This window comes from Streptomyces sp. Xyl84 (assembly GCF_059731885.1).
In genome coordinates this window covers 792,799-1,254,171 of the sequence record NZ_AP029183.1, presented here as the reverse complement: position 1 = coordinate 1,254,171, position 461,373 = coordinate 792,799, and the positions used below count along the sequence as shown (strand labels likewise).

The following is a 461,373-nucleotide window of genomic DNA, read 5'->3' as shown; positions in this document are numbered from 1 at the left end:
GATGTCGGGCAGCTGGTCACCGGCGACCATCGTGGAGAACTTCGCGGGGTAGTCGTCCGCGGGCACGGCGGTGAAGTCGACCTGGGTGCCGAGCAGCTTCTCGATCTCCCGCCAGGCCGCGTTCTTGCCGCGCTCGGGCGGCAGCGGCGCGAACGTCTCGGTGACGGCGGTGATCTTCTCGGCGCCCTCGAGCGGGGTTCCCGAGGTCGCGCGGACCAGCCGGGCGGGGTACGTGAGGAAGGCGTTGGGCACGCCCGCCGCGGTGCCGGGCAGGTCGGCCCTGATGCCGATGTTGCGCACGGTGGTGGCCGGCAGCAGCTTGGTGCTCTTGGCCTCGGCCTTGGCGGCGCTGCCGCCGTCGCCGCACGCGGCGAGCAGCGGCGCCGCGGCGACGGCGAGACCGGCGCCCGCACCCCAGCGGAACAGGGTGCGGCGGTCGACGGATGTGGTGCCGGACATGGCGGGACTCCTCAGCACGAGGGGGCACGGGGGGATTCGGATTCGGAGGGACGTCCGCGGGGAGACGCGGGCCGGGGCCCGGTGATGCGGGGTGCGGCGGTACCGGCGCGGCGGGTCGCGGTGACGCGGGGCGCGGGGGGTTGGGGGCGCGGGGGTCCGGGGAGGCGGTTCGGGCGCGGGGGTCCGGGAAGCGCGGTCAGCCCTTGACGGCGCCGGTGAGGACGCCCTTGGTGAAGAACCGCTGGAGGAAGGGGTAGACGAGCAGGATCGGCACGACGGCGATGACCAGCACGGCCATCTGGACGGCCTGCTGCGGGGCGACCACCTCGCCGGCCGCCGCGGTGTCGAGGCTCTGGCCCTGGAGGATGAAGGTGCGCAGCACCATGGGCAGCGGCCACTTGTCGTTGTCACCGAGGTAGAGCAGGGCGTTGAAGTACGCGTTCCAGTACGCGACGGCGTAGAACAGTCCGACGACGGCGATGACCGCCTTGGACAGCGGCAGGACGACCCGGATCAGGGTCCGGAAGTCGCCCGCGCCGTCCACCTTCGCCGCGTCGTACAGTTCCTTGGGCAGGTTCATGAAGAAGGCCCGCATCACGACGAGGTTGAAGGCGCTGACCATGGTGGGCAGGACCAGCGCGGCGAAGGTGTTGTAGAGGCCCAGCTCCTTCACCAGCAGGAAGTTGGGGATGACGCCCGCGTTGAAGAGCATCGTGAACAGGGCGGTCATGAGGATGAACCGGCCGCCGACGATGCCGCGCCGCGACAGCCCGTAGGCCATGCCGATGGTGGCGAGCAGGCTGCACGCGGTGCCGGTCACGGTGACGCCGGTGCTCACGAGCAGGGCGCGGGTCACGCGCCCGCCGGTGAACGCGGTGCGGTAGGCGTCGAGGCTGGGGTGGCCGGGCCACAGGACGAGCCCGTCGGACTTGATGATGTCGCTCTGCGAGGCGAAACTCGTGCCGACCACACCGAGCAGCGGGTAGGCCACCAGGCCCACGACGATCACCAGCGCGAGGCCCTTGAGGACGAGACCGAGCCTGGTGGGTTTCTCCATCCACGGGGGCCGGGCGCCGGAGGGGCGCGGTTCTCCCGCCGCGGGTGCGGGCCGGCCGGCGCGCACGCGGCGCGTCCTCACCGTGGTCGTCTCAACGGTCAGCACCGCGGTACACCCCTTCATGACCGAGCCGGTGGGCGAACTTGTTGGCGCCGATGACGAGCATCGTGCCGATCACGGCCTTCACCAGACCGACGGCGGCGGCCGTGCCCCACTGGTTGTCCCGGATGCCGTGGAAGTAGACGTAGGTGTCGAGGACCTCACCGGCGTCGGGGCCGACGGCGTCGCGCTGGAGCAGGATCTGCTCGAAGCCGACGGTGAGGATGTTGCCGAGGTTCAGGATGAGCAGCAGCACCAGCACCGGGGACAGGCCGGGCAGGGTGACGTGCCAGAAACGGCGCCACCGGGCCGCGCCGTCCATGGCCGCCGCCTCGTACAGGCCGCGGTCGATGGAGAGCAGCGCGGCGAGGATGATGATGGTGCCCCAGCCCGCGTCCTTCCACATGACCTGGAGCGCGAGCAGCCAGGGGAAGGCGTGCGGGTCGGTCGTCATGTCGTAGCGCGGCAGTCCGAGGGAGCCGAGCAGGTCGGGCACGACGCCCGCGCCGCCCAGGATCTGCTGGAAGATCGAGACGATGATGACCCAGCCGATGAAGTGCGGCAGGTAGACGACGCTCTGCACGAAGCGGCGCAGTCCGTCGGCGGCGATGCTGTTGAGCAGGAGGGCGAGCGCGATCGGCACGGGGAAGAACAGGACGAGCTGGACGAGCGCGATCTCCAGCGTGTTGCCGGTCGCCGACCAGAAGTCGGGGTCGGCGAAGGCCGTCGTGAAGTTGGTGAAGCCGTTCCAGGCGCTGTGCAGGTAGCCCAGGTAGGGCTGGTAGTCCTGGAAGGCCACCAGGTAGCCGAGCAGCGGTACGTAGTGGAAGACCACGAAGTACAGGAAGCCGGGCAGGCACAGCAGCAGCATCACCTTGTCACGCTTGAGGCGCTGCCAGAGGGTCTTGCGGGGAACGCGGTCGACGGCGGTCGGTGGGACGGAGACAGTCATGGCGCGGTCCTGTTCGGCCGGTTGGCGCAGGAACTGGTTTCTGCGGCGGCAAGTTAGTAAGCGGTTAACCCCATCGTCAATAGGTCCGCCGACCTGACGGCCCGTGAAACAGCGCCGAACGCGACGGCACCGCCACTGCGAACAGGCCATTTCTGTACGGCATTTCAGACTGAACCAGGTCAACTCATCGGCCGCATCCGTTCCCCGACCTTGACGGTCGAGCGACGGGCTCCCTAGCGTGCGGTACCGCCATAGAACACGTTTACTGTCCGGAGGCAGGGTGCGTACCACTGACGAGGCGCCGGTCGAGGCCGCGGCCGCCGACGCCACACCGCCCCCGCGGCGGCCCCGCACGGTTCTCGCGATGGACTCCGCGGTCGTGGACGACGTCTTCCCGCCCGCCGTACGGGCGCGGCTGGAGGAGACCGCGGACATCCGGCCCCCGCGTGCCGTCGGGGAGTTCACCAGCCCGGAGGCGCGGGCGGCCCTCGCCGAGTGCGAGGTGCTGCTCACCGGCTGGGGCTGCCCGCCGGTCGACCGGGCCGCGCTCGACCGGGCGCCCCGGCTGCGCGCGGTGATCCACGCGGCCGGCACCGTGAAGACGTTCCTGAGCCGGGAGACCTACGAGCGCGGGATCGTGGTCTCCTCGGCGGCGGCGGCCAACGCCGTGCCGGTCGCCGAGTTCACGCTCGCCGCGATCATCCTGGGGGCCAAGCGGGCCTTCCCGCTCGCCCATCTCTTCCGCGGCCGGCGCACCCACCGCACCGACGCCGACCTGGACCGCCAGCACTGGCTCGGCACCCGTGGCATCACCGTCGGCGTGGTCGGCGCCTCGCGCATCGGCCGTCGTGTCGCGCAACTGCTGCGCACCCTGGACGCCGAGGTCCTTCTCTACGACCCCTACGTCGGCGACACCGAGGCCCGGTCGCTCGGTGCCACCCGCACCGACCTGGACACCCTGGTGGCGACCAGCGACGTGGTGACCCTGCACGCGCCGGACACCGCGCGGACCCGGCATCTGCTCGACGCCCGCCGGCTCGGTCTGATGCGTCCGGGCACACTCCTCGTGAACACCGCGCGCGGCCCGCTCGTGGACACGCAGGCCCTGACGGAACACCTGGTCAGCGGCCGGATCGACGCCGTGCTCGATGTCACCGACCCCGAACCGCTGCCCGCCGGGCACCCGCTGTGGGACCTGCCCAACGTCTTCATCACCCCGCACCTGGCGGGCGCCCAGGGAAACGAGGTGGGCCGGCTCGGGGCGCTCGCCGTCGACGAACTGTCCCGGTACGCGCGCGGGCTGCCGCTGGCCCACGCGGTGCTCCTGGCGGACCTGGAACGGATCGCGTGAGCGGGCCCGCACCGCACGTCCCGGGGCCCTCCGTCCGGAACCGGCCGGATCAGGGAGCGGGGGCCGGTGACGAGAGCGCCTCCCACGCCGTCCGGGCGGTGGGGGAACGCCGCAGAGCGGAGGAGGGCGGCACGGCGGAACCATGGCGGCCGGCGGCAGCGCCGCCGCGAGGTGCGCCGCCGGGCCCCGCGAGACACACACGAGAGGCCCTGGGCCCTGGCGTCGCATTCCCGCCCGCCCTCCGGGCGACGACGGGAATGCGACGCCAGGGCCTAGTCTCTGGGGCGGGCGGACCACAGACAGACCAGCACGACCATCAGGGGGTGGGCCGGATGTCCCGGCAGAGTTCCACGGCACCCGGACCGGACGGCGCGCAGCCGGGCGAAGGACAGGGCGAGCGCGGCGGGCAGCGCCGGGCGACGGTCGTCGACGTCGCGCGGCGCGCCGGGGTGTCCACGGCGACCGTCTCCCGCGTGATGAACCGCAACTATCCGGTGGCCGCCGCCACGCGCGAGCGCGTCGAGGCGGCCATGCGGGAGCTGGGGTACGTGGTCAACGCCCATGCCCGGGCGCTGGCCGGCGCCTCCGCCCGCACCGTCGGCATCATCGTCGGCGAGCTGATCGACCCGTTCTACGCGTACATCGCGCGCGGTGTGGAACGCGAGGCCACCGACGGCGACCGGCTCTGCCTGGTGTGCTGCACCCAGGGCGACCCGCAGCGCGAACTCGCCTTCATCGAGCTGATGCACGAGCGGCGCGCGGACGCCGTGGTGCTGGTCGGCGGCAGCGTCGAGGACCGCGCCTACAAGGCGGAGCTGGCGCGCCGGGCCCGGGAGCTGGACGCGGGCGGTGCGAAACTGGTGCTGTGCGGACGGCCCTCGCTCGGCGAGGGCGTGCCGACGGTCGGCGTCGAGTACGACAACGAGGGCGGTGCCTTCGCGATCACCGACCACCTGATCACCCAGGGCCACGAGCGGATCCTCTACCTGGGCGGGCCGCCCGGCCTCTCCACGGCGCGGGACCGGCTCGCCGGACACCGGCGCGCGCTCGAACTGCGCGGCATCGCGCGGGACCCGGAGCTGGAGCAGCCCGGCGCCTTCAGCCGGGCGTTCGGGTACCGGCGCATGTCCGAACTGCTGCGCGGCGGTCCGGATTTCACCGCCGTGTTCGCCGCGAACGACATCGTGGCGGCCGGTGCGGCGCAGGCCCTGGAGGAGGCCGGCGTACGCATCCCGCAGGACATGTCGCTGGTCGGCTACGACGACATCCCGGTGGCCCAGGAGCTGCGGCCCCGGCTGACGACCGTCCGGATCCCGCTGGAGGAGATGGGCCGGCAGGCGGTGCGCGTCGCGCTCTACGGCGGGGACGAGGACGACTGGCGCGCCCCGACGACCGGCACGCTGCGCCTGGGCACGCACATCGTCGTCCGGGAGTCGGTGGCGCCGCCGCGGAGTGCGGCGCCGGGCGGCGGAGCCTCGGGGAGCGTGGCCTCGGCAAGCAGCACCTCGGGGAACGGAACCTCCGGGCACGGGACATCGGGGAACGGAACGTCGGGGAACGGAACGTCCGGGAACGGAGCCTCGGGGAGCGGCGGACGGCGCAGGAACTGAGACCGGAACCGGGGCCCGAGCCGGCACCGGAGCTGACGACGGAGCCCTGGCGTGCTCGATTCTGCTCGCGGGGGCGCCGGTTCGGATAGTAACGAACAGAAACTCGGCCCACCCCCTTGCGGGTGGATAGCAACCGCTTACATGCTGGCGCGCAGTCCCACCCGCTCGTCCCGCCCATCGCCCTGACGTCGTCCGTCCCGGGAGTCTCTGGATGCGCCCTGCCCACACGCCGCTCCCCGCCCCTCTCCCCGGACCGGACTCCGATCCGGCCGCGCCCACCGGCCCTGCCACGCTCACCCGCCCTGGTCCGCTCACCGACTGACAGCGCGACCTCCACGCCGCATCGGCCGGCCGGAGCGCACGGACCGGCCGGACCCCACGAGCCGGCCGGGACACGCGGGGCCGCCGGGCCCCACGAGCCGGCCGGCACGCACAGACCGGCCGGCGCGCCCAGGACGCCCTGACACCCCTCCCCGCACCGTACGGACCGCCCCAAGGAGACGACGCCTCATGCGCACCCCCGCATCCCCGTCCCGCCGTTCCGTCCTCGCCGCGGCCACGGGCGCCGCGCTCACCGTCGGCGGCCTCGGCTCCGGCACCGCCCGGGCCGCCGGGACCGCTCCCGCGCCCGGCACCGCTCGCTCGGCCGCCGACGACCTCACGGTGCCGCTCGTCGCCCGGCCCTCCGCGGAGGCGGAGCGGCTGCGCCTCGGACAGGCCCTGCGCGCCTCCGAGTTCCAGGCGACCGGCCGCTACGTCCCGCCGGGCACCCCCCTCCGCCTCACCGTGCTGCCCTACGACGGCCTGGTGCCGACCCTGTGGATCGGGCAGTGGGACTACTACGGCACCGTCACCGAACCGCGTCCCTATCCGCTGAAGCCCGGCGCCAACACCGTGACCGACCCGCACGGCGGACCCGTCTACCTCACCCTGGAGGGCAGCGGCCAGCGCGCCGCCGTCCGGTTCGGGAGCGGTTCCGTGCCCATGCCGGTCTTCACGCTCGGACGCACCACCGAGGCCGTCTACCAGAGCCGGCTGGACACGTACACCGGTGTCCCGGTCGTCGAACTGCACGGGCCGCGTTCCATCGTGACGCTCACCCGGGACGGCGCGCTGCTGTACCGGGACGAGGACCACGCGGCGCTGCTGCGCCTGCTGGAGCAGATCATCGACGCCGAGTCCGCCGTCAGCGGCCTGGACGGCTCCGCGCCGGTGCACCGGCCCAAGGCCGGCGGGTACCACTTCACCGAGGTGTCGGTGGTGCCGTCCGGCGTCGGGGCGTACGCGACCCACGGCTACAACGGCTTCCCGCGCGCCTACCTCGACCGGGCCACCACGGTGACGGGACTGCGCACCCGCGGCTGGGGCCTGTACCACGAACTCGGGCACCTGCACCAGCAGTTCGCGTACAAGCCGTCGGGGCTGACCGAGGTGACGGTGAACATCTACTCGCTGGCCGTGCAGCGCGCCCTCGGCCAGACGTCCAATCTGCTCACCGTCGACCCGAAGACGGGCCTGAACCACTTCCAGTCCGCCCGGGCCAAGTTCGGCACGCCGGGGCTGACGTACGAGAAGTCCTTCGGCGCGTACGAGAAGCTGGTGCCGCTGCGGCAACTGGAACTCGCCTTCGGGGACGACTTCTGGCCCCGGCTGCACAAGCTGGTGCGGGAGGAGAACCCGCAGTCGGAATCCAGCGAGACGGCCGAGCGCTACCGGGCGCTCGCCACGTACGCCAGTCGCGTCGCGGGGCGTGACCTCACCGATTTCTTCGTCACCACCTGGGCGTTCCCCGTCGACGCCGAGGGGCGGGCCGAACTGGCCGCACTGCACCTGCCGAAGCCGTCGACCGACCCGGCCACGCTGACCGACTGATCCCGAAGGACGGACCCCGCCATGGACCTGAGCAGACGCCACACCCTCGCGCTCGCCGGAGCGGGCGCGGTCACCTCCCTCGTCGCCCGCGCGGGCGGTGCGAGCGCCGCCGGCGGCGGTGCCGGGCAGGAGGGCGGCGATCCGTACGAGCCGCTGCTGGCCCGCGCCGCGCAGCAGTTGACCGGCGGTGCCTTCGACCCGCGGGACCCTGACTTCGCCGCCGCGCTCGCCGCCCTGGACGCCGAGGCCTCGGCATGGTGGCAGCGGATCGACACCTCCGCGGGCCGGCAGGCGCTGTGGGCCGACCTGTCCCCGGCCGCCGACCCCGGCATGTTCGGCCAGAGCTACCCGCGGCTGCGCACGCTCGCCATCGCCTGGGCCACCCCCGGCACCTCGCTCACCGGACGGCCGGCCGTGCGCGACGGGATCCTCGACTCGCTCCGCTTCCTGCACACCGCCGGTTACAACGCCTCCCGCCGCGAGACCGGCAACTGGTGGTTCTGGGAGATCGGCGCGCCGCGCGCCCTGATGGACGTGTGCGTGCTGCTGCGCGCGGACCTCCCCCGGGAGGACCTCGACGCCTACGTGCGGACGGTGGCCGCGTTCGTCCCCGACCCGGACCACCGCACCAACTCCCCCGCTCTCGCCGAGACGGGCGCCAACCGCGCCGACAAGGCCGTCATCGTCGCGCTGCGCGGGCTGCTCGCGGGCGATCCCGCGGCGCTGGTGCTGGCCCGGGACGGCCTGTCCGACGTCCGCGGCGGCGGACGCAACAGCCTGTTCCAGTACGTCACCTCGGGCGACGGCTTCTACCGGGACGGCTCGTTCGTGCAGCACTCGAACGTCGCGTACACGGGCACGTACGGCAGTGTCCTGCTGGGCGGCGCCGGGCAGCTGATGGCGCTGCTCGCCGGTTCCGGCTGGGCGGTCACCGACCCCTCGGTCGAAGTGCTGTACGAGGCGGTCGAGCGGAGCTTCGCCCCCTTCCTCTTCGACGGGCTGATCATGGACGCGGTGCGCGGCCGCGCCGTCTCGCGGGAGGCCGCCCGCGACCACGACGACGGGGCGAGTGCGGTCGCGCACATCCTGCAACTCGCCGAGGCCGCACCGCGGGCGTACGCGGACCGCTGGCGCTCGGCGGCCAAGGGCTGGATCCTGCGCAACACGAGCACGCCGTACAAGGATCTCGTCCGGATCCCCGACCTGGCCCGCGCGAAGGCCCTCCTCGCCGATGCCTCCGTGCGTCCCGCGGACCGCCTCACCGGGCACTTCGTCCTCGCCGACATGGACCGCGTGGTGCACCGGCGCCCGTCGTGGGCGTGCGCGCTGTCCCTGTCGTCGAAGCGCATCGCCGCCTACGAGGCGGGCAACGGCGAGAACCTGCACGGCTGGTACACCGGCGACGGCATGACCTACCTGTACGACGGCGACGACACCGATGTTTTCGGTGACGCCTTCTGGCCGACCGTCGACCCGTACCGGCTGCCGGGCACGACGGTGGACACCCGCCGCCGGGCCGATCTCGCCACCGGCTCCGGCACCGGCACGTTCCGCCCGAAGAACGCGGTGGCGGGCGGGGCGGTGCTCGACGCCCGGCACGGCGCCGCCGCGATGGAGCTGATCGCGGACGGGTCGACGCTGCGGGCCAAGAAGGCCTGGTTCTTCCTGGACAACGCGGTCGTCGCGCTCGGTGCCGGGATCACGGCGGGCGACGGCAGGACGATCGAGACGGTCGTGGAGAACCGGAACCTGCACACCGGCGGGGCGCCCCGGCTGGTCGTCGACGGGCACCGGCAGCCCGCCGAGCAGGGGTGGTCGGCCTCGCTCGAGGACGCGCGCTGGGCCCACCTGGAGGGCACCGGCGGGTACGTCTTCCCCTCCGGCGGTCCGCTGCGCGCGCTGCGCGAGGAGCGCACCGGCACGTGGCGCGCCCTCAACACCGGTGCGGACACCGGCGGCAGCACCACCCCGGTCACCCGCCGTTACGCCACTCTCTGGTTCGACCACGGCCCCTCCCCCACGTCCGCGTCCTACTCCTACGTCCTGCTGCCGGGCGCGACCGCCGCCGCGACCCTGGCCTGGTCGCGTTCCCGCCCGGCGCGCATCCTGGCCAACGACGCCACCGTGCAGGCCGTCGCCGCACCCCGTCACGGCCTGCTCGCGGCGCACTTCTGGGCGGCGGGTTCGGTGGACGGACTCGCATCGGACGGCCCCGGCACCGTCCTGGTGTGCCACCGCGACCAGGGCGTGTCGGTGGCGGTGGCGGATCCGGGCCGTACGGCGACGACCCTGACCGTCCGGCTGCCCTTCCCCGTGCGCCAGGTCGTCGGCGCCGACGACACCGTGTCCGTCACACCGGGCCGCCGCCCGGTGCTCACCGTCCGCGTGGGCGGTTCACGGGGCCATACGCACACGGCCCTGCTGCGTTAGGGCGTGTTTCGCCGGACCTGCCGCGCCCGTGCGGCCCGCGCTCACCACGTGCGCCGCGCCCGCACCGTCCCTATCGTCCGTACCGTCCGCCGTCCGACGAAGGAGCCAGCGAACCGCCATGGCCGCCCCGTACTTCCCCCTGCCGCCCACCGACCGCGTCCGCTCCCCCCTGACCGGCTGGACCCGGGCGCACTGGGAGGCCCTGGCCGACCAGCAGCTGGCGGCCCTGCTGCCCTACGCCACCCCGGGCCTGGCGCAATACCGGCTGCCGGGGCGGGCCAGCTGGTCGGGGGTCGTCTCGGACGGCCTCGAAGGGTTCGCTCGGTCATTTCTGCTGGCCTCCTTCCGGATCGCGGGCGCGGGCGGCGGCGGGACGGACCCCGCGGCGCCCACGGGTTCCAAGGACTCCGCGGATTCCACGGAGTTCAAGGACCCCACCGGGTCCAGGGCCGTCTCCCACCTCATCGAAAGGTACACGCAGGGTCTGACAGCGGGCACGGACCGTGACAGCGGTGAGGCCTGGCCCGCGCTCACCGACTGCTCCCAGCAGATGGTGGAGGCCGCCTCGATCGCCCTCGGCCTGCACGAGACCCGCCCGTGGATCTGGGACCGGCTCGACACCCGGGTCCAGGAACGGGTCGTCGACTGGTTCTCCGGGTTCGTCGGCGCGAAGACCTGGGACAACAACTGGCGTCTGTTCCAGGTGGTGGCGGAGCAGTTCCTCGCCTCGGTGGGCGCACCGTTCAGCCAGGGCGACATCGACGCCGGCCTCGACCGGATCGAGGACTGGTACGTCGGCGACGGCTGGTACACGGACGGGGACGGCCGCAACTTCGACTACTACATCGGCTGGGCCATGCACCTGTACCCGCTGCTGTGGACGCGCATGGCGGGGCCGGACGGGGACGGCGGGCGGGGCGCCGTCTACCGGGAGCGGCTGGCCCGGTTCCTCACCACGTACCCGCAGTTCTTCGGCGCGGACGGCGCGCCGGTCCACCAGGGCCGGTCGCTGACGTACCGCATCGCGGCGACGGCGCCGGTGTGGCTGGGCGCGCTCACCGACTGCACCCCGCTCGCCCCGGGCCTGACCCGGCGCCTCGCCTCCGGCGCCGCCCGGCACTTCGCCGAGCGGGGGGTGCCGGACGAGCGGGGGCTGCTGCCGCTGGGCTGGTACGGCACGTTCCTGCCCGCGACCCAGCCGTACTCGGGGCCGGCGTCGCCGTACTGGGCGAGCAAGGGGTTCCTCGGGCTGCTGCTGCCCGCCGACCACCCGGTGTGGACGGACCGCGAACTCCCGCTGCCCGTCGAGCAGTCCACGCAGTACACGGCGCTGCCCGCGCCCGGCTGGCTGCTGCACGGCACCCCGCACGACGGTGTCGTGCGCCTGGTCAACCACGGCAGCGACCACAATCCGCCGGACGGCCCGGGCAGCGACGACCCGCACTACGCCAAGTTCGCCTACTCCACGGCCACCGCCCCGGAGTCCGCGCCGCACGCCTGGCAGCGCGCCGTCGACAACCACATCGCCCTGCTCACCGCCGACGGCACCCCGTCGCGGCGCCGCCGCATCCACCCCCTCACCTGCGAAGGACGCCGCGCGTCGTCCCGTCACGAGGTACGGCTCGCGGGGATGGAGGAGGAGTTCCCCATCGAGTCGACGAGCGTGCTGCACGGGCCGTGGGAACTGCGCGTGCACCGGGTGCGGGCCCCCGAGGGCGTGACGGTGCGCGAGGGCGGCTACGCCGTCGCCGACGCGTCGCGCCCGCGGGCGGAGCGGGGACCCGGCTGGGCGCTGACCCGCACGGAGTCGGGGCTGACCAGCGCCGTGGTCGCGCTGTACGGGTGGGACGAGGAGACGGGCGTCGCGCGGGAGGTCGAGGCGAACGCGTACGGTCCGCACTCGGCGACGCCGTACCTGAACGCCGTACGCCATCCCGGCGGGGAGAGCGTGCACGTCGGCCTGGTGGTGCTCACCCGGGACCTCGTCCACCCGTGGGCCCTGCGGGAGTCGGTCACGTGCGCGCGCGAGGACGACGGGCGGGTGCGGGTCACGTTCCCGGACGGGGAGAGCGTGACCGTCTGACTCACACGTCGGCGGCGGGAGCCTCGCCGGGGGCCGGAACCTGGTCCGGGGCCGCGGCCTCGCCGGTGCCCGGGCCCCTGCCGGTCTCCGCGCTCGCCTCCCCGCCTCCGTCCGCGCCTGCCCGCGCCTTTCCGCCTCCGTCCGCACGCGCCTCCCCGTCCGCACCCGCGCCCGCCGACGTGCCGGGCAGGTAGCTCGCCAGGCCGCGCAGGATGATCTCCAGGCCGATGTCGAACCTCTCGTCGGAGGAGCCCGTCACCATCAGAGCGGCCAGGGCGCGCAGGTGGGGGAAGTCGCCCTCGGGCAGGGACGCGAAGTAGGTCCGCATCTCCTCGGCCAGCTCGCTCAGGTCGGGGCCGGCCGGGTCCGGACCGCCGTCCCCGGGACGGGCGGTCCGCACCCGCCACAGGTCCTCGCCCAGGACGAACCCGTCGATGTAGGTGGAGATGAGGTCACCGGCCTCCGCCGCGATGCGGTCGGGCAGCCCGGCCGTGCGCAGCAGGCCGAGGAACGCCTCCACGTACGGCAGCAGTTCGGCGGTGAAGGGGACGTGGGCCATGGAGATCCTGGCCATGTCCCGGTGGGCCAGCAGCCGCCGCCGTCCGGCGTGAGCGTAGTCCCGCAGTTGCTCCTGCCACCGCTCGGGGTCGGGCTCGGGCATCTCGGCGCCCTGGAAGACCCGGTTGTACATCAGCTGCAGCAGGTCGTCCTTGTTGCTGACGTGGGCGTACAGGGCGGAGACCGTGACCCCCAGCTGGGCCGCGACCTGGCGCATCGACAGTCCGTCGAGCCCCTGGCGGTCCAGCACGGTGAAGGCGGCGTCCACGATGCGTTCCCGTGACAGGGGGGTGCGCGCGGGCGTTACACGGGCGCGCGCCGGGCGCCCGCGCTCCCACGGGGGCGGCGGAGGGAGTGCGGGGGTACCGGCGGCCTCGTCGTTCATGAGGCCAGTCTAGGCGCCTGGAGAACAGTGTTCTCCCCGGATGAGCGGCGTTCTCGCTCCGCCGGTCCGAGGATCCGCGGGCACCCCGACACGATGGACGCGATATATCTTGACCACGAGTCGCGGCTTGCGCTATATCTTAATGAACGTTGTTCTCTCAGAGAGCAGTGTTCTGTTACGGTGAACACTGTTCTCCACGGGCACCGGCTGTTCTCTGCCGGTCACCTCACCCGCATCCGCCCTCTCGCGCCCGCCGGTCTCGGCGGCGCGACCCGTCCGCGAGGAGTACTACCGATGTCCACCACGGGCGTGGCGTCCCCCGAGACGCACACCGAGTCACCGGCGCCGCCCTACCGCTGGCGCTGGGCCGCGCTCTTCGTGATCCTCGCGGCCGAGGTGATGGATCTCCTCGACGCCGTCGTCACGAACATCGCCGGCCCCTCCATCCGGGCCGACGTCGGCGGCGGCGCCTCCACCCTGCAGTGGCTCGCCGCCGCGTACACCCTGGCGATGGCCGTCGGACTCGTCACCGGGGGACGGCTCGGAGACATCCACGGGCGCCGCCGGATGTTCCTGGTGGGCGCCGCCGGCTTCACCGCGGGATCGCTGCTGTGCGCCGTCTCCATGTCGCCGCAGATGCTGATCGCCGCACGTGTCGTGCAGGGAGTGTTCGGCGCGGTGATGCTGCCGCAGGGCCTCGGCATGATCAAGGAGATGTTCCCGCCGAAGGAGTCCCAGAAGGCCTTCGGCATGTTCGGCCCGGTCATGGGGCTGTCGGCGGTCTGCGGGCCGGTGCTGGCGGGCTGGCTCGTGGACGCCGACTACTTCGGCACCGGCTGGCGGATGATCTTCCTGATCAACCTGCCGCTGGGCGCCGCCGCCCTCCTCGGCGCCCTGCGCTACCTGCCGAGGACCACCTCGGACGACAAACCGCGCCTGGACATCCCCGGCATGGTGCTGGTCTCCCTGGCGGCGCTGCTCGTCATCTTCCCGCTGGTCCAGGGCCGTGAGTACGACTGGCCCGTGTGGACGTTCCTGATGATGGGCGCCTCGGTGGTCGTCTTCGTCGTCTTCGGGGTGTACGAGTCCCGGCGCAGCAGGGCCGGACGGGACCCGCTGGTCATCCCCAGCCTCTTCCGCAAGCGCGGGTTCAGCGGCGGCATGGCCCTCGGACTGGTCTTCTTCTCGACCATGCAGGGCTTCATGCTGGTCTTCAACCTCTACACCCAGATCGGACTCGGCTACTCGCCCCTCAAGGCGGGGCTCGTGATGGTGCCCTGGTCGGGCGGCATGATCGTCGGCTTCGGCATCGCCCAGGGCGTGGCCCGGTTCGGACGGGCCGTGCTCCAGGCGGGCACGCTGGTCATGGCGGCCGGTGTGTTCGGCGTGTGGCTGACCCTCGACCTGGCGGGCAGCGGCGTCGGCCCGTGGCAGCTCCTGCCCGCCCTGCTCGTCACCGGCATCGGGATGGGCCTGCTGATGGCGCCCTTCTTCGACATCGTGCTCGCCGGCGTCGACCAGCACGAGACGGGCTCGGCGTCCGGCACGATGACCGCGGTCCAGCAGCTCGGCGGCGCCTTCGGCGTGGCGCTGCTCGGCACCGTCTTCTTCGGCCTGCTGGGCGGCGGGATGGCCACCGCCGTCGACCACCGTTCCGACGGCCTGCGCGGGCAGTTGACCGCCGCGCACGTCGCGCCCGCAGCCCGGGAGCGGATCGTGGCGGACCTGCGCACCTGCTCCTCGGACCGGGCCGTGGCCAAGGACCCGGAGGCGACCCCCGCCTCCTGCGCCCGCCTGGAGAAGGACACCCGGTCGGCCGTGACGTCGCCCCAGGACGCCGCCCGGATACCGGCGGCGCTCCAGGACACGGCGTCGTCGGCCTTCCGCAGCGGTTTCGGCGCCGTCATGCAGACGGTGCTGTGGATCGTCGACGGCATGCTCGTCCTGACCTTCCTGCTCGCGTTCCTGCTGCCGCGTCACGCCCGTCCCGAGGGGGCGGGCGGCCACTGAGCCCGGGCCCGGCCGGGTCCGCGCGGCGGCTGCCCGCCGGGTGGACCCGGGTGGGCGAGGGCCGGTCCCCGGTGCCGGGTGGGCGAGGGCCGGTCCGCGGCCCCGTCGGTGCCGTGCGCGCCTGGCCTGCCCGGCCCGCGCGGTGGCCGCTCTCCCAGGACGGCCGCCGCGCTCCCACCCCCGGCCCCGGCTTGACCTTGACACGGTGCCAAGGTCTTGACTGCGGCCCAGGAGGTGGTCGCGATGACCGGAACGGAAGAGGACACGATCGTGGCGCGGGTGCTGCGGGGGCTGGAGCACGAGGCCGCGTCGGTACGGCTGCGGGCGGCGCTGGCGGCCGGCACGGCCCCGGATCCGGGTTACGTCGACGGACTCGTCGAGCGCTGCGCGGCCGAGCCCGAACCGTACGTACGGGAAACGCTGACGTGGGCGCTGACCCGCCACGCGCCCTCCATGACGCTCCCCCGGCTCATCGGTGAACTCCGCTCGGAACGGCCGCGGGCGCGCAGCCAGGCGCTGCACACCCTGTCCAAGATCGGGGACCGGCGGGCGTGGCCGGCGATCACGCGGACGCTGCTGACCGACGGCGACGACGAGGTGGCGCGGTGCGCCTGGCGGGCGGCGGTCGTCCTCGTGCCCGGCGACGAGGCGCCCGGGCTGGCGGACGTCCTGGCGACCCAGCTGGGGCGCGGCGGACGGGAGATGTGGCTGAGCCTCAGCCGGGCGCTGATCGCACTCGGTGAGGAGGTCGTCGTGCCGGTCCTGCGCACGGCGGCGCGGGACGCCGACCCTCGCGTGCGAGAGCATGCGGGGGGTACGGAACGGCTGTTGCGCGACCCGGAGGCCGCACACGAGTTCGTGATCGGGGAGGCGAGGCGCGTCGTCGCCCTCGGTGCGGCCGGCCAGGAGGACCGACCTGCGTGACCGGCCCCGCAGGAGTGACGTACGTGACCGTCCAGGAGGAGTGACACACGTGTTGATCGGTGAGGTGGCGCGGCGCTCCGGGGTCAGCGCCCGCATGCTGCGGCATTACGACTCGCTCGGCCTGGTACGGCCCTCGGTGCGCACCGAGGGCGGCTACCGGGAGTACTCCGGGGAGGACATCGAGCGGATCTTCCACATCGAGAGCCTGCGCTCGCTGGGGCTGTCGCTGCGCGACGTCGGGCGGGCCCTGGACGATCCCGGTTTCCAGCCGTCGGCGCTCGTGGACGACCTCATCCGCCAGAGCCGGCAGCGCCTGACGGAGGAGACGGAACTGCTCACGCGGCTGAGCCGGATCGGTGCCGCCGAGCCCGCCGACTGGGAGGACGTGCTCCGGACCGTCGCCCTCCTGCGCGCCCTCGGGTCGCGGGACGCCGCACAGCGCCAGCGCGCCGCCCTGTCCTCCGTGGAGCGGGGTCCGGTGCCGGTGGAAGCCCTGGTCGAAGCGGCGCTGAGCGAGACGGACCCGAGCGTCGCCGGAGCCCTGCGGTGGGCGCTGGCGCACGAGGGCGAGGGCGGGAGCGGGGAGGCGCTGGCACTGCTCGCGCGAGGCCTCGCCTCGCCCGCGGCCGAGGTGCGCGAACGTGCCGTCCGGGCCGTCGCCGAGATGGAGGGCGGCGAGGCGACCGCTCTGCTGCGGACCGCCCTCACCGACCCCGGTGGCGCGGTCCGCCGGTGTGCGGCCCTGTCGCTCGGGGCACGCGGGGTGGCCGACGCGGTCCCGGCGCTCATCGACATGGTCGTCCGGGGGACGAACGGCGCCGACGCGGCCGACGTGCTGAGCGCGCTGGCGGCGTCCGGTCCGGGGCCGGCGGAACGGATCGCCGCGGACCTCGCCGACCGCCTCGCCCGGGGCACGCTCGCACCGTCCGCGCGGCTGAGCCTGGCCCATGCCCTCGCGGAGGTCCCGGGGCCCACGTCCTGCCGTGCCCTGGCAGAGCTGTCGCGCGACGAGGACCGCGCCGTCGCCCTCACCGCGGCCCACGTCCTCACGCTGCGCCGGGCCGCGCGGGACTCCTGAAGGAAGCCGCCCGGAGCAAACACCCGAACAGGCACCCTCACCAGGTGAGGGGCACCCGCCGCACGATCCCGCCGCCGGGCCGGCACACCGCCACCACGTCGGACCATCCGGCCACGCCCCGCCCCGGCCCGCCACCACCCCGGACCACTCGGCCACGCCACCGTCCCGGCCCACCGCCACCGTCCCCGCCCACCGCCACGGGCCCGGCGCACCGTGCGCGGGGCCCGCCACCGTCCCGGCGTACCGACCGCAGGGTCCGCCGCCGTCCGCGCGGGGCGGCCGGGTCCGTCCCCGACGTCAGGACCGCTCTTCCCGGCCCCCGGCGCGCCCCGGCGGACACCGACGCCGCTCGGCCCGGCGCCGCCGGGAACCCCTGACGTGCCAGGTCAGGCGTGCTGCGCCGAGCGGGGGCCCGCGGCGCGGCGGAGCCGGTTCGCGATGGCGAGCCCCAGCCCCTCCTCCGCCGGCAGGGACGCGACGATGAGGTCGCACCCCCGCTGGTCGAGGTCGCGCAGGAAACCGTAGAGCCCGCGGGCGTAGGCGGCCGGCGAGGCGGGCACCGCCACCGTGGCGTGCGCCTTCACCGGGGTGCCGGCGAGGGAGGGCGGCAGGAAGACGCCCACCTGGTGGCCCAGCTCGCGCGCCGACTCCACCTCGTCGAGCACCTTCGCGGGCTCGACGAGCACGACCCGGGCGCGCGGCGCGTAGTGGGAGGGGTGCTGGCCGGGGACCCGGACGCGGCTCGTCGAGGGGACCGCGACAGGCCCTCCCAGCACCGCTTCGAGGTCCTCGCGCGTCACCCCGCCGGGCCTGAGAACGCTCGGGGTGTCACCCGTGACGTCCACGATGGTCGACTCGACGCCGACCTCGCAGGGGCCGCCGTCCAGGACGAAGTCGACGGCGTCGCCGAGTTCGGTGCGGACGTCGTCCGCCGTCGTGGGACTGACGGAACCGAAACGGTTGGCGGAAGGGGCCGTGATGCCGCCGCCGAAGGCCGCCAGCAGCGCGCCCGCGACCGGGTGGTCGGGGACACGCACGGCCACCGTCTCCAGGCCGCCGGTCGCCTCCAGGGGCACCCGGCGACCGCGTCGCAGGACCAGGGTGAGCGGTCCGGGCCAGAAGTGCGCGGCCAGCAGACGGGCCGTCGCGGGGACGTCCTCGACCCAGTCGTCCAGCTGCTCCGCGGCGCCGATGTGGACGATCAGCGGGTGGGAGGGCGGACGTCCTTTCGCCTGGAAGATGCGTGCGACGGCGACGGGTTCCTCGGCGTTGGCGCCCAGACCGTAGACGGTCTCGGTCGGGAGGGCCACCAGGCCTCCGGCGCGCAGCACCTCGGCCGCCTTCTCGATGTCACTGCTGCTTGCCGTCACCCTCGCGATCCTCTCACTGATCCCCGTTCCGTACCGTGGTCCCGGGGACACGCAGGACGACTGACGCGAACCGGGACCGACGGCACCGTACTCCAGTCACCCCGCAGGGCTTCAAACCCGGCCCTTCGCACCTTGACGGGTGATCTCCCTCAGACGGCACCGCCCGGACCGCCGGCGAAGGCTCCGCCGGCGCCGAACACGTGCCGCGCGAAGTTCTCGCCGATGCGGCGGTGCCCCGCGGGGTCGGGGTGGACCCCGTCGGGCAGGGGGAACTCGGCGTGGTCCTCCTCACCGTAGAGGTCGCGGCCGTCGAGGTAGTGCAGGTGCGGGTCGTCGGCCGCCCGGGCTTCCACGATCCGGGCGAGTTCGTCGCGGATGACGTTGAGCGTCAGGCGTCCGGCGGCGCGCTCGGCGGGGTCGCCCGTGGCCTTGAACCGCAGGGTGCCCGCGGCGAAGTCGGGTGCGAGGGGGCCGGGGGTGTCCTCCTGCACCGGGCACAGCAGGGGCGAGACGACCAGCAGCGGCGTGGCGGGGTGACCCTCGCGGACGGTGTCGAGGAAGCCGTGGACCGCGGGGCCGAAGGCGCGCAGGCGCATCACGTCGGCGTTGACGACGTTGATGCCGATCTTGAGGCTGATCAGGTCGGCGGGCGTGTCCCGCATCGCCCGCGCGGTGAACGGGTCGAGCAGCGCGCTGCCGCTGAAGCCCAGGTTGACCAGTTCCACTCCGCCGCGGGCCGCGGCCAGGGCGGGCCAGATCGCCGTCGGGTGGGCTGCGTTCGAGCCGTGGCTGATGGAACTGCCGTGGTGCAGCCACACCCTGCGCCCGCCGGCCGGCACGGGCTCGACGGGGGCGTCGGTGCGCAGGGCGATCAGCTCGGTGATCTCCGCGTGCGGGAGCCAGATCTCGACCTCCTTGTCACGCGCGGGCAGGCCGGTGAAGCGGGCGGTTCCGGCCGGTCCCTCGGTCACTTCGGCGGCCTGGGTGAACATGTCGGTGATCGTGCGGACGTTGCCGCCGGCCACCGTGGCCTGGGCGGCGAGGGTGCCGTCGACCAGCAGGTCGTACACGCCGTCCGGCGGGGCGGGGAAGCCCCGGTAGACCCGCTTGGTGGGCAGGGTGTCGAGTTCGACGACGGTGGCCCGGGTACGGAAGACCAGGCGTACTCCGGAGGGCTGGGCCTCGGCGACGGCGAGCTGGTCGTCCGGGATCTGCCGGCGCGCGCGGGCGGGCAGGCGGTGCGGCAGCAGGCCGTGCGCGGTCCGTTCCAGGTCGAGGTGGCCGCGCAGCAGGTCCGCGGTGACCGGGGTGGTGATCGGGTCGGGTCCGGTGGTGGTCATGGTTCCAGCCTCTTGATCGGGAAGCATCAGCCATTAAGCGTTTGCCTAATACTTTTAGGATACTAGCTTGAGTGCGCCGTTGGAGCGACGGCAGCCGTGCCCTCCGCGGGCGGTTGGCCGGGCCTCCGCAGCGAGGGTGGCCGGGCCTCCGGAGATCACCCCCGCACACGGGTCCGCGCACGCGTCCGGTCTCTGAGTACGCCTGCTCATGACCGGCCCGCCGCGCCGCGGACGACGGCTGGTGTCGGCGTACGGACGGCGGACGGGGCAGGTGCAGGCGCAGGGGAAGATTTCTCGGAGCCGCCGTGGCCGTCGTCGCGGCGCCGGTCCTCGCCCTTGTGGCGGGGGTGCCGCTCGCGGCGGTACTGACCGTCGGCGCGGGCCTGCTGAGCCTGCTGTGGCTGCTGCTCCTGCTCACACTTCCCTGGAACCTGTACTTCCGCGCGCAGACGGTGCTCGCCGAGATCGCGGTCAGCAGGGAGAAGGGCATCGGCGTCTCCCCGGCCCGGGACTGGGCAGGGAGTTCGAGTCCACGGTGAACCGCCTCACCGGCAACCAGGAGATCATCGCGGGTGTGAAGGCGTTCCTGCGCCTGCTGCGCTCCGCCGACGCGGCCGACGGCGCCGTCGCCCCCTGACCCGGGCCGGGTGCGTCTGACCCGGGCCGTGTGCGCCTGCCTCCGACGTGGACCCGAGGGCGCCGGGCCGTATCAGGGCGCCGGTGGCCTCGGTGGGGAAGCGGCCGAGCGGCGTCCGGCTCGGTGAGGGTGACCACGGCCAGGAGGCCGCCGGCCCGGCCCGTCGAGGTCCTGGTGCTCCTACGTCACTTCCGTGCCGGCCGCCGCACGACGGCCGGCGTCTGCGGCGGCCGGCGGTCCGGGCGGGCGTCCCGCCGGCGCGCGCACGGGCCGTCAGTAGTAGATGGCGCCCTTGAGGCCACCGCTCGTGATGACGGGATCGCCGTTGAGGGAGACGCTGAGCGGACTCGCCAGGAAGGCCACGACGGCCGCCACCTCCTCCGGCTCCACGATCCGCTCGATGGAGACGGACTGGGCGTACTGCCGCTCCAGTTCCTCCGCACTGCACCCCAGGGCGGCGGCCCGGCGCTCCAGGTTGTCCAGGAAAGTGCGGGTCCGGGTGGCGGCGGGGTGCACGGAGACGACGTTGACACCCGACGGCCCGAGTTCGTCCGCCAGGTTCTTCGTCAGGGCGACCACAGCGGCGTTGCGGACCGACCCGGTCACCGACCCGCTCTGCCGGGACGCCAGTCCGCCGATGTTGACGACCCTGCCCCACCCGCGTTCCGTCATCCCCGGCGCGAAGGCGCGGACGCATCGCAGGTATCCGCGGACCTTGACGTTGATCTCCGCCTCCAGGGCGTCGTCGGGGAAGGCTCCGGGGTTGGTCGTGGCGGCATTGTTGACCAGGATGTCCACGCCACCGAGCCGGTCCAGCACCCTCCTCGCCATGTCCGCCACCGACGCGTCCTCCCCGGTGTCGGCCGCGACCCCGATGACCTCGGCGCCGGTCTCCGCCCGAAGGGCTCGCGCCCGCTCCTCGACGTCACCGGCGGTTCTGGAGACGAGGGCGACGGACGCGCCTTCGGCCGCGAGAGCCCGTCCGACGGCGAACCCGATACCCCGGCTTCCGCCGGTGACGACGGCCCGCCTGCCCGCGAGTTGGAGATCCATGGCCTTGTGCCCTTCTTTCGTTCGTGGGGCGTGCACCTGCTGCGAGACGCACCGCATCCTGCGCCTCGCACACGCACACGGACACGAACACGGACACGGACGCGCCGTCATCGTGCTCACGAGGCACGCCACCCGAACAGTTCAGACCACTGGTGGGAAGTGACCCACCTCATGGCCGGGCCGGACGCGCGCGGCCGGGCCTTCCCACGTCCTGACGGCGCCCCACCCCGTGGCCCGGCACACCGGCGGCGACGCGCCAGTGCCGGGATCAGCCGGTGAGCAGGTGGGTGCGGCCGAACATCGCGGCGGCGGTCCGGGCTGTCGGGGTGCCGCGGTCCAGGTCCGCACCGGCCCGGGTGAGGACCGCCACCACGTCGTCGGCGCCTTTGAACAGGGCACCGGCGAGGGGCGTCTGGTCGCGGGCGTTGCGCAGGTCGGGGTCGGCGCCGAGCCCGATGAGGGTGCGTACCGTCTCGGCGTGACCGTGGTAGGCGGCGAGCATCAGGAGGGTGTTGCCGGCGGGGTCGGCGACGTCGACCGGCAGGCCGTGCTCCACGAACTCGGCCAGTGGTGCGGTGCGGCCCTCCCGGGCCAGGTCCATGGCGAGCGCCACGACGCGCCGCGTCTGCTCGGGTGTCACGGTCCGCCTCCGGTCATGGACGGCTCCTTCTGCTCGTACGGGGACGGGGTACGGGGCCGGTCCGGCGTGGGCGGGCGGTGCCCACGCCGGACCCGGGCGGGGGTCAGAGGTCGCCGGCGGCCAGGGCCTCGATCGCCTTGCGGACGCCTTCGCCGTAGGCGGGGTCGGCCCGGGTGCAGTGGGCGATGTGACGCTCGACGGTCCGCTGCGAGGCGCCGTCGATCGCGCGGGCGGTGTTCTCGAAGAGCCTGCGCTGCTCCTCGGGGCTCATCAGGCGGAACAGGTCGCCGGGCTGCTCGAAGTAGTTGTCGTCGTCCTCACGGAAGTCGAACCGGTCGGCGACGGCACCCACCCGCCCGCTCGGCTCGCGGTAGGCGGGCTGTTCCTGCCAGCGGCCGTAGGAGTTGGGCTCGATGCCGGGGGTGGCGCCCTGGTTGCCGTCCACGCGCATGCCGCCGTCGCGGTGGTAGGAGTTGACGGGGTTCCTCGGGGTGTTCACGGGGATCTGGTGGTGGTTCACGCCGAGGCGGTAGCGCTGGGCGTCGCCGTAGGAGAAGAGGCGGCCCTGGAGCATCCGGTCCGGGGAGAAGCCGATGCCCGGGACGACGTTGGCCGGGGTGAAGGCGGCCTGTTCGACGTCCGCGAAGTAGTTGGCGGGGTTGCGGTTCAGCTCCCATTCACCGACCTCGATGAGCGGGTAGTCCTTCTTCGACCAGACCTTGGTGAGGTCGAAGGGGTGGAAGCGGTAGTGCTCGGCGTCGGCTTCCGGCATGACCTGGACGAAGAGCTTCCACTTGGGGAAGTCGCCCCGGTCGATCGCGTCGAAGAGGTCGCGCTGGTGGGACTCGCGGTCCTTGCCGATCAGGGTCTCGGCCTCGGCGTCCGTGAGGTTCCTGATCCCCTGCCGGGTACGGTGGTGGAACTTCACCCAGAACCGCTCGCCCTCGGCGTTGACCAGGCTGTAGGTGTGCGAGCCGAAGCCGTGCATGTGCCGGTACGACGCCGGGATGCCGCGGTCGGACATCACGATCGTGACCTGGTGCAGGGCCTCGGGGAGGCTGGTCCAGAAGTCCCAGTTGTTCTCGGGGTCGCGGAGGTTGGTGCGCGGGTCGCGCTTGACCGCGTGGTTGAGGTCCGGGAACTTCAGCGGGTCGCGGAAGAAGAACACCGGGGTGTTGTTGCCCACCAGGTCCCAGTTGCCCTCCTCCGTGTAGAACTTCAGGGCGAAGCCGCGGATGTCGCGCTCGGCGTCGGCCGCGCCGCGCTCCCCCGCCACGGTGGAGAACCGGGCGAACAGCTCGGTCTTCTTGCCGACTTCGGAGAAGATCTTCGCGCTGGTGTACCGCGTGATGTCATGGGTCACCGTGAAGGTGCCGAACGCACCGGATCCCTTGGCGTGCATCCTGCGCTCGGGGATGACCTCGCGGTCGAAGTGGGCGAGCTTCTCCAGGAACCACACGTCCTGGAGGAGCATCGGGCCGCGCGGGCCGGCCGTCAGGGAGTTCTGGTTGTCGGGAACCGGCGCACCGGCGACCGTGGTGAGCGGCCTCTGGTTGTTCTCGGGCACAGTTCGCTCCTCGGTAGAAGTGGTCCTCGGCATGTCTCGAAGCCCCGGCGGTGCCGGCCTGCCGGGTGTGCGCGCGCTCCGGCCCGCGCACACCCGGCACACACCTTGTATGCGGACATCATGCCCGACGAGCCGAGGACCTGGAACACACATGTGTGTTCCAGGTCCTTACGGACATGTGCGGTCGTGGGTGACCGGGGGCCGCGCGGCGGCGTGAACGGTCGGGGGCGGGCAGGCGTGACCGCCCCTCGACCGGGTGCGGTGACGCTGCCGGCTGCCTCGGCCCCGGTCAGCGGGCGGCCGGAGCCCGCCGGGGATCGGGGCGCGGCAGGAGGCACCCGGCGCGGTCCAGGTCCAGCTGGTTCCCCGGGACCGTGCACGCGGTCAGCCAGTAGGTCGCCGTGGCGTACCCGGTTCCCCGGTGGACGGAGATCGCGCCGTCCCGGGCCATCTCGCAGGGGTTGTCCAGGGTGCACCGCCCACCGTCGTGATTGCTGGTGTTGTTGACGGCGACGATCTTCCCGTCGGCCAGCACGGGGGATCCGGAGGTGCCGTGCCCGGTGTCGCACTCCGGTGTGTACCGCACGACGTCCTCGGTGACGTTGGCGGTCTCCAGGACGCGGTAGGCGAACCCGTCGATCCGGCAGGAGAACTCCTGCTTCAGGCTCCCGGACACGACGCGGACCGCGGTACCCCGGGCGGGACGCCGGCCGTCCACCGTCAGGGCGGTGACCCCGTGGTCCCTCGCCAGCTCGCGATACGTGTCGTCGATCTGGTAGAGGGCGATGTCCGTGCCGGTCAGGGTGACGTAGAGGGCTCTGGTCGCGTGCACCTGCGCGGCGGTGCCCCCGGCGCGGTCGCGCAGCCTGAACAGACGGTGGGACGGCCGGTTCACCAGGACCTCGCCGGGGACGGGCCGGGCTCCTTCGTAGCAGTGCCCGTTGGTCAGTACCAGCGCCCGGTCGTCGTCCCTGGAGACCGGCGTCCGGACGACGGAACCGGAACAGCCGTCGACGTCGACCGTGCCGGTGAAGTCGGCCGGCGCCGAAGCCGTCCCGGCCGGGGCGGACTTCGGGGCGGCCGTGGACGCCACGGCCGCCGGGGCGGCCGACGCGGCGGGCGTCAGCAGTGCCAGGCCGAGGAGGGCCACGCCACCGAAGAGGGCCCTGGCCGTGGGGAAGCGCGTCACTTGGTTCGTTCCTTCGTGAGCGTGAGCGGGAGCGGGACGGGGAGGGACAGGGGCAGCGGGGAAGGAGGGGCGCGGGGTCACTTGAGCCCCGGGCAGGTTCCGCCGGTGGTCTTCCCGGTGCGGAAGAAGTCGACCACGTGGGCGCCGCACGGCAGGTTCTTCAGGGAGGCGTGGACCCCGTCGAGGACGGTCAGCAGGGTGCCGCCGGCCGCCTTGTGCGCCGCCTGCGCCCATGCGTAGGGGGTGTCGCCCTCGCTGAGGTGCCCGGAGATCTGGAGCGGGCTGCTGCCGCGGACCACGGCCGTGGGCGGGGTGTGCGTCGGCCAGCCGGCGCACCACGGGGAGATGTACGTGCCGCCGACGGCCGGGAGAGCGGCGCGGCGGGCCTGCGCGGCGGACCACAGGTGGGGGAAGTCCGTGGGGGTGGAGTCGGTGTTGCAGAGCATGGCGTTGTACTGCAGGGCGTTCAGTCCGTCGAGCGGATCGCCGAGACCGTACCGGCGCCGGACGTTCTTCGCGGCACTGCGGGCGGCGCCGGGGGTGCCGCCGTCGATCGCGGTGACCAGGTCGTTCGCCGCCGTCACCCACGCGTCGGGGGTGCTGCCGAGGAGCCCGGCCGCCCACTCGCCGTCCAGGCGCAGATCGCCGGCGATACGGGGTTCGCGGTCCAGTTCCGCACGCAGGGCGATGAGTCTGGCCGCGACGGCGGCCTTGTCCGTGCCCAGGTGGTAGTCGTAGTCGTGCTCCGCCAGCCACCGGGTGAAGTCCGCGAAGTTGCGCTCGCCGAGTGCTTCGATCGTGCCGTCCATGGCGGAGTGGTCGAAAACCGGCGGCATCGAGGAGTCCAGCCACATGCGCCTGACCCGGTCGTCGAAGAGGGACCGGTAGGCCAGGCCGGTCGCCGTGTCGAAGGACTCTCCGAAGAAGTCGATCTTCTCGGCACCGAGCGCGTCCCGCAGGGAGTCGATGTCCCGGGCGATGTTCTCCGGGGTGAGTCCGCGCACGAATTCCGGATCGGTCGCCGTGCACCTCCGGTTGAACTCGGCCTGGTCGTCGAAGGCGGCCTCGGCCCGTTCCTTCTGGCTCGCGGTCACCGGCGGCTCCGCTCCTCCGCGGAATGCGCACGAGATCTTCTGGCTGTAGCCGGTGCCGCGCTCGTCCATGCCGATGAGGTCGTGCTCGGTGTTGAGCGTCCCCAGCCCGGAGCCGAGGAGGCCCGGCAGCGTCGCCGCGTTCGCCGTCCCGGGGCCGCCCGCCCCGAACACCAGCGGTTCCTCCGGACGCGGTCCGGTGGCCCTGATCCGGCTCACGGCGACGGTGATGGTGCGGCCCAGCGGTTTCGCGTAGTCCAACGGGACGGTCAGCTCCGCGCACTCGGTCCGTCTGTCACCCGGTACGGGCCAGTCCTCGGCGACCGACGAGCACAGGTGCCAGTCCAAACGTTCCCCGGCCCTCGGCGCGGCGGACGCCGTGGGCAGCAGTAATCCGGTCAGGGCGAGGGCCGAGGCGGCCAGGGCGCCGCCGCGCAGGGCGCGTCTTTGGCGCGCCCGGGAAACAGTGGCGAATGGCATGGCGGGCAGACCTCCGGGATCCGGGTACGCCGTACGGGCACGTACGGCGGCCACCACTCTCGGGAGCCCGGGCCGCGACCGCTGCGCGAGCCGGCATCGGCCGGCGCTCGGTCAGGTATCCGTCTCGTATCAGGCGCGCGCTCGGGCACCGCTCAGCGGGCGGCCAGCACCAGCACCAGACCGGTCAGAGCCGGAACGGTCTGCACGAAGAGGATCTTCCGGGCGGCCGTGGCGGCGCCGTACACACCGGCCACGGCCACACACGTCAGGAAGAACACCTTCGCCTGGAACCCCACCGGGCCGGACTCCACCGCGCCCCACACCAGCCCTGCGGCGAGGAACCCGTTGTACAGCCCCTGGTTGGCCGCGAGCGCCTTCGTCTCCGAGGCGAAAGCGGCGGTGGTCCCGAAGACGGCACGGGCCCTGGGCCCGGTCCACAGGAACATCTCCAGGACCAGGATGCAGCAGTGGAGCGCGGCGATGAGCAGGACCACGACGGTCGCGATGATCGACATGGGCGACAGCGTCACACATGACACACGTGTCCGGAACACACGGGTGCCCGCCTGGAACACACGGGTGCCGGAGAACACGACCGCCTCCGCGCGGTCGCCCCTGCGGCTGCCGCGCACGGCAGCCGCAGGGGCCGGGGCCGGAGACCTGCCGGGGCCGGTCAGCCGCCGATGCCGACGAGTGTGCCGGTGCCGTCCGGGTACTCCACGTACGCGGTGGCCGGGGTCCTCGTCACGCCGCTCCAGTGGCCGGTGACCGAGACCGGCCGCAGCGGTGTCGTGGCGGGCCTCTCCGGCGACACGGTGAACGTGCCGGTCGTGGGCGAGTCGGCTCCCACCAGGTTGGTCTGGAGCGTGAACGGTGTGGCCGTCGTACCCGCGTGGTAGTCCCCGGCCAGGACGAAGACGGTGTACCGGCCCGGTTCCAGTCCCTTCAGGGTGACGTGCTGCCGGTGCTGCGATCCCGCGCTTTCGGCCACGATCGTCCAGGGCCGCCCGTCGGCCGGGGTGTTCAGGACGTACAGGGCGACGCCCGAGTCCGGGGTGTCCGTGGTGGCGAGGACCTCACCCGCCCTGGTCCCCTCGGGGACGGTGATGGCGTACTCCTGCGCGCCGCCCGTCGCCATGTCGACCTCGCCCCGCACGGCGGGGCCCACGACCGGAGCGTGGGCGGTGAGCGTCAGCTTCTCGGTGCCGGGGGTCAGGGAGTAGGAGACGCTTCCCTCGCTCCCGGGGCCCGCCTCGACCCGGTCGGGCGCCTCCAGCATCTGCGGGGTGACGGCGATCGGGCTGCGCACGGAGACGTGGCCGCTTCCCCTCCAGGTCAGGTGCCCGGTCACGGGAGTGCCGGAGGGCGCGGTGGTCCGGGTCAGCCTGATGGCGACCCGGGCGGTCTGTCCCGCGCGGGTGAAGCGCAGCGTGGAGGGCTTCACCTCGGCGCGGAAGCCGGGCAGGTCCACCTCGGCCCGGTACACACCCGGACGGGTCGCGGTCAGGGTGCGGGTGAGGGTGCGCGATCCCAGCAGCCGGTCCACGGAGAGGGACGGGTAGTTCAGGTCGCTGGGCGCGACGGGGGCCGTGCCGGTCCCGGTGTCGATGCCGAGGCCCTCCTCGTACGCGAGCCAGTCACGGTTGGACGAGTCGTACACCAGGCCCGGGTCGAACATCGCGGCGGGATCGACCTCGCCCGAACCCTGCGCGTACACGTCCGTGCTGGTGCCGCCCGAGGCGGTCCTGGTGTCGACGGCGGTCGTCATCATGGCGGACTTCACCGCCATCGGGGACCACTTGGGGTGCACACCGAAGTAGAGGGCGGCGAGGCCGGAGATCTGGGGCGCCGCCATCGACGTACCGGTCATGAAGTCGAAGTCGTGGCCGAAGTTGCTGGGCGGCGCGACGGCGGCGAGGACGCCGACGCCCGGCGCGGCGATGTCCGGCTTGATCAGCGCGCCCTTGTTGACGGCCGACGGGCCCCGGGAGGAGAACGGGGCGATCTGCGGGTACGGCGTCCCGGTCGAACCGCCCGGCTGCAGCGTCACCGTGGCGCCCGGCGTGGCCGCGTAGGCGCGGACGTCGGCGGCTCCCGGGCCGTTCAGGTGCACGGTCGGCACGACGTGGATGTCGCTGTCCGTCTCCTGGTCGGTGGTGTTCACCAGCACCATGGCGACGCCGCCGGCGCGCGCCACCTCGGCCGACTTGCTCACCCGGGTGGTGGTCCCGCGGTCGCACACCACCGCCTTGCCGGCCGTCTTCGCCGGGTCGAGGGAACCCTCCCGGCACAGCCGCGCGTCCTCGTCCGCCGTCCCGGCCGACCTGACGTCACCGGCGAGGACCAGGGGCTCGGGGCCGACGGCCGCCTGCACGGTGAGGCTGCCGCCGACGAAGGTCCGGCCGTCGCCCAGCCTCACCGTGGCCTCCGCGGGGCGCAGCGTGCTCGCGGCGACCGTCGTCATCCAGGGCGCGGTGTTGTCGATGACGCCCCGGGAGGGCCCTTCGTTGCCCGCGGCGGCCGACACGAAGACACCTGCCTGCGCCGCGGCCCGGAACGCCTGCACGATGGGCTCGTCGAGCCAGGACTCCACCACCCGGCCCGCCGAGTAGTTGATGACGTCGACGCCGTCGGCCACCGCCTGGTCGATCGCGGCGACGATGTCGGAGGCGTCACCGCCGGCGTCCGTCGTGCCCTTCTCCGTCCACAGCGCCTTGTACACGGCGACCGCCGCGCCCGGCGCCACCCCGGAGATCTTTCCGAAGTCGTGCCCCTGAACGGTCACCGCGACGTCCGCGTCACCCGCGGCGGTGGACGCGGTGTGGGTGCCGTGGCCGCTGTTGTCACGCGCCGAGAGGTAGTCGCCCCGCTCCTCGGGCGGTGTCGTGGCCAGCCAGCCGTCGTTGAAGTACCGGGCGCCGACGAGCTTGGTGTTGCAGGCGCTCGCGGTGAACTTCTCACCGCTCTGGCAGACGCCGGTGAACGTGCCGCCGTCGGCCTTCTTCATCTTGATCACGCCGCCCTCACGGTAGGGGCGGTAGGGGTCCTTGGCGGTGGGCGGAGCGGACCCGAGGGCCGGGGCGGCGAACGACGCGCTCTCCGGCCAGACGCCGCTGTCGATGACCCCGACCACCACACCCTTGCCGGACTCGGCGGTGCCCCCGAGCTTCGACCACACCCCCTGCCGCCCGGACAGGCCCATGAAGTCGGTCGACCGGGAGTCGTCCGTCGCCTCGACCCGGGCGTCCGGGCTGACGGCGAGGACCCCCGGCCGGCTGCTGAGGCGGACGGCCTGAAGAGGGGTCAGGTCCGCGACGAAGCCGTTGACCGCGACCGTGTAACGGCCGCGGACCGTGGCGCCGACCGACGCGGCCGCCTCGCTCTGCCGCCCCCGCAGGTAGTCCCGGTAGCGGTGCGCGGCGGTACTGGAGGCGTCGACCTTGGCGCCCGCCGGGGGAGCGGTGGCGGCCAGGCCGTCCACGCCGCCCTTGTAGAGGGCGACCGGTGCGTCCTCGAGGGTCACGATGTAACGGCCGGAGGGGGAACGCCCGGTGACGGGGACGGGGGCCTGCGGGTCACCGGCCGGCCGGGCCCGCACGTCACCGGCCGCGCGGGCCTGCGGGTCACCGGCCGCCTGGGCCGGCGTGCCGGTGCAGACGGCCGCCAGCGAGACGGCCAGAGCTGCCGCACCGCAGGCGAGTGTCTTTCTTCGGAACACGGAACTCACACGTTCCTCCATGAGGAGTGGGCCCGGCCGGAGGATGCCGCGCGCCTTCGGGTGTCGCTGCGCGTGCTGGTGGCAAGGGGGCCGGACCGGGCGGACGAGTGTCGCGGCGAGGAAAGTGAACGCTGTACCTCGGACAGGTGTCCAGATACTCTGATGGCCGGTTTGGACGGTTGACCAATCACGACACGGATGTCACACACCGACCGACGGAGGTATGCATACGTGCTCACGGTCCTGGGCATAGCCGAGTCCGACGAACCGGTGTACCGGTGTTTCCTGGACCACGGCCGGGTGACCGTCGCGGACGTCGCCGCGGTCCTGGGGGCACCGGAGGACGAGGTGCGCGCGTCCGCCGCCCGGCTGCGGGAACTCGGGCTCCTCCACGACGCCGGTCACGGCCGCTTCCAGGCGACGAACCCCCAGGCCGCGCTGCTGCCCCTGCTGGCCAGGTGGCGGTTCGAGACGGAGACCACGCTGGCCTCGGCCCGGACGGAGATCGACCGGATCGCCGAGCGCTACCGGGAGGGGCGGCTGCGCTCGGACCCGCGGAACCTGGTGGAGGTCCTCTCGGACCGTGAGCTGATCCTGGAACGGGTCGGGCAGCTGAGCAACTCCGCGACCAGCCACATGTGGGCCCTTGACCGGCCGCCCTACGTGGGCCGCCCGGACGGCGGACTCCACAGCAACGAGGAGGAGTTCGACATCACGGCGGCCTGGCTGCGCCAGGGCATCGACGTGCGCTCGATCTACTGCCCGCAGTCCATGGAGCGCCCCGGACGGTTCGCCACGCTGCTCAGACTCGCCGAGCTGGGCGAGCGGTCCCGGATGCTGCCGGACCTGCCGTTCAAGCTGCACATCATCGACAAGCGGGTCGCCCTGGTCCCGCTGTCCGGCCCGGTCTACGACGACCTCGTCGTCATCCATCCGTCGGGCATGCTCGACGCCCTGATGGAGCTGTACGAGGCCTACTGGGCCCGTGCCGAGCCGATCGCGGCGACGGCTCCGGCCCCGGACGACACCTTCGGCCCGGACGACCTCCTCCTTCTCGAGATGCTCAAGGCCGGGCTCAAGGACCAGGCCATCGCCCGCCAGTTGGGGTGCAGCACCCGGACCGCCACCCGGCGCGTCGCCGCCGTCCTGACCAAGCTGGGGGCCGACACCCGGTTCCAGGCGGGGATCAGGGCCTCGGCCCGCGGGCTGGTGTGAGCCCGCGGAAGGCCGCCCGGCCCGAGCCCCCGGGGGCGGCCCGTTCTCGGCCCGCCCAGAGGGCCCGGCCCGCACCCACGGGGGAAACCCGTTCGGAACCCGCGCGGAGGGCCCGCTCCGTGCCCACGGGGGAGGACCGATCCGTACCCATGAGGGAAGTCCGATCCGTGCCCACCCGGAGGGCCCGGGGCGGCACTCCCCGGCGGGTCCGGTCACCGGCCGCACCGGGGATCCGGCATGTGCGCGGACGGAGCGGCATCATGAACGTATGAACGACCGAGCGCACACCCGGTGGACCAGCACCGACGTCGAGGAAGCCGACGCGTTCGCCTACTGGGCCGACGTGGTCTGCGACACGTTCGTCGGGGTGGCGGTGCGCCCCGGGGCGGAGGGTGTCTTCGAGGGCCGGATCGAGACGTCCGTCCTGGACGGGATCGGGTTCGCCGAGCTGGCCGCCGGCGGCCAGCGGGTGGCGCGGACGCGGCGGCTGATCGCCCGGGACGACGAGGACGTCCTGCTCGCCAACATCCAGTTGCGCGGCCGGGCCGGGCTGGAGCAGGACGGGCAGGCGGTCGAACTCTCCCCCGGTGCGATGGCCTTCGTCGACAGCTCCCGCCCCTACACGCTGGACTTCGCGGACGACTTCTCCCAACTGGTGGTCAAGGTGCCCAGGGCACGGCTGCCGCGCCGCTCCCTGAACGGGGTGACCGCCGTGGAACTGGGCGCGTGCGGCCCCGGCCGGGTGGTCGCCGACTTCCTGGTCGGGCTCAACCGCCTGCAGGGCACGGACCCGGCGGCGGCCCGCGCGCTGGTGCCGCACGCCGTCGACCTGCTGGGCACGGCCGCTTCCTGGGCCGCCGGCACCGCACCGCCGCGGGCGTCGGCGGCGGCGCTGACACGGGAACGTGTCCACCGCTTCGTCCGCTGGAACCTCACCGACCCCGCTCTGGACGCCGCCGGGGTGGCCGCGGGCTGCGGTGTCTCGCGGCGCACGATGTACCGCGCCCTGGCCGAGGACGGCGAACCGCTCACGGAGCTGATCCGCGGGCTGCGGGTGTCGCTCGCCCAGCGGCTGGTGTCGGCACACCCCGACCGCACGCTGGCCGCCGTGGCCCACGAGTGCGGGTTCGGGAGCGAGGCACAGCTCTACCGGGCGTTCAAGCACGTCACGGGCATGACACCGGGCGCCTACCGCTCCGGGCGACGGTGACGGCCGCGGCCGGGCCGTCCCGGCGCGGCTCCCGCGCCGGCGGCCGGCGGATCACCGGCACCAGCGCCCGCACCCGGCGTGGCCGGCGAACGCGGGGTGCTGCCGGCCGGGACCCGAAGGCCGCCCCGCGGGCGAGCGCCGGCCCCGGGCCGCGCCTGCCGCACGGGGGCGGCGGAAGGGCGCCGTACGCCTCTCGGGCGCCGCACCGGGTCCGCTGAAGGACGCCGTACGCCTCTCAGGCCGAAGCGCGCAGCGGCGGTACCGCCGGGACCTCCGAGGCGGCCTCGATGTCCTCCGGAGTCAGCCGGAACTGCTCCGGATAGGCCTCGCGCCGGGTGCGGCGGGCGGGTTCGGTGGTGCGCCAGGTGTACAGGCAGCGCCGGCACTGCAGGACGTCCCACACGCCGGGGACGGGCGAGGTGTGCAGCGTCTCGATGGTCCCGAAGGCGCAGCGGGGGCACTCGGTCATGCGGTCTCTCCTTCTCGGGGGCGACAGGTGTCGGGATGTCGGGGTGGTCGGCGGGGCAGGCGCCGGGACGGCGGGGGAAGCGCCGGGGCGGCCAGGGGGGAAGTGGCGGGGTGGCGGGGGCAGGTGCCGGGTGGCGGGGGGGGCGGCCGGCGGTTCAGCCGCGCGCGGCCATGAGGTCCTGGATCCTGGCCACCCAGTCGCGCGTCTCGGGCAGGTCCTTCGCGGGCGTCGAGAAGTTGCCGCGCACGTCGGGAGCGACGGGGGTGGTCGCGTCGATGATCATCTTGCTGGTGATGCCGGCGGGCTGCGCGGCGGGCGCCAGTTCGACGACCGGCAGGTTCGGCATGATCAGCACGTCGCCGGAGGGGTTGACCTTCGCGGACACCGCCCACATGACCTGGGGGAGGTTGAAGGGGTCGACGTCCTCGTCGACCACGATGACCGTGGTGATGTACCCCAGCCCGTGCGGGGTGGTCATGGCGCGCATCGCGACCGCCTTGGCGAAACCTCCGTACCGCTTCCGCGTGGAGATGATCGCCAGCAGGCCGTGCGTGTACATGGCGTTGACGGCCTGCACCTCGGGGAACTCGGCGCGCAGCTGCTTCAGCAGCGGGACACACGTGTTGGGTCCGACCAGGTAGTCGCACTCGGTCCACGGCATGCCCAGGTACAGCGACTCGAAGACCGGGCGGGTGCGGTACGAGACCCGGTCGACGCGGATCACGGGCATCCGGCGGCCACCGGAGTAGTGCCCGGTGAACTCGCCGAAGGGTCCCTCGATCTGGCGCTTGCGGCTCTCCACGACACCCTCGATCACGACCTCCGACCCCCAGGGCACGTCGAAGCCGGTGAGCGGGGCGGTGGCGATCGGCGCGGGCGCGCCGCGCAGGGCACCCGCCATCTCGTACTCGCTCTGGTCGTAGCGCATCGGCATGCCGGCCACGATCGCCATCACCGGGTCGTTGCCGAGGGTGATGGCGATGGGCAGGTCCTCGCCCCGCTCCTCGGCCTTGCGCAGGTGCAGGGCGACGTCGTGGACGGGGACGGGCTGGATGGCCAGCCGGTCACGGCCGATGACCTCGAGGCGGTACGTGCCGACGTTCTGCTTGTCGAAGCTGCCCGGGTCGTCGGGGTCGCGGGAGACCACGGCGGCCTTGTCGAGGTAGAAGCCTCCGTCGCCGTCGTTGAGACGGAACAGGGGCAGCACGGAGAAGAGGTCGACGTCGGCGCCCTCCTGCGTGTTGGCGCGCCAGGGGGCGTCCTCACGCCGTTCGGGCGGGACGGGGAAGGCGTCCCAGCGCCGGGCGAACTCGGCCACCTGCTCCTTGACCGGGGTGTGCTTGGGCAGGCCGAGGGCGAGCGCGTGGTTGGCCCAGGAACCGTGCACGTTGAGGGCGATGCGGGCGTCGGTGAAGCCCTTGACGTTGTCGAACCAGAGGGCGGGGGGGCCTTCTCCTATCCGGCCGGTGGCATTGGCGGCGGCGGCCAGGTCGGGCTCGGGGAGGACTTCCTCCGTGACCCGCAGCAGTTGCCCCTCCTGGTCGAGGGTGTCGAGGAAGGAGCGCAGATCGTCGTAGGGCATGGGTACTCCGTGGGGGTCCGTGGGGGGCGTCGAGGGATTCCGTCGGGGGGTGCGTGGGCGGGGTTGCGCGGGGGTGCTGCTGAAGGGGGGCTGCGGACGGCAGGGGCGTCGTCAGGACGCCGGCCGCAGGGAACGGGCGGCCCGCATGCCCTCCCACCGCTTGGCGGCCGCGGCGGGCAGGTCGAACTGGTCGAGCAGGCGCGCGACGACGTGGTCGACGATGTCGTCCACGGTCTGCGGATGGTTGTAGAAGGCGGGCATCGGGGGGACCATGCGGACGCCCATCCGGGACAGCGCGAGCATGTTCTCCAGGTGGATCTCGCTCAGCGGTGTCTCCCGGGGCACCAGCACGAGCCGGCGGCGCTCCTTGAGGACGACGTCCGCGGCGCGGCCCACCAGCCCGTCGGCGTAGCCGGCGCGGATGCCGGCCAGGGTCTTCATCGAGCACGGTACGACCACCATGCCGTCGGTGCGGAAGGAGCCGGAGGAGATGACGGCTCCCTGGTCCTCCGGGCGGTGCACGACGTCGGCCAGGTCACCGACCTCGTCCGCGGACAGGCCGGTCTCCAGTTCGATCGTGGTGCGCGCCCACCGGCTGAGGACCAGATGCGTCTCCACCTCCGGCAGCTCGGCCAGTGTCCGAAGGAAACGGACACCGAGGACGGCGCCCGTGGCTCCCGTCATTCCCACGATCAGTCTCATACCGCGGCACCTTTCGCCCCTGCGGCGCTGACCTGCGCCGGCACGTTCAGCCTAGGAGCGCGGCCGGGGCACACGGCGGTAAGCTCGGGACTCACGATGGGCAAAAACGGACAGCCTTCGACACCCCGGCCGGCGCCGACGCCGACACCTCCGATCCGGGAGCTGGTCTTCCGGCACACGGCCGGGTCGCCGCCCGGTCTGGAACTGGTGGAGCTGGCGGGGCTGGCCGAGCGCGCGCTGCGGCACGGCAACGATCCGTACGCGCCGCTGCGGCCGGCCTTCCACCAGATCGTCGCGGTGCGCTCCGGCCGCGTCACCGTCTCCGTGGACTTCACCACGTACGAGCCGGCGGCCGGCCAATGGCTGTGGATCCGGCCGGGACAGGTGCAGCGCTGGAGTCCGGACCTGCCGGAGGCGGACGGTGTGGTGGTCGCCTTCCCGCCGGGCTTCCCGGACGCGGCGACCACCGCGGCCACCGTCGCCGATCCGCCCTTCGCGCGGGGCCCGCTCGCCCCGGCCGGTCCGGTGGCCGAGGGACTGCACAAGGCCCTGGACCATCTGCGCCACGAGTACGACGCCGCGGCACAACTGCCGCTGGAGGCCCATCTGAGGGTGCTGCGGCACCTGCTGGCGGTGCTCGTGGAACGGCTGACGGCGGCCTACGGGGCCGAACCCGGCAGGCCGGTGCCGAGCGAGACGTTCCGCCGTTTCCACGCGGCCGTGGAGCGGGACTTCGCCGTCACCCGGCGGGTGGAGGACTACGCCGCCGCCCTCGGCTACAGCCGGCGCACGCTCACCCGGGCCGCGGAGGCGGCCACCGGAATGTCGGCCAAGCGCTACGTCGACGAGCGGGTGGTCCTGGAGGCCAAGCGGGAGCTGGCCCACGGCGGGCTGACCGTCGGCGCGGTGGCCGAGCGGCTCGGGTTCGCCGGGGCCGGCGACTTCACCAAGTTCTTCCGGCAGCGCACCGGCACCACACCGACGGCCTTCCGCCGGACGGCACGGGGCGCGTAGCGACCCGGGAGGGCGGGCGGTGCCGGGACCGGGTGGTGCGGAGTGCCGGTGTGCCGAGACCCCGCGCCGCCAGGGGACGCCGGCGTCATACGGGTGGTACCGAGTCGCCGCGCAGGCCGGGGAGGCCGGGGAGGCCGGGGTCATCCGGGTGGTGCCGAGTCACCGCGTCGGCCGGGGAAGGCCGGGGTCACCTCGGCGACCGGCACGTTCCACGAGAAGGGACGGGCAGCGGCCTTCGCTCGCCCGCGGGGAGGGGGTCAGCTCAGTTGTGCCTTGAGGGTGAGGAGATGGGCGCGGCTGGACTCCGCCGCCTCCTGGGGGTCTCCGTGGGCGACGGCCTCCAGCAGGCGGGCGTGGGCGTCGTGGTCGGGGTCGGCGTCGTCGCCGAGACCTCCGCGGATGCGCAGCATCTCGACCATCGCCTGCCGGCTGCGCGGGGTGAACCCGTCGAACAGTTCGGTCAGGATCGGGTTGTGCGCCGCCACGACGATGCTGCGGTGGAAGGCCGTGTCCGCGTCCACGTGCTCCTCGATGCCGGCACGCCGTGCGCGGCGCTCCGCCAGCGCGCGGCGCATCGCACGCAGTTCCGCCGGGGTCCGGCGTCCGGCCGCGAGGGCGGCGGCCTCGGTCTCGATGGCGACGCGCGCCTCGATCACGGAGACGATGTCGGCACGGCGTACCACGTGGTCCCAGTCCTCGGGGGCGTCGAGGGCGGTGACGAAGACACCGGCTCCCTGCCGGGAGGCGAGCACGCCGCGGCCGGCGAGCTGCCGGATCGCCTCGCGGACCGTCGAGCGGCCCACGCCGAGCTGGGGGGCGAGGGTGGTCTCACCGGGCAGTTTCCCGCCCAGCCGCCACTCCCCGGCCCGGATGCGCTCCATCAGCGCCTGCGCCGCCTGATCAGCCAGGGGCGCACGCCGGACCTGAGCCATCTCGGCCCTCCCGTCTCCGTAACTTCTCTACTTGTCTGAGGAGTTGTGCTACGGTGCACCCGTGCTGAACTCCGGAATCCTCCTCCTTCTCCGCCACGTCGGGGCCTAGCCAGACCGGCGCCCCGACGTGGGGCGCTCGTCCGCGCCGGTCTCCCCCACGCGACAGCGAAGCAGGATTCCACCCTATGACTCACGCACCGACCCCCCGAACCTCCGCCCCGGCGGGCCCCGTCCCCGCGGACGCACCGGCCTGGAACCGGCAGCGGCACTCACCGATGCCGTCCCACCGCTACCGCGACGTCCGCTCCCGCGTCGAGGTCCCGCTCACCGAACGCGACTGGCCGACGCGGCAGTTGACGACGGCGCCGCTGTGGGTGCCCGTCGACCTGCGCGACGGCAACCAGGCGCTGGCCGAGCCGATGGACCCGGCGCGCAAACGGCGCTTCTTCGAGCTGATGGTCGCCATGGGCTACAAGGAGATCGAGGTCGGCTACCCGTCCGCCTCGCAGACCGACTACGACTTCGTCCGGCTCATCGCCGAGTCGGACCTCGCGCCCGAGGACGTGACGATCGTCGTCTTCACCCCGGCGCGCCGCGAGTTGATCGAGCGCACGGTCGACTCGATCCGGGGCATCACCAACCCCGTCGTGATCCACATGTACACCGCCACCGCGCCCGTCTGGCGAGATGTCGTCCTCGGCCACGACCGCCGCACGCTGAAGGAGCTGATCCTCGCCGGCGGCCGCGACGTCCTCGCGCTCGCCGGGCACCTGCCCCACGTGCGGTTCGAGTTCTCCCCCGAGGTGTTCAACCTCACCGAACCCGACTACGCGCTGGAGATCTGCGACGCCATGACCGGGCTGTGGGACGCCGGTCCCGACCGCCCCGTCGTCCTGAACCTGCCCGCCACCGTCGAGATCGCCACCCCGAACGTGTACGCGGACCAGATCGAGTACATGCACAAGAACCTCGCCCGCCGCTCCTCGGTGATCCTCTCCGTGCACCCGCACAACGACCGGGGAACCGGCATCGCCTGCGCCGAACTGGCCGTCCTCGCCGGGGCGCAGCGCGTCGAGGGATGCATCTTCGGCAACGGCGAGCGCACCGGCAACGTCGACATCGCCACCCTCGCCCTGAACCTGCACGCCCAGGGCGTCGACCCGATGATCGACTTCTCCGACATCGACGAGGTCCGGCGCACCGTCGAGTACTGCAACCGCATCGAGGTCCATCCCCGCCACCCCTACGTGGGCGACCTGGTACACACCGCTTTCAGCGGCACCCATCAGGACGCGATCAGGAAGGGTTTCGCCGAGCACCGCGCCCGCGCCGCGGCCCGGGGCGTCGCGGAGCACGAGCTGGAGTGGTCGGTCCCGTACCTGCCGGTCGACCCGGCCGATCTCGGGCGCAGCTACGAGGCGGTCATCCGGGTCAACTCCCAGTCCGGCAAGGGCGGCATCGCCTACCTGCTGGAGACGGAGTACGGCATCGAACTGCCGCGCCGGCTCCAGATCGACTTCGCCCGCCATGTCCAGCGGCGCACGGAGGCCACCGGCCACGAGGTCACCGCGGCCGGCCTGTGGGGCGTCTTCGAGGACGCCTACCTCACGCCCTCACCGCGGGCGGCGGCGAGCGCCGGCCCGGCCGTCGAACTGGCCGGGTACGAGACGAGCGACACCGGCGGAAGAAACCACACCACGGTCACGCTCCGGATCGACGGGACCGCTCACACCACTACGCACGCGGACGTCGGCCCGGTCGAAGCACTCACCGAGGCCCTGTCCGCGCGGGGCATCCGCATCGACGTGGTGAGCCTGCACCAGACCAGCATCGACGCAGGGAACGACGGCGAGGCCCTGACCCTGCTGGAGTTCCGGGACGGGGAGGGCGTCCGGTGGGCGGCGGGCCGGGACCGTTCCGTCCTCGCCGCCAGCCTGGCCGCGGTGACGCGTGCCGCGAACACGGTGCCCGTCGCCACCGCCGTCCGGTAGGCGGCAAGGCCCCACAGGGGGGCGCGCCCCTTCGCGCCCCCCCTCGTCCGCGCCCCGCGCCTACCGGATCCGCCGCTCCGCTGCCGTACTCCCCCAGCCCGTTCCACGGCACCCGCGCAGGCAAGGTCAACTCCTGCCCGGCTCGCCCCACTTGAGGCGTGCGCCAGGAGAGGACGGGTAACCGGGAGGATCCGTACACCTGAAGGGAGTGACGGCTGTGGAGCCGCGGCGAAGGATCGAGGAACCACTGTCCGGAGCGTTACAGCTCGGTGCCCCGCAGCGTACGCAGTTGCGCGCACGGATCTCCGACATCGCGTGGACCGCGCTGTGCGTCGTCCTCACCCTGTGGGCGCTCGCGAGTTCGGTCGGCGCCGTCCGTGGGGTGACGGCCTGGGCCTACTGCGCGGTGGCCTGGGTCCTCCTGGCGGTCGCGTACGCCGTGCGGCGCAGGAACCGGAGCTGAGAGGGGGCGGCCATGGAACGCGTCAACGTCTTTCTCGCCAGGCACCTGTGGGTGCAGATCGTCCTGTCGGTGCTCGTCGCCGCCGTGGTGATCACCCTTCTGTATCCGGGGCGTTCGTTCCTGTCCGTGGTGGTGCGCACGGCGGTGATCTCCCTCGGCGGTATCGGCGTGGCGCTGAGCGCGCGCCGCAGGGAGAAGCGGGCCGCGGGCGGTACGACGGACGACCTCGTGTCGCTGGACCGCAGACTCCGCACCGGCGAGGTGCCCTCGGACCCGCGGGAACGCCGGGCGATGCGCGAACTGGTCGGGCAGCGGCTGCACCGCAGCAGGCACCGGGTGGCCGCGCTCGTCCTCCTCGGCGTCCTGTTCGGCTCGATCACCGTACTGACGGCCTTCACCGCGGGGCCGCGGCAGACCGTCGGAATGGCCGTGATCACCGTCGTCTTCCTCGGCGCGATGCTCCGCAACAGCAGGGTGCAGACGCGTCGCCTGCGCACCATGAGTGCCGCTCTCGGGAGCGGATCACACTGAGGTGGAACAGTCCGGTGCCCGGCGGCAGCACCGCCGGACCCGGCCGCTGTCCGATCGACCGGCGGCGACTCGCCTCACCCGGTCAGCCGTTGCCGGGCATGAACTCCCGGACCACCTCGATGAACCGGGGCGGGGCGGGCGGCATGGGCGCCTTGACGAACTCGCCGAGGCCGACGTCGTAACGCTCTCCCTGCTGCGGGTCGACGACGTGGTAGCCGTCGAGGCGGAGTTGCTCCACGTTGCGCCGGACCGCGGGCTTGCCCCACATGCCGTCGGTCATCACCGGGAAGAACACCACGGGGAAGTCGGCGGCGGCGATCGTCGCGGTCAGCAGGTTCGGGACGGCGCCCGTGGCGACGGCGGAGAGCATGTTGGCGGTGGCCGGCAGGACGGTCATCATGTCGTGCTCGGCCGCCAGGGTCGCCTGGTTCTCCCGGCCCCAGTCGTCCGGCCTCGTGCCGGTGACCACACGGTCGGCGAACAGACCGACGGTGTGCGGCGGGAGGAACGTGGCGGCGGTGTGCGTCATCAGGACGGTGATCGTCCCGGTGAATCCGGCGCGCAGCGCGTTGATGTACATGGGAAGTGTGGCGACGGCGGCGGAGCCGGTGGCGCCGATGAGCAGGCGTCCGCCGAAGACGCCCGGGTTGTTGCTGGTCATGTCTCCATGGTGTTCCCGGTGGCGCCCCGGGTGTGACGGGATGTGCCACGGAGTCTGACCGTCCGTGCCATCGGCCTGGCCGGAGCCGGACCGCGGGGCCGCCGGTCGCGGGCGCGCCTTCGCAACGCCGGCGGTGACCGGGCCCGCCGTGCCGGCCCGGCACTCGCCTGACGAACCGGCGTCTTCGACGACTTGGCCGCCCCGCCTGCCGCGCGCGGCCATCTCCGTGGCCGGTGCCGGACGACGCGGTGACGCCGGCCGGTGGTTCCTCGCGGTCCGTTCGCCACCGGGGGCCTGGTTCAGGTGCCGTCCGCGGCCCTCCGGGTGGCACGCCAGGCCAGGAGCCCGCCCACGGCACCGTACGCGATGAGGAGGCCTCCGTTCCTGGCGTCCCGCCGCCGCTGCAGGGACTGGTGGTTGCGCTGTTCCTCGTACGTCCGGCTCGCCACCGCGAGGGAACCCTCCAGCACCGAGCACTCACTGTCCCCGGGCCGCATCGGGCCGGGCCGCTCCTCCCCGTCGCGCACGTTCTCCCCCGGGCACACCACCTCGGTCGAGGCCGTGAGACCACCCACGAGATCCACGACCCCCCACAGCGCAGGCAGGAGGAAGAACGCGAGGAGAACGGCTCTGTACTTCACTGGACCCCCAGGGGACGAGACGGCGGAACCCGGGCGCGGCGCACGGCCCGCGCCCCGGTCGGCGGAACACCACCGCAGTGTGGACCATGCCCGGAGCCCGGCCTCGCCGCGGCCCCCTCACCGCGGTGACGACGGACGCCGAGGCCCCGGCCGCCGCGCACCGGTTCCGCGGCGGCCACGGCCCCGTGAACGTCAGTTGGTCCGATCACTCCACAACTGCTACGTTCCCCGGGAACCTGAAGCAGTGGTACCGGCCCCTCGGCGGCGGTCGGGGGTGCGGCCCGGAGGCTGGCGTGGGCGAAGAGACCTTCGGAGCGCTGCTGCGCGAGGCACGGCAGCACGCGCTGCTCACTCTGGAGGGCCTCGCCGAGGCCTCGGGCGTGAGTGTCCGCGCCATCAGCGACATGGAACGGGGCAGGAGCCTCCCGCGGCAGGCCACGCTGGCCGAGCTGATGGACGCGCTGGAGCTGGACGGGACACGGCGCCGGCGCCTGGTGCAGGCGGCCACCCGGCGCGCGGACCGGACTCCGCGGCAGCTGCCGCCCGACCTCGTCTCCTTCCGCGGGCGCGAGGAGGCGCTGCGGTCCGCCCTGCGGGTCACGGACCAGGTGGCGGGGCGAGGCGGGCACGTGGTCGTCTCCGCGATCGGGGGGATGGCCGGGGTGGGCAAGACCGCGCTGGCCGTGCACTGGGCGCACCAGGTGGCGGAACGTTTCCCCGACGGTCAGCTCTACGTCGACCTGCGCGGCTTCGAGGACTCCGGAGCACCGCTCGACCCCGGGGAGGCGCTGGGCGGCTTCCTGCGGGCGCTCGGCGTGCCCAGCAGCGACATACCGCCCGGCACGGAGCAGCGTACGGCGCTGTTCCGGGAGCGGACCGCCTCCCGGCGGCTGATCGTCGTCCTGGACAACGCGCGCGACGCGGAGCAGGTCAGGCCGCTGCTGCCCGCCTCCACCGGGAGCCTGACCATCGTCACCTCACGCAACCGCCTCGCCGGTCTGGCCGCCACCGAGGGCGCCGCCCTCATCAGCGTGGACGTGTGGAGCCGGGAGGAGGCCGTCACGGCACTGGCCGCCCGGATCGGCGAGGAGCGGTGCCGGGCCGAACCGGAGGCCGCCGCCGAACTGGCCGCCCTGTGCGGGCACCTGCCCCTCGCCGTCGCCGTCGTCGGCGCGCAGCTGGGCGAGGCCCCCGGCATGCCGCTCGCACTCGCCGTCCGGGAACTGCGGGCGGCGAGCCCGCGGCTGGACGCGCTGTCGGCCGACGACCGCAGCGAGGGCGTACGCGCCGTGTTCTCCTGGTCCTACCGGGCGCTCACCGAGGAAACGGCACGCTTCTTCCGCCACCTCGCGCTGCACCCGGGACCGGCCGTCTCCGCCGAGGCCGCCGCCTCCCTCGCCGGGACGGAACCGGTGCGGGCCCGTCGGCACCTGCGCGAACTCACCGCCGCCAGCCTCCTGTCCCGGGACTCCGAAGGCCGTTACGTCCTGCACGACCTCGTCCGCGCCTACGGCTGCGAACTCGCCGCCCGGGAGCAGGACGACCGCCTCGCCGCCGAGACCCGCCTGCTCGACTACCTGTGCCACAACGCGCACACCGCCAACCGGTTCGTCTCGCGGTTCCCGCCGGGGCCGGCCGGGTCGCCGGCGCCCGGGACGGTGCGCGTCGCGGTCGACGACCGCGAGGAGGGCCTGGCCTGGTTCCGGCAGGAGGAGTCGACCGCCGCCGCGGCCCTGCGGAGCCTGGAGGATCCGCGGCTGCTGCGCCGCCGGGTCGACCTCACGCTGGAATGGGTGGGCTACAACGCGGTGTCGGGCCGCTGGGCGGAGGAGGTGTCGGCCGCGCGCACCGGGCTGGAAGCGGCGCTCCAGCTGGACGAGCCCGTCACCGTCGCGCGCAGCAGCGCGCACCTGGTGCGGGCACTGGTCGAGACCGGGCGCCTGGAGGAGGCCGACGAGCCCGTCGCCCTGATGCTCGGCCAACTGGACCGGCTCCCCGTGGAGCACCAGGTACGTGTCCAGCGCAACGTCAGCTTCATCCGCACTCGCCAGAAGCGCTACGCCGAGGCTCTCGGGCACGCCCGCGCGGCCCTGGCCGTGGCCCGGGCGCTCCCCCGGCCCGACGAGGTCGCCCGCACCCTCATCGGCGTGGGCTGGTGTCTCGCCCTGAACGGTGAGTACGAGGAGGCCATCAGCACGTGTGAGGAGGCGCTGCCCCTGCTGCGCGAGAGCGACGACCGCGGCAGCGAGGCGGCGGTCTGGGACTCCATCGGCTACGCCCGGCAGCGCCTGGGCGACCCGGCCGCCGCCGTCACCAGCTTCGAGAAGGCGCTCGCGCTCCTCGACGAGGTGCACGACGAGTATCTGCGGGCCGAGACCCTGGACCACCTCGCCTCCGCGCAGCTCGACCTCGGGGACACCGGCCGGGCCCGGGCCAACTGGCTGCGCGCCGCCGACCTGCTCACCGCCCTGCGGGTCCCGCGCGCCGCGGAACTCAGGGCCAGGGCCGAGGAACTCTGACCGCACCCCGGGCGGGGCCGCGTGGAGCGCGAGCGGTGCCCCGCCCGGGGGTACGGGGACGGCCCCGGCAGCGCGACAGGCCCGACTTGCGGAACACGCCGTAGAGTGGACCGATGCCTCTCGTGGAAGTCACCTGCGCACCGGACGTCGCCGAATCGAAGCTCCGCGAACTGGGTGCGATGCTGCCGCACCTGGTGTCGAAGGCTGTGGAGTGTCCCGAGGAACCGTACGACGGGGACCTGGGACCGGGCGACGTCGAGATCCGCTTCCGGAGACTGGGCCCGCTCGACCGCAGCGGTCTTGCCGTGGTGATCGAGGTGAAGTCCAAGTGGTTCGCGAGCAGGGCCGCCGACCGCCAGGAACGCGTGGACGCACTCCACCGGGACATCAGCGAGGCGACCGGACTCCATGATCTCGGCGTCTACCTGTCCCTGCCCACGGCGGCGTGGTCGCAGGGCGATTAGGGACTTCCCTCACGTTCTCCCGCCCGCCTCACCCCGCCCTGCGGGCGGGCGGGGGAACGTGACCACCGGGCGTCGTGCCGCGGCGCGGAAGTGCCGCCGATGAGTTTCCGGCGGTGGTGCGGTCCACCCCTCGTGGAAGGGAGCGCACCATGCGCGAGATCATCGTTTGCACGTTCCTGACGCTGGACGGCGTCATGCAGGCCCCGGGCGGCCCGGACGAGGACGCTCGAAGCGGTTTCGAGCACGGCGGCTGGCAGAAACCGGTGGACGACGAGGAGGTCGGCGCGGCCGTCTCCGGCTGGTACGAGAACTCCGACGCGATGCTGCTCGGCCGCAGGACGTACGAGATCTTCGCGTCGTACTGGCCGAGCGCCGACCCCGGCAACCCGTTCACGCACCGGATGAACGGCATGCGCAAGTACGTGGCATCCCGGAGTCTGACATCGGTCGAGTGGCAGAACTCCACGCTGCTGGAGGGCGACACCGTCGATGCCGTGCGTGAGCTGAAAGCGTCCGACGGCGGTGACATCAAGGTCGTCGGCAGCGGCGGCCTCGCCCAGACCCTCATGCGGCACGGTCTCGTCGACGAGTACCGGCTGACCATCCATCCGGTGATCATCGGCACCGGCAGGCGGCTGTTCGCCGACGGGGCGGTCCCCACCGCCCTGGAGCCGGTCAGCGTCTCGACGACGAAGGGCGGCACCGTCGTCGGCGTCTACCGGCCCAGCGGAAAGCCCCGTTACGACAGTTACTAGGCCCTGTCGTCACATTCCCGCCTGCCTCGCGACGCCATGCACGCACTCTCGCCGCACCGGGCCCAGACCCGAGTACGTCCAGTACGAGGGTCAGGGCCCGGCACGCCGAGAGCACGCACCTGACGCCGCGAGGCCCGCCCTCCGGGCGGACGACGGGAATGTGACGACAGGACCTAGGCACCCCCTCGTTCAGTAGAGCGAGGAGGCCTTGTCATTGATCCAGGAGGGGAGGTTCGGCCACGACTCACCGGAGTGGAAGGTGAACGCGAGGCCCCTGCCGTACTGGTCCGTCCACAGGGACGCGTCCGAGAAGCCCCCGTCCCCGAAGGATCCTCCGGACCAGCTCCGCACGGAGGAGATGCTGTCGTTCATGCCGTTGGGGACGTTCCTGAAGTCGGGGACCGTGTTCCAGTAGTACGTCTCGTAGCAGTTCCCGGTGAAGTTCCCGCCGGTGAACATCTGGATGTACCCGGGCTGCCCGTAGTGGTCGCAGTTCCCGGCGGCGCTGGCGCTCGGGGTGAAGCCGAGGAGGCTGCCGGCCGCCGCCGCGGCGACCAGTACGGCCTTGAATCGCACGTTCTTGATCATTTCCTGCCTGTCTTCCCGGAACGGCAGCGCGCGTCCGCGCGCTGCCCCTGATCGTGTCGGTCGGGACGCTGGGCGGGCGCGGTGCACGCCCCGGCCGTCAGGACGGCCTCCACCAGCCGCCCACCGGCTGACGGATCCACAGCTCCGTGTGGTTGCTGCCCCCGCAGTAGAACCAGTAGGCGTCGCTGCCGTTGCGGGAGAAGTGCCACCAGTCGTTGTTGGTGTTCGCCTGGCTCTGGCACGACTTGCCCGCGTTCTTGTCCAGCAGGACGTTCTCGTAGGACGTCGCGGACGCCGAAGCCGTGCCCAGGGCGATCGCCGCCCCGACCGTGGCGGTCAGGACGGCGGCCGACACCACCCGGTGCCTCATGCTCATGTGTTCCACCCACTCTCTCCGCGGCCACACACGTGTGCCACTGCCCGATACACGGTGCCACCAGGCCGGATGGTTCATTCCCAGACGTCATCTGTGTGAGCCGGACGGAGCTGCGTCGCTCACACGTGTCTTTGCGGCGGGCGGTACTCTCCATGACATGTTTGAAGCTTTCCGGAAATCATTCGAAGTCCGCTGGGACGATGTCGACTTCAACGGCCATCTGCGCAGCACCAGGTACCTGGAGTACGCGAGCACAGCCAGGCTCGGCTTCCTCGTGGCGTCGGGATGGGACGTCCGCGCGTTGCAGAAGGAGGGGTTCGCCGCCGTTCTGCTGGGTGAGGAGGTCCGCTACCGCCGCGAGGTCTTCCTCGCCGAACAGGTCGAGGTGTCCTGCGAGGTGGTGGGGCTGACCGAGGACAGCGCGCGGTGGCGGGTGCGCCAGACCGTGTTCCGGGAGGACGGGGAGGAGGCCGCCGTCGTGCACTCGCTCGGCGCGTGGATCGACGTCCGGGCGCGGAGGATCACGGCGCCGCCCGCCGGTCTGCGGGCCGTCTTCGAGGCCGCCCGCTCCGAGGAGTGTGAGGTCCTGTAGGGGAGGCACCGGACGGTGGAACCCCGGGCGAGGTACCGGGCCGTGAAACCGGGGCGCGAGACACCGGACGGCGGAACCCGGCGGGCGGGGATCCCGGGCGGCCCCCCGTTCGGGCGCCCGGTCTCCCGCCCGGCACGGGCAGGAGACCGGTGGCACCCGCACCCGGCGTTCCGCGGGGCCGCCCCTTGCTTTAGTGTTCATTCCACAACCGGTCGTGCGGGCCGTGCCGTGCCCCGGCCCGGCGCGCCGGCCTTCGCTGCACAGGCCAGTGCGTACCCGGCGGGGTGGGATGGACGAGAACACGTTCGGTGGGCTGCTGCGCACGGCGCGGCAGCGGGCGCTGCTGACGCTGGAGGGGCTGGCCGCGGCCTCGGGTGTGAGCGTGCGGGCCATCAGTGACATGGAGCGGGGCAGGAGCCTTCCGCGGCAGGGCACCCTCAGCGAGCTGATGGACGCCCTGGAACCGGACGAGGAGACACGGCGGCGCCTGGTCCGGGCCTCCGCCCGGCACACCCCGGACGTGCCCCGGCAACTGCCGCCGGACCTCGCCGCCTTCCGGGGCCGCGACGAGGCGCTGACGACCGCCCGCGCCCTCACGGCGCAGGTCGCCGAGCGCGGAGGGTGCGTCGTCATCGCCGCGGTGGGCGGCCTGGCCGGCGTGGGCAAGACCACGCTGGCCGTGCACTGGGCGCACCAGGTGGCGGACCGCTTCCCGGACGGCCAGCTGTATGTGAACCTGCGCGGCTTCGAGGACGCGGGGGCCCCGCTGGACCCCGGCGAGGCCCTCGGCGGGTTCCTGGGCGCGCTCGGCGTGGCCAGCGACGAGATACCGACGGGGACCGAGCAGCGGTCCCTGCTGTTCCGGGAGCGGGTCGCCGCCCTGCGGCTGATCGTGCTGCTGGACAACGCGCGCGACGCCGAGCAGGTACGGCCGCTGCTGCCCGCCTCGGCGGGATGCCTGACCATCGTCACCTCACGCAACCGGCTCGCCGGTCTCGCCGCGACCGACGCGGCCTCCCTCATCGGCCTCGACGTGTGGACCGAGGCGGAGGCCGTCACGGCGCTGGCCGCCAGGATCGGCGAGGAGCGGTGCCGGGCGGAGCCGGAGGCCGCCGCCGAGCTGGCCCGGCTGTGCGGGTGCCTGCCGCTGGCGGTCGCCGTGGTCGGCGCGCAGCTGAGCGCGGTTCCCCGGATGAGTCTGGGCCGGGCCGCCGGTGAACTGCGTCAGGCCCGGCTGGACGCCCTGGAGGCCGACGAACGGCGGACGGACGTGCGGGCCGTCTTCTCCTGGTCGTACCGGGCGCTCGACGCGCCGACCGCGCGGTTCTTCCGGCACCTGGCGCTCCATCCGGGACCGGTCGTGTCGGCCGAGGCCGCGGCCTCCCTGGCGGGCGTGGAGATGCTCCGGGCCCGCCGCCATCTCAGGGAACTGACCACGGCCAGTCTGCTCTCGCGGGACGCGGCGGGCCGCTACGTCCTGCACGACCTGGTCCGTGCCTACGGCGCCGAACTGGTCGACCAGGAGCGGGACGACGCTCTCGCCGCGCAGACGCGGCTGCTGGACTACCTGCGTCACAACGCCCACGCGGCCAGCGGCGCCCTCTCCACGCGGCTGGGCACCGTGCTCGGGGAGGAGGCGGCCGAGGGAGTGGTCCGGGCCGCGATCGACACGCACGCGGACGCGCTGGACTGGTTCCGCCAGGAGGAGTCGGCCCTCATGGCCGCCGTGGCCGCCCTGGACGACCCGAGGCTGCTGGCCTCCCGCACTCGCCTGACCGCGGACTGGGAGGGCTATTTCGCGACCATGGGACGGTGGGACGAGGAGATCTCGGTCCAGCGCATCTGTCTCGACGCGGCCCAGGTGCTGCGGGACCCGGTCGCCATCGCGCGCAACGGGGGGATGCTGGCGCGTGCGCTGACCGAGACGGGCCAGGTCCGGGCGGCCGACGAGACGGTCGGTCTGATGCTCGCGCAGCTGCCCCGGCTCGCCCCGGCCGAGCGGGCCAGCACCGAGCGGTGCGTCGCCTGGGTGCGCGGGAGCCAGGACCGCCTGCCCGAGGCCGTGCACCACGCGCGCCGCGCGCTGGACCTGTACCGCACGCTCGACCAGCCCAGCCATGTGGCGCGCGAGCTGAACGCCGTCGGCTGGTACCTCGCCCTGCTCGGCGAGTACCGGGAGGCCATCGCCATGTGCGAGGAGGCGCTGCCCATCCTCCGGCGCAACGGGAACCGCCGCAACGAGGCGGCGACCTGGGACAGCATCGCCTACGCCCGCCAGCACCTCGGCGACCTGGACGGCGCCGTCGCCGACTACGGCAGGGCCCTGGCACTCTACGAGGAGGTGCTGGACACCTACGGTCAGGTGGAGGTGCTGGACCGGCTCGCCTCCGCCCACCTGGAGCGGGGCGACACCGGCCGGGCCCGCGCGCACTGGAACCGGGCCGCCGACCTGCTGAGCGCGACCGGCAGCCCGCGGGCCGAGGAGATGCGCGCCAAGGCCGGGACCCCGGAGGAACATCGCGGGGACGCGCCGGTGCGGTGAGCCGCGGGCGAGGGGACGCGGCGGTGCCCGTGACGCGTCGGTGCGGCGGGGGCCCGCACACGGGGTGAGGTTGCTGGAACGTCCGGCGGGACCGTCCGGCACGGCCGGAGAGCCGCCTGCGTGCGCGGGGCGCGGCCGGAGAGCCGCCGGCGTGCGGGGCGCGGCCGGCGGACGGACAATGCTGCTGGCGGGGTGGTGCCCGCACTCCGCCGACGTCATCGTCACCGGCGCGTACGGATCCGCGTCCCACGCCCCCGCCGCCCGCCCGGACGTCGCGCCCCCGTCCGTCCGCGCACGACACGCGCAGGCAGGAGTGACGGCCATGGACGGGATCGACGGGCAGGCTCTGGAGAGTCTGCGTACGGCACTGCGAGGAACCGTCCTCGCTCCGGGTGACCCGGGCTACGACCAGGCCCGGGGCGTCTACAACGCCATGATCGACCGGCGGCCGGCCGCGATCGCCGGGTGCGTCGACGTGGCGGACGTGCGGACCGTCCTGTCCTTCGCCCGGGACGAGGGGGTGGAACTGGCGGTGCGCGGCGGCGGACACAGCGGACCGGGGCTGTGCCTGGCCGACGGCGCGCTGACGCTCGACCTGACGCCGATGCGCTGGGTGCACGTCGACCCGCGGGCCGGGACGGCGCGGGTGGGCGGTGGAAGCCTGCTGGGGGATCTCGACCACGCGGCGCACACCTTCGGACTGGCCACACCGACCGGGATCATGTCGACGACCGGGGTGGGCGGTCTCACGCTGGGCGGCGGCCACGGGCACCTGACCCGCAGGTACGGTCTGACGATCGACAACCTGCTGTCCGCCGACGTCGTCCGCGCGGACGGCACGGTCCTCACCGCCTCCGCGGAGGAGCACCCGGACCTGTTCTGGGCCCTGCGGGGCGGCGGCGGGAACTTCGGCGTGGTCACCTCGTTCACCTTCCGGCTGCACCCCGTGGACACCGTCGGCGTCGGGCTGACCGTCTGGCCCGTCGACCGCGTCGGGGAAGTGCTGCGCTGGTACCGGGAGTTCCTGCCCGCCGCGCCCGAGGACCTCAACGGCTTCTTCCTCCTGCTGGCCGTGCCGCCCGCCCCGCCCTTCCCCGAGCCCCTGCACGGCCGGAAGATGTGCGGCGTGGTGTGGTGCCACACCGGTGATCCGGGACAGGACCGGCTGGAGGAGGCGCTCAGGGAAGTGAACGCACCCGGGCCGCCCGCCTTCCACTTCGCCACCCCGATGCCCTACCCCGCCCTGCAGTCCATGTTCGACGGGCTGCTCCCCAGGGGATTGCAGTGGTACTGGCGCGGTGACTTCTTCGACGCCCTCAGCGACGACGCCGTCGCCGTCCACGAGAAGTACGGCCAGGACCTGCCCACCGGACTGTCCACGATGCACCTGTACCCGGTCGACGGCGCGGCCCGCCGCACCGGTGCCGACGACACCGCCTGGGCCTACCGGGACGCGACGTGGTCGGGTGTGATCGCCGGCATCGACCCCGAGCCCGCCAACGCCGGGCTGATCCGCCGGTGGTGCGTGGACTACTGGACCGCGCTGCACCCCCACTCCATGGGCGGCGCCTACATCAACTTCCTGGGGCAGGAGGAGAGCGGCGACCGGGTCCGGGGGACGTACCGCGGCCACTACGACCGGCTGGCCGAGGTCAAACGCACCTACGATCCGGGCAACTTCTTCCACGCCAACCAGAACATCCCGCCCGCCGCCGCGTGAGGCCGTACACCTGACGCGCGATCAGACGCCCCGGCTCCGGGACGCACTCCCGCCCGGGCGGCGGGCGCCCGCCGGGCGGCGGGCGCTCCCGTACGGCCCCCGCCCCGGCCCGGACGGCGCGTTCCTCAGCCGGTGACGACGAGGTGGTCGGTGAAGAAGGCGGCCAGCTTGTCGACGGCGGGGTCGATGTACTCCTTCTTGTCGTAGAGGTCGACGTGGCTGGCGCCCTCGATGCGGTGGAGTTCGGCGGGGCCGGTGGCGCGGCGGTGGGCCTCCACGGCCATCCAGGCGGTGACGGCGCGCTCGCCGATGATCTGGAGGATGGGGCGGGGGCCGATCAGGGGGACGGCGTGGAAGGCGTCGCTGGAGGCCATCTTGTCGATGCTCTCCCAGGCGAGGACCTTCGCGGACCGCTCGTGCTCGCCGCGGGAGGTGCAGTAGTACTCGAAGCCCTCCACGCCGTGCTCGCCACCGAGCGCGGCGGCCTGTTCGGCGGTCTCGGGGAACATGGTCATCGCGCCGGGGTCCTCGCCGCGGGCGGCCCGGGTGCGGGCCTGGGCGGCGGCGTCCAGGAGGGTCTGGAAGACGGCCGGGTCCTGGGCGCCGTCCGCGCCGTAGCGGAACTGGCGGGCGGGCTCGGCGGTGGAGACGGTGGCGACCGCCCTCACCCGGTGGTCACCGCCGGTGGCGGCCAGCGAGTAGCCGCCGGAGGCGCAGATGCCGAGCAGGCCGATCCGGTCGGCGTCGACCTCCTCGCGGGCGGTGAGGAAGGAGACGGCGGCCTTGAAGTCCTCCACCCGCTGGGCGGGGTCCTCGAGACCGCGCGGCAGGCCGCCGGACTCACCCTGGTAGGCGGCGTCGAAGGCGAGGGTGACGAACCCGCGCTCGGCCATCAGCTGCGCGTAGGTGCCGGAGGTCTGCTCCTTCACACCGGTGCCGGGGTGGCCGACCACCAGGGCGGGGCGCGGACCGGGGACGGTGGTGTCGGGGGTGTAGAGGTGGGCGGCGATCGTGATGCCGGCGCTGTCGAAGGTGACGCTGGTCCTGGCCATGGAAATCTCCTTGTCAACTGATTGTGGCGTGCTTGCCGGAACGATCCCGGAAGGACGGGTTCGTGCCTTCCCCCACTGTTCACGACGGACGCGGACCGCACATCAGTCACATGACGGTACGGTCACCGGGCGCCCCGTCAGGAGCCCGGTCCCCGCCGTGCCGGGGAGGGACGTTTCCACGATCGCCCCTCGTCCACGGGGGGAAAAGAGACAGGTTCCTGCCCGGGAAGAAACCTTCCCCCCCACACGTGTGCCGCAGCGCCGCCGGCGGCGTGACACTGGGAGACATGCATACGACACCCGGCCCCGCTCTCGGGGCCTTCCTCAGAGCACGCCGGGCACAGCTCGCCCCGCAGGAGTGCGGCCTGCCCGCGACGGGCGCCTTCCGGAAGGTCGCGGGGCTGCGCCGCGAAGAGGTCGCCCAGCTCGCCGCCATCAGCGTCGGCTACTACACCCGGCTGGAACAGGGCCGGGTACGGGCGTCCGCCGCCGTGCTCGCCACCCTGGTCCGCGCCCTGCGCCTCGACGAGGCCGAGACGAGATACCTGTACGAACTCGCCGGCCGGGGCGACGCACGGCCCCGCCGCCGGCCCGTGCAGCACGTGCGTCCCGCCCCCGGCCGCCTGCTGGCCCAGCTCACACACGTCCCGGCGATGGTCCTCGGCAGGCGCCTGGACGTGCTCGCCTGGAACGCCGCCGCCGCGGCCCTCTACACCGACTTCGCGTCGGTGCCGTCCGGCCGGCGCAACTACGTACGGCTGCTGTTCACCGACCCGGCCGTCCGCGACCTGCACCGGCGGTGGAGCCACGACGCCCGCGACGCCGTCGCCGCCCTGCGCGCCCAGGCCGCGGACGACCCCGACGACCCCGGCCTGGCCCGCCTCGTGGGCGAACTGTCCGTACGGGACCGCGACTTCCGCACCTGGTGGGCCGAGCACCAGGTCAGCGGCGCCGGGCACGGCACCAAGCACTACCGCCACCCCCTGGTGGGCGACCTCACCCTCGACTGCGACACCTGGGCCGCGCCCGACGGCTCCGGACAGCGCCTCATGGTCCTGACCGCCGAACCCGGCACCCCCTCGCACGACGCCCTGCGGATCCTCACCTCCTGGCACGCCCCGCAGCCGGCCATCCACGAAACGGAGCACCCGACCCGATGAACACCTTCGGTCCCGAGGACCTCGCCCTGCTCGCCGCGCACGACTCCCTCGTCCTCACCGCGGGGGACGAGGACCGGGAGGGGGTCGAGATCGGCATGGTGCTGGTCCGCGGCGCCCTGTACGTCCGCGCCTACCGGGGGGTCCGCTCCCGCTGGTACCAGGCGGCGCGGGAGCACGGCCGCGGACGGATCCGGGTGGGAGGGGTCACCCGCGAGGTGCTGCTGGAGACCGGCGACGCCGGGTGCGCCCCGGAGATCGACGCCGCCTACCGGGCGGCGTACGGAGCCGCAGCCGCCTCCCTGGTCGCCTCCGCCGCGGCCCGCGCCGCGACGATCCGTATCGCTCCGGCCCCCACCCGCCCCAGCTGACGTCCTCGCGTCCCCCGCCCCGACCGCAGCGGGCAGCGGAGCCCTCGCCCGGCGTCGGCACGGGGTTGACGACGACGGAGTACGGCGGCGTCGGGCAGCGGAAACACGCTGTGCCGACGATTGCCGGCAGGTCTCTAAAGGGTGTCGTGCATCACGCAACACTCAGCCTGAACCGAACGATATTGAAAGTACGTGTGCATTCAGGGGCAAACAGCGTGAGCCTCTGAACGCCGAGGACGTGATGGGAAGATGAAGGTGGATTTCCCGGAAGCGCCGGCGCGCACGTCGGTCGCGGTCGTCGGGGCCGGCGCCGTGGGCGGAGTCGTGGCCTGGGCTCTCCGGCGGGCGGGGCACGAAGTGTGCCTCTGTGTCAGGGTCGCCGTGACGCTCGTCCCCGCCCGGGGCGGCCGGATCAGGCTCCGCAGACGGACATCCGGAGAAACATATTCAGCCAAAAACAGTTGAACTGTCGACAGTTGTGAGGTGTGTGGGCAGGCTACGCGTGCAGTGCACGTGTCCCCGTTCCCATGAGGAGTCGATCATGCGCAGGTCCCCTCGCAGACATGTCACCCTAGCCCTCGCCTCCGCGGCCGCCGCCGCACTGCTGGGGCTGGCCCCCGGCACGGCCTCGGCGACCTCCGGGCCCATCTTCCTGGACAAGCCCGATGACCGGTGCGCCACCGTGGGCAGCGGAAACGTGTGCGTCTTCGAGACGCAGTGGTTCGCCGGCCAGATGGCCCTGTACCAGGACGTCGACAGCGAGTGTGTCACCACGCCGTTCGGTGTCCTGGCCGACTTCAACATGACGAACAGGCCGGTGACCTTCTACAAGAACGCGGACTGCACCGGCGCCTCGATCACCGAGTCCGCCGGCGACTTCCACTCGTGGCTGACGTTCGGCCCGACCCACAGCTTCCGCGCGCAGTGACCGGGCGCGCGGCCGGCCCGCCCCCGTGACAGGGACGGGCCGGCCGCGCGCAGGGCTCCTACGGGGCTAACGCAGGATCCGCCGGGCCACGTTGGTGGAGACCAGGTCCAGCAGTTCCTCGCCGCGGCCGGACAGGATCGTACGGATGGCGTAGAGGGTGAAGCCCTTGGCCTGCTCCATGGTGATCGCGGGCGGCACCGACAGCTCCTGCCGGGCCGTCATCACCTCGACGACGGCCGGGCCGTCGTGCGCGAACGCGTCCTTCAGGGCGCCCTCCAGGTCGCTGGGGCGTTCGACCCGCCGGGCCCACAGCCCGATCGCGGAGGCGACCGCGGCGAGGTCGGGGTTGTCCAGCTCCGTACCGAAGTTGACGACACCCGCCGCCTTCATCTCCAGCTCGACGAAGTTGAGCGAGCCGTTGTTGAAGACGACGATCTTGGCGGGCAGCCCGTTCTGTCGCAGCGTGAACAGTTCGCCGAGCAGCATGGTGAGCCCGCCGTCACCGGCGAGGGCCACGACCTGCCGCCCGGGGTACGCCGCCTGGGCGCCGACCGCGTGCGGCAGCGCGCAGGCCATCGAACCGTGGTTGAAGGAACCGAGCAGGCGCCGCCGCCCGTTGAACGTCAGGTAGCGGGCCGCCCAGACCACGGGCGAGCCGACGTCGGTGGTGAAGACGGCGTCGTCGTCGGCGAGGCGGTCGAGGGTGCTCGCCACGAACTGCGGGTGGATGGGCGTGCGGTCGTGGTCGTTGACCGCGAGCGCGTCCAGTGAGCGGCGGGTGCGGGTGTAGTGGGCCAGGGCACGGTCCAGGTGGTCCCGGTCGGACTTGGCGGTCAGCAGCGGCAGCAGCGCGGGCAGGGTGTCGCGCACACTGCCCACCAGGGGCAGGTCGACGTGGGTGCGGCGGCCGATCTGCTCGCCGCGTATGTCGAGCTGCACGACCTTCGCGTGCTTCGGGTAGAACTGCCGGTAGGGGAAGTCCGTGCCGAGCATGAGCAGGGTGTCTGCCTCCTCGATCGCCTTGTAGCCGGAGGCGAAGCCGAGCAGACCGGTGAGTCCGACGTCGTAGGGGTTGTCGTACTCGACGTGCTCCTTGCCGCGCAGGGTGTGCACCACCGGCGCCTTGAGGACCTCGGCCAGCCGGACCAGGTCGTCGTGGGCGCCGGCCGCGCCCGCGCCCGCCAGGACGGTCACCCGCCGTCCGGCGTTCAGCAGCGCGGCGGCCTCCCGCAGGTCCGCCTCCTGCGGGAGGGCGACCGTACCGGCCGCGCGGACCACGGTGGGCGGCGTGTCCTGGGGGGCCTTGGCGAGGAAGATCTCGCCGGGCACCACCACCACGGCCACTCCGTTGCGTTCGACGGCGGCCCGCATCGCCATCGCCAGGATCCGGGGCGCGGACTCGGCGCTGTTGACCACCTCCGCGTAGACGCTGCACTCGCGGAACAGCTCCTGCGGGCGGGTCTCCTGGAAGTAGCCGGAGCCGACCTCGGGGCCCGGGATCTGGGCCGCGATGGCGAGCACCGGCACCCGGCTGCGCTGCGCGTCGAAGAGCCCGTTGACCAGGTGCAGGTTGCCCGGTCCGCAACTGCCGACGCAGACGGCGAGTTCGCCGGTGAGCGCGGCCTCGGCCGCCGCCGCGAAGGCGGCGCTCTCCTCGTGCCGTACGTGGACCCAGTCGACGTCGCCGTCGCGGCGCAGGGCGTCGGTGAGGCCGTTGAGGGAGTCGCCGGGCAGCCCGTGGAGGCGGCGTACGCCACTGGCCTTCAGCGAGGCGATGAGGTGGTCGGCGATCGTGTGCATGCGGGGTACTGCCTTCCGTCCGTCGTGTGCTGGTCCGACGTGCTGCCTGTGTGTCCGGCGTGCCTGTGTGTCCGGCGTGTGCCTGTACGTTCCCGTACGTTCCTCAGCCGCGGTTCTCCGCCTGGAACATCCAGCTCTGCTTCTCCAGGTCGGCGGTCAGGCCGATCAGCAGGTCCTGGGTGACGGCGTCGGCGGGCCCGGTCTCCTCGATCCGCTGCCGCACCCGCTCGATGACGGTGGAGAAGGTGCGCACCAGGATCTCCACGACCGCGGTGTCCTTCGTCCAGCCCTGCGGGAAGGCGGGTACGCCGCTGGTGGCCGCGATGGTCGCGGCCCGGCCGTCCGGGGCGACGCCGAGGGCGGCGGCGCGTTCGGCGACCGTGTCGGCGTACTCGCGCGCGGTGGTGACCACCTCGTCGAGCTGCTCGTGGATGGAGCGGAAGCGCGGGCCGAACAGGTTCCAGTGCGCCTGTTTGGCCACCAGGGACAGGTCGAGCAGGTCGACCAGGGTGGCCTGGAGGGCGTCACCGGCGATCTCGCGTTCCTTCTCCGGCAGCGGGCTGGTGATGACAGACATGTGTGCGGTCCTCTCGGTTCCTTGCCTGGAGCCCCATTCTGCGAGCCGCCCGCCCGGTGCGGATCAGTCGTTTGACTGCCGATCCCGGGCCGGCCCCCGGTCATTCGGCCTGCCGTCGGCCGGGTTTGCTTTAATGGTCAATCCACAACGGCTGGTTCCGCGGCGTCGCGGGGCGGGGCCGGCGGGCACGGCAGGCACGTCGGGGGCGGCCCCGCGGGGGTGGGATGGACAAGGGTGTGTTCGGTCGGTTGCTGCGGGAGGCGCGGCAGCGTTCGCTGCTGACGCTGGAGAGTCTGGCGGACGCGTCGGGGGTGAGTGTCCGGGCCATCAGCGACATGGAGCGGGGGAAGAGTCTTCCGCGGCAGGCGACGCTGGCCGAGCTGATGGACGCGCTGGAGCTGGGGGAGGAGGAGCGGCGGCGGCTGGTGCAGGCGGCCGCTCCGGGCCGTCGCACGGCGCAGGTCCCGCAGCAACTGCCGCCCGACCTCGCGGTGTTCCGCGGCCGCCAGGACACCTTGTCGGCCGTCCAGGGCCTCGGCGCACGGATCACGGCGGGCGCGGGGCACGTCGTCATCTCGGCGATCGGCGGCATGGCCGGGGTGGGCAAGACCACGCTGGCCGTGCACTGGGCGCACCGGGTGGCGGACCGTTTCCCCGACGGTCAGCTCTACGTGAACCTGCGCGGCTTCGAGGACTCCGGATCCCCGCTGGACCCGGGCGAGGTGCTCGGCCGGTTCCTGAGCGCGCTCGGCGTGCCCAGCAGTGACATCCCGCCCGGCACGCGCGAGCGCGGCACCGTCTTCCGGGAGCGGACCGCCGCCCTGCGGCTGATCGTCCTGCTGGACAACGCGCGCGACGCGGAACAGGTACGGCCGCTGCTGCCCGCCTCCGCGGGATGCCTGACACTCATCACCTCGCGCAACCAGCTGTCCGGACTGGCCGCCACGGACGGCGCCACACTGGTCGGTCTGGACGTGTGGAGCGAGGAGGAGGCCGTCGCCGGACTGGCCGCCCGGATCGGTGAGGAGCGGTGCGCGGCGGAGCCCGGGGCCGCCGCGCGTCTGGTCGGACTGTGCGGGTACCTGCCGCTGGCGGTGGCCGTCATGGGCGCCCAGCTCAGTGCCGCTCCGCGGATGCCGCTCCAGGTCGCCGTGCGCGAACTGAAGGCCTCCCGGCTCGACGCGCTGTCGGCCGACGACCGGCGGGGCGACGTCCGCGCCGTCTTCTCCTGGTCCTACCGGGCGCTCACCCCCGGCACGGCGCGCTTCTTCCGCCTGCTGTCCCTGCACCCCGGTCCGGCCGCGTCCGCGGAGGCCGCCGCCTCCCTCGCGGCCGTCGGGATGGCCGAGGCCCGCCGCCACCTGCGCGAACTGACCGCGGCCAGCCTCCTCTCCCGCGACGCCGACGGCCGCTACATCCTGCACGACCTGGTACGGGCCTACGGCGGCGAACTGCGCGCGCAGGAGGAGGACGACCGCCACGGCGCCGAGGCACGCCTGCTGGACTACCTGTGCCACAACGCCCGCACGGCTGCCCGGGTGCTGGACACCCGGCCCGGGCGGGAGGCCGCCCGCCCGCCGCTGCCCGGGGTGGCGCGGGTCGCGATCGACGACCGTACCGAGGCCCTGGACTGGTTCCGCCAGGAGGAGGCGACGGTCATGGCCGCGCTGACCGGCCTGGACGATCACCGGCTGCTGCGGCAGCGTACGCACCTGACGGCCGACTGGGTGGGCTACTTCTCGTTCACGGGCCGGTGGGCCGAGGAGGTCTCCACCAAGCGCGTCGCGCTTCAGGCCGCGCTCGTGCTGGACGATCCGGCGGCCATCACCGTGAACTGCGCGAGCCTGGCGCGTGCGCTGGCGGAGACGGGTCAGGCGGGTGAGGCCGACGAACAGGTCGACCTGATGCTCGGGCAGCTGCACCGGCTGGGGCCGGCCGAGCGCGCGGCCACCGAGCGGAGCATCGGCTGGGTGCGCGGCCGGCAGGGGCGCCACGAGGAAGCCCTCCACCACGCCCGGCGCGCGCTGGCGCTCTACCGTACGCTCCCGGAACGCAACGAGGTGGCGCGCGAACTCAACGCGGTCGGCTGGTACCTGGCCCTGCTCGGCCGGTACGAGGAGGCCATCGTGATGTGCGAGGAGGCGCTGCCCATCCTCCAGGGCAACGGCAACCTCCGCAACGAGGCCGCGACCTGGGACAGCATCGGCTACGCGCAGCACCGCCTGGGCGATCTCGACGCGGCGGTCGAGAACTACCGCAAGTCGCTGAAGCTCTACGGAGAGGTACTGGACGGTTACAACCAGGCCGAGGTCCTGGACCACCTCGCGTCGGCCCAGCTGGAGCTGGGGGACGCGGAAGCGGCACGGGCGAGCTGGACGCGGGCGGGCGAGCTGTTCCAGGAGACCGGCAGTCCGCGCGCCGCCCAGATGCGCGACCGGGCCCGGTCCGCGGCCCGCCGGCCGGGCGGGGCCGCCGCCGGGTAGCCTCGGCGAGGAGGCCCGGGCCGGCGGCCGACGTGCCCCGGCCGGCATCGAGGGGTCACCCGCGGGCGCCGAGCGGCCCCGCAGGCGGCGACCGCCCCTGCGGCGGCCGGCCGGCGGGACCGCAGCGCGTCGAGCGACACCCGGCAGGCCGCGCCGGTTCGGCAGCACGCGGCGAGCATCCCCCCGGCGAGCATGCCCGCCCCAGGCGCGGAGGGTACCTTCGAGGCACCGAGCGGCCCCCTCCACACCGCGCCGGCTTCTCAGCAGGCGGCGAGCATCCCCCCGGCGAGCATGCCCGTCCCAGGCGCGGAGGGTACCTTCGAGGCACCGAGCGGCCCCCTCCACACCGCGCCGGCTTCTCAGCAGGCGGCGAGCGTTCCCCCGGCAGGCCGCGAGCATGCCCGCCCCGGGGCGCGGGGGCCCCAGCGGGCGCGGTGCGTCCCGCCGGCAGGCGCCGAGGGCCCCCGGCAGCCGGCCCGACGCAGCTCAGCAGGCGCACCGAGCGGGCCCCGGCAGGCGTCCGGCGGCTCCTGGCAGTCGGCCCGACGTACCTCCGCAGGCGCGCCGAGCGGACCCCCGCAGGCGGTCGGCAGGCCCCGGCAGGCAGCAAGCTGCATGCGAACTGCCTGGTTCCGCAGGTGGCCCTTCCGATGGGATGGGACCAGGCAAGGCAGCGCTCCCGTGAATCCGGTGGGACCGTTCGCCGCAGATCGGGGGTCATCCATGAACGCGCAGGTCGAGATCTCCCCTCGCACGGCCGGGACGGAGGGCCGTCGGGTACCGCTGCCCGTCCCGGCCCCGCCCGGCACGCTGCCCGGGGAGGCGGGGCTCGTCGGCCGGGACCGCGAACTGCGGGCCCTCGGCGGCTTCCTGCGCCAGGCCCTGGAGAACGGCGCGGCCCGGGTCCTGCGCGGGCACGCCGGTTCGGGGAAGTCCGCGCTGCTCGACGCCTGTGTCGAACGGGCGGCGGCCACCGGGATGCGCGTCCTGCGCTGCACCGGCATCCGCGGGGGCAACCCGTCCGACCTGTCCGGACTGCTCCAGATCGTCTGGCCGGTCCTGGCGAGCCCGGGCTGGTCGTCGGCGGCGGGACGGCTCCGCGCCCTGGAGATGCTGCTGCTCGACGGTGCCGCCTCGCACCAGGGCAATCGGTCGCAACTGCCGTTCGCCGTACTGCGGGTCCTGGAATCGGTCAGCGCCGACCAGCCGCTCCTGATAGCCGTCGACGACTGGGACGCACTGGACCGTCCCAGCCGTGAAGTGCTGTCCTTCGTGGCCCGCAGGACCGAGGGCCACGCGATGGGCTTCCTGCTGACCGCCCGTCCGCACCGCACGCGTCTGACCGCCCTCGCCGGTCTTCCCGAACTGCCGCTCGGCCCGCTGACACCGGCGCAGTCCGCCGCGCTGCTGGTCTCGCGCAGGCCGGGCAACGACGCGCACGCCGTGCGCGAACTGCTGGCCACCGCGGCCGGCAACCCGCTGGCACTCCTCGAACTGCCCACCCGCTCCGAGGACGACTTCCCCTACGTGCCCGCCTCCTCCGACCGGCTGGCCTCCGCCATGGCGCCCGGCGTCTCGCGGCTGCCCTCCGGCACCCGGGACCTGCTGCTCGTGGCGGCGCTCCACCCGGCGGGCGAACTCCCGCTGCTGCTGTCGGCCGCGTCGCGGATCGCGGGCACCGAGCTGGACTTCGCCACGGCGGAACCCGCCGAACGCGACGGCCTCGTGGTGTTCGACGGCATGCGTCTGCGGTTCAGCCACCCCGCCACGGCCGGAGCCGTCGTCCACGACGTCGCGCCGTCGCGCTGCCGTGCCGCGCACGCGGCCCTCGCCGCCGTGCTGACCCCGGACTCGGTGGGCATGCTGTGGCACCTCTCGCAGGCGGCGGAGGGTCCCGACCCGGAGCTGGCCCGCCGCCTGGAGGCCGCGCACCGGCACGCGCTGGAGCAGTGCGAGCCGCCGATGGCCGTACGTCTGCTGCGGCGGGCCGCCGACCTGCACCGCACGCCCGAGGAGCGCGGCCGGTGCACCCTGCGGGCCGCGCAGCTCGCCCACGACCTCGGTCTCCACCGGGCGGCGCGGACGCTGGCGCACCGTGCGCTGCGCCACCCGCTGGGCCCCCTGGGCACGCTCTGCGCGCAGGCCCTGACGTGGCCGGGCGGCGGCACCGTACGGCTGCCGGCCGGTCCCGGTGCCTGGCCCGCGCCGGCCGCCGCCGCCGAGCTGGAGAGCGCGCTGGAGCTGATCCGGCTCACGGCGCCCGCCGTCGCGGGCGACCCCGAACGCGCCGAGGAGCTGCTCGCCTTCATGGACACCCTGCCGGAACGGGCGGACGATCCGCGTCTGCTGCACGCCCTGGCCACGGTGGCCCCGGTGGGCCGGGCCGCGACCGTCGTCTCCCGGCTGGCCGCCTTCCAGGGGCTGACGGACACCTCCGTACGGGATCTGGAGCGGCTGGGCGAGGCGGCCCTGCTCGCCGGTGATCCGCTGCGCGCGCTGGAGCTGCACCGGCGGGCCGAGCGCCGCTACCGCTTCCACGAGCTGCCCGAACCGCCGGCCCGTGTCCTGCTGCGGCAGGGCCTGGCGCACCTGGCCGTGGGCGACTGGGGTCAGGGCGGGCAGGCCTTCGAGCAGTCCGAGCGGCTCGCCGAGGAGTACGGCCTGCGTCACCACCGGGCGGCGGCCCGCCTGCTGGGCGAACTCACCCGGGGCCTGCGGACCGGAACGGTGCCCCGCGCCGATTCCCGGGGGCTGGAGGAGGCCCGGCGCTCGGTGCCCAGGATCGACGAGGTGCTGGCCGTCGGCAGCGGATGGGCCCAGGTCGAGGGCGGCGACTTCGGCGCCGGGTTGGCGGCCCTCGCGTCTCTCGTCGCCGCCCCCGGCCGGCGTGCGGCGGCCCTGTCCGCGCTGGTGCCCTTCGCGGAGGCGGCCGTCGCCGCGAACGCGGCCGGGGAGGCGCTGGCGGCGCTGGACAGGCTCGCCCGTGACCTGGGCGCGCAGTGCGCCCCGCTCGTCACCGCGCGGCTCGCGGTGGCACGGGCCGTCCTGGCCGACGACCGGGACGCGGAGCGGCTGTACGCGCAGGCGTTCGCCATGGATGCGGCCCGGCTGCCGTTCCTGGAGGCGCCGCTGCGCCTGGCGCACGGGCGCCGGCTGCGCCTGCGGCGCCAGTTCGCCGAGTCCCGGGTCGCTCTGCGGCAGGCGGCGGCCCTCTACACCATGATGGGCGCCGACGCACGGGCCGCGCGGATCGCCGCCGAGCTGCGGGCCTCCGGGGAGCGGCAGGAGGGCTCCGCGCCCGGCGCGCGGCGGCGGACCCCGGTCCGTGAACTGCTCAACGCCCAGGAGCTGCGGATCGCCGAACTGGCGGCCCGCGGGCTGTCCAACCGGCAGATCGGTGAACTCCTCCACCTCTCGCCCCGCACCATCGGCGCCTACCTGTACCGCATCTTCCCGAAGCTGGGTGTGACGGCACGGGCGCAGCTCGCCGAGGTGCTCAGGGACGGCCTGGCCGGCTGAGCGGGCGGCCCGGCCCGTTCACCGGATGCGGGCGCGACGGGCGGGCCGCACCATCGGCTGAGGTGCGGCACACGTGCTCCACCCCTGCCGGGCGACACACGTACTCCGCCCTCGCCGGGCGCCGTACGTTTCAGTACGCGCGGGACGTGTCTGATCCGCGCCGGGGCCGCAGGCGTTCCAGTCCCTGCCGAGCGTCGTAGGTGTCCAGTACACGCGGGACATGTCCGGGCCGTGCCGAGCGCCGCACGCGTCCAGTCCGCGCCGGGCACGCCACACGCGTCCAGTCCGCGCCGGGCACGCCACACGCGTCCTGTCCGTACCGGCGCGCCGCACATGCTCAGTCCGTGCCAGGGGCGCCGCAGTGTTCAGTCCGTGCCGATCCGTTCGGCGAGCTGGGCGCGTGAGGTGACTCCCAGCTTCGGGAAGATCTGGTACAGGTGCGAGGCGACCGTGCGGGGGGAGAGCCGCAGTTGTTCCCCGATGGCCCGGTTGGACAGGCCGCGGGCGGCGAGCCGGGCGATGGTGAGCTGCTGCGGCGACAGCAGCCGGGAGACGTCGCTCCCGCCGGGCTCGGCCGTCGTCCGGCCTGCGGCCCGCAGCTCCGTCTCCGCCAGGTCCGCACGCGGCCCGGCGCCGAGTGCGCGGAAGAGGGATTCGGCCGCGGCGAGGGGTTCGCGTGATTCGGTGACGCGCCGCCTGCGCCTGAGCCAGGCCCCGTGTCCGAAGAGGGTCATGCCGTGCAGCAGCGGCCAGGTCTCGACACCGGGCCCGAGCGCCGCGCGGTAGCGGCTCTCCGCCTCCTCGTCGGGGGCGAGCACCGCGTCCGCGTACGCCAGGATCCGCCGGAGCAGAGGCGTGCGGCCGGTCCGGGTCTGGGACTCGACCTGCGCGACGACGGCCCTGGCGTCGTCCGGTTCACCGGCCGGCGGCGCCGCCTCCGCGAGGAAGGCCAGGCCCCAGAACTGCTCGTAGGAGTAGGGCGCCGAGGGTTCGGTGACCATGGAACGCAGCTGGGCGTAGGCCTCGGCGTACCGGCCGGTGCCCGAGGCCGTCAGCGCGCGGGCGAGCGAGGCGAGGCTCAGCTGCCGGCTCTGGCCGAGGCGCAAGGAGGCCTCCTCGACCTCCGCGGCGAACTCCAGCGCCCGCTCGTGGCGGCCGCGCAGGGCCTCGACGACGCCGAGCGCCCCGGTGGCCCGCGCCACCCAGTCGGTCTGGCCGGTCCTGGTGGCGATCCTGCGGCCCTCGTCGGCCAGTTCCTCGGCGGTGCGCCACTGGGTGCCCAGCCAGATCTCCTCCAGCGCCCTGGGCACGAGGATCTGCGGCAGCCGCCCGTACCGCCCGTCGGCGCGGGCCGCCCGCTCCGCCTCCCGGAACAGCAGCGTGGCGCGGCCGAGGTCGCCGACGAGGTGGGCGAGCTGACCGAGCAGGCCGAGGTCTTCGCCGCCGGCCTGCCGCAGCACCCGGTGCGTGTCCTCGTCGGGCACCGACTGCGGTTCCGCCAGCGCCATGACGGCGATGTCGCGGGCGTCCCACGGCCGCGGTCTGAGGTCCTGGACGGTGCGGACCAGCAGGCGCCGGTCGTCGGGTCCGGCCTGGTGCCACCAGCACCTGCGGGCCGCCGCGTGCAGCAGTTTCCGGCTGAGCGCGGGGTCCTGCCCGGCGACCGCGCGGGCCGCCTCGCACAGTCCCGCGATGCCCTCCCGGCCGACCACGAAGTTGCCCGGCAAAAGTTCGTGCACCCACAGCAGCAGGGCGCGGCCGTAGGCGCCCAGTCCGGCCGGGTCGATCGCGCGGGCCAGCCGCAGGGCCTGTTCGCGCAGGCCGTGGTCGCAGGCCAGCTCGGTGGCGCGCAGCAGGCGGGCCGCCCGCCGGGCCGGGTCCGGGGAGAGGCGGGCCGCGCATTCGAGAGCGGCCAGGGCGGTCAGGACGGCGGTGCCCGGACGGCTCTGCCCGGCCAGGTCCTCCAGCAGTACGGCGAGGTCCTCGTCGGTGCCCACCGCACACTGGGCCGCGTGCCAGGCCGCGTGGGGCGGGCTGGTGACGCTGCGGCCGAGAGCCGCGTGGGCGGCCAGGCGCCGTGCCGCCGACTCCAGGTGCAGCACGGCCGTGCGCACGAGCGGCCGGGGAAACCGCAGATGGCGGCCGTCCTCGACGAGCAGTCCCCGCCGGACGGCCTCGGTCAGCCCCTCGCGTGCCGCGTCGCCGCTGCCCAGGACGTACCGGGTGGCGCCCAGCACGTCCCAGGTGAGGGACGAGGTGCTGAGCGCGGCGGTGAGCAGCGCGCGGCGCGCGGCCTCCGGCAGTTCCGCCAGCTCCTGCGCGTACGCCTCGGCCATGCGCGGGGTCGCGGGGAGCGTGCCGAGCACGGCGGCGTCGCCGGGGGCACCGTCGCTCAGGGACAGTTCGGTCAGGGCGAGGGGGTTGCCCTCGGCGGCGGCGAGGACGAGTTCCGTCTCGGCGTATCCGGTGGCCCGTCCGGCGTGTTCGACGAGGGCGCGGGCCTCGGGCTCGGACAGCGGTCCCAGGGTGGCGGCGAGCGCGTCGGGGGTGAGCGGGGTGGCGGCGGGGGCGGCGGGCACGGTCCGTTCGGTGACGACCATGGCCACCCGGGTTCCGGCGCACAGGCGGGCCATCTCCCGTACGGTGTCCCGGCTCGCGGCGTCGATGCGGTCGAGGTCGTCCACGCAGACCAGGACGGGTTCCGGGATCCGGGCGAGCAGGTCGAGCACGACCGCCGCCAGCCGGTCGGGGGCCGGGGCGCCGTCGCCGCCGAACGCCGCGTCGAGCGTCTCGTGGCCGGCGGCGGGCAGGTCGTCGAGCGGGGCCGGGCGGGGGCGCAGGAGGCTGTGCAGTGCGGCGTGCGGGACGTCGCGCTCGGCCGGTGCCGAGGACGTCGTGAGCACGCGTACTCCCTGGCGTGCCGCGGTGCGGGCGGCGAACCGCAGGAGGGCGGACTTGCCCGTCCCGGGGGCTCCGCTCAGGTGCAGTACACGCCCGCCGCCGCCGGGCAGGCCGGCCAGCAGCGTGGCCACCAGGTCCTGTTCGTGGGCGCGGCCGAGGAGGCGGGGGTCGTCAGAACCGGGCCGCGTGCTCATCCGGTTTCCTTCTCCGTCGTCCGTCCAGCAGGCCGCTGTGCGTTCCCGTCCGACGCGACACGCGTCCCGGGGGCCGGCGGTGTGCTCGGTCCGGTGGCCGGGCAGGCCGCCGCGCGGCAGCGCTCACGTTCCCGTCCGACGCCGAAAGGGCAGGCCAGATGCTAACACCCGGTCGGCGCACCGACCGGTCCGGCTCCGGGGTCGGCGGCGGCGTAGAGGCCGCGGATGCTGACGTCGTCCCCGCATTCGAGGCGGTGGAAGACCCAGTCGATGGGACAGCACCGGCGGGCGCCGGGCAGTTCCACGACGAGGGGGGCGGCGGTCGGGGTGGGCCTGGGTACGTGACGCCATACTCCCCCGGCCCGGCGGGTCAGTATCTCGCCGATGTAGCAGCCGAAGGCGACGAGCGACTCGGCCATCTCCTCGCCCGTGGCGCCTTCGGCGCGGAAGCCGTCGACGATGCCCTCCACCAGATCGAGGCTCTCGGGGGTGTAGTCGAGTTCCGCGCCGCTGATGTCGGCTGCGGTCGCGACGATGGCAGCTGCGTGCCGGGGCGCGCTGTCGGGCTCCAGTGGGTGTCTCAGGTGCAGCTGCATGTTCGTCCTCGGGCTGATGCCGTCACTGTCGTCGAGGCTAGCTTGATAACACCCGCGCAGCATGCCCCTGTGTCTGCCGGTCCGAAACTCAGCCGGGTTCCGTTCGACGGGTCCCGGCGGCACATGGTGCACCGTGGCGCCGGGCGCGTCGAGTGCGGCCGGCTCCGGCCGGGCGGACACACCGGCACATATGCGGTGCAGAGGTGTCGTGGACGCCGTGCTCACCTCCAGGAGGACAGTCGATCGACTCATGCCTGCGGGTGGTCCGTCTGCCAGAGTCGGACCGTGTTCCGTCGCCGGCTCCGAGGGTTTTCCCTGTGTGCCGTCAGGGCCCGGGGGTCCTCCGCGCTCGTCCGGATCCGGCCGGACACCACCGGATCCCCTCCGTATGCGCATCCCCGGCGAAGGAAGGACTCAGCCATGGCACGCCCCCGCGCGTTCGACACCGACCTGGCAGTGGAAAGGGCCATGGGCCTCTTCCGGGCGAAGGGTTACCACGGCACACCGCTGCCCCTGCTCACAGACCGGCTCGGCATCGGCAGCGGCAGTCTGTACGCGGCCTTCGGTTCCAAGGACGGCCTGTACGCGCGGGCCCTGGAGCACTACTGCGCCCGCCTGGTCGCCGATCTCGCCCAACGGATGGGGAGCGGCACCGACATCCGTACGGCACTGCGCACGTTACTTCTCGCCCTGGTCACCGACGACCTGGCGGAGCCCGAGCGCGGCTGCCTGCTGGTCGGCGCCGCGACGGAGCGCGCGGCGCACGAGGGGACGGTGGTCCAGGTGAGGGCTGCCATGGCCGCAGCCGAGGCCGTGCTGACGGGTGCCCTCGAGCACGCCCGGGAACGCGGTGAGCTGGCCATCGGCCGGAGCCCGGTCGAACTCGCCCGGTTCCTCCTGACGTTCATCCAGGGCCTGCACGTGATGGGGAACGCGCGTGCCGACCGGGGTTTCCTGGAGAACGCGGTGTCGGGAGCGCTGAGGGCGCTGGACTGAGACACCCCGCGCCCGGCTTCCACACCTCCGTGACCCCGGTCCGCGCGCCGTGGCCCGTTTCCGCGCCGCACGTCACCGCTTCACAGCGCGGCGAACGCGGCGTCGACCGCCTCGCACGTCGCGTCCAGTTCCGCTTCGGTGACGCAGGCCGGGACGAACCAGCAGGCCATGCCGAAGGCGTTGGTGTGGATGCCGCGTTCCAGGAGTGCGTGGCGGAAGGCGTCGTGCCGGGCCCGGTCGGCGGTGAGGAGGTCGCGGTACCCGCGGGTGGGTGTGCCGTCGGGGGTGAAGACGGCCTGGAACATGGCGCCCACGCCCTGGACCGCGCACGGGACGCGCCGGTCGTGCGCGGCGCGGCGGATCGCCTCCATGACACGTGTGCCGCTCTCCTCGATGTGTGCGACGGTCTCCGGCTGGTCCAGCCGGCGCAGGGTGTGCAGTGCGGAGGCCGCGCACAGGGGCGAGGCGTTGTAGGTGCCGCCGTGCTTGACCCGGCCCTCGGCGAGGGCTTCCAGTACGTCCCCCCGTCCGGCGAACGCGGCGATGGGCAGCCCGCCTTGGAGAAGACGGCGAGGTCCGGGACGACCCCGAACATGGCCTGGGCGCCGCCGGGTCCGGTACGGAAACCGGTGCACACCTCGTCGAAGACGAGCACGATCCCGCGTGCCGTGCATTCGTCCCTGAGCAGATCCAGGTAGCCGGGTGCGGGCATGGTGCAGGCGTTGTTGGCGACGATCGGCTCGCAGATGACGGCGGCCAGCTCGCCGCGGTGGGCGTCGAGCGCGGCGCGCAGGGCCGCCGGGTCGTTCCACGGGCAGACGACGACGTCGTCCAGCACCCCTTGGGGGATCCCCGGGGAATGGGGTACCGGGAACGGAGCGGAGCCGGGGCCGGCTTCGGCGGCCGTCGGGCGGTTGGAGACGGCCAGGGTGTCGGTCCAGCCGTGGTAGTGCCCCTCGAACTTGAGGATCTTCGAGCGTCCCGTGTGCGCGCGGGCCGCGCGGACGGCGCCCTGCACCGCCTCGCTCCCCGAGTTGGCGAACCGGACGAGTTCCGCGCAGGGCACCATGTCGCGGATCAGTTCGGCCAGCTCCACCTCGACGGTGTTGCAGGTGCCGAACATGGTGCCGGTCCGCAGGACGCCGGTCAGCGTCTCGGTGAGGTGCTCGGGGGCGTGGCCGAGGACCGCGCTGCCGTAGGAGATCAGGTAGTCGATGTACTCGTTGCCGTCGACGTCCCATATACGGCTGCCGGATCCGCGGGCCATGTACAGCGGGTAGGGGTGCGGCCCGGTCGACGTCGCCCGGGAGGAGGAACTGACACCGCCGGCCAGCGAGGCCCGGGCGCGCTCGAACCAGGCGCGGCTGCCTTCGGTTCCGGGCAGCGCCGGTACACGGGTGTTCATGGGGACTCCGCTCTGGAGGGGGACGGTCCGCCGGTGCGTGGGCCGTCGCCGTGCCGCGCGCCGTGCGGCGGCGGTCCGGCCACGTACGCCTCGAACCACCGGCCGCGGGTCAGCCGGCCGGTCGTGGCCCAGGCGAGCATGCGGTGCAGGCCGTCCAGGTGGATCAGTCCCTGACGGGTCGTCAGGTGTTCGTGGTCGGGGCCGCTCACCGGGCGGGTGCTGAGGAACAGCGGCAGGTGGGCCGCCCGGCGCTGCCGGGCGAGTTTCAGGGCGCACAGGGGGTTGGTCCGCTCGTAGGAGGCGCCCAGGGCGGTGAGCCGGCCCGCCGCCTCGGCCACGGTCAGTCCGGTGGCGGGGACGAGTTCCCTCTCGCCGTCCTCGCCCAGGTGCCAGGGCAGCACCACCTCCCGTACTTCCGGCCCCTCCAGCAGGAGCCGCCGCCAAGGGCCGGGGAACTCCTGCCGGGCGGTACGGATGTGCCGTTCGGCCCGGTCGTCGAAGTCGGTGGGGTCGGCGGGATCGTGGGTGTGGTGCCGCAGGAAGCGGCGCAGTACGGCCTCGAACGGCAGGCTCTGCAGAACCCTCACCGCCCGCGGCCCTCGGCTCGCCGGTACTCGCCGAAGTGCCGTTCGGCGAACAGTTCGGGCCGTCCGGCGTCCAGTCCGCGCGAGCGCGCCACGGCCAGCACCTGCCTCCAGTACGGTTTGACCGGCGGCCACAGGGTGCCCGTGCGGCAGTAGGAGCCGTCGATCATGTAGCGCGGTTCCGCGCCGGAGTGCGGGGTGCGGGCGGGCCGGCGCGTGTGGAAGAGCGCCGAGTGGAGGATCACCGTGGAGCCCGGTGGCAGGTTGTCGATGACCGTCTCACCCGGAAGGACATCCGTGCCCCGGTGACCGAGGGCGCCCTTCTCCGCGACCTGCCGGTGCGACCCGGGCAGGACCGCGAGCGGTCCCTGTTCCGGCTGGAGGCCGCGGATGTAGTGCAGGGCGTGGACCATCGGGAGGCGCCGGTCCCGCTGCGGGCGCTGCTCGTAGTCGTGGTGCCAGTCCTTGCCGGCGGCTCCGGCGGGCCGCCTGTCGCTGTGCAGGTGGTGGAAGACGAAGGACTCGCCCAGCAGGGCGGGGCGGCCGAGCAGGTCCATGAGCGGCGGGTACACCGCCAGCTCCCCGTGTGCCTCCAGGTTCAGTTCCACGGTCAGCGGAGGCCGTGCGCCGGGCCGGCACGCGTCGATGGAGTCCTGCCGCCGGCCCGAGTCCACCCACTGGTCGACCTCGGGCACCAGGCGGTCGACGAGGTCGGACGGCAGGAAGCCGGGGAGGACGAGGAACCCGTCCTCGGTGAACTTGTCCACCGGGGCATCGATGGCACGAACGTCTGTCATGGGTGGGACCCCCTGGTTCAGTCGGCTGTCCTCGCGCCGCCGGCATCCGTCCGCGCCGCCGCCCTCCAGGGCGCGGTACGGCGGTCCGGGCGCTGGACACATGTGTTTCACCGTCGCCGGGGTGCGCGGCCTGACCGCTCGCCGCGCACCCCGCCCTCACACGCCCAGCAGGACCTGGATCTCCTTCATCAGGTTCTCCTCCAGCGGACCGTGCTCCAGCGCCCCGGCGTTCTCCTCGACCTGCGCGACGGAACGGAACCCGGGGATCGGCAGCGTCCGCGGACTGCGCGCCCACAGCCAGGCGAGGGCCCCCTGGGCCAGGGTCCGTCCCCCGCTCGTCAGCACCTCCCGTACGGCCGCCACGCGCCGGGCCCAGTCGGGTGCGGGTACGCCGCCGGGGCCGTACCACGTCAGCCAGGCGGGCGGCACCGCGCGGATGTCACCGGCGCCGGCCCTGCTCCCGGCTCCCGCCGCCTTCGCCAGCAGTCCCATCGCCAGGGGGCTGCGGTTGACGCTGGTCAGTCCGCGGGCCGCGCAGAGGGCGAACAGCTCGGGGGCGTCCTGGAGGACGTTGGCCGCGTGCTGGACGGCGAGGCAGTTCGCCCCGTCGGCGAAGAGCGCCGCGCGCCGCGGGTCGTCGGTGCTCCAGGCGTAGCCCCGTACCAGGCCCTCCTGGACCAGGTCCTCGCAGGTCTCCCGCAGCACGAGGGCCCGGTCGGGCGGTGTGTCGGACAGATGGAGCTGGTACAGGTCGACGTAGTCGGTGCCCAGGCGCTCCAGGGAGGCGAGGAGCGCACGGCGCACGTGTCCGGGTGAGTCGTCGGTGCCGGTCAGGGTCTTCGTCCGTTCGTCGAAGACGTTCCCCCACTTGGTGGCGATGACGGCCTCGCTCCTGCGTCCCCGCAGCGCCCGGCCGAGGACGCGCTCGCTGTGGCCGGCGCCGTAGGTGTCGGCGGTGTCGAAGAAGGTGATGCCGAGGTCCAGGGCCCGGCGGACGGCGGCCACGGACTCGTCGTCGTCGACGGCTCCCCAGCCCAGCGGGTTGCCGTCCCGGTCCTGCCACCGGCCGCCGATGGCCCAGCACCCCAGGCCGAGCGCCCCGGTGCTGATGTCGCTGCCGCCCAGCCGTCTGTCTCTCCAGGTGTCCATGGCTCGGCACATTACGTCGGGAGACACACACATATGCAAGTGGCAGGTGACCTTCCGTGATCACGCGGTTCCGATCCGGCCACTCTTCGGATGACTTCCGCACGGCATCGGCGGAGCGTCTTTCGGACACCGCACCGCATCACCTGCACGGTGCACCCGCTCCTTTGAGTGCGAGCGGCAGCCGAGGCCAGAACATTCTTCGCACTTGTTCCCCCGCACGACGGCGCGGGGGAACAGGACTCCGGAGACCGGATCGGCGAATTCCGGCTCGCCAGACTGACCGGAAGATTTTTCTGACGCCTCATCAGATCATGACGTGTCTTCACTGGGCACTGAGTGCCATGCCATCGTTCCGACACGTGTCTGACCGACTCCGGCACGGCTCACACCCGGTGTTGAGCTGGCTTTTCCGTCCGATTCACTGAACGGAAACATCGATGAAACAGTCCGCGTTCACACGTATTCCCATGCCCTCTGCTGAGCGGGAGGTGACCCTGTGCTCCGTCGTGTGGTGATCACCGGCAGCAGCGGCATGCTCGGCACCGCGCTGGCCCGGCGGCTGGCCGAGAACGACTGCGAGGTCGTGGGCCTCGACCTCACCCACCGCGCCGACGCCACGGCCGGCCGGCTGGTGACGTGCGACATACGCGACGGTGCCGCGGTACGGCGTGCCGTACGCGGCGCCGACCTGCTGGTGCACAGCGCCTCGGCCCTGCCCAGCTACGCCACCGCGCAGATCGACTCGATCGTCGTGGAGGGAACCCGTACGGTCCTGGCCGCCGCCGCGAGCCAGGACGTCCCCCGCGTCGTCCACCTCTCCACCGGCTCCGTCTACGGGCTGCCCTCGCAGGTCCCGACGCCGGAGACCTATCCCCGCAGCCCGATCGACCCCTACGGCAGGGCCAAGGCCCGGGCCGAGGAACTCGTGGAGAAGGCCCGGGCCGACGGCCTGGTGGTGCCCGTGCTCCGTCCCAAGACCTTCCTGGGCCCCGGCCGGCTGGGCATCTTCGCCATGCTCTTCGAATGGGCCGCCGAGGGCCATCACTTCCCCGTGCTCGGCTCCGGCCGGGTACGCAGCCAGATGCTGGACGTCGAGGACCTCGTCGACGCCATCCTGCTGGCCGCCGAGGCCCCGGCCGACGTGGTCAACACGGAGTTCAACGTCGGCGCGGCCCGGTACGGCACCCTGCGCGAGGACTTCCAGACCGTCCTGGACGCCGCCGGACACGGCAAGCGGGTCATCGGACTGCCCATGCGGCCCGCCGTCGCGGTGCTGGAACTGCTGGCGCGCGCCCGTCTGTCGCCGGTCTACATGCGGCTCATCCACAAACTCCGCGCCGACAGTTGCATGGACATCTCCCGCATCCGCGAGCGGCTCGGTTTCGAGCCCCGCTACTCCAACCGCGAGGCGATCTCCCGCAGCTTCGAGTGGTGGCGGTCCGAGCGTCTGGGCACCAGCGGCCCCGCCGGCGGCCGGACCAGCCGCGACCCCTGGCAGCAGGGCGCCCTCCGGCTCGCCAAGGCGGTCTTCTGAACCGTCGCGAGAACGGGTCAGCAACGCACTCCCCCCTCCCGCCGGTTCGAGGAGAGCCATGCACGGTGTCAACCCGGTGGCCCCCGCCGCCCGTCCGTCGTCCCCCACCGTCCCCCCGGCTTCACCCCCCAGCGCTTCACCTCCCATCGCTTCACCCCCCAGCGCTTCATCCCCCATCGCTTCACCCGCCAGCGCCGGCCCGCCGGCCGCTCCGGCCACCGCCTCCCCCGTCCCGGGGCGGGCACCCGCCGGCGAGAAACACGCGCTGGGCACAGCCCGTGCCCTGCTGCGCCTGTCCCGCCCCTACCAGTGGGCCAAGAACCCCCTGGTCATCGTCGTACCCGCGGTGCTCGTCCACCGGAGCGCGGTGCACGCGGCGCCCGCGGTCCTGTGGGCCACCGCCCTGTTCACCCTCGCCTCGGTCGCGGTCTACGTGCTCAACGACCTCACCGACCGCGAGCGTGACCGGCTCAACCCCGCCAAGAGCCACCGACCGCTCGCCTCGGGCGCCCTGTCACCCCGTGCCGCCTGGACGTATCTCGCCGGGATCGTCGCCGCACTGGCCGCCGGTGTCGCCCTCGCCTCACCGGCCAGAGCGTGGCCGGTCCTGGCGTACCTCGCACTCAACCTCGCCTACAGCTACCACCTCAAACACGTGGCGCTCGTCGACTCGTTCGTGGTCGCACTCGGCTTCGTCCTGCGCGCCGTGCAGGGCTACCTGGCCATCGGCGCCCGGCCCTCCTCCTGGCTGCTGCTGACGGTGCTGAGCAGCTGCATGCTGCTCGTCCTCGGCAAGCGGCGCAGGGAACTGCTGGACGTGGCAGGTGAGCACCGGCCGGCCCTCGCCGGGTACTCCGTCCAGTTCATCGACTGCCTGACCATGATCAGCGCCACGCTGACCGCGGTCGCCGTGGGCATCTACCTGACGGCCGCCCCCGAACCGAGCGGCACCGCCACCGCGTTCGCCTTCCTCACCCTGACCGTGTCGGTCTTCGCCGTCTTCCGGTACCTCCAGGTGCTGCTTGTCGGCGGCGGCGGCGCGGACCCCGTGCGGACCCTGTTCAGGGACCGCCTGCTGATCGGCTGCGGCGTGGCATGGGCGGGCCTGTTCGCCTTCCTGTCCTGACGGACCCGAGCCTTCCGGCGCCCGCCCCGGGGCGCCCGCTCCCGGCCACCGGCCCGAGAGCCCGTGAACGCGATCCGAGAACCCGTCGACACGACCCGAGAACCCGGAAAGGACCACCGTGGAAGAACCACTGGTGTCACTGATCATCCCCAACTACAACTACGCGCGGTCCCTGGGCCTGTCCATCCAGTCCGCCAAGGACCAGGACTACCCGAACCTCGAGATCATCGTCGTGGACGACTGCAGCACCGACGGCTCCTACGAGATCGCCCGGTCGCACGGCGTGCGGGTGGTGAGCACCGGCACCAACAGCGGCGTGGCCACCGCCAGGAACACCGGGGCGGCGCACGCCCGCGGCAGCATCCTCTTCTTCCTGGACTCCGACGTCGCGCTGCGGCCCGGTGCCGTCCGGGCCGCGGTCGAACTGCTCGCCGCCCACCCGGAGGCGGGCGCGGTCTGCGGCATGTACGAGCCGGAGCCGCTGATCCGGGACAGCCTCGTCGAGGAGTGCCGGTGCCTGCAGGCCTACTACTGGCGGACCAGCTCCGAGGGCACGGTCAGCTTTCTCATCTCCGCGATGTGCGCCCTGCGGGTCGAGGTCTTCGAGGAGATCGGCCCGTTCAACCCGAACCTGCGGCAGACCGAGGAGGTCGACTACGGGCAGCGGCTGAGCCAGCGCTACGACCTGCTCCTGACCCCCGTCATCCGGGGTTTCCACGACGACGACCACGAGATGTGGCCGCTGATACGCAAGATCTTCACCCGGGCCCGGCTCCGCATCCCCCTCTATGCCCGGCGCAGGAGGTTCGCCAAGGGCTTCGAGACGGCCTCCCGTTCCTGGGCCAGCCTGGTCTCGCTGCTGGCGGCGGTCTCCCTCGCGGCCCCCGCCCTGCTGGGACCTGCCGCCTGGGCGCTGCCGGTACTGCTGCTGTGCACCGTGATCGGCCTGGACTTCGGCATGTACCGGTTCGTCGCCGCCCGGCGCGGCCTCGCCTTCATGCCCAGCTTCATCGGCGTCCAGCTGGCCTTCAACCTCACCGTGGCGGTGGGCGTGGTCTTCGGGGTGGTGCACTGGCTCTGCTCGCCCTCGTTCCGCAGGCTGTACGACCGCGACCGGACGGTCCCGTCCGTCGCCCCGGCGCTGTGACGCCCGCCGAGGGGGCGGCGGTGCGGGCCACCGCCGCCGCGCCGACCGGTACGGTGGCCGGCCAGGCAGGCGGCGGCCGGAAGCGGAAGGCGCGCACCGTCCGGGTCCGCCGGCACCGCCACCCCCGGCTGCTGACCGCCCTGGCCGTGCTCTGGACCTGTTTCGCGCTCGTGCAGCGGCTGCTCAGCGGCCGGTGGTGGGTCATGCTGGTCCCCGACCTCGTGCCGCCCCTCGCCTTCCTGCTCGTCCCGGTGCTCCTGATGGTGTGGGCCGGTGTCAGCGGGCTGCGGCACAAGGGACGGGACGCACGGAGCGCCCCCGCCGGTGCAGAGGGGGCCGGTGCGCAAGCCACCGCCGATGCCCAGGGGGCCGGTGCGAACGCCACCGCCGGTGCCGAGAGGCACGGTGCGCAAGCCACCGCCGGTGCCGAGGGGCAAGGTGCGCAGGCCACCGCCGGCTCCGGTGACCCGGCCGCCGGCCCCGGTCCGCGGGCGGGCGCGAGCGCCGACGGGTCCGGTGGCTCCCGGGTGGCCGGGCGCCGGGTGCCGTGGTTCGCCTCCCGCCGTGCCGCGCTGCTCCTGGTGTGCGCTCTGGCGCTGGTCTCCGCCTCCGTCAGCTGGTCGCGCAACGGGGTCCGGCTCGCCGCGCTGACCCACCACGTGTCCTCCACCGCCGGGGACCTGCGCATCGTCTCCTGGAACACCACCTGGTGGGGACAGGACGTCGACAAGGACAGCTTCTGGCGGACCCTGCGGGCCCAGCGGGCCGACGTCTACCTGCTCCAGGAGTACCTCCACGGCATCGACTACCGGCAGGAGAACCTCCGGCCGGTCGACGACCTGGCCCGTATCCACCGCGAGTTCCCCGGGTACCACGTCGTGACCCGCGGGGAACTCATCACCCTCTCGCGGTATCCGGTCATCGGCTCGAAGCTGGTCGGCACGGGCCAGTCGGTCGCCGGCCGGCCCGACGCGCCCTGGCTGGAGGTGTACCGGGCGGTCAAGACGCTGCGCGTCGACATCCGGGTGCACGGCCGGCCCCTGTCCCTCTACAACGTCCACATCCCCGTGCAGATCGACCCCGGCCCCCAGCTCGTCTCCCCCAGTGTCTTCGGCATGCTGCGTGACCGTCAGCGCACCAGGACGGCACAGTTCCAGGGGCTGAACGCGGAGCTGCGCGAGCAGCGCGCGAAGGGCGCGGCCGCCCTCGTGGCGGGGGACTTCAACAGCAGTCCCGCCATGGGTGAGATGCAGGAGCTGCGCAGCACCATGCGGGACGCCGCGGACAGCGGCACCGACCTGTACCCCCATTCCTGGAACGAGCTGGTCCCCGTGCTCGGGCTGTGGCGGCTGGACTGGGCGTTCTCCACCGGCCCGGTCACCGTCGACCGCTACCGCTTCGACGACATGCACCACCTGTCCGATCACCGAGCCCAGGTCCTGGAGGTGTCCCTGTGACCGGATCCGGCCCGCACCCGGCCCCACCGGAACGCGACGACGGCGCCGGCGGCGCCCCGCCGCCGCGCGTCTCGGTGGTCATCCCGAACTACAACTACGCCAAGACGCTGCCGCTGTGCCTGGAATCGCTGCGCCGGCAGACCCTCCCGCCCTTCGAGATCATCGTGTCGGACGACGCCAGCACCGACGGGTCCGCCGACATCGCCGAACGCTTCGGCTGCCGGGTGCTGCGCGCGACCACCAACCAGGGGGTCTCCGCCGCACGGAACGCGGGGGCCGCCGCGGCACGCGGCGACATCCTCTTCTTCCTCGACTCCGACGAGGCCCTCTCGCCACGTTCGCTGGAGAACGCCGTACGGCTCCTGGCCGAGGACCCGGGACTCGGGTGCGTGCACGGTGTCATCGCCCCCGAACCCCTCGTGGACGACGGCCCGGTGGAGTGGTACCGCACCCTGCACGCCCACCACTGGCGGCTCAAGGGCGTGGGCCCCACCCCCACCGCGTTCTTCGCGGCGGCGGCGGTGCCCCGACGGGTCTTCGAGGAGGTCGGCCCCTTCCACCCCGCGCTGCGCGACAGCGAGGACGTGGAGTACAGCGAGCGGCTGTCCGCCCGTTACCGCATCCTGCTCACCGCGCAGGTGGAGGCCGCCCACGACGAGGAGTACCGGCTCGGCCCGATGCTGCGCGAGCAGTTCCGCCGGGCCCAGTACCTGCTCCCGTTCGCCGCCGCCCACCGGCGCCGGCCGGGCGCGCTGCGGGCCAACAGCATGGCCGGGGTCGTCGCGGCACTGTTCACCGTGGCGACGCTGCCCGCTCTCGCGGTCCCCCCGCTCGCGGTGCTTCCCCTCCTGGGGCTGCTGGCCTTCGCCTGCGCCGATCTGCCGCTGCTGCGGTTCGTCCGGCGACGGCGCGGGACCGGTTTCGTGCCCCTGTTCGTCGCCCTGCACCTGCTGGTCAACCTCCAGATCGCGCTGGGGGCCGGTACCGGGTGGCTGCGCAGCAGGTTCGACCGCGACTTCGGCGTTCCGGCCGGCCACCGTCCCGCGGCGGCCGGCCCGCCCCGCGAGCCGCGTGACGCGGTGCCCGTCCCGGCCTCCGAGCACGCGGAAGGGGGCACCGGATGACCGCGGTCCGCCGTGACGAGAGCGCGGCCGGGGCCGAGCGCTCCGAGCAGTCGGTGACCACCGTCCTGGGCCGCACCGGGGAAGGCGGTGGCGCCGGCCGGAAGCCGGCGGGGCCACGCGCGGCGTCGCCCGGCCCAGGCTCGGGTTCTGACGCCGGCTCCGCGCCCGGCTCCGAATCCGGCCTCGGGCCGGACACCGACTCCACGCCGGGGTCCGGGACCGGGACCGGGAGACGGAAGTGGTCCCGGCCCGTGCGGCGGTCGCTGGCCGCGGTGCTGGTCGGCGGTGCCGCGTACGGCATGTGGCGGGCCCTGGACGGCAGCGGACCGGTCATCGCAGATCTGCTGACCCGCGAGGGCGCGGTCCCCTGGCTCGCCGGCTCGGCCGTGGTCAACCTCGCCGGACTGGCGCTGAGCATGGCGTCCTGGCGCAGCACACTGGCCGGCGTGGGAACCACCCTGCGCTGGGGGCCCACCGCCGAGATCTTCGGAGCGACCGTTCTCGGCAAATACTTGCCCGGCCCCTTCTGGAGCGCCCTGGCCGGGGTGCACCTGGGACGGCGCAACGGCGTCCCCGCGCAGCGCATGGTCACCGCGTACGTCCTCAACTCGGTGGTGGTGCTGCTCACGGCCGCCGTGGTGGGAGTCCTCGCCGCCCCCCGGGTGATGGGCGACGGCGCGTGGTGGCTGCTGCCGGTGGCCCTCGCCCTCGCGGCCCTGCTCTGGAGGCCGGGTGCCGTCCTGCGGGCGGCGCGTGGCGCGGCGAAGCTCCTGCGCAGGCCCGCGCCCGACCTGCGGGTGGCGGACGGCGACCTGCGCCGGGCCGTCGTCTGGGAGGTACTGTCCTGGGCCGTCGGCGGCGCGCACCTGTGGATGATCTCGGTGGTGCTCGGAGCCTCCGGCGCCGCCTCGCTCGGTCTGTGCGTGGGCGGATTCGCCCTGGCCGCCGCGGCGGGCGCCGCCGCTCTGGTCGTCCCCGGCGGAGCGGGCGTCCGTGAGGTCGTCCTGATGGTCGTCCTGACGGCGGACCTGCCCTGGGCGCAGGCGGGGGCCGCCGCCCTGGCCAGTCGCCTGTGCTGCACCGTCACCGAGGTCCTGGGCGCCGGCACGGCCGTCCTGGTGGGCCGCCTGGCGACCGGACGCCGTGGCGGGCGCCCGCTCGCCCTCGCCGGGGAGGCGTCCCATGGCACCTGAGACGTCGGCTCGGGCGGTACGGGCCCTGGGGGCGCAGGCGGCGTGGAGCCTGGTGCGCCGGGGCGAGGCGCTGCGCGCCCGGTTCACCGGCGGCGCGGGGACCGGTCCCGTCCTCGGGCAGGGCCCCGTCTTCCGCGTCCCGGCCGGCCATGCCCGTGGCCGGGACCCGGAACCCCCGCTGGCTCTCACCGTCGACGACGGCCCCGACCCCCGCTGGACGCCGGCCCTGCTCGACGTCCTCGACTCCCACGGGGTGCGGGCCACCTTCTTCGTGGTCGGCACCCGGGCGAGAGCGCACCCCGCGCTCCTGCGCCGGGTCCTGGCCGCCGGACACCGTCTCGGCAACCACTCCCTGACCCACCGCCAGCCGTTCGCCGCGCTGTCCGCCGGCGCGCTCGACCACGAGATCGCGGAGACCCAGCGCGTGGTGGCGGACGAGACCGGCGTCACCCCGGTCCTCTTCCGGGCCCCGGCCGGCGGCTGGTCACGGTCGGTCCTCGCCGCCGTACGCCACCACGGCCTGACCCCGGTGGACTGGACGGTGGACCCGAAGGACTGGCGCCGGCCTCCCGCCGAACGCATCGCGGAGCGGGTGGCCCGCGCACGGGCGGGCGACATCGTCCTCTGCCACGACGGCGGCGGTGACCGCTCGCACACCGTCACGGCGCTGGACACGGCGCTGGCGTCGCTGCGCGCCCGCGGGACGCGATTCGCCCCCCTGTAGGACCCGGTCCCGGACGCGCCGGCCGCGTCACGCGCACACCCGCCGGCGCGGCCGGGGAAACCCAACGGACGTGTCCACCCGCCACGGCACAGGGCCCTGGCGGCGACGGACAGCACAAGGAGGAAAGCCATGCGAAGAATCCGGAGAATCCGGAACATGTTTCTCGTCCTCGGGGCCATGGCCGGCCTCTTCGGCGCCACCGCCTGGCCGGCCCAGGCCGCGCCCGCCGCATACCAGTGCGATGCCGCGCACGACCACGACGGCGTCCTCGTCACGTTCGCCGACCGCGACTACGGAGGGGAGTGCCGGGCCGCCTCCTACCCCCAGGTCGGTGATCTGCGGAACGGGGGCTTCAACGACACGATCTCCTCGCTGAAGAACCGCACGCCCTACACGCTCTGTTTCTACAGCGACGCGCAGGACAAGGGGAAGGTGTTCCAGATCCACGCCTACGAGTGGTGGTGGACCCTCCCGGACTGGATCGACGACCAGATCTCGTCCTACGACTTCTGCTGAGAGCCCGCGGGCCCGGAGGGTCCTTCCCGACCCCTCCGGGCTCCTGCGTACCTGAGCGGGTCCGCGACGTGGTCGCCGGCCGGGCCGCCTCCTGGGGCTTCCAGGAGGCGGCCCGGCCGCACGTGCGGGTGCGGCCGGGCGGCCGGCGGGTCAGTCCTGGGCCGGAGCGGGGTTCAGCTCGCTGTACACCGGGTGGCCGAAGACACCGTTCTTCACGGCGTCCTTGGTCGTCAGGTACATGGCGTAGTAGGCCCAGGAGATGGGTGTCTCCGACAGCCAGCGGTTCACGACCAGACCGCCCGGCGGCTGGTTGCGGTACGCCCATTTCTCGCCGACGGCACTCCACTTGTACAGGCCGTGCCGCAGCGTGGCGAGGCCCCCGCCGAGGAACTCGAAGACCCACTCGCCGGCGGTGAGGCGCACGCCCGTGAGGTGCTGGACGACACCGTTGGTCATGAGGTTGCCCACGGTGACGTTGAAGCCCTCCTTGAGTCCCGAGTACAGGGCCTCGCGGAACTTCTGTCCCTTGAACGTGCTCCACGTGGACCAGGGCTCCGGTGCGGAGGAGGCCGAGGACGCGGACTCCCCGGCCGAGCGCACGCTCCCCGCCGACGGGGCGGGGGACGGCTCGGGGCTCCGCCCGGCCATCTCGGGTCCGCCCGTCTCCGCCCTCGACGGGCCGCCCGACGGCGGTTCCCCGGCAGGGCCCGGTTCCTCCCCCGGCGGCCGCGGGGTGTCCGGCCGCGGTTCCGGTGCCGCCTCCCGGGCTCCCGTGCCGCCGGCCCCGGGGGTCCCGGCGGGCTCGGGGGCCCCGGCAGGCTCGGTCGGGGTCCCGGCGGGTTCCGGGCGGGCGGCCGGCACTTCGCCCGGCTCCGGGGGCTTCCCGCCGCCCGGGCTGCCGGTCCGTGCGGGTCCGGCGGACGGGACGCTCCCGGCGTCCGGCCCCGGTTCCACGGGCCTTGTCCCGGCCGGCGGGTGCGCGGAGGCGGCCGGGCTCGCCGCGTCGGAAGGAGCGCCGTTCTTCGCGGGCGTGCCGGCCGCGCGGGGGCTGAGGATCGCCTCCACCTCGTCGGCCCTGGTCATCGAGGTCGCGGCGGAGCCGTCCGCCGCGGTGGTCGCGGACGCGGGGCCCTCCGCGGGCCGCGCGGCGGCCCCGTCGCCCGAGGCACGGACCGACGCCTCGCCCGCGGTGCCGGCTTCCTCCGAGGACGCCCGCTCAGGACGGGTGCGTGTCTCCCCGGTACGTGCCGGGGAATCCGCGCGCGCGGTACCGGCCGGCGCCTCCCGCACCGTACCGGCCTCCTCCGACGACGCCCGCTGCGCGGTGGGCCGGGATGCTTCCGCCGTACGCGCGGGGGCGGCCGCGTTCGCCGTCCCGGCCGGCGCCTCCCTCCCGTTCTCCGCGGACGTCCCGGGGCGCTGTTCGCGCACGGGAGAGGGCGACTCGGCACGGATTTCCCGTGCCGCCACGGCCCCCTCACCGCTCTTGGGCACGGGGGCGCCCTTGGCAGTGGCGGAAGCATCGGACGCGGTCGGCAGGGACGACCGAGGGGCCCCGGTCCCGGGCGCGGTCTCGGCCGCACCCGGGGGCCGCCCCTCCGCCGCCGAAGCCTGCGGCTCGGCGGGGCGGGGCGCGGGGTCGGCGGGACGCGGCGACGGTTCGGCGGGACGCGGCGCGGATTCGGCGGGACGCGGCGCGGATTCGGCGGGACGCGGCGCCGGGTCCCCAGCGTGCGGCGACGTTTCACCGGGGCGCGGAGCCTGGTCTCCGACCCGCGGCGCAGTCTCGCCAGGACGCGACGCCGTCTCGGCAGGACGCGGTGACGGTTCGGCAGGACGCGGTGACGGTTCGGCAGGACGCTGCACAGGCTCCGCAGGACGCGGCGCGGCCTCGCTGCGCGTGGCCTCCGGGTGGGGGCGTGGCACGTCGGTGGTCCCGGCTCTGGACTCGGTCGTCAGGCGGGTGCCGGCTGGTGCCACGGATTCGCCCTGGGCCCCGGACGGGGGCGGCGCGCTCTCCTGGCGCGGTGTGCCCGCCCGCGCCGGTTCGGCCGGGGCGGCCCTGCCGGACTCCGTGACGGTGCGCTCCGCGCCGGGCGCGGGACCGCCGGCGTCGGTCCTGCCCGTCTCCGGCCGCGTGCCCCGCGCGGACGCCTGTGCGCCGGTCGTACCGCTCGGCTGGACGGTGCTCTGCGCCGTACGCCCGGACTGCTCCGTGCCCGCCGTTCCCTCCGTCTGGCGGACGGGCGGTGGCGCCGGCGCCTCACCCGCCGGACGCGCTGGCACAGCAGCCGGACGCGCGGGCGGTGCCGGCGCCATGGCCGCACCGGAAGCCTCCTCCGCCGGGGCGGGCGTGCCCGGGTTCTCGCGCGGCGGGCCGGCCGGTTCCTGGGCCGGTCTCCCGCTGTCCTTCAGGGCGTTGGCGTCCGCGGGGCGCGGGCTCGGCGGTGGGGTGGGACCGGCCGCGGCTTCCCCGGACGAGCGCGCGGGTGTGGCCTCCGGGGCCGGGGCCGCCTCCGGACGCGGAGCCGGCGCCGGACCCGCCTCGGTGGCCCGTACGGGCTCGGGGGGCCGGACGGCCTCGGTGGGCCGGACAGGCTCCGGGGCCCGGACGGCCTCGGTGGGTCCGACGGACTCGGTGGGCCGGACGGGCCCGGGGGCCGGAGGCGTCAGGCCCTGCGGCTCGGGCGCCCCGCCGGGATCCGGCCGCCCCTGCGGACGAGGCTGCGGCGACCCGGGCGCCTGCTCCCGCAGGGCCATGCCGGTCTCCGGGGCCGGCGCGGTCTCCGGGGGCTGGGAGGGCCGGGCCGGGCCGGTCGTCACCTGGGGGCCGGGTTCCTCCGTCAGGGCTCTGGTGGATCCCGCGGCCTCCTTCTCGGACGCCGCCGCGGCGTCGTCGACGGCCTTCTCCCCGGTGATGAGGCGCTTCAGCCCCGCACCGAGCGCCGTCTGTTCCAGGACGCCCTCGGCCAGCCCGAGACCTGTGTCGAAACCGAGGAACACGGCGAGCTGCCAGGCGTTGCCCTTCCAGTCCACCGGCCGCCCGCTCAGCAGCTTGGGCACGGCCAGCGACACGTAGAAGCCCGGGTAGGCCCGCGCCTGAGCCGGCAGGACGTCGATCACGAGGCTCTCGGTGAGCTTGCCCAGGCCCTCGCCGAGTCGCTCACCCGTCCGGCCCACGGCACTCCCCGCGGCGCGCAGGAACTGGGTGAACTCGGCGAGGGCGGCGCGGAACCTGGCGAGTACGGTCAGGACGCGTTCCATGAGCGGCAGCACACGTGCCCACACCCAGTCCAGCGCCAGCCCGCCCAGCCAGCTCAGTGCCATGCCGACGGCCAGGATCTCCAGGATCTCCAGGATGATGCCGATGACCTGTTTGACGATGAGCCAGGTCTTGTCCGCGTGGTCCTGGGCCTGTTGCCCCGTGGTCTCCAGCACCTCGGCCGTGTGGGCCATCAGTTCGAGGTGACCGTCGAGTGCCTTGGTGTAGGCGGGCGCGTCCGGGCCCTCCCAGGCCGCGCTCCCCGCGGTCTCCTCCAGGGTGTCGCGCAGGACACGCAGCCTCTGTCCGTGGGCGGCCAGCTCCTGGCCGTGCTCGTGCAGGGAGGACGGATCACCGAGTTCCCGTATGACCTGGGTGATCCAGCCGGCGATGGCGTCGTTGATGTCCATGGCTCAGCTCAGCCGGCGAATGGCTTCCATCGCGTGTGCCTGCGCCGCGCTGTAGGTGTGCGCCGCACGGCTCATGGCTTCGCTGAGAGCGGTCAGGTGCCTGCTGATGCCGTTCGTCAGCAGGGTCAGGTCCTCGTGCACCCGCTGGTATTCGGTGTGCGCCGCCGCGCCGCCCGATCCGTTGCCGAAGGCGCGGCCGTCCGGGGCCGTGAGCTGCCGCAGCGCCTCCGCGACACGGGAGGTGGAGCCGGCACTGGACGCGATGTCGTCCGCCACGGCCACGAGATCCGCGGGGCGGACATGAATGCTTTCCGACATGCTGCACAGCCTCCTGGTTCAGGTGCCGCTGGTGTCCGGTGGACGCGGCACATGTGTGCCGTTCCGGTGGAACTGATCGCAGGTCCCAGAAAACTAACAGGGCGTCAGTGACGCGACAACCACCCTGTGTGACCGACATGTTGCTTTCATGTGTCGCCCGGCCTCCCGCGCGGCCGCGAGGTGCGCGGGCAGGCGAGGCACGAGGCACCGCACGGGCCACCCGGCGCCGGAAGGAGTGAGGGAACGGCCCGTGCGATGCGTGGAGGTCAGCCGGTGCGCTCCCACTGCGGCTCGCGGCGCTCGGTGACCTGCGCGTTGCGGGACTTCAGGACCGTCCAGCCGATGCCCAGGGCGACGGCCCAGCCCGCCATCACGTACAGACACACCCGGGAGTCGGCGTCGTAGGCGATCAGACCGGTGACGAAGAGCAGGAAGACGATGGCGACCCAGGAGCACACCGCGCCGCCCGGCGCGGGGAAGGAGGAGGCGGGCAGCCGGCCCGCGTCGACCGCCTTGCGGTAGCGCACGTGGCTGACCAGGATCATCAGCCAGGTCCAGATGCCCGCCGCGGTCGCCACGGAGGTGACGTAGCCGAAGGCCTTCTCCGGAACGATGTAGTTGAGCACCACGCCGATGGCCATGAAGGCGACGGAGACGGTGATCCCGAGCGCCGGGGTCTTGGTGGCGGACAGACGGCTGAAAGCCTGTGGCGCCTCGCCGCTGTCGGCCAGGGTGCGCAGCATGCGGCCGGTGGAGTACATGCCCGAGTTGCAGGAGGACAGGGCCGCGGTGAGGACGACGAAGTTGACGATGCCCGCGCCGGCCGGGATGCCGATGACAGCGAACGCCTTCACGAAGGGGCTGACCCCGGCCGCGAACTCGGTCCACTTCACCACGCACAGGATCACGGTGAGGGCACCGACGTAGAACAGGGCGATGCGCCAGGGCAGCGTGTTGATGGCCTTGGGGAGGGTCTTCTCCGGGTCCTCCGACTCACCGGCGGTGACCCCGACCAGCTCGACGGCGAGATAGGCGAACATCACGCCCTGCAGCGTCATCAGGGAGGAGCCGACGCCCTTGGGGAAGAAGCCGTCGAACTGCCACAGGTTGGAGACCGAAGCGGTGTCACCGGCCTGGCTGAATCCGAAGGTCAGCACACCCAGACCGATGACGATCATGCCGATCAGCGCGGTCACCTTGACCATCGAGAACCAGAACTCGATCTCGCCGAACAGTTTCACGGAGATCAGGTTGGCCACGAACAGCACGACCAGGAACACCAGCGCGGTCACCCACTGCGGGACGGAGGGGAACCAGTAGTGGACGTAGATCGCGGCGGCCGTCAGCTCGGCCATGCCGGTCACCACCCACATCAGCCAGTACGTCCAGCCGGTGAAGTAGCCGAAGAACGGGCCGAGGAACTCCCGGGAGTACTCCGCGAAGGAGCCCGATACGGGGCGGTACATGAGCAGTTCGCCCAGGGCCCGCATGATGAAGAAGATGATCAGGCCGGCGAGGGCGTACATGAGGATGAGGCTGGGCCCGGCCTTGGCGATGTTCGCCCCCGCGCCCAGGAAGAGGCCGACGCCGATCGCGCCGCCGATCGCGATCATCTGGACCTGGCGGCTGCCGAGTCCCCGTTCGTAGCCCTCTTCAGCGGTTTCGGTGCTCCGCGAGGAGGACGCGGCGACCTTCGGTGAGGTCATGGTCGTGTGCCTTTCTCCATGCCGGTCCGGGGCCGTGGACGGGCCGCGGACCAGGTCTCGATCTGCCGGAAACGCAGTGGAGTACTGCCGGGCCGACCCTCGGTCGTCCCGGCGGCGCACCCGGTACGGAGTACGTGTGGCGTTCGCCGGGCGGTCGTGCAGATGTATCACGCCGGCCACCCCGACCACACCCACCGTCACCCACCCGGTTACTCATTCGTTATGTATGTTGATCGATCCAGGAAGCGATAAATGCTGGCAGACCTTCATTGCAACCTCGCTTTCCAAGGCAGAAAATGAAACACCCCTTGACATTCTTTCAACATGGCTACCTAACATGTATGTATGCGTAGCCCACTCCGGCGGTACGGCGCCCAGCAGCACCCGAAGCCGGCCCGGCTCGTTCTCCGCGGACGGCAGGGGCGCCCCGCCGCCCTGCCGGCCGTGGCGGCGCTGGTCGCGGTCACGGCCGTGTGGGGTTCCACGTTCCTCGTCGTGCAGGACGCCACCCGCCGTGTGCCGGTCCTCGACTTCCTGGCCGCGCGGTTCGCGGCCGGGGCGCTGGTCCTGGCGGTGCTGCGTCCGCGGGCCGCGGTCCGTCTGGACGCGGCCGGCTGGCTCCGGGGGGCGGTTCTGGGGCTCACGCTCGGCCTCGGCTACGGCCTCCAGACGCTCGGACTGCGTCACACGTCGGCCACCGTCTCCGCCTTCGTCACCGGACTCTTCGTCGTGCTGACCCCGCTGCTCGCGGCCGTCGTGCTGCGCCGGCGCGTCACCCGCGCCGGCTGGACGGGAACGGTCCTGGCGGCGGGCGGGCTGGGTCTGCTGACGCTGCGCGGTCTCGGCATGGGCCCGGGTGAGCTGCTGACCCTCGGGTGCGCGGTGTGCGTCGCGCTCCAGATCGTGGGCACCAGCGCGTGGGGAGCCGATCAGGACCCCTACGCACTGGCGTTCGCGCAGACCCTGGCCGTGGCCGTGGTCGCCTGCGCGGCAACACTCCCGGGAGGGCTGCGCATCGTCCCGCCCGACGCGGCGGCCTGGTTCGCGGTCCTGTGGACGGGTGGCCTGGCCACAGCCGCGGCTCTCGTCGTCCAGACCTGGGCACAGACCAGACTCGGTGCCACGCGGACGGCCGTGATCATGACCCTGGAGCCGGTCTTCGCCGCTGCCCTGGGCGCACTGGCCGGACAACACCTGACGACCCGTCAGCTCCTCGGAGCCGGTCTGGTGCTGCTGGCCATGATCGTCGTGGAACTCGGTTCCCTGCCACGTCCTGTGGCGGCGGCTCCGGCACCGGTGCCGTGACCAGGGAACCCGCCGCGGCCGCCCTTCCACGAGTCCGGAACCACCCTCAACTCAGCGTCCACAAACCACCGTTCACTGCTCGCCATTCGCCACTCGCCACTCATCACTCGCCACTCATCACTCGCCGCTCGCCGCTCGCCGCTCGCCGCTTCGGACGGGCATCGAGAAAGGACCCGTATGCCTGCAGCGCCCCCTCCCTCCCCCCAGGTGGCGGACAGCACCAGAAGGCTGCTGGAGGACGCCGTGCGCCGTCGCGTGGCGGACGGAGCCCTGGGTGACACCGTGCTGGACCACCCGGAGTGGTCCCTTCCCGACGACGTCCTCGGGGCCCTCGCCGAGGCGGTCGGCCCGCCGGACCCGGCGCGCGGTCACCGCGTGGCCGGCGGACTCCTCGCGGGCCTCACCGGCATCGGCCCGACTCCCGCCCACTGGGCCGAGAACGATCCGCACCGCACCGCCCCCTTCGACGTGGCGCTCGCCCTGGTCGCGGCGTCCCTGGGGTCCGTCTTCGGCTGGGCCGGGCAGCAGGACGGGCGCCTGGTGCACGACATCCTGCCGAGCAGGGGGTATGAACACCTCCAGGTCGGCGCGAGCAGCACGGTGCCGCTCTCGTGGCACACCGAGGACGGTTTCCATCCCGAGCGCGCCGACTTCCTGCTGCTCGCCTGCGTACGCAATCCCGGCGACGTGGGCAGCAGACTCGCGTGTGTGCGTGACCTCACCCTCGCCGAAACGGACCTGGCCGAGCTGCGCAGACCGCTGGCGGCCATCGAACCGGACGCCAGCTACGGGGCGCCGGACGCCGCCGGGCCGGCCCCCGTGGGCATGGCGACCGTCTGGGACGGCGCGCAGGGCCGCTGTGTGCGCTACGACCCCGCCTACACGCGGTTCCTGACCGATGACCAGGCGTTCGCGGCGGCGTACGAACGCCTCGGGGCCGGGTTCGAGGCCGAGGGCTTCACGGTCCCGCTGGCACCCGGTGACGTCCTGGTCGTCGACAACGACGCCGTGGTGCACGGCCGGGTCGCCTTCCGTCCCCGTTACGACGGCACCGACCGGTGGCTCAAGCGCGTCCTCGTCCGGTCGTCACGGGGCCGGCCCGCGCGCGAGGCGCACGAGCACGGCTACCACCAGGCGCTGGTACGGCCGGCGCCGGTGTCCGCGCACGGCACGCGCGCGGACGGCCGGGGCGGGCCGGCGGTCCCCGTCACCGGGGACGGTGACCGGGGGTACCGCGGCCGTCGGCCCTCGGCCGGGTTCACTGGCGGCGACGTGCCCGCAGGGCGGCGGACTTGACCCGGTTCCCGCAGGTTCTCATCGCGCACCATTCCCGCCGGTGGCCCCGGGAACGGTCGAGGTAGACCTGGGTGCACCCGGGGCGCGCGCACTCACGCAGCAGTACCGCCTCCGCGCTCGCGAGCAGGCCGACGGTCTCGCGGGCCAGGTCCGTCAGCGCCTGCGCGGCCGAGCCGGTGCGGCTCCTCCCGTGGGTCGCGAGCCGCACGGACACGGGGGTCTTCGCGGCCTGGCGGTTCAGCGCGGTCATCGCGGCGGGCGGAAACGGTTCACCGGTGCGGCGCGCGGTGACCAGCTCGTACATCGACTCGCGCAGGTCCACGGCGGCCCGCAGGTCCGCGTCCTCGGCCCGGGGTGCCTCGTCGAGCAGCCCGGACTCCACGAGCCAGGAGTCGAGGAGCCGCGGTGTGCCGATCCTCTCCACCGGAACCGGTGCGTGTCGCGCCTGAAGGGTGCCCAGGAAGTCGAGGGCGGGCGCCCCGCACAGAAATACATGTTCCACATCACTCTCCTCACAGGTGACTGATTTCCATCCTCCAAAGTAACCGGCTGAACCGGTGACGTCGAGCGAGTGTGATGTGTCGTGCGTCAAACCGGGAAACAGACACACCTCTTGATGGCGTGATCCGCTCTCCCGCACATATGCTTGAAGGTGCAAGCATCTTGCGAGCGGCGCCGTCCGGGCCGCACGCGAACGTTCCTCACTCGTTCGTCACCACATCCAGGACAAGGTGGGTACATGCTCATGTCGAAGAAGAAGATCGCCGGTGCTGCCGCCGCGCTGACCGCCGCCGCCGCGCTGCTGGGCCTCGGAGCCGGGACCGCGGGCGCCGCCGGCTGGCCGCCCCTCCAGGAAGGCGCGTACCTCTACTCGGGCCCCACGGGAACCGGCACCGTGACCAAGGCCGACCTCACCGATCCCGGCACGTGCCACACACTGTCCAAGGCCGCCGTGTCGGTCCAGGTGGCTTCCGGCTCCTGGGCTCTCGAGCTCTTCTCCGGGGCGGGATGCACCGGCTCCACCCCCTGGCGCACCGGTTCCCTGGCCCAGCAGAACCTTCCCTGGAACATGCTGAGCTACCGGGTGGTCCCGGCGGCGTGACACACCTGCGCGCCCGTGCCGCCGCCGCGCGGCGGCGGCACGGGCACCGTGAGGGAAACGGCCAGGAAATGTGAACTCGGCGGGTCACAGCCTCCGTTGACTACATGACAGACCCATTCCCGGCCTTCACCCACGGAGTTCCCATGCGTATCAAGCCGAGACTGAGCCGCCGTTCCGCGGCGGCGGTGGGCGCCGCCCTCGCGGCCGGCGCCGCCGTCGTCGCCGTCGGCACACCCGCCTCCGCTGCCATCAGCAACCACCGGGTCCAGCTGTGTGCCCAGGGCAACTACGTAGCCGACATCACCTGGTCGACCGGTTCCAGCACGCGGGTCGTCTTCCCCGGGCAGTGCCAGACCTTCGACATCGTCGGTACCGGCCCCTACACCATCGGCGGCTTCTACAACGTCAGCAAGGCCCACTTCAAGCTGGTCACCGTCCTGCCCCTGCCGGGCGGGTTCAACTCCAGCACGCCCGGCAGCAAGTGGGGGGCCGAGGGCGACACGGGCGACCCGAACAACCCTCCGTACGTGGTGCGCTGGCAGTAGCACGCACACCGCCCCGGTGAGGGACCCGCTCGCGCGGCGCCGCACCGCCCCGGCCGCCGCGCCCGCGCGCGGCGGCCGGGCGCGCCGGGGAGAAGGGCCCTCGCGGGCCTCGTGGACTCCCGCTGCCTGACGGTGGCGCAGCGGGGAGACGGCGGCCGCCCCGGCTCGTCCCACTACTCCGGGCGGCCGCCGTGCGGACCCGGGGCCCCGCGCCTGCCGTACCGGCGGGCGCGGGGCCCCGCCGTCATCCGGGCGCCACCCGCACCCCGTCCGGTCACAGGGCCGCGTCCGCCGTGATCAGCCGGGCCAGTTCGGCGGGCATGGACAGGAACGGGGAATGGCTCGCCGGGATGCGGTACGACCGCTCGGCGCGGGACGCCATGACCTCCTGGAAGCCGGGGTCTATCGCCCGGTCCCGTTCGCACACGATGTAGGTGGAGGGCACGGTCTTCCAGGTCGCCGTGGTGAGGGGCTCGCTGAAGGATTTCACGCTCTGGAGCACCAGTCGCTCCACCGCCCGCCGGGCGACGTCGTCGGCAGCGTCCGCGTACAGATGGTTGCGGGCGTCCTCGTGGGGCTCGAGGGTGCCCGTCTCGCCGTGCGGCAGCGCGCCACCGCTCAGGCCCGACAGGGACTCGCACTCCTCCAGCTGGAAGGCGGCGAGGTAGACCAGGCGTGACACCCCGGGCACCGTGGCGGCCTCGGTCGCGGGCAGGCCCCCGTAGGAGTGCGCGAGGACCGTCACCTCGCCGCCGAGGCCGCTCAGCCTCTTGCGGACGGCGCAGGCGTCGTCGTACATGCCCGCGGTGTTGTCCGGGTCGGCGGACGCGCTCGGCAGTTCGACGGTCTCCACCCTCCATCCGCGGTCCCTGAGTTCGGGTGCGAGCAGTTCCCAGCACCACGCTCCGTGCCAGGCTCCGTGGACGAGCAGGATCGTGGGGCTGCCGGCGGGCGCAGTGAGGGTCATGGACGTGCCTTCGGGGAGAGCCGGCGCGGCGTGCGGCGCGGCCGGGCGGAGCGGACGCCCCGGCGGGTGCGTCCGGGGCACGGAGCATGTGTGCACATGCTTGCACGACACATGTCTCGTTTGCCAGCCCAGGAGACCGGACCGGCCAGGTGCCATGTCCGGAACTTCCAGCGGACTTGCCCGGGCGTCCGGCCGCCGGCTGGACGCAGCGTCAGGGACGCAGTGCCTGGAGGGTCAGTTCCCCGTACCGCCGCCACAGGGCCGGGTCGCGCTCGGCTGTCCGCATCAGTTGCAGGATCATCCCGCAGAGCACCACGCGCAGGTCGAAGACGGTGGCGTCGTGGCGCACCAGTCCGGTGGCCTTGGCCGCCTGCATGAGGTCGCACAGCCGGGTCAGCAGGTTCGATGCGTCCTGGAACTCCGCGGTGGCGAGCGCCTCCGACAGCAGCCGGTCACCGGCGAGGCTCTCGAAGAGGCGGACCACGAAGGCACGGAACCGGGCATCGGCATCCGGCAGTTCGAGCGCAGGGGCGGTGGCCCGGTCCAGCTCGGCCAGCCGGTGCCCCACGACGGCGGCCAGGAGGTCTTCCTTGGTGGGGTAGCTGCGGTAGACGGTGGCCTTGCCCACCGCGGCCCGCGCGGCGACCTGCGGCACCGTGCCCTGGAGGCCGGCCTCGCCGAAGACCTCGAGCGCCGCGGCGAAGACGCGCTCGTGGTTGCGCCGGGCGTCCGCCCTGCGCGGGGGCGCTTCCTGCCCGTCGGTCTCCAGCCTCGTCTCCCCTGCCTTCACCGTCCCATTGTGCCTGCTGGACGGCGTGCCGGATCCCCGCCCCGGTGCGCCCCTGGCACGGAGAGGCTTCTCGGCACGGCGACCGGCATCCCGGCAGGCAACCGGACTCGCGGGTCCGGTTATAGTGGAGGAACACAACCGGACCCAAAGGTCCGGTTAGTGGGGATGCCCTCCCAGGTCCCTCGTTCCCTGGTCTCTTTTCCCAGGTCTCCCACTCCTTCCCGTCTCTCGTTTCCCGGATCCACCGATCCGTCGATCCTCTGGAGCGCAGCCATGCACGCATCGAACCATCCCGAACTCCCCGGCGACGCCGCCTCCCTCCCGGATCTGCTCCGGGCCGTCCACGCGCTCTCCCCCGTGCTGCGTGCCGAGGCGGACGCCGCCGAACGTGACAGCCGGCTGACGCCCCGGGCCGCGCAGGCCCTGCGGGACGCGGGGCTGTTCCGGCTCGGTGTGCCCCGGAGCCTCGGCGGGCTCGAACTGCCCCTGGCCGCGGCGCTGGAGGTCACCGCCGAGGTCGCCCTGGCCTGTCCGTCGAGCGCCTGGGTGACGATGGTCACCTACGTGGCACAGCAGATAGCGGTCTCCTTCGGGGACAGGGCACGTGCCGACTTGTGGGGCACCGGACCCGATGTCGCGATGTGCGGTGTGTTCGGCGGCGCGGACACCTCCGCGGAGCCGGTCGAGGGCGGGCTTCTCGTCTCCGGCCGCTGGGGGTGGGCGTCCGGTTGCCACCACGCGGACTGGGCCCTCCTCGGGGTGCCCCTGCCCCGTCCCGGCGCGGAACCCGAGCGCGGGCTGGCGCTGGTCCGGATCGCTGACCTGGCCGTCGAGAGGACCTGGGACATGGCGGGGATGCGCGGCACCGGCAGCGACACCCTGGTCGCCGACTCGGTGTTCGTGCCGCGGCACAGGCTACGTCCCTTCGCCGCCGTGATCACGGGCCCGGGGAACGCGGCGGCTCCGCTGTACCGGATCCCTCCGGGCTCGATGACCGTGGCGTCCATGGGCCCGCTGCTGGGCGCCGCGCGCGCGGTCTTCCGTATGACCATGGAAGCCGTCGACGGCGGCAAGCCGATGGCCATGTCGCTCCACCCCCGGCTGGCCGACTCCCCCAGCGTCCAGGCCGCGCTCGCCGACGCCGCCACCCTGATCGACTCCGCCGCCCTCCACCTCACGCGCGCCGCCGAGGCCGTCGACGCCGCCGCGGTGGCGGGCACCTCTGTTCTCCTCGACCGGGCCCGGGTGCGCATGGACGCGGGACACGCCTCCCGGTGTCTGCGCGAGGCGGTGCAGTCACTGCTCACGGTGAACGGCGCGGGCAGCTTCGCCCGGGGAAGGCTCATCCAGCGCTACTGGCACGACCTGGAGACCGCGGCCCGCCACCCCACGTTGAATCCCGGGCTCGCCCGGGAGATGTACGGGCGGGCGCTGGTGGGCGACACCCGGCCGGTGAGCCCCATGGTCTGAGCCCCGCGCCGACTCCGGCGGTGCCCCGCGGCACGTCCGGCCGCCTGCCCCTGCCCCCGCCCCGAACGAACTGAGGAGAGACGTACCACATGGCCAGCCCCACCCCAGCTCGGCGCACCGCCCGCGGTGACCGTGCCGCACCCTCCGCCGACGCCGGGACCCACCGGGAGACACTCGGGCACTTCGCCACGGGCGTGGTGGTGGTCACTGCCCGGACACCCTCCGGGCCGGTGGGCTTCACCTGCCAGTCCTTCACCTCCCTCTCTCTGGAGCCGCCGCTGGTCTCCCTCGCCGTGGCACGGTCCTCCCGCACCTGGCCGCTCATCCGGGACACGGGCGCCTTCTGCGTCAACGTGCTGGCCGAGGAACAGGAAGGGCTGAGCGCCGCCTTCGCCCGGCCCGGCATCGACAGGTTCCGGCAGGCCTCCTGGACGCCCGGACACCGGGGCGCACCGTCGCTGCACGGCGCCTGTGCCTGGATCGGCTGCGACCTGCTGGAAGAGCACGAGGGCGGCGACCACACCATCGTCGTCGCCCGGATCGCCTCGCTCCGCGCGGACCCCGTGCGCGAACCGCTCGTCTTCCACCGCGGCCGCTACCGTGCGCTCGCACGATCGGAGGCAGGGGAGGACACAGGACCGGCTCCGGGGCGCTCCGTGACCCCCCGCCTCCGGTCCGTTCCGCGGCTCTCCGGCTGACGGCCCTCCGTCCGGCGGCACTGCGTCCGGAGCGCCGCCGGAGGACGTGGCGGCACTCCTCGACACCCGCGGCCGGCTCTTCGTCAGCCTCGTCGCGGACGGGGACTGGGCCGTGCGGTTCGACGCTCGCCGAGCGGTTCAGGAAGGCCGTCGGCCGGGCGCCCCAGGAGTATCTGACCGAGTGGCGGATCGAGCTGGCCGCCAAGCGGTTGCTCCAGGGCGACGAGACCGTCTCGGCCATCGCCCGCGCCGTGGGCTACGGCTCCGAGAGCGCGCTGAGCACGGCGTTCAAACGTGTCACTGGCATGTCTCCGCGTGACTACCGCGGACAGGCGGGACGCCGGTGCGGCACGAGGGCTCCCGCCGGCGGGACGACGGCGACGGCCGCCGGCTCCGCCGCGATCGACCGCCAGGGCTGAGCGAGGGACCCGGACCGGCCGTGCCGGGTCCGGCACGGCCGGGGCCTTCGGCATGCCCGCCCCCGCCCCCGAGGTGTACGGCAGGTCGGAGCCCGCTGTGCCGGAAACCGGCGCGGCGGGCCCGCCTGCCCCGGTCAGCGCAGCCTGCGGAAGGTCTCCCGCAGGTCGGCGGTGAACGCCTCGGGGTTCTCGTAGTGGACGAAGTGGCCGCCCTTCATGTGGGCGTTGACGTTGACCACGTTGAACACGTCACGCGTGGGGCCGTTCTCGAAGGCGGCGATGCGCCCCTCGACGGTGTCGACCCCGGGCGGATAGGCGTCGCCGAGGAGGAAGGTGAACCCGGCCGGCGGTTCGACGACGGGCCGGCGGTCGTGGGAGGGCACCCACGGGTGGCGCACCGCGTTGCGGTACATGCGGATGGAGGTGCCGATGGACTGGGTCGCCCAGAAGACGGTGGCCTGGGTGAGGATGAAGTCGCGGGAGAAGTCCGCTTCGAAGTCGCCCCGCTTGTCGCTCCACTTCTTCCAGCGCCGCAGCAGCCAGGCGAGCATGCCGATCGGGGAGTCGTTGAGGCCGTGCGTGAGGGTGGACGCGTCCAGCATGTGGGCGGCGACGTGCGACACGTAGGTGGTGACCATGGACTCCATGCCCGCCCGCAGTTTTGGCGAGGCGTCCTCGGGGATCTTCGCCCCGTCGGTCAGGTCCCAGAAACGCTCGTTGGAGAACATGCCCGGAGGCAGGTCGTGGCCGTAGTGCAGGCCGATGACGCTGTCGGCGTACTTGTGCCCCAACTGGCTGATGACCAGGGCGCCGTAGTCGGAGCCGGCCGCACCGTACTTCTCGTGGCCGAGTTCCTCGGTCATGAGTTTGTGCAGGATGTCGGCGATCTTCCAGTAGTTCAGGTCGCCGCGGGTGAGCGGGGTGGAGAACCCGAAACCGGGCAGGTCGGGGATGATGACGTCGAACGAGAGGGCCGGGTCGCCGCCGTACGCGGCGGGGTCGGTGAGCGGGCCGATGAGGCCGTAGCTGAACTCACCGGGCCACGGCCAGCCGTGATTGACGAGAAGGGGGATCGGGTTCGGGCCCTTGCCGCGCTCGTACACGAAGTGCACGGGCGTGCCGTCGATCTCGGCCCTGTGGTGGTGGAAGGCGTTCAGCCGCTTCTCCTGCGCCCGCCAGTCGAACCCGTCCGCCCAGTACTCGACGAGGGGCTTGAGGTAGGCGGTGCTGATGCCGTAGTACTCGTCCTCGTTGTCGAGGTCGTCGAAGAAACGTGTCCTTCTCAGGCGGTCCTTGAGGTCGTCCAGGACGTCCTGGGAGATGTCGATGCTGTACGGCTCGGGGGTGCGGGCCTTGGTGTCGTCGCTCACGGCGCTGCTGCTTTCTCGGGGCGTGGAAGGGGTGGACCGGTCAGTCGGTGAAGTCGAGGCGGAGCCGGGTCTGTTCGAGTCCGGCGATGTGCCACGAGCCGTCCGTCCTGACGAAACGCGCGTGGTAGTGGCCGAAGCCGTGCATGACCCTGTGGGGGATGACCTCGGACACCTCGGCGTCCTCGGGCCGGGTGACGATGTCCTCCATCGCCCACACGCCGTGGGCCGCGGTCGGCGAGTCCACGTCGATCTCGTCGGAGAACAGGTGGTGGACGAGGGTGACTCCCGGGCCGCCGCCGGCACCGACCGTCGCCGCGATCTCCTCGCGGCCCTTCATGGCCAGCCACACCGAGCCGTCGGGCCGGTGCGGGGTGAAGGTGCCGTCCGGGGTGAACAGGTCCGCCAGGTCCTGCCAGCGCTGGTGGTCCGCGTAGCGGACGTAGCGGGCCATCAGACGGCGTAGTTCCTCGATGATGCTCAGACGCTCGGTGACATCCATGACGGGTCATCCCTGTTCCGGAGACGGGTGGGTGTGCGGCCCCGAACGGCGAACGGCCCGCCCGGTGACGAGAAACGCCACCGGACGGGCCCACTGCCTCCATGGACCACTTGGTCCAATCATGCGCCGCGAAAAATGGACCCACAAGTCCAAAAGCGGGGGATGCCGATTACCGTCCGGACCGTACGGTCCATCCGCTGTGCCGCCCGGCTGTCACCGGTCCCGCGTCTTGGCCCACGGGTCGCTCGCGATGACGTCGGCGAGCGCCGCGGCACAGCCGGCGAGCATGCGCTCGCCCTTGTCCGCCGTCGCCACCCGGGCGTTGCCCGCCACCCCGGACTCGGTGATGCGGTCGAAGGGGACGAACAGGTATACCGGGTCGCTGGACTCCGCCGGCAGCGTGATCTCCGGTCCCCAGGCCGCGTCCAGGTGCTCCTCCTGGACCAGCTGGGGGAACGCGGCCATCATCATGGACGTCTCTCCCTCGCAGGCGTGCATGAGACCGTTCTGCGTCTCCAGGGTGTCGCGCACCACGTCCCGCCCGGCGCTGAAGTAACTGGCGAAGGCGATCGGCGTGGCCAGTTCCGCGGTCAGTTCGTTGGTGAGGGCGTTGAGGGCGGTCATGTTGCCGCCGTGGCCGTTGACGATCATGATCCGGGAGAAACCCGCCCGGAGCACGGAGCGGCAGATGTCCCGCAGCAGCGCGTGGTAGGTGGACAGGCTGAGCGAGAAGGTGCCGCCGAACGCGATGTGGTGCTCGGCCAGGCCCGCCCACACGGACGGCGTCACCACGACACGTGTGTGCTCGGAGGCCAGATGGGCCGCCCGGCGGGACACCTCGGCCGCCAGCAGGTCGTCCACCCCGGTGGGCAGGTGGGGTCCGTGCTGTTCGGTGGACCCCACGGGCAGCAGCACCACCGCGTCCTGGGCCGCGAGGTCACGCAGCTGGGCGGCGGTCATGCGGTTCCACTGGACTTCGCTCATGGTCGAGAGGGCTCCTTCGGAGGGGGACGGCGGGTGGACCGGGACCGGACGGGGGTGCGTCCGGCCGGCCAGGGGCCGGCCGGCGGACACGTGTCGGAGGCGGCCCGGCTCAGAGGTGATCCCTCACAGGCGATTACCCGGAGGGGGTCGGCTCGAAGGTGGTGGCTCAGAGGTGGTCGGCCTCGACGACGGCCTGGGCGAAGGCGGTCGGGGCCTCCTGGGGCAGGTCGTGGCCGATGCCCTCGAGCGTGTGGTGCTGGTACTTGCCGGTGAAGAACTTCCGGTACATCGACCCGTCGCCCGGAGCCGCGGTGAACGGATCGCGTTCGGCGTCGAGAGTGACGGTGGGCACCGAGATGTACGGCTGCGCGGCGAGCTGCTTCTCCAGCCGGTCGTAGCGGCGTTCACCGTCGGCGAGACCGAGCCGCCAGCGGTAGTTGTGGATCACGATCGCGGCGTAGTCGGGGTTCTCGAAGGCCTGGGCCGTACGCTCGAAGGTGGCGTCGTCGAAGCCCCAGGTCGGGGAGACGGTGTCCCAGACCAGCCGGCACAGGTCGTGCCGGTCGTCCTTGTTCTCCATGGCGAGGCGGCCCCGCTCGGTGGCGAAGTAGTACTGGTACCACCAGGCGTACTCGGCCTTGGGCGGCAGCGGCGTCTTCTGCGCCTCGACATTGGTGATCAGGTACCCGCTCACCGACACCAGCGCCTTCACGCGGTGCGGCCACAGCGCCGCGATGATGTCGGCGGTGCGCGAACCCCAGTCGAAGCCGGCGAGCACCGCCTTCTCGATCTTCAGGGCGTCCATCAGGGCGATGATGTCGAGCGCGATCGCCGACTGCTGGGCGTTGCGGAACGTACGCGAGGACAGGAAGCTCGTGGTGCCGTGCCCGCGCAGGTAGGGGACGATCACGCGGTAGCCCTGCGCCGCGAGCAGCGGGGCGACGTCGACGTAGCTGTGGATGTCGTAGGGCCAGCCGTGCAGGCAGATGACGACGGGTCCGTGGTGGGGTCCCGCCTCGGCGTAGCCGACGTCCAGCAGACCGGCCTTGACGTGCTTCAGCCGCTCGAAGGAGGTGTGGGTACCGGGCGCGATCGTGGGGATGGTCGGCACCGGCGCGCCGCCGCCCCGCTGCGAGGCGGCAGAGGCGGCCTGGACGCCCTGGAGTCCGACCAGCGAGGCCGCGGCCGTGCCCAGGCCCACGGCCTTGCTGAAGTTCCGCCTGTTGATCATGTGAATCCTCCGTCGTGCGTTCGTCGTACACCCTCGCCGCCCGCCGCGCCGGCAGGCGCGGGAACCGGCGGCCGAGGCTTGTTCGTGGGATCACCGCGGGATCTGCGCGATGACTGTCACACAAGCTTCGTCACCTGTCAAACAGGTGACTCATTATCTCCCGGAGTCAGTCGGACGGCACTTCGGGGCCGTCGAGCAGATCCGCGAGAAAGGTGTCCAGATCCAGCCGGCTCGTCTCCGTACCGGCCGGGACGAGCCGGTAGGTGTCGTCGAGCCACTCCGCCAGCGGCGGGACGGGAAGCTCGAAGAGGGCTCCCACGTCCTTCGACATGAGCTGCAGCCAGGCCGTCGCCCGCTCCTCCAGGTGTGAGGGCCACACCTGGATGTCACCGACACCGCTCATCGAGTGGAGGCCCTGGTAGAGCAGGTCGCGGCCGATGCGCCAGGTGGCACGGGGTCCGCCCTCGATGAGGAAGGTGACGGTGACGACCAGCGGCGAGAGAGGGTCGTACCGGAACTCGGCCCGGGTCTCCTGCCACTCCATCGCGTCCAGCATCCGGTGGATGTCCAGGCGGAGCAGGGGCAGGCTCTGGGGGGCGGATCCGGACGGGGTCGCGGATGCGGTGTGCTGGGTCCGCACGTCGTGGTGATCGCCGCTCATGACGAAATGTCCTTCCGTGAAGCGGGGGCTGGCGGTCTTCACTCTCGCCCCGGCCACCGCTCGGGCACATCAGTCACTTGACGGTGAGAGACGGCGGGGTGTCCGCGGCGGGGTGCGCCGGGCGCTCGCGGGACCGGGGCCGCGCCGGTGCCGCCGCAGGCGGAGGAGTGCGGGACTTCGGTGCCCGCGCGGCGGCCGGGGCCCGGCCCCGGGCCGGGCGGCGGGGAACATTAAGTCATTCGACTGTTCCGGCCGTCCGGCGGCCTGAACGATGCTTGGACGGTCGCCCGCATGCCGGTGCCGGATGTCCGCTCCCCGTTCGGAGGACCCAGCTGTGAACAGTACCCCCGTCGTCTTCGTCCACGGAGCGTGGTTCCACGCGCTGTCCTGGGAGGCGTGGGCCGAGCGTTTCACCAGCAGGGGCTTCACGGTGTGGGCGCCCGGCTGGCCGGGCGAACCCGACTCGGTGCGCGAGGCGCGCCGCCGTCCCGACGTGCTGCGCGGTCTCGGCCTCGACGCCCTCACGGACCACTTCGGACGTCTCGCGGCGTCCTTCGACGAACCGCCCGTGCTCATCGGGCACTCGGTGGGCGGCCTCGTCGTCCAGCACCTCCTGGGCCGCGGCCTGGGCCGGGCGGCGGTGGCCGTCGCGCCGGCCCCGATCGCGAACGTGGCACCGCAGGTCGGCCGGGACCGGCCGGGGCCGGCGGGCGCGACCGGTGCGGAGGATGCGGCGGGTGCCGTGAGTGCCGCGGGCGCGGCCGACGGCGGTACGGCGTCGGCCGCCGGCACGACGATGTACGGCGGCACAGCGGCGTACGGCGACACGACGGCCTCCGGCGGCCCGGCGCCGTACGACGACACGACGGCCTCCGGCGGCCCGGCGCCGTACGACGACACGGCGGTGCCCCTGTCGCGCGAGGAGTTCCGGCGCGTCTTCGCCAACACCGTCGGCGCGGAGGAGTCCGCCCGGCTCTACGACCGGTACGTCGTCCCGGCGCCCCGCCGCCTGCTCACCGATCTCGGCCAAGGCGGTCCGGCCCCGCACCCGCGCACCGTCGCCGACGTCGGCAACACCGTCCGCGGGCCGCTGCTGCTGATCTCGGGGCAGGAGGACCGCGTGGTGCCCGACTCCCTGACCCGGGCCGTCTACAAGCTGTACGGCGACTCGGTGGCGGTGAGCGACCTGAAGCAGTTCGCCGACCGCGGCCACACCCTGACCGTGGACAGCGGCTGGCGGGCGGTCGCCGACCACGTCCTCGACTGGCTCGCCGAGCAGGGGATCCACGCGGGCGGCCCTGACCGGTGACCGGCCGGCCCCCGTGCCCCGCCCGCCCCGGCCCGCCCGGAACGGAGCGGGCGCGGTGCGGCGCGGTGCGCGACTCAGTCCTGCGCGGTCTCCTGGGCCTTGCCGAGCGCGTCCCGCAGCGCGGCGCGCGAGGTGATGCCGAGCTTGGGGAACACCCGGTACAGATGGGAGCTGACGGTGCGCGGCGACAGGTGCATCCGCTCGCCGATCTCCTTGTTGGTCAGCCCGCTCGCGGCGAGGTCGGCGATCCGGCGCTCCTGCCAGGTGAGCGTGGACAGGTGCGCGGACGCGGCGCGCGCCGAGACACCCGACGCGCGCAGCTCTGTGCGGGCCCGTTCCGTCCAGGTCGCCGCACCGAGCCGTTCGAACGTCTCGGCCGCCATGGTCAGGAGCCGGCGCGCGGCCTTGGGACCCTGGGTGTGCCGCAGCCGGATGCCGTGGGCGAGCCGGATCCGGGCCGCCTCGAACGGGAAGTGGGCGGTGGCCGGATGGGTCTCGGCCCGCTCGTACATCTCGGCGACCTCCGTCTCGTCCGTGGCCGTCATCGCGAGTGCCCCGTAGGTGATCATGGCCAGGCGGGGCGAGACGGCGGGCAGTCCCGCCTCCCGCGCGGCGACCGCGTGCCGCCTGGCCTGCTCGGAGCGGCCGGTGTGCACCGCGGCCTCGACCAGGTCGAGCAGGGTGCGCGCGGCCTGGTGCCCGTACGGCGTGAACGTGCCAGGCGAGGTGATGCCGATGGCGTGCAGGTAGGCGGCCTCGTAGTCGCCTTCGCTCAGGGCCGCGGCGGTACCGGCGGCGTCGGCGAGCTGGGTCAGGAAGCCGACACCGCGCGGGCGGGCCCAGGAGTCGACCATGGCCTGGAGTTCCCGGGCACGCTCGGCCTGCCCCCGCTGCGCGGCGACCAGCGCCAGATAGGCCCGGGTCTGCTGGGCCAGCAGCGTGTACCCGTGGGACCCCATCAGGTCCAGGCCGCGCTGACCGGTGCGTTCCGCCTCGTCCCACTCGCCGACCGCCATCTGGTCGAGCATGATCAGGTGCAGCATGGTCATCCCGACCCCCATGGCGCCCGTCTCCAGCTCGCGCTCGACGATGCGCTGCAGGTGCGGGCGGTACTGGCTGAGGATGTCCACGTGGTAGGCGCAGACGGCCAGGCGCATCACGTCCCAGGGCTCCAGCTCGGAGAGGTCGGCGAAGGCCCGCTCCACGCGGTCGGCCAGGCCCGCGCCGTGCAGGACGACGTCGCCCCAGGCGTCGCGGTAGATCAGCGAGCGCTCCGTCACCAGGTCGCCCAGGGAGTCGAGCAGTTCGCGCGTCTGCCGCCACGACTCCGGCTCGCCGGCGTACTGCTCGATCCCGAGCAGCAGGTTCACCAGCCGCAGCAGGACTTCGGGGGCCTCGCGCCCCCCGTTCGCGCGCAGCTTCTCGATGGCGGCGGCGACCTGGCGCCGGGAGGACCGCACGTCCCCGTCCTCGTACCACGACATGTAGGCGACGGTGGCCACCGACGAGGGGCTCTCGTTGCGGCCGGTGGGCAGTTCGGCGTGCAGGAGCTGCTGCGCCTGGTCCAGCAGCCCCGCGTACCCGGCCGTGAACGCCGCGTTGCTGAGTCTGCGGGAGCGGCCTTCGTGGCTCTCGCTCAGCTCCGCGGCACGGGTCAGCCAGGTCACCGCCGTCACCGCCGCGCCGCGCCTGGTCGCCGAGTCCGCCGCGGCCTCCAGGGCGGCTGCGACCTCCTCGTCGGGGTCGATCGCCGCGGCCGCGAGGTGGGTGGCCCGGCGCTCGACGTCGTCGTGGTGGATGCGGGCGAGGTCGGCGTGGGCGGCCCGCCGCTGGTTGGGGGTGGCCAGCTGGACCACGGTGGAGCGCACGAGCGGATGGCGGAAGACGAAGTCGCCGCCGGCCGGGTCCGTCTGCAGGAGTCCGGCCGCCACCGCCTCGTCGGCGTCGCGCATGCGGTAGCGCCGCGCGGGGGTGTGCGTGGCCGCCGCCGAGGTGCCGACTCCGTCGAGGGCGCCGCGCAGCAGTTCCTGGCGCACGGCGTCGCCGAGGGCTTCGACACGTGTGCCGTACACGTGCTGGAGGCGCCGGGGCAGCGGGACGCTCTGGAAGGCGAAGGCGCCCAGCGGCCCTCGGCCGGACCGGTCGCCGTCGAGGAAGGGGGGCAGTTCGAGCAGGGCCAGCGGATTGCCCCGGGCCTGGTCCAGGACGAGCCGGCGGACATGGGGGTCCAGGCCGGGGTGGCAGGCGTCCAGGAGTTCTCCGGAGGCCGCCTCCGTGAGCGCCGGGACCGGTTCCTCGGGCAGCGCGGCCGTGTCGAAGCGCGACGGGACGTCGGAGCGCAGGGCGATCAGCAGCTTCACCGAACTGCCGGTGAGCCGGCGTCCCGCGAATCCGCACACCTCGGCGCTGGACGCGTCGAGCCACTGGCCGTCGTCCAGGATCACCAGCAGCGGCTTCTGCGAGGCGGCGAGGGAGAGCAGGTCGAGCACGGCGATGCCGAGGGTCATGACCGACGGCGGCCTGCCCTCGGTCTGTCCGAACACGGCGTCGAAGACGGCCCGGTGGCCCTCGTCCAGGGCCTCGATGTGGGGCAGCAGGGGATAGAGGATCTGGTGCAGCCCGGCGAACGGCAGATCCGACTCCGCCTCGACCCCGGCGGCCCGGATCACCTCGTGCCCCTCGTCCGCCGCCAGTGCGGCGACATCGTCGAGCAGGGCGCTCTTGCCGACCCCGGACTCCCCCCGCAGGACGAGTGCCTGTCCTGCGGCGGCGGTGACGAGACCGGACAGCCGGGCCCGCTCGTCGTCCCGCCCGATCATGGTGACGAGCGACTTCACGGCGCCCCACTCCCTTCACCGCCGGACCGGGCCCGCGGCCCCGCGTCCGCATCACCTCGCGCGGCGCGGACCCGGGCGGAGAACCGGTCTCTTCGCTGGCCCCCCGGGCGGCGGCTGTGTCGCATGCCCGCTCCTCCCCCTCGAACCCGCACACGTCGAGCAGCGTAAGCACACCAAAGGGTGCACGTCGTCCAGAGTGGCCGGAAAGTCACCCTTGCCGGTCAGACTAAACAGACCGCAAAGTCCGGTCAATCGAGTGGCAGGAGCGGTCGTCCGGGACGGAACACCCTCGCCGGGGCTCCGAAACCCTGAACGACCAGCGACATCCGGTCAGATGCTCCGGTGTCCGGTCCCACCATATCTGGGTTAGGGTCACACATATCTGCACCGTCGAGACATGTGCGCAGTGCGCGCATGGACGAGCCATGAGGTGAGGCCGCAATGGAGTGGGCTGTCAGGGGAGCGTGCCGCGGGAGCGCCGAGCAGATGTTCGCCGAGGGCGCCGCGCAGAACGGGGCGAAGAGCGTGTGCTACCGCTGTCCCGTGCGCATCGAGTGCCTGTCCTACGCACTGGACCGGCGGATGGAGCACGGCGTGTGGGGCGGCATGACGGAACGCGAACGCAGGGCGCTGCTGCGCCGCAACCCGGCCGTGGTCTCCTGGCGGCAGGCCCTGGAGAAGGCGTACGCGGGACATCAGGCCGCGGCACCGGAGGCCACCGTACGGGAGGCCGCCGTGCGCGAGGCCGCGGCACGGGAGGCCGCCGTGCGCGAGGCCGCGGCACGGGAGGCCGCCGTGCGCGACGCCACTGTGCGGGAGGCCACCGTGCGCGACATCGCGTCCCGGCTGGACCGCCCCGGCCCCGGGGCAGCCGCCTGATCCGGTCCGGACACCGGCGTGGCCGGATCCCGCTCTTGCAGCACGGGGAGGGAGAACACGTATTCTCCCTCATGACAGAACGACCGTTCTTTCCGTCTCTCCTTGCAGGTCGTTCTTCCTTCTGTCCCCGCCTTCCGTGCCCGTCCTTTCTCCGCCGACCCGAGGGAATGAACATGTTCGACCGTCGCGCTCTCATCCGTACCGGTGGGGCGGCCGCCGCCGGTGCCTTCGGCATCGCCGCGCTCACCTCCGCCCAGCAGGCCGCCGCCGCCCCGCCGCTCCCCCACGACCACCCGGTCGGCCCGGTCGACCCCGCCGACCCGACCGCGGGTGTCACCCGCACCCTCCTCCAGCAGCACCCCTCGCCCGCCCCGGGCTGGGCGGCGGTGCAGACCCTCGTGCAGATCCCCCGGCACAAGCAGTCGGGCCGGCACAGCCACCCGGGGGTGGAGGTCGGCTACATCGTCCGCGGCGACGTACTGATGGAGTTCGACGACGCGCCCGCCCTGCGACTGCGCACCGGAGACCCCTTCTTCATCCCCTCGGGCGCCATCCACAACGCCCTCAACGTGGGAACCGTGACGACGATGATGCTCTCGACCTACGTCGTCGACGAGACGAAGCCGCTCGTGACCACCTACTGATCCGGCGGCCCCGCCGACCGGGCACCGTCCCCGCGCCCGGCGCTCTGTACTCTGTGGCCATGACATCGGGCGCCACCGAGAAGCCCCATCCCCGGGAGCGGTTGCTGGCCACCGCGGGCCACCTGTTCTACACGCGCGGCATCCACACCGTGGGCGTCGAGCAACTGGTCGCGGAGGCCCAGGTCACCAGGGCGACCTTCTACCGCCACTTCGCGGGCAAGGAAGGGCTGGTCCTCGCCTGTCTCCAGGAGCGGGACGCGCGGGTCAGGCGGGCGGTGGCGGCCGTCCTGGCCGCGCACCGGGGCCGCGACGCCCTGCTGGGCATCATGGCCATGGTCGGCGAGAGTGTCGACCGGCCGGGATTCCGCGGCTGCGGCTTCCTCAACGCCGCGGCGGAGTACCCGGATCCGGAGCACCCTGTACGCAGGTGTGTGGCCGAGCACAGGGAGTGGTTCCGGGGCGTCCTGCGCGATGTGGTCAGCGACGCCGGACACCCCGAGCCCGACCGGCTGGCACGGAACCTGGTCCTGCTGAGGGACGGCGCCATGGTGGGCGGACACCTGGACCGAGGGCAGGACGCGGCGGCGACACTGCGGCGGGCGGCACAGGAGCTGCTGGACGCCGGCTGACGCGCCGCGTCCCCGCCACCCGCCCGCGGCACGCGACCGGCGCCCCGCAGCCGACGCCGCCCGACCCGTGCCGCTCAGCGACGCCGCCCCACCCGTGCCGTCAACCCGTGCCGCTCAGCCGCGGTCCCCCGCCGGGGCCCGGAGCGGCTCGATCGCGGCGGCGAGGGCCGCTTCGAGGTGGTCGGTACGGCCGGTGGTCTGGAGCATCAGGGCCCCGCCCTGAACGGCGGTGAGGACGACGCGGGCCCGGTCGGCCGCCGAGCCGTCCCCGGGGAGCATCGCCTCGACGCCGCGCGACAGAGCCGCCTCCCAGGTCTCGAATAGCTCCGTGACCACCGCGCCGGCCTCGGCCGAGGTCTTCCCCAGCTCGGTCGTGAGGCTGCCCAGCGGGCAGCGCCGGCCCAGCTCCGTGTAGTGCCCGAGCACGGCCCGGCTCCACTTCTGCCAGGCCTCCCAGCTCGACAGGTCGTCCAGGTAGGGCTGCTGCGCCTGGAGCACCTGGTCCGCCTCGTGCCGCGCCACGGCCACGAGCATGTCGGTCCGGCCGTTCGGGAAGTAGTGGAACAGCTGGCTCTTGCTCGTGGACGTCGCCGCGCGCACGTCGTCGAGGGTCGTCTCCGCGGCGCCCTTCTCCCTGATCAGCAGCGCGGCGGCGACCACGATGCGCATCCGCGTCGCCGCGCCCTTGGCTGTCATCCCCTTGCTCATGCGGTCCATCATCACACACGAGTGGACCCGAGGGTCCATTCAGTGTGGACGGCGGCGGCCACGCTCACACCGGCGGCCGCCTGGCCGCGACCAGCACCGGGCCACCGGGAACGGTGGGGAAGGTCCGTGCCTCCCCCAGCCCGGCGGACTCGACGGCCGCCGTCATCGCCGCGGTGTCGTAGGAGTTGCCGCCGTTGCGCACCGCGGCCCACCGGCCCACGGACCGCAGCAGCGGTTCCCCGGAGGCCGGGTTGGTGCCCGCCACCAGCCAGCCGCCCGGCACCAGGGCCCCGGCCAGGCGGGGCAGCGCGGACGCGAGGGCCTGCTCGGACACGAACGGCGCGGGCAGCCAGACCAGTTCGTAGGCGTCCCGCTCCGCCAGCTCCGCGACGTCCTCCTGGCGCAGGGTGATCCGGTCCGCCACCACCGCGGGCACCGCGGCCAGTTCCGCGCGCGCCAGCCGCAGCACCCGGTCCAGTACGTCGATGCCGGCCACCCGGGCCTGCGGGAAGCGTTCCGCGAGGACGGTGGCGAGCGCGGCCACGCCGGTGCCGACGTCGAGGATCCGTGCGTCCGGCGCGGCCAGCCGCTCCGCCAGCCCGGTGAGCCGCGGCACCACCTTGTCGGCCAGTGCCCGGCCGGTGGCGGCCGAGGCACGGCCCTGGTTCAGCAGCACCTCGTCGCTCTGCGCGGCCCAGCCGCCGTACGCCGAACCGTCCGGGCCGCTCGGGCCGTCCGGGCCGGCCGCGGCGGACACCGCCTGGCGCAGCGCGCTCAGCCGCGCCTGGACCGCGCTGCGCGCCGTGGGCCCGTCGGCCGGCACCAGCGACGGGTGCACGGTGAACCCGGTGCCGTCCGGGCGCACCAGGCCCGCGCTCTCCAGGACGGCGGTGCGCTGCGGGTCGGCGGCGAGCACCTCCGTGAGCGGGGTGTCCAGTGCGTCCCGCAGGGTGCCGACGAAGGCGGCCAGGGCCCAGGCGGCGGCCTCCAGGGCGGCGGCCGGACTGGGGCCGAGGCGCAGTACCGGCTCCGGCACCGGATCGGGGAAGACGGACACCTGCTCGGGAACTCGGGACACGGGAAACCTCCGTACGGCATGGCGACACGTGGATGCGGGGACACGTGTTTCCTCACCACAGTACGGTGCCGCCGCACGGAAACCTCCCGCACACACCGAGACATGCGTCACCGGCTTGACAGGTGACGCGCAGGGGTGTCAGACTTCCGGCATCCGGACACGACGGAACCATCCGCCGCGGAACCCAGCGGAGGTCGAGGATGAACATCAAGATCACGGTGGACAGCGCGGCCGCGGCCCGTCAGGCGCGGTTCGGCAGGCTGCCCGAGCGCATCTCCTACGCCGACATGGTCGAGGAGAAGCAGGCGAGCCCGCGGAACACGGCGGACGGCGCCTACGACCCGGAGGTGCGGTTCAACTGCCTGGCCGCCGATCTGGGCCTTTAGAGCTGCGAACAAAAGTGGGCCCCGGCGGTCGGTGTCCGGCACGCGCCCTCGCCGCGTTGCCGGAAGGCCCTGACAGCTCCGCTACAAGGACCTTCCGGCGCCTTGCGATCGCACGCACCGGACACCGCCCGCTGATCGGAACCCACTTTTGTTCGCAGCTCTTAGGCCCGGCCGGACGGACGGCCGACGGCACCCCGGCCGGGAGCCGGATTCACCGTCACCGGGTTTTTCTCACCCCTGACGTGAACCCCGCCCGGTACCGGGCCCGTTGAGCCATATAGAGACCCCCCGCCGCCATGGTGATCAATTGGCTGGCCTGGCGGCGGGGTCACGGGATGGCCGCCTTCGCTCACTTCCCCCGAAGCGATGGCGGCCATCTCCAGGATCCTGCGCGCTCCGCCGTACACCCCTGTGTCGGAGCGCGACAGGTGCGGCCGGTGCCTGGGACTCCACACCGAGCCGCAGCGGTCGGCGGCCAACTGCCGGGCACGCCGACCGCACCCGGGCGCGGCACACGGCTCTGCGCGCGCCCGGACCGCGATGCCCCGCTCCCTGCTTGCCATGCCTTCGGAGCGGGGCATCTCTCTGTTCCCAGGAGGACACATGTCAGGAGGGCGCACAATGATCAGCAGACGCGGACTCACCCGGATTCTGGCCGCGGCGGCGTCCGGGGCGGGGATCGTACCGGCGGCCGGCCGCGCCGCCGCGGCGCAGACCGCCCCCGCCGCGCAGACCGCCCCCGCCGCGCAGACCGCCGCCGGCAAGGAGGCCGGGCCCGGCGCACACACCTCGTCGGCGCTCGGCCCGGTGCGGCATGTGCGTACGGACGTGCTGGACGTCGCGTACCACGTCGCGGGACCGGCCGACGGTGCCCCGGTGATCCTGCTGCACGGCTGGCCGTTCAGCCCCGTCGGCTCCTACGCCGAGGTCGTCCCCGCGCTGGTCCGCCAGGGCCACCGCTGCTACGTGCCCTATCTGCGCGGTCACGGCGGAACCCGCTTCCTGCGCCCGGACACGTTCCGCTCCGGGCAGCAGGGCGCGCTCGGCGCGGACCAAGTGGCCTTCATGGACGCGCTGGGGATCCGGCGGGCCGTCCTCGCCGGTTACGACTGGGGCGGGCGGGCCGCCGACGTCGCCGCGGCGCTGTGGCCGCAGCGCTGCGCCGGGCTGGTCTCCGTGAACAACTACCTCATCCAGGACATCGCCGCCGCCCAGACGCCGCTGGCCCCCTCCGTGGAGTCGGGGTACTGGTACTTCTTCTACTTCCTCACCGAGCGCGGACGGGCGGGGCTGGAGCAGAACCGCAAGGAACTCGCCCGCGTCGTCTGGCACCGCAACTCTCCCGAGTGGCAGTTCACCGAGGCCGAACTCGACGAGGCCGCCGCCCTGTGGACCAATCCCGACTACGTCGACATCGTGATCCACAGCTACCGCCACCGGCTCGGCGCAGCTCCCGGCGACCCCCGGTACGCGGAGATCGAACGCAGGCTGGCCGGCCGGCCGCCGATCACGGTGCCCACCGTCACCCTCGACGGCGCGGCGGACGGCGTCATCCCGTGGACCGACGGCACATCGTCCGCCGCCCACTTCACCGGGCCCCGGGTGCACCACGTGATCCAGGGCGCCGGGCACAACCTGCCCCAGGAGCGGCCCGACGCGTTCGCCTCCGCCGTCCTCGAAGTCTCCGCCCTCTCATGAGCACCCCGGCACCGGACGAGAAGAACACACCACCGGGCCGCAGCCTCCTCGACCAGGCACGCGTCTCGTACGAGACACACATGCGCACCTGTGCGCGGTGCGCGCGGGACGACCAGGTGTGCCGGGCAGCGGAACTGCTCAAGCGGACCTATGACAACTTCCGGCGGACGGCGCGGCGTTCCCGGGGCGCCGCGTTCCGCGACTCACCGGAAAATCACCAGTCAGACAGGTGACATCCCTTGCCTTTCCTTGCGTCACCTGTCAGAGTGGTGACGCAAGGAAAGGCCGCCGTACCCGGCACACCTGCCACCCGTACGGCACACGAGGAGGACACCGACATGAGGACCAGCAACCCGATCTTCTCCCGCAGGGGTTTCCGCCGCGAGGGCACCCAGGACCCGGCCGCGCGGCAAGCGCGACCGCAGCCGGTCGCCGCCGCGGTCACCACCGCGGCCGGCACACCCCGTGCCGACGAGTGGACGGGCAACCCGTACGCCGCCGGCGGTGACTTCTCCCCCGCCAAGGACACGTCCGCCGCGCGCACCTCGATGACATTGGACGACGTCGTGGTCCGCACGGCCGGAACGCTCGGCACCGTCGCCCTGACGGCCGTGCTCTCCTGGATCCTGCTCCCCGTGGACGAGGCCGGCATCGGCCGCTCCTACGGCATCGCCGTCGGCGCCGCGCTCGTCGCCTTCGTCCTGTCGCTCGTGCAGACCTTCAAGAGCAGGCCCACCCCCGCGCTGATCCTCGGCTACGCGGCCTTCGAGGGTGTCTTCCTCGGCGTCATCTCCAGTGCCACCTCGACGTACATCTCCCCGGGCGTCGTCGTCCAGGCGGTGCTGGGCACCTTCGCGGTCTCGGCCGGTGTGCTGATCGCCTACCGGATGCGCTGGATCCGCGTCACCCGCCGCTTCTACGGCTTCGTCCTGGCGGCGGCCACCGGCTTCCTCCTGCTGATGGCGGCCGACCTGCTCTTCTCCGCCTTCGGGGCCGGGCACGGCCTCGGGTTCGACAGCGGCGCGCTCGGCGTGGTCTTCGGCATCGCCGGCATCCTCCTGGGCGCCGCCTTCCTCGCCCTGGACTTCAAGCAGATCGAGGACGCGGTCGCCTACGGTGCCCCGCGCGAGGAGTCGTGGCTGGCGGCCTTCGGGCTCACGCTGACCCTGGTGTGGATCTACCTGGAGGCGCTGCGTGTCCTGTCCCTGCTCCAGGGCGACGACTGACCGCCCACGGCGGGCCCGCACCGGCCCGCCCGCGGTGAACCTTCCCGCCGCGCCCTCCGTGTTGCCGATGAACCCACAGGAGTCCGGCACGAGGAGAGACGTATGACGACGCAGGCCCGGGGAGTCCCCGAAGCCGACGGCCGGGTGGTGCTCAGCCCCGAGTTCAAGGCGGACGCACCACGGCACTACGCACGACTGCGGGCCCTGGGCCCCATCCACCCCGTGCGGTTCGCCCCGGGACTGGACGGCTGGCTGGTCGTCGGACACGACCTGGCCCGCACGGCCCTGACCCACCCGGCACTGCGCAAGGACGCCACACCGGCCGCCCCGACCCTGGAGGCGGCCGGTTTCGTCTTCCACCGGCCCCAGGTCGGCCTCGGCGCACAGATGCTGGAGTCCGACCCGCCCCAGCACACCCGGCTGCGCCGCCTCGTCTCCAGCGCTTTCACCCCGCGCCGCACCGCCGAACTCGCCCCGCGCGTCGAGCAGATCGCGAACGATCTGCTCGACGCGCTCGCGTCGTCCGGCGAGACGGACCTCGTGGAGGCGTTCACCGCTCCCCTGCCGGTCACGGTGATCGCCGAACTGCTCGGCGTACCGCCGGAACACCGCGAGGACTTCCGCCGCTGGTCCTCCCTCGCGCTCCAGGTGACCGACCCTGGGCACCGTGCCGCCCTGACGGGACTGCACACGCTGCTGCGCGGCCTCATCGAGGACAAGCGCGACGCTCCCGGGGACGACCTGCTCTCGGCCCTCGTCGCCGTCCGCGACGAGGACGACGGCAGGCTCACCGAGGACGAACTCGTCGGCACCGCGATCCTGCTGGTCGTCGCCGGCCACGAGACCACCGTCAACCTCCTGGGCAACGCCCTGCTCTCCCTGCTGCGCCGGCCCGACCAGCTCGCGACGCTGCGCGTACGCCCCGACCTCGTGCCGGGCGCGGTGGAGGAGTTCCTGCGCCACGACACCTCCGTGGAGCGCTCCTCGAACCGGTACGCGGCCGAGGACCTCGAACTCGGCGGTGTGCACATCCCCCGCGGCAGCATCGTCGCGGTGGCCCTCGGCTCCGCCGGGCACGACATCCCCCTGCCCGACGGCGGCGATCCCGCGGTCCTCGACGTGACCCGGCCCGCCGCACGGCACCTGTCGTTCGGCCACGGCATCCACCACTGCCTGGGCGCCCCGCTGGCGCGCCTGGAGGCGGCCATCGCCCTGCGCACGCTGCTGACCCGCCTGCCCCGCCTGGAACTCGCGGTGCCCGCCGAGTCACTGGCCTGGATCCCGTCCGGGATGATGCGCGGCGTGCTGTCCCTGCCGGTGCGCTACCGCAAGGTCTGACCCGGGGGCCGGACGACCGGGTCCTACCGCCGGGAGGACGACCGGGAGGACGAGCGCAGGACGGCCGGCAGGGAACGTGGAGGGGAACGCCGGACGCCGGAGGGAACACGGAAGAGAAGTCCAAAGGGAACGACGGAACGCCTCGGCCCGCACCGTGTGCACGGTGCGGGCCGAGGCGTGTGAGGCGGGTGACGCCCTGTCAGGAAGTTGTCGCCCCGTCAGCTCAGGCCGTCCGGGTCCGCAGCTGGCGGGCCTTCCAGGCCAGCAACCCGGCCTGGGCGATGAAGAACACGCCGCCGCCCGTGGCGTAGACGGACAGCACGTCGAGCGAGGGGTTCTCGCCCGCGGCCTGGATGACGTAGAAGGCGCCGACCAGGACCGACAGGCCGCCAGCGATCAGCATCGGCCACTGCTTGCCCAGCTCGGGGCCGCGCCGCCGCAGGCCGACGATGACCTGGGCGACTCCGGATATGACCGCCCAGGCGCCGAACGTGGCGAGCACCGCCGCCACCCCGCCGGCTCCCGCCACGCCCACCGCGACGGCGGCGAGGGTGCTGAGCACTCCGTTGAACGCCGTGACGTTGCGTTCCGATCCCTCCGGGAGGGCGCGGTGGTCGATCAGCGAGGACACCGCGTCGATCAGCGGGTAGACGACCAGCAGGCTGATCGCCGCCGCGCCGAGGGTGTCGTGGGCCCCGGCGAAGGCCACGGCCCAGGCCACGGCCAGGACGCCACGGCCGAGGTACAGCTTCAGCAGGGAGGAGCGTTCGCCGTCGGTGGCGGTCGCCGGGGTGTTCGCGGTCATGGGGAGCCGGCCTTTCTTGGTGGCTTGTCGGGGAGGGTCAGGTCAGTGCCGGCCGGCGGGGACGCAGCGGAAGTTGCGGGCGTCCGCCGGGTCGCCGTGGCCCTTGTAGTGGGACACGAGGGGGTAGCGGCACAGGTCGCGGGTGAGCGTGACGCCGTCGGCGTTGGTGAGGGAGGCGGTGAGGGTCTTGGGCGCCTTGCCGTGCTCGACCCACTTGGTCAGGGCCGCCAGGTCGTCGACCTTGCCGTCCATGAGGCCGCAGTGGGCCGTGCCCGGGGCGAGGAAGAGACGGTAGAAGTCGTCGACGCGGTGCGTGCCGCCGAGCTCGCGCTCGACGCGCTCGCGGTAGTCCACGGTGCCCTGGGTCGGGATGAAGGGGTCGGCCTGGCCGTGGTAGGTGAGGAGCTTGCCGCCGGACTTGCGGAAGGCCGACAGGTCCGGGTCGTCCGTGCCGATGATCTGGTCGTACTCGGCCTGGGACTGCTTGAACAGCTGGGTGAACTCGCTGTACGTCAGCTTGGTGACGTCGAGGCCGGGCTGCTTGGCCACCCAGGAGGCGGTCCAGGCGGCCGGGACCGGGAACGGGCCGGCGCCGGCGAGGCCCGAGAAGTCGGCGCCGACCGGCAGGCCGTACCAGAGCTTCTTGCCCGAGGCGGTCCGCGGACCGTCCCAGATCTTGCGGACCACGGCCGCGTCCGCCGCCGTGATCGTCTCCTCCTTGCCCTCGCAGACGACCTTGGTGCCGATCAGACGGCGCGGGTCGAAGTTGCAGTGCGCCGCGTCGGAGATCAGGCCGTCCTTGACGCCGTCGAGCTTGTCACAGGCCTTGAGGGCGGCCTGGTTGAAGGCCTTGAACTCGCAGTCGCTGGGGCGGTTCTTCTCCTGGTTGATCACCACCTGCGGCCACAGGGTGGCGACCTCGAACTCGTCCCAGTTGACGGCGGGCGCGTTGGCGAGGATGCCGTCGTAGTCACCGGGGTGGCGCTGGGCCTCCATGTAGCCCTGGCGTCCGCCGGTGGAGCAGCCGTTGAAGTACGAGTAGGCGGGGGACGTGCCGTAGAACCCGTCGATGACCTGCTTGGCGACGAGGGCGGCCTCGTGCTGCGAGCGCTCGGCGAAGTTCTTCAGCAGGCCGGTGTTCACCTGGCCCTTGCCGTCCAGCGCCCACCCGAAGTCGAGGACGTCACCGACACCCGCGTCGGTGGTGGCGGCGGCGTAGCCGTTCTTGACGGCGGTGGCGAGACCGACACCGTTGTCACCGGCGGCGTAGGCGCTGCCGCCGAACGCCTGGAGGCGGCCGTTCCAGCCTTTGAGGGGCAGCCACGTCTGGACCTTGGCGTGGTCGTCGTCGCCCGGGTGGGTGAGGGTGACCGTCACCTCGCAGAAGGCGGGGACGTCCGTGACCGTGCCCTGCAGGAGCCCGGTGCCGGTGATGGTGCCGCCCGGCCGGCTGACCGCGGTCGCCGCCTCCACCTTGGTTCCGGCCGGGGCCTTCACGGAGACGGTCGAGCAGGTGGGCGAGGTGGAGGCGGGGCTCCCGGTGGCCGCCGAGGCGCCGGCCGGCAGGTACACCGCCGCCGCCAGCGGCACGCCGGCCGCGAGGACGGTCAGAAGTCGTCTCATGACGTTCCTATCGTGAAGTGTGTGGTGCCTGGCTGTGGCACACATGTGCGGTCACAGCGGCAGGGCGCGAGGCGGTCCGTGTCCGTCCGCCGCCTGGGACCCCCGCCCGTTCGGCTGGGAAGAGACTGACACGGAATTCGTCACCGGTCAAGCTGGTGACGACTCGTCCCGGGGGGCGACACGACCACTGTGCCCCCGCAGCCGCGGGGGCACATCAGTCACATGACGGTCAGTCGCCCGGATACCTCGGCCCGCACACAGGTGTGTCATCGGGGTGTACGGGAGTCAGGTGTTGAGTCATCCGACCGGCCGGCCGGGTCCCTCCGGGCCGGTGGCGCGGCGCTCCTGCGCCTGCGGGATGTCCATCTCCAGCCACACGGTCTTGCCGCGCCCGTTCGGCGAGGTGTTCCAGGTGTCGGCCAGGGCGTCGACGAGGAACAGCCCGCGCCCGTGTTCCGCCCGCGCGCAGCCCTCCTCCGAGAGGGAGTAGAGGGCCGGGACGGGCGGATCGCTGGCGGAGTCGCGTACCTCCAGGCGGATCCGGTCCTCGTAGACCCGCAGCCGCACGTCGACGTCGCTGCCGGCGTGGACGAGCGCGTTGGTGACGATCTCGGAGGTGACGAGTTCGACGTCGTCCGACAGGTCCGCCAGGCCCCAGCCGCACAGCCGCTCGTGCACGAACGCCCGCGCCTGGCCGACACCGCGCAGGTCACGGCGCTGGATGGAGAGGTGTCCGGTCCGGGGCACCTGCCGGGTGTCCAGGCCTTCGTAGCGGGCCAGGAGCAGTGCCGCGTCGTCGCGCCGGCCGCTCGGTCCCGCGGCCCGGCCGAGCAGGCGGTCGGCCAGGCCCTCCAGATCGGTGCCGGACGCGTCCCCGGCGGCGCCGAGCAGGGCTGCTGCCTCGTCCTGGCGGGGGTCGAACAGACCGTCGGAGTAGAGCACCAGCACCGACCGGTGCGGGATCGTGTGTTCCCGCGCCCCGTAGGCACCCGCACCGGGGCCGGGCACCCCGAGCGGTACGTTCGCCGGGGCGTCCAGCGTCCGCACCGTGCCGTCGGGCAGCCGCAGCAGCGGTGCGGGGTGGCCCGCCAGAGCCACCTCGGCCGTCCCGTCCTCCGGATCCAGGGCGACGACGCAGCAGGTGGCGAGGGTGTCGGTGCCGAGCCGGGCCAGCAGTTGCGAGGTCCGTTGCAGCAGCGCCGCGGGCCCGTGGCCCTCGGTGGCGTAGGCGGCCACGGCGCTGCGCAGCTGGCCCATCGCGGCGGCGCTCTCCATGGTGTGGCCCTCGACGTCGCCGATGACGAGCGCGACCCGGTCGTCGGGCATCCGGATCACGTCGTACCAGTCGCCGCCGACCTCGGCGGTGGCCGTGGCGGGCTGGTAGCGGGCCGTCGTGGTGAGGCCGGGGACCTCGGCGAGGGTAGGCGGCAGCAGCCTCTTCTGGATGCCCTCGGCGAGCGCGTGGCGCCGGGCGTTCAGTTCCACGCGCTCCACCGCGGAGCCGAGCAGTCCGGCCATCATGGTCAGCACGGCCCGCTCGGCGGGCGAGAAGACCCGGGGCCCGGAGTAGGACAGGCAGCACAGGCCGACGACGTGCCGGCCGCCGGTGATCGGGACGTCCACGACGTGCCTGCTGCCGACGAGCGGGAGGTGCGCGGTGACGGGACCGGCGCCGGCCCGCGCCGGGCGGGGCGCCGCGGGGCCCGGGCCGTCGGCGAGCAGCAGCGCGTTGCCGCGCGCCGCGCGCGCGGCGGGGGTGCGGGTGTGCAGGCCGCAGCCGTGCAGTTCGCGCACGAGGCCGGCGGAGTCGCCGCTGTGCCCGATGACCCACAGGCGGCCCTCGGTCACGCAGGACAGCACCATGGCGCGGGCCTGGAACGGCGACATGACGCAGAACCGCGCGGCGGCGGTGACGTGCTCCCTCGTCGTCGCCCGGTTGAGCAGGTCGGCCAGGCGCTGCAACGGGTACATCAGGCTGCGGCCCGCCGATCCGGGGACGCCCGGCGTGCCCCAGGGGCCGTCGGGGTCGGCGTCGGCGGAGGACTCGGCGCCCAGTACGGGGACGAGGACGGGCAGGCTGGCGGCCGTCACGGCGGCGCCCCGCCGGCGCAGTGCGGCCAGGGCGGTGGCGAGCCGGCCGGCGATCCGTGCCAGTTCCGCGCGCCGCCCGGGTCCGTAGCCGTCGGTGCCCTCGGGGCGGAGCACGGTCAGGCTGCCGAACCGCTGCCCGGCGGCGGTCAGCGGGGCCGCGGCGGCGAGGTAGGGGTAGGGGCAGACGGTCGTGCCGGGCCCGTGCTCGTGCGGTCCGTCCGGATCGGCCAGGACCGCGACCTCGCCGCCGGCCAGGGCGCGGGCGGAGGCGTAGGGGGCGTCCAGCGTCATGCGTCCGGGCAGGGTGAACACGGAGGGCGGGCCGCCGCCGATCATGGCGATCCACAGTTCGGTGCGGTCGGGGCTGAGCAGGTAGACGGCGGCGGCGACCGCGTCCAGGCGCTGCGCGGCCTCCCGGACGGCGTGGTGCAGTGCCGCCGCCAGGTCGTCGCCCAGAGTCCCTGCGGCGCCGCCCTCGTGGTCGTCCTCGACTGCTCCGCTGCCGCTCACAGAGGTGTTTCCTGCTCCAGGGGAGGGGGACCGGGATCCCGTGTCAGCCGTCGTACGCGTCGGTCGCGGCGCTCGGCCGGGCGTCACGTCCTCGCACGTCTGCGCCGTCGTGCGTGTGCTCACGTGTCTTTCCGGACACGGTACCCACGGGCTCCTCCTCCAGCCACTTGGCGTGGTGGCGTGTCGCCCAGGCGCGGTCCACGTAGCCGGTCCGCAGGCCCAGCCTGGCCTCCGGGTCCTCGTAGGCCTTGCGCAGGTGTCCGATGAGGACGAGAGCGACCGCCCAGGCCAGGACGTCGTGCACGAAGATCGCGCTGGTGCGGGAGATGAAGGGCAGCAGGCCCATGAACCACATGAGCAGGCCGGTGAACATCATGACCAGCACCGCGCCGGCGATCCAGCCCGCGTAGAGCTTCTGGCCCGCGTTGAACTTGCCGGCGGGCCGTGCTTCGGGCGCGCGCACCCGGCGGCGGGCCGCGCGCAGCCACCGCCTGTCGTAGACCGCGAAGCGGTTCAGCCGGCGCAGGTCGGCGCGGAAGGCGGGCGAGAACAGGCCGAGCAGGACGGGGGCGGGCAGCAGGATGCCCGACCACTCGTGGACGGTGACCATCAGGTGCCGCCGTCCGACGAGCTGGGCGAGCGGTCCGAAGTACAGGCAGGCCGCGGTGACCAGGCACAGCAGCATCAGGTACCCGGTGGCCCGGTGGACCCACCGTTCGGCCGGCGTGAACCGCCTGATCCGCCCCGGCTGTTCAGGCCGCGTGCCGGTCGGCGCCGTCGAGCCATCCGTCGACCGCATAGCCACGCTCCTCCCAGAAGCCGGGGACGACCTTGTCGGTCACCGAGATGCCGGACAGCCACTTGGCCGACTTGTAGAAGTACATGGGGGCCACGTAGAGCCGGACCGGGCCGCCGTGTTCGTGGGTGATCGGCTTGTCCTGCATGGTGAGGGCGATCAGCACGTCGGAGCGGCGGGCCTGCTCCAGGGTGAGGCTCTCGGTGTAGGCGCCGTCGAAGCAGGTGAAGCGGATGGCCTGGCCGCTGTCGCGCACTCCGGCGTCGTCGAGGAGGTGGGAGAGCTTCACGCCCCCGAAGGGTGTGTCGTCCACCCGCCAGCCGTCGGTGCACAGCACGTCGCGCACGACCCGGGTCTGGGGCATCGCGCGCAGGTCGGCCAGCGTGTACGTCTTCGGCCGGTCGACCAGGCCGCCGATGGTCAGCTGGTAGTTCGTCTCGTCCTTGTGCGGGACCGAGCCGACGATGCTGTAGTAACGGAAGCCGCCCGGGTTGGGCAGCAGCCCGGTCAGGCCGGTGGCGTCGACCTGGGAGGCCTTGGCGAGGAACCCCTCCCAGCCGCTCTGGAGGTAGGGCGCGGCGGCGAGTCCGGCGGCTCCCGCGCCGAGCATGCCGAGCAGCGCCCGGCGTCCCACCGGGGCCCCTTCGGCCGCTCTTTTCCCGGGCTGTTCCACTGCCATGGTCAGTGCTCCTTCGCAGTCACGGTGGGTGCCGCGCCGTCGCGGGTCGGCGCCGGCGGGCACGGCGGCACACCGGTGTGTGCACACGTCCCGAACGGTTGAGAAACATGTTTCGTGCCCGGTCCAGGGCCGGTACGACAGCACTGTACCACCATCGTCACCGATCAGACCGGTGACGTTGACGCCGCAGTCGGCCTGCTTTTTGGACTTGCAGGTCCAATTCTGCGCTCCTACGGTGCGTAGCACTACCGCTTCACCACACGTTTCTCTCCACCGAGAGGTGTCATCCCATGCACGCGATCCTCATCAAGGAACACGGCGGCCCCGAGGTCATGGAATGGACCGAGCTGCCCGACCCGGTCCCCGGCCCCGGTGAGGTGCTGGTCCGGCTGGGTGTCGCCGGAGTCAACTTCATGGACACGGGCGCCCGCGGACAGGGCGCGCCCGGCTGGGCCGCGCCGCTCGTCCTCGGCGCCGAGGGCATGGGATACGTCACCGCGCTGGGCGAGGGTGTCGAGGACCTGGCCGCCGGCGACCGCGTGGCCTGGTTCTACCACCGGGGCAGTTACGCCGAACTGCTCGCCGTCCCGGCGGCGTCGCTGGTCAAGGTGCCCGACGGCATTCCGGACGAGACGGCCGCCGCCGTCATGATGCAGGGGCTCACCGCCAACCACTTCAGCACCGAGACCTACGCCGTCGGGCCGGGTGACGTCGCCGTGGTGCACGCGGCGGCGGGCGGCGTGGGCCTGCTCCTGACCCAGTTGATCAAGGCCCGGGGCGGCACCGTCATCGGCCTGGTCTCCCGCGAGGAGAAGGCCGCCGTCGCCAGGGAGGCGGGCGCCGATCACGTCCTGGTCTCCTCCGGCGGCGGCTTCGAGGACCGGATCATGGAGCTGACCGGCGGTGAGGGCGCCCATGTCGTCTACGACGGCGGCGGCACCGAGACGTTCCGCTCCTCCCAGCACTCCCTGCGCCGGCACGGCGTGCACGCCTACTACGGCCCCGTCATGGGCGTTCCCACGCTCCGGCCGACCGACATGCCGCGCAGCATCCTGCTGTCGTACCCGACGATGTTCGACCACGTGCCCACCCGGGAGGCGCTGGTCCGCCGTACCGGCGAGCTGTTCGACCTGATCCTGGCCGGGAAACTCACCGTCCGCATCGGGGGCCGCTACGCCCTGGCGGACGCGGCGCAGGCGCACCGGGACATCGAGTCGCGCCGGACCACGGGCAAGCTGGTGCTCCTGCCCTGACCTGCCGTGACACCGGACGGCACACGTGTGCGGGCCGCGGGCGCACGGGCGAGGGGAGCGGGAGACCTGCTCCCCTCGCCCGGCCTGCTAGACTGGAGAGGACCTTGATCCTTTCTCGAGGAGACCAGACATGGTGGTGGACGACGACATCTCCGGGTGATCACCCGGCCCCGACAGGCCACCGGCCGGTGCGTTCGAAGCGCCGCCGAAGTGGTCTCTCTGTCGTCCCCTCATGCCACCAGTCCTCCGCCGGGGCACACCTGTCTCGCGTGCGCCCCGTCCTCTCCTCACGAGGTCACCTCCATGTCCGACGCCTCCGTCGTCTGCTCGAACCTGTCCTTCGCCTGGCCCGACGACACCCCCGTCTTCCAGGACCTGTCCTTCACCGTCACCCCCGGCCGCACCGGCCTCGTCGCGCCCAACGGCACCGGCAAGTCCACCCTGCTCAAGCTGATCGCCGGTGAACTGCGGCCCGGCAGCGGGTCGGTGTCCGTCTCCGGCACCCTCGGCTACCTCCCGCAGTCCCTGCCGCTGACCGGTGATCTCACGGTCGCCGAGGTGCTGGACGTCGCCGAGGTCATCCGGGCCATCGACGCCGTCGAGTCCGGCGACGTCGACGAGAAGCACTTCACCACCATCGGCGACGACTGGGACATCGAGGAGCGCACCCGGGCCCAGCTCGACCGCCTCGGCCTGGGCGCCCTCACCCTGGACCGTGCTCTGAGCACGCTCAGCGGCGGCCAGGTCATCTCCCTCGGTCTCGCCGCGCAACTGCTCAAGCGGCCCGACGTGCTGCTGCTCGACGAGCCCACCAACAACCTCGACGCCGACGCCCGGCACAAGCTCTACGACGTGCTCGGCGACTTCACCGGCTGCCTCCTCCTGGTCAGCCACGACCGCGCTCTGCTCGACCGCATGGAGCGCATCGCCGAACTCGACCGCGGCGAACTGCGGTTGTACGGAGGCAACTTCACCGAGTACGAGGAGGCCGTCCGGGCCGAGCAGGAGGTCGCCGAGAAGAACGTCCGCAACGCCGAGCAGGAGCTGAAGCGGGAGAAGCGGGAGATGCAGCAGGCCCGCGAGCGCGCCGAACGCCGGCAGAGCAACGCCGCCCGCAACCTGAAGAACGCGGGCCTGCCCCGCATCTTCGCCGGCAACATGAAGCGCGGCGCGCAGGAGTCCGCGGGCCGGTCCGGGCAGGTGCACGCGGGACGCGTCAGCGAGGCCAAGGCCAGGCTGGACGAGGCCGGGCGCGCGCTGCGCGAGGAGCAGCGCATCACGCTGGAGCTGCCCGACACCAACGTGCCCGCGGGACGCAACCTGTTCCTCGGTGAGGGGCTGCGCGTCCGGCTCGGTGACAAGGACGTGTTCGCCGGGCAGGGTGTCGACCTGACCGTCCGGGGCCCCGAGCGCATCGCGCTGACCGGTCCCAACGGCGCCGGGAAGAGTACGCTGCTGCGGCTGCTGAACGGCGACCTGACGCCGGACGGCGGCGAGATCAGGCGGGCCGACGGACGTATCGCCTACCTCTCGCAGCGCCTCGACCTGCTGGATCTGGACCGTACGGTCGCCGAGAACTTCGCCGACTACGCGCCGCAGCGCCCCGAGGCCGAGCGGATGAACCTGCTCGCCCGCTTCCTCTTCCGCGGCGCCCGCGCCCACCTGCCCGTCGGGGTGCTCTCCGGCGGCGAGCGGCTGCGCGCCACCCTGGCATGTGTGCTGTGTGCGGAGCCGGCCCCGCACCTGCTCCTCCTGGACGAGCCGACGAACAACCTCGACCTGGTCAGCGCGGGCCAGCTGGAGAGCGCCCTCAACTCCTACCAGGGCGCCTTCGTGGTGGTCAGCCACGACGAGCGGTTCCTGCGGGAGATCGGTGTGAACCGCTGGCTGCGGCTGGCCGGCGGCGAGCTGAAGGAGACGGGGGCGCCCGAGGTGTGAGCCGCCGGTGTGCCGACCTGGCCCGCGTGAGGCGTACGCCGCCCCGCGGGCCGCGCACCGACCGCACCGGAGGGTGCCCCCATGCCTCAGCCTGCCCTGCTCGCCCATGACCTCGTCCGCACCCTCGGCGACCGCCGGGTGCTCGACGGTGTCTCCCTGACCGCCTCCCCCGGCCACCGCATCGGTCTGATCGGGGAGAACGGCGTCGGCAAGTCCACCCTGCTCCGTCTGCTGGCCGGGACGGACGAGCCCGACGCCGGCAGCGTCACCCGCCCGCCCGACCTGGGCTTCCTCCAGCAGGAGATGCCCTACGACCCCGGCACGACGATCGCCGGCGTCCTCGACGACGCCCTGCGCGAGGCCCGGGACGACCTCGCCGAGCTGGAACGGCTCACCGAACAGCTCGCGCACACCGCGCAGGACGCGCCGGAGTACGCCGTACTGCTCGACGCGTACGGCGCCCGGCTCGAACAGGCCCAGGAGCGGGAGGCTTGGGACGCCGACCGGCGGGCCGCGCTCGTCCTGGACGGCCTCGGGCTCGGCGGCTTCCCACACGACCGGACCCTCGGGTCGCTGTCGGGCGGGCAGCGCGGACGGCTCGCGCTGGCCGCGCTGCTGATCCGGCGGCCCGCCGCGCTGCTGCTGGACGAGCCGACCAACCACCTCGACGACGAGGCCGCCGCCTTCGTCGAGGAACAGGTGCGCGGCCTGCCCGGCGTCGTCGTGCTGGCCAGCCACGACCGGGCCTTCCTGGACGCCGTGTGCACGGACCTGGTCGACCTCGACCCGGCCGTCGACGGCCCGGTCCGCTACGGCGGCAACTACAGCGCCTACCTGGCGGAGAAGCGCGCCGAGCGGGAGCGCTGGGAGCGGCGCTGGACGCAGGAACAGGAGGAACTGGCGGCGCTCAGGGTCGCGGCCCAGGTGACCGCACGCCGGGTGGCGCCGGACCGGGGGCCGCGCGACAACGAGAAGATGGGCTACGGCCACCGGGCCGGCCGGGTGCAGAGCCAGGTCTCCCGGCGGGTGCGCAACGCCGCCCGGCGGCTGGAGGAGCTGGAGCGTTCCCAGGTCGGTGAGCCGCCCAGGCCGCTGCGGTTCGCCGGCACGGCGCTGGCGGCAGCGGCGGCGGAGGACGACGACGGGCCGCTGGTGTCGCTGGACGGAGCAGAGGTGCCGGGGCGGCTCGCGCCGGTGTGCGCTCAGGTGTCGGCGACCGACCGGCTGCTGGTCACCGGCGGCAACGGCGCGGGGAAGTCCACGCTGCTGGCCGTGCTCGCCGGGCACCTGGTGCCCGAGGGCGAGGTGCGGCGGCGCGCCGGGCTGACGGTGGGGCTGCTCGCCCAGGACACCGTCTTCGACCGGCCGGAGCGCACCGTCCGGGACACGTACGAGCAGACGCTGGGCGCCGAGCGGGCCGACGCGGTGCCGCTGTCCTCACTGGGGCTGCTGCACGAGGCGGACCTGGACAAGCCGGTCGGCCGGCTCTCGGTGGGACAGCGGCGGCGGCTCGCGCTGGCGCTGCTGGTGGCCCGGCCGCCGCGGTTGCTGCTGCTGGACGAGCCCACCAACCACCTCTCGCCGCGCCTGTGCGACGAACTGGAGGCGGCGCTCGGCACGGGGCCGGGCGCGATCGTGCTGGCCAGCCATGACCGCTGGCTGCGCGAACGCTGGCAGGGCCGGGAGATCCGGCTGGGCTCCGCACGGGAAGGGCGGGTCGGCGCGGTACGGTGAACCCCGCACACAACTGAATACCGGCTGAACAGGTGACGACTCTTGCAGAGGCAGCGGTCACCTGTCAAAATGGTGACATGAATCTCGACCATGTCTTCGTGTGCGGCAATCCGGTCCTGGATTTCGCCGCTACACTGCGTGCCCGCCGTACGCTGCAGTTTGAAATGTTCGTGACACCCGATCGCCTGGACGCCTGGTTCCTGGAGTCGGGCGTCGTGGACGCCGTCACGCCCAGCGAGCAGGCCGACGTGGACCAGGCGACGGCCCTGCGGGAGGCCATCTACCACCTGGTCACCGCGCGCCGTCTCGGTGAGGGGTACGACGCCGACGCGCTGGAGCTGGTGAACAGCACGGCGCGCACGCCGTCCGCGGTGCCGCAGCTCACCCCGGAGGGCCGGCGGACCGAGGCGACGCCGCAGGAGGTGCTGTCCACCCTCGCCCGCACGGCCGTCGAGCTGCTGAGCGGCCCGGACGTGCCGCTGCTGAAGGAGTGCGGCAACCCCGAGTGCACCCGCGTCTACATCGACCGCTCGCGGGGCATGCGGCGCCAGTGGTGCGGCATGGAGTCCTGCGGCAACAAGATCAAGGCGGCCGCGTACCGCGCCCGCAAGAAGAGCACGCCCGCGGCGGCCTGAAGGCCGCACGGCGGCGTGGCGAGCGGACGGGACCGGCGCTCCCGGGTGGACGCCGGTCCCGTCCGCGTCCCCGTCCGCCCGCGACGGCCGCGGCCCGGTCCCGCCCGGCCGGGCGCGTCCTGGGGCGGGGAAAGGCGGTCGTCGCCGGTCTCTTGACCGGGGCCGCCGCGGGCGAGGCTCTTTTCCGTATGTGCCGACGCCGCCTGCCCCGCGGCAGGCTCGCTCACGCCCCGGCGTCCGCTCCCCCTATGGCGTGTTTCGAAAGTCCCGCCTGCCCCGCGACGGCTGGCACGCGCACTCGCCGCGTTGCCGGGATCATCCACGTACGCCCAGGGCGGCCCTCCGCCTTGCGATCACACGCACCGGACGCCGTGGGGCCCGCCCTTCGGGCGGACAGTGCCACTTTCGAAACACGCCCTGGTGCGGCGCCACGTGTGAGGTGAGGCGGTGCGCCGGAACACTTCCGGACCGGGCCTGGAGGCTACCACGACAGCATGTGCCGACGGGCCGGGGCCGAGCCGGGCAGACGGCGTCAACGAGTCAGGTAGGCAAGGAAGTTGGCGGGGTACGGGGCCGGCCGCGGGAGCGCGGCCGGCCCCTGCCGCATCAGGAGACGCGGACGTCAGGAGGCGGGGGGAAGCACCTGACGGCCTCGGTATGTTCCGCAGTGCGGGCAGGCGATGTGCCCGGGGGTGGGCCGGCCGCACGCGGGGTTCGCGCAGGCCACCAGGGCGGGCCTGGCGGCCTTCCAGTGGGCCCGCCGGTGGCGGGTGCGGGCGCGGGACTTCTTGTGCATCATGAGCGGTGTTCCGGTTCTGTGTGTGCTCTCCCGGGGCACGTCCGGGCGTACCGGTGCCTGCCGGGGCCTGCGAGGCCGACGGGGAACCGGACGGACGGAGTGCGGGGAGGCGGGATTCGTCCAGGGTGGCTGCGGAACGGCGAACGCCTCGGTGCACTGCGACGGAACCCCAGGCCCTGCCGTCAGATCCTGGCCTGCCCCCTGACGCGGGGCGGACGACGGAGAGGTGACGACGCGACCTGGCGGCGGGTCCACGGCGGCTCGGCACATGTGCCGGGCCTGCTCCACGTGCGAGGGCACGCCGAGCAGGTGAGAGGAGCCGACCTGCGCTCAACGGTCATCTGCGAGGGAGACCCGGAGCAGTACGGTCGGCGATTCGCCGTGACTAGGCTCTGTCGACTTCGGTAAACACATCGGGGACATTAGCAAGCCGCACACTTCGCGGCAACCTGCGCGGCCGGGCACGGAACACGTCACTCGGAGGCGGCCGGATGACGTAGAGTCCGCGCCGCACACCGGCCCCGTCTTCACAGGTGACGAACGAGTGCTCTACGACTGATGGTCAGGTGACTGATGCGTCAGCCGGCCGGCCGGGCGAAAGTGAAACGGCAGTCACCCGTGCACACATCCGTCACACTCCAGCCGCTTGACAGCCGGAGTCCGCGGATGGGACGGTTTCGTCACCGGCTAGACTGGTGACGACAGTGAGCGGCCGGCACGGCCGGACGGACGAGGAAGGGCGAGGACGGGGACGGGATGGACGCGGCGGTGCGTTACTCGATTCTCGGGACGGTCCGCGCGGTGCGCGGGGAGGCGGAGCTGATGGTGGGCCCGCCCAAGCGGCTGGCGCTGCTGTCCCTGCTGCTGCTGCGCGCACCGGGTCCGCTCACGCTGAGCGAGGCGGTCGACGTCCTGTGGGAGGAGGACCCGCCGGCCAGCGCGGTCAATGTGGTGCACCGGCACATCGGTGCGCTGCGGCGGGTCCTGGAACCGGGACTGTCCAGCCGGGCCGAGGCGGCACACCTGGTGCGCGCGGCGGACGGATACCGGCTGCTGGTGGACGCCTCGACGTCGGATCTGCTGTGTTTCCGGGACCTGCGCGCCCAGGCACGCCGGGCGCTGCGCGAGGGGGATCCGGCAGGGGCGGCGCGGTGCCTGGTGGAGGCGCTGCGGCTGTGGCGGGGTCCGGTGGTGGCCGCCGGGACACCGGTGGCGGCGCACCCGGCGTTCGTGGCGGTGGGGCACGAGTTCGTGGCGGCGGTGAAGGAGGCCACGGACGTGGTGCTGGCCTCGGCACCGGAGTGGGCGGAGGAGGTGCTGACCGTGCTGCGGGTGGCGGTGGACTGCCACCCCTTCGACGAGGCACTGCACTCACGGATCATCGGGGCGCTGGCGGCCACCGGCAGGCAGGCCGAGGCACTGCGCCACTTCGAGGCGGTCCGCGCGGTGCTGGCCGAGGAGCTCGGTGTGGAACCGGGGCCCGTCCTGCGCGGCGCCCAGCAGCAGCTGCTGCGACGCGCAGGCGGTGCGGACACGCCCGCCGCGGACACCCGCGGGGACGACACCCCCGGTGGCCACGTCCGCGGGGTCGGCCTGCACGGCCGGCCCCTGGCCGCACCGGGCGAAGAAGCCGTGCGTTTCGCTCAACTCCCGGCAGACAGTGCGGTGTTCACCGGCCGGGAAACGGAACTGGCACAACTGGAAGAACTGCTCGGACCGGCCGGCGGGAACTGCCCGCCGGGCACCGCGGCGGTCGTGTGCGGCATGGCCGGCATCGGCAAGACAACGTTGGCACTCCACTTCGCCCACCGGCAGGCCGACCGTTTCCCCGACGGCCGGATCCACCTCGACCTCCAGGGTCACCACCCCGCCCGCGACCCCCTGGACACCGCGCAGGCCATGCGCGCCGTCCTCGACGCCCTCGGCGCCCCGCACGACCACCACACCAGCAGCAGCGCACTGACCGCCCTCTACCGCGCCACCCTGGCCGGACGCAGGCTCCTGCTCGTCCTGGACGACGCCCGCGACTGCGCACACATACGACCGCTGCTCCCCACCACCCCCGGCAGCCTGACGATCATCACCAGCCGACGCCGTCTCGAAGGTCTCGCGGTCACCCACAACGCCCGCATCATCCCCGTGCACCCCATGAGCCGGGCCGAGAGCCTGCGCCTCCTGGACCGGCGACTGGGCACCCACCGGACCCGCAGCGAACCCGACGCCGCCCACCGGATCGCCGGCCTGTGCGCCGGCCACCCCCTCGCGCTCACCCTCGCCGCCACCCGCGCGCAGACCAACCCGCACTTCCCGCTGACCGCTCTGGCCGCCCACCTGGAAGCCCACGCCGGCACCCTCGCCGCCTACACGGGGCCGGACCCGCACACCGACCTGCGTCAGGCCCTCGACCGCACCCACCAGCGGCTCAGCGCGGGTGCCGCCGCCCTCTTCCGCCTCCTGAGCCTGCACCCGGCGCCCGTCATCACCGTCGCCACGGCCGCCAGCCTGGCCGCGACCGACCCCGGCACCACCCACCAGCACCTGACGGAGCTGGCCGATCACCACCTCCTCGCGGAGACCGCCCTCGGGCACTACACCCTGTATCCCCTGCTGCGCGCCCACGCCACCGAGCTGGCCCACACCCACGACACACCCGCGGAACGCTGTGCGGCGCACACCCGGATCTGGCAGCACTACCTGCACACGGTGGAGGCGGCCGTGGCGCTGCTCGCCCCCGGGCACGGCCTCGCGGGCCTGCCGCCGCCGCTTCCCGGGGTGTGCCCGCAGCGGTTCTCCGGGCGCGCCGAGGCGGCGGCCTGGACGGCCGCCGAACGCCCGGCGCTGCTCGCGCTCGTACGGGACGCCGGCCGAGGTCCCCGGGACGAGTCGCTGCGCAAGCAGCTCACCGACGCCCTCGGAGTCTCCTTACCCCCCGGCGACCGCTGAGCCCCGTCCGCGGCGGCTCCCTCTCAGGCGGCCTCGGCCCGGGCCACGCTGCGCAGCTTGCGCAAGGCGTTGTGCTGGCGGGACTTGACCGTTCCGGCCGGTACGCCGAGGAGGCCCGCTGTCTCCTGGATGGTCCGGTCACACAGGTATATGTGCACCAGGACGGCGCGGTGCTCGGGCGAGAGCCTGCGCAGCAGCGGTTTGGCGACCAGTGTGTCGTGCACCGAGTCCGTGCCGTCGGCGCCGGTGGTCGGGTCGTTGTACGTTGCTCCGACCACTTCCCTGCGGGCGTGCGGCTTGCGCACCCAGTCGATGACCAGGTGCCGGGTCACGGTGAAGAGCCACCCCCGGATCGAGCCCTCCATCCCCAGCAGTCGGTCGATGTTCCGCCAGGCGCGGATGACGGCCTCCTGGACGACGTCCTCGGCGAGCCCGTGATCACCCAGCATCTTCTCCGCGTAGGAGACGAGTCCGTCGCGGTGTTCCGTCATAATGGCCCGGAGCAGGTCTGCTCGGTTTACAGCCGTGGGGGGCGTAGCCATAATTTTCTGAACCATCCTGGCTCTGTGTCATGCAGCGACCGGGGACCGGATCTGGTCCCCGCATACGCATATAAACAAGCCAAGGTGCCAGAAGACTGTCGCTTTTGTGACGCCTTCATGCCGTGCCATACGTATGACCACGGCGTCCGGGTCGGGGAGCGGAGCGCGCAGGGGAACGGCGCCGCCACACATGGCGTCCACGCCCACGCGGCGCCTCGCCTCCCTTACCCGCGGTCGAAACACATCACACGGAATGAGTCGTATGTCACATGACTCGGAACGACCACCCGGAAACACCTCCTACATGTGTGCAGCCCCGCTCCCGGGCTGCCGGGCGACCCCGTACGCCGCACGGGTTCTGTGCTCCCCGGAAGGAAGCTCATGACAGCTAGCGAACCGACCCGGCCGGTTCGGGCGGTGCCCGCGAGCGTGCCGGTCGCCGCCGCCCCGGACGGCGGCGCCGCTCCGGCAGCCAAGAAGCGCGGCTCCGCCAGACGCACCGGGGCGAAACGCGCCGAGGCGAACCCCGCCGTGACCGGCGGCGCCACCGGCCCGGACGCCGGGGAGGCCGCACCGGCCACCCCGGCGGCGGGCGAGGGGGCTGCTGCTCCCACGCCCGGTTCCGCCTCCTCGTCCGCTCCCGGGACGAGTCCCGGCACGAAGTCGTCGGCCTCCGGCCCGGCTGCTGACCAGGCCGGTACCGGCGAAGGAGACGACACGAAGGGCGGCGGCGGGGCGGACACCGGCCGTCCAGGACCCGAGGCCGGGGCGTCGGCGGCCGCGGGCGGCACGTCCGCCGGCTCCGCCTCGCGGACCGGCGCACGCGCGCGGCGCACACCCCGCGCCGTCCTGCGCGGCACGCACCGCGGTGTCCTCACGGCAGCGGCGGTCGCGGGCGTGGTCCTGGTGGCCGGTGTGGTGGTGAGCCTCCGCGGCGGAGGCTCGGCCGGCACCACGGCCGCACGGGACTCCGCCGCCTCGGTCTTCGCCCCCGACGCCGGGGACGGGCCGCGTGCGGACGTCCCCGGCGTCCTGCCGGTACCCGACCCGAGTCAGTCCGCCCACGCGTCCGGCGCCCCCGGCAGCTCGCGGCCGGGACAGGCGCGTCCGCAGTCCGTCAAGGGTCCCGCCGGTTCGGGGAAGGATTCCGGGCACGGCGGTGGAGCCGCCGACTCCGGTGGCGGTACGGCCGGGAAGGGCGGAGGTTCCGGGCCCGCCGCGGGCGCGCCGGCCAAGGGCGGCGGGACCAAGTCCTCCACGGCGACCCACTCGGCCCAGCACACCTCGGGCTCCTCCGGGAGCGGGACCTCGGCGGGCACGAAGCCGGGGACCTCGTCGGGGACTTCGTCCTCGTCGGGGTCGTCGTCCGGGTCCGGGTCCTCGTCCGCGTCCGTGTCCGGGGTCGGGATCTTCGGCCACGCGTCGGGCCGTTGCATCCATGTCGTGGGAGGCAAGGGCAAGGACGGTTCCCCGCTGGACATCCAGGACTGCTCGGGCGCGGCCTCGCAGAAGTGGACGTTCGCCGCCGACGGAACGGTACGGGCCTTCGGCCTGTGCATGGACGCGGCGGGAGCCTCGACCTCCGACGGCACGACCGTCCAGCTGGCCTGGTGCAACGGCGGCCCCGCACAGCAGTTCCGCCTCAACGTGCGGCACGACCTGGTGAGCGTACTCGCGGACAAGTGCGTGGACGTGCGGGACAAGCAGACGGCGAACGGTGCACGCCTGCAACTGTGGACCTGCGCCGGAACCTCCAACCAGAAGTGGTCCAAGAGGTGAGGGACCGGGCGTCCTGAACGACGCCGGGTCCGTGCGCCGTTCGGCGGCGCACGGACCCGGTGGACGAGGCGGGGGGAGGAATCAGTCCCGGCCGCCGTGGTGCGGGCCGGAGTACGGCGGGGGCACGTCGCCGTAGCCGGGAAGCCCGTCCCCGTAGGTGGGCAGCGGCTCGTTCAACGCGTCCTGGATGCGCCGCAACGCGTCGTCCTGGGCCTTCTTGAAGTCCTCGCCGGCGCCCCGGGTGAGAGCGGCGGCGGCGTGGATGGCGTTCGCCAGCGCGATGACGGCATCGCGGAGCTGGGTGTGCACCGGGATGTAGTTCACGGCGAACTCACGGCCGTAGTGGTCGTTGCCTTCGGGAGGGTCCTGTGGATCGTAGGCCGTCTCCGTGGCGAAGGTGTCGGCCGCCTTCAGGGCGGCGCCTCCGATCTCGTCGGTGGCATCGCCGCCGGCCAGCAGCCGGTTGGGTTCGACCTTCAGTTCGCTGTCAGCCACGGCTCTTGCCCTCGTCCCGGCGCGGCGAGAGCGCGTCCGCGAACGACTTCGGGTCCAGGAGCCGGTCCAGGTCGAGCCGGTCCAGGAAGCTGCCTCCCTGTTCGCCCGGTGCGGAGCCGCCCGCGGCGTGGAGGATGGCGGTGGCGCGGGCCGTCGCCTCGGACCGGGCCCTCGTCAGGGCCTCCAGCACGCTGGTGGCCAGGGCCTTGCCGGTCATCTCCTTGAACTTGTTGTTCGGGAACCGCAGCGCCGACGCCTCTCCGCCGATCCCGACCGTCGCCTCCACCGAGCCGTCCTTGGAACGGGCCGTCACGGAGATCGTCTTCATCTCCTCCCTGGCCTTGAGCAGGGACTCGTGCTTCTTGGTGAACGCGGAGAGCGCGTCCTGCAGCTCGCTCCCCATGGGCCTGTCCATGATCGCTCCTGTGTGTCTGTGCCGGCCGGTGCCCTCGGCAGGCGGCCGGCGGCGGGACCTCACGTGTTCCCGACGTGTGTCCCGGTCTGCGGTCAGTGTCCGATGGAGGCGGGCAGCCCGCCGCCCTCGGTTCCCCACACGTCCTTGCCGTCCGAGGACCAGGACGTACCGCTCTGCGTGGACATCCGGGAGGCGCTCGGCATGCCGTACGGGGATTCCGTGGCCGTCCGCCGCGGGGCGAGCAGTTCCTCGGAGTCGCTCTCCTCGTCCTCCCAGTCCTCGGCCTCGTCCTGGGCTCCGGTCGAGTGGGGACCGGGCATCCCGTGCTGGAAGACGGCGCCGTCCATGCTCTGGTCGTCGTACGTCTCCCGGTTGCGCTCGCCGCCGGAGCCACCGCCGCCCTGCTGCTGGCCGCCCATGCGGTTCATGCCGGCCATCATCATCATCGGCGAGAGGAGGCCGAGCGCGTTCTGGCTGTCCGAGACCCCGGCACCGGCCGGGCCCCCCGCCGCGGACCCGGCTCCCGCGGCGGCAGCGGCGCCGAGGCCCTCGCCCGCACCGGCGCCGGCGCCGAGTCCCGCCGCGGCCGCCGCGCCGGCCGGACTGGGCAGCGCCTGGAACTGTCCGTCGGAACTCGTGATCATGGCGCTGCCGTCGGTGAAGCGGGTGTGCGAGGTGCCGTCGGGCCGGTCGGTCACGACCGTGCCGTTGGGCAGGTGGGTCACCCGGTCCGCGTTCCCGATCGTGGGGAACTTGTAGGGATCGGGCACCTTGATGTCCGAGTGGCCCGTCAGCGTGTTGCCGCCCTTGCCGGGGCCGGTGGGGTTCGTGGTGGTGACGGTGCCGTCCCGGTGCACCGTGGTGGTGCTGCCGTCCGGGTGACGGGTGATGATGTCGCCCTTGTCGTCGACGGTGGTGGTGCTGCCGTCGGCGTTGGTGATGCTCTGGCCCGGCTTGATGTGACTCGTGGTGGTGTGCCCCTGGGCGTCGGTCGTCGTCACGTCGCCGTTGGGGTGCACCGTCACGTGGGAGCCGTTGGCGCCGTTCGTGGTCAGACTGCCGTCGGGATTGAGATGGGAGACCGTGCCGTCCGGGGACGTGAGCTGGATCTGCCCGTCGGGCTTGACGATCTCCGAGGCACCGTTGGTGAAGGTGGTGGTCTTGGTGCCGTCCCCCGCCGTCTGCGTCAGGCTTCCGTCCGCGTTGCGGGTGACGCTGGTGCCGTCGGGGTTCTTGACCGACTCCCCGACACCGAGGTGGCTGGTGACGGTGTGCCCGTTCGGGTCCACGGTTTTCACCTCGCCGTCGGGTGTGACCGTGCGGACGGTGCCGTCCGGGAACTTCGTGGTCAGGCTGCCGTCGGAGTTGCGTGTCGTGGAAGTGCCGCCGGGAAAGGTCGTCGTCACACCTGTGCCGGTACGCGTGGTCGTGCTGCCGTCGATGTTGCTGATCGGCAGGCCGGTACCGAGGCCGAGACCGTTCGGGAAGGGGTTTCCCGTGGGTGAGTTCCCGCCGAGGAGGTCGGAGGCGCCGTTGGTGAACGCACCGCCTCCGCCGGGCCCGGTCAGTCCGTTGAACAGGTCACCGCCGCCGGTCAGGTTACTGCCGCCACCCGTCAGGTCACCGCCGCCACCGGTCAGGCCACTGTTGAAGTCACTCAGGCCGGAGTTGAAGTTGTTGAACCCGTCGTTGATGCCCCCGCCGAGATCACTCAACCCGGAGTTGAAGTTGTTGAACCCGTCGTTGATGCCGCCACCGAGGTCACTCAGGCCCGTGTTGAAGTTGTCGAACCCGTCCTTGATACCGCCACCGAGATCGCTCAGGCCGGAGTTGAAGTTGTCGAACCCGTCCTTGATACCGCCACCGAGATCACTCAGGCCCGTGTTGAAGTTGTCGTTGAGCTTCTTGAAGCTCTCGTTGAGGTCGTTTCCGCTCTTCTCCTGGATCTCCTGGTTCACGTCGTTGGTCAGCGAGGTGTTGGACGTGTCCTCGAAGGCGAACGCCGTGTTCCAGTTGGGGTCCAGCTCGTGGTTGAGCATGTGCTGGAGAGAGGTGACGACCCGCTGCGCCGGCTCGTCCAGATTCATCTCGAGGTTCTTGGTCCACGCGTCCCGGGCCGAGGCCGCGACATTGGCCCACGTACTCGTGTCCATGAAAGCCCCGAAATACGAGCTCTCCGAGTAGTTGGCGGTGTCCACCGCGAACTTCTTGCCGTTCGTGGCCACGGTGTGCGCGTTCACCGTGTTGATCCACTGGGCCATGGCCCGGTAGTGGATCTTGAGGACGTCTTTGGGATCGGCCGGCAGGCGGTATCCGATGATGCTGTTGTCCGGCCAGACCACGGGTACCTCACCGGCCTGCCCCCAGAGGAACTTGTAGTAGGCCTGGTAGAGCTCCCAGAACGCCTCGTAGACCGCGCGCTCGGCCGCGATCAGCGAATTCGCCTGGATCGTCGCCGGTTCGAAGTTCGGGTCCGACGCCGCCTTGTACCTGTGTGCCCCCTCGGGGAGCATGAGCTGCCGGGTGTAGTTCTCGTACTTCGCGTGCAGGCCGTCCAGCAGATGGTAGAAGGCCCCGGCGGCAGTCCCCTTCCACGCGGCCTGCTCGTCGCCGAGGTCCTTCTTCCACCCGTCCAGCACATCGGTGTGCTCCTTGAAGAACCGCCCCGTCTTGTCGAACGATTCCGCGAGCCGCACGAAGTTCAGCAGATCGACGCCCTCGTCCGCGGTCGGAGCACCGGAGACGGACGGGTTGTCCTCAATGGAGGTGTGCCGGGACACCAGGTTCGTCAGGGCGCGCAGCGGGTTCGTCAAGTAGTCATGGACCGCGTCGTTGGCGACGTACTGGATATCCACCTGCCACTTGGAGATCGCTGCGCCGTGGACGAGCTTGCTGAACATGAAGTTCTCGAGGTGGAAGAACTCCAGGTGGTATCCGTCCTCCCTCTCCTCCTGATGCAGGAGGAGAGGGTCCGACGGTTTGAGATCGGCCACCTTTTTGACATTGATGTTCACCCAGACGGCATTGCTGTCACCGTTGCGTTGCTGGATGTCCTTGCGTTCGGGCATCCGCCAGCCGGTCATCTGGGTGATGGTGTGTTCCCAATTGTCCGTCGGCATGGTGTCCCTGCTCCGTCCAGGCGGTCACGTACTCAGTTCTTGGAAGTCGGCGGCGTCTGACTCGCGTTGCTGTTGCCGCCGCCCAGCGCCGCCTCGTAGCCACCGAGTGCGGACAGGAATTTCTGCGCGTCGACGTCGGTGAGGTTCTGCTGTTGCGCCTTCCTCATGGTGGTGATGACGTCGTCCAGCTTGAGATGGAGTTCACCGAAGGCCGTGACGTGCTTGTTGAGGACCTTGTCGACGGCGCCGGCGGCGTTCTTCATGCGCCCGGACAGCCCCTGCATGCCGGTGCTCTCGTCCTGCTCCAGGAAACCGAGGTGCATGACGGGTGTCCTGGTCGAGAGCTCGAAGAGACTGGGCGACTTGGCGTCCGAGGTCCGTATGTTCTTCAGATTGTCCTCGAACTTCGCGACGCCGTTGTCGATGAACGACTGAAGGGCGGGGAAGTCCAGCCGCTCCAGATGGAAGTCGTCGGCTGCCACTCATACCTCCCGGTACCGATCGCACACTGCCGTCTGGTCAGATCGTGATGCTCTGGAACCCGTCCCGGTTCGACGCCGAAGCACGGGCGAGCGTCACCATGTTGTTGTGCAGCGTGCTGGTGTGGCGGTCCAGAAGCGCCCTGGCATTCCTCTGGCAGCGTTCCCACGTCGCGTTGACCTGGTCGTACGCGGCCTTGTCCTCACCGATCCAGTTCCGGGTGTACCCGGCCAGGTGTTCCTGAAGACTGTCGATGGTCCTGTTCATGATCGCCGCCTGTTCCTCCATCTGCTGCACGACGGACTGAACGGCAGGAAAATTCGCGTCGATTGCCATGAGTCGCCTTCTTCTCCCAGTGTGTCGTCACTCTTGTTCTTGGACCCACGCGGCTGCGGCACGCGCGGGCAACGGTCAAGCGTGTTCCGGCGCCAGTGTGTGGAACGAGTGCGTCGAGTAGTCGGAACCGTCGATCGCGGACGTCCGCCCGGCGATGTTGGTCTCGTCGATGTTGCTCTCCAGGGCCCTGCGGTCCGTCGCACTGCTGTGCTCGACCACGGTGATGATCTTCTGGGTGGCGGCGTTGATCTGCTCGAACTCGCCGAGCCAGCGGTTGATGACCTGGAGGTAGGCCTGGCCGTCCTCGCCGCCGTAGCCGCTCGAGAGCTGCGCACGGAGCCCGTCCACGGCCTGGTGCACGCCGTCGAGCGTGCTCTTCGCCGTGGTCAGCTCCGAGTGGATACTGCTGTACGTCTCGTCCGACGACTTCTTTCCTGCGTCCATCGGGACCGGGCTCATACCGTCTCCTCACATCGAACGTACGGCTCGCCGGTCCGGTCCCCTCGGCAGTGAGACCGGACCACGAGCAGGGATGCGTGCGGGAGACGTCGTGGCGCCGACAGACCTCCCACCACATATTGAACACGAGATACATGCTCCGGGGGTTCACATCAACCAAGAAGTTCTCAGCCCGAGTTGCCGCCGGCCCGGCCGCCCTGCCCGCACGTAGGTGTGCCGGTGACCGAAACATGGCCGGTGGCGGCGCTCGCGGGGGAGAGATCGGGGCCGGTCGGCAGCATGTTCAGCAGCGCGGCGGGCAGGCCCTCGGCCGCTGCGAGGTCGTAACCGAGGTCCTTGGCGGCGTCCGCGCTCGGCAGGCGGTACTTCACCCCGCTGTCGGTGACGAGGTAGGTCGCCGTGCCCGTGCCGCCGCCCGAGCTGGTCAGGGCACGCACCAGACCGCCCCCGCCAGGGGCCACGGCGATGCCGTCGACGGCGAGGCAGGCGGGCGCGGACGCCTTGAGCGGGGGCAGGGCCTGGTCGGTGAGCGAACGCACCGGCACCAGGGCGAGCGTCACCTGGAGTGCCTGGGTGCCCTGTGCGTCGAGGCCGACGCAGACGCCGGCGGAGTCGGGCACCGTCAGCAGGGCAGGGGGTTGTTGCGGCAGCCGGGCTCCGGACTGCCGTACGGCCTCGGCGGAGGCCGAGCCCGTGGCGGCGAGGGTGCCGCCCAGCGCCTGCGCGGAGAGCGTCACGGCCGCGGGCGCGCTCGCCGGGTAGGCCTTCTCCTTGGTGCGGTGGTCGCCGAGCACCAGGGCCGCCTGCGTGGCGGTGAGGGGGACCAGGCCGTCGCGGCCGAGCACGTAGTACCGCTGCGCGGAACCGGGTGTCTGGACGGTGAACACCTGGCCCACCCGGGTCGCGTGTCCGTCCAGACGGGGGCCGGCCGAGCCGAGGCCGGGCAGCGCGGGCGCCGTGAGGTCGGCTCCGGCCGGGACACCGTCCAGGAAGGCCGCCGAGACGGGGAGCGGGTCCGTGCCGCCGTAACCGAGCGCGGCCAGCGCGGACCTGCCCCCCGGGATCCGGAACCTGTTGTCCTGCCACAGCAGGTAGGGGTCCCCGTCCGGCCCCTTCACCAGCACACCCTGATCGGACCCCACCCCGATGCCGTCGTGCTCCGCGTCGACCGCGAGCACGGTCAGCGGCTTGTGCGCCCCGGACGCGGTGACCTCGGTCGCGGCACACACCTGCCAGGGATGCGCGTTGAGGGAGGCGGCGGGAGGCAGCGAGTCGGGGGCTCCGGGAATGCCGACCGGGTTGCCGTGGCGGGCCTCGGCCAGCGACTGCGCGGCCACCGAGACGGTCGACATGTCCGGGCCGAGCAGCAGGCGGGCGGAGGGGTAGTTGAGCACCGTGTGGAGCCGGCCGTCGTAGACGTAACGGGTGCCCGTCCCCTTCTCGACGATCAGCGACTTGCCGCTGCGCCAGGAGGTGTTGCCGCCCGGCTTGATGAAGCCGAACAGGAGGAAACCGGCCGCGAGGACGACGGCCACGACCATTCCGTAGGTCATGCCGCGGTTGGTCCGCCGGGCGGGCGGCTCGGCCAGGTCGGGGTCGGCGCGCAGCAAGCCGGAGGTCAGCCGGGACACCAGGAACTGGTGCGCCATGACCTGATCGCGTCGGGACTGCATGGTGACACTCCTCGGAAGTTCAGCCGTTCAGGCCGCGCAGGCTTCGGTAGACGTCCAGGACCCACAGCGTCATCGGGAGCAGCGCGAGGGCCGCGGCGGAGTGGAGCAGGTCGCCCGCGCGGCCCCAGTAGGGCAGCAGCCGGCGCCCGGGAACCGTCCAGCACACGACTCCGGCGAGCGCGGCGGCGGCGAGCAGGACGGCGGTGCCCAGGAGTTCACCGCGGGTGCCGTGGGCGCGGGCGAGTTCGACGGCGAGGAACACGCTCCCCAGGCCGGCCGGCAGGACGAGGGCGATCCGCTGCCAGGAGGTTCCCAGGGTGCGCGCGTGCAGGGCGAGCAGGACCGCCAGCAGCAGGGACGTGATCGTCTCAGGAAGGCCCGGCCGGGTCGCCATGGCCGCCATGCAGACCGCGCAGACCAGGCCGACGGCGCCGTACAGGCCGGTCATCCACTGGTCGACCGCACCTGCTCCGGCCGCCACGTCCTCCTCCGTGCGCGGTTCGATGCCCTCCTGGAGCTGGTCGGGGTTGGTCGGCAGCGGGGGCAGGCGCAGCCCGGACAGGGAGAAGGACATCATGGGGATGAAGGCTCCGAAGAGCACGACGCCGACCGCGACGGCCGAGGCGGCCTGCGGGAACGGCACGTCCAGTCCCAGCATGACGCCGCCGCCGAGGACCCCCGCCACGCACACGACCCCGGCGGCGGCGAACACCACGGGGTACCCGGCCACCATCGCGGTGGCGAGCACCAGCCCGACCGCCCCGGCGGCGCCCGCCGCGACCAGGTGCGCGCCGACGGTGCGCGCCGCCCCGTCCCCGGGCCGTCCGGCGCCGGTGAGCAGCGCTCCGGCCACGGCGAGGAAGGCGGCGCCGGACAGGCCGAGCAGCACCCCGCCCGGCCGGTCCTCCAGGACGCGCGCCGCCGAACCGGCGCCGGACAGGGCCAGCAGGGCGGCGCCCGCGGCGAGCACGGCCCGGTCGCCCGCCGCCCCGCCGGAGGTGGCCAGCAGGACCAGGCAGCCGAGCAGCGCGCCGCCCATCAGGGTCCGCAGCACCCAGCGGCTGACGTCGGGTGTCCAGGCGTGCGGGAGGCCCCGCACGGCGGCGGAGACGGCTTCGAGCAGGCTGTCGTAGCGGACCGGCGGAAGCTCCTGGCGCCGGGGGCGCAGCAACAGCGTCTCGCCCTCGCGCAGTTCGAGCGAGGCGGGCGTGCCTTCCAGGTCCAGGGGGCTGCCGCCGATGCGCTGGAGGGCCCAGCCGCCGTTCTCCAGGCCCTGTTCGGCCAGGTCCTCACCGGCGTGCGTGGCGATCACGGGCAGCAGGTCCGCGATGGGGACGTCGGCCGGTACGGCGAGGTCCAGGGTCTTCTCAGGGGCGCGCACCGTGAGACGGCACAACCCGTTCATCGAGCCTTCGCTCATGAGGGCAACAGCCTTCCGGGGGACATGCACGGCCATGACCGGACGGCGGTCCTGCCGCCGGGCATGGCGAGGTGGTCTGGGAAGCCGCTTCGTCCCGGCCGGGCGCCAGCGGGCCGGGGCGGAGCGTGAGGCGGTCGAGGGCATGCCGGGTGCCTTCGCCAACAGTGCCTGACAGCAGATACTCTCATGGCCGCAAACGTGTTTTCACCGTGAGTCTCCGGGACCGTACCCGGCACCGGCGCGTGTCGCCGCGGCGACACGTGGCGCACACGCCGTTCCCAGCCGGGGCGGGCCGGGTGCGGCGCTCTCGCGGTGAGCCCGCCCAGGCCCCTCCCTCTCAGCACCGGGGCCCCGGTTCTTCCGCCCCGTGCACACGTGAAGGAGAGACCCAGTTGAGCGTGGTTTTCTTCCGCAGGCCGGTCCGTCGGCGCGGCCCGGACCTGCCCGACGGCGAACTGGCTCTCCAGGAGCCACCGACCCTGTCGGAGGCCACACCTTCCTCGTCGGCCGGTCTGCTGACGTATCTGCCGATGGCGGGCATGTCCGTCGGCATGGTGCTGCTGTACACACGTATCGGCAGCGGCACCGGGCCGGTCATCTATCTCGTGGTCGGGCTGATGCTGCTGTCCATGATCACGATGCTGGTCGGGCAGCTGGTGAAGTCCGGCTCCGAACGCAAGCAGAAGATGCAGGGGGTGCGCCGCGACTACCTGCGCTACCTCGGCGGGATGCGGCGCAAGGCACGGGCGGCCGTGGCCGAGCAGCAGCGGGCCCTGGCCTGGAGGCACCCGGAGCCGGAGGAACTGTGGTCGTTCGCCGCGACCACCCGGCTGTGGGAGCGCCGCGCCTCCGACGCCGACTTCGCGGAGGTGCGGCTGGCCGTCGGTGACCAGCGCCTGTCCCTCCAGCTGGTGAACAAGGCGAGCAAGCCCGTGGAGGACCTGGACCCGCTGACCGCGCACGCGCTGCGGGCCTTCATCAACGCCTACTCGACGGTCCCCGAGCAGCCGATCGCGCTGTTCCTGCGCGCCTGGGCCCGCGTGCTCTTCCAGGGCGAGCGGGCGAAGGTGCTGGCCGCCGCGCGCGCCCTGGTGGGCCAGCTGGCGGTGGCCCACACCCCGCAGAACCTGATGATCGCCTTCTGCGTGGCCCCCGAGCACCGCCCGGACTGGGAGTGGGCCAAGTGGCTGCCGCACACGCTGCACCCGAACGAGACGGACGGCGCGGGCCCGGCCCGGCTCATCACCTCGGCCTTCACCGAACTGGAGGACCTGCTCGGTGAGGAGTTCACCGAGCGCGCCGGTTTCGAGGCGGGTGCCTCGCCGACCGCCGACGAGCCCTACGTGGTCGTGGTGCTGGACGGCGGTCAGGTGCCCGAGGGGCACCGCGCGGCCCGGGCCGGTTTCCGCAACGCCGTCGTCGTGGACCTGGCCGGGGGACTGCCCTGGCGGCCCGGTCGTACGGTGCTGCGGCTGCGCGTGGAGGAGGGCGCGCCGGCGGAGCCGGGACAGCCGGCGTACGACGAGCTGAAGATCGTACGCACCGACCGGGACCGGAAGGAGACGACGATCCCGCTGGGCCGTGCGGACCGGCTCGGTCCGGCCGCGGCGCGGGCGCTGGCCGCCCAGCTCGCCCCGATGCGGACCGGGGCGACCGCCGAGGCCGCGCAGCCGCTGTCCACCGACATCCAGCTGACCGCCCTCCTGGGCATCCCGGACCTGCACCGGTTCTCCCCGGCCGAGTACTGGGAGCGGCGCGGCGGCCAGCGGCAGCGCCTGCGGGTGCCGATCGCGGTGGGCGCGGACGGGCGGCCGGTCGAGCTGGACCTCAAGGAGTCCGCGCAGGACGGCATGGGACCGCACGGCATGCTGATCGGCGCCACGGGTTCCGGCAAGAGCGAGCTGCTGCGCACGCTGGTGCTGGGGCTGGCCCTGGCCCATTCGTCGGAGACGCTCAACTTCGTGCTCGTGGACTTCAAGGGCGGTGCGACCTTCCTCGGCTTCGACGAGCTGCCGCACACCTCGGCGGTGATCACCAACCTGGCGGACGAGGTGTCGCTGGTGGACCGCATGCAGGACGCCCTGCGCGGGGAGATCCAGCGGCGGCAGGAACTGCTGCGCAGCGCGGGCAACTTCACCTCGGTCCTCGAGTACGAGAAGGCGCGCGCGGCCGGCACCCCGCTGGAGCCGCTGCCCAGTCTCCTGGTGGTCGTGGACGAGTTCAGCGAACTGCTCGCCGCGCACCGGGAGTTCATGGACCTGTTCGTGGCGATCGGCCGGCTGGGCCGCTCGCTGGGTGTGCACATGCTGCTGGCCTCGCAGCGGCTGGACGAGGGCCGGATGCACCAGCTGGAGGGCCACCTCTCCTACCGCATCGGGCTGCGTACGTTCTCGGCGATGGAGAGCCGGGGCGTGCTCGGTGTGCCCGACGCCTACGAGCTGCCGTCGCAGCCGGGCGCCGGTTTCCTCAAGAGCGGTGTGGAGCCGCTGACCCGGTTCCGGGCCGCGTACGTCTCCGGGCCCTACCGGCAGAAGGTGGGCGCGCTGGCCCAGGAGAAGATCGCCGGCCAGGTGGTGCCGTGGACCGGGGACTGGGTGGGCGGACGCGACGACACCGCCGCCGAGGAGCCCGCGGCCGCGACGACGGCCGGGGCGGACGAGGAGGACGCGGACAGCCTGATGGCGGTGGCCCTCGACAAGCTCCGCGACTCCGGGCCGCCCGCGTACGAGGTGTGGCTGCCTCCGCTGGGCGCCCCGCCGACCCTGGACGCGCTGCTGCCGCCGCTCGTCCCCGACCCGGAACTGGGTCTGACCACGGCCGACTGGGAGGGCCGCGGCAAGCTGCGGGTCCCCCTCGGCATCGTCGACAAGCCCTTCGAGCAGGTACGCGACCTGCTGACGGTGGACCTCGCGGGCGCCGGCGGCCACGTGGCCATCGCGGGCGGCCCGCAGAGCGGCAAGTCCACCCTCGTGCGCAGCCTGATCACCGCCCTGGCCCTGACCCACACCCCGGGTGAAGTCCAGTTCTACTGCCTGGACTTCGGTGGCGGCACCCTCTCCTCGCTGGCCGGCCTGCCGCACGTGGGCGGGGTCGTGGGCCGGCTGGAGACCGAACGGGTGGGCCGGACCCTGGCCGAGATGACCACGCTCCTCGCCCACCGGGAGCGGTTGTTCCTGGAGCACTCGATCGACTCCATGGCGACGCTGCGGCGCCGCCGCGCGGCCGGTGAGTTCCCCGAGGAACGGCACGGGGACGTGTTCCTGGTGATCGACGGCTGGCAGACGATGCGGCAGGAGTTCCAGGACCACACGCAGACGGTCGCCCAGCTCACCACCAGCGGTCTGAACTACGGCATCCACGTGGTGACCGCCACCACCCGCTGGGCCGAACTGGCCACGGCGGTCCGCGACCAGTCGGGGACCAAGCTGGAACTGCGCATGGGCGACCCGCTGGACTCCACGATCGACATGCGGCGGGCCAGGACCGTGCCGACCGTGCCCGGCCGCGGTCTGACGGTCGACTCCAAGCTGCACTTCCTGACCACCCTGCCGCGCATCGACGGCGTCGACGACGCGGCCAGCCTCAGCGACGGCGTGGCCGACCTGGTGTCGGCCGTGACGGAGAGCTGGCAGGGCCCGTCCGCACCGCCGGTGCGCATGCTGCCCACCGAACTGGACGCCGCCCAGCTGCCGTCCGCACCCGAGGGACGCCGCTTCCACATCGCGCTCGGTGTGGAGGAGACGCAGCTGGAGCCGGCCTGGCACAACTTCGCCGAGACCCCGCACCTGGTGGCCTTCGGCGACAGCGAGTCGGGCAAGACCAACCTGCTGCGCCTGGTGGCGAAGGGGGTCGTCGAGCGGTTCACCCCGGCCGAGGCCCGGATCCTGGTGGTCGACTTCCGCCGCGAACTCGTCGAGGCGGTGCCCAAGGAGTACCAGCTGGGCCACGCGGTGTCGGTCGACCAGCTGGCGGAGTACGTCGACGGGGTCGGCCGGGCCCTGAAGACCCGTACTCCCGGACAGGACATCTCACCGGCCCAGATGCGGCAGGCCGACTGGTGGGCGGGGCCCCGTCTGTTCGTCCTCGTCGACGACTACGACCTCGTCGCCAACCCGATGCGGCCGGTCTTCGAACCCCTGCTGGAACACCTGCCGCTGGGCTACGAGGTGGGTCTGCACATGGTCGTCACCCGGGCCGCCGCGGGCGCGATGCGCGGCCTCAACGACCCGCTGGTGCGGCGCATGCTGGAGGTCAACACGCCCGGCCTGCTGATGTCCTGCCCGCCGAGCGAGGGATACCTCTTCAACAACATCAGGCCGAGGATCCTGCCGCCCGGCCGCGGCAGCTACGTCACGCGCCGCAGCGCGACGCAGATCCAGCTGGGGCTGCTGCCCGGGACGGAGGACGACAGCACGGGGTGACGTCGCGGGGCCGGGAGGGCGGACGGACGTCCGAGAAGGAGTGCGGCCCCGGCTCCCGGCGCCGGGGCCGGCGTCCTCTCACGACGGTGCGCCCGCGTCGGCACGCCGGCTCCTGCGGATCCGGGCCACGGCCATCGCGGCCCCTGCCGCCGCCGTCACCAGCAGACACCCCGCCGCCAGCGCTCCCGCCCGCCGTACGACACCGCTGCGGGGGGCGCGGTCCGGGAGCCGGACGGCCGTCTCGTCCGGTGCGGCGGCCGGTCCCGCCGGGGGCAGCACCATGCTGAGCGCCGCCGCGGGATCGAGGAGCGGCACCTGCGCGTGCGCGGCGGTGGCCGTCAGCCGCGCCGCCGTCTCCGCGGCGCTCAGGCCGGGCCGCTGGGCGCGGACCAGGGCGGCGGCGCCCGCCACGAAGGCGGCGGCCACCGACGGCCCGTTGGCGACGTAGGAGCCCGGGCCGGACGGTCCGATGCCGGTGATGCCGTTGCCGGGTGCCGCGAGATCGGCGTGCCCGGGGACGGCAACGGCGTCGCGGGGCCGGCCGCCGTCGATGTCGGTGTCCACCACGGAGAGCACCCCGTCCGCGGCGGCCGGCCAGTAGGCGGTGGGGGGAGGGGTCGCGCCCTGCCCTGAGCCGGGGGGCGCGGTGTCGGGTGCGGCGGGGGCGATGACGAGCACGTCGTGGGCCCTGGCCGCCGCGAGGGCCGGCTTCAGCGCGGCACCGGACCCGGGCAGCGCGGCCGAGACCACGACGACCTTCGCCCCCGCCGCCACCACCGCCTCGATGCCCTCGGCGACCCGCGCCGCGCTCGGCGTGCCCTTCTGGTCGGTTCCGCGCGCGCCGATGATCCGGGCCCGGGGCGCCACACCGCTGAAACCACCCCCGGGAGCGGGCGCCGCCGCGACGATCCCGGCGAGGAAGGTGCCGTGCCCCACGCAGTCCTGGGCGGCGTCCCCGGTGACCTGCACGCGTCCGGCGAGCAGCGGTGCGTGGTCCGACACACCGGTGTCCACCACGCCCACCGCCACACCGGCGCCCTGGCTGTAGCGCGCGGCCCGTGCCAGGCTCAGGTTCTGCTGCGCCCAGGGCACCGCGTTCACCTGGACCTTGGAGGGTCTGGTGCACGCGGTCGCTCCGGAGGCGAGCGCCGGCGGCATCAGGGGCAGCTTCGGCGGACCGGCCGACGCATCCGCGACGGCCGTACCGGTGTCAGGTGCCGCGGCCGCCGCCGGTACGGGCGCGGTCAGGGCCATCAGCCCGCCGAGGAGCGGCAGCACGGCGGCGGACCGCAGGGTGTGCCGGCGGACACGTCCGGGGGCGAGGTGGGATGAGGTGCTCTCGTCGTTCATAGGCTGAAACCCCTGAGCGTGGTGGACCGTTGGTTCCGGGTAGTGGGACATCCGTCGCCGGTCTCGGTGGCGACGGGTAAACTCTTGTCCAGCAAGCACATGTGGCGACGGGTCGGCTCCGGACACCACATGCGACACCGGAGCGGACGGAACACCTCCGTGTTTCCCGCTCCGCCCCTCCGGCCTGGCGCGGCCGGTCAGCACCGTACCGGACTCACCCATGTGTCAAGAACACATGGGTTCCGGTGCGGCAGTGATCCCACCGACGCGACCAAGAGCTGCGAGGACCGCATGACCGTCAGCCGTGCAGGGAGCAGGCGATGATCCGGCGCGGTGCCGGAAGGCGTGCCGGGCGCACCGGTCCCCGCGCCGCCGGGCCGCTGACGGTGACGACCGGCGGCGAACGGGTCCATCTCGTGCACCTGGGCGACCGCCCGCCCGCGCCGCTCAAGGACGTCGCCGACTGTCTGGGGCCCGCCGGAGAGGGCGAGGTCGCCGTCGTGGTCGGCTCGTCCCTGGGCGACGGCGGCGCGGACGCGCTGTGCGAACAGCTGGCACCGGCGCTGGACAAGAGCCGGAAGGCCGACATACGTGTGCTGCGCCTGGTGATGTCCGCGGGTGCGGACGAGGCCGGCGGCCGGCCCTCGGTGGCCCGGCTCCTGTGCGAACGCTGGGGGTTCGACGTACTGGCCACGGCCGGGGCGGCCGTCGTCGTGCCCGACGGGTCCCTGTTCTCGCCCGACCTGCCCGGCGCTCCCGGGGGCTGGTGGCACTTCTCCACCGGTGAGGTGCCCCGCCGGGTCGGCAGCCGGCTGCCGGTCCCCGACTGGGAGTCCGCCCTGGAACGGGTCGGGAGGGAAGCGGCCGACGGGCACGTCGTCGAAGCGGTCCCGGCGGGCCTGCTGGTCCGCCCGGCCCAGGCCTCCGCTCCCGTCGTGCACGCCCTGCCCTACGCCGTACCGCCCGACCCGGACCGGCCGCAGGTGCTGCTCGGCGCACCGAGCGTGCCCGCGGAGGCGCTGGCGGACGTGCTGGCCGCGCTGCCGGGGCGGCTGCGCCGGTCGGTGCGGCTGCTGTCCCTCGACGGCCGGGACCTGATCGGCACCGGGCAGGCGGTGGCCGATCTGATCGGCGCCGACACGCAGGTGGCCCATGGTGTGCCCGTGATCACCGAGCGCGCCGCGCCCGGTGAGGCGTCCGTCTCCCTCCGTATGGTCGGCGCCGACGGAACACCCTCCTGGCGTCCGTACGTGGAGTCCGTGGTCTGCCCGCCCATGGTGAACGGGGTCCGGCCGCCGGTCCGGGTGGCCGCCTGGCGCGCTCCGGCCGGGCTGCGCCGCGAGGGGGCGGAGCCGGACGCGCTGGTGCTCGACGGCCGCTGGAAGGCGGCGGTGACCCCGGCGGGTCTGTGGATCGGCCCGCGCAGCACCCGTCCGCCACACGCCGCCGCGCACCGGCCGGTCGCGCCCGACGTCGTGGCCGTCGACCTCGGCGCGCCCCGGCGCGCGCTGGACGACTCCCTCTGGCCGCACCTCGACGCGATCCTGCGGGACATGGAACCGGAGGAACGGGAGCGGGCGGTGGTGCGTGTCCACGGTGTCCTCGGCGCCAACGGCATGGACCAGTTGCGCAGGCTGGCCGTGCGGCACGGTTTCTCGCTGCTGGCCCAGGAACCGGCCGCGGGGACGGCGGAGGAGGCCGGTGCCGTGGCAGAAGCGGGCCCGGATACGGTGCCGGAGACGGAACCGGAGGGTGGGTCCGCGCCGAGCGGCACTCCGGGGGCCGGGGGCCGCCCCGTCCTCTCGCCGGAGCAGGAGCCGGAGCCGGAGTCGGAGCAGGAGCCGGTGCCTGAGCCGGAGTTCGGGTCGGTGCCTGAGCCGGAGTCCATGCCGGGGGTTCCGCTTGCGACCACCTCCGCTCACACACCGGGCGCGGCGGCCTCACCGGACGCGCCGGACCTGCCCGGCGCACCGGGCGCTCCGCACCGCCCGGCCGCAGCGGCCCCGTCTCCGGGGCGACCCGCGTACGCCACGGCGGGCACCGGCGCCACGCAGACCTCGGGCCAGGCGGCCCCGCCGCGCGCCACACCGGCGGCCGGGCCCGCGGCGCCCCCGTCCGTGCCGCGCGAGACGCCCTCCCCCGCTTCGACGGAGGAGACCTGGCTCCGGTCGCCGGCTCGGCAGGCGTCCTCGCCGCAGCACGGCCCCGTCCCCCAGCGGGCCGTGCCGCCGTCCCGCCCGCAGGCGCCGCCACCGGACGCGCAGAGCGACCACGACACGCTCCGCGCCTCCCTGGGTCCGTTCTGGGAGCGCCACACCAGGGCCGCCCTGCAGGCGATGACGCGGATGCCCGGCATGCGCGCGCAGGACTCCGGTGACGTCTCGCTCACCCACCTGGCGGCCGTGCACGTGTACTTGACCGCCGTGGACGAGTCGGAACTGGGCGCGTCCGTGACGGACGGGGACGAGTCGACGCTGGCGTTGCTGCGCTGTCTGGAGTGGGGGTTGCGCAGGCTCCCCTCCTACCGTGGTGCCGTGGTCAGCGTCAGCCCGCAGCTCACGGCCCGCCTGACGCCCGACCTGGTGGGGGCCCGTCTGGACGGCGAGTTCCCGGTCCGCGGTACGGCGGCCGGGGCCGGGGGCCCGGCGCCGGCGACCGATCACGTGCTCATCTGGTCGGTGACGGGCCGCCGCGCCAGTGCCCTCCTGAACGAGGAGAGCAGGGAGATCGTGTTCTCCCGCCACTCCGGCTTCCGGTTCCTGGGTGTCGCGCGGCGTGGTCCGGCCACCGTCGGCCTGCTGCGTGAACTGCCCCCGCACGACCGCTCGTCCGGCACGACGGAGCTGACCGCGTCCGACGTCGCCCTCCTCGAACGGCTGCGCGCCGCCGTGGACCTGTCCGCCGGCCCGGCCGCGCACACACCGACGACCCGACCCGCGGCGGCGGGCGCGGCGGTGCCGCCGCACACCGGCACCGCCTGAACCCGCTCCCCCGCCCTGCCCTCCCGGCCACCACGCCGGTGCTCCGGCACCGGCCCGCCCCGTACAAGGAGTCCCATGTCTCCCAGAACCCCGAGGACCGCGGCCACGCCGGCCGCCCCGGCCGACGCGGCCTTCGCCAACGCGCCGCGGATCCGGCGGGCCGCCGCTCTGCCGATGCCCGACGGAGCGAGCATGAGCCCGTTCGCCCCGGCCGACCCACTGGGCACCGGCCAGGACGAGAAGACCGCGCGGGCGCTGGCCACGGCGCTGTCCGCACCCCGGAGCCCGGAGCCGGCGCCGGAGGCGGACCCGGAGGCCTGGCGGCCGGGCGGCACGGGCGAGGACGCCCGGCAGGCCGGCGCCGAGGCGGCCGGCGAGGCCGCGGCAGCCGCCCCGCCGTCGGGGCCCCGCCGGACACCGGGCACGGGTTTCGCCGCCCGGGTCACCGAACGGCCTTTCCTGGTGGCCGCCGCCGTCGCGGGCGCCGTCATCGCCGCCACGCCGTTCGTCGCCTCCCACGGCAAGGACCACATGCGCAACTACGAGGGCATGGGCGCCGGGGATCCGGTCGCCAAGCTCCCGGGCGGCACCCCGGACCGGCACCCCGACGCCTACGCCGGCCAGATGCCGATCGCGCAGTCCGACGGCAACGGTTCCGCCGGCGGTCTGCTGGACCCGGGGGCGGGCTCGTGGCACGCCCCGGCCGCCGCGTCGGGCGGGCAGACGGCGGCGAACTCCCCAGCGGTGCCCCAGGTGCTCGCCGCGGACCCCGCCGACCGGACCGCGAACGTCCCGGCGGGAACGGGGACGGCCTCCTCGAACACCCCGTCCGGCGTGGCGGCGGACGTCTCCTCCCCGGTCCGTTCCGCCGTACCGCGGCACACCGCGACGGCCGCCGACGCTCACGCGAAGGGAGCGGCGCGGCAGACCGCACCGGCCGCGGCCCACCCGGGCATGCCGGACGGCACGACCGCCAAGGCCGTGGTCACCGGTGCCGGCGCGGGCGCGGGCACCACCGCCGCGAAGAAGCCGGCCGGCACGACCACCGCCGCCGTGAAGACCGCGGCGGCCAAGACCGCGGCCGTGAAGAACGCCACCGCCAAGCCCGCGACCGACACACCGGTGAAGGCCGCGGCCGGCACGCCGGCGAAGGCCGGCTCCGAACCGGCGACGGCCGCCGCCCGCGCGCGCGTGGCCGCGACCGGGACCGCGGCCGGTGCCACGGCCGCGTCCGCGGCCGAGCCCGCCGCGCCCCAGGCACGCGCCGCCGCCTCCGCCTCCACGCCCGACGCGGAGACTCCCCTCACCCCGCTCGAACCCACCACGACCGGCCCCGACGCCCCCCGCGGCCAGGCCACCGGCTCCAGCCCGGCCGCCACCACCCCCGACCACACCACCACCCCCGACACCGGCACCGACTCCGGCACCGCGGCGCAGGGCGACGGCGCCGCCGCCGACCCGAAGCCGGCCGCGCACCCCGATCCCGAGCCCGCCCCCCGGTGGGGCACCGAGGTCTTCAGCGGCACCCACGTCCTGCGCCCCGGGCAGAGCCTCGCCTCCGACCGGACGCACCTGACGATGCGTACGGACGGGAACCTCGTCATCACGGACGAGAACGGCACGGTCCGCTGGTCCTCGCACACCTCGGGCCAGGGCGACTACGCCGTCCTCCAGTCGGACGGCGACCTCGTGGTCCGTACGGCGGCGCAGCAGACCCGCTGGTCGTCCGGCTCGGGCGGCCACGACGGGGCCCGGCTCGTCCTCCAGAACGACGGCAACGTCACGATCCTCGCCCCCGACGGCCGCGTTCTGTGGGCCGCCGGGACGCAGCACTGAGTACGGCCCGGCCGACCAGCCCGGCCGGGTACCCCACCCCGAAGAGGTAATCACCATGCAGAGCGCGCACCGCCGTGCCTGCGGCGCGGGTCCCGCCGCGCCGCCCGCCGGCGCCCCGGACCGGGCGTCCCGGCCGTCCGCACCCGACGGGAAGGAGCAGTCGTGGCCCGCCATCTGATCACCGTCGGCCGGGAGGGCGGCTGCGATCACACGACGATCGGCGCGGCTCTGCTCAACGCCCGTCCGGGAGCGATCATCAGTGTCCGTCCGGGCAGTTACCAGGAGACCCTGGTCGTGCAGAACCGGGTGACGATCGTCGCCGACGGCCCGCGCGGCAGCGTCGAGATCGCCCCCGCCAAGGGGGCGGCGGTGACCCTCGCGGCGGACGCCGTGATGCTCACCGACCTGCTGCTGCGGGCCGGCGAGGGCGAACTGCCGGTGATCGACGCGGTCCGCGGGCAGGTCGCCCTGGACGGCTGCGAAGTCCTGGGCGCGGGCTGGACGGCGCTGCTCAGCCGGGGCAGCGGCTCCCTCGCGATGCGGTCGTGCCGGGTCACCAACCCGGCCGGCGCGGGTGTCGTCGAGGCCGGTTCGACCGGCAGTGTCATCGAGGACTGCCTCATCGAGAACCTGGGCACGTCGGCGGTCGTGGTCAGCGAGGAGGGCCGGGTGACCGTGCGCAACTGCCGTCTGCGCGACGCCCGGGGCAACGGCGTGCTGGCCAACGGCCAGTCGCGCGGGGTCGTGGAGGACTGCGAGATCACCTCCACCGAGAAGCCTGGTGTCGCGCTGGAGGGCGGCACGTCGCTGAGGATCGTGCGGACCACGCTGCGGGACTGCACGCTCGGTGTCCACGTGTCGAGTTCGGTGCGCACCGAGCTGTCCCACGTGGCGGTGCACCGTTCGGCCGGCCACGGTTTCGTCGTCGCCGACCGCTCCGATCCGCAGCTGTCGTACTGCGAGACCTCCGCGACGCAGGGCAGCGGCGTGTACGTCACCGGACGTTCCCGCGGCTACTTCGTGAACTGCGCCTTCGACGGCGCCGAAGCGGCGGCCGTGCACGTCGAGGACTCCAGCACCCCGTCCTTCACCGGCGCCCGGGTCACCGGCAGCAAGGGCACCGGCCTGCTCCTCGAGGGGGAGTCCGCCGCCGAGTTCGACCAGCTGGACGTGGTGCGGGCGGGCGGCACCGGGGTGTCGGTGACCTCGGGGGCGAACCCGCTGCTGCGCCGCGCGCGCGTCACCGAGGCGCGCGGTGCTGGCATCCAGGTCTCCGGGCAGGCCCGGGGCCGGTTCGAGGACTGCGAGGTCGGTGACTGCGCCGGGCACGCGCTGCGGATCGAGGGGGGCGGCAACCCGCACATGGGCAGTTCGGCGCTGCGCGGCGCGGGCGGCTCGGGTGTCTCGGTGGGCGCGGAGGGGCAGGGCACCCTGCGCGACTGCGAGATCTCCGGTTCCTCCGCGTCGGGCGCCGCGGTCGAGGGCAAGGGTGAGCTGACCCTGGTCAGGACCCGGGTCCTGGGGTCCGGCGGGCACGGTGCGCTGGTCGCGGCGGACGGCCGGGCGGTGCTCAAGGCGTGCGAGTTCAGCGGGAACACCGGCGACGGAGTCCGGATCGAGTCGGACGGTCCGGTGGAGGTGACCGACTGCACCGTGCGGTCCAACAGGGGGGCCGGCCTGAAGCACGCCCGCCCGGGTGCTCACTTCACCCTCTCCGGTCTGACCAGCCTCGACAACAAGACGCCCGACGTGGGCACGGAACCGCCCGCCGAGGACGCCCCGCCCACCGCCGGCGAGCCGGCCACCAGCAGCGGGCAGGAGAACCGGGAGCCGGAGAACGCGCTGGTCGCGGAGCTGAACGCGCTCATCGGCCTGGACAACGTCAAGGAACAGGTCAACATGCTCGTCAGCCTGGGCAAGCTCGCCCAGCGGCGGGCCCGGCTCGGCATCCCGGCCCCGCCCATGAGCCGCCACCTGGTCTTCGCCGGTCCGCCCGGCACGGGCAAGACGACGGTGGCCCGGCTGTACGGCGGGATCCTGGCGAGCCTCGGGATGCTGTCCTCGGGCCACATCGTCGAGGTGTCCCGCGCCGACCTGGTCGCCCAGGTGATCGGCGGTACGGCGATCAAGACGACGGAGGTGTTCGAACGCGCCCAGGGCGGCGTGCTCTTCATCGACGAGGCGTACACGCTGCTGTCCGACAGCAAGGGTTCCTCCGTCGACTTCGGGCAGGAGGCCATCGACACCCTCGTCAAACTGATCGAGGACCACCGGGACGACACCGTGGTCATCGTCGCGGGCTACCCCAAGGAGATGACGGACTTCCTGGCCGCCAACCCGGGCATGGCCTCACGGTTCACCCGCACCATCGAGTTCGAGAACTACTCGGTGGACGAACTGGTCACCATCACCGAGAACATGTGCGCCACCCACCGCTACGTCCTCGACCCGCTGACCCGGGAGGCACTCGGCATCCGCTTCTCCCGGATGCGGCGGGACGCGACGTTCGGCAACGGCCGGGCCGCCCGCCAGGTGTTCGAGGAGATGATCGACCGGCAGTCGCTGCGGCTGGCGACCCAGCAGGAGGCGAGCGAGGCCGACCTGATGCTCATGGTCCCCGAGGACGTGGGCGCCGACGAGGCCGAGGAGGTGCGCGCGGAGGTCAGGAAGGAACCCGGCGAGTCGGACGCGCTGGCCCGGCTGCGCGCCATGACCGGTCTGGCGGCGGTCAAGCGGGAGGTCGGCGGCATCGTCGACCTGCTCACCGCCTACCGGCAGCGCGCGGCGGTGGGTCTGCCCACGCCCTCGATCAGCCACCACCTGGTGTTCTCCGGTCCGCCCGGCACGGGCAAGACCACGGTGGCCCGCCTGTACGCCGAGCTGCTGCGCTCCTTCGGCGTGCTCTCCAGCGGCCGGCTCGTCGAGGTGAGCCGCGCCGACCTGGTGGGGCGCTACATCGGACACACCGCGCAGCTCACCACGGAGAAGTTCGAGGAGGCCGTCGGGGGTGTGCTGTTCATCGACGAGGCGTACACGCTGACCCCCGCCAACTCCCCGCAGGACTTCGGCCGGGAGGCCGTCGACACCCTGCTGAAGCTGATGGAGGACCGCCGGGACGAGGTCGTGGTGATCGTCGCGGGCTACCCGGCGGAGATGGAGGGCTTCCTTGCCTCCAACCCCGGTCTGGCCTCGCGCTTCTCCCGGCACGTCTCCTTCGAGGACTACTCCACCGACGAACTGCTGTCCATCATCGACGAGCAGGCCGCCACGGCGGGGTACGTCTGCGCGCCCGCGACCCGCGAGGCGCTGCGCGCCCACCTGGACGCCCTGCCGCGCACCCGGTCCTTCGGCAACGCCCGCCTGGCCCGGCAGCTGATGGAGACGATGATGACCCGGCAGGCGGGCCGTCTCGCCTCCCTGTCCGCGCCGGACCTGGAAGCACTGACCACGCTGCTGCCCGAGGACCTGCCCGCGGGCACACCCGGCACGGCGGACCGGACGCCTGCCGAACACGCCCGCTGACGGGGGAGAAAACAGAGATCCCGCTCGCCCCTCGGGCCGAGCGGGATCTCTGCTTCCGGCTCAGCTGCGTGGCTGGGCTTCGATCACCAGGTAGGCGGCGGCACCGCCATCCGCCGTCGTCCCCCTGGCGAAGAGCTTCCAGCCGCTGCCCGTGGGATCGACGTTGAACCCGTCGACGTAGAAGGAGCTGTTGCTGGTGTTGAACTTCCCGAACACGCTGATGCCGGTCTGCCTTCCGCCACCGTAGTTCGCGATGTCGAAGGTCTGGCAGGTCCCCTGGGCGACCGTGGCGGTGGCCGTCGCCGACTGGTCCTGCGCAGCGGTGTTGAACACCAGGTAGGCCGCGTAGTTCCCCTGGGCGCACAGCTGCACACGCCCCGCGCCGATGGAGGCGGTCGCCGCCTGCGCCGGACCGCTCGACAGCAGGGCACCGGAGGCCAGGGCCGCCGCTCCGACGAAGGTGGCGGCGGCGCGCAGGGAAACAGATCTGACAGACAAGGAAATACACCTCTTGGGGTGAAGGAAGCTGCCGGGCAGACACATGCTAGGGAACACATGACCGACGAACAAGGAGTCCGGCTCCTGACATGTGTCTTCCCGGCGGGCAGGACGGGGCGGCCGGTCAGACGCGGACGCCGACCGGCTGTGTGTTGTACCCCTCCGCGTGCAGCGTCCCGCGGCCCGACGGCAGTGCCCCCGCGGCCCAGGACAGGGTGACCGTCCGCGCCTCCCCGGGCAGCAGCCACAGGTAGTTGTCGCCGTAGAGCGTGGGCAGCACCCGGTCGCCGCCGTGGGCGTCCAGCAGGGACAGCCGGACCATCGCGGCGACGGCGGACCCCTGGTTGCGGACGGTGGCCGTCGCCTCGCGGCGGTCGCCGTCGCGGACGACGTGGGTGGCGGACACCGCCAGCCTGACCTGCTTGAGCCGGTTGAGCGCGCGCATCGCCTCCGGTGTGCGGTAGCGCCAGTAGGTGTTGCGCGACAGCGTCTCTCCCCCGGCGCTCCTCAGTGTGAGGCGCAGCAGGTGCAGGTCGGGCAGGTCGTCGGTGAAGACGGCGGTGAACGCCCGCGTGGTGGCGGCGGCCCGGACGTCGACACGTGTGCTGCGGGCCGGTCCGGTCCGGCGGCCGTCGAGGCCGTACGTCTCGGCCGTCACCGTGGCCCCGCGCAGCGCCGCCCGGGTGTGGTTGACCGCGATGACCTCGCCCTCGACCGGGTCCGCCTGGACGTGCAGCGGCTCGCAGGCGGTGCGGGCCCCGTAGTAGGCGCCGTTGACGTCGAAGTCGTAGTCGTAGGTCTGCCAGACGGTGCTGTGCCAGGCCGGGTGGGACATCCAGAGCATCAGGCCGCTGGCGTCGTCCCACAGGTGGGCGTTCCACGCCTCGAACATGGCGCGGAAGTTCTCGTAGTTGACGAACTGCGCCTTGGCCGTGAAGTCGTCCAGGTCGCGGGCGGTGCCCAGGCGGGCCTCGATGGCCGCCTTGTAGTTCTGCGGTGCCTGGTTCCCGTGCTCGCTCCAGTCGTGGTAGTACCAGGCGCCGCCGATGGGCCACTCGGGTTCGCCGCCGGTCATGCGGCGGGTGCTGGCGGCGGTGGAGACGACGGGCATGCCGATCTCGGTGTGGAAGCCGAAGTTCTTGCTGCCGTAGGTGGCGGGGTCGAAGTAGCGGGCGGGCTCGACCCAGCCGTAGGGGCCGCCGCCCGTGGCGATGCCGCCGGCGGAGTTGTTCTGGTAGAGGATGCCGGGCGCCCCCTGCTCGACGGCCTCGCGCATGCCCTGGTCGATCGCGGCGGGCGGGTTGCCCTCGTTGGCGCCGCACCACACGGCGACGCTCGGGTGGATGCGGTGGCGCAGGACGGTGTCGCGGGCGATGGCGTTGTAGGCGTCGTGGTCCGGCGGGTCCATGCCCCAGGCGTTGGGGAAGTCGTTCCACACCAGGATGCCGTGCGCGTCGCAGGCGGCGTAGAACTCCTCGCGGTTGCTGCTGCCGACCCAGTTGCGGATCATCGTGAAGTTCATGTCGCGGTGCATGCGCACCGCCGTGTCCATCCGGTCGGCGGGCATGCGGCGCAGCAGTTCGTCCCAGCCCCAGTTGCCGCCGCGCACCAGCACCCGCACGCCGTTGACGCTGATCTTCAGCGGTTCGGGTGTGTTGGAGACGGTGGTGACCTCGCTCCAGGTGTTCCCGTCGTCGGACACCTTGACGGTGTACGTCTTCGGGTACGCCTGCTCCCACAGGACCGCGACCCGGTCGAAGCGGCGGGCCGAGCCGAGGTCGACCTGGATCCACTGGTGGTCCTCGTAGGCGGAGGACCAGCGGGTGCCGGGGTTGCCGTCGGTGGCGTGCGCGGCCGGGTGGCCGTCCTCCTCGCTGGAGGCACTCGCCGTGCGGTGCAGGGCGAGGTCGGTGCCGGGCGCGGCGCTGTCGACGACGGCGAGCGACCACAGGGAGTTGCCCCAGCTGGTGTTGCGCAGCCCGCACTCCAGACGCAGGTAGCGGGCGGTGCGCGGGGCGAAGTCGGTGACCCGCAGGCTGGCGTCGCCGCTGTTGAAGGGGAGCGGCACCGCCGTGTTGTCCACGGACTCGGCGTCCGTCCAGTCGGTCCCGTCGTCGGAGACCTGCACGACGAACGTCCGCGCGTACGCCTGCTCCCACACCAGGCCGAGGCGGTCGAAGTCCTGGGACGAGCCGAGGTCGACGCGGATCCACTGGTCGTTCTGCCAGGCGGAGGCCCAGCGGGTGCCCGCGTCGCCGTCGGTGGCGTTGCCCGGGCCGTGGTCGTCCTGGTCCTGGCTGGAGGCGTCCGCGGGCGCGTGCAGGGCGAGGTCGGTGCCCGGCCGGGCGCTGTCGTACACCGACAGCGCCCACAGCGAGCTGCCCCAGTCGGTCGCCCGGGTCAGACAGCGGATCCGTACGTACCGGGCGTGCTGTGCGCCGAGGTCGACGGACTGCGTGCAGGCGTCGGCGGAGGGGGTGAAGGGCAGCGGGGTGTGGTGCTCGTAGCCGAACTGGCGGATGCCGAAGCGGGTGGTGCGCCGGTCGCTGAGGGTCCCGCCGGCCTCGGCGGTGAGGGTGAGGTCGTGCAGGACGGGTTCGCCCAGGCCGTTGGGCCACCACAGGCGGGGGTTCTTGATCCGCAGGCGGGAGTAGGCGTCCGGCGCGAAGGTGACGTCGACGCTCCTGCCCGCGGGGACGGTGACCGTACGCGAGACACGTATGCCGTCGAAGGCGGCGGTGACGGTGGTGCTGTGGTCGGCGGTGTCGGCGTTGCGGACCGGGACGGTGACGGTCACTTCGGCGGCCGACAGGTCGGGCAGGTCCGGCAGCACGGTGTCCACGCGGGGGTCGCCGATGACGAGGTGCCCGGTGGATCTGAGCCGCACGTGGTTCCAGATGCCCGCGCCGCGGTCCCGGACGGCGGGCATCCAGTCCCAGCCCGAGGAGGCCAGGTACGTCGGCGAGTTGCGGTTCATCTGGTCGGCGCCGGCGTCCACCCAGGCCGAGCCGTCGGGGCCCTTGTCACCGGGGCTGCCGGGGACCGGCATGGGGGTGATCTTCACCGCGAGCGCGTTGCGGCCGTCGGAGGAGAGGAGCCCGGTGACGTCGTGGGCACAGCGGGCGAAGGGGAAGGTGAGGGTGCCGGCCTGCCGGCCGTTGAGCCACATCTCCGCCTGGTGGTTGACGCCGTCGAACTCCAGCCAGACGTGCCGTCCGGCGCCGGTGCGCAGGCCTGCGGGCAGGTCGAAGTCGCGCCGGTACCACCAGGAGTGGCGGGACAGTGCCTCGGGGACGTGCAGGTTGTTCAGTCCGGCGACCGGGTCGGGCAGCTTGCCCTGGTCGACGAGGGAGCCCAGGACGGTGCCGGGCACGGTGGCGGGCAGCCAAGTGCTGGTGTCCACGCCGGACGTGGACAGGTGGGCGCCGTCGCCGCCGGCCCGGTCGTCCAGGGTGAGGGTCCAGCCGGATTCCAGGGGCACGGTGCCGTCGGCGGCGACGGCGAGCGGCGGGGCGGGGGTGTGGTGGGTGCCCCAGTCGGTCCAGCCGGTGACGGCGGGGCGCCTGCCGTGGACGGCGCCGTACACCTCGAAGCCGTTGACGCCCAGCGGGTTGGGGCTGGAGCGCCTGCGGGCCGTCATGCGCACCCAGCGGGCGGTGACGGGCCTCGGCAACTGGATGTCGACCCGGCCGCCGGTGCCCGCGGTGGTCCGGTACACGCTCGTCCAGGACGCACGGTCCCGGGAGGTCTCGACGACGAACTCCGTCGCGTAGCTCGACTGGATCTCCTTGCCGGTGGTGCCCTGGTGCGGGTTGCCGTCGCTCGGCGGGGTGAACACCGGGTCGCTCGCGTCGGCCTCGAAGGTCAGCCGGATCCAGTCGACCCGGCACTCCGCCTGGAGGTCGACCGAGATCCACTGCGGGTCGCCCGCCTCCGCGCGCCAGCCGGTGCCGCGCACCCCCTGTGCGCCGATGCCGTCCACCGCGAACTCGGCCGGGGTGGGCGCGTACGCCTGTGAGGAGACCTCGACCGGGCGGTACGCGGCGAGTTCACCGGAGGCGGGGGCGGAGGAGGCGGAGGCGGCCGGCTGCCCGGCGCGCTCGGCTCCGGCCGCGGCCGCCGGGAACACCGTGCCGAGGCTGAACCCGGCCAGCAGTGTCGAGCCGGTGGCCACGACGGTGCGCCGGGAGGGGCGGTGCGATGGACTCGCCTGGTCGGCCATGTGAGTCGTCCAATCACAGGGTGGGCGGGTGGCACGAGCGGCCTGGCGCGGGGCTGCCCCGCCCGGGTCTGACAACGTTGCCATAGGTGTGGCCATAGGCTGTGTCGAGGAGGTGCATCTGTCAAGAGCTGGGACGGCGCGGCCGGTTCACCGACGCTCGGGGCCTGGCGCGCTCGTTGCCGGAGCGTACGGGTGCGGGCGAGCCGTGCGGCGGTTCCGGAGCTGGCGGAACCGTGGGCGCCGCCGGCCGCGGTGCGCCGGCTTCACGACCGCGACGGCCGGTGCCGGACGAGGCCCGCCACCGGCCGCACCACAACCCGGGCAGCGGCGCCGGCCCCACCCGGGGCCAGATCCCCCCGGCCGATGGCGACCGGACCGCCGGGCGGGCCGGGGACCGCAAGGCTCCCGGACGCGGGGGCCGAGGGACCGCCGGGCGGGCCGGAGCCCGGGACCCCGGGAACTCAGGGACCCGCTGCCCGAGGGACCGCAGGGACCCGAGGCCCGGGAGAACTCAGGGACCCGCTGACCCGGGAAACGAGGGATCCCGCTAGGAGCGCTGCGGGCGCGCACCGCGTCCAGTGGAGGCGTGTGGCCGCCGCCAGGACCACGGATACGGCCGGGCACCCTCCGCCCTGTCCAGGAGGCACCCTGCCAGGTTTCTCCCGTGCCGAAAATATGTGTCGCCACGGCCGATCGGTCCCTGGGAAGTGTGCCCGGGGTATAGGGTCCCTGTGTCAACAGCGACTCGGTCCGGGCGCTCGCCCGCGCACACACCCTGCGCGCCGTCCGGACCTGGAGTCATCCTCACACCCAGTCAGGATCCCGTCCTCGTGAGCAACTTTCCCTCGCCGCCGCCGGTACCGCAGGACCGCCAGTTCGTCCTCGGGCAGCACCTGCGCATGTCCATCCTCACGTCCGCGGAGGAGACGGACGGCAGGCACGACCTCTCGGACATCGTCCTGCCCGCCGACGCGGGCACGCCGCTGCACCTGCACACGGGTTACGAGGAGCGGATCTGGGTCGTCGAGGGCAGTCTGACGGTGTGGGCCGGCCCCGACACGTTCACGCTGCGGTCCGGCGACTTCTACGCCATCCCGATGAACACCCCGCACACGATCAAGGCGGGCCCGGAGGGCGCACGGTCCCTCAACATCACCTCCCCGGCCGCGTTCGCGGAACTCATCCGCCGCAGCGGGACCCCGGCGCACCTGGCGACCTCCGAGACCGAATGGGACATGGGCCTGTTCCAGGCGGTCACCGAGGAACTCGGCGACATCATCCTCGGCCCGCCCGGGGCCGTCCCCGCGGACCTGGAGAAGAACCCGGCCGGACACGCCGGCCCCGACCGCGCATGACACACTCCGCATGCGGTGCTCGCGCTCGCTGAGCACCCGTGCGGCACGATCCGTGCCCGCCGCGAGGACCGCGGCGGGCACACGTCTCGGCCGCCGGGCTGCACGACGGGCCCTGTCCACCTGCCGGTTTCTCGCGGGGAGGGCCGAAGGACCGCATGCGGATCCGCCGGCCCCACCGAGGGAGGGAAGACATGCCGAAGGATCTGCGCGACGAGGACGTCGTGCACGTCGGTGACGAGGTGTACGCGGTCACCGGGAGCAACACCAACTGGGTGATCGTCAAGGAGGGGGACAGCTGCGTCCTGGTCGACTCCGGTTATCCCGGCGACCACGACGCCGTGCTGGCGTCGCTGGACAGGGTCGGACTGCGTCCGGAGTCGGTGGCCGCCGTCCTGGTGACGCACGCGCACAACGACCACATCGGAGCGGCCGAACGGCTCCGGGCAGCTCATGGCGTGCCCGTCCTGATGCACGAGGACGAGGTGCCGCACGCCCGCCGCGACTTCCTGGACCAGGTGTCCATCGGCCAGGTGCTCGCCCAGGCGTGGCGCCCGGGTGTGCTTCCGTGGGCCCTGCACGCGCTGCGGGCCGGCGGAACGGAGCACGTCCCGGTGGCCGGGCCCCTGGCGTTTCCCGCGCCGGGGCCGCTGGACCTGCCCGGCTCCCCGGTTCCCGTGCACACTCCGGGGCACACCAAGGGTCACTGCGCCTACCACCTGCCCCGCAGCGGCATCCTGATCAGCGGCGACGCACTGGTCACCGCGCACCCGACGTCGAGGACCTCCGGCCCCCAGCTGCTGCCCGACATGTTCCACACCGACCGTGCCTCCGCCGTGGGTGCCCTGACCACACTCGAAGGGGTGGAGGCGGATGTCGTCGTGCCGGGTCACGGCCCGGTGCACCGCGGATCCGTCAAGGAAGCCGCAGGTCAAGCGTACGAGCGCGCGCAGCGCTGAACGGTCGTGCCCCGCGCGGGGCACCGAGCGGCGCGATGCGGAGCCGACCGGGTTCCGGGACATCGTTCGGGGGAAAGTTTCTCCTGGAGGAGGTTTTCCGAATCGCAGGCGAGTACACCGGAGCGGCAACGGAACAGGGGCCGTTGTGCGGGACGGCACACCGGTTCACACAGTCGACACGTCGTCCGCCCGGTTTCCGTGGAGCGCACTCCTGAGCACAGGTCCCCCGGCGTGGGTACCATGCGCAACGTCATCCAAATACAAAGGAGTGAACGGTTGTGACCAGCCAATCAGCCGCCACCCTCCGATCGCGGTATGTCGAACAGGCCGCGTCGGACCTTGAGGAGAATCGCCGTCGGCAGCAGGAACTGGCCGAGAAGATCAAGATGTTGAAGCAGGAGGAAGGTCTCCTGGTCGACATCCTGACCCTCGCGGAGCGGTATGAGGCGTCGTCGGACCCGTCTCGCCTGCCCGAGCAGGCCCAGGGGGAGCCTGCTCTCACACCCGAGGAGTCCGGCAGCGGAGCCGTTCCTGGGACGGGCGCGCCGGCTCGCCGTACGGCGGCGACCCGCGGCACCCCCGCCGCACGCACCGGCCGCACCGCCCCGAGGACTGCCGCGAAGGGGAAGTCGCGTCAGCCTCTGCTCGGGGACCTCCTGCGGGAGCTGCTCGGCCAGTACGAGGAGCCGCGCCTGGCCAAGGAACTGCGCGACGAACTCCTGGAGAAGCACCCGGACCGCAACCCGACGCCGCAGGTGGTGCGCAACACCCTGGAAGCCCTGGTCGCCAAGGGCCGCATCCGGCGGCACAAGCAGCAGCGGTCGGTGATGTACTCCCTGGTCGAACCGGTGGAGGGGCAGGACGCGGCCGCGGACGGCGCCGGCGCCTCCCGCGGCTGACCCCCTGCCCGCGCTCGTCAGGGCGTGTCCCGGCGCCCGGTCCTCCCGCGCCAGGACACGCCCTTTGTCGTTCCTCCGGACACATGTCCGCCGCCCGTGGACACCGCGGCTCCCGGTGTGGCTCGATCCATGCGCCTGCCCGCCGTGAACTTTTCCGCCGCGAGAATCGTGTGAGGTGAAGAGGGTGCTTACCCTCCACGGCACAGGCGCTGTGGACGCGATCACGCGACGGCCTGTTCCGTCGGCTGATGTGTGCTTGCGGGTGGTTTTCGGTGGCTGTGGACCCGGTGGTCAATGGTCTGGTGATCGCGCTGTCGGGGATGTCGATCCCCGAGGGCTCCGCCGAGCGGGTGCGGGCGGAGATCGTGGTCCCGCACCTGGAGCTCGCACGCTTCCTGACCGGTCTGGAGGGCGCGCTGGGGGACATCACCGGTGCCACGGTCAAGGGGGCGCAGGGTGAGGCGATGCAGGCGTACGCGCAGGCGGTCTCGCAGCTCACCTCGGGGGACGGCTCCGACTATGTGAAGGGGTTGAAGGACACCGCGCTGCAGCTGGCGGACGCCGGCAACGAGTTCGCCTACCAGCTCGACTACACGAACATGATGATCGTGGAGCAGGTGGTCCTGTTCTTCGCGGAGCTGGCTCTCATCGCCGTCCTGGAGGTCTTCAACCCGATCCAGGCGGCGTTCGAGAAACTGGCTCTGGACACGTTCTTCAGAGAGCTGTTCACGACGGAGCTGACGCAGTTCCTGGCCCGCACCGCGGCGCAGACCGCGTCCATCATGACGATGAACGTCGTGCTCGCCGCGGCCCTGGACGGTCTGACCCGGTGGGTTTTGGCGGCGCAGGGCAAGCACACCGCCCACGGGGACGAGTACCGTGACCAGTCGCTGAAGTTCGGCGCCATCCAGGGCGCGGTGTCCTCGCTGGTGCCGTTCGTGATGGGACCGATCGGCAAGGGCATCGGGAAGCTGCCCTTCTTCGGGCCGAAGGCGGTCAAGAACATCCAGCAGATCATCGGGGAGAGCCTGCACGGTCCCACCGCGACCCCGGCACGCAGTGGCGGCAAGACGGCCGCCGCGGGCGGCGACAGCGCCCTTGTGGGCGGGGGAAAGGCGGCCCTGGGCGGACAGAAGGCGGCCGTCGGCGGGGGGAAGGCGGCCCTGGGCGGGAAGCAGGCCCTCCTCGGTCCTGCGAAGTCCTTCGACGAGAAGGCGCTGCGCGAGTTGTGGAACGATCCGCTCAACCGCGAGCTGGTGAGCGGCAACTGGTTCGGGCGCGAGATCGGGCGTCTGACGGTCCCGATGGCCGTGCGCCTGCAGAACGAGGTGGTGGGGCGCGCGGGGCGGCAGACGTTCCGCAACGCGGTGGGGGACCAGTTCGCGCGGGCCTTCGGCGAGCGGCTGGGCTGGCGCCAGGCGCGGGAGGCGGGCCGGCTGTGGGCGGACACCTTCATGGCGCACGCGGGCCGCGGTCCCAAGGCGCTGGGCCGGGAGCTGGAGGGCACGCTGCACTGGATGCCGTCCGGCATGGGCGGCGTGCGCAACGCGCTCTCGCACGAACTGGCCGGGGCGCTGCCGTCGTCGTCGTGGATGAAGTTCGTACGGGCCTTCCCGGAGGCCGGGCTCCAGGCCGGTGCGATGAACCTGTCGGAGGGCTTCTTCAACCTGAACGAGCAGGGCAAGTTCACCACCTCCTGGATGACCACCGCCGGCGGTGCGGGCGCCGCGTTCGGCAGCGCGGTCGGCCACATCGGCGCGGCCAAGCTCGGCCACTGGATCAAGGGCCGCCTCGGCTTCGACCTCCCCCAGCACAAACCCTCCCTCACCGGCCTCGACCTCACGCAGATCAACACCACACCCAGCGGGGACGGGCCCGCCGGGGGCGGCGGCGCTCTGCCCGGTGACGGCGGCTCCCCGCAGGGCGGCTCCACCCCGGCCCCGTCCTACCGGAGCACCCCCCGCCCCGGCGAAACCACCCTGCCGCCGGGAAACATGCTGCCCACCACCGGCCAGAACACCACCACGCCCCTGTCCCCGGCCCCCCAGTTCCCCCGGTCGGGTCAGGTCCGCCTGGACATCCCCGAGCGGCTCACCGTCGGCCACACCACGCCCGACCCGGCACGGACGAGCGGCGACCGGCCGTCGTCCTTCTCCCCCGCCCCGCGCCTGGCCACCGAGTCCGGCGCCGGCCGCCCTCCGCTCGGGACCGGTCAGCGGGCCCGGCTGGAAGAGTCGCTGCACCGCTGGCAGGCGCCCGAGGAACTGACCCGCCACGACACCGACGACGCCGACCGGGCACGCCTGATCCTGGAGCGCCCCGCGGCCGCCTTCCAGGCGATGCAGCACCTGCGGCAGCTCGCCGGCGAAGCGGGCATCACACCGGCTGAACAGCGCCGGCTGCTGGCCGGCGCCGACCGAGCGGTGGCCCGCCGCGACTGGCCGCAGGCAGCCGCCGGTCTCACCGCCTTCCGCGACCACATACGAACCACCCTCGACACCGGCCCCGCCGCCCCCCACACACCCGCATCCGGCACACCCACCCCGGAGCCCGCCGCCGGCACACACACCACGGCGGCACCCGACCACCCCATCCGCACCCACAGCCAGGACAGCCAGGCACACGTGCCGTCCGCCCCCGGCGCTCCCTCCGGGGCCGAGCACGGCACCGCGCCGGGCACGACGTCCTCCGGCACGACGTCCTCCGTCACGGACACGACGGCCACCGTCCTCACCGGTGGCACCGTCCGTCCGGCGGAGACGGGGACCGTGGCGCCGGAACCGGGGACCGCGGCAGGTACCGGCGGGGGAACCGATCCCGCGGGGGGCGAGACCGGCTCCGTCCGCACGGACGACACGTCCACCGGCCCGTCCGACGACGTCCGGCACCAGCCGGCCGGCAGCGCGTCCGGCCCCGCCCTGTTCCCGACCGCCTCCGAGGACCCCACGACCGGACCGCTCCCCGGCGCTGCCCAGTCCCAGGAGACGCTGGTGGACGGGGATGCGCCGGCTCCCCCCGCGCCGGCGGCCCTGACCTCCCAGGAGACCCTGGTGGACCCGGCGGCGGAGAGCGGGCTGCCTCGCGGCCTCGAGTGGGCCGCAGGCGACTCGGCCGCCTCCGGTGCGAAGGTGTTCGATTCCCAGGCCGCCGTCGGCGGCGACGAGGTGGCGGCCCGGCAGGCGGACGTACGGGCGGGCACGATCGCCGACCGGGCCGGGGGCGAGGCCGACGGCGTGCGCCGGCAGGTGACGGCGGGCCTGGCGGAACTGGCCCGGCGCGCCGCTCCCGGCGGAGACCTGCACGAGCGCCCCGCGGACGTGGTGGACGCGGGCGGCGAGCTGCTGCGCGGTGCCCGCCGGGCGGAGCGGGAACGGCTCGACGGGCTGTGGCAGGAGTTCCGTACGGCGCGGGACGCCGATCTGCACGAGCAGCTGGCCAGGAACGACCTGTTCGACGAGGCGGAGATCTTCGACGGGGACGCGCTGCGGGAGCAGACCCGCGGGGCGGTGGACTCCCTGCGCGGGACCCGGTTCGAGGAGTTCCTCGGCGCCCGGACGCTGCTGGGCGAGCAGCGCGAGGACAGCGGTGCGCAGGAGACCGCGCACGAGGTGGCGGCCGTGCGGGTGGAGGAGTCGTTCCGCCGGCAGCTGGCCGACGCCCACACCCGGCTGCGGGTCCGGCTGGCCCAGCGGCTGGGCACCGACCCGCGCGAGGTGGTGGTGACGGAGACGGAGTGGCGGGCGGTCACCGAGGAGCTGCGCACGCACCTGGGCTGGCACGCGGTCCAGCTCGCCGAGACCGTGCGGTGGGCCGACGCCTTCCACGCGGACTTCCGCCAGGCCGTGGCCGACGCCGGCACCCAGGCGGGCCGGGAGGGGGCGGGCGCCCCGCACGACGGGGCCGACCCGGACGAGGGCCGCCTGTTCGTGGGCTCCCACCGGTTCTGGGAGGCACTCGGCGAAGGGGAACCGCACACGGTCCCCCGGACGATGACCGAGCTGCGCGACCGCATGATGCTGCGCCACGTGCGCGCCCTCCAGGACCACTTCGCCAGGGAACTGGACGCGATCACCGACCGCGCGGTGGACAAGGCCGCCGGCTGGGACCCGGACGCGACGGACGGTCTGCACGTCAACGACACCGGCCGCGGCGGCGAACGCGCCGAGCCGGACTGGCACGTCCTGGAGAACACCTACCACCGGCTGCTCGCCGACGTCCGGCCCGCCGTCTCCCGGCTGAACGTACGTACCCGGTGGGCGCGCCAGGGCCTGGAGGCCTTCGAACGCGCCCTGGACGGCCCCGCCCTGTCCGGCGCGCAGGACCTTCCGGAGCACACACGGCGCCTGCTGCGCGACGAACTCGACCGGGACCTGCACACCGCCTTCGAACGGGACGGCGAGGGACCTTCGGCGTCCCCGGCCGGTACGAACGACCGGTTCGCCCGGCTCACGACGTCCTACACCAGCCCCGAGGAGCTGCGCGCGCGCCTGGACTACACCGCCTACCGCCAGGCCCGCCTGGACGAGCAGAACGCCGTCCTGACCGAAGCGCTCGCCGAGCACTTCGACGGTCTGCGCAGCGGCCTGGCCCTGAGCGACGAGATGGAGCGGCGGCTGCGTTCCCAGTGGGAGCGAGCGGTGGACCAGGCCGTCGCCGACCACTGGTTCGGACACCTGGGCCACCGTGACTTCCGCGCCGCCGCCCTGCACCTGGCCGACGCCCCGGCGTCCGGGGGCGCCCGCCCCCAGCGCGCCCCCGAGAACCGTCCCTGGCACGAGTCGGCCGCCTATCTCAACGCCACGCTGGTCTCCCGGATCCAGCACGAGCACGAGCTGACGGAGGCCGCCGCCGGCGCCGCCCGCGACTTCCACGCCCTCCTGTCCGGCCACCACCGTGACCACCCCGGTCACACCCTCGACGACGCCACCCGGGAACGGCTCGCCGACGACTTCCGCGAGAAGACCCTCACCGCCTACGACACCATCTGGGCCCAGGTCGACCACGACATCACCGCCTGGCTCGCCCACGACAAGGACAACGAAGACACCTTCACCACCACCGTCACCGCCCTGGAGGCCGCAGGCACCGCCGCGGAGGCCGCCACTCCGTCCCCCTCGCCCCGCCCCGCTCCCGGCGACGGGACCCCGGCCTCCCAGCCGGCCGGACAGCCCGGCCCCCGGCCTGTCGACGGCCTCGTCACCGAATCGCCGGGACACGTGGGTCCGGGCACCACGTCGGACGCGGGCACCGCCGAGGACCAGGTCACCGCCCCGACGACGGCCACCGCCCCCTCGCCCTCCCCGGCACCCGAGCCCGCTCCCGCGCCCGAGCCCGCGCCGGAACGGGACACCGCCGGCGCGGTGCCGGCCGACGGCAGCACCGTTCGCGGACCGGAAGACGAACAGGAAGGCGTCCAGCTCCAGGAGCAGCTGCCGCGCCCCGCCGGCACCCAGGACACGGAGCACCGGACGGCTCCGCCGACTCCCGTACCCTCCCGTCCCGCCCGGTCCTACGCGCCGCCGCCGGTGCGTCGCGGACCGCTCACCCCCGGCCCCCTCTTCGACGCGCGCCGCGTCCACACCGAGACCGGGCACGAACGCACCGAACTGGAGATCCGCGTCGCGTTCACCGGCGACGCGGCCGGGACCCACGCCGCCACCGTGCTGGACCAGGCCCGCGCGGGCATCGCGCGGCGCTTCAACCACCACCCGGACCAGCGCTATGTCGCGCTGCGCCAGGTCACCCCGGACGAGCGCCCACACCTCACGCTCGACCTCACCGACACGAGCCACCCGCAGGACGGCGCGGGCATGCGCCTCCTCCAGGCCCCCCAGCCCTCCGCCTGGCCGGTGGACGCCACCCCCGCCGACTACGCCGACCTCATCGGCCGGCACACCCACCTGCACACGTCCGGCTTCGACCGGGACGTGCTCGCCCCCCTCCTCAGCCGGCCCTACACGATCCACACACATGTCAGCGAGGGCGCCCTATCCCACGCGCACGTCCATGTCAAGGTCGCGCGTCCCCGGTACGACGCGCGCCTGGGCGACTGGGCCGCCGAACGCTGGGCAGCCCCCAACTGGTCCCGCCTCGACGACATCGAGACGGACATCAGCCGCGCCTTCTCCGCCTACCTCAACGGCGCCGGTGCGATCGCGGGCCGGGTGCCCGTCGTCGTCACCGCGGAACTCATCGACGCGGAACACGTGCTCCCGGGCGAGCCCGCCTTCCACCTCACGGACCTCGTACGGGGCGCGCTCACCCCGGACCACGGCCCCCTCCGGGATCTGCTGACGACACTGGCCGGGATCGACGCGGCGCACGACGTCGGCGACTCCCACACGATCGCCGAGACCGCCTCTTGGAGCGACAGCTCAACGTTGGCCGCAACGCAGAGCGAGGAGAATTTCTCCGGAAAGAGCTCTGAAAATCCTGTCACGGATATTCACGCCTGGCTCAGGAGTCTTTCCGAACAACAAGGGGAGCCACCTGTTCCGACAGAGGTGGCAGGCGCCCAGGATGTCGTCGTCAACATGTTCCATGGGGCATCGCAGCCCGGCGCCGGCACGCCGCAGCAATCGACGTATCTGCCGCCTGGTTACGCGGCTCTCTCGCCCCGCCTGAGCGGTCACATCCGACGGGAGCCGCTCCCGATCCAGGTCCCCTACGACCAGAATCACCCTTTCTACTTCTTGGCGGCTCACCCCAGGACTCAAGACGGCTCGCTCTCCCGTCAGGCGGTGCAGTTCCACCAGGAGAACAGCAGGCAGGCGTTTCAGTACTTCATCGGCGCAGCCATGCAGAATGCCGGCGTATTTGTGCACGACCACATCCGGGACGCAGAACTCGAACCTCACGTCATCCAGTACCCTGAGATCAGTCACTATCTGAATCGCAGCGACAAGCGTGTCCCGCAGCATGGAAACGGAAACAGCACCGAGCAGCTCCGGGCGTGGAAGCTGACACATGAGGGTGTGAGGATGCATCTCCACCTTCCTCGCGACTCCCGGTCCCGCACGGGGGACGTCATGGTCGACCACCCCGAGTTCGCCGGTCGCATCGAAAAGATGCTGACAGCTGCGACCATCCTCCGGAGAAGCGGATTCCAGCTTCCCTCCCGGGTCAACATCTACATGCCCAGATATCATCGCATTCTCGATATCAGGCGGGTTCACCACGGCGGAAGGCCCTCGCTCAGCATCGTCCCACGTGACGCGGCACCGGTACTTTCGGGCAGTCTCGCCAGTTTCTTCGCACCCGACGTGATCTTCGTCAGTGCGATGGCTGCCGCTCAATATGTCCCGAACCAGGTGAATCCCTCCGGGACAGGGGTGAGCGGCGTCAACGATCTCATGGAGGATCACGCACTCGGCACCGCACTCCATGAGTGGATGCACTTCTTGTCGTTCAAGTCCGACCAGACGACTTATGCGGACATCACCAACACGGTCTTCACCCATCCGGCAGTTGTCCAGGCAGCGGCCCAAGTGAGCGAGTACGCGGCGAACAACCCCTTTGAGTTCGTCGCGGAGTACGGGCTGGCCAAGATCCTGGGCCGAGGTTTCGATGCGGAGACCACCAGGGTCCTCGACGACCTCTACCGGACGCTCGGTGGCGCGGTGCCCGTCGGAGGTTTCCGGCCTCTCGACGGGCCGACCCTGACACAGGGACAGGTGAATTATCTCTACCCGCTCGTGCGGGATCACCTCTCCCTTCTGGGCATACGCCGAGACCCGAAAGCCCTCACGCTGGACATCATGCGTGCGCAGTCCGCCCTGTCGCATTTCGACCAGTGGCGGCTCCTGGGAGAGCGGGCTCCACGAATCGCTTCCCTGCTGGCACAGTCACCATGGCGTCATCAGCCGAATGTGCAGATCCGTATGGCACACGCGGAAAGTGCCATGGAAACGGGCCTCACCAACACGCTCAACAACACCGACCTCGTCGGAAATCTCAGCCCCGAACACGTCGAGTCCCTGCGCACGGCTCTCGCGTCGCGAAGCCGTGGCGGCGTCGGAACGCCCTCGGCCGACGAGCCCGACTCCGTGCAGTTCGGCTCCGTGTTCGGCGCCGACTCCCAGGACGCTCCCACGGCGACCACTCCGGGGCCGGTCCGCCGGACCCCCGCGCCGTTCAACTGGGAAGCCGTCTCCCCCTTGGAGACGGAGCCGCGGCCCGCTGCTCCCGACTCGGCTCTGACGCCCCGGCCCGTACATGACACACCCCGGCGGAACACCGGTGGCCTCACCGTGGACACCGGCAGCGGATTCGGCACCGACTGGGGCGGATGGAAACCGCCGTCGGACGACTACTCCGAGGGCATGGGCGGCATCACCGCGGAGAACATGGCCCGGTTCCGCCGGCTGAGCAGCGATCTGCACATCGCCTACGCCATCCGGGAGGTCAACGAGTTCGCCGCCCTCCGCCTCGAGGAAGGCGCACTGCCCAAACCGCTCCAGATCAAGTCGAAGTCGATCTCTGCCTATGACCTCTTCCTGGAGCACGAGGAAGTCGATGCAGCCACCGGTGAAATCGTACGGTCGCGTTTCAAGAAGAAACACCTCGGCCTGACCGGCTTCTACTACTCGATGCTCCCCGACATTTCGCATCACTCGCCCGAACTCCAGGACGCGATCAGAAAGCATCACGACAAGCGCAACGAGGAGTTCGCGCAGTTCCGCGAGCACATGGAGGAGATCGCCGAGGATTTCCCCGTCATCAACGGCATCGTCCACGGGTACGACAAGGAGCGGGCTCTCCGCCCCATCGCGAGCGACATCGATCTGCTCGACATCTACAAACCGACCGGCTCACCGCTCACACCCAGAACATACGAACATGTTCTGAGCGAGACGATGAACACAGTTCCCGAGGTCCAGCACGGGGCGCACCGTCAGTGGGAGACAAATGATCCCAAGGAAGTAGCGATCCGCGACAAGATCGACGGTCCGATCAACGAGGGGAGAGAGAAAGTCATCGTCGTCTTTCCCCATCAGAAACCCGTCTACAAGAACCACTACACCCGCAAGAACTCCGTGCAGTGGTTCTCCTCGGACGGCTCCGCCTCCCCGACGGAACATGCTCCTCTCGTAGAGGAACCCCTGGCACAGGGGCCGGGACGCGACGCCGTCGCCCCCGTCCGCCACCGGGTGCTGGACGCCGACGGCCTGGAGAGGGCGGCGCGCGCCGCGATCCGGACCGCGTACGAGCAGCGGACGTCGCCTGCCCGGGAGGATGTCCTCGAACCGGAGCGGTCGACCCAGTCCCCCTACGACATGTCGGTGCAGGAATGCCTGACGCTGCTGCACGAGCTGAGGGCCGGCCTCTTCCCGCGCGGTATCAGGCCGTCGGGCACCGTCGACGACTCCGTGCTCGGCGTCCGGCCGCAGGAGAGCCCCCTGGCCCTCGGGCCGGGGTGGCAGGCGGTCGACTCCTGGGAGTCGGTGGCGGCCAGGGTCGGCCGCGCACCGGGCACCACCGCGTTCGTCCTGAACCGGCACCTGGCCGGCGCCGGGCACGCCTGGGCCGCCTACGCCCTGGCGCCCGAGCACCCGGAGAGCGCCCCTCGGGTCGTCTGGGTCGACCTGACGACTCCTCAGCGGCTCGTCTCGGAGGACCTGCCGCGGTGGATCCCCGTGGAGGCGCGCGCGCTCTTCGTCGACCCGTCGGGTCAGGTGCTGCCACCCCACCGGGAGCCCGGCTCAGCCTCCCTCGCGGAGGCCCTGACCGACCCCGCGTCCAACCATCAGTACGGGGCTGTCGGGCCGGAGGTCGAGGACCAGCACCCCCTCCAGATCGCCCCCGGGGTCCATCTTCCGGGCGACACCAAACTGGCGGAGTACGTCGGTCCCCCGACGTCCCACGCGGGACCCGGTGTGATCATCGCGGCGGACTACGGCTACTTCTTCAGGGCCGGCGACGGCCGACTCTACAGTTCTGAAGAGAAGGCCCTGCGCGCCACTCCTGGCGTCCGGCCTGAACCGGCGACGCTCCCCATTCTCGAGATCGTACTGCCGCCGTTGGCCGCGCTTCCCGGTGATCACGGGCGGATGAGCATCGATGACGGCTTGAGGATGAACAGCTGGATCCGCTCACTGCTCGGACGCGCCGACGCGGAGAACAGGCCGATATCCCTGCGGGAGCTGTTGAACCACCCGGACTGGCGTCTCCACCCGGATGCCGCTTCCGTCTTCGTACTCCCGTCGACCGAAGGGGCCCATCACCCCGCATACACCCAGCTCACCGTCGGTCTTCCCGCAGAAGGCATGATCTCGACGCTGGAGTTGGCCGCGGAAGAATACAACCTCCTTTCCCAGAACGCTTACGCCTTCCGCTCCGCCAAGGACTTCGCCGATGAGGTCGCCGGGCACTATGCGCAACATCTCGGGCTGAGCCGCCGCGCAGCGAGCGAGGAACTTCCTTTCCTTTCCGGGCTGCCTGGAATGGACGGTCTGCGTGGTCACCTGTGGCTCCTCTCCAGTCACGTCGCCGCTGGTCCGCTGCAGTCGCGATTCTTCAAGAATGACCTGGTCAAGAACCTTCTCCCCGCAGCACTGCGCACACCGGTGAACGAAGTTCTCAACTCCCTAGACCTGACCGCCCAGGTCTTCCTGTGGCAGAACTTCGACCTCCTGCGCAACGGATTCGAGCAGCACCTCCAGGCCACGGTAGCCGAGTATCGGCGCGTTTATTCGGGCAATTCACAGGACGACGCGCAGGACATCCTCAGCCAGTACCTGGACTGGGGATCGACGCATGAGGACTACTTCCGAACCGGAATACTGGGAGCACCCTCCCGCGGAGGTCCGGTCTCCCAGTTCGGCTCCGTGGGCATGCACGACCAAGCCCTGGACAGCAACAACGGAAATATTCGCTTCCCCCTGGTCCTCCTGGAACTCCGGCACCTGAAGCACCCGGACCATCTCCTCGACAACGACCAGATGGCCCATGTCGTCCACCGGATGGCAGACATATCCCGTCAGTCGTACAGGCAAGTCGAACAGAACCAGTACGCCCCGCTCACGCCGCAACAGGCCGAGCACGTCCTCCGCCATCCCCTCGTGACATCCCTGGTCACCGTCGCCAGGGCGATCAACAAACTCCACCCGTATCCGGACCGCCCGCTCCAGCCGTTGATCTCGAACGTCGAGTGGAACGAACTCGCGGGGCTCACCGCCCGGTATGTCGCCCAGGGCGGAGGACTGCCCTCCTCGGTGCCGCGCCGGCTGCAGCAGCTGCACGAACGCGTCCGTTCCCTCCTCGACCGGCCCCAGCCGTCCGCCACCCCCGTTCCGCCCGAGGTGCGAGCGCGTCTTCAGCAGGCGCTCCCCCTGATCGCTGCGGCATGGACCGCCGCGCATCATCACTCCCGCACGAGGCAGAGCCCCGTCACCGTCATGGCCTCGCGCATCGACCAGGGCCCGCAGAGGGAGGTACTCGAACGGGAACTGAGGCGAGAGGACATCTCCCCCGGGGAACGGGACCGGATCCAACAGGTTCTCGACACTCATGGACGGCCGTCGGGAGATTCCGACCAGAAGGCACCTGACCAGCCCGAGAAGCAGGAGCACCAGAGCGGAACCAAGAAAAAGAAGAAGGGCAAGGCCAAGAACGCGAACTCATCGGCCCCGGCTGCCGCGACCCAGTCCGCCGCCGCACCGGCCCAGCCCGCACGGCCGGCCGAGAACGAGATCCCCAGCACCACTCTGGCCGAGATCCAGGAGGCGTTCAGGGTATTCACGAACGTTCCGGTCCCTTTCCGGAACGAGATGGAGAGAGCGGCTCTCGGCATCATCCGGAAGCAAGCAAAGCCCGACAGCGTCGAATTCACCCACCTATTGTCGACGATCGCCCATATCATCAATCACGCGAGCAGGAACCAAGGTACCGGATTCCGGCCCGAGGTTTTTCTCGAATCACCTCCCATCATGTACTCGCTCGCTCGCCGCGGGCGGTTCCTGTGGCCGATCGTGGGCAGCGAGCCCGCCCTCGTACGCGTACTCGAGAACGCTCCCAACGTGCTGCATTCCCTGGAGCAGGTGCCAGAAGGATGGCACACCGCCCAGGAGAACGGCTATCGCGACCTCGTACGCGTCCTCCTGCGCGATGACGTGACATCAAGGCTCGAGTCCGACCCCACGATCCGCGAGTTCGCTTTCCCCACCATCACTCACCCTCCTCGGCTGCTGGCACGTACGGGCGGAAATATCGACGTCCTTTCCGCTCTCGTTCAGGTCGCCGACCACATCAGCGTGATGGCTCATCTGGTCAACGACTCCAGGGAATTCACCGATGTGCTGATGAGCCTGGACGACCCCGTCGAACGCATCTGGCAGCTGCACCAGGTGACGGCTGTTCCGGCAGCACTGCACTCGGTGATGGCACGCTTCCCCGAGAGGGCGACCCCCGAACTCTTCCGCGCGGTCCTCGCCGGAATCGACGGCCAGTACGTCGACGAGAAACTCGCGCACCACCCGCGTCAACTCGTTCTGGCGCTGTCGGACATCAGAATTCTCAGGACCGTCATGACGGACCCTTCAGCTCTCACCCAGCTGAAGAACCTCGACCCTGACTCGCGTCTGACAGACGTGCTCGAAGATCTCCCGGACCTCGCACTGCGGCTGCTTTCCGACCCCAGCCGTATCACGGTGGCGGCGCGCAACCCGCAGGTGGCCGTCGCGCTGTCCCACGATCCGCACCGCTACGACGACGTCGCCGACGAAGACCTGCCGGCCCGGCTCGCCGCCACCGTCGCCCCTGCTCTGGAACCGGCGAAGACCGCACTGACGAAGGTGCTCAGGGAGAACGCCGGACAGTTGCGCTCCACCGCTCTGCGCCCGCTGATGACAGCGGTGCAGCAGCTCCAGCCCGACCCGACCGATCCCACACCCCTGTGGCCTCACCATCTGCGCCGCATCCTCAACCGCCCGCTGGGCGACCTCAGGCTGCCCGCGGACGGCTTCCAGGCCGCGTTCGCCCTCAAGAACGCCGCCCGCAACGAAATGGCGGCCTACGCGTATCGCGGCACCCATCTGTACGCGTTCCAACACCATATGATCGCCCTGGAGACGAACAGAACGCGCGCGGCCGCCTACAACAGCCCCGCCGTCAACTACTGGATCTCCATCAGTTCGAACTTCCTCGACCGCGTGGAGCTGATCGACGCGAAACCCTGGTGGGCCGCGGCCGCCCGCTTCACCCCCACCATCGCCATCCCCATGCCTGCCGACTTCTTCAGACTCCTGACCGCCGGGGAATCAGGACTGATCAAGCTGCTGTACCGCCACCCGAACATCTGGTCCAGCATTGTGGACAGATTCGCCGATTACGTGAGAAACATAGCTTCAGCACCCGACATGCTGAAACAGCTGGCGCCTTCCTTCGGCAAGCTCCCGGCGGAGCACTGGAACAGACTCCTGACCAGCGGGCGAATGTACGTCCTGATGGCGGAGCGGCAGGACAGCGCGCTGACCGAAGCCCTCCTGACCTTCCCCGAGGCGCTGCGCGAGGCCATCGCCCGCCCCGGGTTCACCACGGCATGGGATCATGGCACCACCGACGCGGAGTCACTCGCGCAGGCCGCTCTCGCAGACCCTTCACGACGCGGCGACCTGCTGTCCGCGATAGAGGCGAGCGGTCCCGCGCACCTGACGGCCGAGGGGTTCCCGCTCACCCTGGAACGCAGCGAACATGTCCGGCTTCTCACGGCCGGACTGTCCGCGCGAACGCCCGCAGAAGAACTCGTACCCCAGCTTTCACCAGACAGCGCCACCGATACCACAGAGGTACGGAACAACTATTCCGCTGTGCTGGCGGACGAGAACATGCGAGACGCGGCCATCGCCAACCCCGGCGTGGCCGAAGCCCTGCTTTTCAACTCGGAAATGCGGGAACTCATCTCCGTCCGCCCGTCGCTCCTGAGCCGGATCCAGGGGACCCCGGCCCTTCTGCCGCACCTGCTGAAGTTCTCCGGTCTCCCTCACCTCCTGGCTCAGCAGGACGTCGTCTTCGCTGAATTCACAGCAGATTCGTCCGTATGGTCCACCTTCCAGCGGAGCCGGATCGACTTCCTCGCCAAGAACCCGGACTACGCCTCGGTGGAAAGGGGGGAACTGAGCCGGAACGAGAACGGCCTCCTGCGTGAATTCGTCAAGCACAGCCCCGCCGCGACGAAGGCCATGATCAAGTGGCCCGGTGAGATCCTGGCGCTCATCGAGGCCCCGGAGACCATCGCGGCACTGCAGGAGGCCGGCGAGCCGGTCGTCCAGGCCATCATGGCCACGCCGGGACGCCTGGCGGCCGTGACCGAGATGAGCTACCTGGTGGGCTCCCTGAGCGACCTGCCGGAACTCGTCACGGCCCTCGCGACGCGTGTGGACGTGGCGGCCGACGAGACGGGCTTCACCCACCTGGTCGGAAACCGGGCCCTGACGAGCCGGCTGACGTCACACCCCGAACTCATCGGCCGCGTCCTGGACCCGGACGTGCTGCCGACGGCCCAGGCCGCCCCCGCCCTGGTGGACGTGCTCGCCCGCACCCCCGAAGAGTCGCGGGAGGCGCTGCTCGCCTCCCGGGTACTCCCCCTCATCAGCCGGTACCCCGCCCTGGCCGAGGAACTGGCCCGCGGGGACGACCTGCGCGGCGCGCTGATCGACCAGCCGCGCCTGGTGCGGCTGCTGGAGCGGGACGGGGGCGTGCTGAACGCCGTCCGCACCACGCCGGAGCTGGCCCGGGCGTTCCGCGCCAACCGCGCCCTGGTCGAGGTCGCACAGGAGGAACCCGCCCTCTGGGCGCTGGTGCAGCGGCACCCCGCCCTGGGCGGACTGCTGACCCGGCAGATCCGCCGCGAACTGCTGCGCCGGCCGGTGCTCACGGAGCGTGTCTCCGGCCTGGAACCGGTGGGCGAGGAGGAGGCCCGCTCCCTCGCGCCGCTGCTGCGGCGGTCGGCCCTGGCGCACCTGCTGGCGGAGCAGGACGAGCGCGCCGGCCTGTTCGCCGGCCGCTTCCTGCGGGAGCCCGCCTGGCAGGCGCGCGCCCACACCGACCCGGGCTTCGCCTCCGAGGTGCGGAACCTGATGCGCTCCGGCGCCGAGTTCGACGAGATACTGGCCGACGCCGATCCCGGTCGGCTGATCACCGCGCTGGACCGGCCCACGAGCGGTCTGCCGGCCCCGGCCGCAGCCGAACCGGTCACCGCCGGCCCTACGCCCTCGCAGGCCCAGGAGTCCCAGCCCGTCCCGGCGGAGCGGAACACCGCCGGCGACGCCCCCCGGCCCGCGCGTCCGCAGGCCCTGCCCGACCGGTTCGAGCACTCCGAAGAACTCACCGAGGCCCTGTCGGGACCCCAGGGCAAGGCCGTCGCCGAACGCCTGGCGCACGATCCCTCACTGCTTCCGCTGCTGCGCTCCGGCGCGCTGGACTGGCGGACGGTCGCGGAAGGCGGTTCCACCGCGCACAGCGCACGCGCCTACTTCGAACGCCACCTTCCCGCGGCCGACGAACACCTGCTCGACCACGAGATCCCGGCACTCCAGCGGATGCTGGGACCGTCCGGCTTCCAGCAGCACTTCCGCAGCTTCGTCTCGCAGCTCGACATGGTCCTCGACCCCGGGGTCTACGACCAGGTGATCAGGGAGGTCGAGGGCGCGGCCAAGCACACCTGGCGCGAGGTGGTCCGCGACCGGCTGGCGGCATGGGACGCGGCACGCGGCGAACGGGCACGGCGCTTCGCCTCGTTCCGCCCGCACCTGCCCACCACCTGGAGCATGAGCGACCGGGTGCACCTGACGGACACGGTACAGAAGATCGGCTTCACCGAACTCGAACTCGGTGTGGTCAGGAGGCTGGCCGACCTCACCGGCATCCGGGAGCGCGGAGCCCCGACGGTCAACAGGCCCCTGCACGCGCACCTGAACGGCGGCAGCGGCGGCGTCGCGTTCTTCTACGCGCTGGCCCCCGACGGGCTGGTGGACACCGTCGTGTACGCGAAGAGCACGGACCGGGGCGGAGCGAGCGGCAACGACTACCGGTGGAACGGCGCGGGCGACCTGATCGCCGGTCCGCCCAGGCTGGAGCACATCGCCAACAACCCCCACCTGCTGCGCTCGGAACACCTCGTGCGCCAGGTCCGGCAGAACACCCTGGAGCAGCCGGGGCCGTCCCCGTCGTGGGCGCCCGCTCTCGGCTCCCCCATGACCGTCGAGACGGCCGTCGTGGACCGGGCGCACCGGCTCGCCTCCGCCACCGCCGAGTACCTCACGGCGTTCGATGCCCTGGCCGCCTCGGGCTCCTCGGCCCGGTCCCCCGAGTCCCTGCGCCAACCGGCGGCCGCGCTCGTGTCCGCCGCCCGGACGCTGCGTGATCTCGGCGCCGACGTCACCGCGGGCCGCGGCGCGGGCGCGGCCACCGTCCCCGCTCCGGTGCGGTCCCTGCACGAGGAACTGCACCCGGCGCAAACGGCGACCGACGAAGACCCGGCACGGCCGGGATCCGAAGCGGAATGGCACCTGAGCACCTTGGTCACGGCCTGGGAGGCGGGCCGCGAACCCGCCGCCAGGGCAGTGGCCACGGCTCTGCGGGAACCCGCGCGGACGGACGTCCGCGCCTCGGACCGTGGGCCGGTGACCACCGGCCTGCCCGGCGCGGGCCGCGAGACGCCCGGCGCCGACGACCGGATCGGCGCGGCGGTCAGGACGTACGGGCTCGAGGACCTGCCGCGGGACCTGGTGGGTGCGGCCTACCGGGCGTACACCGGGCTGCGTCCCCAGCCCCTGCGCCTGGACCCGGTCGCGGCGCGGCAGGACCGCGCCGAGTGGGGAGCGGACGTGCGCTCCCTGGTGGAAGTAGTGCTGGCGGAGCGGCCCGAGGACGCGGGTACGGCGGGCCGGGACGGCGGCGTCCCACGCTCCGTGGAGGAGATCCTCGAAACCGAAGCGGGACGCCTCGTGGCCGCGCGGGAGGGTTACCGGGACTCGGTCTCGGCCTCCGACGTGCGCCTCGTGGCCGCGCTGCGCGGCGACTCCGCGTTCCGTACGACGCTGTCCTCGCTGGTCACCCGGCAGCTTCGGCGTGACGGGGACGGGACGCGCGAGCCGGACCTCGACACGCTCGTCGGCGTCTTCAAGGACCTGCCCCCCGGCGAACGCCGGGTGCGGGACATCGAGGCCCTGGCGTCGTCGATCGCCGGCGCCTACCGCGCAGGACACCGCCCCGCACCCGACGGCGAGACGGAACGGGCCGCCCTCTACGAAGAGTTCGGTCCGGCCGTCCTGCCCAGGAAGGTGAAGGAGCACGAGTACGACCCGGCCGCCGCCGCGGACGACGGGGCCGAGGCGCGCCCCGTCCGGCTGAATCCTCTCTGGTACCGGCTGGAGGACTTCCCGCCGTCCCTGCTGGAACGTACCGAGGGACGGTGGCTCTACACGGTGGACGCCGAGGGCGAGGTGTTCATCGGGTCCGAGGACCTGGAGTCGGTCCTCGGCGAGGCCGGGCTGCACAGGCTCTGGGAGGGCATGCGCGAGAAGGATCCCGGGCTCACCCTGAGCCGGTTCAAGAACTCCCTCGGGGACCTCGGCGTCCCCACCCTCGCGGCCGGCTTCGATCCCGGCACCGGTGTGACGCGGGTCGGTCGCGGCCGGGTGAGCGGTGAGCTGCTGCACAACCCGCTGACCGGACTCTGGGAGATCGACGCCTCGAGCCGCTACATGGGGCGTGAGGTACGCCCGGGGTACGGCTCGGACGAGATCGCGGGGTGGGTGCGCAACGCCGCCGACAAGATGAGCGAGGCCCTGGGCATCCCGCTCGTCGCCGTCGGCCCCGACGAGCCCCGTCTCGGCAAGCACGTACGCGTGTCGGGCACCGGCACCCCCGAACTGGACCAGCGGTTCGGGCCGCTGGCCGGCCCGAAGAAGGTGAAGGGCCACGAGAGGGACCTCCACGACGAGGACCAGGGGGCCGTACGGCTGAATCCGCTGTGGTACCCGCTGGACGACTTCGACCCGGCCTTCCTCACGCGCAAGGGCGCTGTCTGGCACTTCGCCGTCGACGAGGAGGGCGAGATCCGCATCGGCAGCGAGAAGCCGCTGAGCATCCTCTCCGACGAGGAGTGGCGGCAGCTCGCCGACGGTATGACGGCGAAGGACTCGACCCTGACCGAGGACCTGCTCAAGGAAGCACTGACCCTCCAGGGCCACCCCACGGTCGCGGCGGGCTTCACCGAGGAGGGCCGTGCCGTGCTCCGCCCGGCCCGCGTCGCCGGGGAGCTGTCGTTCAACACGGAGACCGACCGGTGGGAGGTGACCGACAAGTCGGGCCGCCACATGAGCGAGAAGGTACGGCCCGGTCTGCGTCCGGAGCAGGCCCGCGACTGGCTCGACTCCGTCGCCGGCGTCATGACGGAGCGTTTCGGCGTACCCGTCTCGCCGGTCCTCTTCAAGACCAGCCGGCCCGCCCCTCCCGTCACCCGCCTGGCTCCCATCGACGAGGTCGCGGAGCCCGCCGGGGAGACGTCCGGCCGGCCCGGACTGGACGGCGCCCCCCGCGCGGACCTCGCCGACCTCCTCGTCGACGTCGCGGACCGCCCCAACGCCGCCACCGCGCCGCCCCACCGTCTCCTGGCCCAGGCGCTGCGCGAGCGGACGGACGGGCTGCCGGCCCGGGAGGGCACGCACGGCACCGTGCTGAGCCTCGACACCCGGCGGCTGGAGCAGAACGCCCTGCGGCACATCGCGGGCTGGGCGGAGCGCACCCTGCGCTCGGACCTGGAGCACACCGGCGCCGAACCCGACGCCGCGATCCGCGAACAGCTCGCCGCCTACGAGGACCTGCGGACCGCGCGCGGCCCGCTCGCCGGTGACCCGGAGGACCTGCTCGCCACGGTCGTCGGCGACCTCGGGGCGGTCCGCTCGCGGATCGACGCCGACGGCAGCCTGCCGCCGCTGCAGCCGCCGGTCCTCCGCGTCCCGCACGACCTGGCCGCGGTCGAACACCTCCTGCACCGGCTCTCCGGTGACCTGGGCACCCACCTGCGCCTGGATGTCCGCTTCTCCGACGGCGCGTGGCACACCCGCTGGGCCGACCCCGACGGGCGCGTCCACGCCTTCGACCCGCTCGACGAGCGGGCGCCCGGCACGGCGGGTCTCTCCGCCCGGCAGGCGCAGGACGCGGGCCTGCTCTCCCCCGCCCGGCGGGCCCTGGTGGACGAACTGGGCCTCGACGAGCGGGAACTGGCCACGGTCTACCGGACCTCCTGGCAGACGGGCCGCACCTTCGACGAGGCGGTCCGGCTGGAGACCGCGAGCCGTCACGAGCGGCTGGCGGTCCTCGACCGACGCCTGCCCGGCCTGCTGCCCCGGGTGCGGGAGGCCCTGGCGGCCGGCCCCGCCGGGGAGGCGCCGCACGAGCCCGGCGGCACGGCCGGGGAGGGCACCCCCACGCCGGACACCATGCCGCGCCATCCGCTGGCGGAACTGCTCACCGTGGTGCGTACGCAGGCATTTTTGGAGCGCGAGGCGCTCGTCTCCCTCGTGGACACCGCGACGGCCCTCCTGCCGCCGTCCCCCGCACGGCCGGAGACCGCCGCGGCCGCGCCGGGGAACTGGCCGGCGATCAAGCGGCTGATGGACGAGTCGTCCTTCGTCCGCACCGAGTTCGACCCACGGGCCGAGGCCGTCTGGCTGCCCGGCGCCGACCGCGCCGCGGCGCAGGAGGTGGCCGGGTTCTCCGACCCGGACCACGTCCTCGTGTTCACACCCGCCGCGCGTCCGGGCACCGCCGACGGTTCCGGCGTGCCCGTCGACCGGCTGGCGACGTTCCTCGCCGTCGAGGCCCCGGGCAAGACGCCGGTGCTGATGGGTCCGGACGGCGACGTCCTGGCCGCCCGCCTGACCCACCACCTGGGACGGCCGGTGATCGGCAGCCGGTTCGGCGTGACGGCGGACCCGGCCCGGGGCACCCTGTCGGAGCGTCCCGACCCGCACGGCATCCGCGAGGGCTCCGGCCTGCGCGTGTACACCCCGCAGGAGACGCGGGGCGACCAGCTTCCCTTCGACCTCGGTGTCGACCACGAGATACGGATCGCGCCGTGGCAGTCCGAGGACGGCTCCGCGCTGCGCGGCAGCGGCCCCGCGCCGCACAACCCGGTGCTCGGTGACGCGGTCGACGCGCCGCCCGCCGTGCGTTCCACCGGCGTTCCCCGGTCGCAGCTGCCGCATGTGGCGCAGGTCGTGCGGCAGTTGCGCGACCTCGTGGAGGGGCAGGGGCTCACGGTCGAGGAGTCGGTGTGGACGCTCCTGCCGCACCGGCTGCTGAGCAACTACCGCTACCTGCTGCCCGCCCCGGACGAGACACCGGCCCCGGGCGCCGGCTGGCGCAGCGGTCTCGTGGTCCCGCTCGGCCCGGCCGAGGCGCTGGTCACCCTCGACCCGACCGCCCCGCGCGCGGTCCTCGACCCCGCGGGGTCCTACGACCGCCCGCTGACGCAGAGCACCGGCACCGACGCACCCGGCGAGGCACGGCCGGAACCGCTGGGCCGCCCGCAACGGCCGGCCCGACTGGCGCGCCCGCCGCGGCTGGAGACCATCCCGGAGGAGGGCGGCGAGGGCACCGCCGAAGCGGCGGACGGCACAGCGGCTCAGGGCGGTACGGAACGGAGGCTCCAGGAGCGCCTGTTCGGTCCCCGGACGGACTCCTCCAGCCGCTTCCGCGCCAACCAGAGCATCAAGGGCACGTACTTCACCGGCGCGCACGCGCAGACCCACTCGGGCAACACCAGCGCCACCCGCCTCGGCGCGTCGGTGACGTACAACCTCGGTCTCCTCCCGATGGGACCGAACGGCCTCTACGGCGGTCTGCGGCTGACCGGCACCGCCAACGCGTCGTCGCGTTCCACCACGCACATCGCGGACGCCGAGGGCGGCCACGTCGAGGTGAGCGACGCCGAGTCCCAGCTGCTCGCCTACGAGGCCGAGTGGTCGGTGAAGCTCCGTACCGACCCGGCGCAGCAGTGGGCCGACACGCCGCCCGCCGAGATCCGGACCACCGGTGACGAACGCCTGATGCTGTACGTGCCCGAGCACTACCTCCAGGATGCCGGCTCCCATGTCACCGCCACGGGCGAGAACGTCCTGCCGGAGCGGCTGCCCCAGTTCCACTACGCCTCGGGCCTGACCGGGCTGCCCACACTGCTGGACACCGTCGCCGGCGAACTGGACCGGCAGGGCATCGGCCTGCCGCTGGGCTCGACGGCGCGCAACGAGCTGATCCAGAAGCTGTGGAACCTCGACGCCCACCTGGACGAGGCCGTCAACAAGTCCAACGGCTACAGCTTCGAGATCAAGGCGGACGGCCGTACCGTGCTCATCGAGCTGCGCTCCCGGCGCCTGCCCGGTGCCGTGCCGGTGGGCGCGACGACGGACAGGGCCCCCGTGGAGAACGTCCGCACCGCCATCGACGGCGGGGGCGGCAGCCACACCCTGTCGCAGACCTCGGGTGTGACCCCGCTGGTCGCCGGGGCCAACGTCGGTGTCACGGACGACGTGACGGCGCTCAGCATCAGCGCCGAGGTCGGCTTCAGCGGGTCGACCTCCGACACCCTCAGCTCCGGCCGCAACGGCCTGTGGGTGCTCGTCCCCCGCTTCATCGGCTACACGGCGGCGTACGAGGTGGGGTTCCAGCACACCGTACGGGTGACCCCCCGGGGCATGGACTCGGTGGAGTCCGGTCCCGTGAGCGGCCGGGGCCTGGTGCGCATGCCGGAGCACGAGGCGTTCCGGCACGGGTTCCCGGTGGTGGCCGAGGCCCTCAAGCCCGAGCACGCCGCCAGGGTCGAGGAACCGCCGGAAACGGACGGCCAACCGCTCGTGCGCACCGTCCCCTACGCCGACGAGGCCCTGCGCCGCACCGGCCGCCGCGACGGCGACCCGCTCGAACGCCCGCTGCCCTCCTACATCGAGCAGGGCAAGGGCATCGGCATGGGGCTGGTCTCCGTCGACACCGGCACCGTCGAGTCGATCCGCAGCCAGCTGCGCGAGGAACTCGTGCAGCACGGGTTCCTGCCGGCCGATCCGGCCGCCGCGCTCTCCCAGTCCCACTGGTACTCGGACCACACCGAGCTGGAGAGCCTGCTGGACAACGTCAAGCTGTTCGACAAGCTGGTCTCCGACCGCGGTCTGGACTCGCACTACGACCAGATCCACCAGAGCGGCCTCAGCTTCACGCTGTTCAGGAAGACCCGCCACTTCACCTCGGACGCGGCGCGGGTCACCATCAAGGCCACCCGGTCCCCCGGCGACGCCGACGCGTACAAGGGGTCGACGGACAACTACGCCGCCGTCAACCTCGGCATGGGCATGGGCACCGCCGGGCAGGGCGCCGGCGGCAGCAGGCGGGTCTCCCTGTCCTTCCGGGTCAGGACCGCGCACGACCAGCTCAAGGGGGGTGCCCTCGGCATCGACCTGTTCCGCCAGGTCGGCGCCTCGCAGGAGGTCAGCTACCTGCACAACCGGCCCGAACTGCTGGAGTACCGGGGGCTCCTGCACGAGCACGAGTTGTACAGCGACTACACGGTGACCGTGGAGTACGAGCACAGCGGTGTGCGGGGCATGGTGCGCCCGGGTGCCCGCGACCCCGAGCCGATCACCCTGCCCCGTCAACGCGCGCTCACCCAGCTGCTGCCGCTCGGCGACGACAGCGACCCCGGCCTGCACCGCTCGGACCACACCTCGCCGGACGTGCTCAAGCACGGTGTCGTCTTCTTCCTGGACGCCAGCGGCCTGCACGAGGCGGCCACCGGCATCCTCGGCGACCTGACGGGACCGCACGGCAACGCCGACCAGGAGCTGAGGTCGTTCACCAGCACCATCCTGGTGCGCGCCTTCGCCAAGGAGATCCTCAACGGCCAGTACAGCAGCGACCAGTTCTTCGACAGCGGCCTGCTGCGGGACACCTTCGCCGGGGTGGACATCTCCGGCAAGATGGGCGCCTCGCGGTTCGCGGGGGCCACGGACCACCCGTTCGTACTGGGCATCATCCAGCTGGCGATGGGCCAGGTCCGGTCGGCCGACACCGCGTCCCGCGGGCTGGCCGTACCGGCGGTCTCCGTCACCGCCGGCGGCCCGCTCGACCCGGCCGCCCACGACCCCGGATCGCTCCAGGGCGGCATCGACATCAGTCACTCGCGGCAGCACAACGTACGCGAGCAGGGCGGACGGACCGGCGCGAAGGAATTCATCCAGCTCGACTTCAACCACGCCTACGCCTTCCTCACGACCACGGACTTCACCGTGCGCACCCGCTGGGAGGAGCACGGCAAGCTGCTTCCGTCCGCCCACACGTCGGCGCAGGAGTCGGTCGACGGCAGGACGATGCTCTTCCTGCTGTCCGAGCCGGAGGCGCTCGACCTGTACGGCCAGGGCGAACTGCCCCTGCCCGACCGACAGCTCGCCGACGCGCTCGACCGCTGGGAGCGGGAGGAGCTGCGACTGCGCGGCGACACCCTGGCGGCGGTGCTCACCCGCTGGGCGGATGACACCCCGGAACTCCCGGCCGAGCTGTCGGACCGCATGGGAGCGTCCAGGGAGGAACTGGCCGCGGTCCTCGCGGGCCTGCACCGCGACGGGGCGCTCATCATCCGCGACGACGCCGTCCGGGAGGCGTTCGGCCGACGGTTCGGCATCGACCTGGCCGAAGGCCGCGACCCGTACGCGGACCTCGTCTTCCCCGAGTACCTGACCCGCGAGGACCCCAGCGGCCGCGCGCTCGGGCACAGCGGGGTGCGCGACCTGGTCCACGACGACGGCCGGACCACGTACGACATCGTGCGGGCACACGTGGAGCAGGTCGCCCCGGGCCTCTTCTCCGACGCGGAGGTGTGGGTCGGGGACGGCCGGCGGATCGGCCGGATGCAGGGCGGTGTCAACACCTTGCAGGCCCTCCTCGCCAAGGGCCGCGACCTGTCGTTCATGGACGACCTGCTGCACCGCGAGGGCTGGAAGCTCTACTTCGTCAACCCCGAGAGGGGGAGGTGGGGCTGGCTCCTCGCCGACGTCGTCGAGGTGAATGTGAAGTCCCTCCTCACGTCGGCGCCCCGCGTGGTCGACTTCATCCCCGGCACCGGTCTGGAGAACTACAGCCACAACTACGTCGAGACCTGGCGCGGTGTCTCGCACGACCGCGGGATGTCGGCCAACCTGGCGCGGCTGGGCGGCGGCGAGAGCCACAGCTCCCACGGCGCCCGGCTGGGCGTCGGGGCGGGACTGCACCGCGGCGTCACCCGCGCCGAGTCGGCGGTCGCCGAACAGACCGTGTACGACTGGACCGGTCACTACCGGGTGCAGGTCGACGAGTCGATGACCGTGGGGGCGCGGCGCCTGACCATGGCCCGCCGACCGCTGAACAACTTCGTCCAAGCGGTGCTCCACCGCGACGACGCCATGGGTGCCGAGGGCACCAGCGAGACCGTCCCGGGCGTCCTGGAGCTCCAGATCCCCCGCGGACTGGCGGAGCACAAGCCCCTCGCCGGCCCGCGGCCTCGGCCGGACCTGCGCCCCCTGCCCGAACTGCCCAACGACGCGTACATCAGCAGCGCCATGGTGGACGACGCGCTGCCCGCGATGCGCGAGCTGCTCGTACGGATGTTCGGCAAGAACGCCGACGGCCTGACCACCCGGAGCGCGCTGCCCGTCAGCCAGCTCTTCAGCCGCACCCAGATGGGCAACCACCTGCGGGACGCGGTGGCGGGCAAGCGGGACCTGCTCGACGAGAACCTGTTCGTGCCGGGCGACTCCCGCAGGCGGGCCCGCGTCTGGCTCACCGGTGACCTCTTCGACCTCCAGGTGCTCGGTCCCGTCCAGAACACGGGTACCGGCCGTTACAGCAAGCACCAGAGCGGAACCTCCCACAGCGCCTCCCAGGACCACCCCCGGTTCACGGAGGCACTGAGCGACTCGGGTTCCGACACCCTGCACGTGGGCGAGAACCACGTGAACACCGTGTCCCCCGGAACGGACACCGAGCAGTCCCGGACCACCAGTGCCTCCGAGTCCGCGACGGGCACCGAGAACTACCGCCGCGAGGAGCACATCAAGCAGCAGGGCCCCGTCCAGCTCGTCCGGCTCCGCTTCCGCGGACAGCTGCAGGCCGAGCGCTTCAACCGCCACCTGTTCCGCGCGGACACGGCGAAGGGCGAGTACCGCAGCCGGACCTTCACCGGGGACGTGTACGCCGAGGTGTTCGAGAACGAAGTGGCCGAGCTGCAGAGCCGGTTCGCCGCCTCCGAGCACCTCGCCGACTCGGCGCTCACCCCGTGGCGGGAGCTGCGGGCCGCCGAGACCTTCGCACCGGAGGACGTCAGCCCGCACGACCTCACCGAGCTGATCATGGAGGCGGCCAGGCTGCCGTACGCCACCCCCGGCCGCCTGCACGAGCTGATCGCGGCCTCCGTACGGCAGACCGAAGACGGGACGCCGCGGCACCTGGTCCTCACCCTCGACGAGGACACGCTGCACCGGCGCGCGCTGGCCGAGACCTACCGCTGGGCCGTGCGGACCCTCACCCCGCTGGTCAGGGAGGCCCGGACCACCGACCCGACGTTCGAGGAACCGCGGTTCCTCCGCCGCTACCGGAACTACCTGGCCGCGAATCCCTCCGAGCTGTCGCCGCCGGCGGACCTGTCCTTCGACCAGGCCGTCACCGACGTCATCCAGCGGGTCAACGAGACGCGTGACCGGATCAGCGACGGCGCGGCCCTCGGGCCGGTGGAACTGCCGGCCCTCATGGGCGCGGTGGCCCTGGACCACCACCAGCTGCTCCGGGGCGTCGCCCAGGAACTGGGCACGCACCTCCGGGCCGACCTCACGCTCCCGGACCACGAGGGCGGAACCCGCCGGGTGACCCGCTGGGTGGAACCCTCCGGCCGGATCCACGCCTTCGACCCGCTCACCTTCGCCGGACTGAACTCCGGGCGGGCCGAGGACGCGGGCCTGGTGACACCGCAGGAGCGCGCGGCGGCGGACCTCCTGGGCCTGGACGACCAGGAGTGGGGCGCGCTCTACGAGACCTCGACGAGAACCGGCACGGACTTCGCCGGCCTCCTGCGCGAGGAGATCGACAGCCGTCGCTCCACGCTCGCCTCCGTCGACCCGAGGCTCCTGGACGCACTGGACACCCTTGACCGCACACCGGACGAAGAGCGCTCCGAGGACAGCGCAGAGGCCCTGGACACTCTCCGGGACCTGGCCCGCGGCCTGCCCTTCTCCCGGCCGGGACGGGACGAGGCGGCCCAGTTCGTACTGGACCGGCTGCCGGGAGCACGGACCGTGGCCGGTGACGACTCACAGACGCACGACGTCGTACCGGCCCTGGTCGCCGACACGCCGCCTCCGGTCGAGGAGACCCTCAGTCTCGCGGACCGCACGGCAATGGCGTTGCTGGCCGAGCCACCGCAGGCGCACGGTCCGTCCACCGCGGACGAGGGTGAGGCCGCCCTGTCCCTGCCCGGCGCCCCGGCCATGCCGCACCCGACCGAGCCCGCTCTCCAGGTCACTGCACCGCCGGAAGCCGCCGGCCTGCCCGTCGACAGTGCGGAAGCAGCCCCCGTGGTGACCGTGGCACCCGGTACGCAACCGCTCGCCCCCGAGAGCACCTCCGGCAGTTCCCCGACCCACCGGCCTGACGGCCAGACCCCCATGAGGACGGAGCTTCCGCACGAGGAGATCCCGACGGCCGTGTCCACCTCGAAGGCCGAGAGCGTCTTCGCCGCCCTCACGGGGACGACAGCTCAGGAGCCGGCGGGCGAGCACACCAGTATCCACAGGGAACCCGACAGGCTGGCGAACTCGGCGCCCGGCCGGGCCGGGCACATGCGCGGAACCGACGTCGACGGTCTCGGCGTTTCTATCGAACAGCTCCATGTTGCCGACGACCAGGAACCAGCAGCACCACCCCGCACCCAACCGATCGGCGATCTCGAAGGAAACGACGTCGGCCTCGACTACCGCACAGACCGGAACGGCGAGACGGGGGCAGCAGTCACCCGGCTGATCACCGCCGAATACACCACACTCCGCGGAGCCGTCCCATCCGAGGCGCCTCCCGAGGTGCCCAGCTTCGACGCACCCTGGCACCACCCTGACCAGACCCCGTTCTTCGTCGCCGCCAGACTCAGCCCCGACGGAGGCGTCCGGTTCGCCACCGCCAACGGCCGGTACGCCTTCACCCCCGAAGGATTCGCCGACCATCTCGCCGCGAACCCGCTCCTCGCCGCGCATCCCGCCGGGCCGATCGTCCTGCTCATCCCACAGGCCGCCGCCAACGGCATGTACCTGCCCCGCATCGTCGCCGCCCGCACCGGACGCGCCGTCTGGGCACCCGACGGCGGACTCACACTCGTCCCCAAGGCCACTCAAGGAACGCGCCCCGACGGCCAGGGCCAGGACACCCTGATCGTTCTCCGCTGGCCCAACGCCAACACACCGCCCAGCCGCTGGCTCGAAAGCACTCCCGACATCCTCGCCGACAACCCCCACGGCGAGCCCCACCACCGGATCCGCACATTCGGCGGACGCTTGGAAGCCTCCGAACTGGCCAGCTACACCATCGTCGACGGGAACGGAATCCACCTAGGCCGAGCCCTCTTCTCACCCTCCGAATTGATCCTACGAACATCCGATTTTCCCGATCTGGACAAGCAAACGGGATACTTCACCGCGGAAAAGTTCAAGCGAAGCGACGGAAGAAACGAGTTGGTGCAGAGAGGCGACGTGAAGCATCCCCTCCCCTGGAAGACAGATGGGAACGGGTCCCGCCCTTACTACGTCAATGCGCACGGGGTCGCTGGAGAGGTCAGCTTGCCCGACCGCCACGGCACCACCCACTCTGCAACGAGTGACGGATTCGGCCGTATGCTGAAACGACGGCCCAGCCTGCAGTTCGACCGCAACCGGGAAATAGTTCTTGTCATCTGCGAATCCGGATCACCCGACCGCGACGGCCTGATCGTCGGCCAACAGGTCGCCGACATCACCGGGCGCACCGTCCACGCCCCCATAGGGTCGGTCAGTGCCGATCTGTTCCTGACAGAAGCCGGCGGCTGGCGCACCTTCCGCCCCGGGCTCACACCCGAGCCCCAGCAGCAGTCGCGAGTACCTCGTCCCCTCCTTCGGCCATCCACTTCCGCCCTCACACGCGGCACCGACCGGCCCGCGAATTCAGCGCCACACCGGGACTGGCGCATGCCTGCCACCGGCAGTGGCGGCCCGGGTGCTGCAAGGGTTCTGCCTGCTGTTCCTGGTGGTCACCAGACCACCATGCAGCCCTACGCCCAATCCATCAGAGGCCACGGCGGCACCCGCACCGGCATGGACTACCGCACGGACCACCGCGGACACATGCAAGCCCCCCTGCCCGGACTGATCACCGCAGGATTCACCACCCTCACCGGCCCGATCCCCTACGAAGCACCCCCCACCACCCGAGGCACCGACGCACCCTGGAACGACCCGGCCCACAACCCGTTCTTCATCGCCGCCGACCTCGGCCCCCACGGCATCACCCTGAGCACCCCCCAGGGCCTGCGCACCTACACCGCCGAACAGTTCGCCGACCACCTCGCGGCCACCCCCGCCCTCCAGCAGCACCCCGCCGGACCGATCGTCCTGCTCATCCCCCACGCCGCCGCCGGCGGCATGCACCTGCCCCGCACCATCGCCGCCCGCACCGGACGCACCGTCTGGGCACCCGACGGCGGACTCGCCCTCCTCCCCCAAACCACCCAAGGACTCCACCCCGACGCACGCGGCCTGACCACCTGGATCACCCTCCACCAGCCCGACACCAGCACACCCCCCAGCCGCTGGATCGGCAGCACCCCCAACATCCTCGCCAACAACCCCCACGGCGCCGAGAGCCTCCACCAGCAAGTGGCCACCCACACGGGAACGGTCGCGGCCGCCGGGCTGAACAACTACACCATGGTCGACGAGAACGGCCGCCACCTCGGACGCGCTTACTTCAGGCCTGCCGATTGGGTGGTCCGGGAGCCTCTCACCGAAGAGATGGCCAGGCAGACACACTTCACCCCCAGCCAGCTCACCGCAGGACCCGACGGAAGAATGGGCCTGGAATTCCTCAACACCCGACCGGTCCCTCTCCCCTGGAAGACCCGGGACCAGAACGGCCGGATCAGGTATCCCTACTTCCTCATGAGTCACGGAAACCCCCGCAGTGTTCCGATGTACGACGCGGACGGAAACCGGCACCTGCTGACCGGTACAGGAATCGGCAACCTCCTGAAAAGGAGGCCGAGCCTCGAGTTCGATCGAGGACGGGAAATCGTGCTCAACGTGTGCAACACCGCGTCCGCTGCCCCGGACGGGACGATCATCGCCCAGCAGGTGGCCGACATCACCGGGCGCACCGTCCACGCACCTCTGGGCGAAACCACCCCGCACTTCAGAGCAACAGAAGCCATCGGTCCCGCCTGGCGCACCTTCCGGCCCCAGCACCAGCCCCAGCACCAGCCGTCCAACCCGCCCCGGCCTCCGCGCAGCGGCAACCCACCACGACCGCTGCCCCAGCCTGTACGCCGACTGCCCCAGACACCGGGAAGCACGACATCAAGCCGCTACCCCGTCACGAACTCCGAACGCCACCAAGGCAACCTCCGCATACCCGGCGGCAGTGGCGCCCACGGCTTCAGCGTCCAGTCCGCTGATTCCGGCGGTCACCACACCGCAACGCAGCCCTACACCCAGCCGATCACCGGACACGGCGGCACCCGGTTCGGTCTTGACTACCGCACCAGCCAGTACGGCAACACGCAGCTGCCCATCAGCGGGCTCATCACCGAAGGAGTCGTCTCCTTCACCGGTCCCGTCCCGGCCGAGGCGCCGCCTGCCCTCCGCGGAGTCCACGCACCCTGGGCCCGCCCGGGCAGCACCCCGTTCTTCATCGCGGCCGACCTCGGCCCCCACGGCGGCGTCCAGGTCACCGCGGCCCACGGCCTCCAGACCTTCACCGCCGAACAGTTCGCCGACCACCTCGCGGTCACCCCTGCCCTCCAGCAGCATCCCGCCGGACCGATCGTCCTCCTCGTCCCCTACTCCGCCGCCGGCGGAATGCACCTGCCCCGTGTCATCTCGGCCCGCACCGGACGCACCGTCTGGGCGCCGGACGGCGGACTCGCCCTCGTCCCTCAGGCCGTACACGGACCCCACCACGACGGGCGGGGCCGGAACACCTGGATCGTCCTCCACCGCGCCGACCCCGAAACCCCCGTGAGCCGCTGGCTCGGCAGCACCCCCAACATCCTCGGCAACAGCCCCGACGGCGAACCCAGCCACCCGATCGCCGCCCTGGACGGTCCGGTAAGGGCCTCCGACCTCGTCAGTTACACCATGGTCGACAGAAACGGCTACCACCTCGGGCGAGCCCTGTTCACACCGGTCGAATGGGTCTGGCGGGAACCGGATTCCGACGCCATGTCCCAGCAGCTGACGTACGGCGTCGCCGAGCAACGATGGGAGAACGGCGCTGTATCGATGCATCCGGTAGACGGCCTCGAATACCACCTCCCCTGGAGGGTCAGAAAGCAGCAGGCACCTCCCTACTTCTACGCCAGCCACGGGGAGAGGGAATACGCCAAGGTCCTGGACCGGCACGGCCGCCTCCACCGGCTGACCGGCCAAGGACTCGGCAACCTGCTGAGAAGGCGCCCCAGTCTCGAAATGGACCGCCACCGGGAGATCGTCCTCGCCAGTTGCAACCTCGGCTCCCCCGCTCCCGACGGAACGGTCATCGCGCAAGAGGTCGCCGACGTCACCGGGCGCGTCGTCCATGCGCCCGCGGGCATGACCCGCAATGACCTGAGCGAGGCAGAGGTCGGTGGTTGGCGCACCTTCCTCCCCCGGACGACATCTCAGCTCCAGCAGCAGTCAGGAGTCCCCCATAGTCTTCTCCCACCGCCCGCCTTCGCACCCGGATCCGGCCGCCCCGCGAGTTCGGCACCGGCCCGCAACTGGGGCATGCCCCGTACCGGCAACAACGGCACCGACAGCTTCCCGGGGCAGGCCGACGGCTTCAGCGGCTACCTGACCGCGGCACAGCCCTACACACAAGCCATCGGCAGTCACGTCGGAACTCGGCCCGGGCTCGACTACCGCGCGGACGGGCGCGGCCGTATGCCGGCACCCGTGACCCGTCTCATCACCGACGGATTCACCACGTTCACCGGTCCCGTTCCCTTCGAAGTACCTCCCGCCGTCCGCAACAGCGACGCGCCCTGGAACCGCCCGTCCGAGACGCCCTTCTTCATCGCGGCCGAGCTCAGCCCCCACGGCGGCGTCGAGACCGTCACTCCTCACGGCTCGTACACGTACAGCGTCGAAGAGTTCGCCGACCACCTCGCCGGGAACATGCTCCTCGCCATGCACCCAGCCGGACCGATCGTCCTGCTCATCCCCCACGCCGCCGCCGGCGGCATGCACCTGCCCCGCACCATCGCCGCCCGCACCGGACGCACCGTCTGGGCGCCGGACGGCGGACTCGCCCTCGTCCCCCAGGCCACCCAAGGGCTCCGCCCCGACGGACGCGGCCTCATGACCCGGATCGTCCTGCACCAGCCCGACACCAGCACACCGCCCAGCCGCTGGCTCGGCAGCACCCCCGACATCCTCGCCGGCAACCCCGACGGCGAACCCCGCCATCAACTCCGCACACTCGACGGACACGTACCGGCTTCCGACCTGACCACCTACACCATCGTGGACCACAGCGGCCGTCACCTCGGACGAGCCGTCTACACGCCTTCCGACCTGATCACCCGGCTGCCGGGCTTGCCCACTCTGGCCGAAAGAACGACCTACAGCACCGGCGAGGCGCGCCGGGAAGAGGGCGGATCGTGGCTGTACCCGACGGACAACGTGGCGTTCCGCCTCCCCTGGAAGAACGGCAGCGAGAGAACTGTCCCCTACTTCTTCTCGAACCACGGGCACAGGCAGTTCACCGAGGTCCATGACCTTCGCGGCCGCACACATCGTCTGACCGGTCAGGGACTCGGCCAGCTACTGAAACGACGGCCCAGCCTGCAATTCGACCGCGACCGGGAAATCGTCCTCGTCTCCTGCAACGTCGCGGCCCCGGGGCCTGACGGCGTGGTCATCGCCCAGCAGGTCGCCGACATCACCGGACGCACCGTCCATGCCCCCGCCGGCGAAACCAGTACCGATCTCGCGCTGGCGGAACCCGGCGGCTGGCACACCTTCCGCCCGCGGACCGAGACCCAGCCCCCGTCCCCACTTCAGCGCCGCCTGCCACCCACACCCCGTCCGCTGCCCGAACCACCCCGGCGCCTTCCCCAACCGCCCGCCTACGCACCCGGCACCGGCCGTCCCGCGAACTCAGCACCTTCCCGCAACTGGCGGATGCCTGGTGCCGGCAGCAACCGCACCGATGGTTTCCCGGGACAGTCCGCTGTTTCCGGTGGTCACCCCACCACAGCACAGCCCTACGCCCAATCCATCAGAGGCCACGGCGGCACCCGCACCGGCATGGACTACCGCACGGACCACCGCGGACACATGCAAGCCCCCCTGCCCGGACTGATCACCGCAGGATTCACCACCCTCACCGGCCCGATCCCCTACGAAGCACCCCCCACCACCCGAGGCACCGACGCACCCTGGAACGACCCGGCCCACAACCCGTTCTTCATCGCCGCCGACCTCGGCCCCCACGGCATCACCCTGAGCACCCCCCAGGGCCTGCGCGCCTACACCGCCGAACAGTTCGCCGACCACCTCGCGGCCACCCCCGCCCTCCAGCAGCACCCCGCCGGACCGATCGTCCTGCTCATCCCCCACGCCGCCGCCGGCGGCATGCACCTGCCCCGCACCATCGCCGCCCGCACCGGACGCACCGTCTGGGCACCCGACGGCGGACTCGCCCTCCTCCCCCAGGCCACCCAAGGACTCCGCCCCGACGCACGCGGCCTGACCACCTGGATCACCCTCCACCAGCCCGACACCAGCACACCCCCCAGCCGCTGGATCGGCAGCACCCCCAACATCCTCGCCAACAACCCCCACGGCGAACCCCGCCATCAACTCCGCACACTCGGCGGACACGTACAGGCCTCCGACCTGACCAGCTACACCATCGTCGACCAGAACGGCCGCCACCTCGGACGAGCCCACCTGACACCCACCGACTGGCTCATCAGAGAGCCGGGCTCTTCAGCGCTCGCCCTCCGAACCCACTACGCGCCCGCCAGCACCATCTACGCGGCCGACGGCAGGCAGGGCCTGGGCATCATGAACGTCCCCCAGGTCCAACTCCCCTGGGCGACCACCGGCCGGCGATCCGCGCCCTACTTCTATATGGCTCACGGGAGTCACCACCGCGTCCCTGTACACGACTCACGCGGCAACACCCACTCGCTGACGGGAGAGGGACTCGGCAATCTCCTGAAGCGACGGCCCAGCCTGCAGCTCGACCGCGACCGGGAAATCGTCCTCGTCTCCTGCAACACCGCAGCCCCCGCACCCGACGGAACAGTCATCGCGCAACAGGTCGCCGACATCACCGGCCGCACCGTCCACGCCCCCTGGGGCGCCACGACACCAGACCTGGAAGCAGCACACCACGAAGGCTGGCGGACCTTCCGCCCCCAGTCCGAGCACCAGCAATCCCACTCGTCCCGCCCCCGCCCCGCTGCGCCCCCGCGCCCCCGAGCACTGCCACAGCCCCCCGCACACCCGAACAACGTCCGCTACCACATCAACTCAGCTCCCTCCGGGGACGGGCCCATGCCCGCAACCGGCAACGACGGCCCCATCCCGAGCCGATCCGGCGCCTCCAGCGATCACCACCTCCCCGCCCAGTCCTACAGCCAGGCCGTTTTCGATCACAACCTGTCCGTGACGGGGCTGGACTACCGGCACGACGAGCGCGGCCACATGGTCGCTTCACTGCGCAGGCTGATCACCACGGGATACACGTTTCTCACCGGCCCTGTCCCGCCCGAGGCGCAACCTGACGCGCGCGGAGCCGTCGGGCTCTGGCAGCGTTCCGGCATGCCCCCCTTCGTCATTGCAGCAAACCTCACTGCTGACGGCGTCACCATGAACACGCCGCGGGGCCTGCGCGCCTACACCGCCGAACAGTTCGCCGACCACCTCGCGGCCACCCCCGCCCTCCAGCAGCACCCCGCCGGCCCGATCGTCCTGCTCATCCCCCACGCCGCCGCCGGCGGAATGCACCTGCCCCGCACCATCGCCGCCCGCACCGGACGCATCGTCTGGGCACCCGACGGCGGACTCGCCCTCGTGCCCGTTTCCCAGCGGGCAGTCCGTCCTGATGGGCGGGGCCAGGCCACCTGGATCGCACTCCACCGACCGGACTCGAACACTCCCCCCAGTCGCTGGCTCGCCAGCACCCCGGACATCCTCGCCAACAACACGCACGGCGGACCGCGCCACCGACTTTCCACACTCGGCGGGCACGTACAGGAAACCGATCTGACGACCTATACCCTCGTCGACGAAAACGGCCACCACCTCGGGCGGGCCACATTCTCGACCTCGGACTGGCTTAATCGAGTATCGGACTCTGTTAATTATGGACGCCAATCGACATATCGCTACGGCAAGTCCACGCAGAACGGAACGGTCGAAGCAATAGGCCCTCATCTCCCTCTCCCCTGGGTGACCACAGGCCGACAGAAAACTCCTTACTTCTTCGCCGGTCATGGCACGCGCCAAAACGTCTGGGCTTATGACTCAAAAGGCCGCAGACATGAACTGACCGGTCCGGGGGTCGGCAATCTACTGAAAAGACGTCCCAGCCTTCAACTCGATCAGGATCGGGAAATCGTCCTTCTCGTCTGCAGCGTCGCAGCTCCGGGGCAGGACGGAACAGTTGTCGCACAACAGGTCGCCGACATCACCGGCCGTACCGTCTACGCTCCATCAGGCAGGGTCGCCCACGATGCTTCCATCGTGGAAGAGGGCAGCTGGCGCAGCTTCCGCCCCCACGCCCGACGTCCGCAGCCCGAAACTCCCATTTCCCCGTCACCCGAAACCCACAGCAGTGAGAGAGGGGGCCACGCCCGAGGCACGTCATTGTCCCAGCCGCAGCAACTCGAGCACACGGCAGCCGAAGAGACCTCTCCACAGGACCAACCAGATGTCACTGCACCGCAAGGCTCCTGGGCCCATAGCCGATCGACGACCTTTCCTGGTGTCCCACACTCACTTGAGACCTCGGCTTTTGCTTTTGCGGAGCACCCACCAACTTTCGAGGAGATTCCCCGTTCTGCAGTCATGAGTCAATGGGTGGTCAGCCACGGTGCGCTGATCACAGGCGTTGACTACCGTTACGGCCGTGATGGCCGATTGGCCACTGCGATCGATCCTCCAATTACCGAGCGGTTCCTTCATTACCATATGCACCGGCTACCTGAAGAAGTTCCCCCAGGTACTAGAGGAGAGGCGTCCCCGTGGGGCGAGATTGCACCCATAATGGTAGTCGCTGACAGATCTTCCTTCGGCGTGACAGTAACCTCTCTCAGTGGGCCGACAGAGATATCCTTCTCGAATTTTTCCAGGCACGTGCGCAGAGTCATTGAGTATCACGGGTTCCCAGCAGAGGCTCCTATAGTTCTCGTCATGCCGTACGCTGCGGCGGGACGGATCGAGTTGCCGCGCACTTTGGCAGCCCATACCGGCAGAGATGTATGGGCCAGCGACGGACCAGTCGCGCTTTTGAAGGAAAACGGGAGAGGAGCAGCGACTACCTGGATTGTGCAGCATGAACCGACCGGCATCGCCGTAAGCCGTTGGATCGTCAGTCGACCGGGCGCTCTCAACTCGTTCGCCGACCAACCCGAGCGCATTCATCTGACGGCCACCACCGGAGAGACCGTTCCCGCCTCGGCCCTCCTGACTCACACGCTCATCAACGAACACGGAGAACCCATCGGTCAGGCCGTCGACACAGCGGAGGATTGGCCTCTTTTCGAGGAGGAACTGCGTGAGCTGAACAGGGTGACGACCTACCGGACAGGTGAGGGATACGTCACCGAGCAGGGCCGCGGAGCCGTACGCGCCCGCCCGAACGCGCCGTACCGCGCTCTGCCCTGGGTGCGGGCGGGTGAGCAATCCACCCCGTACTTCTTCGTGACTCATGGAGACATGGGGGTGCTCAAATTGCCCACCCGCACAGGCACCATCCTGCCCATGTCTGGGGAGGAAGTAGGCCGCTTGCTCGCCCAGGTGCCGTTGATCTCGCAGCGACCGTACGCTTCGATCGTTCTCGCTGCGTGTTTCAGCGGTTACGACGCAGAAAACCCGTTGAACAGCGTCGCCCAGCGAGTGGCTGATGTCACCGGTCGCACGGTGCACGCGCCTTGGTCCAAGGTGTCCAACGCCTTGGACCTGGTCGAGGGCCAGGGTGACCAGGACGGCCACTGGTTCACCTATCACCCCCGGCAACGGCACCCCCAGCCGGAACACCCCTACCGACTGCCGGCCCCACCTCACCGGTACACGGCACCTCGCCAGGAGATCCGTGGGGGCACGTACGGCTGGGCCCGCTCCGGTCCCGCGTCCGATGAGTCGGCAGCGACCACGGGAAGGCCGTACCGCAAGCTGATTCCCGCAAGGGACGGCAGTTCGCTGTCCACGGGCTTGGACTACCGCCCCGACAGCGCTGGACACCTGGAGCCCGAAACGCCCTCACCGTGGACGGGTAAATTCCCGGCACACACCGGGACCACCTTCCCTCCGTCATTCCGGTGGACAGTCAGGAAACTCCCGCACCCTGGGGGAATGCCCGACCGGTCATCATCGCCGCCGAGCTCACGCCCGGAGGCGTCGTCGTGAGGAACGTGAACGGTCGCCAGACGATCAGTGTTCACCGGTTCGCACGGCTCGTGGCATCGGAGACGGCAGTCCTCAGCCACCCCCTTCATTCCCCGATCGTGCTCGTCGTCCCGAACGCGGCAGCGGGTGAGATGCACCTTCCCCGTATGCTCGCCCATCTGACGGAGAGAACGGTATGGGCCACCGACGGAGAGCTTGCGCTGGTCACCGCCGACACAGACGGGCACGATCGCGAATCCGAGACATGGATACTCCTCCACCGACGCATCGGGGCTGACGGCGGACGCTGGCTCCGCACCCTACCGACCGACCTGGACGCACAGATCGCACGCATCGGAGACGCTTCCACCGATTCGTCGGTGGAGGTCGACCCGGACACCGGCGAAGGACGATGGAAGACCTTCCATCCCCGCAATTCTGAATCCTCAGCGAACGGAACAAAATGAGCGACGCTACACCGACCGGACCGGACGACACGAACCCGCTTTCCAACATCCCGGAAGAACTCCGCGAAGCCGCCAAGGCCGCCCCCGACCACTGGCTCGGCCTCGTCGACCCGGGCTGGCGCGGCGACGATGCGCCACCGCGCTGGACCGTGGCAGGCGAGTACCGCTCCAGCCCCGAGGGCGAAGTGGTGGAGTGGCGGGAGAACGAGGAGTACCGCCCCTCGCCGCTGGCGCTGGGGTGGCCCCAGCCGACCGATCCCGTGGACGAAGCGGTGCAGTTGGCCTCCACCGGCTGGGGGCCGCCGGAGGACGTCCCCCAGCGGCTGGCAGGAACGATCGTGGGCATATGGCTGGCACCCGACGGAACTCCGCTGCGGACTCGGACACCCGACGGCACGGCGGTTGTCCCCGTCTTCACCTCCGGCGACCAGTTGCAGGCCGCGAGCCAGTTCGCGACCAGCACCATCCCGGTGCAGGAACTGGCCGGTCTGCTTGACGCCGACGAGCAGCTGTATCTGAACCCGCTCAGCGTCGTCGCCATGGTCGTCGATCCCGGGGCCGTCCTCACTGCGGCGGACGCCGACGGGAAGGAGGGCAACGAAGCGGCGGAAGCGGCAGTGACCGGCACTTCCTCTGCGGACTCCCCTATTACGGCGTAATAGGCCACGGCCGGACCCGGTCCGCGGACGGAGTAGTCGACCGGTCCTCGGTAGGAGTGACCGCCCGGTCCTCGGACGGAGTGACCGGGCTCGGGTCCCGGCCGGCCTCAGCGGGAATGAGACACATATCTGACGCGCCGGCACGTTACACTCCGTCAGTCTGTCCAGGTGTGCACATCCACCGGCATACATGTTTTGTATGGACACACCTGGCAGCACTGTCGTGGGCCGCCCGTCGGCCCTTCTCCCTCACCCCGAGGAACGAGACTGACGTGAACGACGACCTCCACCCGGGCCGCCGGCGCCTGCTGAAGATGTTCGGGCTGGGTGCCACCGCGACCACGGCTGCCCTGCTCCAGGGCGACCCGGTGCTCGCCGCGACCCTCGGCTACGACGAGAAGACCGGGGTCTCCCCGACGACCTACCGGGCGCCCAAGGGCTTGGCCAGGAACACCGCGGCCAAGCAGACCGCACTCGGCTGGATCGACGCCAACCAGGGCGCCGTCACCAAGCTGAACGACGACGTCTGGAAGTACGCCGAGCTGTCACTGCGCGAGTGGAAGTCCTCCCTCGCCACCGCCAGCCTGCTCAAGGCCAACGGTTTCACGGTCGAATGGGGTTCGGCGGGCTTCCCGACCGCGTTCGTCGCCACCTACGGCAACGGCGGCCCGGTGCTGGGCTTCAACGCCGAGTACGACGCGCTGCCGGGGCTGTCGCAGAAGAAGGGCGTGGCCACCCACGACCCGCTCGTCTACCACTACGACGCCTACGGCCCGTCGTACGGTGCCGGACACGGTGACGCCCACAACGCGCTGGGCGCGGGCGGTACGGCCGCCGCCATCGCCGTCGCGCAGGCCATCCGGGCGCACGGGCTGAAGGCGACCGTCAAGCTGTTCGGCAGCGCCGGCGAAGAGCAGCTCGTCGGCAAGGCGTACGCCGTGAAGGAGGGTGTCTACGACGGCCTCGACGCGTTCCTCGACTGGCACCCGTTCAACATCACGACCCCGTTCTGGAACACCACCAGTGCACTGATATCGGCCACGTTCACCTTCCTCGGCGCCTCCGGTCACGGCGGCACCCCGCTCGGCAACAAGAGCGGACTGGACGGCGCGCTGCTGATGGCGACCATGTCCGAGTACCTGCGGGAGAAGAACGTCGCGCCGTCGGGCCGGTTCCACTACGCCGTGATCAACGGCGGCGGCGCCCCGAACGTGACCCCGGACATGTGCTCCATCTGGTTCTTCGTACGCGAGGGCAGCCCGGCGCGCGCCCGCGTGCTCTACGACAAGATCGTGGAGTGCGCGAAGGCCGCCGCGCAGGCCAGCCAGACCCGGCTGGTGCACAAGTTCCACTCGGCGACCTGGAACCTGCTGGCCAACAAGGCCGGCGCCGAGCTGCTGTACGACAACATGCAGCAGATCGGCGCGCCGAAGTTCACCGACGCCGACCACACTCTGGCGAAGGCCGTGCAGAAGTCGCTCGGCCGCCCGGAGGTGGGCATGCCCACCGACCTGGTTCCGCTCGCTCCCCCGGCCGCCGCCTACACCGGCGGGCTGGCCACGGACACCGCCGACATCAGCTGGCAGGCACCCACCGCGGTGCTGCTGTCCGCCGCGTACCCGCCCGGTCTGCCCAACCACAACTGGGGTGTCACCGCGACGGCGGCCACCAACATCGGGCACCAGGCGATGCTGTCGGCCGCCCGCTACCTCGCGGCCGGCGCCGTCGACCTCATCGAACAGCCCGACCGGCTGGATGCGATGAAGCAGGAGTTCAAGGGCCGCACCGAGGGCATCCAGTGGGCCTCGATGATCCCCGACGGCACCCAGCCGCCGCTGTACGAGCCGCCCGCGGACTTCCTGAAGGCGACCGGGCAGAGCTGGCCGCCCGAGGGCGTCACCTGGCCGGTGCCGCCGGTGGTCGCCGCCGAGCAGCTCGGTACGACCGGGCCGAACCTGCCGCCCGTCACCTGACGGTCCCCGAAGCCCCCGGGGGCCCGTCCCTCCCCCGGGTCCACCCGGCCGTGGCCGCGCACTCCCCGCGGCCACGGCCGGAGAAACATGTGTGTGTCGGGACGGACGGGAATGGCGAAAAGCATGCCCTGTACACGGATCTCTTCTTCCGCGGACGGAAGCCGCGTCGTAACGTGCGCCCCGGCGCCCCCACTCGCATCGCCACTCCCATCAGGCACATGCCCGGAAGCCGAGGATCAGTCATGACCAAGGCAGCATCCGTTCCCAGCCCGGCCCCCTCCTCCGTCCCCACGGCCACCCCCTGGCCCGCCGAACGCGCCCCCGGCTGCCCCTTCGACCCTCCCCCGTCGGTGACGGCCCTGCTGGACACCGCCCCCGTCTCCCGGGTGACCCTCTGGAACGGCGCGACCGCCTGGCTGGTGACCCGCCACGCCGACCAGGTCGCCCTCCTGCGCGATCCCCGCGTCAGCGCCGACAACACCCGGCCCGGCTACCCCAGCATGAGCGCGGGCAGCGACGCCATCCGCGCACGTCACCGGGCCTTCATCACCATGGACGAGCCCGAGCACACCGAACGGCGGCGCCTGTACACGGGCAATTTCACCGTAAAGGCCACCGAGCGGCTGCGCCCACGCATCCGGCGCATCATCGACGACCTCCTCGACGCGATGGAACGCCAGGGGCCGCCCGCCGACCTCGTCACCGCCTTCGCCCTCCCCCTGCCCTCGCTCGTCATCTGCGAACTGCTCGGCGTCCCCTACGAGGACCACGACTTCTTCCAGCGGGCCAGCGCCGCGATCATCGACACCCGCAGCACACCGCAGGCCGCCGTCGCCGCCTCCCAGGAACTGGTCGACTACCTGCGCGGCCTCATCCTGCGCAAGGCCGAGCGGCCCGGGGACGACCTGCTCAGCAGCATGGCCACCGAGCAACTGGCCACCGGGCTCGGCACGGAGGACGAGTGCGCCAACGAGGCCCGGCTGCTGCTGGTCGCCGGGCACGAGACCACCGCCAACATGATCGCGCTGGGCACCTGCGCCTTCCTCCAGCACCCGGACCAGCTGGCCGCCGTCCGTGACGGAGACGCCCGCCAGGTGGCAGGCGCCGTCGAGGAGATGCTGCGCTACCTGACCATCACCCACATGGGACGCCGCCGGGTGGCACTGGAGGACATCGAGATCGGCGGGTTCCGCATCGCAGCGGGCGACGGCATCCTGTGCGTGAGCGAGACGGCCAACCGCGACCCGTCGGTCTTCACGGACCCCGACCGCCTCGACGTCACCCGCTCCAGCCGGCAGCACATGGCCTTCGGCTCCGGCCCGCACCAGTGCCTGGGCCAGAACCTCGCCCGGGTGGAACTCCAGGAGGCCTACCCGGCACTGCTGCGCCGCTTCACGGGCCTGCGGCTCGACCGCCCGCTCGAGGACATCCCCTTCCGCACCGCGGCAGTGGTCTACGGCGTACGCGAACTCCCTCTCACCTGGTGATCCGGCCTGCCCGCCGGCCCCACCTCCCACCCCAACTCCCCGATGACAGGAGCGACATGAACATCACCATCGACGAGGACAAGTGCTGCGGCGCCGGTCAGTGCGTCCTGGTAGCGCCCGAGGTCTTCGACCAGCGCGACGAGGACGGCGTCGTCGTCCTCCTCACCGCGCGGCCGGCCGAGGACCAGCACGACGCCGTACGCGAGGCGGTCGCCGTCTGCCCGGCCGCCGCCATCGAGGTCGAGGCGTGACCGCTCCCGCCGGAGTGGTCGTCGTCGGCGCCTCGGCGGCGGGCCTGACCGCCGCCGAGGCGCTGCGGCAGTCGGGGTACGACGGCCCGCTCACCCTGGTCGGGGACGAACCCCACCCGCCCTACGACCGGCCGCCGGTGTCGAAGCAGTTGCTGGCCGGTGACTGGCCGGCCGAGCGGCTCCTGCTGCGGCCCGAAGAGGCGTACACCGAACTGGACGTACGGCTCCGGCTGGGCGTGGCGGCGAGCGCCCTGGACGTGACCGCCCACCGGGTCCGGCTGGCCGACGGGACCGACGTGCCGTACGACAGCCTCGTCGTGGCCACCGGAACCCGGGCGCGCACCCTGCCCGGGGCGGGTGGTGCGGCCGGGGTGCACGTGCTGCGCACGCTCGACGACGCGCTGGCGCTGCGGGCCTCCCTGGCCGGCCGGCCGCGTCTGGTGGTCGTGGGCGGCGGTTTCGTCGGCGCGGAGGCTGCCTCGGTCGCCCGGTCGCTGGACTGCGAGGTCACCCTGATCACCACGGGGGACGCTCCGCTGGCGGACGTCGTCGGTCCGGACGCCGCGGACATGCTGGCCTCGCTCCACCGCGAGCACGGCGTCCGTCTCGTCACGGGCACGCGGGTCACCGGCCTGCTCACCGGGCAGGGGCGTGTCACGGGCGTGATCACGGACCGGCAAGGCGTCAGGAGCGAGGTCCGCGCCGACGCCGTGGTGCTCGGCGTCGGCGCCCGCCCGAACACCGAGTGGCTGGCCGGCAGCGGCCTGCCGCTGGGCGACGGGGTCGAGTGCGACAGCACCCTGTACGCCGGTCACGACGTGTGGGCCGCCGGTGACGTGGCCTCCTGGCCAGACCCCGACTCCGGTACCCGGCTGCGGATCGAGCACCGTACCAACGCCACCGAACAGGGACGGCACGTCGCCGCGAACATCCTGGCCGGGCCCAGCGCGGCGTCCGGCTTCCGCACGGTTCCCTACGTCTGGTCGGACCAGTACGGTCTGCGGCTCCAGGTCTACGGCCTCGCCCGTGGCCCCGGCGAGACGCATGTCGTCGACGGGGACCCGCAGCAGCGGAAGTTCACCGCCGTACGGGTCCGCGACGGCCGCGTCGTCGCGGCCCTCGGAACGGGCATGTTCCGCCAACTGCGCGTCCTGCGCGAACTGGTGGCCGAACACGCCGCCTGGCAGCCGCGACGCCTCACCTGCTGAGCGACCCGGCGTCCCCCATCACGACCACCGGATGCAGGGCCGGGTCGAGGGTGCGCAGCAACTCCTTCATGTGCCGCTTGGCGATGCTGACGCACCCGTGGGTGGGGCCGCCGTGGTCGACGTGCAGCCAGATGCCACCGCCCCGGTCCGCGCCGAGGGGGCGCGTCCAGTCCAGCGGCGTCGTGCCCTTCTGGTGGTTGTAGTCGATGGCGATGACGTAGTCGAAGGCCCCAGCGAGGGGTTCGCCGTTGAACCCCAGTCCTCCGACCGTGTACCCGGACACGGAGCGGGTGTACGGCAGCTTGGCGCCGGGGTCGGACAGCCTGCCGCCGGCGTCGCTGAGGGTGAACACCCCGATGGGCGACCGGAGATCACCCTGGTGGTGTTCGTCGGTCCAGCCCTTGAGCGCGTTGTGCGCTGCCCAGGTCGGACCCGCCTTCCAGCCGTCCGCGGTGCGCTGGTACAGCACGACCCCGGAGCGGTTGGAGTTCTTGCCCTGGCCGGTGACCAGGACGACCTGGCGGGTCTCGGCCGGGACCTGGGACAGCGTCTTGGGCCCCAATCCGGGGAGCTGCGTGGGCAGTTCGGGTGCGGCGTTGTCGACGCCGGACATCGGGCGCGCCGCGTCCCGTGCGGAGGGCGCGGCGGCCGGGGAGTTCCCCGCGGCGGCCGCCGGGGTGTCGTGGGCCGCCCCTGTCGCGGTCGCCCCGCAGCCGGTGACGGTGGCCGCGACGACCAGGGCGGCGGCCGCGAGCGGCAGCCGTCCGCCGGCCCGGGACAGCGTGGCGAGGACCTGGTCGCCCGCTGTCGGGGCCCGGTGGCGCCCTCGCGAGGTGGGGTTGTTCTGTGAGGCCATGTTCCCAGCATGTCGAACACCTTTCAGGAACTCGTCAGCACCCCACCTGTTATGAGCCACGTCACTGTTCTGGCCGAGTGCACACACATGTCGCTCGTCCAGTGCTCTCTCACACACACCTGACCGCTTCCCGCCTTGGGTACCCTCGGGTTCAGCAGTGGCCGGGCCGGAGGGCGGAACAATGGAGACGACACTGAGGGACGCCGCGCGGGCCGAGGACGCGATACTGACCCGTGCGGCGCAGCAGGGCGACGCCCCGGCGCTGGCCACCCTGCTGGAGCGCCACCGTCCCGGCATGCGCGCGGTGGCCCTGAGCCTGCTGGGGCCCGGGCCCGATGTCGACGACGTGATGCAGGAAGCGGCACTGGTCGCGCTCCGCCGTATCGCCGACATCCGCGACCCGCAGGCCGTGGGGCCGTGGCTGCGCATGGTGGTGCGCAACGCCTGCCGGTCCCTGCTGCGTGAGTCCCGGCGCACCGAGCCCGTGGACGAGGTCCCCCTGCCTCCCGACGGTGCCTCCCCCGAGCAGTTGCTGGACCGGCACGCCCTGCGGGACTGGATCTGGGAGGCCGTGGAGGAACTGTCCCCGGCGTTGCGACTGCCGGTGGTGCTCCGCTACTTCTCCTCCGGGGTGACCTCGTACCAGCAGATCGCCGAGGCTTGCGCCGTCCCGGTCGGCACGGTCCGCAGCCGGCTGCACCAGGCACGCGGTCTGCTCGCCCAGACCCTGGCGGACACGTCCGCCTCCGCCCACGACGACACCGCGCGCCGTACCGAGGCCAGCTGGCAGGAGGCGCACCACACGCTCGCCGCCGCCGAACGGGGGGAGTTCGAGAAGGTGGTCAGGGACCGCTACTCCCCCGAGCTGTCCCTGCTCAGCGGCGGGCACCGGCTCGGTGGCGTCGGGCTGATGCTGGTGGGCATGGACTCCGACCTGTCCGCCGGGGTCCGGCAGCGCCCCCGGCATGTCATCGCCGGCCGGTCGCTCGTGGTGTGGGAGATGGACCTGGTCAATCCGCCGGACGCCCCTGACCACTGCCCGCCCGGCGTCGCCTGGATCATGAGCCTCGAAGGCGGCCGTATCGGCGAGCTGCGTCTCTATCACGCGACGCGGTCCTCTGCCAGCCAGGCACTCCGGGCGGCCTGAACCTCCCCTCGGTGGCGAGCTGTGACGCCTCTCGCCCCCTCGCCTATTACGGCGTAATAGGTCCCGGAGGGCCGGCGGTCGACCGCGACCTATTACGCCGTAATAGGTCGCGGCGCACGACCCTCATCCTCGCGACCCTCCCGGACCCTATTACGGCGTAATAGCCCTGGCGCGCGCCACTGCCGTCCTCGTGGCACACCCCGCACTTGATCCTTGCCCCCCTGCCCCTGCCCCTATTACGGCGTAATAGCTCCGCCCCGACTCCGTCCGCCCTGCCTTGCGTCTCGACGTGACGTGGATCACAGTCGCGTCATCGAACTTTCGACCACCCCCTGCGTCGTGTCGGTGTCAGCACACACCCTCACTCGATGCGGAGAACCTCATGAGCATCACCACCGGTTCGAACCAGGCCCAGGACGCCGGCTCCGGCCCGCTCTCCCCCGGCACCCACTCCTTCGAGGTGGGCGGCCTCACCCAGCGCTACCACGTGTACGGCAGCGGTCCGGTGGTCCTCGCCCATCCCGGCGGGCCCGGCATCCACTGGGAGTACCTGCGGATGCCCGCGCTGGAGGAGCACCTGACCATGGTGTACGTCGAACCGATCGGTACCGGTGAGTCCGGCCGCCTCCCCTCACACCCGCACGGCTACACCCGGGACCGCTACAGCCGCTTCCTGGAAGTCCTGATCAACCGCCTGGACGTGCCCGAGGTCCATCTGCTCGGTCACTCGCACGGCGCGTTCGTCGCCGCCTATCACGCGCTGCACCGCGCACAGCGGCTCGCGGGTGTCGTCCTGTACGAGGGGGCGCCGGTCACCGGACCCGAGCACGGCGCGGAGGCGGGCCGCATGGTGGAGCAGTTCGCCGCCCGGCACGCCGGTCACCCTGGACTGCCGGACGTCCTGGCCGCTTTCGGTGCGATGTCCGGTATGGCCACCGACGAGGACACCGTGGCGGTGGCCCGGGGCGTACTGCCCTCGTACTTCGCCCACTACTGGGAGAACGAGGAGCAGCTGGCCCCCTTCCGGGACGCGATACGGGCCACGTTCATCTCGGGGCTGGACGAGGACCTCTCCCCCGACGTCATCGACGACCGCGTCGCCCTGAAGGAACTGGCGGTGCCCGCGCTGGTCGTGGTGGGGCGGCACGACGTCATCTGCGGTCTGCGCTGGGGCCGGGAACTGGACGACCTGATCCCCGACTCGCGGCTGCTCGTCCTCGAGGAGAGCGGTCACATGGGACACATCGAGGAACCCGAGCGGTTCACGGAGGCGGTGCTCGCCTTCGTGCGGGAGACGGCGGGTGACGAGGCCCGTAGCCTGTAGGGCCGACACCCACCGCTGCCGACACGTGCCGCCGCCCGGAGGAGGGCTCCCGATGATGACGCTCGACCTGCACCCGGTGTTCCGCAACAACCGGGACATCGAACTCGCGATGCGTCAATTCCTCTTCCGGGCCTCGCACGCCGGCGTCCCGGTCGCGGAGATCATCCCCGGCAAGGGGTCCGGGCGGCTCCGGGCCCGGGTGCTGGCCTTCCTGGACCAGCAGCACATCCGCAAGCTCTACGTCCGCCGCGAGGTCGACGCGGGGAACTCCGGCCGCGTCCTCGTGTACTTCTCCTGAGCCGGCGGTCCGCCGCGTCCGGAGCGGCGGCTCAGGGAGCCGATGTCGCTATCGGCAGCGAACCGCACTGCGACCGGGGCGTCTTCGCGCCCGGCTTCTTCGGCGCGATGGTGCGGGGGTCGACGGCCTCGCCGGGGGCCCCCTCACGGTAGAGGCCGTCGGGCAGGCTGTCCCGGTCGTGCGGCAGCAGGAAGAACACCCGGCGCTTGTACAGACCGCTGTCGGGGTCGGGCGAGGCCTGCTCGTCGAGCAGCGCGTAGCCCACCATGCGCCCGTCGCGGGCGTAGGGCGGCTTGGTGTTGCGGCGCTTGGTCTTGTCCAGCGCCTGGCGGACATAGTCCAGCTTTTCGGGGTTCTCCAGCCACACCACCTCTTCCTCGTGGATGAGGTCGCTCTCGGTCAGTAGCGAGCTCATGGCTGCAGCCCCTCCTTCGTCGGCGTGCTCCCCACCAAGGGGGACGTGGCCAGGCATGTGAACATGTCGCTCCGGCCCGCGCTCCGGCCAGCGGCGGGGCCTCCGGTGGGAGCCACCGCATGCGGGACCTGCCCTCCATCGTAGAGCGCCCGCGGGGCCAGGTGCAGGCCGACCGCTGAGTACGACCGAACTCCGGGCGGCCTCACGGGTGCTCCAGCAGAGCGATGCCGGGGTAGTACTTGCGTCCGTTCGACTTGATCATGTCGGCGGGCGAGGCCACTCCGACCTCCTGGCGGACCCGGTTGGCGAAGGCCCTCGGCGTCGCGGGCCTGATCCCCTCCCCCGCGTTGCACCAGGAGCTGTACTCGGTGTACAGCAGGCCCTGCTCGACCCGCAGATCCCGTCCGGCCTCGCCGTCCCGGGTGCAGCACTCGGCGAGGAAGCGGCCGATGTGGTCCTCGGTGGTGGCGTAGGCGGTGGTGGCGATGCGGACGCGATCGGGGCCTTCCAGCGGGTCGCGGGTGGCCAGGTAGCGCTGGGCGCCCTCGATGAGCCAGTGCAGGATGCCGGGGCCCTCGTCCCGTACGAGTTCGAAGGCGAGGTTGTCGATCCTGCGTTCGGCCGGGACGGTCCGGGTGAAGGGCAGCAGGCGGATGCGGCGCCAGAAGGCGAAACCGCCCGTGGAGACCTCCGGGCGGTGGTTGCCCAGCAGCCACAGGTGGTGGGTGGGCGTGAAGGAGAAGTAGTCCTGCCGCATCCGGCGTGCCTTGATCTTGTCGCCGCCGGTCAGCAGCCGCACCCGGGCCTCGTCGAACTTGTCGTTCGGCTTCAGTTCGCTGCACACCACCAGTCGGCGGCCGTGCAGTTCGGTCAGCTCCGTCGAGTGCTCCGAGAACGCCCCCCGGTCCATCAGGAAGCCGGGCGGGGCGGCGTCCGCGTAGTCGCCCAGGATCTGGATCATGATGTCCAGCAGGACGGACTTGCCGTTCTTGCCCTCGCCGTGCAGGAACGGGAGCACCTGGGCACCCACGTCACCGGTGATCGAGTAGCCCAGCAGCAGGTGCAGGAAGTCGATCATCTCCTCACCCTCGGGATCGCTGCCGAAGGTGTCCGCGAGGAAGCGGTGCCAGCGAGGGGTCTCCATGCGCTGCGGGGCCACGCTCGTCGCCCGGGAGTGGAAGTCCCGGGTGGGGTCGGCCTTGCGCAGGTGGCCGTTGTGCAGGTCGACCACGCCCGCCGGCGTGCACAGGGCGTACGGGTCGCCGTCGAGGGAGTCCGGGTCCACCGACAGGTCGGGAGACGCCTTCGCCTGGGTGAGCAGCGCCTTCATGCCGGTGGTGGACAGGGTGCGGCGCTTGTGCTGGGCGATCTCACGGTTGCTGAAGACGCCGCGCGGGTCGGTGTCCGGCATCTCCTCCGCCATCTCCCCCGCCGCCCACAGCGCGGCCTTCTCGCCGCCCGTGCGCTTCCAGCGGTAGCCGTCCCAGGCGAACCAGCCCAGTCCTTCCACGTGCCGGAACTGGTCGCGGTGCATCTGCACGAAGAGCCGCGCGTTTCCCCGGTCCGACAGCGACGGCGGCAGGGACGGCGTTCCGAAGGCTCCTGGCGGCGGGAGCGGGGACACCCCTGAGACGGCCTCCGGGGCCGTCTGCGCGGGCAGCAGCGCAGCTCCGGCCGGGGCGGCCGCTTCCAGGTCGAGCATCTGCTGAGCGGCAGCCTGGGGGTCGAAGCGCGGTGAGCTTCCGGCACTGCTGCTCATGGACGTCCTTTGAGGTGGAGAGGGCGGGCGGACCCAACGGCAAGGGCGTCGTCGACGATCGTTTCGTTCCTGGCCTGCTGCCAGGGGCGGGCGTACTGGGCGACCCTGACGAGCCGGTCCCGGACGGCCGTGTGTTCGAGGTGCCCGGCACCCACCAGCCCTCCCGCGGTGTAGGCCGCCCGGTTGAGCTTCTCCGTGAAGCTCGTCCCCTCGTGCGCCGCGGCGCACCCGGCGACCTGCTGGATCAGCGGATCGAGGATCCGCAGCGCACCGGCCTCCCCGCGGACCGTCCGCACGCCCGTGAGAGGGGCTGTAGGGGCTTCTGAGGCGTTTGTGGGCCGTGGGGAAGGAGAATCCTCACCCGGGGGGCTGGAAGGCGCGCAGGAGGCCGTGACGGGCCTCGGAGCCACCACATGTCCGGTGCGGGCCAGTTCGTCCCTGAGCCAGTCCGGCAGGGGCGCCGGGAGCCGGGCCGCGCCTTCGGCCCGGTAGACGCCTTTCGGTGTCCGCGTACCGGGCGCCACGATGTAGCCCCCGTCGGCACGGACGTCGACCTGCCAGGCGAGCGCCGCGTTCCGCCCGGACCCGGTGGAGCAGCGGAACCGTGTGTCGGGGTCGGGGTTGAGGTACCAGACGTGCAGACCCCCGGAAGGCGTGCGCACCCGGAGCGTCGTCTCGTCCGAGGCGGGGTCGGGGGCGCCCCGGTAGGCGGCCAGCAGCGCGAGCGTGTCAAAACCTGAAGCCAGCCCGGCGAGGCTCACCTGTTCCGGGATGAGGATGCCGGGCAGCAGCCGTGACCGGTCGGCCACCGGGGCCGCGTGGGCGTCGATGTCGATGACGACCAGCTGCGCGGGGGCACAGGCGACGCCGACCCCCGCCGAGGGCTTCTCGCTCCACCAGCGGTCGATGCGGTCCAGGTCGGTGGTGGCCGCGTGGAAGCCGTGGCAGGGACGGCCGGCGGGCAGGCAGGGGCAGTCGGCGGGGTCGTGCCGGTGCACGCGGCAGTCCGGGCAGTTCCCGGCGGGCGTCTTGCGTCCGGGGGCCAGGGGGTGGACCGGCCAGCCCTGGGCGGCACACCACCGTGCGACGGCATGCGGAGCCACGGGCCCGACTCGGGCTGCACTTTCGCGGTTCTCACCTTCGCGCGGCACGGGGATCGTCCTCGTCACGTCTCGTCGTTCGCTCACTGCACGGGCACCTGGCTGGCAGTGACGCGCCATCAGGGACCGAAGGGACTCTAGTGCGAAAGAGAGTCTAGAGCTCATCGTCCGAAAAGTGGGTCTGTTCTGGGCCGCGTGCCGTTTCTATCAGTTTTCCTGGTCCCTTGAGTCCCTGGGTCCCTCCTGTGGTGAGTCTTCGGTGCGCACCGGCCGGCGTCGGTCCCTGTGCCGGGGAGGGATCCGGTCCCTCCGGGCAGGGCAGGGACCAGCCGGTCTCCCACCCTAGGGGCTGAAGGGACTGATGATTGTCATATAAGCCAGGACCCAGCGACGGGCTTTTCAGGGCGCCCACAGGGTCCGAAGCACTCCAGGGACCAGAACCGAGGGGCCGACAGGGTCCCGGGACCCTGTTGAGTCCCTGAGCATTTTCGCAGGTCAGAGGCGTGTGGCCAGCAAAAGAGGGACTGTAGGGACTGAACTCGGCAATTATGAGCTGTACAAGAACATGGGTTACATACGCGCCCGCGTATACGTATTACATGTCTTGTCTACGTCATAATTGCGACTTTCAGTCCCTACAGTCCCTCCTGGGAGGGGTAGAACGCCCCTGACCTGCGAAAACGTCAGGGACTGAAGCGCAGGGACCAAGAGGGACCGGCACTGCTTCAGACCCTTCCCCCTGGTCTCTCCCCCGTTCGGTCCCTCCGCAGGCCTGCCCCTGGCACCGTTCCTGCTCCTGTCCGCATCCCGGAACGTCCTCAGAGCGGTGAACCTTTCAGTCCCTGCGCTCGTCTTCCCGTTGTGAGTCCCTCCCGTCCCTGACACCTGGCAGGGACCCGGAGAGCCCCTGCCATGACCCGGGCTATTACGCCGTAATAGCCCGCGAGGGGGGCCCTTGGTCCCTGGAGCAAGCCCTGTTCTGTTTCACATTCTGTGAATCGATGGGGGAGAGGGCACAATCCGTCCATGGCGAAGCGCGTACGTAAGCCGACCAGACCCACAAAACCCCTGGTCAAGCCCCCTGTACGGATCGGGTCCCTGGACGCGGCCATGCTGGTCGGCGAGCTGCGGCAGCTCCACGAGAACGCCGAGGACCCCGATGTGGAACGCATGCCGGCCGACGACGAGCTGTACGGAGCGCTTCTCTACGCGGAGAAGCACACCGATGCCCTGCGGGGCCAGTCCCTGGACGTGAGGCGGGACGCGGCCCTGAAGCGGGTCCGGTTGTGGGAGTACCTGAAGGAGCAGAGCGAACTCCATCAGGTACGGGCCGTGGACGATGCCCGGGAGGCGGGCGCGCACTGGGAGCAGTTGGCGCCCGCCCTGGCGGTCAACGCCCCGAGCGCGGCGTACAACAAGGCGAAGAGGCTCAGGGCGAGCACGCTCACCGACGAGACCCCGGCGGCCCGACCGGTACGCCGGACACCGGAGGCGGTACTCCAGGCCGAGCGGCGGCTTGCCCTGGAGCAGGCCGCCGAACGCCGGGCCCAGGAGGAGGCGGAGAAACGGCACGCCCTCCTCGTCCCTGTCGCGGGCCGACTTCTGGAACAGCGCGACGGTCTGGTGCTCGGCGAGGACGCGGACTACTGGTTCGAGGAGATCGAGGCGGTTCTCCCGCACTGCCGTACCCCGCTCCAGATGGTGAGCCTCAACCGCTACCTGGACGCGGCCGTCCGCGCTCTCGCCAAGCAGGAGCAGCAGACGGCCAGACCCGTGGCGCTCACCGATGAGGCCCGTCTCGCCCTGGGCGCGGCTGCCGAGTTCCTGAAGGCGGCGAAGCCTGAACCTATTACGCCGTAATAGGTTCAGGGCGAGGACCATGCGCGGAGAAGGGCCAGAGGGGGTGCCCCCCTCCCTGTGCACCGGCCTGCCTATTACGCCGTAATAGGCAGGAGGGGCCCGGGTCGGGGAGCTGACACATCACCAAGTCGCACTAACTAACGTGTCGATGCTGCAGTTGATCAAGGACGTTAGTAAGGTAGCGCCATGAGTACGCCAGCCACCTCGAACGACCGAGCGAAGGTCGTCTCCAAACTGCCGGGATGGCTCCGGCAGAACCTCAAGGTAAGAACCGCGCAGCTCGGCATCGAGATCCAGACCGCTGTCGAGCAGGGCATCGCCGCCTGGTGCGGCCTTGCCTCGGCGACCGCCTCGGTGGACACCGCTGGAGCCGAGTCCTTCTCCACCTTCCTTCCTCCCGGGCAGTGGGAGGAGTTCCGGGGCATCGCGGAGGACCGCCGCGTCTCCCTCATCCAGGGACTCGCCCAGTCCGTTCAGCTCTGGCTCGACACCAATCCGGCTCCCGATGTGCAGCGTCCGGACATCACCCGCCGCATCGTCGTCTGCAACCAGAAGGGCGGGGTGGGCAAGACGGCCATCACCGCCGGTGTGGGTGAGGCCCTGTCAGAGGACTCCAACCGCCTGTATCCCGTACGGGTCGCCAAGGCCCTGGCCACCGCTCTCCGGGCCGGCGACGAGGACGGCGGCCCGGGCGACCCGCTCGACATCGAGAAGCTCCCCGGCCGCGGCCTCCGTGTCCTGCTGGTGGACTTCGACCCCCAGTGCCACCTCACCAACCAACTGGGCGCAGCACCCCTGCCGATGAACGGTGACAGCCTCACCAACCACATGGCCGGGGATCCCAAGGGCGAACTGCGGGACCTGATCGTCTCCATCGACGAGGACCATTTCGGCGGTCGGCTGCACCTCCTGCCCGCCTGTCACGACGCCTTCCTGCTGGACGTGCGGCTCTCCGCCGTGCGCGCCCGTGAGGCCGCCCTCGAGCGTGCCCTCACTCCGCTGGAAGCCGATTACGACGTGATCCTCGTCGACTGCCCGCCGAGCCTCGGGCTCAGCATGGACGCGGCGGCCTACTACGGGCGCCGCCGCGACGGAGAGCGTCCCGGCCAGTCCGGTGCCCTCATCGTCGTCCAGGCGGAGGACAGCTCCGCCGACGCCTACGACCTGCTGACCAACCAGATCGAGGACCTCCGCAACGACCTCGGTCTCGACATCGACTACCTGGGGATCGTCGTCAACCTCTACGACGGCCGCCGTGGCTACATCGCCACCTCCTCCCTTCAGGGCTGGATCGACATAAAGGATCCGCGGGTCGTCGGTCTCATCAGCGACCTGAAGGAACAGAAGGAAGCAGTGCGCATGAAGCAGCCCTTGCTCAGTTACGCCCCTTCCTCGCAACAGGCCATCGGCATGCGGGCCCTGGCCCGGGAGATCTCATGAGCAAGGCCGATCAGCTCGGAGCGGGGCGCTTCGGAGGAAGCGCCCGGCCGGTCAGCGCCCGACGCGCCGCGATCGGTGCCGCCACCGGCGTCCCCACGGAAGGGGTCGCCCCGCCCACCCGCCTGCCCGTCGCACGCATCAGCCCCAATCCCGAGAACCCCCGCACCACACTCGGTGATCTCACCGAACTCGCGGGCAGTCTCAGGGAACACGGCCAGAAGCAGGCCATCACGGTCATGAACCGCGATGCCTACCTGAAGGCGAACCCGGACCGCGAGAAGGACCTGGACCCTGACACGACGCATGTCGTCGTCGACGGCAGCAGCCGCCTCGCCGCCGCGCGGGAGGCCGGCCTCACCCATCTCCATGTGATGGTCGACGACGAGCAGGGGAGCGACGGTGACGCCATCCTCGAATCCGCACTCGTCGCCAACATCCACCGCAACGACCTGGACCCGCTCGACGAGGCCCGCGCCCTGCAACGGCTCCTCGCCATCCATGGTTCGCAGGTCAAGCTCGCCAAGCGGCTGCGCAAGTCCCAGGGCTGGGTGTCACAGCGTCTCGCCCTGCTGAACCTGTCCCCGCAGCTTCAGGCGGCGGTCGGCTCGGAACCCGTCGAACTGCTCCGAGCCGTGGCCAAGGAACCCCAGGAGCGGCAGGAGGCCGCCCTGGAGGAACTGAAGGCCGAGCGGCTCCGCAAGGAAGCGGACCGCAAAACGGCAGCCGCCGCCGCGATGGCCCCGCCGCCCGTCGTGGACCCGGCCCTTGCCGGGGAGACGGACGAGGAGCCGGAGCCGTACGAGGCGGGGCAGGCGGAGGATTTCGAGAAGCAGGACGAGTCCGGAGCGGCCAAATCGGTCGCAGCAACCGACCGGATGGCTCCTGAGTCCGGAGAGCCGGAACCGGCCGAGGAGGAGCCGGAGGAATCCCTGGATTCGGCCGGGCAGGTCGAGTCCGTACAGCGGAGCGAGTCGCTGGAGGCCTGGGAGTCCGAGGAATCCAGGGAGTCCGCGGCTTCGGTTGCCGTACGGTCCACTCCCGCCCCGGAGACCGTCCCCGAGCCCCGGTCGAACCGGACTTCCGTCGCCGATCAGGACCTCGCCGACGCGGGCGGCTCCGCGGCCCGCCGACTGCCTTACGACAACGGCGCCTTCCTCGCCATGCACCTCATCCGCAAGATGAGCGTCACGGAGTTCGACCGGATGCTGGTCATCCTCAACAAGCATCAGCAGGAACGGCAGGAGTCTCCCAGCAGCACCCGCTGACAGCCCACACCGTCACCACAGGCCGTCCCCCTATTACGCCGTAATAGGGGGACGGCCTTATTACGGCGTAATAGGGGAAGGGAGGGGAGAGGAAGGGAGGAGAGGGGGCGGAGGCGAGACCGCAGCTCTCACAGAGCGACTCTCAGGCGAGGCCTCTGAGGGAGGAGGCTCTTGGGCGGGAACTCTTGGGAGGGGGCTCTCCTCGCATCGCCAACAGCGGCTGACGTCACCGGGGTCCGGGTGCGTCGGCCTGTGCGGGACCGTCAGGGGGAGTTCTTTCCCAGGCGTGGCTGAGCCGGGTGGGGGGTTGCTGGAGGCACACGCGCGCCTGAGTCGTCGGGCGCGGGCGCGTAGTGGCTGACTTTCCGTGGTACAGGAACAGTGGGGTCCGCGTCGGTGTCGGAGAGGGCAGGCAGGCGGAGGGCCCACGGTGGGTTGGACGAAGTAAGAGAGCGCCCTCTGCCGAAACCGCCTCTGACCTGCGTAAACGCCCGGCCGGACCAAGATCCTCAGAACTGGCAGGCAGTTCGGCCGATCGTTATGGGCGGTCGAGGGAACCGGGCACCCGGTTCCCTCGGACTGATCACCCAGATTCCTTGATCTGTCACCGCTGTTCGTCGATCTGTCACCCGGTTCCCAGGAACTGCCAGTACGTCTGAGGGAACTGGGCACCGCTGTTCCAGAACAGCGGCAGATTGACGTCACGTACATGTCTGGGCAGGACGAGAGCCATGGGGTGGACCGGCGGTGCCCTGTGTGGAGGACAAGCGACACGGTCGACGAGCGGAGTTGATTGACTTCCTGCTCATGTACGTTAGGTTCATATGGTCGGCCTGCGGGTCGCCCTGGATGAACAGCGCATCAATGCCCCACGCATGGAGGGCCTGTTGGGAGCAGTACGCAGACTGGTCGACGCCGACACCGGCGAGCCGGTCCCTTACGCGCCTTATGCCTTCTCCGGCAGGCATACACAAGTGGACAAGGCGCGAGTGGAGGCCATCACCGAGTCAAAGGCCTTCACGCCCAGTCAGAAGTTCCTCGTTCTGTGGTGGATCGGTGTGTCGCCCGAGGGTATGGAGCCACTGAGGGCCACGGGAGCGGACATCGCCAAGCGGGTGGGGATGTCGACGGACGCGGTCGGGAAGATCAACAGAAAGCTGGCCAAGCATCGGGTTCTGATCGTCCGAGGACGCATCGGCAACTACAACTTCTACCGCATCAGCCCGTACATTGCCTTCCATGGAACAGGGCTGGAGCAGCGTGAAGCGGTGAGGACGTGCAATCCGCCGGACATCCCGGGCTTCGACGAGAACACTCCAGCACGGTGGGAGGCAAAGTGACCAGTGACGACAAGCAGCAGAACCTCAAGCTGCTTGAGGCAACGGCCGGCATGACCGCCAACCAGCGTCTCGTCGTCATGCTGTACGCCCTGCACCCGACGGACCGCTCCGGTGCCGTACTGGAGACCGCGGCGCAGCTGGCCCAGCTGGTGGGGATGGCGCCGCCCGTGTTCTCGCGGACGCGCAAGCAGGTGATCGGTCTGGGGTGGCTGGAGGAGACCGAGAAGATCGGTCACATCAAGTACTACCGGATCGTTCCGGGCCGGCTGGGGGAGCGGGTCGTCGTTCCGCTCCGCCGCGCGACCTGATCCTGTTCCGCTCGGCCGGAGAAACGGACCGGCTGGGAGAGGACCGGCCGGAAGAGGACCGGTCCCTCGGAAAAGCAGGCCCTCCGGGAAGGCCGGCCCCTCGGGGAACCGGCCGACCGGCGAGCACGTCCGGCAAGCGGGCCGTCCCCGGAAGCAGAAGACTCCAGGAAACAGAAGACGTCCTGCGGATCGTCCCTCATTGACGTGATGTACATGAGGTGCGATCCGCAGGACGTCTTTCCTGCTGTCTGGTCAATGTCCCGCAGCTTGTTCGATCTGTTCGATTCTTCGCTCAGAACGATTCTGCGGGACAGAGCCCTGTGCGCGCGAACGGTCAGCCGCGGACGATGTTCTCTGCCTGCGGGCCCTTCTGGCCCTGGGTGACGTCAAAAGTGACGTGCTCGCCCTCGACCAGCTCGCGGTAGCCGTTGCCCGCGATGTTGGAGTAGTGCGCGAAGACGTCAGGTCCACCGTCCTGGGCGATGAAACCGAAGCCCTTTTCGGAGTTGAACCACTTCACGGTGCCGCTTGCCATGTACTTTCCTTCGTCTAAGCCGAGACCCAGCCAACCTTGCCTGTGGCGGGCCCGCTCGGGCGGGAACGTTTCGGCCGCAGCCCGGTTCCGCCTTTGCCGTTCACCATGGTAAGTCGGAACCACGATTCACACGAGACTTCACCTGGCTGCGGAAACGTGTGTCTCGTCAGCCCTTCTGAGCTGCCCGCCGCCGCCGTGCGACCACGAATGCACCGGCGCCCACCGCCACCAGAGCCGCGGCTCCCGCTGTGAGCGGCACGGTGTTGCTGCTGCCCGTCTCGGCGAGAGGGGTGGACGAATCACTCGACTGACTCGGCCGGGCGGTAACCGGTACGGCCGCGGCCGGGGAGGTGGAGGAGGATGCGGGCGGAGTGGACGGCGCCGAGGCCGACGGGGTGGGGGTGCCCGGGGCCGAGGGCTGGGACGCGGTGGGCGTCGGAGTCGCGGGCGGGGTCGTCCCGGTCGGCGGCGTCGACTCGGCGGGCGGGGTCGAGGCCGAGGTCGAGGGGGAGGGGACGGTGGGCGGTGTGGAGGGAGTCTCCGGGACCTGGCACACGGTGCTCCCGCCCTGCCAGGCCGCGATGAGGTTGCCGGTGAACACCGGGTGGTTGGGGCCCTCCGGCAGATCGGCGGTCTTTCCGTCGTGCTTGACGTCGCCGCGGTAGAGGTCGATCTGGGTGAAGCAGTCCTTGCCGGGCGCCGTGATGGCCAGCTGACCGGTCGCCCCGTGCGAGACCTTGACGGTGTCGAAGTCGAGGAACTCCTGCTTGCCGGAGGTCTGCCAGGTCGGGCCGTGGGTCAGGTAGGCGGCGAGGGACACCGTGCAGCTGTCCCACTTGCCCGCGCGGACGCCGATGTGCAGCTTGCCGTCGGCGCCGGAGGCCAGGCTGAGCTTGCGCGCCTCGCTGCTCGGCAGCCAGTCGTGGCCGTTCACGGAGAACTGGCAGGGGGAGTCCACCCGGCTGCCGGCCGCATTCGGGTTGGGGTGGAAAGCGCCCTGCTGGGTGACGGAGGACTGCGGGCTCGCCGCGTACGCGCTGAAGGTGCTGCCGGCGGAGACGATGAGCACGGCCGCGGTCGTGCTCAGCACTGACCCCAGCGCGAAATGGCGGGCTCTTGACATGGCAGGTTTCCATTTCTGGTCGCAACTCACACCCGTGAAAGCCGTGACGCGGGTCCAGGTGTGAGCTGTGGTGGCCTGGTCGTGTGGGGGCGGCCGATCGTGGCCACAACACACGTTTCACCATATGGATGTCAAGTCCGTACGGTCGGTGCTCCTTTGGGCGGACTCTTTGTGCTGCTCAGAGGCGAGGCGGACCGTCCAGGGAGATATGTGTTTCACAGCCACTCACGCCGGGCGGCCTGCCAGGCGAGCTGCATCCGTGTCTCCGCGCCGGCGCGTTCCATCAGACCCTGGATGCGGCGCTGGACGGTCCTCCGGCTCAGGCCCAGGTGCGAGGCGATCGCCTTGTCGGCCACTCCCGCGACGAGCAGCGACAGCAGTTTGCTGTCCGTCGGTGACAGCCGGGCGCGGGTGTCCGCGTCCTCGGTGCTCAGGACCGGGGAGGAGCCGTCGGTGTCCGTCAGGTGCAGGGGGACGGCGTTCTCCCAGTAGCTTTCGAACAGGGCGACGAGGGCGCTGAGCAGGTTGCTGTCGCGCACCAGTGCGGTGGTCGGCTCGTCGGGGCTGCCGTGGGGGCCGCCGGGGACGAGGGGGAAGAGGGCGACCGAGCGGTCGGCGATGGCCAGGCGCAGCGGGAGGGTCGGGACGGAGCGTGCTTCCTCGCCGGCCCGCATCCCCATGGCAACGTTGTCCACGGCGCCCTCGTCGTCGAAGAAGGCCTGCTCGTACAGGACGCGGTAGCGCACGCCCCGGGCCAGGGCCTCGTACTCCTCCGCGTTGCTGCCGGACGGCATGGCCACGTACTGGGCCTTGCAGAACCAGAGCATCTCCGTGCGCGTGTGGGTCTGGATCTGTCTCAGGTGCTGGCGCAGCGCCTCGGCGCCGGTGATGACTTCGAGCAGTTGCCCGGCGTCGTGGCGGCGTACGGTGTCGCGGTGTGTCTCGATCAGGCGGGCGGCCTCCGTCCGGGCGAGGTCGAGGGCTTCGGCGTTCTTCTTGATGCGCGGGAGCAGGGCCACGTCCGGCGGCACGGCCCGGTACAGCCGGGGGGAGCCGTCGGTGGGGACGGCCAGCCCCATGGCGACCAGGGTGTCGAGGATCCGCGCGCTCTCGGTGTGCGGCAGTGCGGTGCGCCGGGCGATGTCGTCGACCGTGGCCCGGCCGGACATGACGAGCAGGCGGTAGACGGATTCCTGCACTGGTGAGACTCCAGCGGCTTCCAGCATCCCGCACGTCCTCCCCGCTTGCCGTGGGTGCTGGTTGAAGACTGTAAGGCAAGGGGGGAGGGGGATGATCGTCGTGAAGAGGGGTGAACAGGGACGGAAGGGCGAGCGGCCGGATCACCGCTCGCCCTTCCGTTCACCGGACTGTGCCTGAACCCCTACCGGTGCTCGGCCCAGGCGCGTCGGACGGTCTGCTGGACGCGGTTGCCCGAGGCGTCCTCGGCCGTGACGCGGAGGGTGACGTACGAGGTGCCGTGGCCCCCGGTCCGGGCGACGCCGGCCCGGAAGGTGTTGCCGGTGCGGTGGCCGGGGCGGGCCGTGCGCCAGGTGCGTCCGTCGTCGTTCGAGGTCTCGACCCGGACGGTGACGCCGCGCGGGGCGGCGGCGCCGTCCTGGGCGCGGACGGTGACACCGACGTCGTACGGCCCCGGGGCCGTGACGGTGTTCCGCGCGTCGACCGGGACGTCGTAGTCGAGTTGCAGCAGGGAGAGCGGGACGGCCTGCTCGGTGTGGCGCGAGCGGAACGACCACGAGGTGCTGGTGGCGGTGGCGTAGCGCCAGGTGGAGGAGGTGCGCGAGGTGGTCATGTCCAGGCGGTAGTCGGCCTGGTCCGCGGGGACTTCGGCGTCCACCCAGGCGGTGCCCAGGTCGGCGTACTTCTTCCCGTTCCGGTACAGCACCGCCGTGGCGGTGTCGCCCGTGGGTGCCTGCCGGGTCCCGGAGAGGCCGCCGATGTCTCCGCCGCCGTCCACGAGCCGCGACCAGTGACCGGGCTGGGAGTCCGTGAACTCGGGGATCCACAGGTGCAGTACGTCGCCCGTCCGGACCGTCGGAGTCGTGGTGCCGGCCGGGATCGACGGGCGGACCACCGCACCCTGCCAGGTCTCCGTGGACCGGGTGCCCGCCCGGTAGGTGCGCGGATCGTCGCGCAGGCCCACGGCCAGCGTCTGGTCGGGGTCGAAGGCCGTGGTGTGGTGCACCAGGTGCTGCCAGACGGTGTCACCGGCGCTGACGTACTCGGTGCGGGTGAAGCCGGTGGGCACGTAGCGGTTGTACTGGTTCCAGGCCGTCCGCTGGTACGGGCGCCGGGCGAAGCGCTGTTCGGAGATCCAGCCGGTGCCGCCGGTGTCCGCGTAGGTGGTGCGGACGGCCGCGCTGGTGCGGTCGGAGACGGTGTGGACGACGTGGCGCGGGATGCCCCGCTCGCTGACCTGCACCACGTCGTACAGGTACGGGCTGCGGGCGGTGCCGTGGAAGGTCATCCGCTCGGTGTGCCGGTGGATGAGGCCCAGCAGCCGGGCCCCGGCGGTGGCGCCGATGCGGACGGTGGGCACGGCCCAGCGGTCGCCGTCCGGCCGCCAGCGGGTCCAGGCGATGTCCGAGGAGTCGACCAGGAGGACGGCCTTGGCGCCCGCCGCCGCGGCCTGCGCGATGACGGTGGGTTCGCTCGCGCCCGTGGTGTTGGTGAGGACGGCGATGCGCCCCCGGGCCCGGCCGAACGCGGGGGCCGCCGCGTCCCCGGCGTCCACCGCGGTCAGGGCGGCGCCGCGCTCGTCGAACAGCGGGGAGGCGGGCATGTAGTAGGCGTCCAGCGTGCCGGGCATCCCGGCGGCCCGTGCCTCCAGCAGGGGGGCGACGAGCTGCCAGCGCGAGGAGAACTCGAACGTGCCGTCCTGGACCGGGGGAGTGGGGCTGACGTAGACGCGCTTGGCGATGTCGAAGTACATCGTGCCCTGGGTGAGGCTGCGGCCGTCGATCTCGCGGTACGTCTGGAAGCTGATCGCGCCGCGCTGCTCGGCGGGCTTCGGGGTGCGGATCTGCACGGGTGTGGTCGCGCGGGCGTCCACGGTGACGGTGGTGTCCTTGGTGACCTTCACCTCGGGGAGCACCACGGCGCGCATCTCCTCGCCGTCGTGCGCGCGGACCGTGAAGGTCTCACTGACCTGGTACGTGCCTTCCTCCACCTCGGCGACCGCGTGCTCGAAGTCGGTGTAGGGAACGAAGCCGCCGGGGCCCCAGATGACCGGCTGGAGGGGGACGCGGTCGCCCTTCTCGTCGTACGACACCACCGTGAGGCGGTGCACGGGGCCGTGCACGGCGAGGTCGAGGGTGGTGTGGACGCCGGCGGCGCCGGCCGCGGTGCCGGTGACGTAGCCGTAGTACGTGCCCCGGGGGATCTGCGCGGGGCGCACGGTCAGGGGGACGTCGGCGGTGGCGTGCGCGGGCACGCGCACCGAGGACGCCAGACCGAGCGCGGCGGACGGTACGGCCCGGCCGTGGACGTCGGTCAGGTGCGCGGCGAGGGCGAGGGTGACGTCCGTGCCGGAGCTGTTGGTGTAGTGCAGGGTGGTGGTGCGGGGGCCGTCCCCGGGCTGGAAGGACCCGAGGCTGAGGCCGCCCGTGGCGGTGACGGAGCCCAGGGCCGCAGCGGCGGCGTCGATGCGTCCGCCGCCCTGTTCGGTGGTCTTCTGCCCCTCGATGGTGCGGGCGGTGCTGACCAGGGCGTCCTTGATCTGCGTGCCGGTCCAGCCGGGGTGCCGCTGGGCGACGAGGGCGGCGGCACCGGCCACGTGCGGGGTGGCCATCGAGGTACCGGAGGCGGCCGTGTAGTACCGGTCCACCGGGTCTCCCATGGTGGTGCCCGACGCGCGGGCCGCCACGATGCCGACGCCGGGCGCGGTCACGTCCGGTTTGACGGCGCCGTCACCGGCCCGGGGGCCGCGGCTGGAGAAGCCGGCCAGCGAGTCGTCGCGGTCCACGGCGCCGACGGTGAGGGCGGCGTCGGCGGCGCCCGGGGAGCCCACGGTGATCTCGCCGTTCTGCCCGCTGTTGCCCGCCGCGGCCACGAACAACGTGCCGGTGGTACGGCTCAGTTCGTTCAGCGCCAGGCTCATCGCGTCCGTGCCGTCACTGGCCTGGTCCGATCCAAGGCTCATGTTGACGACCTTGGCGCCCCGGGCCGCGGCCCACTCCATGCCGGCGATCACCTGGGACTCGGTGCCGAACCCGTCGTCACCGAGGACCTTGCCGATCAGCAGGTCGGCCGCGGGCGCGACGCCCTTGCGGGTGCCGCCGGAGGCCGCGCCGCTCCCGCCGACGATCGAGGCGACGTGCGTGCCGTGGCCGAACACGTCGCCGGTGCCCGAACTGCCGGAGAAGTCCTCGGCCTCGGTGATCCGCCCGGCCAGGTCGGGGTGGGTCCGGTCCGCGCCGGTGTCGAGCACGGCGACCTTGACGCCGTCGCCGCGGTCGCCCTTCTGCCAGACGGCCGGGGCGTTGATCTGGGCGGTGCTGCGGTCGAGTACGGCGTGGACGCGGCCGTCCAGCCACACGCGGGGGACGGCGGTGAGCGCGGAGGAGGTCCGCGACTTCCCGTCCGCCGGGGCCAGTTGCTCCCAGAAGCGGCCCAGGTCGCTCTGTGCGACGCGCACGGCGCGGGCGTGGATGCTGGCGAGGGTGCGGGTGGGGGCGGGCCGCGGGGAGCCCCCGGTGGCCGCGGACCCGGAGCCCGCTGATTTCGACGTACCCGGCTTCGCTGCCTTCGCTGCCTTCGCTGACTTCTCGGCGAACGCGGCGAGTCTGTGTTCGGCCGGGGCCGCCGCGCCGCCGGAGGCGCTGACCAGCAGGGGGAGGGCGTCGGTGTGGGCGGTGTCGTACTTCTGCGCGAGGAGCGCGGTGATGTCGAACAGGGACCTGTCCAGCCGTCCCGCCATGACGAGGGGCTGGGCGTCGGACGGCAACACCGAGATGTGACCGCCCTGTTCGAACGTCTGGAAGACGATGCCCTCGCGCCCGGGGCCCGGCCGCACGGTGGCGGTCTGGTGGCCGTCCGGTCCTCTCGCCACGGTGACGGTGTCACCCGTGACCAGGCGGACCGTGGCCGCGCCGTTCGCGGATGCTGCTGCCGGGTGCGCCCGTGGTGTGGCCGCCGGCTGCGGGCCGGGTGCGGCCGTCACCGGCGTCACGGCGCCGGCGGCCAGGGCGAGGCCCGCGGCGGTCGCCGCCATCAGGCGGATCTGTCTCATCGGTGCCATGCCTTCCCTCGTGGGCTGAGCGGAGTTCACCCGCTGGACAGAATCCGATGGCTGTGAGGCGGCTGTCACCGGCCTGCCCTGGCACAGGTGGGACATGTCGCAACGGCGACAGAGCCGCGGCACCCTCGGAGTCCCAAGTCACCCCCTTGACTGGTGACGTAGTCGTCTGTCATGATGACGTCACCATCTGAACGGGTGACATCGAGGTCGAAGGGTCATCCGGGAAGGAGGCTCGACCGCCGCACACCCCCTGCACGCCACCGCACCACCATCGCGCCGATCCGTCGGCGGTGTGAGCGGACGGGGGCCATGTGCGAGGCTGTTCGACAAGAAGAGATGCGGAAAGAAAGGCGAGATGTCATGACAGACGTCGAGGAGAGGGCCCTGCTGGCCGGGGGCTGCTTCTGGGGCATGCAGGAGCTGATCCGGAATCTCCCGGGCGTGCTCGGCACACGCGTCGGATACAGCGGGGGCGAGCTGGCGAACCCGACCTACCGCCGCCACGACGGCCACGCGGAGTCGATCGAGATCACCTTCGATCCGGCCGCGACCGACTACCGCACGCTGCTGGAGTTCTTCTTCCAGATCCACGACCCGACCACGAAGAACCGCCAGGGCAACGACATCGGCGACAGCTACCGCTCCGCCATCTTCTACCTGGACGACGAGCAGCGGCGGATCGCCGAGGACACCATCGCCGACGTGAACGCGTCGGGGCTGTGGCCCGGACCGGTGGTGACCGAGGTCGTGCCCGCCGGTCCCTTCTGGGAGGCCGAGCCGGAACACCAGGACTACCTCCAGCGCTACCCGGACGGCTACACCTGCCACTTCCCGCGGCCCAACTGGCGGCTGCCGCGGCGCGCGGAGGCCTGACCAGCCTGAGCAGGCGCCGGTCCTGGCGCCGGAGCCGCCCGGAGCGAGGTGAACCCGGCCCGGGCACGGTCCGCGCCCGGCCGGGAGCCGCCTCGCGGCCGGCGGGCCGCCGGCCTACGCGGGCCGGACGTTGTGGTTGAGGCGGAACATGTTCTCCGGGTCGTAGCGGCGCTTGACCGCCGCCAGCCGGTCGTACCGCTGTCCTCCGAACAGCCGGCGCACGTCCGCCTCCTCCCGCGCCGCCTGTGGGGACAGGAAGTTCATGATGCTCCGGTCGTCGCCCCACGCGGCCATCTTCCGGGCGTACGCGGCGAGATGCCCGGTCATCCGTCCGGCCCCGGCCGGCCCGGCCGCACCCACGGCGAACGTCACGAACGGAATGCCCCGCGACGGCACCGAGTTGGGGACCGGCGGTTCCCGGTCCAGAGCCCCGCCGAGGGCGCGTATCTCGACGGTGCCGAGCGGGCAGCCGGAGTCCGGGCCGGTGAGTTCCGCGTACGCGGCGAGGGTGTCGGCGGTCAGCTCCCGCAGTCCCACGGTGGTCTCCGTGACGTACGCGGCCCGCACCGGGTCCACATGGATGGCGCCCACCTCCTCGTGCGGCCGCTCCGCGAGGGTGTCCAGCAGGAGCGGTGCCGCGGCCCGCAACGGGGCGACCAGGTGCTCGCCCTCGGCGGCCGGTCCGAGATGCCCGACACGCACGTGCAGGACGAACGCGCCGCGCAGCACGGGCGGCAGGTCGGGCAGCGGCGGCAGACGCTGCACGGCGACGGAGGTCGTGGTGCGCTCGTCCAGCCCTTCGAGCCGGCTCCGCCACACACCCAGCACGTGGGCCATGTCCTCGCCGCGGAACCAGAGTCCGCCGCCGAAGAAGCGGCGCACGGGGAAGACGCCGAACTCCATGCGGGTGACCACGCCGAAGTTGCCCTTGCAGCCCAGGAGCGCCCAGAACAGGTCGGGTTCGCCGCCCGGCGTGACCTCCCGGACGGTGCCGTCCGCCGTGACGACCTCCATCCGGCGCACGTGGTCGGCGGCGTACCCGTACCTGCGGCTCAGCAGCGGGCCGATGCCGCCGCCCAGGGTGTAGCCGATCACTCCGACGCCCGGGGCCGAACCGCAGGCGGGCGCGAGCCCGTGCCGGCCCGTTTCGGGCAGGACGTGGTCCCAGCGGGCGCCGGGGCCCACGGTGACGGTGCGGCGCTCGGCGTCCACGACGACGTCGGGCATGCGGCGCAGGGTGATCAGCAGCCAGTCGCCGGTGGCCGGGAGGACCGGCTGGTGTCCGGCGTTGCGCACCGCGACGGGCATGCCGTGCCGCGCCGCGAACCGTACGGCGGCGACCACGTCCTCGGTGCGCGTCGCGCAGACGACGACCGACGGCCGGGGCACGTGCAGCAGGTTGTGACCGGCGCACTCGGTCGCGTAGGCCGCGTCGTCGGGTGTGAGCACCGGGCCCGCGACGGCGGCCCGCAGGGCGGAGAGGCCGGCGGCGGGGGCTTGCCGTCCAGGCGCTGTGTGGTTCACGTCGATTCCTCGTGGGCGATGTCCTCGTGGGTGAGCGCACCCACGTTCCCCCCTGGTGGGTACACGCGGCGGCACAGCGGCGGGGTTCACGCAGGGCCCGACAAGTGATGTGCCGTACCTCACGTGAACTTTCGGCCGACTTGCACACGTTGGCGAAATGAGTACATGCACACGTGTTCTCACGGACGTGACCGGAGGGTTCCGCGCCCGTGCGGCGCGGCGGGACGCGGAAGAGGCTGAGGCACGATGAACGACGGCAAGACGGTGTGGCTCCCGTACCGGCCGGAACGGGTTCCCCGCCTGCCGGACGGGCTCTCCTACCGCTACTGGGACGGTTCCGCCTCGCTGCCCGGCGACCCGCGTGAGGTGAGCTTCCTGGTCGGGCCCCCGGCGACCGGGTCGGAACGCGTCTTCGCCCACCTGCTGCCGCGGGCGGTCAACGTCGAGGTCGTCCAGCTCCTCAGCTCCGGCTACGACCACATGGTGCCGCTGCTCGACCTGCTGCCGGCCGGGGCCCGGCTGGCGACCGCCCGCGGAGTGCAGGGCGAGCCCACCGCGGAACTGGCCGTCACCCTGCTGCTGGCCCTCGCCCGCGGCCTCGGCCACTACGCGCGCCGGCCGGCGGCCCGGGAACGGCACCCGGTCACCGGCACCACGCTGGCCGGCAAGCGGGTCGTGGTGGTCGGCTACGGCGCCGTGGGCGCGGCCGTGGCGGCACGGCTCGGCGCGTTCGGCTGCGAGGTCGTCCTGGTGGCCAGGACGGCGCGGACGACCCCCGCGGGCCGCGTGCACGGCGCGGCACAACTGCCCGCGCTGCTGCCCACGGCCGACGCCGTGGTGCTGTGCGCCCCGCTGACCGAGGCCACGCGCGGCATGTTCGGCGCGGCACAGCTGGCGCTGCTGAAGGACGGCGCCCTGCTGGTGAACGTCGCCCGCGGGGAACTGCTGGACACCGCCGCCGCGGTCCGCGAGGTGCGCGGCGGCCGGCTGCGGCTCGCCCTGGACGTGACCGATCCCGAGCCGCTGCCCGAGGGGCATCCCCTGTGGGACCTGCCCGGCGTCCTGATCACTCCGCACGTGGCGGCCTTCACCGACGCGTTCCCGCAGCTCAGCATGGACTTCCTGCGGCGGCAGCTGCACCGGTTCGCGCGCGGCGCGGAACTGGACAACGTCGTCCACACGGCGGCGTACGCACACGAGCACCAGCGCGCGCACGAGGCCGGTGAGCGGGTTGCCTGAGCGGGGGACGACCGGCGTGCGCGGCCGATACCTGCGGATCGTCGGGCCGTACGCCGATCCGGTGCGGGTGCTCGGCTTCTACGAGCGGGACGGGCACTCCGACGCGTCGGCGGCGTGGGAGTCGTTCACCTCCGTGTGGAACTGGGCCGCACCGCTCGCCGCTGCCGTCCCCTGGGATCCGTCCGGCGCCGGTCCGCTCGTGCGGGGCGTCGCGGGCGGGTTCTCGGTGTCGGGGCAGTGGCGGCTGCCACCGGCGGGGGCGGGACAGGCGGCCGGCGGCCGGTGGCTGGCGCTGCGGCTGACCGGGCACCCGCGCCGGGCCGGTGACGCCGGGGAGGTCTTCGGGGTGGCCGACCCGGACGTGGTCGTGGTGTCGTCCAAGGTGCTGCCCCGGCCGACGGGTGAGGCCCGCGCCGCAGGGGATGTGCGGGGGCCGGGCTCCGGCACGGTGGTCCGGCTGGCGGACGTGTACGTGCCGGGCGGGTTCGCCACCAGCTCGGCGGGTACGCCGCTGGGGGCCGGGGACGCGGTGTTCGTGTGGGCGGCGGCCGCGGGCATGGCGTTCGGCGCCGCGCGGCGGCTGACCGACGCCCTGGCCGGGCTCGACGCTCCGGGGGCGACGGTGTCGCCGTCCGCCGCGGCGGCCGAGCTGGCCGCCGCCCTGCACGACGAGCGGCTGAGCCTGGCGGCGCGGCTGCACGGTGTCGCCCGGGCGGCCGCGGGGGACCGGCCGGCCGCCGAGGCGGTACTGGCCGAGCAGGTCCGGCGGGCGGCCCGGCTGGTGCACCAGGTGGTCTCGGCGGCGTACGAGTACGGTCTCGCCTTCCGTGGGAGCACGGCGGAGGACCCCCTGATTTCCCTGGTGGACGACAGCACCCCGATACTGCAGTACATGCGGTACGCGGTGGACCTGCTGCCGCCCGACGAGAGGACCCCCACGGTGGAAGGCGATACACGGTGACGACCGTCGCATATCAGGGTGAGCGCGGCTCCAACTCGGCGACCGTCGCCCGCGCGCTGTTCCCGGACGGCACCGAGCTGCCCTGCACGGGTTTCGAGCAGGCGCTGGACGCGGTGACGCTGGGCACGGCCGATGTGGCGGCGATCCCCGTCGACAACTCCGCGGCGGGCCGGGTGGCGGACGTGCACCACCTGCTTCCGGAGTCGGGTCTGTTCATCGTCGGCGAGTACTTCCTCGCCATCCGGTTCGACCTGATGGGCGTCCCGGGCGCCTCCCTCGATCAGGTGGAGTGCGTCCGCAGTCACGTGCACGCCCTCGGCCAGTGCCGCAAGCTGCTGCGCGAGGGCGGCTGGCGCACGCTGGTCAGCGACGACACGGCGGGCTCGGCGCGCGAGGTGGCCGAACTGGGCGACCCGCGGCACGCGGCGCTCGCCCCGCCCGCCGCCGCCGCCCTGTACGGCCTCGACGTGCTGCGCGCGGGGGTGGAGGACGACCCGGACAACACCACGCGGTTCGTGGTGCTCTCCCGGGAACAGGGGTCCTGGCCGGGCACGGACGAGCCCACGGTGACCAGCCTGTTCTTCTGTGTGCGCAACATCCCGAGCGCCCTCTACAAGGCGCTCGGCGGGTTCGCCAGCAGCGGGGTCAACCTCACCAAGATCGAGAGCTACCAGATGGGCGCCGGGCTCAACCCGAGCCGCTTCTACGTGGAGATCGAGGGCCACCCCGACCAGCCCAACGTCGCGCTCGCCCTCCAGGAGCTGCGCTTCTTCTCCTCCGAGGTGCGCATCCTCGGCGTCTACCCCTCCCACCCGCACCGGCGCGGGGAACGCCCCGCCTGAGCCGGGACCGCCGTCAGTGCCGGGGGGCCGGGTAGGCCCTCGGCAGCCGCATGCCGCGCTCGGCCATCAGGGCGCGGACGCGGTTCGGGTAGTCGGTGATGACCCCGTCCACGCCCAGGTCCATCAGCGCCGCCAGCGTCGCGGGGTCGTCGCAGGTCCACGGGACGACCTTCAGCCCGCGCCGGTGGGCCTCGTGGACCATCCCCGCGTCGGGGTAGAAGCGGAAGCCCGGGTCGGCGACCGTGCCGTTCTGCGGGAAGCCGTAGTTGGGGGAGAGCGTGGTCAGGCCCGGGACGGCAGCGGCGGCGGCCCGCACGAAGTCGCCGTCGTAGTCGTCGGCGTCGATGCCGCCGAGCCACGGTGACGCGCCAGGCCTGCCCACCTGGAGGAAGTCGTAGTTGGTCAGGGCCACCAGCGGGTACGACGGCGCGAGCCGGTGCATCGCCTTCAGCGCGCCCCAGTCGAAGGACTGGACGGTGACCTGCCGTTCGATGCCCGAGCGGTGGATCTCCTCGTACACCCGGCGTACGAACAGGGCGCGCGGCGCCGTCTGTTCGGGGGCGCCCGCCTCCACCTTGGTCTCGATGTTCAGTTTGACCTGCCGGGCCCGGTAGCGCTTCACCAGGTCCAGGACGTCCTTCAGTTCCACCATCCGCGCGCCCTTGACCTGCTCCTGCTCGGGGAAGCCGGGCAACTGCCGGTAGCCGCAGTCCAGCGTCCTGATCCGGGCGAGCGTCAGGTCCTTGATGTACTTGCCGACGTACGGGTACATCGGGTCGCCCGGCGTCACCGGCGCGGTGTCCGCGCACTTCTGGGCGCTGATCTGCCGGTCGTGGTTGACGACGACCTTGCGGTCCTTGGTGATCTGCGTGTCCAGTTCCAGGGTGCTCACGCCGAGGCGCAGCGCCTTGCCGAACCCTTCCAGGGACTCCTCCGTGGTCAGGCCGAGACCGCCGCGGTGGGCCTGGAGGTCGAAGGGGGCCCGTTGGTGGGGCGGGGCGGGGTGCCGGGGAGCGGCGGGGGACGCCTGCGCGCTCGCCGGGAGGGCGAGGGCGAGCGCGGGCAGGGCGGTGAGGAGGGCCAGGGCGCGCCGGAGGGTCATGGGGACCTCGTTCGGGTCGGAGCCGGGCGGGGCGGGAACGGGGAGCGGACCCGGTGAGGTTAGGCCGTGGTTCCGGACGGCACGAGACCCGTTCGTGAGGGTGGGGTGAACGGGTGCGGAACGGGGTCACCGTCCGGTGGCGCCCCGTCCGGCGGGACGTGTGCCGCACGTGCCTGCCCGCCAGCGCCGTGGCCCCTGGTCCGGTGCCCTCCGGTCCCCTGGTCCCGCCCGCCTGTGGACGGGGCGGGCGGGACCGTCCGGTTCCGGCTGCCCGGGGAACGGCGCCGGAACGGGAAGGCGGCCCCCTGAGCGGGACCTGCGGGGGCCGCCTGGCTTGTTCGGCAGTGCTGACCGGCGGGTGCCGGGCGGGGCTCTGACTGCCGGGTGCGGCAGGGCCCTGATGCCGTCGCCGGGGCATCAGGGCCTCACACCGGGACAACGGAGCGGGGAGGGTGTGAGGTTCACGAGGCCCGGGGGAGGAGGGCGGGCGGGCGCCCGGGACGCCCTCGGCGTGCCCGGTCCGCCGGGGGAGTCACAGGAACTGGGCCGCTCCGGGGCCGTACCCGGCCGTCGCCGCCGTCTCCGCCCAGGACCACACGAGGACGGGGTCCGGACCGGGCCGCCCGCCGGGGACGGCCGCGGCGGGGGCGGGGACTGTGCCGGCCGTACCCGGTGTCGTGGCCGCCCCTGGTGTCCGCGTTGTCCCGGCCGTACCCGCCGGGGCCGGGGTGCGGGTGGTGCGGCCGGTCCTGTGGCGCGCTCCCCTTCGCTCCTGGGTGATCACTGCGGAGGACATGGCGACTCCCGTTTTCGAGCGGTGCGGCGGATGGGTGCGGTGAGGTGTGGGTGTGTGGGTGGTGTTGTGGGGGGTGCGGGCGGTGGGTCAGGCGGCGGCGGTGGCGGTGATGGTGACGGGGATGTTGCCGCGGGTGGCCTTGGAGTAGGGGCAGATCTGGTGGGCGGCGTCGGCGAGTTCCTGTGCGGTGTGCTGGTCGACGCCGCCGAGGACGGGGCTGAGGACGGCGGAGAGGGTGAACTCGCCGTCGTCGCCGTGGGTGAGGGTGACTTCGGCGGTGATGGCGGTGCTGGTGAGCTTGACGTGGCGCATGGCGGCGGCGCGGCGCAGGGCGCCGAGGAAGCAGGCGGCCCAGCCGGCGGCGAAGAGCTGCTCGGGGTTGGTGGCGTCCCCGGCGCCGCCGAGTTCCTTCGGGATGGCCAGCGTGTGCTCCAGCAGGCCGTCGGCGGAGCGGGCGGTGCCGCCGTTGCGGCCTTCGCCGGTGACGTCGACGCGGGCGGTGTAGGTGACGGCCATGACGGTTCTCCCTGTACGTGGTTCGCGAGTGGTGCGCGGGGTGTACGTGTGTGTCTCGGTTCCCCCTGCCGGGGTGACACTCGATCCGTTTGTGTCACCCGTTCAGGCGGTGACTGTCATCATGGCAGGCGGATGTGTCACCCGTCAAGCAGGTGACGTGACTGTGTATGTGTGCCGGTCCGGGAAACCTTCCGTCCCGTCACCTCGTAGAGTTCCGGCATGACTCATCGCAAGGGCCTCGTCCTCGACTTCGGCGGCGTGCTGACCACGCCGCTCCTGCCCGCAGTCCTCGCCTTCGAGGAACGGGAGGGCCTGTCCCGGGGGGCTTTGATCAACGCGCTGTACCTGGACCCCGGGGCGGTGCGGCGCACACAGGAACTGGAGCGCGGCTTGCTCACCCAGGACGAGTGGAACGCCGCGGCCGGCCGGGCGCTCGGCATCCCGGGGGACAACCTGATGGGCCGGGTCTTCGCCGACCTGCGCCCCGAGACCTCGGTGATCGCCGCGGCGGCGGCCGCGCGCCGGGCGGGCGTGAAGGCCGGGATCCTCTCCAACTCGGTCGGCCTGAGCCCCTGGAACCTCTACGAGGGCTACGACCTGGACCGGAACTACGACGCCGTGGTGATCTCCGAGCAGCACGGCCTGCGCAAGCCGGAACCGGAGATCTTCGCCCTGGTCCTCAAGATGCTGGAACTGCCCGCCGAGGAGTGTGTGTTCGTCGACGACACCGAGGAGCACCTCGCACCCGCCGCGGAGCTGGGCTTCGCGACCGTCCACGCGCGCGAGCCAGGCCGGACGGTGGCCCGGCTGGAGGAACTGCTGGGCGTTCCGCTGGGCGGGACGGTCTGACGTCGCGCGCAGAGGAGAGAGACTTCGGGAAACGGGGTGCCACGGTCGGTCGGGGGTGCTTCGTGAGGTGTTCGGCGCGCATGACCGTGCGGGCGTCTGCGGCGGATCTCGCCGTCACATGCTTACATGTGTGACCGACGCCGTCGCTCCGCCGCCCAGGCGTGTCCCTGCCAGGAATGAGAGCCGTGACCATCCTCGACCAAGCCCCCCTTGACGTTCTGGACGCCTACCGCACCTGCGAGTTCGCCACGCTCGGCCGGGACGGCACCCCTGCCGCCTGGCCCACCGCGGTCCGGCGGAAGAAGGACGGGACGCTTCTGCTGACCACATCCCTGGCCTTCGCGCAGAAGGCGTTGAACATACGCCGGGACGGACGGGTGGCCCTGCTCTTCTCCGACCCCACCGGCACCGGGCTCACCGAGCCGCCGCAGATTTTCGTCGGCGGTCGCGCGGAGTGCCCCGAGGAGATCAGGACCGGGCCCGAAGGAGCCGAGGACTACTGGCGCATGCTGTTCGAACGGCAGCCGCACAGCAGGTCCTACGTCTCCGCTCCCGCGCGGTGGACGATGGACTGGTACTACCTGCGGCTGCTGATCACCGTGACACCCGAGCAGGTCATCGTCAGGCCCCCGCTCGGCGCGCCGTCGCACGACACACGCGCGCACGACGGCTCGAGCCGGCTGACGGGCGCAGCACAGCTCGCCGCGTACGCCAGCGCGGTCCTGGCCGCCCGCGACGACAGCGGCGCGCCCGTGCTGGCCCGTGTCCGGCCCAGGGCGACGGACACGGGCTACGCCCTGCGTGTTCCCGCTGACTGCGCCGCGGTCCCCGGTCCCGCTTCGCTCCTCGTGCACCGGCACGACCACCTGATGAACCACATGCACAACGCGCTGGTCCGCGGGCAGCTGAAGGAGTCGGACGACGGACTGCTGCTGGTTCCCGACAAGGTCGTGGAGCCGATGGGGTCCGGCCGGGCGAGCGACGCGCTGGGCCTGCTGCGCCGCACCAAGCGCGCCACCGACCGCTACCTGGAACGCCGTGGGCTGTCCCGGCCGAAGGTGCGCTGGGACGAGTTCAGGAGACTGGCCGACACCGCCCGCCGGCCGGACGGCCGCTGATCCGGACACCGGCTGCTGCGTCTTCCAGTCGTCCTGTCTCACCCGCCGGTGTCCGGGCCGGCCGGTGAGGCTGGGCCGAACGGCCGGGGCGTCCCGCACCTATGGGAGAAACGTATAGTCGAGGTGTCGGGGCGGCCCGTCACCGGGCCGTGCCGTCCGCACGGCACACATGTCGCGGCGTACACACCCTGTTCCGGAGGAAACGCACACATGCGCCTAGGTCTCGCTCTCCCCACCTTCGGTCCGGACGCCCACGGGGAGGCCATCGTCCAGGTCAGCCGTACCGCCGAGGAGATGGGGTACGACTCCCTGTGGACCGGCGACCGGGTGCTCGCCCCCCGCTCGCCCGGGGCGCCGTACCCGAGCAAGGACGGGGTGATGCCCCGTGTCTACGAGAACCACCTCGACCCGCTGGTCAGCCTGACGCTCGCCGCCGCTCACACCAGCCGGGTCCGGCTCGGCACCAGCACGCTGAACGGCCTGTGGCTGCCGCCGCTGCTGCTGGCCAGGTCGCTGACGACCCTCGACGTCGTCAGCGGCGGCCGGCTGGACGTCGGCCTCGGCCTCGGCTGGATGCCGGACGAGTACACCGGCGTCGGCGTCCCCTGGGAAGGCAGGGGCGCGCGGCTGGACGAAACGCTCGACGTGCTGCACGGGTACTGGACCAGTGACGAATTCTCGCACCGGGGGCCGCTGTTCACGATCCCCGACACCGTGGTCGGGCTCAAGCCGCACCAGCGTCCCGGGCCGCCCGTCCTGCTCGCCGCGTTCACTCCGGCGGGACTGCGCCGGATCGGCCGGCGGCTGGACGGCTGGCTGCCGGTGGCACTGCCGCTGCCGCACATCACGGGCATGTGGGCCACCGTCCTGAAGGAGGCCGAGAACGCGGACCGCGACCCCGCGGCGCTCCGTATGGCCCTGCGCGTCAATCCCACCCTGACCGAGACCACGACCGACGCGGAGCAGATGCCGGGCGCGGGCACCCTCGGCCAGTACGTCGACTACGCGCGCGCGGCCGCGGAGGCGGGTGTGCACGAACTCTTCGTCGACTTCGGGCAGTCACCCGCGACGATCGACGAGCGCGTCGATCTGGCCGGGCGCTTCATCGAAGGCGTGCGCGCGGGCTGAACCGGCCGCGTAAGGGGGGTGCGCGCGGGCTGAACCGGCCGCGTAAGGGGGGTGCGCGCGGGCTGAACCGGCCGCGTAAGGGGGGTGCGCGCGGGCTGAACGGTCGCAGAACGGGGCCGCGGGGTGACCGGCCGCGGAAAGGGGCGCGCGGGCTCGCCGGACGCCTCCGCCGAGGGGCCCGGCGACTGAGGACGGCGGGCATGGCTCACGACGGCGCGTAGTTCCGGACGGCGTGGTCCGCGACGGCGTGCGCGTGGTCCGGGACGGCGTGCGCGTGGTCCGGGACGGCGTGCGTGGCTCAGGACAGCAGGCCGTCCGGGTCGCGCAGCCGTTTGCGGTTGGCCGGATCGCGGAGCATCTCCCGGGCCACGGGCGCCGGTATCCGCAGGACGACCGGGACGGGCAGGGTGAAATCCCGTACCGCGACCGGCCCGTGACCCGGACGGACGCCGCCGTTCACCCGGGCCACCACACGCACGTCCAGCGTGAACTGCACCAGCGCGGACTCCGCCTTGGGCTTGTGCAACGGCATCGAGCCGGAGCCGCCGGCCGCGGCGTCGGCCCCGCCGCCGGAGTGCCCGGCGCCGGCCAGCAGGCGGTTCAGCCGGAAGTCGGTGGCGTTCAGCAAGCCGGCACCGCCCGCCGCACGCGCCGTCCTCGTGTGCTCCGCACCGTGCTGGCCGTCCGTCCCGGTGGGGCGCGGGGCGTCGAGCGTGCTCTGCGCGACCGTCTCGAAGGTCATCTTCTCCCCGGTGCCCAGCACCCGGCCGTCCCGCAGCCGGGCGTGCAGCGAGGTGTGCAGATCGTGTCCGCGCGCGTCGAAGGCGGGGGCGACCGGGAGGTCCGCGCCGGCCGTGGTGAGCAGCGGGAGGACGGAGGTGAGCCATTCCGTCGACACCGCCTCGTGCTGCGCGTACGCGGCGGCCTCGCCCGTCCGTGCGAAGTGCTCGCCGCCGTGGGCGGCGCGCGCGGTGTCCGCGATCACCTGGCGTATCTCCGGCGCGCCGCGGAAACCGTTGACCTGGGCCTCCATCGGCAGGGTCACGCCCCGGCGGTGCCAGGCCTGAAGGGCGGCCGGGTCGGCGTCCTGCGGCCGCAGGAAAGTCTGCCCGGTCTCCTCCGGGGCGACCGCCCGCAGCCGGGCCAGGGCCTGGAGGTCCTTCGCCGGGATCCGGTGCACCAGGGACTGCGGGCCGAGGGTGACGGAGCCGACCGGCCCGTCGGGTCCGCGCACCTCCAGGGTCGCCTCGACGGGCACCCGCATCCTGACCGAACGGCCCGACGCCTCGGCCACCGTCTTCACGCCGAGCTGTCCCCGGGTGACGGTCGCGGACCGTACCGTGTCCGCCGATCCGACGCCGAAGCCCGCCGCCGCGGCGGTGCTGCGCATCGGTTCCGCGCCGTCCGGCTTGCCCGCCCCCGCGAGCACCGCCTCGATGGTGGTGGCGTCGACCGTGTCGCGGGTGTCCGTCCGCTGCGCGGTGGCCGAGGTGATGTACTCCATGTCGCGTCCGTCGGCCGCGTCCGCCTCGTAGACGCCCGGCCCGGTCCGCCGGACCCGGAACACCGCCCAGTACGGGGTGCCCCGGCCCCGGAACAGTTCGACGGCCGTCCCCCCGTCCATCGCGGAGGAGAGCAGCCCCGCGGCTCCGTCCCGGTCCAGGACGCGCAGCAGCCGCTGGACGTTGTCGTGCGGGTCCGCCAACTGCCGCCGGGGCAGCAGGGTGTCGGCCAGGTCCTGGTCCCGGCGTCCGAGGTCCGCGCGCAGCCGGTCGAGCAGGGGCACGAAGTCGGGCAGGTCCTCGACCATCCCGAAGCCGAGCGGCAGACCGGTCGCCAGCTCGGGGACGGGAGCGTGCGCCGGGGGCGCCTCGCCTGCCGTGCCGGCCCGCGGGGCGGAGGGGTCCGGTGCCGGGTCCGTCCCGCGCGGGGTGGACGGTCCGGCGGCGAGGGGGCCGGGGGACTCGGGCCGCGTCCCGGGCGGACGCAGGCCCGCCGCGCTCAGTTGCTCGGCGGTCAGCCACACGGCGGCGGCGCTGGGCAGGGTGCGTTCTCCCGTGGCGACGTGCGTTCCCCCGCCGGTGGCGAAGCGCGTCCGGTCGCCCCCCGTCCGCACCTCGGCCACCATCCGGACCGTCAGGTCGCACCGGACGAGGTACAGCGGGCGGCTGCGCGGGGTGTGGGCGTTGCGTTCCACGGTGCCGCCGAGTGTGGTGGCGGTCGCGGTGCTCCGGCTGTGCCCGCGCGCCACCGACAGGCCCGTACCCAGCCGCCACCCGGCCGGGTTGTACGAGACCGACACACCGCCCTGCACGGACGTCCCCACGCCGTGCCCCTGCTGCCCGGCGGCCTGGTGGCCGCCCAGGAGCAGTGTCTCGGTCCCCGCTCCCGTGCCCTCCGCGACGACTTCCGGGTTGCCGAGGGTCATCCGTGTGCCGAGGGCGCCGCGCAGCTCCGCGAGCCGGCGCGGGTGGTGCAGATCGCGTACCACCCAGCCCGAGGAGACCGCCTGGCGCAGCCCCGCCGTGAGGGCGCGGGCGCTCAGACTCTCCTCGACCGCCAGCCGCGGCCCCAGGCCCTCGGCCTCCAGCGCACGGTCCTCACGTCCCGGCCGGTCCTCCCCGGCCGCCCGGGCCAGCAGGTCGAAGGCGAGTTCCCTGATCTGCCGTCCGTCGCCGACGGTCTCCACCAGGGTCCAGTCACGCACGGTCCGGCCGTCCCCGCCCGGTTCCGGTGCGAGGGCGGACAGGTCCCCGATGCCCCGAGCGGTGAACTCCCGCCCGCCGGTTCCCGCCTCGCCGGCGGGAGCCAGGGGCCGGGCGGCGAGTCGGTCCATCGCGGCCCGGTCCACGGTCAGCGCGCGCGGTGTCAGCAGCCGTACCCGCTGCTCGGCCAGGAACAGGTGCGGGGTGTGCGCGGAGGACGCGATGTGCTCGGCGACCGGTGTGTCCCGCCCGGGAGAGCCGAAGGTGAGGGCACGCGCGGCGGTCCGCTCCCGCGTGGTCATGGTGACCTCCACATGGAGGCGCAGCGCCCCGCCGAAGACGGCGGTCCTCTCGTCGCCGTTGGTGAGCACGTCGGACCGGGTGACGGGGCCGCCCTGGCTGCGCCGGACGCTGTGCCGGACGCGCTCGCCGCGCAGGGTCGCCGACAACGTGCCGGGCAGCGCCCGGAACTGGCCGAGCGCCAGGGCGCCGAGCGCACGCGCTCCGAAGCGCCCGCTCTGCGCCGAACCGGCGACCCCCGCGTGACTGCGCACCAGCCAGTCCTTGGTGTCGCCCAGGTATCCGGTCTCCCGGAGGGTGCCCGTCACCCGGATCTGCACGTCGTGCTTGTGCCAGCGACTCTTCTGACGCAGCCGGACGTTGATCCCCGAGGACAGCAACTGGTCCTTGTGGGACCGCAGATGGGCCGGTGAGAGCAGGGTGACCAGTTCCCGGTAGTTGCGCCGCTGAGCCTCCGCCTCCTCGGCGCTCACCGGCCTGCCCCGCGCGGCGGCCCGCGCACCGGCCGCGCCGAACTCCGGGAGCCAGCCCGCCAGTCGCGGATCGTCCGCGAACAGCCGCTCGATGCCGGACACCAGGTGCCGGGTGTCCAGCCCGCTCAGCGTCACGTTCGCACCCGTCGGTCCGAACGGCAGATGACGCCGGACGTCCTCGAGGCCGGGCGGGGTGACCACGGGGCCCGGCTCCATGCCGGCAGGCAGGTCAAGGCCGAGCGAGCGCGCCTCGTCGGCCCGCAGCCCGAGCCACAGATCCATGGTGTGCTCCGCTTCCCGGACACCCTCACGGGCCTTCGCCGCGGGAGACGGCGGGCCGGTCCCCTCGACGCGGAACCGCACCTTGGCCAGGTACAGCGCCTTGTCGCCGCGCACCTCGGCACCCGTACGGCCCGTCACCGTCCGCTCGGTCACCGTGTAGCGGGAGGTCCGCGCCCCGACGGTCGGCATCACCGTGGCCCGGACGGCCGCCGTGCCGCCGAGCACGCCGAAACCCGCCGCCGGGCCCGCCCCGAGCGTCGCCGACCAGCCCTTGCCCGCCGTCCCGGTGAGGGCGTACTGGGACTGCTGGTGCGTGCGCAGCTGGGTCTTGCCGACCGCCCAGGCGGGCGCCAGGCCGGTCACTTCGGCGCGCATCCGGTAGGTGCCCGTGACGCTCCCGTCCTTGGCGACCAGGCACTCGCCCACCACCCAGCCGTTCAGCAGCCGGGGCAGGTCCTCCAGGAGCGAGGCCGCCGACGTGGCCTCGTGCAGCCGGGCCCGTCCCGGTGCGCCGGGCGAGGTCAGGGCGGGATGGAGCACGGACCGTACGGTGTCGAACAGTTCCCGGCCGCCGGGGCGGGAGGCGGCCGGGTCGTCGAGCGCGAACGGTGCGAGGGAGTCGGCGAGCCGCAGCAGGTTCGCCGCCCGCCCGGTGAGCGGACGCAGCCGGGCCGGTGCCTCGTGGGTGACGGGTACGAGGTGCTCGGTCGGCACCCGCATCACGAGGGTGCCGTCACCGTCGAACGTCCTGACCTGCCCGTCCGGCCCGCCGTGTCCGTCCAGCCCGTCCGGGCCGGCACTCCCGTCCAGTGCGTCCGGTCCGCCGTGTCCGTTCTGCTTGTCCGGTCCGCCACGCCCGTCCGGTCCGGCCGTCCCGGGGTGGCCGTTCTTCCTGTCCGGCCCGCCGGTTTCGTTCTGCCCGCCGTCTCCGGTCAGCCCGTTCCGGCGCTCGATCCGGACGGTGTACCGCACCTGCCGGGTCACTTCGACCGAGCCCTTGTCACTGCGCAGCACGCGCGGTTCGGAGACCGTCCGCTGAGTCCGGGTGCCCGTCGTGGTCTGGAACGGCTGCACGTTCGCCGTCATGGCCGCACCGAGCCAGACGCCGGGCACCACCGGCGCCAGCCCGAACGCCGTCAGACCGGCGCCCACACCGGACGCTTCGCCCGCGCCGTGGCTCACCGCCGCGGAGGTGTTGTGCTGGACGTCGATCTTCGTGTTCGCGCCCTCGTCCCAGCGCGCCGTCCGGTCCTTCTGACGGGCGTCACCGGGCGCCGGGGCCGGGGCGCCGCCCGGCTCGTCCGGCAGCTCCCGTCCCTTTCCCTTGCCCGTCGTCGCCGCCTCCCGCCGGGCCAGGAAGGCCGCGATCTCCTGGTCCTGCCGCGCCGCCGCGGCCTGTGCCTTCGCCTCCTCCGGGGAGACGAAGGACTCGGGCAGGTCGCCGCGGCCCCGCGAGATCGACACGGTGACCTGGTACCAGCCACCGTCCTTCGACCCTTCTACGCTGAAGGAACGCCCTTCGCCGTAGAAGGTCTCCGGGCGTCCCGCCAGATCGGCGACGATCTCGGCGACCGCGCCGTCCGAGCGGCCGATCGTCTCGCTCAGGGCGGCGGCCACGAACTCGTGCCCGGTCAGACCGTACGCCGTGGAGAGTCCGGGCGCGCGCAACTCCCGCAGGTAGGGGGGCAGTCCGAGCGGGGTGTGCCGGGCACCGGCCGCCGCCGGGTGCCGCTCAGGCTGCCCGGGAAGCGGGGGCCGGAAGTGCGGCCCGGGTTCGGCGTGCTCTGCGGGGCGCGCGGGCCTGGGGGGTGTGCCGGGGGCGGTGTGCGTCTCCGGGCTCGGCCTGGAGTCCGTGTCCGTGAGCCTGAGCGTGTCCGCGGCCGTGTCCGCGGCCGTCTCCCTCGGGTTCGCGTGGGTGCTGGTGTGTGGGCCCGTGTGTGAGCCCATGGGCGGGTGCGGGTGCGGGTTCGTCAGGGTGCCCGGTTCGGCGGCGGGGGTGGGGGAATCGGTCTCGGCCGTCTCGTGGATGGTGGGCAGGCGGGGGACGGTGGTGGTCCGGGCGGTCGCTCCGGCCGGCTCCGTGCCGCGCAGGGCGGCCTCGACCTGCGCGCGCAGCCGCGTGGGGGCCTCTTCCGACGACGGCGCCCGGACGGTCGTGGTCGTGCCCGTACCTCTGCCCGTGTCCGTACCGGTGCCGCTGCCCGTGTCCGTACCGGTGCCCCTGCCCGTGAACGGAGGTGAGGAGGGCCCCGGGCGGGACGGTCCGGCCACGGACGAGGACCCGGTTCTGGCTCCGGTACCGGCTGCGGCTTCGGTTGTGGGTGTCGTGGTGGTCGCGGCTTCGGTTGCGGTACCGGTCGCGGATCCGGTTCCGGAAAGGGGTCCGGACACGGTGGGCAGCCGTCCCGGGGGCAGGCGGCCGGGCTCCGGCGTGGGCGCGGCCGGGCCGGTCCCCCCGCCACCGGCCGCCGCGGACGCGGCACCGCTCGTGGCCGGGTCCGGCCCGTTGACCTGGTCCGGTGCGAGCGGGAGCCGGGCGGGCGAGGTCAGCTTTCCCAGGGCGTGCGCCCCGCTCTTCATCCAGTGGGCGACCGGAGCGGCGACGTGGCGCCCCGCGGCGCTGACGAGGGAACCGGCCGCGCCCGCGCCGGTGGTCAGCCCGGAAGTGCTGAACGTCCCGGTCAGCCAGACGTTGAACACGCCCTCGGAGAGGTTCTGGTGCGCCGCGTTGAGCGGCGTCTCGAACAGCAGCATCAGCCCCTTCATCGCCGCACCGCCGGGCAGCGCCCGCGCCACGCCCTCCGACAGCTGCGTCCGCAGCGCGGCGAACCGTTCGGGCAGCGGACGCACCGCCTCGCCCAGCGCCGCGGCCAGGGCGGAGCGACCGCTGCGGGAGGACGACCCGGCGCGGGCGAGGAACGCGTCCGCCCAGTCACGCCCCGCGCCCCGGGCCGCCGCCGGGCCGATGTGCTCGGCGAAGGCCTTCCCGAAGAGCGTCTCCACCCGGAGCCGGAAGAGGCCGCGGGCGGTGCTGTCGACCACGCCGGACCGGAGGGAGACGGCCACCGGTGCCACCACGGCGGCCAGCTTCCCGGCGAACCAGCCGTCGAGCGGGGCGAGAGGGGGAGCGAGCACGGTGCCGGCCGCGGAGGAGCCCGGGGCCACGGGGCGCGCTCCCCGTACGGCGTTCAGCGGAGCCGCACCGGCCGCGTGTGCGGCGTCCTCGCCCGCCGTACGGACCGGGGCCGAGGACGCGGGGCGTTGCAGGCCGGCCAGCAGCGTCTTCTCCAGGTCCTTCACGAGGCCGGGGAGGGAGACCTTCGCCAGCACCTTGATCATACCCGCCGTCGCGAACGGCAGGGCGGTGCCGATCGCACCCTGGATCGCCCCGAACACCACCGACTGCCGGTGGTAGGCCGCGCCCTGCGAGGTGTGCTTGCCCTGCGCGGCGAGGATCCACCGGGCCAGCCCGTCCAGCGCGGTGGACAGACCGACGTTGACGCCCACCATGACCGCGGCCTCCAGGGCCAGCCGCCGCAGCTCCTTGAGCAGCAGCACCCGGAAGGCCGCCCGCAGGGCCGCCTGTTCCGCCACCGCCTCGACCGGGTCGAACAGCATCAGCAGCAGGGTGAACGCCCACTCCAGCAGGAAGAGGACCACCTGCCCGGCGATGGTGATGAGGGTGTAGTCCAGCTGGTAGCCGAACTCGTGCGCCGCGTCCGCGAGTTGCGCGGCGGTCTCCTTCAGGGCCCGCACGTGGTCCGCGCCGTCACCCGAGGCGAACGTCGACATCGCCCGGACGTACTCCTCGGGCAGGTCTCCGCTCGCGCCGGCGGCGGTCCCGGCCGTCACCTCGGCGACGGCCTGCTGGAGACCGTCCAGGAACCGCACCAGCTCCCGGTGCGGGAGTTCCACCTCCCGGTACATGCGCTCCGACGAACCCAGCGGCACGGACATGCCCGTCAGGGCGATCACGACCGGGTTGTACCAGGGCTCCTCAGCCACGGGGGGTCCCCGCCGCGGAGCACCGGGCCGTGCCGCCCGGGCCCGGCCTCACCGATCGTGCCACCCGCACCACACGTCCCCCGTCCCGGCAGATGCCTTCCTCTTCCGTCCCACGGGCGAGTTTGCGGGGGCCGGGTGAGCGACAGGTGACGCGGCGACACCCGGAACGAGACGATTCGAAACCCATGTGTCGAAGGACCTGCGGCGAATGTTCGCCTGGATATGTGTTTAAAGGACGCTTGATGTGGCTACTTCAGTCCGTGGCCGCGACCGGGCCCGGAAGCACCCCCGGGAGGGGGCCGGACAACGGCTTGTGGCGGTCACCGTCGGCCCTTTCACTGACGGACGGTAGAAAAGTCGGACACAGAAAGCTATGTTTCTCGCCGTCGGCTGATGAACACGTATGAGTCTGACGGCTGTTGACCGGGGTCATGCCCCATCGGCACCCCACTGTCCGGCTTCGCACCTCACCCCCCCACGCGCGACGCGTCCGACCAGTTGAGAATCCGAGGTCCCCATGACCCTGACCGCGCCCGCCGTCCGGCTGCGTCCCTTCTACTGCCCGGTCGCCCCGGCGAAGCATCCGGAGGCCGACCTGCTGAACCGCCGGACCATCCAGTGGGTCCGTGACCACGGTCTCTACGTCGACGACACCCAAAGGCGACGGCTGGAGCATGTCGAGGCGGGCCTCCTGGCCGCCTTGACGTCGCCCGACGGCATCCTGGACCGGACTCAGATCTCGGCGGACTCGCTCATGTGGCTCTTCGCCTTCGACGACGCGCACTGCGACGAGGGCTCGCTCGGGCGCGACCCGCTGGAACTGAGCCGTGTCCTCATCCGGCTGCTCCGCATCCTGGAGGCTCCCGAAGCCCCGCTGCCACCGAGCAGCCCCTATCGGAACTTCGAACTGGCGCTGCGCGACCTGCACCGGCGGCTGGCGTCATGCGCCACGCCCGTGCAGCTCGGCCGCTGGATCGACGCCATGCGCATGTACTTCCTGTGCCAGGTGCGGGAAGCGGCCGACAGGACGGAGAAGTCGGTGCCCGACCTCGCCGACTACACGCTCCTGCGTATCCACAACGGAGCGATGCGGGTGAGCGTCATGCTCCTCGACATCGCCGACGGCTACGAGCTGCCCGCGGCGGACATGGACCGTGCCGACGTACGCGCGCTCACCGAAGCCACGTGCCTGCTCGTGGGCTGGGACAACGACATCCTCTCCTTCCGTAAGGAGCACACCCGCACGGGAGACGCGGTGGGGCTCCTTGACGTGCTGGCGAACGCCCGCGGCGAGGACGTGACGGTGGTCCTCGGCGAGGCCATGCTCCTCCGTGACCAGGTCATGGTCCTCTTCGAGCGCCTCAGCCGGCAGGTGGCCGCCGATGCCTCGACCGGTCTGCGTCGCTACGTGGCTTCCCTCGGACACTGGATCCGGGCCAACCTCGAGTGGGGAATGACCTGCGAACGATACCGGGAACCGGGCGAATCGCCCTCCCTGGGACATCAGTGGACCGAGACGCCGGCTCCGCTCAGCGACGCGCCCGTCCCTGTCCCGACCATTGCCTGGTGGTGGCAGCAACTCGGGAAGTGAGATGTTTCCCGAAGACACCCGGGAAAGGCGGGGCAGGGCCCGGAGGCGTGCGGTGATTCTGCCGATGGGCCGCCAGACAGCCGCCGCGGCTTCACGCCCGCCCGATGCCGGAGAGATCCGGGCGGAGCCCCAGTCACACCGTCCATGGACCCGAGGCACATGTTTCGAGGGCAGGCTAGTGTGTGCCCAGGAATCCCCCCCATGTGTGCAGGAGGCGTAGGTCGGTCATGGCGCAGCAGGACACCGTTCGGCAGCAGGCGGGCGTGCTCCCGGTCGACGACGAGGGGTACGTCGTCGACACGGAGGACTGCGAGGCCCGGGAGGCGGCGTGGCGTGCGCGGGGTACCTCGCGGCCGATCACGGTCGTCGGCAACCCGGTGCTGCACAAGGAGTGCGAGGACGTCACCGAGTTCGGTGAGGAGCTGGAGCAGTTGGTGGCGGACATGTTCGCCAGCCAGCGCACCGCGGCGGGTGTGGGTCTGGCCGCCAACCAGATCGGCGTCGGCCTGAAGGTCTTCGTCTACGACTGCCCGGAGGCGAAGGACGGCCCCCGGCACGTGGGGGTGGTCTGCAATCCCCGGCTGGTCGAGCAGCCCGCCGCCGAACGCCGGCTGGCCGAGGGGAAGGAGGGCTGCCTTTCCGTGCCGACGGCCTTCGCGCAGCTCGCCCGCCCCGACTACGCGGAGGTCACCGGACAGGACGTGCACGGCAACCCGATCCGGGTGCGCGGCAGGGACTTCTTCGCCCGCTGCCTCCAGCACGAGACCGACCATCTCCACGGCCGTCTCTACATCGACCGGCTCTCCACGCGGGACCGCAAGGACGCGCTGCGGCAGATGGCCGAGGGCGAGCCGCGCTACCCGGTGGTCGCCCACGACTGACCGGCGGTGCCGCGGGCGGGCGCGGGAGCCGGCCAGGGTGGGTTCCCGGCCCGGCCCGGTCCGGTTTCTGGCCCACGGGTCCGGCCCCTCAAGCTCTCTGCGGCCCCGCAGCTCGCTCAGGCCCGCAAGCTCTGTCCGGCCCTGCCAGCTCGGGCCCGGCCCCCTCATGCGGTCAGGATCCGGCCCGAGCGGCCGAGATCCGTCCCGCGCGTTCCGGGGCCGGTGTGGTCACGGAGCCGTCTGCCCGGGCCGGCCGGCTCCCATCCCGTGGAGGAACGTGTCGACGACGATGTCGGCGGCCCGGGCCGCGCTGAGCTGCGGCATCTGCCGGGCCACGAGATGCATCAGCTGCGGGAGGAGGGCGCCGGCCCATCCGTCGGGCTGGTCGGGGCGGAGGAGGCCTTCGTCGGTGGCGCGGTGCAGGAAGGCGTCGACCTCCTGGACCGAGCGGTCGCGGCGTTCGCGTATGTCGTCGTCGGCGAGCATGCGGGTGAGGTCGACGGGCCAGGTGCGGTTGACGGTGATGATGTTCTCGACGTAGCGGTGCAGGGCGACGGCGACGGGGGCCTCGCGCAGCCGGGCGTCCTCGATGGCGTTCTCGATGGCTTCCAGGCGGGACAGGTGGATGGCTGCGAGGAGTTCTTCGCGTGAGGCGAAGCGCCGGTAGACGGTGCGCCGGTCGACCCCGGCCTCGGCGGCGATGCTCGCGATGCTCGCGGCGGGGTCGGCGGCGAGCATCCGCGCCCCAGTGGTCAGGACGGCTTCCAGGTTGCGTGCTGCGTCGGCTCTCACGGGCCCAGCTTATGGGCCGGCCCTTCCAGAAGATCAGCCTGCCCGCCGGCACCGGCCTGCCCGCCGGCACTGGCACCGGCACCCGCCGCGCTCCGGACGCGGTCCGCCGTCATCGCCTTGCCGCGCCTTCGCACGGCGGTCCCGCGCGACCGGCCGCCGAAGGGCTGTGCCGACGGCCCTCACCGGGCTGTGCCGACGGCCGTCACGACGTTGTGCCGGCGGTGCCCGGTGCGGGGAGCCGGGCGGTGGAGTCCGCGTACTTCAGCAGCAGGCGGGCGAATTCGAGCCGTTCGGACTCGGGCCAGTCACGGGTGATGTATTCGAAGGCCTGCCGCTGCTGGCGGCGGAAGTGGTGCAGGAGGGCGGTGCCCTCTTCGGTGAGGTGGAGCACGGTGCGGCGGCCGTCCTGCTGCGAGGCCGCGCGGACCAGGTAGCCGTGGGAGATGCAGTCGCTCACCATCCGGCTGGCCACCGACGGGTCCACCAGGAGGTGTTCGGCGATCCCGCCGACCGTCATCTCCGTGGCCGCCTCGGCCGCCTCGTCGACGATGTTGAGGACCAGGTTGCGCTTGAGGTCCTTGGGTCCCGCCGGGGGGTCGACGGGGGCCTGCATGGTGCGCCGCCTCAGCCGGGCGAAGGCCGTGCCGACGGCGTCCAGGAGGGCTTGTCCTTGCGGCATCGAGGCGTCCGTGTTGCTCACTCCCGCAGTTTATCGCATGCGTCTGCAGCTTGCAGATGTATGCAAGTGTGCATGGAGTTGTGAGTTGCATTAACGTGGTCGTCGCGGTGGGGAGAACTCGGCACCAGCGGAGCGACGCGCCTGCCCGGAGAAAGAGAGAGCCATGACCACAGCCATCATCAACGGCCGGGTGTTCGACGGTGAGCACGTGCTGGAGGACACCACCGTCGTGCTGGACGGCACGCGGATCGCCGCGGTCGGAGGTGCAGCGCCCGCCGGGGCGGACGTCGTCGACGCCAGGGGCGCAACGCTGCTGCCCGGGCTGTTCGACGCCCATGTCCATACCTCCGAAGAGGCACTCGCGCTGGCGCTGCGGTTCGGGATCACCACCGAACTGGAGATGCAGGGCATGAACACCAAGGCCGCCCGCGCGCACATCACGGAGAACGACGCCCTCGCCGACGTCCGCTCCGCGGGGTTCGGCATCACTCCTCCCGGGGGTCACCCGAGCGAACTCATGCCCAAGGGTTTCAAGCCGCAAGGGCACGACGGACCGGACGACCGGGGCGCTCGCCCCGGCCCGCGTGAGATGCCCCTGATGCCGTTCTCCACCACGCCGGAAGAAGCGGTCGCCTTCATCCCCCGGCTCGTCGCGGCCGGGTCGGACTACATCAAGTTCATGGTCGACGACGGTACGGTCGAGGGCCACCCCGGTCTGCCCATGCTCGACCAGGCGACCCTGAGCGCCGGTGTCGCCGAGGCCCACCGGCACGGGATGCTCGCCATCGCCCACACGCTGACCGTCGACGCGACGCGGATGGCGATCGAGGCCGGCATCGACGGCTTGGCCCACCTGTTCATGGACCAGCCGCACACCGACGAGATCATCGACCTGGTCGCCGCCTCCGGCGCGTTCGTCGTTCCCTGCGTCGTCCTGAACGCTTCCATGACGGGCATCACCGGCTCGTCCCTCACCGCGGACCCGCGCGTCGGCCCACGCCTGAACGAGGCGTGGACCAACACCCTGAACAGCAGTTACAACCGCTACCCGCAGGGCAAGGTGGCGGACGTCCTGGCCTCGGTCAAGGCCCTGCACGACGCCGGCGTCGACCTGATGGTGGGCACCGACTCGGCCCCGCTGCCCCTGCCGTTCCTGGGCGGTGTGGTCCACGGCGCCAGCGTCCACCAGGAACTCCAGTACCTCGTCCAGGCCGGCCTCAGCCCGGTCCAGGCCCTGCGTGCGGCGACCCTCACCCCGGCACGCCGCTTCGGTCTGGAGGACCGTGGCCGCATCGCCGAGGGACTGCGGGCCGACCTGCTGCTGGTGGACGGCGACCCCACCACCACGATCAGCGACACCCTCAACCTGCGTGACGTGTGGCGCCGGGGCACCCGCACCACCCTCTCCGCCTCGTAAGCACCCGCTCTCCGCGCACGACCGCTGCCCGCCACGTACGTCCTCCGTGGCGGGCAGTCGTCCCCACCCGGTCAGGCGCGGGTCCGTGCCGTCGGCGTGGCGCGTCGGCCACGGCCCGGTTCAGCCTGCCAGCCGCTGGCTGGGGGGAAGGCGCTCGCTCGCCTCGCTACCACCGGCAAGCTCACGCGCATCACTGGTTCCGCTGCCTGCGGAGCCGCTGGGAGATACGCGGCGACACTGGGCGAGCAGATCGAGGGTGCCGAGTTTGCGCAGGTAGAGCACGGTGGCCAAGACTCTGTCGGCGGTGGTCAGCTTGTCCTTGGCCCCAGCGCCCCGGGCACGGATGCGCTGGCCTCCTCGCTGCCGGAGACGTCCTTGCTCACATAACCCATCGAATTTCTGGGCCAGTTGGCCGATGAGTTCATCCAGCGCCGGTTCGGGCACGCCGGTCAGCTCCGGGTTGCGCAGACACCCGGTGCAGGGTTGTGGGGACGGGCCGCCGACCAGCCGTGGGGTCGTGTCTGCACTGGTGGTGTCGCGAGGGCGGGGGTGGAGGGTGTGGTTCCAGTCGCCGTGGAAACGGTGCCGGTGCATGGGCAGAGTGTCGATATCGCTGGCGGTCACCTTGATGCCGGTGTTGCAGGTGCCCGGGTCGAGTTCGGCGTGGACGGTCAGCCCGGTGCGGGTGGTGGTCGCCACGAGGCTGTTCACGATGACGTCGTGGCTGGTCAGCGGGCGGCCGCGCCAGTTCATGCAGATGTGGGAGAGTAGCCGGTGCTCGATCTTGTTCCACCTCGAGGTGCCTGCGGCATGTGGCAGACCGTGATGTCCAAACTCGTCTCGGCGGCCAGGGCGGCGAGTTCGGTCTTCCAGGCGCGGGTGCGGTAGCCGTTGGACCCACCCGCGTCCGCGGTGATCAGCAGACGGGTGGCGGTCGGGTAGTCGTGCCGGCCCTGGGCCTGCCACCAGCGGCGGATGGAGGCGACGGCGAACGCGGCGGTGTCGCGATCAGTGCCCACGGTGACCCAGCCGGTGTTCGCGGCGATGTCACAGATCCCGTAGGGGATCGCCTTGCCCGGTCCCTGCCGGCCCGGAAAGTCGTGTGCCTTGACCAGGGCCGGCACACCGGTCGGCCGCCACTGGCGGCCCGCGTTCTTGTAGTCGCCGATGAGTTCCTTCTTCCTCGTTTCCACGCAGATCACCGGCTGGCCGACGCTCATGTGTCCTCTGGCCTGCTCGTTGATGTAGCGGAACTGGGCGTCGCGGTCCGGGTGCTGCCTGCCCTTGAGGGTCTTGGCGCCGGCCTGCAGGCTGAAGCCCTCCTCACGCAGCAGGTCACCGACCGTGTCCGCGCTTACTCGGTGCCCCTGACGGATGAGCTCGGTCGCCAGGCTTTTGGTCGACTTCACCGTCCAGCGCAGCGGCGACATCGGATCACCCCGTTCGTCAGGTTCCACCAGGGCCAGCAGCGCGGGCTACAGCCCTGGATCAAGATCCGCGGACCTCTTCCGGCCACCACCGGGCCTGCGTACCCGGCCCAGGGGTTCCTTGCCGGTCTCCAGCTCGCCCACGCCCTTGCGGACCGTCGTCTCGCTGACTGGGCCGCCCGCGCGCCCGCCCGGATACCGCCGTGACCCGGGATCCGGGCTTCGGCCTCCATCAGCCCGCTACCGTTCGTCGAGGTGTGGGAACAACACCTCACACCTCACAGCAAGTTGATTGCGAACCTCGTCAGAGACGCTCGTACCACAACAACGAGCCGCATCGCGGGAAGCAACATGTTAATTCTCTGCGAGCCCTTAGAGTGAGCGCTTTCCAACCTGACGGCCCGGCTGGGCAGTTGGGCTGACAGACAGGTGAAGGCCCTGGGAGATGGGTTTTCGACCAAGAAATCCGTCTCCACCAGAGGCTTCGTGTGCTTGTCTACCCGTCCGGCGTCGACGTGTCCAGCACTGCCCTGCGCTTCCTGTCCGCCAAGCTCCGCCGACGCCGCCAGGAGCTCGGCACTCGATGGCGACGCCTGAGCTCCGGCCGACAGGCCCAGCTCACTCTCGCCCATATGCGTGACGGCCACTCCTATGCCCGGCTCGCAGCCGGGTTCGGCGCCGGAACCACAACCGCCTACCGGTACATCACCGAGGCTGTCGAGCTCCTGGCCTCCCTCGCCCCGAGCCTTGCCGATGCGGCCCGGACGGCATCGACCAAGGCGTTCGTACTGCTGGACGGGACGCTGCTACCGATCGACCGCATCGCCGCGGACCTGTCCTTCTATTCCGGAAAGCACAATAAGCATGGGATGAACGTGCAGATCCTGGCCGATCCGTCCGGCCGGCTGCGGTTTGTCTCGCCAGCTCTGCCCGGTGCCGTCCACGATGTACGGGCCGCCCGAGAACACGGCATCATCCGCACTCTCACGGACGCCGACATCAAGTGCTGGGCCGACAAGGGATACCGAGGCGCCGGGGGCACGGTCCGCATCCCGTGCTGGGGACGCTGGGAGACGTTTTCCAAAGGGCAGAAGGCCGTCAACCGGTCTCACGCGAAGATCCGAGCCTTGGTCGAGCAGGCCGTCGCCACCCTCAAGTCCTGGCGGCTCCTGCGCAGACTGCGATGCTCCACTGCCCGCATCACGAACGAGTAGGCTTCTCTGAAGCGCGGCTAACATGCCGATCAGGCCACTTGACCCCATCGGCACGGGCCAAGCGCGCTGGGATACCGGTCGGCTGGCCCCCCCCGGCATCACCTACGACTGCCGAGTCTCACCCTTTGGTCAGTGATCCGGCCACCTTCGTTGGCAGTTCATTTGACGGACCAGGTGCGTCAAGCGGTTGCTCGCGTGCGATCGATGAAACTAATAAGTCTGCGCGATAACAACACGAAATTTTCCTCTCCGTGGGCGAACTTTCCAGCTAGTAGTCACGTGTTGGGGTCAAGGGGTTCCTGCCCTCATGATGTGCGGTTGCAGGATGTACCTTGCGCGTGGCGTATTTAGTCTTATGGATGTGCTTGCGGGGGGTTTTCGGTGGCTGTGGACCCGGTGGTCAATGGTCTGGTGATCGCGCTGTCGGGGATGTCGATCCCCGAGGGCTCCGCGGAGCGGGTGCGGGCGGAGATCGTGGTCCCGCACCTGGAGCTCGCACGCTTCCTGACCGGTCTGGAGGGCGCGCTCGGGGACATCACCGGTGCCACGGTCAAGGGGGCGCAGGGTGAGGCGATGCAGGCGTACGCGCAGGCGGTCTCGCAGCTCACCTCGGGGGACGGCTCCGACTATGTGAAGGGGTTGAAGGACACCGCGCTGCAGCTGGCGGACGCCGGCAACGAGTTCGCCTACCAGCTCGACTACACGAACATGATGATCGTGGAGCAGGTGGTCCTGTTCTTCGCGGAGCTGGCTCTCATCGCCGTCCTGGAGGTCTTCAACCCGATCCAGGCGGCGTTCGAGAAACTGGCTCTGGACACGTTCTTCAGAGAGCTGTTCACGACGGAGCTGACGCAGTTCCTGGCCCGCACCGCGGCGCAGACCGCGTCCATCATGACGATGAACGTCGTGCTCGCCGCGGCCCTGGACGGTCTGACCCGGTGGGTTTTGGCGGCGCAGGGCAAGCACACGGCCCACGGGGACGAGTACCGTGACCAGTCGCTGAAGTTCGGCGCCATCCAGGGCGCGGTGTCCTCGCTGGTGCCGTTCGTGATGGGACCGATCGGCAAGGGCATCGGGAAGCTGCCCTTCTTCGGGCCGAAGGCGGTCAAGAACATCCAGCAGATCATCGGGGAGAGCCTGCACGGTCCCACCGCGACCCCGGCACGCAGTGGCGGCAAGACGGCCGCCGCGGGCGGCGACAGCGCCCTTGTGGGCGGGGGAAAGGCGGCCCTGGGCGGCCAGAAGGCGGCCGTCGGCGGGGGGAAGGCGGCCCTGGGCGGGAAGCAGGCCCTCCTCGGTCCTGCGAAGTCCTTCGACGAGAAGGCGCTGCGCGAGTTGTGGAACGATCCGCTCAACCGCGAGCTGGTGAGCGGCAACTGGTTCGGGCGCGAGATCGGGCGTCTGACGGTCCCGATGGCCGTGCGCCTGCAGAACGAGGTGGTGGGGCGCGCGGGGCGGCAGACGTTCCGCAACGCGGTGGGCGATCAGTTCGCGCGGGCCTTCGGCGAGCGGCTGGGCTGGCGCCAGGCGCGGGAGGCGGGCCGGCTGTGGGCGGACACCTTCATGGCGCACGCGGGCCGCGGTCCCAAGGCGCTGGGCCGGGAGCTGGAGGGCACGCTGCACTGGATGCCGTCCGGCATGGGCGGCGTGCGCAACGCGCTCTCGCACGAACTGGCCGGGGCGCTGCCGTCGCCGTCGTGGATGAAGTTCGTACGGGCCTTCCCGGAGGCCGGGCTCCAGGCCGGTGCGATGAACCTGTCGGAGGGCTTCTTCAACCTGAACGAGCAGGGCAAGTTCACCACCTCCTGGATGACCACCGCCGGCGGTGCGGGCGCCGCGTTCGGCAGCGCGGTCGGCCACATCGGCGCGGCCAAGCTCGGCCACTGGATCAAGGGCCGCCTCGGCTTCGACCTGCCCCAGCACAAACCCTCCCTCACCGGCCTCGACCTCACGCAGATCAACACCACACCCAGCGGGGACGGGCCCGCCGGGGGCGGCGGCGCTCTGCCCGGTGACGGCGGCTCCCCGCAGGGCGGCTCCACCCCGGCCCCGTCCTACCGGAGCACCCCCCGCCCCGGCGAAACCACCCTGCCGCCGGGAAACATGCTGCCCACCACCGGCCAGAACACCACCACACCCCTGTCCCCGGCCCCCCAGTTCCCCCGGTCGGGCCAGGTCCGCCTGGACATCCCCGAGCGGCTCACCGTCGGCCACACCACGCCCGACCCGGCACGGACGAGCGGCGACCAGTCCTCCTCCCCCGCCCCGCGCCTGGCCACCGAGTCCGGCGCCGGCCGCCCTCCCCTCGGGGCCGGTCAGCGGGCCCGGCTGGAAGAGTCGCTGCACCGCTGGCAGGCGCCCGAGGAACTGACCCGGCACGACACCGACGACGCCGACCGGGCACGCCTGATCCTGGAGCGCCCCGCGGCCGCCTTCCAGGCGATGGAGCACCTGCGGCAGCTCGCCGGCGAAGCGGGCATCACACCGGCTGAACAGCGCCGGCTGCTGGCCGGCGCCGACCGAGCGGTGGCCCGCCGCGACTGGCCGCAGGCAGCCGCCGGTCTCACCGCCTTCCGCGACCACATACGAACCACCCTCGACACCGGCCCCGCCGCCCCCCACACACCCGCATCCGGGACACCCACCCCGGAGCACGCCGCCGGCACACACACCACGGCGGCACCCGACCACCCCATCCGCACCCACAGCCAGGACAGCCAGGCACATTCCCCTACCATCCCAGCCACTCAGCCAGCGCCGGCACCCCCCGCCACGGCGGAGCTTTTCTCACCACGGACAAACGCTTCCGCCTATCCCGAACGGCACAACAGGCCCTCCGGCGACACACAACAGCACTACCGCCCCGTCGCTCAGCAGCCCCCACAACCCTCCAGCCGCAACCCCGACACCAGCATCCCTGCTCAGAAAACAGACACTGTTGTTGTCGTCGGCCAGATCACCACCCCTTACGACGCGTGGAAAATTCTCACTCGCGAGCACCCTGATATCGCGGAAGACCTTCTTGCCACCACGGCCCGTATGATCCCCGACGCATGGGGAGAAAGTCATGACGCGATCCAGAGGACCTATGCCCGGCTCACCCCCGACGAAAAAACCCAGAACATACGCACGCAAGCCCTCATCATCTCCAACATCCTCCTCGACGGACGACACACCACAGGACTCCTCGACGCAGGCATCGCACCGGTATCAGAAGAAGACTTGGAAGAAGCTTTGGAAATCTGGTTCAACGGTCACTCCGAAACCGACCAGGAGCCCCATTCATTCCCCCCGAAGCGCAGTGACAAGGTGAGAATTCCAGGGAAAGCAGGCGTGGCAGGGTCGAGCAACGCAGTAGCTTCTGCCCCCCGCACCATACATATTGGTAAAATTCTCGACTCTGCAAGAGAGCGGGGTCGAAATCGTTTCTCAGTGCGATCCATAGAAATACTGCAGCCTCATGCGCACGTAGAAAAGAGGGGTGATAAATGGTTCCTCGCATGGTCATTGAACTCCGCTCTCCGGACTCAAGAGATTGAAGATTTTTTCAGCAGTGCAAACAACGCCGAAGTCGCGGTACCGAAGCGCATAAAGCAATTCTTTCGCAGTTCAGTTCGGCAGGGGTATATTGACAATGATGCAAATCTGCAACTAAGAAATTATCTGGAGGCTCGCGGATTTCCTTTGAGGTTTGAAAATAAAGGCGGGAAACGCTTCTTCTTTTTGCAACCACTGCCGAATGAGTCCCCGCTCGACATGGTTATCCGTGTCGGTTTTGAATCAGGTCCAAGTACAGCGAGTGGCAGGCCTTCCGGGGAGACGGCAGCCGGACCTGAGTCAGCCGCTCCCACGCCGCATGGGACCATCGCCATAAATGTGGACGAGGCAATGGATGTCGACGAGAGCGTGGAGTCGCCCACAGGTGCCGACAAAGGTATGGACGAATCTATGGATTCAGATGAGGCCATGGGGCAGGCCCGGACGGCGGACGGGCCTACGGGCGGGGTTGAGGTTGTAGGCAGGGCCCGTCTCGAGCATATCGCGAGAGATGTGTCTCGTGACCAGGACCATGTCGTCACTTCGGTCGCAGACGGCCATGAGGCACCCGTTGGTCTGTCAGAGGAGGATGTGAGGCGGCTCGCGGACGAATTTATGGAAGATGATGCGAACTGGCTTGCTTTGCTCGGTGGCTGGAACCAGCAGAAGTTGCTCCGGGTGTGGGCGGACGCCAACCGTCTGTTCAGCAGAGCGGCAGACAGGCTCACAGCCGAACTCGTGAATGCTGCGGACGCCAGCGGCCGCATGGCAATCGGCCGACAGCTCAACCGCTCCGACGACGATATACGAGCCGAGATCCGTCGGCGTACCTTGGACCACTACGGCCTCAATCCCATTCAGGACCAGGCAGAAGTCGCCCTGATATGGAAAGCAGCCACTTCCAGTGACAACCCCTCATTTGAGGGCAAGCTTGCCGAGGCATGCAGGACCCTCCGGGCGCATCGGTCACAATCTAGTCCGCAGCCTTCCCTCTCCACCCCCTCGGTGCAGGTCTATGCCGCGCGTACTGAGGACGTCATGGAATCCGGAATCAACCGGTATTTGAGCATTCCCGAGCTGACCAAAAATCTTACCGATAGACACATTGCAATCCTGACCGGCCGAAGCATAACGGACCACAGAGCTCACCGGAGAACTCCTCCCGAAAGTAGCATCCCACCACAGTCCCGCATCGCCGCGAATTTGGAAACCGCGCGGGAGAACCTTTCAGCCGCTCCTGTCGATCTCGTCCCGGTTCGAAAGGAACCACTTTTCGAGACTGCACCCTCGGCAGAAGCCGAAGAAATTAACTATGAAATCAGCGTGGACGGGACCATTGAGGAACTCACTCAAACGGGAAGAGTACTCCCGATTCCATCTTCAGTTACCGGGGACTCAAATCATGAGAGATTCGATCCAGGACTCCGCAGAGTTATTTCGTCGACAGATGAATCCAGCGAAGAAACAGAGGATATAAAGAAGGGGTGGAAAGTAAACGGAGAAGACGCTGCCGCAAGGTACGACCTGAAAAAGCAGTTGCGTACGGTTTCGGGAAGTCGGCAAACCAGAATTCTCGATGTTCTGCAGCTGCGACAGATAATTTCGGTGCTGCGTGAGAAGATTCAATCAAAAAATGACAGGAAGGGCGTGACTGATCCAGAGCCAGTTGAAACCTGCTGGAGAAATGTGCTAGAGCTAAAGGAACATTTGTTTCCTGAAGGGATAGTGTCTCCATTCGTAAATGATGACAGTAGGGTGGGCGTGCGGCCGCTGGAGACGCAGATCGCCCATGCAGGGTGGAAGTCCGTTCAGTCGTGGGAAGAAGTCGTTTCTGCCCTGGAATTTATCGGCCCCGGGAGCGCGGCTTTCATTCTGACTCGCCGATCTCACGGCTTGGGGCACGCATGGGTAGCTTATGCTTTGCCTCGTCGAGCGGAGATGGAAGAGCTCGTGCCAAATCGGAAAAGCATTAGAAATCAGGGAAAGAGTTCTGTTGAAGTGGTCTGGATCGATCCGTCGCGAGGTGACGGGAAAGAATTGATAAGCATACCCTCTCTTGAGATGTCTGGAGACGATAACACGCGTGATCGAGATGCGGTAATGGGAGGGCTGCTTTCCGTATTTCCACCGCCTTTTGATGCCCGCGCTGTTATTGTCGACTCTTCCGCTCGTGCCGTGATTGACCCTTTTCCTTTTCAAGGTTCGACTTCAACTGTGAACGCGCTCACAGATCCCGCGCGTGACCGTCGCTACGGAGCTATCGGCCTGGAGGCAGAGCTGCAGTACCCGATAGCAAGGCGGGACGGTTCTCGCTTCTCCTACGGAGAGGAACTGGCTATACACCCGGCTACAGGGTCAAAAATCGTTGTCGACTTTGCGTCCTTTTATCGCAATCGCCAAAACGGTGCACTTTGCATAGAATCCAATCCGAGTGAAAACAGTGCATTTTACCGAGAAATGCACGCTGTTCCAGAGATCGTGATGTCGCCTATGGCGGCAGTTCCAGGGGACACGGGGCGAATGTCACAAAACGATGGGATCCTTTTGTATCGGAGGACTATTGAGATATTGAAATCAAAGAAATCTTTGCAGCACCTTCGGGAAGTCGGATGGCACCTCATAGGCTCAGGTGTAAATTCGTACATCACTGATACCGTGAGCGACGGAGAAGACCGAGCTCTCGTTCACTTCACTGTGGGTGCTCCTGCGGCCGGCCTCACGTCATTGCTCAACTCTCTTAACGTGTATGACAATCTCTCCGAATACAGCCCCCTGGTGAATACAGGAAGATCTTTCGCTGATCGAGTTACGGCACGATACATAGCCCACCAGCTTCCCGAACTGAACGCAGCAAGAATAACCCCAGGAAGCGTCTCATTTATGCACGGATTTCCTGGAGTGGAAGAGCTGCACGGGTATATTTGGCTGGTTTTTAATCACGTGAGTGGTCGCTTTATATCCGACGAATACGATGGAGGCGGGCTCTCGAAAAACGCACTTCCTATAGTTTCTCGAACGGATTTCAACGAACTCCATGCAACTCTGAGCGACCCTGTGAAAAGATTTATGCAAAATTCAGTGGGGTTCATTTCTGAAACTTTTGTACGCGAGGTTAACCGAGTAGTGAACTGGCATGAAGCCGCCGCAGGAAGTCGCTCCGATGGTTCCGAGTTTGACTTGGCGCAAAAAATAAGTTCGGATTCTACGTATGGTGACTACTTGATGACAGGAATCCTGGGAAATAAGCACCGCCGGAACGTGAGTCAGTGGGAAGCGTTGGGGATGCAGGGGTACAACACGCCCGACACTAATCAGGGAAGGATTAATTACCCTCTGGCCCTGTTGGAATTGAGATTCTTCTCTACAGACCCAAGTGTCATGGCGTCGCGAAATTTCAGACAGGTATTCACTTCGGAGCAATTCGAGGAAGCTCTTGGCATACTCGAAAGCGCATCGACATCCTCCTACCAGCGGAGGTCGAGGTTTTCGGAAGTGATTCCTTCTCATCGCGATCGGTTGCTCGCAATGAAGATTTACGGAGATCCGCTGATCGGTAAATTGAGTGATGCGTTCGATCATCTTGACGGGCTTTTCCGGCCATCGGGAAAGGGGAAGCATATTCCCATAATTACGGGCATGCAAAGAGAGTTGATCTCGCACGATTTGACGCTGCACGTGCTCACCGGAAGACCGATCGGCAAACATGTCCTCAAGCCACTGTACTTCGTATTGAATCTCATAACAGAGCAAGCTGTGCGTGGCATGCCGGAAGATTGGGCCAATGTGTACGGTCGTGCTCGGGTGGCAACGGATGAGGCTATCCGGGGTATTTTGACGAGGATGAAACCGTGATGTCACACCTTCTATTAGTGCTTCATTACGTGGGGGTGAGCTTTTCTGGTGGCGGGCATCTTCTCTGGTATGAGGTTGGGGGAGGTGGAACGGTTCCGTGGTGAGTTACTGAGTTTGTTGGCGTGTTGTCGTTGGGGGCTGACGGGGTGTGATCGTCGCGGTATGCCGGTTGTATGAGGTATCCGCAGGGTGGTGGGCTGACGCCTGAACGGCAGGCGTTTCGTGAGCGGATCCGGATGGAGGCCGCCGAACGGTTCGGCGCCGGCGCCTCCAACGCCGAGGTCGCCAAGGACTTACGGGTGAGCGTGCGCTCCGTTCAGCGGTGGCGCCTGGTCTGGCAGGACGCAGGCGCGGGCGGTCTTCGCTCGATGGGTCCGGTGTCGCTGCCCAAACTGAGCGAGCAGCTGTTCGCGGTACTGGAGCAGGAGCTGGCCAGGGGCCCGGTCGCACACGGCTGGCCGGACCAGATCTGGACGCTGACGCGGATCAAGACGCTGATCGGGCGCCGGTTCCACAAGAGCATGTCCCTCTCGGCCATCGCGAAGATGCTGCACCGGCACGGCTTCAGCCACCAGGTCCCCGCCCGCCGCGCTGTGGAGCGCAACGAAGAAGCCGTCACCGGCTGGGTGAAGGAGACCTGGCCCCACGTGGAAACACCGCGGCGGCGCTCGGGGCCTGGCTGTGCTTCGAAGACGAAGCCGGCTTCTCGATGACGCCGCCCACCACGCGAACCTGGGCCCAGCGCGGTCACACACCCCTCATCCGCGTGCGGGGACGCTCCCAGCGCCGCTTCTCCATCGCGGCCCTGGCCTGCTACAAGCCGGGCGAACGCTCACGCCTGATCTACCGGCCCAAGCGGCACGTCGATCACAAGCGGGGCGGCAGACGCAGTTTCACCTGGACCGATTACCGCGACCTGCTCATCGCCGCCCACCAGCAGCTCGGTGCCCCCATCGTGCTCGTCTGGGACAACCTGAACGTCCACAAGGACGCCCGGCTGAGAGCGTTCATCGACGCTCACGACTGGATCACCTGCTACTTCCTGCCGGCCTACGCCCCCGACCTCAACCCGGTCGAGGGCCTCTGGTCACTGCTACGACGCACCAGCCAGGCCAACACCGCCTTCACCGACCCAGACCACCTGATACGCACCCTCCGGCATGGCCTCCGCCAGATCCAGTACCGCAGCAACCTCATCGACGGATGCCTCGCCGAAACCGGCCTCACCCTGACGACACCACGCCAACAAGCTCAGTAGCGGAGTTCGTTGCCGATGTGTTCGGGTCGTTTGCGTGGTGGGATCAACGGCGATGGGGCGGGTGTTGCTTGCGGGGCCTGATGCTGGACGGCCGTCGGAAGTCGATCCAGCCGATGGCGGAGCGGCTGTCGGACGGGAACATGCAGGCTCTGCAGCAGGTCGTGAACCTGCCGCCGTGGGATTGGTCACCGGTCAGGCGGCGGATCGCCGAGCGGTTGTGCGAGGACATCCGCCCTGAGGTGTGGGTGATCGGCGACGTGTCGTTCCCCAAGTGCGGCAAGGCGTCGGTCCGGGTGGCCCGTCAGTACTGCGGAGCGGTTGGCAAACGCGCGAACTGCCAGGTCGCGGTCAGTGTCCATGCCGCGACCGATACCGCCTCGTGCCCGTCGGAGTGGCAGTTGTATCTGCCACGTGAGTGGGCGGATGAGCCGGACCGATGCCGCAGGGGCAGAGTCCCCGACGACGTGGTCCACCGGGAGAAGTGGCGTCTCGCGTTCGGCCTCCTGGACATGCTTGCCGGGTGGCAGTTGAAGGCGCCGGTCGTGGTTGCCGACGCCGGCTACGGCGTCAGCACTTCCTTCCGGCTAGGCCTCGAGGAGCGAGGGCCGACCCATGTTCTGGCCCTGAACGGGAAGGAGGTCGCCCACCCGGAGGATGTCGAGCCTCACCAGTGTGCCTATGGCGGGTTCGGACCACTCATCCGGCCCCGCTACCGCTTCCCACCGCGACCCGTCTGTGTCCTTGCCGCGGAGGCGGGCGCGGAGCGGGGAGGTAGGGCAGCAAAGGCGCGATGACCTCACGGTTTGCGGTGCTGACAGTACGGCCTGCAGGCAAGCAGTCCCTGGCCGTAGCTGTGGAGGCCAGCGGCGGCCGCAACCGGTGGGGCAATGTCCTGCCTGTCCAGACGCTCCTCGGGCCGGACGGCCAGGAGACCTCGACGGGTTACTCGATCTCGAACCTGCCCGCCACCACACAGCCGCTGACCTGGTGCGGTGGGCCAAGATGCGCTGGCGGTTCGAGCACGATCATCGCGAGTTCGAGCATGGACTGGGACTGGACCACTTCGAGGGCCGTACCTGGCGCGGCTGGCACCACCACGTCACCCTCCTCACCGCCGCCCAGGCGTTCCTCACCCTCAGGCGGCACGACCCCAAAGTCCGCACACCGGTTTGACTCTCTACCAGGTCCTCGACGTCCTTCAGGACCTACTGAGGTGCTGGACCGATACCTGCACCGCCTGCGGACGCCCCCTGCCCCGCCCCCGAAACAGCCACAGACAACCCAGAACCTAACAAAGCACTACTATAGGTAACTGCAGGTATGTGGCCACCGTCTGATGCGCTGCCCGCCATGACTTGTGAAGTTGTCAGTGCAGCTGTGGGCCCGCGGCCGCACTGCCATCGGGCTTCAAACGCGCTGGTGACCCGCGAGGGTGACGGTCGGTCCCACCAGCTACCTCGCTCGGGCCTCAACCGGCGATACTCGCGGCGGGTTTGTAGCGTCCCACGACCCTGTGCCTTGCCTGCCGGGCTGGTGCCCGCCAGGGACGTCCTCCGTGACGAGCAGTCGTCTTCTCCGGGCCGGGCGCGGGTCCGCGCCGTCGGCGTGGCGCGAGGGCCACGGCCCGGTTCAGCCTGCCAGCCGCTGCAGCCATTCGCGCAGCAGAGCCGTCTCCGTCGCGCTCAGGGGCACCCCGGCGTCCGAGGCCGGGCGCCCGGTGGTGAGCGCCGTCTCCAGTGCCGCGTCGAGGGCGAGGGCGCGCGAGGCCAGGTCGGACCCGGACGAGGCGGCCTGGTCCGTGGTGACGGAGGCGAGGACGGTGTCCCGCAGCCGTGCCGAAGTGGTCAGGTCCCGCTGCGCGGGCGCTTCGCCGATCAGCGCCAGCGTGGCGCCCGTCGTCGCGGCGTGGATGACGTGGGTCGCCTGTGCCACCGGGACCCGCAGGCGCCCGGCCTCGGCCGCACGGCGCAGCAGTGTCACCAGCAGGGCGTGCGCCTCGTCCGCGGCGGGCGGCCGCCGCCCGGGCTGCACGGTGCCGTACATGAGCATGTAGAACGCGGGGTGGCGCACCCCGAAGTCGACGTGCAGGTCCCAGCCGCGGTAGAGGTCGGCCACCGGGTCGTCGGGGGTCAGCGCCAGGGCCTCGCGTTTCTCGGCCAGGTACATCTCGAACCCGTAGGCGGCCAGGCCGGCCAGGAGTCCGTCCTTGTCGCCGAACAACCGGTACAGCGCGGGGGCGGTGACGCCCGCGGCCGCGGCGACGGCGCGCGTGGACACCGCCTCGCTGCCGCCCTCCTCCAAGAGCTTGGCGGCCACCTGCAGCACCTGGCGGCGTGCGGCACGTCGTTCCTCGTTCATGGAACAACGATATCGCAGTTTGCGTATCGCCGCCTTAACGATGATACCCAAAAAGCCGGAACGGTGATACGGTCTGGTTCCGGTCGGCGCCGGTCCGCGACACCCGGACGTGCGCCGCACCCGGGCCGTGGCCGCCGGTCCCCGACTCGTGGAACAGCGCCGTCCGCCGTCGTGGCGGGGCCGCTCGTCGTCCGCCGGCACCCCGGTTCACACGCCCCCCTCACTCACACGCCGCCCTCGCGGCAGGAGAGGAACATCCATGTCCGACATCTCCGTCGTCATCGCCTCGCATTCCGGCTACGGCCACACCGCGCAGATCGCCGCGGCCGTCGAGGACGGCGCGCGCTCCGTCGCCGGGACGCGGGTCCACCGCGTGGACGTCGCCTCCCTCGGCGACGCCGACTGGGACCTGCTGGACGCCGCGGACGCCATCATCTTCGGCACCCCCACCTACATGGGCACCGCGTCCGGGGCGTTCCACGCCTTCGCCGAGGCCACCAGCAAGCGGTGGAGCACCCGTGCCTGGAGCGACAAGCTCGCTGCGGGATTCACCAACTCCGGCTCCATGAGCGGCGACAAGATGCACACGCTGCAGTACCTCTCGCTCCTGGCGGCCCAGCACGGGATGCTCTGGGTGAGCCTGAACCTCCTGCCGGGCTGGAACACCACCACGTCCAGCCCCCAGGACGACAACCGCCTCGGCTTCTACCTCGGCGCCGGCGCGCAGAGCTTCAACGACACCGCCGCGGTCCACGACGCGGACCTGAGCACCGCCCGCCACCTCGGCCGGCGCGTCGCCGAGCAGACGCGGATCCACCGCGCCGGACTGACCGCCGCGGCGCACTGACCCAGCGGTCCGTCAACCGCCCCGGCGGCCCCACCCGTACGAGCGCACAGCGACCGCGGACCGGCAGGTCACGGGTGGAGTCCGCCGGTCGGCGGGGCCGCGCCGGCGAGCGCGTCCGGCGGACGTGTCCGATCCGGCGCCAGGACGCGCGAGGCGCGGCGTCTCCCCAGCACCTTTCATCCCACTCGCAGGAGCGCACATGAAGTACCGGACCCTGGGCAGCCAGGGCTCGAGGTCTCGGCGATCGGCTACGGCGCGATGGGCCTGACGATGGCCTACGGACCCACCGACGAGGAGGCCGGCGTCGCCGCCCTCCGCCGCGCCCACGAGCTGGGCGTCACCTTCTTCGACACCGCCGAGATGTACGGCCGGGGCACCGGATCCAACGAGATCCTGAGAGCCGGCCCGGGACGGGGCACCACTGCCCCCACCGGCACCGCACGGCCGGGATCGCACCCCCTGGTGCGGCCCGGCCGTGCGGCACAGGAGGCGGCGCCCGTGCGGCGGATCGGGTACGTGTCCGCGGGCGCCGCCCGCCTCACGGGTGACGCAGCAGGTCGGCCGCCCGCTCGGCGATGGCACAGACCGTGGCGTTGGTGTTGTTGGACGGGATCGACGGGATGACGGAGGCGTCGGCCACGCGCAGGCCGTCCAGTCCCCGGACCCGCAGTGCGGAGTCGACGACCGAGACCTCGTCCTCGCCCAGGGCGCAGGTGCCCACCGGGTGGCAGTAGGAGCCGAAGTACCCGCGGGCGTAGGCGCCCAGAGCCTGCCCGTCCAGGGCGCCGGGTCCCGGGCTCACCTCTTCGGCGCCCCACTCGGCGAGCGCCGGCGAGGCCACGATCCGGCGGGCCGTCCGGATACCGGACACCACCGCGCGGACGTCCTGTTCCTCGGTGAAGTAGGCGGGGTCCAGGACCGGCGGCGCGTACGGGTCGGCGGAGGTGATCCGCAGGGTGCCGCGGCTGGCCGGCCGCATGGGCGAGACGCCGATGGTGAAGCCGTTCTCGACCGGGGCCACGGGGTTGGGGAGCGCGATGTCGATGAAGATGATCTGGAGGTCCGGGCCGTCCAGCTCGGGGGCGCTGCGCAGCAGGCCGATGATCTCGCCGTGGTTGTACCGCGCCGCGGGCACCGGGCGGCGGGTGCGGTGGACGAGGTTGGCCCGCGGGTGGTCGTGGAGGTTGCGGCCCACGCCCGGCAGGGGGTGGAAGACCGGCACCCCGGCGCGCCGCAGCTCGTCCTCGGGGCCGATGCCGGAGCGCAGCAGGAGTGCGGCGGAGCCGATCGTGCCCGCGGTCAGCACGACCTCCCGGGCCGCGGCCGCCGTGTGGACCCGGCCGTCGACGCCGTACTCGACGCCCGTGCAGCGCGGGCCGTCGAACAGCAGCCGGTGGGCGACCGCGTCCGTGACGACGTGCAGGTTGGGGCGGTGCAGGGCCGGTGCCAGGTAGGCGTCCGCCGCGCTCTGGCGGCGCCCGGCGACGATGTTGAGGTCGACGGGGGCGAAACCCTCCTCCAGGCCGCCGCTGATGTCGTGGGCCCGGCGGTGGCCGGCCTCGACGGCGCCGGTGAGGCAGGCGAGCAGGACCTCGTTGGGCTCGGCGGCGGGACCGACGGTCAGGGGGCCGTCCGTACCGCGGCCGGGGGCGCCGCTGACGGCGGTCTCGGTGCGCCGGAAGTAGGGCAGCAGGTCGTCGAAGGACCAGCCCTTGGCGCCGTGGTCGCCCCAGGTGTCGTAGCTGGTGCGGTGGCCGCGGGCGAACACCATGGCGTTGATGGCCGAGGAGCCGCCGAGACCGCGGCCCCGGGGCAGGGGGACCGCGGCGCCGGAGGACTCCTGGACGACCGTGGTGTCACCCCATCCGGCGCTCGTCGCCGCCAGCGAGGGCCAGGCCGGAGGGTGCGCCACGGCGTCCGGCAGGGCGGCGGCCGGGCGGCCCGCCTCCAGCAGCAGGACGCGGACGTCCGCGTCCTGGGACAGCCGCGCGGCCAGTACACAGCCGGCGCTGCCGCCGCCGACGACGATCACGTCGTACGCCGGTTCCCCGCCGGAGTTCACTGCGCTCATCTCTCTTCGCTCCTCGCCTGGATCATTGATTCACTCAGGAGGTTATCACCGGTTCGAATCAGTGGTCCGTAAAGATTGATACCGTTGGTCCATGGAACGGGACGACGAGAAGACGGAACCGGAACCGGAGCCGGCACCGGCTGCCATGCGGCGCAGGATCGTCGAGGCCGCCGCCGGCCTGCTGGTCTCGGAAGGACTCGACGCGACGTCCACCCGCGCCGTCGCGGCCCGCGCGTCCGTGGCGCCGCCGACGATCTTCCGGCTCTTCGGGGACAAGGACGCCCTGCTGGAAGCGGTGAGCGAGTACGGCTTCGAGACCTACCTGCGCGCCAAGGCCGGGCTCCCGGAGAGCGACGACCCGGTCGACGACCTGCGCGCCGCCTGGGACCTGCACGTCCGGTTCGGACTGAGCCGGCCGGCGTACTACACCCTGGTGTACGGACAGGCGCGCGCCGGACGGGTGCCGCGGGCCGGGCAGAAGGCCGTCGCCGAGCTGCAGCGCATGGTCACCCGGGTCGCCGCGGCAGGCCGGCTGCGCATGAGCATCGAGCGCGCGGCGGCCCTGGTGCACGCGGCGGGGGTGGGCACGATCCTCACCCTGATCGGCGCGCCGCCCGAGCAGCGCGACCTGCGGACCGCGGACGCCGCGCGCGAGATGGTGCTGGCCGCCATCAGCACCCCGGCCGCCACCGCCTCCCCGGCGGCGGCCACCCCCTCCCGGTCCGCCGCCCGCGCCGTCACCGGAGGGACCGGGGAAGGCGGGGGAGCCGGGGGAACTGGTGAGGCCGACGGCGCGGCAAGCGGCTCCGGTGAGGCGGGCGCGGCAAGCGGCTCCGGTGACGCCGGCAGTGGTGACGCCGACGAGACGGCGAAGGCCGCGATGGCCCTGCGCGCGGCGCTCGGACGTACCGACCGCCAGGCCGTCACCCCCGCCGAGCGGACCCTGCTCGTCGAGTGGCTGAACCGCCTCGCGGACGCCGGGCCCCGGCCGGACGCGGACGCCTGAACGGCGGCCCGCCCCGCCGTGCCCGGCCCCGGGCGGCGGGGCGGGCCCGGCGGGGCGGCGGCCAGAGCCGGCGCCCCGGTCACCGGACGGGCGCGGGCGCCGGCTCTGGCCGCCGCCGAGGCGCTTGCGCGTGCCGCGGTGGGCGGCGATGCCCAGGGCGAGCAGCCAGTAGCTGAACAGGGCGCCCATCAGGGCGGTCGTCCCCCAGCCGTTGGCAGCGTAGAAGTGCGCGGGGGTGTTGCCGAAGAACAGCGAGGGCACGAAGGCCAGGTTCACCCCGGCCAGGACATAGGCCGTGCGGTGGATCCAGCGGGGCAGCAGGCCCGTGCGGGAGAGCGCGTAGGCGGTGGCGGCCAGGAACATGGCCATCAGCATGCGCGAGACGGAACCGTAGAGGACGTAGGTGCCGCTGACCGTGATGGTGGGGTCGACCGGACGGTCGGCCTCGATCACCGCCCCGGCCTCCAGGCCGCTGGAGACCAGGGTGACCACCGTGTACGCGACCCCGGCGGTGAACGCGAGGGCGCCGGCCCACTCCAGGTCCGGCCGCACGCTCCTGACCAGTTCCCGCAGGGACGTCACGAGGACGAGCAGGCAGCCGAGCGCGAGGATCCCGGTCAGGAGCCGGGTCAGCACGTTGGAGTCCGGGGGCGGCCCCGAGTAGACGAAGTACAGCGGTACCTCGACGATGAACGCGGTGGCTGCGGCGAGGGCGCTGAGCGCGGTCATGCGCCGGGCGACGGTCTCCTGCACGGTGGTCCTCCTCGGTCGGTGCCGGGTGCCTCACCGCCCCGGTACGGGAAAGACTGGCAGCGCAGCGGCCCGGAAGCCGTCGGTCTGGCCCCCGGATCAGGGGTGGACCCGGCGACACCCCCCAGGTGTCCCCGGACCGGCGCACGCACCGTGCCGCCGGCCTCGTCGCACCGTGCCCGCACACGCCGCGCCGCGCCGCCGCGCGCCCGTGAAGTGCCGCCGGTGTGCCGCGGATGTGCCGTATGTGTGCTGTTCATGTGTCCTGGAGTGCCGTCGTGGTGACGCCGGACGGGCCGCCGCCGCCCCGGGCCAGGGGCGGATCCGGGGGGACGCGTTGGTGGGGAAGGGGGTGGCCGGTTCAGCGGACCAGGTGGTCGAGGGCCGCGCTCGCCAGGCTGAGGGCCGCGTGCAGTTCCGTCACCTCGGCGACGGTCGGCCGGACCACGTCGCACCAGTTGCCGCGCAGCGCCGGCCAGAGGGCCAGCAGGACCTGGGCGCCCGGCAGTCCGAGGTGGGCGCTCACGTCCATCCGGTCCTCCCCCGCGGGCGTCCAGGACAGGCGGACGCGGCCCGGCGGGATGCGGGAGGGGTCGTCGAGCGTGCTCCAGCGGACCTGGAACGACCGGCCGGGCGCCTTGCGCACCACCGTCACCAGCGCCCCGCGCACGTCCTCGGGCATGGGCGACCTGACCAGGGTGCGCAGTTCGACGGGGCTGCGGTAGGGATCGCTGCCCGGGACGAGGGTGAGGGCGGGTCGGCGGGACGGGCCTTCGTGGCCGGTCGCGGGGCGGCGCCGGGGCAGGGGCGGCCGGGCCGACGGACGGCGGACGGCCGGCCGGCCCGTCAGGTCGATCATGTTGAACCTGGTCATGCGGGACTCCGAACGGGAACGGTGCGCACCGGTGCGGCGCTGTTCGGTCCAGCGTCGCCCCCCGCAGAGCCGGACGCATCGGTCATATGACTGCATGCGGTGCCCTGGAATGTCAGTCCCTTCGGTCCCTCGGTCCCTCGGTCGCTCAGTCCCCTCCGGGTCTCGGACCCCCTTCCGTTTCTCGGTCACTCCGGTTCCCCGGGGTTCCCGCGAGGGGCGTCCGGCCGGACGCGGACACACAAGGGGGCTCCCCCCGGGCGATGCCGCCGGGGAGAGCCCCTTTCCTGTGCGTACGCGCCGTGCGTCAGTACAGGTTCTTGTACGTGTTCCAGCCGGTGCCGAGCTTCGCCCGGGTCTTGAACTGACCCTGACCGGTGGAGGAGTAGCGGTACAGCTCACCCTTGGAGTTGACCGCGACCAGGTCGGCGCGGTTGTCCCCGTCGATGTCGCCCGGCGAGGCCAGCTTGTTGTACTGCTGCCAGCCGGTGCCGATCTTCACCTTGGAGGCGAAGGGCGAGGCGCTGTTGCCCGTACCGCGGTAGAGGTACAGCGTGCCGGAGGGCGTCCGCGCGAGGATGTCGGCACGGCCGTCGCCGGTGAGGTCGCCCGCGCCGACGATCTTGTCGTAGCCGTTCCAGCCGCCGCCGATCTTGAGCGGCGAGGCGAGGGACGCACCGGTGCCGTTCCCGCGGAACAGGTACAGGTTGCCGGAGGTGTCCCGGCCGAGGACGTCGCCCTTGCCGTCGTCGTTCAGGTCACCGGCGCCGAGGAACAGGTTGTACTTGCTCCAGCCGGTGGCCAGGGAGTCGTCGGCCCCGTAACCGTGGTTGTACAGGACCCCGTCGTACTGCTCCAGCAGGTCCGCGTACCCGTCCGGGTCGAGGGAGGAGGCGTACGCGATGCGGGCGCCCGCCCAGCCGCCGGTGTCGCTGATCTTGGTGCGCGCGCCGAACTGGCCGTTGTGCATCACGCCGTACCAGTACAGCGTGCCGCCGGTGTCCATGCCGATCAGCGAGGACTTGCCCCAGAAGGGGTTCGCCCCGCTGCCGGCGAAGAGTTCGACGGGCTCGAAGCCGTTTCCGTTCGACTGCCGGGCGCGGAAGTTCCCCGAACCGTCGGCCGCGTAGTAGTACAGCTCGCCGGAGGCGGTGCGGCCGAGCAGGTCGCCCTGGCCGTCGCCGCTCCAGTCGTCGGCGGCGATGAGCTGGTTGTACGTGTTCCAGCCGCTGCCGATCTTCTTCCGGGCGGCGAGCGGCGCGGTGGCGTTGCCCTGGCCGGCGTAGAAGTACAGGTCGCCGGAGGGCGTGCGGGCGACGACGTCGCCGATGCCGTCCTTGTTCATGTCGCCCATGCCGACCAGCTGGTCGAACATCGACCAGCCGCCGCCGACCAGGACTCGCGCACGGAACGGGGAGCTGTCGCTGCCCGTCCCCTGGTACAGGTACAGGTCGCCGGAGTAGGTGCGGGCGAGCAGGTCGGGCTTGCCGTCGCCGGTCACGTCGCCGGGCGCGAACACCTTGTTGTAGATCTGCCAGCCCTGGCCGTTCCAGGCGCTGTAGCCCGTGCCGGAGACGCCCTCGCTGTGGTACAGCGACAGGGTGCCGGTCGTGGACAGCGTCAGGACCTCGGGGCCGCCCGTGCCGTCCAGGTTCCCCGGCGTGAGGATGTCCTTCGGCCTCTCGTCGGGGTTGGCGCTGTCGATGGTGTACTGCTCGAAGTTGTTCGAGGTGCTCAGCCAGACGAGGGTGGTCCCGTCGTCGAGCCGCATGATGTTGTCGCCGATGTTGTCGCCGTCGACGTCGAAGGTCGCCCCGGCGGCCTTGACGCCCGCGCGCAGGTGCGGCGCCGCGTGCGGGGCGGCCTGCGGGCGCTCCCCGTTGGGCACGGCAGCCTTGGGCGTCGGGATGGTGACGTCCTGCGACGGCTTGTCGGCGGCCAGGGCCGGCGTGCTCAGGAACATGCCCGCGGCCGCCGCCAGGGCGGTGCAGGCGAGCAGCCGGGACCGACGCGCTCTACCGAATGGGCGCGAGATAGACAAAAGCCCCCCACTGATCAGGTTGTGGTGTCGGCTTCCTGAAAAGATTCGGTGAAGCCGATGATCGTCGGAGTGTACGACAGCCGTGCACCGCCGATGGTTGCCCTGTCCCCGCAACCGAAATCCGCCCGGAGACCGGGGAAGGTGCGGGTGCACGGGCACCTCCGGGGACCGGGACCCAAGTTCTGCTTATGATTTGACACGTGTTCGATTCACGGCACATAAGGACCTTCCACGCGGTGGTGGGCGCGGGGACCTACTCCGGGGCCGCCGCGTCCCTCGGGTACACCCAGCCGGCGGTGACCCAGCAGATGAAGGCGCTGGAACGGACGGTCGGCTCACCGCTGTTCGTCCGCGTCGGCCGGCGCATGCGGCTGACCGAGGCCGGTGAGACCCTGGCCCGGCACGCGGAGGCCATCCTCACCAGCCTGTCCGTCGCCCAGGAGCAGGTCACGGCGATCACCCGGCTGCGCAGCGGCCGCGTACGGGTCTGCGCCTTCCCCAGCGCCAACGCCACCGTCGTCCCCGAGGCGCTGGCCCGGCTCGCCGCCGACCACCCGGGAATACGGGTGCAGTTGCTGGAGGACGAGCCGCCCGACTCGCTGGAGCGGCTCACGCGCGGCGCGTGCGACATCACCCTGGCCTTCACCTACCCGGGGCTGCACGAGTCGGTGCCGGACGAGGTGGTGGAGATACCGTTGCTGGAGGACCAGTTGACGGTGCTGATGCCGGTCGGCCACCCGCTGGCCCGGCGGCGCGCGGTCCGGCTCGCCGACCTCGCCGAGGAACGCTGGATCGCCGGGTGCCCGCGCTGCCGCACCAACTTCCTGCACGAGTGCGCCGAACTGGGCTTCGCGCCCGACATCGCGTACACCACGGACGACGGCCTCGTCGTGCAGTCGCTGGTCGCCGAGGGGCTGGGGGTGGCGATGATGCCCGGCCTCGTGCTGTCCTTCCTGCGGCTCGACCGGGTCGCGGGCCGCGCCCTGGAGCCCGCCGTACGCCGCCGTATCTCGGCGTACGTGCTGCGCGAGCACCTGCGGGTCCCGGCGACCGCCCTGGTCGTCGACACGATCAGGGCGGTCGCACAGCGGAGGGTCGGCTGCTGACCCGGCCTCCGGCCGCGTACGTGAGACCTGTCCGGCCGCGTACGCAGGGCCGGTCCGGCCGGCCGCGTGGGGCGGGCCCCACGCCCGCGACCGGCGGCCCCGCATAAGCACAGCTTGGGAACGACCGAAGAAACCGTCGTTGGACGTGCGGTTCCCGCGGTCCGACGCTGGCGTCATGACCACTACCGACGTCCGGACGCGCAGGGCGACCACCCCCCGCCTCGACCGTCTCGTCCAGGAAGTGCGCGAGGCCGTACGGCAGAACCTGCCCGGCGAGCGCACCGCACACCTGGTCGCGCGGCGGCTGGCGCCGCACCTCGGCGCCGGCGACCTGCTGACCGGCGCCCAGCGCGAGGGCAGCGCCGACCACTACCGCCAGCACGTCCTGCACGTGGAGGAGGACGGCGGCTTCTCGGTCGTGGCCCTGGTGTGGCTGCCGGGACAGCGCACCTCCGTCCACGACCACGTCTCCTGGTGCGTCACGGGAGTGCACGAGGGACGCGAGCACGAACGCCGCTACCGGCTGACCGGCGAGGGCGCCGCGGCGCGGCTCGTCGCCACCGAGGAGGTCGTCAACGAGCAGGGCGACGTCTGCGGGTTCGCGCCGCCGGGCGACATCCACCGGGTCTGGAACGGCGGTGCGGGCAAGGCGGTCTCCCTGCACATCTACGGCGCCGACATCGACCGCCTGGGCAGCAGCGTCCGCCGCGTCTACGAGCCGCCGGCCGACGAGCGATGAGCGGGCGGACCGCGCCGGTGACGAGGCCGCCGCAGCCCGCGCCGGCGGGCACCGGGCCGTCCCGGCCGGCGGCGGGGGCCGGGCCGCGGACCAGGCTGCCCGGTCTGGCGGCCGCCGCCGCGGGCGTCGCGCTGGCCTGGACGGTGCACCGGCTGCTGCCGGGCGTGCCGATGCTCACCGCCGCCGTCGTCGCCGGTGTCGTCGCCGCCCATCTGCCGCGCGTGCGCACCGTCGTGCGGGGCGTGGCGCGGCCCGGACTGACCTTCGCGGGCAAGCGGTTGATGCGGGCCGGTGTGGTCCTGCTGGGCCTGAGCGTCGGCCTCGACGACGTCCTCGGCCTGGGCTGGCAGACGGTCGTCATGGTGGTGTGCACCGTCGCCGCGACCTTCGCCGGCACGGTCTGGCTCGGGCGGCGCCTCGGCCTGCCCGGGGACCAGCCGCTGCTCATCGCGACCGGTTACTCCATCTGCGGTGCCTCCGCGGTCGGGGCCATGAGCGACGTCTCGGGCAGCGAGGAGGAGGACGTGGCCACGGCGGTGGCGATGGTGACGCTCTGCGGCACCCTGGCCATCGTCGTCCTGCCGCTGCTGCACGCCCCGCTCGGCCTGGACGCCACCCAGTTCGGCCGTTGGGTGGGGGCCGGTGTGCACGACGTCGGCCAGGTCGTGGCGACCGCGCAGACCGCCGGACCGACCGCCCTGCGCGAGGCGGTTCTCGTCAAGCTGATGCGGGTGGCGATGCTCGCACCGCTGGTCGCGTCGGTCGGACTGTCCCTGCGGCGGACCCGGCGCAAGGCCGCCGCACGGACGGCGGCCGGGTGCGACGGCACCGACGGCACCGGTGCGGCCGGTGGGACGGGCACGACGGTCGCGCAGGGGACAGGCGGGGGAGCGCGGACGCCGGTCGTACCGCTCTTCGTCGTCGGCTTCCTGGCCATGGTGGCGCTGCGCTCCACCGGACTCGTCCCGCACACCGTCCTCGGCCTCGCCCACCACACCCAGGAACTGCTGCTCGCCGCCGCCCTCGTGGGCCTGGGCAGCGCGGTCCACCTGCCGTCCCTGGTCCGCGACGGCGGCCGGGTCGCGGCGCTCGGCCTCTGCTCCTGGATCGTGATCGCGGGTGTCTCCTACGGCGGTGTGCTGCTGACGACCTGACGACCTGACCACCAGGCGCCCTGCCGATGTGCCGATGTGCCGACGCGGCGATCCGACGGGCCAGGCCTCGACCGGGGTCCGCGCCCCGCCCCTCATGAGTAACCGGCTTGACTGGTGACGCTCTTCGTGGAAGAGTCGTCACCAGCCCAACCGGTTACTACTTCTCGATGTGAGGGACACCATGGCCGTCATCCGCTTCCACCTCATCTCCTCGCTCAGCCCCGCCGACGTGGTGAGGGTGCTGACCGACTTCGGTCCCTCGCGCGCCGAGAACTGGCCGACCATCGACGCCGAGCACTTCACCGTCCACGAACTCGGCGACACCTGGGCCGAGGTGACCGAGGGCACCGCCGCGGCCTGGGAGCGGGCGCGCTACCAGTGGGACGCCGAGAAGGGCAGGGTCGACATCACCACGCTCGACTCGAAGCTCTTCGGCGCCGGCGGCGGCTGGGTCTTCACCGCGACCCCCGAGGCCGACGGCACCCGTGTCGACGTCGAACTGACCCGCCGGCCCGCCTCGGTCAAGGGCAAGGTGCTCGCCGCGCTGCTCCCGCTCGCCGCCCCCGCCTCCCTGCGCAAGTCCTTCGCGGGCCCGCTGCAGGCCAAGAAGTAGCGCCCGCCGGCAGGTTCAGGCCCTGCCGGGAGCCACGTTGTGGTTGAAACGGAAGACGTTGGAAGGGTCGTAGCGCCGCTTCACGCCGGCCAGCCGGTCGTAGCGCTCCGGCCCGTACACCGCACGCACCCCCTCCGGGGCGGTCGCCTCGTCAGGTGACAGGAAGTTCACCATGTTGCGCTCCAGCGCCCACGGCGCCAGCCCGTCCACCACCTCCGCCAGTCCGCCCCTGAGCGCGTCCGCCTGATCGGCCCCGCCCACCGCGAACCCGAACACGACGAACGGCACCCCCCGCGTCGACACCGCGTTGGGAACGGCCGGTTCGCGGTCGAAGGCGCCGCCCAGCGCCCGGATCTCCACGTTGGCCAGCGTGCAGCCGGAGCCGGGACCGGCCAGCCGCACCAGCGCGTCCACCGTCTCCCCGGTGAACTCGCCCAGGCACACGCTCCGGTCGTAGTACGGCATCGGGTCCACCGGATCCAGGTGGATCTCCCCGAGCGAGGTGTACGGCTTCTCCCCGACCAGGTCGAGCAGCGGCGGGGCCACCGCCCGCAGCGGCGCCAGCAGCCGCTCACCGTCGGCCGCCGAACCCAGGTAGCCGACCCGCAGGTGCACCACGAAGGCGCCGCGCAGCGGCTCGGGCAGGACCGGCAGGTCGGGCAGCCGCTGGATGCCGACGGAGGACGTCATCTCCTCCGGCACGGTCGGCAGCCAGGCGCGCCACGCCTCCAGCAGCTCGGCCAGGCACTCACCCGGGAAGTAGAGGCCGCCGCCGTAGAACCGCGTCACCGGGAACACGTCGAACTCGATCTCGGTCACCACACCGAAGTTGCCCTTGCCGCCGCGCAGCGCCCAGAACAGGTCGGGCTCGCTGTCCGCGCCGACGTGGCGCGCCTCGCCGTCCGCCGTGACGACGCGCAGGCCGCGCACGTGGTCGGCCGCGTAACCCAGGGTCCGTCCGAGCAGCGGGCTCTGGCCGCCGCCCAGGGTGTAGCCGACCACACCGACGTCGGGCGCGGAGCCCGCGAGCGGCGCGAGCCCGAACTCGGCCGTGCGCGGCAGCACATCGCGCCAGCGCAGCCCCGCCTCCGCCCGCACGGTCCGCGCCTGCGCGTCCACGGACAGGTACTTCATCCGTCCGGTGGTGATGAGCAGGCCGCCGTGCGCGGGCGCGGTCACCTGGTGGGCCGTGTTCTTCACCGCCACGGGCAGCCCGTGCCGGGCGGCGAACCGGACCGCCGCACACACGTCGTCCTCGCCGGTGGCCCCGACCACCAGCGCCGGCGCGAGGCCGCTGTTGAGGTTGTACGTGGCGCACTCGGCCGCGTAGCCCTCCTCGCCGGGCAGCAGCACCGGCCCGGCGACGGCCTGCCGCAAGGAAGCCACGTCCACGTCCATGTTCACGTCCACGTCCACGTTCACGCTGATCTCGCAAATCCACTGGGTGTGCGGCTCGTTCCCGGGTCGCGCCGCCCCGGCCGTCGCGCGGGCGCGGTGGCGGTCACCGGCGGGGAGAAGCCCTTACGGCAGGCACACGTGTCCGACGTCGTCGGAAGTTCATCCCGGCATGTGTGATCTGTGCGGCCGCCGGGGCCCCTGTGATCGCAGAGGCCGGGGATTGCCTTGTGGTGCCCGGTACGGCAGAGTCAGGGTCGGAGAGACCCGCCCCCGTGCCGAACGGGGGCCTGCCGAAAGGAAATCGTGTGAGCCGGATCTCGGTCCGGGGACTCGCAGTGGCCTCAGCCACCGCGGTCACCGCTGTCGGAAGCGTCGTGGGCGTTGCCTCGGTCAGCAGCGCGCAGAACAACGACGCCGAGGCCACGGCGGCCGACGCGACGCTTCTCGCGGACATCCCGGTGGGCCGCCAGGCCCCCGTGCAGACCGCGTCCCTCACGCAGCAGGCGGACGCCCAGGCCATCGCCGCCGACGCCGGCGCCAAGAAGGAGGCCGAGCAGGCGGCCCGCAAGGCGGCGGCCGAGACCGCGATCGCGAAGAAGGCGGCCGCGGAGAAAGAGGCCGCGGAGAAGGAAGCCGCCGAGAAGAAGGCCAAGGAACAGGCCAAGGAGCGGGAGGAACTGAAGCAGGCGTCGAGCCAGAGCACGACCGCCGACGCCTCCGACTTCCCCGTCCAGGGTTCCTACTCCACCGCCCAGATCCAGGCCATCGCCCGGCAGATGGTGCCGAGCGGCCAGTTCCAGTGCTTCAGCAACATCGTGAGCCACGAGTCCGGCTGGAACATGAACGCCGTCAACGCGTCCTCCGGCGCGTACGGCCTCTTCCAGGCGCTCCCGGCCGGCAAGTACGCCTCCGCGGGCGCCGACTGGCGGACCAACCCGGCCACGCAGATCAAGTGGGGCCTGAACTACATGAACTCCAGCTACGGCAGCCCGTGCGGGGCCTGGTCGTTCTGGCAGACCAACCACTGGTACTGAGCGGGCCGCCGGGCCCGGCGCACCTGCCGCCGGCCCGGTTCGGCCGCCGGCCTGCCCGGACTGCCGGCCTGGTCCGGCTGCCGCCGGCGGGCGGTCGTTCAACCGCCCTTCAGTGAAGGGCGGTTCGGCTTCCTCGCTGCGGGCGGTCGTTCAGCCGCTCAGCTGTCCTCGGGTGAAGGGACGCCGGCGGTGGTGCCGTCCTCCGCCTCCACCGTGTAGGTGTCCTTGACCTTGACCTCGGTCAGACCGCGGCCCTCGGGGAAGACCCCGCGCCAGTCGCCGGTCACATGCAGTTCGTCGGTGCCCATCGCGCGGACCACCAGCAGGCCCTCGTCGTAGCACCGGTGCGCCTTCCACCACAGGTTCACGAAGGCCTGGCTGCGGATGAGGTGCATCCAGTCGGTGCGGTAGATCTCGCGGTTGTAGTTCGACTCGCCGAGCGTGGAGACGAACTTCGAGTACATCGCCTTCACGTACGTCAGCGTCACCTCGTCGTCCTCGGCGAGCGCCCGGTCCCGGGCGTCCTTGAGCGCCACCCGGAACTTCTCCAGCAGGTTCTCCGTCGCGCCCGACGTCCACGACTCGTGGATCTCCGGTGGGTCGCACAGACCGTACTTCGGCCCGGACAGCCGCAGCAGCAGCCGCAGCGTCGGTTCCGTCACCCACAGCGGGCCCGGTTCGTCGCGGCTGCCGATCGGGTTCGGCAGCACCGCGTCGTGCTCCCACTCCGGCGGGGTGATCAGGTGCACGCCCGCCCGGCGGCGGTCGTGGTGGCCGCCGGTGGAGTGCTCCAGCTGGCCGAGGGGGAGGTGCGTCTTGAGCGCGCTGAGATAGGCGCCGTTGACGTCGAGGGCGGTCACCTCGTGCGTGCCCGGCGGCAGTTCGGGCCGCGTCCACTTGGGGCGCGCCTCCCAGATCTGGTCGGCGCCGCGCGCGCTCTGCTTGTGCAGCACATCGGGCAGCCACGGGTGGGCCACGACGTCGTAGCGTCCGCCCTTGCGCGTGTGGTCGAGCAGCGCCATCGCGTCCGGGATCGCCCGCCTGACCAGCGCGGCCGTGGCCGCCTCGACATCACCTGAGTGCTGCGTCAGGGCCTCGGCCACGGCCTGGGCGATCGGGTCCGCCGCCCCGGCGGAGGCCGCCTGCGCCCGCCGCCCGGCCGCGACGATCCGCACACCGCCACGGTCGCCGCCCCGGTCACGGTCGCCGGACCGGGAGGCCGGACCGGCGGTGCGGGCAGGCGGCCTGGGGGCGCGGACGCCGGAACCCGCGGTGCGGGGAGCGGCGGTGCCGGGACCCGCGGTGCGGGAAGCGGTTCCGCCCGTTCCGTGCGCGGCGCCGGGGTCGCGGGGGCCGGAGGTCTGCGCGGGGGAGGGGGCGGGTGTCGCCGGTGCGGAGCACTCGGCGGGGTCCAGATGCTGCGGGAACCCCGCCACCTGCTGCCGGGCCGGTCCGCCGCACAGCACACAGGCCCGCGGCTCCGCCAGTACCTCCACCTCGTCCACGGCGCCCTGATCCATGGCGCCCTGATCCACGGCGCCCTGATCCACGGCGCCCTGATCCACGGCGCCCTGATCCATGGCGCCCTGGTCCACCGCGCCCTCGTTCGCAGAGCCCTCGTTCGCGGAGCCCGCGTCAGCGGTGCCCGCGCCCGCCGGGCCCTCGCCCCCGGTGCGAGAGGCGGCGGCCGGCTCCCCGGCCCCGCCGGCGGCGTCGGCCACCGTGGGGGCCGGCTCCCGCTCCTGCTCAGCGGCTCCGGTCGGCTCCGCCGGTCCGGTCCGCTGCGCCAGCCGGGCGCGCGCACCGGAGAGGAAGTACGCGTACTTCTCCCGGACCTCACCGCTGGGGTCCCGCCCCGACTCCCAGCCGCCCACCGTGGACGGGCTGACCCCCAGGGCCTGCGCCACCTGGGCGCGCGACAGGTTCAGCCCCTCGCGCAGCACGCGCCGCTCCGCCACGTCCGGCAGCGGCACCTCCTGGCGGGCGGCGGCCAGCAGGGCGTCGATCGCGTCGAAGTCCGTCATCGCGCGGCCTCCTCCCGGGCGGCGGCGGGAAGGGCGCCGGGACGGGCGGGCACGGGCGCCGGCCCGGCCGTGGCCGCCCCGGCACGGCGGCCGGCGCCCCGGCGGCGGGCGTCCGGCAGCGCCTCCGAGGCCCGCGTCGGTCCGGCCAGCAGGTCGAGTACGTCGATGCCGAAGTGCCCGGCGACCGCGTCGCAGTCGTCGAGGCTCCACGCGGCGCTCCCGGACTGACGACGGCTCACCTGCGCCTGACTCACGCCGAGCGCCGCGGCGAGGTCCGTCTGCGACTCGCCGGTGGCGTGCAGGAGCGCCGCCACCGCTGTCCGGACCCGGTCCGCCAGAGTCATCCGCATACCGCCGAATCTAACACTCTGTGCCCATGAACCATGCGTACGGCGCATGAGGCGGACCGCGTATCCGCGGGGCTGCCCGGCCCTGTGGTCAGGCGGCGAAGCCGACGTTGGTGACGTACTCGTACTGGCCCCACTGCGAGCCCAGGTCGACGATCTGGTCGACCCAGGCGTCGTCGAGCGCCTGCGCGTCGTCGGCCGCCCAGGCCTCGACGATACGGTCCCAGCGGCGGATGTTGAGGGCGCGGAACTCGACGACGCGTTGCCGTGGCCGGGGCACCTGGGACTGGTTGAGCGGGTGGATCTCCACCCGCGTCCCGCGGCCCTCCCGGTTGAGGCGGCCCAGCAGATGGCGGGCGACGTTGTGCCGGCGCACGGTCCGGTAGGCGGTCTCGACGCGCTCCAGGTTCTTCTTCGACGGGTTGCGCCGGCCCTCCAGCCAGGCCTTGAGGGTGCGGTCGGTGACCGTGAGGCCCGCAGCCCGGGCCGCGGCACGGGCGTGCGGGGTGCGGGTGAGGTAGTGCAGCCGGGCGAGCAGACCGCGCCGGACGGTCACCGGCGTGACGACGAAACCGGCGAGCGCGTCGAGCCGGCGGGCGACGGCCTCGTACCCCTTGATGCCGCGGGCGCCGTACTTGCCGAACTCCTGGGTGCGTTCGGGCATGTCCGCCTCCTTGCCTGTGCCCGGCCCCGGTCCGGGCGCACGGTGCCGGCGGGGCGTTCGGGATCAGTATGGTCCACGGCGGGCGGGCTCCGGTGGGCGGCGCACTCCCGTGCGCTCGCGTGCTCCGGCTCTGCTGAGGAGGGGCGGCCCGCTGTTCCCCGCGGCCGAGCGGAGCGGCCGGCCGGAGGGACACACCACCACCCGGCGGCGGCACACCACCGCCCGGGGCGGGACGCCCGAGGGGTGCGGGCGGTGGAAGGACGGGGGAGTGCGGGGCGGGGCGTCCGCGGGCCCTGACCGGTGCATTCAGCAGGCGGGGCCCGTGATCGTCGAGGTGAAGACCGTCTCTCCGTCCTGGTGGGCGGCGACCTGGACGGTCGTCATGCCGCCGGACTCGGGCGTCACCCGGACCACGTCCATCCAGCACGGCCGGTCCAGTTCGGCGTAGCGGAGGAACTCCGTGGTGGCGCTCGCCGGGATCAGGCCCTGGGGGGCGAGCGCGGCGCAGGCCGCCTGGCGGCCGGCCTCCAGGAGCACCATGCCCGGCAGGTGGTCCCCGGCGTGGTCGAAGAGGATGGGGTGGGTGAGGTCCGGGGTGAGGAGCCAGCGGGTGGGCGAGTTCGTGGCGGTGAGGACCACGTCGGTCGCAGAGGTGCGGCCCACCGCCGCCGGATCGAGCGGGACGCGGGACGTGGTGAGGTCGTACGCGTCGTGAGGTGCGGGCGTGCGGTTCGTCCGCAGCCGCTGGTACACGGCCGGCGGGACGGTGGAGAAGGTGCCCGCCCCATGGGCCGCGAGGACGCCGTCGCGGACGACGGCCAGCTCCAGCCGCAGCGAGGCCGCCATTCCCCGGCGCCAGGTGATCTCCGCGCACCTGGCGTCGAGTTCGAAGTCGGTCGGGCTGAGCGCGATGCCCAGGTGCTGCTGGTAGGTCGTGTAGCTGAGGTTCCACATCACGAACTGGTGGGTGAGCGGCACACCGAGTTCGGCGTGGGCGAGGAACATGCCTGCCTGCCGAAAGGTCTCTGCCACCTGCAGAGGATCGTGGCCGAGACCGTCGGAGCGGTTGAAGAGGGTGTGCGCCCTGGGCCACTGCCCGGTGAGGGAGAACCGCTGGTCCTCCTGGCTGGTGCAGCCGGTGAGGAACACCTCGGCCACACAGGCGCGGTGGACGTACTCCTTCGGGACCGTGGTGGTCAGACGCGGCAGCGTGGACAGTCCGCCTTCGTCGTGCGTGCTGTGCAAACCCATCGCAGGCCCCCCGCCTGGAAGCTTTGTTCGACGACGCCTCAAAGATACGGACCCACCGGTTTTTTGGTGAGGCCCCAAGGCAAAGGATTTCCCAAGTGTGCGTGCCGGTGACTGAAGGAAAGGCTCCGGTTGAAGTGGTTCAAGGGCGCAACTTTCCGGCCCGCACCAGGGAGAACGGGGGCTCTGTGTACGGGGGTCGGGGGAGAGGGGATATTTGCCCCGGGATCGGCTGAGTGCGGGGGCGCTGGTTGTTCTCCCGTGTCCCCTACTCTTGCAAAACCGGTCGTCTGGTTTGTTATGGTTCCGCCGAAGTACTGATGGAGGGCCCCGGCACAGTGCTACGGTCGGGCCGCCGTCGCCCCTGATGTCCTGCGGATCTGGCTCTCTGGAGACAATCGATGACCCGTCAGCAGCAGTGTCCGTACGCGATCGACCCGTCGGGCCGGGACATCCACGGGGAGGCGGCCCGGCTGAGCGCGCAAGGGCCCCTCACCCGGGTCGTCCTGCCCGGCGGAGTGGAGGCCTGGTGGGTGACCGGGCACGAGACGATCAGGAGACTGCTGATCGACCCGCGCATCTCCAAGGACGCCTACCGGCACTGGCCCGCGTGGATCAACGGCGAGATCGGCGAGACCTGGCCGCTGGCCATCTGGGTCTCGGTGCAGAACATGGTCACCGCCTACGGGGACGACCACAAGCGCCTGCGCGCCCTGGTGGCCTCGGCCTTCACCACGCGCCGGGTGGCCCGGCTGCGCCCCCGCGTCGAGGAGATCACCCAGGCGCTCCTGGACGAACTCGCCCGCGCCGACGACGGCCGGCCGGTCGACTTCCGCGGCCGCTTCGCCCACCTGCTGCCCACCCGCGTGCTGAGCGAACTGTTCGGCATCCCCGAGGAGTTCCGTGCCTCACTGCACCGGATCATCAGCGGCTTCTTCGACACGACCGCCTCCATGGAGGCGGCTCGGCGCAACCAGGTGGACCTGTACCGGACGATGGGCGACCTCGTCGCGATCAAACGGGACACCCCCGGTGAGGACCTGACCAGCAGCCTCATCGCCGCCCGGGACGAGAGGGACGGCTCCCGGCTCAGCGAGAAGGAACTGGTCGACAATCTGATCCTGCTGTTCACCGCCGGCTACGAGACCACGGTGAACCTGCTCGACAACGCCCTGTGCCTGCTGCTGGCCAACCCCGCGCAGCTCGCCCGCGTCCGGGCCGGCCGGGCCACCTGGGCGGACGCGGTCGAGGAGGCGCTGCGGGTGGAGGCACCGGGGGCCAACGGCATCCTGCGCTACGCCGTCGAGGACGTGGCCGTGGGCGACACGGTGATCGGCAAGGGCGAGCCCCTCGTCATCTCCTTCGCCGCGGCCGGGCGCGACCGCGCCGTCCACGGCGACGACGCGGACCGCTTCGACGTCACCCGTGCCACCCGCCGTGAGCACCTCGCCTTCGGGCACGGCACGCACTTCTGCGTGGGCGCCCAACTCGCCCGTATGGAAGCCGAGATCGCGCTGCGCGGCCTGTTCGACCGGTTCCCGGAGGCCGCCCTCGCGGTACCGGCCGGGGAGCTGCGTCCGCTGGGATCCTTCATCTCCAACGGTCACCGGGAGGTTCCGCTGCTCCTCGGCCGGCAGCGCACGGGGGCCTCAGCGGCCGGCGTGCACGGCTGAGCCCAACTGCTCCTGGTACCAGGGCAGATGACGGGCCAGGCCCTCGGCGGGTTCCGGGCCGGGGTCCTGGCCCAGCAGCCGCCACAGGGACGAGCCGGCGAACCAGTGGTCCGAGGTCAGCATGTCGAGGTGGTGCAGCGCCTGCGGGTGCTCCCGCAGCAGGGCGCGGGCCCGCTCCGGGGCCAGCGGGGCGGCGCCGTCCGTCCCGAGCACGCCGCACACCGCCTCCATGAGGACGGCGCCGGGCACCGGAACCGGGTGGTTGACGTGGTGGGCGCCCGCCAGGTCGAGGTCCGGGCCCGCGAGCGCGGCGCCCACCACGGCCCCGGCCAGGGCCGACACCTCGACGGCCGAGTGCACGCCGGCGCCCGCGACCGGCGCCCCCAGGTGCCGGACCAGCAGGGCCAGGCCGGGGATCACCCACCGGTCCCCGGTGCCGTAGACGAGGTGCGGGCGCAGGACGGTGCCCCCGGCCGCGAGGACGATCCGCTCGGCGGCGGCGCGGGTGGCGCTGGTGACGGACCGGGGCCGGACGGGCAGTTCGTGCGGCTCGGCCCCGCGGAAGGGTCCGCGGCCGTAGACGGCTGCGGTGCTCACGTACACGATGCGGCGCACGCCGTGCCGCCGGGCGTCGGCGACCAGCGCCGCCGTGCCCGCCTCGTTGACCGCGCGCAGCTCCGCCTCCTCACCGCCGATGCGCGAGGCGCAGTGCACCACCGTGTCCACGTCCCGGCACAGCCCGTCGACCGAGGCCGCGTCCCCCAGGTCCGCGCGGACCACCCGCACCCGGTCCTCGTCGGTCGCCGCCAGGTCCCCCCGGTGCCGGACCAGCCGGACCCTCGTCTCCGGGCGGGCGAGCGCGGCGCGCACCACGTGCCGTCCTATGAAGCCGTTCGCCCCGGTGATGAGAAGATGCTGCGACATGCGCGGGCCCCCTGTCGGTCCTGGACATCCTTGCCGCTCCCGGCCGCGCGGAGTTGGCGGCCTCTCGGCACTGCTTGTGAAAATACGGACTACCTGGTTTTGTTTCCAGGGGGGAACGGGCAGCGAGGACGTTCTCCGCCAGGCAGCAAGCGCGTAGGAGGAGTCGTGGCACAGCAGGAGCGTGCGATCCGCACCAGGCACGCGATCTTGAAGGCCGCCGCGTCCGTTTTCGACGAACGCGGCTACGAGGCCGCCACGATCGGCGAGATCCTGACCCGTGCCGGCGTCACCAAAGGGGCGCTGTACTTCCACTTCCCCTCGAAGCAGGCGCTGGCCGAGGGCGTGCTGAGCGCACAGTTCGCGGAGGTCTCCCTGGCGCCCAGGGTGTGCAAGCTCCAGGAACTGGTGGACACCGGGCTGCTTACGGCGGACCGGATGCGGCGCGACCCGGTGGTCAGCGCCGCCGCCCGGCTCTCGCTCGGCCAGGAGATGCGCACGCTCTTCGGCGGCCAGGCGGTCACCCTGTGGATCGGGACCACGGAGAAGGTGCTGCAGGAGGCGAAGGCGCAGGGCGAGCTGCTGCCGCACGTCGACCCGGCGGCCAGCGCCTGGGTCATCTCCGCCGCCTGGACCGGCGTGCAGGTCTACTCCCACACGCTGAGCGACCGGGCCGACCTGGTGGAGCGGGTGGTGGCCCTCTTCGAGCACCTGCTGCCCAGCATCGCCGTCCCCGCCGTACTGAGCCGCCTGATCGTCACTCCCGAACGCGTCGAGGAGGTCGTCCGCGAGACCGAGCGGCGCGCGGGGAAGGAGTCGGAGGAGCGGGCTCCGGAAGTCGCCCCCACCCCTTGACCGGCAGACCGGGCGTGCTGTTTCTCGCTCGCCGGGGTGCGGAGCGGCTGCAGCCCCCGCCGGTGCTGCCGCACTCCAGCGGTCCATTCTGACGTCCGGCCCGGGCGGCGCACTCTCCGCCGTGGGCGCACCTTCCGCCGTGGGTGCACCCCCCGCCGTGGAAGCACTCTCCGCCGTGGGCCCACCCTCCGCCGCGGACGCCTCCGCCGTGGACGCCCCCGCTGTCGGCCGCTTCCCCGAAGACGGCTGACCGGGCAGCCGCTACGCCTGCACCCCGGTCCAGCCACTACGCCTGCACCCCGGTCACGGACGAAACCGTGACCGGGGTGCTGTCGGTTCGGGAAGAAGTGCGTCGGTACGCCTGCGCCTCGATGGCGCCGACAGGCGCTACCTGGTGCCATGTGGTGCCACGCCTCGGAGCCACGTGGCGTCACTTGGCGTCGGGGCGGCGCCAGTGAACTTGCGCCACTCGCCTCGGACTGGCTCTGATCGGGGCTGTATTTATCCTAGTTTGCTTCGAACTGGGTCCCGGATTGCCCCGCGCCTGACGACAGTCCGCATCTTGTGTGCTTGCGCATGGCGCCAAGATGGTGCCATGATGGCGTCATGGACCTCACCCCGTATGTCGACACCCTTCGCCGCGAACTCATGGTGGCCGCCGAAGCCGGCGGGGAGGACGCCCGTGAGCTGGCCGAGCGGCTCACCACTCCCCTGGAGTCGGCGACCCGGCTGACCATGCTCAACGTGCTCTCCGCCGCGACGGACGAGATCACCCGTGAACTCGCCCCCGGCTCGGTCGACGTACGGCTGCGCGGGCTCGACCCCGACTTCGTGGTGACGCTGCCGCCCGCCGCCGGTGCCCCCGCCGAGGTCGTCGCCCCGCCGGTCGAACCGGTCGCGGCCCCCGCGCCCGCCGACGGTGACGAGGGCGGCACCGCCCGCGTCAACCTGCGTCTGCCGGCCCACCTCAAGGCGCGCGCCGAGGAGGCCGCGAGCCGTGAGGGCCTGTCGGTCAACGCATGGCTGGTCCGGGCCGTGTCGGCCGCGGTCGACGGCGGACGGCCGCGCACGACGGAGACGACCCGCGCCACCGCGACGACCGGCACCACCGGTAGCACCAGAACGACGGGAACCACCGGGCAGAGCTTCTCGGGCTGGGTGCGCTAGCCCCACCGCCCGAAGTGCCCCCCGGCACGCCTTCCGCCCCGCACGGCCTTTCCACCCGCACGACCTCACGCGCACCACTTCACCCCGCACCGCGCTCCACCTGCGCGGATGCCTCCAGGACTCATGAGGACGGTACAGCCATGCCTTCTTTCGACACTCCCGGACCGATCGCGGTGACCGCCCACGTGGGCGCCGGTTCCGTCCGGTTCACCGCGGGCGACCGCACCGACACGGTCGTCTCGGTGCAGCCCGGCGACCCCGAGCGGGACAAGGACGTGCGGGCCGCCGAGCAGACGGAGGTGGCCTACGCGAACGGTGTGCTGTCCGTCAGGACGAAGGAGCGCCGGTTCATCGGGCCCAACGGCGTCGTCGGGGTGACGGTCGAGCTGCCCGAGGGCTCGGACATCGACGTGACCGGCTCCTGGGTCCAGGTGCTCGGCGAGGGCCGGCTCGGCGAGGTCCGGGTGAAGACGTCGGTCGGTGACGTCCGCCTCGACGCGACCGGGCCGCTCCGGCTGACCTCCTCGCACGGCTCGGTCACCGTGGGCCGGGTCGAGGGCGCGGCCGAGATCACCAGCAGCTCCGGCAGCGTGCGCGCCGGGCTCCTCGACGGCCCCGCCGTCCTGAAGAACTCGCACGGCACCACCACCGTCGAGGCCGCCACGGGGGAGCTGCGCGTCAGTGGCGCCAACGGTGACATCGACATCCGGCGCGCCGGGGACTCGGTCACCGCCACCACCGCGAACGGCACGCTGCGGGTGGGCGAAGTGGTCCGCGGCGAAGTCCAGTTGAAGACCTCCTACGGCGCCATCGAGGTCGGCATCCGGGAGGGCACCGCGGCCTGGCTCGACGCCCACTCGGACTCCGGGCAGGTGCGCAACAGGCTCACCTCGTCCGACGCCCCGGCTGAGACCGAGGAGACCGTCACGATCCACGCCCGCACCCGGCACGGCAACATCGACATCGTCCGCGCCCAGGCCTGACCGCCCCGCGAGCCCCGGCCTCGATCCTCCGCTTCTCCCGTTCCCCCGTTCTCCCGCCACTTCAGCCTTCGAAACGGAGGGCTCCATGCCTTCTTCTGTCATGCCCATGCCCAGGCAAGGAGGCGGCGACGACCCCTCGCCGGCCGCCGTCAGTGCCGTCGGTCTGCGCAAGTCGTACGGCGACAAGGTCGTCCTCGACGGCATCGACCTGCGCATTCCCACCGGGTCGGTGTTCGCGCTGCTGGGCCCCAACGGGGCCGGCAAGACCACCACCGTGCAGATCCTCTCCACGCTCATCGCCGCCGACAGCGGACGGGCCCAGGTCGCGGGCCACGACGTCACCACCTCACCGGACGGAGTGCGCGCCGCGATCGGCGTCACCGGGCAGTTCTCCGCCGTGGACGGGCTGATCACCGGCGAGGAGAACATGCTCCTCATGGCGGACCTGCACCACCTGTCCAAGCGGGAGGGGCGGCGCGTCACCGCCGAACTGCTGGAGCGGTTCGACCTCGCCGACGCCGCGAAGAAGCCCGCCTCCACCTATTCGGGCGGCATGAAGCGCCGCCTCGACATCGCGATGACCCTGGTCGGTGATCCGCGCATCATCTTCCTCGACGAGCCGACCACCGGACTCGACCCGCGCAGCCGCCACACCATGTGGCAGATCATCCGCGCGCTCGTCTCCGACGGCGTCACCGTCTTCCTCACCACCCAGTACCTGGAGGAGGCCGACGAACTCGCCGACCGGATCGCGGTGCTGAACGGCGGGAAGATCGCCGCCGAGGGCACCGCCGAGGAACTGAAGCGGCTCATCCCCGGCGGACACGTGCGCCTGCGCTTCTCCGACCCGGCCGCCTACCGAGGTGCCGTCTCGGCGCTGCGCGAGGTCACCAGGGACGACGAGGCGCTGGCGTTGCAGATCCCCAGCGACGGCAGCCAGCGCGACCTGCGTTCCGTCCTCGACCGGCTGGACGCCGCCGGCATCGAGGCGGACGAACTGACCGTGCACACCCCCGATCTCGACGACGTGTTCTTCGCCCTGACCGGCGCCACCGACCAGCTCGGCCGGCCGAGCCAGCCCGACCAGCCCGACCAGCCCGACCAGCCGAAGGAGAACGTCCGATGAGCGGCTCTCTCTCCCTTGCCCTGCGCGACTCGTCCACGATGCTGCGGCGCAACCTGCTGCACGTGAGGCGCTATCCCTCCCTGACGCTGAACCTGCTGCTCACGCCGGTCATGCTCCTGCTGCTCTTCGTCTACATCTTCGGCGACGTGATGAGCGCCGGCATCGGGGGCGGACACGCCGACCGGTCCGAGTACCTCGCGTACCTCGTGCCGGGCATCCTGATGCTGACCATCGGCGGCACCACGATCGGCAGCGCGGTCTCCGTCTCGATGGACATGAACGAAGGGATCATCGCCCGCTTCCGCACGATGGCGATCCACCGCGGCTCGGTGCTCATCGGGCACGTCGTCGGCAGCGTGCTGCAGTGTGTGATGAGCGTGGTCCTCGTCGGAGCCGTGGCGGTGGCCATCGGGTTCCGGTCCACGGACGCCACCGTCCTGGAGTGGGTGCTGGCGTTCGGCCTGCTGGTGCTCGTCTCCCTGGCGCTCACCTGGATCGCCGTCGGAATGGGCCTGTCCAGCCCGAACGCCGAGGCGGCGAGCAACAACGCCCTGCCGCTGATGGTCCTGCCGCTGCTGTCCAGCGCCTTCGTGCCGCTCGACGCGATGCCGGGCTGGTTCCGGCCGTTCGCCGAGTACCAGCCGTTCACCCCGGCCATCGAGACCCTGCGCGGGCTGCTGCTCGGCACCCCGATCGGCGACGACTGGTGGATCGCCGTGGCCTGGTGCCTGGGCCTGACGGTACTCGGATACCGCTGGTCGAAGGCGTCGTACGAACGCGCCGCGAAGTGACCGCGACGACCCGGGGCGAGCGCCGCGCCCCCCTGTGACGGCGGGGTGCTCACGGGAGAGCGGCGGGCGGGGAGCGGCGTACCGCGACATCATGTCGGGGCACGCCGTTCCCGGCGTTCGCGAGACGGCCTCCTCGCGCCGGCCGACGTCGGCCCGCCTCCGCGGAACGGCCGGGCGGTCACTGGCAGGACGGCACCGGTGACAGGCGGCCCGCGAGGGACCGGCCGGCCACCGCGCGGCGGCAGACCGCACCGGCACGCGCGGCCTGCCGGGACGTGCGCGGTACGTACGGAGCCACCGCGTCCGCCGTGACACATGTGTGCCGGCCCGGCCCGTCCGCGCTGTATGTGTTCCCGCCTCCTATCCTCCTGTGTATGAAAGCCACCACAGACGTACAGGCCGTCACCAACCTGATCGCCCGGTACGCGGAACTGGTCGACACCGGAGACTTCGCCGGGGTCGGGGAGCTGTTCGCCGACGCCGAGTTCATCGGGAGCGGCGCGCCGGTCCGGGGCCGTGAGGCCGTGGAGAAGATGCTCCGCGACTCGGTGATCCTCTACGAGGACGGCACACCACGCACCCACCACGCCACCACCAACATCGCCGTCGAGGTCGACGAGGAGACCGGCACCGCCACCGCCCGCGCCTACGTGACCGTCTTCCAGAGCCTGCCCGGCCTGCCGCTGCAACCCGTGGCCGCGGGCCGCTACAACGACCGCTTCGCACGCCGTGACGGCGGATGGCGCTTCACGGAACGCCGGGTCCGCATCCATCTGGTGGGCGACGTGAGCCGCCACCTGCGCACCTGAACCGGCTGGGCCCCGTCCGGCGCGGGGTGGGTGAGGCGGTGGTCACTCGCTCCGCCCGGTCGGGGCTCGCGCTCCGTGGCAGGCTGCTCCGGCGGTTCAGAAGCCGGGGCGGGTCAGGCCGGTGCGTTTGGCGGTGGCCAGGACCGGGGTGGTCTCGATGGCGGTGACGTGTGCCATGGCGCCGATGGTGTCGGTGAGGAAGCGGTAGAGGGCGTCCAGGTCGGTGGTGGTGACCATGACCAGGAGGTTGGCGGGACCGGTGGTCGCGGCGGTGAAGCGCACCGCCGGTTCCCGGCTGAGCCGTTCACCGGCGGCCTGGAGGGCGCTGGGCGCCACGGACAGCCACAACTGGGCCTTGGTGCGCAGGCCGAGCAGGGCCAGGTCGGTCTCCGTGACCAGGCGCACCGTGCCGTCGTGCAGCAGCGCCTCCAGCCGGCGCCGGACGGTGCGGGGCGTGGTGCCGGTCTGCCCGGCGAGGGTGGCGTAGTCGGCGCGGGCGTCCTCCGTCAGGGCCCGGACGAGCGCCAGGTCGGCGGACGGCAGGGGATCCGGCGGCGGGGAGCTGAGCGGGAACGGGCGTACTCCCAGGCGCGCCGCCTCCTCGTCGTCGAGCAGCCGGGCACCCCAGTTGAGGGAGGCGGGGAAGACCCGCAGCAGGGTGTGGGAGGTCCAGTCGTGGACGGCGGCGGTGGCCGGCAGATCGCGCAGCAGGAGGCGGTTGCGTTCCTCCGCGCCGTCCAGGAAGACGATGGTGCTGATCTCGTCGCCCCCGCCGAGGATGTCGACCCAGAGGGTGTCGCTGCGCCGCGCCAGCGTGGAGGCGACCGTCCGGATGCGGTCCGGGCGGCAGCGGATGCGCAGGGCCATGGGCACCAGGTGCGGGAAGCGGATCGGGTTGCGCTCCGCGGTGGCACGCAGGGTGCCGTCGGCGTACAGCGGGCCGGCGCGGCGGACCACGGTGCGTTCGGACAGGCCCAGGCAGGCGGCGACGTCCCGCCAGGAAGCGCGCGGGGAAGCGATCAGGGCGGCGGCGATCCGCTGGTCCGTCTCATCGAGGCTCTGGCGCACAACCGGCACTCTACGCCGTCCACCTGGCGCCCGATCGGCCTTTTGCGGGGTGTTTCTGGCGCGGTACCGCCGCGACGTCCAGGATGGATCACATCGGGGAACCCGCCCGCACACCCGGCTCACACACCCCGGTGAACACCCGCACGCTCACACCCACACCCCTGCACCCCCTTCCCGGGCTGTCCTCGGCCCGGGCCCCTGGAGGAGACACCATGACCCACCTCGACGTACTCGCCCTGTCCGGGAGCCTGCGCCGCGACTCCCTCAACAGCGCCCTGCTGCGGGAGGCCGAACGCCTCGGCCCGCAGCTGCGTTTCGACCACTTCGACGGCCTCGGGCGGCTGCCGCACTTCAACGAGGACCAGGAGCACCCCGCACCCCCCGCCGTCGCCGACCTGCGCCGCCGCGTCCAGGACGCCGACGCCGTGCTGATCGCCACCCCCGAGTACAACGCCTCCATCCCGGGCGCGCTGAAGAACGCCCTGGACTGGCTCTCCCGCCCGGCGGGCGACGAAGGCCCGGCGCTGACCCTCAAGCCGGTCGCCGTCATGGGGGCCTCCCCCGGCCCCTTCGGCACCGTCCGCGCCCAACTTGCCCTGCGGCAGGTGCTGCACAAGATGAACGCCCGCGTCGTGCAGCAGCCCGAGTTCCTGCTCTTCCAGGCCCACCAGCAGTTCGGCGTGGACGGATGCCTCCCGGACGGCTCCCCGGCCCAGCGGCTGCTGTGCGACGTGCTCGACGCCCTCACCCTGCTCGCCGTCGGCGAGGCGAACCGGCACCGGACGGCCGCGACCGCCCGCTGACCGCCGGCCGCCCCGCACACCGGCCGATGGCCGTCACAAGAAGCTGAAGCCGATGGCCCCGTGAAGCAGCCGGCGGGGCCGAGCAGAAGAGGAAGTGCCTCACCATGGACCTGCACCCCGCCCCGCAGCCGGCCGGGTACCCGGCCGCGCATCCCGCCGGGCACGTCGCGCATCCCGCAGCACACCCCGCCGCGCACCCCGCAGCCCTCGACCGGCAGTCCGCCGTCCGGTCGCTCGTGCTGGGCGACGTGCGAGTGACCTACGTCGTGGACGGCGCGATGGCCATGCTGCCGTCGGGCTTCTTCCCCGGCTTCCCCGCGGAATACTGGGACGCGCACCCCGGACTGCTCGACGAGCGCGGCCGGCTGCCCATGTCCGCGGGCGGCCTGCTGGTCGAACGCGACGGCCGCCGCCTGCTGATCGACGCCGGCCTCGGGCCCGTGCGCGGGCCGGTCCACGTCTCCGGGGATCTGGTGGGACACAGCGACTGCGGCGCACTCCTCGCGACGCTCGCGGCACTCGGACACGCACCCGAGGACATCGAGGCGGTCGCCTTCACCCACCTGCACGTCGACCACACCGGCTGGGCGTTCACCCCCGGCAGGACGCCGGACAAGTGGGAGAAGACCTTCCCCCGGGCCCGCTACCTCGTCGCCGCCCGGGAATGGGCCCCGCACGACTGCGGCACCACGGTGCCGGGCGCCCCGGAGGCGGACGTCCTCACCCGCATCGGCGCGGAACACACCCCGTTCGACGACGGCGACGAGATCTTTCCGGGTGTGCACGCCCTGGTCACTCCGGGCCATTCCCCGGGACACACCTCGTACGTGATCGACGCGGCGGGCGAGCGGGTGATCGTCCTCGGGGACGTGTTCCACACACCGGCGCAGCTCACCCACCCCGACTGGCCCTCACGCCCCGACATCGACCGGGCCGGGGTGAGGGCCGCCCGCCGGCGCCTGACGGCGGAACTCGGGCAGCCGGGAACGATCGGCTTCGCGTTCCACTTCGGAGACCAGGCGTTCGGACGTCTGACCGGCACCGGCTGGGCGCCTGTCCCGGCACCGGCGCTCCTGCCGGCACCGAGGACGGTATGACCGAGGCACCATGCCGGAGACCAGACGTTCGGACGTCTGACCGGCACCGGCTGGGCGCCTGTCCCGGCACCGGCGCTCCTGCCGGCACCGAGGACGGTATGACCGAGGCACCATGCCGGGGCGCCGTGACCGGGGCGCCGGGAACGACATAATGCGGCCATGGACCAAGCAATCGCACGGAAGTTCGTGGATTCCTGGGTGACCGCGTGGAACGCGCACGACCTGGACTCCCTGCTGGCGCACTTCACGGACGAGGTGACGTTCCGGTCGCCGGTGGCCGCCCAGCTGCTCGGCGGGGACGGCGTGATCCGGGGCAAGGACGCGCTGCGCGCCTACTGGACGGAGGGCCTGCGCCGCATCCCCGACCTGCGGTTCGAGGTGGTCGGCAGCTACGTCGGCGTGGACTGCCTGGTCATCAACTACCGCAACCAGAAGGGCGGTCTGGTCAACGAGGTGCTGATCTTCGACGGGCCGCTGGTCACCGAGGGGTACGGCACCTACCTGGGTGAGGACGCCAACCCGGCCGGAGCCCGCTGAACCCGCCGTCCCGGACGCGTGCGCGTCGGCGCCGCCCGGTCGGGTAGGACCCCGGGGAACCGGACGCGGGAGTGGGGGAGACATGGCAGCGGTACGCGTACTCGTCATCGGCGGCGGGATCGCCGGCACGGCGACGGCCCTGGCCCTGCACAAGGCGGGGTACGACGTCACCGTCCACGAGGCGCATCCGGACGCGGCTCAGGACATCGGCGCCTTCCTGACGCTCGCCGGCAACGGCATGCGCGCCCTCGCCCAGTTCGGCGCCGCCGCCGCGGTCACCGCGACCGGTTTCCCGCTGACCTCGATGCGCGTCCTCGACGCGGCCGGGACCGAGTCCGCCCACGTGCCGCTGGGCGAACCGGGCGACCCCCTGCTGCGCTACCGCTGCCTGCGCCGCGGCGAACTCAACGCCGCCCTCCAGGCGGAGGCCGCGCGCCGGGGCGTCCCCGTACGCCACGGGGCCCGCCTCACCGCCGTCGAGGACGGCGCGGACGGCGTCACCGCGCATTTCGCCGACGGCACCACCGCGACCGGCGATCTGCTCGTCGGTGCGGACGGCGTGCACTCCACGGTCCGCCGCACCGTCGCCCCCGCCGCCCGGCCCGTCTACGCGGGCCAGCGCGTCTTCTACGGCTACACGCGCACCGCGCCCGGCTCCCCGGACGCGGCCTGCATCACGATGGTGCGGGGCAGCACCGCCGCGTTCGGCCACACCACGTCACCCGACGGGGAGACGTACTGGTTCGCGCGGGTCGGCGACCGGCCGCTGTCCGCCGACGAGATCGACCGGGGCACCCCCGGCCGCTGGCGCGACCTGCTCGTCCCCCTGCTCAGCAAGGACCCCACCCAGGCCGCGGACATCGTCGCGGCCACCGGCGACGAGCTGATGGTCACCGACGCGACGGAACTCCCGGCCGGCACACCCTGGCGCTCGGGCCGGATCCTGCTGGTCGGCGACGCGGCCCACGCCGCCTCCCCGGCCACCGGGCAGGGCGCCTCGATGGCCCTGGAGGACGCCGTCGTCCTCGCGAAGTGCCTGCGCGACAGCCCCGACCACACCACGGCGTTCGCCCTCTACGAGTCGCTGCGCCGCCCCCGGACCGAGCACAACACAACCGTCAGCGGCAACATCTCCCGCGGCACCCACACCTCCTCCCCGGCCGGCCGGGCGACGGGACCCGGGAGCCCCGGCGCCGACGCGCTCGCCCGCCTCCTGGACTGGAACACCGCTGTGAACCCCTGACCACGGCGCGCACCGGCCCGGCCGGCGGCAGAGACCGTCTGCTGCCCCCGGCCGGGCCGTGGTGAGGTGCCCCAGGTGACCGGGGCCAGGGCCTACTCGGTGGTGAGGTACGCGCGTTCGATCGTCTGGTCGAGCGTGTTGCCCTGGGCATCTGTCAGCGCCACCCGCAGGGAGACGGAGCCCGCCCGGGACGGGTGGCGGAGCGCGAGGTGCGTGCCGCCGACGGCTTCGGCGTGCTGCCAGGTGCGTCCCTCGTCGTAGGAGACCTCGAAGGAGAGCTTCTGGAGCCGCCGGCGGGCCGCTGCGCCCTCGACGCGGAACGGCACATCGAAGCTCTGGCCGGCCTTCGCGGTGCCGGCCAGGGTGAGCGCGGGGGAGAAGCGGACCACGGAGAGCGGCAGCGCGGACCACGTGCCCTCGGGCGCCCGGGCGGAACGGAAGGTCCATTCCGTCCTGACCCGGGTGCTCACCGGTGTCAGGGCCGTGTCACGGGTGGTGTCCACGGTCAGCTTGTACGCGCTGTCCTGGGCCGGAACGGTGTACTGGACGACGTCGTCCGTCGGGGAGACGCCGTCCGGATCGGAGAGCTCCACGCCGTCGGCCTGGAGCGAAGCGGCCGCGGTGGCTCCGGGGGTGGTGTTCCAGTGTCCGGCGCCGTCGTTGAACTGCGGCAGATAGGCGCGGATGACGTCGCCGTTCCGGGCGATGCCGGGGGCGAGCGCGGACGGGGCGCCGGCCGTCCCGTTCAGGGCGGGGCCGAAGACACCGACGTTGTACCGCTCGGTGTAGCGCTTGCCGGACCGGTACGTCCCCGTGCCCCAGAGCTGGGCGTCGGGACCGGTGCCCGCGAGGACGAGGAAGCTCCACTTGATGTCGTGACCGAGGACGTACCGGGTGCGGCTCAGCGGCAGACTCACATGCACGGGCGTGCCGAGGGGGGAGAGCTCTCCGCGCGGGGTGACCGTCTGGGCGAGGACGTCCGCCTCCTGTCCGGCGGTGGGGGAGCCGATCTGGAGATCGACCTTAGCGAGCTGCTCGGGCCGGACCTCGGTGCTGAAGCCGCCCAGCCGGCCGGTACGCCTCCAGGCCAGGTGGTAGTCGACGGGTGTGCCCCCGCTCCGGCCGCTCCACGTGCCGGAGTACTGGGCGAACGCCTGGCCGGCGGGGAGCCGCGGGCCGAGCTGTCCGACCGTGAAGCTCCGGAAGCCGGGGAAGCCGTACGTGAAGAGGCCCGGGTCCAGTCCCGCGCGCCGCTGCCATCCGACGGCGATCACGCCGTCGATGTTCTCGGCGGCCGGGTCGGGCAGGGTCACCCGGACCGGGCGCGCCCGCCGCGCGTCGACGGTGACCGCGGTGTCCTCGTCCAGCCGCAGGAGGGGCTGGAACAGCAGGGCGTGGGTGGGGGCGTTGGGGTCCGTGTGGACGATGCCGCTGAGGGAGTAGTCGCCCTTGGGCAGCCGCACCGTCAGTTCACCGTCCTCCTCGTCGGCGTAGACGGCGTGGAAGTCGGTGTCGATGCCCTGGATCTCGGTCGTGGCGTCGCCGACGGGCTCGCCGTTCTCGTCGAGGTGCCTGAGCGTCAGGTCGTACATCTCGACCTCGCGCTCCACCCCGAGGGCGGTGCGCACCCTGACCTTGCCGTCGGCCGAGGCGGCGGTCACCGAGCCGCCGAACGTGCCGTCGGTGCCGCCGGCCCGGGTGTCGGCGGTGACGGAGGCTGCGGCCGTGCCGCCCGCGGGGACGGTGAGGTGCTGGGGCGAGACGGTGAACAGGCCCTCGGCGGCAGGCTTGCCGTCCACCGACAGCGCTTCGACGGACAGGTCCAGGGTGACCGGTCCGGTCCCCAGGTTGCGGTAGGTGAGCTGCTTCGTCACCGGCTCGTCGTCGGTGTGCGGCCACTCCTGCCGGCCGAAGTCGAGGGGCCCCTGCTCGGCGACGACGCTCTGCCCGATGGCCCGGGCCACGTCGGTGCGACCGGTGCCCTGCTGGAACGAGCTGTACGGGCCCGGTTCGGCGGACCCGGTCAGCACCGCCTTCAGGCGCGCGCCGTCCCAGTCGTGGTGCTGCTGGGCGAGGAGGGCCGCGGCACCGGCGACATGCGGGGTCGCCATGGACGTGCCGTCGAGCGTGAGGTAGCCCGGGACGGCGGAGGGGTACTGACCCTCCAGGGTGCTGCCGGGGGCCGAAGCCGCGGTGATGGCGACACCCGGTGCGGTCAGGTCGGGCTTGACCGCGCTGTCACCGACGCGCGGGCCGCGGCTGGAGAAGCCCGCGAGCTTGTCCGCCTTGTCGACGGCGCCGACGGTGAGCGCGGCCGCGGCGCTGCCCGGGGAGTCGACCGTGTGCTCGTCCGCGCCTTCGTTCCCCGCCGCGACGACGAACAGGGTGCCGCTTTCGGCGGAGAGCCGGTCGACCGCCTCCTCCACCGGGTCGACACCGGGGGTGTCCTCGCCGCCGAGGCTGAGGTTGACGATGTCGGCGCCCTGTGCCACCGCCCACTCCATGCCCGCGATGATGCCGGACTCTTCGCCCTCGTTCCGGTCGCCGAGGACCTTGCCGTTGAGGATCTTCGCGCCCGGGGCGACGCCCTTGTACCTGCCGCCGGACTCGGCGCCGGTCCCGGCGACGACGGACGCCACGTGGGTGCCGTGGCCGTAATGGTCCCCGGGATCAGGTGAGTCGGTGAAGTTCTGCTCCCCGATCACCTGGCCCGCCAGGTCGGGATGGGTCTTGTCGACGCCGGAGTCCAGCACGGCGACCTTGACGCCGGTGCCGTCGTACCCGGCGGCCCAGGCGGCCGGGGCGCCGATCTGCGGCACGCTCCGGTCCAGGGTGCCGCGGCGCTTGCCGTCCAGCCACACCTTGGCCGGCGCGGTCGGGGCGGCGGACCCGGCCCCGGTGCGCGTGCTCCCGCCTGCGGCGGAGCCGGTCACAGTGTTCCAGAAGGCGGCACCGCGCTTCTTGTCGGTGTGCAGGGCCGCGCCGCCGATGACGGGCAGCGCGCGGTCGACCCGTGCCCCGGCCGCGGTGAACGGGCTCATCGAGCGTTCCCGGCGGTCCCGGAAAGTGACGATCAGGGGTACACCGGAGCGGTGCGCGTCGTCGTAACCGTCCGCCACCAGCTGGGTGACATCGAAAAGCCGTGGGTCCAACCTGCCGCCGGCGAGCAGCGGCTGGGCGTCGCCGGGCACGACGTGTGTGTGACCGGCGATCTTCCGGACCGAGAACGGCACCCGTTCGCGGCCCGCCGCCCGCTCCACCGAGGTGACCTCACCGGTGGCCGTCACCCCGACCCGGTCACCGGTGACCAGTGTCACCGTCCTGGACGCCCGAGCCGTCCCGGCGGCGGCTGCCGGGGGTGCGTCATCCGGTGGTGCCGCGGCGGCCGCGCCGGCCGGTGCCGAGGCCAGCGTCGCGGCGATGGCGACCGCGCCGGCCAGACATCTCATGGGTCTGCGCATACCTCGCATCTCTGCCTTCCCGTTCGAGGTCATGTTCCGAGGGAGGCCTTGGAGATACCTGACGGGCACACCTTCAGGAGACCCCAAGGAGATACAGAGACTGGCGGCACGATGTGTGAAACCTGTGAGGGGAGACATGTGTCACACATGACGAGCGGGCCGCTCCCCGGAGGGAACGGCCCGCTCGCACACCCCTCATGGGCGGTGTGCGCGGATCAGTACAGGATGCGGTAGGTGTTCCAGCCCGCGTTGCCGATCTTCACACGCGACGCGTAGGGCGCGGACGCCTTGCCGGTGCCCTTGTACAGCCACAGCGCGCCGTTCTTGTCACGGGCGAGCAGGTCGGTGATGCCGTCGTAGTTGATGTCACCGACGGAGAGCAGGGTGTTGTACGTGTTCCAGCCGCTGCCGATGCGGGTGCGCGCGGCGAACGGGGCCTTGGAGTCGCCGGTGCCCTTGTAGAGCCACAGTACGCCCGAGGAGTCCTTGGCGACGAGGTCGTCCTTGCCGTCGCCGGTCAGGTCGCCCTTGCCCGCCAGGTCGGTGTAGGCGTTCCAGCCGCCGCCGACCTTGTAACGCGAGGTCAGCTTGCCGTTGCCGTAACCCAGGTAGAGCCACAGCACGCCCGAGCTGTCGCGGGCCAGCAGGTCCTCGTAGGAGGCGCCGCCCAGGTTGCCCGCAGAGAGCACGCGGTTGTAGATGTTCCAGCCGCCGCCGACCAGCACGCCGGTCTCGGAGTTCCACGGCGTGTAGTGCAGCTCGCCCGCGGTGACGTCCCAGATGCCGTCCGACTTGCCGTCGAGGTTCTGGTCGACCTGCGTGATGGAGCGGGCGTCCTGCCAGCCGTAGCCGGACTGCTGGCGGGAGTCGAGGCCACCCGTGCCGTTGGGCGGGTAGCCGTACACATCGCCCTTGCTGTCCACGCCGTACACGGCGTTGACCTGGGCCGCCTTGAACTGTGCAGTGACGCTGTACTTCGCGGCGCCCGACGCCTTGGCGGCGGCGGAGACCTGCGAGACAGACCGTCCGGGTGCGTCGGCGGCGAAAGCGGCGGTGGTGCCGGTCGCCACCAGCGCGGCGGTGACCGCCGCAACCGTGACACGCGCCGCGGTACGACGCGTGTTCAGGCCGGAGCTTTTGGCCACGTGGGTCCTCCAGTTGATCATGGGGGCCGGATGACGGGCCGCGGTGCGGCCCGGAAAGATCCGGAGATACTCCGCGATCTTTCCACAGCTCCCTCACGCATCAACCGGGATTTCTTCCTGTGGGCGAAGTGGTACAGAAGCGGGACAGAAGCGCAACATGCGCCGTACAACCATTCCCGTGCTCACGGTTCCCGGAGGCGCTTTTGCGCTCCTGACACCGCCTCCGGCTCCGGGGTGCCGTCCCGGTCATCCGCAGTCCAGCAGGCCCGCCTTGTGCTTGGCGTCGAGTATCCGGTGCACGGAGGCGTCGACCTTGCCGCGGAACGAGGCGTCCTGCTTCATCCGGCTCTGCACGGCCTGCGTCATCTCCGGCACGATGGACGGCCGTATCGTCAGGACCATGTCCCCGCCGGCCGCGATGAAGTCCACCGCCCGCTGCGCCGGGGTGAAGGACCGCACCGCCACCGCGTCACCGAGGTCGTCGGAGATGACCACGCCCTTGAAGTTCAGGTCCTGGCGCAGCAGTTGACCGATCACCGCCGGGGAGAAGGCCGCCAGGTGCTTGGCGTCGATCTTCGTGTAGACGGCGGAGGAGATCATGACGAAGGGCGAACCGGCCTGGATGCCGGCGCGGAAGGGTTCCAGCGAGGCGGACTTGGTGGTCGTGACCGAGTCCACCACGTTCGCGGTGGTGTCCGTGTTGCCCAGCACCTGGCCCAGGCCGGGGAAGTGTTTGAGCGTGGTCATCACGCCGGACTGCGCGAACCCGGCGGCGAAGGCGCCGCTGTGCGAGGTCACGACGGCGGGGGTGTGACCGTACTCGCGGTGGAAGTAGCCGATGGGGCGGTTGCGGGTGCCCAGGCTCGCGGGAACCACGTCGGCGATCGGAGCGAGGTTGAGGTCGACCCCGGCGGCCTTGAGCTGTTTCGCCCAGTCGGCGGCCCGGGTGCGCAGGGTCGCGGTGCTCCAGCCGCCCTGGGTCAGTCCGTCGGGCATGGCCGAGAAGCCGGGGCCGCTCAGCACCTGCACCTGGCCGCCCTCCTGGTCGGTGGCGACCACCATGCCGGCCCGCCGCCCGCCGACCTGGTCGGACTGGGCCCGGATGCCGTCGACCAGCTTCCGGGTCGCCGCGGTACCGGCGTTGCTGCGGCCCGTCAGCATGACGGAGCCCACGTGCTGGTCGCGCAGGGTGCGCAACTGGGACGCGTCGGGGTGGGCGGCGGAGATCCCGCCCATGAAGAGCTGCCCCACCCGCTGGGCCGTGGTCATGCCGGAGTAGTAGTCGTTCACACACTGAGCGGCCCTGGCCGAGGGCAGGGCACGCGGGGTGCTCCGGTGGTCGCCGGGGGTGGCGCCCTGGCTCCGGGCGGCAGCGGGCGGGTCGGCGGCGGTGCGCCCCGCGCTCGAGGGTGCCGTGCCCTGCGTGCCGCGGGCCGTCGGGGAGCCGGCGGCGCTCGTCGAGCCGACGGCGCCCACCTGGGCGGAGGTCCCCCCGCATGCCGTCGCCGCCAGGAGCAGGGTGACCACGGGGACCGCGGTGCGCAGGGCGGCCCGGTGGCCCCGGGTGCGTCGGACACGTGCCGGCATGACTTCTTCTCCCGCCTTCGACGTTCTCCGCACCGCACCAGGGGTGCGGGCGGGGCGCGCCACCGCGTTCCTTCACGCGGACCGCGCCTCTTCCGTCCTTCACACGGTACGTCGCCGTCCGACGGCTCACACCTGCCCGCCGGTCGGCGGGGCCGGGACGGTCCGCTCGCCTGCCCGGCGGACCGGCCGGGACTCCGCCGGTGCCGTCTTCGCACCGGCGCCTGCCCCGGTTCCACAGCGGCCCGGGGGCGTGTGCGCGGCGACAGCGCGGGGGAGCGGCGGCCGGGCGCACGGCGCCCGGTGCGGGGAGAGCCTACTGCCCGGGCGGATGCAGGGCGGTGATGCCGGCGAGGACGAGACCGAGCCCGGAGAGGAACTGCTCGCGGTCGTCGTGTCCGGGCAACTGGGCCGCGACGGCCCGGGTGAACGGGTAGGCGGCCGGGTCGAGTTCCTCCCACGCGGCCGACACGCTGCCGAGGAACTCGGCGCGGTCCGGGACCGGCTCGCCGGCCCGGGCGCCCGCGGAGTTCGCGGCGTTCTGGCCGGCGGCGCCGAGGACGTAGTGCACCAGTGCCGAGGCCGCCGTGAACCATCCGGCCTCCGGCACACCGAGCGCGGCGACCTGCCGGCCGAGGCTTTCGAAGATCCGCGGGGTCACCGACCCCCAGGGGTTGCGCGAGAGCTGGAGGGCGAGTTGCGTGGCGAGCCAGGGGTGTTCCTCGATCGCGTCGAACAGGCCGAGCGCGACGGCCCGGATCGCGTCCTGCGGCGATCCGGCGGCCGGGGCTGCCTCACCCGGGCCGCCCGGCCCGGCAGCCGCACCGCCCGTGCCGGCCTTCGCGGGCGCACCGCCCGTGTCCCCACCGCCGGGTGCACCGGCTCCCGCAGGCGCGCCGGCCGCCCCGGGCCCGGCGGTCAGGGCGCTGGTGACGACGGCCTCCGTGGCGGCGCCGAGCAGTTCCTCCTTGTTGGCCACGTGCCAGTAGATCGCCCCGGGCCCGGTGGCGAGGCGCTCGGTCAGCGCCCGGAACGTGAGCCCGTTCTCACCGGCCGCGTCGAGCAGGTCGACGGCGGCCTCGACGATGCGCTCCCGGGAGAGCGCCTCCGTGCGCCGCTGTGACCGGCGCGTCCGCGTTGCCATGGTCGCCATCTTGACACGTCTGGAGCGCCGTTCCAACATTGGAACGGCGCTCCAGAATGGAACGGCGTACCAGAACGCCCGGCCGTCCGGACCTCCTCCGCGGCCCCGCCCCGACCCCTTGAGGAACGAGGAACCACGATGCGCACTCCCGTCACGATCGTCGGCGCCGGCCTGGGCGGCCTGACGCTCGCCCGCGTCCTGCACGTCCACGGCATCCCGGTCACCGTCCACGAGGCCGAGTCCTCCCCGGCGGCCCGCACGCAGGGCGGACTGCTCGACATCCACGACCACAACGGGCAGCTCGCCCTGGAGGAGGCCGGCCTGACGGACGAGTTCCGCGCGCTCGTCCTGGAGGGCCACCAGGCGATGCGGATCCTCGACCGGGACGGCAGCGTGCTGCTCGACGAACCCGACGACGGCACGGGGGGACGCCCCGAGGTGCGGCGCGGTGAACTGCGCCGGATCCTGCTGGAGTCGCTGCCGGCCGGCACGGTCCGCTGGGGCAGCAAGGCGAGCGGCGTCCGCTCCCTGGGCGGGGGCCGCCACGAGGTGGCCTTCGCCGACGGCGGCACGGTCGTCACGGACCTGCTGGTCGGCGCGGACGGAGCATGGTCGCGCGTGCGGCCGCTGCTGTCCGGCGCGGTGCCCGAGTACACGGGCACCTCCTTCGTCGAGACGTACCTGTACGACGCGGACAACGCCCACCCGGCCGCCGCGAAGGCCGTCGGCGCCGGGTCGATGCTCGCGCCCGCCCCCGGCAAGGGGATCCAGGCCCACCGGGAGGACGGCGGCGCGCTGCACACCTATGCGGCGCTGTCCCGGCCGCTGGACTGGTTCGCCGCCGTCGGCTTCACCGACGCCGCCGCGACGGCCGCGCGGATCGCCGGGGAGTTCGCCGGCTGGGCACCGGAACTGACGGAGCTGATCACCGGCGGGGACACCCCGCCGGTGCTGCGCCCCCTGTACACCCTGCCGCAGGACCACCGGTGGGACAGGGTGGCGGGGGTGACCCTGCTCGGCGACGCCGCCCACCTCATGATCCCGTCCGGCGAAGGCGCCAACCTGGCCATGTACGACGGCGCCGAACTCGGCAAGGCCCTCGCCGCGCACCCCGACGACACCGAGGCCGCGCTCGCCGCGTACGAACGGGACCTGTTCCCCCGCAGCGCGGGGGAGGCCGCCGAAGCCGTACGCCTCCACGAACGCATGTTCGGCCCCCGCGCGCCGCTCAGCCTGTTCGAGATGTTCACGGGAGAGGAGCGGGCCGGTTCCGCGTGAGGACTGCCCGCCGGTCAGCTCTCCCGGCGGAGGTCCAGCATGCAGAAGACCTTGTCGTACCGGTCCTCGCCGACGGCGACGAAGGCGGGCAGCCGGCCGTACTCGGTGAAGCCGAGGGAGCGGTACAGGCGCAGGGCGTGCGTGTTGTCGCCGCGGGCGTCCAGGGTGAGGACCTCGACGCCCGCCTCCCGGGCGTCGGCGATCAGGGCGGCGGTCAGTGCCCGGCCGGTCCCTCGGCCCTGCGCGGCGGCGGCCACCGCGATCTTCTCCAGGTCGGCGTGCGGCCGGTGCGTCGGCCGGGCGTAGCGGACCCAGTACCCGAACCCGGCGAGCCGGCCGCCGAGGTAGGCGGCGCGCAGGGCCGCGTCACCGGAGCGCGCCTCGGAGCAGACGTGGCCGACGAGTTCCGCCACCTCGTCCCGCGTGGGCGGTTCGACCCAGCCCAGCGCGGCACCCGCACGGACGAGGTCCGCGAGAATGGCGTGCGCCGCCGCGGCGAACCCGGCTTCCAGCTCCGGGTCGGCCGCCAGCTCCCCGGCGTCGAGGAGGGTGAGGGGGGCGAGGGGGGCGGTCACACCGCTGGTCAGGGCCGGATCCATGCCCCGCAGCGTAACCACCCCTGAGCCGCACCGGCACTCAGCGCCCCCCCGTCCCGGCCCTCGCCTCCCCGTACCGGTCCCAGGCACCCCCCGTACCGGCACTCAGCACCCCGGCAGCGGTCCTCGGCGCCCCGCCGCGCCCGCTTCGCGCCCTCCGGGCGGCCCGTACCGGAGCGGGCGAGGAAGGGCAGCCGGCGGGACTCGAGCGAAACTCGACCGCCGATTGCTTCGATGAACGGCATCAGGAACGGAGCAGCAGGCCGTCACCGGCGCGATGTCCGCACCGTGCCGGACCGGACGGAACCGCTCGCCCGTGGCGCACCGGATCCCGCGCCCGACCGGCCGGGCGGCGCGCGCCGGGGGAACCAGGGGACGGACGTGCCCGAAGTCGCCGACGCCCGTGAAAGGGATGCTCATGCCGGTCTCCCGTATCCCTGCCGATGACCGAACATCCGGCGTCGCTCGGACATCGAGCACGGACGCCACCGACGCGGCGCCGGCGGCCGAACCGATCTCTTTGGGGTGACTAGGACATGGGAACCGTCGGACTGGCACGCACCCAGTTCGCCTTGACCGTGGGGGTGCACTACCTGCTCGTCGCACTGACCCTCGGACTCGTGGTCATGGTGGCGGTCTGCCACACCCGCTGGGTCCGCACGGGCGACCCGGCGCTGCGGCAGGCCACGAAGTACTGGGGCACGCTCTACGTCATCAACTACGCGGTCGGCATCGGCGCGGGCATCGCCATGGAGTACCAGCTCAGCGCCAACTGGTCGGGCCTGGAGAACATGGGCGCCGGAGTGTTCGGCGCGCCGCTCGCCGTGGAGACCGTCGTCGCGTTCTTCGTGGAGTCGACCTTCCTCGCGCTGTGGATCTTCGGCTGGCAACGGCTGCCCGCGAAGGCGCATCTGGCCTGCATCTGGATCGTCGCCGCGGCCGCGTACCTCTCCGTCGTCTGGGCCCTGCTGGCCAACGGGTTCATGAACAACCCGGTCGCGTACGAGATGCGCGACGGCACCCTCCAGCTGACCGACCCGCTCGCCCTGCTCACCAACCCCAACGCGTGGATCGCCATCCTGCACGTCATCGGCGGAGCCCTCGCGGTCGGCGGGTTCTTCATGCTCGGTGTCTCGGTGCTGCTGCGCAGGCGCGGCCGGGCCGACGACACGTTCGTACGGCACTCGATGCGCATGGGCGCCCACGCCGGCTTCTGGGGCGCCCTGCTGGTCGGTCTCAGCGGTGCGGTGCAGATCGAGCGGATCGGCGAGCAGCAGCCCATCAAGCAGGCGCTGCTGGACGGCGACAGTGAGCGGATCACCGCGTTCCAGCGGGAGCTGACGGAGCGTTTCGGGGATGGCGGGCTGCCGCCGGCGCCACTGGTGCAGTACAGCGCCTACGCGATGATGGCCGTCGGGTTCGTGCTCCTGATCGTCTCCGTGTGGACCCTGATCGCACTGCGCGGCGACCGGATGCTCACGTCGAAGCCGCTGCACCGAGTGCTGCGGGTCGCCATGGTGATGCCCTTCGTGGCGAACATCGCCGGCTGGCTGGTACGCGAGATCGGCCGGCAGCCGTTCGTCATCGACGACATCCTCACCACCCGGCACGCCCTGACCCCCTCGCTCACCACGGCCCAACTGACCGTCTCCCTGGTGGTGCTGGGGGCGATCGTCACGACCCTGCTGATCCTCGACTGGTGGCTGCTCGGCAAAGCGGCGATGCGCGGACCCGCGCAGGCCGACCTGTGGGCACAGGAGTCCGTCTCAGGTGAACACCCGGACCCCGGCGGCACACTCGACGACGAGCGCGACAGCGTCCTCCTGTAGGGCCTGTCCGGCGGATCGGCTCGCACCGTCGTGGCCCGCGCCTCTCCCTACCGGAGGGCGGGGGCCGGTGCGTGCGGCTGCGAGGCGGAGGAGGGCGTCCACGCGAACGTGGACAGCCGGCGACGACGCGGCACAGGTGCGTACCCCCGGTCGCATCAGCCGCTCCGCACCGGGCCGCGACCGCGACAAGATCCGCCGGACAGGCCCCGGAGCCTGCCCGTCACGGCGCCCGCCTCCTCCTCCCGGCTCGTCCCGCCCCGCACCTCACGCTGCAAAGGAGCACACCGGCCATGAGTTACCCGACCTTGTGGACCATCGGGTTCATCGCCTTGTTCACCGGCTACCTGACGCTCGCCGGCACCAATTACGGAGTGGGCTCGACCCTGCTGTTCACGGCCCGTGACGACCGCGAACGCCGGCAGGTGCTCGGCGGCCTCGGCCCGTTCCTGCTCGTCAACGAGTCCTGGCTGCTGGTGTCCCTCGGCGTCCTGGTGGGCACCATGCCGGGCCTGGAGACCCAACTCCTGGTCGGGGCCGCGCCGTTCGCCCTGATCGCCATGGCCGGCGCACTGGTCCTGATCAGCGCCGTGATGCTCCGCAGCCGGCACCCCGGGGCCACCGTGCGCAGGCGGTGGGACGGCGTGATCTGCGCGGCCGGCACCGCGGCGGCGTTCGGCTGGGGAGCGTTCCTGGTCGCCGTCGCCGGATCGCTCGACCTCGACGGCGGCGGCCATGTGGTGGGCAGCGGCGCGGCGTTCACCCCGTACGCCCTGCTGGGCGGGGTCAGTGCCGTCGCGCTGCTCGGCGCGCACGGCTGCGCCTTCACCGCCGCCCGCACCACCGGGGCGGTCGCCGCCCGCGCCGGCGTCCTCGCCCGCCGGCTGTGCGGCGCCGGCTGCCTGCTCGTCGCCCTGACCGCCCTCGCGTCCTGGGCCGGCGGGCACACCGACGGGAGCGCGCTGCGCCGGCCCGCCCTGGCGCTGCTGCTGCTCGCGCTCGCCGTGCTCGCCCTGCTGCCGGCCGTCCGCGCGCTGTCCGCCGGCCGGCCCTGGCGGGCGTACGCGGCCACGACCGTCGCGGTGGGGCTCGCGCCGGTCGCCGTGTTCGCGGCCAAGTACCCGTACCTGGCGACCCCCGCACGGTCCGGAGTGCGGGCCGTCGCGGCCCAGGACCTCGCCGCGGACAGCACCGCACTGGCCCTGATCACCTGGACCGCGGGCCCGGTCCTGGTGCTGGTGATCGCCGTACAACTGCGGATGTGGTGGCTGCTGCGCGCACCCGCGGAGCGGTCCACGGCCCCCGCCTTCCACTGACGCCCCCGGGGGACGCATGAAGCACGGACCGCTCGACCCCGAACTGGTGCGGATCCACCCGCGCGTGAAGGTGTTCCTCCTGGTGTGCACCGCCGGTGCGGCGCTCGGCGGCGCGCTGGTCGTCGCCCAGGCGCTGCTCCTCGCCCGGGTGCTCGCCGCCCTCTTCGACGACGGCTCCCGCGAGGCCTTCGCCACGGTGCCGCTGCCCCTGGCCGCCGGGGCCGTCGCGGCCCGGTGCGGACTCGCCTGGTGGGAACGCTGGTATCCGGCGCGGGAGGCGACGCGGGTGCAGCAGGCGTTGCGCGAGGAGCTGGTCGAGGCCGCGGGCCGGGGCCGGATCCGGGGCGCGGGGCCGCGGCCCGCCGCCGTGGTGGCCGTGCTGACGCGCGGCGCGGACGCGCTGGAGGGCTACGTCTCGGGCGCCGTGGCCGTGCTGCCGCACGCCGTCGTGGTGCCGCCCGCCGTCGTGTGCACGCTGCTGTACCTCGACCTGCCCTCCGGGCTCACCGTGCTGGTCACGCTCCCCTTCGTCCCGCTGGTGCTGGCCGTCGTCGGACTGCACACCAAGGCGCGTACCGAGCGGCACTGGAACGTGCTCCTGCGCCTGGGCGAGCGCTTCCGCCAGGCGGTCGGCGGACTCACCACCCTGCGGGTGTTCGGGCGGCAGGACGACGCGGCCCGGCGCATCCGCGCGGCCGGCACCGAGCTGCGGGTGGTCACGATGGCCACCCTGCGCCAGGCGTTCCTGTCGTCCTTCGTCCTCGAGACCATGACCACCCTGGCCGTCGCCCTGATCGCGGTGCCGGTCGGATTCCGGCTGCTCGCCGGGGACATGTCGCTCACCGCGGGCCTCGCCGTCCTGCTGCTCACACCGGAGGCGTACCGTCCGCTGCGCTCCCTGGCGCTGCGCTTCCACGCGAGCCAGGAGGGCCGGGCCGTACTCGAACAGGCCCGCCGGATCACGGCGGCCGCCCCTGAGCCGGCGCGGCCCGCCGCGTCGGGGCCGCACCCGGTGCCCGTGCCCAGCCCGGCCCGCGCGCCTGTCGTCCTGGACCGGCTGACGGTCGGGTTCCCGGGCGGCCCCGCCGCCCTGACCGGGGTGTCGCTGACGCTCGAACCCGGCCGCTGCCACGCGCTGACCGGACCCAGCGGCGCGGGCAAGAGCACCCTGCTGCGCACCCTCGCCGGCCAGCTCGCACCGCTCGGCGGTGAGATCCGCGTCGGGTCCCACGCGCTGCCGCACGTCCCCGGCGCCGCGTGGACCGACGTGCTCGGGGTGGTGCCGCAGCGGCCGCACCTGTTCGCCATGTCCCTCGCGGACAACGTCCGCCTCGGCCGCCCCGACGCCGGCCCCGACGAGGTGTGGCAGGCGCTCGCCGCGGCGGGGGCCGCCGACTTCGTGGCGGCACTGCCCGACGGCCCGGCGACCCCGCTCGGCGACGGCGGCGCGCTGCTCAGCGCCGGTGAACGGCAGCGGATCGCGCTGGCCCGCGCCCTGCTGCGCAAGCCGGCGCTGCTGCTGCTCGACGAGCCCACCGCCCGGCTGGACGGCGAGACGGAGCAGCGGGTGCTCGGCGCCCTGCGCGCCCTCGCCGGGAACGAGCGCACCACGGTGCTGGTGGTCACCCACCGCCCCCGGGTCATGGAACTCGCGGACACGGTCTTCCACGCCGCTCACGGCTCGGTCGACGTACAGCCGCGCCTGCTGGAAGGACAGCCGACATGATGAGGGGTTCGGCCCCCGCACTGCTGCGGACCCGCCTGGTCCTCGCGGCCCTCGCCACGGCACTGTGCGAGGCGTCGGCGGTGGCCCTGACCGGCACCGCCGCCTGGCTGATCTGCCGGGCCTCCGAGCAGCCCCCGCTCGCCGCCCTGTCGGTGGCGGTCGTGGCGGTCCGCGCCCTGGCGATCGTCCGCGGCACGCTGCGCTACGGCGAGCGGCTGGCCGGACACGACGCGGCGCTGCGGATCATGGAGCGGGTGCGCGGCCGGTTCTTCGACGCCCTGGAACCGCTGGCCCCCGCCGGGCAGCCCGCGTTCCGCCGCGGTGACCTGCTCACCCGGCTGCTCGCGGACGTGGAGGCGGTGCAGGACCTGGTGGTCCGGGTGGTGCTGCCCGGCCTCGCGGCGCTCACGGTCGGCGCCGGTGTCACCGCCTGGGCCTGGCTGCAACTGCCCGCGGCGGGAGCCGCGCTGGGCTGCGGCCTGCTGGCCGGCTCGGTGCTGCTGCCGGTGGCGGCGGCCGCCGCCCTGGACCGGGCGCGGGTACGCCTGGTGCGGGCCCGCGGCCTGCTGGCGGTGCGCAGCGTGGACATCATCGAGGGGGCCGAGGACCTCGCGGTCTGCGGCGCGTCGGCCGCCGCCACCGGGCGCGAGCGCGCCGCCGCGCGGACCGTCGCCCGGCTGGAACGCTCCGTGGCGCTGCGCGGAGCCACCGCCGGCGCCGCGGGGCTCCTGGTCCGGCTGGCGACGACCGGCGCGGTGGCGGTGCTCGCCGCGAGGGCCCAGGACGCCGGGCGGCTCGGCCCGGTCACCGTCGCCGTCCTCACCCTGACCGCGCTCGCCGCCGTGGAGACGAGCGCTCCCGTGCAGGCCGCGGCGGAGCGGTTCGGTGAACTCGGCCATGGGCTGCGGCGGTTGCGGGAAGTCCTGCGCGCCCGCCCGCCCGTCCCCGAACCCGCGCACCCGCATCCGGTGCCCGCGGGCCCCCTCACGCTGGAGTTCGACGATGTCACCGTGGTGCCCCCGGGAGCTTCCCGGGCGGCCCTGAGCGGATTCGGCCTGTCCCTGGCCCCGGGCCGCAAGGTCGCCCTGGTCGGGCCGAGCGGCGCGGGCAAGAGCACCGTACTGGCCGCCGCGCTGGGATTCGTCCGCCCCGGGGCGGGACAGGTGACGCTGAACGGTGTGCCGGTGGAGCGGGCGGGGGGCCGGCAGCTGCGGCCCCGTCTGGTGTGCGGACTCACCCAGGAGCACTACGTCTTCGCCGGCACGGTCCGCTCCGTGCTCAGGACCGGCCGGCCGGACGCCGAGGATGCCGAACTGTGGTCCGCCCTCGAACAGGCCGGTGCCGCCGACTGGATCCGTGCCCTGCCGGGCGGCCTGGACACCGGAGTACGGGACGACGCGGCCGACCTGTCGGGCGGCCAGCGCCAGCGGCTGGCACTCGCCGCGGCCCTGCTCGCCGATCCCCGCGTCCTCGTCCTGGACGAGCCCACCGAGTCCGTCGATCCCCTGACGGCCGACGCCCTGCTCCGTGACACCCTGGCCGCGGCGGGCGACCGGTCCCTCCTCCTGGTCAGCCACCGCCTGCGCGGCCTGGAGCCGGCCGACGAGATCGTGGTGCTGCGCGCGGGGCACGTCGTCCAGCGCGGCAGCCACACCGAGCTCCTCGCTCAGGAGGGCTACTACCGCGACCAGTACACCGCCGAACGCGAGGCCGAGCAGCACACGGCTCCCGCGCTCACCGTGCGGTGAGCGCGGGCGGACGCCGTCCATGCGGCGGGCGCGGGCGGGCGGTACCTGCGGCGGGCGCTCGGGCAGGGCGGCCCGCCGCCGCGAGCCGCAGGAGGATCCGGCACCACGGAAGCCCCGGGAAGGCCCGGCACGCCCTGGACGAGATCACGGACTGCCCCGGCAAGGCCCGGGACGTCCCGGACGAGATCGTGTGTGCCCCGGCAACGCCCGGCACGCCCTGGACGAGATCATGGCGATCGTCGTCACCGTGCGGCCGGACGGCGGGTGCCGGGGCGGCCGTCACCGGCCCAGCAGCGGCGGCAGCTCCTCGCTGACCAGCTCGATGTTCCGGGCGGTCAGGTCGTCCGGCATGCCGGCGATGCTCGCCCAGAAGATCAGGTGCTCCACCGGCAGTCCCTCGACCGTCTCCTTGATCTCGGCGGCGGCTTCCCCGGGAGTGAGGATCTTCAACGCGCCCCACGGGGCGTTGGAGGTCCGGTTGCGGAACTCGTCGGGGTGGATGATCGGCGGCCGGGGCTTGTCGGTGCCCTCCACCGACGACTGCCGGTAGCTGTTCATCTGGTGGGCGAGACAGGGCGCGACGCGCGCCCACGCCTCCTCCGGGTCGTCGGCGAGGATGATCGGCAGCAGGCCGGAGAGCCGGGCGGTCGCCGGGTCGTGGCCGCCCTCGACCAGGCCCTCGCGGTAGTGCGGGAACAGCTCGCGGGAGATGTGCAGCAGCCCGATGCCGAGCCGGCCGGCCATCCGCGCGCCCCGGGGCCCGTAGAAGCCGCCCCACAGCGGAACGGGTTCCTGGACCGGGCCCGGGGTGATGCCGCCCTCCTCCCAGAGCCTGCGGACCTCGCGGATGTTCTCCTCGGTCCGCCGGAACCGCCGCGTGAAGTCCGCGCCCATCAGGTCGTACTCGGGAACCCGGTAGCCGGCGCCCATGCCCAGTTCGAGGCGTCCGCCGCTCACGAGGTCGACGATCGCCGCCTCCTCCGCGAGCTGGGCGGGCCTGCGCAGCGCGGGCAGCACCACCGAGGTGCCGATCCGGGCCCGGCGGGTGCGGGCCGCGGCGGCGGCGGCGAAGGTCAGCGGCTGCGGCAGATAACCGTCCTCGAAGAGGTGGTGCTCGGTGAACCACAGCCCGCCCACGCCCCGCCGGTCCGCCTCCTCGCAGAATTCCAGGTTCTGCGCGTAGTGGTCGGCCCAGGGGCGCTTCCAGCCCTCCGGGTTCCGGAGGTCGAAGAGAAGTCCGACATCCATGGTGAAGTCCCCATTCAGTAAGTGAGTTCGGCGAGCCGGAGCGGCTTTCGGTGTACGGCGTCGCCACCGCGGCGGGGAGACGTGACGTTCCTCCCCTCGGGGGCCGGGAACGTTTTTCCCGCCCCGGGTGGGCGCCGCGCCGGACGGTGCGGACCGGCGTCGGAAAGCGAGTACGGCACCTCCGCGGGAGGTGCCGGAATCGCTGGGACATGTGCTGTGAGATCCGGGTCAGGCCTCGCAGAGGCCCTCGACGGCGATCTTCTCGAAGATGTGCGCGTACGACACGATGTCGTCGGGGACCTGCGCGGACATGGCCTGGAACTGCGGGTTGCCGAGCGCCTTGGCGAGGGCCTCGGTCGACTCCCAGACCGCGACGTTCATGAACTGCCGGCTGCCCGCCGTGCCCTGGTGCATCTGCAGGGAGACGAATCCCGGCTGCGCCTTCATGAACTCGGCCTGCTTCTTCCAGTGGGCCAGGAAGGACTCGGACCTGTCCTTCGGGACGATGAAGGTGTTGGCCAGGACGATCGGCCCGGTCTTCTCCCTGAACTGCGCGAACAGCGGCGTGGTCGGGTCCAGGTTCTCCAGCTTGGCCATTTCTGTCTCTTTCTCTCGGTATCGATTCACTGCCGCCCCTTCAGGCCGCGCCTATGCCCTGCGCGAAGCCGAAGAGGCCGTTCGGGTCGTAGCTGTTCTTGGTCTTCACCAGTCGCGGATAGTTCTCGGCGTAATAGGAGGTCTTCCAGTCCGCCAGGTCCGGGTCGATGAAGTTCTGGTAGGCCTCGCCCGACGAGAGCGGGTCGACGGCCGCGAAGCCCGCGTCGACCCAGGCCTTCGCGGCGGCCCGCAGCTCGTCGGTGACCGGCCCCTGCGCCATGAAGCCCTGGAAGTTGACGGAGAAGCGGCTGTCGCGGTGCACGAAGGCCGTCGCGGTGCGGTCCAGGTCCCGGACGGCGCCGTCGACCGGCAGCACCTGGAGGCCGTGCGTCTGGCCGCCGGACACCCGCTGGTCGTCGAAGAGCGCCAGGACGCGGGCCCAGCCGTCGCGCGGCACGTCCTCACGGACCAGGCGGCTGCGCTCCAGCGCGAAAGCGGTCCGGGGAAGCCGCCCGCGCGGGAAGACGTCCGACCGGTGGCACTCCTCGGTGGTCCTGCCCGCGCATCCGAAGATCCCCGTCATCAGGTCGCGGTAGGACAGCACCGACGTCTGCCGCGCGGCCGGCGCGCCGGTCAGGGAGCCCAACCGGGCCAGCTCAGCGTCGAGTTCGGCCGGGCTCCCGGTGGAGACCACGATGACCGACGGGACCGGGACGTTGCCCGGCGCGGCGTCGGCGAGGGTGACCACCGCCGCCGAGCCGATCGTGCGGGGGCACTCGGCCAGCCACCGGGAGTAGCCGTCGAGCATGTCGAGCGCCTGGTCGTAGCCGTAGCCGAGGCGCGCCGTCGCCACCTGCGACAGGACCGACGGCGTCAGCGTGTAGGACGTGACGATGCCGAAGTTGCCGCCTCCGCCGCCGCGCAGCGCCCAGAACAGGTCCGGGTGCTCCCGCGCGGAGGCCGTCACGGCCTCGCCGCTCGCCAGCACCACCGTCGCCGAGGTCAGGGCGTCGCAGGCCATGCCGAGCGTCCGGGAGAGGAACCCCAGCCCGCCGCCCTGGACGAACCCGCCGGCGGCGACGGTCGGGCACGCGCCGCCGGTGAGGGCCAGACCCGAGTCGGCCAGCGTGTTCAGCACGTCGACGTTCTGCGCGCCCGGGCCCAGCGTCACCGAACCCCCGCCGACCCGCACCGAGTCCAGCCGGGACACGTCCACCACCAGGCCGGTGCCGGTGGAGTACCCCGCAGCGCTGTGGCCGCCGCTGCGCACCGCCGGAGCCAGTCCGTTCTGCTGTGCGAAGGCCAGGCACAGCGCCGCGTCCCGCGCGTCCGCGCAGTACGCGACGGCCTGCGGGGCGATGGTGTCGAACTGCATCAGGTCCAGCTGCCTGGCGGTCGCGTACCGGGCGTCGGAGGGGAGCACCAGGTCACCGGTGAGGTGCCTGTCCAGCCGGCTCCAGGCGACGGAGCCCGAACCCAGGACACGGATGGCGGGGACCGCCGCGGCCGTCCCGAGCAGCGCCCGACGGGAGATCACGACGAGACCTCCTGCCCGCGCTTCGGTGTCCCGGCCGGCCCGGGCGGGCGCCCGGTGCCGGCGTCCAGACCGCCGAGCCGGGCGGCCAGCAGGTCGCGCACCGCCCGGTGGCCGAGGAGTTCGCCGAACAAGGAGCGCACCGGCTCGATCTCCGGGCCGCCGAGCATGATGAGGGCCTGGGCGTCGATGACCGCCATGGCACGGCGGCCGGCCCGGTGCCGCTCGTCGTGGTACGAGTCCAGCAGCCCGGCCGGCGCGGTGCCCGCGACCTCGGCGGCGAGCTTCCAGCCCAGGTCGAAGGCGTCCTGCAGGCCGAGGTTGACGGCCTGGCCGCCGACCGGAAGGTGGCGGTGGGCGGCGTCCCCGGCCAGCAGCACCCGACCCCGGCGGTAGTGCGCGGCCTGGCGGCTGACATCGCCGAAGGCGTTCACCCACACCGGGGTGCCGCCGCTGATGTCCTCCCCGGTCACCCGCGCCCACGCCTCGGCGACCTCGTCGAAGCCGGGTGCGGCGGTACGCACCGCGGGCGTGCGCCCGTACTCGTGCACCATGACCCGGGTCAGTCCCTCCCGCGTCGCGGCGACCGCGAAGCCGCGGGGCAGCCGCTGGAAGCGGCGGTCGGGAATGTCCACCCCGCGGACGTCGCAGCGCAGCAGCTCGCGGCGGGCGTCCCGGCCGGGGAACTCGAAGCCCGCCAGGGCCGCGACCGTGCTCTCCTCGCCGTCACAGCCCACCACGTACCCGGCGGTCAGCCGCACGTGCCGTCCGGAACCGCCGGTGACGGCGTCGACGCTCACGCCGTCCGCGGCCGGACGCAGCGCGCGGACCTCGTGCTCACGCCTGATGTCCGCGCCGAGCCGGCGCGCCCGGTCGCCGAGCAGCGCCTCGATGCGCGCCTGCGGCACCTTCCACTGGCCCGCGAACGGGGAGGGCTGGCCGTCCAGGTCGAGGGGCAGACCGCCGAAGTGCCCCCGGGGTTCACGGGGCACGGTGCCGAGCGGCGCCAGCAGGCCCCGCTCGTCCAGGAGTTCCATGGTGCGGGCGTCCAGGGTGGTGGCCCTGGACTCCGTCGTCGGCGCCGCCAGCCGCTCCAGCACCGTCACCTCGGCCCCGCCCACGCGCAGTTCACCGGCGAGCGCCAGCCCGACGGGCCCGGCACCGACGACGATGACCCGGTCGTCCACGTCAGCACCGGCCTTCGGCGTGGTCCCCGGCGCGCCCCGGGGCGGCGCCCGCCGGGAACGGCCCCAGGCACTCGGGCGCCGGGCCGCCGCCGGCCGTCGCCGCCGGGGACCGGGACGCGCCCGCACCGGGGAGGCCGAGTCCGCGGCTCGCGGGGCGGCCGTCGCCCGGCAGCTCGTTCACCGGGCGTCCCAGTGGTAGAAGCGCTGTGCCATCGCGTCGGCGGGCGAGCGCCAGGTGGCCGGGTCGTAGGCCTCGATGAACGGCTTCAGGTCGGCGCTGACGTTCACGAAGAGCGGGTGGTTCCTGGCCTCCTCGATGGCCGCGCCGCCGCCGTCGGAGTCGAAGTCCTGGAGGTGGAAGTAGAGGCCGCGGTAGCTGAACAGCTGACGGCGTCGGGTGCCCATCAGCCCCGGCATCTCCGTGGTGTCGAACTCCCCGAAGATGCGGGAGACCTCGGCCTGCGACGACGGGTCCATCCGGGCGACGATCAAGGTGCTGTGCATCGATCTCTCCTCATTCGAAGGCGATTACTGACGGGAGGCCGCCACCCGGCTCGTCCCGAACCAGCGGTCCAGCGCGTCGGACAGCGGCCCGCAACCGGGGTCCGCCCAGGCGACATGGCCGTCGGGGCGCAGCAGCACGGCGGACGCCCCGGTGAGCAGACAGCCCTGCGGGAGGTGGTGCGGGGCCGCCGTCACCACGTCGACCCGGTCGGCCCAGGGCTCGGCGGCCCGGCGCAGCTCCGGGTCGTCCGCCAGGTCCAGCAGCACGCCGCGGCCGGTGCGCAGGCCCGCGATGGTGGTCGTCGGCCCGTCGGGCCCGCGCAGCTCCCGCTTGGGGACGCGGGCGCCGAGCAGCGGATGGGTGCCGGGGCCGACGTCGTAGCGGATGTCGAGACCGCTGACCATCCCGGCCAGATGGCGGCGGACCTCGTCCAGCTCCATCAGGTCCGCGACCACCTCGCGCAGCGGCTCGACCTCCGAGCCGGACAGGAAGAGCACGCCCTGGGCCAGCGTGTTGACCAGCAGCCGGGCGCCGACGGGATGGCGTTCGGCGTGGTAGGAGTCGAGCAGCGCCGGCGGCGCCGACCCGCGCACCACCGCGGCGAGCTTCCAGCCGAGGTTGACGGCGTCCTGCACACCGACGCTCAGCCCCTGGCCGCCCACCGGGAGATGGGTGTGGGCGGCGTCGCCGGCCAGCAGCACCGAACCCCGCCGGTACTCGGTGACCTGGCGCGTCGCATCGCCGAAGGAGCTGATCCAGTGCGCGGTGCCGCCGCGCATGTCCTCCCCCGTCAGCCGCTCCCAGGCGTCCGCCACCTCGGCGAACTCCGGGGGCCGGGTGCGCCGCCGGGGCGGGACGCCGTGCTCGACGACGATGATGCGGTCGACGCCGTCGCCGAGCGGGGTGGCCATCACCATGCCGGCCGGCAGCCGTTCACCGATCGGACGCGGCCTGAGCGCGCACCCGCCGATGTCGGCGACGAACATCTCGCGGGTTGACGGGGTCCCCGGGAACTCGAACCCGGCGGCAGCGCGCACGAAGCTGTGGCCGCCGTCGCAGCCGACCAGGTAGCGGCAGCGCAGCAGGCGCGGCCCGCCCGGCGTCTCGACCTCGACCCGCACGCTGTCGCCGTCGTCGTGCAGGCCGACCACGGTCCAGCCGCGCCGGACGTCGGCGCCCAGCTCCGCCGCCCACTCCCCGAGCACCCGCTCGGTGGTGGCCTGCGGGATGCTCCGCGCCCCGAAGTGGGCGTCCATCAGGACGCTGTAGTCCAGCGGCAGCCCGCCGAAGTGCCCCGAGGCGCTGATCCCCAGGTCGCCGAAGCGGGACAGCAGTCCGCGCTGGTCGAACAGTTCCACCGCGCGGGCGGTGAAGCCCAGGCTCCGCGACTCCTGCGACGGCTTCTCCAGCCGGTCCAGTACGAGGGCCTCGACGCCGCCGAGGCGCAGTTCCGCGGCCAGCACGAGCCCCGCGGGGCCCGCGCCGACGATGATCACCGGAGCGTCCATGGGGCCTCCTTGGCAGGCGGGAACCGCGGCAGGAAGCCGCGGAGAGAAAAGGGCGGTGACCGGGCGGACGATGCGCGCGGCCGGGAAATGACCGAAGGGCCGGGGCGCTTATGAGAGGAATTCGAAGAAATCTGGCTCGGCAGCCCCGCTGCGCATTACCGTGCCACCGCGTCTGTCGCGATGTCAACTGCCCATTTACCGTTCGGCAGTTCTCTACCGCGCCTCTATTTCGCCTCCAGTGCGCCGCTACCGTCACCGGGCATCCTGGGGATCCTGACCATGGAATGCGCGCATCTCTATTTCTTTCATTCCTCGGCCGCCGCTGTTTCGAATGCACGAGGACACGTCGAGGGATCTTTGAGTGACCGTGTGTCATTCGATAAGACCCGAGCAGATGCGGATCCGGCGCTCGGCTCCGCCCTCCTCGACGTCCACCGGTGACCCCCTCTGCTTCCGTGACCGCCGCAGGAGCCGGGGCAGCAGGCCGCGACGAAGAACCCCGTCATCACCACCGAGGAGGCCCGGTGACCCGTCCCATCACCTTCCCGCAGGACCGCTCCTGCCCGTACGAACCGCCCGCCGGCTACCGGTCCTTGCAGCAGGAGGGCCCGCTGACCCGCGTCACGCTCTACGACGGCAGCACCGCGTGGGCGGTGACCGGCCACGCCGAGGCCCGCAGGCTGCTCGGCGACCCGCGGCTGTCGGCCGACCGGCGCAAGGCCGGCTTCCCCATGACGAGCCATGTGCTGACGGCGCTGCGCCACCTGCCCCCCTTGCTGTTCAACGCGGACGAACCGGAGCACGGCCGGCAGCGCCGGATGCTGATCCCCGGCTTCGGCGTGCCGCGCATCAGGGCGCTGCGGCCCCGGATCCAGCGGATCGTCGACGAGCTGCTGGACACGATGGTCGAGCAGGGGCCGCCCGCCGAACTGGTCTCGGCGCTCGCGCTGCCCGTGCCGTCGATGGCGATCAGTCTGCTGCTCGGGGTGCCGTACGAGGACCACACGTCCTTCGAGGAGCTGTCGCGGCTGGTCATGCGCGGGTCCGGGCCGGAAGAGTCCGCGGCCGCGCGGGGCAAGATGCTGGGCTACCTGGAGGGGCTCCTCCTCGACAAGGAGCGGCGCCGGCGGCAGGGGCTGGAGGACGGCCCGCACTCCGGGCTGCTGGACGAACTAGTCCGGGACCGGCTGCTCACCGGCCAGACGGACCGCGAGGAGATCGCCAGGCTGGCGTTCAACCTGCTGGTGGCCGGGCACGAGACCACCACCAACATGATCTCGCTCGGGACGCTGCTGCTCCTGGAGCGTCCGGACCGGCTGGCCGCGCTGCGCGCCGATCCCGGGCTGCTGCCGCAGACCGTCGACGAACTGATGCGGCACCTGTCGGTCGTGGACGAGCTGTTGCGGGTGGCCACCGAGGACATCCCCTGCGGCGCCCAGGTGATCCGGGCGGGCGAGGGCGTGGTCTTCAACACCTCGATGATCAACCGGGACGCGGACCACTTCCCGGAACCGGACGAGCTGCGCCTGGACCGCGGCGGGCAGCACCATCTGGCGTTCGGATTCGGGGTCCACCAGTGCCTGGGGCAGAACCTGGCGCGGCTGGAACTGGAGGTGGCACTCGGCACCCTGTTCCGGCGGCTGCCCGGGCTGCGCTCGGCCGTCACCGTGGACGAGCTGCCGGTCAAGCCGGGGGACACCATCCAGGGGCTGATCGAGTTCCCGGTCGAGTGGTGACGGATCCGGCGCAGGGCAACGGTGAGGAGGGACGACGGAGATGGCGATGATCGAGGTCGATCGCGAGGTGTGCATCGGCGCGGGGCTCTGCGCCTGGAACGCCCCGGAGGTCTTCGAACAGGACGAGGAGGGGCTGAGCCGGGTCCGGGCCGGCGCCGGATCCGGGGAGGGACCGGACGAGCGCGCTCTGGAGGAGGCCCGGTCGGCCTGCCCGGCCCAGGCCATCCGCCTCACGGGGGAGTGACCCGGCGGCGGCCGTGGCGAGCGGTGCCGGTCCGTTTGTGACGGCCGCCGTGGCGAGCGGTTCCGATCCGCTTCTTGTGATGCGGTGACACGGGGGCTCGGTCCGACCGAGCCGGGAGGACAGGGGCCCGGTGTCATCCCCAGGTCTGACATGCCGTCACGTACTGCGACCGGAGTCGCCCGTCGGAACAGGAGCTGCGGCTGACTTCAGGGCCCGCTCGCGCCGGGACGATGGAATGGTTCCGGAGAGAAGCGAGAGGGAGTACCGAAGATGGCGAAGCTGGAGACCCTGGACCCGATGACGCCGATGTTCGCGCAGTTCAAGGAGAGGACGGGGCCCGTCGTCCTGGCCAACACCTTCTTCGTTCCCGAGGAGAGGGCCGAGGAGTTCCTTCCTCTCTTCCGAAGGCAGGCGGAGTTCATGAAGGCCCAGCCGGGATTCGTCTCGCTGCAGATGCACCGGGGAACCGCGGGCAGCCGGCTCATGATGAACGTCGCGGTCTGGGAGTCCACCGAGGCGCTCGCCACGGCGTTCGGCAGCCCGGAGTTCCAGCGCATGGCGGCCGAGTTCCCCGACCACATCGTGTCCTACCCGCACATCTTCGAGCAGATCGAGGTGTGACACCGCCCCTGGCAAGACGTGGGGGACCCTGAGCGCCCGGGTGGTCGATCGGTTGTCGAGGAGCGCACGAGGGACCGCCTGGAGGGTGGGGAGCGGACCCGGGCCCCGGGCCCGGACCGACGCCACAGAGCGATGAGGAGTCCCGATGAGCGTGCAGGAGATCCCCCCGCGAGCACAGCAGCCCTCGACGGAGCTGTACCAGCAGGTCCAGCAGTTCTACGTGCGGCAGATGCAACTGCTGGACAGCGGCGAGGTGGACGCGTGGATGCTCACCTTCACCGAGGACGGCGTCTTCGCGGCGAACGGGCAGCCCGAGCCCACCGTCGGCCGCGAGGCGATCGGGGCGGCCGCCCGCAAGGCGAGTGACCACTTCGCCGCGCAGGGCATCCAGCGCCGCCACTGGCTGGGCATGGTGTCGGTCACCGGACAGGAGGGGACGACGGTGACCGCACGCTCCTACGTCCTGCTCATCGAGACCCCGCGCGGCGGTCAGGCGACGATCCTGTGCAGCGCCACCTGCGAGGACGTCCTGGAGATCGGCCCCGAGGGGCCGGCCGTGCGGCGGCGCCACGTCAGCCGCGACGACCTGGTGTGACGGCACGGGACACCACCTGGCACCCCGGGACACGAAGAGACCGGGCATGCCGGAGGGCCTCCGCGGGCGACGCCCGCGGAGGCCCTCCGGCATGTACCGGGGCCGCGCCCCGGCGCCCCTCACGGAGCCGTCACCACGGTGGCCGCGTTGAAGCCGCCCTGCCCCCGGGCCAGCACCAGCGCGGTGCGCAGCGGCAAGGGGCGGGGGGCGCCCACGACGAGGTCCAGGGCGAGGTGCCCGGGCAGGCCGTCGCCGGTGATGTGCGCCGCGGGCGGGACCACCCCGTCGCGCAGCGCCAGCAGGGCGGCGGCCAGATCCAGCGAACCGCCGCCCGCGGCGAGCCGGCCCGTCATGGTCTTGGGCACGGAGACGGGCACGCCGCGCGGCCCGAACAGCGCGCAGATCGCCTCGGCCTCCGCCCGGTCCAGTTCCGGCACCCCGGCGGCGTCCGCGAACACCACGTCCACCGCGTCCGCGGTCAGGCCCGCGTCGGCGAGCGCGCCTTCCGCGGCCCGCCGCAGGCCCGGTTCGCCCCCGCTGCCGGGCCGCGGGTCGAAGGTGGCCGCGTACCCCGCGAGCGCACCGTAGGGCCGGGCGCCGCGGTCCCGGGCGGTGGCCGCGTCCTCCAGCACGAGGATCGCTCCGCCCTCACCGGCCACCTGGCCGCAGGCGGCCGCGTCGAAGGGCAGGAACGCGCGGGCCGGGTCGCAGACGGTGCTCATGTGGCCGCCGGCGAGCAGCGCGGCCCAGCCCCAGGGGCAGATCGCCCCGTCCACCCCGCCCGTGACGATGCGCCGGCTGCCCTTGCGCAGTTGCCGGCGGGCCTGGGCGACCGCGTCGAGCCCCCCGGCCTGTTCGCTGACGATGACCCCGCTGGGGCCGCGCAGGCCGTGCCTGATGGATATCTGGCCGGTGTTGACGGCGTAGAACCAGGCGAAGGACTGGTAGGCGCTGACGTGGCGGCTGCCCTTGCCCCACAGTGCCTCCAGCTCCCGCTGGCCGAACTCGAAGCCGCCCGCCGACGCGGCGGTCACCACCCCGGACGCGAACTCCGGCTCGCTCTGCGGGTCGAGACCGCTGTCGGCGATCGCCTCGTCCGCGGCGGTGAGCGCGAGCCGTGTCATGTGGTCGGTCTGCGGCAGCAGCCGGCCGGGGATGTGCTCGGCCGCGTCGAAGCCGGGGACCTCCCCGGCGAGCTGTGCCGGATACCCGCGGGCGTCGAACCGGGACACCGGCCTGATGCCGCTCTCCCCGGCCAGGGTGGCCTGCCACCAGCGGTCGCGGCCGAGGCCGTTGGGCGCGGCGACGCCCATCCCGGTGAACACCGGGTGGGCGGGGGCCGCGGAGGGCCGCGGGGCGGCCGTCCCGCTCGCCCGGGTGCTCGTCGGCGTGCTCATCGGACACTGCCTTTCCGTGTGCCGTCGGGCCGGGTCAGCACCATCGCGCTCTGGAAGCCGCCGAAGCCGCTCCCCACGGTGAGGACCCGTTCGGTGTTCTGTTCGCGTGCCGTCAGCGGCGTGTAGTCCAGGTCGCACTCGGGGTCGGGTTCGTGCAGGTTGGCCGTGGGCGGGATCACGCCGTGCTCGATGGCGAGGGTGCTCGCGGCGATCTCCAGCGAGCCGATGGCCCCCAGCGAGTGGCCGATCATCGACTTGATGGAGCTGACCGGGGTCGCGTAGGCGTGCGCGCCCAGGCTCTTCTTGAACGCGGCGGTCTCGTGGCGGTCGTTCTGCTTGGTTCCCGAGCCGTGCGCGTTGACGTAGTCGATGGCCGTCGGATCGAGGCGGGCCTGGTCCAGGGCGACCCGGATGGCCTCCGCCATCTCCTTGCCGTCCGGCCGCAGGCCCGTCATGTGGTAGGCGTTGCAGCGCGAGGCGAAGCCGGAGATCTCGGCGTACAGATGGGCGTCGCGAGCCCTGGCCCGGCCCAGTTCCTCCAGGACGAACACCGCGGCACCCTCGCCGAGCACGAAGCCGTTGCGGGAGGCGTCGAAGGGGCGCGAGGCGTGCCCGGGGTCGTCGTTGCGCGGCGACGTCGCCTTGATGGCGTCGAAGCAGGCCACGGTGATGGGGGAGATGGGGGCCTCGGTGGCTCCGGCCACCATGATGTCGGCCGAGCCCTCACGGATCAGCTCGGCGGCGTGCCCGACGGAGTCCAGACCCGAGGTGCAGCCGGTGGAGACCACGGCGGCCGGGCCCTGGGCGCCCACGGCCCAGGCCACCTCCGAGGCGAACGAACTCGGCACGAAGTGACCGAAGAGGTGCCTGCTCGTGTACTGGTGGTCGACCAGCCACTTGCGGCCGCCGTCGCTGACCACGTTGTACTCGGTGTCCAGCGACGTCGTTGCCCCCACCGCGCTGCCGACGGTGACGCCGACGCGGTGCGGGTCGAGCCCCGCGAAGTCCAGGCCGCTGTCGGCCATGGCCTCCCGGGCGCACACGACCGCGAACTGCGCCGCACGGTCCATCCGGCTCGTCTCCTGGGGCGACAGACCGGACTGCTCGGGGTCGAAGTCGGCTTCCGCGGCGATCCGCGAGCGGAACTGGGACGTGTCGAATCGGGTGATCGACCGGGTGGCGGTGCGGCCGGACGTCAGCAGTGACCAGAATTCCTTCAGCCCGATGCCGCCCGGCGCGATCACCCCGATCCCGGTGATGACTACGCGTCGTTCCATGTGACTCCTCCGTTGTGCCGGGATGGGCGTGCGGGCGCGGAGTCCTGGGTGTGCCCCGGCGGATCCCGCAAGCAACTCGACGGTGCACTGGGTGACTCAAACCGTGCTGGAGGGCCGACCCAGCCGGGGCTCGCGCCGCCGGCCCGGGCTCGCGCCGCCCCCGGGACGAGGGCGGCGCCGCGGCCTTCCCGGCGCGCCGGGCGGGAGGGCGGGGCGGCCGGAGCCGTGTCCGCCGCGGCGCACGGCGACGGCCCGCGCCGCCTGCGGGCGGGCGGGCCGGGGGCGCGGCCGTCAGCGCCTGGCCTCCGCGTAGGCCTTGGCGTGGCCCAGCGTGGCGAGGCTGTTGGTGCTGAGCGCCTCGTGCACGTAGGAGCGTGCGCCGGCGACGGTGGCGTCGGGGCCGAGGACCCGCTCGATGTTGGCCGTGTTGAGGGTCACGGTGTGCTGCGAGGCGGCCCGCACCCCGTCCGGCGTCTCGGTGAACGTCCAGATGCCGGTGTGCAGGGTCATCAGCGCCGGCAGGGTGACCTGCTTGTAGGCGATCCTGTCCGGCGGGAAGGTCACCCGGTACGACTTGGTGGTGTGCGTCGAGCCGTCCTTGGCCCTGGTGTCCATCTCCAGGGTCTGCAGGCCCGGTGTGTCCTCCTCGAGCCGGACGCTCGCCACGTGCGGCAGCCGCTCGCTCCACAGGTGCGCCTCGTTCACGAAGTCGTAGACGTCCTTGGCGGCGCCCTGGACGAGTACGGAGTCCTCGAAGGAGAACGTCACGTCCTCCGTCGAGAAGGCCAGTTCGACGTTCTCCTTGAGCGCGGCCAGTTCGGAGCGGGAGTTGCGGTCGACCGCCTCGTCGATCCAGCGCAGGCCGTCCGGGTCGTCGTCGACCGCCCGGTAGTCGTGCAGCAGCCGGACGAGGGACCGGGTCGGGGACAGCGCCTCGATGACCCAGGTGCCGCCCATGGCGGCGACCGGAGGCGCGCTGACCTCCTGGCGGAAGGTGATGCGGCGGGCCGCGGGGTCCAGGGTGCGGTGCGAGGTCCAGTTCTTCGCCTCGCCGTTGGCGGTGGCCCAGATCCGGATCCGCTCCTCGCCCTCGCCGCGTTCGACGTGGTCGACGTGGATGGTGGGCGGGAAGATCCGGGGCCAGTTCTCCACCTCGGCGAGCAGCCGGTAGACCACATCGGCCGGCGCCGAGACCGTGATCTCGTGCGCCACTTCACGGATGGTCATCGTCGTCTCTCCTGTCGGGGGTGCGGGTCAGAAGTTGCCGAGGCCGCCGCAGACGTTGAGGGCCTGCGCGGTGATGGAGGCGGCGGTGTCGGAGGCGAGGTAGCCGACGAGGCCCGCGACCTCCTCGGGGGTGGAGTAGCGGCCGAGCGGGATCTTCGCCTGGAACTTCTCCAGGATCTTGTCCTCGGTGGTGTCGTACGCCGCCGCGTACCCGGCCCGCACCCGCTGGGCCATCGGGGTCTCGACATACCCGGGGCAGACCGCGTTCACGGTGATGCCGGTCGGCGCCAGCTCGTTGCCGAGCGCCTTGGTGAAACCGACCACGCCGTGCTTGGAGGCGGAGTACGGGGCGCCGAGCACCACACCCTGCTTGCCCGCCGTGGACGCGATGTTGATGATCCGGCCGCGCGGCCTGGCCCGCATGCCGCCGGTGTTCAGCACCTCACGGGTCATCCGGAAGACGCTGTTCAGATTGGTGTCGATCACGTCGTCCCAGAGCTCGTCGGTCAGGTCGGCGGTGACCCCGCCGCCGGACCGGCCGGCGTTGTTGACCAGGACGTCCACGGTGCCGAACCGGTCGACGGCCGCCCGCACGAACGCGCTCACGCTGTCCGCGGACCGCACGTCGAGCGTCGAGCCGTCCACGTCCAGGCCCTCCTGCTGGAGTTCCTTGGCCGTCGCGGCCACGTTCCCGGCGTCGCGCGCACCGATGTACACCCGGTGCCCCTGGGCCGCCAGCAGCCGCGCGACGGCGAGTCCGATGCCGCTCGTCGCGCCGGTGACCAGCGCGGTCCGGCTCTCCTGTGTCGTGTGCTGTGTCATGCTCGCCTCCTGGGGCGTCCGTCAGCGGGTGGCGGCCACGGTCTGCTCGCCGAGGTACCGGTTCACGGCCTCGACCAGCAGGCGCGGGGTGAGCGCGTCGGCCAGAGTGTGGTCGGCGAGCGCGACGCCGTACTCGCGCTCGATGCGGCCGCAGGTCTCCAGGAGCGCCAGCGACTCGTAGCCGAGCAGCTGGAATTCGGTGTCCGCGAAGTCGCCGTCGGCGACGCCCTCCTCCTCGGTGCCTGCCGCGGCGTACAGGATGCGTTTGAGGTCGTCCTCGGTGAACTGGAGCCCTGACATGGTTCCCCCTCCTGGCGGGTGGGCCGGCACGGTCCGTGACGGGCGCCACGGTTGCCGGACGCCGACCATTGGGCCAGAGCGGCCTCAAGAAGGACTGGATCGCGCCGCCGGAGCACCTGGCGGGCGGGGGCGGTGAGCGACCCGTGATTTCCTCATGCCTTCGGTGTGATCTGTTCGCTGCCCAGGGCGCCGTGCGCGGTTCCATACTCAAGGACGCGAGCGGGCCGGTGGGCGGAGCCGCACCTCCGCCGGTCCCGCCGCTCCGAGGAGGTGGTTGACCGTGACTCCCCACGCGGAAGACGCCCCCCTGCGCATCCACCACCTGTGGTCCCTGCGCGAGGACACGGTGGTCGGCTGGGACGAGGAAGGGCGGGCGCTGGTGCTCAGCGGCCCGCAGGGCACCGAGCGGGTCGAGGACCCGGGGCCCGCCGTGGCCGAGGCGCTGCGCCGGATGGAACTCGGTCCCGTACTGCTCGCCAACCTGCCGCCGCCGGAGGGCCGCACGACGCCCGGGCACGAGACGTTCACGGTGGTCCTGTCGGTGCTCCGCGGGATCTCCCCCATGGTGATCAGGACACTGTCCCTGGACGATCTGAGGGGGCCGGTGCTCTCCGTGGTACCGGTGGGCCGCAGCGCCCGCTTCGCCACCGTCCGGCTGCCGGCGTGGCGCCGGGTGCGGCTGCGGCCCACCGCGACGATCACCGTGCGGGGCAACACCTTCCTGGTGCAGTGCCACACCCTGGGGCACCGGGTGGAGATCCACCGCCCGGAGGCGATGTGGGTGGTGTCGCTGCTGGCCTGGCCCATGACGCCGGAGGCGATGGTCGAGGTGCTTCCGCTGCCCGCCGAGCTGACCCTGGAGATCCTCGGCTATCTGGCCGGGGCCGGGCTGACGGTGGCCGCGGCCTGACCTGCCCGCCGCGCGACGCGCGGCGGGCAGGCGGGCGGGTCAGAGCAGCCAGCCCGACTCGCGGGCGATGCGGATCGCGTCGACGCGGTTACGCGCGTTGAGCTTGGTCACGGTGGTGGTGAGGTAGTTGCGCACCGTGCCCACCGAGAGCCGCAGGTGTGCGGCGATCTCCTGCGGTTCCGTGCCCTGCGCGGCCAGTTGCAGCACCTCGGTCTCGCGGGTGGTCAGCGGGCTCTCCGCGCCGCCCCAGGCGGCCAGGGCCAGTTGCGGGTCGACCACCCGCTGGCCGGCGGCGACGCGGCGCACGGCGTGGGCGAGTTCGCTGGGCGGGGCGTCCTTGAGGAGGAAGCCCGCCACGTGTGCGGACATCGCCCGGCGCAGGGTGCCGGGGCGGCCCAGACTGGTGAGGATCAGGGCCCGGCACTCCGGGAGACGCTCGTGCAGCAGCTCGGCCGCGCTCAGGCCGTCGAGGCCCGGCAGGTCGATGTCGATGATGGCCACGTCCGGCCGGTGTTCGCGCGCCGCGCTCAGGATCTCGTCGCCGCGTTCCAGCTCGGAGACCACCGTCAGGTCTTCCTCCAGATCGAGCAGAGCCACCAGCGCGCCGCGGACCATGTGCATGTCCTCGGCCAGCAGGATCCGTATCATCGTCGCTTTTCCCCGTTCCCCCGCCGACTGCGTACGCTGGATGCTACTCAAGCGTATAGCCGCCGTCGTTTTTCCGTCAGTACGCAAAGATCACGCCAAGACTCCTCACGCGATGTTGTCGGCCCTGCCGTACGTCGCCTTCTCGGCCGCGCCCCGGCCCGGACACATGTCGCCCGAGCGCGCCGCCTGGAGCGGTGCCTCGGCGGTGATCCGGAAGGTGTCCGCGCCCGAACCGTCGTGCAGGCGCCGCACGATCAGCCGCCCTCCGATGCCCTCCAGCCGCTGCTGGAGGTTGCCCAGGCCGCTGCCGCTGTGCGGCGAGGAGGGGGCCTGGTGACCGGTCACCAGACCGTCGTTGACGATCGTGAGACGGACGAGACCGTCCTCGACCCGCGCGGAGATCCGGCAGTACGAGGCCTTGGAGTGCCGCAGCAGGTTGGTGACGCCCTCCCGCAGCACCGTGGCCAGCACGGTGGACGTGGCCGGTCCCAGCCGCCCGATGGCCTCATGGGTGTCGACCGTGACCGAGACCCTGGCGGCGGCCAGCACCGACTCGGCGGAGGTGAGTTCGGAGTTGAGGTACATCTCCCGGTAGTCGCGGGCGACCCGGCGCACGTCGGCCAGCGCCTGCCGGGAGATGCCGAGCACCTCGTCGACCTCCTTGCGGGCCCTGAGCGGGTCGGCCGGGATGAGGCGGTGGATCAGCTCGTTCTTGAGGGTGATCGCGGAGAGGCTGTACCCGAGCAGGTCGTGCAGGTCCCGGGAGAACCGCAGCTGCTCGTTGCTGACGGCGAGCCGGGCGAGGTCGGTGCGGGCCCGGTGCAACTGGTCCACCAGGGCGGTCAGCCGGCTCAGCCCGTACACCACGAGACCGGTGAGCGCGGTGGTCTGGCACATGTACACGATGTCGACGACCGCGAGGTGGTGCAGGCACCCGGGCACGAGCAGGCTGAGCGTCGTCAGCCCGTACAGCGTCCAGCCCGACCTGGCAGGCAGGAGCAGCAGCACGGATCCGGCGAAGAACCCCGCCATCGCGCCCCAGGGCACCCCGAACCAGATCAGCGGCAGATAGGAGAGGACACCCTGCGCGGCCAGGGTGAGGAACTTGCTGCGCGGCCGTGCCGCGGAGGCGCCGGGAGCCGAGTGCACGAGCTGGAGCAGGAACACCAGGATCAGGCAGGCGACGGCGAGGGCCAGATTGTAGGGACCGAGCGGCTGGGACAGGATGTTGAGGAAGGTGATGCCCAAATAGCATGCGAGCGCGGCCAGCAGAATGCCGCGGGCGGTTCTTGTGAACGTCTGGCCGGAATGTGCTGCGTGTCCGTTCGGGTCCTTACCGTTCATCGCTCGTCCGAGCCCCCCGCCCGTCTCTCCATCCCGGTTCAGATGGAACCGGCGTCATTCTAGGCAGAGTACGGTCAACGGCTGGCGAATTTTCTACCCGGATTCCGTTCCCCTGTCCGAAAGTATTCGGTCAAACGAAGAGCGGGATCGGATTGAGCTGCTCGTAGGGTGTAGGGCCGGCGAGGCGTCCGAGCGCGACCGGTACGTCGAAGAGCCTGCCCGGCGCGTACCGGGCCCAGAAGTGCCTGAGCCCCGGCACCACGACCTTGACCACCGGCATTCCGATGTCCGGCCGGGTCTGGTCCAGGACGAGCAGGTCCAGGCCCTTGGCGCGGACGAGTTCGGTGACGGCCCGGACGTCGTCGAGCAGATCGGTGCACGCCGCGTAGGGCCAGTGGCCGGGAGTGCGCGGCCGGGTGGCCGGATCCGGCGCCAGGTACGGCTGGTTGGCGAGCGTCGCCTCGCGCCACCAGCGGACCGGCAGGGGGTCCTTGATGCGGTACCCCCCGCCGGGGCGGCACGCGCCCACGGCGGGCAGCAGCTGCCCCATCTCGGTGAGCGCCCTGCGCAGCGCGATGGCTGGATCGAAGTGGGCGCCGAAACCGAAGACGATGTCCTCGGTGGGCCCGTCGGTGCGCCGGGAGAGGGCCACCATCGCGGGGATGCCGAAGTCGGAGGTGAGGTCCAGCGCCCACACCTTGCGGCCCAGCTTCCGGTACCCCGCGCGCAGCCGCCCGATGTACGGCTCGTCGAACGCGTCCAGGTCGACCGCCGGCTGCCGGGTGCGGTTGTACCACCACAGGGCCACCGCGTCCCGCTCCACCAGCTCCAGGAAACCCTGCAGCAGGGCGTCCTCCGGGCTGCTGCCCGCCGCGTTGCCGTTGGAGTCGGCCAAGGGCCCGTGCGGAGCCGGGGTGCCGGCGGGGAAGTAGAGCATCGACGTGGGCAGCAGCCGCCTGCGCCGCTCGGTCAGGGACCACACGGGGGCCCACTCCACCGGCCGGTTCTCGTCGAAGGGCTCGGGCACGTGGTGGAAGGGCGAGCCCGAGCGGTTCCAGCGGTCCCGCTCGCGGAACTGCCGCTCCGCGTACAACTGGCAGGAGTTGGGGTGGATGGCCTCGTCGCCGAGCGCGCGCAGGGTGTCCACCACGACCGGTTCGTCACCGTGCCGTGTGCCGCTGTAACGTTCCACCGCCTCGCACAGCGCACTCGTGCGGGCCTCGGCGTCGGTCAGGCCCTTGCCGCCGCTGAGCGAGCGCAGCCCGGCCAGGCCGTTGTCCCGCATCGCGAGGTTGCGCCCCGACACATATGTGGTGGCGAACTCCGGGGCGCCCGGCGAGGGTTCGAGCATCGGGACGATGCCGGTGACCGGGCTCACCAGGTGCCCGTAGCGCTTCAGCAACTGGTCGGGACTGAGGGCCCGGTGGCCGCTGCCGCCCTGACCCGCCTTGGGCCGCGACACCGGGACGAACGGTGCGGACACGCGCCGCGCCGTCAGCCCGGGGTCCCCGCAGGAGGCACACTGGGGGACACGGGACACGGCGTGGACCCTGGTCTCCAGCCGGAGGGTGTCGACCGTGCGGACGGAGCCCTGGTCGGCGTAGCGCAGCCCGGCCAGCCACTTGGCGGCCTCCAGGACCACGCTCTGCGCGGCCAGGGCGCGGCCCGCCGGCAGTGAGGCGGCCGGCCGGCCCAGCGGGCGGTCGAGCCCCAGCGCCTGCTGGAGCGGTGCCTCGTACCCGCGGTGCTGTGCGAGCCGGGTGGCCAGACACGACCAGCAGGGCCCCTCGTCCGGCTGGAAGAACGGCCCGATCCACGGCTCGTAGCCGCACAGCCGGGCGAGCAGCCACGGCCTGCCCGCCGCCCGGTGCTCGACGTCGACCCGCTTCAGCTCCGGGGAGAGGTAGTCGTCGCACAGGACCAGCGTGAGGTCCGCGTCCGCCTCGGTCACCGTGACGCCGGACCCGGCGCCCGCGGCGAGCACCGGTCCCGCGTCCACACCGGCGAGCGGCAGGACGCGGAGCCGGGCGCCGGCGAGCCCCGCCGCCGCCCGGGCGCCGTCCAGGCCGGCCAGGTCCCAGTATGCCTCGGCGACCGGGTCGGTGTCCGCCGCGGCCGGGGCCGGCTGCTCGAAGCGGAGCAGTCCCGCCTCGCTGAGCAGGTGCAGACCGCCCTGGGTCTCCTCGGCGGTCAGCGCGGGTGCGGCGGCGTGCAGGATCTCGGTGAGTGACCGGGTGCCGTCGAGCAGCGGGACGAGCACCTCGGCGAGGGCGCCGCGCAGGGCGGTGACGCCCCGGCGGGAGACCAGGTAGGTCGCCTCGCCGGGGACGTTCGCGGGACGTAGGTGGTGCCTGAAGCCCACGAGAGTGGAGCCGTCCTGTAGGGCGGCCGGTCCGGATCTCCAGGAGTGCGGCGATCCGGAAGTCATATCCACGCCCCGGCGACCGCGTCCTCCTCGACGGCCACGCGATCCGCGGTCCACTCCCCGGAGGCGTCGGCGGACGCGGTGTGGGCGCAGAACGTGAACATGGGGTCGTCAAACGGGTCGGGCTGGGCGCAGAAGGTGAACTGGGCGTGGCCGACCGGGTCGGGCTGGGCGCAGAACGTGAACTGGACCTCGTCGGCCGCGGCGGCCGGGGTGCGGAACGTGAGCCGGGGGGCGCCGCCGTCGGGTGCGGCGCTGTCGGCGTAGGTGTAGGTGTAGGTGAACTGCACGGTGGAGCCGGCGGAATGGTCGAGGGTCTCGACCACCAGGAGCGGGCGGGCGGTAGCCGTTCCGGTGACGCGCGTCGAGCGAGGCGAGACGAGATCGTCGGAAGTGATGCTGGCGTGGCTCATCGGAGAAGAATCCTGACTGACGTGGTCGGCTGGTGCTCCAATGGCCGGGATTCTTCGCGGAGCCGGCGGCTGACGGACAGTGTCCGGATCATCGGCGACGGGTGAAGTTCTCATTCAAGTGGAGGCTCCACCTCCATCAACCGCTGCCTCAGAGGTTCCCACCAGCTCCGGTTCTCCCGGTACCAGCGCACAGTTTCGGCCAGTGCCTCCTCGAAGCTCCTGCGGGGTGCGTAGCCCAGCTCCTCGCGGATCTTCGTGCAGTCGACCGAGTAGCGGCGGTCGTGTCCCTTGCGGTCCTCGACGTGTTCGACGCTGTCCTCCCAGGTGGCGCCGCACGCCGCGAGCAGCGCTCCGGTCAGCTCCCGGTTGGAGAGTTCGGTGCCGCCGCCGATGTTGTAGACCTCGCCCGCGCGGCCCCGGGTGCGGACCAGTTCGATGCCCTGCACGTGGTCGTCGATGTGCAGCCAGTCGCGGACGTTGCCGCCGTCGCCGTACAGCGGGACCTTCCTGCCGTCGAGCAGGTTGGTCACGAACAGCGGGACCACCTTCTCGGGGAACTGGTGGTGACCGTAGTTGTTGGAACAGCGGGTCACCCGGACGTCGAGACCGTGGGTGCGGTGGTACGACAGCGCGATCAGGTCGCTGGAGGCCTTCGCCGAGGAGTACGGCGAGTTCGGCCGCAGCGGGTGGCTCTCGGGCCAGGAGCCCTCGTCGATCGAGCCGTACACCTCGTCGGTGGAGATGTGCACGAAGACCTCGACGCCGGCCCGGTGCGCCGCGTCGACGAGGGTGTGCGTGCCCACCACGTTGGTGCGCACGAACTCGGCGCCGCCGTCGATCGACCGGTCGACGTGCGACTCGGCGGCGAAGTGCACCACCTGGTCGTGCTCGGCCATCAGCTTCCCGACCAGCTCGGGCGAGCAGATGTCCCCCTCCACGAAGGAGAACCGCGGGTGGGCCCGTACCTCGTCGAGGTTGGCCGGATTGCCCGCGTACGTCAGCTTGTCCAGGACGGTGACCGAGACGTCGCCGGGGCCCTCGGGCCCCAGCAGCGTACGGACGTAGTGGGAACCGATGAAGCCGGCCCCGCCGGTCACCAGGATGCGGGTGGTGGCCGGTGCGGCCGGTGGGATCGGGTGCATGGGGCGGGCTCCTCGGTCGGCAGGGGACTTGTGTCAGGCGGCGCGGACGGCCGGACGCGGGATGCGGCGGGAGGCCACCTCGGTGACGTAGGCGCCGTAGTCCGTACCCCGCATCTCCTCGCCCAGGCGCAGGCACTGCTCGGGGGTGATGAAGCCGAGGTTGAGCGCCAGTTCCTCCAGACAGGCGATGAACTCGCCCTGCCGCTGCTCGACCAGCTGGACGTACTGCGCCGCCTGCAGCAGCGAGTCGTGGGTGCCCATGTCCAGCCAGGCGAAGCCGCGGCCGAGCGGGGTGAGCTGGGCCCGGCCCTGCGCCAGGTAGGCCAGGTTGACGTCGGTGATCTCCAGCTCCCCCCGTGCCGAGGGGGAGAGGTTCTTGGCGATCCCGACCACGTCGTTGTCGTAGAGGTACAGCCCGGTCACCGCCAGGTTGGAGCGCGGGTGGCGCGGCTTCTCCTCCAGCGACAGCAGCCGGCCCTGCTCGTCGATCTCCCCGATCCCGTAGCGGTGCGGGTCGCGCACCCGGTACCCGAACAGCGCCGCGCCGTCGAGCCGGCGCACCGCGTCGCCGAGGATCTCCGAGAAGCGGGGCCCGTGGAAGATGTTGTCGCCGAGCACCAGCGCGACCTGGTCGCCGTCGATGAAGTCGGCGCCGATGAGCAGCGCTTCGGCGATGCCGCGGGGCTGGTCCTGCTCGGCGTAGGAGATGTTCAGGCCGAGCCGGGAGCCGTCCCCGAGCAGGGTGCGGAAGCTGTCCGAATGGTCCTTGGACGAGATCAGCAGGATGTCCCGGACACCGGCCAGCATCAGGACGGAGAGCGGGTAGTAGATCATGGGCTTGTCGTAGACCGGCAGGATCTGTTTGGACAGCGCACCGGTCAGCGGGCGCAGCCGGGTGCCGCTGCCCCCGGCGAGGATGATGCCCTTCATCTCAGGCCTCCCTCCACTGCCGTTCGAGCCGGGTGCTCACCTCGTACCGCGGCAGCAGGCCCTGCTCCGCGGCCTGGGCCAGCGTGGGCGCCACCGTGTCCCGCTCGGAGTAGACCGGTGTGATGTCCTCGGGGATCGGCAGACCCAGCGCCGGGTCGGTGACCGAGATCGCCAGCTCGTGCTCGGGCACATAGCTGGCGGTGACCATGTACGACATCACCGTGTCGTCCTCCAGCGCGATGAACGCGTGACCCAGGCCGACCGGGAAGTACGTGGCCCGGAAGTCGTTCTGGTCCATCAGCACCACGTCCCACTTCCCGAAGGTGGGCGAGCCGACCCGGATGTCCACCACGACGTCCAGGGCCGAACCCTTCGGGCAGTAGACGTACTTGGCGCATCCGGGCGGGGTCAGCGTGTAGTGCACGCCGCGCACCACACCGCGCCTGGACCGGCTGTGGTTGGTCTGGGTCACCGGGAAGTGCGTGTTCCCGGTGGCCTCGGCCCAGGCCGGTCCCTGGAACGGGGAGAGGAACAGCCCGCGCTCGTCGGGGAAGACGGTGGGGGTGAACTCCAGGGCTCCGGCGACGGCCAGTTCGCGGACCTTCATCACAGCACCTCCTTCAGGGCGGCGATGACCTTGTCCTGCAGGCCGGCCGGCAGCGACGGGTACATCGGCAGCGAGAAGATCTCGCCCGCCAGCTTCTCCGTCACCGGCAACGACCCCTTCCGGTACCCGAGATGGGCGAAGCCGGTCATGGTGTGCACCGGCCACGGGTAGCTGATGTTGAGGTTGATGTCGTGGGCCTTGAGCGCCTCGATGATCCGGTCGCGCTCGGGGTGGCGGACCACGTAGACGTAGTAGACGTGCGTGTTGCCCTCGTTGACCTTCGGCAGGATCAGGCCGGTGCCGCCCAGGGCCTCCTGGTAGCGGCGGGCGACCTCCTGGCGGCCGGCCACGTAGGCGTCGAGCCGGGTCAGCTTGCGGCGCAGGATCTCGGCCTGCACCTCGTCCAGACGGCTGTTGTGGGCCGGCGTCTGGACCGTGTAGTAGACCTTCTCCATGCCGTAGTAGCGCAGCTTGCGCAGCTCGGCCTCCACGTCGGGGCGTGAGGTGAGCACGGCTCCGCCGTCGCCGTACGCGCCGAGCACCTTCGTCGGGTAGAAGGAGAACGCGGCGGCGTCACCGGTCGTGCCCGCGAGCCTGCCCCGCCGGGTGGCGCCGTGCGCCTGCGCGCAGTCCTCCAGGAGCGCCAGGCCGTACCGGTCGGCCAGGGCCTTCAGCGGCTCCAGGTCCACGCACTGGCCGTAGAGGTGGACCGGGAGCAGCGCCTTGGTGCGCTCCGTGATCGCCGCCTCGACCTGGCCGACGTCCATCAGGAAGTCGTCCTCGTTGACGTCGACGAAGACGGGTGTGGCACCGGTGCCGTCGATCGCGACGACCGTGGGCGCCGCGGTGTTGGACACCGTGATCACCTCGTCGCCCGGCCCGACCCCGAGGGCCTGGAGGGCGAGCTTGAGCGCGTTGGTCCCGTTGTCGACACTGACGCAGTGCTCCACGCCGTGGTACGCGGCGAACTCCTCCTCGAAGCCCTTGACGCTGTCGCCGAGCACCAGCGTGCCGGACGAGAAGACCTTCTCGACGGCCTCGAGGATGTCCTCGCGCTCGCTGTGGTACTCGGGCAGGTAGTCCCATACATAGGTGGTCATGCGCGTTCCTTCTCCTGTCGTCGTTCTGGTCCTGCGGGCGCGGGGAGTTCAGCGGTGGGTGTGCGGTACGGCGTGCGCCAGGGCGGCCACCGTGCGTTCCAGGCCCTCGTCGAGACCGACCAGCGGACGCCAGCCGGTCACCGAGCGGAACGGGGTGGAGTCGACGGTCACGCTCAGGAAGTCGGTCTCCGGGGCGTGCGCGGGCGGCTGCACCGAGACGACCGGGACGGCGGGGGCGCCGGTACGGGCCGCCGCGTGCCGGGCCACCGCGCGGAAGACGTCACCGAGCGCGTCGCCGCGTCCGGTGCCCACCAGCCAGGCGCGGCCGGCCAGCTCGGCGGGACGGTCCAGGGTGGCGGCGAACGCGGCGGCGACGTCGGCGATGTGGACCAGGTCGCGGCGGACGGTGCCGTCGTGCCACAGGGTGATCTCCTCGCCGGCCAGTGCCCGGCGGGCCATCGCGGCGACCACCCCGCGGTCCGCGGTGCCCGGCACGGTGCCCTCGCCGTACACCGTGGGCAGTCTGAGGCTGACTCCGCGGACCAGGCCGGCCTCGCTCGCCGCGAGCAGCAGCCGTTCCGCGGTCAGCTTCTGCTCGTCGTACACCGTCAGCGGCCGGTCCGCCTCGCTGCCGTCGAGCGGCTCCCGCGGCGGGGCGCCGACCTGTCCGGTGGTGCCCGCGTAGACCACCAGCGGTGGCCGGCCCGGGTTCGCCACCACGTCCAGCAGGTCGCGCATCACCCCGACGTTGACCCGCTCGCCGCCCGGTTCGGCCGAGGCCCGCCAGCCGCCCTCGCACAGCAGCAGGTGGATCACCACGTCCGCGTCCTTGACGGCAGCGGCCAGGGCGTCCGGGTCGGTGAGGTCGGCGGTCACCACCTCGACCTCCGCGCGGGCGTCGTCCGGCACGGCGGCGGGGCGCCGGGCCACCGCGCGCAGGCGCAGGTCGCGGCCGGCCAGCGCGGCGAGCACGGCCGAGCCCACGAAGCCGGTGGCGCCGAGCACGGCCACCAGGGGCCGGTCGGTCGGTTCCGTTGTCATGCGGGTGCCTCCCAGGGCGGGCGGATGGATGCGGTGCGGCCGGTACGCGAGGGCGCCTCGAGCGGTGCGGGCCCCACGGCCTGCCCGGGTCCCGCCGGCCCGATGCTGCTGCCGTCCGATCGGGTGCGGGCGGAGAAGCGCTGGAGGCGGCCCCGGCGCGGGCGGCGCGGACCACGGCTCGACCGGTGCTTGAGACCGGCTGCCTAGTCTCGGCGCGACGTCTTGCGCCGGTCCGCGGAGGACCGGCGCCTCGCCACCGACCGCGCGAGGAGAACCGTCGCCCCTTCATGGTGAAGTCGGGAAGGAAATCCCTGAATGAGTACTGACAAAGCCGCCGTCGGCGGCGGTGCGGCCGAGGCGGGGAAGTCGCCGGGCACCACCACGCTGATCACGGGCCTGACCGCTTTCATGGCAGGGCTCGACAACCTGGTGGTCGTCACCGCGCTGCCCACCATCAGGGAGAAGCTCGGTGGCAGCCTGCAGGACCTGGAATGGACGGTGAACGCCTACACGCTGTCGTTCGCCGTACTGATGATGTTCGGTGCGGCCCTCGGCGACCGGTTCGGCCGCCGCCGGGTGTTCACCGCCGGTCTGCTGCTGTTCACGGCGGCGTCGGCCGCGGCCGCCCTGGCACCCGGCATCGGCGAACTGATCGCCGCCCGGGCGGTCCAGGGCGCCGGCGCGGCGATCATCATGCCGCTCTCCCTCACCCTGCTCACCCACGCGGTGCCCGCCGCGAAACGGGGCGCCGCCCTCGGCGTCTACGGGGCGCTCAACGGGCTGGCCATCGCGGGCGGCCCGCTGGTGGGCGGCGTCGTGGTGGAACACATGTCCTGGCAGTGGGTCTTCTGGATCAACGTGCCGGTGGGCCTGCTGCTCGCCCCGGCCGCCTGGCGCGGTCTGGCAGAGAGCCGCGGCGCGAACAGCCGCCTGGACGTGCCGGGCACGCTTCTGGTCAGCATCGGCATCCTCGGTCTCGTCCACGGCCTGATCCGGGCGGGCGGCAACGGCGGCTGGGGCGCCTGGCAGGTCGTCGGCTCCCTGCTGGCGGGCGTCGTGGTGGTGGCCCTGTTCGTCCTGTGGGAGCGGCGCAGCAGCGCGCCGATGCTGCCCATGGGCATGTTCCGCAACCGGGCCTTCAGCGCCGTCAACGCCGGCGGTCTGCTGATGTCCGTCGGGATGTACGGCGTGGTCTTCCTCATCACGCAGTTCATGCAGACCATCCAGCACCTGTCGCCGGCCCAGGCGGGCGTGCGGATGCTGGCGTGGACGGCGATGCCGCTCCTGGTGGCACCCGTCGCGGGCATCCTGTCGGACCGGATCGGCGGACGTCCCGTGGTGGTCTTCGGACTCGCGCTGATGGCGGCCGGGTTCGCCTACTGGGCGCTGGTGACGAGCCCGGACGTGTCCTACGCCGGGCAACTGCCCGGCTTCGTCCTGGGCGGCGTGGGCGTGGCCTGTTTCTTCGCTCCGCTCCTCAACCTGACGATGAGTTCCGTCGCCGAGTCCGAGCAGGGCATCGCCTCCGGCTCCACCTCGGCCACCCAGGAACTGGGCGCGGCGCTCGGTGTGGCCCTGCTCGCCGGCGTCTTCAGCCACAACGGCGGCTACGCCTCGGGCCAGGACTTCGTCGACGGCTTCGTACCCGCCCTGTGGGTCGGTGCGGCGGCCATGGCACTGGGCGCGGTCGTGATGTTCTTCGCCACCGGGCCCGCCGGCGCGCAGGGGCGGCACGGTGGCGGACCGGAGCGTGCCGAACCGGCCCGGGAGGCGGCCGAACCGGCCCCCGTGGCCGGCCGCTGACACCTCACCGGCCGGCCCGCGGCCCCCGCGCGACGCCGCCGCGCGGGGCGCGGCGCTCCCGTCGCCACGTCAGCCGCCACCCGTGATCACGTCATCCGGCATCGCGGCATCCGTGACCGCGTCACCCACCGCCCGTCATCGCGTCCTCCGCCCCCCTCGCCTCTGATCACTGCTCCGTCATCACTGATCACGTCCTCCTCATCACGCCACCGGCAGAAAGGCCGTCGCGACATGAAGGTTCTCTTCGCAAGCCTCGGAAACTACGGACACATATTCCCCCTGGTGCCGCTCGCCCAGGCGGCCCGGGACGCCGGGCACGAGGTGTGGTTCGCCACCAGCGAGCCGTTCCACCCGATCCTGGAGAAGGCGGGCCTGCGGCCGCTCACCGCGGGGCTCACCGTCCCCGAGGCGTTCATCGAGGCGGCCGGCGGCCAGGCCTTCCTGGAGGCCAACGGCGGTGCCGTACAGGCCAGTGACGTGCCGCCCGAGGTACTGGCGGGCCTGGCCGTGAAGGCGTTCGGCTCGGTGCTGCCGCGCAGTGTGGCCGCGGACCTCGCCCCCGTCCTCGACTCCGTCGGGCCCGACCTGGTCGTGTACGAGATCCTCAACCCGGGCGCGGCCTTCGCGGCCGTCGCGGCGGGCGTGCCCGCCGTCTGCCACGGCATCGGCCGGGTCTCCTACGACGACACCATGGATCCGCTGGTCCAGCAGGAGCTGTACGCCACGGCGAGCGACCTGGGGGTGGCCGGCAAGATCGGCCAGAGCCGCACCCTGGGCAACCCGTACCTCGACATCTGCCCGCCCGCCGTGCAGAACCAGGACTTCCTGGCCTCGGACGTCCAGCGGATCCCGCAGCGGTCCGTCCCCTTCGCCGAACCCGGCGAACTGCCCGCGCGTGTCACCGGGGGCGAGGGCCCGCTGGTCTATCTCAGCCTCGGCACCGTGCTCGGCTCCGCGGAACTGCTGCGCACCGCCATCGACGGCCTGCTGCCGCTGGACGTACGCGTCCTGGTCGCGTCCCCCGTGGTGGATCCGGCCGCGCTGGGCGAGCTGCCGGACCGGGTCGTCGTGCTTCCCTGGGTGCCGCAGGCCGAGGCGCTGCGGCACGCCACCGCCGTCGTCCACCACGGCGGCGCGGGCACCACGCTGGCCGTGCTGGCCGCGGGGCTGCCCGCGCTGATCCTGCCGCAGCCCGGGGACGACGGCCCCGACAACGCGGCCGCGGTGCGGGCCACCGGGGCGGGCCGCGTGCTGCCGGCCCCGGAGGTGTCCGCCGAGGCGGTGGAGGCCGAGATGCGCACCCTGCTCGGCGACGGCGCCCACCAGGAGGCCGCCCGCCGCGTCGCCCGCGAGATGGCGGCGATGCCCGAGCCGGCCGAGACGGTCGCGCGGTTCCCCGAGTTCGTCCGCTGACCGGACTTCCGGTACGCGCCGCGCCCCGAGCTCCCCTTCGAGCGCGGGGCGCGGTGCGTACGGGAGCCGGGCCGTGGCCCGGCGCCACTGCGGGAGCCGGCGGGGCCGTGGCCGTGGGCGCGGACCCTGCACGGCGGCCACCGGGCCCGTGGAACGGGACGGTTCCCAGCTCCAGGGCGGCTCGACCGCGGGTGGCGATGCTCTGACCGACCGTTCTTCTCCGACCCAGCCGAAAGAGACCACCATGTCGAAGAACCACCACGCTCTGGTCCAGCACTTCGTGGACATGATCAACAGTCATGACGTCAGCACCATGCCGGAGCACACGGCGCCCGGCCACATCGACCACAACCCGGTGGTGGCCGACGGCATCGAGGCCAACCAGGCCTTCTGGGTCGGGGTGTTCGCCGCCTTCCCCGACATCAGGGCCGTGGCGCACGACATCGTCGCGGAAGGGGACAGGGTGGCCGGCCGCTTCGAGTACACCGCGACCCACCAGGGCACGTTCCTCGGCGTCCCGGCGACCGGACGCACGGTGAGCTTCCAGTCCATCGACATCTGGAGGGTGGAGGACGGCCTGCTCGCCGAGCACTGGGACCAGCTGGACATGGGCGACATCTTCCGGCAGCTGGGGGTCGCCCCGGCGGCCGTCGCACACGCGTAGGCGCAAGGCGCCGGATGACGTGGCCGGGGTGGCCGACGTGGACGGGCGGGCCGGCCGGGGGCCGGCCCGCCCGACCCTGCGGCCACAGGCACTCACATCCCGTAGCGGGCAGGCCGCCGGCCTCACCGTCAGCCCGCGAACCGGGAGGGCGTCGGGCCCTTGCCGTCCGCTCCGCGGCCGGCGGCCCGCCCTGCCGTCCCCCGGCCGATGCCGTCCCGCACGTGGGGAACGACGCCGGACGCGGATGAGCGCCGGCACGCTGCGGCGCGAATACCGAGCGCCGCCTGCTGCCACCGGCACGCGGTGGGGCGGCCACTGTCCGTCATCCGCCTGTTGTCCTGGGGACGACAAGGTTGCGGCTGAAGGTCATGATGAGCGTGTCGTGCTGGTTGTGGCCCCGGGTTTCCACGGTGACCAGCCCGCGCTCGGGCCGGTCCGGGACGACGCTCTTGGCGAGTACCTCACTTTCGGCGTACAGGGTGTCCCCGTGCATGAGGGGGCTGTGGTGGTCGATCTTCTCGAAACCGTGGTGGGTGATGGCTTTTCCTGCGACATCCGCCTCTGACAGGCCCAGAAGCAGCGAGAAGATGTAGCTCCCGATGACGAGGGGCTGCTTGTGGCGGGTGGCGGTGCTCGCGTAGTGGGCGTCCAGGTGGAGCGGGTGGCGGACCATGGTCAGGAGGGAGAACAGGTGGTGGTCGTACTCGGTGACGGTCTTTCCTGGCCAGTGCCGGTAGACGGAGCCCACCTCGAACTCCTCGAAGGTTCTGCCGAAGCCCATCACGCCTCGCCCCCCGCCGCCGCAGGCAGCGGGACCTGCGGGACGGTGCCTGTCTGCCAGGTGCCCAGGGCCAGTTCCATGGTGACGCCGGGGCCGAAGCCGGCGATCACGCCGCCGGCGCCGTCGCGGGGTCGGCTGTCGGCGGTACGGCGCAGGACGTCGAAGACGGCCGCCGAGGCCACGTTGCCGTGGTGGGAGAGGGTGTGCCGGCTGTCGGCGAGTCCGGCGTCGGGAACGCCGCCGTGGGTGCGCAACGCATCCAGAACGCGGGGGCCGCCCGTGTGCACGACGTAGAAGTCCAGCCCTGGCAGCCGCAGGCCGTTCTTCTCGATGAAGGCGTTCAGCTGAGGAATCATCTGCTGCATGGTCCCTGGGACGCCCTTGTCGAGGCGAAAGTGGAAGCCGGTGTCCTTGACCTCGTAGGCGATCCAGGCGCTGGTACCGGGCAACACGTGAGAAGTCTGCGCGTGCAGCCGTACCCCCGTGCCTTCACCGTCACCGCGTACCACGGCGGCGGCGACGGCGTCGCCGAACAGTCCGTTGGACAACAGGCTGCTGACGTCGTGGTCGTCGGGCTGGTAGCACAGGGAACAGAACTCGCAGGAGACGATCAGGGCGTTGGCACCCGGGTGGGCCACGCAGTAGTCGCTCGCGCGATTGATCGCCGCGGTTCCCGCGGCACAGCCGAGCTGCGCGACGGGCAGCTGCACGGTGTCGGTGCGGAACCCCAACTCGTTGATCATCCATGACGTGAGGGAGGGCATCATGAACCCCGTGCAGGAGACCAGCACGATGATGTCGATGTCCTCGGCCCGCAGTCCGGCATGGGCGAGAGCGTCACTGATCACCGGAGGCAGGCGCTTCTTGGCCTCGCTTTCGAAGACGCGGTTGCGGTGAGTGAATCCAGTGTGCCGCAGAGTCTCGTCGACAGGACGGACGATGTGCCGCTTGATCACGCCGGTGTTCTTGATCAGACGGAGCACCAGCGGCAGTTGCGGGTGGTCCGGGTGCAGTCGCGCGGCGAGCGCCAGCGTGTCCGCTTGGGTGATCACATGCTCGGGTACGGCGACGGCAGGCCTGCACAGCAGAGGCAGCGGCATCTCACCCACCCCCCGCGACGCGCCACTGGGCAGGGAGCGCGTCCTCGGCCGCGCGGTGCGCACCGTTTCTGCTGTCCGGAGTCGCCGGGGCCCCGGGCGCGCGGTGCGACGGCGCGGACGCGCCCTTGTCCGCTGTGAGGACGGCCGTTCTCCGGCTCCCTGAGTGTTCCTGGGCCCGGTCGTCCATCAGGACGTCGCTGTGTCTCATGCCTTCCCTTTCCTCACAGCAGAGGCCGGCGGGTGATGCGGCCGGGTGGGTGCCGTACGTCTCCACGCCTCGGTGTTCACTTGGGTAACGGGCATGCCAGGTCTTCGGTTCATCTCCTCACCGCCCGGGCGTGAGCGATGTCCGGGGTCCGGGAGCCGGCGGCGGGAAGGTGACGGCAAGACCTAGCGTGCCGACTCCTCCCGTACCGCCCGGCTCGCGCGCAGCGCGGCGATCAGGGTGCGCGCCTCGATGTTCACGTAGTTGCCGTGCAGCAGCAGGCCGCCGAGTTGTTCCTCGGTCACCCAGATGAACTCCTCCGGCACATCCAGGGGGAACTCGTCGCCGGCCTCCACCAGCACGTAGCGGTTGTCGGCGTGGTGGAAGCGGCCGCCCTCCTCGGACTGCACCGAGTCGAACAGGATCCGCTCCCGCGGCGCGCCGAGGACCAGGTCCAGGTAGCGGGGCCGGTCCCCGGCAGGCAGCGACAGCGCACGGCCCGGCTGGCACTGCACCGTCGGCCCCAGCTCCGCCACGTTCAGTACCCCGGCCTCCGACCTGGCCTGCGCCAGCAGGTGGGGCACGCCGGCGACACGGCGCACCAGGAACGCGGCCAGGCCCCGCTCGGCCGGTGCCAGCAGCGGCTGCGACCAGTGGGTCACCTCACGGTTGGTGGCGCGTATGTCCGCGGCGAGCAGCGTGAAGTGGTGCCCGGACTCGTGGGCGATCTCGTCGTCGGTGCGCCGCCAGTGGGCGACGTCCGCCAACGGTACGGACCGCTGGACCAGTTCGCGCCGTGACTTCACCTCGGTGAGCCGGCCGAGGACCTCCTGCAGCGAGTACAGCGGGCGCCCGCCGCCCGTGGACGAGGGAATCTGCGACAGCACGGTCCGGGCGTCCATGTTCAGCACGTTGTCCTCGTGCAGCAGCCCGTACAGCTGCCCGAGGGTCAGCCACACGAAGTCCTCGTGCGCGGGCACCTCGCCGACCGCCTCCACGACCACGTTCCGGTTGCGCTTGCGCAGGAACCAGGCGCCCTGCTCCGACTGCAGCGAGTCGAACAGCACCCGGCTGCCCCGGCCGCCCTGGCGCGGCGGCACGAAGTGTTCGAGGTAGCGGACCGCCGAACCCCCGTGCACCCGCGTGTAGTTGCTGCGGGTCGCCTGGACGGTCGGCGACAGCTGCACCGTCTCGAGGTTGCCCGGTTCCATCTTGGCCTGCATCAGGCAGTGCAGGACGCCGTCGAACTCCTTGACCACGATGCCCAGGATCCCGATCTCGGGCTGGTTGATGATCGGCTGCGTCCAGCTGCTCTCCCGTCCGTTCCAGGAGGTGCGCACGTCCAGCCCCTCGATCGAGAAGAACCGTCCGCTCTCGTGCACGAGGTTGCCGGTGCCGTCCTGGAAGTGCCATCCGGCGAGCGCGGAGAAGGGGATGCGCTGTACGTCGTAGCGCTTGGCGCGGCGCTGGGCGGTGAACCAGCGGCGGAACCCGGCGTTGGGTGTGATGGCGCTGTCGTGTGCCTGCGCGGACAGCGCGAAGCGCAGGGCGAGGTCCGCGGTCGTCTCGGCGGGCACCCCTGGGGTCGCGGCGATCGTCATGGACGGGCTCCTTCGCGTGGGCTCGTGCGCGGGGTAGGGACCACGACCCTCCTGCACCCCGATCGCCTGCGGCTGGAGAGAGCCTCGAGACGGCGGAGCGAACGCCGTACGCAGCGCTCCAGCCGGTCTTGAGCAGCACCGCCTACCGTCGCCGCATGGACTTCCGCAGCCTGGAGATCAGCGAACTCGCCCTTCCGGACGTGTTCCTGATCTCGTCCCGGGCCGTCGAGGACGACGTCGTGGTCCGCTACGAGGCGTTCCGCCAGGACTACGTCGAGGAAGCGATCGGACGACCCTTCGCGATCCGGTACAGCGACCTGTCGGTCGCCCGGCGCCGGGTGCTGCGCGGCATCCACGGCAGCACGGGCCCGGACGGCCGCGCCAGGCTGTTGTGCTGTGTGCGGGGCGCCGCCGTCCACGTCGTGGTGGACCTGCGCGTCGGGTCGCCGGACTACGGCCGGTACGAGACGCTCTGGCTGGACCACAGCACCGCGGCCGGGGTCTTCGTCCCGGAGGGGCTCGGCCACGCCTGGCTCGCCCTCGAGGACGACACGGTCGTCGCCTGCCACAGCTCCCGGCCGTACACGGAGGGTGCCGCCTACACGGTCAGCGCGCTCGACCCGGCTCTCGCCCTGCCCTGGGGGCTCACCAGGGCGCCGGTGATGACCGACGACGACCTGGCCGCGCCCACCGCGGCGGAGGCGCTCGCCAGGGGGCTCCTGCCGGCCTACGAGGACTGCCTCGCGCTGTACGCCGGTTCCTTACCCGCCGCCACCGAATGAACCACCGGGCCCCGCGTGCCGTGACGGACACGCGGGGCCTCAGTCATGTCCGGGGCCCGTTCGGCCGGGCGGCCCGGCCGGTGACCAGAAACGGACCATGAATCGGTCACATGCCGGGCAGGACCAGGACACCCGGCAGAGGAGGAGTGACGCACTGTCCGCCCAGCGGGCCGCGTGGGAGGTTCGAGGTCCTACGACAGACAAGGGGGCCGCATGCGAATCTTCGTTCTGGGGTCTTTGGACGCCGAGCTGAGTGGCGTCCCGATCCTGCCCACAGCTGCGAAGCCGCGGCAGATCCTGACACTGCTCGCCATCTACGCCAACCAGGTCCTGCCGGTGTCCGCGCTGATGGAGGAGATCTGGGGCGACGCCCCGCCGCGCAGCGCGCTCACCACGCTGCAGACGTACATCCTCCAGCTCAGGCGCTGCATGGACAAAGCGCTGCAGGGCGAGCCCGGCGGCTCCAAGGAAGTGCTGCTGACCAGGCAGGGGGGATACCTCCTGCGCGCGGAGCCCGGCAGCATCGACGTGCACGAGTACGACCGGCTGTCCTCCCTCGGCCAGCGCGCCTACGACCGCGGCGACAACCAGAAGGCCGCGGAGCTCTTCCGGGAGGCCCTCGGCCTCTGGCGGGGCCCCGCCCTGGTCGACGTGCGCACCGGACCGTTGCTCGAGATCGAGGCGATGCGGCTGGAGGAGAGCCGCCTCGGGATGATGGAGCGGCGCAACGACGTCGAACTACGGCTCGGCCGCCACGCCGAACTGCTCACCGAACTCACGGCGCTGACCGCCCGACACCCGCTGCACGAGGGTCTGCATGCCCAGTCCATGGTGGCCTTCTACCGGGCGGGGCGCCCCTCCGCCGCTCTGCAGGTCTTCCAGAACCTGCGCGGCCACCTGGTGGAGGAACTGGGCATCGAGCCCTCGCAGCGTCTGCAGCGTCTGCAGCGGGCCGTGCTCGGCAGCGATCCGGTGCTGGACATCGACCCCGGGACCGGGCGGCTGCTCGACCGCTTCACCGGGTGACTCCGCAAGGAGGATCCGTGCGCGTGCTGTTCTCCGGAGGCCTCGGCATGCCGGCCGTGCTGCGACTCGTCCTGCTCGCCAGGGCGATGCAGGCGGCCGGCAACGAGGTCCGGTTCTGCTGTCCGGCCCGGGCCCGCCACCGCGTGGTCCGGGCCGGACTCGTGCCGGTCCTGGCCGGGCCGCGGCAGTTCGGCCGGGCCTGGCGGCCCGACCTGGTGGTCCACGATCCGCTGTGCCCCGACTCGACCGCCATGGCGGCCGCGTCCGGGGTGCCCACCATCGGCTACCTCCCCTACACCCGGCCGCCGTTGTCGCCGCGGCCGACCGTCTGGATCGACCCCTGCCCGCCGCCGCTGCGGGAGCGGCCGGAACCCGGTGCCTGGCAGGTGCGCTGCGACGCCTGGGAATGGCCGGGGAGGCCGGCGCCCCGGCTCCCGGCTCTCGCGCTGACCCCACGCGTCTGCGTCACCGGCGCGCCGGCCGGGTCCCGGCCGGAGGACCGGCGCCGGGCGCGGCTCTTCCGGCGGGTCGCCGAGGGCGTCGAGAGCCTCGGCCTGCAACTCCTCGAACTGACCGGTGACGACCATCCCTGGAGCCTGCTGCTGCCCGGCTGCGTCGCCGTCGTGCACGGCGGCGACGAGGGAGTCGTGTACGCGGCGGCCCGGTTCGGCGTCTCCCAGCTGGTGCTGCCCGCGGGGGAGGACGAGCGGCGGGCCGGAGCGCGCCTGGAGAAGGCCGGCATCGGCCGCTGTCTCTCCGACGACGAGCTGGCCGGCGACCCCAGCATGCTGCGGCTGCGCTTCCACGTCGCCGAACTGGTCAACGGCGGCCGTGTGCTGCCCGAGGCGGCCCGCCTGGGCCTGGCCGTCGCCCGCATGCCGCAGCCCGCGGACCTCGTCGCGGACATCGAGGCGCTGGTGCGCTGAAACGGGGCGGGGGAGAACACATGCGACGGGCCCGCGCCGTCGGGGGATGTGCGGCGCGGACCCGTCGGTCCGGATGCCCTGCGGGCAAGCCTCCTTGGCCTGTGGCCTGCTGCCTTCCGGCCTCGCTGCCTGCCGGCGTGCGGCCTGCCGGCCTGTCGGCCTGCGCCGGTGCGGCGGGCGGGAGGCCTTCGTCCGTGCGGGCGGGGGAGGACCCCAGTCTGCCGACCGGTTCTGGAGAACGGCTCGAACAGCGGTCGGCGGACCGTGCCCCGCTCAGCGGGGTCCGTCGGGGCGGTCCGGGACGAGCCGCTGCGGCGCCGTCCAGGTGAGGCCGGTCGACTCGCAGGCAGTGGCGGGCCCGGCCCACGGGTCCTCGCCGTGGATGTCGAGGATCTGCTCGCGCAGCCACAGGTCGAAGGGGTCCTTCGACTCCGCCCAGCGCTTCCTGGTCCGCTCCGGGTCCGCGGTCTCGAACTCCACGATCACGTAGTCCCGGTCCGGGCGCGGGTCGATGCGCAGCACCTCGTGGGTGATGCCCAGCCGCCGCCGGGAGGCCTCGTACTCGCGCAGGCGCGGCCCTTGCAGCTCCTGGGTGAGCCGGTGCCAGGCCATGGGCTTGCCGTTGCGCAGCGGAACGGTGCGCACCACGGACCGGGTGCCCTTCTCGCTGCGCCGGCCGCCCTTGCGGGGCGCCAGCATCCGCATGCCGAGCGCCGAGAACAGGTTGGACGCCACCCCGTGCGCCCAGCGCTCGGCGATCCTGCCCTCCTCGTCGAACCGCCAGACGACGATGCCCACGGAGACGAACGAGCGGCCGGTGGGCGCGACGCCCAACAGGTCGCCGAGGTGGGTGCCGCGCCAGGTGTTGTGGATGACGACCATGTCGCCGTGCGCGCTGATGTCCTCGATGGTGACGTGGAAGTCGGGGAACGCCTCACGCAGTCCGCCGATGGTGTACTTCACGCCCTCGCGGCCCTGGGGCGCCCCGGGCAGGCCCTCGTGGTCGACGACGTCCGGCCGGTACAGCTCGTCCACGACCGAGAAGTCGCCCCGGTTGACGAACTCGGCGAAGACGCGCCGGATGCTCGCCTTGTTGCGTTCCTCGGTACTCTCCCACGCCGTCAGCGCGGGGTTCGCGGTGGTCGCGGTGGTCACAGCAGCAGTCCTCTCTTCCTGGGCGTTCACGAACGCGCTCACGCCGCGGTGGCGGCGTTGGAGGCCCACCGCGTGGCATAGGCGACGTGTTCCTGTTCCGTGGTGCGCAAGGTGCGGGACCAGCCGAGCTTCAGCACCCGGTCGCGGAGCCAGATGGCGGCCGGGTTCTGCAGGGCGCCCATCACGCCGATGCGGTGGGCGAGCAGCTGCATGGGCCGGGTGCGCTCCTGCCGCTCGGCCTCGTAGCCGCGCAGTGCCCCGGTGACGCCGGCGCCGGGCGCGGCGAGGTGTTCGGCCAGCACGAGGGCGTCCTCGACGGCGAGGCAGGCGCCCTGCCCGATGTTGAAGCTGACGGCGTGCGCGGCGTCGCCGAGCAGGGTGACCCGGCCCCGTCCCCAGACCGGGTCGGGCTTGCGGTCCACCACGTCGCCGCGGATGATGCTCTCCGGCACGGTGGCGTCGAGGATCCGCTGCACCGGGTCGACCCAGCCGGCGTGCCGGGCACGCAGCATGTCCAGGGTCTGCTCGGGCGTGCCCTCGTCGCGGCCGCCCGCGGGGCCGTTGGCGACGCTCATCCAGTGCACGACGCCGGGCGCGATGTCGTAGTACGTGAAGCGGGTGCCGGGGCCGAACAGGGCCTGGAAGCTGCCGGGTTCGAACTCCTCGGCGCTCATCTTCGCGTGACCGCGCCAGGCGATGTAGCCGGTGTAGTCGGGCGGCTGGTGGCCGAGCAGGCCGGCGCGTACGGCGGAGTGGACGCCGTCGGCGCCGATCAGGAGGTCCCCGTCCTCGGAGGTTCCGTCGGCGAAGTGCAGGCTCACCCCGTCGGCGTGCTCGGTGAAGCCGGTGACCTCGGCGCCGGTGACGATGGGCGCGTCCACGGCGTCGCGCAGGATGCCGTGCAGGTCCGAGCGGCCGATGGCGACCGTGGGCTGCCCGTAGCGCTCGATGAACTCGCCCACCGGGTAGCTGCCGATGGCCCGGCCGGTCGAGGTCGCGAAGCGGCACACGGACTGGACGGGGGCGATCTCGGTGACCTGCTCGGCGAGCCCGAGGTGGGCCAGGGCGAGCATGCCGTTGGTGAAGATGTGCAGTCCCGCGCCGCCGTCGCGCAGTTCGGGCGCGCGCTCGAAGACCACGGACTCGATGCCCTGCTGCTGGAGGGCCAGCGCGGTGGCGAGACCGCCGAGTCCGCCGCCGGCGATGAGGGCTCGGCGGATGGGGCGGGGTGCTGGTGCGGACATGTCCTTCTCCCGGGAGTCGGGGCGGATGGCTTGGGTGCGGACGGGGAGTCAGCGGTTGAGCTGGGGCATCTCGCCGGCGGGATAGCGTTCCCCGGCCGTGATGCCGTACGGGGCGATGGAGTCGATCGCCGCCAGGACGTCGTCAGTGAGCCGCAGGTCGCTCGCGGAGACGTTCTCCTCCAGGTAGGTGCGGCGCTTGGTGCCGGGGATGGCGACCACGTCCTGGCCGCGGGAGAGCACCCAGGCCAGCGCCAGGCGGCCGACCGTGGTGCCGGTCGCGGCGGCGAGGTCGCTGAGCTGGTCGACCACGGGCAGGTTCCGGCGGATGTTCCCGCTCTCGAAGCGGGGCGCGATGTGCCGGAAGTCGAGGCCCTCGGGGATGTCGGAGGTGTCGCGGATGGTTCCGGTCAGGAAGCCGCGGCCGAGCGGGCTGTAGGCCACGAAGCCGATGCCCAGCTCGCGCGTGGTCTCCAGCACGCCGTTCACCTCGACGTCGCGGGTGAACAGCGAGTACTCGGTCTGCACGGCGGTCAGCGGGTGCACCGCGTGGGCGCGCCGGATGGTCGCGGCCGCCGCCTCGGAGATCCCCAGGTGCCGCACGAGCCCGGCCTCGACGAGTTCGGCGAGCGCGCCGAAGGACTCCTCCACGGGGACCTCCGGGTCGACCCGGTGCAGGTAGTAGAGGTCGAGGTGGTCGGTGCCCAGGCGGCGCAGGGTGCCCTCGATCGACCGGCGGATGTACTCGGGGCGGTTGTTGACCCGCCACGTCAGGCGGCCGTTGTCGATCTCGCTGCCCACCTTGGAGGAGAGCACGACCTCGTCGCGGCGCCCGGCGACGGCACGCCCGATCAGCTCCTCGTTGGCGTACGGGCCGTACATGTCGGCGGTGTCGAGCAGGGTGACGCCCAGCTCCAGGGCCCGGTGGATGGTGGCGAGCGCTTCCGTCGCGTCCGCCTCGCCGTAGCCGATCGTCATGCCCATGCAGCCGAGCCCCTGGGCGGAGACGTCGAGGCCGGGCTTGCCCAGCGTGCGGTGTCCGATTGCCATGCGGTGTGTCTCCTTGGAATCACGCAGTGCGTCTGATGTCTGGGGCGAGGGCCGTGTGTGTGGGGGCCGGGTGCCTTGCCGGGGGGCCGTTCAGGCCGGGACGGGTGCCTGCCAGGTCACGGAGAGGCCGGTGTAGACGTACCGGCTGGCCTCGATGCCGAGCAGCACGACACGGTGGCCGGGGCGGATGCGTCCCGAGGTCCAGCCCGCGTCCAGCGACAGCGGCACCGCCGCGGAACCGGTGGCCCCCACGTCGGCCAGGTTCTCCACGATCCGCCCGGTGAGCGCCTGGTTCTCCTCGGCGGACAGACCGGCGGACTCGTACTCGCCGGCGAAGTAGTCCGCGTTGCCCTCCGGGAGCACGATCGCGTCGAACTCCCCGAGCGGGCGGCCCTCCTTGCGCGTCAGCTCCTGGATCGCCCGGACGAACACCTGCGGTCCGAAGGACGAGGTGCCCGGCACGTCGATCTTCATCTGGATCAGCTGGCGGCGGCGCAGCTGCTCCGCCTGCGACACGTCCGTACCGCCGCCGATGATCTCCATCCCCGGCTTGCGCAGACCGCCCACGCAGGCGTTGACGAAGGTGGACGGGTCCGCCCGCGGGCCGGCCGGGTCGTCGACGGGCTCGGCCCGGAGCACCACGGCCCCCGCGCCGTCGCCGAACGTGTACAGCGTCAGCCGGTCCCGCATCCGCACCCGCGCCGGGTCCTTGCCCAGGAAGAGCGGTGCCATCAGCGGCGAGACGGACTCGCTGCCCACCACGAGAGCGGTGCGCGCCGTCCCGTCGGACAGCTGCCGCCTGGCCAGGTCCAGCGCCTGCACCCAGCCCGCGCAGGCCCCGCGGATCTCGATCGCGGCGATGCTCTCCAGGCCCAGGTAGTGCTGCAGGGTGGTGGCCACGTTGGGCAGCGTGTACTCCGGCGTCGCCGTGCACACCACGATCAGGTCGACCTCGCCGGGCTCCACACCGGCCCGCTGAAGGGCCTGCCGGGAGGCGCGCTCGGCCATCCGGCTGTTGTTGATCACGTGCTCGCCCGTGACCGGGTCGATCATCCAGTACCGGGTCCTGACCTGGATGCCGTCGAGGACGTCGTCCGGCAGTGGCCCGACGTACTTCTCCAGTGTGGCGTTGTCCAGCGGATCACCGGGCACATAGCTGCCGGTGGAGAGGATCCTCACGTCGTACGCGGTGGTCATCGGCCGGGCTCCGTTCTGCGCAGGGGGGCGGGGGAAAGGACGAGCGAGGTGTGGGTGCCGCCGAGGGACGAGCTGTTGACCACGACGGGGCGGTGGGCGCGGCCGTCGCGCCAGGCGCCGACGGCGAGGACCGCCGACAGGTGGGCGCCCGCGCCGGCCGGCTCGCCGAGCACCCGCTTCGGGGCCTCGAACCGCACCCGGCCCAGATCGAACACCCGCTCCACGGCGGCCCGTTCGGGACGGTCGGCGGCGGCGAGACCGGCCGCGTTCGCCCAGACGGCGCCGACGTCCCCGGGGCGCAGCCCGGCGCCGTCCAGTGCCGCGCGCATCGCCCGCTCCACGCCCTCGCCCGAAGGGTCCCAGCGGCCGATGCCGCAGGCGTCCGAGACGGTCGCGTGGCCCAGGACCACGGCGTGGATCGTGGCACCGCGCCGCTCGGCGCTCTCGCGGCGCTCCAGCACCAGCGTGATGCCGGCCTCGGCGAGCGTGTATCGGCGCCCGGCCGCCGTACCGAACAGCGGGATGGCGCGGTACGCGTCCAGCGCACCCGGCGAGAAGGCCTCGACCGCGGGCACCAGCAGGCGCTCGGCGCGACCGGTGCGCAGCATGTCGCAGGCGGCGCCCAGGGCGGCGGCGCCCGCCGCGTGGCCCGAGGTCAGCGTCGACGTCGGCCCCTTGGTGCCGAGGGCCATGGCGACCTGGCCGGCCGCACCGTTGTACACGGTGGCCGGGAACACGGCCGGGTTCGCGGCCTGCGCGCCCGCGGACAGCACCGGCGCGGTGAACCGCTCGCTGCTCTCCATCGGACCGATCCCGGTGCCGACCACCACGCCGGTCGCGGCCGTGGCGGCCGCGTCACCGTGCGCGTCCGCGTGCCCCAGGGCGGCCCGGCAGGCGGCGACGGCGAGCTGGGAGATGCGGTCCATGCGCCGGCGCTCCCGGGCGGTGCCCGCGGCCGAAGGGTCGAACTCGACCCGGGCCAGGCGCAGTCCGTCCTCGGGAACACCCTGCCGGCGCCCGGCCGCGTACGCGTCCCAGAGCGCCTCGGCGCCCTCGCCCGCCGAGGTGATCACACCGAAGCCGGTGACCACGACGTCGTCCGGACGGGAGTCCGCGGCCGGCACGGCGGGGCCGCCGGGGCGGGCGAAGGCGACCGTGGCGTTCGCCCCGGCGAACCCGAAGTTGTTCGACAGCGCGGTGTCCAGCACCATCGGGCGGCCCGCCCCCGCCACCGGGTCGAGTCCGCACTGCGGATCCTCCCCGGCGAAGGAGGCGGTGGGCGGCGCCACCTGGTCGCGCAGCGCCAGCACGGTGACGATGCCCTCCACCGCACCGGCCCCGCCGAGCAGATGGCCGATCAGCGACTTGGTGCTGGACAGGGACGTCTTCTCGGCCGCGTCGCCGAACGCGGCACGCACCGCGTTGCTCTCCGCCGCGTCGTTCTTCTGCGTACCGGTGCCGTGCCCGTTGACGTACCGGACGTCGTCGGGGGTCAGACCCGAGGAGGCCAGGGCCGCCCGGATCGCCCGCGCCGCGCCCTCCCCCTCGGGGTGCGGCGCCGTCGGGTGGTGGCCGTCCGCGGACAGGCCGTAGCCCAGCACCTCGGCGACGACCGGCGCGCCGGTCCGCTCGGCCGCCTCCTGCGACAGCAGCACGAGCATGCCGCTGCCCTCGCCCAGCGACAGGCCCGAGCGGCCCTTGGAGTAAGGGGCCGCGGGCTGCTCGGAGAGCGACTCCAGGCTGCTGAACCCGGCGAACGCCGACTCGGTGAAGGCGTCGCTGCCGCCCACGAGCATCGCGTCCGCACGCCCCGCCCTGATCACGTCCAGGGCGTGGGCGAGCGCGTGCGCGCTGGAGGCGCAGGCCGTGTTGGCGCTGAGCACCGGACCCTTGAGGCCGAAGGCGGCCGACAGCGCCTCCGCGGCGGCCTGCGGCGGTACGAACGTGTACCGGTGCCAGTCGGGAGTGCGGCCCTCCTGCACCTCCCGCAGCGCGAGTTCCGCGCTGCGCCAGCCGCCGTGGCAGGTGCCGTACGCGACGCCCCAGCGTTCGGCCGGGATGTCCGCGCCGACCTTCAGGCCCGAGGCGGCCATGGCCTCCTCGGCGGCGCTCAGCGCGAAGTCCACGGAAAAGTCGCGGACGCCGGAGCCCGGGGCGTAGTCGTAGGCGGGGCAGGGGCGTTCGGTGATCTCGCCGCCCACGGTGGTCTGGTAGCCGTCCATGGGCAGACCGCGCACCGGCGAGATCGCGACCCGCCCCGCCCGCACCCCGTCCCACAGGGCCTCGGCAGAACCGCCCTGCGAGGTGATCGCGCCCACGGCGGCGATCACGACACGGACGGCCTGGTCCGGAACGTCACTCATGCTCTGCCTCCCTTTCTGGACAGGCCTGCCCGGCCGCTCACGCGGGCCTGGACAGGCTGAGGGCCACGGCCTGGCCCTCGATGCCCCGGGCCAGCGCCATCGCGTGCGCGGGCCTGGCCTCCCGGGCGCTGCCGCGGACATGGTCCAGTGCGCACGCCGGGTCGGGGTCGTCGAGGTTGAGCGTCGCGGGCAGCGCCCCGTGGTGCAGGGCGAGCGCGCACACCGCGGCGTTCAGCGCGCCGCCGCCGCCGACGAGGTGCCCCGTCTGCGGCTTCACGCTGCTCACCGGGACGGACGCGGCGGCCGTGCCCAGCGCGGTGCGCAGTCCCGCGCTCTCCGAGGCGTCCCCGAGCCGGGTGCCCGAGCCGTCGGCGGCGATGTAGCCGAGGTCGCCGGCGGACAGCCGGGCGTCCCGCAGCGCGTGCCGCACCGCCCGTGACACGCCCCGGCCCCGGGCGTCCGGCGCCGGCGGCGTACCGCAGTCGTGGCCGGCGCCGTAGCCGGTCAGCTCGGCGTAGATGCGGGCGCCGCGGCGCAGCGCCGCCTGCTTCTCCTCCAGGACCAGCAGCGCGGCGCCCTCGCCGGGCACCGCCCCGCTGCGTTCCCGGTCGAAGGGCCGGTACGCCGCCTGGCCGCGGTCGTTGCGCGTGGTCAGCACGCCGAGCCGGTCGAGCAGCGTCATCGCCCACCAGTCGGTGGCGTCCTCGTAGCCGCCCGCGATCACCACGTCGGCGTCCCCGCGGCGCACCGCCCGCATGCCCCGGCCGATCGCGGTGGCCCCCGCGTCCGCGCCGCCCGCGAAGAACGCGCTGGCGCCCCGGATGCCGTACGTCTGCGAGATGTTGAACACCGCGCCGGGCTGGAGTCCTTCGACGAAGAACAGCGGCGGCATGATGACGTCCGCGTGCCGGCCGAGGTGCGCCAGGTCGGCCCGGCCGTCCGGGCGGCGGATGACCTTCAGCTCCTCGATCAGCTGGTCCATGCGGCCGATCGACTTGTTGCCCCCGAGGTAGAGGCCGGCCCGGTGGCCGAGTTCGTCGCCCCCGGCCTGGTTGTGCGGCAGGCCCGCGTCGTCGAGGGCGAGCCGGGCGGCGGCCAGCGCGAGGCGGTCGCCGCGGTTGATGGTGCGCAGTTGCCGCCTGGTGGCGAACCGGGTGGCGTCGAAGCCGGGTATCTCACCGCCCAGCCGGGTCTGCAGCGGCGACGGGTCGTAGGCCCGGATCGGGCCGATCCCGCACTCGCCCGCCACCATCGCCTTCCAGTTGGCCTCGGGGCCTTCCCCCAGGGCGGTCAGCAGGCCGATGCCGCTGACGACGACCTGGCGTCCGGTGCCGCTCATCGGTGCTCCTCCGTCTCCTCGGGCCGTCATCGCTCCGCCTTCTCGGCGCGTTCGTCCTCGTAACGCCCCACGACCAGACCGACGTTGGTGCCGCCGAAGGCGAAGGCGTTGATGAGGGCGTGGCGCACGTCGTGCTCGCGCGCCGTGTTGGGGACGAAGTCGAGGTCGAGCTTGCGGTCGGGGGTCTCCTGGTTGATGGTCGGCGGCACCAGACCGTGGTTGATCGCCCCGATCGAGGCGAACACGCTGAGCGCGGCGCCCGCCGAGGTGAGGTGGCCGGCCATCGACTTGGGCGAGCTGACCAGCAGCCGGTGGGCGTGGTCGCCGAACACCTTCTTGATCGCCGTGGTCTCCGACAGGTCGTTCCCGTGGGTGCTGGTGCCGTGTGCCGCGACGTAGTCGATGTCGGACGGTCCGAGACCGGCGTCCGCGATCGCGGCCTGCATGGACTCGACGGCCCCGCTGCCGTCCGGCGGCGAGTCGGTGACCCGCCAGGCGTTGAGGCTGGTGCCGTAGCCCAGGATCTCGGCGAGGATGTGCGCCCCGCGGGCGCGGGCCGCCTCCAGGTCCTCCAGGACGAAGACGACGCCGCCCTCCCCGAGGACGAACCCGGACCGCTTCCCGTCGAAGGGGCGGCTGGCCCGGGCCGGGTCGTCGTTGTACTCCTTGGTCAGCGCCCCCAGCAGGCTGAAGCCCACCAGGTCGAGCCAGGACGTCAACGAGTCGTAGCCGCCCGCGAGCATCAGTGTCGCGTCACCCTCCTGGAGGGTGCGGAAGGCCTCTCCGATGGCGTGCGCGGAGCCCGAGCAGGCCGTGGAGACGCCCAGCATCGGACCGGTCGCGTCCAGCATCCTGGCCATCGCGGCGGTGGGGATGCTCTGGCTGTAGGACAGCGAGTCCGAGGGCGCGTACGGGAAGAACGCGTCACCGCGGCCGGTCTCCTCGCGCAGCGCCCCCACGTCCACCAGCCACTGCAGGTCCGGGCGGTCCACGCTGGCGCCCATCGCCACGCCCATGTCCGCGCCGTCGTAGGTGTCCTTGCCGACGCCCGCGTTGCGCAGCGCCTCCCAGGCCGCGCCCACGCCGAAGGTGCCCGGCCGCAGCAGCCGGCGCAGGCCGACCGAGGCGGGCACGGCCTCGGCGAGGTCGAAGTCCTTGACCTCGCCGGCGATGGTCACGTCGTGGCCGGTGGTGTCGATCGAGGTCAACTGCCCGACGCCGCTGCGTCCTTCGGCCAGGCCGCGCCAGGTGCTCTCGGCGTCGTTGCCGAGCGGCGTGACGGCGCCCATGCCGGTGACGACCACCCTGCGGTTCATCGCAGCGCCTCCGTCCCCGGCACCGGCCGGCGGCCGACGCGGTCGGTCAGGTGGGACCGCATCATCGGCCTCCCTCGGTCGTGGACCGCCCCAGACCGAGCTGCGGGGTCCGGCCGTCAAGCCTCATGCCGATCGTCTCCTTCTGCCGTGGGTGTGCTGTGGGGTGCCGTGTCCGGTGTCGTGCGGGTGGGCGGCCCGGAGCCGGGGGCCGTGCCGGGCGGTTCGGCCGGGCACACCACGACGGCGTGGGCCACGGCGAGACCTCCGCTGTGGCTCAGGGAGATGTCGATGTGGTACATGCCGAGGGCCTGGGCGACGGTCTCCGCCTCGCCGTGCAGGCGTACCCGGGGGCGTCCGCCGCGGTCGTTGACGACCTCGATGTCCGTCCACTCCATGCTCGGGGTCATTCCGGTCCCGAGGCACTTGAGTACGGCCTCCTTGACGGCCCAGCGGCCCGCGAGGTGTTCGCCGGTCCGTCTGCGGCGGTCGCAGTAGGCCAGCTCGCGAGGGGTGAACACCCGCTCGCGGAGCCCGGGTTGCGAGGCCATCAGCTCTTCGACCCGGGCCACCTCGGCCACGTCGACGCCGGTCCGCACGCGCAGCGGCGGCGGGTCGGGGCGGTCGGGTGACCGCCCCGCGCCCGGCTCACGCAGCGGCTGCGGCGAGTGAGGCACGCTCGGCCACCAGGTCCGTCAGGTTCTGCACGGTGAACAGCGTCAGGACCTCGTCCGCCGTGAGCTTGCCGGCCAGTTCCTGCACGTCGATCTGCGGCAGGGACTTCTTGAGCTGTGCCAGGCCGACCTCGTTGATGATGTCGTCCTCGTCGGCGAACTCCTCGTCGGGGATGCCGCCCTGGAGCAGTTCGGCTATGTCCGCGACCTTGATCTTCACGTCCGAGGCCCGCTCGATGCGGAACAGGACGTCGAGCAGGTCGATGGACTCGGCGTCCAGGTCGCCCAGCAGGGTGGCCTCGGGCACGACCTCCTCGATGTCGATGCCCAGCGCGACGGCGACGGCGTCCTGGACGATGGCGGAGAAGTCTTTCTCCTCGTACGACATGTGTTCTTACCCTTCGTGAACAGTTGTTGCTGATGGGACCGGCCGCGATGGTGCGGCGGCCGACGGCTGCCGGGGTGTGTCAGGACGCCACCGGCTCCTGCCAGGTGTCCGACATGAGGGAGGAGCAGAGCTGCGTCAGGCGGCGCGGGTCCCCGCTGGAGCGGGTGCGGACCTCCTCGAGCGTCCGGCTGGCGAGCCCGCTGAGCACCCGGCCGGGGCCGATCTCGGTGTACGCGCTCACCGGGTGCCGTGCGGCCGTGCGCAGCACCTCGACCCAGCGGACGGGGCCGGTGAGCTGGCGCCGCAGCAGTTCCCTGGCCTCCTCGCCCGAGCGGACGTAGGTGCCGGAGACCGAGCTGATCACCGGCAGGACCGGATCGGCGAACGGCCGGGCGGCGAGCGCCTCGGTGAACTCCTCCTCCACCGCCTGCATCAGCGAGCAGTGGAAGGGGGCGCTCACCTTCAGCGGCACGACCCGCTCGGCGCCGGCGCCCAGCGCGACCCGGCCGGCCTCCTCGACGGCGCGGGCGTGCCCCGAGATGACGGTCTGCAGCGGCTCGTTGTAGTTCGCGACCTGGACCAGGCCGAAACCGTCGGCGTCGGCGCAGGAGGCCAGCACCTTGTCCGCGGGCAGGCCGAGGACGGCCGCCATCGCGCCGGGCACCTCAGCGGCCACCTCGCCCATCAGCCGGCCACGCAACTGCACCAGTTCTAGGGCGGATTCCAGGGACAGCACACCCGCGGCCACCAGGGCCGGGTACTCGCCGAGGCTGTGGCCCGCGGTCGCCTCGGGCCGGTAGCCGGCCGTCCGCAGCACCTCCCACACGGCGAGGCTGGTCGTGGCGATCGCGGGCTGGGTGATCTCCGTTCGGGCCAGTTCCGCGGCGCTTCCGCTCACGCAGATCTGCGACAGCGGCAGGCCCAGGATCTCGTCGGCACGGGCGAACAGCCGCCGGGCCGAAGGATAGGTGTCGAGCAGGTGCGCGGCCATGCCGGGCCGTTGCGAGCCCTGCCCTGGGAACATGGCCAGGCAGCTGGTGCGCGTGCCGTGGCCGTCGAGGCCGGTCCGACCGGTCATCAGGTACTCCTTCCACGAGTCGGTGCGGGGGTGCGCTGCCAGCCGGCCGCGTCGGGTGCGGTGGCCGGCTCCGGGCGGTTCCAGGCGCCCGGCCCGGCCCAGCCGCGGCCGGCGGCCCGCGGCGTCTCCTGCGGGCCGGGGGCACGGAGCACCGCGGTGAGCACGACCAGCAGCGCGGCCAGTTCCTCCGGCGTCGGGTTGCCCCGCAGCACCGACAGCGGGGTGGCCGGTGGCGTGTTCACAGCGGCTCGTTCCCGTGCTTGCGCAGCGGCTGCCTGGCCCGCTTGGTGCGCAGCATGTCCAGGGACTTGATCAGCACCCGCCGGGTGTCCGCCGGGTCGATGACGTCGTCCACGTGACCGCGCCGGGCGGCGACGAAGGGGTTCATCAGCTGCTCGGTGTACTCGGCGACCAGCTCGCGGCGCGCCTTCTCCGGCTCCGCCGCCGAGCTGATCTGCCGGCGGAAGATGATGTTGGCCGCGCCGTCGGCGCCCATCACGGCCGTCTGGTTGGACGGCCAGGCGAACGACAGGTCGGAGCCGATCGACTTGGAGTCCATGACGATGTACGCGCCGCCGAACGCCTTGCGCAGGATGACCTGCACCCGCGGTACCGTCGCCTCGCAGTACGCGTACAGCAGCTTCGCGCCGCGCCGGATGATCGCGTTGTGCTCCTGGTCGGTCCCGGGCATGAACCCCGGCACGTCGACCAGTGTCACGAGCGGGATGTTGAACGCGTCGCAGGTGCGCACGAACCGTGCGGCCTTCTCCGAGGAGTCGATGTCGAGCACCCCCGCCATGGCGGCGGGCTGGTTGCCGACGATGCCCACCGTGTGGCCGTCCAGGCGGGCCAGGGCGCACACGATGTTCGGCGCCCACCTCTCCTGGACCTCCAGGTAGTCGCCGTCGTCCACGATGTGGCCGATGACCGTCCGGATGTCGTACGGCGTGCGGTCGTCGACCGGCACCAGGCGCAGCAGTTCCTCGCAGCGCCGGTCCGGTTCGTCCAGCGGCCGGGTGTACGGCGGCGTCTCGGCGTTGTTCGACGGCAGGTAGGAGAGCAGTTCCCGCACGCCCTCGAAGCAGGACTCCTCGTCCGGGGCCACGAAGCTCGCCACGCCGGTCCGCGTGCCGTGGGTGTAGGCGCCGCCCAGCTCCTCCTGGGTGATCTTCTCGCCGGTCACCGCCTGCACCACGTCGGGCCCGGTGATGAACATGTTGGCCATGCCCTCGACCATGAACGTGTAGTCGGTGAGCGCGGGGGAGTAGACCGCGCCACCCGCGCAGGAGCCGAGCACGACGCTGATCTGCGGCACCACGCCCGAGGCGCGGACGTTGCGGGCGAAGAGCTTGCCGAAGCCGGCCAGGGCGTCGATGCCCTCCTGGATGCGGGCGCCGCCGCCGTCGTTGAGCCCGATGACCGGCGCGCCCACGGAGTCGGCGAGGTCGAGAAGCTGGTGGATCTTCGCGGCGAACGTCGCGCCCAGCGCGCCGCCGCGCACCCGGGCGTCATGGGCGAAGACGAAGACCGTACGGCCGTCGACCTCGCCCCAGCCCGTGATCACTCCGTCGCCCTCGGGGTGGGAGTCCTCCATGCCGAAGCCCGTCGCCCGGTGCTCGGCGAACAGGCCGAGTTCGGTGAACGTGCCCGGGTCGAGCAGCGTCTCGATGCGCTGACGCGCCAGCAGCTTGCCCTTGGAGAGATGGCGGGCGTCGGCCTCCGGGTCGTGGCCGAAGTGGGCCTCCGCCCGGCGGGCGGTCAGCTCGTCGGTCAGATCCGTCATCGTCGCGGTGCGTGCCGGTGCCGTGCTCTCGGGGTCGGTCTGGTCGAGGTCAGGCAGCACGGCCTGGGGAGCGTCCGGAAGAGCCATTGCGGTCCCTCTCTGTCCTGCCCTGTCGCTTCGGGGCCTTCACAACAACCCTCGGCCACCGGGATGGGCGCGGGCCTTGAGCGGGTCTTGACGGGACTGGAGCGCGTCTTGACGGGGGGTGTAAACCCAGGCCGGCGCCTATGAGCCGCGTTGCGGAGAGGAGTCCTGAGCCGCGCGCGGCGAGCCCTGCGCGGACGCCCTAGGTCCTGTCGTCACATTCCCGTCGTCCGCCCGGAGGGCGGGCCTCGCGGCGTCAGGTGCGTGCTCTCGGCGTGCCGGGCCCTGACCCTCGTACTGGACGTACTCGGGTCTGGGCCCGGTGCGGCGAGAGTGCGTGCATGGCGTCGCGAGGCAGGCGGGAATGTGACGACAGGGCCTAGACGGTGGGCTGGACGGCCTCGGCCGTCTCGTCGGCGTGGCCCGTCCTCAGTTCGGCCGCGAAGCTGCGCTGCAGGCCGTCCAGCCGGTAGCGGGTGGGCAGGTCGGCCACGGGGGGCTCGGCCACGGTCAGGAAGTGGGCCTCCACCAGCTGCTCGCAGGCGTCCTCGATCGTCGCGAAGTCCTTGCCCAGCACCGGGCACGCCAGATCGGCGTCGAACTCGGACACCGTCAGGTCGGCCAGGCAGCGCAGCACCTCACGGGCGTCGTCGGGCAGCGCGTTGTAGGACGCGGTGAAGCTGGCGCGCACGCTCAGCGAGCTGTGCGTCAGCTCGTCGAGCCGCCGCCGCTCGTCGCTCAGCCGGTCCGCGTAGCGGCGCAGCGACCAGTGCGGCCGGGCGTTGAGCCGTACGGCGGCGGCGCGCAGGGCGAGTGGCAGCCCGCCGCAGTACCGGGCGATCGCGGCGGCCGCGGCGGGCTCCTGGGTGACCCGCTCGCCGCCCAGCAGCCGGGCCAGCAGCCGCACACTGTGCCCGTGCGGCAGCTCGGCCAGGTTCAGGACACGGGCGCCGAGCGGTGTGCTGAGTCGGCCCCTGCTGGTGAGCAGCACGGCGGACTCCCCGCTGCCCGGCAGCAGCGGCTGCACCTGCTCGTCGTCGAAGGCGTCGTCGAGCGTGATCAGCAGCCGGCGCCCGGTGAGAGCGAGCCGGTAGACCTCGGCGCGCTCGTCGGGATCGGCCGGGATCTCGTCCGGCTCCGTCCCGAGCGCGCGCAGCAGCCGCCCCAGGATCGCGTGCGGGTCAGCGGGACGCGCGCCGCTGCCGCGCAGCGCCGCGTACAACTGCCCGTCAGGGAAGGCGGACTGGAGCCGGTGCCCCAGGCGCACGGCCAGCGCGGTCTTGCCGACCCCGCCGCCGCCGACGACCAGCACGGCGGGCGGCTGGGTCACCGAAGGATGGGTCAACGTCCGCTGCGCGAGGTCGAGTTCGCGTTCGCGGCCGGTGAAGTCGGGGAGGTCCAGCGGCAGCATGTGCGGTACCGCGGACGGGGGCCGGGCCGGGGCGGAATGCGTCGCGCCGCCGTGCGGCTCCGCGCTCCGCTCGGGCAGCGGGGCGGCAGCGGCCGCCTCGCCGCGCAGGATCGTCTCGTAGAGCTGCTGCACCCGCCGTGAGGGGTCGGTGCCGAGTTCCTTGGCGATCAGTGCGCGCATCGACTGGTAGTGCTCCAGGGCGTCGACGCTGCGGCCCTCCAGGTACAGGGCGAGCATCAGGCGTTCGCCGAGCTGCTCGGAGAGCGGGTCGGTCAGCAGGGCCGCGCGCAGCTCCGCGAGGACGGCACCGGGGCGCTCCAGCCGGATCTCGGTGTCGGCCCACTGGCTGAGTGCCTCGTGGTGCAGCTGCCGCAGCGTCTCGCGGACCCGGGCCGCCCAGTCGCTGTGCATGCCGCCCAGCGCGTCGCCCCGCCACAGGGTCAGGGCCCGCTGGAGCAGCACGCTGCGTTCCTGGTCGCCGAGCGTCTCCTGCTGGGCGTCCTTGAGCAGACGGCGGAACCGCACCAGGTCCACCGCGCCGGGATCCATCGAGACCAGGTAGCCGGCCGGCGACCTGACCAGGCCGATCGGTTCGGGCAGGTGGGCCGAGGCACGGGCCAGCGCACGGCGCAGTCGGGTGACGTAGGTGTGGACGACGTTGCGGACCCCGGCGGGCGGCCGGTCCCCCCAGACGCGGTCGACGAGGGACTCCAGCGGCACCGGCCGCTCGGGATCGACCAACAGGGCGCCGAGGATGCTGCGTTGCCGTGCGGGGCCGATGTCGGCCAGGGCGCTGCCCGTCCACAGTTCTATCGATCCCAGTATCCGGATCTCCATCGAAGACCACCCGTCCCTTCCGTGGCCGGAAAACTAACTCCGGCCGGTGCAGCGCTCCTCGATTCCTGCTCTGCCCCGACGGAGCGGTTCATTCCGCTTGCCCGCCGGGTCCGGGGCCGCCGGACCTACGTCCTTCCCGCGCTGCCCCCGAGCGGCGGACGCGCTCCAGCGGAGCACGAGGGACAGGCGAGGACAGCGGCCTAGCGTCACCGGACGAACCGAACAAGCCACTGCCTGAAGGAGTCCCCATGGCCACCGAGGAGCACGAGTTCACTCTGCCCGGCGCGGACCTGCCGCAGCCCGACGAGGACCTGCGCAAGCGGCGCGAGGCGGTCGTCATCGAGCACACCGTCGCCGAGGGCGCCTGGGACATCGACGGAGTGATCGCGACGTTCCCGCGCGGCGGCGTGTACCGCGTCATCCCGTTCGAGGAGTCCCCGCTGATCGGTGAAGAGGCCATCAAGAAGGGTTACTTCGCCGAACTGCAGAAGGCCTTCCCGGTCGCGGACCACAGTCTGTTCCACGTCCACCACACGCCGACCGCCGTGATCGTGGAGGCGCAGTTCCGCGCCAAGCAGGAGGCGGACTGGCGCGGCATCCCCAACCGGGGCAAGACCGTCGACGCCCCTGTGGCGATCTTCTTCCACTTCGACGGCGACGTGCTGATCGACGAGACGCTCTACTTCGACATGGCCACCTTCGCCCGTCAGCTCGCCTGACCCCTCGCGCCGGGGCGCCCCGGCCGGCGCCCCGGAGGCCAGGGTCCCGCCCACGCCGACCGACAAGGACCACCCATGAGCGTGTCCAGGACGGACCGGAAGAAGAAGCCGCAGCCGACCCACTCGGCGGGGGTGCGCCCGATACTCCTCGAGGCAGCGGGTCTCACCCTGTCCGGCCTGCTGGCCGAGCCCGAGGGCCCGCCGCGGGCCACCGTCGTCGCCGTGCACGGCGGTGGCATGCTCGCGGGCTACTTCGACGGGCAGGTCCACCCCGACCTGTCCCTGCTCACCCTCGGCGCCCGCCTCGGCTTCACCGTGCTGGCCCTCGACCGGCCCGGCTACGGCAGGTCCGCCCGGCAGATACCCGCCGGCATGACCCTCGGCGAGCAGTCCGCCGTGCTCTCCGCGGCACTCGGCGCCTTCGCCGCCCGGCACGCCGTGGGGCGGGGCTTCCTGCTGCTCGCCCACTCCTACGGCGGCAAGCTCGCCCTCACGACCGTCGCGGACACCCCCGGCCTGCTCGCCCTCGACGCCTCCGGAGTCGGCCACCGCTTCAGCGTCGGGCCCGCCGGCCGGCGGCTGCGCCGCAACCTCGACTGGGAGCGCAACTGGGGCCCGCTGAGCCTGTATCCGGCGGGTACCTTCCGCGCGGCCGAGGCCCTGGTCGCGCCCATGCCGGAGCGCGAGGCCTCCGAAGTGGACCTGTGGCCGGAGATGTTCGAGGAGATGGCCCCCCGGATCGACATCCCGCTGCGGCTGACCTTCGCGGAGCACGAGGGCTGGTGGGTGCACGGGGAGGAGGACCTCGCACACCTGGCCTCCCGGCTGTCCAAGGCACCCGTGCTCCGGATCGGGCACCAGCCCCGCGCGGGCCACAACATCAGCCTCGGCCTGGCCGCGCGCTCCTATCACCTGAGCGCGTTCGCCTTCTTCGAGGAGTGCCTGCAGTCCGCCGCGCAGACCCGTCCGTGAACCCGGACGTGCGCCGTTCCTCCCGTCCGGCCCCCGTGCCGGCGCGGCCGGGCCGGCCGGCGACGACGGGGCTCCCGTGGCCGGAGAGCGGGTCGGGGTCCGTACCGCCCGGCGCGGAAGGCGATGGGGCGACGCGGGAGGACGCACCGTGAGACTTGGCCTCGAACAAAAAGGGGAGCCCGAGCCGGGCTCCCCCTTTTGTTCGGAGCTTTCACCGGCCGGCCGCCTGCGCCGCGTCCGTGCACGCGGCGCAGGCAGGCGGCGCAGGCAGGCGGCGCAGGCAGGCGGCCTCTCAGCGGACCGCCCCGCACGCACCCGGGCGCGGCCGGGCCGCCTCCAGTGGTCGGCCCGGACGTCACCGCCCCGGCGACCGCTGCGGCCGACCGGCCGGGCGAAGGTGTGCGGTCACCGCCCTGGACCTGCGGATCCGCGACCCGAAGCCGTACCGGGGCGAGGCCCCGCCGGCCCCTTGGCGGCGCGGTCGGTCGCCTGCGCGACCGCGCGGACGCGGTCATCCGGCTACGGCGCCCCGCACCCGTGCCCGCCACGCGGCGGGCACCGGCCTGCGCGCAGGGGAGAGTCCCGTCCCCGGACCGGCCTGCGACCCCGGTCCGGGCGGAGACGACGCGGGTGACGGCAGCGCCGCGTCCAGGCGGACCGGTCCGGTGCCCACCGCCGAGACCAGGGCACCCAGGCGGGGATCCGTCAGGTCCGTGACGTACAGGTCCCCGAAGCGCAGCGGTGTCCCGTCCGCCCGGCCGTCGAGCGGAAGCTCCGAGAGGTCGAGACGGCCGAGTGCGTCCGGATCCGCCCTGCCGATCTTGATGAGTGCCTCCTTGCGGACCCACTGACGCAGGAAGGCGCGGCCGGGGTCCGCGTCCGCGGCCACCAGGGCACGCTCGGCAGCGGTGAGCGCACGGTCCATGACCCCGGGGCCGGGGACGCGCCCCAGACGCTCCACGTCGACGCCCACCGGGACACGACCGGCGGCCGCGGCCACCACGCCGTCGGTGTGGGACAGGCTCAGATGCACGTCGGGACGGCCCGCGAGCAGCGGCCTGCCGTGGTCGGCCCCCTGGCACGTCGGGCAGCGCTGGGCGAAGGGCACCTCGGCCGGGGCGACGCCCAGCAGCCACCCCGCGCAGAACCGGACCAGGACGTGCGCGGCGAGGAAGTCCCGGCGGGCCGGCTCCCGGCGGAACCGCGCGAGGCGTCCCCGTTCCCGGGCGTTGAGCAGGTGCGTCCCCGCCGCCGGATGCCGCAGCACCTCGTCGGTGCCCGCCGCCACGGCCACCGGGCCGTCCGTGTCAGCCATCTTCGCGGCGCCGGTCGCCGTCAGCGGCCGTCGGCGCCGGCCAGGACGCGGTCCACCAGCCCGCCGACGGTGACCCCGGCCAGTTCGGCGCGACGGATGTTCACGCCGTACTCGCGCTGCACCGAGACCAGCAGGTCGGCGAGGTCGAGCGAGTCGATCTCCAGCGTGTCGATGACGGTCTCCGCGGAGGTGTCCTCCTCCGGAATTCCGAGGGCGACGAGTTCGGTGCGGAGCAGCCCGTGCACGGACTCCGCAGTCACCTCAGTGGACTGGGACATGGAGTTTCTCCTCATGGTTGCGCGGAAAGCGAGCCGCGGGCGATGTGGATGCGCTTTCACAGTCTCTCCAGTCGCACTCGACAAATCCTTGAACGGAACTGGAAGAATGCTTGATGAATTCCCGAAGAATGCTGGAATTGGACTCATGGGCAGAGGGGGGAGGAGTGCGTGTCATAGGGGTGGGCCGGAGAATCGGGTCCCGGGGCCCAGGGGAGCGCGATCCCGTCCAGCATCTGCCTGAGATCGGCCTTGAGCTGCGTAAACGCTCCTCTGGCTGGAGTTCGGGCGGGCCATGAAGGGCGCCCGTGAGGAGTCCGTACGTGCGGTCGCGGCAAGGCGCCGGCCTTTTCTTCGATCTCTGGGATTTTCCACTGTGGCACCGGCCCGCCCCGGTGTCCAGATTCAGGCCGGAGGCGCGGGAAGTCCCCTCGGGAAGTATTGCCCGTGCCGATCGGCCCGCGTATTGTCGGTGCAATGCATGATGACGTCGTAATCACAGGCATAGGCGCGCTGACTCCGGTCGGAAATGATCGGGAGAGCAGCTGGGAAGCGATCGTGGCGGGCCGGTCGGGCGTCGGGCCCATCACCGCTTTCGATCCCACAGGAATGGACACCCGGATCGCCGCCGAAGTGAAGTCGTTCCGGCCTTCCGAGCATTTTGACGCCAAACGGACCCGGCGCATCTCCCGGTTCACGGCGTTCGCCGTCGTGGCGGCGCGCGAGGCGGTGGCCGACGCGAAGCTGGACATCGACGACGACAACCGGGACCGGGTGTCGGTCGTGGTGAACGCCGGAGCGGCGGGCTTCGACACCATCGAGGCGGCCACCAGGCTGCTGGTCGACGGCAAGGAGCCCAGCTCCTACTTCGTCCCCTACTCGCTGACGAACATGCCCAGTTGCGAGGTGGCGATCGACCTCGGCGTCCACGGCCCGGTCAACGCCAACGCGCTGGCCTGCGCGAGCGGCCTGTACGCGCTGCTGGACGCGCGGCGCATGATCCTCTCCGGCGAGGCGGACGTGGTCGTCTGCGGCGGCACCGAGGCGGTGATCACGCGGTCCTTCATGAACGGCCTGTCCACCCTGGGCGCGCTCTCCCGGCGCAACGACGACCCCACCCGGGCCAGTCGTCCCTTCGACGTGGACAGGGAAGGCTTCGTGCTGGGCGAGGGGGCGGTGATCATGGTCCTGGAGTCCGCCGAGCACGCCCGCCGGCGCGGGGCCATCCCGTACGCCGTCGTCAGCGGTGGCGCGTTGACCTGTGACGCCTTCCACGTCACCGCCCCGCACCCGGAGGGCGAGTACGCCACGGCCGCGATCAGGACCGCGGTGCAGCGGTCCGGGATCGCGCCCGAGGACCTCGACTACATCTGCGCCCACGGCACCTCCACCAAGGCCAACGACCGCACCGAGTCCAGGGCCATCCGCGCGGCGCTCGGCGCCGCGACGGACCGGATCGCCGTGAGCGGCCCGAAGTCGAGCGTCGGCCACATGGTCGGCGGTGCGGGCGCCTTGGGCGCGATGCTGTGCGCCCTGGCCATCCGGGACGGCGTCGTGCCGCCCACGATCAATCTGGACACGCCCGACCCCGAGTGCGACCTGGACCATGTGGCCAACGTCGCGCGGCGGACGCCCGTGCGCACGGCGATGGCGAACGCCTTCGGGTTCGGCGGCCAGAACTGCGTCGCGGTGTTCAGCGCCCCCGAGCCCGCCTGAGCCGGCGCCCGGCCCCCGCCTCCGGCAACGCGCACGAGGTCCTGCCGGGTTTCGCGGGGTCCGGCCCGGTCGCCGGCGCCCTGGTGCCCGCGGGCCCGGTCCTCACCCGGCGGGCCGGACACACCGTCCGCGCCTGCCCGGACCCCCTCCTGCCCCCGGCCGGGTCCGCCCGGCAGCACCCGGCGGCTGAGCAATATCAGAGATGGACGAACGGCCTGGAGACCACATGCTTGTAGCCATGTATCACAGGAGCGCCGACGATCCGGCGGCCCCGGCGGTGCGGCCATGACGGCCGGGCGGTTCACCGCGACCGTCGTGGGCGGCGGCATCGGCGGACTGGCCGCGGCGGCGGCACTCGCACGGTGCGGCCTCGAAGTGACGGTCCTCGAACGCGCACCGGCCTTCGAACCCGCGGGCTCCGGCCTGATGCTCTACCCGAACGGCGTCGCCGCCGCGGACGCCATCAGCAGCCGGCTCGGTGGGCGCATCCGCGCATCCGGGCACGTGATACGTCCGCACGAGCGGCGCGTGCTGCTCAGTTCCTCCGGCCGGATCCTCGCACGCGAGAAGATCGGCCGACTGGGCTGGCCGGACGGAACTCCGCCCATCTCCATCCTGCGCACAGCCGTGCAGGACGCGCTGATCGACGAGGTCTCCGCCGCCGGCGCCGAGGTCCGGATGGGCACGGTGGTGCGCGACTACGCGACGGACGGCGGCCCCGTCTCCTTGCGGCTGTCCGACGGCAGCACCCACTCCGCGGACCTGCTGGTGGCCGCGGACGGGATCTGGTCGGCGGTGCGCGAGCAGATGCTCGCGGACGGACCGCCGCGCTACTGCGGTTACACCTCGGTGCGCAGCCACACACCCGGCGACTGGCCATGGCCCCAGGGCTTCGTGGCCAACGGGAACGGCGTCCAGATATTCGCCGCTCCGGTCGCCGACGGCACGCTGTACTGGACGGCCAAGATCACCGCGCCGCCCGGAACCTGGCGGCCGCTCGGCCCGGAGGCGGCCCAACGACGGCTCGGGGAGCTGATCGCCGGATGGCCCGCGCCGATCGTACGGCTGATCGCCGGCAGCGACCCCGCCGACGTCGCGGTCACGGACGTCCACGACCGTGACCCCGTGTCGCGGTGGGTCGACGGCCGCGTGGTCCTGCTCGGCGACGCGGCGCACCCCATGGCCCCCGCCCTCGGACAAGCGGCGAACATGGCGCTCGAAGACGCCGTCGTCCTCGCCTCCGAGCTGCGCACGCACGTCGTGGACGGCGGCCGCGGCGACTTCGGTGCCGCGCTGCGCGCCTACCAGCGCCAGCGCGTGGAACGCACCACCCGCGTGGTGCTCCTCTCCCGCCGCCAGGGCCTGCTGGACCAGGGAGCGGGCACGGTCCAGTCGCTCGTACGCAACACCGCCATGAGTCTGCGCCGGCGCAAGGACGCAGCGCTCCACGAGATCACCCGGTGGGCCGTCCCGGCCTCCGCGGCGTGACCCCGCCGACGTTTCCAGCCACACGGCCGGGAGGACACGATGAACAGGCAACGACGATCCGGCCCGGAGCCGTCCCGGCACGACACCGACGCACGGGCGGGCATGGTCCTCGCCACCGGGCACACGGCCGGCCGAGGGCGGCCGGAACCGGCCGCGGAGCCCGAGCGGCCGATGCGGTACGGACCGGCGGACCTGGTCCGCCTGCTCGCCGAGGACGTCCGCACCGTCGTCGAGCGCGACCCGTCCATACACACGGTCGCGGAAGCCCTGCTGCATCCGGCCCTGCCCGCCCTGGGCGTCCACCGCGTGGCGCACCTGCTCCACGAACGCGGCGCCCGGCTGACGGCGCGCGCCCTGATGACCTGCGCCCGGGCGCTCACCGGTACGGAGATCCATCCCGGTGCCACGCTGGGCCGCAGGGTCCTCATCGACCACGGCGCGGCCGTGGTGATCGGCGAGACAGCGGTGGTGGGCGATGACGTGACCATCTACCACCAGGTCACCCTCGGAGCGGTCGGCTGGTGGCGGGACAACCGCAGGCTGCCCGGAGAACGGCGCCACCCGGCCATCGGCAGTGGTGCCGTGCTGGGCGCCGGCGCCACCGTCCTCGGACCGGTGGACATCGGCGACAGAGCGGTGATCGGGGCGCAGGCCCTCGTCCTGACGGATGTGCCGGCCGACACTCATGTGGTGGCTGAGAAGGCGGTGCGAAAAGCGCATGGCGCACTGCCGGAAACAGCGTGGATGCCCTGATCGGCCGGCCTGTTCCGCGCCGTCTGGTCCTCGCCCCGGAAGAAGCGCAAGAAGCGGAGGAAGCGTGCAAGCAGATGCGACGGTGCTTCTCGTCGGCGCCACCGACCGTACGGTGAGGAAGGCGAAGGACCTGGGTCTGCGCGTCCTCGTGCTCCAGCACCCGGAGAAGATCACGGAGGCACCGTGTGAACTGGCCGATGCCGTCCGGGCCGTGGACTACACGGATCTGACCGCGCTGGAGACGGCGGCCCGCGAGCTGTGGAGCTCCACGGGATTCACCGCCGTCGTCTCCCTCACGGAGCCCGGCCTGGAAGGGGCGGGCCTGCTCAACGACGTGTTCTCTCTGGGCGGCACCGGACTGGAGGCCGCCAGGTGCTTCCGGGACAAACTGGCCATGCGCCGTCGCCTGGCCGCGGCCGGCAGCGGAGCGGTCACCGTCGCCGCGGCGCCGCTGACGACCCGCCGTGACCTCGATGAGTTCGCCGAGCGCCACGGCTGGCCGTTCGTCGTCAAGCCGAGGAACGGCACGGGAAGTTACGGGGTGTTCCGGGTCACCGGTCCCGAGGCGGCGGACACGGCGTGGGCCACGGTGAACGCGCTGAACGGACACCCCATGGCCCGCACCACCATGCCGTTCCCCGTCGACGGTTTCATGATGGAGGAGTACGTCGACGGCCCTCAGTTCAGCGCGGAGTCCCTCAGCTTCGACGGCCGCCACGTGGTCGTCGGAATCACCGAGACACATCTCGCCGGCGACAGTTTCGCGGCCTTCTCCCACGCCATGCCCGCCCGGCTGGACGGCGCCGCCCAGGCCCGCGTCCTCGACGCCACGAGCCTGTTCCTCGATGCGATGGGACTGCGGGACGGGCCCGCGCACACCGAGTTCAGGCTCAGCGAGCGGGGGCCGGTGGTCATAGAGTCGCACAACCGCTTCGGGGGCGGCGCCATCAACGAACTCGTGCGCGGTGCCTACGCGATCGACCTGGAGACCTACGCGCTCGGCTGGCCTTTCGGTCTGGTGCCCGAGCTCTCCCGGCCACCGCGGGCGCGGAGCGCTGCCGCGGTTCGCTTCCTGGTCGGCGGCCCGGGACGGGTGGAATCGGTCACGGGCGTGGAGGACGCGCGAGCGGAGCCCGGTGTCCTCACGGCCGAGATGTGGGTCGAGCCGGGCGACACGGTCCGCCCGGTCGAGGATTCCTGGGACCGTCTGGGGCTGGTGGCCGCCACCGCGGACACCAGCGAAACGGCGGTGCGCCTCGCCGGCCGGGTCGTGCGGGACACCATCCGGATCCAGGTGCGAGGTGAGGACGGCGTCCTGCGGCCCGCACGCCTCGCCGTCCCGGAGGAGGTCCAGCGCCGTCCGGCCCACGGCGGGTCCGCCGTCCCCGTGGCCGCAGCGGACTGATGTCCACGCCCGCCCGATACGCGGACGCGGCACGAAAGCGCCCTGGGCCCGCCTCCTGACGGGCCCAGGGCGCTTCCGCGCTGAGCTGTTTCCCCTGCCGCAGCTGACCCGACCGACTCCTACTGCTCCCGTGGGGTCGCCGCACCGTCCGCCGGGCCGGGGACCGTCGTGGCGCGCAACAGGCCGCGCACGAGGGCGATCCGGTGGTCCGCCTCCTGCTCCGACGCGGCGTCGATCACGACATGGCCGTGCCGGCTTCCGGAGTTCTTGATCTCGGGGACCGTGTCGCCCGGCGCGAAAGGGAACTTCAGCTCGTGCACGAAGGGGAGCGCACGGACGGCGTCCAGCCCCTCCACGGAGACGAGCCGTCCGGGGCGGAGCTGGAAGAAGGAGACGCAGCCCACCCGGTGGGCGGTGTCGACCTGGACCGGTTTGCCGAGGAGCGCGCGGAAGATGGCCGTCTCGATGTCGAACCCGGAGGCGAGCGCGATGGCCCGGTGGATCCGGTCGCCCGGGGCGCGGGTCTGCGACTCGACGATCCTCGGGCCGTCCGGCGTCAGGATGACCTCCGTGTGCGCCGGGCCGAACCGGTAGCCGGTCTCGCTCAGGAACCGGAGGACCAGGTCGGTGACCGCCGCCCGGTCGGGTTCGGCCATGGACGCGGGATGGACGTGCCCGATCTCGGTGAAGCCGGGCGGCGGCGTCTTCCGCTTGGCCGTGACGCCCACGACGTGGTGGGTTCCCTGACTGGTCAGCGTCTCGACGCTGAACTCGGGCCCGCGCAGGTACTCCTCGATCAGCACGGGACCCGCGTAGCCCTGGTCGGCGAGCCGGTCCTCCCAGTCGTCCATGTCCCGTGCCTCGTTGATGAGCCGTACGCCGCGGCTGCCGGAGAGCAGGGCCGGCTTGGCCACGACGGGCAGCTCGAACTCCGCCAGCAACGCCCGCGCCTCCCGCGCCGATCCGGCCACGGTGGCCCGCACCGGCGACAGACCGCGGTCGCGCAGCAGTTGCCGCATCGCCGTCTTGTCGTTGATGACGCGCAGCGCCTCCGGCGGGTTCGGGGCGAGCCCCAGCGCGTGCGCCTCCTCGCAGACGGGGAGCTGGGTGTCCTCGTTGCCCAGGTGCAGGACGTGGGAGACTCCCAGCCGCGTGGCCGTCCCGGCCACCAGCCGGCGCAGCCCGGCGACGTCCCGGAAGTCGGTGAACAGGAGTTCCTCGGAATACCGCGCCACCTCGTCCCGGTGGTCCTGCGGGATGCGGTCCGGGTCCCAGATGGAGAAGACCCGGAAGCCCTCCTCGGTGGCCTTGCGCACGTACGCGCGCCACGGCATCACCATGAGGATCTTGTCTGTCATCGCTGGGCTCCATTCACTTGTGCGGTGAGCGGGCCGCCGTACGCCGTGCGGCCGGACGGCCGGTCACGACGGCGGACCCGCGCCCGCGGGCCCCGGCGGACGAGGCGTGCCCCGGGAGGATCTCGGTGCCGCCGGCGACGACGCTCCGCGCCCGCGGCCGTGCGCGCCGGCGGGCGGATGCGGTGTCCGCCCGGCGGACCGCTCTCACGGCTGCTGCGCGCTTTCCTGGGCGACCAGGGCGGGCGGGGCGGCCGCCTGCGCGTCGCGCACCCGGAAGAGCGACCGGTACAGGAGCATCGCGCCGGCCCCGAAGACCCCGAACAGCACGCTCATCCCGGCCGCCGGGACCAGCACGCCGATGGTCACGCAGAGCGAGCCGACGATCATCCCCAGCTGCACGTTGATCTGGTACGCGGCCATGTACCTGCTCCGGTCCTCGGCGGGCACCAGATCGGCCAGCAGGACCTGCCGGATCGGCACCGACATGATCTCGCCGATGGTGAGCACCACCGCGGCCGCGAGCAGCAGCCAGGGGGCGTTGCTCGCCCCCCACACCATGTATCCGGCCGTGAAGAGGCCGATGCCGCCGAAGATGCGCTGCCGGTCGGACAGGCGGCGGAACAGCCAGGCGGCGAACAGCGCCAGGCAGACCACGATGAGGGTGTTCGCCGCCCGGAGGATGCCGAGCATCTCGACGCCGTCGACGGTCGGCCGCCACCCGCCGACGGCGAGCAGTCGCTGCCGGCCGAAGTCGTCGCTGAGGCGCACGGCGATGTAGTACGAGATCTGGATCTCGATGCTCCGGATCAGCAGGGCGGACAGGATCAGGCGGGCCAGGACGCTGTCGCGCACCGCCGCCGTGTAGCCGTCCAGCAGCGTCTTCAGCCAGCCACGGTCCTGCACCGCGGCCGTGTGGCCGCGCGGCGCGGTCTCGCTGATCGCGACCAGGGTGACGAGCGCGATGACGCTCGCCAGCACCGCGGCGCCGGCGAGGAGGTAGAAGAAGTACCGGCCGTAGACGAAGCCGCCCACGAGGGAACCCATGAGGAACGCCAGGTTGATCGACCAGTAGTTGATCGTGTAGATCTGCGCACGCGTCTCCTGCGTGGACACGTCCACCATCATCGCGTCGTTGGCGGGTACCGCGATGCCGAAGAGGCTGGTGCTGAGCAGATAGCAGCAGAAGGTCGCCGTCCCCGAGTGCCACCACGGAGAGTTCGCCAGCGCGAGCAGCACGAGGGCCGCGGCGCTGCCGGTCTCGCCGACCAGGAGGGTGGGACGCCGGCCGAGGGTGTCGGACATGTGGCCGCCGACGAACGTGCACCCGACGACGGCGACGGCGATCGACAGGGTCATCAGGCCCGCCGTGGCCGCGCCGTACAGGTGCGAGAAGTGGATCACCATCAGCGGGGCGAGCATGATGTCCAGGAACTTCCGGACGAACCCGACTCCGATGCGCAGCTTCAAGTTCCGGTGTACGTCGGCGGTGATCATGTATACCTCGAAATCCTGGTCGGGCGGTGGGGGGAGCCGGTGCCCGGGGCCGCTGCCGGCCGGCCGGACATGCCGTTCAGCCGGCCCGGCCCGCGGCCGGCCGGGACGTGGGGAGCGAACGCAGATCCGGCAGCGCGAGCAGGATCGGCGGATCGGTCGGCCTGCTCGGGCGCAGGCGCATCGACACGCTCAGGGCCGTGTGCGGCCCGACGGTGACCGCGTCGCGCCGGTCCACGAACAGCAGTTGGCGGGGGCCGTGGTCCAGGCCGGCGGCGCGCGCGGCCGCGACGGCGTGGACGAACCACGTCCCGGACGGGACGTTCGGCAGGACACAGCGCAGGGGCTGGTCACCGGCCGCGTCGATGACCTTCGCGGCGACGGGCGGGCTCTGGAGAATGGGGGACGGGAAGATCCCCACGTACGCCCGCAGACCTGAGCAACCGCCGGGAAGGGTGAGGGTCACGGCCGCCGTACCGCGTGACGCGTGCACGTGGTTCTCCGGCGGGAGAAGATCGAGTACGGTGCCTTCGCCGAGATGACGGAACTGGCTCGGTGGCATGCCCACACTCTGGGTGAAGTAGTTCGTGAACGACCCGAGGCTCTGATATCCCACGGCGGATGAGATGTCCGTGATGGTTCTCGTGGTATTGGTCAGCAGACGCTTCGCCTGATGGATGCGTACCGCGGACAGGAATCGGCCAGGGGTGACGCCGGTGACGTCCCGGAATGTGCGAGCGAAGTGGAAGCGGCTGAGCAGGGCGCTCTTCGAGAGTTCGTCCAGCGAGACCGGCTCGCTGTACCGCTCCCAGATGTACTCGATCGCCCGTTCTATGGATTCGCGGGGGGTGCCCTCGTGGACCTCCGGCGCTGCCCGGCACCTGGCTGCTGTCACGACCGACATTCTGCGCCGCCGCGATATCGCTCCGGTCGAGCACGGCTCGAGCACGGCTCGAACCGGGCTGGGACGGACTGCGGCGGACCGGGTGTCAGCAATATGGGATATGGCTCGGACTTTGCGCCCGGCGCATGCTGTGAAGCATGCGAGGCGCCCGTCATCCCCGCCGGCGGAAGCCGCCGGCGTGAACGAGACGGCGGAGAGGAATCCTGATGGACGAGGTCCGGAAGATTTTGGCGCCGGTGGTGGACGAACTGCTGAAGCCGTTCAGCCAGGTCGCCGAAACCGAGCTGCAGAGCATGGCCGCCATTCATGAACGATATCCAGGGATAGCCAGATTCCGTGAACGGCTCGGGAACACACCGCTCATCGAGGTCCCGTCGAGCCCCGGCGGCGCGACCATTCTCGCGAAGTGCGAATGGGGAAACCCGGCGGGGTCGCTGAAGGACCGCGTGGCCTACGCGCTCGTCTGTGATGCCATCAGGCGCCACGGGGACCGGCCCGCCGAGGATCTCCGGCTGGTGGAGTACTCGGGCGGGAACCTGGGGCTGGCGCTGTCCTGTCTGTGCGCGGAGGCGGAGATCCCGCTGCGTCTGGTCGTGGCGTCGTTCACGTCCGAGAGCGTGCTGGACACGCTGCGGTCCCGCGGGACCGCGGTGGACATCGCCCCGCAGGAGGAGGGCTTCCTCGGCACGATCAGGCAGGCGCTGCGGATCGCGGACACGGACGACTCCTGGCAGCTCCTGTTCCAGCACGTCAACCCGGCCAACCTGACGATCCATCAGGCGACCACGGGCACCGAGATCGTGAAGCAGCTGGCCGGCCGCAAGCCGCACACCTGGGTAGCCGCCATCGGTACGGGCGGCACCCTCATCGGCGTGCTGAACATGCTGCGCACCGTCAATCCCGGCGTCCGCGCGGTGGGTGTGACACCGGCGGAATCCCCCTACGGGCACGGCGGGGCTCCGGCGACCCCCCAAGGACTGTGCGGCACCGGTGGACTCGGGTACGGCCTCAAGCAGCCGTTCGTGAAGGCGTACGAGCACGACGTCGCCGCGCACCGGCAGGTCTCCTATCCGGAAGCGCTGGAGGGGGCCGCGGAGTTCTACAGCCTCACCGGCACCCGGATCGGCACCTCCGCCTCGGCGAACTGGCTGGTCGCGCGCAAGATCGCCGCACAGCTGCCGTCCGACGAGCTGGTGGTCACCATGTTCGCCGACGCCGGAAATCCCGAGCAGTGGAAGGCGATAGGGAAATGACCACGTCCGCGGGGCAGCCGGGGAGTCCTGAACACGTCCTGGGACAGTTCCGGGACATCGCGGTCGGCCCGACCAGGTTCATGACCGTGTACGCCTGCTACGAGCTCGGCGTCCTGGACCACCTCCGGAAGAACGACGGTACCTGGCTGTCGGCCGCACACCTGGCCGAGGCGGCCGGCGTCCGGCCGGACGCCGTCGAGCAACTGCTGCACCTGCTCGTCAAGGAAGACCTCGTCACCTACGACGAGAGCGCCGGCGGCTACCGGGCGGGCGGCCTCGCCCGCCTCTCCGAGGACGAGTTCGCCCGGGCCATGCGCCTGATGACCATGATCAAGGAGGTCTGTCTGCGGCAGCTCTACCACCTGGCCGACAGCGTGCGGACGGGAAGGGTGGTCGGCCTGGAGGAGATCTTCGGGTTCCGCGGCAACCTCTACGAGGCGTGCGCCGAACACGAGCAGCTCCGTACCGCGTGGTCCGCGATGATGGACCAGACGACGTCCCTCATCGACCCGTGGTTCTTCGACAACGCCGGCATCGAGCACGGCAGCAGGGTGCTCGACCTGGCGGGGCACACCGGACTGGGTGCGATTCTGACGTGCAGGTACAACCCGGAGAAGAACCTCCAGGTGGCCTGCTTCGACTTTCCGGAGAAGCAGGAGGACGCGCTGGAGAACTTCCGCGCGCACGGAGTCGAGGAATCCTGCTCCTTCATCGGCGGCGACGTGTACGACGGCCTTCCCAAAGGCTTCGACGTCGTCCTGGTGAAGCATTTCCTGGATCAGCTCGGCAAGGAGAACGTGTTCCGGGTGCTCCGTGCCGTCCACGACTGCCTTGAGCCCGGCGGGCGGATCTACGCCCTCGTCCCGACCTACCCGGAGAACGTGAAGGACTCGAGCCAGGCAGACTTCTTCCCGGCGTATTTCCTCGGCTGCAGCACGGCCGAGGGAGGTCCGCAGAAAGTCTCCACCTACCGGCAGTGGATGGAGGAGTGCGGTTTCACCGCCATCGAGACGATCACTCACGAGGCCGGCATGCGGCCTCCCGAGATGATCCATGTGCACAGCATCATCTGCGGAGTGAAGGAATAGCCGGTGAAAAAGCGAATCCTGCTGGTGCACAGCCGGTCCGGTCCGCCCCTTGATTTCGCGCTGCCCCGGCTGGCCGCCCGCGGAGAGCTCCACGTGCTCGCGTTCCGGCCGCTGCCGGCCGAGGCGGAGGTGTTCTGCGCCTCGGTCGTCCCCGCCCACGAGCGGCGGCTGAAGGGCGACGAACTGGTCGACGCGATCGTGGAGGCGGCCGTCCGGGTCGGTGCGGACGCGGTGTGCGGCCTGTCGGAGTACACGGTGGTCCCGGTCGCGCTGGCGGCCGAACGCCTGGGCCTTCCCGGCCCGGGCCCCGGAGCGGTGTCCTCGCGCGACAAGCGGTCGATGCGGGCCGCGTGGGAGAAGGCCGGGGTGCCGCAGCCGGCGTACCGGACGGTGACCTCGGCGGCGGACCTGCGCCGGGCGTTTCGCGAACTGCGGCCGCCGCTGCTGCTGAAGTCGGCGTGGGGCGCCGGCTCGACCGCGCAGCTCGTCATCTCCTCCGAGGAGGAGATCGAGCCGGCGTGGGAGGAGGCGACCGCGGTGATGAAGGCGGCGGACGCGGCGAACGTCCTCATGCTGGAGGTGGCGGGTGCGGAGAACGACTTCCTCGCCGAGGAGATCATCCCGGGGACGACGCAGTCCTGGTGGGAGGACGGGAGCGGCTACGGCGACTATCTGAGCGTGGAGGGAATGGTCGTCGAGGGTGTGTACCACCCGGTCTGCATCACGTCGAGGCTGCCGACGATCCCGCCCTACATGGAGCTGTGCAACATAGCGCCGTGCGAACTCCCGCTGCCGCTGCAGCGTGCGGTCGAATCGGTGGCTCGCGCCGCGGTCGACGCCCTCGGGCTGCGGACCTGCGGTACCCACACGGAGATCAAGCTGATGGCGGACGGGGAACTCGCGCTGATCGAGTCCGCCGCGCGCTTCGGCGGCGCCGCGATCCTCGCGCAGATCGAGCACGTCTACGGCCTCGATCTGATCGGGATGCTGGCCGACGCGCTGCTCGGGCTCCCGGCCGGTCCGCCCGATTCCATGCTGACCGGGCAGGACGCCGAGGGGGCCGCGTGCACGCTGTCCCTTCTCGCCACGAACGCCGCCGGGGATCCGTGGTCGAAGGACCTGGTCTGGGACAGCCGCGTGGTCGACTGGGCGTCCTTGGTGACACCCGGTTCGAGGATCGAGACCGTGCCGAGCCTGACGGTCCCGGACGGGACGCCCATGCCGAAGTACGAGCGCAGCGGCGGAAAGATGGTGCTGGGCGGAGTTCTCTACCTGGAGTCGGCGGATCCCGTGACCCTCGTGCACGACGCGTACGCGGTGCTGAACGGCCTGGAGGACGCGCTGGCACGGGGATGGCACGAGCGGACCGCCCAGGAGACGGGGAAACACAGGGGGGTTGAGTAGATGAGCGCGATCGACATCCGGCGCATCGGCGGCCGCATAGGCGCCGAGATCACCGGTATCGACCTGGGCGCCACGATCTCGGATCAGCTGTTCGCCGAGATCAAGCAGGCGTTCCTCGATCACAAGGTGCTGTTCTTCCGCGATCAGGACATCACCGACGAACAGCAGTTGGCCTTCGCCGGCCGCTTCGGCCCGCTCACCCACCGGCATCCGCTGATGCGGACCGCCGAGCAGAGCCCGCAAGTCCTCGTCGTGGACGGGGAGGACCAGCGGGCCAACCACTGGCACTGCGACATCAGCTTCACCGAGACCCCGTCACTGGGCACCACACTGCGCAGTGTGGTCCTGCCGCCGTACGGCGGGGACACGCTGGTGGCGAGCGGCGCGGCCGGCTACCGGGACCTGCCCGCCGAGCTGCGGGAGATCGCCGACCGGCTGTGGGCGGTGCACACCAACCGCGCGGAGCAGCCGCGCCTGGGCACCGAGCGGGGTGAGGAGGTGCGCCGGGCCTTCCTGGCCAAGCGGTTCGAGACCGCGCACCCGGTCGTCCGCGTCCACCCGGAGACGGGCGAACCCTCCCTGTTCCTCGGCGGCTTCGCCCAGCGCCTGGTGGGAATGACCCTCCGCGAGTCACGGCCGATCATCGACGTGCTGCAGTCCTACGCACTGCGTCCGGAGAACCAGGTCCGCTGGAACTGGCGGCCGGGAGACGTGCTCATCTTCGACAACCGCTGCACGCAGCACTACGGCGTCGACGATTACGACAGCCACCGGCGGCTGCTGCACCGGGTCTCGGTCACCGGCGACGTGCCTGTCGGCCTGGACGGGAAACACAGCTACGCGATCCGTGCCGGCGACGGTGACGAGGAAGGGCGGTAGACATGTCGTTGCCGGATTCGTTCGCGCGGCGGCTCCGCGCCCGCGAGCAGCTCACCGGTTACTGGATCTCGTGCGACAACCCCGTCGCGGTCGAGCGCATCGCCCGGCTCGGCTACGACTACATCGGGGTCGACGGCCAGCACGGGGTCCTGTCGCAGCCGGGATGGAACGCCGCGATGATGGCGGTGGACGCGGGACAACGCGCCGCGGGCCTGATCCGGGTCCCCTCCGTGGATCCTGTCGCCATCGGCGCCGCTCTGGACACCGGTGCCCGCGGCGTGATCGTGCCCATGGTCGAATCGCCGGAGCAGGCCGAGGTCGCGGTGCGGGCCACCCGGCACTGGCCTGCGGGGACCCGCAGCCTGGCCGGCCCCGTGCGGGCGCAGTTCCGGCTCGGTGACGTCCCGGCCGAGATCGACGAGGGCGTGGTCTGCATCGTCATGATCGAGACCATGGCCGCCCTGAACGACCTGGAGAAGATCTGCGCGACCCCGGGCCTGGACGCCGTCTACCTGGGACCGGCCGACCTCTCCGTGGCGCTCGGCGGACGGTACTTCGGCGATCCCGCGGTGCGGCCGGCCCTGCTGGAGGCGACGGCCGCCATCGCCGAAGCCGCACGGCACGCGGGTGTCGCCGCCGGCATCCACTGCATGGACGGGGACAGCGCGGCCCGGTGGCTGTCGCAGGGTTACACCTTCGCCACCGTCTCCAGCGACATCACCCACCTGGAACAGGTCGCGGCCGCGCACCTGGCGGCAGCCCGTGGGGCGGGGGTCTCATGAGCGCGCAAGGCCGGATCCACCAGTCCGTCGAGGAGCTGATCGGCGGCACCCCACTGCTCCAGTACCGGCTGCCGGGCGTCCCCGAGGGGGTGCGGACCCTGGCCAAGCTGGAGATGCTGAACCCGCTCGCCAACGTCAAGGACCGGGCGGTGCTCTACATGTTCCGCGACGCCCAGCGGTCGGGGGAGCTGGCGGAAGGCGGGACGGTGATCGAGTGCTCCTCCGGGAGCACCGGGATCTCCCTTGCCGCGCTCTGCCTGCGGCACGGTCACCGCTGCATCATCGTCATGCCGGACAACGCCACCGTGGAACGGCAGCTGATACTGCGCAAGCTCGGGGCCGAGATCAGGTTCGTGCCCCATGGCGACGGGCTGCCGGCCGCTTGGGCGTACGCGGAGCGGCTGCAGAAGTCCACACCCGGCTCGTGGCTGCCGCACCAGGACACCAACCCCGCCAACGCGCTGGCGCACTACGAGACCACCGGCCCCGAGCTGTGGCAGGACACCGAGGGCGAGATCGATGTGCTGGTGTGCGGCGTCGGCACCGGCGGCACGCTGACCGGGACCGCGCGTTTCCTCAAGGAACGGCGCGACGTCCATGTGGTCGCCGTCGAGCCCACCAGGTCGGCCGTCCTCTCGGGAGGCGAAGCGGGACCGCACGGCATCCCGGGGATCGGGGCGGGCTACGTCTCGGAGATCACGGACCTGGCGCTCATCGACGAGGTGATCGCGGTGTCGGACGACGACGCGGCCGGCACGAGCCAGGAGATCACCCGGGCCACCGGCCTGCTCGCCGGGATCTCGTCGGGGGCCGCGGCCCACGCCGCCCGTATCGTGTCCAGGCAGCCGCGGTGGTCCGGGGCGACGATCGCCGCGGTGTTTCCCGACTCCGGTGAACGCTACCTCTCGACCGGCTCGGGCTGAGCTGCCGGCCGGGTCTCCCGCCGCGCGTGCGCTGCGCGGCGTCCTCCGGCGGCCGCTACTCTCAACGCACGTACGACGAGCGGGAGGAGACGGTCACGTGCCTCGGGACCGGGCGGCCGGCGGGGAGGCGACCCCGGCGGCAGTGGCCCAGGAACGCCGGTTGCGCCGGGATCTGGGCTACTGGGGGCTGACGGCGATCGCGTTCTCCAACATCGTGGGCTCGGGGTGGTTGTTCGCCGCGATGTACGCGGCGCGCACGGCGGGCCCGGCGTCCCTGCTGTCGTGGGTGGGGGCGGGCCTGCTGTGCGTCCTGGTGGCGCTGGTGATGATCGAACTGGGCGCGTCCCGGCCGGAGGGCGGTGGCACGGTGCGCTGGCCGTTGTACGCCGGGGGACGGCTGGTGGGCACGCTGATCGGCTGGTCGGTGCTGCTGTAGAGCCGCCCGCCGTCCGCGTCCAGCCACGCACCGTCCACGCCGGGAGAACTCACCGCGGTTGGGTGCGTCGATGGCGACGACCGCGAAACCCTCGGCGGCGTAGCGGCGCGCGCGGGAAGCGGCGCCTGGGGGCTGTCTTGCGCTGCGAGCCACCGTGGCCCAGCGGAATCAGGCAAGAGCACCACAGGCGCCTTCCGGCGGCCACAGCACGCCGGGGACCTCATCGACGGTGGAGAACTGTTCGGTGATGCCGTCCGACGACGTCTGGGAGGTGAAGCGCATCAGCGTTTCAAGCCTTTCGGGACGCCTTGTGCGGGGCGCTCTCCAGGCCATGCCGAGGAGGGAGCTCCGACCTGGGACAGTGAAGCGCTCAGCTCGATGCGTTGACTCCAGCCGACGGTGGGGGCTGGTGTGGAGCGTAGTGGTTGGTCTCGTGTTCGTGGGGCGGGAGGGTTCCGATGGTGGTGAGGAGGCGCAGGTTGTCGCGTTTGAGCAGGTCACAGGCCCGCTCATGGCCGTCGTCGTGGATGGTGGTGCGGATCGTGGGTACGTCGCCGACTTCACCTGCGGGGAGCGCGCAGTCAGTCCTTGGCCAGGTGCCGGAGGTAGCGCGCCGCGAGCCCGCGCTGCCACTTGCCGCTGGTCGTGCGGGGCAGGGTGCTGCGCGGTACGACGTGCACGTCAACAGCGCCGAGGTCCAGACGAGCGGACACCAACCTCCGCAGACGGGCCGACAGATCGCCCGCCATCGCGAGGTCGTCCGTTTCCGCTATCACGACCATGCGTTCGCGGTCGTGGTCGGCCACCACCACACAGCGGCCGGACCCGCCGGGCAATCCTGTCCGCACCACGTCCTCGACGTCCTCGGCGAAGAAGTTGCGGCCCGCTACGATGACCATGTCTTTGGCTCTGCCCGCGATGTACAGCTCACCGCCCACTCGCACGCCCAGGTCGCCGGTGTGCAGCCAGCCGTCCCGCAGGAGCGGGGTCAAGGTGCGCTCGCCCGGCAGGATGTAACCGTCGGCGAGCGAAGGGCCGCGCAGGACGATCTCGCCGACCTCTCCTTCGGCCAGTTGGCGGCCGTGTCCGTCACGCAGACCGAGGTCGAGTCCCGGGACGGCGCGCCCCACCGAGACCAGCCCGGTCGCGTTGTCCGCGTTGCCGGGGAGGATGACTGCCCGGCGGTGTTGTGCCAGGGATTCCCGGTCGAACCACACCACCTTCGCGGGGGCGTCCGCCGGGGGACAGGCGACGGACATGACGGCCTCGGCCATGCCGTAGACCGGCTTCATCGCCGTGCCGACCAGTCCCGAGGGCCTCAGGGTCCTGGCCAGGTCGGCCACCGTGCTCGGTTTCACCGGTTCACCGCCGTTGAGAGCCAGCCGCAGGGAACCCAGGTCCAGCGCGTCCAGCATGCCGTCCGGACACGATGCGACGATCCGGTCGTAGCCGAAGTTGGGGCTGCCGAACACCGTCGCCCTACAGGCACTGAGGTGCTTGAGGACTTCCCGTGGCCTGCGCACGAACCGCCACGGGGTGAACAGATGGTGCTCGTAGCCCAGCCACAGACCGTAGACCAGAGTGATCAGTCCGAAGTCATGGAACAGCGGTACCCAGGAGACGACCACGTCTTCCATGCCGATGGAGCTGGCTGCGAAGGTCGCCGTCAGACACGCGAGCACCGCTCGGTGAGAGAGCACCACTGCCTTCGGGCGGGCGGTGGTACCCGAGGTGAACTGCACGATCGCCGGGGTTTCCGGCCGGGTCACCGCGCCGGCGGACCGACCGGGCGCCGGGGCGCAGTCGGACACCGCGACGGCCACGAGGTCCGGTCGCACCCTGGTGAGTTCTCGCGCGATCTCCACGTACTCCTCGCCCACCAGCACATGCCGCAGACCGGCGAGCGCCGGGGCGAGGCTGGTGGCCACCTCGCTCGCCGAGGCACGCACGGGCGGCACGGGGAGGACGGTGATGGCACCGCCCGCGGCCCACACACCGAACATGGAAGGCGCGAAGTGAGGTGAGGTGCCGATCAGCAGACCGACGGGCGTTCCCTCGGTGACGCCGAGTCTCACCAGTGCGTCGGCTACCCCCCAGGCTCGTGCGGGGATGTCGCGGTGCAGCAGCGTTTCCCCGGCCTCGGGGAACACCAACCGCGTGTGACCGCGGTCGTCGTCGAGGTGGTCGAGCAGCTCGGCCAAGGTCCGGACCAGGGACCTGCCAGGATGTACCAATGTGTTGTCGCCCATGGTGGGGTCTACCTCTCAACCTGGTCGGTGCGGCGGTCTCGCACTCACTTGCCCCGCGTGAGCAGGCAGGTGCTGCTGACACCGGCGCCGACACTGACGTGCAGATGATGTCGTCCCTGACCGGGCGGCGGCTGTTCGGCGAGGTTGGCGGGCAGATCGCCGCTACCGAGATGGCCGGTCCGTTGCCCGACGCGCACGACCTTGTCGCGCAGCGCTGCGGGTAGGGCGGTGGTGGTCAGGTGGTCGGACAGCGTGCGCCCGATCCTCGGGAGCAGCACCGCGGTGATCGTCGGGCTGTCCGCCTTCAGTGCGGCGTCGTCGAGTACTTCGTCGACGGCCCGGCGCACACAACGACTGATCTCGCGCAGCGTGGTCCTGCTCGGGGGCTCGTAGCGCCTGACGCTTCGCTCGAACGGGTGGGAAGTGGGGTAGGCGAGTTCCAGACTGTTGTTCCCCGCGGAGGCGATGGCCTCGATCACCTGCGGGCCCCGCCCTCGGGTGAGGACGGTCGCGGTGGCGCCGTCGCCGAGGGGCGGCACGGACTGCCAGCGGTCGTAGGGCAGTGCGCCGAAGGCGTCGGCTGTCGTCACGAGAGCGGCCCCGGCACGCGGCTCGGCGAGCAGGTGGGCGACAGCGAGCTGCAACGCTCCGCCGCCACCGTTCGACATCTGGTGCACGCCGATCGCCGGGCAACCGAGTGCCTTCAGCTCTCTGGCCACCCGGTGGGGTGGGGTCCACGTGCCGGGGCCCTGGTCGTAGACCCAGGAGTGGACGAGCAGTCCCAGCTCCTGTGGCCGTACCTCAGCCGAGTCGAGAGCGCGGCGTGCCGCCAGACACGCCATCTCCGTCGCGGTGCGGTCCGAGGTCGGCAACTGCTCGAAGTCCTCGCCGGAGGAGTCGGCCGGCAGAACGACACCCCGCTCCTGTGCCAGTGTCGCCGGGTAGGCGTCGTCGGGCAGCCACAGCGCACCGGCCGCGACGGTGACCGCTCCCGCGACTCTCATGAGCGCGGCCCCGTGAGCCGGACCGGTATGCGTTCGGGTCCGCGCGGGCCGAATCCGCCGTACCACACGAGCTCTTCCACCGGCAGTTCCAGACGGAGGCCGGGGAAGCGCCGCAACAGCGCAGGCCATGCGGTGGCGGCCGTACGCCGCGCCAGGTGCGCCCCCATGCATCGGTGCACTCCACCGCCGAACGACAGGTGGCCGGGGCCCCGGCTGCCTCCTCCGGCGGCGGCCGGGCAGGCCGCGTCGTTGTTGGCGGCGACGATCAGGACCATGACTGCCTCTCCCGGCTCGATGGCCTGGCCGGCGACCACCATCCGTTCGGTGGCGAATCGCCAGCTCGTGAAGGAGATCGGCGGATCGCTTCGGAGCAGTTCTTCGACCACCGCGCCCGGGTCGCCGGTCAGCAGCTCGGTACGCGCGCGGGAGTCCTCCAGCAGCTTTGCAGCCCCGTAGCCGAGCAGGGGAATCGTCACCACACCGCCGATCACGACCATGGCCAGATTCGAGGCGGTCTCCCTACGGCTCAGCAAGCCGTCTCGCCGCGCCCGCAGCAGTGCTTCGAGCAGGTCACCGCGGCCGTCCTCGGGTGTCCTTTCCTGCCAAGCGCGTTCCACTGCCTCCGCGACGACGTGATACGCCCTGACCATGTCCGGATCAGCCGGATCCGCGGGCCCCAGCAGCTTCTCTCCCTGCAACATGATGATCTTCGTCAGGTCCGCCGGGACGCCCACCATGCGACCTACCACGTCCAAGGCGAGCGGAGTGGCGAAGTCGACGATCAGGTCGGCGGTCTCTCGGGCGGCGAGTGCGACGAGCCGGTCCTCGACCGCCTCCTCGATGACAGCCTGCCGTCTCGCGATGGCCGTCTCGGAGAGGTACTTGCCCATCACCCGCCGGATCCTGGTGTGGTCCGGTCCGTCGAGGTTCATCAACTGCCGTCCGCTCACGGCAGTGAAGTCCTCCGGCACCCGGCGGCTGCCCACGGCCTGGCCGTATCCCGCCACCGGGAGCGGGTCCTTGGTCAGCCGGGGATCACGCAGCGCCGCCTCGGCCGCCGCGCGACTGGTGATCAGCCATACAGGAACCTCGCCAGGGAGCACGACGCGATGCACGGGGCCGCGTGCCGCCAGCTCCTCGAAGACGGCCGGACGCGGCACTCGGTGGTAGTCGTCCGTCTCAAGCGGACGGCACAGTGCCGTGCGGGGCTCGCTCATCCGGCCAGGCTCTTCTCATGATGCCGCTCGATCGCGGCGGCCAGTTCACCGATCGTGCGCGCGGTGACGAGTTCGTTGTCCTCCAGTTCGACACCGAGGCGGTCCTCGATCATTATGAGGCCGCGCAGCATCGCCAGGGAACTCATGTTGGGCAGGTCCCGCAGCGACGCGTCGACCGCCAAGTCGGTGGTCGCCCCGTCGATCCCCAGTGCCTGCACGAGCACGTCCCGGACCAGCGCGGTGAAGTCGATGCCGTCTCCGGTCGTTTCGGCTGGGCTGTGCAAGGGAAGTCCTCCTCGTCCTGTGAACAACTTCAACGATCGCGAGCAGGGACCGGCCATGGGATGCGCCTGCCGCAACGGGGAAAGACCCCGATGGGGCATGGTTTCGGCCCCGCCCGTCACGGGTTCGCGGGTGATGCGGCGGCCCCCGCTCATGCCGTCTCGCCAACGGGCCGGTTGCGCTGAGCCCACCGCACCACCGGCGGCATCACCAGACCGAGCGACATGAAGACCAGGCCGAGCACGAACCAGCCGGGCCGGCCCATGGAGATGCAGAGCAGCCCCAGCACAGGTGGTGCGACCGCGTTGGCGAAGACGAAACCCATGGCGTAGACGCCCGTGTACTCTCCGACGGCGTGCGGCGGAGCCAGCCCGTAGCTGAGTTCGAAGCCGGCGGACGTCTGCCACAGTTCGCCGGCGGTGTGGACCACCGTGGCCAGCAGAACGGCCGACCCCGCTACCCAGCCCGGCAGGCCGGGCAGCATGGCGAAGAGCGCTGTCGAGACCAGGAAGGCGAGACCGGCCCGGCGCATGGCACGTCCGGCGGCGGCCGCCGTGTTGATCCCCCGGCTGGCCCGGACCTGCAGGAACACGCACAGCGACGTGTTGGTCATGGCGGCCGCGCCGATCAACCAACCGGGGGCGTTCGTGTAGCCGACGAGCCACACAGGCAGGGCGAACACCAGCACCGCGTACTGCATGCACATCACGCCGTCCAGCGCGGTGAGGGACAGGTAGGGCAGATCGCGAAGGGCGATCCAGCGGTCCCCCTGACCAGGATGGGGCACCGGTGCCACCCGGGGTACGCGGCTGACCAGCACCGCGGACACCGCGTAGGTGAACGCGTCCCCGAGAACGAGCGTGAGGTAGGCCGGCCGCGTGTCGATCTGAATGACTGCCGCCGCCGCGGCCCCGCCGACGGCCATGCCCACGTTGGTCAAGGACCGGAGGTATGCGCGGAACGCCGCGGGATCCCCACCGCCCAGGGCGCGGATCATCGGGCCGCGCGCCGCGAAGCTCGCCGCCTGAGCGAACTGGAGGAGAGACACCGAGACGAGGAAGGCCAGGAAGGAGTGGACGAACACGAGCGAGGCCGCGACGACTCCCTGGCAGAGCAGTGTCACGGTGTACGTCTCGCGCGAGCCGCGCCGGTCCGCCAGACGGCCCGCGGTCACGCCGCCCGCGAAGCCGGACAGCGCACTGACCCCGAGGCCCAGGCTGACCTGCGAAACCGGTAGCCCGGCCGAACGGGTGAAGAAGAGGGCCTGACCGGTCACGTAGAGGCCGTTCCCGACGTTGTTGACCAGTTGGGCCGCAGCCAGCGAGCGCTGTGGTCCACTGTCGGGTATCAGGCCGGGTCTCCTTGCCCGTATTGCGCTCAGCATCACTTCCGATATGCGCCCTGCCTGGTGTGGTGAGCACCTGTCCGCGCCGTTGTGCGGCAGATGGAAGGATAGTCCGCGGCTCTTCGCAGGCGATCGGTGCCCGAGGCCGGTCCGGCTGACCGCCGGGATGAGCCCTGCGGGTCATACGCCGAACTCCTGGAAGGCGATGGTCTTCTCGACGGGGTAGTGCTCGGCGCCGAGCAGCTCCCGGATGATGCACGAGTTGCGGTACGCGCCCATGCCCAGATCGGGGCTGGTGAGGCTGTGGGCGTGGACACCGCCGTTCTGCAGGAACACACCTTGGCCGGTGACGTCGATGGTGTAGTTGCGTGCGATCTGGAAGCGGCCGCGGCTGTCGAAACGGAGGCGGTCCCTGACGGAGTCCAGGAAGGCGGGGGGCTCGTAGTGGTAACCGGTGGCCAGGACCAGGCCCTCGGTGCGGATCTCGAAGTCCTTGTCCTGCTCGGCCTGGTGGAAACCGAGGGTGTATGAACCGTCGCGGTACCGGGCACTCACGAGGGATGAGTTGGTGAGCAGCCTGGTGGCGACGGCACGGCCGCCACTGCCGACCTTCTTCTGGTACAGCAGGTCGAAGATCGAGTTGATCAGGTCCGAGCTGATGCCCTTGAAGAGGGGTTTCTGCTGTGCTTCCAGACCGTATCGCGTCGCTTCGGGAAGAGCGTGGAAGTAGTCGATGTACTCCGGGGACGTCATCTCCAGGGTCAGTTTGGTGTACTCCAACGGGAAGAAGCGCGGGGAACGGGTGACCCAGTTCAGCTGATAGCCGTGCACATCTGCCTCAGCCAGCATCTGGTAGTAGATCTCGGCCGCGCTCTGGCCGCTGCCGACGATCGTGACGGACCTCCTCGACTGCAGCTCCGCCTTGCGCTGAGCGTACTCGGAGCTGTGCAGGAAGTCGCCGCTCAGCCCGTCGCAGACCGAGGGGACGAAGGGGACCGTACCGGTACCGAGTATGAGACGGCGCGCCAGATACCTTGCCCCGGAATCAGTGCGGACGACATACACCTCGTCCTCGTACGTCACATCGACGACGGTCGTACCGAAGCGGACGTTGCTCAGCCGGTTCGCCGCCCAGCGGCAGTAGGCGTCGTACTCGACCCGAAGCGGGAAGAAGTTCTCACGTATGTAGAACGAGTACAGACTGCCCTTCTCCTTCAGGTAGTTGAGGAAGGAGTACGGGGACGTCGGGTCGGCGAGGGTGACGAGGTCCGACATGAACGGAGTTTGCAGGTGGGTGCCTTCCAGAAGCATACCGCCGTGCCACTTGAAGGCCGGCTTGGCCTCCAGGAAGAGGCCGTCGAGTTCGGCGATGGGTTCGGTGAGGCAGGCAAGGCCGAGGTTGAAGGGGCCGATCCCGATCCCCACGAAGTCATACGTCTTGGGACGGGGCTCAGCCGAGGTGCTCACGGGCACCCCCCAGATAGTGCTCGGCGTAGTCGGTGATGAGGTCAAGAACCGCGGAGATGTCGGCCACCGTGGTCTCGGGGTTGAGCAAGGTGAACTTCAGGTAGGTGCGCGCGCCGACCCGGGCGGTCGCGATCACGGCCTCGCCGGAGGCGAACAGGGCCGCGCGGGCGTGGAGGTTGGCGCGGTCGATCTCTGCCGGGCCGGTGTCGTCCACCGGGACGTAGCGGAAGACCAGGGTGGAGAGGGCCGGCTCGACGGCGACGTCGAAGCGGGGGTCGGCATCCAGCATCCGCCAGCCCTCGGCGGCCCGGTCGCAGACCTCGTCGAAGAGCTGGCCCACGCCGTCGGCACCCATCACGCGCAGAGTCAGCCACAGCTTGAGGGCGTCGAAGCGGCGGGTGGTCTGGAGGGACTTGTCGACCTGGTCAGGCGTGCGGTCGGCCACCGGACGGCGCGGGCGGTGGCCGCCGGCGTGGTAGGTGGCGTGACGCAGGGCAGCGGCGTCCCGGACCAGCACTGCGGAGGAACTCACCGGCTGGAAGAACGACTTGTGGTAGTCGACGGTGACCGAGTCGGCGCGGTCGAGGCCGGCGAGGCGGTCCTGGTACTTCAGCGAGGTGAGCAGTCCGCAGCCGTAGGCGGCGTCGACGTGCAGCCATACACCGTACCCGTGGCACAGATCGGCGATCTCTGGAAGCGGGTCGATGGAGCCGAAGTCGGTTGTGCCGGCGGTGGCGACGACGGCCATGGCGACGAGTCCGTCCCGCTTGCAGCGCTCCAGTTCGTCGGCCAGGGCGGTGGTGCTCATCCGCTTGTACTGGTCGACCGGCACGGAAACCACCGAGTCGGGGCTCAGGCCGAGCAGTTTGGCGGACTTCTGCACGCTGAAGTGGCTGACCTCGGATGTGAAGATCCGCAGGGTGGTGAGGCTGTCGCTCTTGGCCTCCTCTCGGGCGAGCAGCAGCGCCTGGAGGTTGGACTGGGTGGCGCCGGAGGTGAACACACCGTCGGCGGTGGGGGCGAGGCCGATGCGGCGCGCCGTCCAGTCGATGAGCCTGCGTTCGATCAGAGTGGCGCCGGCCGACTGGTCCCAGGTGTCCATGGAGGAGTTGACGGCGGACAGGACCGCCTCACCGAGCACAGCAGGGATGACGACCGGGCAGTTGAGGTGGGCGAGGTAGCGCGGGTGGTGAAAGTAGACCGCGTCGCGGAGGTAGACGTCCTCCAGTTCGTCGAGCGCCGCGGCGATGTCGCCGAGCGGGTGCTCAAGGTCGACGGCGTCGATGCGGGGGGAGAGGGCGTCGACGGTGACGCCGGTGAACGGGCGGTCGGTGGCGACGAGCTTGGCCGCCACCCGCTCGACTCCTTGGCTTACGGAACTGCGGTAGTGCTCCGCGGTGAGGCCATTGAGCAGGTGTGAGCGCATACGAGTCCTCCGTGGGGGCGGTCCGTGCCGGATGTCTGTTCGGACTGACCTGCGTATTTCACTCGCCGCAGTGCCAGGTATCGGCACCGGGATCTCGGATCGTGCTGGATTTCACGGTGCTCGGCAAGAATCGACTTCGTGGAGATCGCCGAAGTTCACAGTGATGACGCGCCGAGTCCCGTGAGCGAAGTAGGCCGGTTACGGCCCAGTGACTCGTGCGCAGGGACGAACTCATGCGCACACTGCGCGGTTGCGCAGCTTATCTCTCCCGCGAGTATGACTGCTCCCATCAGCGCAGCCAGCTTTCTCGCCTTTCCCGGTCCGGAACAGCCGACCATGGACAGGGTGGTCTCGAACCCGGGAAGTCCGGTACCACCGCCCACCGTCCCCACGATGAGGCTCGGTATGGTCAGGCATACTTCCAGCTCGTCCGGCCCCACCATTCTTGCCTCTACGATCACCTGGGAGCACTCGGCCAGGTATGCCATGTCCTGGCCGAAGGCCTGGAAGAGCGCAGCCATCCCGTTCGCGGCATGAATGTTCAGCGAGTAGCTGGCATGGTGGGCCAATGTGCTGCTGCATTCCCCCAGAAAACGCTCCAGTCGCTCCGGACTGGTTCGGGTCATGCTTTCCAAGACGTCGCGTCGCAGCACCGTGCGGGCCAGTACCTGCTTGCCTTTGCGGCGCAGGGGGGTGCTCTTCTTGTCTTCAGGATAGGGGAGCATATCGTGCTCGACAAGATCACTGTTCTGGGTGATGAACTCCGCGACCTGGCTGATCGCCTTGCTGGCCATATTGCTTCCCATGGCATCGCCTGTCGTGAAGGCGATGGTCAGGAGTACGCGCGTAGCCTGACGATCGTAGGAGACGTCCGCGACACTCAAGTGCCCGCTGTTCATCACTGCAATGTCGCAGATACGTTTCTCTTGACCGTGGCACCAGTCCACCAGCTTCCCCGCATCGGACAACGTTGCGCAGGTGAACTGAACAGACCGCAGGAATCGGTCTCCATAGACCTCCACCTCGCAACCGCCGGACGCGTTCATCGCTTTGGCCCCTCGTGCGTAGGAAGCCACCAGGGCCCCTTCGAGAGTCGCCATGGGGACGACGAACTGGCCATTCAGTTCGGTGCCGTATATATCGAACGGCCCGCAGAGGCCGACGGGCACGGTGACGGCGCCGATGAAGTTCTCTATGTTCCCCGCCACCTGGTCCTCGGTGAGCACGGTCTGCAGAGGTTCACAACTGCCGCCAGCGAGGCGCGCGGCCAGTTCCACTCGTTGACGGTAGTCGTGTCGCGGAACAGAGAAGTCCATGCTGAAACTCCCCAGGAAAGAGGTGGGATGACGGCAAGCGATGTCGACGTTCAGCGTTCAGGGGCGGTTGGGACGGCAGGCCGATGAATGGTTCGCTCAAAAAACGCGTGCACTGCGAAATCTCTCCGAACCAGCGGGTGCGGTAGCGCTGCATCACACTAGAACGCAGAAGGGCCGGCGGGCAATGACTCAAAAGCAACTACACATGACTCTGCACATGATTGCCATCAGGTTTGTCTCACCTTCACCAGGTATGCGCCCAGTATCTACGTATCATGTCCGGGCTGACTGGTCATGCGGAGCCGCGTGCGGAACCGGGCGTCGCGTCGTCGAGAGCCGGGCCAGGTGTCGGCGGCGAAGCCGCCGAGGGCGTCCGGCCGGTACCGCACATGTTGGAGTCGGTCGCAACGAGGGCTTCGAGCCAAGGCGAGCACGGCCTGGCTGCGCTTGACGTGTGCCCGCACGTGGTGCTGCCGTGCCTGCCGCGGCACCGATCGGCCTCCGTCCGGGTCCGCTCACGACAGGTCTGCCCCCAGGTGTCGGCCCGCCACTCTGCGAATACCCAGGCAGCGGGGTGTGGTGCTGCACCGCACGCACGGTCAAGCGGGCCGACGCGCAAGGATTGGCGCCAGCCCAGGGGCTCACCCGGTGTGGCGGGCCGTTCCGGCGGTGTGCCGCTTGCGTGGCGTGGCACCGTTCCTCGCCACCGTGTTGTCCTGCCTGACCGTCGTCTCGCTGGTCACCGTCCATGCGACGTTCGATGGGCTGAGCCGACGGGCTCACGCACGCAATCCGGTGCTCGCGCCGGACGGTACGGCGCCCACCGTGCTGTGGAACCGGTGCTGGGACACCTCGCGGGGCAGGCAGTTCACCGTGTGGGTCATCGAGGCTGTGGCTCCACGAGCGTCTCTGCCACCGGGACTCGCCCGATGGCCTGCTCCGGGAGAGGCGTACATGTCCGCCGCGCTCGCGCGAGATCCTGGGGACGAAGGGTTTGCACGACGCTACGGCTTCATCGGCGGAAGCGTCTCCGAGGAGGAGCTGAGAGCACGCCTGACGAATGCCTGGTCTACGTACGGTCGGAGCGGGAGATGCTGCACAGCAGTCATCTGAGGCTCGTGGTCGGCTTCGGCGGTCCCGGCGAGTCACCAATCCGCTGATCCCGCTGAATGGAAGCGGTGGCGGCACCAGGCAGCGCACTTCTGCCTGACCGTGAGCTGCTGTGGATCACTGCACCTCGGGCGGAGTCTGCCAGCGTTTACTGGGCTGGCGTCAGGACGTCCGAGAAGGTGCCGTCAGCAGCCCGGCGGGGCTGCGGGCCGACGGCAGCCGGTGGTGGACCAAGGCTGGGTGCTGGGCCGATCCGCCCCGCGACCCCCGCCAGTGATCTTGCTCAACAAGCGGTCGTTCTGACACGGCGGGATCAAATGCCAGCGCGATTCGGCGACTGGTCAGGGGACCGACGGATGCAGCGCTCTGAAGACAGAACTGATGACGTCGTCGGGTTCGAGGTCGAGGAAGCTGCGATCCGGGTCATGGGTCGGGGAGTCCGGGCGGAGGTCGAGGAAACTCTCCCCGGGGCCATGCGGACCGTCGTCGGGTTCGAGGTCGAGGAAGCTGCGATCCGGGTCATGGGTCGGGGAGCCCGGGCGGAGGTCGAGGAAACTCTCCCCGGGGCCATGCGGACCGTCGTCCGGTCCAAGGTCGAGGAAGCTGCGATCCGGCTCCTGGCCTTCTGCGGCCCGGCGGATGGCAGGGGCTGTGGCGCCAGGGTTCTTGTCGAGGCGCGCAAGGTGATGGTCGATAAGTTCCTCGAGGTGCTCGGCCGGTGAGAGAGCGAAGCGGCCCGCGGGGTTCTGGGCGTTGTGCCTGGCGCCCCAGACGGCGTTGTAGGAGCCGTTGGCCGCGCCCGCGACCCAGTCGCCGGACAGGCCGTAGACGCTGTCCTGTGCTACGGCTTCCGCCATGCCTGTCAGTGCACCGAAGCCGGCGTTGAAGCTCACCACGGTGCCGAGCCTCGCCAGCGACTGCGCGTTGTTCGGCAGCCTGGTGAAGAACGGCATTTTCGTCAGGTTCTTCAGTCCGGCCATCGCCGTACCGCTCACCAGTCCCATGCCGAAGCCCACGGGAGCCCCGACCGCTCCGTTGACAGCGGCCACGCCCAGCTCGTGTCCGTCGAGCGTGCGGCGGTGGCCTTCGCCGAGTTCGATGATCTGAGCAAGCAGTGCCATGCCGACCATGGCGACCACGGATTCGGTCAGGCGCGTCAGCATGTGGGCGACGGCCTGGCGTACGAAAGCCAGGCACAGCACCCTCGTGGCGACAATGTCCTCAGCGGCCTTGGCCGCTCCGCCGAACATCCATAGCGCCGAGTCGATGATGAGTTGCAGGAACAGCACGACCAGGGCGCCGATGATCTCGATGCGCAGCGTCTCGATCTGCAGGGCCTCCTCTTCCAGTGCCTCCGCTGCGGAGTCGGCGGCCTCCATGAGGAGCGGGAGCACCGCGTCGGACTCTTCCCCACCCTGGCCACCGACGAGTCGGGCCAGGACGGCATCGACCGCTTCCTCGCCGGCGCCGGACAGTGCCCGGGCTGCCAGGGACCGGACGGTGGTGACCTGTTCGGCGATGAGTCTGAGCGAGTGGGCCGTCTCCCGCCACGCTCTTGCTTCAGCACGCAGAGCGGTCTCGTCGCCGGTGGGCCAGCGATTGCCGGTTGTGATGAGCAGCAGGTTCTGCAGCTCAGGCGGGACGTTATGCGCGTCTACCACGCGGAACGGTCCTTCCTCAGATGTGTTCGGTCGAGGCCTGAGCGATCGCGTTCATGGCGTGCTCCTGGGCCGCGTGGAAGCGGGTGTCCATGGCGCTGAGGTCGCTGGCGATGTTCCGGAGGACCTTCGGAAGCCCCTGGACGGCGTGGAAGAGCGCGTCGCGTGGTTCGGCGAAGACACTGCCGAACGCCTGCCCAAGTGCCGGGTCATCGCCCCACGGCGCGGGACCGGAGCGATGGACCGCGCTCGCCAAACTCTCCGCGAGGCCGCCGGCGGCCTCGGCCGCATCCTCGGCTTCTGCGATAGCGCGCTCCAGCACCTCGAAGTCGACAACGAGGTGGCCACCGTCCGAGAGACCGCGGCCGGCGGGCATGCGGGGTACGTTCAGGTCCGGACGAGGCGCCGACACGGGTACGTTGCGGTAGCCATCGGGCGGAGACGGGACCGAGGCGCTCCCGTCCACGGGCGGCGGTGAACCAGGCACAATCCCCATCCCCTGACTGATCACGTGCGGGTACCACCGGACAGGCCGTGGCCTGACGAGAAGCCCTCGCACAGCTCACGACAGCAACTTCTGTCACGGTCTGACCACAACAACACGACCACAGGGCTGCCGGACGTCGCCCTGACGAACCCCTGATGCGCGCACGCCGCCCCCTGACGCGAAAGTAACGGCGGCGGACCAGCCAGCTGGGATCGCGGTCCAAAGCCCCTCGACTGTCCGGAGGATTGCCGAGGTCCTTGTTCCCGCCGAAGCCCAAGGCACTCTCCTCTCATCAACGCCCTCGCCGCATCGGGCGGGAAGGCGCTGGACTCCGTTCGCCAGGCACGGTCCGAAGTCCGCTCACGGGAGTGGTCTTTGTCCGGCAGCCATGCTCCGGACGCGGCCGACCTCGAACCCGGCCCCGGCCGCGGGGCCGGGCCGAGGACCGCATCCGGGCCGCCCGGGTCCCCGGGCTGCGGAACCTGTCCCTCCATCACACCGCCCGGAACCGGCTCTGGCTGGAGATCGTCCAGATCGCTCTCGACCTGCTGGCCTGGATGCCGATGCTCGCCCTGACCGGCAACGCCAGACCCTGGGTACCCCGCCGTATGCTCGCCGTGGCCGGGCAGCTCGTCACCACCGGGCGTCGACGGACCCTGCGCCTCGCCCGACATCGGCCCTGGACCAGCCGCATCACCGCCGCACTCGACGGCTCGCTCAACCGCGAACTCCGGCTGACCAGCAGACTCCCCGGCCCGACGACAGCACCACCCGTCCCGGAGAGTGGCACCCGGCGCCCACCCGAGGCGACACCCGGGCCGCTGCCCCGCCCGCCCTCAGCCGCAGAACGCGTGATGGTCCGCCGACTCCGTCAGCGGACCATCACGAAAGACCGAGGCTGAAGAGCTGCGAACAAAAGTGGGCCCGGCGGGCGGTGTCCGCTGATCGGAACCCACTTTTGCTCGCAGCTTTGACACCCACACCCGCGGGGCGGACACCTCGGAAGCCGCTGGGGTCACGCGCGGGCGCAACGCGTCGTGAGCGGTTCGCGCGGCATCGCGGCCGGCAGCCAGCGTCCCGTGGGGCTGCCGAAGCTCCTCTCGTCCGCGTCCCAGACCACCTCTCCCGCCCGGATCGTGGTCAGCACCCTGCCGGCCATCGTCCACCCCTCGTACGCCGACCAGCCGCACTTGGCGTGTACCTCGTGGGCCGAGAGCATCCACGGATCGTCCGGGCCGAAGATCACCAGGTCCGCGTCGGCGCCCGGCTCCAGGCGGCCCTTGCCCGGCAGGCGGAAGAGCGCCGCCGGCGTGGCCGCCAGGTGCTCGACGAGGCGCATGATCGCCACGTCGGAGGATTCGCCGGGCCACCGCCGGCGCATCCCGGTCCAGACGGCGACGGCCAGCTCCTGCACGCCGGGGATCCCGGGCGGAGCGTCCGGCACCGGCAGGAGCTTCTCCGCCATGGTGTGCGGAGCGTGGTCACTGCCCAGGGTGGCGACCTCGCCGCGCCGCAGGGCCGCCCAGAGCCGGTCCTGGTCCGCCGTGGAGCGGATGGCCGGCGACAGACGGGTACGCGCCCCCGTCCGCAGCGTGTCGTGGTCGGTGAACGACAGGTGGTGCGAGGTCACCTCGAAGGTGAGGGGCAGCCCCTCGGCGCGTGCGGCCGCGAGCAGGTCGACCTCCTCCCCGCTCGACACGTGCAGGATGTGTGCCTTCGTTCCGTACCGGCGCACGAGCCCGATGACATCCGCCACGGCCGCGATCGCACCGCTGCGCGGCCGTGAACGCTCGTAGGCGGCGTAGTCCCGCAGCCGCCCGCGCACGCCGTCGAGCATCGTGAACAGGGTGTCCCGCTCGGCGTGCAGCACCAGCCGGACGTCGCCGGCAGCGGCGGCGGCGAAGATCCTCTCCAGCTGGTCCCGGTCCCGTACGACCGTCGGCGCGGTCTGGTGCCCGGCCATGAAGACCTTGGCACTGGTGGCGATCGCGGGGTCGAGGCCGGCGAGCAGTTCGGGGTGGTGCGGGTCGGCGCCCAGGTGGAACCGGAAGTCGACCAGCGACGACCCGGCCACCAGCGCGGCCTTCGCCGCTATCGCCTCCGGTGTCAGTCCCGGAGGCTTCGTGTTCGGCATGTCGATGACGGTGGTGACGCCGCCCGCCACGGCGGCCCGGCCGGCGTGCTCCCAGTCCTCCTTGTGCTCCAGGCCCGGCGTGCGGAAATGCACATGGGAGTCGATCAGGCCGGGCAGGACGTAGGCGTCGCCGGCGTCGAGCCGTGGCACCCCCGGCGCGGCCTCGTCGGTGCCGGTGACGGCGGCGATCCGGCCGGCGGACACGACGACCGTGCCCCGCCGCACCCCCGTGGGCGTGACGAGGCGCCCGGTCACCACGAGGTCGGCACGTTGCGGGCTCAGTTCTCCCATGACTCCGCCACCAGCTCTCGGCACAGATCGTTGGTCGGGCCCATCAGGGTGACCGCCCGGGCATCGGCGATCAACCGGTTCAGCCGGTGATCGACGACGTACCCGGCGGACCCGAGCATGCGGGAGACCTCCAGGCACATCTGCTCGGCGGCGGCCGAGGCGTGCAGCTTGGCCTGCAGCGTGGTCCGGCCCGGGTCGTCCGACGACCGGTGGCCCGCGCGCACGACGAAGGCACGCGCCGACTCCAGCAGTGTGCTGAGCGAGACCAGCTGGTGCCGGACGGCCTGCGCCCTGGCCGCGTCGAGGCGGGCGCGGTGGCCGGCCGCGAGGTCGTACACCGCCTGGGCGATGCCGATCGACACCGCGCCGAGTGTCGCGCCGCTCTCGCGCACGCCGGCGATGATGGCCGTCGCGTGCCCGAGCGGTCCCAGGCGGTCGTCGTCGGTGACCTCGCAGTCGCTGAGCTGGACGAAACCCGTCGCGGATCCGCGCATGCCGACCAGTTCCAGGCTCAGGTCGGGCATCAGTCCGGGGTTGTCGCCGCGCACGAGGAAGAAGGTCTGGCCGGCCGAGCCGTAGCTGCTGTGCGGGTCGTCCTGTGCCGCCGACGTCTGCACGAGCACGAGGTAGAGGTCCGCGACCCCCGCGCCGGTGGTGAACGCCTTCGCGCCGCTCAGCAGCCACCGGCCGCCCGGGAGCCGCTCGGCGGTGGAGGCCAGCCGCTTCTTGGCGGCACCTGCCCCGGTCTCGCTCCAGGCCGAGGCGGCGAGGAACTCGCCCGAGGCCAGGGCCGGCAGGTACCTCGCCTTCTGCTCGTCGGTCCCCCATTCGTCGATGCGCGCGCACACCGCGAAGTGCTGGAACAGGATGATCGCCACGGACGGGTTCACCGTCGCCACCTGCTCCACCACCCGGTTGACGGCCGCGGCGTCACCCCCGGCGCCCCCGTACGCCTCCGGGACGGCGGTGGCGAGCAGTCCCGAAGCCCGCAGCTCGGACAGCACCTGCTGGTCGGGCTTGCCGCTGACGGCGGTTCGAGCGTCGGACTCGCGCAGCATGTCCAGGATCGGCGGGTCGAGGGTGGGCCCGACCGTGCGGACGACGTCCTCTGTGCGGATCAGGCTGGAAGCGACAGACATTCTCCGAACTCCCTGGGTCGGAAACGGGTGAGCGATTCGGGGAAGAACGGGCCGTGGTACCGGACGGTCTTGTTGCCCACCGCGACCCAGGCGAGTTCGGTCCGGCCGTCGCCGATCCGGGTCGTGGCGGTGACCGCCGTGCTTCCGCCGGTGGTCCGGATGTCCACCTGGCCGCCGAGACAGCCGACCTCGCGCGCGGCGAGCCAGGGAACGGTCTCCGGGATGCAGCTCGCCGCCCCCAGGCAGACCGCGCCGGTCAGCGCCAGCGTGGGGTGCCAGCCGGGCACGGTCACGGCCCGGGCCGCTATCCGCCCGGCTCCGTCGGGAACGACCACCGCGATCTTGGGGAACGCGCCGTCGGGCGGCCAGTCGAGCAACCGGGCCGCCGCCGAGCGGATCCGTCCCAGCCGGTCGAACAGGCCGGCACCCCCGGCGAACAGTTCTGCGGCGTCGCTCACCCCGGCTTCCCGCGCGCCGACGAAGACGTACGGATTGCCGGAGGAGACCATGGAGACGGTCACCTTCTCGTCCTCCAGGTCGAGAATCGTCTGCGGCTCGTCGCGCAGCAGCAGCCCTGCCACCGGGACCGGGGGCGTGTGCAGGAAGTACATCGTGCACCGGGCGGTCTCCCGGTCGGCCTCCTCGGTCTCGCACACGAGGTGATCGCCGTTGTTGAGGACGTGCACCCGCACCCGGTCCCCGGGGCCCTGCCGGGGAAGCATCCCGGACCGCCCGGCGGCCATCACGGAGCACAGCACGGAGTGCCCGCACGAGCCGCGCAGATCGAACCGCGCCAGACCGTCCGGCAGCGCCTGGATGAAGCGGTAGTCGAGATCGAACAGGGGATGCGACGAAGGCTCGATCAGCGCGATCTTGAGTATGTGCGCCCCGCCGGCCCGCACCAGCCGCCGGCGGACCTCGGTGAGGGCCTCCAGGAGCGGCTCCCGCTCCCTCGGGAACTGCCGTGCGTCGAGGACGAGGGTGGGGCAGGGACTCCCGGACGCGTAGGCGATGTGACCGATCACGCGACCATCGCTCCCCTCACGGCTTCCACCCGTGCGCCCGCCCGGAACCGCTCCCGCCAGACCTCGTGCACCAGCAGGGCCCATATCGTCAGCGCCGCGGTGTCGTCGGGGCGGTCGGCCTGGGCCTTGAAGAGGTTCTGCACGGCGCCGGGGTCGAGCTGGCCCGCGGAGCGCAGCCGGCTCGCGCCGAGCATGTCCTGGGCGAAGTCCCACAGCGGCTGGCCGGGGGCGAGCATCGCGGTGAGAGGCAGGGTGAAGGGCTGCTTCGGGCGGTTCAGGACGTCCATGGGCAGCAGTCCGGAGGCGGCCGCGTACAGCGCCCGCTTGACCCGGCCGCCGCTGATGCGCATGTGGCCGGGCAGCGCCCGCCCGAAGGCGACGACGTCGCGCTGGCAGAACGGCAGCCGCACCTCGACCGAGTGCGCCATGCTCAGGTGGTCCACGCGGCGCAGGTGGTACGCGGGCAGACGGTATTCCATCTCGAACGCGGTGATCCGGCCCAGCGGGTCGTCGCCGTCGCGCAGGAGGCGGCTCGCCCGCTCGGGAAGCGCGGCCGCCAGGTCCACCTCGGCGGCGTAGTCCTCGGTGTAGAGCAGGCCCCGCAGCCGCGCGGGGGCGACGGCGAGGGCGTCCGCGTACGACGCACCCCACGCTCCGCGGGCCTCCGCCGCCGCGCGCATCCGGTCGTAACCGCCGAAGACCTCGTCCGCGCCGTCGCCGGTCAGCGCGACCTTGAAGCCGGCGTCCCGGACGGCGCGGAAGAGGGCGTAGGTGCTGAGCGTGATCGGGTCGGCGTTCGGCTGGCCCAGGTGCCACACGACGTCCGACACGAGGTCGGGGAAGGTGGCCGGATCGAGCTCCACCTGGTGGTAGACCGCCCCGGTCCGCTCCGCGATCTGGCGCGCGAAGCGCCGCTCGTCCCCGGGCCAGGAGCCCTTGTAGGAGAGGTTGAAGGTGTGCAGGTCGCTGCCGTCCTCCGCGGCGAAGGCCGTGACCAGCCCGGAGTCGAGGCCGCCGGAGGTGATCGAGGCGAGCGGGACGTCGGCCACCCGGAGCCGGCGCACCTCCCTGCGCAGCATCGCGCGCAGCCGGCCGGGGATGTCGTCGCCCGGCAACAGGCCGGGCCGGGGCGGGTCCCGGCGCAGCACGCGCAACCCCGAGGCGCGGTCGCAGACCGCTGTGGTCGCCGGCGGCAGCACCCTGATGTCGCCGAACATCGTCTGCTCGCCGAAGGGCGTCTTGGTCGCGAGGTAGGCCTCCAGCCCCGGCGTCCAGGCGGTGCGCGACACCGCGTCGAACGCGAGCAGGGCGGGGATCTCCGAGGAGAAATGCAGCGCTCCCGACGCCGGATCCCACCGGTAGTACAACGGCTTCATGCCCACGTGATCGGTGGCGAGCACGAGCCGTGGCTCGGCGCGCCGGTCGAGGACGGCGATCGCGTACATGCCGTCCAGGTGCTCGGTGAAACCGTCGCCGTACGCGTCGTACAGCGCAGGGAGGACCGACCCGTCGCAGCGGTCGGAAAAGGTGTAACCCCGCGCGCGCAGCCGCTGCCGAAGCTCTTCGTGGTTGTAGATCTCTCCGTTGAAGACGACTCTTATCCGGCCGTCGAGAAGCTCGTACGGCTGCTGGCCGCCGTCCAGATCCACAATGGCCAGCCGGTTGTTCCCGACGGACCACATCGCGTCGTGCGCACTGCCCTGGCCATCGGGGCCACCGTGCCGCTGAAGCGCGCCCACCGTCTGAAGTTCGCGCGGGGTCACCACGCCATTAAAATGACCGAATATCCGACACATCGCCCGACTCTCGCCTGTGTGAATTAATGGGAAATGGACTATCAGTACCGATGTGACGGTAGGTCGAATCCGTCTCCTGGCTCAGCGTGCGGCTTCTGCCGGTTCTGCTCTCACCGAGAAAGGAACCGGTCCTCGTTCATCCCATGCATTGCCCCAAGTTGACCAGTCCGACCTAGAAGCGGGCTAGAGCGTCGGTCCGGCACGGGGGCGCCGGGCCGGGCGTGCCCGCAGAGGCGTGCAAGCGGCTGCGGCGGTCGCCGGACACCGGTGAACCCTGGCGTGCCCCCCGTCCGTTTCCGGACAGAGACATGTGTGAGCGCGGCCGCGGGTGCGCGTACGGCTCCCGGCCGACCGCTTGAAAGGACAGTGCATGGGTGTCCCGCCTCACCTTCCCCTGGAGGTGACCTCCGAGGAGGTGCGGGAGCTGGGGGAGATGATGGTCTCCCGGCTCGCGGAGTTCGTCCGGGCGGTCCCGGCGCGCGCGGCCGGCCCCGCACCGCACGGGGAAGCCGTCGCGGAGCTGGTCGCGCCGTTCACGACGGCACCGCCGGAGGAGGGCGGCGACCTCTCCGCGCTGCTCGACCGGCTCTGCGAGGCCGCCGGCCTGGCGATGGAGACCGCCGGCCCCCGGGTGATGGCCGCGATCCCGGGCGGCGGGATCTACGTCTCCGCGCTCGCCGAGTTCTTCACCCGGACGGTCAACCGCTTCGGCGGGCTGGCCGCCGCGGCCCCCGCGCTGACCGCCATGGAGGAGAGCGTGCTGCGCTGGATGGCCCAGGACGTGTGCGGGCTGCCCGCGGGCAGCTCCGGCATTCTCACCACGGGCGGCTCGACGGCCAACCTGTCCGCGGTGGTCGCGGCCCGGCACAGCCGCCTGGGCGAGTCTCTGGAGAACGGGACCCTCTACCTCAGCGCCCAGACCCACCACTCGGTGGCGAAGGCCGCCCGGATCGCCGGGATCAGGGAGCGCAACGTCCGTGTCGTGCCGACGACGGACCGGCTGCACATGGACGTCGCGGCGGCGGCGCGGATGATCCGGGACGACCGGCGGGCCGGGCTGCGTCCCTTCCTGCTGGTGGCCACCGCGGGGACCACGGACGCCGGCGTGATCGACCCCCTCGACGACCTCGCCGCCCTGGCCGCCGAGGAGGACGTCTGGTTCCACGTGGACGCGGCCTACGGAGGGTTCTTCCGGCTGACCGAGCGCGGACGCCGGCGGCTGGCCGGGACGGAGCGGGCGGACTCGGTCACCCTCGACCCGCACAAGACCCTCTTCCTGCCCTTCGGCACCGGAGCGCTCGTCGTACGGGACCCCGCCGTGCTGACCGCCGCGCACCAGGGCACCGGAAGCGTCTTCCAGGACGTCGGCTCCTTCGAAGCGCTCCCCGACTACGCCTACCGGGGCGTCGAGCTGAGCCGGGAGAACCGGGGGACACGTGTGTGGCTCCCCCTGCACCTGCACGGGGTGTCGGCCTTCCGCAGCGCACTCGACGAGAAACTCGACCTCGTCGAGTACGCCTACGAAAAGCTCACCGGCATGCCGGAGCTGGAAGTTCCCCGGCGGCCGGAACTGAGCACCGTGACCTTCCGGGTCCGCCCGCGCGACGCGAGCCCCGAAGCCCTCCAGGAGGCCGACGAGGCGACGCGCCGGCTCCCGCAGCGCATCAACGCGAGCGGGCGCGTACTGATCTACAGCACGGTCGTCGAAGGCCGCCAGACCGTCCGTATGTGCGTCGTGGCGTACGCGACGCACCAGGAACACGTGGACGAGGCGCTGGAGGAGACGGCGGCCGCCGTCGCGGCGCTCTGATCCGGCCGGCCGGCGCATTCATGCAGAACATGGACGAAACATTGAAAAGCCTAGGAATTCAGGGAAATCAAATACATCGGGGGAATGGGATGGCTCGTTTCGGTCTTTATGACGCGTGGAACGAATCGGTGGGGGAGTTCCTGTGCACGCAGTGGGACCGCGCCTGCGACGCCCTGGTGGTCCCCGCCGGCGAGGCGCGGGCGTCGAGTGCCCTGCTCAGAGAGGCTCTTGAACCGTGGTTCGCCCTGAAGGTCGGCGGGGAGTGCCGCCACCCGTCGTACGTGGCCGAGGACGGGTTCCCGGCGGAGATGTCGGTGAAGTGGTCGGCCTCCGGCCCGGAGATACGGGTCCTCTTCGACATCGGATTCGCCGACGCGCGGCCCGACGTGACCGCCCTGACCGCCACCGTCCGGCTGGCCGAGCGACTGGGCGCCTCACTCGACGGTTTCGAGCGCACCGGTGACCTGTTCCTCGACGGCCGGCTCGGCGTCCCGGCCCCCCTGTGGCACTCACTCGTCCTGCGCCCCGGCGAACCGCTGTCTCTGAAGGCGTACTTCGGGCTGTACCGCTGGGGGACGAGTGAACGCGAGGCGGTGGTCAACGCCGCCATGGAACGCCTGGGCATGGGGGAGGCCTGGGCCGCGACCTCCGCCGGGGTGGACCTCGCCCGGCACGAGCTGGAGTCCTTCGCCCTCGACCTCTCCGGCGCGCCGCAGAGCCGGGCGAAGGTCTACCACCGCAGTGCCGCCGCCACCCTGGACGAGCTGAACGCCCTTGCCGCACGCGCCCGCTCGCACGACGCCGTACGGGCCGGACGCGGCTACCGGGCCCTGGCCGGCGGGGACGGCAGCGACGCCGGCGAGGCCGCCCTGACCTGCCTGGCCTTCCGCAAGGGCTGCCACCGGGCCGAGGAGGCGACGACGTACCTGCGCATGAGCAGTCTGTCCCGCAGCGAACGGGACACGACCGAACGGGTGGCGGCGCTCCTGGAGAGCGAGGGCATCCCCGCCGGGCCGTACCGCGACCTCGTGGACGCCCTCGCACCCCGGCCGCTCGAAGCCTTCCTCGGCCTCCAGGAACTGGTCAGCTACCGCACCGTCGGCCGGCGCGCGGACATGACCACCTACTTCCGCTTCCCCGTCTACCCGGTCACCCGCAACCCGCCACGGTCCGCCCGGCGCACCACGTTCTCCCCCGTCACCGCCCCGGCGTTCCGCGGCGACTGACGGGCCTCCCGGCGGCCACCCCCGCCCGGCGGCCGCCCCTTCGGGCCCGGCACGGCGGCCGCCTTCCGCCCGCCCCTGCTCCTCACCCCGTGTCCTCCTCGTCCCCGCTGTCGCCGACCCACCATGTGAGATGCGCTCCTGCGGCCGGATCCGGAGCGGTTAGGCTCGCGTGATCCCGGCGCGAGGGCGCCGGGTACGGCCCCGCGGGGGTGGGATGGACAAGGGTGTGTTCGGTCGGTTGCTGCGGGAGGCGCGGCAGCGTTCGCTGCTGACGCTGGAGAGTCTGGCGGACGCGTCGGGGGTGAGTGTCCGGGCCATCAGCGACATGGAGCGGGGGAAGAGTCTTCCGCGGCAGGCGACGCTGGCTGAGCTGATGGACGCGCTGGAGCTGGGGGAGGAGGAGCGGCGGCGGCTGGTGCAGGCGGCCGCTCCGGGCCGTCGCACGGCGCAGGTCCCGCAGCAACTGCCGCCCGACCTCGCGGTGTTCCGCGGCCGCCAGGACGCGCTCGACACCGTGCACGGCTTCATGGAAGGGGCCGCGGACCGGGGCCGTCACGTCGTCATCTCGGCGATCGGGGGCATGGCCGGGGTGGGCAAGACCGCGCTGGCGGTGCACTGGGCGCACCGGGTGGCGGACCGTTTCCCCGACGGCCAGCTGTACGTGAACCTGCGCGGCTTCGAGGACTCCGGGTCCCCGCTGGACCCGGGCGAGGTGCTCGGCGGGTTCCTCCGGGCGCTCGGGGTGACCAGCGCCGACATCCCGCCCGGCACGCGCGAGCGCGGTGCCCTGTTCCGGGAGCGGACCGCCGCCCTGCGGCTGATCGTGCTGCTGGACAACGCCCGCGACGCCGAGCAGGTACGGCCGCTGCTGCCCGCCTCGGCGGGATGCCTGACGCTCATCACCTCGCGCGACCGGCTCTCCGCACTGGCCGGGGAGGAGGGCGTCTCCCTGATCGGCCTGGACGTGTGGACACCGCAGGAGGCCCTGGCCGCACTGGCCGCCAGGATCGGTGAGGACCGGTGCCGTACCGAGCCCGACGCGGCCGCCGAGCTGGTGGAGCTGTGCGGGTACCTGCCGCTGGCGGTGGCCGTCGTCGGCGCCCAGCTCAGTGCCGCGCCCCGGATGTCGCTGCGGCGGGGAGCACGTGAGCTGCGGGAGGCGAGCCCCCGCCTGGACGCCCTGGCGGGCGACGACCGGCGGGTCGACGTCCGTGCCGTCTTCTCGTGGTCCTACCGTGCCCTCGCCCCCGGCACGGCACGTTTCTTCCGCCTGCTGTCCCTGCACCCCGGCCCCGCGGTGTCCGCGGAGGCCGCCGCCTCCCTCGCGGCCGTCGGGATGGCCGAGGCCCGCCGCCACCTGCGCGAACTGACCACGGTCAGCCTCCTCTCCCGCGACGCCGACGGCCGGTACGTCCTGCACGACCTGGTACGGGCCTACGGCGGCGAACTCGTCGAGCGGGAACACGACGACCGGCTCGGCGCCCAGACGCGCCTGCTGGACTACCTGCGCCACAACGCCCAGGTGGCGGGCCACGCGCTGGAGGCGCGGCTCGGTGCCGAACCGGCCGGCACCCCGGCTCCCGGCGTGGTGCCGGTCGCGATCGACGGCCGGGCGGAGGCGCTGGCCTGGTTCCGGCAGGAGGAGGCGGTCGCGGCCGCCGCGCTGCGGACCATCGACGACGCGCGGCTGCTGCCCCGGCGCGCCGCACTCCCGACGGCGTGGGTCGGGTACAACGCGGTCGCGGGCCGCTGGGCCGAGGAGATCTCGGCCGAGCGCATCGGGCTCGACGCGGCCCTCCTGCTCGACGACCCGGTCGCCGTCGCCAGGGCCGGAGCCAACCTGGCGCGTGCGCTGGCCGAGACGGGCCAGGCGGCCGAGGCCGACGAACAGGTCGACCTGCTGCTCGAGCACGTGCACCGGCTGGATCCCGCGGAGCGCGCCGCCACCGAGCGGAGCATCGGGTGGGTGCGCGGGCGGCAGCGACGCTACGACGAGGCCCTGCACCACGCCCGCAGCGCCCTGGCGCTGTACCGCACCCTCGGCCGGCCGGCCCTGCTCGCACGGGAACTCAACGCCGTCGGCTGGTACCTCGCCCTGCTCGGTGAGTACCGGGAGGCGATCACCATGTGCGAGGAGGCGCTGCCCATCCTCCAGGAGAGCGGCAACCGCCGTAACGAGGCGGCGACCTGGGACAGCATCGCCTACGCCCGGCAGCGCCTGGGCGAGTCCGGGACGGCGGTCGCCACCTACCGCAGGGCGCTGAGCCTGCTGGAGGAACTCCAGGACGACTACAACCAGGCCGAAGTGCTGGACCACCTCGCGTCCGCCCAGCTCGAACTGGGCGACACGGACGAGGCGCGGGCGAGCTGGACACGGGCCGCCGAGCTGCTGCGTGCGTTCGGCAGCCCGCGCGCCGAGCAGATGCGCGCCAAGGCGGACGCCCTGCCGTGACCGACGGGCCACCGGGCCGGACACCCCGACCGGACCCCGCCGAGCCGGACGCCCCGGGACCCGGACACCTCGGGCTGGTCACCCCCGGGGCCGGCCACCCCCGGCGGGCCGCCTGAACCGGCCAGCCCCGACCGGGCCCCGCCGAGCCGGGCGCCCCGGGACGGGACACGCCGAGGGCCCGGCAGCGCCCTGGGGCGCCCGCCCCGGGACCCGGACCCCACGGGCCGGACACCCCCGGGACCCCGACACCCCGGACCAGGCGACAACGCCTCCCGACCGGCGGCCCCGGCGTCCGGTGAAGGGATGCCGCCCGCGCCCCCGTCCCGATCAGACGGCGGTCGGGTCCGCGGCGCGCAGTTGAGCGATTCCCCAGTCCAGGGCGGCCTCCAGGTGGGTGAGCCGGCCGGTGGCGAGCAGGAAGGCCACTCCGCCCTGGATGCCGGCCAGCAGGGCCGCCGAGGCGGTGTCCACGTCGAACGCGTCCGGCAGACGGCCCGTGCGCACCAGGGCCCTGATCCCCTCGGCGATGTGCTCCTGCCACCTGCGCATCAGCTCGACGACCACGGCCCGCGCCCCGGGAGAGGCGGTGCCGACCTGTCTGAGCAGTGAGCCGAGGGGACACGTGTCGCCCTGCTCCCGGTACCGTGCGACGACCGAGTCCCGCCACCTGTACCACGCGTCCCAGTCGTCCAGGTGCCCCAGATGCGGCTGCTGGTCGTCCAGGACCCGGTCGGCCTCGAAGTGGGCGACGGCGAGCAGGAGTTGGTCCCTGCCTCCGGGAAAGTAGTGGAACAACTGGCTCTTGCTGGTCCGGGTCCGCTCGCGGATGTCGTCCAGTGTGGCCGTGATCCCCGCTTCCCGCAGGACCTCGGCGGCGCCGGCGACGATCCGCCGCCGCGTCGCCTGCCCCTTGGGGGTCAGAACATGGGCCATACTCCAGCTCCCCTTCACCGGACCGGTGCGGTTCATTCTACGGCCGGCGGTGTCACCGGTCCGGGGACCGGACGCGCCCCGCCCGGCAGGCGGAGGCCCCGAACGCGCCGCCCCTGCCCCGGCCCTGCGGCACCTCGCCGGCGGGCGGGGACCCGAACGCCCCCTGGCGGGCGGGGGTCACGAACGCCCCTGGCAGGCGGGACCCGAACGCGCGCCCGCCGGCCCCGGCCCTACTCACCGACCGCCCGCGTCACCGGCACCCGTGCCGCCCGCGCCCCGGGGCCCAGCGCGGCCAGCACCCCGATCACGGCCGCGCCGAGGAAGAACAGCAGCAGCGACGCCCACGGCACGGAGATCACCGCGCCCGTCTGGCCGGACACCGCCGCCACCCCGGCGGCGCCGCCCGCCAGGATCCCCAGTCCGGCGCCCAGCAGGGACACCACGACCGACTCCACCCGCAGCATGGAACGCACCCCCGCCCGGTCGAGGCCGACGGCCCGCAGCAGCCCGATCTCCCGCACCCGCTCGAACACCGCCATGCCCATGGTGTTGGCGACCCCCAGCGCCCCGATGCCGACCGTGACGCTGAGCATCGCGTACAGCACCGACAACAACGGACCGAACGCCTCGGCCGCCTCCCGCCCGGCGTCGCCCCGGTCCTGGACGACCAGCAGCGGATTGTCCAGGGCGCGGCGCACCTCCTGCTTCAGGGCGGCGGTCCCACCCGGCTGCGCGCGCACCAGGACCGAGGTGACCGGGCCGCCGCGCGCCACGCCGGCCCCCGCCAGGGCGCCCTCGGGGAGGAGCGCCGGGCCCAGGGCCTCGGGGCCGTCGTAGACCGCGACGACCGGCCGGTCCAGGGAGGGCCCGCCCGGCACCCCGGCGTCGGACAGCTCCCGGCCGGTGAGGCGGTCACCCGGCCGCCAGCCGTGTTCGGCGGCGAGCGCCGAGCTGACGGCGACTCCCCGGGCCAGGTCGTCCAGGGACCCGGCGCGCACGGTGAGGCCGCCGAGGCGCCCCCGGCCCACGGCGTCCGGATCGACGACGGCCGTCCACAGCGTCGAGCCGTCGCGCAGGCGGAACGCCGCCTCCCGCACGGAGGTCACCGCCGCCACGTGCGGCAGCCGCGCGACCTTCCGCGCCGTGTCCGCGCCGACCTGGGCGAAGTCGACGGCGGTGATCCGCAGGTCCGTCGGCATCTCCGCCTGCGCCTTGCGGCCCGCCGTGGCGCTCAGCGACGACAGTGCCACGGTGACCGCGCTGACGAGCGCCACACACACGGTGAGCGCTCCCGCCGTCGCCGCGGTGCGCCGGGGGTTGCGGCACACATTGGCCAGCGCCAGCACACCGCGCACCCCGGACACCCGCCGCAGCGGCGCGCGCAGCACACGTGTGAGCGGCGGAGCGAGCACCGGGACGAGCAGGACCAGCCCGCCGAGCAGCACCGGCAGGCCGACGGCGAGCACCCCGAGGTCCCCGCCCGCGAAGGCCAGCAGCAACGCGCCCACGGCCGAGGCCGACAGCCCGGCGAGGGTGCGGCGGCGCAGCGAGGGCGCCGCCGCGGGCAGGTCGGTGCGCAGCGCCGCGACCGGGGCGACGGCGGAGGCGCGCAGGGCGGGCACGTAGGCGGCCGCGGCGGTGACGGCGACCCCGACGGCGAGGGCCGTCAGCAGCGGGACGACGGCGAGGGGCTCCAGCGGGGCCGCGACCGCCGGTCCGCTCGCGCGCCCGAACAGGGCACTCAGCGCCCCGGCGACGCCGATCCCGGCCGCGTACCCGGCCAGGGCGGCGACCGCTCCCACCAGCACCGCCTCGCCGAGCACCGTCCGCAGGACCCGTCCGCGGCTCGCGCCCACCGCCCGCAGCAGGGCGTGTTCGCGGGCGCGTGCGGCGCTGAGCATCGTGAAGGTGTTGCCCACCAGGAAGGCCGAGACGAACAGGGCGATGCCCGCGAACACCAGCAGCAGCGTGCCGAGTTTGGCGCGGTCGGGCGCCGCCGCGGCCCGCGCGTCCAGCTCCGCGCGGGTGACCGCCTCCAGGCCGGCGGGCAGCGCCCGCGCCACGCGGTCCGCGAGCACGGAGGGCGGGGTGCCGGGGGCGGCCGTCAGCGTCACCGACGCGTACGCGCCCGGCGCCGGCGCGAACAGCGAGCGCGCGGTGGCCTGGTCGAACGCGGTGACCGTACCGCCGGCGGCGACGGCGGGGTCGTACACGGTGAAGACACCGGTGAGCCGGACCGAGCGGACCTCGCCCCGTACGACGATCCGCACCCGGTCCCCGACCCGGTACCCGCCGCGCCGGGCCGACCAGCGGTCGAGGGCGACCTCACCGGGACCGTGCGGGCCGCGCCCGTGCGTCAGCGGGTAGCGGGGGTCCCGTCCGCGGCGGTCCGGTACGAAGTTCACCCCGGCCGCCTGTGACGCCGGGCCCACCAGGGTGCCGTCGCGCGCCACGAGGAACGCCGGGCCCGCCAGGGTGCCGCGTGCCGCGGCCGCCCCGGGCAGGGCGGACAGCCGGCGCAGCAGCGTCTCGTCCGGTGCCGGGGCGGTGCCGGACGGCCCCGGGGCGCCCGTGGCGCGCACCTCCACCGACACGTCGGTCCGCGAGGCCCGCTGGAGCCGGTCGGCGCCGGCGGCCAGGGAACGGCTGTACAGCAGCGAACCGCTGACACAGGCGACACCGATCAGCACCGCCAGGGCGGGCAGTGCGAAGCGGCGCAGGTCGCGGCGGACGGAGCGCAGGACGGTACGGAACATGAGGCCTTCCAGTGCGGCGGCCGGGGAGGGGACGCCCGGGGAGATGGGGCAGGTGTCCCGATCCTGACCGCCGGCGGGGTGCCGCCGGATCGGCCGGAGGACCGAAAACCGCCGGCCGGTGTGCGCCGCGCCTCGGCCGAACGGTCGAGGCGCGGCCCGGCGCGGGCCCGTAACCTGCACAGACATGAAGCAGTTCTTCGACGTCCCGGTGGTCCGCCGGATCTGTGCCCCGGTGACCCGCCGGATCGGTGCCCCTGCGGGCCGGCGGATCGCGGCGGTCTGCGCGGGGGCCGTCCTGCTGGCGGCGGTGGCCGCCGAGGGGGCCGACACCGGGTCCGTTCCGGCGGCCGCGGCGTGGACGGTGTCCGGCGGGCTGGCCCTGGCCGCCCTCGCCGTCCCCCGCGAGCGCTTCGGCCGGACGGCCCTCGCCGCGGTCGTCACGTCCTGCCTGGTGACGCTGGTGACGCACCGCGCGGGCGTCCACGCCGAACACACCTTCGGCGTGGTCGAGTCGTGCGCGCTGCTCCTGGTCGTCGCCCGCGCGCTGCGCCTGCGGCCGCCGCTGCGGGCCGCGGCCCTGGCCGGGGGAGCGGTGACCGCCCTCACGGTGATCTTCCTGCGGCTGCCGCCGGCCGAGTACGGGCGGGCGGGTTCGTTCGCCGTCCCCGTCCTGTGGGGCGCGGCGGCCCTCGCGGCGGTGCTCGGCCTGTACCTGCGGCTGCTCGACAGGTTCCGGGAGCGGGAGCACGAGACCGCCCTCCAGCAGCAACGCCTGGACTACGCGCGGGAGTTGCACGACTTCGTCGGCCACCACGTGACCGCGATCATCGCCCAGACCAAGGCCGTGCGCTTCGCCTCGGCCGCCGGGCGGCCGCCGGCCGCCGGGGAACTGGACGGCATGCTCGCGCAGATCGAGGAGGCCGGTTCGCAGGCGATGCAGTCGATGCGGAGCATGGTGGCCGTGCTGCGGGATCCGCGGGGGCCCGGGTCCGTGGCGGGGCCGGGCGCCGGTCTCGCCGACCTGCGCGCGCTGACGGCGCGGTTCTCCGCGGCGGGTCCGGCCGCCGGTCTCACGCTCGACCCGCGCCTGATCGCCGCGGAGCTGCCGCCCGGCATCGCCACCACCGTGCACCAGGTCGTGCGCGAGGCCCTGACGAACGTGCGCAGACACGCGCACGGAGCGAAGGCGGTCACGGTGGACGTCCGGCTGGGCGGCGACACCGCCCGGCCGGTCGTACGGGTCTCGGTGTGCGACGACGCGGAGGCCGCCACCGGTGCCGCGGCCACCGCCGCCCGGCCCGCGCGCGGGGGGCGCCTCGGGTCCGGGCAGGGAAGCGGATCCGGGTACGGCCTGGTGGGGCTCCGCGAACGCGCCGCCATGGTCGGCGGGACGGTCACGGCGGGCCCGCGCCCCGGTGTCGGCTGGGTCGTCGAAGCGGACCTCCCGCTGCCGGGCCCCCTGCCGGGCCCCTCGTCCTCTTCCCCGCCCGGCGCCTCGTCCTCTTCCCCGCCCGGGCCGCCGCCCCTCGGCACGGACGCCGCCCGGGCTGCTGACACCCTGGACCCATGACGATCAGAATCCTCATCGCCGACGACCAGCAGATGATCCGCTCGGCCTACGGCATGATCCTCGGTTCGCAGCCCGACATGGAGATCGTCGCGTCGGTGGCCGACGGGGCCACCGCCGTCCAGGAGGCCAGGCGCCTGCGCCCGGACGTGTGTCTGCTGGACATCCGCATGCCGGGCCTCGACGGTCTGGAGGCGACCCGGCTGCTGGCGGGCCCGGAGGCGGACGAGCCGCTGAACGTGCTCATCGCGACCACTTTCGACGTCGACGAGTACGTGTACCGTGCCCTGCGCAACGGGGCCTGCGGCTTCCTGCTCAAGGACGGTTCGCCCGCGCTGCTCGTCGAGGCGGTCCGGGCGGTGGCCGCGGACAACGCCCTCATCTCGCCGTCGATCACGGTCCGGTTGCTGAAACACATGACGAACGCGGCCTCGGAAGCCGTGACGCGCGCCGGGCGCCCTGAGCGCACCGGGCGCGCACCGCGCGAGTCGCGCACCGTCCGCGAACTCCCGCTGACCGCCCGGGAGACGGACGTCGTACGGCTCGTCGCCCGGGGCCGCACCAACGAGGAACTGGCGGCCGAACTGCACGTCTCGCTCTCCACCGTGAAGACGCACCTGGGCAGCGTGCAGCGCAAGCTCGCCGCCCGCAACCGGGTGGAGATCGCCGCCTGGGCCTGGGAGAACGGCGTGTGCGGCGGCCGGGACGGGCGGGAGCCCTGAGAGAGAAGAGAGCGGGCCGGTGCGGTGCAGCACTGCTTCTGCTTCCGCCCGGTCTCACTCCTCCCCGGTGATGAAGCCGGTCAGCGCGGCGGCGACGGCGTCGGGCTGTTCATCGGGGATGAAGTGCCCTGCGTCCTGCACGAGGATCCCGGTGGCGTGGCCGGCCCAGGGCCTGATGGAGGCCGCCATGTCGGGGATGGAGCCGTGGCTGCTGGAGATCCCGAGGACCGGGACCGTCAGACGCTGCCGTTCCAGCGCTTCGTGGTTCTTGCGCGCGGACTCGGCGGCGTCCCGGTAGTAGGCCAGGGATGCGCGGAGTCCGCCGTCGGCGGCCACGGACGCGGCGTAGTGCTCGATCTCGGCGTCGTCGAAGGTGTCGGAGGAGAGGGTCTTGGCCTTCAGGAACCAGCCGACGTACTCCCGTTCGCGGCCGGTGAGCAGGGTCTCGGGCAGGTCGGGCACGAGGTGGAAGGCGAAGTGCCAGGTCTTCCACGCCTGCTCGGGGTCGGTGGGAACGGCCTCGGGGAGTGTGATGCCCGGGATGCCGGCGTCGAGCAGCGCGAGGCCGCGCAACCGGCTCTGGTGCTTCAGGGCGAGGGAGAAGGCGACCCAGGCGCCGATGTCGTGGGCGGCCAGCCAGTATGCCGGGAGTCCGAGCGCCTCGACCGCGGCGTGGACGTGGGCGGCGACCGTGTGTGTGTCGTAGCTGATGTCCGGGCGTTCGGAGTGGCCCTGGCCCGGCAGGTCGATCGCGATGACGTGGAACCGGTCGGCCAGGTGTGGCATCACCTTGCGCCATGCCCACCAGGTCTGCGGGAATCCGGCGAGCAGCACGACGGCCGGACCGTCCGGCCGGCCGCCCTCGACCGCGTGCAGCCGGACGCCGTCCGCGTCGACCCAACGGTGGGTGAAGCCGGCCAGGCCGGGCAGCGGCAGGCCGTGGACCGGGTTGCCGGAGACGCGGGGGGTGCCTGCGGGGTCATTCATGATTCTCCTCCACTGGGGTGACGAACGCGACGGCGCCGGCCGCGAGCACGGGGTGCGCGTGTCGCTGCGCCGTACGGGCCGCGGGGCATTCGGCCGGGATCACGTCTTCACCCTAACCCATCTTGAATCGATCGGTTCAAGATGGGATGATGGTCTTCACCGAGAAGGCGCAGCAGGAGGGAGGGCGGCATGGCGGGCAGGAAGCAGTTCGACGTCGCCACGGCGCTCGATGCCGCGATGATCCAGTTCTGGCGGGCCGGCTACGCGGACACGTCGGTGGACGACCTGTCCCGGGCGACCGGACTCAACCGCAGTTCCATCTACTCCTCCCTCGGCGACAAGGACACGCTCTTCCTGCGCTGCCTGGAGCGCTACGCCACGCGGTACGGAGACAAGTACGACGCCGCGTTGTCCGGTGCCGCCGACCGGCCCCTGGCAGCCGCGCGGGCGTTCTTCGACATCACCCTGCAACGCATCGCGGACCCCGCTCTGCCCGACGGATGCCTGGTGGCCCAGACCGTCATGGCGACCCCGGTGCTGAGCGCGAGCGTCGCGGCGCGCGCACGGGAGGCGATCGGCCTCCAGCACACCCGGCTGCGCGCCGCGCTGAAGGCCGGCCGCCTGGACGACGAGGCGGCCGACTCCTTCGCGGCCCACCTCGCGGCCGTGAACCAGTCCCTCGCCGTCATGAGCAGAGCCGGAACGAGCACGGAACAGCTGCGCGCCATCGTCGACGTGACCCTCGACGCACTGGCGCGGAGTCTCGGCGCGAGCGACCGGGACTCGTCCGGCCCGGGTGACTGAGACTGGTCCGGCCCGGGTGACTGAGCCTCGTCCGGCCCGGGTGGCCGGGACTCGTCCGGCCCGGGCGGACCCCGCCGTCGCAGCCGCCGGACCATCCGGTGTGCCGGCAGCGCGTCAGGGGAGCCGGACCAGGTGCACCGCGCAGCTGGCCCAGTCGCCCGGCGCCAGGCCGGGGTGGAACCCGTACTCCGCGAGGACCGTGGCATGGTGGACCTCGCCCGTCCGCGCGTCACGGTAGCGGGCCCCGGGGGTGAGCCCCCGCAACCGCACCGGGAGCCGCGGGACTCCGTGCCGCGGCCCGCGCCGCCAGGCCAGCACCAGCGTCTCCGCGCCGTCCGCGGCGGCGTACTGCACGACCGTCGGGCCCTCGCCGTGCGGGCCGGACAGCCGGTACAGATCGCCCTGCTGGACCAGGTGACGCACCTTCTTGTACGCGGCCACCAGCTCGGCGCCCTCCGCCAGTTCGGCCTCCGACCACCGGGTCAGGTCGCCGCCGATGCCCAGCAGCCCCGACATCGCGGCATGGAAGCGGAAGCGCAGCGGCACCGTGCGCGCGGTGAGCTGATTGGGCACGTCCGTCACCCAGGCGGACAGCACGCGCGCCGGATGGATCTGTCCGAAGCCGTGCTGGATCACCAGACGGTCGACGGCGTCGGTGTTGTCCGACACCCACGCCTGGTCGGTGCGGGCGAGGATGCCCAGGTCGACGCGTCCGCCGCCGCCGCTGCACGTCTCCACGCGCAGCCCCGGATGATCGGCGCGCAGCCGGTCCAGCACGCCGTACAGGTTGCCGACGTACGCCGTCCACAGCCGGTCGCCACCGTCACCGCCACCGGGGCCGCCGGGCCCGTCACCATGGCCGTCACCGTCACCGCCCGGGTGCCCCGCGCCCTCCTGCCGCGGCCAGCCGGCCTCGCTGAACGGGCGGTTCATGTCCCACTTGAGGAAGTCGATGCCGTGCTCGCCGACCAGCCGGGTGAGCCAGCCGTACGCCCAGTCGGCGACGTCGTCCCGGGCGAAGTTCAGCACGAGCTGGTGGCGCAGCTCGGTGCGGTCGCGGCCGGGCACGTGCAGCACCCAGTCGGGGTGCGCGCGGTACAGGTCGCTGTCCGGGTTGACCATCTCCGGCTCCACCCAGAGACCGAAGCGCATACCGAGCCCGTGCACCGCGTCCACCAGCGGACCGAGCCCGCCGGGGAAACGGTCCGGGGACGGCGTCCAGTCGCCCAGCCCCGCCCGGTCGCTGCGGCGCGCGCCGAACCAGCCGTCGTCGACGACGTACAGCTCGACACCCAGCGCGGCGGCGCGCTCCGCGAGCGCCTTCTGGCTCCGCTCGTCCACGTCGAAACCGGTGGCCTCCCAGGAGTTGTACAGCACGGGTGCCACCTCCTCGGCGTGGGGCAGCACATGGCGGCGGACATACGTGTGCCAGGCCCGGCTCGCCGCGCCGAAGCCGCCCTCGGCGAACAGCCCGGCGAACACCGGGGTGGTGAACTCCTCGCCCGGCGCGAGCGGCACGGACGTGCCCTCGTGGCCGGCGCCGCCGGTGAAACCCGCCCGCCCGTCGGGTGTCCGCTGCACCGTGATGCGCCAGCTCCCGCTCCAGGCCAGGGCCGCGCTCCACACCCTGCCGTGCTCCTCGGACGCCTCGCCGTCGTCCAGCATCACCCAGGGGCCGGCGTGGTGGCTGGTGATCCCGCGCCTGCTGGTCAGCACCGTCTCCCCGGGCGGCAGCGGATCCCGGCTGAGCTGGTTCTCCGCCGACCACTGGCCGGTCACGTGACTGATCCGGCAGCCGGGCAGCGGCGGCAGCGACCAGGCCGCCGAGTCGGCCCGCAGCAGGGCGAGGTGCCGGTCCCCGGCGTTGCGCAGCACCGTACGGCGCTCGATGACGTCCGTGTCCGCGCGCACCGTGTAGTGCAGCGCCACGTGCAGGGGGTACAGACGGTCGCGGAACTCCAGGACCAGTTCCGCGCGGCCGGGCGAGGGTTCGAGGACGCGGTGGCCGGTGGGTTCCCACTCGAAGGCGCGTGAGCCGTCCGGGTAGCGGACCTGGAGGGAGGGCGGGCCGTAGCGCGTGCCGCCGTCCACCGGGAGTTCCTCGCCCACCGGCGGCCGTCCCTCGAAGCTGCTCGCCGCCGCCGGGAGCGGGACGGCGAGGTCCACCGCCTCCGGCAGGGTCAGCCGTGGCCCCCAGGCGAGATGGCAGGGCGCACCCGTCTCGTCGACGCGCAGGGCGTAGGAGGTGCGGGGCGTGGTCAGCAGCCAGACCCCGCGGTCCGGGGCGTGGGAGATCGTCGGCATCGGGCCTCACGTTCGCGAGAAGGGGTGACAGCGGCAGAAGGCGGCGTGCTCGCAAGAGCCAAGCGTGACCTTCGACCCGGTGTCAACACCCCGCTCACTGCCTGGATTTGGAAGAAGATCACCTCACTCAGGCAATCTTCAGAGGATTCCTGCTTCTTTCATTGACAGCAGAAAATAAGAGACCTAGGTTCCCGGCCATGTCCTCGCCCCTGTCCCCGCCCCCGCTCCTGGCGTCGCCCCGGTCAGCCGCACCCGCGGCCCGGCCGTCCGCCGAGACGTTCCCGGCGAACACCCCCGCCGCCGCGCAGATCTTCACCACGCTCCTCTCCCAGGGCCCCCTCACCCGCACGGAGGCGGGCCGCCGGGCCGGGCTGTCCGCCGCGGCCGTCACCAAGGCGGTCCGGCCGCTGATCGAGGCCGGTTACCTGGTGGAGGACGCCGACGAGGACGCCCGCCCGGCGCTGGGCAGACCGGCGAACCTGGTCCGGGTCGACGGCGGACGCGCCCTGTTCATCGGGATCAAGGTGACCGGCGACGAGGTCATCGGCGTCCTCACCGACCTGTGCTGCCGCATCCTGCTCGCCCGGCACCTGCCCCTCGGTGACCGCGCCCCCCGGGCCGTGCTGGCCTCGGCCGCCGGCCTGGTGGGGGAACTCCTCACCGAGGCGGACGGGTTCGGCGTCCACGTCATGGGACTCGGCGTCGCCGTCTCCGGCGACGTGGACCGCGCCGAGGGCGTCGTACGGTACTCACCGTTCCTGGACTGGCGTGACGTGCCCCTCGCGGAACTCGCCGCGGCGACCACGGGGCTGCCGGTCACCGTCGACAACGACGTCCGTGCCCTCACCGTCGCCGAGCAGTGGTTCGGGGCGGGCGTCGGGCTGTCGGACTTCGCCGTGGTGACGGTCGGCGCGGGCATCGGCTGCGGCCTGGTCGTGCACGGCCGGGTGGTGGCGGGCGCCCACGGCGTGGCCGGCGAGATCGGGCACGTCACCGTCGACCCGGCCGGCCCGCCGTGCCGCTGCGGCAACCGCGGCTGCGTGGAGGCGATCGCCGGGGACGCCGCCATCGTCCGGCGGATCAAGGACGCCACCGGCGCGGAGGTCGCCGACGCCGCGGAGGCCGTGGCCCTGGCCCGCCAGGGCGTCGCCGGGGCGCGTGAGGCCTACGCGCGCGCCGGTGAGGCGATCGGCCGGGGCATCGCCACCGTGGCCAACCTGCTCGGCCCCGAACGCGTGATCATCTCCGGCGAGGGGCTGGCCGCCTACGACCTGTTCGCCGAGCAGATCCGTGACGCGTTCACCGCCGCCGCCTTCGGCTCCGCCGCCCAGTGCGACGTGCAGACCCGCCCGCTGCCCTTCGAGGAATGGGCCCGCGGGGCGGCCGCCACCGCCATCCAGTCCTTCACCGCCCAGCACACACACTGACGGCACACCCGATACCGACAGCACACACCCCGGCCGCAACGGACAGCACACACCCCGGCACCGCACACCCGACACGGACAGCACGCGCCCCGTCACCGCACACTTGGCAAGGGCAGCACACACCCGGGCCGCGCACCCCGGGCAGCACACACGCGGCCGTCGGGCACCAGCACACACCGGCACACCGCGCCGCCCCCGGCACCCTGACCGTTCCCACCCGCACGTACGAGGAGCAACCATGACGCAGCAGAACCGCACCCCGCTGGCTGCGCCCGGCCCCGGGCGGCGCAGGGTCGTCGGCGGCCTGTTCGGGCTGGGCGCCGCCGCCCTGGCCGCCCCCGTCCTCACCGCCTGCGGCGGAGGAGCGGGCGCCGACCCGAACACGGTCACCTTCGGCTCCAACGGCGCCGACGCCACCCCGAAGTCCGCCTACGCCGCCCTCACCAAGGCCTTCACCGCCGGCTCGGGCCTGAAGGTGAAGACCAACACCGTCGACCACGACACCTTCCAGAAGTCCATCACCAGCTACCTCCAGGGCACCCCGGACGACGTGTTCACCTGGTTCGCCGGGTACCGCATGCAGTACTTCGCCAAGAAGGGCCTGTGCACCGCGCTCGACGACGTCTGGGAGAAGATAGGCGGCGGGTTCAGCGAGGCGACCAGGCAACTGGCGCGCGGCGCGGACGGCAAGTACTACTTCGTGCCGCTGTACAACTACCCGTGGGCCGTCTTCTACCGCAAGAGCCTCTTCGAGGAGCGCGGCTACCAGGTCCCGCGCAGGTGGGACGAGTTCGTCGCGCTGGCCAAGCGGATGAAGAAGGACGGCCTGTCCCCCGTGGCCTCCGGGTACGGCGGCGGCGACAGCTGGTCGGTCCTCGGCGCCTTCGACTACCTGAACCTGCGCGCCAACGGCTACGACTTCCACACCTCACTGCTGCGCGGCCAGGTGTCCTGGACCGACCCGCGCGCCGCCCGCGTCCTGGACCTGTGGCGCGAACTGACGCCGTACTACCAGGCGAGCGGCGGCGGCCGGTCCTGGCAGGACGCCGCCCAGTCGCTGCTGGACAAGAAGTCCGGCATGGCGGTCATCGGCCTCTTCCTCGGCCAGCAGATCACCGACGAGTCCCTCCGCGCCGACATCGACTTCTTCCCGTTCCCCGAGGTCGACGCCGCGCACGGCCAGGACACCGTGGAAGCCCCCACCGACGGCTTCATGCTCAGCCGCAGGCCGAAGAACCCGGACGGGGCGAAGAAGTTCCTGGAGTTCCTGGGCACCGCGCGGGCCGAACACACCTACATGGGCGTCGACCCGAGCAACCTCGCCGTCCACGAACAGGCCGGCACCGGCTCGTACAACGCCCTGCAGAAGAAGTCCGCGCAGCTCATCGCGGACGCCAAGCACATCAGCCAGTTCGCCGACCGCGACAGCGACCCCGGTTTCGTCTCCACCGTCCTGCTGCCCGGCCTGACCGAGTGGCTCAGCCACCCCGACGACGGCTCCGGCACGCTCAAGAAGATCGAGTCCCAGCGCTCGCGTTTCTTCACGGCCTGACCCGGCCGGAAAGGCTCCCGCCGTGCCCTCCGTGACCCGCTCCGCCGCCCCGGCCCGCGCACCCCGCGCCCCCGGCCGGACGCCCCCCGCCTCCCGCTCCTCCTCCCGCCTCGGCCGCGGTGACCGCCTCTTCCTGGCGGGCGTCATCGGCCTGCCGCTCGCCGCCCTCCTGGTCTTCGTCTGGCTGCCCGCGCTCGCCTCCGTCGCCCTGTCCTTCACCACCTGGGACGGCCTCGACCTGTCCGGCATCCACTGGACCGGCCTCGGCAACTACACCGAGATCCTCACCAACTACCCGCCCTTCTGGCCCGCCGTCGAGCACAACGTGCTCTGGCTGCTCTTCACGGCGCTCCTGCCCACCCCCTTCGGGGTCTTCCTCGCCTACCAGCTCGACAAGAAGATACGGTTCACCCGCTTCTACCAGACCGCGATCTTCCTGCCGATGGTGCTCTCCCTGGCCGTCGTCGGTTTCATCTGGGAGATCATCTACAACCCCGACACCGGGCTGCTCAACAGCCTCCTGGGCGCGGCCGGTTCGTCCCACCACATCGACTGGCTCGGCGACCCCGACCTCAACCTGTGGGCCGTGCTCGTCGCCTCCGCCTGGCGGCACACCGGCTACATCATGATCCTGTACCTGGCCGGCCTGAAGAGCTTCGACCCGGCCCTCAAAGAGGCCGCCGCCCTCGACGGCGCGAGCGGCCGGCAGACCTTCTTCCGCATCGTGCTGCCCGCGCTCAAGCCGGTCAACGTCATCATCGTCGTCGTCACCGTCATGGAGTCGCTGCGCGCCTTCGACATCGTCTACGTCCTCGGCGGCGGCACCGGCAGCAAGCCGGGCATGGAACTGCTGTCCCTGCTCATCACCGACAACATCATCGGCGAGTCCGGCCACATCGGCTACGGCTCCGCGCTCGCCGTCGTACTGCTGCTGGTCTCCCTGGCCGCGATCGGCGCGTTCCTCGTGCAGACCTTCCGCAAGGAGGACACATGACGACGACCGCCCCCGGCCCCGACGCGCGCCCCCGTGCCCGCACGCGCACCGGCACCCGCAACCGTCCGGCCCGGCGGCCCGCCCCGCCCGGCGCCCGCTCCCGCCCGCCCCGCGACACCGGCCGCCACCTCCTGCTCGGCACCGTCTCCCTGCTGTGGCTCCTGCCGCTGCTGTGGGCCGTGTACACCTCGCTGCGCTCCTACGACGACACCGCGCGCCACGGCTACTTCTCGCTGCCGCACAGCTTCGGTGCGGGCAACTTCACCGACGCCTGGACCCAGTCCGGCATGCCGCACTTCTTCCTCAACTCCGTCCTCATCACCGTCCCCGCCGTCCTCGGCACGCTGCTCTTCTCCGCCGCCGTCGCCTTCTTCGTCACCCGCTTCGACTTCCGGTTCAACCTCGCGCTGCTGATGCTGTTCACCGCGGGCAACCTGCTGCCCGCCCAGGTCCTCATCACCCCGCTGTACCGGCTCTACCTCCAGATCCCGCTGCCCGCGTGGATGAGCGACTCGCTGCTGCTGTACAACTCCGCCTGGGGCATCGTCGTCATCCACATCGCCTACCAGTGCGGCTTCTGCACCTTCGTCCTCAGCAACTACATGAAGACGATCCCCAAGGAGATCTCCGAGGCCGCCCTCGTCGACGGCGCGCCCGTGTGGCGGCAGTTCTTCCAGATCATCCTCCCGCTGTGCCGGCCGGCGTTCGCCGCGCTCGCCACGCTCGAGTCCATCTGGATCTACAACGACTTCTTCTGGCCGCTCACCCTCATCGAGACCGGCGACAAGCGCCCCGTCACCTCCGCGCTGGCCAACCTCCAGGGCCAGTACTTCACCAACCCCAACCTGATCGCGGCGGGCGCGCTGATGACCGCGGTCCCCACGCTGCTGGTGTACTTCGCGCTCCAGCGCCAGTTCATCAGCGGACTCACCATCGGCTCGGGCAAGGGCTGAGCCGCCCCGGGCACGCAACGACACCACCGAGTCCCCCCCGATCCCCTCCAGGAGGCACGACCCATGCGGTCATCCTCGTACCCCGCCCTGCCCGCACGCGGTCTGAGAACCGTGCTCGTCCTGGCCGTCGCCGCCGGCCTGGCGACGACCACCCAGGCGGCGCACGCGCACCCGGGCTCCGGGACGGCACCCGCGCACACCACCGCCCCGGCCGCACCCGCGCACGCCGCCCCGGCCGCGCACACCGACGGCACCACCGCCCCCGCCCTCGCCGCCAAGCCCTACATGGGCTGGTCCAGCTGGAGCATGCAGTCCTCCAAGTACCCCGGCCTCAACCCCGACGGCGACTACAGCTACCTCACCGAGGCCAACGTCCTCAAGCAGACCGGCGCCCTGGCCGCCAAACTGAAGAAGTACGGCTACGACCACGTCAACATCGACGCCGGCTGGTGGCGCGACAACACCTGGAAACCCGGGTTCGACCGGTACGCCCGCCAGCAGGCCGACCCGGTCCGCTTCCCGCACGGCATGAAGGCCGTCGCCGACGCCGTCCACGCCAAGGGTCTCAAGGCCGGCATCTACCTGCCCGCCGGCCTGGAGAAGGAGGCGTACAACGGCGGGAAGTCCCCGATCTGGCACGCCGACGGCTGCACCACCGCCGACATCGTCTACGGCGACCTGCGCACCACCAACGGCTGGGACAGCGCCTACAAGCTCGACTTCTCCCGCCCCTGCACCCAGAAGTACGTCGACTCCCAGGCGCGGCTGCTCGCCGACTGGGGCTACGACTTCCTCAAGCTGGACGGCGTGGGCCCCGGCTCCGGCAAGGGCGGCGACCAGTACGACAACGTCGCCGACGTGGCCGCCTGGCACCAGGCCATCGCCGCCACCGGACGCCCGGTCCACCTGGAGATCTCCTGGTCCCTGGACATCGCACACGCCGCCGACTGGAAGAAGTACTCCAACGGCTGGCGCATCGACACCGACGTCGAGTGCTACTGCAACACCCTGGTCAGCTGGGAGAACTCCGTCGACGACCGCTTCGCCGACACCCCCGCCTGGACGCGGCACGCCGGGCCCGGCGGCTGGAACGACCTCGACTCCCTCGACGTCGGCAACGGCCGCATGGACGGCCTGACCGACGCCGAACGGCAGACCTACGCCACCCTGTGGGCCATCGCCAAGTCCCCCCTCTACACCGGCGACGACCTCACCCGCCTCGACTCCTACGGCCTGTCCCTGCTCACCAACCGCGAGGTCATCGCCGTCGACCAGAGCAGCGCACCGCCCGCACACCCCGTCACCCCCGCCGACCCGCAGCAGGTCTGGGCGGCCGAGAACCCCGACGGCACCTACACCGTGGCCCTGTTCAACCTGGCCGACGCCCCCGCCGCCGTCACCGCCGACTTCTCCGCCCTCGGCTTCACCGGCCGGGCCGCCGTGCGCGACCTGTGGAACCACGAGAACCTCGGCACCCACCGCGACAAGGTGACCGAGGCCCTGCCCGCGCACGGCTCCCGCCTGTTCACCCTCACCCCGCGCGGCACCACCCCCGTCACCTACACCGCTCACGAGGCCGAGGCGAGCACGAACACCCTGAGCGGCAGCGCCTCCGTCGCCGACTGCTCCGCCTGCTCCGGCGGCAAGAAGGTCGGCAACCTCTACCTGGGCGGCAAGCTCACCGTCGACGACGTCGTCGTCGGCAAGGCGGGCACCTACCAGGTGAAGGTCGCCTACGTCAGCGGCGACGCCCGCTCCGCCTCCGTCCTGGCGAACGGCGGGGGCGCCGTCCGCCACACGTTCCCCGCCACCGGCGACTGGGGCACCGTCGCCACCGTCACCGTCCCCGTGGTACTGAAGGCCGGCACCAACACCCTCACCTTCGACAGCGGCCCCGACTACGCCCCGGACATCGACCGGATCGACGTACCGAAGTCGCTCTGACGCGGTCGCGGCCCCGCGCCCCTGCCGAACCCCGGTTCCCGCCACACCGCGTCCCGGCGAACCCCGCAGGTCCCGGCCGGACCCGTCCCGGCCGGGACCCACCCCGACCCAGGAGCCGCCATGCCCCCCGCCCAGCCCCGCCCGCCTGAGCCACTTCGAGCGCACGCAGCCTCCGCCCCCAGCAGGAGAGCCCTCCTGTCCGCCGCCGCGACCGCCTCCCTCGCCGGCGCCCTCGGCACCCTGCCCGCCTTCAGCGCATCGGCGGCCCCGCAGCGCCCGCCCGCCACTGCCGAGGCGTCCGGCGCCTCCGGGGACGCGCGGCACACCCTGTGGTGGCAGGCCCCCGCCGACGAGCACTCGATGATCGGACAGGGCCTGCCCGTCGGCAACGGACGCCTCGGCGCCCTCGCGGGCAACGACCCGGCCCGCGAACTGCTCCTCGTCACCGACGCCACGATGTGGACCGGCGGTCTCAACGACACCCTCGACGCCGACGGCCAGTTCCCCTACGGCCGCGACGACTTCGGCTCCCTCACCCTCCTCGCCCGCCTCACCGTCGCCCTCCCCGGCCACGACCTCTCCGCCGTCCACGGCTACCGCCGCACCCTCGACCTCGCCCAGGGCCTGATCACCACCACCTACGTACGCTCGGGCGTCACCTACCGCCGGGAGGTCTTCGCCAGCCGTCCCGACGACGTGATCGTCGTGCACCTCACCCAGAGCGGGGGCGGACACCACACCGGCACCGTCACCCTGGAAGGCACCCACGGCGAGGCCCCGGCGGTCTCCTTCGGCGGCGCCTTCCCCAACGGGCTGCGCTACGGCGCGGCCGTCACCGCGTACACGAGCGGCGGCGGCCGGGTACGCGTGCAGGGCGGCCGCGTCGACTTCACCGGCTGCCCCGACCTCACCGTCGTGCTCAGCGGCGGCACCAACTATGTCCCCGACGCCCGGACCGCGTACCGCGACCCCTCCCTCGACCCCGAACAGCTCGCCCGGACGAAGGTGCGCGCGGCGGCCTCGCACCCCGCCGCCGTCCTGCGCCGCACGCACACCGCCGACCACCGCGCCCTGTACGACGCCTTCGCCCTCGACCTCGGCACCTCCACCCCGCAGCAGCGCTCCCTCGACACCTGGGAGCGCGTCCGCCACCGCGCGCAGAGCGGCGACCCCGATCCCGAACTGGAGGCCGCCTACGTCCAGTTCGGCCGCTACCTGATGATCTCCGGATCCCGGGGCAGCCTCCCGCTGGGCCTGCAGGGCCTGTGGCTCGACGGCAACGACCCGGACTGGATGGGCGACTACCACACCGACATCAACCTCCAGATGAACTACTGGATGGCCGACCGGACCGCCCTGTCCCCCTGCTTCGACGCCCTCACCGACTACTGCCTCGCCCAGCTCCCGGCCTGGACCGACCTGACCCGCCGGCTCTTCGACGACCCGCGCAACCGCTACCGCAACTCCAGCGGCAAGAACGCGGGATGGACCGTCGCCATCTCCACCAACCCGTACGGCGGGGGCGGCTGGTGGTGGCACCCGGCGGGCAACGCCTGGCTGTGCAACACGCTCTTCGAGCACTACGAGTACACCCTCTCCCGCGCCCACCTGGAGAAGATCCACCCGCTGCTCAAGGGCGCCTGCGAGTTCTGGGAGGCCCGGCTGGTCACCACCACCCTGCCCGGCGGCACCGGGGACGTGCTCGTCGCCGACAGCGACTGGTCGCCCGAACACGGCCCGCTGGACGCCAAGGGCATCACCTACGCACAGGAACTGGTGTGGGCGCTCTTCGGCAACTACCAGGCCGCCTGCGCCGAGTTGCACAAGGACACCGCCCACGCGGAGCGGATCGGCGCGCTGCGCGAGCGGCTGTACCTGCCCCGGGTGAGCCCGAAGACGGGCTGGCTGGAGGAGTGGATGTCGCCGGACAACCTCGGCGAGACCACCCACCGCCACCTGTCCCCGCTCGTCGGCCTCTTCCCCGGCGACCGGATCCGCCCCGACGGCTCCACCCCGAAGGACATCGTCGACGGTGCGAGCGCCCTGCTCACCGCGCGCGGCACGGAGAGCTTCGGCTGGGCCAACGCCTGGCGGGCCCTGTGCTGGGCCCGGCTGAAGAACGCCGAGCAGGCCTACCGGCTGGTCGTCAACAACCTCCGCCCCTCCACCGGCGGCGGCAACGGCACGGCCTTCAACCTCTTCGACATCTACGAGACCGGGCCGGGCCGGGGCATCTTCCAGATCGACGCCAACTTCGGCACCCCGGCGGCGGTCGTCGAGATGCTGCTGTACGCGCGCCCCGGCCACATCGAACTGCTCCCGGCGCTGCCCGCCGCGTGGGCGGCCTCGGGCGAGGTCACCGGCGTTCCCGTGCGCGGCGGGTTCACCGTCGACCTGCGCTGGAAGAACGGCACGCCGGTGTCGGTGCGGATCCACAGCACCGGGGGCCGCGCCACTACGGTGGCCCACGGCGGCACCCTGCGCGCCATCGCCCTGGAACCGGGAAGGTCCGTCACGCTGAAGGGATTCGACCGATGAGGGACCAGCTCACCCGGGCGGCCGCCCTGGCCGCCGTACTCCTGACCGCGGCGGCCGCCACCGCCACCGCCGTGAACGGCACGGCCGCCGTGCCTTCCAGGGCCTCCGACGCCGCCGCGCCCGCGGGCGCCGCCGCCCCGCGCGCCGCCGCGTCCGGGCAGCCCCCGCTCGCGCGGACCACGGCCGTGCAGCCCGCTTTCGCGCAGACCACCGGCGTGCGGCGGGCGCCCGGGCAGACGGAGTCCTCGCACGACACCTCCGGGCGTGCCGCCTCCGTCCGGGCCGCCTCCGGTGCGCGGTCGCACGAGGTGGTGACCTGGGGGGCGAGCGCCGACCGTCTCGGCAGCGGTGTGCCCGACCGCGCGTACCGACTCGTCGTGCACACGAGCGTGGCCGGGAGCGCCGCGCGGATCCGGCTGAGCAACGCCTTCGGCGACCGTCCGCTGACCTTCGACAGCGTCTGGGCCGGTGTCCAGGAGTCGGGCGCGACCCTGCGCCCCGGCAGCAACCGCAGGCTGGCCTTCGGCGGCGCGGCCACGGTCACCGTCCCGGCCGGGCGGACCGTCCTCAGCGACCCGCTGCCCGGCCGGCTGCCCGCCGGCACCGACCTGGTCGTCAGCCTGCACAGCCCGGACGCGGCCGGTCCGGCCACCGGGCACGGCATGGCGATGCAGACCTCGTACACCACGCAGGGCGACCACACCGCCGAGGAGGGCGCCGGCCACTGGACGAGCACCACCGGTTCCTGGTTCTACCTGGACTCCGTCTCCGTACGGACCGCTCCGCGCACCGCCGCGGTCGTCGCGCTCGGTGACTCCATCACGGACGGCTGGCACTCCAGCACCGACCTGAACCGCCGCTGGCCCGACTACCTCGCGCGCCGCCTGGGGCAGGCGCACACCGACGTCCAGGGGGTGGCCAACGAGGGTATCTCCGGCAACAAGGTGCTGGCCGACGGGGCCGGGCAGAGCGCCCTCAACCGGCTGGACCGTGACGTGCTGTCCCAGCCGGGGGTGCGGACCGTCTTCCTCTTCGAGGGCGTCAACGACATCAAGGCGCACACCGGGGTCACGGCCGCCGACATGATCGCCGGGTACCGCGAGATCGCCGCGCGGGCGCACGCCGCCGGGAAGTGCGTGGTCGGTGCGACCGTCGGGCCGTTCAAGGGCTGGGGCGAGTGGGACCAGGCCGCGGAGTCGGTACGGCAGGAGGTCAACGCCTTCCTCCGCGACAGCGGCGAGTTCGACGCGGTGGCCGACTTCGACCGTGTCCTGCGCAGCCCGTACGACCCCGAGCGCATCCTGCCGTTCCTCGACGGCGGCGACCATCTGCACCCCGACGACAAGGGGATGCAGGCGATGGCCGACGCGGTGGACCTCACCGCCCTCGACTGCACCGGCGGCCCGCATCCCGCCCACTGACACGAGACCCGGGGCCGGGTACACCTGCGCGCCCTCACACATGTCCTGCCATGTGTGAGGGCGCGCAGGCGTTTCCGGAGGGGACGGCCCGGAGGCACGTGCACCCCGCATCCGGAGGAAGGGTCCACGCGAGGTGTTCACACATGGTGTTCAGACATGGTGTCCAGAACACATGTATGCTTCTGTGGACGGCCCGGAAAGGGCCGGATGTCCCCAGGGCGCCGAGGGCGCCCATGCCTCGCCCGGCATGTGCGCCGGCACGCGAGTGCGGTGAAGTCAGGAGTTGCCTTGCCGGAGCCGGCCGACCAGTCCCGTCCCACCTTCCTCCTCGTACCCGGCGGCCACCACGGCCCCTGGGTCTACGACCGGCTCCGCGCCGTCCTCGACGCGCACGGATGGCGCAGCCGCACGGTGAGCCTGCGCAGCGCCGTGGAGCAGAGCACGCCGTCCGAGCCGCTGCCGGGCATGTACGACGACGCCGAGGTGATCCGAGAGGCCCTCGCCGGCACGCCCGGTCCGATGATCGCCGTCGCCCACTCCTACGGCGGTGTCCCGCTCACCGAGGCACTGGCGGACGCGTCCGGCGTGGTGCACGCCGTCTACGTGGCGGCCTACCTGCTCGACGTGGGCGAGGGCATGTTCCAGAGCCACGGCGTGCCGGTGCCCGACTCCCTCGCGGGCCTGCGTCCCCCGGAGAACCCGGACCTCAACCTCCCCGCCGCCTTCTACGACGGCGACCCGGACAGCCCGGAGACCAAGGAGGCCGTGGCGCGCCTGGTGCCGCAGACGGTGCGCGCCGACTTCGAGACCGTCACCCGGGCCGGCTGGCGCACCGTTCCCACCACCTACGTCGTTCCGGAGAACGACGTCTCCCTCACCGCGACGGTCGCGGAGCGGATGGCCGCCCGCGCCGACTTCGTCCGCCGGGTCCCCGGACACCACGCGCCGTTCCACTCCCACCCGCGGGAGTTCGCGCGCGTGCTCATGGAGATCGGCGAACAGTCCACCGTCCGCTGAGACGGCCCGGGAGAGGAGTACCGCCATGGCGTCCATCACCCGGCCGCGCCGCGCCGGGCCCGGCAGCAGGCCCCCGGCCGCACGGCAGCTCACCGAGGCGCTGGAACGGCTCCTGCGGGCGGGACGGGTCTTCACCGAGATCAGCGTCCGGGAGATCATCGAGGAGGCGGGCGTCGCCCGCGCCACGTTCTACACGTGCTTCGGCGACAAGTCGGAGCTGCTGATCGCCCTGACCGACGGGCTGCGCCGGCGCCTGCTGGAGCTGGCCCGGGGCTGGGACCCGGCCGCCGGTGAGGACGGCGCCGAGCGGTTCGCGCGGTTCTTCCGCGACGTCATCGCGATCCACCGGGACCACTACGCGGTCCTGTCGGCGCTGCGGGAGCTGGCGGCGTACGACGCGGCCGTCAACGACTTCTACACCGCGGACCTGGAGGAGTTCGAACAGGCCGTGTACGACACGCTCGCCGGGCAGCAGCGGGCGGGGGCGACGACGCCCGGCCTCGACCCCGCGGCGGCGAGCCGCGTCATCGTGTGGGGCGGCGCCCAGGCGATCGCCCACCACATCCGCGTGGACGACGGCGGCGGTGACGCCGCCTTCGCCCGCGAGCTGGGACAGATCTGGTGGTACGGCGCCTACCGGCGCCCGCCACACACCGCACAGAAGGACGAGACACCTCATGAGTGAACAGCCCCAGGGCCTGCCCGCCCGTCCGCTCGACGGCACGGTGGCGGTCGTGACCGGCGGCGGACGGGGCATCGGAGCCGCCGTCGCCGCACTGCTGGCCCGCGCCGGAGCCCGGCTCGCGCTGGTCGGCCGTACCGAGGAGACCTTGGCGCGCACCGCCCGTGAACTCCCCTCGGAGACCGAGGTCGTGGTGGCGGACCTGAGTCTGCCGGAGGCTCCGGGACAGGTGATGGAGAGCGTCCTCGGCCGCTTCGGCCGGGTGGACGTCCTCGTCAACAACGCCGCCGCGGAGAACTTCACCGCCAGCCACGAACTGACGCCCGCCGAGGCCGACGGCCTGTGGGCGCTCAACGCCCGCACCCCGCTGCTGCTGGGCGGTCTGGCCGCCGCGCACATGGCCTCCCGCGGCGGCGGCAGCATCGTCAACGTCTCCTCCGACATCGGCAGCGTGCGCAGCATGCCGAACCAGAGCCTGTACGCGGCGACCAAGGGCGCCGTCGACGCCGCCACCCGCTCACTGGCCGCCGAATGGGGCGGCAGGGGCGTACGGGTCAACGCCGTGCGCCCGGCGGTGACCGACACCGACATGTCGGCGGGCATCTTCGCCGACCCGGGCCTGGAGAAGGCCCTGACCGGACAGTACGCGCTCGGCCGGATGGGGCGCCCGGACGACGTCGCCCAGGCCGTGCTCTTCTTCGCGTCGCCGGCCAGTTCCTTCGTCACCGGGCAGATCCTCAGCGTCGACGGCGGGTGGCTCGCCGCGCAGGTCTGAACAGCCGCAGCCGTGCGTGGGCCGGCACCCGGCCGGTGGCCGGGTGCCGGCCCACGCACGTCCGGGGAGCGAAACCGGCGGCGCGAGAGGGGCGACGCCCCCCGCTGAGCGGTCAGCAGCGCCTCCCGTGGCGGACGCCGGGGCGGCGGAGACGCGGCGTCAGAGGATGTGCGGGGCCTTGGTGCCCTGGGAGAGGACGGTCCGCGGAAGCAGGTCGGCGAGTTCGCCGAACGACCACGGGCCGTCGTGCTCGTCACGGAAGATCGTCCGGGTCTCGACCGGGTGGCTGTAGAGCCCGACCTTGCCCCCGCCTGCGCGGAAGACACAACCGGTCACCTCGGCGGCGGCGTCGGAGGCCAGGTAGACGACGATCGGCGCGACCATACCGGCGTCCGCCCGTGCCTCCTTCGCCTTCATCCGGCGCTCGCTCATCGCGCCGGCGGCCACGAGCGCGGCATCCCGCTGCTGTGCGTCCTGCGTCATCCGGGTCAGGGCGAACGGGGCGATGGCGTTGACGGTGATGCCGTCGTTGCCGAGCTCCCACGCCAGTTCGTAGGTGAGGCTGACGACGCCCCCCTTCGACGCGGCGTACTCAGGGTTGCCGATGGGCGCCGCCCACTGGTTCGAACAGGTGTTGATGACGCGCCCACCGCCGTGCTCCCGCATGACGGGGATCGCGGCGCGGCACATCGCGAACGTGCCCTTGAGGTTGACGTCGACGGTCAGGTCGAAGTCCTCCTCCGTCACCTCCTCGATCTTGTGCTGCCGGACGATGCCGGCGTTGTTCACCAGGACGTCCAGGCGGCCGAAGTGCTCGACCGCGGTGGCGACCACCCGGGCCGCGCCCTCCCAGTCCGCCACCGACTCGTAGCTGGCCACCGCCTCGCCGCCCTGGGAGCGGATGTACCCGACGACCTCGTCGGCGGGGCCCTGGGCGGCTCCCTGGCCGTCCGCGCGGTTACCGACGTCGTTGACGACGACCTTCGCACCGGCGGCCGCCAGCGCGATGGCCTCGCCCCGGCCGATGCCTCGGCCGGCGCCGGTCACGATTGCCACCCGGCCGTCGAGCGGTCGTTGATCCGTCATGATCACTCCTTGCAGAAATGGTTGTACGCGGGACTTCCGCGGTCTTCGGCACGTGGCGTTCACGGTTCGCTGTTCCGAGCGCCGCGGCCCGCGCCGGTTCACGGGACGGGGAGACAGCACGCCGCGCCCGTCGACGACGGTCCGCAGCAGCGGCACTCGCCGGGTCGCCGGGGCCGGCGCACGGGCCGTGCCGCCCGCGCCCGGCGAGGCGGCGCTTCGGTGCACCGCGCACACCTGCCGGAGCGCGGCTGGTGGTGCCGCGGCATCCCGCGGGCCGTGCTCGCGGGTGTCGCCCGCCGGTGCCCGGGGCGGCCCCGGGCCGATTCTCAGCGCATCGGCCCTTCCAGCAGGCCGGTCAGCATCCCTTCGAGCCGATCGGTGAGGTCAGCGGCATCCGCCCCGACCAGGGCCGTGTCGTGGATGATGCTGCGCATCAGCCACACGCCGAGGATCAGTGAGAGGGCGAGCGCGGAGCGCTCCCGGGTCCGCTCGCCGGTCAGCAGGCCGGCGAGGTGACGTTCCACGTGCCGTTCGATGCTCTCGCGGGCGATCTCGGCCGAGCGTGGGTTGGCGGCCGACCGCAGCATCAGCAGAAAGGGGCTGAGTTCGTCCGCTTCCGCCCCCGTGCGGGCCACCAGTGACTCGGCGATGTCGCGGCTGAGTGTGGCGGCTTCGTCGCTCACGACCGTACGCGGGGCGAAGGAGGCGTCGACCACCTCGGCGAACAGCCTCTCCTTGGAACCGAAATAGCGATTGACCATCATCGCGGTCACGCCGGCCTCTTCGGCGATCGCCCGCACACCCGCGCCGTCGTAGCCGAGCCGGCTGAACGCCTCCGTCGCGGATCTGAGGATCGCCTCGCGGGTCGCCGTCGCGTCGCGCGGCCGGCCCGCTCTCTTCGCCCGCGGAGGGCCTCGATGAGACGGAACGCTCTTCATGACCACGAGTGTAGTCAAACCTGCGAGAGAAGTCTACAGTTGCATACTTGTGAGACCGGGCAGCCGCCTGGAGGGAAGCCCGGCGGGAACCGTCGGCCTGCCGGCCGGGTGGCCGGTACGCGAAGGGAACAGGAGAGGGACATGAACGACTTGGCACGTGCGGCGTTCCGGCGACGGGTGGAGACCGGGGGGCCGCTGATGATTCCGCACTGTCCGGACGCCCTGACCGCGCGCCTGTGCGAACAGCTCGGCTTCGACGGGGGATACCTCGGCGGCGGTGGCCTCGGCCTGTCGCTCGCGATCTCCGAGGCACTGCTCTCGGTCACGGAGCTCGCCCAGGCGGCGGCCGCGATCCGCAGACGTTCTTCCCTGCCGCTCGTCGTGGACGGCGGAGTGGGCTTCGGCGATGCCGTGCACGCGACCCGTACGGTGTGGGAGCTGGAGGCCGCGGGTGTGCACGCCATCGAGCTGGAGGACCAGGTGGCTCCCAAACGGGCGAGCCACCACCGCCACGTGGAACACCTGGTCCCGGTGGAGGAGATGACGGGCAAGCTGCGTGCCGCGGTGGCGGCCCGGCGCGACCCGGACCTGCTGCTCATCGCCCGTACCGGGGCGGTGCAGAACGAGAGCTTCGACGCGGCCGTCGAGCGCTGCGAGGCGTACTTCTCCGCGGGCGCCGACGCCGTCATGCTCCTGCCGGAGACCGACGGGCAGCGGGTCGCCGCGCCCCGCCTGCTGTCCGGTCCGGTGGCTCTTCTGACGTCCTTCGACCTGCACACGCCCGAGGAGTGGGCCGAGCTCGGGTACGCGATGGTCATCGATCCCGTCACCGGGCAGGCGGCCGCCTTCACCGCGCTGCGCGAGGCCTACGAGGCGCAGCGAGCCGGACGGCGAAGTCCCCGTCCCGCAGCCGAGTCCTTCGCCGTGTACGAGGGGCTGCAGCATCTGGCCGGATTCGAGGAACTGTACGACATCGAGCGGGCCACCACGGAGCCCGGCACCTGAGCGGCACGGAGGCGCGAAACCGGGGGCCGCGGCCGGCGGGACACGGCGGACCCCCTGGTCGCGCGTGCACGCACACCTTTCGGGGCTCAGGACGAGCCTCCCGCGCGGACGGCGTCGTTCGGGCGTCCCCGAGGGCCTGCCGTGTTCGCGGAGGAGCCGGCGTCACGGCCTGTGACGCGTCTCGCCCGCCACGCTCCCGGGACCCCGGCGGGGCGACGGCCCGGTGTCGGAGTCGGCCAGCCGCTCCAGCATCCGCACGAGTGTGGTGAGGTCCGAGCGTTCCTCACGGGTGAGGGCCAGCTCGATGGCGGAGGTGAGCCAGCTCTCGCGGGCCTGGAGCCAGCGGTCCGCCTCCTCCCGGCCCCGCCGTGTCGCCGAGAAGAGCACACGCCGGCCGTCACTGGGATCCGGAGCGCGCGTGACCAGGCCGTTCTTCTCCAGCGCGGCCAGCGTCTGAGCCATCGACTGAGGCTTCATGTACTCGGCCGCCGCGAGATCGCTCGTGGTCGCGGGCGGCCCGGTCACCACGCGGTACAGCGCGGCCAGCTGGCTGCGGCTCCAGGGGCCCGTGTTCATGCCCGTCTCCGACCGGATACGGGCACGCAGCCGGTCCATGGAGCGTACGAGCTGCAGCGCCAGATCTGATGTCAGGGGTTCTTCGGCTTCCACACGGAAACCATACAGGTTACCTGAAGGCCTCGGCGGCGGGCAGGCGTGCGAGCCGTGCTTTGCGGCGACGGCCCGCGCTGGGCCGCCCACCCGCTCACCTGGCGGTGACACACCTCACCTTCAGCACACGTATTAAGGCAACCTGTTCAGGTTGCCTGTACAGTTTGGGTCATGGAACAACGCAAAGCGACGACGGCCGGCCGCGCGGCCGGGCGAGCGGCAGCGCGGCAGGGCCACGCCGGCGAGGCCGCGTCTCCCGGCTGGCGGTTCACCGCCCCCCTCATGCTCGGTTCATCCCTCAACCCGATCAACAGTTCGATCATCGCCACGACGCTGATCGCCATCGGGCACACCTTCCACGCCGGGGCGGCGTCCACCATCTGGCTGGTGTCGACCCTCTACCTGGCCAGCGCCATCGGCCAGCCCACCATGGGGCGCCTGGCTCAACGCCTCGGCCCGCGCCGCGTCTTCGTGACGGGCCTGATCCTGGTCGGCATCGGCGGGGCGCTGGGCACCGTGGCGGCGAACCTGCCGACGCTGATCGCCGCCCGCGTCGTCATCGGCGTGGGCACCTCGGCCGGCTACCCCACGGCGATGGTCATCGTGCGGCGGTGGGCCGCCGGGCACGAGTCGTCGCAGACCGGCGGAACGCTCGGAGCGCTGGCCATCGCGGCCCAGGTCACCTCGGCCCTGGGACTGCCGCTCGGCGGCCTGCTGGCGGCGGCCGCCGGCTGGCGCGTCACCTTCCTCATCAACGTCCCGCTGGTCGTGACCGGCGTGGTGATGACCCTCCTCTGGGTGCCGCGCGACCCGCCCCGCGCCGAGCGGGCCGCACAGGGCGCGCCCGAGGCCCGCCTGGACGCCCCCGGCATGATCCTCTTCGCCGGCACCATCGCGTCCCTGCTGTTCTTCCTGAACGACCTGCACCACCCGCGGTGGTGGCTCTGCACACTCCTGGTGGTCCTGCTCGTCGCCCTGGTGCTGTGGGAGCGCAGGACGGCCGATCCGTTCGTCGATGTGCGGATGCTCGCCAGGAACAAGGCGCTCAGCGCCACCTACCTGCGCGTCTGCCTCACCTTCCTGCTCAACTACTGCATCCTGTACGGCCTCACCCAGTGGCTCCAGGAGACGCGGGGTCTGTCCGCGATCGGCGTGGGCCTGCTGATCCTCCCGATGTCCGTGTTCGCCGCGCTGATCTCCATCCCCTTCGCCCGCCGCGACCTGGTCCGTCCCGCCCTGTACTGCACCGCCGTCGCGGCGGTCGTCGGTCCGGCCGGTCTGCTCCTGTTCACCTCGACCACCCCGGTCTGGGCCCTGGTCCTGGTCACCCTGGTGTTCGGGGTCGTCTCGGGCCTCGGAGTGATCGGGAACCAGGCCGCGCTGTACCGGCAGGCACCCGCCGAAGCGGTGGGTGTCGCGGCCGGACTCATGCGCACCTTCACCTACCTGGGCGCCGTCCTGTCCTCCAGCCTGATCAGCCTCTCCTACGGTGACCGGGCGACGGACAGCGGCCTGCACACCATCATCTTCGCCCTGCTCGGCCTCGGTCTCGTGCTGCTGGTGATCACTCCGTCGGGCGCCCGGAACCTGAAGGCGTCCTGACCACCCCGCGCACGCCGGCGGGCCTTCTCCACGACACGCTCCCGCCGGTCGTCGCCCAAGCCCCCGACTCGGGGCCACCTTCGACCTCCATGGTCGTTAGACGTGTCCGACTCGACGGACACATCCATCAACAGGAAGACACATACCCATGGACATGCAGCTGGACGGCAAGCGCGCCCTCGTCACCGGTTCGAGCGCCGGACTCGGCCGGGCGATCTCCGAGGCACTCGCCCGTGAAGGGGTGACCGTCGTCGTGCACGGCCGGGACGAGGCCCGCACCGAGAGCACCGCCGACCGTATCCGCGCCGAGGGCGGCCGAGCGGAGACCGCGGTCGGAGACCTGAGCACGGCCGAGGGCGCCGATGCCGTCGTCGCCGCGGCGCTCTCCGGCGGCACGGTCGACATCCTGGTCAACAATGCCGGGGCCTACGACCAGGTCGGCTGGACGGACGCCACGCCCGAGATCTGGGCACAGACGTACCAGGCCAACGTGGTCTCCGGCGTGCGGATGGTCCAGGGTCTCGTCCCCGCGATGCGGGAGAGCGGCTGGGGCCGCGTCATCCAGATCGGCGGGGGGCTGGCCGTCCAGCCCATGTCGGCGCAGCCCCACTACAACGCCTCACTCGCGGCCCGCCACAACCTAGCCGTGTCCCTGGCGCGCGAACTGAAGGGAACCGGTGTCACCTCCAACACGGTGGCACCCGGAGCGATCCTGACCGACACGGTCCGCGAGCTGCTGGAACAGATCGCCCCCGCCCACGGCTGGGGGGACACCTGGGAGGAGATCGAACGCGCGGCCGCGGAGAGCTGGGTTCCCAACGACGCCAATCGCTTCGGACGCCCCGAGGAGATCGCCACGGCGGTCGTCTACCTCGCCAGCCCACTCGCCGGCTACATCAGCGGCGCCACCCTGCGCGTGGACGGCGGAACCATTCGCTCGGTGAACTGATCCGCCCGCCACCATGTGCTGCTCCGCCGGTCGTCATTAGAAGTCTACCGGTGTATACTTCAAGGTATCGGCACACTCACCCGGCCGGCACAAGGCCGGGGAGCCCACCAGAAAGATGCAGACATGAACCTCAATCTGACCGGAAAGCGCGCGCTCGTCACCGGTTCGAGTCTCGGTCTCGGCGAGGCCACCGCGAAGCTGCTGGCGGCCGAGGGCGCCGCGCTCGTGATCCACGGCCGGGACAAGGAGCGGACGGAACGCGTCGCCCGGGAGATCCGCGAGGCCGGTGGCACCGCCACCACGGTCCTCGGTGACCTGGCCGACGACGCGTCCGCCGCCGAGGTGGCCCGCGATGCCCTCGCCGGCGGCCCGGTCGACATCCTCGTGAACAACGCCGGTTTCTACCGGCACCTGTCCTGGGCCGAGGCCACTCCCGACGAGTGGCGTGACACCTACAACGTCAACGTCGTCTCCGGCGTGCGGATGATCCAGCACCTCGTCCCGGCGATGCGCGAGCGGGGCTGGGGCCGGGTCATCACCATCGGCGGCGGCCTCGCCTCCCAGCCGATGAACACCCACCCCCAGTACAACGCCACCCTGGCCGCCCGGCACAACCTCGCCGTCTCCCTGGCCCGCGACCTGAAGGGCACGGGCGTCACCTCCAACGTCGTCTCCCCCGGCGCCATCCTCGTCGAGGCCACCAAGGAGCTGGTCACTCACATCGGCCCCGCCCGCGGCTGGGGCGACACCTGGGAGGAGATCCGGCCCAACGCCGTCAACGCCCTGATCCCCAACGACCAGGAGCGGTTCGGCGAGCCCGACGAGATCGCCGCGGCCGTCGCCTACCTGTGCAGCGACTACGCCCAGTACGTCAGCGGCGCGACCATCCGCGTCGACGGCGGACTCATCCGCTCCGCCTTCTGAGCCCCCGCGGACAGACGGACATGGCGGTGCGAGTACCGGAAAGGTACTCGCACCGCCATGTCCGTCTGCCCGGAACGACCCGGTGACCCGGCGAACGCCCAGGTCAGCGACCCAGTTCGAGGCACATTTCGACGCCAGAGGCTGAAGAACAAGCTAGGCGCCGGAGTCTTCCGCACCCTCCTCGGACTCCCCCGTCAGGGGCCGGAGCATCGCCGTCAGCAGCTCGGCGACCTCGTCATCGTCCGCGTCGGCGAGCGCGGTCGTACCCACGACGGTCCGCATCAGCCAGGTCCCGGCGACCAGAGCCAGTCCGAGCTGGGCCCGGACCTCCGCGCGGGGCCCTTCCAGCAGCCCGGCCAGCCGGGCACCCACATGCGCCTCGATGCCCTTGCGCAGAGCTTCGGCCGCCTCCGGGTCCGGCGCCGAACGCAGCATCAGCAAGAACGGATCGAGCCCCTCGGCGCCGGGCCCGGTGCCCTCGGCGAGGGAGTGCGCGAGCGTCCGCGCCAGCCCCCGCCGCTCGTCGCCGACCACTGTCGGCGGCTTGAAGGCCCGGTCCACCGCCTCGGCGAACAGACGGTCCTTGGAACCGAAGTAGCGGTTGATCATCATCGCCGTCACCCCGGCCCGCTCGGCGATCTGCCGGACCCCGGCCCTCGCGTAACCGTGCTCGGTGAACTCCACCACCGCCGCCCGGAGAATCGCCTCCCTGGTCACGGCACCGTCCCGCTTGCGACCGGCCTGCTGAGTACTCATGCGCAGGAGCATACGGGGACCGCCACCACGGGACCGGATCGGCCGCTGGGCCGCCGCGTCGAAGATGCGGCGAGGGCGCGTGGCGCCGCCGCTCTCGCGCCACGCCTGTGACTACCGCGTCGAGGCGCTCAGAGCACCGCGTGGTCGGCCGCGCCGGGGAAGTCGGTGCTGTACGCCAGGTCCTCGCCGGCTTCGAACTCGGCCTGCAGCTGGTCCAGCTTGGCGCCGATGCGGCGCTGGGCGTCGCTGCCGAGGACCACCCAGTGACGGGGCGCGGGTGCCGTGACGGCGTGGTAGATCGCCTCGGCCGCGCGCTGCGGGTCACCGGGGAACATCTCCGGGGTCAGGCTGCCCATCATGCCGCGGAACGCGCCGGCCGTGGCGGCGTAGTCCTCGATCGCTTCTCCGGATGCCTTGGTGCGGTTCTCGATGCCCGTGCGGAAGGATCCAGGCTGGATGATCATCGCGTGCAGGCCGATCGGTTCGATCTCCTGCCACAGCGCTTCGGTGAAGCCCTCCAGCGCGAACTTGCTGGCGGAGTAGTACCCGTTGGAGGGAAGGCTGGCCAGTCCGTCCATGGAGGAGACGTTGACGACGACACCGCTGCGCCGGGCGCGCATGCCGGGCAGCACGGCACGGGTGAGGCCGACCGCGCCGAAGAAGTTCACCTCGAACAGCCGGCGGTAGTCGCTTTCCTCCTGCTCCTCCAGAGCACCGATGAAATCGATCGCGGCGTTGTTGACCAGGATGTCGATGCCGCCGAAGCGCTCCTGGGCGGCGCGCACGGCCTCGGCGTGGTCCGCGGGCTTTGTCACGTCGAGCCGGAGAGCCAGCGCGGTCTGCGGGTGGCGCGCGGCCAGTTCCGTGGTGGCCTGGGTGGAGCTGGCCGTGGCGACCACCTGGTCGCCCTGCGCCAGGACGTACTCGGCCAGGGCCTTGCCCAGTCCGCTGGACGCACCGGTGATGAGCCATGTCTTGCGGGACATGCGGGTTCTCCTTGGATGCGGCGAGAGGTGTCGTGCACGGTGAGGGGGGTGGCAGACGGTGAGGTGCGGGTGAGGCCGCTACGCGGGGAAGTCCGCGGCGCTGCTGACCTCGGCCCACTTCCTGGTCTCGGCGGCGCGGGCCTCACCGGCTTCCAGGGCCATGGCCACGGCCTGCGCGCCGAGCAGGAGTCGTCGCGGCGGTTCGTCGTGGTTGACCGTGTCGATGAGGATCCGGGCCGCGCGGACCGGGTCACCGGGCTGCGTGCCGTTGTTCCGCGCCCGGTACTCGTTCATGGCGCCGACGGTCTGCTGGTAGTCGGGGCCCACGGAGTGAAGCTCCATGGAGGAGCCCTGCCAGTCCGTCCGGAAGGCGCCCGGCTCGACGATGACGACCTTGATCCCGAAGGGGGCGACCTCGCCGGCCAGAACCTCCGAGAAGCCCTCCACGGCGAACTTCGCGCTCTGGTAGGCGCTCATGCCCGGTGTGCCGCCCACCCGGCCGCCCAGTGAGGAGAACTGCACGAAGGTGCCGGAACGTTGCTCGCGCAGCACCGGGAGAGCCGCCCGGGTGACGTTGACGAGGCCGAAGAAGTTCGCCTCGAACTGGCCGCGGAAGTCGTCCTCGGCCATCTCCTCGATCGGTGCGCTGTTCGCGTAGCCGGCGTTGTTCACGACGACGTCCAGACGGCCGAAGGCGTCGACCGCTGCCTGTACCGAACGCCGGGCGGCGGCAGGATCGGTGACGTCGAGAGCGGCTGTACGGACCTGCGCGCCGTAACGGGAGACGAGATCGTCGAGTTGTTCAGGGCGGCGCGCGGTCGCCACCAGCCGGTCACCCGTCTAAAGCACCGCCTCCGCCAGGGCACGCCCGAATCCTCGGGAAGCGCCCGTGATCAACCATGTACTGGTCATCCGACACCCTCCTGTACGTAGGTGTTTCGCCTGGTTGGCGTTGTCCACCCTCGCGCCGAGGCCGTGCCGGGTCATCCGTCGTTTGACTGCTGGGTATCGGGAGTCAGACAGTCTCCCTTGGGTCAGTCGTCCGTGGTCCGGGTGTGCCGTCGACTGATGCGCGGTGGGCGCGGATCGAGCCGTTGCTCCCGGACCGGACGTCGAAATGGGGTGGCCGCCGGCGGGACCCTCGCGAGGTGATCGGCGCGATCACCCGCACGTTCCGGGCCCCCGGCACGCCTCCGGTCACGGTTTGTGGGTGACCCAGAGCAGTTCCGCCGGCCAGCGGTGTGCCCAGTCGGGCGGGTCGGTCTCGTTGTAACCGTTGGGTGTTCCGAGTTCCGGCCGCGGCTCGATGAGGTCGTCGATGACGAGACCCGCGCCGCGCAGGACCTTGACCCAGCCGCCGTAGGTGAGCTGATAGCTGGTCGCGCCGTCGCCTTCGGCGATGGTGTCCAGCCCGAAGTAGTCCTGCTGCAGCGTCGTGGTCACCCGGCCTGCGGCTTCGTCGTAGCAGGCTTCGAACCATGGGCTGGCGACGTTGAACACCAGGCGTCCGCCCCGGCGCAGGACGCGTGCGGCCTGCGGGACGGCCAGGTGCGGGGGCGCCCAGCTGAGCCCGCCGAAGTCGCAGAACACCACGTCGAAGCTGTCGGCGGCGAAGGGGAGGTGTTCGGCGGCGCCTTGCACCAGCGGGTAGCGGGCCGCTCCCATCGCGCGGGCGGCTGCGGCGAGCTGGGCTTCGGACAGGTCGAGCCCGACCACGGTGGCGCCCTCGGCGGCGAGCGCCCTGGACCACTGGCCGGCGCCGCAGCCGAGTTCGAGGACGCGCTTGCCGGTGACGTCGCCCAGGGCGTGCAGGTGCGCGTCGGGGACGGAGTACATGCCCCACAGCCGGGGTGAGGCGCCGATCTGCGGGTCGTGCTCGTGCTGGTAGTCGCTGCTGATCTGATTCCAGAGCCGCCGGTTGGCGGGGATGCTGTCCACGTGCCGACTCCAGCACTGCCTGCCGGGGGCGGTCAACACGAGGGGAGCTGCGAACAGGGCACTGACCGGCCCTCGCCTCGGTCCGGCTGCCCTGGCTCGGTCCGCGATCCGGCCTGATCCGGACGGAAGACCCCAGGAGCTGTCGGATGCCCCGCGGCGCCGAATGTGTGCGCAGCGGGCATACATGGCAGGGCGGCGTGGTTGGCACCGGTGACGTGTGACCTCGGCACCGGTGCGGCACACACGTATACGTGCTAGATATGTGTTTTTGTCGAAACTTTGCACCGCAAACCCCAGAATCTGCTTGCCTGCGGCAACCAAACAAATACGGTTGCTTGAAGCAATGACATTGGAGACCGCCGTGGCCGACAGGGCTCAGTACGAGGAGCTGGTCCGCCAGTTCAGCGCCTTCGGCGCGGTGAAACGTGAGCTGAGCCGGAGCCTGCCGGAAGGCTGCTCCCACGCGTCCGCCACCGTGCTCGCCCTGCTGAGCCGGTACGGCGACATACGTATGGGGAGACTCGCCGAACTGCTGTCCGTCGACATGTCGGTCATCAGCCGCCAGATCGCGCACATGGCCGCGCAGGGCTGGATCGACCGCTCCCCGGACCCGGCGGACCGGCGCTCACGCATCCTGCGCCTGACCCCCGCGGGCCGGGCCCAGCTCGACGAACTGTCCGACCGGACCACCCGGCTGCTGGCCGACCGGCTGAGCGGCTGGACCGACGACGAGGTCGGCGCCCTGATCCGGCTCATGGCACGGCTGCGGACGAGCTTCGGCGGCGCCTGCGAACCGGCCGGGCTCACCGCCCGGCCCGCGCCCCTGCCCGCCGCCGTCCGCCCGTACCTCCCGCAACACCACACAGACTGAGGAAGTTCATGACCACGACCACACCAGACGGTGTACGGGCACACCCCGGACCCGGTTCGAACCCCGGCGCCGTGAACATGTCCCACCGGCAGATCATGGAGGCGCTGTCCGGCCTGCTGCTCGGACTGTTCGCCGCCATCCTCTCCTCCACCGTCGTCACCAACGCCCTGCCCCGGATCATCGGCGACCTGGGCGGTGGCCAGAGCGCCTACACCTGGGTGGTCACCGCCTCGCTCCTCGCGGTCACGGCGTCGACACCGCTGTGGGGCAAACTCGCCGACCTGTTCAGCAAGAAGATCCTCGTCCAGGCCGCGCTCGTCGTCTACATCGCCGGCTCCCTGGTGGCCGGCCTGGCGCAGAACCCCGCCACCCTGATCACCGCCCGCGTCATCCAGGGCCTGGGCGGCGGCGGGCTGTCCGCGCTGGCCCAGGTCGTCCTGGCCGCGATGATCTCCCCGCGCCAGCGCGGCCGGTACTCCGGCTACCTGGGCGCGACCTTCGCCGTCGCCACCGTCGGCGGCCCGCTGCTCGGCGGTGTCATCACCGACACCAGCTGGCTCGGCTGGCGCTGGTGCCTCTTCGTCGGCATCCCCTTCGCCCTCATAGCCCTGTTCGTGCTGCAGAAGACGCTGAACCTGCCGGTGGTCAGGCGCCAGGCGAAGGTCGACTGGGCCGGCGCGTTCTTCGTCACCGCGGCCGTCTGCCTGCTGCTGGTCTGGGTCACCTTCGCCGACGACAAGTACGCCTGGCTGTCCTGGCAGACGTACGCGATGGTCGGCGGCTCGGTCCTGCTCACCCTGGTCTTCCTGTTCGTCGAGACCCGGGCCGCCGAACCCATCATCCCGCTGCGCCTGTTCCGCAACCGCACCATCACCCTGGCCTCGCTCGCCTCACTGCTCGTCGGCATCGCGCTCTTCGCGGGCACCGTCTTCTTCAGCCAGTACTTCCAGCTGGCCCGCGGTGACTCCCCGACCCGCTCGGGCATCATGACGATCCCGTTCATCGGCGGCCTGTTCGTCTCCTCCACGGTCTCCGGACGGGTCATCACCACCACCGGCAGGTGGAAGGGCTGGCTGCTGTCCGGCGGCGTGCTGCTCACCGCGGGCGTGGCCCTGCTGGGCATGCTCCGCCACGACACCCCGTACTGGCAGATCGCGCTCTGCATGGCCCTGATGGGCCTCGGCGTCGGCATGACCCTGCAGAACCTGGTGCTGTGCACCCAGAACCAGGTGGCCCCCGGCGACCTGGGCGCCGCGTCCTCCGTCGTGACCTTCTTCCGGTCCCTGGGAGGCGCGGTGGGCGTCTCGGTGCTCGGCTCCGTCATGACGTCACGGATCGGCCACTACGCCCGCGCGAGCATCGGCACCCTCAGCCCGCAGGACCAGGTGGCGGCGGCCAAGGCCTCCGGCGGCGGCACCCTGCCCGACCTGCACCTGCTGCCGGCGCCGGTCCGCACCTGGCTGGAGAGCGCCTACGGACACGGCATCGGTGACATCTTCCTGTACATCGCGCCGGTCGCCCTGCTCGCCTTCCTGGTGACCCTGTTCATCAAGGAGGTCCCGCTGCGCGCCACCAGCGGCCTGGCGCAGGCGGCCGAGACCACTGGGGGAACCGGGGCCACCGAGGAACCGGGCGCCTAGCCGGAACCGCCGCCGGCGGAAATCTCCGGCGGCGCAAACCCCCGCGGCGGACACCGCCGGCGGAGCGAACCCCCGCGGCGGACTTCGCCGCCGGGGAAACGCATCCGCGGCGGCGCCCGCCGTCAGGCGCTGGACCACTTCTGGTTGGGGGTACCGGCGCAGCTCCACAGCTGGAGGCGGCTGCCGTCGGCGGTCTGGTTGTCCCGGATGTCCACGCACTTGCCGGCGAGCTTGCTGACCAGGTCGTGCCGGACGTTCAGCCGGAACTGCTGGGCGGGGCCGCCGTTGCAGTTCGCGAGCTGGACCGTCGTACCGTCGGAGGTCTGCGCCCCGGCGGCGTCCATGCACAGGCCCATCGCCCGCACCGTCCCGTCCGGGGCGAAGGTCCACTTCTGCGAGGCCGCGTCCGAGCAGTCCCGGATCTCCAGCGGCGAACCGTCCTTGCCCCGGCCGCCGACCACGTCGATACAGCGGCTGCCGGCCGTGTGACTGTAGACGCGCACGCCCGACGAGGCGGCCCCGGAGCCGCTTCCCGGCCCGGCGCCGGAACCACCGGCAGGGGAGGCGGTCGCACCGGACGGGCCGGACCCGGTCGCCGCGCCACCGGGCGCCTGCCCGGCGCCACCGCCCTTCTCCGCCGCGCCGGTGCCGTCCGCGCCGGGCGACGCGTCCCTCTGCGCCGCCCCCGGCGAGGCGGACGCCGTGCCCTTGGACGGCCCGCCGGGCGCCGCGGACCCGGAGGCGCTCACGGCCGGGTCCGGCAGGAGGTCCTCGACGTCCGGGCGGTTGCCCGAGCCGTACACCGTGCCGCCCGCCGAACGCGCGGAGGTGTCACCGTCCGACCCGCTCAGACCGACCACGGCACCGGTGATCAGGAGCACACCGGCGACGGCGGCGCCGATCAGCAGCACCCGGCGCCTGCCACCGGGCAGCGAGCGCGGTGACGCGCCCCGGCCCGTGCCCGCCGGGGCCGGCGTCGCCCCGGACCCGGCCGGGCCCGCCCCGCCGTGTTCGCGCGGCGCGCCGCCGGTGCCGTCCCGGCCGGGCCCGGCCGCCCGGGGTGTCCCGGTGCCGCCGAAGGAGGCGGTGCCCCGGGCCGCGGACCCCAGGGACGAGAACTGCGCCAGCCGGGGCACGGTGACCCGCTCACCCCTCTCACCCGGGTCCGTGCCTTCGCGCTCACGGGCACCGCCGCCGTCACCGGCGGGCGGCACGCCACCGCCCCCGGGCCCGCTCCCGAACCTGTCCGCGAGCGCGCCCTTGCGGCGCTTGGGAAGGCCGCCGCCCGTGCCCGGCCGCGCCGTCCGCCGGTCCGCCCCGCCCCCGGAGGGCGGGCCGGAGGTACGGCTCGACGCGGCATCCGGTGCCGGCGCGTTCGGCGGCGCGGCCACGGGGACGCCCCGGGGGACCTCACGGTCCGGAGGAGGCGACGGGTGCGGGGACTTCATGGGTGTCCTTTCGGGGCGCGGGCGGCCACCGCACCGGCACCGGTCCGGCGCCGCACGAGTCGTCTGGCCAGGAGCGGGGAGACGATCCCGCGCCGCCGGGTGGGGTGGCAGGCGGCCGGACAAGGACCCCGCACACCGGTAACGGAAGCGGCAGCCGCCCAGTTCACCTGAGCGGCTGCCGCGCCGGTCACCGAGGGAGCCGGGCCGGTGTCACCTGGCGCTGCTCCTGCGGCGGCGCATCCACCACACCAGTGCCCCGCCCGCCACGGCGAGGGCCGCGGCGACGCCGGCGATCAGCCCGACGGGGGTGTCGGAACCGGTGTGGGCGAGGCCGCCGTCCGGTGTGTGGTCCGCGGGCGGGGTGCCGGTGCCGCCGCCCGGTGTGCGGGTGGGGTGCGGAGCGGGGGCCGGTCCGCCGCCGCTGTGCGTGGGGGACGGGGCCGGCTCGTGGGTGGGCGTCGGGGTCGGGGTCGGGGCGGGCGAGGGGACGTTCTCGTCGGTGGTGCCGCCCAGGTAGACCTCGTCGCTGTCCCGGTAGGTCACCTCGGCCTGCTGCGACGTCCTGGTGGTGGCGTCCAGGCCGGGGTGCTGGGTGGTGAACTGGGTACGGCTGATGTTGCGGCGGGGCGCCTTGGAGAAGTCGACACCGCCCACCGACAGGATCCACACCTTGCCGTCATAGGTGCGTTCGAACTTGTAGTCACCGTGCTGGAACGAGTACAGGTACTTGTCGTAGACGGTCTTCTTGTCCCAGTTCCTGTTCTCGCCCCGCAGCGGCCACCGCTTCACGTCGTTGCTGTCGATGATCCCGTGGTAGTCGGTGGGGGAGACCGCGTCCTGGCGGCGGACGTACTCGGCGGCGACCCGGGAGGAGTACACGCGGCGCAGGTCGGCGTAGGCGGCGTCCTCGTTGACGCGCCGCTCCAGCTCGGGCTGGATCATCGTCCTGACGAGCGCCTCGGCCCGCTTCGTCTCCGCCTCGCCGACGTGGCACGCGCTGGGAGGCACGTCCGGGCCGGTGGGCACCTCCATGTTGACCTTGAGCGGGGCGTCCAGGATGTAGATGCCGCCGTCCTGCTCGCGCACCTGCGCGGTCTTCGGGGTGATCCACTGCCGGATGATCGGCAGGCACGGCTGGCCGCTCGCCGTGCGCGGCAGGGCCTGCCAGAAGCGTTCGCCCCGCTGGGACTTGTCGGGGTTCATCGCGTCGGCGTAGTCGTGCTTGAGGGTGAGGTCCGCCTCCAGCAGCACCCGGCCCGCGTCGGTCCTGGCGAAGTCCTTGTCCAGGATCAGGTCCGGGCGCACCGGGTTGAGGTTGACCCAGAACTTGTCCGGGGTGAGCGCCAGCCACGTGAAGAACGAGTCGGAGGCGAGCGTGAGCTTGGCCTCGCCGCCCCAGCCGGGCTTGTTGTCGGGGTCGGCCGCGTAGCCGGCCTTCAGGGAGTAGCGCAGCCCCTGGCCCTTGACGGGCCTGCCGACGAAGTTCATCTCCAGGGTGGAGAAGTCGATACCGCCGGGGCCCCGGCCGAAGTAGCCGCCGCTGTTGCTCTGCCGGTACCCGCGCTGGATGCTGTACGCCTCCTGCGGGGTCCTGCCCGAGCGCAGCGCCTGGTCGAACAGCGGCCCGCGCATACCGGACTTGAGCGGGTCGGCGTTGAAGCGCTTGTCGTACCTGGTGTAGACGTTCGGCTTGCCGGTCCGCTCGATGGCGTTCGAGCGGCGCTCGTACACGCCCGCCTGGGTACGGTTGGTGCCGCGCTGCTTCTTCAGGTCGTCGTCGAACTGCTTGATGGCGTCCTTCGTGGACTTCTCGGTGCGCGCGCCGGTCAGGTACCGGTACGTCGACTTCGGCCGCTCCCTGGCGAGTTGCCGGTCGGCGTCGATCTGGTCCTTCCGGACCTCTCCGTTCGACTTCATCTCCACGTTGTGGTCGCGCGGCCGGTTGCGGGCGTCGACCACGCGGTAGCGCTTCTCCCCGGTCTCCGGGTCCGCGTACTCCAGGACGTCCTGGCACCACCAGTCCGGGCCGACCATGTTGTACTTCTTGACCATCCGGGCCTCGAAGGCGTCGCCCCGGGCCGGGTTGCCGTGGGCGCCGACGTAGCGCACGTCCAGGAACCGCTGGAAGTCCTTGTAGCCCGTCGTCGCGTTGTACTGCTTGTTGTAACGGGCGTAGATCTCCATGGCCCGGTCGCCCGGGTCGCCGCTCTTCTCGTACTTGCGCTGCCAGGCACGGTAGTTGGTGCCCGCCTTCTGGCGCTGCGCCTCCGTCGGCGCGGGCAGGCCGTCGTACGCCTTGGCCGGGTTGTCGTAGGTGTAGTTCTCGTCGTTCGGCCAGGCCTCGTACGGCAGCGTGTCGGGCGGTCCCGAGTTCGGCGGCGTGGTCGGGTAGGCGCGGCCGAGCCACTTCTCGTCGCACCGCTGGGTCTTCACGTTGGGCTGCTTCGCCGCGTACGCCGCGCCTTCGAAGCCCGGCAGGCCGCCGCAGGTGACGGCGGTCGCGGCCGCCACGGCGAGTGTCGCGCGCAGCCAGGTGCGGGGCACGCGCGGTGCCCCGGCTGTCCGGTTCATGTGGTGTCTCCCCCTGGGAACCCCCGTGCTCTTCAGGAGAGTTGGTGGTGCACGGCGCGTGAGGGGGCTCCGGTTCTGTGGTCTGAACACGCCGCTGGAGGCCTCACTGTAGGGGCGCCGGGCCGGTACCGCCCGGCGGCATGCCGAGCATGTTCCCGTCAATACGACATTTTCTCCGGACCGTCACGGGAACCTCACGACCAGGGTCTCCCGTCCGGCTCCGGCCGGACCCTGCGAGCCCGCCGTGACCCGAACGGCTAGGTCCTGTCGTCACATTCCCGTCGTCCGCCCGGAGGGCGGGCCTCGCGGCGTCAGGTGCGGCGAGAGTGCGTGCATGGCGTCGCGAGGCAGGCGGGAATGTGACGACAGGGCCTAGGACAGGCCCTGGAGCCAGGTCTCCTCCATGTCGCCGGTGGCCTCCTCGGTGTGCCGGACCCGGAAGACGGACGCCGTGAGGCCGCGCCGGTCGAGCGGGGCGACGCGGGCGAGCGCCAGCCGCACCAGACCGGACCAGTCGAGGGTGCCGGGCTCGTCGCCGGGGTCGACGCCCCGCTCGGCCAGGCGCGCGGGGTCGATGCCGAAGGCCGTGACGACCTCGGCCGGGTCCCCGAGGACGGTCCAGTCCGCCTCGCCGCCCCAGCCCGCCGCGAAGACGTTCACGCCACTGGGATGGATGAACTTCCACGCCTCGTGAGGGGAGTTGTGGTCGACGACCGCGGAGGCGACGACGACCGCGCCGGGCAGGCGCCCGGCGAGCGCGTCCGCCTGCTCGTCCACGGGGAAGGTGCCGGCGGTGTTCGCCAGCGCCGCGTCACGGATCTCGGTCACACCTCCCCAGCAGCCGACCCGGACGAGATCGAGGTCGCTGCGCGTCCACAGGGGGATCGCGTCGGTGGCCGGGACGGTGCCGAGATCACCGAGGACGGCATCGACCGTGCCGAACGCGGCGGCGAACTCCCGGGCGCGCACCGGGTCATGGTCGGCGAGCGGCCCTTCGGGTCCGGGATGGGGGGAGTGGACGACGGTCAGACGGAACTCCCCGTGCCGCGCCACCGGTTCGTCCGGAGCACTGTCCCAGAAGCTGTTGTCGGTCATGGGGCCACCGTAGCGGCCCTGCCCCCGCCCCCCGGCCGGTCGCCCGCGCCCCGGCCGCCGGAGCCGTGACCGGGACACCGGGCGGCGTGGCCGGGCTGCCGGGGGGCGGGGGCAGGGCCGCGACACGTCGGACCGTCCGCCCGCGGCGCCACGGCACGCCCCGGAGTACGGGACGGCCGCGGCGCCGCGGGCGGACGGTCCGACGTGCCGCCGCGCCGGCGTCCAGCCGGTGCGGCGGCGGACGTCAGAGGATGGTGTTGTAGGTGTTCCAGCCGCCGCCCACGCTGGACTTGGTGGCGAACGGCGCGGTGGCGCTGGACTGGCCCTTGTAGAACCAGAGCCCGCCCGAGCTGTCCCGGCCGACGAGGTCGGGCTTGCCGTCCTTGTCCAGGTCACCCGGTCCGACCAGCACGTTGTACGTGTTCCAGCCGGGGCCGACACGGGTCTTGGTGGCGTAGGGGGCGGAGGCGTTGCCGGTGCCCTGGTACAGCCACAGCACGCCCGAGCCGTCCCGGGCGATCAGGTCGGCCTTGCCGTCACCGGTCACGTCACCGACGGCGGTCAGGTTGTTGTACGTGTTCCAGCCGGGCCCGATCCGGGTCCGCGCCGCGAACGGCGCGGAGGTGCCGGTGCCCTGGTACAGCCACAGCACACCCGAGCTGTCGCGGCCGATCAGGTCCGGCTTCCCGTCACCGTTGAGGTCACCGGCGCCGGTCAGGCTGTTGTAGGTGCTCCAGCCCGAACCGACCTTGGTGCGCGCCAGGAACGGCGCCGACGACTTGCCGCTGCCCTTGTAGTACCAGAGCACCCCGCTCTTGTCGCGGGCGACCATGTCACCGGTGCCGTCGGCGCGCAGCGCCGTCAACGGGGTGAGCACGTCGTACGTGTCCCAGCCGCCGCCCACGCGGTAGCGCAGCAGGAACGGCCCGGAGGCGCTGCCGCTGCCCTGGTACTGCCACAGCACACCCGAGGCGTCCCGGCCGAGGATGTTGTTGCGGTCGGTGGCCGGGTCCGGCGCCGTGCCCTTGACCAGATCCACGTCCTCGGCGCGCACCCAGGCGAGCCGGTGGTTGTAGCGGATCGGGTAGAAGGTGTTGCTGCCCACCACCATCACACGCGACCCGGTGCCGGTGCCGTCGATCAGACCGCTGTTGTAGTACGAGCCCTTCACGGCCGCACCGGCCAGCACGTACTTCTGGCCCGCCGGGATGCTGTACTTGGTCAGCGAGGCGCTGTTCTGGTTCTGGACCGAGACGCCGGTGCCGGCGTAGTCCGTGTCCTTCGGGTACGTGCGCCCGTACACGGGGACCGACGTGGCGCCCGCCTTCGGCACGACCGTGTCCGGTGTGCCGACCGCGGTGGCGAACTGGCCGCCCTGGTTGTAGAACCAGGCCTTCTGCCCGCCGTACCAGATCGCGGTCCAGTCCCGCTGCGCCTCCGCGACGACGTACTCGCCGCCGGCCACCACCTTGTTGGCCCAGTTCGGGCCCTCGGTGGCGGTCTGGCTGCCCAGGTACGGGTCGGACAGGGCCGGCGAGCTGGTGGACGGCTGGGTGTACAGGTAGCCGAAGTTCGCCGGCTGCCTGTCGACGGCCGAGCCGCCGTAGGTGATGGTCGGCTGGTTCGCCGTGGTGAACGGCGGCACGACCCGGATCACCTGGCCGGCCTTGTACAGGCCGCCCGCACCGCTCGCGCCGGTCGGCGCGCCCAGCAGCTGCATGTAGTGGTTCCAGTCCCAGAACGGGCCCGGGTCCCAGTGCTGCGACTTCACATTGGCGTCCAGGACGCCCGGCACCTCGTCGTGACCGAGGATGTGCTCACGGTCCAGCGGGATGCCGTACTTGGCGGCCAGGTACTTCACGAGGGTCGCGGAGGACTCGTACTCCGGCTCGGTGTACCAGCTGCCCTTCTTGATCGCGTAGCCCTCGTGCTCGACCCCGATCGAGTGCATGTTGACACTCTTGTTGCCCGCGTGCCACGCCTCGTTCTTGTTCTCGACGACCTGGGTGACCTGGCCGTCCGAGGCACGGACGATGTAGTGGGTGCTGGCGTAGGAGGCCGGGTTCTGGAAGACGTTCAGCGAGGCGTCGTAACTGCCCTCGGTGTCGTGGATGACGATGGAGTTGATCTCACCGCCGGCCACGGGCCGGTTGGCGATGTTGTAGTTGCCCCAGTCGTCCGGGCCGCTGTTCTGCTGGTACGCGGCCGGCTTGAAGTCGCACTTCAGGGTCGACGGGCAGTCCGCGGTCGCCGCGGCGGTGACGGTGGCGACCGTCGCCTTGGCGAGCTTGAGGTCCGCCTGCTGCGCGGGCTGCACCCCCGGATCGGCCGCGAGCGTCACGTACTCGCCGTCCGCGGTGACGCGCTGCTCACCGGTGCGGATCGAGTCGTACACGCGGTTCGCGAAGAGCTGCGCGCCCTTGGTGTCGGTCGCCTGGCTGGCCCGGGCCACCGCCGGGTACCAGGCACCCGGGTCCTTCGGCAGCGAACCGGCCGCGTCCTTCTGGTACTCGGCGAGCAGGGCGGCACCCGCCCGGATGCTCTGCCGGGCGTCGCCGCGCACCTGCTGCGACGGGACGCCGATGAGTCCGGCGGCCTCGTCCAGCGTGTGCAGCCGGGGGTCGCTCGTGTCGACGGCCCGCTTGCCCGCGCCCTTGAGCGCCTTCGCCGCGTCGAAGTGCTTCTCCACGGCCGGGTCGCCGCTGCGGTTCATGCGGTCGAGCTGCCGCTCGCGCGACGCGGCGTCGTCCTCCAGGCTGCCGGGATCGACGTCCGTGAGCCCCATGACGTTGTACGCGCCCGTGGTGCTCGGCAGCCCGTCGTGGTCCTCCCAGAGCGTCTGCCGGTACGAGACCGCCATCAGGACGCTCAGCGGGACGTCGAACTCCTTCGCGGCCTTCTCGAACTCGGCCTGCAGCCGGGCGCCGGGACGGGCGGCCTGGGAGCCGTCCGAGCCGGTGAGCCCGGGGGAGGCCACGGCCAGTGTGCCGGCCGTGGCGGCCACGGCGACGGCCGAGGCCGCGGCGTAGACGAGCAGTCTCTTCTTCTTGCGGCCTCTGCGATGGTCCGCGCTCAAATTCCACCCCTGGTCTGTGCTGGATGTGCAACGTGAGGTCGTTGCAGTTCACCCTTCAACGGGGTGGACGGTACCAACGCCGTCCGCGTCCCGGGCACGGGGGCGGTGTCCACGCGGTGTGCGGGGGCGCAATCGCCGGATGAGAGCGGCGAACAGAAGGGGGCTCCGATCAGCGGGCGCCGCCCGCCGGGACCCACTTCTGCCTGCGGAAGCTGAGCCCTTGACGTGCCGTCAGCCTGCCGGGGCCCTGCGGGCAGCAGAGCCCGGCGCACCGCGGCGCGGAGCCCGTCGACCTCCTCGTCGGCACCCCGGGAACGGCTCTCGCATAGGGTTACCGCCCATGTGGCCAGCAGAGCAGCCGCCAGGGGGCGGACAGGATCCGCAGCAACCGGTGCCGGGGCAGCAACCGGACCCGTACCGGCGGCCGGACCCGTACCGGCAGCCCGGGCACGACGGGTCGGGCCCGTATCAGCAGCCCGGGCACGACGGGTCGGACCCGTATCAGCAGCCCGGACATCATCCGAACCCTTACCAGCAGCCGGCCCGGCAGTGGAACGCGCCGCCCCCGCCGCCCGGTGCGCCGTTGGCGCCGCCCCCGGGACCGCCGGGCGGTGGCCGGGGCCGCACCGGGCTCGTCGCCGTCGTCGCGGCGGCGGCCGTCGTGATCGCCGCGGGAGTGACCGGCTACGCCCTGCTCGGCGGCAAGGACGACGAGGCCGCTCCCGGCCCCGGCCCCACCACGTCCGTGACCTCTTCCCCGTCCGGGCAGCTAAGTCCGGACAACCCACGGACCGCGGACACCGGCACCGTCACGGCCACCGTCAAGGGCTGGAAGGCGGTGGTGAACCCGAGCGCGGGCATCGCGTTCGACGTGCCGCCGCAGTGGGGGCTGCGGTCCACCAGCTGGGTCACGTACGTGGCCGACAACGACGACCCGGACGACAAACCGCTGATCGCCATGCGGGCCCCGGCGTTCCTGAAGGAGCAGTGGTGCGCCTCGGACGGCGACAGGGACGGCAGGCCGGACTACGCACCGCTCGCCGCGGCCGGCTCCCGGCGCAACAACGGCGCCCGGAGCACCGGGGACATAGCCCGCGACGACCCGGGGAGCTGGGTGTACGGGCAGTACACGCAGCCGGACCGGACCAAGGTGAAGGCGGGCCCCGTCGAACCGTTCACCACCGCCTCGGGGCTCAAGGGCAGCCTCGGCAGCGCCTGGTCCGTGGGCGTGGACAGGTCCGCGAAGTGCGCCACGGACGGCAAGGCGTGGACGTTCGCCTTCAAGGACGCCCAGGGAGACCTGGCCTCCTGGTCGTTCTTCGCCGCGAAGGGCGTGTCCGGCGAGGTACCGGACGCGACCGTGCGGAAGATCGCCGCCACGGTACGGACCTACCGGCCCCCCTCCACCTGACGGGGGAGGAGGCCGACCCGGCGCCGGCCGCGAATGCCGGTGCGGGGGACGGCGCGGGCACCGCGAACGCGGTGCACAGCGCCGTCCGCCCGCCCCGGCGGGAGGGGAGAGGCGGCACGGGGCCCTCGTCGGACGTGCGCGTGATGCCGCCGTCACGGGACGGTTCGCCGCCGCGCAGGCCGTCCCCGCCTGACGCGGTCGCGCCGTGCCGCCGACCGCCCGCGCGCTCGGCACGTGCCCGGACCTCGCCGCCGGCGGGGGAGGAGGGGCCGCCCGCCCGGACGTACGGGTCAGCCGGCGTACTGGGCGAAGACGCGGGTGAAGTCCCACGGCTGCTGGGAGACGCCCGAGCAGGTGTCGGCGCCGCCCCCGGTGCACGGGCGGTCGCGGTTGACCGACCAGAAGGTCAGCCGGGCGAGGTGCCGCTGCTGGGCGTAGGCGAGGATCGTGCGGAAGTCGGCGACGGTCACCGTCTCGGAGTCGTCGGTGACGCCGTTCATCGAGGAGATGCCGGTGTGCCGGTAGGCCTGGTCGTCGGTGTACCCGTAGGCGTTCTTGACCGCCGTCTTCAGCCCCTCGGCCGCCTGGACGCTGAGCTGGCCCATGTTCTGGCCGGCGCCGCCGAAGTCGAACGGCATGACGGTCCAGCTGTCCACCGTGAGCCCGGCCGCGGCGGCCCGGTTGATGAGGCTGTTGTCGGGGCCGTTCTGACCGGTGCCGAAGGTGACGTACACCTTGAGGCCCGGGTTGTTCGCCTTGACCGTCTTCAGCGCGTCCACCGTGCGCTGCTGCACGGTCGGGCTGTCGTACGCCGCCGCCTCGATGTCGATGTCGATCGCCTTGAGCCCATAGGTGCTGATCAGCTTCTGGTAGGCGTTGGCCAGTTCGCCCGCGCTGCCGCAGGAGCTCTCCAGCTTGTTGCCGCTCCAGCCGCCGAACGACGGGATGACGTCGCCGCCCGCGGCGCGGACGGTGTTGATCGTCTGCTGGTCGACGCCGCCGGTCAGGGGCCGGCTGCCGTCCCACTGGGGGTTGCAGTAGCCGTTGCTGAGGACGAAGGCCAGGGTGAACCACTTGACGCCGGTGGCGTTCATGACGGTGGTCGGGCTGGGCGGGCTGCCCCACCCGTTGTAGAGGTAGGGAGCGACGGCCATGGCACCGGGGCCGGGGGCCGCGCCGCCGCTCGGCGCGGTCCACTTCTGGTTCGCGGCGCCCGTGCACGTCCAGATCTGCAACGGAGTGCCGTTGGCGGAGCTGTTGCCGGTCGCGTCCAGGCACTTGTCGGCCTGGGGGTTGACGATGTCCCGGGCGGCGGTCACCGTCCACTGCTGCGCCGCGGTGCCGTTGCAGTCCCACAGCTGGGTGCGGGTGCCGCTGGCGGTGCCGCCCGAGGCGACGTCCAGGCACTTGCCGAGCGCGCGGATGGTCCCGTCGGAACCGACGGTCCACTGCTGCGCGGCGGTGCCGTTGCAGTCGTAGAGCTGCACGGCCGTGCCGTTGGCGGTGCCGGCGCCCGCGACGTCCACGCATTTTCCGCCGATGCCGGTGACGGTTCCGGTGGCTTGCGCGGCGGCCTGCGCGGGCAGGGCGCACAGGCCGGTGAGGAGAGCGGCCACGGCCGTTGCCGCCAGCGTGCCGCGCGTCGCCGGTCTGCGGGGGGATGTGGAGAGCATGTGTTCCCTGTCCTGTTCTGCGGCGGGGCAGGTCTCGGCCCGTTTCCGCCGCCCGGCCGGCCGCGCGGCACGGTGCTGTCCTGCGCATGACAGACAGGGGAGCGGGCGGGGCCAGGACCGTTCGTCCGGCCGCGGTCGGTGGGGGAGAGACAGTAAACTTTCCTAACTTCGCTTCGTGATTTAAGGGTTGAGGCAAACACCTGTCAAGTACTCGCGCGGTACCGGACTGTGATCTGCGCTCGTCGTGAGACGGTGTCGACCCTTCCTCGGCGGCACCGCTGCCTGGGCCGGCGGACGGCGGCCCGGGCAGCCCGGTCTCACCCTCCCCGGGTGAAGCCCGTCATCGCTTGACGTCGTACACGCGGTTGGTGGGGGTTTCCACCGCGAGCCTCCAACTGCGCAGACCCGCCTCGGCGGCGATGCCTTCGTGGGCGCCGGCGACCTCGAACGTCACGCGGTCCCCGACTCCCTCCGACTCGGCGAGCATGCGGGCCGCTGCGACGGAAGGCTCGTGGAAGTCGAAGCCGCGCAAGCGCGAGCGCGGGAACGCCTTGGCCATGAGCACCGTCGAGTGGCCGAGGCCGCAGCCCACGTCGGCCACCGTGGCGCCGCGCCGGAGCTTGTCCTCGACACCTTTCAGGGCGGGCAGCCACTCCTGGACCGGAACGGCCTCGCACCCGGACTTGAAGAAGGCGGCGACGGCCTCCGCGAGCTCCGGGCCGGGCGTCCGGATCGGCGCAGGCCTCCCGCAGCACCGTCACCACCTCGTCCGCGCCTTGAAGACGGCCCGGGCGAGCGGGGACTGGTCGCGCGCGTTGCGGGGTTGGGGCGGCACCGGGTGTCGGCAGGGGCACGCGCCGTCTCGGCACGGCCGTGGTACGCGGGCCGGCCTGCGCTCCGGGACGACCTCGCTGTCGAAGGGGGCCGCCTTCTCCGGGAACCACACGTCCTGAAGGAGCACCGGGCCCCACGGGCCGGCCGTCAGGCAGTCCTGGTTGTCGGGCCCGGGGGCGCCGGCCGCGGCGGTGAGCCTTCGTGACGCTCCCGGACGAGGCCATCTCCGCGGTGGGGTGTCCGGCCGCATCGCGTGGTGCGGCTGCGCCTTCTCGCCGTGGGCCGCGCGGCCTCGGCTAACGCAGTGACCTGAAGGCGGTACGGAGTTCCTCGGCCAGCAGCCGCGGCTGCTCCCAGGCCGCGAAGTGGCCGCCCTTGCCGACCTCGTTCCAGTGGATGAGGTTGCCGTAGGCGCGCTCTCCCCAACTGCGCGGCGCGGGGTAGATCTCCCCCGGGAAGACGGTCACCGCGACCGGGACGGTGGGGATGTCGACGGCGTTGAACGGGCCTCCGCCCGCCTGCGTGCCCTCCCAGTAGAACCGGCCCGACGACGTCGCGGTGCCCGAGAGCCAGTAGAGCGAGATCGCGTCCAGCATCTCGTCGTAGGTGAGGACCTTCTCGGGCACACCGCCGGAGTCGGTCCACTCGGCGAACTTGTCGTAGTAGTACGCCGCCATGGCCACCGGCGAGTCGGTGAGCGCGTATCCGATCGTCTGCGGGGTCTGGTTCATCATCGCCGCGTATCCGAAGCCGTCGCGGTAGAAGTGCAGCAGACGGTCGTAGGCGAGCTTCTCGCGCTCGGAGAGACCGGCCGGCGCGGGGTCGTAGTTGCGCAGGTGGCGCAGGACCTCCGGCGGTACGGTCCCCGGCATGTTGACGTGGATGCCGAGGAGCCCCTTGGGCTTCTGCGCCGCGAGCACCTGCGAGATGATCGCCCCGTGGTCGCCTCCCTGGGAGACGTACCGTGTGTAGCCGAGCCGGCTCATCAGTTCGTCGAACGCGACCGCGACCCTGGCGGGGTTCCAGCCGGTCTTGGTGGGCCTGCCCGAGAAGCCGTACCCGGGCAGGGTCGGCAGGACCAGGTGGAAGGCGTCCTGCGCCCGGCCGCCGTGAGCCGTCGGGTCCGTCAGGGGCGCGACGATCTTGAGCAGCTCCACGATCGAGCCGGGCCAGCCGTGCGTCATCAGCATCGGCATGGCGTCCGCGTGCGGGGAGCGGATGTGCGCGAACTGGATGTCCAGTCCGTCGATCTCGGTGATGAACTGCGGCAGGGCGTTGATCTTCGCCTCGGCCTTGCGCCAGTCGTACCCGGTGCCCCAGTACTCGACCAGGGGCCGGAGTCTGGCGAGCTGGGCTCCCTGGGACCGGTCGCCCACCGTCTCCTTGTCCGGCCACCGCGTCGCCCGTACGCGTCGCCGCAGTTCGTTGATCTCCTTCTGCGGGACCCTGACGCGGAAAGGCCGGACGGCGGCACCGGGGCGGGTCCTGCCGGAGCCGGCGGTGCCCGCCGCCGACGTCGCGCCCGGCGCGGCCTGGGCACTGCCGGGCAGTGAGAGCTGCGCGGCGGCGACGGCACCCGCGGCGAGGCCCAGGAAGCCGCGGCGTCCGGTCGTGCCGCCTCCGGTGTGGTCGGTCATACCCATCAGACATCCGTTCCTCGATGGCCGGCGACAGCTCGCCGCACGGTGGCCGCGGGCGAGCGTCGTGAGAGCGCCCCGGGGGAGGACCCATCGATCATCACCGGTCGAGGCGGTGATGATCGTGACATGCGTTTGAGTTACCGGTCAAGTAGGTGACGATCGAATCGAGCCACCGCGCGGGGCCGCCTGCCGCGCGGCAGGGGCCGGTGCTCGTCCGGCCTGCAACCCGGGGCCGGGGCCGAGGTCCGGGGGATGAGGCGGGCCGGCCGCCGGGCGGCACGACCAGGGACGGGCGTGTGTCGAGCCCGAGGTCACCGCTGACGCCGCGGCGTCCCGGTCACGCTCCGCATCCCCGGATCGGTGTCGGCAGGACGTGGGAGACGACGGCCGACGTGGGCCCGTTCGGCCTTGGAGGTCGAGCCGTCGAGTGGCCGGACGACCGAGTGGCCCCGGGCCTGACCCACCCACCCCTCCCGCACCCCGTCGGCCGGGTCGCGGCAAGCCGACGCGTTGTGCGGGGACACCGGGCGCTTCACCGCAAGCACCTGACTTCAACTGCAACCACGTCGGCGCAGAGGAGAACGTAATGATCCCGAAGGTGCCGGCCCGGCGGGCAGGAATGATCGTCACCGGAGCGCTGATGGCAGCACTGGGTCTTGCCGCACCCGCTTCGGCCGCAGCCAGCAGCCCGGTGGCGTGTCCCGTCACATGCACTGCCACCGTGCAGATTGTCGGGTTCAACGCCTGGTACCAGGGCACGGTCGACAATTCCTCTTCAGCTCCGGGACTGACGAGCTGGATCCGGGCCGGGTCGAACAAGCAAGGAGGCCACGTGGACTACTACCTGCAGGGCGAAGGGACGATGCGCAAGCTCTACAATCCGGCAGGCGGCTCGTCCTCGACGGCCCTGTCCGAAAAGTCGTCACCTTCAGGGTCTGCGGACCGAATTACACCGGTGGCGACGCCTGTACGCCCTGGAACGTACCCGCGACCTCCTGACTCGGCCTCCAACGTGTGCCGTCGAACGGCACGTCGTACTTGACCACCCGGTTCGGCAACCGACTCATGCCGGTGGAGCGTCGGAGCGGTCCGCGTCCTGGAGGCACGGCCGGTGCCGGCCGGTGGACCTGCCGGCACCTGGACGGCAGGTCCACCGGCGCCTCGGAGTCCGGTCACCGGAGCCGGATCGACGACTGCGCCGCGGTACGGCCCGGCCCGCAAGGTGGCCGCCGTGCACCAGCGCACCGGCATACCCGTCGACCACTTCGTCCAGCTCGGCTTCTCCGGCGTGGTCACGATGTCCGACGCGATCGGCGCAGTCCCGGCGTGCGTCAGCGGCAACGTGTACGACACCTACTCGGACGGCTGACCGGACCGGACCGGCGGGCCGGCCCCGCTCAGACGTCAGCGAGTACCGCCCGGTCCTAGACTGGGCGTATGACACCCCGCGCCTACCGATCCGCCGTGCGTGAAAGCGCTGCCGCCGCGACGAGAGAGGTGATCCTGGACACGGCCGAGGCGCTGTTCGCGGAACACGGCTATCCCCACGTCACCATCAAGCGGATCGCCGATCAGGCGGGTGTCGCCACGGGCACCGTCTACGCGGCCTTCGGCACCAAACCGGCCCTGGTCTCCGCACTGACCGAGCGCGCCGCCGACGACCCCGGCATCGGTGAGGTGCTCGCCGCCGCGCAAAGCGCCACGACCGGTCAGGAGGTCGTGCGTCTGGTGGTGCGCCAGACCTGCGACCTGGTGCGCCACCACCACCGCGTCATGGCGGTCCTCTTCGACGCCGCCGCGGTCGACCAGGACATCGCCGCCCTGCTGCGGGAAACCGAGGACCTCCAACGGGCACGCTTCGGGGAGGTGGCGGAGTTGCTCGGGCGCCTCGGCGCGCTCAGGCCCGGAGTGACCGGGCGAGAAGCCGTGCGCACCCTGGAGTACTTCGTCGCTCCGCCGTCGTGGCACAGGATGCTGCGCATCGGCTGGGACTGGGAAGATGCGCACACGTTTCTCAGTGATGCCGTGTGTGCCGCACTGCTGAGGTGAGTGTTCCTCCATTGATTGAAGTGTGTCACTACTCAATGCCCTAGACTCCCCGCATGCGCATCCTCTTCTCCAGCACGCCCCAGCACGGGCACCTCCTTCCGCAGTTGCCCCTCGCTCGTGCCTTCCGTCAGCGCGGCGACGAGGTGGCCGTGCTCACCTCGGCAGGTTTCGGTCAGCTCCTCGCGGCCGACGGCCTCACCCTGCTTCCCGTCGGCCCGGAGATCCCCGTGCTGCTCGCGGAGGCGGCCCGTCTGGCGGGCGTGGACGACCCGACCGCACCCGACCCCGCCGTGGCGGCCGAGCTGTTCGCCGGCGCCCGCATCGACCTCACCGCCGACGAGGCCGTTGCCGCCGCACGTGAGTTCCGGCCCGACCTGATCGTGGCCGAGGCCACCGACTACGTCGGTCCGCTCGTCGCCGCCACGCTCCAGGTGCCGTACGCCAAGCTGGCGTTCGGCCCGTTGATCCCCGCCAGGTTCACCGAGGTCTTCGACACGGTCGCCGAGCGCCGCTACAAGGAGCGTGGCCTGACCGTCCCCGCGCCCACCTGGTACCTGGACCCGTGCCCCGAGATCCTGCGGGCGCCGGACTGGGAGTCGCCGCAGGGCCGGCTTCCGCTGCGGCCCGAGGCCCACCGCGGCGCCGGAACGCCCAGCGAGACGGGCGGCGCCGTACCCGCTGACGACGGCGCCCGGCCACGGGTGCTGCTCTCCTTCGGTACCCACTTCGCCACGCCGGAGGCCCTGCGTCCGGTCATCGACGCCCTCGCCGGGCAGGCCGACCTCGTCGTGACCCTCGGTCTCGCCGCCGAGGCCGCGGACTTCGGTGACGGACTCGACCACGTCGAGTTCGTCGCGTTCACGCCGCTCGCGGAGCTGCTCGACGGCATCGACGTGGTCGTCACGCACGGTGGGGCCGGCACCACGATGGGCACCCTGACGCGCGGCGTGCCCCTGGTGGTCGTACCGCAGGGCGCCGACCAGTTCATCCAGGCCGGCGCGGTCGCGGGCTCGCGCACCGGTGTCGCGGTCATGCCGCCGGCGGGTGCGGAGGCCGTGGCGCGGGCCGTGGCCGAGGTGCTCGGGAACGTGGAGTACCGGGACAACGCCCGCCGCGCCGCCGAGCAGATCCAGGCCATGCCCTCGCCCGGCGAGGTCGCGGACCAGTTGGCCGCGGCCGTCGGCTGAATGCGATTGCTCGCCGGGGCATGACGCATGGGTGGCGGGCGGCCGTTTCATGAGCCGCCCACCACGGTGAGTTCCGGTCTCGTCCACCACCGCCCTCGCGCTCGCCGGCCCGGCGGCCGTCAGCCCTCGCCGTCGAGGGCCGGCCGGTCGCCCCGGTGTCGCGCACGTGCATCAACAGGCCGGCGAACCCGGCGGCAAGCGGCTCCTCGGTCCGGTCATGGCGTGGTCGGCCACGTTGGTCTCCCGCCGGGAGGGGACCCGAGGAGTGTGCCGTTGACGCAGGGCGTCCACGACCGCGCCCAGGACACCTCCGAAGAAGCCGCTGATCGCCGCCATGCGGAGGTTCGCAGAGCGCACACCCGGGCCCCTGACGGCGTACCTGTGATCGAGCGAGAGAGAGCCTCCCCGACTGCCCGCGGACAGTGTGCCGGCGGCGATGCGGCATACCTTGTCCAAACGTTTTTCGGCTCTGTCAAACGTCGTGTGGACGCAGGCGGGGCTCTCGCTGTGTGCCGCAGAAATCCATGCATATGGGCGCCGATCGTGCGGTCAGAAAGGTGCCGACGAGACACGTATGATGCCGCTCATGACGCAACCCCCAACGTCGCCGAATCCCGGCACGGTGTCCTGGCCCGACGCGGTGCAGGACGCGATGGAGGGCGACCTGGTGACCGCACTCGCCTACGGCACACCCGCCGGAGGCTGTGTGATCATCCCGGTCTCCCCCACCGGACTCGTGGACCGAGCCGCGGGCACGATCGGTGTCACCACCTCGCTGGCCTTCAACGGCAAACTCTTCAACATACTGCGCGACTCGCGCGTCGCGATGGCCTACCACACGCGGGAGCACGGTTTCGCGACGGCAGGGGATTTCGCCGTGGTGCAGGGCCGCGCCGATGTGCCGCTGTCGCCGTCGCCCGAGGTGCTCGCCGATCTCGCGCCGCGCGTCGAACGGTTCCTGGGCGCGGTGCCCACCGGCAAGTTCTGGGACTGGATACTCCGGGACTACTTCGACAACCGGATCGTGATCGACATCGCCGTCCAGCGTGTCGTCTCCTGGCCCGACGAGTCCGGCAACGGGGAGCGGACCGTCTCCGGCGCAGCGTGGCCCGGTACCCCGGACACCCAGTCGCCTCCCGCGAAGGGCACGGGGCCGCGCGTCGGCATGCGCAAGCTGCACGGTCAGGTGACCAAGTTGACGCACCAGCTCATCGGCTACCGCGGAGCCGACGGCTACCCGGTCGTCGTACCCGTCCGGGTCACCGGCCACAGCGAGCGGGGACTGCTGCTGGAGTGCGCCCCCGGACTGCTGCCGGAGGGCGCCCGCAGGGCGGGCTTCACCGCGCACGCCTTCGGGCCGCAGGCGGTCGGCCTGGCCAACCGGATCTGCACCGGCTGGCTGGAGGTGGACGGCGACACCGTCGTGTACGCCCCGCACACGACGTCCGGCTTCGCCGCGCCCCCGGTCAAGACCGTGCAGATGTTCTTCAACGGAGTGTTCGCCAAGCAGGGCTGGCGCAAGGCGCAGCGTGAAGGCACTCTGGCCAAGCTCGCACAGCTCAAGGACGCGCACCGGGTGTAGGGAGTGTTTCGAAAGTGGCGCCGTCCGCCCGGAGGGCGGGCCCCGCGGCGCCTGGTGCGTGTGATCGCAAGGCGGAGGGTCGTCCTCGTACCGGGCGTACGTGGACGATCCCGTCAACGCGGCGAGCGCGCGTGCCAGGCGCCGCGGGGCAGGCGGGACTTTCGAAACACGCCCTGGTGCCGGGACCGGGAAGGTTCACCGGCTCGTGTCGTCCGGCGCGGTGCCTCGCCGCGTTTTCCCATCACCCGAGCAGATCCAGTACGCGGGTCATGTTCCGGCTTGCGACGCCCTCCCACCGCCCCGAAGGCCGAGGGTGGTGCCCCCGTCACCGGACGCCGCGGACTTCCCGGCGAACCTTCCCGGCCACAGCACCGGCCGGACGGTGCCGCCCGTCGCGGCCACGTCGTAGGCGCCGGCGGGCCCGGGACCGCACGCCGTCCGGCGGACGCGAGGCGGCGCAGACCGTCCGCCACGGTCACGGGCGCCGGCGGTCTCTTCTCTTTTCAGGCCGGCAGTGGGGGCGGCGACATCGGCCTGACGATCCGGCACCGACGGGGAGGCGCGTGCGCCGGTGAAGCCCGACCGCAACCCGGCCCGGCGAGGTTCCCGGTACAGGCAGGCGAACGTTCGCCCGTGCGGTGATCGCGCCTTCCGCGGCACATGCACCGGTAGAGCGCGGTCCCAATCAGATACGTGTGCCTGTGTGCGAACATGTGATTCATGGTCGGCCCTCTGCCCGTCGGCAACGAGTGGCCCCCTGCCCTCTCGGTCCGCACGGCGGGCCCGGCACGGCCTCAGCGGCGGGACTTCTGAGCCGGACGTACCCCTTCGTGCTGCCGGCGAACCAGCACCCTTCCGTCGCCGCCCCGGCCACCGCGCATCGGTCGCCCCGTTCGAGGGCGACCTGAAACTCTCCGGAACGGTACCGGTCCGCCGGTCCGCCGGGGTCCGTCCAAGGTTCCCGCGGGAACCACCCCATGCTCGTCAGGAGAACACGCTCATGTCCGTGACGCCGTCCACCTCACCGGCTCCCGAGGCCGTCATCGTAGGAGCAGGACCAGTCGGGCTGTGGCTCGCCCACGAACTGGCCCTCACCGGCGTCCAGGTGCTCGTGCTGGAGCGGGACGAAGTGCGCAGCCCGCACTCCAAGGCTCTGGGCATCATGCCGCGCACGGTCGAGGTGCTGGCTCTGCGCGACCGGCACCGGGACCTGCTCACCGCCGGCCGGCGCAGTCCGGGCTGGCACTTCGGCATGCTGGAGTCCCGCGTCGACTTCAGTGCGCTGCCCACTCCGTTCCCCTTCATGGTCATCCACCCGCAGCGGGCCACCGAGGAGCTGCTGGAACAGTACGCACGGGAGGCGGGCGTCGTCGTCCGGCGGGGCAGCGCCGTCACCTCGCTGACGCAGGACGACAGTTCGGTGACCCTGCGGGTGTCCGGGCCCGAGGGCGAGTACGAGGTGAGCGCCCCGTACGTCGTGGGCGCCGACGGAGCGCGCAGCACCGTTCGCAGGGAAGCCGGTATCGCGTTCCCCGGAACCGAGAGCTCTGCCTACGGGTTCATCGGCGAGGTCGTTCTCGACGACCCGCCCAGCTCCCCCGGCTTCGCCGCGCGCTCGGCGGACGGGATGTTCCTCGTCGTGCCGCTCGGCGACGGCAGGTTCCGCCTGGCCGGGTACGACGCGGTCCACCAGCGTCGTGAACCGCTGACCATGGAGGAGCTGCGGGACGCGTCCCTGCGCATCGCGGGCACCGACTTCGGGATGCACAGCCCGTCCTGGCTCACCCGGTTCGGCAACGCCACCAAGGTGGCGGCCGCCTACCGCGCGGGCCGGGTGCTGCTGGCCGGGGACGCGGCGCACATTCACTG

The 461,373-nt window shown here is 72.2% G+C and carries 331 protein-coding genes and 8 pseudogenes (2 of these 339 cut by a window edge); 170 read left to right on the top strand and 169 right to left on the bottom strand.

Translation table 11 applies throughout. The features are described from left to right. The 3 genes from AC6I72_RS36860 to AC6I72_RS36850 form a co-directional block, all read right to left on the bottom strand. Nucleotides 1–459, bottom strand: the beginning of a protein-coding gene (locus AC6I72_RS36860) for an extracellular solute-binding protein (RefSeq protein WP_498006067.1). The gene continues 1,224 nt to the left of window position 1, outside the view; 459 of the gene's 1,683 nt are visible here — the first part of the coding sequence; the start codon lies at nucleotides 457–459; its stop codon lies beyond the left edge, outside the window. 196 nt (nucleotides 460–655) lie between these two features. Next, nucleotides 656–1,516 carry a carbohydrate ABC transporter permease gene (locus AC6I72_RS36855; RefSeq protein WP_498006463.1) on the bottom strand — a complete coding sequence of 287 codons (861 nt, stop codon included), beginning with the start codon at nucleotides 1,514–1,516 and terminating at the stop codon, nucleotides 656–658. A 91-nt stretch (nucleotides 1,517–1,607) separates the two neighbouring features. Further along, nucleotides 1,608–2,567, bottom strand: a complete 960-nt coding sequence (locus tag AC6I72_RS36850; protein WP_498006066.1) for an ABC transporter permease — start codon at nucleotides 2,565–2,567, stop codon at nucleotides 1,608–1,610. 280 nt (nucleotides 2,568–2,847) lie between these two features. Here AC6I72_RS36850 and AC6I72_RS36845 point away from each other — a divergent pair, with 280 nt between their 5' ends. The 5 genes from AC6I72_RS36845 to AC6I72_RS36825 all read left to right on the top strand — a co-directional run bounded on the left by AC6I72_RS36845 (nucleotide 2,848) and on the right by AC6I72_RS36825 (nucleotide 11,913). Beyond that, complete coding sequence (locus AC6I72_RS36845) at nucleotides 2,848–3,918, top strand: hydroxyacid dehydrogenase (RefSeq protein ID WP_498006065.1); 1,071 nt, start codon at nucleotides 2,848–2,850, stop codon at nucleotides 3,916–3,918. 323 nt (nucleotides 3,919–4,241) lie between these two features. Continuing rightward, nucleotides 4,242–5,528 carry a LacI family DNA-binding transcriptional regulator gene (locus tag AC6I72_RS36840; RefSeq protein WP_498006063.1) on the top strand — a complete coding sequence of 429 codons (1,287 nt, stop codon included), beginning with the start codon at nucleotides 4,242–4,244 and terminating at the stop codon, nucleotides 5,526–5,528. Between the two features lie 510 nt (nucleotides 5,529–6,038). Continuing rightward, nucleotides 6,039–7,400 (top strand): M60 family metallopeptidase, encoded by a 1,362-nt coding sequence (locus AC6I72_RS36835; RefSeq protein ID WP_498006061.1) that lies wholly within the window; start codon nucleotides 6,039–6,041, stop codon nucleotides 7,398–7,400. A 21-nt stretch (nucleotides 7,401–7,421) separates the two neighbouring features. Further along, nucleotides 7,422–9,830 (top strand): polysaccharide lyase 8 family protein, encoded by a 2,409-nt coding sequence (locus AC6I72_RS36830; protein WP_498006059.1) that lies wholly within the window; start codon nucleotides 7,422–7,424, stop codon nucleotides 9,828–9,830. A gap of 118 nt (nucleotides 9,831–9,948) precedes the next feature. After that, entirely contained in the window at nucleotides 9,949–11,913 is a 1,965-nt protein-coding gene (locus AC6I72_RS36825) for a DUF2264 domain-containing protein (protein ID WP_498006058.1), read from the top strand. A 1-nt stretch (nucleotide 11,914) separates the two neighbouring features. Here AC6I72_RS36825 and AC6I72_RS36820 read toward each other — a convergent pair whose 3' ends face one another. Then, entirely contained in the window at nucleotides 11,915–12,856 is a 942-nt protein-coding gene (locus tag AC6I72_RS36820) for a TetR/AcrR family transcriptional regulator (RefSeq protein ID WP_498006056.1), read from the bottom strand. Between the two features lie 294 nt (nucleotides 12,857–13,150). Here AC6I72_RS36820 and AC6I72_RS36815 point away from each other — a divergent pair, with 294 nt between their 5' ends. The 3 genes from AC6I72_RS36815 (at nucleotide 13,151) to AC6I72_RS36805 (ending at nucleotide 16,868) form a co-directional block, all read left to right on the top strand. Further along, a complete protein-coding gene (locus tag AC6I72_RS36815; protein ID WP_498006055.1) occupies nucleotides 13,151–14,866 on the top strand; it encodes an MFS transporter in 1,716 nt (571 codons plus the stop codon). Between the two features lie 243 nt (nucleotides 14,867–15,109). Beyond that, entirely contained in the window at nucleotides 15,110–15,790 is a 681-nt protein-coding gene (locus tag AC6I72_RS36810; protein ID WP_498006053.1) for a HEAT repeat domain-containing protein, read from the top strand. Nucleotides 15,791–15,839: 49 nt separating this feature from the next. Further along, complete coding sequence (locus AC6I72_RS36805; RefSeq protein WP_498006462.1) at nucleotides 15,840–16,868, top strand: MerR family transcriptional regulator; 1,029 nt, start codon at nucleotides 15,840–15,842, stop codon at nucleotides 16,866–16,868. A 386-nt stretch (nucleotides 16,869–17,254) separates the two neighbouring features. On the opposite strand, the gene AC6I72_RS36800 is transcribed toward AC6I72_RS36805, so the two are convergent. Then, complete coding sequence (locus AC6I72_RS36800) at nucleotides 17,255–18,238, bottom strand: L-threonylcarbamoyladenylate synthase (protein WP_498006052.1); 984 nt, start codon at nucleotides 18,236–18,238, stop codon at nucleotides 17,255–17,257. Between the two features lie 149 nt (nucleotides 18,239–18,387). Then, nucleotides 18,388–19,578, bottom strand: coding sequence for a GDSL-type esterase/lipase family protein (locus AC6I72_RS36795; RefSeq protein ID WP_498006051.1), 1,191 nt, complete (start codon nucleotides 19,576–19,578; stop codon nucleotides 18,388–18,390). A gap of 305 nt (nucleotides 19,579–19,883) precedes the next feature. On the opposite strand from AC6I72_RS36795, the gene AC6I72_RS36790 reads away from it, so the two are divergent. Beyond that, on the top strand, nucleotides 19,884–20,117 hold the full coding sequence (locus tag AC6I72_RS36790) for a hypothetical protein (RefSeq protein WP_498006049.1): 234 nt from the start codon (nucleotides 19,884–19,886) through the stop codon (nucleotides 20,115–20,117). A 371-nt stretch (nucleotides 20,118–20,488) separates the two neighbouring features. Here AC6I72_RS36790 and AC6I72_RS36785 read toward each other — a convergent pair whose 3' ends face one another. From AC6I72_RS36785 to AC6I72_RS36755, 7 genes are all read right to left on the bottom strand, one after another. Further along, nucleotides 20,489–21,268 (bottom strand): SDR family NAD(P)-dependent oxidoreductase, encoded by a 780-nt coding sequence (locus tag AC6I72_RS36785; RefSeq protein ID WP_498006048.1) that lies wholly within the window; start codon nucleotides 21,266–21,268, stop codon nucleotides 20,489–20,491. Between the two features lie 268 nt (nucleotides 21,269–21,536). Further along, nucleotides 21,537–21,869, bottom strand: coding sequence for an ankyrin repeat domain-containing protein (locus AC6I72_RS36780; RefSeq protein ID WP_498006460.1), 333 nt, complete (start codon nucleotides 21,867–21,869; stop codon nucleotides 21,537–21,539). A gap of 142 nt (nucleotides 21,870–22,011) precedes the next feature. Continuing rightward, complete coding sequence (locus tag AC6I72_RS36775) at nucleotides 22,012–23,475, bottom strand: catalase (RefSeq protein WP_498006046.1); 1,464 nt, start codon at nucleotides 23,473–23,475, stop codon at nucleotides 22,012–22,014. A 289-nt stretch (nucleotides 23,476–23,764) separates the two neighbouring features. Beyond that, nucleotides 23,765–24,664, bottom strand: coding sequence for a S1 family peptidase (locus AC6I72_RS36770; protein ID WP_498006045.1), 900 nt, complete (start codon nucleotides 24,662–24,664; stop codon nucleotides 23,765–23,767). A 77-nt stretch (nucleotides 24,665–24,741) separates the two neighbouring features. Next, nucleotides 24,742–26,235 (bottom strand): alpha/beta fold hydrolase, encoded by a 1,494-nt coding sequence (locus AC6I72_RS36765; RefSeq protein ID WP_498006044.1) that lies wholly within the window; start codon nucleotides 26,233–26,235, stop codon nucleotides 24,742–24,744. Nucleotides 26,236–26,387: 152 nt separating this feature from the next. Next, nucleotides 26,388–26,750: a DUF1304 domain-containing protein gene (locus tag AC6I72_RS36760; RefSeq protein ID WP_498006042.1), complete on the bottom strand. Its 363-nt coding sequence runs from the start codon at nucleotides 26,748–26,750 to the stop codon at nucleotides 26,388–26,390. Between the two features lie 158 nt (nucleotides 26,751–26,908). Continuing rightward, nucleotides 26,909–29,962, bottom strand: a complete 3,054-nt coding sequence (locus tag AC6I72_RS36755) for a S8 family peptidase (RefSeq protein ID WP_498006040.1) — start codon at nucleotides 29,960–29,962, stop codon at nucleotides 26,909–26,911. Between the two features lie 222 nt (nucleotides 29,963–30,184). Between AC6I72_RS36755 and AC6I72_RS36750 the strand changes: the two genes are divergently transcribed. After that, complete coding sequence (locus tag AC6I72_RS36750) at nucleotides 30,185–31,168, top strand: LuxR C-terminal-related transcriptional regulator (protein WP_498006039.1); 984 nt, start codon at nucleotides 30,185–30,187, stop codon at nucleotides 31,166–31,168. 268 nt (nucleotides 31,169–31,436) lie between these two features. Beyond that, on the top strand, nucleotides 31,437–32,378 hold the full coding sequence (locus tag AC6I72_RS36745) for an AraC-like ligand-binding domain-containing protein (RefSeq protein WP_498006037.1): 942 nt from the start codon (nucleotides 31,437–31,439) through the stop codon (nucleotides 32,376–32,378). Between the two features lie 235 nt (nucleotides 32,379–32,613). On the opposite strand, the gene AC6I72_RS36740 is transcribed toward AC6I72_RS36745, so the two are convergent. From AC6I72_RS36740 to AC6I72_RS36730, 3 genes are all read right to left on the bottom strand, one after another. Then, nucleotides 32,614–32,847 carry a non-oxidative hydroxyarylic acid decarboxylases subunit D gene (locus AC6I72_RS36740; RefSeq protein ID WP_037855362.1) on the bottom strand — a complete coding sequence of 78 codons (234 nt, stop codon included), beginning with the start codon at nucleotides 32,845–32,847 and terminating at the stop codon, nucleotides 32,614–32,616. A gap of 154 nt (nucleotides 32,848–33,001) precedes the next feature. Then, a complete protein-coding gene (locus AC6I72_RS36735) occupies nucleotides 33,002–34,429 on the bottom strand; it encodes a non-oxidative hydroxyarylic acid decarboxylases subunit C (RefSeq protein ID WP_498006035.1) in 1,428 nt (475 codons plus the stop codon). A gap of 111 nt (nucleotides 34,430–34,540) precedes the next feature. After that, on the bottom strand, nucleotides 34,541–35,131 hold the full coding sequence (locus AC6I72_RS36730) for a non-oxidative hydroxyarylic acid decarboxylases subunit B (RefSeq protein ID WP_498006033.1): 591 nt from the start codon (nucleotides 35,129–35,131) through the stop codon (nucleotides 34,541–34,543). A 96-nt stretch (nucleotides 35,132–35,227) separates the two neighbouring features. Between AC6I72_RS36730 and AC6I72_RS36725 the strand changes: the two genes are divergently transcribed. After that, nucleotides 35,228–36,145, top strand: coding sequence for a helix-turn-helix domain-containing protein (locus AC6I72_RS36725; protein ID WP_498006031.1), 918 nt, complete (start codon nucleotides 35,228–35,230; stop codon nucleotides 36,143–36,145). Between the two features lie 257 nt (nucleotides 36,146–36,402). Here the strand turns inward: AC6I72_RS36725 and AC6I72_RS36720 are convergent, their stop codons facing one another. Then, the gene (locus AC6I72_RS36720; protein WP_498006030.1) at nucleotides 36,403–37,077 is read right to left on the bottom strand and encodes a FadR/GntR family transcriptional regulator; all 675 of its coding nucleotides are present in this window, start codon (nucleotides 37,075–37,077) and stop codon (nucleotides 36,403–36,405) included. A 185-nt stretch (nucleotides 37,078–37,262) separates the two neighbouring features. On the opposite strand from AC6I72_RS36720, the gene AC6I72_RS36715 reads away from it, so the two are divergent. The 3 genes from AC6I72_RS36715 to AC6I72_RS36705 all read left to right on the top strand — a co-directional run bounded on the left by AC6I72_RS36715 (nucleotide 37,263) and on the right by AC6I72_RS36705 (nucleotide 40,062). After that, nucleotides 37,263–39,068, top strand: coding sequence for a 2-isopropylmalate synthase (locus AC6I72_RS36715; RefSeq protein WP_498006029.1), 1,806 nt, complete (start codon nucleotides 37,263–37,265; stop codon nucleotides 39,066–39,068). Between the two features lie 289 nt (nucleotides 39,069–39,357). Beyond that, entirely contained in the window at nucleotides 39,358–39,531 is a 174-nt protein-coding gene (locus AC6I72_RS36710; RefSeq protein WP_498006027.1) for a hypothetical protein, read from the top strand. A gap of 12 nt (nucleotides 39,532–39,543) precedes the next feature. Further along, complete coding sequence (locus AC6I72_RS36705) at nucleotides 39,544–40,062, top strand: hypothetical protein (protein WP_498006025.1); 519 nt, start codon at nucleotides 39,544–39,546, stop codon at nucleotides 40,060–40,062. 82 nt (nucleotides 40,063–40,144) lie between these two features. Here AC6I72_RS36705 and AC6I72_RS36700 read toward each other — a convergent pair whose 3' ends face one another. Further along, entirely contained in the window at nucleotides 40,145–40,723 is a 579-nt protein-coding gene (locus AC6I72_RS36700) for a flavoprotein (RefSeq protein ID WP_498006023.1), read from the bottom strand. 299 nt (nucleotides 40,724–41,022) lie between these two features. Further along, on the bottom strand, nucleotides 41,023–41,364 hold the full coding sequence (locus AC6I72_RS36695) for a hypothetical protein (RefSeq protein WP_498006021.1): 342 nt from the start codon (nucleotides 41,362–41,364) through the stop codon (nucleotides 41,023–41,025). A 293-nt stretch (nucleotides 41,365–41,657) separates the two neighbouring features. Here AC6I72_RS36695 and AC6I72_RS36690 point away from each other — a divergent pair, with 293 nt between their 5' ends. The 3 genes from AC6I72_RS36690 (at nucleotide 41,658) to AC6I72_RS36680 (ending at nucleotide 45,102) form a co-directional block, all read left to right on the top strand. Beyond that, nucleotides 41,658–43,883: an ATP-binding protein gene (locus tag AC6I72_RS36690; protein WP_498006020.1), complete on the top strand. Its 2,226-nt coding sequence runs from the start codon at nucleotides 41,658–41,660 to the stop codon at nucleotides 43,881–43,883. Between the two features lie 113 nt (nucleotides 43,884–43,996). After that, nucleotides 43,997–44,347 carry a hypothetical protein gene (locus AC6I72_RS36685; RefSeq protein ID WP_498006019.1) on the top strand — a complete coding sequence of 117 codons (351 nt, stop codon included), beginning with the start codon at nucleotides 43,997–43,999 and terminating at the stop codon, nucleotides 44,345–44,347. Nucleotides 44,348–44,496: 149 nt separating this feature from the next. Then, complete coding sequence (locus AC6I72_RS36680; RefSeq protein ID WP_498006018.1) at nucleotides 44,497–45,102, top strand: dihydrofolate reductase family protein; 606 nt, start codon at nucleotides 44,497–44,499, stop codon at nucleotides 45,100–45,102. A 189-nt stretch (nucleotides 45,103–45,291) separates the two neighbouring features. Here the strand turns inward: AC6I72_RS36680 and AC6I72_RS36675 are convergent, their stop codons facing one another. After that, the gene (locus AC6I72_RS36675; protein ID WP_498006016.1) at nucleotides 45,292–45,678 is read right to left on the bottom strand and encodes a hypothetical protein; all 387 of its coding nucleotides are present in this window, start codon (nucleotides 45,676–45,678) and stop codon (nucleotides 45,292–45,294) included. 109 nt (nucleotides 45,679–45,787) lie between these two features. Then, nucleotides 45,788–46,066 (bottom strand): hypothetical protein, encoded by a 279-nt coding sequence (locus tag AC6I72_RS36670; protein ID WP_498006015.1) that lies wholly within the window; start codon nucleotides 46,064–46,066, stop codon nucleotides 45,788–45,790. A gap of 157 nt (nucleotides 46,067–46,223) precedes the next feature. On the opposite strand from AC6I72_RS36670, the gene AC6I72_RS36665 reads away from it, so the two are divergent. From AC6I72_RS36665 to AC6I72_RS36655, 3 genes are all read left to right on the top strand, one after another. Further along, nucleotides 46,224–46,658 (top strand): acyl-CoA thioesterase, encoded by a 435-nt coding sequence (locus AC6I72_RS36665; RefSeq protein WP_498006013.1) that lies wholly within the window; start codon nucleotides 46,224–46,226, stop codon nucleotides 46,656–46,658. 289 nt (nucleotides 46,659–46,947) lie between these two features. Continuing rightward, nucleotides 46,948–49,200 (top strand): ATP-binding protein, encoded by a 2,253-nt coding sequence (locus AC6I72_RS36660; RefSeq protein ID WP_498006011.1) that lies wholly within the window; start codon nucleotides 46,948–46,950, stop codon nucleotides 49,198–49,200. Nucleotides 49,201–49,522: 322 nt separating this feature from the next. Continuing rightward, a complete protein-coding gene (locus AC6I72_RS36655) occupies nucleotides 49,523–50,920 on the top strand; it encodes an FAD-binding oxidoreductase (protein ID WP_498006010.1) in 1,398 nt (465 codons plus the stop codon). Between the two features lie 125 nt (nucleotides 50,921–51,045). On the opposite strand, the gene AC6I72_RS36650 is transcribed toward AC6I72_RS36655, so the two are convergent. Further along, nucleotides 51,046–51,972 carry an alpha/beta hydrolase gene (locus AC6I72_RS36650; protein ID WP_498006008.1) on the bottom strand — a complete coding sequence of 309 codons (927 nt, stop codon included), beginning with the start codon at nucleotides 51,970–51,972 and terminating at the stop codon, nucleotides 51,046–51,048. A 287-nt stretch (nucleotides 51,973–52,259) separates the two neighbouring features. Between AC6I72_RS36650 and AC6I72_RS36645 the strand changes: the two genes are divergently transcribed. The 4 genes from AC6I72_RS36645 (at nucleotide 52,260) to AC6I72_RS36630 (ending at nucleotide 54,428) form a co-directional block, all read left to right on the top strand. Continuing rightward, on the top strand, nucleotides 52,260–53,132 hold the full coding sequence (locus tag AC6I72_RS36645; RefSeq protein WP_498006006.1) for a helix-turn-helix domain-containing protein: 873 nt from the start codon (nucleotides 52,260–52,262) through the stop codon (nucleotides 53,130–53,132). Next, on the top strand, nucleotides 53,129–53,500 hold the full coding sequence (locus tag AC6I72_RS36640) for a DUF2255 family protein (protein WP_498006004.1): 372 nt from the start codon (nucleotides 53,129–53,131) through the stop codon (nucleotides 53,498–53,500). Before AC6I72_RS36645 ends, AC6I72_RS36640 begins: the two co-directional genes overlap by 4 nt. Before the next feature lie 249 nt (nucleotides 53,501–53,749). Then, nucleotides 53,750–53,965 carry a 2-dehydropantoate 2-reductase N-terminal domain-containing protein gene (locus AC6I72_RS36635; protein ID WP_498006002.1) on the top strand — a complete coding sequence of 72 codons (216 nt, stop codon included), beginning with the start codon at nucleotides 53,750–53,752 and terminating at the stop codon, nucleotides 53,963–53,965. 76 nt (nucleotides 53,966–54,041) lie between these two features. Further along, nucleotides 54,042–54,428 carry a peptidase inhibitor family I36 protein gene (locus AC6I72_RS36630; protein ID WP_498006000.1) on the top strand — a complete coding sequence of 129 codons (387 nt, stop codon included), beginning with the start codon at nucleotides 54,042–54,044 and terminating at the stop codon, nucleotides 54,426–54,428. Between the two features lie 66 nt (nucleotides 54,429–54,494). Here AC6I72_RS36630 and poxB read toward each other — a convergent pair whose 3' ends face one another. Together poxB and AC6I72_RS36620 are read right to left on the bottom strand one after the other, a co-directional pair. Then, a complete protein-coding gene (gene poxB / locus AC6I72_RS36625; RefSeq protein WP_498005999.1) occupies nucleotides 54,495–56,228 on the bottom strand; it encodes a ubiquinone-dependent pyruvate dehydrogenase in 1,734 nt (577 codons plus the stop codon). A 103-nt stretch (nucleotides 56,229–56,331) separates the two neighbouring features. Continuing rightward, nucleotides 56,332–56,805, bottom strand: a complete 474-nt coding sequence (locus AC6I72_RS36620; protein WP_498005997.1) for a Dps family protein — start codon at nucleotides 56,803–56,805, stop codon at nucleotides 56,332–56,334. A 224-nt stretch (nucleotides 56,806–57,029) separates the two neighbouring features. Between AC6I72_RS36620 and AC6I72_RS36615 the strand changes: the two genes are divergently transcribed. Next, nucleotides 57,030–59,288 (top strand): ATP-binding protein, encoded by a 2,259-nt coding sequence (locus AC6I72_RS36615; protein WP_498005995.1) that lies wholly within the window; start codon nucleotides 57,030–57,032, stop codon nucleotides 59,286–59,288. A gap of 723 nt (nucleotides 59,289–60,011) precedes the next feature. Next, nucleotides 60,012–62,807, top strand: coding sequence for an AAA family ATPase (locus AC6I72_RS36610; protein ID WP_498005993.1), 2,796 nt, complete (start codon nucleotides 60,012–60,014; stop codon nucleotides 62,805–62,807). Nucleotides 62,808–63,172: 365 nt separating this feature from the next. On the opposite strand, the gene AC6I72_RS36605 is transcribed toward AC6I72_RS36610, so the two are convergent. Both AC6I72_RS36605 and AC6I72_RS36600 read right to left on the bottom strand, forming a co-directional pair. After that, nucleotides 63,173–65,902, bottom strand: coding sequence for an AAA family ATPase (locus AC6I72_RS36605; RefSeq protein ID WP_498005991.1), 2,730 nt, complete (start codon nucleotides 65,900–65,902; stop codon nucleotides 63,173–63,175). 161 nt (nucleotides 65,903–66,063) lie between these two features. After that, entirely contained in the window at nucleotides 66,064–66,498 is a 435-nt protein-coding gene (locus tag AC6I72_RS36600) for a hypothetical protein (protein ID WP_498005989.1), read from the bottom strand. A gap of 420 nt (nucleotides 66,499–66,918) precedes the next feature. On the opposite strand from AC6I72_RS36600, the gene AC6I72_RS36595 reads away from it, so the two are divergent. Further along, a complete protein-coding gene (locus AC6I72_RS36595) occupies nucleotides 66,919–67,494 on the top strand; it encodes a TetR/AcrR family transcriptional regulator (RefSeq protein ID WP_498005987.1) in 576 nt (191 codons plus the stop codon). Nucleotides 67,495–67,574: 80 nt separating this feature from the next. Here the strand turns inward: AC6I72_RS36595 and AC6I72_RS36590 are convergent. The 4 genes and pseudogenes from AC6I72_RS36590 to AC6I72_RS36575 all read right to left on the bottom strand — a co-directional run bounded on the left by AC6I72_RS36590 (nucleotide 67,575) and on the right by AC6I72_RS36575 (nucleotide 71,429). Continuing rightward, nucleotides 67,575–68,761: pseudogene (locus AC6I72_RS36590) on the bottom strand (aspartate aminotransferase family protein). A 134-nt stretch (nucleotides 68,762–68,895) separates the two neighbouring features. Then, complete coding sequence (locus tag AC6I72_RS36585) at nucleotides 68,896–69,486, bottom strand: DUF6309 family protein (protein WP_498005986.1); 591 nt, start codon at nucleotides 69,484–69,486, stop codon at nucleotides 68,896–68,898. Continuing rightward, complete coding sequence (locus tag AC6I72_RS36580; protein WP_498005985.1) at nucleotides 69,483–70,280, bottom strand: phytanoyl-CoA dioxygenase family protein; 798 nt, start codon at nucleotides 70,278–70,280, stop codon at nucleotides 69,483–69,485. The genes AC6I72_RS36585 and AC6I72_RS36580 overlap by 4 nt, the downstream gene beginning before the upstream one ends. Nucleotides 70,281–70,436: 156 nt before the next feature. Beyond that, nucleotides 70,437–71,429, bottom strand: coding sequence for an aldo/keto reductase (locus tag AC6I72_RS36575; RefSeq protein WP_498005984.1), 993 nt, complete (start codon nucleotides 71,427–71,429; stop codon nucleotides 70,437–70,439). Between the two features lie 496 nt (nucleotides 71,430–71,925). Here AC6I72_RS36575 and AC6I72_RS36570 point away from each other — a divergent pair, with 496 nt between their 5' ends. The 8 genes from AC6I72_RS36570 (at nucleotide 71,926) to AC6I72_RS36535 (ending at nucleotide 80,250) form a co-directional block, all read left to right on the top strand. Further along, nucleotides 71,926–72,963: an NAD-dependent epimerase/dehydratase family protein gene (locus tag AC6I72_RS36570; RefSeq protein WP_498005983.1), complete on the top strand. Its 1,038-nt coding sequence runs from the start codon at nucleotides 71,926–71,928 to the stop codon at nucleotides 72,961–72,963. A gap of 58 nt (nucleotides 72,964–73,021) precedes the next feature. Then, nucleotides 73,022–74,089, top strand: coding sequence for a UbiA prenyltransferase family protein (locus AC6I72_RS36565; RefSeq protein WP_498005981.1), 1,068 nt, complete (start codon nucleotides 73,022–73,024; stop codon nucleotides 74,087–74,089). A gap of 118 nt (nucleotides 74,090–74,207) precedes the next feature. Beyond that, nucleotides 74,208–75,236 (top strand): glycosyltransferase family 2 protein, encoded by a 1,029-nt coding sequence (locus AC6I72_RS36560; RefSeq protein WP_498005980.1) that lies wholly within the window; start codon nucleotides 74,208–74,210, stop codon nucleotides 75,234–75,236. A 20-nt stretch (nucleotides 75,237–75,256) separates the two neighbouring features. Next, complete coding sequence (locus tag AC6I72_RS36555) at nucleotides 75,257–76,693, top strand: endonuclease/exonuclease/phosphatase family protein (RefSeq protein ID WP_498005979.1); 1,437 nt, start codon at nucleotides 75,257–75,259, stop codon at nucleotides 76,691–76,693. Further along, nucleotides 76,690–77,817 (top strand): glycosyltransferase family 2 protein, encoded by a 1,128-nt coding sequence (locus AC6I72_RS36550; protein ID WP_498005977.1) that lies wholly within the window; start codon nucleotides 76,690–76,692, stop codon nucleotides 77,815–77,817. Before AC6I72_RS36555 ends, AC6I72_RS36550 begins: the two co-directional genes overlap by 4 nt. Before the next feature lie 251 nt (nucleotides 77,818–78,068). Further along, a complete protein-coding gene (locus tag AC6I72_RS36545) occupies nucleotides 78,069–79,010 on the top strand; it encodes a lysylphosphatidylglycerol synthase domain-containing protein (protein WP_498005975.1) in 942 nt (313 codons plus the stop codon). Further along, nucleotides 79,000–79,734: a polysaccharide deacetylase family protein gene (locus AC6I72_RS36540; protein ID WP_498005974.1), complete on the top strand. Its 735-nt coding sequence runs from the start codon at nucleotides 79,000–79,002 to the stop codon at nucleotides 79,732–79,734. Before AC6I72_RS36545 ends, AC6I72_RS36540 begins: the two co-directional genes overlap by 11 nt. A gap of 156 nt (nucleotides 79,735–79,890) precedes the next feature. Next, complete coding sequence (locus tag AC6I72_RS36535; protein WP_498005972.1) at nucleotides 79,891–80,250, top strand: peptidase inhibitor family I36 protein; 360 nt, start codon at nucleotides 79,891–79,893, stop codon at nucleotides 80,248–80,250. A 150-nt stretch (nucleotides 80,251–80,400) separates the two neighbouring features. Here AC6I72_RS36535 and AC6I72_RS36530 read toward each other — a convergent pair whose 3' ends face one another. The 3 genes from AC6I72_RS36530 to AC6I72_RS36520 all read right to left on the bottom strand — a co-directional run bounded on the left by AC6I72_RS36530 (nucleotide 80,401) and on the right by AC6I72_RS36520 (nucleotide 85,946). Then, nucleotides 80,401–83,922 carry a hypothetical protein gene (locus AC6I72_RS36530; RefSeq protein ID WP_498005970.1) on the bottom strand — a complete coding sequence of 1,174 codons (3,522 nt, stop codon included), beginning with the start codon at nucleotides 83,920–83,922 and terminating at the stop codon, nucleotides 80,401–80,403. Nucleotides 83,923–83,925: 3 nt separating this feature from the next. Beyond that, nucleotides 83,926–84,240, bottom strand: coding sequence for a hypothetical protein (locus AC6I72_RS36525; RefSeq protein WP_498005969.1), 315 nt, complete (start codon nucleotides 84,238–84,240; stop codon nucleotides 83,926–83,928). A 266-nt stretch (nucleotides 84,241–84,506) separates the two neighbouring features. Further along, nucleotides 84,507–85,946, bottom strand: coding sequence for an amino acid permease (locus AC6I72_RS36520; RefSeq protein ID WP_498005967.1), 1,440 nt, complete (start codon nucleotides 85,944–85,946; stop codon nucleotides 84,507–84,509). Nucleotides 85,947–86,291: 345 nt separating this feature from the next. On the opposite strand from AC6I72_RS36520, the gene AC6I72_RS36515 reads away from it, so the two are divergent. Continuing rightward, the gene (locus AC6I72_RS36515) at nucleotides 86,292–87,251 is read left to right on the top strand and encodes a DMT family transporter (RefSeq protein WP_498005966.1); all 960 of its coding nucleotides are present in this window, start codon (nucleotides 86,292–86,294) and stop codon (nucleotides 87,249–87,251) included. Nucleotides 87,252–87,428: 177 nt separating this feature from the next. Then, nucleotides 87,429–88,547: a TauD/TfdA family dioxygenase gene (locus tag AC6I72_RS36510; protein WP_498005964.1), complete on the top strand. Its 1,119-nt coding sequence runs from the start codon at nucleotides 87,429–87,431 to the stop codon at nucleotides 88,545–88,547. Here AC6I72_RS36510 and AC6I72_RS36505 read toward each other — a convergent pair. Further along, the gene (locus AC6I72_RS36505) at nucleotides 88,510–89,049 is read right to left on the bottom strand and encodes a CGNR zinc finger domain-containing protein (protein ID WP_498005962.1); all 540 of its coding nucleotides are present in this window, start codon (nucleotides 89,047–89,049) and stop codon (nucleotides 88,510–88,512) included. The two genes, AC6I72_RS36510 and AC6I72_RS36505, sit on opposite strands and share 38 nt — an antisense overlap. 237 nt (nucleotides 89,050–89,286) lie before the next feature. Here AC6I72_RS36505 and AC6I72_RS36500 point away from each other — a divergent pair, with 237 nt between their 5' ends. Both AC6I72_RS36500 and AC6I72_RS36495 read left to right on the top strand, forming a co-directional pair. After that, nucleotides 89,287–89,649: a hypothetical protein gene (locus tag AC6I72_RS36500; protein WP_498005961.1), complete on the top strand. Its 363-nt coding sequence runs from the start codon at nucleotides 89,287–89,289 to the stop codon at nucleotides 89,647–89,649. Between the two features lie 143 nt (nucleotides 89,650–89,792). Further along, entirely contained in the window at nucleotides 89,793–90,194 is a 402-nt protein-coding gene (locus tag AC6I72_RS36495; protein ID WP_498005959.1) for a hypothetical protein, read from the top strand. Nucleotides 90,195–90,468: 274 nt separating this feature from the next. On the opposite strand, the gene AC6I72_RS36490 is transcribed toward AC6I72_RS36495, so the two are convergent. Together AC6I72_RS36490 and AC6I72_RS36485 are read right to left on the bottom strand one after the other, a co-directional pair. Continuing rightward, nucleotides 90,469–91,161 carry an alpha/beta fold hydrolase gene (locus AC6I72_RS36490; RefSeq protein ID WP_498005957.1) on the bottom strand — a complete coding sequence of 231 codons (693 nt, stop codon included), beginning with the start codon at nucleotides 91,159–91,161 and terminating at the stop codon, nucleotides 90,469–90,471. Between the two features lie 211 nt (nucleotides 91,162–91,372). Then, entirely contained in the window at nucleotides 91,373–91,951 is a 579-nt protein-coding gene (locus tag AC6I72_RS36485) for a TetR/AcrR family transcriptional regulator (protein ID WP_498005955.1), read from the bottom strand. 273 nt (nucleotides 91,952–92,224) lie between these two features. Here AC6I72_RS36485 and AC6I72_RS36480 point away from each other — a divergent pair, with 273 nt between their 5' ends. The 3 genes from AC6I72_RS36480 to AC6I72_RS36470 all read left to right on the top strand — a co-directional run bounded on the left by AC6I72_RS36480 (nucleotide 92,225) and on the right by AC6I72_RS36470 (nucleotide 94,538). Next, nucleotides 92,225–93,421: an acyl-CoA dehydrogenase family protein gene (locus AC6I72_RS36480; protein WP_498005954.1), complete on the top strand. Its 1,197-nt coding sequence runs from the start codon at nucleotides 92,225–92,227 to the stop codon at nucleotides 93,419–93,421. 89 nt (nucleotides 93,422–93,510) lie between these two features. Beyond that, nucleotides 93,511–94,119: a flavin reductase family protein gene (locus tag AC6I72_RS36475; protein WP_498005953.1), complete on the top strand. Its 609-nt coding sequence runs from the start codon at nucleotides 93,511–93,513 to the stop codon at nucleotides 94,117–94,119. Continuing rightward, a complete protein-coding gene (locus tag AC6I72_RS36470; RefSeq protein ID WP_498006458.1) occupies nucleotides 94,035–94,538 on the top strand; it encodes a helix-turn-helix transcriptional regulator in 504 nt (167 codons plus the stop codon). Before AC6I72_RS36475 ends, AC6I72_RS36470 begins: the two co-directional genes overlap by 85 nt. A gap of 134 nt (nucleotides 94,539–94,672) precedes the next feature. On the opposite strand, the gene AC6I72_RS36465 is transcribed toward AC6I72_RS36470, so the two are convergent. The 5 genes from AC6I72_RS36465 to AC6I72_RS36445 form a co-directional block, all read right to left on the bottom strand. After that, a complete protein-coding gene (locus AC6I72_RS36465; RefSeq protein WP_498005951.1) occupies nucleotides 94,673–95,908 on the bottom strand; it encodes an epoxide hydrolase family protein in 1,236 nt (411 codons plus the stop codon). A 40-nt stretch (nucleotides 95,909–95,948) separates the two neighbouring features. Next, nucleotides 95,949–96,407, bottom strand: a complete 459-nt coding sequence (locus AC6I72_RS36460; protein WP_498005949.1) for a nuclear transport factor 2 family protein — start codon at nucleotides 96,405–96,407, stop codon at nucleotides 95,949–95,951. A gap of 213 nt (nucleotides 96,408–96,620) precedes the next feature. After that, on the bottom strand, nucleotides 96,621–97,391 hold the full coding sequence (locus tag AC6I72_RS36455) for a creatininase family protein (RefSeq protein WP_498005947.1): 771 nt from the start codon (nucleotides 97,389–97,391) through the stop codon (nucleotides 96,621–96,623). Nucleotides 97,392–97,557: 166 nt separating this feature from the next. Next, the gene (locus AC6I72_RS36450; protein WP_498005946.1) at nucleotides 97,558–98,622 is read right to left on the bottom strand and encodes an alpha/beta fold hydrolase; all 1,065 of its coding nucleotides are present in this window, start codon (nucleotides 98,620–98,622) and stop codon (nucleotides 97,558–97,560) included. Between the two features lie 166 nt (nucleotides 98,623–98,788). Further along, on the bottom strand, nucleotides 98,789–99,283 hold the full coding sequence (locus AC6I72_RS36445) for an SsgA family sporulation/cell division regulator (protein ID WP_498005944.1): 495 nt from the start codon (nucleotides 99,281–99,283) through the stop codon (nucleotides 98,789–98,791). A 334-nt stretch (nucleotides 99,284–99,617) separates the two neighbouring features. Between AC6I72_RS36445 and AC6I72_RS36440 the strand changes: the two genes are divergently transcribed. Continuing rightward, nucleotides 99,618–100,592 carry an alpha/beta hydrolase gene (locus AC6I72_RS36440; protein WP_498005942.1) on the top strand — a complete coding sequence of 325 codons (975 nt, stop codon included), beginning with the start codon at nucleotides 99,618–99,620 and terminating at the stop codon, nucleotides 100,590–100,592. A 74-nt stretch (nucleotides 100,593–100,666) separates the two neighbouring features. Here the strand turns inward: AC6I72_RS36440 and AC6I72_RS36435 are convergent, their stop codons facing one another. Next, nucleotides 100,667–103,411: a helix-turn-helix transcriptional regulator gene (locus AC6I72_RS36435; RefSeq protein ID WP_498006457.1), complete on the bottom strand. Its 2,745-nt coding sequence runs from the start codon at nucleotides 103,409–103,411 to the stop codon at nucleotides 100,667–100,669. A gap of 459 nt (nucleotides 103,412–103,870) precedes the next feature. Between AC6I72_RS36435 and AC6I72_RS36430 the strand changes: the two genes are divergently transcribed. The 3 genes from AC6I72_RS36430 (at nucleotide 103,871) to AC6I72_RS36420 (ending at nucleotide 105,581) form a co-directional block, all read left to right on the top strand. Then, nucleotides 103,871–104,308 carry a WhiB family transcriptional regulator gene (locus AC6I72_RS36430; RefSeq protein WP_498005940.1) on the top strand — a complete coding sequence of 146 codons (438 nt, stop codon included), beginning with the start codon at nucleotides 103,871–103,873 and terminating at the stop codon, nucleotides 104,306–104,308. A 173-nt stretch (nucleotides 104,309–104,481) separates the two neighbouring features. Then, nucleotides 104,482–104,952, top strand: a complete 471-nt coding sequence (locus tag AC6I72_RS36425) for a cupin domain-containing protein (protein ID WP_498005939.1) — start codon at nucleotides 104,482–104,484, stop codon at nucleotides 104,950–104,952. Nucleotides 104,953–105,011: 59 nt separating this feature from the next. After that, nucleotides 105,012–105,581, top strand: a complete 570-nt coding sequence (locus tag AC6I72_RS36420; protein ID WP_498005937.1) for a TetR/AcrR family transcriptional regulator — start codon at nucleotides 105,012–105,014, stop codon at nucleotides 105,579–105,581. Between the two features lie 114 nt (nucleotides 105,582–105,695). Here AC6I72_RS36420 and AC6I72_RS36415 read toward each other — a convergent pair whose 3' ends face one another. Next, entirely contained in the window at nucleotides 105,696–106,289 is a 594-nt protein-coding gene (locus AC6I72_RS36415; protein ID WP_498005936.1) for a TetR/AcrR family transcriptional regulator, read from the bottom strand. 64 nt (nucleotides 106,290–106,353) lie between these two features. Further along, a complete protein-coding gene (locus AC6I72_RS36410) occupies nucleotides 106,354–107,367 on the bottom strand; it encodes a class I SAM-dependent methyltransferase (RefSeq protein ID WP_498005934.1) in 1,014 nt (337 codons plus the stop codon). A gap of 200 nt (nucleotides 107,368–107,567) precedes the next feature. Between AC6I72_RS36410 and AC6I72_RS36405 the strand changes: the two genes are divergently transcribed. The 4 genes from AC6I72_RS36405 to AC6I72_RS36390 all read left to right on the top strand — a co-directional run bounded on the left by AC6I72_RS36405 (nucleotide 107,568) and on the right by AC6I72_RS36390 (nucleotide 112,015). After that, on the top strand, nucleotides 107,568–107,753 hold the full coding sequence (locus AC6I72_RS36405; protein ID WP_498005932.1) for a hypothetical protein: 186 nt from the start codon (nucleotides 107,568–107,570) through the stop codon (nucleotides 107,751–107,753). Between the two features lie 621 nt (nucleotides 107,754–108,374). After that, the gene (locus tag AC6I72_RS36400; protein ID WP_498005930.1) at nucleotides 108,375–109,451 is read left to right on the top strand and encodes an alpha/beta fold hydrolase; all 1,077 of its coding nucleotides are present in this window, start codon (nucleotides 108,375–108,377) and stop codon (nucleotides 109,449–109,451) included. A 338-nt stretch (nucleotides 109,452–109,789) separates the two neighbouring features. Continuing rightward, nucleotides 109,790–110,677, top strand: a complete 888-nt coding sequence (locus AC6I72_RS36395) for a Bax inhibitor-1/YccA family protein (protein WP_498005929.1) — start codon at nucleotides 109,790–109,792, stop codon at nucleotides 110,675–110,677. A gap of 102 nt (nucleotides 110,678–110,779) precedes the next feature. Further along, on the top strand, nucleotides 110,780–112,015 hold the full coding sequence (locus AC6I72_RS36390) for a cytochrome P450 family protein (protein ID WP_498005928.1): 1,236 nt from the start codon (nucleotides 110,780–110,782) through the stop codon (nucleotides 112,013–112,015). Nucleotides 112,016–112,238: 223 nt separating this feature from the next. Here the strand turns inward: AC6I72_RS36390 and AC6I72_RS36385 are convergent, their stop codons facing one another. The 5 genes from AC6I72_RS36385 to AC6I72_RS36365 all read right to left on the bottom strand — a co-directional run bounded on the left by AC6I72_RS36385 (nucleotide 112,239) and on the right by AC6I72_RS36365 (nucleotide 118,519). After that, nucleotides 112,239–112,820 carry a DUF308 domain-containing protein gene (locus AC6I72_RS36385; RefSeq protein ID WP_498005926.1) on the bottom strand — a complete coding sequence of 194 codons (582 nt, stop codon included), beginning with the start codon at nucleotides 112,818–112,820 and terminating at the stop codon, nucleotides 112,239–112,241. 42 nt (nucleotides 112,821–112,862) lie between these two features. Beyond that, nucleotides 112,863–114,443 (bottom strand): DUF6351 family protein, encoded by a 1,581-nt coding sequence (locus tag AC6I72_RS36380; protein WP_498005924.1) that lies wholly within the window; start codon nucleotides 114,441–114,443, stop codon nucleotides 112,863–112,865. Nucleotides 114,444–114,740: 297 nt separating this feature from the next. Beyond that, a complete protein-coding gene (locus AC6I72_RS36375) occupies nucleotides 114,741–117,044 on the bottom strand; it encodes an ATP-binding SpoIIE family protein phosphatase (RefSeq protein WP_498005923.1) in 2,304 nt (767 codons plus the stop codon). A gap of 43 nt (nucleotides 117,045–117,087) precedes the next feature. Further along, nucleotides 117,088–117,843: a cytochrome b/b6 domain-containing protein gene (locus AC6I72_RS36370; protein WP_498005921.1), complete on the bottom strand. Its 756-nt coding sequence runs from the start codon at nucleotides 117,841–117,843 to the stop codon at nucleotides 117,088–117,090. Next, nucleotides 117,797–118,519: a molybdopterin-dependent oxidoreductase gene (locus AC6I72_RS36365; protein WP_498005919.1), complete on the bottom strand. Its 723-nt coding sequence runs from the start codon at nucleotides 118,517–118,519 to the stop codon at nucleotides 117,797–117,799. The genes AC6I72_RS36370 and AC6I72_RS36365 overlap by 47 nt, the downstream gene beginning before the upstream one ends. 290 nt (nucleotides 118,520–118,809) lie before the next feature. Here AC6I72_RS36365 and AC6I72_RS36360 point away from each other — a divergent pair, with 290 nt between their 5' ends. The 4 genes from AC6I72_RS36360 to AC6I72_RS36345 all read left to right on the top strand — a co-directional run bounded on the left by AC6I72_RS36360 (nucleotide 118,810) and on the right by AC6I72_RS36345 (nucleotide 124,079). Further along, nucleotides 118,810–119,772 (top strand): quinone oxidoreductase family protein, encoded by a 963-nt coding sequence (locus tag AC6I72_RS36360; RefSeq protein ID WP_498005917.1) that lies wholly within the window; start codon nucleotides 118,810–118,812, stop codon nucleotides 119,770–119,772. A 303-nt stretch (nucleotides 119,773–120,075) separates the two neighbouring features. Continuing rightward, a complete protein-coding gene (abc-f, locus tag AC6I72_RS36355; RefSeq protein WP_498005915.1) occupies nucleotides 120,076–121,710 on the top strand; it encodes a ribosomal protection-like ABC-F family protein in 1,635 nt (544 codons plus the stop codon). An 81-nt stretch (nucleotides 121,711–121,791) separates the two neighbouring features. Further along, nucleotides 121,792–123,444: an ABC-F family ATP-binding cassette domain-containing protein gene (locus AC6I72_RS36350; RefSeq protein WP_498005913.1), complete on the top strand. Its 1,653-nt coding sequence runs from the start codon at nucleotides 121,792–121,794 to the stop codon at nucleotides 123,442–123,444. Nucleotides 123,445–123,521: 77 nt separating this feature from the next. Continuing rightward, nucleotides 123,522–124,079 (top strand): CGNR zinc finger domain-containing protein, encoded by a 558-nt coding sequence (locus tag AC6I72_RS36345; RefSeq protein WP_498005912.1) that lies wholly within the window; start codon nucleotides 123,522–123,524, stop codon nucleotides 124,077–124,079. 622 nt (nucleotides 124,080–124,701) lie between these two features. On the opposite strand, the gene rpmF is transcribed toward AC6I72_RS36345, so the two are convergent. After that, the gene (gene rpmF, locus AC6I72_RS36340) at nucleotides 124,702–124,878 is read right to left on the bottom strand and encodes a 50S ribosomal protein L32 (RefSeq protein ID WP_078883963.1); all 177 of its coding nucleotides are present in this window, start codon (nucleotides 124,876–124,878) and stop codon (nucleotides 124,702–124,704) included. A 768-nt stretch (nucleotides 124,879–125,646) separates the two neighbouring features. Between rpmF and AC6I72_RS36335 the strand changes: the two genes are divergently transcribed. Beyond that, nucleotides 125,647–127,821, top strand: a complete 2,175-nt coding sequence (locus AC6I72_RS36335) for an AfsR/SARP family transcriptional regulator (protein WP_498005910.1) — start codon at nucleotides 125,647–125,649, stop codon at nucleotides 127,819–127,821. A gap of 23 nt (nucleotides 127,822–127,844) precedes the next feature. Here the strand turns inward: AC6I72_RS36335 and AC6I72_RS36330 are convergent, their stop codons facing one another. Next, nucleotides 127,845–128,363 carry a sigma-70 family RNA polymerase sigma factor gene (locus AC6I72_RS36330; protein ID WP_366725980.1) on the bottom strand — a complete coding sequence of 173 codons (519 nt, stop codon included), beginning with the start codon at nucleotides 128,361–128,363 and terminating at the stop codon, nucleotides 127,845–127,847. Between the two features lie 381 nt (nucleotides 128,364–128,744). On the opposite strand from AC6I72_RS36330, the gene AC6I72_RS36325 reads away from it, so the two are divergent. Then, nucleotides 128,745–130,142: a ricin-type beta-trefoil lectin domain protein gene (locus tag AC6I72_RS36325; RefSeq protein WP_498005909.1), complete on the top strand. Its 1,398-nt coding sequence runs from the start codon at nucleotides 128,745–128,747 to the stop codon at nucleotides 130,140–130,142. An 81-nt stretch (nucleotides 130,143–130,223) separates the two neighbouring features. Here the strand turns inward: AC6I72_RS36325 and AC6I72_RS36320 are convergent, their stop codons facing one another. The 8 genes from AC6I72_RS36320 to eccD all read right to left on the bottom strand — a co-directional run bounded on the left by AC6I72_RS36320 (nucleotide 130,224) and on the right by eccD (nucleotide 138,539). Beyond that, complete coding sequence (locus AC6I72_RS36320; protein WP_498005907.1) at nucleotides 130,224–130,637, bottom strand: hypothetical protein; 414 nt, start codon at nucleotides 130,635–130,637, stop codon at nucleotides 130,224–130,226. Continuing rightward, the gene (locus AC6I72_RS36315) at nucleotides 130,630–131,052 is read right to left on the bottom strand and encodes a YbaB/EbfC family nucleoid-associated protein (RefSeq protein ID WP_498005905.1); all 423 of its coding nucleotides are present in this window, start codon (nucleotides 131,050–131,052) and stop codon (nucleotides 130,630–130,632) included. The genes AC6I72_RS36320 and AC6I72_RS36315 overlap by 8 nt, the downstream gene beginning before the upstream one ends. A 92-nt stretch (nucleotides 131,053–131,144) precedes the next feature. Next, entirely contained in the window at nucleotides 131,145–134,171 is a 3,027-nt protein-coding gene (locus AC6I72_RS36310) for an AAWKG family protein (RefSeq protein WP_498005903.1), read from the bottom strand. A gap of 32 nt (nucleotides 134,172–134,203) precedes the next feature. Then, nucleotides 134,204–134,653, bottom strand: coding sequence for a type VII secretion system-associated protein (locus AC6I72_RS36305; protein ID WP_498005902.1), 450 nt, complete (start codon nucleotides 134,651–134,653; stop codon nucleotides 134,204–134,206). 37 nt (nucleotides 134,654–134,690) lie between these two features. After that, on the bottom strand, nucleotides 134,691–134,987 hold the full coding sequence (locus tag AC6I72_RS36300; protein ID WP_498005900.1) for a WXG100 family type VII secretion target: 297 nt from the start codon (nucleotides 134,985–134,987) through the stop codon (nucleotides 134,691–134,693). A gap of 75 nt (nucleotides 134,988–135,062) precedes the next feature. Further along, nucleotides 135,063–135,446: a WXG100 family type VII secretion target gene (locus AC6I72_RS36295; RefSeq protein ID WP_498005898.1), complete on the bottom strand. Its 384-nt coding sequence runs from the start codon at nucleotides 135,444–135,446 to the stop codon at nucleotides 135,063–135,065. A gap of 167 nt (nucleotides 135,447–135,613) precedes the next feature. Next, nucleotides 135,614–137,119 (bottom strand): type VII secretion protein EccB, encoded by a 1,506-nt coding sequence (gene eccB / locus AC6I72_RS36290; RefSeq protein WP_498005896.1) that lies wholly within the window; start codon nucleotides 137,117–137,119, stop codon nucleotides 135,614–135,616. Between the two features lie 19 nt (nucleotides 137,120–137,138). Next, complete coding sequence (eccD, locus tag AC6I72_RS36285) at nucleotides 137,139–138,539, bottom strand: type VII secretion integral membrane protein EccD (RefSeq protein WP_498005894.1); 1,401 nt, start codon at nucleotides 138,537–138,539, stop codon at nucleotides 137,139–137,141. Nucleotides 138,540–138,937: 398 nt separating this feature from the next. On the opposite strand from eccD, the gene eccCa reads away from it, so the two are divergent. Further along, nucleotides 138,938–142,960 (top strand): type VII secretion protein EccCa, encoded by a 4,023-nt coding sequence (eccCa, locus tag AC6I72_RS36280; protein ID WP_498006456.1) that lies wholly within the window; start codon nucleotides 138,938–138,940, stop codon nucleotides 142,958–142,960. 78 nt (nucleotides 142,961–143,038) lie between these two features. Here the strand turns inward: eccCa and AC6I72_RS36275 are convergent, their stop codons facing one another. After that, a complete protein-coding gene (locus AC6I72_RS36275) occupies nucleotides 143,039–144,310 on the bottom strand; it encodes a S8 family serine peptidase (RefSeq protein WP_498005893.1) in 1,272 nt (423 codons plus the stop codon). Between the two features lie 320 nt (nucleotides 144,311–144,630). Here AC6I72_RS36275 and AC6I72_RS36270 point away from each other — a divergent pair, with 320 nt between their 5' ends. The 3 genes from AC6I72_RS36270 to AC6I72_RS36260 all read left to right on the top strand — a co-directional run bounded on the left by AC6I72_RS36270 (nucleotide 144,631) and on the right by AC6I72_RS36260 (nucleotide 152,649). After that, the gene (locus AC6I72_RS36270) at nucleotides 144,631–147,291 is read left to right on the top strand and encodes a hypothetical protein (protein ID WP_498005892.1); all 2,661 of its coding nucleotides are present in this window, start codon (nucleotides 144,631–144,633) and stop codon (nucleotides 147,289–147,291) included. Nucleotides 147,292–147,366: 75 nt separating this feature from the next. Then, nucleotides 147,367–149,127 (top strand): hypothetical protein, encoded by a 1,761-nt coding sequence (locus tag AC6I72_RS36265; protein WP_498005890.1) that lies wholly within the window; start codon nucleotides 147,367–147,369, stop codon nucleotides 149,125–149,127. 162 nt (nucleotides 149,128–149,289) lie between these two features. Next, nucleotides 149,290–152,649, top strand: a complete 3,360-nt coding sequence (locus AC6I72_RS36260; RefSeq protein ID WP_498005888.1) for a right-handed parallel beta-helix repeat-containing protein — start codon at nucleotides 149,290–149,292, stop codon at nucleotides 152,647–152,649. Nucleotides 152,650–152,709: 60 nt separating this feature from the next. Here the strand turns inward: AC6I72_RS36260 and AC6I72_RS36255 are convergent, their stop codons facing one another. Continuing rightward, a complete protein-coding gene (locus AC6I72_RS36255) occupies nucleotides 152,710–153,147 on the bottom strand; it encodes a hypothetical protein (protein WP_498005886.1) in 438 nt (145 codons plus the stop codon). Between the two features lie 124 nt (nucleotides 153,148–153,271). Beyond that, nucleotides 153,272–157,369: a discoidin domain-containing protein gene (locus AC6I72_RS36250; protein ID WP_498005885.1), complete on the bottom strand. Its 4,098-nt coding sequence runs from the start codon at nucleotides 157,367–157,369 to the stop codon at nucleotides 153,272–153,274. A gap of 830 nt (nucleotides 157,370–158,199) precedes the next feature. On the opposite strand from AC6I72_RS36250, the gene AC6I72_RS36245 reads away from it, so the two are divergent. The 10 genes from AC6I72_RS36245 (at nucleotide 158,200) to AC6I72_RS36200 (ending at nucleotide 203,475) form a co-directional block, all read left to right on the top strand. Further along, nucleotides 158,200–158,724: a cupin domain-containing protein gene (locus AC6I72_RS36245; protein WP_498005884.1), complete on the top strand. Its 525-nt coding sequence runs from the start codon at nucleotides 158,200–158,202 to the stop codon at nucleotides 158,722–158,724. Nucleotides 158,725–158,915: 191 nt separating this feature from the next. Next, nucleotides 158,916–159,680 carry an MBL fold metallo-hydrolase gene (locus AC6I72_RS36240; protein ID WP_498005882.1) on the top strand — a complete coding sequence of 255 codons (765 nt, stop codon included), beginning with the start codon at nucleotides 158,916–158,918 and terminating at the stop codon, nucleotides 159,678–159,680. A gap of 278 nt (nucleotides 159,681–159,958) precedes the next feature. Continuing rightward, the gene (locus AC6I72_RS36235; protein ID WP_498005881.1) at nucleotides 159,959–160,579 is read left to right on the top strand and encodes a hypothetical protein; all 621 of its coding nucleotides are present in this window, start codon (nucleotides 159,959–159,961) and stop codon (nucleotides 160,577–160,579) included. A 272-nt stretch (nucleotides 160,580–160,851) separates the two neighbouring features. Beyond that, on the top strand, nucleotides 160,852–197,451 hold the full coding sequence (locus AC6I72_RS36230; protein ID WP_498005879.1) for a hypothetical protein: 36,600 nt from the start codon (nucleotides 160,852–160,854) through the stop codon (nucleotides 197,449–197,451). Then, nucleotides 197,448–197,897: a hypothetical protein gene (locus AC6I72_RS36225; RefSeq protein ID WP_498005877.1), complete on the top strand. Its 450-nt coding sequence runs from the start codon at nucleotides 197,448–197,450 to the stop codon at nucleotides 197,895–197,897. The genes AC6I72_RS36230 and AC6I72_RS36225 overlap by 4 nt, the downstream gene beginning before the upstream one ends. Further along, nucleotides 197,894–198,556: a type VII secretion system-associated protein gene (locus tag AC6I72_RS36220; protein ID WP_498005876.1), complete on the top strand. Its 663-nt coding sequence runs from the start codon at nucleotides 197,894–197,896 to the stop codon at nucleotides 198,554–198,556. The genes AC6I72_RS36225 and AC6I72_RS36220 overlap by 4 nt, the downstream gene beginning before the upstream one ends. Nucleotides 198,557–198,828: 272 nt before the next feature. Beyond that, on the top strand, nucleotides 198,829–200,529 hold the full coding sequence (locus AC6I72_RS36215; RefSeq protein WP_498005874.1) for an amidohydrolase: 1,701 nt from the start codon (nucleotides 198,829–198,831) through the stop codon (nucleotides 200,527–200,529). Nucleotides 200,530–200,771: 242 nt separating this feature from the next. Beyond that, nucleotides 200,772–202,016, top strand: a complete 1,245-nt coding sequence (locus AC6I72_RS36210) for a cytochrome P450 (RefSeq protein ID WP_498005872.1) — start codon at nucleotides 200,772–200,774, stop codon at nucleotides 202,014–202,016. A gap of 56 nt (nucleotides 202,017–202,072) precedes the next feature. Then, the gene (locus tag AC6I72_RS36205) at nucleotides 202,073–202,267 is read left to right on the top strand and encodes a ferredoxin (RefSeq protein WP_366725922.1); all 195 of its coding nucleotides are present in this window, start codon (nucleotides 202,073–202,075) and stop codon (nucleotides 202,265–202,267) included. Next, on the top strand, nucleotides 202,264–203,475 hold the full coding sequence (locus AC6I72_RS36200) for an NAD(P)/FAD-dependent oxidoreductase (RefSeq protein ID WP_498005870.1): 1,212 nt from the start codon (nucleotides 202,264–202,266) through the stop codon (nucleotides 203,473–203,475). The genes AC6I72_RS36205 and AC6I72_RS36200 overlap by 4 nt, the downstream gene beginning before the upstream one ends. Here the strand turns inward: AC6I72_RS36200 and AC6I72_RS36195 are convergent. Then, a complete protein-coding gene (locus tag AC6I72_RS36195) occupies nucleotides 203,465–204,331 on the bottom strand; it encodes a L,D-transpeptidase family protein (protein ID WP_498005869.1) in 867 nt (288 codons plus the stop codon). The two genes, AC6I72_RS36200 and AC6I72_RS36195, sit on opposite strands and share 11 nt — an antisense overlap. Nucleotides 204,332–204,512: 181 nt before the next feature. On the opposite strand from AC6I72_RS36195, the gene AC6I72_RS36190 reads away from it, so the two are divergent. The 3 genes from AC6I72_RS36190 to AC6I72_RS36180 all read left to right on the top strand — a co-directional run bounded on the left by AC6I72_RS36190 (nucleotide 204,513) and on the right by AC6I72_RS36180 (nucleotide 207,100). After that, nucleotides 204,513–205,478, top strand: a complete 966-nt coding sequence (locus AC6I72_RS36190) for an RNA polymerase sigma factor (RefSeq protein WP_498005867.1) — start codon at nucleotides 204,513–204,515, stop codon at nucleotides 205,476–205,478. A 382-nt stretch (nucleotides 205,479–205,860) separates the two neighbouring features. Then, complete coding sequence (locus AC6I72_RS36185; RefSeq protein ID WP_498005865.1) at nucleotides 205,861–206,802, top strand: alpha/beta fold hydrolase; 942 nt, start codon at nucleotides 205,861–205,863, stop codon at nucleotides 206,800–206,802. A 52-nt stretch (nucleotides 206,803–206,854) separates the two neighbouring features. Next, the gene (locus AC6I72_RS36180) at nucleotides 206,855–207,100 is read left to right on the top strand and encodes a Smr/MutS family protein (RefSeq protein ID WP_366725917.1); all 246 of its coding nucleotides are present in this window, start codon (nucleotides 206,855–206,857) and stop codon (nucleotides 207,098–207,100) included. A gap of 31 nt (nucleotides 207,101–207,131) precedes the next feature. Here AC6I72_RS36180 and AC6I72_RS36175 read toward each other — a convergent pair whose 3' ends face one another. From AC6I72_RS36175 to AC6I72_RS36165, 3 genes are all read right to left on the bottom strand, one after another. After that, nucleotides 207,132–207,515, bottom strand: a complete 384-nt coding sequence (locus AC6I72_RS36175) for a DUF6009 family protein (protein ID WP_360969706.1) — start codon at nucleotides 207,513–207,515, stop codon at nucleotides 207,132–207,134. A gap of 202 nt (nucleotides 207,516–207,717) precedes the next feature. Then, nucleotides 207,718–209,274 (bottom strand): DNA primase family protein, encoded by a 1,557-nt coding sequence (locus AC6I72_RS36170; protein ID WP_498005864.1) that lies wholly within the window; start codon nucleotides 209,272–209,274, stop codon nucleotides 207,718–207,720. Beyond that, nucleotides 209,271–210,377 (bottom strand): bifunctional DNA primase/polymerase, encoded by a 1,107-nt coding sequence (locus AC6I72_RS36165; protein WP_498005862.1) that lies wholly within the window; start codon nucleotides 210,375–210,377, stop codon nucleotides 209,271–209,273. The genes AC6I72_RS36170 and AC6I72_RS36165 overlap by 4 nt, the downstream gene beginning before the upstream one ends. A 1,023-nt stretch (nucleotides 210,378–211,400) precedes the next feature. Here AC6I72_RS36165 and AC6I72_RS36160 point away from each other — a divergent pair. From AC6I72_RS36160 to AC6I72_RS36140, 5 genes are all read left to right on the top strand, one after another. Then, the gene (locus AC6I72_RS36160; protein WP_498005860.1) at nucleotides 211,401–212,234 is read left to right on the top strand and encodes a hypothetical protein; all 834 of its coding nucleotides are present in this window, start codon (nucleotides 211,401–211,403) and stop codon (nucleotides 212,232–212,234) included. 186 nt (nucleotides 212,235–212,420) lie between these two features. Beyond that, complete coding sequence (locus tag AC6I72_RS36155; RefSeq protein WP_498005859.1) at nucleotides 212,421–213,674, top strand: ParA family protein; 1,254 nt, start codon at nucleotides 212,421–212,423, stop codon at nucleotides 213,672–213,674. Next, nucleotides 213,671–214,939 (top strand): ParB/RepB/Spo0J family partition protein, encoded by a 1,269-nt coding sequence (locus AC6I72_RS36150; RefSeq protein ID WP_498005857.1) that lies wholly within the window; start codon nucleotides 213,671–213,673, stop codon nucleotides 214,937–214,939. Before AC6I72_RS36155 ends, AC6I72_RS36150 begins: the two co-directional genes overlap by 4 nt. An 887-nt stretch (nucleotides 214,940–215,826) precedes the next feature. After that, on the top strand, nucleotides 215,827–216,279 hold the full coding sequence (locus AC6I72_RS36145) for a MarR family transcriptional regulator (protein WP_037863325.1): 453 nt from the start codon (nucleotides 215,827–215,829) through the stop codon (nucleotides 216,277–216,279). Then, on the top strand, nucleotides 216,276–216,587 hold the full coding sequence (locus AC6I72_RS36140) for a cyclic nucleotide-binding domain-containing protein (RefSeq protein ID WP_018569291.1): 312 nt from the start codon (nucleotides 216,276–216,278) through the stop codon (nucleotides 216,585–216,587). Before AC6I72_RS36145 ends, AC6I72_RS36140 begins: the two co-directional genes overlap by 4 nt. Nucleotides 216,588–216,921: 334 nt before the next feature. Here the strand turns inward: AC6I72_RS36140 and AC6I72_RS36135 are convergent, their stop codons facing one another. The 4 genes from AC6I72_RS36135 to AC6I72_RS36120 all read right to left on the bottom strand — a co-directional run bounded on the left by AC6I72_RS36135 (nucleotide 216,922) and on the right by AC6I72_RS36120 (nucleotide 223,493). Next, nucleotides 216,922–217,122: a cold-shock protein gene (locus AC6I72_RS36135; protein WP_037863297.1), complete on the bottom strand. Its 201-nt coding sequence runs from the start codon at nucleotides 217,120–217,122 to the stop codon at nucleotides 216,922–216,924. Between the two features lie 166 nt (nucleotides 217,123–217,288). After that, a complete protein-coding gene (locus tag AC6I72_RS36130) occupies nucleotides 217,289–218,245 on the bottom strand; it encodes an LAETG motif-containing sortase-dependent surface protein (RefSeq protein ID WP_498005854.1) in 957 nt (318 codons plus the stop codon). 215 nt (nucleotides 218,246–218,460) lie between these two features. Beyond that, complete coding sequence (locus AC6I72_RS36125) at nucleotides 218,461–219,471, bottom strand: helix-turn-helix domain-containing protein (protein WP_498005852.1); 1,011 nt, start codon at nucleotides 219,469–219,471, stop codon at nucleotides 218,461–218,463. A gap of 155 nt (nucleotides 219,472–219,626) precedes the next feature. After that, nucleotides 219,627–223,493 carry a S8 family peptidase gene (locus AC6I72_RS36120; protein ID WP_498005851.1) on the bottom strand — a complete coding sequence of 1,289 codons (3,867 nt, stop codon included), beginning with the start codon at nucleotides 223,491–223,493 and terminating at the stop codon, nucleotides 219,627–219,629. A gap of 369 nt (nucleotides 223,494–223,862) precedes the next feature. On the opposite strand from AC6I72_RS36120, the gene msrA reads away from it, so the two are divergent. Continuing rightward, nucleotides 223,863–224,375, top strand: a complete 513-nt coding sequence (gene msrA / locus AC6I72_RS36115; RefSeq protein ID WP_498005849.1) for a peptide-methionine (S)-S-oxide reductase MsrA — start codon at nucleotides 223,863–223,865, stop codon at nucleotides 224,373–224,375. Between the two features lie 114 nt (nucleotides 224,376–224,489). Here msrA and AC6I72_RS36110 read toward each other — a convergent pair whose 3' ends face one another. Continuing rightward, nucleotides 224,490–225,899, bottom strand: a complete 1,410-nt coding sequence (locus AC6I72_RS36110; protein ID WP_498005847.1) for an FAD-binding oxidoreductase — start codon at nucleotides 225,897–225,899, stop codon at nucleotides 224,490–224,492. Between the two features lie 246 nt (nucleotides 225,900–226,145). On the opposite strand from AC6I72_RS36110, the gene AC6I72_RS36105 reads away from it, so the two are divergent. The 3 genes from AC6I72_RS36105 to AC6I72_RS36095 are packed head-to-tail and all read left to right on the top strand — an operon-like array spanning nucleotide 226,146 to nucleotide 228,941. Then, nucleotides 226,146–227,138 (top strand): NAD(P)-dependent oxidoreductase, encoded by a 993-nt coding sequence (locus AC6I72_RS36105; protein WP_498005845.1) that lies wholly within the window; start codon nucleotides 226,146–226,148, stop codon nucleotides 227,136–227,138. A 16-nt stretch (nucleotides 227,139–227,154) separates the two neighbouring features. Continuing rightward, complete coding sequence (locus tag AC6I72_RS36100) at nucleotides 227,155–228,099, top strand: hypothetical protein (RefSeq protein WP_498005843.1); 945 nt, start codon at nucleotides 227,155–227,157, stop codon at nucleotides 228,097–228,099. Continuing rightward, complete coding sequence (locus AC6I72_RS36095) at nucleotides 228,096–228,941, top strand: prephenate dehydratase (protein WP_498005841.1); 846 nt, start codon at nucleotides 228,096–228,098, stop codon at nucleotides 228,939–228,941. Before AC6I72_RS36100 ends, AC6I72_RS36095 begins: the two co-directional genes overlap by 4 nt. A gap of 13 nt (nucleotides 228,942–228,954) precedes the next feature. Here AC6I72_RS36095 and AC6I72_RS36090 read toward each other — a convergent pair whose 3' ends face one another. The 3 genes from AC6I72_RS36090 to AC6I72_RS36080 form a co-directional block, all read right to left on the bottom strand. Beyond that, nucleotides 228,955–230,043 (bottom strand): glycerophosphodiester phosphodiesterase family protein, encoded by a 1,089-nt coding sequence (locus AC6I72_RS36090; protein WP_498005840.1) that lies wholly within the window; start codon nucleotides 230,041–230,043, stop codon nucleotides 228,955–228,957. Between the two features lie 532 nt (nucleotides 230,044–230,575). Further along, entirely contained in the window at nucleotides 230,576–230,839 is a 264-nt protein-coding gene (locus tag AC6I72_RS36085; RefSeq protein WP_498005838.1) for a hypothetical protein, read from the bottom strand. A gap of 87 nt (nucleotides 230,840–230,926) precedes the next feature. Further along, complete coding sequence (locus tag AC6I72_RS36080) at nucleotides 230,927–231,355, bottom strand: organic hydroperoxide resistance protein (RefSeq protein ID WP_498005836.1); 429 nt, start codon at nucleotides 231,353–231,355, stop codon at nucleotides 230,927–230,929. A 219-nt stretch (nucleotides 231,356–231,574) separates the two neighbouring features. Between AC6I72_RS36080 and AC6I72_RS36075 the strand changes: the two genes are divergently transcribed. The 3 genes from AC6I72_RS36075 (at nucleotide 231,575) to AC6I72_RS36065 (ending at nucleotide 234,450) form a co-directional block, all read left to right on the top strand. Continuing rightward, on the top strand, nucleotides 231,575–232,204 hold the full coding sequence (locus AC6I72_RS36075; protein ID WP_498005834.1) for an HAD-IA family hydrolase: 630 nt from the start codon (nucleotides 231,575–231,577) through the stop codon (nucleotides 232,202–232,204). Nucleotides 232,205–232,389: 185 nt separating this feature from the next. Continuing rightward, nucleotides 232,390–233,322, top strand: a complete 933-nt coding sequence (locus tag AC6I72_RS36070) for a pyridoxamine 5'-phosphate oxidase family protein (RefSeq protein ID WP_498005832.1) — start codon at nucleotides 232,390–232,392, stop codon at nucleotides 233,320–233,322. A 210-nt stretch (nucleotides 233,323–233,532) separates the two neighbouring features. Then, nucleotides 233,533–234,450, top strand: a complete 918-nt coding sequence (locus AC6I72_RS36065) for a TIGR03619 family F420-dependent LLM class oxidoreductase (protein WP_498005830.1) — start codon at nucleotides 233,533–233,535, stop codon at nucleotides 234,448–234,450. Between the two features lie 298 nt (nucleotides 234,451–234,748). On the opposite strand, the gene AC6I72_RS36060 is transcribed toward AC6I72_RS36065, so the two are convergent. Next, nucleotides 234,749–242,215 (bottom strand): hypothetical protein, encoded by a 7,467-nt coding sequence (locus AC6I72_RS36060; RefSeq protein WP_498005829.1) that lies wholly within the window; start codon nucleotides 242,213–242,215, stop codon nucleotides 234,749–234,751. Between the two features lie 517 nt (nucleotides 242,216–242,732). Between AC6I72_RS36060 and AC6I72_RS36055 the strand changes: the two genes are divergently transcribed. Together AC6I72_RS36055 and def are read left to right on the top strand one after the other, a co-directional pair. Then, the gene (locus AC6I72_RS36055) at nucleotides 242,733–243,806 is read left to right on the top strand and encodes a terpene synthase family protein (RefSeq protein ID WP_498005827.1); all 1,074 of its coding nucleotides are present in this window, start codon (nucleotides 242,733–242,735) and stop codon (nucleotides 243,804–243,806) included. Between the two features lie 227 nt (nucleotides 243,807–244,033). Then, nucleotides 244,034–244,687: a peptide deformylase gene (def, locus tag AC6I72_RS36050; protein WP_498005825.1), complete on the top strand. Its 654-nt coding sequence runs from the start codon at nucleotides 244,034–244,036 to the stop codon at nucleotides 244,685–244,687. A 228-nt stretch (nucleotides 244,688–244,915) separates the two neighbouring features. On the opposite strand, the gene AC6I72_RS36045 is transcribed toward def, so the two are convergent. Both AC6I72_RS36045 and AC6I72_RS36040 read right to left on the bottom strand, forming a co-directional pair. Then, nucleotides 244,916–245,425, bottom strand: a complete 510-nt coding sequence (locus AC6I72_RS36045; protein WP_498006455.1) for a TetR/AcrR family transcriptional regulator — start codon at nucleotides 245,423–245,425, stop codon at nucleotides 244,916–244,918. Nucleotides 245,426–245,681: 256 nt separating this feature from the next. Next, on the bottom strand, nucleotides 245,682–246,179 hold the full coding sequence (locus AC6I72_RS36040; protein ID WP_498005823.1) for a MarR family winged helix-turn-helix transcriptional regulator: 498 nt from the start codon (nucleotides 246,177–246,179) through the stop codon (nucleotides 245,682–245,684). Between the two features lie 142 nt (nucleotides 246,180–246,321). On the opposite strand from AC6I72_RS36040, the gene AC6I72_RS36035 reads away from it, so the two are divergent. After that, complete coding sequence (locus AC6I72_RS36035) at nucleotides 246,322–247,575, top strand: amidohydrolase family protein (RefSeq protein ID WP_498005821.1); 1,254 nt, start codon at nucleotides 246,322–246,324, stop codon at nucleotides 247,573–247,575. A gap of 120 nt (nucleotides 247,576–247,695) precedes the next feature. On the opposite strand, the pseudogene AC6I72_RS36030 reads toward AC6I72_RS36035, so the two are convergent. Beyond that, a pseudogene (locus AC6I72_RS36030) lies at nucleotides 247,696–249,284 on the bottom strand (ISAzo13 family transposase). A 206-nt stretch (nucleotides 249,285–249,490) separates the two neighbouring features. On the opposite strand from AC6I72_RS36030, the gene AC6I72_RS36025 reads away from it, so the two are divergent. The 4 genes and pseudogenes from AC6I72_RS36025 to AC6I72_RS36010 all read left to right on the top strand — a co-directional run bounded on the left by AC6I72_RS36025 (nucleotide 249,491) and on the right by AC6I72_RS36010 (nucleotide 260,036). Further along, nucleotides 249,491–250,216, top strand: a complete 726-nt coding sequence (locus AC6I72_RS36025; protein WP_498005820.1) for a transposase family protein — start codon at nucleotides 249,491–249,493, stop codon at nucleotides 250,214–250,216. 381 nt (nucleotides 250,217–250,597) lie between these two features. Beyond that, a complete protein-coding gene (locus AC6I72_RS36020; protein ID WP_498005818.1) occupies nucleotides 250,598–257,605 on the top strand; it encodes a hypothetical protein in 7,008 nt (2,335 codons plus the stop codon). 173 nt (nucleotides 257,606–257,778) lie between these two features. Further along, nucleotides 257,779–258,863 (top strand): IS630 family transposase gene (locus AC6I72_RS36015; protein ID WP_498005817.1). Its coding sequence is split into 2 segments (ribosomal slippage): nucleotides 257,779–258,304 and nucleotides 258,304–258,863, totalling 1,086 coding nucleotides; the frame shifts between segments, so codons are not numbered across the junction. Then, nucleotides 258,809–260,036: pseudogene (locus AC6I72_RS36010) on the top strand (IS701 family transposase). Before AC6I72_RS36015 ends, AC6I72_RS36010 begins: the two are co-directional and overlap by 55 nt. 456 nt (nucleotides 260,037–260,492) lie before the next feature. Here AC6I72_RS36010 and AC6I72_RS36005 read toward each other — a convergent pair. Continuing rightward, complete coding sequence (locus AC6I72_RS36005) at nucleotides 260,493–261,221, bottom strand: TetR/AcrR family transcriptional regulator (RefSeq protein WP_498005815.1); 729 nt, start codon at nucleotides 261,219–261,221, stop codon at nucleotides 260,493–260,495. A gap of 259 nt (nucleotides 261,222–261,480) precedes the next feature. Here AC6I72_RS36005 and AC6I72_RS36000 point away from each other — a divergent pair, with 259 nt between their 5' ends. Both AC6I72_RS36000 and AC6I72_RS35995 read left to right on the top strand, forming a co-directional pair. Beyond that, nucleotides 261,481–262,068: a flavodoxin family protein gene (locus tag AC6I72_RS36000; protein ID WP_498005814.1), complete on the top strand. Its 588-nt coding sequence runs from the start codon at nucleotides 261,481–261,483 to the stop codon at nucleotides 262,066–262,068. A gap of 258 nt (nucleotides 262,069–262,326) precedes the next feature. Then, the gene (locus tag AC6I72_RS35995; RefSeq protein ID WP_498005812.1) at nucleotides 262,327–262,692 is read left to right on the top strand and encodes an aldo/keto reductase; all 366 of its coding nucleotides are present in this window, start codon (nucleotides 262,327–262,329) and stop codon (nucleotides 262,690–262,692) included. Here AC6I72_RS35995 and AC6I72_RS35990 read toward each other — a convergent pair. Beyond that, on the bottom strand, nucleotides 262,607–264,139 hold the full coding sequence (locus AC6I72_RS35990) for a GMC family oxidoreductase (protein WP_498005811.1): 1,533 nt from the start codon (nucleotides 264,137–264,139) through the stop codon (nucleotides 262,607–262,609). The two genes, AC6I72_RS35995 and AC6I72_RS35990, sit on opposite strands and share 86 nt — an antisense overlap. Before the next feature lie 91 nt (nucleotides 264,140–264,230). On the opposite strand from AC6I72_RS35990, the gene AC6I72_RS35985 reads away from it, so the two are divergent. After that, nucleotides 264,231–265,145, top strand: a complete 915-nt coding sequence (locus AC6I72_RS35985) for a TetR/AcrR family transcriptional regulator (protein WP_498005810.1) — start codon at nucleotides 264,231–264,233, stop codon at nucleotides 265,143–265,145. A 93-nt stretch (nucleotides 265,146–265,238) separates the two neighbouring features. Here the strand turns inward: AC6I72_RS35985 and AC6I72_RS35980 are convergent. From AC6I72_RS35980 to AC6I72_RS35970, 3 genes and pseudogenes are all read right to left on the bottom strand, one after another. Next, nucleotides 265,239–265,898, bottom strand: a pseudogene (locus AC6I72_RS35980) (hypothetical protein); the annotation flags it as partial. 358 nt (nucleotides 265,899–266,256) lie between these two features. Beyond that, nucleotides 266,257–266,769: a hypothetical protein gene (locus tag AC6I72_RS35975; RefSeq protein ID WP_498005808.1), complete on the bottom strand. Its 513-nt coding sequence runs from the start codon at nucleotides 266,767–266,769 to the stop codon at nucleotides 266,257–266,259. 304 nt (nucleotides 266,770–267,073) lie between these two features. Further along, complete coding sequence (locus AC6I72_RS35970; protein ID WP_498005806.1) at nucleotides 267,074–268,729, bottom strand: FG-GAP repeat domain-containing protein; 1,656 nt, start codon at nucleotides 268,727–268,729, stop codon at nucleotides 267,074–267,076. A gap of 278 nt (nucleotides 268,730–269,007) precedes the next feature. Between AC6I72_RS35970 and AC6I72_RS35965 the strand changes: the two genes are divergently transcribed. The 4 genes from AC6I72_RS35965 to AC6I72_RS35950 all read left to right on the top strand — a co-directional run bounded on the left by AC6I72_RS35965 (nucleotide 269,008) and on the right by AC6I72_RS35950 (nucleotide 272,419). Continuing rightward, nucleotides 269,008–269,913, top strand: coding sequence for a LysR family transcriptional regulator (locus tag AC6I72_RS35965; protein ID WP_498005804.1), 906 nt, complete (start codon nucleotides 269,008–269,010; stop codon nucleotides 269,911–269,913). A 175-nt stretch (nucleotides 269,914–270,088) separates the two neighbouring features. Then, nucleotides 270,089–270,652, top strand: coding sequence for a cysteine dioxygenase family protein (locus AC6I72_RS35960; protein ID WP_498005802.1), 564 nt, complete (start codon nucleotides 270,089–270,091; stop codon nucleotides 270,650–270,652). Continuing rightward, the gene (locus tag AC6I72_RS35955; protein WP_498005801.1) at nucleotides 270,649–271,806 is read left to right on the top strand and encodes a YeiH family protein; all 1,158 of its coding nucleotides are present in this window, start codon (nucleotides 270,649–270,651) and stop codon (nucleotides 271,804–271,806) included. Before AC6I72_RS35960 ends, AC6I72_RS35955 begins: the two co-directional genes overlap by 4 nt. Before the next feature lie 181 nt (nucleotides 271,807–271,987). Next, nucleotides 271,988–272,419: an SRPBCC family protein gene (locus AC6I72_RS35950; RefSeq protein ID WP_366727628.1), complete on the top strand. Its 432-nt coding sequence runs from the start codon at nucleotides 271,988–271,990 to the stop codon at nucleotides 272,417–272,419. 15 nt (nucleotides 272,420–272,434) lie between these two features. Here AC6I72_RS35950 and AC6I72_RS35945 read toward each other — a convergent pair whose 3' ends face one another. Next, a complete protein-coding gene (locus AC6I72_RS35945; protein ID WP_498005799.1) occupies nucleotides 272,435–273,841 on the bottom strand; it encodes an FAD-binding protein in 1,407 nt (468 codons plus the stop codon). Nucleotides 273,842–274,122: 281 nt separating this feature from the next. On the opposite strand from AC6I72_RS35945, the gene AC6I72_RS35940 reads away from it, so the two are divergent. Continuing rightward, complete coding sequence (locus AC6I72_RS35940; protein WP_498005797.1) at nucleotides 274,123–274,851, top strand: aggregation-promoting factor C-terminal-like domain-containing protein; 729 nt, start codon at nucleotides 274,123–274,125, stop codon at nucleotides 274,849–274,851. Between the two features lie 158 nt (nucleotides 274,852–275,009). Here the strand turns inward: AC6I72_RS35940 and AC6I72_RS35935 are convergent, their stop codons facing one another. The 4 genes from AC6I72_RS35935 to AC6I72_RS35920 all read right to left on the bottom strand — a co-directional run bounded on the left by AC6I72_RS35935 (nucleotide 275,010) and on the right by AC6I72_RS35920 (nucleotide 279,137). Next, complete coding sequence (locus tag AC6I72_RS35935; RefSeq protein WP_498005795.1) at nucleotides 275,010–276,875, bottom strand: helix-turn-helix domain-containing protein; 1,866 nt, start codon at nucleotides 276,873–276,875, stop codon at nucleotides 275,010–275,012. Then, entirely contained in the window at nucleotides 276,872–277,225 is a 354-nt protein-coding gene (locus AC6I72_RS35930) for a helix-turn-helix transcriptional regulator (RefSeq protein WP_498005793.1), read from the bottom strand. The genes AC6I72_RS35935 and AC6I72_RS35930 overlap by 4 nt, the downstream gene beginning before the upstream one ends. Before the next feature lie 88 nt (nucleotides 277,226–277,313). Continuing rightward, entirely contained in the window at nucleotides 277,314–277,886 is a 573-nt protein-coding gene (locus AC6I72_RS35925; protein ID WP_498005791.1) for a transcriptional regulator, read from the bottom strand. A 306-nt stretch (nucleotides 277,887–278,192) separates the two neighbouring features. Next, the gene (locus tag AC6I72_RS35920) at nucleotides 278,193–279,137 is read right to left on the bottom strand and encodes a ScbA/BarX family gamma-butyrolactone biosynthesis protein (protein ID WP_498005790.1); all 945 of its coding nucleotides are present in this window, start codon (nucleotides 279,135–279,137) and stop codon (nucleotides 278,193–278,195) included. Between the two features lie 398 nt (nucleotides 279,138–279,535). Between AC6I72_RS35920 and AC6I72_RS35915 the strand changes: the two genes are divergently transcribed. Continuing rightward, nucleotides 279,536–280,807 (top strand): cytochrome P450 family protein, encoded by a 1,272-nt coding sequence (locus AC6I72_RS35915; RefSeq protein ID WP_498005788.1) that lies wholly within the window; start codon nucleotides 279,536–279,538, stop codon nucleotides 280,805–280,807. Here the strand turns inward: AC6I72_RS35915 and AC6I72_RS35910 are convergent. Further along, a complete protein-coding gene (locus tag AC6I72_RS35910; protein WP_498005786.1) occupies nucleotides 280,784–281,731 on the bottom strand; it encodes an NAD-dependent epimerase/dehydratase family protein in 948 nt (315 codons plus the stop codon). The genes AC6I72_RS35915 and AC6I72_RS35910 overlap by 24 nt on opposite strands. A 165-nt stretch (nucleotides 281,732–281,896) precedes the next feature. Here AC6I72_RS35910 and AC6I72_RS35905 point away from each other — a divergent pair, with 165 nt between their 5' ends. From AC6I72_RS35905 to AC6I72_RS35880, 6 genes are all read left to right on the top strand, one after another. After that, the gene (locus tag AC6I72_RS35905) at nucleotides 281,897–282,583 is read left to right on the top strand and encodes a ScbR family autoregulator-binding transcription factor (protein WP_498005784.1); all 687 of its coding nucleotides are present in this window, start codon (nucleotides 281,897–281,899) and stop codon (nucleotides 282,581–282,583) included. A gap of 606 nt (nucleotides 282,584–283,189) precedes the next feature. Further along, complete coding sequence (locus tag AC6I72_RS35900; RefSeq protein WP_498005782.1) at nucleotides 283,190–283,750, top strand: hypothetical protein; 561 nt, start codon at nucleotides 283,190–283,192, stop codon at nucleotides 283,748–283,750. A gap of 140 nt (nucleotides 283,751–283,890) precedes the next feature. Further along, nucleotides 283,891–284,733, top strand: a complete 843-nt coding sequence (locus AC6I72_RS35895; RefSeq protein ID WP_498005781.1) for a DUF4097 family beta strand repeat-containing protein — start codon at nucleotides 283,891–283,893, stop codon at nucleotides 284,731–284,733. 85 nt (nucleotides 284,734–284,818) lie between these two features. Beyond that, nucleotides 284,819–285,859, top strand: a complete 1,041-nt coding sequence (locus AC6I72_RS35890; RefSeq protein WP_498005779.1) for an ATP-binding cassette domain-containing protein — start codon at nucleotides 284,819–284,821, stop codon at nucleotides 285,857–285,859. Further along, nucleotides 285,856–286,650 (top strand): ABC transporter permease, encoded by a 795-nt coding sequence (locus tag AC6I72_RS35885; protein WP_498005778.1) that lies wholly within the window; start codon nucleotides 285,856–285,858, stop codon nucleotides 286,648–286,650. The genes AC6I72_RS35890 and AC6I72_RS35885 overlap by 4 nt, the downstream gene beginning before the upstream one ends. 374 nt (nucleotides 286,651–287,024) lie before the next feature. Then, entirely contained in the window at nucleotides 287,025–287,459 is a 435-nt protein-coding gene (locus tag AC6I72_RS35880; protein ID WP_498005776.1) for a nuclear transport factor 2 family protein, read from the top strand. Nucleotides 287,460–287,555: 96 nt separating this feature from the next. On the opposite strand, the gene AC6I72_RS35875 is transcribed toward AC6I72_RS35880, so the two are convergent. After that, entirely contained in the window at nucleotides 287,556–288,527 is a 972-nt protein-coding gene (locus AC6I72_RS35875; RefSeq protein ID WP_498005775.1) for an Lrp/AsnC family transcriptional regulator, read from the bottom strand. Nucleotides 288,528–288,739: 212 nt separating this feature from the next. On the opposite strand from AC6I72_RS35875, the gene AC6I72_RS35870 reads away from it, so the two are divergent. The 4 genes from AC6I72_RS35870 (at nucleotide 288,740) to AC6I72_RS35855 (ending at nucleotide 292,207) form a co-directional block, all read left to right on the top strand. Next, nucleotides 288,740–289,330, top strand: a complete 591-nt coding sequence (locus AC6I72_RS35870) for an NADPH-dependent FMN reductase (RefSeq protein WP_498005773.1) — start codon at nucleotides 288,740–288,742, stop codon at nucleotides 289,328–289,330. A gap of 104 nt (nucleotides 289,331–289,434) precedes the next feature. Next, entirely contained in the window at nucleotides 289,435–290,427 is a 993-nt protein-coding gene (locus tag AC6I72_RS35865) for an MBL fold metallo-hydrolase (protein WP_498005772.1), read from the top strand. Between the two features lie 159 nt (nucleotides 290,428–290,586). Further along, nucleotides 290,587–290,964, top strand: a complete 378-nt coding sequence (locus AC6I72_RS35860) for a YybH family protein (protein WP_498005770.1) — start codon at nucleotides 290,587–290,589, stop codon at nucleotides 290,962–290,964. An 82-nt stretch (nucleotides 290,965–291,046) separates the two neighbouring features. Further along, nucleotides 291,047–292,207 carry an FAD-dependent oxidoreductase gene (locus AC6I72_RS35855; RefSeq protein ID WP_498005769.1) on the top strand — a complete coding sequence of 387 codons (1,161 nt, stop codon included), beginning with the start codon at nucleotides 291,047–291,049 and terminating at the stop codon, nucleotides 292,205–292,207. 92 nt (nucleotides 292,208–292,299) lie between these two features. Here the strand turns inward: AC6I72_RS35855 and AC6I72_RS35850 are convergent, their stop codons facing one another. From AC6I72_RS35850 to AC6I72_RS35835, 4 genes are all read right to left on the bottom strand, one after another. Then, nucleotides 292,300–295,656: a S8 family peptidase gene (locus tag AC6I72_RS35850; RefSeq protein ID WP_498005767.1), complete on the bottom strand. Its 3,357-nt coding sequence runs from the start codon at nucleotides 295,654–295,656 to the stop codon at nucleotides 292,300–292,302. 227 nt (nucleotides 295,657–295,883) lie between these two features. Continuing rightward, on the bottom strand, nucleotides 295,884–296,834 hold the full coding sequence (locus AC6I72_RS35845) for an FG-GAP repeat domain-containing protein (protein WP_498005766.1): 951 nt from the start codon (nucleotides 296,832–296,834) through the stop codon (nucleotides 295,884–295,886). Nucleotides 296,835–297,059: 225 nt separating this feature from the next. Continuing rightward, nucleotides 297,060–298,400 (bottom strand): glycoside hydrolase family 3 N-terminal domain-containing protein, encoded by a 1,341-nt coding sequence (locus tag AC6I72_RS35840; RefSeq protein ID WP_498005764.1) that lies wholly within the window; start codon nucleotides 298,398–298,400, stop codon nucleotides 297,060–297,062. Between the two features lie 313 nt (nucleotides 298,401–298,713). Beyond that, a complete protein-coding gene (locus tag AC6I72_RS35835; protein ID WP_498005762.1) occupies nucleotides 298,714–299,541 on the bottom strand; it encodes a TetR/AcrR family transcriptional regulator C-terminal domain-containing protein in 828 nt (275 codons plus the stop codon). Nucleotides 299,542–299,679: 138 nt separating this feature from the next. Here AC6I72_RS35835 and AC6I72_RS35830 point away from each other — a divergent pair, with 138 nt between their 5' ends. After that, the gene (locus AC6I72_RS35830; protein ID WP_498005761.1) at nucleotides 299,680–300,819 is read left to right on the top strand and encodes an FAD-dependent oxidoreductase; all 1,140 of its coding nucleotides are present in this window, start codon (nucleotides 299,680–299,682) and stop codon (nucleotides 300,817–300,819) included. Nucleotides 300,820–300,833: 14 nt separating this feature from the next. On the opposite strand, the gene AC6I72_RS35825 is transcribed toward AC6I72_RS35830, so the two are convergent. Then, the gene (locus AC6I72_RS35825) at nucleotides 300,834–301,418 is read right to left on the bottom strand and encodes a GNAT family N-acetyltransferase (protein ID WP_498005759.1); all 585 of its coding nucleotides are present in this window, start codon (nucleotides 301,416–301,418) and stop codon (nucleotides 300,834–300,836) included. A 533-nt stretch (nucleotides 301,419–301,951) separates the two neighbouring features. Between AC6I72_RS35825 and AC6I72_RS35820 the strand changes: the two genes are divergently transcribed. The 4 genes from AC6I72_RS35820 (at nucleotide 301,952) to cydC (ending at nucleotide 308,031) form a co-directional block, all read left to right on the top strand. Continuing rightward, complete coding sequence (locus AC6I72_RS35820) at nucleotides 301,952–303,244, top strand: cytochrome ubiquinol oxidase subunit I (RefSeq protein WP_498005757.1); 1,293 nt, start codon at nucleotides 301,952–301,954, stop codon at nucleotides 303,242–303,244. Between the two features lie 290 nt (nucleotides 303,245–303,534). Then, on the top strand, nucleotides 303,535–304,557 hold the full coding sequence (locus tag AC6I72_RS35815; protein ID WP_498005755.1) for a cytochrome d ubiquinol oxidase subunit II: 1,023 nt from the start codon (nucleotides 303,535–303,537) through the stop codon (nucleotides 304,555–304,557). Nucleotides 304,558–304,573: 16 nt separating this feature from the next. Further along, nucleotides 304,574–306,283: a thiol reductant ABC exporter subunit CydD gene (gene cydD / locus AC6I72_RS35810; RefSeq protein ID WP_498005753.1), complete on the top strand. Its 1,710-nt coding sequence runs from the start codon at nucleotides 304,574–304,576 to the stop codon at nucleotides 306,281–306,283. Beyond that, nucleotides 306,280–308,031, top strand: coding sequence for a thiol reductant ABC exporter subunit CydC (gene cydC / locus AC6I72_RS35805; RefSeq protein WP_498005751.1), 1,752 nt, complete (start codon nucleotides 306,280–306,282; stop codon nucleotides 308,029–308,031). The genes cydD and cydC overlap by 4 nt, the downstream gene beginning before the upstream one ends. Nucleotides 308,032–308,310: 279 nt before the next feature. Here the strand turns inward: cydC and AC6I72_RS35800 are convergent, their stop codons facing one another. The 6 genes from AC6I72_RS35800 to AC6I72_RS35775 form a co-directional block, all read right to left on the bottom strand. Further along, complete coding sequence (locus AC6I72_RS35800) at nucleotides 308,311–309,279, bottom strand: LLM class flavin-dependent oxidoreductase (RefSeq protein ID WP_498005749.1); 969 nt, start codon at nucleotides 309,277–309,279, stop codon at nucleotides 308,311–308,313. Nucleotides 309,280–309,507: 228 nt separating this feature from the next. Further along, nucleotides 309,508–309,876 (bottom strand): antibiotic biosynthesis monooxygenase family protein, encoded by a 369-nt coding sequence (locus tag AC6I72_RS35795; protein ID WP_498005748.1) that lies wholly within the window; start codon nucleotides 309,874–309,876, stop codon nucleotides 309,508–309,510. 40 nt (nucleotides 309,877–309,916) lie between these two features. Then, a complete protein-coding gene (locus AC6I72_RS35790; RefSeq protein ID WP_498005746.1) occupies nucleotides 309,917–311,413 on the bottom strand; it encodes an FAD-binding oxidoreductase in 1,497 nt (498 codons plus the stop codon). After that, entirely contained in the window at nucleotides 311,410–312,597 is a 1,188-nt protein-coding gene (locus AC6I72_RS35785) for an FAD-dependent monooxygenase (RefSeq protein WP_498005744.1), read from the bottom strand. The genes AC6I72_RS35790 and AC6I72_RS35785 overlap by 4 nt, the downstream gene beginning before the upstream one ends. A 177-nt stretch (nucleotides 312,598–312,774) precedes the next feature. Next, nucleotides 312,775–313,101 carry a TcmI family type II polyketide cyclase gene (locus AC6I72_RS35780; protein WP_498005742.1) on the bottom strand — a complete coding sequence of 109 codons (327 nt, stop codon included), beginning with the start codon at nucleotides 313,099–313,101 and terminating at the stop codon, nucleotides 312,775–312,777. A gap of 24 nt (nucleotides 313,102–313,125) precedes the next feature. Then, a complete protein-coding gene (locus AC6I72_RS35775; protein WP_498005741.1) occupies nucleotides 313,126–314,610 on the bottom strand; it encodes an FAD-dependent monooxygenase in 1,485 nt (494 codons plus the stop codon). Between the two features lie 524 nt (nucleotides 314,611–315,134). Between AC6I72_RS35775 and AC6I72_RS35770 the strand changes: the two genes are divergently transcribed. From AC6I72_RS35770 to AC6I72_RS35755, 4 genes are all read left to right on the top strand, one after another. Further along, nucleotides 315,135–316,346, top strand: coding sequence for a cytochrome P450 (locus AC6I72_RS35770; RefSeq protein ID WP_498005740.1), 1,212 nt, complete (start codon nucleotides 315,135–315,137; stop codon nucleotides 316,344–316,346). A gap of 40 nt (nucleotides 316,347–316,386) precedes the next feature. Further along, nucleotides 316,387–316,590, top strand: coding sequence for a ferredoxin (locus AC6I72_RS35765; protein WP_498005738.1), 204 nt, complete (start codon nucleotides 316,387–316,389; stop codon nucleotides 316,588–316,590). 270 nt (nucleotides 316,591–316,860) lie between these two features. Then, nucleotides 316,861–317,211, top strand: coding sequence for an antibiotic biosynthesis monooxygenase family protein (locus tag AC6I72_RS35760; RefSeq protein WP_498005736.1), 351 nt, complete (start codon nucleotides 316,861–316,863; stop codon nucleotides 317,209–317,211). 145 nt (nucleotides 317,212–317,356) lie between these two features. After that, nucleotides 317,357–317,806 carry a nuclear transport factor 2 family protein gene (locus tag AC6I72_RS35755; protein WP_498005734.1) on the top strand — a complete coding sequence of 150 codons (450 nt, stop codon included), beginning with the start codon at nucleotides 317,357–317,359 and terminating at the stop codon, nucleotides 317,804–317,806. 119 nt (nucleotides 317,807–317,925) lie between these two features. On the opposite strand, the gene AC6I72_RS35750 is transcribed toward AC6I72_RS35755, so the two are convergent. The 5 genes from AC6I72_RS35750 to AC6I72_RS35730 all read right to left on the bottom strand — a co-directional run bounded on the left by AC6I72_RS35750 (nucleotide 317,926) and on the right by AC6I72_RS35730 (nucleotide 322,829). Then, on the bottom strand, nucleotides 317,926–319,203 hold the full coding sequence (locus tag AC6I72_RS35750; RefSeq protein WP_498005733.1) for a ketosynthase chain-length factor: 1,278 nt from the start codon (nucleotides 319,201–319,203) through the stop codon (nucleotides 317,926–317,928). Further along, nucleotides 319,200–320,480 (bottom strand): beta-ketoacyl-[acyl-carrier-protein] synthase family protein, encoded by a 1,281-nt coding sequence (locus tag AC6I72_RS35745; RefSeq protein ID WP_498005731.1) that lies wholly within the window; start codon nucleotides 320,478–320,480, stop codon nucleotides 319,200–319,202. The genes AC6I72_RS35750 and AC6I72_RS35745 overlap by 4 nt, the downstream gene beginning before the upstream one ends. Before the next feature lie 291 nt (nucleotides 320,481–320,771). Beyond that, on the bottom strand, nucleotides 320,772–321,707 hold the full coding sequence (locus AC6I72_RS35740; RefSeq protein WP_498005729.1) for an aromatase/cyclase: 936 nt from the start codon (nucleotides 321,705–321,707) through the stop codon (nucleotides 320,772–320,774). A 27-nt stretch (nucleotides 321,708–321,734) separates the two neighbouring features. Further along, nucleotides 321,735–322,529, bottom strand: a complete 795-nt coding sequence (gene fabG / locus AC6I72_RS35735) for a 3-oxoacyl-ACP reductase FabG (protein ID WP_498005727.1) — start codon at nucleotides 322,527–322,529, stop codon at nucleotides 321,735–321,737. Between the two features lie 21 nt (nucleotides 322,530–322,550). Next, a complete protein-coding gene (locus AC6I72_RS35730; RefSeq protein ID WP_366727611.1) occupies nucleotides 322,551–322,829 on the bottom strand; it encodes a phosphopantetheine-binding protein in 279 nt (92 codons plus the stop codon). A 280-nt stretch (nucleotides 322,830–323,109) separates the two neighbouring features. On the opposite strand from AC6I72_RS35730, the gene AC6I72_RS35725 reads away from it, so the two are divergent. Further along, nucleotides 323,110–323,739: an NADH oxidase gene (locus AC6I72_RS35725; protein ID WP_366727612.1), complete on the top strand. Its 630-nt coding sequence runs from the start codon at nucleotides 323,110–323,112 to the stop codon at nucleotides 323,737–323,739. A gap of 39 nt (nucleotides 323,740–323,778) precedes the next feature. On the opposite strand, the gene AC6I72_RS35720 is transcribed toward AC6I72_RS35725, so the two are convergent. From AC6I72_RS35720 to AC6I72_RS35680, 9 genes are all read right to left on the bottom strand, one after another. Continuing rightward, entirely contained in the window at nucleotides 323,779–324,387 is a 609-nt protein-coding gene (locus AC6I72_RS35720; RefSeq protein ID WP_037859029.1) for a response regulator transcription factor, read from the bottom strand. Between the two features lie 105 nt (nucleotides 324,388–324,492). After that, the gene (locus AC6I72_RS35715) at nucleotides 324,493–325,635 is read right to left on the bottom strand and encodes a sensor histidine kinase (protein WP_498005724.1); all 1,143 of its coding nucleotides are present in this window, start codon (nucleotides 325,633–325,635) and stop codon (nucleotides 324,493–324,495) included. Nucleotides 325,636–325,861: 226 nt separating this feature from the next. Next, a complete protein-coding gene (locus AC6I72_RS35710) occupies nucleotides 325,862–328,159 on the bottom strand; it encodes a TOMM precursor leader peptide-binding protein (RefSeq protein ID WP_498006452.1) in 2,298 nt (765 codons plus the stop codon). Then, the gene (locus AC6I72_RS35705; protein WP_498005723.1) at nucleotides 328,156–328,569 is read right to left on the bottom strand and encodes a hypothetical protein; all 414 of its coding nucleotides are present in this window, start codon (nucleotides 328,567–328,569) and stop codon (nucleotides 328,156–328,158) included. The genes AC6I72_RS35710 and AC6I72_RS35705 overlap by 4 nt, the downstream gene beginning before the upstream one ends. 110 nt (nucleotides 328,570–328,679) lie before the next feature. Then, entirely contained in the window at nucleotides 328,680–329,711 is a 1,032-nt protein-coding gene (gene rfbB, locus AC6I72_RS35700) for a dTDP-glucose 4,6-dehydratase (protein ID WP_498005722.1), read from the bottom strand. Nucleotides 329,712–329,744: 33 nt separating this feature from the next. Next, on the bottom strand, nucleotides 329,745–330,641 hold the full coding sequence (gene rfbA, locus AC6I72_RS35695; RefSeq protein WP_037859022.1) for a glucose-1-phosphate thymidylyltransferase RfbA: 897 nt from the start codon (nucleotides 330,639–330,641) through the stop codon (nucleotides 329,745–329,747). Nucleotide 330,642: 1 nt separating this feature from the next. Continuing rightward, a complete protein-coding gene (locus AC6I72_RS35690; RefSeq protein WP_498005720.1) occupies nucleotides 330,643–331,248 on the bottom strand; it encodes a dTDP-4-dehydrorhamnose 3,5-epimerase family protein in 606 nt (201 codons plus the stop codon). Continuing rightward, nucleotides 331,248–332,348: a DegT/DnrJ/EryC1/StrS family aminotransferase gene (locus AC6I72_RS35685; protein WP_498005718.1), complete on the bottom strand. Its 1,101-nt coding sequence runs from the start codon at nucleotides 332,346–332,348 to the stop codon at nucleotides 331,248–331,250. Before AC6I72_RS35685 ends, AC6I72_RS35690 begins: the two co-directional genes overlap by 1 nt. Before the next feature lie 48 nt (nucleotides 332,349–332,396). Further along, the gene (locus AC6I72_RS35680) at nucleotides 332,397–333,389 is read right to left on the bottom strand and encodes an NAD-dependent epimerase/dehydratase family protein (protein ID WP_498005716.1); all 993 of its coding nucleotides are present in this window, start codon (nucleotides 333,387–333,389) and stop codon (nucleotides 332,397–332,399) included. Nucleotides 333,390–333,704: 315 nt separating this feature from the next. Here AC6I72_RS35680 and AC6I72_RS35675 point away from each other — a divergent pair, with 315 nt between their 5' ends. From AC6I72_RS35675 to AC6I72_RS35665, 3 genes are all read left to right on the top strand, one after another. Beyond that, a complete protein-coding gene (locus tag AC6I72_RS35675) occupies nucleotides 333,705–335,192 on the top strand; it encodes an MFS transporter (protein WP_498005714.1) in 1,488 nt (495 codons plus the stop codon). A gap of 282 nt (nucleotides 335,193–335,474) precedes the next feature. Then, nucleotides 335,475–336,605: a glycosyltransferase gene (locus AC6I72_RS35670; RefSeq protein ID WP_498005713.1), complete on the top strand. Its 1,131-nt coding sequence runs from the start codon at nucleotides 335,475–335,477 to the stop codon at nucleotides 336,603–336,605. A gap of 244 nt (nucleotides 336,606–336,849) precedes the next feature. Further along, nucleotides 336,850–337,269 carry an ester cyclase gene (locus AC6I72_RS35665; protein ID WP_498005711.1) on the top strand — a complete coding sequence of 140 codons (420 nt, stop codon included), beginning with the start codon at nucleotides 336,850–336,852 and terminating at the stop codon, nucleotides 337,267–337,269. 322 nt (nucleotides 337,270–337,591) lie between these two features. On the opposite strand, the gene AC6I72_RS35660 is transcribed toward AC6I72_RS35665, so the two are convergent. From AC6I72_RS35660 to AC6I72_RS35650, 3 genes are all read right to left on the bottom strand, one after another. Then, a complete protein-coding gene (locus AC6I72_RS35660) occupies nucleotides 337,592–338,050 on the bottom strand; it encodes a MaoC family dehydratase (protein ID WP_498005709.1) in 459 nt (152 codons plus the stop codon). After that, on the bottom strand, nucleotides 338,050–339,144 hold the full coding sequence (locus AC6I72_RS35655; protein ID WP_498006450.1) for a type III polyketide synthase: 1,095 nt from the start codon (nucleotides 339,142–339,144) through the stop codon (nucleotides 338,050–338,052). The genes AC6I72_RS35660 and AC6I72_RS35655 overlap by 1 nt, the downstream gene beginning before the upstream one ends. Before the next feature lie 396 nt (nucleotides 339,145–339,540). Then, the gene (locus AC6I72_RS35650; protein ID WP_498005708.1) at nucleotides 339,541–340,956 is read right to left on the bottom strand and encodes an NDP-hexose 2,3-dehydratase family protein; all 1,416 of its coding nucleotides are present in this window, start codon (nucleotides 340,954–340,956) and stop codon (nucleotides 339,541–339,543) included. 155 nt (nucleotides 340,957–341,111) lie between these two features. Between AC6I72_RS35650 and AC6I72_RS35645 the strand changes: the two genes are divergently transcribed. The 3 genes from AC6I72_RS35645 to AC6I72_RS35635 all read left to right on the top strand — a co-directional run bounded on the left by AC6I72_RS35645 (nucleotide 341,112) and on the right by AC6I72_RS35635 (nucleotide 343,690). Then, nucleotides 341,112–341,738 (top strand): dTDP-4-dehydrorhamnose 3,5-epimerase family protein, encoded by a 627-nt coding sequence (locus AC6I72_RS35645; protein WP_498005706.1) that lies wholly within the window; start codon nucleotides 341,112–341,114, stop codon nucleotides 341,736–341,738. Between the two features lie 213 nt (nucleotides 341,739–341,951). Further along, entirely contained in the window at nucleotides 341,952–342,764 is an 813-nt protein-coding gene (locus AC6I72_RS35640) for an AfsR/SARP family transcriptional regulator (RefSeq protein WP_498005704.1), read from the top strand. Between the two features lie 17 nt (nucleotides 342,765–342,781). Further along, nucleotides 342,782–343,690 (top strand): glycosyltransferase, encoded by a 909-nt coding sequence (locus AC6I72_RS35635; protein WP_498005703.1) that lies wholly within the window; start codon nucleotides 342,782–342,784, stop codon nucleotides 343,688–343,690. 273 nt (nucleotides 343,691–343,963) lie between these two features. On the opposite strand, the gene AC6I72_RS35630 is transcribed toward AC6I72_RS35635, so the two are convergent. The 13 genes from AC6I72_RS35630 to AC6I72_RS35570 all read right to left on the bottom strand — a co-directional run bounded on the left by AC6I72_RS35630 (nucleotide 343,964) and on the right by AC6I72_RS35570 (nucleotide 359,603). Further along, nucleotides 343,964–344,845, bottom strand: a complete 882-nt coding sequence (locus AC6I72_RS35630) for an ester cyclase (RefSeq protein WP_498005701.1) — start codon at nucleotides 344,843–344,845, stop codon at nucleotides 343,964–343,966. Between the two features lie 38 nt (nucleotides 344,846–344,883). Next, nucleotides 344,884–346,089 carry an FAD-dependent monooxygenase gene (locus AC6I72_RS35625; protein ID WP_498005700.1) on the bottom strand — a complete coding sequence of 402 codons (1,206 nt, stop codon included), beginning with the start codon at nucleotides 346,087–346,089 and terminating at the stop codon, nucleotides 344,884–344,886. Nucleotides 346,090–346,137: 48 nt separating this feature from the next. After that, a complete protein-coding gene (locus AC6I72_RS35620; RefSeq protein ID WP_498005698.1) occupies nucleotides 346,138–347,136 on the bottom strand; it encodes an aldo/keto reductase in 999 nt (332 codons plus the stop codon). A 90-nt stretch (nucleotides 347,137–347,226) separates the two neighbouring features. Then, a complete protein-coding gene (locus AC6I72_RS35615) occupies nucleotides 347,227–348,333 on the bottom strand; it encodes a 3-oxoacyl-ACP synthase III family protein (RefSeq protein WP_498005696.1) in 1,107 nt (368 codons plus the stop codon). Next, the gene (locus AC6I72_RS35610; protein WP_498005694.1) at nucleotides 348,330–350,696 is read right to left on the bottom strand and encodes a beta-ketoacyl synthase N-terminal-like domain-containing protein; all 2,367 of its coding nucleotides are present in this window, start codon (nucleotides 350,694–350,696) and stop codon (nucleotides 348,330–348,332) included. Before AC6I72_RS35610 ends, AC6I72_RS35615 begins: the two co-directional genes overlap by 4 nt. Before the next feature lie 37 nt (nucleotides 350,697–350,733). Beyond that, nucleotides 350,734–352,035: a beta-ketoacyl-[acyl-carrier-protein] synthase family protein gene (locus tag AC6I72_RS35605; RefSeq protein ID WP_498005693.1), complete on the bottom strand. Its 1,302-nt coding sequence runs from the start codon at nucleotides 352,033–352,035 to the stop codon at nucleotides 350,734–350,736. Between the two features lie 26 nt (nucleotides 352,036–352,061). Further along, nucleotides 352,062–353,351: a beta-ketoacyl-[acyl-carrier-protein] synthase family protein gene (locus AC6I72_RS35600; RefSeq protein ID WP_498005691.1), complete on the bottom strand. Its 1,290-nt coding sequence runs from the start codon at nucleotides 353,349–353,351 to the stop codon at nucleotides 352,062–352,064. 116 nt (nucleotides 353,352–353,467) lie between these two features. Next, entirely contained in the window at nucleotides 353,468–354,025 is a 558-nt protein-coding gene (gene acpS, locus AC6I72_RS35595; protein ID WP_498005689.1) for a holo-ACP synthase, read from the bottom strand. After that, nucleotides 353,997–354,410, bottom strand: a complete 414-nt coding sequence (locus tag AC6I72_RS35590) for an acyl carrier protein (RefSeq protein WP_498005688.1) — start codon at nucleotides 354,408–354,410, stop codon at nucleotides 353,997–353,999. The genes acpS and AC6I72_RS35590 overlap by 29 nt, the downstream gene beginning before the upstream one ends. A 79-nt stretch (nucleotides 354,411–354,489) precedes the next feature. Then, a complete protein-coding gene (fabD, locus tag AC6I72_RS35585; RefSeq protein ID WP_498005686.1) occupies nucleotides 354,490–355,488 on the bottom strand; it encodes an ACP S-malonyltransferase in 999 nt (332 codons plus the stop codon). Beyond that, nucleotides 355,488–355,730: an acyl-CoA carboxylase subunit epsilon gene (locus AC6I72_RS35580; RefSeq protein WP_498005684.1), complete on the bottom strand. Its 243-nt coding sequence runs from the start codon at nucleotides 355,728–355,730 to the stop codon at nucleotides 355,488–355,490. Before AC6I72_RS35580 ends, fabD begins: the two co-directional genes overlap by 1 nt. Next, nucleotides 355,727–357,358 carry an acyl-CoA carboxylase subunit beta gene (locus tag AC6I72_RS35575; protein WP_366727960.1) on the bottom strand — a complete coding sequence of 544 codons (1,632 nt, stop codon included), beginning with the start codon at nucleotides 357,356–357,358 and terminating at the stop codon, nucleotides 355,727–355,729. The genes AC6I72_RS35580 and AC6I72_RS35575 overlap by 4 nt, the downstream gene beginning before the upstream one ends. A gap of 376 nt (nucleotides 357,359–357,734) precedes the next feature. Beyond that, nucleotides 357,735–359,603 (bottom strand): AfsR/SARP family transcriptional regulator, encoded by a 1,869-nt coding sequence (locus AC6I72_RS35570; protein ID WP_498005682.1) that lies wholly within the window; start codon nucleotides 359,601–359,603, stop codon nucleotides 357,735–357,737. Nucleotides 359,604–359,851: 248 nt separating this feature from the next. On the opposite strand from AC6I72_RS35570, the gene AC6I72_RS35565 reads away from it, so the two are divergent. After that, nucleotides 359,852–360,322, top strand: coding sequence for a nuclear transport factor 2 family protein (locus AC6I72_RS35565; protein ID WP_037858985.1), 471 nt, complete (start codon nucleotides 359,852–359,854; stop codon nucleotides 360,320–360,322). A 75-nt stretch (nucleotides 360,323–360,397) separates the two neighbouring features. Further along, the gene (locus AC6I72_RS35560) at nucleotides 360,398–361,294 is read left to right on the top strand and encodes an alpha/beta hydrolase (protein ID WP_498005680.1); all 897 of its coding nucleotides are present in this window, start codon (nucleotides 360,398–360,400) and stop codon (nucleotides 361,292–361,294) included. A gap of 511 nt (nucleotides 361,295–361,805) precedes the next feature. Here AC6I72_RS35560 and AC6I72_RS35555 read toward each other — a convergent pair. Together AC6I72_RS35555 and AC6I72_RS35550 are read right to left on the bottom strand one after the other, a co-directional pair. Continuing rightward, nucleotides 361,806–362,609, bottom strand: coding sequence for a 4'-phosphopantetheinyl transferase family protein (locus AC6I72_RS35555; RefSeq protein WP_498005678.1), 804 nt, complete (start codon nucleotides 362,607–362,609; stop codon nucleotides 361,806–361,808). Between the two features lie 20 nt (nucleotides 362,610–362,629). Continuing rightward, nucleotides 362,630–362,887 (bottom strand): acyl carrier protein, encoded by a 258-nt coding sequence (locus AC6I72_RS35550; protein WP_498005676.1) that lies wholly within the window; start codon nucleotides 362,885–362,887, stop codon nucleotides 362,630–362,632. Nucleotides 362,888–363,361: 474 nt separating this feature from the next. Here AC6I72_RS35550 and AC6I72_RS35545 point away from each other — a divergent pair, with 474 nt between their 5' ends. From AC6I72_RS35545 to AC6I72_RS35530, 4 genes are all read left to right on the top strand, one after another. After that, complete coding sequence (locus tag AC6I72_RS35545) at nucleotides 363,362–364,600, top strand: beta-ketoacyl-[acyl-carrier-protein] synthase family protein (RefSeq protein WP_498005675.1); 1,239 nt, start codon at nucleotides 363,362–363,364, stop codon at nucleotides 364,598–364,600. Nucleotides 364,601–364,885: 285 nt separating this feature from the next. Next, complete coding sequence (locus AC6I72_RS35540; RefSeq protein ID WP_498005673.1) at nucleotides 364,886–366,088, top strand: FAD-dependent oxidoreductase; 1,203 nt, start codon at nucleotides 364,886–364,888, stop codon at nucleotides 366,086–366,088. 39 nt (nucleotides 366,089–366,127) lie between these two features. Next, nucleotides 366,128–366,841: a serine O-acetyltransferase EpsC gene (gene epsC, locus AC6I72_RS35535; RefSeq protein WP_498005671.1), complete on the top strand. Its 714-nt coding sequence runs from the start codon at nucleotides 366,128–366,130 to the stop codon at nucleotides 366,839–366,841. A 64-nt stretch (nucleotides 366,842–366,905) separates the two neighbouring features. After that, nucleotides 366,906–368,246, top strand: coding sequence for an ATP-grasp domain-containing protein (locus AC6I72_RS35530; RefSeq protein WP_498005669.1), 1,341 nt, complete (start codon nucleotides 366,906–366,908; stop codon nucleotides 368,244–368,246). A 119-nt stretch (nucleotides 368,247–368,365) separates the two neighbouring features. Here AC6I72_RS35530 and AC6I72_RS35525 read toward each other — a convergent pair whose 3' ends face one another. From AC6I72_RS35525 to AC6I72_RS35515, 3 genes are all read right to left on the bottom strand, one after another. Then, a complete protein-coding gene (locus AC6I72_RS35525; protein ID WP_498005667.1) occupies nucleotides 368,366–369,604 on the bottom strand; it encodes an ATP-grasp domain-containing protein in 1,239 nt (412 codons plus the stop codon). A 204-nt stretch (nucleotides 369,605–369,808) separates the two neighbouring features. Then, nucleotides 369,809–371,098 (bottom strand): MFS transporter, encoded by a 1,290-nt coding sequence (locus AC6I72_RS35520; RefSeq protein ID WP_498005665.1) that lies wholly within the window; start codon nucleotides 371,096–371,098, stop codon nucleotides 369,809–369,811. A gap of 76 nt (nucleotides 371,099–371,174) precedes the next feature. Beyond that, entirely contained in the window at nucleotides 371,175–371,990 is an 816-nt protein-coding gene (locus AC6I72_RS35515) for a helix-turn-helix domain-containing protein (protein ID WP_498005663.1), read from the bottom strand. Nucleotides 371,991–372,205: 215 nt separating this feature from the next. Here AC6I72_RS35515 and AC6I72_RS35510 point away from each other — a divergent pair, with 215 nt between their 5' ends. The 7 genes and pseudogenes from AC6I72_RS35510 to AC6I72_RS35480 all read left to right on the top strand — a co-directional run. Further along, nucleotides 372,206–373,252, top strand: coding sequence for a PLP-dependent cysteine synthase family protein (locus tag AC6I72_RS35510; protein WP_498005661.1), 1,047 nt, complete (start codon nucleotides 372,206–372,208; stop codon nucleotides 373,250–373,252). Next, on the top strand, nucleotides 373,249–374,340 hold the full coding sequence (locus AC6I72_RS35505; RefSeq protein ID WP_498005660.1) for a methyltransferase: 1,092 nt from the start codon (nucleotides 373,249–373,251) through the stop codon (nucleotides 374,338–374,340). Before AC6I72_RS35510 ends, AC6I72_RS35505 begins: the two co-directional genes overlap by 4 nt. 3 nt (nucleotides 374,341–374,343) lie before the next feature. Next, the gene (locus AC6I72_RS35500; RefSeq protein WP_498005658.1) at nucleotides 374,344–375,744 is read left to right on the top strand and encodes an ATP-grasp domain-containing protein; all 1,401 of its coding nucleotides are present in this window, start codon (nucleotides 374,344–374,346) and stop codon (nucleotides 375,742–375,744) included. Next, entirely contained in the window at nucleotides 375,745–376,623 is an 879-nt protein-coding gene (locus AC6I72_RS35495) for a TauD/TfdA dioxygenase family protein (RefSeq protein WP_498005656.1), read from the top strand. A 2-nt stretch (nucleotides 376,624–376,625) separates the two neighbouring features. After that, nucleotides 376,626–377,405: an HpcH/HpaI aldolase family protein gene (locus AC6I72_RS35490; protein WP_498005655.1), complete on the top strand. Its 780-nt coding sequence runs from the start codon at nucleotides 376,626–376,628 to the stop codon at nucleotides 377,403–377,405. After that, a complete protein-coding gene (locus AC6I72_RS35485) occupies nucleotides 377,402–378,328 on the top strand; it encodes a PLP-dependent cysteine synthase family protein (protein WP_498005653.1) in 927 nt (308 codons plus the stop codon). Before AC6I72_RS35490 ends, AC6I72_RS35485 begins: the two co-directional genes overlap by 4 nt. 97 nt (nucleotides 378,329–378,425) lie before the next feature. Beyond that, nucleotides 378,426–378,761: pseudogene (locus AC6I72_RS35480) on the top strand (amino acid permease); the annotation flags it as partial. Between the two features lie 584 nt (nucleotides 378,762–379,345). On the opposite strand, the gene AC6I72_RS35475 reads toward AC6I72_RS35480, so the two are convergent. The 10 genes from AC6I72_RS35475 to AC6I72_RS35430 all read right to left on the bottom strand — a co-directional run bounded on the left by AC6I72_RS35475 (nucleotide 379,346) and on the right by AC6I72_RS35430 (nucleotide 392,214). Further along, nucleotides 379,346–381,013: an AMP-binding protein gene (locus tag AC6I72_RS35475; RefSeq protein WP_498005651.1), complete on the bottom strand. Its 1,668-nt coding sequence runs from the start codon at nucleotides 381,011–381,013 to the stop codon at nucleotides 379,346–379,348. Nucleotides 381,014–381,057: 44 nt separating this feature from the next. Then, nucleotides 381,058–382,017, bottom strand: a complete 960-nt coding sequence (locus AC6I72_RS35470) for a ketoacyl-ACP synthase III family protein (protein WP_498005649.1) — start codon at nucleotides 382,015–382,017, stop codon at nucleotides 381,058–381,060. Further along, the gene (locus AC6I72_RS35465) at nucleotides 382,014–383,177 is read right to left on the bottom strand and encodes a cytochrome P450 family protein (protein WP_498005647.1); all 1,164 of its coding nucleotides are present in this window, start codon (nucleotides 383,175–383,177) and stop codon (nucleotides 382,014–382,016) included. Before AC6I72_RS35465 ends, AC6I72_RS35470 begins: the two co-directional genes overlap by 4 nt. A 53-nt stretch (nucleotides 383,178–383,230) precedes the next feature. Further along, nucleotides 383,231–383,518 carry an acyl carrier protein gene (locus AC6I72_RS35460; RefSeq protein WP_498005645.1) on the bottom strand — a complete coding sequence of 96 codons (288 nt, stop codon included), beginning with the start codon at nucleotides 383,516–383,518 and terminating at the stop codon, nucleotides 383,231–383,233. A 149-nt stretch (nucleotides 383,519–383,667) separates the two neighbouring features. After that, a complete protein-coding gene (locus AC6I72_RS35455; protein WP_498005644.1) occupies nucleotides 383,668–384,900 on the bottom strand; it encodes an MFS transporter in 1,233 nt (410 codons plus the stop codon). Between the two features lie 141 nt (nucleotides 384,901–385,041). Further along, on the bottom strand, nucleotides 385,042–386,328 hold the full coding sequence (locus AC6I72_RS35450; RefSeq protein ID WP_498005642.1) for a lysine N(6)-hydroxylase/L-ornithine N(5)-oxygenase family protein: 1,287 nt from the start codon (nucleotides 386,326–386,328) through the stop codon (nucleotides 385,042–385,044). Beyond that, a complete protein-coding gene (locus tag AC6I72_RS35445) occupies nucleotides 386,312–387,754 on the bottom strand; it encodes a pyridoxal phosphate-dependent decarboxylase family protein (RefSeq protein WP_498005640.1) in 1,443 nt (480 codons plus the stop codon). The genes AC6I72_RS35450 and AC6I72_RS35445 overlap by 17 nt, the downstream gene beginning before the upstream one ends. A 155-nt stretch (nucleotides 387,755–387,909) precedes the next feature. Beyond that, nucleotides 387,910–389,031 (bottom strand): hydroxymethylglutaryl-coenzyme A reductase family protein, encoded by a 1,122-nt coding sequence (locus AC6I72_RS35440; RefSeq protein ID WP_498005639.1) that lies wholly within the window; start codon nucleotides 389,029–389,031, stop codon nucleotides 387,910–387,912. Between the two features lie 1,490 nt (nucleotides 389,032–390,521). Further along, complete coding sequence (locus AC6I72_RS35435) at nucleotides 390,522–391,841, bottom strand: WXG100-like domain-containing protein (protein ID WP_498005638.1); 1,320 nt, start codon at nucleotides 391,839–391,841, stop codon at nucleotides 390,522–390,524. A 16-nt stretch (nucleotides 391,842–391,857) separates the two neighbouring features. After that, nucleotides 391,858–392,214, bottom strand: a complete 357-nt coding sequence (locus tag AC6I72_RS35430) for a hypothetical protein (RefSeq protein ID WP_498005636.1) — start codon at nucleotides 392,212–392,214, stop codon at nucleotides 391,858–391,860. A 512-nt stretch (nucleotides 392,215–392,726) separates the two neighbouring features. Between AC6I72_RS35430 and AC6I72_RS35425 the strand changes: the two are divergent. Beyond that, nucleotides 392,727–393,035, top strand: a pseudogene (locus AC6I72_RS35425) (transposase); the annotation flags it as partial. 305 nt (nucleotides 393,036–393,340) lie between these two features. Here the strand turns inward: AC6I72_RS35425 and AC6I72_RS35420 are convergent. From AC6I72_RS35420 to asnB, 4 genes are read right to left on the bottom strand one after another with little or no spacing between them, the layout of a single operon-like run. Further along, nucleotides 393,341–394,750, bottom strand: a complete 1,410-nt coding sequence (locus tag AC6I72_RS35420) for a dihydroorotase (RefSeq protein ID WP_498005634.1) — start codon at nucleotides 394,748–394,750, stop codon at nucleotides 393,341–393,343. Beyond that, nucleotides 394,738–395,889 (bottom strand): acyl-CoA dehydrogenase family protein, encoded by a 1,152-nt coding sequence (locus AC6I72_RS35415; RefSeq protein WP_498005633.1) that lies wholly within the window; start codon nucleotides 395,887–395,889, stop codon nucleotides 394,738–394,740. The genes AC6I72_RS35420 and AC6I72_RS35415 overlap by 13 nt, the downstream gene beginning before the upstream one ends. Then, nucleotides 395,868–396,914 (bottom strand): PrpF domain-containing protein, encoded by a 1,047-nt coding sequence (locus AC6I72_RS35410; RefSeq protein WP_498005631.1) that lies wholly within the window; start codon nucleotides 396,912–396,914, stop codon nucleotides 395,868–395,870. The genes AC6I72_RS35415 and AC6I72_RS35410 overlap by 22 nt, the downstream gene beginning before the upstream one ends. Further along, nucleotides 396,911–398,710: an asparagine synthase (glutamine-hydrolyzing) gene (gene asnB / locus AC6I72_RS35405; RefSeq protein WP_498005629.1), complete on the bottom strand. Its 1,800-nt coding sequence runs from the start codon at nucleotides 398,708–398,710 to the stop codon at nucleotides 396,911–396,913. Before asnB ends, AC6I72_RS35410 begins: the two co-directional genes overlap by 4 nt. A 370-nt stretch (nucleotides 398,711–399,080) precedes the next feature. On the opposite strand from asnB, the gene AC6I72_RS35400 reads away from it, so the two are divergent. From AC6I72_RS35400 to AC6I72_RS35390, 3 genes are all read left to right on the top strand, one after another. Further along, nucleotides 399,081–400,520 (top strand): pyridoxal phosphate-dependent decarboxylase family protein, encoded by a 1,440-nt coding sequence (locus tag AC6I72_RS35400; RefSeq protein ID WP_498005627.1) that lies wholly within the window; start codon nucleotides 399,081–399,083, stop codon nucleotides 400,518–400,520. 128 nt (nucleotides 400,521–400,648) lie between these two features. Next, entirely contained in the window at nucleotides 400,649–401,746 is a 1,098-nt protein-coding gene (locus AC6I72_RS35395; RefSeq protein ID WP_498005625.1) for a tryptophan dimethylallyltransferase family protein, read from the top strand. A 214-nt stretch (nucleotides 401,747–401,960) separates the two neighbouring features. Further along, nucleotides 401,961–404,198 (top strand): ATP-binding protein, encoded by a 2,238-nt coding sequence (locus tag AC6I72_RS35390; RefSeq protein ID WP_498005624.1) that lies wholly within the window; start codon nucleotides 401,961–401,963, stop codon nucleotides 404,196–404,198. 327 nt (nucleotides 404,199–404,525) lie between these two features. Here AC6I72_RS35390 and AC6I72_RS35385 read toward each other — a convergent pair whose 3' ends face one another. Both AC6I72_RS35385 and AC6I72_RS35380 read right to left on the bottom strand, forming a co-directional pair. After that, nucleotides 404,526–405,131: a TetR/AcrR family transcriptional regulator gene (locus AC6I72_RS35385; protein WP_498005622.1), complete on the bottom strand. Its 606-nt coding sequence runs from the start codon at nucleotides 405,129–405,131 to the stop codon at nucleotides 404,526–404,528. 230 nt (nucleotides 405,132–405,361) lie between these two features. Continuing rightward, nucleotides 405,362–407,887 carry an FtsX-like permease family protein gene (locus tag AC6I72_RS35380; RefSeq protein WP_498005620.1) on the bottom strand — a complete coding sequence of 842 codons (2,526 nt, stop codon included), beginning with the start codon at nucleotides 407,885–407,887 and terminating at the stop codon, nucleotides 405,362–405,364. A gap of 184 nt (nucleotides 407,888–408,071) precedes the next feature. On the opposite strand from AC6I72_RS35380, the gene AC6I72_RS35375 reads away from it, so the two are divergent. Together AC6I72_RS35375 and AC6I72_RS35370 are read left to right on the top strand one after the other, a co-directional pair. Continuing rightward, on the top strand, nucleotides 408,072–409,457 hold the full coding sequence (locus AC6I72_RS35375; RefSeq protein ID WP_498005619.1) for a sensor histidine kinase: 1,386 nt from the start codon (nucleotides 408,072–408,074) through the stop codon (nucleotides 409,455–409,457). Beyond that, a complete protein-coding gene (locus AC6I72_RS35370; protein WP_498005617.1) occupies nucleotides 409,454–410,176 on the top strand; it encodes a response regulator transcription factor in 723 nt (240 codons plus the stop codon). The genes AC6I72_RS35375 and AC6I72_RS35370 overlap by 4 nt, the downstream gene beginning before the upstream one ends. Nucleotides 410,177–410,230: 54 nt before the next feature. On the opposite strand, the gene AC6I72_RS35365 is transcribed toward AC6I72_RS35370, so the two are convergent. Further along, nucleotides 410,231–411,163, bottom strand: a complete 933-nt coding sequence (locus AC6I72_RS35365) for an alpha/beta fold hydrolase (protein ID WP_498005615.1) — start codon at nucleotides 411,161–411,163, stop codon at nucleotides 410,231–410,233. Nucleotides 411,164–411,352: 189 nt separating this feature from the next. On the opposite strand from AC6I72_RS35365, the gene AC6I72_RS35360 reads away from it, so the two are divergent. Next, nucleotides 411,353–411,967 (top strand): TetR/AcrR family transcriptional regulator, encoded by a 615-nt coding sequence (locus AC6I72_RS35360; RefSeq protein ID WP_498005614.1) that lies wholly within the window; start codon nucleotides 411,353–411,355, stop codon nucleotides 411,965–411,967. Between the two features lie 114 nt (nucleotides 411,968–412,081). Here the strand turns inward: AC6I72_RS35360 and AC6I72_RS35355 are convergent, their stop codons facing one another. Next, a complete protein-coding gene (locus tag AC6I72_RS35355) occupies nucleotides 412,082–414,271 on the bottom strand; it encodes an alpha-galactosidase (protein ID WP_498005613.1) in 2,190 nt (729 codons plus the stop codon). Between the two features lie 197 nt (nucleotides 414,272–414,468). Between AC6I72_RS35355 and AC6I72_RS35350 the strand changes: the two genes are divergently transcribed. From AC6I72_RS35350 to AC6I72_RS35305, 10 genes are all read left to right on the top strand, one after another. Next, the gene (locus AC6I72_RS35350) at nucleotides 414,469–415,698 is read left to right on the top strand and encodes an ROK family protein (protein WP_498005612.1); all 1,230 of its coding nucleotides are present in this window, start codon (nucleotides 414,469–414,471) and stop codon (nucleotides 415,696–415,698) included. A 238-nt stretch (nucleotides 415,699–415,936) separates the two neighbouring features. Beyond that, the gene (locus AC6I72_RS35345) at nucleotides 415,937–417,250 is read left to right on the top strand and encodes an ABC transporter substrate-binding protein (RefSeq protein ID WP_498005610.1); all 1,314 of its coding nucleotides are present in this window, start codon (nucleotides 415,937–415,939) and stop codon (nucleotides 417,248–417,250) included. A gap of 22 nt (nucleotides 417,251–417,272) precedes the next feature. Then, nucleotides 417,273–418,244 (top strand): carbohydrate ABC transporter permease, encoded by a 972-nt coding sequence (locus AC6I72_RS35340; RefSeq protein WP_498005608.1) that lies wholly within the window; start codon nucleotides 417,273–417,275, stop codon nucleotides 418,242–418,244. Continuing rightward, a complete protein-coding gene (locus AC6I72_RS35335; RefSeq protein WP_498005606.1) occupies nucleotides 418,241–419,197 on the top strand; it encodes a carbohydrate ABC transporter permease in 957 nt (318 codons plus the stop codon). The genes AC6I72_RS35340 and AC6I72_RS35335 overlap by 4 nt, the downstream gene beginning before the upstream one ends. Nucleotides 419,198–419,260: 63 nt before the next feature. Further along, nucleotides 419,261–421,141, top strand: coding sequence for an alpha-galactosidase D (locus tag AC6I72_RS35330; protein WP_498005604.1), 1,881 nt, complete (start codon nucleotides 419,261–419,263; stop codon nucleotides 421,139–421,141). A gap of 120 nt (nucleotides 421,142–421,261) precedes the next feature. Then, nucleotides 421,262–423,679 carry a glycosyl hydrolase family 95 catalytic domain-containing protein gene (locus AC6I72_RS35325; RefSeq protein ID WP_498005602.1) on the top strand — a complete coding sequence of 806 codons (2,418 nt, stop codon included), beginning with the start codon at nucleotides 421,262–421,264 and terminating at the stop codon, nucleotides 423,677–423,679. Next, on the top strand, nucleotides 423,676–425,100 hold the full coding sequence (locus AC6I72_RS35320; protein ID WP_498005601.1) for an SGNH/GDSL hydrolase family protein: 1,425 nt from the start codon (nucleotides 423,676–423,678) through the stop codon (nucleotides 425,098–425,100). The genes AC6I72_RS35325 and AC6I72_RS35320 overlap by 4 nt, the downstream gene beginning before the upstream one ends. A gap of 288 nt (nucleotides 425,101–425,388) precedes the next feature. Further along, nucleotides 425,389–426,117, top strand: coding sequence for an alpha/beta hydrolase (locus AC6I72_RS35315; protein ID WP_498005599.1), 729 nt, complete (start codon nucleotides 425,389–425,391; stop codon nucleotides 426,115–426,117). 25 nt (nucleotides 426,118–426,142) lie between these two features. Further along, nucleotides 426,143–426,802: a TetR/AcrR family transcriptional regulator gene (locus AC6I72_RS35310; protein WP_498005597.1), complete on the top strand. Its 660-nt coding sequence runs from the start codon at nucleotides 426,143–426,145 to the stop codon at nucleotides 426,800–426,802. Beyond that, a complete protein-coding gene (locus AC6I72_RS35305) occupies nucleotides 426,795–427,574 on the top strand; it encodes an SDR family NAD(P)-dependent oxidoreductase (protein ID WP_498005595.1) in 780 nt (259 codons plus the stop codon). Before AC6I72_RS35310 ends, AC6I72_RS35305 begins: the two co-directional genes overlap by 8 nt. Nucleotides 427,575–427,733: 159 nt before the next feature. Here AC6I72_RS35305 and AC6I72_RS35300 read toward each other — a convergent pair whose 3' ends face one another. Together AC6I72_RS35300 and AC6I72_RS35295 are read right to left on the bottom strand one after the other, a co-directional pair. After that, entirely contained in the window at nucleotides 427,734–428,660 is a 927-nt protein-coding gene (locus AC6I72_RS35300; RefSeq protein ID WP_498005593.1) for an SDR family NAD(P)-dependent oxidoreductase, read from the bottom strand. Nucleotides 428,661–428,986: 326 nt separating this feature from the next. Continuing rightward, nucleotides 428,987–429,598 (bottom strand): TetR/AcrR family transcriptional regulator, encoded by a 612-nt coding sequence (locus AC6I72_RS35295; protein WP_498005591.1) that lies wholly within the window; start codon nucleotides 429,596–429,598, stop codon nucleotides 428,987–428,989. Between the two features lie 141 nt (nucleotides 429,599–429,739). Between AC6I72_RS35295 and AC6I72_RS35290 the strand changes: the two genes are divergently transcribed. Continuing rightward, complete coding sequence (locus tag AC6I72_RS35290) at nucleotides 429,740–430,603, top strand: isocitrate lyase/PEP mutase family protein (protein ID WP_498005589.1); 864 nt, start codon at nucleotides 429,740–429,742, stop codon at nucleotides 430,601–430,603. Between the two features lie 162 nt (nucleotides 430,604–430,765). On the opposite strand, the gene AC6I72_RS35285 is transcribed toward AC6I72_RS35290, so the two are convergent. Beyond that, entirely contained in the window at nucleotides 430,766–431,272 is a 507-nt protein-coding gene (locus AC6I72_RS35285) for a MarR family winged helix-turn-helix transcriptional regulator (RefSeq protein ID WP_498005587.1), read from the bottom strand. 171 nt (nucleotides 431,273–431,443) lie between these two features. Between AC6I72_RS35285 and AC6I72_RS35280 the strand changes: the two genes are divergently transcribed. The 3 genes from AC6I72_RS35280 (at nucleotide 431,444) to AC6I72_RS35270 (ending at nucleotide 434,747) form a co-directional block, all read left to right on the top strand. Beyond that, nucleotides 431,444–432,874 carry an MFS transporter gene (locus tag AC6I72_RS35280; RefSeq protein WP_498005585.1) on the top strand — a complete coding sequence of 477 codons (1,431 nt, stop codon included), beginning with the start codon at nucleotides 431,444–431,446 and terminating at the stop codon, nucleotides 432,872–432,874. Nucleotides 432,875–433,022: 148 nt separating this feature from the next. After that, nucleotides 433,023–433,823, top strand: coding sequence for an SDR family NAD(P)-dependent oxidoreductase (locus tag AC6I72_RS35275; protein WP_498005583.1), 801 nt, complete (start codon nucleotides 433,023–433,025; stop codon nucleotides 433,821–433,823). A gap of 123 nt (nucleotides 433,824–433,946) precedes the next feature. Next, nucleotides 433,947–434,747: an SDR family NAD(P)-dependent oxidoreductase gene (locus AC6I72_RS35270; protein ID WP_498005581.1), complete on the top strand. Its 801-nt coding sequence runs from the start codon at nucleotides 433,947–433,949 to the stop codon at nucleotides 434,745–434,747. A gap of 153 nt (nucleotides 434,748–434,900) precedes the next feature. On the opposite strand, the gene AC6I72_RS35265 is transcribed toward AC6I72_RS35270, so the two are convergent. From AC6I72_RS35265 to AC6I72_RS35250, 4 genes and pseudogenes are all read right to left on the bottom strand, one after another. Beyond that, on the bottom strand, nucleotides 434,901–435,503 hold the full coding sequence (locus tag AC6I72_RS35265) for a TetR/AcrR family transcriptional regulator (protein ID WP_498005579.1): 603 nt from the start codon (nucleotides 435,501–435,503) through the stop codon (nucleotides 434,901–434,903). A 128-nt stretch (nucleotides 435,504–435,631) separates the two neighbouring features. Then, entirely contained in the window at nucleotides 435,632–436,489 is an 858-nt protein-coding gene (locus AC6I72_RS35260; protein WP_498005577.1) for an oxidoreductase, read from the bottom strand. Between the two features lie 78 nt (nucleotides 436,490–436,567). After that, nucleotides 436,568–437,401: pseudogene (locus AC6I72_RS35255) on the bottom strand (oxidoreductase). A gap of 285 nt (nucleotides 437,402–437,686) precedes the next feature. Beyond that, nucleotides 437,687–438,427: a class I SAM-dependent methyltransferase gene (locus AC6I72_RS35250; protein WP_498005575.1), complete on the bottom strand. Its 741-nt coding sequence runs from the start codon at nucleotides 438,425–438,427 to the stop codon at nucleotides 437,687–437,689. A gap of 361 nt (nucleotides 438,428–438,788) precedes the next feature. On the opposite strand from AC6I72_RS35250, the gene AC6I72_RS35245 reads away from it, so the two are divergent. Together AC6I72_RS35245 and AC6I72_RS35240 are read left to right on the top strand one after the other, a co-directional pair. Beyond that, on the top strand, nucleotides 438,789–439,298 hold the full coding sequence (locus AC6I72_RS35245) for a MarR family winged helix-turn-helix transcriptional regulator (protein WP_498006449.1): 510 nt from the start codon (nucleotides 438,789–438,791) through the stop codon (nucleotides 439,296–439,298). A gap of 77 nt (nucleotides 439,299–439,375) precedes the next feature. Then, complete coding sequence (locus AC6I72_RS35240; protein ID WP_498006447.1) at nucleotides 439,376–440,938, top strand: MDR family MFS transporter; 1,563 nt, start codon at nucleotides 439,376–439,378, stop codon at nucleotides 440,936–440,938. Nucleotides 440,939–441,060: 122 nt separating this feature from the next. Here AC6I72_RS35240 and AC6I72_RS35235 read toward each other — a convergent pair whose 3' ends face one another. The 4 genes from AC6I72_RS35235 to AC6I72_RS35220 all read right to left on the bottom strand — a co-directional run bounded on the left by AC6I72_RS35235 (nucleotide 441,061) and on the right by AC6I72_RS35220 (nucleotide 449,128). Next, nucleotides 441,061–442,074, bottom strand: a complete 1,014-nt coding sequence (locus tag AC6I72_RS35235) for a ricin-type beta-trefoil lectin domain protein (RefSeq protein WP_498005573.1) — start codon at nucleotides 442,072–442,074, stop codon at nucleotides 441,061–441,063. 522 nt (nucleotides 442,075–442,596) lie between these two features. Then, nucleotides 442,597–444,957: an LPXTG cell wall anchor domain-containing protein gene (locus tag AC6I72_RS35230; protein WP_498005572.1), complete on the bottom strand. Its 2,361-nt coding sequence runs from the start codon at nucleotides 444,955–444,957 to the stop codon at nucleotides 442,597–442,599. A 372-nt stretch (nucleotides 444,958–445,329) separates the two neighbouring features. Next, nucleotides 445,330–446,052, bottom strand: a complete 723-nt coding sequence (locus tag AC6I72_RS35225) for a DUF6333 family protein (RefSeq protein ID WP_498005570.1) — start codon at nucleotides 446,050–446,052, stop codon at nucleotides 445,330–445,332. 244 nt (nucleotides 446,053–446,296) lie between these two features. After that, on the bottom strand, nucleotides 446,297–449,128 hold the full coding sequence (locus tag AC6I72_RS35220; protein WP_498005568.1) for an N-acetylmuramoyl-L-alanine amidase: 2,832 nt from the start codon (nucleotides 449,126–449,128) through the stop codon (nucleotides 446,297–446,299). Nucleotides 449,129–449,711: 583 nt separating this feature from the next. On the opposite strand from AC6I72_RS35220, the gene AC6I72_RS35215 reads away from it, so the two are divergent. Next, a complete protein-coding gene (locus AC6I72_RS35215) occupies nucleotides 449,712–450,539 on the top strand; it encodes a DUF8017 domain-containing protein (RefSeq protein ID WP_498005566.1) in 828 nt (275 codons plus the stop codon). A gap of 290 nt (nucleotides 450,540–450,829) precedes the next feature. On the opposite strand, the gene AC6I72_RS35210 is transcribed toward AC6I72_RS35215, so the two are convergent. The 4 genes and pseudogenes from AC6I72_RS35210 to AC6I72_RS35195 form a co-directional block, all read right to left on the bottom strand. Beyond that, nucleotides 450,830–452,212 (bottom strand): ricin-type beta-trefoil lectin domain protein, encoded by a 1,383-nt coding sequence (locus AC6I72_RS35210; protein WP_498005564.1) that lies wholly within the window; start codon nucleotides 452,210–452,212, stop codon nucleotides 450,830–450,832. Nucleotides 452,213–452,552: 340 nt separating this feature from the next. Continuing rightward, entirely contained in the window at nucleotides 452,553–452,813 is a 261-nt protein-coding gene (locus AC6I72_RS35205; protein ID WP_498005562.1) for a methyltransferase domain-containing protein, read from the bottom strand. Between the two features lie 288 nt (nucleotides 452,814–453,101). Then, a pseudogene (locus AC6I72_RS35200) lies at nucleotides 453,102–453,296 on the bottom strand (catalase); the annotation flags it as partial. A gap of 46 nt (nucleotides 453,297–453,342) precedes the next feature. Beyond that, nucleotides 453,343–454,689, bottom strand: a complete 1,347-nt coding sequence (locus tag AC6I72_RS35195) for an epoxide hydrolase family protein (protein ID WP_498005560.1) — start codon at nucleotides 454,687–454,689, stop codon at nucleotides 453,343–453,345. 1,228 nt (nucleotides 454,690–455,917) lie between these two features. On the opposite strand from AC6I72_RS35195, the gene AC6I72_RS35190 reads away from it, so the two are divergent. The 5 genes from AC6I72_RS35190 to AC6I72_RS35170 all read left to right on the top strand — a co-directional run. Then, entirely contained in the window at nucleotides 455,918–456,055 is a 138-nt protein-coding gene (locus AC6I72_RS35190; RefSeq protein WP_498005558.1) for a hypothetical protein, read from the top strand. A gap of 95 nt (nucleotides 456,056–456,150) precedes the next feature. Further along, complete coding sequence (locus tag AC6I72_RS35185; RefSeq protein WP_498005556.1) at nucleotides 456,151–456,735, top strand: TetR/AcrR family transcriptional regulator; 585 nt, start codon at nucleotides 456,151–456,153, stop codon at nucleotides 456,733–456,735. Nucleotides 456,736–456,788: 53 nt separating this feature from the next. Beyond that, nucleotides 456,789–457,922 carry a glycosyltransferase gene (locus AC6I72_RS35180; RefSeq protein WP_498005554.1) on the top strand — a complete coding sequence of 378 codons (1,134 nt, stop codon included), beginning with the start codon at nucleotides 456,789–456,791 and terminating at the stop codon, nucleotides 457,920–457,922. A 586-nt stretch (nucleotides 457,923–458,508) separates the two neighbouring features. Beyond that, nucleotides 458,509–459,504 carry a hypothetical protein gene (locus tag AC6I72_RS35175; protein ID WP_498005552.1) on the top strand — a complete coding sequence of 332 codons (996 nt, stop codon included), beginning with the start codon at nucleotides 458,509–458,511 and terminating at the stop codon, nucleotides 459,502–459,504. A gap of 1,000 nt (nucleotides 459,505–460,504) precedes the next feature. Then, nucleotides 460,505–461,373 carry the 5' portion of an FAD-dependent oxidoreductase gene (locus AC6I72_RS35170; RefSeq protein ID WP_498005551.1) on the top strand. 631 nt of this gene lie beyond the right edge of the window, so 869 of the gene's 1,500 nt are visible here — the first part of the coding sequence; the start codon lies at nucleotides 460,505–460,507; the stop codon falls past the right edge of the window.

Bases quoted from the DNA above. Each gene is read 5' to 3' on its own strand.
- AC6I72_RS36855 (WP_498006463.1), bottom strand. From the start codon at position 1,516: ATGGAGAAACCCACCAGGCTCGGTCTCGTCCTCAAGGGCCTCGCGCTG.
- AC6I72_RS36850 (WP_498006066.1), bottom strand. From the start codon at position 2,567: ATGACTGTCTCCGTCCCACCGACCGCCGTCGACCGCGTTCCCCGCAAG.
- AC6I72_RS36835 (WP_498006061.1), top strand. From the start codon at position 6,039: ATGCGCACCCCCGCATCCCCGTCCCGCCGTTCCGTCCTCGCCGCGGCC.
- AC6I72_RS36830 (WP_498006059.1), top strand. From the start codon at position 7,422: ATGGACCTGAGCAGACGCCACACCCTCGCGCTCGCCGGAGCGGGCGCG.
- AC6I72_RS36825 (WP_498006058.1), top strand. From the start codon at position 9,949: ATGGCCGCCCCGTACTTCCCCCTGCCGCCCACCGACCGCGTCCGCTCC.
- AC6I72_RS36820 (WP_498006056.1), bottom strand. From the start codon at position 12,856: ATGAACGACGAGGCCGCCGGTACCCCCGCACTCCCTCCGCCGCCCCCG.
- AC6I72_RS36815 (WP_498006055.1), top strand. From the start codon at position 13,151: ATGTCCACCACGGGCGTGGCGTCCCCCGAGACGCACACCGAGTCACCG.
- AC6I72_RS36810 (WP_498006053.1), top strand. From the start codon at position 15,110: ATGACCGGAACGGAAGAGGACACGATCGTGGCGCGGGTGCTGCGGGGG.
- AC6I72_RS36795 (WP_498006051.1), bottom strand. From the start codon at position 19,578: ATGACCACCACCGGACCCGACCCGATCACCACCCCGGTCACCGCGGAC.
- AC6I72_RS36785 (WP_498006048.1), bottom strand. From the start codon at position 21,268: ATGGATCTCCAACTCGCGGGCAGGCGGGCCGTCGTCACCGGCGGAAGC.
- AC6I72_RS36780 (WP_498006460.1), bottom strand. From the start codon at position 21,869: ATGGACCTGGCCCGGGAGGGCCGCACCGCACCACTGGCCGAGTTCGTG.
- AC6I72_RS36765 (WP_498006044.1), bottom strand. From the start codon at position 26,235: ATGCCATTCGCCACTGTTTCCCGGGCGCGCCAAAGACGCGCCCTGCGC.
- AC6I72_RS36760 (WP_498006042.1), bottom strand. From the start codon at position 26,750: ATGTCGATCATCGCGACCGTCGTGGTCCTGCTCATCGCCGCGCTCCAC.
- AC6I72_RS36745 (WP_498006037.1), top strand. From the start codon at position 31,437: ATGAACGACCGAGCGCACACCCGGTGGACCAGCACCGACGTCGAGGAA.
- AC6I72_RS36740 (WP_037855362.1), bottom strand. From the start codon at position 32,847: ATGACCGAGTGCCCCCGCTGCGCCTTCGGGACCATCGAGACGCTGCAC.
- AC6I72_RS36735 (WP_498006035.1), bottom strand. From the start codon at position 34,429: ATGCCCTACGACGATCTGCGCTCCTTCCTCGACACCCTCGACCAGGAG.
- AC6I72_RS36730 (WP_498006033.1), bottom strand. From the start codon at position 35,131: ATGAGACTGATCGTGGGAATGACGGGAGCCACGGGCGCCGTCCTCGGT.
- AC6I72_RS36725 (WP_498006031.1), top strand. From the start codon at position 35,228: ATGGGCAAAAACGGACAGCCTTCGACACCCCGGCCGGCGCCGACGCCG.
- AC6I72_RS36720 (WP_498006030.1), bottom strand. From the start codon at position 37,077: ATGGCTCAGGTCCGGCGTGCGCCCCTGGCTGATCAGGCGGCGCAGGCG.
- AC6I72_RS36715 (WP_498006029.1), top strand. From the start codon at position 37,263: ATGACTCACGCACCGACCCCCCGAACCTCCGCCCCGGCGGGCCCCGTC.
- AC6I72_RS36705 (WP_498006025.1), top strand. From the start codon at position 39,544: ATGGAACGCGTCAACGTCTTTCTCGCCAGGCACCTGTGGGTGCAGATC.
- AC6I72_RS36700 (WP_498006023.1), bottom strand. From the start codon at position 40,723: ATGACCAGCAACAACCCGGGCGTCTTCGGCGGACGCCTGCTCATCGGC.
- AC6I72_RS36685 (WP_498006019.1), top strand. From the start codon at position 43,997: ATGCCTCTCGTGGAAGTCACCTGCGCACCGGACGTCGCCGAATCGAAG.
- AC6I72_RS36680 (WP_498006018.1), top strand. From the start codon at position 44,497: ATGCGCGAGATCATCGTTTGCACGTTCCTGACGCTGGACGGCGTCATG.
- AC6I72_RS36670 (WP_498006015.1), bottom strand. From the start codon at position 46,066: ATGAGCATGAGGCACCGGGTGGTGTCGGCCGCCGTCCTGACCGCCACG.
- AC6I72_RS36665 (WP_498006013.1), top strand. From the start codon at position 46,224: ATGTTTGAAGCTTTCCGGAAATCATTCGAAGTCCGCTGGGACGATGTC.
- AC6I72_RS36660 (WP_498006011.1), top strand. From the start codon at position 46,948: ATGGACGAGAACACGTTCGGTGGGCTGCTGCGCACGGCGCGGCAGCGG.
- AC6I72_RS36655 (WP_498006010.1), top strand. From the start codon at position 49,523: ATGGACGGGATCGACGGGCAGGCTCTGGAGAGTCTGCGTACGGCACTG.
- AC6I72_RS36650 (WP_498006008.1), bottom strand. From the start codon at position 51,972: ATGGCCAGGACCAGCGTCACCTTCGACAGCGCCGGCATCACGATCGCC.
- AC6I72_RS36645 (WP_498006006.1), top strand. From the start codon at position 52,260: ATGCATACGACACCCGGCCCCGCTCTCGGGGCCTTCCTCAGAGCACGC.
- AC6I72_RS36640 (WP_498006004.1), top strand. From the start codon at position 53,129: ATGAACACCTTCGGTCCCGAGGACCTCGCCCTGCTCGCCGCGCACGAC.
- AC6I72_RS36635 (WP_498006002.1), top strand. From the start codon at position 53,750: ATGAAGGTGGATTTCCCGGAAGCGCCGGCGCGCACGTCGGTCGCGGTC.
- AC6I72_RS36630 (WP_498006000.1), top strand. From the start codon at position 54,042: ATGCGCAGGTCCCCTCGCAGACATGTCACCCTAGCCCTCGCCTCCGCG.
- poxB (WP_498005999.1), bottom strand. From the start codon at position 56,228: ATGCACACGATCGCCGACCACCTCATCGCCTCGCTGAAGGCCAGTGGC.
- AC6I72_RS36620 (WP_498005997.1), bottom strand. From the start codon at position 56,805: ATGTCTGTCATCACCAGCCCGCTGCCGGAGAAGGAACGCGAGATCGCC.
- AC6I72_RS36615 (WP_498005995.1), top strand. From the start codon at position 57,030: ATGGACAAGGGTGTGTTCGGTCGGTTGCTGCGGGAGGCGCGGCAGCGT.
- AC6I72_RS36610 (WP_498005993.1), top strand. From the start codon at position 60,012: ATGAACGCGCAGGTCGAGATCTCCCCTCGCACGGCCGGGACGGAGGGC.
- AC6I72_RS36605 (WP_498005991.1), bottom strand. From the start codon at position 65,902: ATGAGCACGCGGCCCGGTTCTGACGACCCCCGCCTCCTCGGCCGCGCC.
- AC6I72_RS36600 (WP_498005989.1), bottom strand. From the start codon at position 66,498: ATGCAGCTGCACCTGAGACACCCACTGGAGCCCGACAGCGCGCCCCGG.
- AC6I72_RS36595 (WP_498005987.1), top strand. From the start codon at position 66,919: ATGGCACGCCCCCGCGCGTTCGACACCGACCTGGCAGTGGAAAGGGCC.
- AC6I72_RS36580 (WP_498005985.1), bottom strand. From the start codon at position 70,280: ATGACAGACGTTCGTGCCATCGATGCCCCGGTGGACAAGTTCACCGAG.
- AC6I72_RS36575 (WP_498005984.1), bottom strand. From the start codon at position 71,429: ATGGACACCTGGAGAGACAGACGGCTGGGCGGCAGCGACATCAGCACC.
- AC6I72_RS36565 (WP_498005981.1), top strand. From the start codon at position 73,022: ATGCACGGTGTCAACCCGGTGGCCCCCGCCGCCCGTCCGTCGTCCCCC.
- AC6I72_RS36540 (WP_498005974.1), top strand. From the start codon at position 79,000: ATGGCACCTGAGACGTCGGCTCGGGCGGTACGGGCCCTGGGGGCGCAG.
- AC6I72_RS36535 (WP_498005972.1), top strand. From the start codon at position 79,891: ATGTTTCTCGTCCTCGGGGCCATGGCCGGCCTCTTCGGCGCCACCGCC.
- AC6I72_RS36530 (WP_498005970.1), bottom strand. From the start codon at position 83,922: ATGGACATCAACGACGCCATCGCCGGCTGGATCACCCAGGTCATACGG.
- AC6I72_RS36525 (WP_498005969.1), bottom strand. From the start codon at position 84,240: ATGTCGGAAAGCATTCATGTCCGCCCCGCGGATCTCGTGGCCGTGGCG.
- AC6I72_RS36520 (WP_498005967.1), bottom strand. From the start codon at position 85,946: ATGACCTCACCGAAGGTCGCCGCGTCCTCCTCGCGGAGCACCGAAACC.
- AC6I72_RS36515 (WP_498005966.1), top strand. From the start codon at position 86,292: ATGCGTAGCCCACTCCGGCGGTACGGCGCCCAGCAGCACCCGAAGCCG.
- AC6I72_RS36510 (WP_498005964.1), top strand. From the start codon at position 87,429: ATGCCTGCAGCGCCCCCTCCCTCCCCCCAGGTGGCGGACAGCACCAGA.
- AC6I72_RS36500 (WP_498005961.1), top strand. From the start codon at position 89,287: ATGCTCATGTCGAAGAAGAAGATCGCCGGTGCTGCCGCCGCGCTGACC.
- AC6I72_RS36495 (WP_498005959.1), top strand. From the start codon at position 89,793: ATGCGTATCAAGCCGAGACTGAGCCGCCGTTCCGCGGCGGCGGTGGGC.
- AC6I72_RS36490 (WP_498005957.1), bottom strand. From the start codon at position 91,161: ATGACCCTCACTGCGCCCGCCGGCAGCCCCACGATCCTGCTCGTCCAC.
- AC6I72_RS36480 (WP_498005954.1), top strand. From the start codon at position 92,225: ATGCACGCATCGAACCATCCCGAACTCCCCGGCGACGCCGCCTCCCTC.
- AC6I72_RS36475 (WP_498005953.1), top strand. From the start codon at position 93,511: ATGGCCAGCCCCACCCCAGCTCGGCGCACCGCCCGCGGTGACCGTGCC.
- AC6I72_RS36460 (WP_498005949.1), bottom strand. From the start codon at position 96,407: ATGGATGTCACCGAGCGTCTGAGCATCATCGAGGAACTACGCCGTCTG.
- AC6I72_RS36455 (WP_498005947.1), bottom strand. From the start codon at position 97,391: ATGAGCGAAGTCCAGTGGAACCGCATGACCGCCGCCCAGCTGCGTGAC.
- AC6I72_RS36450 (WP_498005946.1), bottom strand. From the start codon at position 98,622: ATGATCAACAGGCGGAACTTCAGCAAGGCCGTGGGCCTGGGCACGGCC.
- AC6I72_RS36445 (WP_498005944.1), bottom strand. From the start codon at position 99,283: ATGAGCGGCGATCACCACGACGTGCGGACCCAGCACACCGCATCCGCG.
- AC6I72_RS36435 (WP_498006457.1), bottom strand. From the start codon at position 103,411: ATGATCGGGCGGGACGACGAGCGGGCCCGGCTGTCCGGTCTCGTCACC.
- AC6I72_RS36430 (WP_498005940.1), top strand. From the start codon at position 103,871: ATGGAGTGGGCTGTCAGGGGAGCGTGCCGCGGGAGCGCCGAGCAGATG.
- AC6I72_RS36425 (WP_498005939.1), top strand. From the start codon at position 104,482: ATGTTCGACCGTCGCGCTCTCATCCGTACCGGTGGGGCGGCCGCCGCC.
- AC6I72_RS36420 (WP_498005937.1), top strand. From the start codon at position 105,012: ATGACATCGGGCGCCACCGAGAAGCCCCATCCCCGGGAGCGGTTGCTG.
- AC6I72_RS36415 (WP_498005936.1), bottom strand. From the start codon at position 106,289: ATGAGCAAGGGGATGACAGCCAAGGGCGCGGCGACGCGGATGCGCATC.
- AC6I72_RS36405 (WP_498005932.1), top strand. From the start codon at position 107,568: ATGAACATCAAGATCACGGTGGACAGCGCGGCCGCGGCCCGTCAGGCG.
- AC6I72_RS36400 (WP_498005930.1), top strand. From the start codon at position 108,375: ATGATCAGCAGACGCGGACTCACCCGGATTCTGGCCGCGGCGGCGTCC.
- AC6I72_RS36395 (WP_498005929.1), top strand. From the start codon at position 109,790: ATGAGGACCAGCAACCCGATCTTCTCCCGCAGGGGTTTCCGCCGCGAG.
- AC6I72_RS36390 (WP_498005928.1), top strand. From the start codon at position 110,780: ATGACGACGCAGGCCCGGGGAGTCCCCGAAGCCGACGGCCGGGTGGTG.
- AC6I72_RS36385 (WP_498005926.1), bottom strand. From the start codon at position 112,820: ATGACCGCGAACACCCCGGCGACCGCCACCGACGGCGAACGCTCCTCC.
- AC6I72_RS36380 (WP_498005924.1), bottom strand. From the start codon at position 114,443: ATGAGACGACTTCTGACCGTCCTCGCGGCCGGCGTGCCGCTGGCGGCG.
- AC6I72_RS36370 (WP_498005921.1), bottom strand. From the start codon at position 117,843: ATGCGGTCGACGGATGGCTCGACGGCGCCGACCGGCACGCGGCCTGAA.
- AC6I72_RS36365 (WP_498005919.1), bottom strand. From the start codon at position 118,519: ATGGCAGTGGAACAGCCCGGGAAAAGAGCGGCCGAAGGGGCCCCGGTG.
- AC6I72_RS36360 (WP_498005917.1), top strand. From the start codon at position 118,810: ATGCACGCGATCCTCATCAAGGAACACGGCGGCCCCGAGGTCATGGAA.
- abc-f (WP_498005915.1), top strand. From the start codon at position 120,076: ATGTCCGACGCCTCCGTCGTCTGCTCGAACCTGTCCTTCGCCTGGCCC.
- AC6I72_RS36350 (WP_498005913.1), top strand. From the start codon at position 121,792: ATGCCTCAGCCTGCCCTGCTCGCCCATGACCTCGTCCGCACCCTCGGC.
- AC6I72_RS36345 (WP_498005912.1), top strand. From the start codon at position 123,522: ATGAATCTCGACCATGTCTTCGTGTGCGGCAATCCGGTCCTGGATTTC.
- rpmF (WP_078883963.1), bottom strand. From the start codon at position 124,878: ATGATGCACAAGAAGTCCCGCGCCCGCACCCGCCACCGGCGGGCCCAC.
- AC6I72_RS36330 (WP_366725980.1), bottom strand. From the start codon at position 128,363: ATGGCTACGCCCCCCACGGCTGTAAACCGAGCAGACCTGCTCCGGGCC.
- AC6I72_RS36325 (WP_498005909.1), top strand. From the start codon at position 128,745: ATGACAGCTAGCGAACCGACCCGGCCGGTTCGGGCGGTGCCCGCGAGC.
- AC6I72_RS36315 (WP_498005905.1), bottom strand. From the start codon at position 131,052: ATGGACAGGCCCATGGGGAGCGAGCTGCAGGACGCGCTCTCCGCGTTC.
- AC6I72_RS36310 (WP_498005903.1), bottom strand. From the start codon at position 134,171: ATGCCGACGGACAATTGGGAACACACCATCACCCAGATGACCGGCTGG.
- AC6I72_RS36300 (WP_498005900.1), bottom strand. From the start codon at position 134,987: ATGGCAATCGACGCGAATTTTCCTGCCGTTCAGTCCGTCGTGCAGCAG.
- AC6I72_RS36295 (WP_498005898.1), bottom strand. From the start codon at position 135,446: ATGAGCCCGGTCCCGATGGACGCAGGAAAGAAGTCGTCGGACGAGACG.
- eccB (WP_498005896.1), bottom strand. From the start codon at position 137,119: ATGCAGTCCCGACGCGATCAGGTCATGGCGCACCAGTTCCTGGTGTCC.
- eccD (WP_498005894.1), bottom strand. From the start codon at position 138,539: ATGAGCGAAGGCTCGATGAACGGGTTGTGCCGTCTCACGGTGCGCGCC.
- AC6I72_RS36275 (WP_498005893.1), bottom strand. From the start codon at position 144,310: ATGAACGACGAGAGCACCTCATCCCACCTCGCCCCCGGACGTGTCCGC.
- AC6I72_RS36270 (WP_498005892.1), top strand. From the start codon at position 144,631: ATGATCCGGCGCGGTGCCGGAAGGCGTGCCGGGCGCACCGGTCCCCGC.
- AC6I72_RS36265 (WP_498005890.1), top strand. From the start codon at position 147,367: ATGTCTCCCAGAACCCCGAGGACCGCGGCCACGCCGGCCGCCCCGGCC.
- AC6I72_RS36250 (WP_498005885.1), bottom strand. From the start codon at position 157,369: ATGGCCGACCAGGCGAGTCCATCGCACCGCCCCTCCCGGCGCACCGTC.
- AC6I72_RS36240 (WP_498005882.1), top strand. From the start codon at position 158,916: ATGCCGAAGGATCTGCGCGACGAGGACGTCGTGCACGTCGGTGACGAG.
- AC6I72_RS36220 (WP_498005876.1), top strand. From the start codon at position 197,894: ATGAGCGACGCTACACCGACCGGACCGGACGACACGAACCCGCTTTCC.
- AC6I72_RS36210 (WP_498005872.1), top strand. From the start codon at position 200,772: ATGACCAAGGCAGCATCCGTTCCCAGCCCGGCCCCCTCCTCCGTCCCC.
- AC6I72_RS36205 (WP_366725922.1), top strand. From the start codon at position 202,073: ATGAACATCACCATCGACGAGGACAAGTGCTGCGGCGCCGGTCAGTGC.
- AC6I72_RS36195 (WP_498005869.1), bottom strand. From the start codon at position 204,331: ATGGCCTCACAGAACAACCCCACCTCGCGAGGGCGCCACCGGGCCCCG.
- AC6I72_RS36190 (WP_498005867.1), top strand. From the start codon at position 204,513: ATGGAGACGACACTGAGGGACGCCGCGCGGGCCGAGGACGCGATACTG.
- AC6I72_RS36185 (WP_498005865.1), top strand. From the start codon at position 205,861: ATGAGCATCACCACCGGTTCGAACCAGGCCCAGGACGCCGGCTCCGGC.
- AC6I72_RS36180 (WP_366725917.1), top strand. From the start codon at position 206,855: ATGATGACGCTCGACCTGCACCCGGTGTTCCGCAACAACCGGGACATC.
- AC6I72_RS36175 (WP_360969706.1), bottom strand. From the start codon at position 207,515: ATGAGCTCGCTACTGACCGAGAGCGACCTCATCCACGAGGAAGAGGTG.
- AC6I72_RS36170 (WP_498005864.1), bottom strand. From the start codon at position 209,274: ATGAGCAGCAGTGCCGGAAGCTCACCGCGCTTCGACCCCCAGGCTGCC.
- AC6I72_RS36160 (WP_498005860.1), top strand. From the start codon at position 211,401: ATGGCGAAGCGCGTACGTAAGCCGACCAGACCCACAAAACCCCTGGTC.
- AC6I72_RS36155 (WP_498005859.1), top strand. From the start codon at position 212,421: ATGAGTACGCCAGCCACCTCGAACGACCGAGCGAAGGTCGTCTCCAAA.
- AC6I72_RS36150 (WP_498005857.1), top strand. From the start codon at position 213,671: ATGAGCAAGGCCGATCAGCTCGGAGCGGGGCGCTTCGGAGGAAGCGCC.
- AC6I72_RS36135 (WP_037863297.1), bottom strand. From the start codon at position 217,122: ATGGCAAGCGGCACCGTGAAGTGGTTCAACTCCGAAAAGGGCTTCGGT.
- AC6I72_RS36130 (WP_498005854.1), bottom strand. From the start codon at position 218,245: ATGTCAAGAGCCCGCCATTTCGCGCTGGGGTCAGTGCTGAGCACGACC.
- AC6I72_RS36125 (WP_498005852.1), bottom strand. From the start codon at position 219,471: ATGCTGGAAGCCGCTGGAGTCTCACCAGTGCAGGAATCCGTCTACCGC.
- AC6I72_RS36120 (WP_498005851.1), bottom strand. From the start codon at position 223,493: ATGAGACAGATCCGCCTGATGGCGGCGACCGCCGCGGGCCTCGCCCTG.
- msrA (WP_498005849.1), top strand. From the start codon at position 223,863: ATGACAGACGTCGAGGAGAGGGCCCTGCTGGCCGGGGGCTGCTTCTGG.
- AC6I72_RS36105 (WP_498005845.1), top strand. From the start codon at position 226,146: ATGAACGACGGCAAGACGGTGTGGCTCCCGTACCGGCCGGAACGGGTT.
- AC6I72_RS36090 (WP_498005840.1), bottom strand. From the start codon at position 230,043: ATGACCCTCCGGCGCGCCCTGGCCCTCCTCACCGCCCTGCCCGCGCTC.
- AC6I72_RS36085 (WP_498005838.1), bottom strand. From the start codon at position 230,839: ATGTCCTCCGCAGTGATCACCCAGGAGCGAAGGGGAGCGCGCCACAGG.
- AC6I72_RS36080 (WP_498005836.1), bottom strand. From the start codon at position 231,355: ATGGCCGTCACCTACACCGCCCGCGTCGACGTCACCGGCGAAGGCCGC.
- AC6I72_RS36075 (WP_498005834.1), top strand. From the start codon at position 231,575: ATGACTCATCGCAAGGGCCTCGTCCTCGACTTCGGCGGCGTGCTGACC.
- AC6I72_RS36065 (WP_498005830.1), top strand. From the start codon at position 233,533: ATGCGCCTAGGTCTCGCTCTCCCCACCTTCGGTCCGGACGCCCACGGG.
- AC6I72_RS36055 (WP_498005827.1), top strand. From the start codon at position 242,733: ATGACCCTGACCGCGCCCGCCGTCCGGCTGCGTCCCTTCTACTGCCCG.
- def (WP_498005825.1), top strand. From the start codon at position 244,034: ATGGCGCAGCAGGACACCGTTCGGCAGCAGGCGGGCGTGCTCCCGGTC.
- AC6I72_RS36045 (WP_498006455.1), bottom strand. From the start codon at position 245,425: ATGCTCGCCGCCGACCCCGCCGCGAGCATCGCGAGCATCGCCGCCGAG.
- AC6I72_RS36035 (WP_498005821.1), top strand. From the start codon at position 246,322: ATGACCACAGCCATCATCAACGGCCGGGTGTTCGACGGTGAGCACGTG.
- AC6I72_RS36005 (WP_498005815.1), bottom strand. From the start codon at position 261,221: ATGAACGAGGAACGACGTGCCGCACGCCGCCAGGTGCTGCAGGTGGCC.
- AC6I72_RS36000 (WP_498005814.1), top strand. From the start codon at position 261,481: ATGTCCGACATCTCCGTCGTCATCGCCTCGCATTCCGGCTACGGCCAC.
- AC6I72_RS35995 (WP_498005812.1), top strand. From the start codon at position 262,327: ATGGGCCTGACGATGGCCTACGGACCCACCGACGAGGAGGCCGGCGTC.
- AC6I72_RS35990 (WP_498005811.1), bottom strand. From the start codon at position 264,139: ATGAGCGCAGTGAACTCCGGCGGGGAACCGGCGTACGACGTGATCGTC.
- AC6I72_RS35985 (WP_498005810.1), top strand. From the start codon at position 264,231: ATGGAACGGGACGACGAGAAGACGGAACCGGAACCGGAGCCGGCACCG.
- AC6I72_RS35975 (WP_498005808.1), bottom strand. From the start codon at position 266,769: ATGACCAGGTTCAACATGATCGACCTGACGGGCCGGCCGGCCGTCCGC.
- AC6I72_RS35970 (WP_498005806.1), bottom strand. From the start codon at position 268,729: ATGTTCCTGAGCACGCCGGCCCTGGCCGCCGACAAGCCGTCGCAGGAC.
- AC6I72_RS35960 (WP_498005802.1), top strand. From the start codon at position 270,089: ATGACCACTACCGACGTCCGGACGCGCAGGGCGACCACCCCCCGCCTC.
- AC6I72_RS35955 (WP_498005801.1), top strand. From the start codon at position 270,649: ATGAGCGGGCGGACCGCGCCGGTGACGAGGCCGCCGCAGCCCGCGCCG.
- AC6I72_RS35950 (WP_366727628.1), top strand. From the start codon at position 271,988: ATGGCCGTCATCCGCTTCCACCTCATCTCCTCGCTCAGCCCCGCCGAC.
- AC6I72_RS35935 (WP_498005795.1), bottom strand. From the start codon at position 276,875: ATGACGGACTTCGACGCGATCGACGCCCTGCTGGCCGCCGCCCGCCAG.
- AC6I72_RS35930 (WP_498005793.1), bottom strand. From the start codon at position 277,225: ATGCGGATGACTCTGGCGGACCGGGTCCGGACAGCGGTGGCGGCGCTC.
- AC6I72_RS35925 (WP_498005791.1), bottom strand. From the start codon at position 277,886: ATGCCCGAACGCACCCAGGAGTTCGGCAAGTACGGCGCCCGCGGCATC.
- AC6I72_RS35920 (WP_498005790.1), bottom strand. From the start codon at position 279,137: ATGGGTTTGCACAGCACGCACGACGAAGGCGGACTGTCCACGCTGCCG.
- AC6I72_RS35915 (WP_498005788.1), top strand. From the start codon at position 279,536: ATGACCCGTCAGCAGCAGTGTCCGTACGCGATCGACCCGTCGGGCCGG.
- AC6I72_RS35910 (WP_498005786.1), bottom strand. From the start codon at position 281,731: ATGTCGCAGCATCTTCTCATCACCGGGGCGAACGGCTTCATAGGACGG.
- AC6I72_RS35900 (WP_498005782.1), top strand. From the start codon at position 283,190: ATGGACCTCACCCCGTATGTCGACACCCTTCGCCGCGAACTCATGGTG.
- AC6I72_RS35895 (WP_498005781.1), top strand. From the start codon at position 283,891: ATGCCTTCTTTCGACACTCCCGGACCGATCGCGGTGACCGCCCACGTG.
- AC6I72_RS35890 (WP_498005779.1), top strand. From the start codon at position 284,819: ATGCCTTCTTCTGTCATGCCCATGCCCAGGCAAGGAGGCGGCGACGAC.
- AC6I72_RS35885 (WP_498005778.1), top strand. From the start codon at position 285,856: ATGAGCGGCTCTCTCTCCCTTGCCCTGCGCGACTCGTCCACGATGCTG.
- AC6I72_RS35880 (WP_498005776.1), top strand. From the start codon at position 287,025: ATGAAAGCCACCACAGACGTACAGGCCGTCACCAACCTGATCGCCCGG.
- AC6I72_RS35870 (WP_498005773.1), top strand. From the start codon at position 288,740: ATGACCCACCTCGACGTACTCGCCCTGTCCGGGAGCCTGCGCCGCGAC.
- AC6I72_RS35865 (WP_498005772.1), top strand. From the start codon at position 289,435: ATGGACCTGCACCCCGCCCCGCAGCCGGCCGGGTACCCGGCCGCGCAT.
- AC6I72_RS35860 (WP_498005770.1), top strand. From the start codon at position 290,587: ATGGACCAAGCAATCGCACGGAAGTTCGTGGATTCCTGGGTGACCGCG.
- AC6I72_RS35855 (WP_498005769.1), top strand. From the start codon at position 291,047: ATGGCAGCGGTACGCGTACTCGTCATCGGCGGCGGGATCGCCGGCACG.
- AC6I72_RS35850 (WP_498005767.1), bottom strand. From the start codon at position 295,656: ATGAGATGTCTGGCCGGCGCGGTCGCCATCGCCGCGACGCTGGCCTCG.
- AC6I72_RS35845 (WP_498005766.1), bottom strand. From the start codon at position 296,834: ATGATCAACTGGAGGACCCACGTGGCCAAAAGCTCCGGCCTGAACACG.
- AC6I72_RS35840 (WP_498005764.1), bottom strand. From the start codon at position 298,400: ATGCCGGCACGTGTCCGACGCACCCGGGGCCACCGGGCCGCCCTGCGC.
- AC6I72_RS35835 (WP_498005762.1), bottom strand. From the start codon at position 299,541: ATGGCAACGCGGACGCGCCGGTCACAGCGGCGCACGGAGGCGCTCTCC.
- AC6I72_RS35830 (WP_498005761.1), top strand. From the start codon at position 299,680: ATGCGCACTCCCGTCACGATCGTCGGCGCCGGCCTGGGCGGCCTGACG.
- AC6I72_RS35825 (WP_498005759.1), bottom strand. From the start codon at position 301,418: ATGGATCCGGCCCTGACCAGCGGTGTGACCGCCCCCCTCGCCCCCCTC.
- AC6I72_RS35820 (WP_498005757.1), top strand. From the start codon at position 301,952: ATGGGAACCGTCGGACTGGCACGCACCCAGTTCGCCTTGACCGTGGGG.
- AC6I72_RS35815 (WP_498005755.1), top strand. From the start codon at position 303,535: ATGAGTTACCCGACCTTGTGGACCATCGGGTTCATCGCCTTGTTCACC.
- cydD (WP_498005753.1), top strand. From the start codon at position 304,574: ATGAAGCACGGACCGCTCGACCCCGAACTGGTGCGGATCCACCCGCGC.
- cydC (WP_498005751.1), top strand. From the start codon at position 306,280: ATGATGAGGGGTTCGGCCCCCGCACTGCTGCGGACCCGCCTGGTCCTC.
- AC6I72_RS35800 (WP_498005749.1), bottom strand. From the start codon at position 309,279: ATGGATGTCGGACTTCTCTTCGACCTCCGGAACCCGGAGGGCTGGAAG.
- AC6I72_RS35795 (WP_498005748.1), bottom strand. From the start codon at position 309,876: ATGGCCAAGCTGGAGAACCTGGACCCGACCACGCCGCTGTTCGCGCAG.
- AC6I72_RS35780 (WP_498005742.1), bottom strand. From the start codon at position 313,101: ATGCACAGCACCTTGATCGTCGCCCGGATGGACCCGTCGTCGCAGGCC.
- AC6I72_RS35775 (WP_498005741.1), bottom strand. From the start codon at position 314,610: ATGGACGCTCCGGTGATCATCGTCGGCGCGGGCCCCGCGGGGCTCGTG.
- AC6I72_RS35765 (WP_498005738.1), top strand. From the start codon at position 316,387: ATGGCGATGATCGAGGTCGATCGCGAGGTGTGCATCGGCGCGGGGCTC.
- AC6I72_RS35760 (WP_498005736.1), top strand. From the start codon at position 316,861: ATGGCGAAGCTGGAGACCCTGGACCCGATGACGCCGATGTTCGCGCAG.
- AC6I72_RS35755 (WP_498005734.1), top strand. From the start codon at position 317,357: ATGAGCGTGCAGGAGATCCCCCCGCGAGCACAGCAGCCCTCGACGGAG.
- AC6I72_RS35750 (WP_498005733.1), bottom strand. From the start codon at position 319,203: ATGAGCACGCCGACGAGCACCCGGGCGAGCGGGACGGCCGCCCCGCGG.
- AC6I72_RS35745 (WP_498005731.1), bottom strand. From the start codon at position 320,480: ATGGAACGACGCGTAGTCATCACCGGGATCGGGGTGATCGCGCCGGGC.
- AC6I72_RS35740 (WP_498005729.1), bottom strand. From the start codon at position 321,707: ATGACCATCCGTGAAGTGGCGCACGAGATCACGGTCTCGGCGCCGGCC.
- fabG (WP_498005727.1), bottom strand. From the start codon at position 322,529: ATGACACAGCACACGACACAGGAGAGCCGGACCGCGCTGGTCACCGGC.
- AC6I72_RS35730 (WP_366727611.1), bottom strand. From the start codon at position 322,829: ATGTCAGGGCTCCAGTTCACCGAGGACGACCTCAAACGCATCCTGTAC.
- AC6I72_RS35720 (WP_037859029.1), bottom strand. From the start codon at position 324,387: ATGATACGGATCCTGCTGGCCGAGGACATGCACATGGTCCGCGGCGCG.
- AC6I72_RS35710 (WP_498006452.1), bottom strand. From the start codon at position 328,159: ATGACTTCCGGATCGCCGCACTCCTGGAGATCCGGACCGGCCGCCCTA.
- AC6I72_RS35705 (WP_498005723.1), bottom strand. From the start codon at position 328,569: ATGAGCCACGCCAGCATCACTTCCGACGATCTCGTCTCGCCTCGCTCG.
- rfbB (WP_498005722.1), bottom strand. From the start codon at position 329,711: ATGCACCCGATCCCACCGGCCGCACCGGCCACCACCCGCATCCTGGTG.
- rfbA (WP_037859022.1), bottom strand. From the start codon at position 330,641: ATGAAGGGCATCATCCTCGCCGGGGGCAGCGGCACCCGGCTGCGCCCG.
- AC6I72_RS35690 (WP_498005720.1), bottom strand. From the start codon at position 331,248: ATGAAGGTCCGCGAACTGGCCGTCGCCGGAGCCCTGGAGTTCACCCCC.
- AC6I72_RS35685 (WP_498005718.1), bottom strand. From the start codon at position 332,348: ATGACCACCTATGTATGGGACTACCTGCCCGAGTACCACAGCGAGCGC.
- AC6I72_RS35680 (WP_498005716.1), bottom strand. From the start codon at position 333,389: ATGACAACGGAACCGACCGACCGGCCCCTGGTGGCCGTGCTCGGCGCC.
- AC6I72_RS35675 (WP_498005714.1), top strand. From the start codon at position 333,705: ATGAGTACTGACAAAGCCGCCGTCGGCGGCGGTGCGGCCGAGGCGGGG.
- AC6I72_RS35665 (WP_498005711.1), top strand. From the start codon at position 336,850: ATGTCGAAGAACCACCACGCTCTGGTCCAGCACTTCGTGGACATGATC.
- AC6I72_RS35660 (WP_498005709.1), bottom strand. From the start codon at position 338,050: ATGGGCTTCGGCAGAACCTTCGAGGAGTTCGAGGTGGGCTCCGTCTAC.
- AC6I72_RS35650 (WP_498005708.1), bottom strand. From the start codon at position 340,956: ATGACGATCGCCGCGACCCCAGGGGTGCCCGCCGAGACGACCGCGGAC.
- AC6I72_RS35645 (WP_498005706.1), top strand. From the start codon at position 341,112: ATGGACTTCCGCAGCCTGGAGATCAGCGAACTCGCCCTTCCGGACGTG.
- AC6I72_RS35640 (WP_498005704.1), top strand. From the start codon at position 341,952: ATGCGAATCTTCGTTCTGGGGTCTTTGGACGCCGAGCTGAGTGGCGTC.
- AC6I72_RS35625 (WP_498005700.1), bottom strand. From the start codon at position 346,089: ATGTCCGCACCAGCACCCCGCCCCATCCGCCGAGCCCTCATCGCCGGC.
- AC6I72_RS35620 (WP_498005698.1), bottom strand. From the start codon at position 347,136: ATGGCAATCGGACACCGCACGCTGGGCAAGCCCGGCCTCGACGTCTCC.
- AC6I72_RS35615 (WP_498005696.1), bottom strand. From the start codon at position 348,333: ATGACCACCGCGTACGACGTGAGGATCCTCTCCACCGGCAGCTATGTG.
- AC6I72_RS35610 (WP_498005694.1), bottom strand. From the start codon at position 350,696: ATGAGTGACGTTCCGGACCAGGCCGTCCGTGTCGTGATCGCCGCCGTG.
- AC6I72_RS35605 (WP_498005693.1), bottom strand. From the start codon at position 352,035: ATGAGCGGCACCGGACGCCAGGTCGTCGTCAGCGGCATCGGCCTGCTG.
- AC6I72_RS35600 (WP_498005691.1), bottom strand. From the start codon at position 353,351: ATGAACCGCAGGGTGGTCGTCACCGGCATGGGCGCCGTCACGCCGCTC.
- AC6I72_RS35590 (WP_498005688.1), bottom strand. From the start codon at position 354,410: ATGTCGTACGAGGAGAAAGACTTCTCCGCCATCGTCCAGGACGCCGTC.
- fabD (WP_498005686.1), bottom strand. From the start codon at position 355,488: ATGACCGGTCGGACCGGCCTCGACGGCCACGGCACGCGCACCAGCTGC.
- AC6I72_RS35575 (WP_366727960.1), bottom strand. From the start codon at position 357,358: ATGGCTCTTCCGGACGCTCCCCAGGCCGTGCTGCCTGACCTCGACCAG.
- AC6I72_RS35570 (WP_498005682.1), bottom strand. From the start codon at position 359,603: ATGGAGATCCGGATACTGGGATCGATAGAACTGTGGACGGGCAGCGCC.
- AC6I72_RS35565 (WP_037858985.1), top strand. From the start codon at position 359,852: ATGGCCACCGAGGAGCACGAGTTCACTCTGCCCGGCGCGGACCTGCCG.
- AC6I72_RS35560 (WP_498005680.1), top strand. From the start codon at position 360,398: ATGAGCGTGTCCAGGACGGACCGGAAGAAGAAGCCGCAGCCGACCCAC.
- AC6I72_RS35555 (WP_498005678.1), bottom strand. From the start codon at position 362,609: ATGGCTGACACGGACGGCCCGGTGGCCGTGGCGGCGGGCACCGACGAG.
- AC6I72_RS35550 (WP_498005676.1), bottom strand. From the start codon at position 362,887: ATGTCCCAGTCCACTGAGGTGACTGCGGAGTCCGTGCACGGGCTGCTC.
- AC6I72_RS35545 (WP_498005675.1), top strand. From the start codon at position 363,362: ATGCATGATGACGTCGTAATCACAGGCATAGGCGCGCTGACTCCGGTC.
- AC6I72_RS35540 (WP_498005673.1), top strand. From the start codon at position 364,886: ATGACGGCCGGGCGGTTCACCGCGACCGTCGTGGGCGGCGGCATCGGC.
- epsC (WP_498005671.1), top strand. From the start codon at position 366,128: ATGAACAGGCAACGACGATCCGGCCCGGAGCCGTCCCGGCACGACACC.
- AC6I72_RS35525 (WP_498005667.1), bottom strand. From the start codon at position 369,604: ATGACAGACAAGATCCTCATGGTGATGCCGTGGCGCGCGTACGTGCGC.
- AC6I72_RS35520 (WP_498005665.1), bottom strand. From the start codon at position 371,098: ATGATCACCGCCGACGTACACCGGAACTTGAAGCTGCGCATCGGAGTC.
- AC6I72_RS35510 (WP_498005661.1), top strand. From the start codon at position 372,206: ATGGACGAGGTCCGGAAGATTTTGGCGCCGGTGGTGGACGAACTGCTG.
- AC6I72_RS35505 (WP_498005660.1), top strand. From the start codon at position 373,249: ATGACCACGTCCGCGGGGCAGCCGGGGAGTCCTGAACACGTCCTGGGA.
- AC6I72_RS35495 (WP_498005656.1), top strand. From the start codon at position 375,745: ATGAGCGCGATCGACATCCGGCGCATCGGCGGCCGCATAGGCGCCGAG.
- AC6I72_RS35490 (WP_498005655.1), top strand. From the start codon at position 376,626: ATGTCGTTGCCGGATTCGTTCGCGCGGCGGCTCCGCGCCCGCGAGCAG.
- AC6I72_RS35485 (WP_498005653.1), top strand. From the start codon at position 377,402: ATGAGCGCGCAAGGCCGGATCCACCAGTCCGTCGAGGAGCTGATCGGC.
- AC6I72_RS35475 (WP_498005651.1), bottom strand. From the start codon at position 381,013: ATGGGCGACAACACATTGGTACATCCTGGCAGGTCCCTGGTCCGGACC.
- AC6I72_RS35470 (WP_498005649.1), bottom strand. From the start codon at position 382,017: ATGAGAGTCGCGGGAGCGGTCACCGTCGCGGCCGGTGCGCTGTGGCTG.
- AC6I72_RS35455 (WP_498005644.1), bottom strand. From the start codon at position 384,900: ATGCTGAGCGCAATACGGGCAAGGAGACCCGGCCTGATACCCGACAGT.
- AC6I72_RS35445 (WP_498005640.1), bottom strand. From the start codon at position 387,754: ATGCGCTCACACCTGCTCAATGGCCTCACCGCGGAGCACTACCGCAGT.
- AC6I72_RS35430 (WP_498005636.1), bottom strand. From the start codon at position 392,214: ATGCCCGCCGGCCGCGGTCTCTCGGACGGTGGCCACCTCGTTGTCGAC.
- AC6I72_RS35420 (WP_498005634.1), bottom strand. From the start codon at position 394,750: ATGGGAGAACTGAGCCCGCAACGTGCCGACCTCGTGGTGACCGGGCGC.
- AC6I72_RS35415 (WP_498005633.1), bottom strand. From the start codon at position 395,889: ATGTCTGTCGCTTCCAGCCTGATCCGCACAGAGGACGTCGTCCGCACG.
- asnB (WP_498005629.1), bottom strand. From the start codon at position 398,710: ATGTGTCGGATATTCGGTCATTTTAATGGCGTGGTGACCCCGCGCGAA.
- AC6I72_RS35400 (WP_498005627.1), top strand. From the start codon at position 399,081: ATGGGTGTCCCGCCTCACCTTCCCCTGGAGGTGACCTCCGAGGAGGTG.
- AC6I72_RS35390 (WP_498005624.1), top strand. From the start codon at position 401,961: ATGGACAAGGGTGTGTTCGGTCGGTTGCTGCGGGAGGCGCGGCAGCGT.
- AC6I72_RS35385 (WP_498005622.1), bottom strand. From the start codon at position 405,131: ATGGCCCATGTTCTGACCCCCAAGGGGCAGGCGACGCGGCGGCGGATC.
- AC6I72_RS35380 (WP_498005620.1), bottom strand. From the start codon at position 407,887: ATGTTCCGTACCGTCCTGCGCTCCGTCCGCCGCGACCTGCGCCGCTTC.
- AC6I72_RS35375 (WP_498005619.1), top strand. From the start codon at position 408,072: ATGAAGCAGTTCTTCGACGTCCCGGTGGTCCGCCGGATCTGTGCCCCG.
- AC6I72_RS35370 (WP_498005617.1), top strand. From the start codon at position 409,454: ATGACGATCAGAATCCTCATCGCCGACGACCAGCAGATGATCCGCTCG.
- AC6I72_RS35365 (WP_498005615.1), bottom strand. From the start codon at position 411,163: ATGAATGACCCCGCAGGCACCCCCCGCGTCTCCGGCAACCCGGTCCAC.
- AC6I72_RS35360 (WP_498005614.1), top strand. From the start codon at position 411,353: ATGGCGGGCAGGAAGCAGTTCGACGTCGCCACGGCGCTCGATGCCGCG.
- AC6I72_RS35355 (WP_498005613.1), bottom strand. From the start codon at position 414,271: ATGCCGACGATCTCCCACGCCCCGGACCGCGGGGTCTGGCTGCTGACC.
- AC6I72_RS35350 (WP_498005612.1), top strand. From the start codon at position 414,469: ATGTCCTCGCCCCTGTCCCCGCCCCCGCTCCTGGCGTCGCCCCGGTCA.
- AC6I72_RS35345 (WP_498005610.1), top strand. From the start codon at position 415,937: ATGACGCAGCAGAACCGCACCCCGCTGGCTGCGCCCGGCCCCGGGCGG.
- AC6I72_RS35335 (WP_498005606.1), top strand. From the start codon at position 418,241: ATGACGACGACCGCCCCCGGCCCCGACGCGCGCCCCCGTGCCCGCACG.
- AC6I72_RS35330 (WP_498005604.1), top strand. From the start codon at position 419,261: ATGCGGTCATCCTCGTACCCCGCCCTGCCCGCACGCGGTCTGAGAACC.
- AC6I72_RS35325 (WP_498005602.1), top strand. From the start codon at position 421,262: ATGCCCCCCGCCCAGCCCCGCCCGCCTGAGCCACTTCGAGCGCACGCA.
- AC6I72_RS35320 (WP_498005601.1), top strand. From the start codon at position 423,676: ATGAGGGACCAGCTCACCCGGGCGGCCGCCCTGGCCGCCGTACTCCTG.
- AC6I72_RS35310 (WP_498005597.1), top strand. From the start codon at position 426,143: ATGGCGTCCATCACCCGGCCGCGCCGCGCCGGGCCCGGCAGCAGGCCC.
- AC6I72_RS35305 (WP_498005595.1), top strand. From the start codon at position 426,795: ATGAGTGAACAGCCCCAGGGCCTGCCCGCCCGTCCGCTCGACGGCACG.
- AC6I72_RS35300 (WP_498005593.1), bottom strand. From the start codon at position 428,660: ATGACGGATCAACGACCGCTCGACGGCCGGGTGGCAATCGTGACCGGC.
- AC6I72_RS35295 (WP_498005591.1), bottom strand. From the start codon at position 429,598: ATGAAGAGCGTTCCGTCTCATCGAGGCCCTCCGCGGGCGAAGAGAGCG.
- AC6I72_RS35290 (WP_498005589.1), top strand. From the start codon at position 429,740: ATGAACGACTTGGCACGTGCGGCGTTCCGGCGACGGGTGGAGACCGGG.
- AC6I72_RS35280 (WP_498005585.1), top strand. From the start codon at position 431,444: ATGGAACAACGCAAAGCGACGACGGCCGGCCGCGCGGCCGGGCGAGCG.
- AC6I72_RS35275 (WP_498005583.1), top strand. From the start codon at position 433,023: ATGGACATGCAGCTGGACGGCAAGCGCGCCCTCGTCACCGGTTCGAGC.
- AC6I72_RS35270 (WP_498005581.1), top strand. From the start codon at position 433,947: ATGAACCTCAATCTGACCGGAAAGCGCGCGCTCGTCACCGGTTCGAGT.
- AC6I72_RS35265 (WP_498005579.1), bottom strand. From the start codon at position 435,503: ATGAGTACTCAGCAGGCCGGTCGCAAGCGGGACGGTGCCGTGACCAGG.
- AC6I72_RS35260 (WP_498005577.1), bottom strand. From the start codon at position 436,489: ATGTCCCGCAAGACATGGCTCATCACCGGTGCGTCCAGCGGACTGGGC.
- AC6I72_RS35240 (WP_498006447.1), top strand. From the start codon at position 439,376: ATGTCCCACCGGCAGATCATGGAGGCGCTGTCCGGCCTGCTGCTCGGA.
- AC6I72_RS35230 (WP_498005572.1), bottom strand. From the start codon at position 444,957: ATGAACCGGACAGCCGGGGCACCGCGCGTGCCCCGCACCTGGCTGCGC.
- AC6I72_RS35225 (WP_498005570.1), bottom strand. From the start codon at position 446,052: ATGACCGACAACAGCTTCTGGGACAGTGCTCCGGACGAACCGGTGGCG.
- AC6I72_RS35210 (WP_498005564.1), bottom strand. From the start codon at position 452,212: ATGCTCTCCACATCCCCCCGCAGACCGGCGACGCGCGGCACGCTGGCG.
- AC6I72_RS35195 (WP_498005560.1), bottom strand. From the start codon at position 454,689: ATGGGTATGACCGACCACACCGGAGGCGGCACGACCGGACGCCGCGGC.
- AC6I72_RS35180 (WP_498005554.1), top strand. From the start codon at position 456,789: ATGCGCATCCTCTTCTCCAGCACGCCCCAGCACGGGCACCTCCTTCCG.
- AC6I72_RS35175 (WP_498005552.1), top strand. From the start codon at position 458,509: ATGACGCAACCCCCAACGTCGCCGAATCCCGGCACGGTGTCCTGGCCC.